This window comes from Sphingopyxis sp. LARHCG72 (genome assembly GCF_052871675.1).
In genome coordinates, this window is sequence record NZ_JBIXJU010000002.1 from 107,645 (window position 1) to 533,296 (window position 425,652).

The 425,652-nt window shown below is 64.8% G+C and carries 384 protein-coding genes, 5 tRNA genes and 4 pseudogenes (1 of these 393 running past the window's edge); 194 read left to right on the forward strand and 199 right to left on the reverse strand.

Translation table 11 applies throughout. The features are described 5' to 3' along the window. From ACIPPQ_RS05615 to rplT, 6 genes are all read left to right on the forward strand, one after another. Nucleotides 1-921, forward strand: partial view of a phospholipase D family protein gene (locus tag ACIPPQ_RS05615; RefSeq protein ID WP_446543207.1) — the 3' portion only. Its footprint begins 624 nt before the window's first position; only the last 921 of its 1,545 coding nucleotides appear in the window; its start codon lies off the left edge, out of view; its stop codon occupies nt 919-921. A gap of 56 nt (nt 922-977) precedes the next feature. Beyond that, nucleotides 978-1,757, forward strand: coding sequence for a histidinol-phosphatase (gene hisN, locus ACIPPQ_RS05620; protein ID WP_446543208.1), 780 nt, complete (start codon nt 978-980; stop codon nt 1,755-1,757). 16 nt (nt 1,758-1,773) lie between these two features. Beyond that, a complete protein-coding gene (locus tag ACIPPQ_RS05625) occupies nt 1,774-2,124 on the forward strand; it encodes a GFA family protein (RefSeq protein ID WP_446543209.1) in 351 nt (116 codons plus the stop codon). A gap of 93 nt (nt 2,125-2,217) precedes the next feature. Beyond that, nucleotides 2,218-2,805, forward strand: a complete 588-nt coding sequence (locus ACIPPQ_RS05630; RefSeq protein ID WP_446543210.1) for an outer membrane beta-barrel protein — start codon at nt 2,218-2,220, stop codon at nt 2,803-2,805. Between the two features lie 180 nt (nt 2,806-2,985). After that, nucleotides 2,986-3,189, forward strand: coding sequence for a 50S ribosomal protein L35 (gene rpmI / locus ACIPPQ_RS05635; protein WP_106000796.1), 204 nt, complete (start codon nt 2,986-2,988; stop codon nt 3,187-3,189). Between the two features lie 13 nt (nt 3,190-3,202). Continuing rightward, nucleotides 3,203-3,568, forward strand: a complete 366-nt coding sequence (gene rplT, locus ACIPPQ_RS05640; protein ID WP_093509889.1) for a 50S ribosomal protein L20 — start codon at nt 3,203-3,205, stop codon at nt 3,566-3,568. A gap of 76 nt (nt 3,569-3,644) precedes the next feature. On the opposite strand, the gene ACIPPQ_RS05645 is transcribed toward rplT, so the two are convergent. After that, entirely contained in the window at nt 3,645-3,884 is a 240-nt protein-coding gene (locus tag ACIPPQ_RS05645) for a hypothetical protein (protein WP_327456573.1), read from the reverse strand. Nucleotides 3,885-4,322: 438 nt separating this feature from the next. Here ACIPPQ_RS05645 and ACIPPQ_RS05650 point away from each other — a divergent pair, with 438 nt between their 5' ends. From ACIPPQ_RS05650 to ACIPPQ_RS05670, 5 genes are all read left to right on the forward strand, one after another. Further along, entirely contained in the window at nt 4,323-5,225 is a 903-nt protein-coding gene (locus tag ACIPPQ_RS05650; protein ID WP_446543211.1) for a helix-turn-helix domain-containing protein, read from the forward strand. Nucleotides 5,226-5,393: 168 nt separating this feature from the next. Beyond that, nucleotides 5,394-6,494 carry a phenylalanine--tRNA ligase subunit alpha gene (gene pheS / locus ACIPPQ_RS05655; protein ID WP_446543212.1) on the forward strand — a complete coding sequence of 367 codons (1,101 nt, stop codon included), beginning with the start codon at nt 5,394-5,396 and terminating at the stop codon, nt 6,492-6,494. Continuing rightward, on the forward strand, nt 6,491-8,878 hold the full coding sequence (gene pheT / locus ACIPPQ_RS05660; protein WP_446543213.1) for a phenylalanine--tRNA ligase subunit beta: 2,388 nt from the start codon (nt 6,491-6,493) through the stop codon (nt 8,876-8,878). The genes pheS and pheT overlap by 4 nt, the downstream gene beginning before the upstream one ends. A gap of 34 nt (nt 8,879-8,912) precedes the next feature. Next, nucleotides 8,913-9,872 carry an alpha/beta hydrolase gene (locus ACIPPQ_RS05665; protein ID WP_446543214.1) on the forward strand — a complete coding sequence of 320 codons (960 nt, stop codon included), beginning with the start codon at nt 8,913-8,915 and terminating at the stop codon, nt 9,870-9,872. 71 nt (nt 9,873-9,943) lie between these two features. After that, entirely contained in the window at nt 9,944-10,501 is a 558-nt protein-coding gene (locus tag ACIPPQ_RS05670) for a methylated-DNA--[protein]-cysteine S-methyltransferase (protein WP_446543215.1), read from the forward strand. Here the strand turns inward: ACIPPQ_RS05670 and ACIPPQ_RS05675 are convergent. Together ACIPPQ_RS05675 and mutS are read right to left on the reverse strand one after the other, a co-directional pair. Next, nucleotides 10,498-13,257: a [protein-PII] uridylyltransferase gene (locus ACIPPQ_RS05675; protein WP_446543216.1), complete on the reverse strand. Its 2,760-nt coding sequence runs from the start codon at nt 13,255-13,257 to the stop codon at nt 10,498-10,500. The genes ACIPPQ_RS05670 and ACIPPQ_RS05675 overlap by 4 nt on opposite strands. 15 nt (nt 13,258-13,272) lie before the next feature. After that, nucleotides 13,273-15,933, reverse strand: a complete 2,661-nt coding sequence (mutS, locus tag ACIPPQ_RS05680; RefSeq protein WP_446543217.1) for a DNA mismatch repair protein MutS — start codon at nt 15,931-15,933, stop codon at nt 13,273-13,275. Between the two features lie 133 nt (nt 15,934-16,066). Here mutS and ACIPPQ_RS05685 point away from each other — a divergent pair, with 133 nt between their 5' ends. Then, on the forward strand, nt 16,067-18,331 hold the full coding sequence (locus ACIPPQ_RS05685) for an NADP-dependent malic enzyme (protein ID WP_446543218.1): 2,265 nt from the start codon (nt 16,067-16,069) through the stop codon (nt 18,329-18,331). A gap of 60 nt (nt 18,332-18,391) precedes the next feature. Here ACIPPQ_RS05685 and ACIPPQ_RS05690 read toward each other — a convergent pair whose 3' ends face one another. Then, nucleotides 18,392-18,877 carry an outer membrane protein assembly factor BamE gene (locus ACIPPQ_RS05690; protein ID WP_327456592.1) on the reverse strand — a complete coding sequence of 162 codons (486 nt, stop codon included), beginning with the start codon at nt 18,875-18,877 and terminating at the stop codon, nt 18,392-18,394. Nucleotides 18,878-19,072: 195 nt separating this feature from the next. On the opposite strand from ACIPPQ_RS05690, the gene ACIPPQ_RS05695 reads away from it, so the two are divergent. After that, complete coding sequence (locus tag ACIPPQ_RS05695; protein ID WP_446543219.1) at nt 19,073-19,603, forward strand: ubiquinol-cytochrome C chaperone family protein; 531 nt, start codon at nt 19,073-19,075, stop codon at nt 19,601-19,603. Continuing rightward, nucleotides 19,600-20,127, forward strand: a complete 528-nt coding sequence (locus tag ACIPPQ_RS05700) for a YceD family protein (protein ID WP_446543220.1) — start codon at nt 19,600-19,602, stop codon at nt 20,125-20,127. Before ACIPPQ_RS05695 ends, ACIPPQ_RS05700 begins: the two co-directional genes overlap by 4 nt. Here the strand turns inward: ACIPPQ_RS05700 and ACIPPQ_RS05705 are convergent. The 28 genes from ACIPPQ_RS05705 to rpsL form a co-directional block, all read right to left on the reverse strand. Next, on the reverse strand, nt 20,124-20,801 hold the full coding sequence (locus tag ACIPPQ_RS05705) for a hypothetical protein (protein WP_446543221.1): 678 nt from the start codon (nt 20,799-20,801) through the stop codon (nt 20,124-20,126). The two genes, ACIPPQ_RS05700 and ACIPPQ_RS05705, sit on opposite strands and share 4 nt — an antisense overlap. A 59-nt stretch (nt 20,802-20,860) precedes the next feature. Beyond that, nucleotides 20,861-21,508: an adenylate kinase gene (locus tag ACIPPQ_RS05710; RefSeq protein WP_446543520.1), complete on the reverse strand. Its 648-nt coding sequence runs from the start codon at nt 21,506-21,508 to the stop codon at nt 20,861-20,863. 55 nt (nt 21,509-21,563) lie between these two features. Continuing rightward, nucleotides 21,564-22,937 (reverse strand): preprotein translocase subunit SecY, encoded by a 1,374-nt coding sequence (gene secY / locus ACIPPQ_RS05715; RefSeq protein ID WP_446543222.1) that lies wholly within the window; start codon nt 22,935-22,937, stop codon nt 21,564-21,566. Nucleotides 22,938-23,143: 206 nt separating this feature from the next. Continuing rightward, nucleotides 23,144-23,665: a 50S ribosomal protein L15 gene (gene rplO / locus ACIPPQ_RS05720; protein ID WP_446543223.1), complete on the reverse strand. Its 522-nt coding sequence runs from the start codon at nt 23,663-23,665 to the stop codon at nt 23,144-23,146. 56 nt (nt 23,666-23,721) lie between these two features. After that, nucleotides 23,722-23,907 (reverse strand): 50S ribosomal protein L30, encoded by a 186-nt coding sequence (gene rpmD, locus ACIPPQ_RS05725; RefSeq protein ID WP_037515666.1) that lies wholly within the window; start codon nt 23,905-23,907, stop codon nt 23,722-23,724. A gap of 4 nt (nt 23,908-23,911) precedes the next feature. After that, entirely contained in the window at nt 23,912-24,610 is a 699-nt protein-coding gene (gene rpsE, locus ACIPPQ_RS05730) for a 30S ribosomal protein S5 (RefSeq protein ID WP_327456605.1), read from the reverse strand. A gap of 2 nt (nt 24,611-24,612) precedes the next feature. Then, nucleotides 24,613-24,966, reverse strand: coding sequence for a 50S ribosomal protein L18 (gene rplR, locus ACIPPQ_RS05735; RefSeq protein ID WP_293645749.1), 354 nt, complete (start codon nt 24,964-24,966; stop codon nt 24,613-24,615). A gap of 3 nt (nt 24,967-24,969) precedes the next feature. After that, nucleotides 24,970-25,503 (reverse strand): 50S ribosomal protein L6, encoded by a 534-nt coding sequence (rplF, locus tag ACIPPQ_RS05740; protein ID WP_446543224.1) that lies wholly within the window; start codon nt 25,501-25,503, stop codon nt 24,970-24,972. Continuing rightward, nucleotides 25,503-25,907: a 30S ribosomal protein S8 gene (rpsH, locus tag ACIPPQ_RS05745; RefSeq protein WP_054589697.1), complete on the reverse strand. Its 405-nt coding sequence runs from the start codon at nt 25,905-25,907 to the stop codon at nt 25,503-25,505. Before rpsH ends, rplF begins: the two co-directional genes overlap by 1 nt. A 12-nt stretch (nt 25,908-25,919) precedes the next feature. Continuing rightward, the gene (gene rpsN, locus ACIPPQ_RS05750) at nt 25,920-26,225 is read right to left on the reverse strand and encodes a 30S ribosomal protein S14 (protein WP_293645745.1); all 306 of its coding nucleotides are present in this window, start codon (nt 26,223-26,225) and stop codon (nt 25,920-25,922) included. A 50-nt stretch (nt 26,226-26,275) separates the two neighbouring features. Continuing rightward, nucleotides 26,276-26,854: a 50S ribosomal protein L5 gene (rplE, locus tag ACIPPQ_RS05755; RefSeq protein ID WP_293645743.1), complete on the reverse strand. Its 579-nt coding sequence runs from the start codon at nt 26,852-26,854 to the stop codon at nt 26,276-26,278. Next, nucleotides 26,847-27,164: a 50S ribosomal protein L24 gene (gene rplX, locus ACIPPQ_RS05760; protein ID WP_037556376.1), complete on the reverse strand. Its 318-nt coding sequence runs from the start codon at nt 27,162-27,164 to the stop codon at nt 26,847-26,849. Before rplX ends, rplE begins: the two co-directional genes overlap by 8 nt. Before the next feature lie 2 nt (nt 27,165-27,166). Continuing rightward, the gene (rplN, locus tag ACIPPQ_RS05765) at nt 27,167-27,535 is read right to left on the reverse strand and encodes a 50S ribosomal protein L14 (protein ID WP_011543078.1); all 369 of its coding nucleotides are present in this window, start codon (nt 27,533-27,535) and stop codon (nt 27,167-27,169) included. Between the two features lie 61 nt (nt 27,536-27,596). Continuing rightward, the gene (rpsQ, locus tag ACIPPQ_RS05770) at nt 27,597-27,866 is read right to left on the reverse strand and encodes a 30S ribosomal protein S17 (protein WP_039578283.1); all 270 of its coding nucleotides are present in this window, start codon (nt 27,864-27,866) and stop codon (nt 27,597-27,599) included. Between the two features lie 11 nt (nt 27,867-27,877). After that, on the reverse strand, nt 27,878-28,081 hold the full coding sequence (rpmC, locus tag ACIPPQ_RS05775) for a 50S ribosomal protein L29 (RefSeq protein WP_054589693.1): 204 nt from the start codon (nt 28,079-28,081) through the stop codon (nt 27,878-27,880). Between the two features lie 4 nt (nt 28,082-28,085). Continuing rightward, nucleotides 28,086-28,517 (reverse strand): 50S ribosomal protein L16, encoded by a 432-nt coding sequence (gene rplP / locus ACIPPQ_RS05780; RefSeq protein ID WP_037515653.1) that lies wholly within the window; start codon nt 28,515-28,517, stop codon nt 28,086-28,088. An 11-nt stretch (nt 28,518-28,528) separates the two neighbouring features. Next, the gene (rpsC, locus tag ACIPPQ_RS05785; protein ID WP_054589691.1) at nt 28,529-29,236 is read right to left on the reverse strand and encodes a 30S ribosomal protein S3; all 708 of its coding nucleotides are present in this window, start codon (nt 29,234-29,236) and stop codon (nt 28,529-28,531) included. A 1-nt stretch (nt 29,237) separates the two neighbouring features. Continuing rightward, complete coding sequence (rplV, locus tag ACIPPQ_RS05790) at nt 29,238-29,618, reverse strand: 50S ribosomal protein L22 (RefSeq protein ID WP_037515650.1); 381 nt, start codon at nt 29,616-29,618, stop codon at nt 29,238-29,240. Further along, nucleotides 29,618-29,893 (reverse strand): 30S ribosomal protein S19, encoded by a 276-nt coding sequence (rpsS, locus tag ACIPPQ_RS05795; RefSeq protein WP_037556370.1) that lies wholly within the window; start codon nt 29,891-29,893, stop codon nt 29,618-29,620. Before rpsS ends, rplV begins: the two co-directional genes overlap by 1 nt. 3 nt (nt 29,894-29,896) lie before the next feature. Beyond that, nucleotides 29,897-30,733 (reverse strand): 50S ribosomal protein L2, encoded by an 837-nt coding sequence (rplB, locus tag ACIPPQ_RS05800; protein WP_325027849.1) that lies wholly within the window; start codon nt 30,731-30,733, stop codon nt 29,897-29,899. 21 nt (nt 30,734-30,754) lie between these two features. Then, the gene (locus tag ACIPPQ_RS05805) at nt 30,755-31,063 is read right to left on the reverse strand and encodes a 50S ribosomal protein L23 (RefSeq protein ID WP_242772916.1); all 309 of its coding nucleotides are present in this window, start codon (nt 31,061-31,063) and stop codon (nt 30,755-30,757) included. Continuing rightward, complete coding sequence (rplD, locus tag ACIPPQ_RS05810) at nt 31,056-31,682, reverse strand: 50S ribosomal protein L4 (protein ID WP_062186277.1); 627 nt, start codon at nt 31,680-31,682, stop codon at nt 31,056-31,058. Before rplD ends, ACIPPQ_RS05805 begins: the two co-directional genes overlap by 8 nt. A 2-nt stretch (nt 31,683-31,684) precedes the next feature. Further along, entirely contained in the window at nt 31,685-32,458 is a 774-nt protein-coding gene (gene rplC, locus ACIPPQ_RS05815; protein ID WP_327456632.1) for a 50S ribosomal protein L3, read from the reverse strand. Between the two features lie 300 nt (nt 32,459-32,758). After that, nucleotides 32,759-33,070, reverse strand: coding sequence for a 30S ribosomal protein S10 (rpsJ, locus tag ACIPPQ_RS05820; RefSeq protein WP_003042199.1), 312 nt, complete (start codon nt 33,068-33,070; stop codon nt 32,759-32,761). Between the two features lie 147 nt (nt 33,071-33,217). Then, nucleotides 33,218-34,411, reverse strand: a complete 1,194-nt coding sequence (tuf, locus tag ACIPPQ_RS05825; protein ID WP_037556362.1) for an elongation factor Tu — start codon at nt 34,409-34,411, stop codon at nt 33,218-33,220. A 118-nt stretch (nt 34,412-34,529) separates the two neighbouring features. Continuing rightward, complete coding sequence (fusA, locus tag ACIPPQ_RS05830) at nt 34,530-36,623, reverse strand: elongation factor G (protein ID WP_446543225.1); 2,094 nt, start codon at nt 36,621-36,623, stop codon at nt 34,530-34,532. A 108-nt stretch (nt 36,624-36,731) separates the two neighbouring features. Next, nucleotides 36,732-37,202, reverse strand: coding sequence for a 30S ribosomal protein S7 (rpsG, locus tag ACIPPQ_RS05835; RefSeq protein ID WP_058818022.1), 471 nt, complete (start codon nt 37,200-37,202; stop codon nt 36,732-36,734). Between the two features lie 73 nt (nt 37,203-37,275). Beyond that, a complete protein-coding gene (gene rpsL / locus ACIPPQ_RS05840; protein ID WP_037515637.1) occupies nt 37,276-37,647 on the reverse strand; it encodes a 30S ribosomal protein S12 in 372 nt (123 codons plus the stop codon). Between the two features lie 319 nt (nt 37,648-37,966). On the opposite strand from rpsL, the gene ACIPPQ_RS05845 reads away from it, so the two are divergent. Continuing rightward, on the forward strand, nt 37,967-38,461 hold the full coding sequence (locus ACIPPQ_RS05845) for a DNA-deoxyinosine glycosylase (protein WP_446543226.1): 495 nt from the start codon (nt 37,967-37,969) through the stop codon (nt 38,459-38,461). Here the strand turns inward: ACIPPQ_RS05845 and ACIPPQ_RS05850 are convergent, their stop codons facing one another. Both ACIPPQ_RS05850 and ACIPPQ_RS05855 read right to left on the reverse strand, forming a co-directional pair. Next, entirely contained in the window at nt 38,462-39,763 is a 1,302-nt protein-coding gene (locus ACIPPQ_RS05850; protein ID WP_446543227.1) for an amidohydrolase family protein, read from the reverse strand. Nucleotides 39,764-39,805: 42 nt separating this feature from the next. Continuing rightward, nucleotides 39,806-42,136, reverse strand: a complete 2,331-nt coding sequence (locus tag ACIPPQ_RS05855; RefSeq protein WP_446543228.1) for a S8 family peptidase — start codon at nt 42,134-42,136, stop codon at nt 39,806-39,808. Nucleotides 42,137-42,329: 193 nt separating this feature from the next. Here ACIPPQ_RS05855 and ACIPPQ_RS05860 point away from each other — a divergent pair, with 193 nt between their 5' ends. Together ACIPPQ_RS05860 and dapD are read left to right on the forward strand one after the other, a co-directional pair. After that, nucleotides 42,330-43,007, forward strand: coding sequence for a pyrimidine 5'-nucleotidase (locus ACIPPQ_RS05860; RefSeq protein ID WP_446543521.1), 678 nt, complete (start codon nt 42,330-42,332; stop codon nt 43,005-43,007). After that, nucleotides 43,004-43,846 (forward strand): 2,3,4,5-tetrahydropyridine-2,6-dicarboxylate N-succinyltransferase, encoded by an 843-nt coding sequence (dapD, locus tag ACIPPQ_RS05865; protein WP_446543229.1) that lies wholly within the window; start codon nt 43,004-43,006, stop codon nt 43,844-43,846. The genes ACIPPQ_RS05860 and dapD overlap by 4 nt, the downstream gene beginning before the upstream one ends. An 18-nt stretch (nt 43,847-43,864) precedes the next feature. Here the strand turns inward: dapD and ACIPPQ_RS05870 are convergent, their stop codons facing one another. Then, on the reverse strand, nt 43,865-45,874 hold the full coding sequence (locus tag ACIPPQ_RS05870; RefSeq protein WP_446543230.1) for a DUF3857 domain-containing protein: 2,010 nt from the start codon (nt 45,872-45,874) through the stop codon (nt 43,865-43,867). A gap of 238 nt (nt 45,875-46,112) precedes the next feature. Between ACIPPQ_RS05870 and ACIPPQ_RS05875 the strand changes: the two genes are divergently transcribed. Beyond that, nucleotides 46,113-48,203: a TonB-dependent receptor plug domain-containing protein gene (locus tag ACIPPQ_RS05875; protein ID WP_446543231.1), complete on the forward strand. Its 2,091-nt coding sequence runs from the start codon at nt 46,113-46,115 to the stop codon at nt 48,201-48,203. Nucleotides 48,204-48,227: 24 nt separating this feature from the next. Here the strand turns inward: ACIPPQ_RS05875 and gpmA are convergent, their stop codons facing one another. Next, complete coding sequence (gene gpmA, locus ACIPPQ_RS05880; protein ID WP_446543232.1) at nt 48,228-48,914, reverse strand: 2,3-diphosphoglycerate-dependent phosphoglycerate mutase; 687 nt, start codon at nt 48,912-48,914, stop codon at nt 48,228-48,230. A gap of 188 nt (nt 48,915-49,102) precedes the next feature. Between gpmA and ACIPPQ_RS05885 the strand changes: the two genes are divergently transcribed. Continuing rightward, a complete protein-coding gene (locus ACIPPQ_RS05885; RefSeq protein WP_446543233.1) occupies nt 49,103-49,558 on the forward strand; it encodes an Hsp20 family protein in 456 nt (151 codons plus the stop codon). Between the two features lie 64 nt (nt 49,559-49,622). Here the strand turns inward: ACIPPQ_RS05885 and ACIPPQ_RS05890 are convergent, their stop codons facing one another. The 12 genes from ACIPPQ_RS05890 to ACIPPQ_RS05945 all read right to left on the reverse strand — a co-directional run bounded on the left by ACIPPQ_RS05890 (nt 49,623) and on the right by ACIPPQ_RS05945 (nt 58,046). After that, on the reverse strand, nt 49,623-50,096 hold the full coding sequence (locus tag ACIPPQ_RS05890) for a GNAT family N-acetyltransferase (protein WP_446543234.1): 474 nt from the start codon (nt 50,094-50,096) through the stop codon (nt 49,623-49,625). After that, nucleotides 50,096-51,205, reverse strand: coding sequence for a M14 family metallopeptidase (locus ACIPPQ_RS05895; RefSeq protein WP_446543235.1), 1,110 nt, complete (start codon nt 51,203-51,205; stop codon nt 50,096-50,098). Before ACIPPQ_RS05895 ends, ACIPPQ_RS05890 begins: the two co-directional genes overlap by 1 nt. Then, nucleotides 51,202-51,831: a DUF4136 domain-containing protein gene (locus tag ACIPPQ_RS05900; RefSeq protein WP_446543236.1), complete on the reverse strand. Its 630-nt coding sequence runs from the start codon at nt 51,829-51,831 to the stop codon at nt 51,202-51,204. The genes ACIPPQ_RS05895 and ACIPPQ_RS05900 overlap by 4 nt, the downstream gene beginning before the upstream one ends. Nucleotides 51,832-51,903: 72 nt before the next feature. Continuing rightward, nucleotides 51,904-52,569 (reverse strand): cell wall hydrolase, encoded by a 666-nt coding sequence (locus tag ACIPPQ_RS05905; RefSeq protein WP_446543237.1) that lies wholly within the window; start codon nt 52,567-52,569, stop codon nt 51,904-51,906. 197 nt (nt 52,570-52,766) lie between these two features. After that, nucleotides 52,767-53,105: a DUF1491 family protein gene (locus tag ACIPPQ_RS05910; RefSeq protein ID WP_446543238.1), complete on the reverse strand. Its 339-nt coding sequence runs from the start codon at nt 53,103-53,105 to the stop codon at nt 52,767-52,769. Between the two features lie 139 nt (nt 53,106-53,244). Further along, on the reverse strand, nt 53,245-53,709 hold the full coding sequence (locus tag ACIPPQ_RS05915) for a PTS sugar transporter subunit IIA (RefSeq protein ID WP_327456666.1): 465 nt from the start codon (nt 53,707-53,709) through the stop codon (nt 53,245-53,247). A gap of 149 nt (nt 53,710-53,858) precedes the next feature. Beyond that, nucleotides 53,859-54,431 (reverse strand): ribosome hibernation-promoting factor, HPF/YfiA family, encoded by a 573-nt coding sequence (hpf, locus tag ACIPPQ_RS05920; protein ID WP_327456668.1) that lies wholly within the window; start codon nt 54,429-54,431, stop codon nt 53,859-53,861. A 45-nt stretch (nt 54,432-54,476) separates the two neighbouring features. Further along, entirely contained in the window at nt 54,477-55,178 is a 702-nt protein-coding gene (gene dnaQ / locus ACIPPQ_RS05925) for a DNA polymerase III subunit epsilon (RefSeq protein WP_446543239.1), read from the reverse strand. Nucleotides 55,179-55,197: 19 nt separating this feature from the next. Further along, nucleotides 55,198-55,821, reverse strand: coding sequence for a dephospho-CoA kinase (coaE, locus tag ACIPPQ_RS05930; RefSeq protein ID WP_327456671.1), 624 nt, complete (start codon nt 55,819-55,821; stop codon nt 55,198-55,200). 7 nt (nt 55,822-55,828) lie between these two features. Next, nucleotides 55,829-56,644, reverse strand: a complete 816-nt coding sequence (gene aroE / locus ACIPPQ_RS05935) for a shikimate dehydrogenase (protein WP_446543240.1) — start codon at nt 56,642-56,644, stop codon at nt 55,829-55,831. Continuing rightward, complete coding sequence (locus ACIPPQ_RS05940) at nt 56,641-57,237, reverse strand: Maf family protein (protein ID WP_446543241.1); 597 nt, start codon at nt 57,235-57,237, stop codon at nt 56,641-56,643. Before ACIPPQ_RS05940 ends, aroE begins: the two co-directional genes overlap by 4 nt. Beyond that, on the reverse strand, nt 57,234-58,046 hold the full coding sequence (locus tag ACIPPQ_RS05945) for a pyruvate, water dikinase regulatory protein (RefSeq protein ID WP_327456676.1): 813 nt from the start codon (nt 58,044-58,046) through the stop codon (nt 57,234-57,236). The genes ACIPPQ_RS05940 and ACIPPQ_RS05945 overlap by 4 nt, the downstream gene beginning before the upstream one ends. A 350-nt stretch (nt 58,047-58,396) precedes the next feature. On the opposite strand from ACIPPQ_RS05945, the gene hemE reads away from it, so the two are divergent. From hemE to ACIPPQ_RS05970, 5 genes are all read left to right on the forward strand, one after another. Beyond that, nucleotides 58,397-59,425, forward strand: a complete 1,029-nt coding sequence (gene hemE / locus ACIPPQ_RS05950) for a uroporphyrinogen decarboxylase (protein WP_446543242.1) — start codon at nt 58,397-58,399, stop codon at nt 59,423-59,425. A 33-nt stretch (nt 59,426-59,458) separates the two neighbouring features. Further along, a complete protein-coding gene (locus ACIPPQ_RS05955) occupies nt 59,459-59,875 on the forward strand; it encodes a CopD family protein (RefSeq protein ID WP_446543243.1) in 417 nt (138 codons plus the stop codon). 195 nt (nt 59,876-60,070) lie between these two features. Beyond that, nucleotides 60,071-61,327, forward strand: a complete 1,257-nt coding sequence (rho, locus tag ACIPPQ_RS05960) for a transcription termination factor Rho (RefSeq protein WP_037557490.1) — start codon at nt 60,071-60,073, stop codon at nt 61,325-61,327. A gap of 12 nt (nt 61,328-61,339) precedes the next feature. After that, complete coding sequence (locus ACIPPQ_RS05965) at nt 61,340-61,633, forward strand: antibiotic biosynthesis monooxygenase family protein (protein WP_446543244.1); 294 nt, start codon at nt 61,340-61,342, stop codon at nt 61,631-61,633. Nucleotides 61,634-61,732: 99 nt separating this feature from the next. After that, nucleotides 61,733-62,119, forward strand: a complete 387-nt coding sequence (locus ACIPPQ_RS05970; protein WP_446543245.1) for a DUF1489 family protein — start codon at nt 61,733-61,735, stop codon at nt 62,117-62,119. On the opposite strand, the gene ACIPPQ_RS05975 is transcribed toward ACIPPQ_RS05970, so the two are convergent. Beyond that, the gene (locus ACIPPQ_RS05975) at nt 62,116-62,517 is read right to left on the reverse strand and encodes a nuclear transport factor 2 family protein (protein WP_446543246.1); all 402 of its coding nucleotides are present in this window, start codon (nt 62,515-62,517) and stop codon (nt 62,116-62,118) included. The genes ACIPPQ_RS05970 and ACIPPQ_RS05975 overlap by 4 nt on opposite strands. Then, nucleotides 62,514-63,212 carry a dienelactone hydrolase family protein gene (locus ACIPPQ_RS05980; protein WP_446543247.1) on the reverse strand — a complete coding sequence of 233 codons (699 nt, stop codon included), beginning with the start codon at nt 63,210-63,212 and terminating at the stop codon, nt 62,514-62,516. The genes ACIPPQ_RS05975 and ACIPPQ_RS05980 overlap by 4 nt, the downstream gene beginning before the upstream one ends. Before the next feature lie 109 nt (nt 63,213-63,321). Here ACIPPQ_RS05980 and ACIPPQ_RS05985 point away from each other — a divergent pair, with 109 nt between their 5' ends. The 10 genes from ACIPPQ_RS05985 to ACIPPQ_RS06030 all read left to right on the forward strand — a co-directional run bounded on the left by ACIPPQ_RS05985 (nt 63,322) and on the right by ACIPPQ_RS06030 (nt 74,398). Then, a complete protein-coding gene (locus ACIPPQ_RS05985; protein ID WP_446543248.1) occupies nt 63,322-63,621 on the forward strand; it encodes a DUF6489 family protein in 300 nt (99 codons plus the stop codon). Nucleotides 63,622-63,644: 23 nt separating this feature from the next. Beyond that, nucleotides 63,645-64,949: a tRNA uridine-5-carboxymethylaminomethyl(34) synthesis GTPase MnmE gene (gene mnmE, locus ACIPPQ_RS05990; RefSeq protein ID WP_446543522.1), complete on the forward strand. Its 1,305-nt coding sequence runs from the start codon at nt 63,645-63,647 to the stop codon at nt 64,947-64,949. 76 nt (nt 64,950-65,025) lie between these two features. Next, the gene (mnmG, locus tag ACIPPQ_RS05995) at nt 65,026-66,894 is read left to right on the forward strand and encodes a tRNA uridine-5-carboxymethylaminomethyl(34) synthesis enzyme MnmG (protein WP_446543249.1); all 1,869 of its coding nucleotides are present in this window, start codon (nt 65,026-65,028) and stop codon (nt 66,892-66,894) included. A gap of 114 nt (nt 66,895-67,008) precedes the next feature. Beyond that, nucleotides 67,009-67,668: a 16S rRNA (guanine(527)-N(7))-methyltransferase RsmG gene (gene rsmG, locus ACIPPQ_RS06000; RefSeq protein WP_446543250.1), complete on the forward strand. Its 660-nt coding sequence runs from the start codon at nt 67,009-67,011 to the stop codon at nt 67,666-67,668. Then, nucleotides 67,665-68,447 carry a ParA family protein gene (locus ACIPPQ_RS06005; RefSeq protein WP_327456697.1) on the forward strand — a complete coding sequence of 261 codons (783 nt, stop codon included), beginning with the start codon at nt 67,665-67,667 and terminating at the stop codon, nt 68,445-68,447. The genes rsmG and ACIPPQ_RS06005 overlap by 4 nt, the downstream gene beginning before the upstream one ends. Beyond that, complete coding sequence (locus tag ACIPPQ_RS06010) at nt 68,448-69,419, forward strand: ParB/RepB/Spo0J family partition protein (RefSeq protein WP_446543251.1); 972 nt, start codon at nt 68,448-68,450, stop codon at nt 69,417-69,419. It begins immediately after the preceding gene. 273 nt (nt 69,420-69,692) lie between these two features. Then, nucleotides 69,693-70,190, forward strand: a complete 498-nt coding sequence (locus tag ACIPPQ_RS06015) for a DUF4402 domain-containing protein (protein ID WP_446543252.1) — start codon at nt 69,693-69,695, stop codon at nt 70,188-70,190. Nucleotides 70,191-70,379: 189 nt separating this feature from the next. Continuing rightward, entirely contained in the window at nt 70,380-71,204 is an 825-nt protein-coding gene (locus ACIPPQ_RS06020; protein ID WP_446543253.1) for a fimbrial biogenesis chaperone, read from the forward strand. A 32-nt stretch (nt 71,205-71,236) separates the two neighbouring features. Then, on the forward strand, nt 71,237-74,008 hold the full coding sequence (locus tag ACIPPQ_RS06025) for an MSCRAMM family protein (protein WP_446543254.1): 2,772 nt from the start codon (nt 71,237-71,239) through the stop codon (nt 74,006-74,008). Nucleotides 74,009-74,098: 90 nt separating this feature from the next. Beyond that, nucleotides 74,099-74,398, forward strand: a complete 300-nt coding sequence (locus ACIPPQ_RS06030) for a hypothetical protein (RefSeq protein ID WP_446543255.1) — start codon at nt 74,099-74,101, stop codon at nt 74,396-74,398. Nucleotides 74,399-74,416: 18 nt separating this feature from the next. On the opposite strand, the gene ACIPPQ_RS06035 is transcribed toward ACIPPQ_RS06030, so the two are convergent. Beyond that, a complete protein-coding gene (locus ACIPPQ_RS06035) occupies nt 74,417-75,379 on the reverse strand; it encodes a patatin-like phospholipase family protein (protein ID WP_446543256.1) in 963 nt (320 codons plus the stop codon). A 164-nt stretch (nt 75,380-75,543) separates the two neighbouring features. Between ACIPPQ_RS06035 and ACIPPQ_RS06040 the strand changes: the two genes are divergently transcribed. Genes ACIPPQ_RS06040 through ACIPPQ_RS06050 form a run of 3 tightly spaced genes read left to right on the forward strand, consistent with a single transcriptional unit; the run spans nt 75,544 to nt 79,353 of the window. Next, entirely contained in the window at nt 75,544-77,079 is a 1,536-nt protein-coding gene (locus tag ACIPPQ_RS06040) for an NAD(P)/FAD-dependent oxidoreductase (RefSeq protein ID WP_446543257.1), read from the forward strand. A gap of 25 nt (nt 77,080-77,104) precedes the next feature. After that, a complete protein-coding gene (locus ACIPPQ_RS06045; protein WP_446543258.1) occupies nt 77,105-77,536 on the forward strand; it encodes a GtrA family protein in 432 nt (143 codons plus the stop codon). Next, complete coding sequence (locus ACIPPQ_RS06050; RefSeq protein WP_446543259.1) at nt 77,533-79,353, forward strand: hypothetical protein; 1,821 nt, start codon at nt 77,533-77,535, stop codon at nt 79,351-79,353. Before ACIPPQ_RS06045 ends, ACIPPQ_RS06050 begins: the two co-directional genes overlap by 4 nt. 6 nt (nt 79,354-79,359) lie before the next feature. On the opposite strand, the gene msrB is transcribed toward ACIPPQ_RS06050, so the two are convergent. From msrB to ACIPPQ_RS06070, 4 genes are all read right to left on the reverse strand, one after another. After that, nucleotides 79,360-79,845: a peptide-methionine (R)-S-oxide reductase MsrB gene (gene msrB, locus ACIPPQ_RS06055; protein ID WP_446543260.1), complete on the reverse strand. Its 486-nt coding sequence runs from the start codon at nt 79,843-79,845 to the stop codon at nt 79,360-79,362. A 44-nt stretch (nt 79,846-79,889) separates the two neighbouring features. Further along, complete coding sequence (locus ACIPPQ_RS06060) at nt 79,890-81,140, reverse strand: cytochrome P450 (RefSeq protein WP_446543261.1); 1,251 nt, start codon at nt 81,138-81,140, stop codon at nt 79,890-79,892. 87 nt (nt 81,141-81,227) lie between these two features. Further along, complete coding sequence (locus ACIPPQ_RS06065; protein WP_446543262.1) at nt 81,228-82,502, reverse strand: ABC transporter permease; 1,275 nt, start codon at nt 82,500-82,502, stop codon at nt 81,228-81,230. Next, nucleotides 82,499-83,473: an ABC transporter ATP-binding protein gene (locus tag ACIPPQ_RS06070; RefSeq protein WP_446543263.1), complete on the reverse strand. Its 975-nt coding sequence runs from the start codon at nt 83,471-83,473 to the stop codon at nt 82,499-82,501. The genes ACIPPQ_RS06065 and ACIPPQ_RS06070 overlap by 4 nt, the downstream gene beginning before the upstream one ends. A 49-nt stretch (nt 83,474-83,522) precedes the next feature. Between ACIPPQ_RS06070 and queG the strand changes: the two genes are divergently transcribed. Beyond that, nucleotides 83,523-84,575, forward strand: coding sequence for a tRNA epoxyqueuosine(34) reductase QueG (gene queG / locus ACIPPQ_RS06075; RefSeq protein ID WP_446543264.1), 1,053 nt, complete (start codon nt 83,523-83,525; stop codon nt 84,573-84,575). A gap of 34 nt (nt 84,576-84,609) precedes the next feature. Here the strand turns inward: queG and ACIPPQ_RS06080 are convergent, their stop codons facing one another. Continuing rightward, nucleotides 84,610-84,984 (reverse strand): hypothetical protein, encoded by a 375-nt coding sequence (locus ACIPPQ_RS06080; RefSeq protein WP_446543265.1) that lies wholly within the window; start codon nt 84,982-84,984, stop codon nt 84,610-84,612. Next, nucleotides 84,981-85,664: an EI24 domain-containing protein gene (locus ACIPPQ_RS06085; protein ID WP_446543266.1), complete on the reverse strand. Its 684-nt coding sequence runs from the start codon at nt 85,662-85,664 to the stop codon at nt 84,981-84,983. Before ACIPPQ_RS06085 ends, ACIPPQ_RS06080 begins: the two co-directional genes overlap by 4 nt. Nucleotides 85,665-85,897: 233 nt before the next feature. Between ACIPPQ_RS06085 and ACIPPQ_RS06090 the strand changes: the two genes are divergently transcribed. Both ACIPPQ_RS06090 and ACIPPQ_RS06095 read left to right on the forward strand, forming a co-directional pair. Next, complete coding sequence (locus tag ACIPPQ_RS06090; protein WP_446543267.1) at nt 85,898-86,896, forward strand: adenosine kinase; 999 nt, start codon at nt 85,898-85,900, stop codon at nt 86,894-86,896. 52 nt (nt 86,897-86,948) lie between these two features. Next, nucleotides 86,949-87,206: a hypothetical protein gene (locus ACIPPQ_RS06095; RefSeq protein ID WP_327456734.1), complete on the forward strand. Its 258-nt coding sequence runs from the start codon at nt 86,949-86,951 to the stop codon at nt 87,204-87,206. Here the strand turns inward: ACIPPQ_RS06095 and ACIPPQ_RS06100 are convergent. The 3 genes from ACIPPQ_RS06100 to tsaD all read right to left on the reverse strand — a co-directional run bounded on the left by ACIPPQ_RS06100 (nt 87,203) and on the right by tsaD (nt 90,832). Then, a complete protein-coding gene (locus tag ACIPPQ_RS06100; protein ID WP_446543268.1) occupies nt 87,203-88,732 on the reverse strand; it encodes a lipopolysaccharide biosynthesis protein in 1,530 nt (509 codons plus the stop codon). The two genes, ACIPPQ_RS06095 and ACIPPQ_RS06100, sit on opposite strands and share 4 nt — an antisense overlap. A gap of 76 nt (nt 88,733-88,808) precedes the next feature. Further along, complete coding sequence (locus ACIPPQ_RS06105; RefSeq protein WP_446543269.1) at nt 88,809-89,801, reverse strand: NAD(P)H-dependent glycerol-3-phosphate dehydrogenase; 993 nt, start codon at nt 89,799-89,801, stop codon at nt 88,809-88,811. After that, entirely contained in the window at nt 89,798-90,832 is a 1,035-nt protein-coding gene (gene tsaD / locus ACIPPQ_RS06110) for a tRNA (adenosine(37)-N6)-threonylcarbamoyltransferase complex transferase subunit TsaD (RefSeq protein WP_446543270.1), read from the reverse strand. Before tsaD ends, ACIPPQ_RS06105 begins: the two co-directional genes overlap by 4 nt. 63 nt (nt 90,833-90,895) lie before the next feature. Between tsaD and hemC the strand changes: the two genes are divergently transcribed. Genes hemC through ACIPPQ_RS06135 form a run of 5 tightly spaced genes read left to right on the forward strand, consistent with a single transcriptional unit; the run spans nt 90,896 to nt 95,838 of the window. After that, nucleotides 90,896-91,843: a hydroxymethylbilane synthase gene (gene hemC, locus ACIPPQ_RS06115; RefSeq protein WP_446543271.1), complete on the forward strand. Its 948-nt coding sequence runs from the start codon at nt 90,896-90,898 to the stop codon at nt 91,841-91,843. Continuing rightward, entirely contained in the window at nt 91,840-92,529 is a 690-nt protein-coding gene (locus ACIPPQ_RS06120) for a uroporphyrinogen-III synthase (protein ID WP_446543272.1), read from the forward strand. Before hemC ends, ACIPPQ_RS06120 begins: the two co-directional genes overlap by 4 nt. A 19-nt stretch (nt 92,530-92,548) precedes the next feature. After that, nucleotides 92,549-93,460, forward strand: a complete 912-nt coding sequence (locus ACIPPQ_RS06125) for a mitofilin family membrane protein (RefSeq protein ID WP_446543273.1) — start codon at nt 92,549-92,551, stop codon at nt 93,458-93,460. Nucleotides 93,461-93,506: 46 nt separating this feature from the next. Next, nucleotides 93,507-94,709, forward strand: coding sequence for an acyl-CoA dehydrogenase (locus ACIPPQ_RS06130; protein WP_446543274.1), 1,203 nt, complete (start codon nt 93,507-93,509; stop codon nt 94,707-94,709). 19 nt (nt 94,710-94,728) lie between these two features. Continuing rightward, nucleotides 94,729-95,838, forward strand: a complete 1,110-nt coding sequence (locus tag ACIPPQ_RS06135) for a CaiB/BaiF CoA transferase family protein (RefSeq protein WP_446543275.1) — start codon at nt 94,729-94,731, stop codon at nt 95,836-95,838. 54 nt (nt 95,839-95,892) lie between these two features. On the opposite strand, the gene ACIPPQ_RS06140 is transcribed toward ACIPPQ_RS06135, so the two are convergent. Next, nucleotides 95,893-98,193, reverse strand: a complete 2,301-nt coding sequence (locus ACIPPQ_RS06140; protein ID WP_446543523.1) for a TonB-dependent receptor — start codon at nt 98,191-98,193, stop codon at nt 95,893-95,895. Between the two features lie 251 nt (nt 98,194-98,444). Here ACIPPQ_RS06140 and ACIPPQ_RS06145 point away from each other — a divergent pair, with 251 nt between their 5' ends. Then, complete coding sequence (locus ACIPPQ_RS06145; protein ID WP_327456754.1) at nt 98,445-99,080, forward strand: TetR/AcrR family transcriptional regulator; 636 nt, start codon at nt 98,445-98,447, stop codon at nt 99,078-99,080. Nucleotides 99,081-99,118: 38 nt separating this feature from the next. Here the strand turns inward: ACIPPQ_RS06145 and metW are convergent, their stop codons facing one another. Genes metW through metX form a run of 3 tightly spaced genes read right to left on the reverse strand, consistent with a single transcriptional unit; the run spans nt 99,119 to nt 101,261 of the window. Beyond that, entirely contained in the window at nt 99,119-99,706 is a 588-nt protein-coding gene (gene metW / locus ACIPPQ_RS06150) for a methionine biosynthesis protein MetW (RefSeq protein WP_446543276.1), read from the reverse strand. 2 nt (nt 99,707-99,708) lie between these two features. Further along, complete coding sequence (locus tag ACIPPQ_RS06155) at nt 99,709-100,140, reverse strand: GNAT family N-acetyltransferase (RefSeq protein ID WP_446543277.1); 432 nt, start codon at nt 100,138-100,140, stop codon at nt 99,709-99,711. Beyond that, nucleotides 100,137-101,261, reverse strand: a complete 1,125-nt coding sequence (gene metX / locus ACIPPQ_RS06160; protein WP_446543278.1) for a homoserine O-acetyltransferase MetX — start codon at nt 101,259-101,261, stop codon at nt 100,137-100,139. The genes ACIPPQ_RS06155 and metX overlap by 4 nt, the downstream gene beginning before the upstream one ends. A 78-nt stretch (nt 101,262-101,339) precedes the next feature. Between metX and hisC the strand changes: the two genes are divergently transcribed. Beyond that, the gene (hisC, locus tag ACIPPQ_RS06165; RefSeq protein ID WP_446543279.1) at nt 101,340-102,455 is read left to right on the forward strand and encodes a histidinol-phosphate transaminase; all 1,116 of its coding nucleotides are present in this window, start codon (nt 101,340-101,342) and stop codon (nt 102,453-102,455) included. Continuing rightward, nucleotides 102,455-103,357 carry a prephenate/arogenate dehydrogenase family protein gene (locus ACIPPQ_RS06170; protein ID WP_446543280.1) on the forward strand — a complete coding sequence of 301 codons (903 nt, stop codon included), beginning with the start codon at nt 102,455-102,457 and terminating at the stop codon, nt 103,355-103,357. Before hisC ends, ACIPPQ_RS06170 begins: the two co-directional genes overlap by 1 nt. 37 nt (nt 103,358-103,394) lie before the next feature. Here the strand turns inward: ACIPPQ_RS06170 and ACIPPQ_RS06175 are convergent, their stop codons facing one another. Genes ACIPPQ_RS06175 through ftsE form a run of 4 tightly spaced genes read right to left on the reverse strand, consistent with a single transcriptional unit; the run spans nt 103,395 to nt 106,298 of the window. Then, entirely contained in the window at nt 103,395-104,126 is a 732-nt protein-coding gene (locus ACIPPQ_RS06175; RefSeq protein ID WP_446543281.1) for a lysophospholipid acyltransferase family protein, read from the reverse strand. 11 nt (nt 104,127-104,137) lie between these two features. Then, nucleotides 104,138-104,668: a YdcF family protein gene (locus ACIPPQ_RS06180; RefSeq protein WP_446543282.1), complete on the reverse strand. Its 531-nt coding sequence runs from the start codon at nt 104,666-104,668 to the stop codon at nt 104,138-104,140. Beyond that, nucleotides 104,665-105,570 carry a cell division protein FtsX gene (locus ACIPPQ_RS06185; RefSeq protein ID WP_446543283.1) on the reverse strand — a complete coding sequence of 302 codons (906 nt, stop codon included), beginning with the start codon at nt 105,568-105,570 and terminating at the stop codon, nt 104,665-104,667. Before ACIPPQ_RS06185 ends, ACIPPQ_RS06180 begins: the two co-directional genes overlap by 4 nt. Next, complete coding sequence (gene ftsE, locus ACIPPQ_RS06190) at nt 105,567-106,298, reverse strand: cell division ATP-binding protein FtsE (RefSeq protein WP_446543284.1); 732 nt, start codon at nt 106,296-106,298, stop codon at nt 105,567-105,569. Before ftsE ends, ACIPPQ_RS06185 begins: the two co-directional genes overlap by 4 nt. Nucleotides 106,299-106,469: 171 nt before the next feature. On the opposite strand from ftsE, the gene ACIPPQ_RS06195 reads away from it, so the two are divergent. Next, nucleotides 106,470-107,249: a zinc-ribbon domain-containing protein gene (locus tag ACIPPQ_RS06195; protein ID WP_446543285.1), complete on the forward strand. Its 780-nt coding sequence runs from the start codon at nt 106,470-106,472 to the stop codon at nt 107,247-107,249. 31 nt (nt 107,250-107,280) lie between these two features. Here ACIPPQ_RS06195 and ACIPPQ_RS06200 read toward each other — a convergent pair whose 3' ends face one another. Next, the gene (locus ACIPPQ_RS06200) at nt 107,281-108,342 is read right to left on the reverse strand and encodes a YeiH family protein (RefSeq protein ID WP_446543286.1); all 1,062 of its coding nucleotides are present in this window, start codon (nt 108,340-108,342) and stop codon (nt 107,281-107,283) included. Nucleotides 108,343-108,736: 394 nt separating this feature from the next. Between ACIPPQ_RS06200 and ACIPPQ_RS06205 the strand changes: the two genes are divergently transcribed. Further along, nucleotides 108,737-108,813: transfer RNA gene (locus tag ACIPPQ_RS06205), tRNA-Arg, on the forward strand. Here ACIPPQ_RS06205 and ACIPPQ_RS06210 read toward each other — a convergent pair. Continuing rightward, the gene (locus ACIPPQ_RS06210) at nt 108,784-109,824 is read right to left on the reverse strand and encodes a recombinase family protein (RefSeq protein ID WP_446543287.1); all 1,041 of its coding nucleotides are present in this window, start codon (nt 109,822-109,824) and stop codon (nt 108,784-108,786) included. The genes ACIPPQ_RS06205 and ACIPPQ_RS06210 overlap by 30 nt on opposite strands. Between ACIPPQ_RS06210 and ACIPPQ_RS06215 the strand changes: the two genes are divergently transcribed. Beyond that, entirely contained in the window at nt 109,811-110,200 is a 390-nt protein-coding gene (locus tag ACIPPQ_RS06215; protein ID WP_446543288.1) for a tyrosine-type recombinase/integrase, read from the forward strand. The two genes, ACIPPQ_RS06210 and ACIPPQ_RS06215, sit on opposite strands and share 14 nt — an antisense overlap. Beyond that, on the forward strand, nt 110,197-111,255 hold the full coding sequence (locus ACIPPQ_RS06220) for a tyrosine-type recombinase/integrase (RefSeq protein ID WP_446543289.1): 1,059 nt from the start codon (nt 110,197-110,199) through the stop codon (nt 111,253-111,255). Before ACIPPQ_RS06215 ends, ACIPPQ_RS06220 begins: the two co-directional genes overlap by 4 nt. A 327-nt stretch (nt 111,256-111,582) precedes the next feature. Here the strand turns inward: ACIPPQ_RS06220 and ACIPPQ_RS06225 are convergent, their stop codons facing one another. From ACIPPQ_RS06225 to ACIPPQ_RS06235, 3 genes are read right to left on the reverse strand one after another with little or no spacing between them, the layout of a single operon-like run. After that, entirely contained in the window at nt 111,583-112,881 is a 1,299-nt protein-coding gene (locus ACIPPQ_RS06225) for a sensor histidine kinase (protein WP_446543290.1), read from the reverse strand. After that, on the reverse strand, nt 112,878-113,570 hold the full coding sequence (locus ACIPPQ_RS06230) for a response regulator transcription factor (RefSeq protein WP_446543524.1): 693 nt from the start codon (nt 113,568-113,570) through the stop codon (nt 112,878-112,880). Before ACIPPQ_RS06230 ends, ACIPPQ_RS06225 begins: the two co-directional genes overlap by 4 nt. Nucleotides 113,571-113,572: 2 nt before the next feature. Further along, entirely contained in the window at nt 113,573-114,691 is a 1,119-nt protein-coding gene (locus ACIPPQ_RS06235; protein WP_446543291.1) for a type 1 glutamine amidotransferase domain-containing protein, read from the reverse strand. 145 nt (nt 114,692-114,836) lie between these two features. On the opposite strand from ACIPPQ_RS06235, the gene ACIPPQ_RS06240 reads away from it, so the two are divergent. The 7 genes from ACIPPQ_RS06240 (at nt 114,837) to ACIPPQ_RS06270 (ending at nt 120,870) form a co-directional block, all read left to right on the forward strand. Then, entirely contained in the window at nt 114,837-116,642 is a 1,806-nt protein-coding gene (locus ACIPPQ_RS06240; RefSeq protein ID WP_446543292.1) for a serine hydrolase domain-containing protein, read from the forward strand. 144 nt (nt 116,643-116,786) lie between these two features. Next, the gene (locus ACIPPQ_RS06245) at nt 116,787-117,149 is read left to right on the forward strand and encodes a hypothetical protein (protein WP_446543293.1); all 363 of its coding nucleotides are present in this window, start codon (nt 116,787-116,789) and stop codon (nt 117,147-117,149) included. After that, nucleotides 117,146-117,763, forward strand: a complete 618-nt coding sequence (locus tag ACIPPQ_RS06250) for a DUF4189 domain-containing protein (protein ID WP_446543294.1) — start codon at nt 117,146-117,148, stop codon at nt 117,761-117,763. Before ACIPPQ_RS06245 ends, ACIPPQ_RS06250 begins: the two co-directional genes overlap by 4 nt. A 38-nt stretch (nt 117,764-117,801) precedes the next feature. Continuing rightward, entirely contained in the window at nt 117,802-118,830 is a 1,029-nt protein-coding gene (locus ACIPPQ_RS06255; RefSeq protein ID WP_446543295.1) for a hypothetical protein, read from the forward strand. A gap of 183 nt (nt 118,831-119,013) precedes the next feature. Further along, nucleotides 119,014-119,487, forward strand: coding sequence for a hypothetical protein (locus ACIPPQ_RS06260; RefSeq protein ID WP_446543296.1), 474 nt, complete (start codon nt 119,014-119,016; stop codon nt 119,485-119,487). A 68-nt stretch (nt 119,488-119,555) separates the two neighbouring features. Beyond that, nucleotides 119,556-120,503, forward strand: a complete 948-nt coding sequence (locus ACIPPQ_RS06265) for a hypothetical protein (RefSeq protein ID WP_446543297.1) — start codon at nt 119,556-119,558, stop codon at nt 120,501-120,503. 55 nt (nt 120,504-120,558) lie between these two features. After that, nucleotides 120,559-120,870: a BA14K family protein gene (locus tag ACIPPQ_RS06270; protein ID WP_446543298.1), complete on the forward strand. Its 312-nt coding sequence runs from the start codon at nt 120,559-120,561 to the stop codon at nt 120,868-120,870. Between the two features lie 191 nt (nt 120,871-121,061). Here ACIPPQ_RS06270 and ACIPPQ_RS06275 read toward each other — a convergent pair whose 3' ends face one another. The 7 genes from ACIPPQ_RS06275 to ACIPPQ_RS06305 form a co-directional block, all read right to left on the reverse strand. Further along, nucleotides 121,062-122,525 carry a tetratricopeptide repeat protein gene (locus ACIPPQ_RS06275; protein WP_446543299.1) on the reverse strand — a complete coding sequence of 488 codons (1,464 nt, stop codon included), beginning with the start codon at nt 122,523-122,525 and terminating at the stop codon, nt 121,062-121,064. Next, a complete protein-coding gene (locus ACIPPQ_RS06280) occupies nt 122,522-123,004 on the reverse strand; it encodes a hypothetical protein (protein WP_446543300.1) in 483 nt (160 codons plus the stop codon). The genes ACIPPQ_RS06275 and ACIPPQ_RS06280 overlap by 4 nt, the downstream gene beginning before the upstream one ends. Nucleotides 123,005-123,041: 37 nt before the next feature. Next, the gene (locus ACIPPQ_RS06285) at nt 123,042-123,692 is read right to left on the reverse strand and encodes a hypothetical protein (protein ID WP_446543301.1); all 651 of its coding nucleotides are present in this window, start codon (nt 123,690-123,692) and stop codon (nt 123,042-123,044) included. A 130-nt stretch (nt 123,693-123,822) separates the two neighbouring features. Then, nucleotides 123,823-124,332, reverse strand: coding sequence for a hypothetical protein (locus ACIPPQ_RS06290; RefSeq protein ID WP_446543302.1), 510 nt, complete (start codon nt 124,330-124,332; stop codon nt 123,823-123,825). Nucleotides 124,333-124,344: 12 nt separating this feature from the next. Next, the gene (locus ACIPPQ_RS06295; protein WP_446543303.1) at nt 124,345-125,460 is read right to left on the reverse strand and encodes a hypothetical protein; all 1,116 of its coding nucleotides are present in this window, start codon (nt 125,458-125,460) and stop codon (nt 124,345-124,347) included. A 36-nt stretch (nt 125,461-125,496) separates the two neighbouring features. Further along, nucleotides 125,497-126,093, reverse strand: coding sequence for a hypothetical protein (locus ACIPPQ_RS06300; protein ID WP_015456769.1), 597 nt, complete (start codon nt 126,091-126,093; stop codon nt 125,497-125,499). 51 nt (nt 126,094-126,144) lie between these two features. Further along, nucleotides 126,145-127,179, reverse strand: coding sequence for a hypothetical protein (locus tag ACIPPQ_RS06305; protein WP_446543304.1), 1,035 nt, complete (start codon nt 127,177-127,179; stop codon nt 126,145-126,147). 767 nt (nt 127,180-127,946) lie between these two features. Here ACIPPQ_RS06305 and ACIPPQ_RS06310 point away from each other — a divergent pair. The 6 genes from ACIPPQ_RS06310 (at nt 127,947) to ACIPPQ_RS06335 (ending at nt 133,573) form a co-directional block, all read left to right on the forward strand. Then, nucleotides 127,947-130,481 (forward strand): heavy metal translocating P-type ATPase, encoded by a 2,535-nt coding sequence (locus ACIPPQ_RS06310; protein ID WP_015456767.1) that lies wholly within the window; start codon nt 127,947-127,949, stop codon nt 130,479-130,481. Further along, entirely contained in the window at nt 130,478-130,945 is a 468-nt protein-coding gene (cueR, locus tag ACIPPQ_RS06315) for a Cu(I)-responsive transcriptional regulator (RefSeq protein ID WP_015456766.1), read from the forward strand. Before ACIPPQ_RS06310 ends, cueR begins: the two co-directional genes overlap by 4 nt. A 244-nt stretch (nt 130,946-131,189) precedes the next feature. Next, nucleotides 131,190-131,453: a glutaredoxin family protein gene (locus tag ACIPPQ_RS06320; RefSeq protein ID WP_446543305.1), complete on the forward strand. Its 264-nt coding sequence runs from the start codon at nt 131,190-131,192 to the stop codon at nt 131,451-131,453. 13 nt (nt 131,454-131,466) lie between these two features. Next, on the forward strand, nt 131,467-131,877 hold the full coding sequence (locus ACIPPQ_RS06325; RefSeq protein ID WP_039578015.1) for a 2Fe-2S iron-sulfur cluster-binding protein: 411 nt from the start codon (nt 131,467-131,469) through the stop codon (nt 131,875-131,877). 17 nt (nt 131,878-131,894) lie between these two features. Continuing rightward, nucleotides 131,895-132,362: a MerR family DNA-binding protein gene (locus ACIPPQ_RS06330; RefSeq protein WP_051128685.1), complete on the forward strand. Its 468-nt coding sequence runs from the start codon at nt 131,895-131,897 to the stop codon at nt 132,360-132,362. A gap of 17 nt (nt 132,363-132,379) precedes the next feature. Further along, on the forward strand, nt 132,380-133,573 hold the full coding sequence (locus ACIPPQ_RS06335) for an MFS transporter (protein WP_039581767.1): 1,194 nt from the start codon (nt 132,380-132,382) through the stop codon (nt 133,571-133,573). A 563-nt stretch (nt 133,574-134,136) separates the two neighbouring features. Here ACIPPQ_RS06335 and copM read toward each other — a convergent pair. Continuing rightward, nucleotides 134,137-134,430 (reverse strand): CopM family metallochaperone, encoded by a 294-nt coding sequence (gene copM / locus ACIPPQ_RS06340; protein ID WP_015456761.1) that lies wholly within the window; start codon nt 134,428-134,430, stop codon nt 134,137-134,139. Between the two features lie 19 nt (nt 134,431-134,449). Further along, nucleotides 134,450-134,644 carry a heavy-metal-associated domain-containing protein gene (locus ACIPPQ_RS06345; RefSeq protein WP_015456760.1) on the reverse strand — a complete coding sequence of 65 codons (195 nt, stop codon included), beginning with the start codon at nt 134,642-134,644 and terminating at the stop codon, nt 134,450-134,452. A gap of 162 nt (nt 134,645-134,806) precedes the next feature. Between ACIPPQ_RS06345 and ACIPPQ_RS06350 the strand changes: the two genes are divergently transcribed. Together ACIPPQ_RS06350 and ACIPPQ_RS06355 are read left to right on the forward strand one after the other, a co-directional pair. Beyond that, on the forward strand, nt 134,807-135,034 hold the full coding sequence (locus ACIPPQ_RS06350) for a heavy-metal-associated domain-containing protein (RefSeq protein ID WP_015456759.1): 228 nt from the start codon (nt 134,807-134,809) through the stop codon (nt 135,032-135,034). A 3-nt stretch (nt 135,035-135,037) separates the two neighbouring features. Next, the gene (locus tag ACIPPQ_RS06355; protein WP_015456758.1) at nt 135,038-135,916 is read left to right on the forward strand and encodes a hypothetical protein; all 879 of its coding nucleotides are present in this window, start codon (nt 135,038-135,040) and stop codon (nt 135,914-135,916) included. 259 nt (nt 135,917-136,175) lie between these two features. Here the strand turns inward: ACIPPQ_RS06355 and ACIPPQ_RS06360 are convergent, their stop codons facing one another. After that, entirely contained in the window at nt 136,176-136,373 is a 198-nt protein-coding gene (locus ACIPPQ_RS06360; RefSeq protein ID WP_446543535.1) for a hypothetical protein, read from the reverse strand. Between ACIPPQ_RS06360 and ACIPPQ_RS06365 the strand changes: the two genes are divergently transcribed. After that, entirely contained in the window at nt 136,308-137,159 is an 852-nt protein-coding gene (locus ACIPPQ_RS06365; RefSeq protein WP_446543525.1) for a cation diffusion facilitator family transporter, read from the forward strand. The two genes, ACIPPQ_RS06360 and ACIPPQ_RS06365, sit on opposite strands and share 66 nt — an antisense overlap. 387 nt (nt 137,160-137,546) lie before the next feature. Here ACIPPQ_RS06365 and ACIPPQ_RS06370 read toward each other — a convergent pair whose 3' ends face one another. Continuing rightward, complete coding sequence (locus tag ACIPPQ_RS06370; protein WP_015456756.1) at nt 137,547-138,965, reverse strand: MFS transporter; 1,419 nt, start codon at nt 138,963-138,965, stop codon at nt 137,547-137,549. A 310-nt stretch (nt 138,966-139,275) separates the two neighbouring features. Between ACIPPQ_RS06370 and ACIPPQ_RS06375 the strand changes: the two genes are divergently transcribed. Genes ACIPPQ_RS06375 through ACIPPQ_RS06385 form a run of 3 tightly spaced genes read left to right on the forward strand, consistent with a single transcriptional unit; the run spans nt 139,276 to nt 145,045 of the window. Next, complete coding sequence (locus ACIPPQ_RS06375; protein WP_015456755.1) at nt 139,276-140,442, forward strand: efflux RND transporter periplasmic adaptor subunit; 1,167 nt, start codon at nt 139,276-139,278, stop codon at nt 140,440-140,442. Beyond that, nucleotides 140,439-143,618, forward strand: a complete 3,180-nt coding sequence (locus ACIPPQ_RS06380; RefSeq protein ID WP_015456754.1) for an efflux RND transporter permease subunit — start codon at nt 140,439-140,441, stop codon at nt 143,616-143,618. Before ACIPPQ_RS06375 ends, ACIPPQ_RS06380 begins: the two co-directional genes overlap by 4 nt. Then, nucleotides 143,615-145,045: an efflux transporter outer membrane subunit gene (locus ACIPPQ_RS06385; RefSeq protein ID WP_015456753.1), complete on the forward strand. Its 1,431-nt coding sequence runs from the start codon at nt 143,615-143,617 to the stop codon at nt 145,043-145,045. Before ACIPPQ_RS06380 ends, ACIPPQ_RS06385 begins: the two co-directional genes overlap by 4 nt. 66 nt (nt 145,046-145,111) lie before the next feature. Here the strand turns inward: ACIPPQ_RS06385 and ACIPPQ_RS06390 are convergent, their stop codons facing one another. From ACIPPQ_RS06390 to ACIPPQ_RS06410, 5 genes are read right to left on the reverse strand one after another with little or no spacing between them, the layout of a single operon-like run. Then, on the reverse strand, nt 145,112-145,672 hold the full coding sequence (locus tag ACIPPQ_RS06390; RefSeq protein ID WP_228383711.1) for a YbaK/EbsC family protein: 561 nt from the start codon (nt 145,670-145,672) through the stop codon (nt 145,112-145,114). Next, the gene (locus ACIPPQ_RS06395) at nt 145,669-146,034 is read right to left on the reverse strand and encodes a DoxX family protein (protein ID WP_039578005.1); all 366 of its coding nucleotides are present in this window, start codon (nt 146,032-146,034) and stop codon (nt 145,669-145,671) included. The genes ACIPPQ_RS06390 and ACIPPQ_RS06395 overlap by 4 nt, the downstream gene beginning before the upstream one ends. Next, nucleotides 146,031-147,473: an efflux transporter outer membrane subunit gene (locus ACIPPQ_RS06400; RefSeq protein WP_446543306.1), complete on the reverse strand. Its 1,443-nt coding sequence runs from the start codon at nt 147,471-147,473 to the stop codon at nt 146,031-146,033. The genes ACIPPQ_RS06395 and ACIPPQ_RS06400 overlap by 4 nt, the downstream gene beginning before the upstream one ends. Then, nucleotides 147,466-150,546 (reverse strand): efflux RND transporter permease subunit, encoded by a 3,081-nt coding sequence (locus ACIPPQ_RS06405; protein WP_446543307.1) that lies wholly within the window; start codon nt 150,544-150,546, stop codon nt 147,466-147,468. Before ACIPPQ_RS06405 ends, ACIPPQ_RS06400 begins: the two co-directional genes overlap by 8 nt. Before the next feature lies 1 nt (nt 150,547). After that, a complete protein-coding gene (locus ACIPPQ_RS06410; RefSeq protein WP_446543308.1) occupies nt 150,548-151,666 on the reverse strand; it encodes an efflux RND transporter periplasmic adaptor subunit in 1,119 nt (372 codons plus the stop codon). A 104-nt stretch (nt 151,667-151,770) separates the two neighbouring features. Here ACIPPQ_RS06410 and soxR point away from each other — a divergent pair, with 104 nt between their 5' ends. Then, nucleotides 151,771-152,271 (forward strand): redox-sensitive transcriptional activator SoxR, encoded by a 501-nt coding sequence (soxR, locus tag ACIPPQ_RS06415; RefSeq protein ID WP_015460484.1) that lies wholly within the window; start codon nt 151,771-151,773, stop codon nt 152,269-152,271. Between the two features lie 468 nt (nt 152,272-152,739). Then, the gene (locus tag ACIPPQ_RS06420; RefSeq protein ID WP_446543309.1) at nt 152,740-153,447 is read left to right on the forward strand and encodes a DNA-processing protein DprA; all 708 of its coding nucleotides are present in this window, start codon (nt 152,740-152,742) and stop codon (nt 153,445-153,447) included. Here the strand turns inward: ACIPPQ_RS06420 and ACIPPQ_RS06425 are convergent. Continuing rightward, complete coding sequence (locus ACIPPQ_RS06425) at nt 153,437-153,979, reverse strand: ComF family protein (RefSeq protein ID WP_446543310.1); 543 nt, start codon at nt 153,977-153,979, stop codon at nt 153,437-153,439. The genes ACIPPQ_RS06420 and ACIPPQ_RS06425 overlap by 11 nt on opposite strands. 359 nt (nt 153,980-154,338) lie before the next feature. Between ACIPPQ_RS06425 and ACIPPQ_RS06430 the strand changes: the two genes are divergently transcribed. Genes ACIPPQ_RS06430 through ACIPPQ_RS06440 form a run of 3 tightly spaced genes read left to right on the forward strand, consistent with a single transcriptional unit; the run spans nt 154,339 to nt 156,904 of the window. Then, nucleotides 154,339-154,482 carry a hypothetical protein gene (locus tag ACIPPQ_RS06430; protein ID WP_446543311.1) on the forward strand — a complete coding sequence of 48 codons (144 nt, stop codon included), beginning with the start codon at nt 154,339-154,341 and terminating at the stop codon, nt 154,480-154,482. Nucleotides 154,483-154,535: 53 nt separating this feature from the next. Further along, a complete protein-coding gene (locus tag ACIPPQ_RS06435) occupies nt 154,536-155,177 on the forward strand; it encodes a lasso peptide biosynthesis B2 protein (protein ID WP_446543312.1) in 642 nt (213 codons plus the stop codon). After that, nucleotides 155,177-156,904 (forward strand): asparagine synthase-related protein, encoded by a 1,728-nt coding sequence (locus tag ACIPPQ_RS06440; RefSeq protein ID WP_446543313.1) that lies wholly within the window; start codon nt 155,177-155,179, stop codon nt 156,902-156,904. The genes ACIPPQ_RS06435 and ACIPPQ_RS06440 overlap by 1 nt, the downstream gene beginning before the upstream one ends. On the opposite strand, the gene ACIPPQ_RS06445 is transcribed toward ACIPPQ_RS06440, so the two are convergent. The 13 genes and pseudogenes from ACIPPQ_RS06445 to ACIPPQ_RS06505 form a co-directional block, all read right to left on the reverse strand. Then, a complete protein-coding gene (locus tag ACIPPQ_RS06445) occupies nt 156,894-158,816 on the reverse strand; it encodes a prolyl oligopeptidase family serine peptidase (RefSeq protein WP_446543314.1) in 1,923 nt (640 codons plus the stop codon). The genes ACIPPQ_RS06440 and ACIPPQ_RS06445 overlap by 11 nt on opposite strands. A gap of 272 nt (nt 158,817-159,088) precedes the next feature. Beyond that, nucleotides 159,089-161,620 carry a TonB-dependent receptor domain-containing protein gene (locus ACIPPQ_RS06450; protein ID WP_446543315.1) on the reverse strand — a complete coding sequence of 844 codons (2,532 nt, stop codon included), beginning with the start codon at nt 161,618-161,620 and terminating at the stop codon, nt 159,089-159,091. Nucleotides 161,621-161,718: 98 nt separating this feature from the next. Further along, the gene (locus ACIPPQ_RS06455; RefSeq protein ID WP_446543316.1) at nt 161,719-162,708 is read right to left on the reverse strand and encodes a FecR family protein; all 990 of its coding nucleotides are present in this window, start codon (nt 162,706-162,708) and stop codon (nt 161,719-161,721) included. Continuing rightward, nucleotides 162,705-163,202: an RNA polymerase sigma factor gene (locus ACIPPQ_RS06460; protein WP_446543317.1), complete on the reverse strand. Its 498-nt coding sequence runs from the start codon at nt 163,200-163,202 to the stop codon at nt 162,705-162,707. Before ACIPPQ_RS06460 ends, ACIPPQ_RS06455 begins: the two co-directional genes overlap by 4 nt. A 365-nt stretch (nt 163,203-163,567) precedes the next feature. Further along, a complete protein-coding gene (locus ACIPPQ_RS06465; RefSeq protein ID WP_446543318.1) occupies nt 163,568-164,179 on the reverse strand; it encodes a GntR family transcriptional regulator in 612 nt (203 codons plus the stop codon). Beyond that, nucleotides 164,176-165,054, reverse strand: a pseudogene (locus tag ACIPPQ_RS06470) (phytanoyl-CoA dioxygenase family protein). The gene ACIPPQ_RS06465 and the pseudogene ACIPPQ_RS06470 overlap by 4 nt, the downstream one beginning before the upstream one ends. Continuing rightward, a complete protein-coding gene (locus tag ACIPPQ_RS06475) occupies nt 165,051-165,674 on the reverse strand; it encodes an acyl-homoserine-lactone synthase (RefSeq protein WP_446543319.1) in 624 nt (207 codons plus the stop codon). Before ACIPPQ_RS06475 ends, ACIPPQ_RS06470 begins: the two are co-directional and overlap by 4 nt. Before the next feature lie 98 nt (nt 165,675-165,772). Next, complete coding sequence (locus tag ACIPPQ_RS06480; protein ID WP_446543320.1) at nt 165,773-166,531, reverse strand: LuxR family transcriptional regulator; 759 nt, start codon at nt 166,529-166,531, stop codon at nt 165,773-165,775. 290 nt (nt 166,532-166,821) lie between these two features. Further along, nucleotides 166,822-166,947: a hypothetical protein gene (locus tag ACIPPQ_RS06485; protein WP_446543321.1), complete on the reverse strand. Its 126-nt coding sequence runs from the start codon at nt 166,945-166,947 to the stop codon at nt 166,822-166,824. Nucleotides 166,948-167,073: 126 nt separating this feature from the next. Further along, a complete protein-coding gene (locus ACIPPQ_RS06490; RefSeq protein ID WP_446543322.1) occupies nt 167,074-167,721 on the reverse strand; it encodes an SOS response-associated peptidase in 648 nt (215 codons plus the stop codon). A 14-nt stretch (nt 167,722-167,735) separates the two neighbouring features. Further along, a complete protein-coding gene (locus ACIPPQ_RS06495; RefSeq protein WP_446543323.1) occupies nt 167,736-168,248 on the reverse strand; it encodes a hypothetical protein in 513 nt (170 codons plus the stop codon). A gap of 12 nt (nt 168,249-168,260) precedes the next feature. Further along, nucleotides 168,261-168,590: a hypothetical protein gene (locus ACIPPQ_RS06500; RefSeq protein WP_446543324.1), complete on the reverse strand. Its 330-nt coding sequence runs from the start codon at nt 168,588-168,590 to the stop codon at nt 168,261-168,263. Between the two features lies 1 nt (nt 168,591). Then, nucleotides 168,592-168,783 carry a DUF6771 family protein gene (locus ACIPPQ_RS06505; RefSeq protein ID WP_446543325.1) on the reverse strand — a complete coding sequence of 64 codons (192 nt, stop codon included), beginning with the start codon at nt 168,781-168,783 and terminating at the stop codon, nt 168,592-168,594. A 186-nt stretch (nt 168,784-168,969) separates the two neighbouring features. On the opposite strand from ACIPPQ_RS06505, the gene ACIPPQ_RS06510 reads away from it, so the two are divergent. The 8 genes and pseudogenes from ACIPPQ_RS06510 (at nt 168,970) to ACIPPQ_RS06545 (ending at nt 177,192) form a co-directional block, all read left to right on the forward strand. Further along, nucleotides 168,970-169,980: an ArdC family protein gene (locus tag ACIPPQ_RS06510; RefSeq protein ID WP_446543326.1), complete on the forward strand. Its 1,011-nt coding sequence runs from the start codon at nt 168,970-168,972 to the stop codon at nt 169,978-169,980. Next, the gene (locus ACIPPQ_RS06515; protein ID WP_446543327.1) at nt 169,977-170,378 is read left to right on the forward strand and encodes a DUF2958 domain-containing protein; all 402 of its coding nucleotides are present in this window, start codon (nt 169,977-169,979) and stop codon (nt 170,376-170,378) included. The genes ACIPPQ_RS06510 and ACIPPQ_RS06515 overlap by 4 nt, the downstream gene beginning before the upstream one ends. Before the next feature lie 117 nt (nt 170,379-170,495). Continuing rightward, the gene (locus ACIPPQ_RS06520; RefSeq protein ID WP_446543328.1) at nt 170,496-172,703 is read left to right on the forward strand and encodes a ParB/RepB/Spo0J family partition protein; all 2,208 of its coding nucleotides are present in this window, start codon (nt 170,496-170,498) and stop codon (nt 172,701-172,703) included. Between the two features lie 201 nt (nt 172,704-172,904). Continuing rightward, nucleotides 172,905-173,939 carry a DUF7146 domain-containing protein gene (locus ACIPPQ_RS06525; protein WP_446543329.1) on the forward strand — a complete coding sequence of 345 codons (1,035 nt, stop codon included), beginning with the start codon at nt 172,905-172,907 and terminating at the stop codon, nt 173,937-173,939. A 333-nt stretch (nt 173,940-174,272) separates the two neighbouring features. Continuing rightward, on the forward strand, nt 174,273-175,214 hold the full coding sequence (locus ACIPPQ_RS06530; RefSeq protein ID WP_446543330.1) for a DUF2493 domain-containing protein: 942 nt from the start codon (nt 174,273-174,275) through the stop codon (nt 175,212-175,214). A gap of 65 nt (nt 175,215-175,279) precedes the next feature. Further along, nucleotides 175,280-176,203, forward strand: coding sequence for a HEPN domain-containing protein (locus ACIPPQ_RS06535; RefSeq protein ID WP_446543331.1), 924 nt, complete (start codon nt 175,280-175,282; stop codon nt 176,201-176,203). 111 nt (nt 176,204-176,314) lie between these two features. Beyond that, nucleotides 176,315-176,419: pseudogene (locus ACIPPQ_RS06540) on the forward strand (DNA cytosine methyltransferase); the annotation flags it as partial. A 341-nt stretch (nt 176,420-176,760) separates the two neighbouring features. After that, the gene (locus tag ACIPPQ_RS06545) at nt 176,761-177,192 is read left to right on the forward strand and encodes a hypothetical protein (RefSeq protein WP_446543536.1); all 432 of its coding nucleotides are present in this window, start codon (nt 176,761-176,763) and stop codon (nt 177,190-177,192) included. Between the two features lie 215 nt (nt 177,193-177,407). Here ACIPPQ_RS06545 and ACIPPQ_RS06550 read toward each other — a convergent pair whose 3' ends face one another. Beyond that, complete coding sequence (locus ACIPPQ_RS06550; RefSeq protein WP_446543332.1) at nt 177,408-178,172, reverse strand: IS110 family transposase; 765 nt, start codon at nt 178,170-178,172, stop codon at nt 177,408-177,410. Between the two features lie 19 nt (nt 178,173-178,191). Between ACIPPQ_RS06550 and ACIPPQ_RS06555 the strand changes: the two genes are divergently transcribed. The 3 genes from ACIPPQ_RS06555 to ACIPPQ_RS06565 all read left to right on the forward strand — a co-directional run bounded on the left by ACIPPQ_RS06555 (nt 178,192) and on the right by ACIPPQ_RS06565 (nt 179,948). Continuing rightward, the gene (locus tag ACIPPQ_RS06555; protein WP_446543333.1) at nt 178,192-178,701 is read left to right on the forward strand and encodes a transposase; all 510 of its coding nucleotides are present in this window, start codon (nt 178,192-178,194) and stop codon (nt 178,699-178,701) included. 486 nt (nt 178,702-179,187) lie between these two features. Then, nucleotides 179,188-179,577: a response regulator gene (locus tag ACIPPQ_RS06560; protein ID WP_248459784.1), complete on the forward strand. Its 390-nt coding sequence runs from the start codon at nt 179,188-179,190 to the stop codon at nt 179,575-179,577. Continuing rightward, nucleotides 179,544-179,948, forward strand: a complete 405-nt coding sequence (locus ACIPPQ_RS06565; protein WP_446543334.1) for a response regulator — start codon at nt 179,544-179,546, stop codon at nt 179,946-179,948. Before ACIPPQ_RS06560 ends, ACIPPQ_RS06565 begins: the two co-directional genes overlap by 34 nt. Before the next feature lie 170 nt (nt 179,949-180,118). Here ACIPPQ_RS06565 and ACIPPQ_RS06570 read toward each other — a convergent pair whose 3' ends face one another. The 3 genes from ACIPPQ_RS06570 to ACIPPQ_RS06580 all read right to left on the reverse strand — a co-directional run bounded on the left by ACIPPQ_RS06570 (nt 180,119) and on the right by ACIPPQ_RS06580 (nt 185,302). Next, nucleotides 180,119-182,038, reverse strand: coding sequence for a sulfatase-like hydrolase/transferase (locus ACIPPQ_RS06570; protein WP_446543335.1), 1,920 nt, complete (start codon nt 182,036-182,038; stop codon nt 180,119-180,121). Between the two features lie 25 nt (nt 182,039-182,063). Next, nucleotides 182,064-183,419, reverse strand: coding sequence for a sulfatase-like hydrolase/transferase (locus ACIPPQ_RS06575; protein WP_446543336.1), 1,356 nt, complete (start codon nt 183,417-183,419; stop codon nt 182,064-182,066). Nucleotides 183,420-183,619: 200 nt separating this feature from the next. Continuing rightward, a complete protein-coding gene (locus ACIPPQ_RS06580; RefSeq protein WP_446543337.1) occupies nt 183,620-185,302 on the reverse strand; it encodes a sulfatase family protein in 1,683 nt (560 codons plus the stop codon). 194 nt (nt 185,303-185,496) lie between these two features. On the opposite strand from ACIPPQ_RS06580, the gene ACIPPQ_RS06585 reads away from it, so the two are divergent. From ACIPPQ_RS06585 to ACIPPQ_RS06595, 3 genes are read left to right on the forward strand one after another with little or no spacing between them, the layout of a single operon-like run. Further along, a complete protein-coding gene (locus ACIPPQ_RS06585; RefSeq protein ID WP_446543338.1) occupies nt 185,497-187,902 on the forward strand; it encodes a TonB-dependent receptor in 2,406 nt (801 codons plus the stop codon). After that, nucleotides 187,902-188,879: an alpha/beta fold hydrolase gene (locus ACIPPQ_RS06590; RefSeq protein WP_446543339.1), complete on the forward strand. Its 978-nt coding sequence runs from the start codon at nt 187,902-187,904 to the stop codon at nt 188,877-188,879. Before ACIPPQ_RS06585 ends, ACIPPQ_RS06590 begins: the two co-directional genes overlap by 1 nt. 2 nt (nt 188,880-188,881) lie before the next feature. Further along, complete coding sequence (locus tag ACIPPQ_RS06595; RefSeq protein ID WP_446543340.1) at nt 188,882-189,904, forward strand: LacI family DNA-binding transcriptional regulator; 1,023 nt, start codon at nt 188,882-188,884, stop codon at nt 189,902-189,904. Between the two features lie 27 nt (nt 189,905-189,931). On the opposite strand, the gene ACIPPQ_RS06600 is transcribed toward ACIPPQ_RS06595, so the two are convergent. Next, nucleotides 189,932-191,299, reverse strand: coding sequence for a sulfatase-like hydrolase/transferase (locus ACIPPQ_RS06600; protein ID WP_446543341.1), 1,368 nt, complete (start codon nt 191,297-191,299; stop codon nt 189,932-189,934). A gap of 122 nt (nt 191,300-191,421) precedes the next feature. Between ACIPPQ_RS06600 and ACIPPQ_RS06605 the strand changes: the two genes are divergently transcribed. The 3 genes from ACIPPQ_RS06605 (at nt 191,422) to ACIPPQ_RS06615 (ending at nt 195,074) form a co-directional block, all read left to right on the forward strand. After that, a complete protein-coding gene (locus tag ACIPPQ_RS06605) occupies nt 191,422-191,727 on the forward strand; it encodes a hypothetical protein (protein WP_446543342.1) in 306 nt (101 codons plus the stop codon). 77 nt (nt 191,728-191,804) lie between these two features. Then, a complete protein-coding gene (locus ACIPPQ_RS06610; protein ID WP_446543343.1) occupies nt 191,805-193,970 on the forward strand; it encodes a beta-glucosidase in 2,166 nt (721 codons plus the stop codon). Nucleotides 193,971-194,153: 183 nt separating this feature from the next. Next, nucleotides 194,154-195,074 (forward strand): formylglycine-generating enzyme family protein, encoded by a 921-nt coding sequence (locus ACIPPQ_RS06615; protein WP_446543526.1) that lies wholly within the window; start codon nt 194,154-194,156, stop codon nt 195,072-195,074. Nucleotides 195,075-195,166: 92 nt separating this feature from the next. Here the strand turns inward: ACIPPQ_RS06615 and ACIPPQ_RS06620 are convergent, their stop codons facing one another. Further along, complete coding sequence (locus ACIPPQ_RS06620) at nt 195,167-196,039, reverse strand: hypothetical protein (protein ID WP_446543344.1); 873 nt, start codon at nt 196,037-196,039, stop codon at nt 195,167-195,169. After that, nucleotides 196,036-196,467 (reverse strand): hypothetical protein, encoded by a 432-nt coding sequence (locus ACIPPQ_RS06625; RefSeq protein ID WP_446543345.1) that lies wholly within the window; start codon nt 196,465-196,467, stop codon nt 196,036-196,038. The genes ACIPPQ_RS06620 and ACIPPQ_RS06625 overlap by 4 nt, the downstream gene beginning before the upstream one ends. A 183-nt stretch (nt 196,468-196,650) precedes the next feature. On the opposite strand from ACIPPQ_RS06625, the gene ACIPPQ_RS06630 reads away from it, so the two are divergent. From ACIPPQ_RS06630 to ACIPPQ_RS06655, 6 genes and pseudogenes are all read left to right on the forward strand, one after another. Next, on the forward strand, nt 196,651-197,238 hold the full coding sequence (locus tag ACIPPQ_RS06630; RefSeq protein ID WP_446543346.1) for a hypothetical protein: 588 nt from the start codon (nt 196,651-196,653) through the stop codon (nt 197,236-197,238). Between the two features lie 231 nt (nt 197,239-197,469). Then, nucleotides 197,470-197,694 carry a hypothetical protein gene (locus tag ACIPPQ_RS06635; protein ID WP_446543347.1) on the forward strand — a complete coding sequence of 75 codons (225 nt, stop codon included), beginning with the start codon at nt 197,470-197,472 and terminating at the stop codon, nt 197,692-197,694. Between the two features lie 276 nt (nt 197,695-197,970). After that, nucleotides 197,971-198,399, forward strand: coding sequence for a hypothetical protein (locus ACIPPQ_RS06640; protein WP_446543348.1), 429 nt, complete (start codon nt 197,971-197,973; stop codon nt 198,397-198,399). A gap of 376 nt (nt 198,400-198,775) precedes the next feature. Then, a pseudogene (locus tag ACIPPQ_RS06645) lies at nt 198,776-199,240 on the forward strand (TrbG/VirB9 family P-type conjugative transfer protein); the annotation flags it as partial. Beyond that, entirely contained in the window at nt 199,237-200,448 is a 1,212-nt protein-coding gene (locus ACIPPQ_RS06650) for a TrbI/VirB10 family protein (protein WP_446543349.1), read from the forward strand. The pseudogene ACIPPQ_RS06645 and the gene ACIPPQ_RS06650, both read left to right, overlap by 4 nt. Then, nucleotides 200,445-200,666 (forward strand): DUF2274 domain-containing protein, encoded by a 222-nt coding sequence (locus tag ACIPPQ_RS06655; protein WP_446543350.1) that lies wholly within the window; start codon nt 200,445-200,447, stop codon nt 200,664-200,666. Before ACIPPQ_RS06650 ends, ACIPPQ_RS06655 begins: the two co-directional genes overlap by 4 nt. A 249-nt stretch (nt 200,667-200,915) precedes the next feature. On the opposite strand, the gene ACIPPQ_RS06660 is transcribed toward ACIPPQ_RS06655, so the two are convergent. Together ACIPPQ_RS06660 and ACIPPQ_RS06665 are read right to left on the reverse strand one after the other, a co-directional pair. Continuing rightward, entirely contained in the window at nt 200,916-203,591 is a 2,676-nt protein-coding gene (locus ACIPPQ_RS06660) for a M1 family metallopeptidase (RefSeq protein WP_446543351.1), read from the reverse strand. Between the two features lie 63 nt (nt 203,592-203,654). Beyond that, nucleotides 203,655-207,230: a hydantoinase B/oxoprolinase family protein gene (locus ACIPPQ_RS06665; protein ID WP_446543352.1), complete on the reverse strand. Its 3,576-nt coding sequence runs from the start codon at nt 207,228-207,230 to the stop codon at nt 203,655-203,657. A gap of 287 nt (nt 207,231-207,517) precedes the next feature. Between ACIPPQ_RS06665 and ACIPPQ_RS06670 the strand changes: the two genes are divergently transcribed. Together ACIPPQ_RS06670 and ACIPPQ_RS06675 are read left to right on the forward strand one after the other, a co-directional pair. Then, entirely contained in the window at nt 207,518-208,789 is a 1,272-nt protein-coding gene (locus ACIPPQ_RS06670; protein ID WP_446543353.1) for an MFS transporter, read from the forward strand. 57 nt (nt 208,790-208,846) lie between these two features. Then, nucleotides 208,847-210,232 carry a M20/M25/M40 family metallo-hydrolase gene (locus ACIPPQ_RS06675; protein WP_446543354.1) on the forward strand — a complete coding sequence of 462 codons (1,386 nt, stop codon included), beginning with the start codon at nt 208,847-208,849 and terminating at the stop codon, nt 210,230-210,232. Between the two features lie 170 nt (nt 210,233-210,402). Here ACIPPQ_RS06675 and ACIPPQ_RS06680 read toward each other — a convergent pair whose 3' ends face one another. From ACIPPQ_RS06680 to ACIPPQ_RS06715, 8 genes are all read right to left on the reverse strand, one after another. Continuing rightward, nucleotides 210,403-211,674: an LVIVD repeat-containing protein gene (locus ACIPPQ_RS06680; RefSeq protein WP_446543355.1), complete on the reverse strand. Its 1,272-nt coding sequence runs from the start codon at nt 211,672-211,674 to the stop codon at nt 210,403-210,405. 250 nt (nt 211,675-211,924) lie between these two features. After that, nucleotides 211,925-213,535 carry a flavin monoamine oxidase family protein gene (locus ACIPPQ_RS06685; RefSeq protein ID WP_446543356.1) on the reverse strand — a complete coding sequence of 537 codons (1,611 nt, stop codon included), beginning with the start codon at nt 213,533-213,535 and terminating at the stop codon, nt 211,925-211,927. Continuing rightward, the gene (locus ACIPPQ_RS06690; protein ID WP_446543357.1) at nt 213,535-214,059 is read right to left on the reverse strand and encodes a Rid family hydrolase; all 525 of its coding nucleotides are present in this window, start codon (nt 214,057-214,059) and stop codon (nt 213,535-213,537) included. The genes ACIPPQ_RS06685 and ACIPPQ_RS06690 overlap by 1 nt, the downstream gene beginning before the upstream one ends. After that, nucleotides 214,056-214,529, reverse strand: a complete 474-nt coding sequence (locus ACIPPQ_RS06695) for a c-type cytochrome (protein ID WP_446543358.1) — start codon at nt 214,527-214,529, stop codon at nt 214,056-214,058. The genes ACIPPQ_RS06690 and ACIPPQ_RS06695 overlap by 4 nt, the downstream gene beginning before the upstream one ends. Nucleotides 214,530-214,649: 120 nt before the next feature. Beyond that, a complete protein-coding gene (locus tag ACIPPQ_RS06700; protein WP_446543359.1) occupies nt 214,650-215,432 on the reverse strand; it encodes an amino acid ABC transporter ATP-binding protein in 783 nt (260 codons plus the stop codon). Further along, on the reverse strand, nt 215,432-216,235 hold the full coding sequence (locus ACIPPQ_RS06705; RefSeq protein WP_446543360.1) for an amino acid ABC transporter permease: 804 nt from the start codon (nt 216,233-216,235) through the stop codon (nt 215,432-215,434). The genes ACIPPQ_RS06700 and ACIPPQ_RS06705 overlap by 1 nt, the downstream gene beginning before the upstream one ends. Further along, nucleotides 216,232-216,939, reverse strand: a complete 708-nt coding sequence (locus ACIPPQ_RS06710) for a transporter substrate-binding domain-containing protein (RefSeq protein ID WP_446543361.1) — start codon at nt 216,937-216,939, stop codon at nt 216,232-216,234. The genes ACIPPQ_RS06705 and ACIPPQ_RS06710 overlap by 4 nt, the downstream gene beginning before the upstream one ends. Nucleotides 216,940-217,088: 149 nt before the next feature. After that, nucleotides 217,089-218,273, reverse strand: a complete 1,185-nt coding sequence (locus ACIPPQ_RS06715) for an aminotransferase class V-fold PLP-dependent enzyme (protein ID WP_446543362.1) — start codon at nt 218,271-218,273, stop codon at nt 217,089-217,091. Nucleotides 218,274-218,829: 556 nt separating this feature from the next. On the opposite strand from ACIPPQ_RS06715, the gene ACIPPQ_RS06720 reads away from it, so the two are divergent. Continuing rightward, nucleotides 218,830-219,996 carry an LLM class flavin-dependent oxidoreductase gene (locus ACIPPQ_RS06720; protein ID WP_446543363.1) on the forward strand — a complete coding sequence of 389 codons (1,167 nt, stop codon included), beginning with the start codon at nt 218,830-218,832 and terminating at the stop codon, nt 219,994-219,996. 50 nt (nt 219,997-220,046) lie between these two features. Then, the gene (locus ACIPPQ_RS06725) at nt 220,047-220,751 is read left to right on the forward strand and encodes an SDR family NAD(P)-dependent oxidoreductase (protein ID WP_446543364.1); all 705 of its coding nucleotides are present in this window, start codon (nt 220,047-220,049) and stop codon (nt 220,749-220,751) included. A gap of 11 nt (nt 220,752-220,762) precedes the next feature. Here the strand turns inward: ACIPPQ_RS06725 and ACIPPQ_RS06730 are convergent, their stop codons facing one another. The 9 genes from ACIPPQ_RS06730 to ACIPPQ_RS06770 all read right to left on the reverse strand — a co-directional run bounded on the left by ACIPPQ_RS06730 (nt 220,763) and on the right by ACIPPQ_RS06770 (nt 229,713). After that, nucleotides 220,763-221,884: an amidohydrolase family protein gene (locus tag ACIPPQ_RS06730; RefSeq protein ID WP_446543365.1), complete on the reverse strand. Its 1,122-nt coding sequence runs from the start codon at nt 221,882-221,884 to the stop codon at nt 220,763-220,765. Next, a complete protein-coding gene (gene dmpG, locus ACIPPQ_RS06735) occupies nt 221,835-222,878 on the reverse strand; it encodes a 4-hydroxy-2-oxovalerate aldolase (protein WP_446543527.1) in 1,044 nt (347 codons plus the stop codon). The genes ACIPPQ_RS06730 and dmpG overlap by 50 nt, the downstream gene beginning before the upstream one ends. After that, entirely contained in the window at nt 222,878-223,822 is a 945-nt protein-coding gene (locus tag ACIPPQ_RS06740; protein WP_446543366.1) for an acetaldehyde dehydrogenase (acetylating), read from the reverse strand. The genes dmpG and ACIPPQ_RS06740 overlap by 1 nt, the downstream gene beginning before the upstream one ends. Beyond that, complete coding sequence (locus ACIPPQ_RS06745; RefSeq protein ID WP_446543367.1) at nt 223,819-224,595, reverse strand: 2-keto-4-pentenoate hydratase; 777 nt, start codon at nt 224,593-224,595, stop codon at nt 223,819-223,821. The genes ACIPPQ_RS06740 and ACIPPQ_RS06745 overlap by 4 nt, the downstream gene beginning before the upstream one ends. Continuing rightward, complete coding sequence (locus ACIPPQ_RS06750) at nt 224,582-224,950, reverse strand: non-heme iron oxygenase ferredoxin subunit (protein ID WP_446543368.1); 369 nt, start codon at nt 224,948-224,950, stop codon at nt 224,582-224,584. The genes ACIPPQ_RS06745 and ACIPPQ_RS06750 overlap by 14 nt, the downstream gene beginning before the upstream one ends. A gap of 60 nt (nt 224,951-225,010) precedes the next feature. Further along, the gene (locus tag ACIPPQ_RS06755; protein ID WP_446543369.1) at nt 225,011-225,919 is read right to left on the reverse strand and encodes a VOC family protein; all 909 of its coding nucleotides are present in this window, start codon (nt 225,917-225,919) and stop codon (nt 225,011-225,013) included. A 10-nt stretch (nt 225,920-225,929) separates the two neighbouring features. Next, nucleotides 225,930-226,412, reverse strand: a complete 483-nt coding sequence (locus ACIPPQ_RS06760; protein WP_446543370.1) for an aromatic-ring-hydroxylating dioxygenase subunit beta — start codon at nt 226,410-226,412, stop codon at nt 225,930-225,932. A gap of 50 nt (nt 226,413-226,462) precedes the next feature. Continuing rightward, nucleotides 226,463-227,785, reverse strand: coding sequence for an aromatic ring-hydroxylating oxygenase subunit alpha (locus ACIPPQ_RS06765; RefSeq protein ID WP_446543371.1), 1,323 nt, complete (start codon nt 227,783-227,785; stop codon nt 226,463-226,465). A gap of 1,247 nt (nt 227,786-229,032) precedes the next feature. Further along, complete coding sequence (locus ACIPPQ_RS06770; protein ID WP_446543372.1) at nt 229,033-229,713, reverse strand: dienelactone hydrolase family protein; 681 nt, start codon at nt 229,711-229,713, stop codon at nt 229,033-229,035. Nucleotides 229,714-229,966: 253 nt separating this feature from the next. Between ACIPPQ_RS06770 and ACIPPQ_RS06775 the strand changes: the two genes are divergently transcribed. The 7 genes from ACIPPQ_RS06775 to ACIPPQ_RS06805 all read left to right on the forward strand — a co-directional run bounded on the left by ACIPPQ_RS06775 (nt 229,967) and on the right by ACIPPQ_RS06805 (nt 236,142). Beyond that, a complete protein-coding gene (locus ACIPPQ_RS06775) occupies nt 229,967-230,698 on the forward strand; it encodes a FadR/GntR family transcriptional regulator (RefSeq protein ID WP_446543373.1) in 732 nt (243 codons plus the stop codon). A 140-nt stretch (nt 230,699-230,838) separates the two neighbouring features. Then, on the forward strand, nt 230,839-231,681 hold the full coding sequence (locus ACIPPQ_RS06780) for a fumarylacetoacetate hydrolase family protein (RefSeq protein ID WP_446543374.1): 843 nt from the start codon (nt 230,839-230,841) through the stop codon (nt 231,679-231,681). A gap of 64 nt (nt 231,682-231,745) precedes the next feature. Then, nucleotides 231,746-232,525 (forward strand): 2-keto-4-pentenoate hydratase, encoded by a 780-nt coding sequence (locus tag ACIPPQ_RS06785; RefSeq protein ID WP_446543375.1) that lies wholly within the window; start codon nt 231,746-231,748, stop codon nt 232,523-232,525. Beyond that, nucleotides 232,522-233,748, forward strand: coding sequence for an NAD(P)/FAD-dependent oxidoreductase (locus ACIPPQ_RS06790; RefSeq protein ID WP_446543376.1), 1,227 nt, complete (start codon nt 232,522-232,524; stop codon nt 233,746-233,748). Before ACIPPQ_RS06785 ends, ACIPPQ_RS06790 begins: the two co-directional genes overlap by 4 nt. Nucleotides 233,749-233,772: 24 nt before the next feature. Continuing rightward, entirely contained in the window at nt 233,773-234,258 is a 486-nt protein-coding gene (locus ACIPPQ_RS06795) for a redoxin family protein (protein ID WP_446543377.1), read from the forward strand. An 85-nt stretch (nt 234,259-234,343) separates the two neighbouring features. Further along, nucleotides 234,344-235,195, forward strand: coding sequence for a cupin domain-containing protein (locus tag ACIPPQ_RS06800; protein WP_446543378.1), 852 nt, complete (start codon nt 234,344-234,346; stop codon nt 235,193-235,195). 11 nt (nt 235,196-235,206) lie between these two features. Then, nucleotides 235,207-236,142, forward strand: a complete 936-nt coding sequence (locus ACIPPQ_RS06805) for a VOC family protein (RefSeq protein ID WP_446543379.1) — start codon at nt 235,207-235,209, stop codon at nt 236,140-236,142. 21 nt (nt 236,143-236,163) lie between these two features. Here the strand turns inward: ACIPPQ_RS06805 and ACIPPQ_RS06810 are convergent, their stop codons facing one another. Next, nucleotides 236,164-236,655, reverse strand: a complete 492-nt coding sequence (locus tag ACIPPQ_RS06810) for a flavin reductase family protein (protein ID WP_446543380.1) — start codon at nt 236,653-236,655, stop codon at nt 236,164-236,166. A 193-nt stretch (nt 236,656-236,848) separates the two neighbouring features. Between ACIPPQ_RS06810 and ACIPPQ_RS06815 the strand changes: the two genes are divergently transcribed. Next, the gene (locus tag ACIPPQ_RS06815; protein ID WP_446543381.1) at nt 236,849-237,559 is read left to right on the forward strand and encodes a FadR/GntR family transcriptional regulator; all 711 of its coding nucleotides are present in this window, start codon (nt 236,849-236,851) and stop codon (nt 237,557-237,559) included. Between the two features lie 25 nt (nt 237,560-237,584). Here the strand turns inward: ACIPPQ_RS06815 and ACIPPQ_RS06820 are convergent, their stop codons facing one another. After that, on the reverse strand, nt 237,585-238,163 hold the full coding sequence (locus tag ACIPPQ_RS06820; RefSeq protein WP_446543382.1) for a winged helix DNA-binding protein: 579 nt from the start codon (nt 238,161-238,163) through the stop codon (nt 237,585-237,587). Nucleotides 238,164-238,547: 384 nt separating this feature from the next. Here ACIPPQ_RS06820 and ACIPPQ_RS06825 point away from each other — a divergent pair. Both ACIPPQ_RS06825 and ACIPPQ_RS06830 read left to right on the forward strand, forming a co-directional pair. Beyond that, a pseudogene (locus ACIPPQ_RS06825) lies at nt 238,548-238,988 on the forward strand (aminopeptidase); the annotation flags it as partial. 33 nt (nt 238,989-239,021) lie between these two features. Beyond that, nucleotides 239,022-240,260: a leukotriene A4 hydrolase C-terminal domain-containing protein gene (locus tag ACIPPQ_RS06830; RefSeq protein WP_446543528.1), complete on the forward strand. Its 1,239-nt coding sequence runs from the start codon at nt 239,022-239,024 to the stop codon at nt 240,258-240,260. 109 nt (nt 240,261-240,369) lie between these two features. Here the strand turns inward: ACIPPQ_RS06830 and ACIPPQ_RS06835 are convergent, their stop codons facing one another. The 4 genes from ACIPPQ_RS06835 to ACIPPQ_RS06850 all read right to left on the reverse strand — a co-directional run bounded on the left by ACIPPQ_RS06835 (nt 240,370) and on the right by ACIPPQ_RS06850 (nt 246,842). Then, a complete protein-coding gene (locus ACIPPQ_RS06835) occupies nt 240,370-242,433 on the reverse strand; it encodes a M28 family peptidase (RefSeq protein WP_446543383.1) in 2,064 nt (687 codons plus the stop codon). A gap of 62 nt (nt 242,434-242,495) precedes the next feature. Further along, nucleotides 242,496-244,226, reverse strand: coding sequence for a M20/M25/M40 family metallo-hydrolase (locus ACIPPQ_RS06840; RefSeq protein WP_446543384.1), 1,731 nt, complete (start codon nt 244,224-244,226; stop codon nt 242,496-242,498). Nucleotides 244,227-244,236: 10 nt separating this feature from the next. Continuing rightward, the gene (locus ACIPPQ_RS06845) at nt 244,237-244,464 is read right to left on the reverse strand and encodes a hypothetical protein (protein WP_446543385.1); all 228 of its coding nucleotides are present in this window, start codon (nt 244,462-244,464) and stop codon (nt 244,237-244,239) included. A gap of 83 nt (nt 244,465-244,547) precedes the next feature. Then, a complete protein-coding gene (locus ACIPPQ_RS06850; RefSeq protein ID WP_446543386.1) occupies nt 244,548-246,842 on the reverse strand; it encodes a TonB-dependent receptor in 2,295 nt (764 codons plus the stop codon). 577 nt (nt 246,843-247,419) lie between these two features. Here ACIPPQ_RS06850 and ACIPPQ_RS06855 point away from each other — a divergent pair. Together ACIPPQ_RS06855 and ACIPPQ_RS06860 are read left to right on the forward strand one after the other, a co-directional pair. Next, nucleotides 247,420-249,036, forward strand: a complete 1,617-nt coding sequence (locus ACIPPQ_RS06855; protein ID WP_446543387.1) for a M28 family metallopeptidase — start codon at nt 247,420-247,422, stop codon at nt 249,034-249,036. Between the two features lie 48 nt (nt 249,037-249,084). After that, entirely contained in the window at nt 249,085-250,623 is a 1,539-nt protein-coding gene (locus ACIPPQ_RS06860) for an amino acid permease (protein ID WP_446543388.1), read from the forward strand. Nucleotides 250,624-250,747: 124 nt separating this feature from the next. Here the strand turns inward: ACIPPQ_RS06860 and ACIPPQ_RS06865 are convergent, their stop codons facing one another. Continuing rightward, the gene (locus tag ACIPPQ_RS06865) at nt 250,748-252,451 is read right to left on the reverse strand and encodes a M20/M25/M40 family metallo-hydrolase (RefSeq protein ID WP_446543389.1); all 1,704 of its coding nucleotides are present in this window, start codon (nt 252,449-252,451) and stop codon (nt 250,748-250,750) included. Between the two features lie 688 nt (nt 252,452-253,139). Between ACIPPQ_RS06865 and ACIPPQ_RS06870 the strand changes: the two genes are divergently transcribed. The 12 genes from ACIPPQ_RS06870 (at nt 253,140) to ACIPPQ_RS06925 (ending at nt 270,115) form a co-directional block, all read left to right on the forward strand. Then, nucleotides 253,140-255,362, forward strand: a complete 2,223-nt coding sequence (locus ACIPPQ_RS06870; RefSeq protein WP_446543529.1) for a TonB-dependent receptor — start codon at nt 253,140-253,142, stop codon at nt 255,360-255,362. A 64-nt stretch (nt 255,363-255,426) separates the two neighbouring features. Continuing rightward, nucleotides 255,427-256,260 carry a cupin domain-containing protein gene (locus ACIPPQ_RS06875; RefSeq protein WP_446543390.1) on the forward strand — a complete coding sequence of 278 codons (834 nt, stop codon included), beginning with the start codon at nt 255,427-255,429 and terminating at the stop codon, nt 256,258-256,260. 560 nt (nt 256,261-256,820) lie between these two features. Beyond that, nucleotides 256,821-257,414: an RNA polymerase sigma factor gene (locus ACIPPQ_RS06880; protein ID WP_446543391.1), complete on the forward strand. Its 594-nt coding sequence runs from the start codon at nt 256,821-256,823 to the stop codon at nt 257,412-257,414. Next, nucleotides 257,398-258,372, forward strand: coding sequence for a FecR family protein (locus ACIPPQ_RS06885; protein ID WP_446543392.1), 975 nt, complete (start codon nt 257,398-257,400; stop codon nt 258,370-258,372). The genes ACIPPQ_RS06880 and ACIPPQ_RS06885 overlap by 17 nt, the downstream gene beginning before the upstream one ends. A 62-nt stretch (nt 258,373-258,434) precedes the next feature. Next, nucleotides 258,435-260,894 carry a TonB-dependent receptor domain-containing protein gene (locus ACIPPQ_RS06890; protein WP_446543393.1) on the forward strand — a complete coding sequence of 820 codons (2,460 nt, stop codon included), beginning with the start codon at nt 258,435-258,437 and terminating at the stop codon, nt 260,892-260,894. 187 nt (nt 260,895-261,081) lie between these two features. Then, nucleotides 261,082-263,292, forward strand: coding sequence for a TonB-dependent receptor (locus tag ACIPPQ_RS06895; RefSeq protein ID WP_446543394.1), 2,211 nt, complete (start codon nt 261,082-261,084; stop codon nt 263,290-263,292). A 2-nt stretch (nt 263,293-263,294) separates the two neighbouring features. Beyond that, nucleotides 263,295-263,882 carry an FKBP-type peptidyl-prolyl cis-trans isomerase gene (locus ACIPPQ_RS06900; RefSeq protein ID WP_446543530.1) on the forward strand — a complete coding sequence of 196 codons (588 nt, stop codon included), beginning with the start codon at nt 263,295-263,297 and terminating at the stop codon, nt 263,880-263,882. Between the two features lie 69 nt (nt 263,883-263,951). After that, nucleotides 263,952-265,943 (forward strand): S9 family peptidase, encoded by a 1,992-nt coding sequence (locus tag ACIPPQ_RS06905; RefSeq protein WP_446543395.1) that lies wholly within the window; start codon nt 263,952-263,954, stop codon nt 265,941-265,943. 53 nt (nt 265,944-265,996) lie between these two features. Next, the gene (locus ACIPPQ_RS06910) at nt 265,997-266,650 is read left to right on the forward strand and encodes a 5-oxoproline transporter, DUF969 family subunit (protein ID WP_446543396.1); all 654 of its coding nucleotides are present in this window, start codon (nt 265,997-265,999) and stop codon (nt 266,648-266,650) included. Next, complete coding sequence (locus ACIPPQ_RS06915) at nt 266,647-267,591, forward strand: DUF979 domain-containing protein (RefSeq protein WP_446543397.1); 945 nt, start codon at nt 266,647-266,649, stop codon at nt 267,589-267,591. The genes ACIPPQ_RS06910 and ACIPPQ_RS06915 overlap by 4 nt, the downstream gene beginning before the upstream one ends. After that, the gene (locus tag ACIPPQ_RS06920) at nt 267,591-268,640 is read left to right on the forward strand and encodes a DUF2891 domain-containing protein (RefSeq protein WP_446543398.1); all 1,050 of its coding nucleotides are present in this window, start codon (nt 267,591-267,593) and stop codon (nt 268,638-268,640) included. Before ACIPPQ_RS06915 ends, ACIPPQ_RS06920 begins: the two co-directional genes overlap by 1 nt. Continuing rightward, complete coding sequence (locus ACIPPQ_RS06925) at nt 268,637-270,115, forward strand: amidohydrolase family protein (protein ID WP_446543399.1); 1,479 nt, start codon at nt 268,637-268,639, stop codon at nt 270,113-270,115. The genes ACIPPQ_RS06920 and ACIPPQ_RS06925 overlap by 4 nt, the downstream gene beginning before the upstream one ends. Before the next feature lie 481 nt (nt 270,116-270,596). Here the strand turns inward: ACIPPQ_RS06925 and ACIPPQ_RS06930 are convergent, their stop codons facing one another. The 6 genes from ACIPPQ_RS06930 to ACIPPQ_RS06955 form a co-directional block, all read right to left on the reverse strand. Beyond that, a complete protein-coding gene (locus ACIPPQ_RS06930) occupies nt 270,597-271,100 on the reverse strand; it encodes a helix-turn-helix transcriptional regulator (RefSeq protein WP_446543400.1) in 504 nt (167 codons plus the stop codon). A 45-nt stretch (nt 271,101-271,145) separates the two neighbouring features. Then, nucleotides 271,146-272,483, reverse strand: a complete 1,338-nt coding sequence (locus ACIPPQ_RS06935; RefSeq protein WP_446543401.1) for a tyrosine-type recombinase/integrase — start codon at nt 272,481-272,483, stop codon at nt 271,146-271,148. A gap of 426 nt (nt 272,484-272,909) precedes the next feature. Continuing rightward, nucleotides 272,910-273,839, reverse strand: a complete 930-nt coding sequence (locus ACIPPQ_RS06940) for a tetratricopeptide repeat protein (RefSeq protein ID WP_446543402.1) — start codon at nt 273,837-273,839, stop codon at nt 272,910-272,912. After that, nucleotides 273,836-274,900, reverse strand: a complete 1,065-nt coding sequence (locus ACIPPQ_RS06945) for a dipeptidase (protein WP_446543403.1) — start codon at nt 274,898-274,900, stop codon at nt 273,836-273,838. The genes ACIPPQ_RS06940 and ACIPPQ_RS06945 overlap by 4 nt, the downstream gene beginning before the upstream one ends. 91 nt (nt 274,901-274,991) lie before the next feature. Further along, nucleotides 274,992-275,615 carry a helix-turn-helix domain-containing protein gene (locus tag ACIPPQ_RS06950; RefSeq protein ID WP_446543404.1) on the reverse strand — a complete coding sequence of 208 codons (624 nt, stop codon included), beginning with the start codon at nt 275,613-275,615 and terminating at the stop codon, nt 274,992-274,994. 194 nt (nt 275,616-275,809) lie between these two features. Next, complete coding sequence (locus ACIPPQ_RS06955; RefSeq protein WP_446543405.1) at nt 275,810-278,251, reverse strand: TonB-dependent receptor plug domain-containing protein; 2,442 nt, start codon at nt 278,249-278,251, stop codon at nt 275,810-275,812. A gap of 196 nt (nt 278,252-278,447) precedes the next feature. Between ACIPPQ_RS06955 and ACIPPQ_RS06960 the strand changes: the two genes are divergently transcribed. From ACIPPQ_RS06960 to ACIPPQ_RS07040, 17 genes are all read left to right on the forward strand, one after another. Next, entirely contained in the window at nt 278,448-279,782 is a 1,335-nt protein-coding gene (locus tag ACIPPQ_RS06960; RefSeq protein WP_446543406.1) for an amidohydrolase family protein, read from the forward strand. A 47-nt stretch (nt 279,783-279,829) separates the two neighbouring features. Next, nucleotides 279,830-281,392 carry an L-piperidine-6-carboxylate dehydrogenase gene (amaB, locus tag ACIPPQ_RS06965; protein ID WP_446543407.1) on the forward strand — a complete coding sequence of 521 codons (1,563 nt, stop codon included), beginning with the start codon at nt 279,830-279,832 and terminating at the stop codon, nt 281,390-281,392. Between the two features lie 25 nt (nt 281,393-281,417). After that, nucleotides 281,418-282,410 carry a tetratricopeptide repeat protein gene (locus ACIPPQ_RS06970; protein ID WP_446543408.1) on the forward strand — a complete coding sequence of 331 codons (993 nt, stop codon included), beginning with the start codon at nt 281,418-281,420 and terminating at the stop codon, nt 282,408-282,410. Between the two features lie 179 nt (nt 282,411-282,589). Further along, nucleotides 282,590-283,507: an SDR family NAD(P)-dependent oxidoreductase gene (locus ACIPPQ_RS06975; RefSeq protein ID WP_446543409.1), complete on the forward strand. Its 918-nt coding sequence runs from the start codon at nt 282,590-282,592 to the stop codon at nt 283,505-283,507. 11 nt (nt 283,508-283,518) lie between these two features. Then, entirely contained in the window at nt 283,519-284,688 is a 1,170-nt protein-coding gene (locus ACIPPQ_RS06980) for an acyl-CoA dehydrogenase family protein (RefSeq protein WP_446543410.1), read from the forward strand. Nucleotides 284,689-284,885: 197 nt separating this feature from the next. Then, the gene (locus tag ACIPPQ_RS06985) at nt 284,886-285,557 is read left to right on the forward strand and encodes a helix-turn-helix domain-containing protein (RefSeq protein ID WP_327456794.1); all 672 of its coding nucleotides are present in this window, start codon (nt 284,886-284,888) and stop codon (nt 285,555-285,557) included. A gap of 230 nt (nt 285,558-285,787) precedes the next feature. Next, nucleotides 285,788-287,767, forward strand: a complete 1,980-nt coding sequence (locus ACIPPQ_RS06990; RefSeq protein ID WP_446543411.1) for a serine hydrolase domain-containing protein — start codon at nt 285,788-285,790, stop codon at nt 287,765-287,767. Between the two features lie 189 nt (nt 287,768-287,956). Beyond that, nucleotides 287,957-289,003, forward strand: a complete 1,047-nt coding sequence (locus ACIPPQ_RS06995; protein WP_446543412.1) for a DUF1611 domain-containing protein — start codon at nt 287,957-287,959, stop codon at nt 289,001-289,003. Beyond that, complete coding sequence (locus ACIPPQ_RS07000; RefSeq protein WP_446543413.1) at nt 289,000-290,157, forward strand: YkvI family membrane protein; 1,158 nt, start codon at nt 289,000-289,002, stop codon at nt 290,155-290,157. The genes ACIPPQ_RS06995 and ACIPPQ_RS07000 overlap by 4 nt, the downstream gene beginning before the upstream one ends. Then, entirely contained in the window at nt 290,154-291,212 is a 1,059-nt protein-coding gene (locus ACIPPQ_RS07005; protein WP_446543414.1) for an alpha/beta hydrolase, read from the forward strand. The genes ACIPPQ_RS07000 and ACIPPQ_RS07005 overlap by 4 nt, the downstream gene beginning before the upstream one ends. A 38-nt stretch (nt 291,213-291,250) precedes the next feature. After that, entirely contained in the window at nt 291,251-292,876 is a 1,626-nt protein-coding gene (locus tag ACIPPQ_RS07010) for an N-acyl-D-amino-acid deacylase family protein (RefSeq protein WP_446543415.1), read from the forward strand. A 4-nt stretch (nt 292,877-292,880) separates the two neighbouring features. Beyond that, nucleotides 292,881-294,308, forward strand: coding sequence for a serine hydrolase domain-containing protein (locus ACIPPQ_RS07015; protein ID WP_446543416.1), 1,428 nt, complete (start codon nt 292,881-292,883; stop codon nt 294,306-294,308). A 21-nt stretch (nt 294,309-294,329) separates the two neighbouring features. Beyond that, a complete protein-coding gene (locus ACIPPQ_RS07020) occupies nt 294,330-295,340 on the forward strand; it encodes a dipeptide epimerase (protein WP_446543417.1) in 1,011 nt (336 codons plus the stop codon). A 28-nt stretch (nt 295,341-295,368) separates the two neighbouring features. Continuing rightward, on the forward strand, nt 295,369-296,655 hold the full coding sequence (locus ACIPPQ_RS07025) for an amidohydrolase family protein (protein ID WP_446543418.1): 1,287 nt from the start codon (nt 295,369-295,371) through the stop codon (nt 296,653-296,655). Between the two features lie 11 nt (nt 296,656-296,666). Then, nucleotides 296,667-298,643, forward strand: coding sequence for a serine hydrolase domain-containing protein (locus tag ACIPPQ_RS07030; protein WP_446543419.1), 1,977 nt, complete (start codon nt 296,667-296,669; stop codon nt 298,641-298,643). Next, entirely contained in the window at nt 298,643-299,653 is a 1,011-nt protein-coding gene (locus ACIPPQ_RS07035) for a dipeptide epimerase (RefSeq protein WP_446543420.1), read from the forward strand. The genes ACIPPQ_RS07030 and ACIPPQ_RS07035 overlap by 1 nt, the downstream gene beginning before the upstream one ends. Further along, nucleotides 299,650-300,933: a peptide MFS transporter gene (locus ACIPPQ_RS07040; RefSeq protein ID WP_446543421.1), complete on the forward strand. Its 1,284-nt coding sequence runs from the start codon at nt 299,650-299,652 to the stop codon at nt 300,931-300,933. Before ACIPPQ_RS07035 ends, ACIPPQ_RS07040 begins: the two co-directional genes overlap by 4 nt. Nucleotides 300,934-301,026: 93 nt before the next feature. Here ACIPPQ_RS07040 and ACIPPQ_RS07045 read toward each other — a convergent pair whose 3' ends face one another. The 8 genes from ACIPPQ_RS07045 to ACIPPQ_RS07080 all read right to left on the reverse strand — a co-directional run bounded on the left by ACIPPQ_RS07045 (nt 301,027) and on the right by ACIPPQ_RS07080 (nt 313,280). Beyond that, entirely contained in the window at nt 301,027-303,816 is a 2,790-nt protein-coding gene (locus tag ACIPPQ_RS07045) for a TonB-dependent receptor (RefSeq protein WP_446543422.1), read from the reverse strand. 231 nt (nt 303,817-304,047) lie between these two features. Beyond that, nucleotides 304,048-306,882, reverse strand: a complete 2,835-nt coding sequence (locus ACIPPQ_RS07050; protein ID WP_446543423.1) for a TonB-dependent receptor — start codon at nt 306,880-306,882, stop codon at nt 304,048-304,050. Nucleotides 306,883-307,034: 152 nt separating this feature from the next. After that, entirely contained in the window at nt 307,035-307,757 is a 723-nt protein-coding gene (gene pdeM / locus ACIPPQ_RS07055) for a ligase-associated DNA damage response endonuclease PdeM (protein ID WP_446543424.1), read from the reverse strand. Nucleotides 307,758-308,063: 306 nt separating this feature from the next. After that, nucleotides 308,064-309,101 (reverse strand): retroviral-like aspartic protease family protein, encoded by a 1,038-nt coding sequence (locus ACIPPQ_RS07060; RefSeq protein ID WP_446543425.1) that lies wholly within the window; start codon nt 309,099-309,101, stop codon nt 308,064-308,066. 69 nt (nt 309,102-309,170) lie between these two features. Then, a complete protein-coding gene (locus ACIPPQ_RS07065) occupies nt 309,171-311,582 on the reverse strand; it encodes a ligase-associated DNA damage response DEXH box helicase (RefSeq protein WP_446543426.1) in 2,412 nt (803 codons plus the stop codon). A 437-nt stretch (nt 311,583-312,019) separates the two neighbouring features. Continuing rightward, nucleotides 312,020-312,487 (reverse strand): SRPBCC domain-containing protein, encoded by a 468-nt coding sequence (locus ACIPPQ_RS07070; protein WP_446543427.1) that lies wholly within the window; start codon nt 312,485-312,487, stop codon nt 312,020-312,022. Continuing rightward, nucleotides 312,484-312,810: an ArsR/SmtB family transcription factor gene (locus tag ACIPPQ_RS07075; RefSeq protein ID WP_446543428.1), complete on the reverse strand. Its 327-nt coding sequence runs from the start codon at nt 312,808-312,810 to the stop codon at nt 312,484-312,486. Before ACIPPQ_RS07075 ends, ACIPPQ_RS07070 begins: the two co-directional genes overlap by 4 nt. Beyond that, complete coding sequence (locus ACIPPQ_RS07080) at nt 312,807-313,280, reverse strand: VOC family protein (protein ID WP_446543429.1); 474 nt, start codon at nt 313,278-313,280, stop codon at nt 312,807-312,809. Before ACIPPQ_RS07080 ends, ACIPPQ_RS07075 begins: the two co-directional genes overlap by 4 nt. Nucleotides 313,281-313,380: 100 nt before the next feature. Between ACIPPQ_RS07080 and ACIPPQ_RS07085 the strand changes: the two genes are divergently transcribed. After that, on the forward strand, nt 313,381-314,310 hold the full coding sequence (locus ACIPPQ_RS07085) for a glutaminase (protein ID WP_446543430.1): 930 nt from the start codon (nt 313,381-313,383) through the stop codon (nt 314,308-314,310). Between the two features lie 2 nt (nt 314,311-314,312). On the opposite strand, the gene ACIPPQ_RS07090 is transcribed toward ACIPPQ_RS07085, so the two are convergent. Together ACIPPQ_RS07090 and gyrB are read right to left on the reverse strand one after the other, a co-directional pair. Continuing rightward, nucleotides 314,313-314,708: a septal ring lytic transglycosylase RlpA family protein gene (locus ACIPPQ_RS07090; RefSeq protein ID WP_446543431.1), complete on the reverse strand. Its 396-nt coding sequence runs from the start codon at nt 314,706-314,708 to the stop codon at nt 314,313-314,315. A 151-nt stretch (nt 314,709-314,859) separates the two neighbouring features. Continuing rightward, entirely contained in the window at nt 314,860-317,406 is a 2,547-nt protein-coding gene (gyrB, locus tag ACIPPQ_RS07095) for a DNA topoisomerase (ATP-hydrolyzing) subunit B (RefSeq protein ID WP_446543432.1), read from the reverse strand. Nucleotides 317,407-317,513: 107 nt separating this feature from the next. Between gyrB and ACIPPQ_RS07100 the strand changes: the two genes are divergently transcribed. After that, a complete protein-coding gene (locus ACIPPQ_RS07100) occupies nt 317,514-317,948 on the forward strand; it encodes a hypothetical protein (protein WP_446543433.1) in 435 nt (144 codons plus the stop codon). Between the two features lie 12 nt (nt 317,949-317,960). Here the strand turns inward: ACIPPQ_RS07100 and ACIPPQ_RS07105 are convergent, their stop codons facing one another. Genes ACIPPQ_RS07105 through ACIPPQ_RS07140 form a run of 8 tightly spaced genes read right to left on the reverse strand, consistent with a single transcriptional unit; the run spans nt 317,961 to nt 325,245 of the window. Then, nucleotides 317,961-318,461 carry a hypothetical protein gene (locus ACIPPQ_RS07105; protein ID WP_446543434.1) on the reverse strand — a complete coding sequence of 167 codons (501 nt, stop codon included), beginning with the start codon at nt 318,459-318,461 and terminating at the stop codon, nt 317,961-317,963. 3 nt (nt 318,462-318,464) lie between these two features. Beyond that, nucleotides 318,465-319,151, reverse strand: a complete 687-nt coding sequence (locus ACIPPQ_RS07110) for a nitroreductase (protein ID WP_446543435.1) — start codon at nt 319,149-319,151, stop codon at nt 318,465-318,467. Then, nucleotides 319,138-320,007, reverse strand: a complete 870-nt coding sequence (locus ACIPPQ_RS07115; protein WP_446543436.1) for an RDD family protein — start codon at nt 320,005-320,007, stop codon at nt 319,138-319,140. Before ACIPPQ_RS07115 ends, ACIPPQ_RS07110 begins: the two co-directional genes overlap by 14 nt. Next, nucleotides 320,004-321,041 carry a stage II sporulation protein M gene (locus ACIPPQ_RS07120; RefSeq protein ID WP_446543531.1) on the reverse strand — a complete coding sequence of 346 codons (1,038 nt, stop codon included), beginning with the start codon at nt 321,039-321,041 and terminating at the stop codon, nt 320,004-320,006. Before ACIPPQ_RS07120 ends, ACIPPQ_RS07115 begins: the two co-directional genes overlap by 4 nt. Further along, nucleotides 321,041-322,357 carry a DUF58 domain-containing protein gene (locus tag ACIPPQ_RS07125; protein WP_446543437.1) on the reverse strand — a complete coding sequence of 439 codons (1,317 nt, stop codon included), beginning with the start codon at nt 322,355-322,357 and terminating at the stop codon, nt 321,041-321,043. Before ACIPPQ_RS07125 ends, ACIPPQ_RS07120 begins: the two co-directional genes overlap by 1 nt. Further along, entirely contained in the window at nt 322,354-323,316 is a 963-nt protein-coding gene (locus ACIPPQ_RS07130) for an AAA family ATPase (protein ID WP_446543438.1), read from the reverse strand. Before ACIPPQ_RS07130 ends, ACIPPQ_RS07125 begins: the two co-directional genes overlap by 4 nt. After that, nucleotides 323,306-324,538, reverse strand: a complete 1,233-nt coding sequence (locus ACIPPQ_RS07135; protein WP_446543439.1) for a DUF4350 domain-containing protein — start codon at nt 324,536-324,538, stop codon at nt 323,306-323,308. Before ACIPPQ_RS07135 ends, ACIPPQ_RS07130 begins: the two co-directional genes overlap by 11 nt. Further along, nucleotides 324,535-325,245, reverse strand: a complete 711-nt coding sequence (locus ACIPPQ_RS07140) for a DUF4129 domain-containing protein (RefSeq protein WP_446543440.1) — start codon at nt 325,243-325,245, stop codon at nt 324,535-324,537. The genes ACIPPQ_RS07135 and ACIPPQ_RS07140 overlap by 4 nt, the downstream gene beginning before the upstream one ends. Before the next feature lie 166 nt (nt 325,246-325,411). On the opposite strand from ACIPPQ_RS07140, the gene ACIPPQ_RS07145 reads away from it, so the two are divergent. Then, the gene (locus ACIPPQ_RS07145) at nt 325,412-327,613 is read left to right on the forward strand and encodes a thiamine pyrophosphate-dependent enzyme (protein WP_446543441.1); all 2,202 of its coding nucleotides are present in this window, start codon (nt 325,412-325,414) and stop codon (nt 327,611-327,613) included. Next, complete coding sequence (locus ACIPPQ_RS07150) at nt 327,610-328,659, forward strand: ACP S-malonyltransferase (RefSeq protein WP_446543442.1); 1,050 nt, start codon at nt 327,610-327,612, stop codon at nt 328,657-328,659. The genes ACIPPQ_RS07145 and ACIPPQ_RS07150 overlap by 4 nt, the downstream gene beginning before the upstream one ends. A 202-nt stretch (nt 328,660-328,861) precedes the next feature. Here the strand turns inward: ACIPPQ_RS07150 and ACIPPQ_RS07155 are convergent, their stop codons facing one another. The 7 genes from ACIPPQ_RS07155 to ACIPPQ_RS07185 form a co-directional block, all read right to left on the reverse strand. Continuing rightward, nucleotides 328,862-329,515, reverse strand: coding sequence for a response regulator transcription factor (locus ACIPPQ_RS07155; protein WP_446543443.1), 654 nt, complete (start codon nt 329,513-329,515; stop codon nt 328,862-328,864). Nucleotides 329,516-329,632: 117 nt separating this feature from the next. Next, nucleotides 329,633-329,707: transfer RNA gene (locus ACIPPQ_RS07160), tRNA-Glu, on the reverse strand. A gap of 51 nt (nt 329,708-329,758) precedes the next feature. Next, nucleotides 329,759-329,834: transfer RNA gene (locus ACIPPQ_RS07165), tRNA-Glu, on the reverse strand. 92 nt (nt 329,835-329,926) lie between these two features. Beyond that, entirely contained in the window at nt 329,927-331,705 is a 1,779-nt protein-coding gene (recJ, locus tag ACIPPQ_RS07170) for a single-stranded-DNA-specific exonuclease RecJ (protein WP_446543444.1), read from the reverse strand. Continuing rightward, nucleotides 331,702-333,228, reverse strand: coding sequence for a PH domain-containing protein (locus tag ACIPPQ_RS07175; protein ID WP_446543445.1), 1,527 nt, complete (start codon nt 333,226-333,228; stop codon nt 331,702-331,704). The genes recJ and ACIPPQ_RS07175 overlap by 4 nt, the downstream gene beginning before the upstream one ends. Next, complete coding sequence (locus tag ACIPPQ_RS07180) at nt 333,225-333,755, reverse strand: PH domain-containing protein (protein ID WP_446543446.1); 531 nt, start codon at nt 333,753-333,755, stop codon at nt 333,225-333,227. Before ACIPPQ_RS07180 ends, ACIPPQ_RS07175 begins: the two co-directional genes overlap by 4 nt. A gap of 25 nt (nt 333,756-333,780) precedes the next feature. Further along, on the reverse strand, nt 333,781-335,742 hold the full coding sequence (locus ACIPPQ_RS07185) for an alkyl/aryl-sulfatase (protein WP_446543447.1): 1,962 nt from the start codon (nt 335,740-335,742) through the stop codon (nt 333,781-333,783). A gap of 65 nt (nt 335,743-335,807) precedes the next feature. Between ACIPPQ_RS07185 and ACIPPQ_RS07190 the strand changes: the two genes are divergently transcribed. After that, the gene (locus tag ACIPPQ_RS07190) at nt 335,808-336,302 is read left to right on the forward strand and encodes an NAD(P)H-dependent oxidoreductase (protein ID WP_446543448.1); all 495 of its coding nucleotides are present in this window, start codon (nt 335,808-335,810) and stop codon (nt 336,300-336,302) included. An 81-nt stretch (nt 336,303-336,383) separates the two neighbouring features. On the opposite strand, the gene ACIPPQ_RS07195 is transcribed toward ACIPPQ_RS07190, so the two are convergent. Beyond that, a complete protein-coding gene (locus ACIPPQ_RS07195; protein ID WP_446543449.1) occupies nt 336,384-337,961 on the reverse strand; it encodes a hypothetical protein in 1,578 nt (525 codons plus the stop codon). A gap of 85 nt (nt 337,962-338,046) precedes the next feature. Next, entirely contained in the window at nt 338,047-339,015 is a 969-nt protein-coding gene (glpX, locus tag ACIPPQ_RS07200) for a class II fructose-bisphosphatase (protein ID WP_446543450.1), read from the reverse strand. Nucleotides 339,016-339,150: 135 nt separating this feature from the next. On the opposite strand from glpX, the gene ACIPPQ_RS07205 reads away from it, so the two are divergent. Further along, nucleotides 339,151-339,555, forward strand: coding sequence for a hypothetical protein (locus ACIPPQ_RS07205; RefSeq protein ID WP_446543451.1), 405 nt, complete (start codon nt 339,151-339,153; stop codon nt 339,553-339,555). On the opposite strand, the gene ACIPPQ_RS07210 is transcribed toward ACIPPQ_RS07205, so the two are convergent. The 3 genes from ACIPPQ_RS07210 to ACIPPQ_RS07220 all read right to left on the reverse strand — a co-directional run bounded on the left by ACIPPQ_RS07210 (nt 339,552) and on the right by ACIPPQ_RS07220 (nt 342,800). Further along, entirely contained in the window at nt 339,552-340,376 is an 825-nt protein-coding gene (locus ACIPPQ_RS07210) for a hypothetical protein (protein WP_446543452.1), read from the reverse strand. The two genes, ACIPPQ_RS07205 and ACIPPQ_RS07210, sit on opposite strands and share 4 nt — an antisense overlap. 60 nt (nt 340,377-340,436) lie before the next feature. Continuing rightward, a complete protein-coding gene (locus ACIPPQ_RS07215) occupies nt 340,437-341,756 on the reverse strand; it encodes a homoserine dehydrogenase (protein WP_446543453.1) in 1,320 nt (439 codons plus the stop codon). Between the two features lie 234 nt (nt 341,757-341,990). Beyond that, entirely contained in the window at nt 341,991-342,800 is an 810-nt protein-coding gene (locus ACIPPQ_RS07220) for a hypothetical protein (RefSeq protein WP_446543454.1), read from the reverse strand. A 342-nt stretch (nt 342,801-343,142) separates the two neighbouring features. Between ACIPPQ_RS07220 and ACIPPQ_RS07225 the strand changes: the two genes are divergently transcribed. The 5 genes from ACIPPQ_RS07225 to ACIPPQ_RS07245 all read left to right on the forward strand — a co-directional run bounded on the left by ACIPPQ_RS07225 (nt 343,143) and on the right by ACIPPQ_RS07245 (nt 346,560). Next, a complete protein-coding gene (locus tag ACIPPQ_RS07225) occupies nt 343,143-343,799 on the forward strand; it encodes an energy transducer TonB (RefSeq protein ID WP_327456887.1) in 657 nt (218 codons plus the stop codon). A gap of 59 nt (nt 343,800-343,858) precedes the next feature. Beyond that, complete coding sequence (locus ACIPPQ_RS07230; protein ID WP_327456889.1) at nt 343,859-344,677, forward strand: MotA/TolQ/ExbB proton channel family protein; 819 nt, start codon at nt 343,859-343,861, stop codon at nt 344,675-344,677. A gap of 127 nt (nt 344,678-344,804) precedes the next feature. Continuing rightward, nucleotides 344,805-345,326 carry an ExbD/TolR family protein gene (locus ACIPPQ_RS07235; protein ID WP_327456891.1) on the forward strand — a complete coding sequence of 174 codons (522 nt, stop codon included), beginning with the start codon at nt 344,805-344,807 and terminating at the stop codon, nt 345,324-345,326. 35 nt (nt 345,327-345,361) lie between these two features. After that, on the forward strand, nt 345,362-345,787 hold the full coding sequence (locus tag ACIPPQ_RS07240) for an ExbD/TolR family protein (protein WP_327456893.1): 426 nt from the start codon (nt 345,362-345,364) through the stop codon (nt 345,785-345,787). Between the two features lie 200 nt (nt 345,788-345,987). Beyond that, the gene (locus ACIPPQ_RS07245) at nt 345,988-346,560 is read left to right on the forward strand and encodes a superoxide dismutase family protein (protein ID WP_446543455.1); all 573 of its coding nucleotides are present in this window, start codon (nt 345,988-345,990) and stop codon (nt 346,558-346,560) included. Nucleotides 346,561-346,654: 94 nt separating this feature from the next. Here the strand turns inward: ACIPPQ_RS07245 and ACIPPQ_RS07250 are convergent, their stop codons facing one another. Continuing rightward, the gene (locus ACIPPQ_RS07250) at nt 346,655-348,253 is read right to left on the reverse strand and encodes an MFS transporter (protein ID WP_446543456.1); all 1,599 of its coding nucleotides are present in this window, start codon (nt 348,251-348,253) and stop codon (nt 346,655-346,657) included. A 105-nt stretch (nt 348,254-348,358) separates the two neighbouring features. Here ACIPPQ_RS07250 and ACIPPQ_RS07255 point away from each other — a divergent pair, with 105 nt between their 5' ends. After that, nucleotides 348,359-348,847, forward strand: a complete 489-nt coding sequence (locus ACIPPQ_RS07255) for a low molecular weight protein-tyrosine-phosphatase (RefSeq protein ID WP_446543457.1) — start codon at nt 348,359-348,361, stop codon at nt 348,845-348,847. On the opposite strand, the gene thpR is transcribed toward ACIPPQ_RS07255, so the two are convergent. Beyond that, nucleotides 348,754-349,371 carry an RNA 2',3'-cyclic phosphodiesterase gene (gene thpR / locus ACIPPQ_RS07260; protein ID WP_446543458.1) on the reverse strand — a complete coding sequence of 206 codons (618 nt, stop codon included), beginning with the start codon at nt 349,369-349,371 and terminating at the stop codon, nt 348,754-348,756. The two genes, ACIPPQ_RS07255 and thpR, sit on opposite strands and share 94 nt — an antisense overlap. A gap of 166 nt (nt 349,372-349,537) precedes the next feature. On the opposite strand from thpR, the gene ACIPPQ_RS07265 reads away from it, so the two are divergent. Together ACIPPQ_RS07265 and ACIPPQ_RS07270 are read left to right on the forward strand one after the other, a co-directional pair. Beyond that, nucleotides 349,538-350,266 carry a Bax inhibitor-1/YccA family protein gene (locus tag ACIPPQ_RS07265; RefSeq protein WP_446543459.1) on the forward strand — a complete coding sequence of 243 codons (729 nt, stop codon included), beginning with the start codon at nt 349,538-349,540 and terminating at the stop codon, nt 350,264-350,266. 78 nt (nt 350,267-350,344) lie between these two features. Then, nucleotides 350,345-351,238: a DUF2785 domain-containing protein gene (locus tag ACIPPQ_RS07270; RefSeq protein ID WP_446543460.1), complete on the forward strand. Its 894-nt coding sequence runs from the start codon at nt 350,345-350,347 to the stop codon at nt 351,236-351,238. Here the strand turns inward: ACIPPQ_RS07270 and ACIPPQ_RS07275 are convergent. Continuing rightward, nucleotides 351,235-351,876 carry a glutathione S-transferase family protein gene (locus tag ACIPPQ_RS07275; protein WP_446543461.1) on the reverse strand — a complete coding sequence of 214 codons (642 nt, stop codon included), beginning with the start codon at nt 351,874-351,876 and terminating at the stop codon, nt 351,235-351,237. The genes ACIPPQ_RS07270 and ACIPPQ_RS07275 overlap by 4 nt on opposite strands. Before the next feature lie 102 nt (nt 351,877-351,978). Between ACIPPQ_RS07275 and ACIPPQ_RS07280 the strand changes: the two genes are divergently transcribed. Continuing rightward, nucleotides 351,979-352,740, forward strand: a complete 762-nt coding sequence (locus ACIPPQ_RS07280; RefSeq protein ID WP_446543462.1) for a competence/damage-inducible protein A — start codon at nt 351,979-351,981, stop codon at nt 352,738-352,740. Here ACIPPQ_RS07280 and ACIPPQ_RS07285 read toward each other — a convergent pair. Beyond that, on the reverse strand, nt 352,713-353,948 hold the full coding sequence (locus ACIPPQ_RS07285) for an MFS transporter (protein WP_446543463.1): 1,236 nt from the start codon (nt 353,946-353,948) through the stop codon (nt 352,713-352,715). The two genes, ACIPPQ_RS07280 and ACIPPQ_RS07285, sit on opposite strands and share 28 nt — an antisense overlap. Nucleotides 353,949-354,008: 60 nt before the next feature. Here ACIPPQ_RS07285 and ACIPPQ_RS07290 point away from each other — a divergent pair, with 60 nt between their 5' ends. Beyond that, a complete protein-coding gene (locus ACIPPQ_RS07290) occupies nt 354,009-354,791 on the forward strand; it encodes a transglutaminase-like domain-containing protein (RefSeq protein WP_446543464.1) in 783 nt (260 codons plus the stop codon). Between the two features lie 86 nt (nt 354,792-354,877). Here ACIPPQ_RS07290 and ACIPPQ_RS07295 read toward each other — a convergent pair. Together ACIPPQ_RS07295 and ACIPPQ_RS07300 are read right to left on the reverse strand one after the other, a co-directional pair. Further along, nucleotides 354,878-354,951 (reverse strand) — tRNA-Gly (locus tag ACIPPQ_RS07295). A gap of 48 nt (nt 354,952-354,999) precedes the next feature. Further along, a complete protein-coding gene (locus ACIPPQ_RS07300) occupies nt 355,000-355,470 on the reverse strand; it encodes an Lrp/AsnC family transcriptional regulator (protein ID WP_446543465.1) in 471 nt (156 codons plus the stop codon). Nucleotides 355,471-355,567: 97 nt separating this feature from the next. Here ACIPPQ_RS07300 and putA point away from each other — a divergent pair, with 97 nt between their 5' ends. Beyond that, a complete protein-coding gene (gene putA / locus ACIPPQ_RS07305; protein ID WP_446543466.1) occupies nt 355,568-358,663 on the forward strand; it encodes a bifunctional proline dehydrogenase/L-glutamate gamma-semialdehyde dehydrogenase PutA in 3,096 nt (1,031 codons plus the stop codon). A gap of 163 nt (nt 358,664-358,826) precedes the next feature. On the opposite strand, the gene ACIPPQ_RS07310 is transcribed toward putA, so the two are convergent. Then, the gene (locus ACIPPQ_RS07310) at nt 358,827-359,777 is read right to left on the reverse strand and encodes a TPR domain-containing protein (protein WP_446543467.1); all 951 of its coding nucleotides are present in this window, start codon (nt 359,775-359,777) and stop codon (nt 358,827-358,829) included. 158 nt (nt 359,778-359,935) lie between these two features. Between ACIPPQ_RS07310 and gdhA the strand changes: the two genes are divergently transcribed. From gdhA to ACIPPQ_RS07335, 5 genes are read left to right on the forward strand one after another with little or no spacing between them, the layout of a single operon-like run. Beyond that, a complete protein-coding gene (gene gdhA / locus ACIPPQ_RS07315) occupies nt 359,936-361,291 on the forward strand; it encodes an NADP-specific glutamate dehydrogenase (protein WP_446543468.1) in 1,356 nt (451 codons plus the stop codon). 49 nt (nt 361,292-361,340) lie between these two features. Continuing rightward, nucleotides 361,341-362,798 (forward strand): multiheme c-type cytochrome, encoded by a 1,458-nt coding sequence (locus ACIPPQ_RS07320; protein WP_446543469.1) that lies wholly within the window; start codon nt 361,341-361,343, stop codon nt 362,796-362,798. Nucleotides 362,799-362,802: 4 nt separating this feature from the next. After that, nucleotides 362,803-364,776: a heme-binding protein gene (locus tag ACIPPQ_RS07325; protein WP_446543470.1), complete on the forward strand. Its 1,974-nt coding sequence runs from the start codon at nt 362,803-362,805 to the stop codon at nt 364,774-364,776. Between the two features lie 3 nt (nt 364,777-364,779). Further along, entirely contained in the window at nt 364,780-366,711 is a 1,932-nt protein-coding gene (locus tag ACIPPQ_RS07330) for a hypothetical protein (protein WP_446543471.1), read from the forward strand. A 41-nt stretch (nt 366,712-366,752) separates the two neighbouring features. After that, complete coding sequence (locus tag ACIPPQ_RS07335) at nt 366,753-371,003, forward strand: hypothetical protein (RefSeq protein ID WP_446543532.1); 4,251 nt, start codon at nt 366,753-366,755, stop codon at nt 371,001-371,003. A gap of 81 nt (nt 371,004-371,084) precedes the next feature. Here the strand turns inward: ACIPPQ_RS07335 and ACIPPQ_RS07340 are convergent, their stop codons facing one another. After that, a complete protein-coding gene (locus ACIPPQ_RS07340) occupies nt 371,085-373,178 on the reverse strand; it encodes a RelA/SpoT family protein (RefSeq protein ID WP_446543472.1) in 2,094 nt (697 codons plus the stop codon). A 127-nt stretch (nt 373,179-373,305) separates the two neighbouring features. Here ACIPPQ_RS07340 and ACIPPQ_RS07345 point away from each other — a divergent pair, with 127 nt between their 5' ends. Next, complete coding sequence (locus ACIPPQ_RS07345) at nt 373,306-374,190, forward strand: glycosyltransferase family 2 protein (protein ID WP_446543473.1); 885 nt, start codon at nt 373,306-373,308, stop codon at nt 374,188-374,190. Nucleotides 374,191-374,262: 72 nt separating this feature from the next. On the opposite strand, the gene ACIPPQ_RS07350 is transcribed toward ACIPPQ_RS07345, so the two are convergent. After that, nucleotides 374,263-374,598 carry a CC_3452 family protein gene (locus ACIPPQ_RS07350; RefSeq protein WP_446543474.1) on the reverse strand — a complete coding sequence of 112 codons (336 nt, stop codon included), beginning with the start codon at nt 374,596-374,598 and terminating at the stop codon, nt 374,263-374,265. A 125-nt stretch (nt 374,599-374,723) separates the two neighbouring features. On the opposite strand from ACIPPQ_RS07350, the gene ACIPPQ_RS07355 reads away from it, so the two are divergent. From ACIPPQ_RS07355 to ACIPPQ_RS07365, 3 genes are all read left to right on the forward strand, one after another. Next, nucleotides 374,724-375,245 (forward strand): winged helix-turn-helix transcriptional regulator, encoded by a 522-nt coding sequence (locus tag ACIPPQ_RS07355; protein WP_446543475.1) that lies wholly within the window; start codon nt 374,724-374,726, stop codon nt 375,243-375,245. 63 nt (nt 375,246-375,308) lie between these two features. After that, nucleotides 375,309-376,433: a sensor histidine kinase gene (locus ACIPPQ_RS07360; protein WP_446543476.1), complete on the forward strand. Its 1,125-nt coding sequence runs from the start codon at nt 375,309-375,311 to the stop codon at nt 376,431-376,433. Beyond that, nucleotides 376,430-377,236, forward strand: coding sequence for a LytR/AlgR family response regulator transcription factor (locus ACIPPQ_RS07365; RefSeq protein WP_446543477.1), 807 nt, complete (start codon nt 376,430-376,432; stop codon nt 377,234-377,236). Before ACIPPQ_RS07360 ends, ACIPPQ_RS07365 begins: the two co-directional genes overlap by 4 nt. 132 nt (nt 377,237-377,368) lie before the next feature. Here ACIPPQ_RS07365 and ribA read toward each other — a convergent pair whose 3' ends face one another. The 4 genes from ribA to ACIPPQ_RS07385 form a co-directional block, all read right to left on the reverse strand. Continuing rightward, complete coding sequence (ribA, locus tag ACIPPQ_RS07370) at nt 377,369-378,424, reverse strand: GTP cyclohydrolase II (protein ID WP_446543478.1); 1,056 nt, start codon at nt 378,422-378,424, stop codon at nt 377,369-377,371. After that, the gene (locus ACIPPQ_RS07375; protein ID WP_446543479.1) at nt 378,421-379,215 is read right to left on the reverse strand and encodes an exodeoxyribonuclease III; all 795 of its coding nucleotides are present in this window, start codon (nt 379,213-379,215) and stop codon (nt 378,421-378,423) included. Before ACIPPQ_RS07375 ends, ribA begins: the two co-directional genes overlap by 4 nt. A 376-nt stretch (nt 379,216-379,591) precedes the next feature. Then, the gene (locus ACIPPQ_RS07380; protein WP_446543480.1) at nt 379,592-380,242 is read right to left on the reverse strand and encodes a LolA family protein; all 651 of its coding nucleotides are present in this window, start codon (nt 380,240-380,242) and stop codon (nt 379,592-379,594) included. Between the two features lie 107 nt (nt 380,243-380,349). Continuing rightward, nucleotides 380,350-382,665 carry a DNA translocase FtsK 4TM domain-containing protein gene (locus ACIPPQ_RS07385; protein WP_446543481.1) on the reverse strand — a complete coding sequence of 772 codons (2,316 nt, stop codon included), beginning with the start codon at nt 382,663-382,665 and terminating at the stop codon, nt 380,350-380,352. A gap of 123 nt (nt 382,666-382,788) precedes the next feature. Here ACIPPQ_RS07385 and ACIPPQ_RS07390 point away from each other — a divergent pair, with 123 nt between their 5' ends. Next, nucleotides 382,789-384,030: an FAD-dependent monooxygenase gene (locus tag ACIPPQ_RS07390; RefSeq protein ID WP_446543482.1), complete on the forward strand. Its 1,242-nt coding sequence runs from the start codon at nt 382,789-382,791 to the stop codon at nt 384,028-384,030. Nucleotides 384,031-384,126: 96 nt separating this feature from the next. After that, on the forward strand, nt 384,127-384,828 hold the full coding sequence (locus tag ACIPPQ_RS07395; protein WP_446543483.1) for a sigma factor: 702 nt from the start codon (nt 384,127-384,129) through the stop codon (nt 384,826-384,828). 34 nt (nt 384,829-384,862) lie between these two features. Here the strand turns inward: ACIPPQ_RS07395 and ACIPPQ_RS07400 are convergent, their stop codons facing one another. Both ACIPPQ_RS07400 and ACIPPQ_RS07405 read right to left on the reverse strand, forming a co-directional pair. Further along, nucleotides 384,863-385,513 carry an LON peptidase substrate-binding domain-containing protein gene (locus ACIPPQ_RS07400; RefSeq protein ID WP_446543533.1) on the reverse strand — a complete coding sequence of 217 codons (651 nt, stop codon included), beginning with the start codon at nt 385,511-385,513 and terminating at the stop codon, nt 384,863-384,865. Next, nucleotides 385,513-386,424: a tetratricopeptide repeat protein gene (locus ACIPPQ_RS07405; RefSeq protein ID WP_446543484.1), complete on the reverse strand. Its 912-nt coding sequence runs from the start codon at nt 386,422-386,424 to the stop codon at nt 385,513-385,515. Before ACIPPQ_RS07405 ends, ACIPPQ_RS07400 begins: the two co-directional genes overlap by 1 nt. 192 nt (nt 386,425-386,616) lie before the next feature. Here ACIPPQ_RS07405 and ACIPPQ_RS07410 point away from each other — a divergent pair. The 12 genes from ACIPPQ_RS07410 (at nt 386,617) to ACIPPQ_RS07465 (ending at nt 398,678) form a co-directional block, all read left to right on the forward strand. Beyond that, nucleotides 386,617-386,691: transfer RNA gene (locus tag ACIPPQ_RS07410), tRNA-Gly, on the forward strand. Nucleotides 386,692-386,981: 290 nt separating this feature from the next. Continuing rightward, nucleotides 386,982-388,175: a DUF932 domain-containing protein gene (locus tag ACIPPQ_RS07415; RefSeq protein ID WP_446543534.1), complete on the forward strand. Its 1,194-nt coding sequence runs from the start codon at nt 386,982-386,984 to the stop codon at nt 388,173-388,175. A gap of 120 nt (nt 388,176-388,295) precedes the next feature. After that, nucleotides 388,296-390,389, forward strand: coding sequence for a ParB/RepB/Spo0J family partition protein (locus tag ACIPPQ_RS07420; RefSeq protein WP_446543485.1), 2,094 nt, complete (start codon nt 388,296-388,298; stop codon nt 390,387-390,389). Between the two features lie 191 nt (nt 390,390-390,580). Then, nucleotides 390,581-391,612, forward strand: coding sequence for a DUF7146 domain-containing protein (locus tag ACIPPQ_RS07425; RefSeq protein ID WP_446543486.1), 1,032 nt, complete (start codon nt 390,581-390,583; stop codon nt 391,610-391,612). A 310-nt stretch (nt 391,613-391,922) separates the two neighbouring features. Beyond that, complete coding sequence (locus ACIPPQ_RS07430) at nt 391,923-392,855, forward strand: DUF2493 domain-containing protein (protein ID WP_446543487.1); 933 nt, start codon at nt 391,923-391,925, stop codon at nt 392,853-392,855. A gap of 231 nt (nt 392,856-393,086) precedes the next feature. After that, nucleotides 393,087-393,830: an autoinducer binding domain-containing protein gene (locus tag ACIPPQ_RS07435; protein WP_446543488.1), complete on the forward strand. Its 744-nt coding sequence runs from the start codon at nt 393,087-393,089 to the stop codon at nt 393,828-393,830. An 85-nt stretch (nt 393,831-393,915) separates the two neighbouring features. Beyond that, on the forward strand, nt 393,916-394,530 hold the full coding sequence (locus ACIPPQ_RS07440; protein WP_446543489.1) for an acyl-homoserine-lactone synthase: 615 nt from the start codon (nt 393,916-393,918) through the stop codon (nt 394,528-394,530). Nucleotides 394,531-394,540: 10 nt separating this feature from the next. Next, on the forward strand, nt 394,541-395,446 hold the full coding sequence (locus ACIPPQ_RS07445) for a phytanoyl-CoA dioxygenase family protein (protein ID WP_446543490.1): 906 nt from the start codon (nt 394,541-394,543) through the stop codon (nt 395,444-395,446). Next, nucleotides 395,443-396,066 (forward strand): GntR family transcriptional regulator, encoded by a 624-nt coding sequence (locus tag ACIPPQ_RS07450; protein ID WP_446543491.1) that lies wholly within the window; start codon nt 395,443-395,445, stop codon nt 396,064-396,066. The genes ACIPPQ_RS07445 and ACIPPQ_RS07450 overlap by 4 nt, the downstream gene beginning before the upstream one ends. A gap of 94 nt (nt 396,067-396,160) precedes the next feature. Further along, nucleotides 396,161-396,283 carry a benenodin family lasso peptide gene (locus ACIPPQ_RS07455; protein ID WP_146130861.1) on the forward strand — a complete coding sequence of 41 codons (123 nt, stop codon included), beginning with the start codon at nt 396,161-396,163 and terminating at the stop codon, nt 396,281-396,283. Between the two features lie 56 nt (nt 396,284-396,339). After that, nucleotides 396,340-396,990: a lasso peptide biosynthesis B2 protein gene (locus ACIPPQ_RS07460; protein ID WP_446543492.1), complete on the forward strand. Its 651-nt coding sequence runs from the start codon at nt 396,340-396,342 to the stop codon at nt 396,988-396,990. 50 nt (nt 396,991-397,040) lie between these two features. Continuing rightward, nucleotides 397,041-398,678: an asparagine synthase-related protein gene (locus tag ACIPPQ_RS07465; protein WP_446543493.1), complete on the forward strand. Its 1,638-nt coding sequence runs from the start codon at nt 397,041-397,043 to the stop codon at nt 398,676-398,678. On the opposite strand, the gene ACIPPQ_RS07470 is transcribed toward ACIPPQ_RS07465, so the two are convergent. From ACIPPQ_RS07470 to ACIPPQ_RS07490, 5 genes are all read right to left on the reverse strand, one after another. Then, entirely contained in the window at nt 398,579-400,549 is a 1,971-nt protein-coding gene (locus tag ACIPPQ_RS07470) for an Atxe2 family lasso peptide isopeptidase (protein ID WP_446543494.1), read from the reverse strand. The genes ACIPPQ_RS07465 and ACIPPQ_RS07470 overlap by 100 nt on opposite strands. Further along, nucleotides 400,543-403,479 (reverse strand): TonB-dependent receptor domain-containing protein, encoded by a 2,937-nt coding sequence (locus tag ACIPPQ_RS07475; RefSeq protein ID WP_446543495.1) that lies wholly within the window; start codon nt 403,477-403,479, stop codon nt 400,543-400,545. The genes ACIPPQ_RS07470 and ACIPPQ_RS07475 overlap by 7 nt, the downstream gene beginning before the upstream one ends. A 63-nt stretch (nt 403,480-403,542) precedes the next feature. Beyond that, nucleotides 403,543-404,502 carry a FecR family protein gene (locus ACIPPQ_RS07480; protein ID WP_446543496.1) on the reverse strand — a complete coding sequence of 320 codons (960 nt, stop codon included), beginning with the start codon at nt 404,500-404,502 and terminating at the stop codon, nt 403,543-403,545. Beyond that, nucleotides 404,499-405,080: an RNA polymerase sigma factor gene (locus tag ACIPPQ_RS07485; protein ID WP_446543497.1), complete on the reverse strand. Its 582-nt coding sequence runs from the start codon at nt 405,078-405,080 to the stop codon at nt 404,499-404,501. The genes ACIPPQ_RS07480 and ACIPPQ_RS07485 overlap by 4 nt, the downstream gene beginning before the upstream one ends. A gap of 492 nt (nt 405,081-405,572) precedes the next feature. Next, nucleotides 405,573-406,241 (reverse strand): thermonuclease family protein, encoded by a 669-nt coding sequence (locus ACIPPQ_RS07490; protein WP_446543498.1) that lies wholly within the window; start codon nt 406,239-406,241, stop codon nt 405,573-405,575. 299 nt (nt 406,242-406,540) lie between these two features. Here ACIPPQ_RS07490 and ACIPPQ_RS07495 point away from each other — a divergent pair, with 299 nt between their 5' ends. Next, nucleotides 406,541-406,864 carry a DUF736 domain-containing protein gene (locus ACIPPQ_RS07495; RefSeq protein WP_105999312.1) on the forward strand — a complete coding sequence of 108 codons (324 nt, stop codon included), beginning with the start codon at nt 406,541-406,543 and terminating at the stop codon, nt 406,862-406,864. Between the two features lie 76 nt (nt 406,865-406,940). Continuing rightward, the gene (locus ACIPPQ_RS07500) at nt 406,941-407,870 is read left to right on the forward strand and encodes a HEPN domain-containing protein (RefSeq protein ID WP_446543499.1); all 930 of its coding nucleotides are present in this window, start codon (nt 406,941-406,943) and stop codon (nt 407,868-407,870) included. Between the two features lie 51 nt (nt 407,871-407,921). Here the strand turns inward: ACIPPQ_RS07500 and ACIPPQ_RS07505 are convergent, their stop codons facing one another. The 3 genes from ACIPPQ_RS07505 to ACIPPQ_RS07515 form a co-directional block, all read right to left on the reverse strand. Next, nucleotides 407,922-409,286, reverse strand: coding sequence for a hypothetical protein (locus ACIPPQ_RS07505; protein WP_446543500.1), 1,365 nt, complete (start codon nt 409,284-409,286; stop codon nt 407,922-407,924). A 74-nt stretch (nt 409,287-409,360) separates the two neighbouring features. Continuing rightward, nucleotides 409,361-412,873: a DEAD/DEAH box helicase gene (locus ACIPPQ_RS07510; RefSeq protein ID WP_446543501.1), complete on the reverse strand. Its 3,513-nt coding sequence runs from the start codon at nt 412,871-412,873 to the stop codon at nt 409,361-409,363. Further along, nucleotides 412,860-413,642, reverse strand: a complete 783-nt coding sequence (locus tag ACIPPQ_RS07515) for a HamA C-terminal domain-containing protein (protein WP_446543502.1) — start codon at nt 413,640-413,642, stop codon at nt 412,860-412,862. Before ACIPPQ_RS07515 ends, ACIPPQ_RS07510 begins: the two co-directional genes overlap by 14 nt. A 222-nt stretch (nt 413,643-413,864) precedes the next feature. On the opposite strand from ACIPPQ_RS07515, the gene ACIPPQ_RS07520 reads away from it, so the two are divergent. Together ACIPPQ_RS07520 and ACIPPQ_RS07525 are read left to right on the forward strand one after the other, a co-directional pair. Then, entirely contained in the window at nt 413,865-414,677 is an 813-nt protein-coding gene (locus tag ACIPPQ_RS07520; RefSeq protein WP_446543503.1) for a trypsin-like peptidase domain-containing protein, read from the forward strand. Beyond that, nucleotides 414,664-415,107: a hypothetical protein gene (locus ACIPPQ_RS07525; RefSeq protein ID WP_446543504.1), complete on the forward strand. Its 444-nt coding sequence runs from the start codon at nt 414,664-414,666 to the stop codon at nt 415,105-415,107. Before ACIPPQ_RS07520 ends, ACIPPQ_RS07525 begins: the two co-directional genes overlap by 14 nt. 41 nt (nt 415,108-415,148) lie before the next feature. Here ACIPPQ_RS07525 and ACIPPQ_RS07530 read toward each other — a convergent pair whose 3' ends face one another. The 3 genes from ACIPPQ_RS07530 to ACIPPQ_RS07540 all read right to left on the reverse strand — a co-directional run bounded on the left by ACIPPQ_RS07530 (nt 415,149) and on the right by ACIPPQ_RS07540 (nt 417,224). After that, nucleotides 415,149-415,874 carry a Shedu anti-phage system protein SduA domain-containing protein gene (locus ACIPPQ_RS07530; protein WP_446543505.1) on the reverse strand — a complete coding sequence of 242 codons (726 nt, stop codon included), beginning with the start codon at nt 415,872-415,874 and terminating at the stop codon, nt 415,149-415,151. Nucleotides 415,875-416,169: 295 nt separating this feature from the next. Further along, a complete protein-coding gene (locus tag ACIPPQ_RS07535) occupies nt 416,170-416,727 on the reverse strand; it encodes an alpha-ketoglutarate-dependent dioxygenase AlkB (protein ID WP_446543506.1) in 558 nt (185 codons plus the stop codon). 32 nt (nt 416,728-416,759) lie between these two features. Further along, nucleotides 416,760-417,224, reverse strand: a complete 465-nt coding sequence (locus ACIPPQ_RS07540) for an SOS response-associated peptidase family protein (protein WP_446543507.1) — start codon at nt 417,222-417,224, stop codon at nt 416,760-416,762. Nucleotides 417,225-417,327: 103 nt separating this feature from the next. On the opposite strand from ACIPPQ_RS07540, the gene ACIPPQ_RS07545 reads away from it, so the two are divergent. The 6 genes from ACIPPQ_RS07545 to ACIPPQ_RS07570 all read left to right on the forward strand — a co-directional run bounded on the left by ACIPPQ_RS07545 (nt 417,328) and on the right by ACIPPQ_RS07570 (nt 424,746). Then, nucleotides 417,328-417,945: an SOS response-associated peptidase gene (locus ACIPPQ_RS07545; protein ID WP_446543508.1), complete on the forward strand. Its 618-nt coding sequence runs from the start codon at nt 417,328-417,330 to the stop codon at nt 417,943-417,945. Beyond that, nucleotides 417,942-418,364, forward strand: a complete 423-nt coding sequence (locus ACIPPQ_RS07550; protein ID WP_446543509.1) for a DUF1810 domain-containing protein — start codon at nt 417,942-417,944, stop codon at nt 418,362-418,364. Before ACIPPQ_RS07545 ends, ACIPPQ_RS07550 begins: the two co-directional genes overlap by 4 nt. A gap of 53 nt (nt 418,365-418,417) precedes the next feature. After that, nucleotides 418,418-418,915 carry a hypothetical protein gene (locus ACIPPQ_RS07555; protein ID WP_446543510.1) on the forward strand — a complete coding sequence of 166 codons (498 nt, stop codon included), beginning with the start codon at nt 418,418-418,420 and terminating at the stop codon, nt 418,913-418,915. A gap of 110 nt (nt 418,916-419,025) precedes the next feature. After that, nucleotides 419,026-419,811, forward strand: a complete 786-nt coding sequence (locus ACIPPQ_RS07560) for an ImuA family protein (RefSeq protein ID WP_446543511.1) — start codon at nt 419,026-419,028, stop codon at nt 419,809-419,811. Then, a complete protein-coding gene (locus ACIPPQ_RS07565) occupies nt 419,720-421,540 on the forward strand; it encodes a DUF6504 family protein (RefSeq protein ID WP_446543512.1) in 1,821 nt (606 codons plus the stop codon). The genes ACIPPQ_RS07560 and ACIPPQ_RS07565 overlap by 92 nt, the downstream gene beginning before the upstream one ends. Then, nucleotides 421,537-424,746 carry an error-prone DNA polymerase gene (locus ACIPPQ_RS07570; protein ID WP_446543513.1) on the forward strand — a complete coding sequence of 1,070 codons (3,210 nt, stop codon included), beginning with the start codon at nt 421,537-421,539 and terminating at the stop codon, nt 424,744-424,746. The genes ACIPPQ_RS07565 and ACIPPQ_RS07570 overlap by 4 nt, the downstream gene beginning before the upstream one ends. A gap of 8 nt (nt 424,747-424,754) precedes the next feature. On the opposite strand, the gene ACIPPQ_RS07575 is transcribed toward ACIPPQ_RS07570, so the two are convergent. After that, nucleotides 424,755-425,652 (reverse strand): VRR-NUC domain-containing protein (locus tag ACIPPQ_RS07575; RefSeq protein WP_446543514.1); only part of this gene is annotated, 898 nt, incomplete at its 5' end.

The following is a 425,652-nucleotide window of genomic DNA, read 5'->3' on the forward strand; positions in this document are numbered from 1 at the left end:
ATCGGCGCGGTGCTGCCCGCCGTATCGGCGCAGTTCGACCGATATTGGAACAGCCGCTCGGCCTATCCCGCCGAATTGCTGATCGCCGCCGATCGCGCGAAGCCGATGGCGATGCTGCGCGATCCGCCCGAATCGAACAGCGCGCGCGGGCAGCAATATCGCGAAGCGATCGCGGCGACCGCCTTCATCCGCGATGCGATGGCGCAAACGCTCAACTGGCAATGGACCGACGTCCAGCTGTTCAGCGACGATCCGGCGAAGGCGCTGGGCGCCGAGCCGCCCGAATCGCTGCTCATCAACCGGCTGAAACCGGTGATCGCCGATGCCCGGAACAGCTTCGACCTCGTGTCGGGATATTTCGTTCCGGCGAAATCGGGCACCAGCCTGCTGACCGGCCTCGCGCGGCGCGGGGTCGACACGCTTGTCGTGACCAACAGTTTCGCGGTGACCGACGTGCCGCTGGTGCACGCGGGCTATGTCAAGAAGCGCCAACCCCTGCTCGCAGCGGGAGTCCATCTGTTCGAAGTGCGCCCGGGGCCGAAAGGGCACCCGGAGGAGACCGCGCATAACGCGACCCGCTTCAGCGGCGGCGGCGAAAGCCTGCACGCCAAGACCTTTGTCATCGACCGGCGAAAGCTGTTTGTCGGCTCGTTCAACTTCGACCCGCGCTCCGCCGAACTCAATTGCGAGATGGGCTTCCTGATCGACAGCCCCTATCTCTCGGGCCTCGTCGCCGACGGACTACGCGAACGCCTCCCCGATCACAGCTATGCCGTCACCCTGTCGCCAAAGGGCAAGCTGCAATGGGACGATACAGCCGACGGAAGGCAGGGCGTCCTCACCGTCGAACCCGGAACCACCGCGTGGAACCGCACCACCGTGTGGCTCCTCTCGCACCTGCCGATCGACTGGCTCCTCTAGCCTCGCGTCGGCAGGCGTGGCATTGGCCCATCCACTATCCCTGCATTGGAGCCCCCATGCGCGCCGAAGACATCGCCCTCGCCAACCGCCTTGCCGACGCCGCCGGCGCCGCCATTCGCCCGCTGTTCCGTTCCGCCTATCAGCACGAAGCCAAGGACGATGCCTCCCCCGTGACCGAGGCCGATCGCGCCGCCGAAGCCGCGATGCGCCGCCTGCTCGATGCCGAAGCGCCGCGCGACGGCATTATCGGCGAGGAATATGGCGCCGAACGCCCCGAGGCTTCGCGCCAATGGGTGCTCGACCCGATCGACGGCACCGTCAGCTTCATGGCCGGCCGGCCGATCTTCGGCACCCTGATCGCGCTGCTCCAGGACGGCTGGCCCGTGCTCGGCATCATCGACCAGCCGATCGCCGGCGAACGCTGGGTCGGCGCGCTTGGGCAACCGACGCTGTTCAACGGCAAGCCCGCGCGCACGCGCCCCTGCCGCAGCCTCGCCGACGCGGTGCTCGCGACGACCGGGCCGCAATATTTCAGCGACCATGACGGCGAGCATTTCATGGCGCTGGCGGCGAAAACCTCGCACAAGCGGATGGTCTTCGGCGGCGATTGCTACAATTACGGCCTGCTCGCCAGCGGGCACATCGACCTCGTCGTCGAAGCGGGGCTGAAGCTGCACGACTTCGCCGCGCTCGCACCGATCGTCGAGGGCGCGGGCGGGACGATGTGCGACTGGAACGGCGACCCGCTGAGCGCCGAGAGCGAAGGCCATGTCATCGCGCTCGGCGACCCCGCACGGCTCGAAGATGTGATCGAAGGGCTCGCCTGCCACCATTGAACGGAGAGGAACGGACATGGCTTTTGAAGGAAGCTGCCACTGCGGCGCGGTGACCTACATCGTCGAGGGCGAGATTCCCGATACGGCGATGAGCTGCAACTGCTCGCACTGCCGGCGCAAGGGCTTTCTGCTCGCTTTTGTCCCGATTGACCAGTTCCGCCTGACGAGCGGCGCCGACAAGCTCAAGTCATACCAGTTCAACAAGCATAATATCGACCATCAATTTTGCACCGACTGCGGTTGTCAGGGCTTTTCTGTTGGGACAGGCCCGTCAGGCGAGAAGATGGCGGCGGTGAATTTGCGCTGCGTCCCCGACGCCGACCTTGATGCGCTAACAATCCATCAGGTCGACGGCGCCAGCTTTTAGGAAATTTTACAGTATCTTCGCTTTACACCAGCGTTAATACTGCTACCGGCACCCCCGACGCGAAGATAGCGTCCACTATATTGGGGGGAATAAATGAAAAAATTGATTTTGGCTGCGACTTGCGCGGTCGGCTTTGCTTCGCCCGCGCTCGCGCAGGAAGACGGCGAGAGCAATGCCAAGGCGGGCCTTCGCGTCGAAGCGCGCGCCATCTATGAAACGCCGACCGTCAGCGACATCGATGACGAAGATGATGACGTCTACAAGCTCGGCAGCGCGGTGGCGTTCGGCGGCGAAGTCGGTTTCGATATCGCGGTCAGCTCGTCGGTCGTCGTCGGCCCCTATCTCACCTTCGAAAAATCATCGGTCAAAGCCAGCGATGGCGCCGACTATCTGAAGGTGAAGGACAATCTCGCCGCCGGCCTGCACATCGGTTATGCCGTCGGCAGCAAGGGCCAGATTTACGGCAAGCTCGGCTATGCCAAGCTGCGCCTCGAAGCACAGGTCGGCGCGCTGCGCGCGACCGAAAGCGGTTCGGGCGTCCAGGGCGCGATCGGTTATGAGCATGGTTTTGGCGACAAATTCTATGTCCGCGCCGAAGCCGGCTATGGCGACAATGGCCGCATCGGCGGAATCAAATTCCAGCGCCGCCACATCGGGGTCGGAATGGGCGTTCGTTTCTGAACCCGGCACCCCTCGTTATGCGCAAGAACGGGGGCCCGGCGACGGGTCCCCGTTTCTTGTGATACCCCGCCGCGCTTGCATTCCTGAGCGAATCCGTCTAGGCGCGCGCCTTCCGATTGTGTCGGCTGGCTGAAAGGGCTGCCAGGCCGATACGCAAACGGACTTCCAAAGGAGACCAAAATGCCCAAGTTGAAGACCAAGAGCGGTGTGAAGAAACGCTTCAAATTCACCGCCTCGGGCAAGGTGAAGCACGGCGTCGCCGGCAAGCGCCACCGCCTGATTTCGCACAATTCGAAATATATCCGCACCAACCGCGGCACCAGCGTGCTCAGCGATTCGGATGTGGCCCATGTGCGCCTCTGGGCGCCCTACGGCCTGAAGTAAGGAGCGCTAAGGCATGTCACGCATCAAACGCGGCGTCACCACGCGCGCCAAGCACAAACGCGTATTGGAACAGGCGAAGGGCTATTATGGCCGTCGCAAGAACACCATTCGTGTCGCCAAGCAGGCGGTCGAAAAGGCCGGCCAATACGCCTATCGCGACCGTAAGGTTAAGAAGCGGTCGTTCCGCGGTCTGTGGATCCAGCGCATCAACGCTGCGGTTCGCGCCGAAGGCCTGACCTATTCGCAGTTCATGCACGGCGTGAAGCTGGCCGGGATCGAGCTCGACCGGAAGGTCATGGCCGACCTCGCGATGAACGAAGGTGGCGTGTTCACCGCGATCATCGCACAGGCGAAGGCAGCGCTGCCCAAGGCAGCCTGACGCTTTTTCAGCCAAGCGAACGAAACAAGGGCGGTCCCGTCGGGGCCGCCCTTTTTCTTTGGGACTTCGCGCTTCTTTACTGCGTGCTGTTGCACGCCTGTCCGCTGACGACCGTATATCGCTCGGCCCGTGCCATGCAGGCATTGCTGAACGTCTTGCGCTTGCCACGCTTCACCGCGCAGACCGGCGCATATTCCTGCGTGCAGGCCATCGGCCTTTCGGGGCGCGGACGTTCCGGACGCGGCATGTCTTCCACACATCCGGTTGTGAGGAAGACCGTGACAAAACCAATAGCCGATAGTGCAGAAAGTTTCATGGCAACTCCCCTTCGACCCGGCCCCTGCCGGGTTTCGCGATGGTGATCCCCGATCCGGCTGGTTGCAAGCCCCCCGTCGATCGCCCAGACACGGGCCAATGCCGCGAAAGCGCTGAAAAGGAAGAGGCGGCGCCGGGCTCTCGCCCTGCACCGCCCCGACAATGGTTCCAGTGGAAACCATCGCCCCCCGTCCGATCCGAATAGCCGTGGGTCGCAGAAAGCTGACGGCCGGAACGAAGCTCGGAAAATCAGTCGTTTATTTCAGGTCCCCGCCAAGCCCCATCCCCTGGCGTCACGCCGCGATTCTCTTCGCACGCCCCTTTCGAAGCGGACCACGCAACTATGCCGCAGCCGATGCGAGTAAAATTGTAAGAACCCGACAAATATCGGCACCGGGACATTGTTTTTCATGCACTTCGGTGGCTAAAATGGGACAGCATGCCGCACAGCGACGCATCTCCCCACCTTCCGGCCAGCGCGCGCGTCGCGACGCGCTTCTTCCCCCTGTCGCCGGCACTGCGCCCCTATCTCAGCACGATCTACCTCACCGAGGTCGCAGTTCCCGGCGGTGCGCGCGTCGAGGACCATCTGCACCCCGAATGGGCGAATATGCGGTTTATCGAGGGCGAGGCCCCGCTCGCGGCGGTCGGCGGCCGCCCGGCCGATCCCGCCCCGCGCTTCGTCGTGACCGGCCCGACCAGCCACGCGACCTACTTCGCGGCGGGCAACATGCGCCTCTGGGGCATCGGCGTCCTCCCGATGGGCTGGGCCAAATTCCTCTCCCTGCCCGCCGACGAGCTGGCCGACAGGTCGTGCGACGGCGACGCGCACCCGGCCTTCGCGTCTTTCGCGCCGCTCGCCGCCGCGCTGCGGCAGGTCAATGACGTCGACGCTGCCGTCGCGCTGATCGATGCCCATTTCTGCGCGCTTCTCCCCCATGCGCCGCCCGACGATCCGGCTATCCTCGCCGCGCACCGGGCGCTGGTCGACGACGAGCTGTCGAGCGTTGCCGACCTCTCGGCCAAGCTCGCGCTGTCCGAACGCTCGATCGAACGGCTCAGCCACCGCGCCTTCGGCTTCTCGCCCAAGCTGCTCCTGCGCCGCCAGCGCTTCCTGCGTTCGCTCGGCCGGTTCATGCTCGACCCGTCGATGGCGTGGATCGACACGATGGATCATCATTATTACGATCAGGCGCAGTTCACCCGCGATTTCCAGCGTTTCATGGGGATGAGCCCGCGCGACTATGCCGCGCGCCCCAAGCCGATCCTGGGCGCCGCCGCAGTGGCGCGCGCCGCCGCCGCAGGGGCCGCGGTCCAGGGGCTGCACCAGCCCGGAGGATAACCGCCGCATAGCCCGGTTTTCCGCCGCCCGTCGCACCGCAAGACTTGACCCGCGCCGCGCCTTCGGTGCAAGCGGCTGGCAACGGACGCGCGGACAGCCGCCTGACCCACATGACGCACGAAACACAAGGCCGGCAGCGACGGCGCCGCCGGAACAGGACGAACGACGATGAGCGATATCGAGGCCATCCAGGCCCAGCTGGTGAGCGAGATTGAAGCAGCGGCCGACGCGGGCGCGGTCGAGGCGCTGCGCGTCGCCGCGCTCGGCAAGGCGGGCAGCATCACCGCGCTGCTCAAGACGCTGGGCGGCATGACCCCCGAGGAACGGCAGGCGCAGGGTCCGCGGATCCACGCGCTGCGCGAAACGGTCACCGCCGCGCTCGGCGCGCGCAAGGCCGCGCTCGACGCCGCCGAACTCGACGTCAAACTCGCCGCCGAAACGATCGACATGTCGCTGCCCGCCGAGGCGGCGCCGCGCGGCAGCGTCCACCCGGTCAGCCAGGTGATGGACGAGCTCGCCGAAATCTTCGCCGACATGGGCTTTGCCGTCGCGACGGGTCCCGAGATCGAGGACGACTGGCGCAACTTCACCGCGCTCAACATTCCCGAAACGCACCCCGCGCGCGCGATGCACGACACCTTCTACTTCCCGCCGCAGATGAACGACGCCGAAGGGCGCGCGATGCTGCTGCGCACGCACACCTCGCCGGTGCAGATCCGCACGATGATGTCGCAGGAACCCCCGATCCGCATCATCGCGCCCGGCCGCGTCTATCGCAGCGACAGCGACGCGACGCACACGCCGATGTTCCACCAGGTCGAGGGGCTGGTGATCGATCGCGGCATCCATATGGGCCACCTCAAATGGACGCTCGAAACCTTCCTCAAGGCCTATTTCGAACGCGACGACATCGTGCTGCGCCTGCGTCCCTCCTATTTCCCCTTCACCGAACCCTCGGCCGAGGTCGACGTCGGCTACAAACAGGAAAAGGGCCGCCGGATCGTCGGCGGCAATGGCGACGACGAAGGCCATGCCTGGATGGAACTCCTGGGCAGCGGCATGGTCAACCGCCGCGTCATCGCCAATTGCGGGCTCGACCCCGACGAGTGGCAGGGCTTTGCATTCGGGGTCGGCGTCGACCGGCTCGCGATGCTGAAATATGGCATGGATGACCTCCGCGCCTTCTTCGACGGCGATCTACGCTGGCTGTCGCATTATGGATTCAACGCGCTGTCGGTACCGACGCTGAGCGGAGGAGTCTCGGCATGAAGATCACCCTCGACTGGCTCCGCGAACATCTGGATGGCGACTATTCGGTCGCCGATGTCGTCGCGACGCTCAACCGCATCGGTCACGAGGTCGAAGGCGTCGAGAATCCGGCGGAGAAACTTGCCGGCTTCCGCGTCGCCAAGGTGCTGACCGCCGAGAAACATCCGCAAGCCGACAAGCTGCAAGTGCTGACCGTCGACACCGGCGACGGCGGTACGCCGCTGACCGTCGTGTGCGGCGCGCCCAATGCGCGCGCGGGCCTCGTCGGCGTGCTCGGCCTGCCCGGCGCGGTCGTGCCGGCGAACGGCATGGAACTGAAGGTCGCCGCAGTACGCGGGGTCGAATCGAACGGCATGATGTGCTCGACGCGCGAGCTCGAACTCGGCGACGATCATGACGGGATCATCGAATTGCCCGCCAACGCCCCGGTCGGCACGCCCTTCGCCGACTACAGCGGCGCGGGCGATCCGGTAATCGACATTTCGATCACCCCGAACCGGCAGGACTGCATGGGGGTGCGCGGGATTGCGCGCGACCTCGCCGCCGCGGGGCTCGGCACGCTGAAGCCGCTCGACGTCCCGACGATCGCGGGCGAAGGCGCGCCCACGACCGAAATCCGGACCGACGATCCCGAGGGCTGCCCCGCCTTTTTCGGCCGCACGATCGGCGGCGTCACCAACGGTACCGCCCCTGAATGGATGCGCCGGCGCCTCGAAGCGGTCGGGCAGCGCTCGATCTCGGCGCTTGTCGACATCAGCAATTATGTGATGTTCGATCTGGGTCGCCCGAGCCACATCTATGACCGCGCCACGCTGACCGGTGCGCTCGTCGCGCGGCGCGCCAGGAATGGCGAAACCGCGGTCGCGCTCAACGGCAAGGAATACAGCCTCACCGATACAATGACCGTGCTCGCCGACGACAGCGGCGTCCATGATATCGCCGGCATCATGGGCGGCGAGCATAGCGGGTGCAGCGAGACAACGACCGACGTGCTGCTCGAAATCGCCTATTTCACCCCCGAACGTATCGCGCTCACCGGACAGGCGCTTGCGCTGACCAGCGACGCGCGTAGCCGCTTCGAACGTGGGGTCGACCCGGCCTTCCTCGATGATGCGACCGCGATCGTCACCGCGCATGTCCTCGCGATCTGCGGCGGCACGCCGTCGGCTGTTACGCGCGCGGGCGCGCCGCCGGCCGAGGTTAAGACGGTCGATTACGACCCGTCGCTTTCCGCGACGCTCGGCGGCATCGCGATCGCGCCCGAACGGCAGAAGGAGATTCTGACTGCGCTCGGTTTTTCGGTAATCGAGCAAGGCGACCGCTGGCACGTCGCCGTGCCGAGCTGGCGCCGCGATATCGACGCCGCTCCCGACATCGTCGAGGAAGTCACGCGTATCACCGGCTTCGACGCCGTCGCATCGGTCCCGCTGCCGCGCACCGACGGCGTCGCGAAACCGACAGCAACCGGCGAGCAGCTCACCGAACGCCGCCTGCGCCGCGCCGCGGCCGCCGCCGGGTTCGACGAAGCGGTGACATGGTCGTTTATCAGCGAAAGCGATGCCGCGCCCTTCGGCGGCGGCACCTGGAGCCTCGCCAACCCAATCAGCGAAGACCTCAAGGTCATGCGCCCGTCGCTGCTCCCCGGCCTGCTCGCAGCGGCGCAGCGTAACCAGAACCGCGGCGCCGACAGCATCCGCCTGTTCGAGATCGGACGGCGTTACTTGTCGGATGCCGAGCATCCGACGCTCGCCATCCTGATGGCGGGCGACAAGCGCGCGCGCGGCTGGCAGGCGGGCAAGGCCGCGCCGTTCGACGCGTTCGACGCCAAGGCGGCGGCGCTTGCCCTGCTCGAAGCCGCTGGCGCGCCCGCCGAGCGCTTGCAGGTGATGGAAGCGGTCACGACCGGCAGCATCTGGCACCCCGGCCAGTCGGCAACCCTGCGCCTCGGCCCCAAGGCGGTGCTCGCCGAGTTCGGCGCGCTCCACCCGCTGCTCACGCGCGCCTTCGACGTCGACGGCCCGGTGATGGCGGTGCAGATTTTCCTCGATGCAATCCCGGCAAAGCGCGCAAGCGGACCCGCCCGCGCAGCTTTCACCCCGCCCGCGCTGCAATCCGTGCGCCGCGACTTCGCCTTCCTCGCGCCGACAAACCTGACCGCCGCCGAACTGGTGCGCGCGATCCGCGGCGCCGACAAGGCGAGCATCACGGGCGCGCGGCTGTTCGACCGCTTCGCAGGCACGGGCGTCCCCGAGGGCCAGGTCAGCCTCGCGGTCGAGGTCGAGTTGCAGCCGCTGGAGAAAAGTTTCACCGATGCCGATCTGAAAGCGATCGCCGACAAGGTGGTCGCCGCCGCGGCGAAGGTCGGAGCGATGCTGCGCGGCTGATGCCTCGGCGAGGAATGAAAGGGAGAGCTTCGCCATGGACACCCGCCACCTCGTCGACCGCGAGATCGCGCCGATCATCGATCTGTTTCCCCGCGTCGATCTAGACGCGGCGCCCATCGCCCAAATTCGTGCCAGGGCAGCAGAGACCTATTCAATCCTGCCGCCGCCGGTGATCGCGCCCGAAAAACTGGTCGTGCCGTCGATTCATGGCGGGCCCGACATCATGGTCTTCCTCTATCGCCCGGCCACAACGCATCCGGATGGTGGCGCGATCCTCCACATCCACGGGGGCGGCATGGTGATGGGATCGGTCGAGCAGATGCAGGCCGGCCCCGCCGCGCTGGCTGCGACGGCCGGGGTCCCGGTCGCGTCGGTCGAATATCGCCTCGCGCCCGAAAACCCTTTCCCCGCGCCGCAAGAGGATTGCCATTCGGCGCTGAGCTGGCTCGCGGAACGGGCCGGTGTGTTCGGCTTCGACGCGAACCGGATCGTGGTTGCGGGCGAGAGCGCTGGCGGCGGGCTCGCCGCCGCGCTTACGATCATGGCGCGCGACCTCGGCGGACCGGCGATTGCGGGACAGCTTCTCACCTATCCGATGCTCGACCACCGCACCGGGAGCGATGTCTGCCCGTACAACAATCCGACGACCGGCGAATTTATCTGGACGCGCGCGAGCAACCGTTTCGGCTGGGCGGCGCTGCAAGGCGACTACAAGGCCGCCGACGCGCGGCGCGGCTGGTTCTCGCCGAGCCTTGCCGAGGATCTGACCGGTCTGCCTCCCGCCTATATCGCTACCGGCAGCCTCGACCTCTTCTTCGACGAGAATCTCGATTATGCGCGCCGCCTCGTCGCAGCGGGGGTACCGGTCGACCTGCACAGCTATGCCGGCGCGATTCATGCATTCAACGCAATCCCCGACGCCGCGCTGTCGCAACGTTTCAATAGCGGGCTGCTCGCCGCAGCTGCGGTGATGGCGGGCCCGGCGAGCCGCTGAAGACAAGCGTCCCCGGCGATATGGTTTTGGCGGAATATTGCCCTATATCGGACCGAAGATAAGGGACGGACATGCCCGGTCATAGCCACTATCAGCTTTTCGAAACCGCGGCCGGCGTCGCCGCTATCGGCTGGACGAGCGCCGGCGTTGCCAGCTTTCGCCTGCCTGCGCCGAGCGCGGGCGAAACCGAGCGCGCCGTTTTGCGCCGCCTTCCCGATGCGGTGCGCGCCGAAACCCCGGCCGAAATGCGGGCGGTGATCAAGGATGCGATCCGATATTTCGAGGGGGAACGGATCGAGTTTTTCGACGTACCGATCGATCCGGGCCACCAGCCACCCTTCTTCGTTCAGGTCTATACTTTGGTGCGTAAGCTCGGCTGGGGCGAGACGACCACCTATGGCGCCGTCGCACGGGCGCTGGACGCGGGTCCCGAACATGCCCGCGCCGTCGGGCAGGCGATGGCGACCAACCCCATTCCGCTGATCATCCCCTGCCACCGCGTCTTGGCGGCGGGCGGCAAGATCGGGGGCTTCTCTGCGCCGGGCGGTTCGACGTCCAAGGCCCGGATGCTCGAACTCGAAGGCGTCGCGGTGGCCGTCGCCCCGGTTCAGCACGGTTTCGATTTCTAGGCCGCGACCGCATCTTCGCTGTGGCTCGCCGCGGCTTCGAGCAAGCGTTTCTCGAGGCTTTTCACCCGCGTCGCGCTGTCGATCTTGTCGCCGATCAGGTCGGTCACATAAAATGTATCGACCGCGCGCTCGCCATAGGTCGCAACATGCGCCGAGTGTACCGTCACCTTCGACTGGAACAGCGCATAGGCGAGCTGGTTGAGCAAGGCGGGGCGGTCCTGCGCGTTGATCTCGATCACCGTGAACCGATTCGACGCCTTGTTATCGACGAAGACATTCGGCGCGACGCGAAACGCCTCAGCGCGGGTGCGCGGCAAAGCGCGTGCTTCGAGTTTCGGCAGCAATTTGTGCCGGTTGGCGAGCGCATCCTCGATCGCTCGCGTCAGCCGGCCGATCTGCCCAGCCTCGGCAAATGGCCGGCCGAGTGGATCCTGGACGAGGAAATTGTCGAGCGCGAGCCCGTCGCGTGTCGTGTGGATGCGCGCATCGATGATGTTGCCGCCGGCCAGGTGGATGCCCCCCGCCATGCGGTAGAAGAGACCCGGATGGTCAGCGGCAAGCACCATGACGAGCGTCGCGCCGCGATCCTCGTCGGGCACCGCGGCGATATGGAGCGGGGCGGTGCCCGCTTCCTGGATGTGACGCAGGTTCGCGGCGATCACTTCGACCGGCTCGGCGATCCAGTAGCTTTCGGGGAGGGGCCTGATCAGCTTGGCAAAAGCTTTCGCATCGAGGCCCAGCAGGGCCTGCGCCGCCTCCTTCTTCGCCGCAATCCGCGTCTCGCGCCCCTTCTGCTTGTGGCCGAGGCGCAGCACCTCTTCGGCGGCGTCGAACAGTTCGGTGAGCAATTGCCGTTTCCAGCTGTTCCAGACACCCGGCCCAACCGCGCGAATGTCGACGACGGTCAGCACGAGAAGCAGGCGGAGGCGTTCGGGGCTTTGCACGATCTGCGCGAAATCGAGGATCGTCTTGAAATCGGCGAGATCGCGCTTGAACGCGGTCGCCGACATCAGGAGGTGATAGCGTACGAGCCACGACACCGTCTCGGTCTCGGCCGCGCTGAGGCCCAATCGCGGGCAGACGCGTAGCGCAAGTTCGGCGCCGAGCACGCTATGGTCGCCGCCGCGCCCCTTGGCGATGTCGTGGAGGAGCACCGCGACATAGATGACGCGCCGCGAATGGATCTGGTCCATGATTGCGGTCGACAGCGGGTGATCGTCCTTGAGCCGGTCCTGTTCGATATCCGCCAGCAATCCGATCGCGCGGATCGTATGCTCGTCGACCGTATAATGATGATACATGTCGAACTGCATCTGCGCGACGACGCGGCCGAAATCGGGAACGAAGCGGCCGAACACCCCCGCTTCGTTCATCCAGCGGAGCACCGTTTCGGGGTCGCGTGGGCTTGTCAGCACGTCGAGGAACAGCTCGTTCGCGCGCGCGATCCGGCGCACGCCCTGCGTCTCGATCAGCTTTGCATCGTGGCGTGCCTGCCGCATCGCCTGCGGATGAATTTCGAGGCCATGCTTGTCGGCAAGCGCGAAAATCTCGACCAGCCGCACCGGGTCCTGCTGGAAAAAGTCATCCGACGGCAGTGCGAGACGCCCGCGGTCGAGCACGAAACCGTGGAGCTTTCCCGGCCGCCGCCTGATCGTCGGCAGAAAACGCCGCCCCCGCGCCGCCATCTGGTCGTCGAGGTGCGCAAGGAAGGTGCCGGTGACGTCGCCGACGCTTTTCGCGTGGAGAAAGTAGAGCTGCATGAAGCGCTCGACCGCACTCTTCCCCGGCCGGTCGGCGAAGTGCATCCGCCGCGCGATTTCGGGCTGGAAGTCGAAGGTCAGCCGGTCCTCGGCGCGGCCCGCGAGAATATGGAGGTGGCAGCGCACCGCGAGCAGGAAATTTTCGGCGCGTTCGAACTGGCGAAGCTCGCGCGCCGACATCAGCCCCGCATCGACGAGTTCGGGGACGGTACGCACACGGTGGATGAACTTGCCGATCCAGAAGAGCGTGTGGAGGTCGCGCAGCCCCCCCTTCCCTTCCTTCACATTGGGTTCGACGACATAGCGCGAATCACCCATTCGCTTGTGCCGCTCGTCGCGTTCGGCAAGCTTGTCCGCAACGAAGGCGCGGGCATTGCCGGCGACAACCTCGGCATCGAAACGCGCCGACGCCTGATCGTAAAGGTCGCGGTTGCCCCAGATGAAGCGCCCTTCGAGCAGCGCGGTGCGGATCGTCAAATCCTCTTTGGCGGCACGGATCATCTCGTCGAGCGACCGGCTCGAATGCCCGACCTTCAGCCCGAGGTCCCAGAGCGTATAAAGCTGTGCCTCGATCACCTGCTCGGTCCAGCTTGTCTGCTTGAACGGGGTCAGGAAGCCGATGTCGATGTCGCTGTGCGGCGCCATTTCGCCGCGTCCATAACCGCCGACCGCGATCAGCGTGATGCGCTCGCCCGCCGAACGGTTAGGCGACGGATAGAGATGGCCGACGGTGAAATCATGGCTGAGCCGGATGAGCTGGTCGACCAGGAACGCCGTCGCATTCGCCGCGACCCGCCCCGACGACGGCCGTTCGAGGAGCCGTCGCTCGATCTCGGCACGCCCATCATCGAGCGCCGCCTTGAGCAGCGCCACCATTGCGCGCCTCCGCACCGCCGAATCACTGCTTTCGGCGGCGATTGCGTCGAGCCGGGCCGCGAGGTCACGCCGGTCGATGATCGCCCGGCGATGATCGAGATTGTCGAACAGGTCGCTCATCGCCCGATCCTCATCCTATTCGTCCGCCATCAACCGCTTCAGCGCATAAAGCGCGTCGAGCGCCTCGCGCGGCGCGAGCGCATCGGGGTCGATGTCGGCGAGCGCTTCGCGCAGCGCGTCCTTCACCGCCGCGGGCGCTTCGGCAAGCGTCGCCGCGAACAGCGGCAGGTCGTCGAGCCCCGCGGCGAGCCCGCCGGTCGCCTCGCGGCCCGCTTCGAGCTTGGCAAGCACCGCCTCGGCGCGTTTGACGACGCCCGCGGGAACCCCCGCGAGGCGCGCAACCGCGAGGCCGTAGCTGCGGTCAGCGGGACCTTCGGCGACTTCGTGGAGCAGCACGAGATCGCCCTGCCATTCGCGCGCACGCACATGGTGGAGCGAGAGCGCGTTCAGCGTTTCGGCGAGCCGCGTCAGCTCGTGATAGTGCGTCGCGAAGAGGCAGCGGCACTTGTTGACCTCATGCACCACCTCGACCACCGACCAGGCGAGCGCGAGCCCGTCGTAGGTCGAGGTACCGCGCCCGACCTCGTCGAGGATGACGAAGCTTTGCGGCGTCGCCTGCGCAAGGATCGCCGCGGTCTCGACCATCTCGACCATGAAGGTCGAGCGCCCGCGCGCAAGGTTGTCGCTCGCACCGACGCGGCTGAACAGCCGGTCGACGAGCCCGAGTTTCGCCGCCGCAGCGGGAACAAACCCACCCGCCTGCGCGAGCACCACGATCAGCGCATTCTGGCGCAGGAAGGTCGATTTACCACCCATGTTCGGGCCAGTGACGAGCCAGAGCCGGTCGCGTTCCGACAGGGACACGTCGTTGGGAACGAACCGCTCGCCCGTTTTCGCGAGCGCCGCCTCGACCACCGGATGGCGTCCGCCGGTCACGTCGAGGCAGGGCGTGTCGACAAGGTCGGGACGGCACCAGTTATGGCTCATGGCATGGTCGGCGAGCGCGGCGGCAACGTCGATCCGCGCAAGGACATCGCACGATGCCGCGATCGCTTCGCGCCGCGCGATCGCGGCGTCGGTCAATGATTCGAGATGCGCGGCTTCGGCTGCGACCGCGTGGACACCGGCCTGGGTCACGCGACTCGCGGCCTCGTGAAGGTCCGACGAGTTGAAGCGCACGACACCCGCGAGCGTCTGGCGGTGGGTGAAGCCCGATTCGGGCGCCATCAATGCGTCGGCGTGCTTCGCGGGCACCTCGACATGATAGCCGAGCACGCCGTTGTGGCGGATCTTGAGCGAGGCGATGCCGGTACGGTCGCGATAGTCGGCCTCGAGCGCGGCGATCGCCTTGCGCCCGTCGCGCGCGGTTTCGCGCAGCGCGTCGAGCGCATGATCATAACCCTCGGCGACATAACCGCCCTGTGCGGCGTCGACGGGCGGGGTTTCGATGAGCGCGCGCGTCAGTTCGTCGACGAGCGCGCCATGCCCGTCGAGACCCGGGAGCAGCCGCGTGAGAAGCGGCGGCAGGTCGGCACGGCGTGCGAGATGCTCGCGCAGCAGCCGCGCGCCGCCGAGCGCGTCGCGAAGCTGCGCGAGGTCGCGCGGGCCGCCGCGTCCCGCGACGAGGCGACCGAGCGCGCGCCCGGCATCGGGCAGCGCCCGCAGCGCCGCGCGCAGCTCGCCGCGCCACAAGGCGTCGCGCGCGAGCCCATCGACAAGGTCGAGCCGGTCGAGGATCGCCGCCTTGTCGGTAAGCGGGCTTGCAAGATCGTCGGCGAGCAGCCGCGCGCCCGCCGCGGTGACGGTGCGGTCGATCGTGCCAAGCAGGCTGCCGTCGCGCGCGCCCGCCATCGTGCGAACAAGCTCGAGGCTCTCGCGCGTCGCGGCGTCGATCGCCATCCGTCCCGACGCGAGGTGGCGTAACGGGGGCTGGAGGAAGGTCGGCCCGCCCGTCCCGACATGGTCGAGATAGGCGACAAGCGCGCCCATCGCCGCAACCTCGCCGCGGGAGAATTGGCCGAAACCGTCGAGTGTCTGGACGCCGAAAAAGCTTTCGAGCCGCTTTTGCGCGCTTGTACTCGAAAAATCCGACGCCGGGCGGCGGACGATCTGGCGCGCCGACGAAATCGGTAACTCATCGGCCGCCTCGCTCAGCAGCAGTTCGGACGGCGCGAGCCGGGCGAGTTCGGCATCGACCGCCAGCGCCGGCACCGCGACGACCTCGAAGCGCCCCGTCGAAATATCGGCGGCGGCAATCGCGACCTCGCCGTCGCTGCCGATCTGCGCCAACGCCGCGAGCCGGTTCGCGCTCCGCCCTTCGAGCAAGCTCTCCTCGGTCAGCGTGCCTGCGGTGACGAAGCGCACGATGTCGCGCGCGACGAGCGCCTTCGACCCGCCGCGCGCTTTCGCCTCGGCCGGGGTCTCGACCTGTTCGGCGATCGCGACGCGGTGGCCGGCGCGGATCAGCCGCGCAAGATAGGATTCGGCAGCGTGCACCGGCACGCCGCACATCGCCACCGGCTGCCCATCATGTTCGCCGCGCGAGGTCAGCGCGATGTCGAGTGTCGACGCCGCGGCCTTGGCATCATCGAAGAACAGCTCGAAAAAGTCGCCCATGCGATAAAAGAGCAGGCAGTCGCCCGCTTTGGCCTTGAGCGACCAATATTGCGCCATCATCGGCGTTGCGGCGGGCGCAGGACTGTTTGAATTGGCGGCGGAGCGGGCGGTAGCAGGCATAGGACATGCTTAGGGACGGATATGGGCTCGTGGCAAGCGACGCCGCGCGATTCGCGGGTTCCATTTCCGCTTGGCGACGCTAGGGAATGGGCTCGGGCGCGCGTCTGAGTAGAGTTTTGTTAGGGGATAAATGATGGACAGCGGCAGCAAGGTGCAGTTTTCGGATCGCGAGGCCCTGCTTTACCACGAATATGGCCGTCCCGGGAAAATCGAGATCGTCGCGTCGAAACCGATGGCGACGCAGCGCGACCTCAGCCTTGCCTATTCGCCCGGCGTCGCGGTCCCCGTGAAGGCGATCGCCGAAAATCCGGCAGCCGCCTATGACTATACGGTCAAGGGCAACCTCGTCGCGGTGATCTCGAACGGCACCGCGATCCTCGGGCTCGGCAACCTTGGCGCGCTTGCATCGAAGCCGGTGATGGAAGGCAAGGCGGTGCTGTTCAAGCGCTTCGCCGACGTCGATTCGATCGACCTCGAGGTCGACACCGAAGATCCGCAACGCTTCATCGAGGCGGTCGAACTGCTCGCGCCGAGTTTCGGCGGCATCAACCTCGAAGATATCGCCGCGCCGAACTGCTTCATCATCGAAGCCGCGCTCAAGGAACGCATGAACATCCCCGTGTTCCATGACGACCAGCACGGCACCGCGATCATCACCGCCGCCGGGCTGATCAACGCCTGTTACCTCACGGGACGCGACCTTTCGACGGTGAAGGTCGTCGTCAACGGCGCCGGCGCGGCGGCGATCGCATGCACCGCGCTGATCAAGGCGATGGGCGTCAAACATGAAAATGTCATCATGTGCGACCGCAAGGGTACCATCTATCAGGGCCGCACCGACGGCATGGACCAGTGGAAATCGGCGCATGCGGTGCCGACCGAAGCCCGCGACCTGACCGAAGCACTCGTCGGCGCCGACGTGTTCCTCGGCCTGTCGGCCGCGGGCGCGCTGAAGCCCGAGATGGTGAAGGATATGGCGCCGGCGCCGATCATCTTCGCGATGGCGAACCCCGATCCCGAAATCTCGCCGCCCGACGCCCGCGCGGCGCGGCCCGACGCGATCATCGCGACCGGACGCTCGGACTATCCGAACCAGGTCAACAACGTGCTCTGCTTCCCCTTCATCTTCCGCGGTGCGCTCGACGTCCATGCGACCGCGATCAACGAAGAGATGAAGATCGCCGCGGCCTATGCGATCGCCGACCTGGCGCGCCAGCAGGTGCCCGAGGAAGTCGCCGCGGCCTATGGCGGGCGGGCGTCGAGCTTCGGCCCCGAATATATCATCCCCTCGCCCTTCGACCCGCGCCTGATGGAAATCGTACCCGCGGCGGTCGCCGAAGCCGCGATGAAGACCGGCGTCGCACAGCGGCCGATCGAGAATCTCGACGATTATCGCACCCAGCTCCGCGCCCGGCTTAACCCGACGACCTCGGTGCTCACACTCGCCTATGAAGCCGCGCGCAACAATCCGAAGCGCGTCGTCTTTGCCGAGGGCGAGGAAGAAACCGTGCTGCGCGCCGCGATCCAGTTCCGCGACGGCGGCTACGGCATACCGGTGCTCGTCGGGCGCGAGGGGCTGCACGACAAGCTCCGTGCGATGGGCGTCGCCGACGCCGAAAGCTTCGAGGTCCACAACAGCGTCAATTCGCCGCATGTGCCGCAGATGGTCGACTTGCTCTACGAGCGGCTGCAGCGCCGCGGATATCTTCGCCGCGACGTCGAGCGCATGGTCAACCGCGACCGCAACATCTTTGGCTCGCTGCTGCTCAAGATGGGCCTCGGCGATGCGATGATCACCGGCACGACGCGCACCTATTCGCAGACGATGCGCGAAATCCGGCGCGTGATCGACCATGCAGAGGGCAAGACGCCGTTCGGCATCCATGTCCTCGTCGACCAGCATCACACCATCTTCATGGCCGATACCACGGTCAACGAGCGGCCGACCGCCGAGATGCTTGCCGATATCGCCGAACGCACCGCGCAGGTCGCGCGGCGCATGGGCCACGAACCGCGCGTCGCCTTCCTTTCCTATTCGACCTTCGGCAACCCCGAAGGAAGCTGGCTCGAAAGCATCCGCGAGGCGGTGTCGATCCTCGACCAGCGCAAACCCGCGTTCGAATATGAGGGCGAAATGGCGCCCGACGTCGCGCTCAACGAAAAGGTGATGAAGAATTATCCCTTCTGCCGCCTGTCGGGACCCGCGAATGTGCTCGTCATGCCGGGGCTGCAATCGGCCAATCTGTCGGCCAAGCTGCTTCGCGAACTCGGCGGCGGTGCGGTGATCGGCCCGATGCTCGTCGGTATGGAGAAGCCGGTGCAGGTCGCGACGATGGCGTCGACCGCGTCGGATCTCGTCACGCTCGCGGTGCTCGCCGCAGGCGGAATCGCGCAATAAGAAAAAGCGGCGGCGCCTTCGGGCACCGCCGCTTTTTGTCCGCTCTTGTGCCTTCGGGCTTTACCGGCCTGCCGGTGCGCCCGCGCCCGGCGCGCCAACCGCGCCGATATTGCCGAAGATATCTTCGAAGAAGCTGCGGTGACGGCCGAGCGTCGGCGTCTTGTCGCCTTCGGGGCTGATCTTGCTCACCAGTTCGAGGCCGGTGCGATCGACCGCTGCGACGTTGCCAGCGGCATCGAAACGGACGCGCAACACCTGCTGTTCGACCGGGCGCGGCTTGGCAAAAGCGAGCTGGCGCGTTTCGCGCGACACATAATAATATTCATTGTTGCTGAACTGGCCGACGAAGGTCGGGCGCCCCAGCGTCTTTTCGACCGATTCGCGGTTGTCGACACCGGGCGTGATCGCTTCGGTCAGCAGCGGGTCGACGACATAGCCCTGCCGTCCCTTGAGCTGCGCGCAGCCGCTAACGGTCAGGGCGACGGCGAGGCCGAGCACGACGAGGCGCGTGCGCCGGGCAGGAAACGAAAGGATCGAATTCGGCATCAAATATCTCCGTTGCGCCTGTCCGCCGCATCTCCCGGCGGTCGGCGCTGGCTCTCGCGCCTCTTAACCGCAAGCGGATAGCGCGCACAAGCCGCTTGTGCCGCGGCAAAGCTTGCCACAAGCTGACCGGAGCATCGAGCCAGCCGGTGCGTTTGCGCCTCTTTTCCGGCGGCACGAATGCGCCTAAGCGGAACCATGTTCTCGCTCCGCAACATCTTTCGTCCGCAGCCCGATCCCCGCGAGGCACGCCGTCCGCTGTGGAACGCGGTCGTCGCCGCCGCACGCACGCCGCACTGGTATGCCGAAGGCACCGTCCCCGACACGCTCGACGGCCGGTTCGACATGATCAGCCTCGTGCTGGCGCTCGTCCTCCACCGGATCGACGAAGATCCGGCGCAAGGGATCGCCGGCGTCCAGCTCACCGAATTGTTCGTGAACGACATGGACGGCCAGATGCGCCAGATCGGTTTCGGCGACATGGTGGTCGGCAAGCAGGTCGGCCGGATGATGAGCGCGCTCGGTGGCCGGCTCGGCGCCTATCGCGCCGCAGACGGGTCGAACGAATTGCGCGCGGCGCTGGTCCGCAACCTGTGGCGCGGTGCGGAACCTACCGAAGCGGGGATCGCGCATGTGATGGCCGGGGTCGCGGCGCTGCGCGGCCGGCTTGCGGCAACGCCGGTGTCCGAACTCATCGTCGCGGATCGGCTGGATGGAGCGCGGCCATGACCGCATCCGAATTCCCGCTGATCGTGACGCTCGCCGATGCCGCGCACGGCCGCACGATCGCGGTCGAGGCCGACGCCGATGCGCGCAAGGCTATCGCGCGCCGGCTCGGCCTCGTCGCGCTCGACCGCTTCTCGCTGTCGGCCGAGGTCCGCGCGATTGCCGGCGGCATCGCGGCCAAGGGCGAAGTCGGCGCCGAAGTCGTACAGGCCTGCGCGGCGACCGACCTGCCCGTCCCCGCGACGCTCGCCGAAGCCTTCGACCTCCGCTTCCTGCGCGATGTCGATGCACCCGCGAGCGAGGATGACGAGATCGAGATCGGGAGCGAAGACCTCGACCTGCTGCCGCTCGAGGGCGACCGGGTCGACCTCGGCGAAGCCGCGGTGCAGACGCTCTCGCTGGCGCTCGATCCCTTTCCGCGCCACCCCGACGCAACACGCATCCTTGCCGAGAAGGGCGTGCTCAGCGAGGAGGCGGCCGGTCCCTTTGCGGCGCTCGCAAAACTGCGTGGAAAGCCCGGCGCCTAACGTCCCTCGGGCGCCGGCTTCGGCTCTTTCTCGACCAGATCGGCGACCGCCGCGTCGAGTCCCTGTTCATCCTTCGCCGGCGCATCGGCCTTCGGCTTTTCAGCGGCCTTTTCGTCGCGCGTCGGGGGAAGCGCGCCGCCGAGTGCATTGGCGAGACCGAGAAGCTGCTCGCCGATCACCTTGTCGACCGCAGGCGCAATATCGGCGACCTTGAAGCGCATATAGCCGCCGACGACATAGTCGAAGCGCAGCGCGCTGCCCGTCGGCGTTTCCTTGATCTGGATCGTCAGCGTGCCGTTCAGCGCCTCGCCCTGCAGCGGGCCGAAGGCGCCGGAGAGACGGAGAAGCTGGTTGGGCTTCGCAAAGAGGATGCGCGCGTGCTGGACGCTGCCCACACCTGCCCCCGTATCGGGCAATTTCTCGCAGAAACAGCCGCCGGCCTGCTGGTCGAGCCAGAAGTTCGCGGCGTCGCCCGACCAGCTATGATCCTTCGACCACCAGCTTTGCGGCATACGGAGCATTTTCCACACGTCAGCGGGCGTCGCGGCCACCTGCGCCGTGTGTGCGACGGCAAAGCCCGCCTCGCTCTGGTCGACGACTTTCGCGGCCGCCATCGGCGCGAACGCGAGCGCCCCCATGACGGCGGCGACCGCAAGATATCTCGAAATTGCCATCAGCCTTTTCCCCCTGACGCCTCAATAACCGGCGCCGGGGGCACTGACTAGCCTCAGCCTCAGCCCGCGAGGATCGTTTCGATCGCGTCGTTGACCTCGTCGATCGGCGCCATCCCGTCGACGTGCGTCACAATGCCGCGCGCGTCGTAGATCGGCAGGATCGGCGCGGTCTTGGCACGATATTCGGCCATGCGGGTGCGCACCGTTTCCTCGTTATCATCGGGACGGCGCTTGAATTCGTCGCTGCCGCAAACGTCGCAAACATTGTCCACCTTGGGCAGCTTGTAGCGATCATGATAACCCGCACCGCACTTGGCGCAGCTGAAGCGGCCGGTGATGCGGTCGACCAGTGCGTCTTCCTCGACCCGCAGTTCGATCACATGGTCGAGCTTGCGGCCGCGCACCGACAGGATCGTGTCGAGCGCCTCGGCCTGTGCCGCCGTGCGCGGATAGCCGTCGAAGATCACCGAGACATCGGCGCCGAGCTGGTCGAGCCGTTCGCCGATCAAGCCCGAGACGATTTCGTCCGAGACGAGTTCGCCCGCGTCCATCACCGCTTTCGCCTGCAGCCCGATCGGCGTGCCCGCCTTGACCGCAGCGCGCAGCATATCGCCGGTCGAGAGCTGGACCATGCCATGCTCGTCCTCGAGGCGCACCGCCTGCGTTCCCTTGCCCGCTCCCGGCGGCCCAAGCAAAATGATATTCAGCGTCATGAAGACCCCTGTTTCCCCTGCCCTGTGAGAGAATCGCCTAGCGGCGGTATCAGCGCCGCGCAACGCCGCCCTTCAATTTGGCCTTCTTGATCAGGTCGCCATATTGATGCGCGAGCATGTGGCTCTGGATCTGGCTGATCGTGTCGATCGTGACGTTCACGATAATCAGCAGGCTGGTGCCGCCGAGCTGGAACGGCAGCCCCGATCCGGCGATGAAATATTCGGGGATCAGACAGATTGCCGCCAGATAGGCCGCGCCGAGCACGGTGATTCGCGTCAGCACGAAGTCGAGATAGGCGGCGGTGTTCTTGCCCGGGCGGATGCCGGGGATGAAGCCGTTCTGGCGCTTCAGATTGTCGGCGGTTTCCTCGGGGTTGAAGACGACCGCAACGTAGAAGAAGCAGAAGAAGATGATGCCCGCGGCATAGAGTGCCATGTAGAGCGGCTGTCCGTGCGCGAGATACTGGTTAAGCGTGATAAGGAAATCGCCCGTCGCGGTGTCGCCCTGGACATTCTGCCCCATCATCTGCGTGATCGTCAGCGGCATCAGCAGCAGCGACGAGGCGAAGATCGGCGGGATCACGCCCGCGGTGTTGACCTTCAGCGGCAGGTGGCTGCGGTCGGCCTGCATCACGCCGCGCTGCGTCGCGCGCTTCGGATACTGGACAAGGACGCGGCGCTGCGCGCGTTCCATGAAGCTGATGAAGGCGATTATGACGATCGCGCCGCCAAGCACCGCGAGAATCGTGCCGCCGCCCATCGATCCTTCGCGGACTTGGGTGAACATCTGCGCAAAGCTGCGCGGAAGCTGGGCGAGGATACCCGCCATGATGATCAGCGACACGCCGTTGCCGATGCCGCGGCTGGTGATCTGTTCGCCGAGCCACATCAGGAAGAGCGTACCGCCGACGATGCTGATCACCGCACCGATGCGGAACATCATGCCGGGGTCGACGACCGCGGCGATGCCTTGGCTCGCGCCGAGCGATTCAAGCCCGACAGCGATGAAATAGCCCTGGATCGCGGTCAGGAAGACCGTGCCGTAACGCGTGTATTGGTTGAGCTTCTTGCGCCCGCTTTCGCCCTCTTTCTTGAGCGCGGCGAGGCTGGGCGACAGTGCCGCCGCCAGCTGCACGACGATCGACGCCGTGATATAGGGCATGACGCCGAGCGCGATGATGCTCATGCGCTCCAGGCTGCCGCCCGAGAAGGTGTTGAAGATATCGAGGACGCCGCCCGATGCGGCCTGGCTGTAGAGCGACGCCAGCGCAACGGGGTCCACCCCCGGCAGCGGCACGAACGACAGGAAACGGAAGACGATCAGCGCGCCGATCGTGAACCAGATGCGGTTCTTGAGTTCGGTCGCCTGACCGAACTTCGAAAAGTTGAGGTTGGAAGCAAGCTGGTCGGCGCGAGAGGCCATGGGTGTTTTCCTCGGATATTCCGGACCGCGCCCCCCGCGACCCGGCGCCTATGTGCGTTCGGCGGTGACGAAGCGCAAGGGGAAAGGCCTATTTTGCAACGCAGCTCGTCGATACCGGCTGCTTCATCCGTTCGCATCGAACGGGAAATAAGGGATCGTCAAACGACGAAGGGGCGGACCGTATTCCGGGCCGCCCCTTTGCCTGATTATTCCGCCTTGGCTTTGGCGCGGCGCTGGGCCTTCTTGCCGTCGCCTTCGGGCTTGGGTTCGGGCAGTTCGACCTTGCCGCCAGCCTTTTCGACCGCTTCGATCGCGCCCTTCGACGCGCCGGCAACGGCGAAGTTCAGCTTCGCGGTGAGTTCACCCTTGGCGAGGAGGCGGACGCCGTCCTTACCGCCGCGGGCGACACCGGCAGCCTTGAGCGCGGCGTGATCGACAACGGCCTTGGCGTCGAGCTTCTTCTCGTCGATCAGCTTCTGCACCTGACCGAGGTTCACGATCGCGAAGTCCTTCGCGAAGATGTTGTTGAAGCCGCGCTTCGGGATGCGCATGTGGAGCGGCATCTGGCCACCCTCGAAGCCGTTGATCGCGACGCCGCTGCGGGCCTTCTGACCCTTCTGGCCGCGGCCGGCGGTCTTGCCCTTGCCCGAACCGATGCCGCGTCCGACGCGCATACGGCCCTTGCGGGCGCCATTGTTGTCACGAAGTTCGTTAAGCTTGATAGTCATTGCACTCGCTTTCGCTTTTATCGCGCTGATAGATGTAGGGTCGGGTCGCGAGGGGCTCAGCCCTCGACGACTTCAACCATGTGCGGAAGCTTGCGGATCATGCCGCGCACTTCGGGGGTGTCGACCAGTTCGACCTCGCGGTGCATCTTGCCCAGGCCGAGGCCGGTCAGGATCGCACGCTGGCTCTTGGGACGACGGATCGGCGAACCGATCTGGCGGATCTTGATCTTCTTGTCGGCCATCGTCTTACTCCGTCACCGCCGCGGCTTCCGCCTCGGCTGCGCGGTCGGACGAACCGCCACGCTTGATCAGGTCCGAAACCTTCTTGCCGCGACGCTGCGCAACCGACTTCGGGCTGGTCTGTTCGCCGAGCGCTTCGAAGGTCGCACGGATCATGTTGTAGGGGTTCGAGGTGCCGACCGACTTGGTCACCACGTCGGCCACGCCCAGCGATTCGAACACGGCGCGCATCGGGCCGCCGGCGATGATGCCGGTACCGGCGGGTGCCGAACGCAGCGTCACATTGCCGGCACCGAAATGGCCGCGGCCATCATGGTGCAGCGTGCGGCCGTCACGCAGCGGAACGCGAATCATCGCCTTCTTTGCGGCAGCGGTCGCCTTCGAGATGGCCTCGGGCACTTCGCGTGCCTTGCCATGACCGAAACCGGCGCGGCCCTTGCCGTCGCCGACGACGACGAGCGCGGCGAAACCGAAGCGCTTGCCGCCCTTCACGGTCTTCGAGACGCGGTTGATGTGGACGAGCTTTTCGATCAGCTCTTCGCCACCTTCTTCGTCGCGCGGGCGACGATCATCGCGGCGGCCACGGCCACCGTCACGACCGCCACGGCCACCATCGCGGCCGCCGCCACGGCCGCGGCGCGGAGCCTGGCCATCGGTGGGGGCTGCTTCGGGAGCGCCTTCGACGTTCTGTACTTCGTCTGCCATAATCAGAACTCCAATCCGCCTTCGCGAGCCGCGTCGGCCAGCGCCTTGATGCGCCCGTGGAACAGGAAACCGCCGCGGTCGAACACGACCTGCGTCACGCCCGCCTTCTTGGCGGCAGCGGCGAGGCGCTTGCCGACGTCGGCAGCAGCCGCGGTCGTCGCGCCGGTCTTGCCGCGGACATCCTTGTCGAGCGTCGAGGCCGAAGCCAGCGTCGCGCCGGCAGCGTCATCGATGAGCTGCGCATAGATGTGACGGCCCGAACGGTGTACCGAAAGGCGCGGACGCCCGGCAGCGCGCTGACGGAGAGCGGTACGAACGCGCTGGCGGCGTTTTTGGAAAGGGGTAAGATGTGCCATGGCTTACTTCTTCTTGCCTTCTTTGCGGAAGATGTACTCGCCGCGATATTTGATGCCCTTGCCCTTATAGGGTTCGGGCTTACGCCAACGGCGGATTTCCGCCGCGACCTGGCCGACCTTCTGCTTGTCGATACCGCTGATCTCGATCGTCGTGTTGTCCGGCGTCTTGATCTCGATGCCTTCCGGCACCGCGTAATCGACATCGTGGCTGTAGCCGAGCTGCAGCTTCAGATTCTTGCCCTGTGCGTTGGCGCGATAGCCGACACCGGTGATTTCGAGGACCTTGGTGAAGCCTTCGGTCACGCCCGTGATCAGGTTCTGGACCAGCGTCCGCTGCATACCCCAGAAAGCGCGTGCTTCGCGGGTTGCGTTCGCGGGCTGGACCGAGATGCTGCCTTCGGCGACTTCATATTTGATGTTGTCCGAAAGCGGAATCGCGAGCGTGCCCTTCGGGCCCTTGACCGACAGCTGGCCGCCGTCGATCGCGGCGGTGACGCCGCTGGGGATCGAAACTGCCTTTTTACCAATGCGCGACATCAGAACACCTCCGCCAGCACTTCGCCGCCGACATTATGTTCGCGAGCTTCGGCATCCGACAGGACGCCGCGCGGAGTCGACACGATGGTGATACCAAGGCCGTTGCGCACGATCGGGAGTTCTTTCGAACCCGAATAGACGCGGCGGCCGGGCTTCGAAACGCGAGCCACGTGGCGGATCGCCGGCTGGCCTTCGAAATATTTCAGCTCGATGCGAATGCCCTTGTGCTGGCCCTTCGCGCCCAGCGCTTCTTCGCTGTAGCCGCGGATATAGCCTTCGCGCTGGAGAACATCGAGAACGCGGACACGCAGCGTCGAAGCCGGCGTCAGGACGCTGTCCTTCTTCGCCTGCTGGCCGTTGCGGATGCGGGTGAGCATATCACCCAGGGGATCGGTCATTGCCATCTTGTCAGTCCCTTACCAGCTCGACTTCACAACACCGGGGATCAGGCCCTTGTTGGCCAGATCGCGGAGCTGGATACGGCAAAGCCGGAATTTGCGATAATAGGCGCGCGGGCGGCCCGTAAGTTCGCACCGGTTGCGGATGCGGGTCGGGTTACCATTGCGCGGGATTTCCGCCATCTTGAGGCGCGCGATCAGACGCTCGCTCTCGTCGAGCGACGTGTCCGCCGCAATCGCCTTCAGCTTCGCGTAACGGCCGGCGTATTTCTTCACCAGCTGCTTGCGACGCTCGTTCTTGTTCATCGAACTCAGTTTCGCCATGACTTAAGTTCTCTTTCCTTCTTGAAAGAGCCTGCCAGATCCCGAGGGGATCAGGCGGCTTCCTTTTCCTGCGCTTCGATCGGGAAGGGGAAGCCGAACAGCTTGAGCAGTTCGCGGGCTTCTTCGTCCGTACGGGCGGTGGTGGTGACGATCACGTCCATGCCGCGCACCTGGTCGATGCGGTCATAGTTGATCTCGGGGAAGATGATCTGCTCTTTCAGGCCCATGGCATAGTTGCCACGGCCGTCGAAGCTGGTCGCCGACACGCCGCGAAAGTCGCGGATGCGCGGCATTGCGATCGTGATCAGGCGATCGAGGAATTCGTACATGCGTTCGCGGCGCAGGGTCACCTTGCAGCCGATCGGCATGCCTTCGCGTAGCTTGAACTGTGCGATCGACTTCTTCGCCTTGGTCACGACGGGCTTCTGGCCGGCGATGAGTTCCATCTCGGCAGCGGCCGATTCGACCTTCTTCTTGTCCTGCGTGGCTTCGCCGACGCCCATGTTGAGCACGATCTTTTCGATCTTCGGCACTTCCATCGCATTCTTGTAACCGAACTTCTCGGTCATCGCCTTGACGATCACATCGTCGTAGCGCTTGCGCATGCGCGGGGTGTAGTTATCAGCCATTGATCGTCTCCCCGGACTTCACGGCCACGCGGACCTTCTTGCCGTCCTTGGTTTCAAAACGAACGCGCGTCGGCTTGCCGGTCTTGGGATCGGCGAGCGCAACCTTGCTTGCGAACAGCGGCGCTTCCTTGCGTTCCAGGCCACCCTGCGGGTTGGTCTGGCTCGGCTTGCGGTGGCGCGTGATGACATTGACGCCCGCGACGACCACCTTGCCGTCCTTCGGCAGGCTCTGCGTCACTTCGCCGGTCTTGCCCTTGTCCTTGCCGGACAGGATGACAACCGTGTCGCCCTTCTTGATCTTGTTCGCCATGGTCAGAGCACCTCCGGCGCCAGGCTGATGATCTTCATATAGCCACGGCCGCGCAGTTCGCGGACGACGGGGCCGAAGATACGGGTGCCGATCGGCTCCTCGTTCTTGTTGACGAGCACGGCGGCGTTGCTGTCGAAACGGATGACCGAGCCATCGGCGCGGCGCACGTCCTTGGCGGTGCGGACGATGACGGCGCGATGCACGTCACCCTTCTTCACCTTGCCGCGGGGCTGAGCTTCCTTGATCGACACGACGATCACGTCGCCGACGCCGGCAGTACGACGCTTCGACCCGCCCAGCACCTTGATGCACTGGACGCGCTTGGCACCGCTGTTGTCAGCGACTTCCAATTGTGACTGCATCTGGATCATCGATGCATTTCCTTCTTTTTTGGCCTACCGGGATGCCCCGGCGGTTCCGTGAAACTCAGCTTCAGGCGTCAGCAGCCGTCTTGGGCTTGCTGTGGGTGTCGACCTTGTCGAGCACCTTCCACGTCTTCAGCTTCGAAATCGGCTTCGTTTCCTCGATGCGGACGGTTTCGCCAGCCTTGATGGCGTTGTCCTCATCGTGGGCGTGATACTTTTTCGAACGGCGGATGATCTTGCCGTACAGAGGGTGCTTCACCTTCCGTTCGACCTTCACCACGACGGTCTTGTCGCCCTTGTCGGACACCACCGTACCGGTCAGAATGCGCTTCGGCATCGATAGTCTCCTTACTTCGCGGCCGAGCGCGAACGCTCGGTCTGCTGCGTCTTGATGCGCGCGATCGAACGACGCACTTCCTTGACGCGTGAGGCCTTTTCAAGCTGGCCGGTGGCCGCCTGGAAGCGGAGGTTGAACGCCTCGCGCTTCAGTTCGCCAAGCTGTTCGGCGAGCTGGTCGTCGGTCTTGGCCTTGAAATCTTCGGTCTTGGCCATGTCCTTAGCCCTCCAGGTGCGAGGTGTCGCCGAGTCGGGCAATCACCTTCGTCTTGATCGGCAGCTTCATCGCGGCGCGTTCGAACGCCAGCGCGGCCACGGGGCCGGGAACGCCGTCGAGTTCGAACAGGATGCGACCCGGCTTCACGCGCGCGGCCCAGAATTCCGGCGAACCCTTGCCCTTACCCATACGGACTTCGGCAGGCTTCGACGACACGGGGACGTCGGGGAAGATGCGGATCCACAAACGGCCCTGACGCTTGATCGCGCGGCTGATCGCACGGCGGGCCGCTTCGATCTGGCGTGCGGTGATCCGCTCGGGTTCCATCGCCTTCAGCCCGTAGGAGCCGAAGTTCAGGCTGGTACCGCCCTTGGCATTGCCATGGATGCGGCCCTTGAAGGCCTTGCGGAACTTGGTTTTTTTCGGTTGCAGCATGTCAGCAGTCCTTAGCGGCGATCTTCACGGGCCGGACGGACACCGGTCGTCTGCGCATCGAGCATCAGACGGTCGGTTGCCATCGGGTCGTGACCAAGGATCTCGCCCTTGAAGATCCAGACCTTGATCCCGCACACGCCATAGGCGGTGTGGGCTTCGGCCTCGGCATAATCGACATTGGCGCGCAGCGTGTGCAGCGGCACGCGGCCTTCGCGGTACCATTCGGTACGCGCGATTTCCGCGCCGCCGAGACGGCCCGCGCAGTTGATGCGGATGCCCTCGGCGCCAAGACGCATCGCCGACTGAACGGCGCGCTTCATGGCACGGCGGAACGCGACGCGGCGCTCGAGCTGGTCGGCAATGCCCTGGCCGACGAGCTTGGCGTCGACTTCGGGCTTGCGGATTTCGACGATGTTCAGCGACACGTCGCTGCCCGTCATCGCGCCGAGCTGCTTGCGCAGCTTTTCGATGTCCGCGCCCTTCTTGCCGATGATGACGCCCGGACGGGCGGCATAGATCGACACGCGGCACAGCTTCGCCGGACGCTCGATCACGACCTTCGAGATCGCGGCCTGCGGCAGGTGCTTGAACACAAACTTGCGGATCTTCAGATCCTCGACAAGCATGCGGCCATAGTCCTGGCCTTCGGCGAACCAGCGGCTGTCCCAGGTGCGGTTGACCTGCAGGCGCAGGCCGATCGGATTGCTCTTCTGGCCCATCTTACGCCTCTTCTTCCTGTTCGCGCACGACAATGCGGATGCGGCTGAACGGCTTGACGATCCGGGTCGACTTGCCGCGGCCACGTGCGTGCCAGCGCTTCATCGAGATCGACTTGCCCACGCTCGCTTCCTTGATGACGAGCGCATCAACGTCGAGGTTGTGGTTGTTTTCCGCGTTGGCGACCGCGCTGGCGAGAACCTTGCGCACGTCGACAGCCATCGCCTTCTTCGAGAAGGTGAGGATGTTCATCGCGTCTTCGACCTTGCGGCCGCGGATCAGCGCGGCAACGAGGTTGAGCTTCTGCGCCGAACCGCGAATCTGCGTGCCGACCGAGAGCGCCTCGTTATCCGCAACGCGGCGGGGGGACTTTTCCTTGCCCATTAGCGTTTGCCCTTCTTGTCAGCCGCGTGGCCGGGGAAGAAGCGCGTCGGCGCAAATTCACCCAGCTTCATGCCGACCATGTCTTCATTGACCGACACCGGCACGAACTTGCGGCCGTTGTAGACGTTGAAGGTCAGCCCCACGAACTGCGGCAGGATGGTGGACCGGCGCGACCAGGTCTTGATCGGGGCAGAGCTGCCGCCGTCCTGGGCCGTTTCGGCTTTCTTGAGCAGATGGAGGTCCACGAACGGACCCTTCCAGACCGAGCGAGCCATGGCTTACCTCTTCTTCTTCGCGTGACGCGACCGGATGATCATCTTGTCGGTCGACTTGTTGTGGCGCGTACGCGCACCCTTCGTCGGCTTGCCCCACGGGGTAACCGGGTGACGGCCGCCCGAGGTGCGGCCTTCGCCGCCGCCATGCGGGTGATCGACCGGGTTCTTTGCGACACCGCGCGTCAGCGGACGCTTGCCGAGCCAGCGGTTGCGGCCGGCCTTGCCGAGGTTGGTGTTCTGGTTGTCGGGGTTCGACACCGCGCCCACCGTGCCCATGCACTCGCCGCGGATGTAACGCTGTTCGCCCGAACCGAGACGCACGATCACGAGACCGCGGTCACGACCGACGACCTGTGCATAGGTGCCAGCCGAACGGGCGATCTGGCCACCCTTGCCCGGCTTCATCTCGATGTTGTGGACGATCGTGCCGACCGGCATCTGCGACAATTCCATCGCATTGCCCGGCTTCACGTCGGTCTTCTTGCCCGCGACGACGGTGTCGCCAACAGCCAGGCGCTGCGGCGCCAGGATGTAAGCTACTTCACCGTCTTCATACTTGACGAGCGCGATGAACGCCGTGCGGTTGGGGTCATATTCCAGACGCTCGACAACGGCCGGCATGTCCCACTTGCGACGCTTGAAGTCGATGAAGCGGTACTTCTGCTTGTGGCCGCCGGCGATGCCGCGCGAGGTCACATGACCCTTGTTGTTGCGGCCACCGGTCTTGCGCTTGCCTTCGGTCAGCGCCTTGACGGGCTTGCCCTTCCACAGCGACGATTTGTCGACGAGGATCAGGCCGCGCTGCGCGGGGCTGGTCGGATTATAGGATTTAAGTGCCATTTTCTCTGCCTTTCCCTACAATCAGACGCCGGTGGTGACGTCGATCGACTGGCCTTCGGCCAGGCGAACGATCGCCTTCTTCACGTCGCTGCGGGTGTAGGGCTTGCCCTTCCAGCGCTTGGTCTTGCCCTTGGTGACGAGCGTGTTCACGCCGATCACCTTGACATCGAACAGCGCCTCGACGGCCGCCTTGATGGCGGGCTTGGTCGCGTCGTTCGCGACCTTGAACACCACCGCGTTATTTTCGCTGAGCAGCGTCGACTTCTCGGTGATCACCGGAGCGAGGATCACGTCATAGTGACGCGCGTCGATGGTCTTTGCCTTAGCCATTGCAGCGGGCCTCCAGCTTTTCGACCGCCGCGCGGGTCAGGACCAGCGTGTCGGCACGGATGATGTCATAGACGTTGGCGCCGATGGCGGGCAGCGCGTCGACACCGATGAGATTGGCCGAAGCCATTGCGAAGCTTTCGTGCACCGCATCACCATCGATGAAGAGGGCGCGATTGCCGAGTTCGAGCTTGCCGAGCTTGCCGGCGAGCGCCTTGGTCTTCGCGTCCTTGAGCTCGAGCGTGTCGAGAACGACGAGCTTGCCGCCCTTCGCCTTGTCGCTCAAGGCCATCTTCAGGCCGAGGGTGCGGATCTTCTTGTTCAGCGAGTGGCCGAAGGTGCGGGCACGGGGGCCATGCGCCTTGCCACCACCGATGAAGATCGGCGCCTTGCGATCGCCGTGACGTGCGGTACCGCCGCCCTTCTGGCGACCGAACTTCTTGCCGGTGCGCGACACATCGCTGCGTTCGCGGGCGGCACGAGCCGGGCCACGGCGCTTTTCGAGCTGCCATGCAACGACGCGATGCAGGATGTCGGCGCGCGCGTCGACACCGAAGACGTCGTCGTTAAGATCGATGTCGGTGCCGGCCTTGCCGTCGAGGGTCTGAACCTTGACCTTCATGATCAGGACTCCTGTGCGCCGTCGGTGGCCGCGGTGTCGACGACGGTTTCTTCAACCGGCGTTTCGACCGGCGCGTCAACCGGGGCATCGTTGGTATTGGCCGCGCTCTTGACGCCCGCCGGATAGGGGGCCTCCGGGTGACGCGGCAGCTTCACCGCATCGCGGACGAGCAGCCAGCCGCCCTTCGAGCCAGGGACCGAGCCCTTGACGAAGAGAAGGCCGCGCTCGACGTCGGTGCGGACGATTTCGAGATTCTGCTGGGTGCGGTTGCGCGCGCCCATGTGGCCGGCCATCTTCTTGTTCTTGAAGACGCGGCCCGGATCCTGGCGGTTACCGGTCGAACCATGCGCACGGTGGCTGATCGAAACACCGTGGCTCGCGCGCATACCGCCGAAACCCCAGCGCTTCATCGCACCGGCAAAGCCCTTACCCTGGGTCACGCCCTGGATGTCGACGATCTGGCCGGCGACGAAGTGATCGGCTGACAGTTCGGCGCCGACGTCGAGCGTCGCGTCGTCGGCGACGCGGAATTCGACGAGCTTCGCCTTGGGCTCGACTTCGGCCTTGCCATAGGCGCCGCGCTGCGGCTTGGCGACGTTCTTCGCCTTGGCCGAACCGGCACCGAGTTGAACGGCCACATAGCCGTCACGTTCTTTATCGCGCACGGAGACGACCTGGCAGCCTTCGAGGCTCAGGACGGTGACGGGCACGTGGCGGCCGTCGTCCTGAAACAGGCGGGTCATCCCCATTTTCTTCGCGATCACGCCAGTACGCATGATCATACTCCTCAACAGAGGCCGGGCGGACCATTCCGCACGGCGTGTGGGACCTCATCAGGGCAAACCCCGACGAGAACCCTCCCAGCCCGAAATTTCGATACATCGCCCCGTCCGGGCTGAGGTGCCGCACCCCCGTGGGAGAAGCGGCGAGACGGGGGACGCAGCCCGGACCATGTTTCTTCCGAAGAAGAGGTCCGGCGGTATCCACCCTATCGTCGGTCCGGATCGCGCCGGACAATGCAGTCACCGAAGTGTCCTGCCGATAGAGACCCCGGCTTTCGCCGGGGCTGCGTTGACTTAGGCCAACTTGATTTCGACGTTCACGCCCGCGGCGAGGTCGAGCTTCATCAGCGCGTCGACCGTCTGCGGGGTGGGCTGCACGATGTCGAGCAGCCGCTTGTGGGTACGCACCTCGAACTGCTCGCGCGACTTCTTGTCGACATGCGGACCGCGGTTCACGGTGAATTTTTCAATACGCGTCGGAAGCGGGATCGGACCGCGAATGAGTGCGCCCGTACGACGTGCCGTGTCGGCGATGTCGGTGGTGGCCTGATCGAGCACGCGGTGATCAAAGGCCTTCAGGCGAATGCGAATATTCTGCGTTTCCATGACTGTTCCAGTCGAATCCCGTCTAACGATGCGAAAGAGCCGAAATGGCCTGCTCCGACTTCCGCAGGGAAGCCGGATCGGCCATCAAAAACCTTTAAGCTACGAGCCGCGCGAATCAGTCCGAATCGCGCGGCTCGCGGCCCTATATTACTTTGTGATCGTCGCCACAACCCCTGCGCCGACCGTACGGCCACCTTCGCGAATTGCGAAGCGGAGACCCGGGTCCATCGCGATCGGGGCGATCAGCTTGACCGACAGCTGGACGTTGTCGCCCGGCATGACCATTTCGGTGCCCTCGGGGAGGATGACCTCGCCGGTGACGTCCGTGGTGCGGAAGTAGAACTGCGGACGATAGTTCGCGAAGAACGGCGTGTGACGGCCGCCTTCGTCCTTCGACAGGACGTACACTTCCGAGGTGAACTCGGTGTGCGGCGTGATCGAGCCGGGCTTCGCCAGAACCTGGCCACGCTCGACTTCTTCACGGCCAACGCCACGGATCAGCGCACCGATGTTGTCGCCAGCCTGGCCCTGGTCGAGCAGCTTGCGGAACATTTCGACGCCGGTGACGACGGTCTTCTTGGTGTCCTTGATGCCGACGATTTCGACTTCTTCACCAACCTTGACGATGCCGGTTTCGACGCGGCCGGTGACAACCGTACCACGGCCCGAGATCGAGAACACGTCTTCGATCGGCATCAGGAAGGGCTTGTCGAGCGGACGTTCCGGCTGCGGGATCCACTCGTCGACAGCAGCCATCAGCTTCAGGATCGCGTCCTTGCCGATGTTGTCGTCGCGGCTTTCCAGCGCGGCGAGAGCCGAACCGGCGATGATCGGAATATTGTCGCCGTCGAAGTCACGCTTCGAAAGTTCTTCGCGGATTTCGAGTTCGACGAGTTCGAGCAGCTCGGGATCGTCGAGCTGGTCGACCTTGTTGAGGAACACGACCATCGTGGGAACGCCGACCTGCTTCGCGAGCAGGATGTGCTCCTTGGTCTGCGGCATCGGGCCGTCAGCGGCCGACACGACGAGGATCGCGCCGTCCATCTGGGCGGCACCGGTGATCATGTTCTTCACATAGTCGGCGTGGCCCGGGCAGTCGACGTGCGCATAGTGGCGGCCGTCGGTTTCATATTCGACGTGGGCGGTCGAAATGGTGATGCCGCGCTCGCGCTCTTCGGGAGCCTTGTCGATGTTCGCGAAGTCGACGGCGGCGTTGCCGGCGACGTTTTCGGCGAGCACCTTGGTGATCGCTGCGGTCAGCGAGGTCTTGCCATGGTCGACGTGACCGATGGTGCCGATGTTGCAGTGCGGCTTCGTCCGCTCAAATTTAGCCTTGGCCATGATGGTATAACCTTCTTGTTCAATGTTTGCGTTGATCAGTCCTGGACGAGCCTGCTGAATCAGGCGCCGCCCTTAGAGGGTCTTGCCGCGCGGTGCAAGCCCGCGCGGCTTTGACCCATCAGGCCATCTTGGCCTTCACTTCTTCGGCGACGTTGGTCGGCACTTCTTCATAATGCGAGAATTGCATCGAGTAGCTCGCGCGACCCTGGCTGAAGCTGCGCAGCTGGTTCACATAGCCGAACATGTTCGCCAGCGGAACGATCGCCTCGACGACCTGGGCGATGCCCCGGCTGTCGGTGCCCTGGATCTGGCCGCGGCGGCTGTTAAGGTCGCCGATCACGTCGCCCATGAACTCCTCAGGGGTAACGACTTCGACCTTCATCACCGGCTCGAGCAGCTTGATGCCGGCCTTCGCCGCCACTTCGCGCATCGCCGCACGGCCCGCGATTTCGAACGCCAGCGCCGACGAGTCGACGTCGTGGTACGCGCCGTCCGTGAGCTTGATTTCGAAGTCGATGATCGGGAAGCCGATCATGTGACCGTTTTCGGCCGACTCGCGCATGCCCTTTTCGACCGACGGGATATATTCGCGCGGAATGTTACCGCCCTTGATCTCGTCGATGAAGGTGATGCCCGCGCCGCGTTCGCCGGGAGCGACGGTGACCTTGACGCGGCCGAACTGGCCCGAGCCGCCCGACTGCTTCTTGTGCGTGTAGTCGACGTCGACGGCCTTCGCGAGCGATTCGCGGTACGCCACCTGCGGCGCGCCGACGTTCGCTTCGACCTTGAACTCGCGCTTCATGCGATCGACGAGGATGTCGAGGTGAAGCTCGCCCATGCCCTTGATGATCGTCTGACCCGATTCATGGTCGGTCGACACGCGGAACGAGGGATCCTCGGCAGCCAGGCGGTTGAGCGCGATGCCCATGCGTTCCTGGTCGGCCTTGGTCTTCGGTTCCACCGACAGCTCGATGACCGGCTCGGGGAATTCCATCCGCTCGAGGATGATCGGCGCGTTGGTCGCGCAGAGCGTATCCCCGGTGGTGGTTTCCTTGAGGCCGGCGAGCGCGACGATGTCGCCCGCATAGGCTTCTTCGATGTCTTCGCGGCTGTTCGCATGCATCAGCAGCATGCGGCCAACCTTTTCCTTCTTGTCCTTCACCGAGTTCAGGTACGTGCCCTTGTTCAGGGTACCCGAATAGATGCGGGCGAAGGTGAGCGAGCCGACGAACGGATCGTTCATGATCTTGAACGCGAGCAGCGACAGCGGCGCCGAGTCCGAGGTCTCGCGCGAGTCGGGCTGGTCGTTCGACGGGTTGATGCCCTGGACGTCAGGAATGTCGAGCGGCGAAGGCAGATAGTCGACGACCGCGTCGAGCAGCGCCTGCACGCCCTTGTTCTTGAACGACGAGCCGCACAGCACGGGCACGAACGCCTGCGCCAGCGTACCCTTGCGGATCAGCGCCTTCAGTTCGGGAACGGCAGGCACCGTGCCTTCGAGATAGGCTTCCATCGCATCGTCGTCCTGTTCGACGGCGAGTTCGACGAGCTTTTCGCGATATTCGGCGGCCTTGTCCTTCATGTCCGCCGGAATCTCTTCATAGAAGAATTCGGCGCCGAGGCTTTCGTCCTTCCAGATGATCGCGCGTTCGTTGACGAGGTCGACGAGGCCGATGAAGTCGCTTTCGGCGCCGATGGGCAGATAAAGCACCGCCGGCGTCGCACCGAGGCGATCGATGATCGTCTGGACGCAATAATAGAAGTTCGCACCGGTGCGATCGAGCTTGTTGATGTAGCACATGCGCGGAACTTTATACTTGTCCGCCTGGCGCCACACGGTTTCCGACTGCGGCTCGACGCCGGCCACGCCGTCGAACGCGGTGATCGCGCCGTCGAGCACGCGCAGCGAACGCTCGACCTCAATCGTGAAGTCGACGTGTCCGGGGGTGTCGATGATGTTCAGACGATGCTCGGGACCCTTGCCTTCGTCGGCCTTCCACAGGCAGGTCGTCGCGGCGGACGTGATCGTGATGCCGCGTTCCTGTTCCTGCTCCATCCAGTCCATCGTCGCGGCGCCGTCATGGACTTCGCCGATCTTGTAGGACTTGCCGGTGTAGTAAAGGATGCGCTCGGTCGTCGTGGTCTTGCCGGCGTCGATGTGCGCCATGATCCCAAAGTTGCGATATTTATCGAGCGGATGGCTGCGTGCCATGGTCTTTTCCTTGGATTTGGGGGGCGGCCCTTGCGGCCACCCCCGATATAGGAACGATTGTTACGATTGCGAGACGCACCCCACGAGGTGCAGGGGCGTCCGCGCGGGTTACCAGCGGTAGTGCGAGAAGGCGCGGTTCGCTTCCGCCATGCGGTGCGTGTCTTCGCGCTTCTTCACGGCGTTGCCACGGTTGTTCGACGCATCGAGCAGTTCGCCCGACAGGCGTGCGGCCATCGTGGTTTCGCTGCGGTTGCGGGCAGCCGTGATCAGCCAGCGGATCGCGAGCGCCTGCGCACGGTCCGGACGGACTTCGACCGGAACCTGATAGGTCGCACCGCCGACGCGGCGGCTGCGGACTTCGATGTTCGGGCGGATGTTCGCAAGCGCTTCGTGGAACACGCCGAGCGGTTCCTTCTTGGCGCGGGCTTCGACCGACTCGAGCGCACCGTAAACGATGCTTTCGGCGACGGACTTCTTCCCGTCCAGCATGACGCTGTTCATGAATTTCGACAGCACCGTATCACCGAAACGGGGATCGGGCAGGATTTCGCGGCGTTCAGGACGACGACGACGAGCCATAGGTAATTCCTTTTACAACAGCATCCCGGCGCATACGCAGCCAGGGATGATCAGATAGCCGAAAAAGCGGTCCTTACTTCGGACGCTTCGCGCCGTACTTCGAACGGCTCTGCTTGCGGTCCTTCACGCCCTGCGTATCGAGCACGCCGCGCAGGACGTGGTAACGCACACCGGGAAGATCGCGGACACGACCGCCGCGGATCAGCACGACGCTGTGTTCCTGGAGGTTGTGGCCTTCGCCGGGGATGTAGGTGATGACTTCGCGCTGGTTGGTCAGGCGGACCTTCGCAACCTTGCGGAGCGCCGAGTTCGGCTTTTTCGGGGTCGTCGTGTAGACACGGGTGCAAACGCCGCGCTTTTGCGGGTTTGCGTCCATCGCCGGGACCTTGGACTTCACCTTCTGGGGAGTCCGGCCCTTGCGGACCAGCTGGTTGATCGTGGGCATGAATGCTTCACCTTTAAATGTCCGCCCATCAAAGCGAACGGTTACTGTACTGCGGTGGATGAAGCTCCGGCCGCTAACCCGCCAGAAATGGCGAAAAACGGCCGACCTGATAACAGCAAAAGACCCCGGCGGATCGTGATGATCTTCCGGAGGCTCCATCCGCGCCAGCAATGTTCAAGCGCTGTTGTAACTGAAAAAGGCGGCAAACCGTCCTTTTCGGTCGAGCGGGCCCCTAGACCCGATTCCCCCCAGGGTCAAGGGCGCGGGTCAAGGGGCGGGCAATATTGTTGCGCCGGCCGGCGCGAGCTATCGGTCGGCGATGCCCGCCGTCCGTCACGCCAGCTTTGCCCCGCACGTCGCCCCCGATACGCGGCTGCTGATATTGGGAAGCCTGCCCGGCGTCCGGTCGCTCGCGGCACAGCAATATTATGCGCATCCCACGAACCAGTTCTGGCGCCTGCTCGGCGCGGTCGTCGACCGGCCGCTCGCGGATATGCCCTATGACGACCGGCTGGCGGCGCTGCGCGCGGCAAAGGTCGGGCTTTGGGACGTGATCCGCAGCGCCGAGCGGCGCACGAGCAGCGACGCGCTGATCCGCGAGGCCGAAGCGCACGACCTCGCAGCGCTGATCGCCGGGCTGCCCGACCTCTGCATGATCGCCTTCAACGGCGGCAAGGCCGCGGCGATCGGGCGAAAGCAGCTGCCGCCGCCCGGCGCAATCGCACTCGTCGACCTGCCGTCGAGCAGCGCCGCGCATACGATCGGCTTCGACAAGAAGCGCGGCCGCTGGCTGGCGCTGCGCGACGCGCTCTGATCAATCGACCACGGTCCCGCGCGCCATCACGAAATCGACCTTCTTGAGCACGCGCACGTCGGCGACCGGATCGCTCGCGACCGCGATGATGTCGGCGCTCTTGCCCGGCGCGATCGTGCCGATGTCGTTCGACAGGCCAAGCAGGTCGGCGGCGTTGACCGTCGCGGCCTTGAGGGCTTCGACCGGGGTCATGCCGTTCTGGACCATCAGTTCGAACTCGTCGCCGTTGCGGCCGTGCTTCGACACGCCGGCGTCGGTGCCGAAAGCGATGCGCACGCCTCTGGGCACGAGCTGCTGGAGGCTTTTGCCGGTGATTTCGATCCGCCATTTGATCTTGGCCAGCACGTCGGGTTCGTAAGCGTTCGCATTCGCCGCGAGCCGTTCCTTGTAGCCGTTCACCGTCGACAGCGTCGGGACATAATAGGTCTTCGACTTCGCCCATTGGCTGATCGTCGTCTCGTCGAGAATCGTGCCATGTTCGATCGAATCGGCGCCCGCGGTCAGCGCGAGGCGGATGCCGTCGGCGCCGTGCGCGTGGACCGCGACCTTCTTGCCGAACAGATGCGCGGTGTCGACGATCGCCTGCGCCTCGTCGTCGAACATCTGCTTGCCGAGACCGGCGCCGATGCGGCTGTTCACCCCGCCGGTCGAGGCGAATTTGATCACGTCGGCGCCGCGGCCGATCTGCAGCCGCACCGCGCGGCGGCAATCGTCGGCCCCGTTGCACGTGTTGCCCGCCCCCGCAAAGAAAGGCCGCAGTTCGTCGCGATAGCCGAGCGAGCCGTCCATATGCCCCGCGCTGCCCGAGATGCTGTTCCCCGCATCGACGATGCGCGGGCCCTGTACCTTGCCGTCGAGGATCGCGTCGCGGAGCGCCAAGGTCGCGCCATCGCCGTCGCCGAGGTTGCGCACCGTGGTGAAACCCGCACGCAGCGTCTTCATCCCGTTCGCCTCGGCATTGAACGCCTGCGCCGCGGGGCTGAGCGTGACCTCTTCGAGCTGGCCCGCGATGCCGCCGGCGTCGCTCGTCAGATGGACATGGCTGTCGATGAGGCCGGGGAGGACATATTTGTCCTTGAGGTCGATCAGCGTCGCGCCGGGGTCGGCGGGCTGGAAACCGTCGGCGATCGCGACGATCCGGCCGCCCTCGACGATGATCGTCGAGGCGCCGCGCGCGGGCTTGCCGGGTTCGGCGAGCAATTGGCCGGCGTGGATGACGGTGCGCGCCGGCGCCTGCGCGGCGAGCGGCGTCGCGAGCGCCGCACCGATAAGCGCGAACGGAAGAAGTTGAATCGGCTTCATTCTGGCATCCCCTGTTTTGGATTTGGGGAGCGTTAAAGCCGATCAGAAGCCCATCGTAAAGCGCACCGCCGCACCCTGGTCGTCGGGCATCGCGGCGATGTGGCCGGGATCGCGCCTCCACCAGCTGTTCGCGATCAACTCGCCGCCGAACAGCGCCATCGCATAGCTCGCCTCGACCACCAGTTCGCGCCCCGTCGGCGCCAGATGATAGGTCCGGCGGCTGAAGTCGGTCCGGCCGCTCACATAGTCGTGCGCGACGGGGAGCGTCAGGTCGATGCCGCCGCGCGCGACGCGCAGCGGCTGCGCGAAGCGGAGCGCCGCGCGGTCACCCGGTCGCATCAGATTCGCCTTCGCGATGTCGAACGAGAAGGCCGACGACCAGAGCAGGCCGCCCGCGACGAGACCGCGGCTGTCGGGGCGCGTCCGCATCTGGCGCCAGGCGGCCGCAATTTGCCAATCATCGCGCATATCGAGGATGAGGCTGGCGTCGCCGACGAGGCTGGTCGCGCCGCCGGCGCCGAACACGGGGCCGAGGCGCGCGCCGAGGAGGCTGTCCGATTCGCGCAGCCAGCTGCCGCCGAGCGCCGCGCGGATAGGACCGAAGCGCGCATCCCACGCGGCGCCGAAGCGCTGGTAGCGGCTGTCACGGCCCGAGCGATAGCGGAGCAGGGGGTCGTCCTGCCAGCGCGAACCCGATACCCAGCCGCTTTCAGCATATATGTTAACATACTGATTATAAGTTATATTGTGGCGTAACAAGGTCCCGATACCGGGGCTCGATGCAAAGCCCAGCCCTTCGTGCGCGCCGTCGCCGAGGAGCATCGCGTGGCCGCTGTCGCCGCGTTCGCCCGCGAGCAGGCCGCCGGTGCCGCGCCCGGCGGCGAAGCCGATGCGCGTCCGCGCATCGAGCCGCGTCACGACCGAGGCAGCGAGGGTGCGCGCGCGCTGCGCATCGTGGAAAGAGAGGCCGGCGAGCGCGTCGCTGCCGCCCGTGCCCGGCACGGTGACGAGCGACAGCGCGGTCGCCCGGCTCGCTGCGCTCTGCTGGCGGACAAGCCCCCCGATCGCACCCGACAGCTTGAAGTCGGGGCGTCGCCGCGCGAGCGACTGGCCGAAATCGACGTTGAAGGCGCGGCCGAAACTGTCGGTGACCAGCCCCATCGTGCCGACCCCGCCGGCATCGCCCATCGGGCCGCCGAGGATTCCGAGCGGCGCATCGAGCGCCACCGCGGTCGACGTGCCGGCAAGCGCGGTCGCACCCATCGGCTGGAAGGCGCGCGCGATATCGAGAACGCCCTGCCCATAGACCGCATCGTCGCCGGCCGCACCCGCGTCGCGCGCCGATTGATAGAGCAATTGCACGATTTGCTGGCTCGACAGGTTGGGAAAAGCCTGCGCGATCAGCGCGACCGCGCCCGCGACCTGCGGGGCGGCAAAGCTGGTCCCGTTGAGCACGAAGACAAAATTGCCCTCGGTCTTGAGCACGCCATTTTGATAGGCGCAGCACACGCCTTCGCCGAGCGCCGACAGATAGGAAGCGGCATAAGCGCCGGCGCGGTTGCTGAACGCCGAACTGACGCCATTTTCATTGACCGATCCGGCGATGACGATGAGCCCGCCGCCCGCATCGCGCAAACCCTGCGCGAAACGGTCGGGATTGTTCGGATCATTGCCGTTCGCGGTCGTGTCGCCGTCATTGCCCGCCGAGACGATGACGATGATCCCGGCGGCGGTCGCACGCGCAACCGCGGCGCGCAAGGTCGCGCCGGGCGGATCCTCTCCGCCGAGCGAGATATTAACGACGCGCGCGCCCGCGCCGACCGCGCGGTCGAGCCCCGCCGCGATCGCGGTTTCGGGGAAACGGCAGCCGCTTTCGTCGTTCGAGGGATCCTCGGTCGCGCAGCTGCCCGGCCGGTCGGCGCGCAGCACGAGCAGGCTGGCGTTGAACGCGATGCCGAACGTCCCGGCGTCATTCTTTCCGCCGAGCAACACCTGCGCGACGTTGGTGCCGTGCGTCCCTTCGCCGTTGATCCCGCGCGTCCCCGCAAGATCGGCCGACTGGGGCGAGATGCGGCCAGCGAATTCGGGGCTGTCCTCGTCGATCCCGTCGTCGATGACCCCCGCCAATATGCCCTGTCCGGTCGCGCCCGCCTGATAGGCTGTGATCGCCCCGTGGAAATTGACCCCGTCGGACATCCGCGTTTCGGCGGTGTTGAAATTGCCCGTCGGCGGCGGGGTTGGCGTTGGCGTCGGCGTGGGAGTCGGTGTCGGCGCGGGAGCCGGCGGCGGGGCAGGGGTGGGTGCGGGGCGCGCGCCGCCGCCTCCGCCACAGGCCGCGAGCGAGAGCGCCGCAAGGCCCAGCAGAAGCGGCAAAGGCCGTCCCGCCACCCACCGGATGCTACTGCGTCGGTTCGCGTCGGCCATCGCCGTTCCCCTTTGCCCTGATACCGTCTTTTAGCGCGGTGGAAGGGGCAGGGGTAGCATCATGCGGTTAATTGAGGGTTCCGTATCGCCACCGCTCGCGCGTCTTGCCCCCACGCACCCCAGCCTTTATGCGCCCGGCATCATGCCCGCCCCGCTCGACCATATCGACAGCTGGATCTTCGATCTCGACAACACGCTCTATGCGCCGTCGGCGAAGCTGTTCGACCTGATCGACGAGCGCATGGGCGCCTTCATCATGCGGCTGCTCAATGTCGACGCCATCGAGGCGCGGCGCGTGCAGAAGCAATATTTCCACGACCATGGCACGACGATGGCGGGACTGATGCGCCACCATGGCGTGCACCCCGAGGATTTCCTGGTCGATGTCCATGACATCGCGCTCGACCGGCTGAGCGTCGACGCGCGGCTGCGCGCCGGGCTGGAGCGGCTGCCCGGGCGCAAGCTGATCTTTACCAACGCCGACGCCGATTATGCGGCGCGCGTGCTCGCCGCGCGCGGGATCGCCGACCTGTTCGACGGCATCTGCGACATCCGGATCACGCGCTATACGCCGAAGCCCGATCCCGCCGCCTATACGATGATGATCACGCATCTGGGGGTCGATCCGGCGAAGAGCGTCTTCGTCGAGGATATGGCACGCAACCTGACGCCCGCGAAGGCGCTCGGCATGACGACCGTCTGGCTGGACAATGGCAGCGAAAGCGGCCATCGCGACCACCTGCCGGAGCATGTCGATTTCCACGCGGCCGACATCGCCGACTGGCTCGACAACCTACCTTTACCTTGGGGAATTTCATGACCACCGACCTGCAATCGACGATCGAAGCCGCATGGGATGACCGCGACGCGCTGGGGCTGACGACGACCGGCGCAGTGCGCGAGGCGGTCGAGACCGCGCTCGCGGGGCTCGACGACGGCAGCTACCGCGTCGCGACACGCGACGCGGGCGGGACCTGGCAGGTCAACCAGTGGCTGAAGAAGGCGGTGCTGCTGTCGTTCCGCCTCAACGACATGGAACTCATCGAAGGCGGCCCCGGCGGCGCGCGCTGGTGGGACAAGGTGCCGTCGAAATTCGCCGGCTGGGGCGAGAATCGTTTCCGCGACGCGGGCTTCCGCGCCGTCCCCGGTGCGATTGTCCGACGCGGCGCCCATATCGCCAAGGGCGCGGTGCTGCTGCCGAGCTTCGTCAATATCGGCGCACGCGTCGGCGAGGGGTCGATGGTCGACGCCTGGGCCACCGTCGGCAGCTGCGCGCAGATCGGCGCGAACGTCCACCTGTCGGGCGGCGCCGGGATCGGCGGCGTGCTCGAGCCGCTGCAGGCCGGGCCGGTTGTGATCGAGGACGGCGCCTTCATCGGCGCGCGCGCCGAGGTTGCCGAGGGCGTGATCGTGCGCGAGGGCGCGGTGCTGTCGATGGGCGTCTATCTGGGCGCATCGACCAAGATCGTCGACCGCGCGACCGGCGAGGTCTTCATGGGTGAAGTTCCCGCTTACTCGGTCGTCGTGCCGGGCGCGATGCCGGGCAAGCCCTTGCCCGACGGGACACCCGGGCCGTCGCTCTATTGCGCGGTGATCGTCAAGCGCGTCGATGCCAAGACGCGCGCGAAGACCGGGATCAACGAGCTGCTGCGCGACTGATCGCCGCCCACGCCGCGATCAGCGCATCGTGGCGGGCGACAGGCACGGGACGGTGTCGGCGGTCCAGTCGATCTCGTCGGTCGCGGGCACGACCCGGCTGCCGGGCACCAGCGGCTTGGCGACGGCGGGCTTGTAAAAAACCCATGCCATGCTGTTGTCGAAGCCCGCGATCCGGCCATTGTCGCGCCGTGCGCTGACTGCATCGATTTCGGGCTGTTCGACGCGGAAGCCGCGGACCATCCGGATCGAGCCATCGCGGACATCGACGGCGCGATAATAATTCTTGCCAAAAATACGCGTGTCATAACCCGATTTGAAAGACCAGTTCGCCGCGTTTGTCGTCGCCGGCAACCGCAGCGTCGTGACGCGGCAGTCGAATTCCGGGGCGCTGTAATAGGGCAGGTCCTGATTCTGGTCCGCCGCGCGCGCACGCCGTTCGGGCGGGCTGAATCCGCCGCCGGGAAGCGCGACCGACTTGTCGCCGTCACCGTCATCCTTCCAGTCGACCGTCCATGTGCCGGTGATCGTGAGAATGCTCGCTTCGGCCTTTTGGTCGTAGCGCCATTTGACGTCGTCGACCGTCTCCCACGTTCCGCCCACCAGCTGCTGACGCATGCCGTCGCGCAACTGATCGGCGGTCAACCCGGACAGCTCGACCTGCTGTTGCAGCCCCGGGATGCCGCGAACGATGCTGGTGTTCGTCACCCGCGCCGGCCGGTCGAAGCCCGCACGCGCATCGATGTCATAGAGGGTGATTTCGTTCGGCTTGCTGGCCATCCGCCATTCGAGTTTCTGAAGTGCGCTGCCCTTTGCGGTCACCGGCAGGACCCAGCGATAGGGAATCGCCGGCGTGGCGGCGGCCGGAACGACCGGCGGAAGCGTGCCGTCGAGCCAATAGGCGGCGCCGTCGATCTTTGCCCGCACCAGCACATGATCGAACATCCCCGGATTGGGCAGGCGTTCATCGAGGCCGTCGTCGGCGCCGCTGTTGTTGGCGAGGACAGCTTCGGCATCGATCCCGAGCTTGCCGAGCAATCCGAGCAGCAGCGCGGTCTTGCCCTTGCAGTCGCCGTAACGCCGCTGCCAGCTTTCCTCGGCGGTGGCGGGGGTCAGGTTTCCGCTGTCCAGCCCGACATAGATGTAGCGCACGTCCTGTTGCACCAGTTTCAGGGCGGCGTTGGCACGGTCGAGCGGCTTTGCGTGCGCGGCGGCGATGCGCTGCGCCTCCTTGTCGAGCGGCGAGCCGTCGGCGATCGCCGCGGCCTTTGCGTACAGCGGGGCGAAGTGCCGCGAAATCGTCGCCCAGTCGGCGAAGTCGGTGAATTCGACGATCCGCTGCCATTGAAAGCGCGCCGGCGCGTCCTTCGGCGGCGTCAGCAGCGCCGGATTGTCGAACCGGAAGTCGATGCCGCCGTCGCGCGATACGCCGATCGCCGTCATGTCGGGGGTCATCCGGACCGCGGGCTTCAGCCCCTTGTCCCAACTCAGCCCCAGCCGGTAGCGGCCGGGCGCCGGGCTGGGGGCAAGAAAGAGAAGGCCCGAATCATTCTTTCCGAGCGTGGGGTCGCTCGATCGCGTCGTCAGCCCGACCTCGAGCTCGTCGCCGACGCGCAGGTCGGGCACGCGAAGCACCGCCGTGAGGACCCCGTCGAGTTTCGCGGCTTCCAGCTGATCCTCGCGGCGGAGGATTTCGAACGATGTCTTTTCGAGAACGTCGATCGTCTCGTCGCCGCGATGAACCTTGACCAGATGCACCATGGGGGCGCCCGACGCGGGATTCCAGGCGGTCGAGACATTGCCGATCTGCAACGCGTTCGGATGGAGGATCCGGATGCGATAGCCCAAATATTGCGCCTGTCCCTGTTCGTCGAGATGAATGATCACATCCTGACGCCGCGTGAAGAACATCCCGCCGGCGTCGTCGGGAACCGGCATCAGGTCGGATGGCACCGCCCAGTCGGGCGCCGGGCCCCGCTGTATCCGATTGTCTTCGGCACGAACCGGCGCCTGCACGAGCACGGCCGCCATGAATATCGAAACTGGAATGCGCACTATAACCCCCCGCAACTGCGCGGCATAATGTCGTGAATTCACCGCGATGCAAGAAGAGACCCGGGACCCTCACCAAAAGCGGGGCCGAAGCGCGTCGCCATGCCCTCGTCGAACGACGCCAACCGTTGGTAGACAATATGGCGCCGGATAATTATTGCGAACTATTCGCGATTGTGCGCTGCCCTTGTTTCGATAGCGGCCGCGAGGGGGAAATATGCCGGCCGTTTTTCATGCGTCATCGCTTGCCATTGCGGCGCTGCTGTCGGTCGCGCCGGCGGCAGCGCAGGAGCCGACGGGCGATGCGCCGCCGGCCGTGCCGACGCCCGCGAACGGCGCGCAGCGTTATGCGCCCGCCGACTTTACCCGCTTTGCGCCGCGCACCGCGCTCGACATGGTCGAAAAGGTGCCCGGATTCCTGATCGTCACCGGGACCAACGGCGGCGAGCGCGGGCTGGGCGCGGCGACCGAGAATGTGCTGATCAACGGCGAGCGGATCGCGAACAAGTCGACCGACGCGCGCACCGCACTCGCGCGCATCACCGCAGCCGAGGTCGCCTATATCGATATCGTCGATGGCGCCGGGCTGAATGTGCCGGGGCTGACGGGGCAGGTCGCCAATGTCGTGCTCGTCGCGGGCGCGGGGAGCGGCGGGTTCCAGACGACGCTTCGCTGGCAGCCCGAATGGCGGCCGCGGCTCGACAAGAATTGGCTGAACGGCGAGATTTCGACGACGGGCAAGCTTGGCGGCACCAATCTGACGCTGAGCCTCAAGAACGAAGCCAGCCGCCAGGGCCATTGGGGTCCCGAACGCGTGTATGACGGGGGTGGCGTGCTGCTGTTCACGCGCGACGAGTTCGGCGCCTATAGCGGCGACCGGCCGCGGCTGTCGGCGGCGCTCGCGCGCACGGCGGCGAACGGCAACAAATGGAATCTGAACCTCGGCGGCCAGTTGCAGCTGCTCGACGAGCGCGTCGACAGCGTGTCGGTGCGGCCCGTCGCCGGCACGGTGCGCGAGACGTTCAAGTTCACCGAAGACGAGTATAATTTCGACATCGGCGGCGATTATGAGCTGGGGCTGGGCAAGGGGCGGCTGAAGCTGATCACCCTCTACCGCTTCGAGCATAGCCCCTTCGTCGACAGCTTCATCGTCGATCGCGAGATCGGCGGACGGACAGGCGAGCGGTTCAAGCAGACCGCCGACGAGGGCGAATCGATCCTGCGCGGCGAATATAGCTGGCGCACCGGCGGCGGGACCGACTGGCAAATCGCGCTCGAGGGCGCGTACAACACGCTCGACGTCGATTCCGAATTTGCGGTGCTGCAACCCGACGGCAGTTTCCGCCCCGTCGTCTTCGGCGGCGAGCGCACGAAGGTCGAGGAGAAGCGCGGCGAGGCGTCGCTGACGTGGGGACGCTCGCTGGCTTCGAACCTGACCGCGCAGCTCAACCTTGGCGCCGAATATAGCGAGCTCACCTCGTCGGGCCCGGACGGGCTGACGCGCCGCTTCGTCCGGCCGAAGGGCAAATTGGCGCTGGCGTGGAAGGTCGGCGAAAAGACGACGATCAACTGGTTCGTCCAGCGCCGCGTCGACCAGCTCGACTTCTTCGATTTCGCAAGCTCGGTCGACGTCGCGAACGGGCAGGGCAATGGCGGCAACGGGCTGCTCGTGCCACCGGTTCTCAACCGCACCGAACTGGAAGTCGTGCAGGACATGGGCGGATGGGGCAACGCGTCGATCGCCGTCGCTTATGCCTATGCGCAGGACCTGGTCGACCAGGTGCCGCTCTCACCGACCACCGAAGGGCGCGGCAATCTGCCGCCCGCGCACCTGTATCGCATCAGTTCGAAGGCGACCTTGCTGCTCGACCGGCTGGGGTGGAAGGGCGCGCGGATCAACAGCGACATCACCTGGCGTCGCAACCGTGTGCGCGATCCGCTCACCGACCTGTGGCGCGACCAGAGCGAGGGGCAGGACTATGTCGTCGACCTGAGCCTGCGCCACGATATCCCGCACACCAACCTCGCGTGGGGTGCGGGCTATTTCGACGAGCGATTCAGCCCGAATTTGCGGCTCGGCGCGATCGAACATGAATCGACCGACGGGCCGTTCGTCACCGCCTTTATCGAGCATAAGGATGTCGCGGGCTTCACGGTGAAGCTGTCGTACCGCAACCTCGCGGGGATGAAGGACGGGTTCAACCGGACGGTGTTCGTCGACCGGCGCGATGGGCCGGTCGCGTTCAGCGAGCAACGGCTGCGCAAGTTCGGGCGATTTTTCCAGCTGACGGTGACGGGGACGCTTTAGGCGCCCACCGCCGCCGTGTGAACCTCAACGCTCGCTGAGGTAATAGCGTTCGCGCGCCGTCAAATCGTCGTTCAGCTCATAGACGATCGGCTGGCCGGTCGGGATTTCGAGGCCGGTGATGTCGGCGTCCGAGATGCCCGAGAGATGCTTGACGAGCGCGCGCAGGCTGTTGCCGTGCGCCGAGATCAGCACCGTCTTGCCCGCGGCGAGTTCGGGGACGATCGCGGCTTCATAATAGGGCAGGACGCGTTCGATCGTGTCCTTGAGGCTTTCGGCCGACGGGATGGCGATGCCGGCGTAGCGCGGGTCGCTCGACAGGTCCCACGGCGAGCCGGCCTCGAGCGGCGGCGGCGGGATGTCGAAGCTGCGGCGCCAGATCTTGACCTGTTCGTCGCCATGCTTCGCCGCGGTCTCGGCCTTGTCGAGCCCGGTGAGCCCGCCATAGTGGCGTTCGTTGAGGCGCCAGTCCTTGGTGACGGGGAGCCAGAGGCGGCCCATCGCCTCGAGCGCGAGGTTCAGCGTCTTGATCGCGCGCGACTGGACCGAGGTGAAGCAGGTGTCGGGGGCGATGCCCTTTGCCTTCATCAACTCGCCCGCGGCGATGGCTTCGGCGGCGCCCTTTTCGGTGACATCGACATCCCACCAGCCGGTGAAGCGGTTTTCGAGGTTCCACTGCGACTGGCCGTGACGGATGAGGATGAGCTGGGGCATTTCGGATCCTTGCGCTGGAGGAGAGTCGCCGCCCTTTAGCGCGGGTTTTCGGTAAAGGCCAACGCCCCTCTTGAAATGGTTTCGAGGGCTACCAGATTGACCCTGTCCGGCCGCCGACACGGGGCCGGGCGGCGATCGCGGCACGTCCCCGCGGTCCCTTGCTTCGCTTTTGAAAAGGAAGAAAGACCATGCGCAACAGCTTCGACTGGACCCCCTATCGCCGTTCGACCGTCGGGTTCGACCGGCTGTTCGATTTCCTCGAAACCGGCGGTTCGGGTGCCGAAAATTATCCGCCCTTCGACATCGAAAAACTCGCCGACGATCATTTCCGCATCACCGTTGCGGTCGCGGGCTTCAAGAGCGACGAGATCGACATCACCGCGCAGCAGAATATGCTGACCGTCAGCGGCCGCAAGGCACCGGTCGCCGAAGGCGAGGGGCGCCAGCTCCTGTATAGCGGCATCGCGACGCGCGCGTTCGAGCGCCGCTTCCAGCTCGCCGATTTCGTGCGGGTCGAGCAGGCCGACCTGTCCGACGGGCTGCTGGCCATCGACCTGGTGCGCGAAGTGCCCGAGGCGATGAAGCCGCACAAGATCGCGATCGGCGGCGCACAGCCGGTGATCGAGGACAAGAAGGCCGCGTAAGCGACGCCTGATTGACCGATTTGAACACGGGGTCCGGAGTCCCTTCCGGGCCCCGTTTTCGTACCTAAAGGACCCGCGTCATGAAACGGCTGAACGGGTCGGGCTGGTAATCGGCGAAGGGTTCGCACTCGGTGAAGCCATAACGCTGGTAAAGCGCGACCGCGGGTTCGAAAGCGCCGCTCGATCCGGTTTCGAGGCTGAGGCGTTCGAGACCGCGGGTCCGCGCGACCTCAAGAATATGGTCGAGCATATGCGCGGCGACGCCCTGCCGCAGGAACGATTCGGCGGTGCGCATCGACTTGATTTCGCCATGCGCGCCATCCAGCATCTTGAGCGCGCCGCAGCCCGCAAGCTCGTCGCCGCGGTGGATCGACCAGAAGGTCACACCGTCGGCGCGCAGCCCGTCGAAATCGAGGAAGTGGCAGCTACCCGCCGGCGAGTTCGCGAGCATGCCCGCGAAATGCACCTCGAGCAGCGCACGGATCGCGGCGCCCGACAGATCATCCTCGACGATCCGCCAGGCGCCCGCATCGATCATCAGAGAAGCTGGTCCAGCGTCTGGAGGCACGCGTGCGCGAGCAGCTTCGAGCGTTCGGGCGACCAGCCGGCGACCGGATCGGGCAGGTCGCGATTGTCCTTGAACGGCATTTCGAGCGTCATCGACACCGCGCCGAAACGTTCGGCGAGCTGCGTCGTCGACATCGATAGATTCGCCTGTCCCGGCGCAGTCTGCTCATAGCCGAGGTCGAGCTGGAAATCGGGGGTGTTCGCGGCGAGCGCCGCCTCGAACGCCTTATATTTTTCGGTCTGCTCCGCCTTGAGCGACGGAATGCCCTCGAATCCCGCGAGGAAGACCGCGGGGATCGCCTCGTCACCATGGACGTCCATCGCCCAATCGACGCCGGTTTCGTCCATCGCGTTCCGCACGCACAGCACTTCGGGGCTGCGCTCGGCGGTCGGTTCGTGCCATTCGCGGTTGAGGTTCACCCCGGCAAAATTGGTGCGCAGGTGGCCGCGGCACGAGCCGTCGGGATTCATGTTCGGCACGATGTGGAAGCGGCATTTGGCGCGCAGCGAGCGCGCGTGAGGGTCGGCGGGATCGACGAGCTTTTCGAGCGCGCCTTCCATCCACCATTCGGCCATGCTCTCACCCGGATGCTGGCGCGCATAGAGCCACACCTGCGTCTCGCCCGTACCCATTTCGAGGCAATCGATCGGCTGGCCTTCGAGGCTGGTGCCGAGGCAGCGGTAGGTCACGCCTTCGCATTCGGCGATCTGTGCGACCAGGTCGTGATGCCGTTCCATCGAATAGGGCGCGAAATAGGCGATATAGAGGATCGGGCTTTCGGCGGTGTGCTGGATCGTCAGCGTGCCGGCGTCATAGCTGGTGTCGAGGCGGAACCAGGTTTCGCGATCGGTGCTCGCGCAGGCGGCATAGCCCGGCCAGCCATCGGGATAGGCCGAGCCGGCGAGTCCGGTGATCGCGAGGTCGAGCGCATCGCCCACCGCGCACGACACGCGGAAGTGGAACCACTGGAAAAAGTCCGAGTCGCGATCCTTGCGGATCGACAGGCGGGCGGAGGTGCCGTCGATGGCCTCCACGACGATATTGCCGCTGTCGAAAGCGGCGTTGATGGTGATGGTCATGGGACGCTGATAGTGCGTCCGGATTCGCCGGGGAAGTCCTTGAATAGCGCCTCGGCCAATTTCGCCGCGGCGAGGCTCGGCTGGTTGGCGGGCGCCTTCACCGGCACCGCGGTCAGCGCGCGGCCTTCCCAGAGCGCCTTGCCGCTGGCGGCATCGTCGATGCGCACCGAAAGCTGGAGATCGGCCATCCGCTTGGGACCGCCGCCAAGGTTGATCCCGATCCCGAGTCCGACCCCCGACCCATAGCTGCCCGTCGAGCCGCCGACCCCGACCGAGACGGGCGAGCGGCGGGCTTCGGCGAGTTGTTCGCTGCGGTCGAAGGAAATGCGGACGAGGAGCGGCGCGCGTTCATTGCTGCCCGCCGCGACGAGTCCCTGCCGCTGGAGCTGCTGGTCGACCGCGGTGCGATAGCTGTTCCATTCGAGCGACGGCATCGCCGCGCCCGGAACGCCTGCCCCCGGCGCATCGAGCGGCGCGGTCGCGATGGCATAGCGCGTCCCCGGCGCCCAGCTCGGCGCCGCATTGGTGTGGAAGCGCGTGACTTCGACCGGGGGAACCGCGGTGGCACAGCCGCCGAGAGCGAGCGCCGCTGCCAAGGGCAGGGCGACGGAAAGATGACGCGTCATCCGCGCATCATGCGCCAGCAATTCTGGCTTGGCAATGAACGGGATGCGCGCGCATCCCGCCTCATCGGCCGATCAGCGATAGAAGATGTGGTTGTCGATCTGCGCGATGCGCGTCTTGCGCCAGCCCGGCGAAACATAGCGCGCGTGGAAGAAGAGCGCGCCCGGAGCGTGGTTCTTCCAGCTGCCGTCGCGTGCGATCTGGGCGATCGCGACCGCATTGTTCCACTGTGCCCCATTGCGGATGGCAGGCATCCGACCGCCGCGCACGAAGCTGAACTGGCTTTTCTGGTGGACGACGCCGCACAGGCTCTTGGGGAAACGGCCCGACTGGGCGCGATTGAGCACGACATGTGCGACCGCGAGCTGGCCAGGGAGCGATTCGCCGCGCGATTCGAAATAGACCGCACCGGCAAGGCAGCGCAACTCGGCATCGAGCTTCGCCGGTTTCGGCGTTTCTGCGACGAGTTCGGCGAGCGATTCCGCGGTCACCGGCGCCTGCTTGGGCGCGGGAGCGGTTTCGTCGGGGGTCTGGGTATTGGCTTCGACCGGCGCCTCGGCTTCGGTCGGCAGCTCCGCCGTTTCACCCGTCACCGGCGCATCGGCGCCCGGCAGGATGATGGCGGGAAGATTGGCGTCGGCAGCAAGATCGCTTGCAAAGCCGGGTTCCGCCAAAAGCAGCATGGTGGCGGCAGTCATGCCGACGGCAGCCACGCTGGCTACGTTCAGAATGCGACTCATATTGTCCGTCAAAAGTGCGGCCGATGAACCGAACCTCTCAAAACAGGCGGGGGACTATCGTCCAGTATCGCCGCCTGCGGTCATCGTCCGACTGCGTGTCCAATCCGTTTGCCGGGTCCCTGCAAAAAAGGCAGGCAACCCGCGGAACGACCTACGCGTTATCGAATGGGCGCCACCTATGTTGCGCCGCAACAGAGTCAAGTTAACGCGCCCCACTCCGCGACGAGTCGTGGCGCATCTGCGATATCCAGTTCGATGAGCCACAGATCGGGATCCGCCTTTCGCCGCCGATCCTGATAGTTTGCGCGTGATTCACCATCTTTTGCGTCGGTCGGACCAACCGCCTCCCAGATATAGTGGCCGTCCGCCGAAAAGCGCCGTTCGAGCAGCGGTCCCGGCTCGCCGCGTTCGCTGCACTGGACGAGGATGATTCCCGCGGTGTCGTCACCCTTGGCGAGCACAGTCGCGAAACCGCCCGCCGCCTCCGCACGGCGGATCAGCAGGTCGACGAGGAAACGGCTTTTGAGGCGGGTCACGGGAGTCTGTTTTCTGTTTCAGCTTCGCTGAAACGATACGGCACCGGCCCGCTCCCCCTCCCGGCTTCCCTACTGTAGTATCCTAGGGGAGGCCGGGAGGGGGAGCGGGCCGGTGCCGTATCCACGTCAGTGGATCAATCTACGCCGCGTCACGCGTTTCGGTGTCGGCGAGGAGCGCATAGAGCGCTTCGTCGCTCTTCGCGCCGCGCAGCCGTTCGGCGATCGCTTCGTTGCGGAGCATCCGTGACACGCCCGCGAGCGCCTTCAGGTGATCGGCGCCGGCGTCGAGCGGCGACAGCAGGACGAACAGGAGGTCGACCGGCAGGCCGTCGACCGCGTTGAAGTCGATCGGCTTGGCGAGTTGCAGGAACAGCCCGCGCACGCCGCCGAGGTCGGCCATCTTGGCGTGCGGCAGCGCGATTCCGCGACCGAATCCGGTCGAGCCGAGGCGTTCGCGTTCGAGCAGCGCTTCGCTGACTTCGCCCGCGTCGAGCCCGAGCGAACGCGCCGCGAGGTCGCCGACGAAGGGGAACAGCGCCTTTTTCGAATCGAGCTGAACATGCGCGCGCACGGTCGCCGGATAGAGAAGGGAAGAAAGATTCATTGCTCTGGTCAAATCTTGTTAAAACCCGGCCACCGCCAGAAACCATGCTGGCAAGCGATCGCGGATCTGTCGTGGCAGGCCCCCCGCCAACCCGGCTTCGGGCATCGTTGGGCGCGGCCCTTAAGCCGGATGGCGGAGAAAATCCAGTCCTATCGTGGTTCGACCCAGCCGATCGTCCCGTCGTCGCGGCGATAGACCATATTGTGCGCCCCGGTCTTGCTGTTGACGAACAGCAGGGCATTGGTGTTGCGCAGGTCGAGCATCATCACCGCGTCGGACACGCTGCTGCTCGGGATATCGACGCGCGTTTCGGCGATGATCGCGGGCGCGTCGCCCGCATCCTCGTCGTCGCCGCCGTCGAACACGGTGTAGCTGGCGTTGTCTTCGATCTCGTCGACCGTCGGCGACGGCTGCGCGACGCCGTTGTTGTGATCCTTCAGCCGCCGCATATAGCGCCTGAGTTGTTTTTCGATGCGCTCGGCGGCGCCTTCGAACGCGACATGCGCGTCTTGCGCCTGGCCATGCCCCTTCAGCACCAGCCCCTGCATCACATGCGCGACGATGTCGCACTGGAAACTGTCGTGCGGCCCCTTCCCGAAGGTCGCATGCGCCCCGATCGCGCGCGAGAAATATTTGTCGGCAATCGCGTTCATCCGGTCCGACACATGCGCCTGGAGCGCTTCGCCGGTTTCGATCTGGTGGCCAGAGACGCGGATTTCCATTTTTCTTCTCCTTCTTGGCCGGCGCGATGACTTAAGGGAGGGTCATCACACCGTATCGAGCCACAGCGGCTGGTTCAGCCCTGCGACAAATTCGGCGTGGCGCGCGAGTTCGGCGGCCGACGCCATATGGGGACGGGGTTCGCGAAAAGGACGATCGGAGCCGGCCGATGCGGCAGGCACGGGGGCGGTCGAAGCGGCGGCGCCCGCAGCAGCGGCGGCGAGTCCGAGGCCGATCTGCCGCCCGCCGGTCATTTCGATATAGAGATGCGCGAGCAGTTCGGCGTCGAGCAGCGCGCCATGCTTGACGCGATGGCTGCGATCGATGCCGTAGCGCGTGCAGAGCGCGTCGAGGCTGTGCTTCGCGCCGGGGTGGAGCTTTCGCGCCATCTGCACCGTGCAGCACATGCGCGCCATGTCGAGCGCCGCGCGGCCCGCGCGCGCCAGTTCGGCGTTGACGAAACCGAAGTCGAAGACGGCGTTGTGCGCGATCAGCGGCGCATCGCCAAGGAATTCGATCAGCTCGTCGACGCGCGTCGCGAACAGCGGCTTGTCCGACAGGAACTGGATCGACAGCCCGTGGACCGCTTCGGCCGCGGCGGGCATATCGCGTTCGGGATTGAAATAGGCGTGGAAGGTGACGCCGGTTTCGCGGCGGTCGACCAGCTCGACACACCCGATTTCGACCAGCCTGTCCCCGGTCCTGGGATCGAAACCCGTGGTTTCGGTATCGAAGATAATCTCACGCATCGAAGCTATAATCTGGACCCTATCGGGCGCGGAAACAAGAGGCGATGAAGCGAATTTGCCGGTGCGTCTCGCTTTTGGGACGGCCCGTTTCGATGATGAAATCGGCGCGCGCGCGCTTGACGCGGTCGGGAACCTGCAGGCGGCGGATCGCCTTGAGCTTGGCCGCGGTCATGCCGGGACGGCGCATCACGCGCTTTCGCTGCATCCACGCGGGCGCCGAAACGACGGCGATCGCACCGACCCGGCGCCAGCCGCCCTTTTCGAAGAGCAGGGGAATGTCGAGCACGACAACATCGCGTGCGCGATTCTCGGCAAGAAACCGTTTTTGCGCCTTGCCGACCGCGGGGTGGACGATCGCTTCCAATGCGGCGAGTTCGTGGGTGTTGCCGAGCACGAGGCGTCCGAGTTTCTGGCGGTCGACGCCCTGCGGGCCGGTGGTGCCCGGAAAGCGCGCCTCGATCGCGGCAACAAGCGCGCCGCCGGGGCCTTGCAGCCGGTGCACCTCGGCGTCGGCGTCGAAGACAGGGACGCCTTCGCGCTCGAACATCGCCGCCGCGGTCGATTTTCCCATGCCGATCGATCCGGTGAGGCCGATGACGAAGGGACGGCGGAGCCGCGATCCGGGGCGCGGGCGGTGGGTCATGTCCAGATTATCCGGCCGTCAGCAGCGCACGAAGTTCCTCGTCGCGGCCCTCGGGCGGGGTGGCGCCGAAGAAAAGCTCGAAAGCGAGCGCGGCCTGGCCGATCAGCATGTCGAGCCCGTCGACGGTGTCGAGCCCGCGCGCCTCGGCCGCTTTGAGAATCCCGGTCTGGAGCGGCGAATAGACGAGGTCGTAGACGATCGCGCCCTCGGGAAGCGGCGACAGGTCGAGCTCGAGCGGGGGCTGGCCCTTCATGCCGAGGCTGCTCGAATTGACGAGCAGCGACACCGGAGGAAGCTGGGCATCAAGCGCGACGACGTCGCCCTTGAGGCCGAAGGTCGCGAGCAGGCCCATGGCTTTGAGCGGCGAGCGGTTGAGGATCGTCACCGGGCCGACGTTGGCGCGGGCGAGGGCAAAGAGGACCGCGCGCGCGGCTCCGCCCGCGCCGACGACCGCCACCGGCGCGCCTTCGAGATCGAGTTCGGCGAGCGGGGCATAGAAGCCCGCGGCGTCGGTGTTGGTGCCGATCAACGCGCCGTCGGGCTGGCGGACGATCGTGTTCATCGCGCCGATCGTACCGCGGATATTGCCGGGATCGTCGACAAGATCCATCACCGCGGCCTTGTGCGGCATCGTGACGTTGCAACCGCGCCAGTCGGGATCGGCCCGGCGTTCCTCGATATAAGCGGCGAGGCCTTCGGGTTTCACATGCGCGCGGGCGTAATCGCCTTCGAGCCCGAGCGCGTCGAGCCAGAAGCCGTGGATCAGCGGCGATTTCGACTGGGCGATCGGGTCGCCGATCACTTCGGCATAAGGCGTGCTCATTCCGGCGCCAGCCCGGTCGCGCGCAGCCACGCCAGCAAGGGGAGCATCGGCATGCCGATGATGGTCCAGGGATCGCCTTCGACCCGTTCGAACAATTGCACGCCCGCTCCTTCGATTTCGTAACAGCCGACGGTCCAGCGGATGCTGTCCCAGTTTTGCGCGACATAGTCGGCGATGAACGCATCCGACAAGGGGCGCATCCAGAGCTTCGCTTCGCCGATCGCGCGCCACACGGGCGCCCCGTCGCGCGCCGCGACCGCGGCGCTGAACAGCCGGTGGCGTGTCCCCGCCATGCGGCGGAGGTGATCGGCGGCCTCTTCCGGGCTCTCGGGCTTCGACAGCATCGCGCCGTCGTCGAGCGAGAGCGTCGAATCGGCGCCGAGCACGGTGACCCCCGGCAGCCGCGACGAGATTTTGACGGCCTTTGCCTCGGCGAGTGCGTCGGCGATGTTGCGCGGGGTCTGCCCGGCGGCGAGCAGCGAGGCGGTGAGCGCTTCCTCGTCGACATGCGCCGCGCTCGTTTCAAAGGTCAGTCCGGCGGCGCGGAGCATCGCGGCGCGGCCGCTGCTTTGCGAGGCAAGGAGGAGGGTCATGCGGTGCCGCGGTCTTCGACGAGCTTGATCACCGCGGCGGCGGTTTCCTCGATCGAGCGACGCGTCACGTCGATCACCGGCCAGCCATTGTCGGCGAACATGCGCCGTGCATAGGCGAGCTCGGCCTTCACGCGCTCGTCGTCGACATAAGCCGTTTCGGGCGCCTGGTTGAGCGAGAGCAACCGGTTGCGGCGCACCTGCACCAGCCGGTCGAGCCCTGTGGTAAGCCCGACGACCATTGGGCGCTTGAGGTTGTAGAGCGCGTCGGGCGGCGGCGATTCGGGGACGATCGGGATATTCGCGGTCTTGAAGCCGCGGTTGGCGAGATAGATGCTCGTCGGGGTCTTCGAGGTGCGCGACACGCCCGCGAGCACGATGTCGGCCTGTTCCCAATTTTCCCAGCCGATGCCGTCGTCGTGCGCGACGGTGAACTGAATCGCCTCGACGCGCGCGAAATAGGCGGCGTCGAGCGCGTGCTGGCGGCCGGGGCGCGCCTTCGCTTCCTGCCCGAGCATCCGCGACAAGGCGTCGGTGACCGCGTCGAGCGCGGCGACGGTCGGCAGGTTGAGCGCCCCCGCGCGGCGCTCGAGGCTGACGCGCAGCTCGCCGTTGACGAGGGTGAAGAGGATCATGCCGGGGCTCGCCTGTACCTCGGCCATGATGCGGTCGAGATGCGATTCCGATCGCACCATAGGCCAGAAATGGCGCACCACCTCGACATCGTCGAACTGCGCGATCGCCGCCTTGGCGATATTTTCGAGTGTCTCGCCCGTGGAGTCGGATATGAGATGAAGGTGGAGCCGGCCCATCGCGCCACCATGGCGGGAAAGTGCCGAAAAAGGCAATCCCGGATCAAGCCCGGGAGGACGAACAAGCCCCTGTGGATAAGTTTTGGCATAAGCGCAGGGATGATTTCGGCAGGCAGGATTCATCCCCGGGCGTGCCGATTCCGCTCCACCGCTTATCCACAAGGGATGAATCTTATCCACAGGCTGTGAATTAGGGGGAAAGCGCCGAACGACTCTGCGGACGGCGGCGCCGCACGGAGAGTCAAGCTGTTGGCAAAAGGGACGCCCCGGCCTAAAGCCGCGCTTGTCCGCCGACCAACAAACCACCACAATCCTATTTAAATATTTATGAAGAGAGAAAGAGGGGCCGCGTGAAGGCGTCATCGAAGAGTCTGCTCGCAACGCTGCGCGGGGTGCGGCAAGAGCGCCCACCGCTCTGGCTGATGCGCCAGGCCGGACGCTATCTGCCCGAATATCGCGCCCTTCGCGAAACCAAGGGCGGGTTCCTCGAGCTTTGTTACGATCCCGAGGCCGCCGCCGAGGTGACGTTGCAGCCGATCCGCCGCTTTGGTTTCGACGGCTCGATCCTCTTCTCCGATATCCTCGTCATCCCGCACGCGCTCGGCCAGCATCTGTGGTTCGAAGCGGGCGAAGGACCGCGGCTTGCCCCGCCGCTGGTCGACAGCGCGCTGGCGTCGCTCGAAGCGGCACCACAGCGGCTCGACCCCGTTTACGCGACCGTCGCGCGCGTGGCCGCCGCGCTGCCGCCCGAAACGACCTTCCTCGGCTTTGCAGGGAGCCCCTGGACGGTTGCGACCTATATGGTGGCAGGGCAGGGGTCGAAGGATCAGGCCGCCGCGCGGCGCCTTGCATTCGGCGATCCTGCGGCCTTCCAGGCGATCATCGATGCGATCGTCGAGCTTTCGGTCACCTATTTGTCGGGGCAGATCGAAAATGGCGTCGACGCGGTGCAATTGTTCGACAGCTGGGCGGGGAGCCTGAGCCCCGCGCAATATGAGCAATGGGTGATCGCCCCCAACGCCGAAATCGTCCGCCGGCTGAAGGCGCTGCATCCCGATACGCCGGTGATCGGCTTTCCCAAAGGGGCGGGCGGCAAGCTGCGTGCCTATGCCGACGAGACCGGGGTCGATGCGATCGGGCTCGACGAGACGGTCGATCCGGTGTGGGCCGACAAGGCGCTGCCGCCGCATCTGCCGGTGCAGGGCAATCTCGACCCGCTCGCGCTCGTCGCCGGCGGGGCTGCGCTCGATACGGCGATCGACCGCATCCTTGCAGCTTTCCCGTCGCGTCCCCATATCTTCAATCTCGGCCATGGCATAGTGCCCGACACGCCGATCGCGCATGTCGAGCATCTGATCAGGCGCGTTCGCGGCGGATAATCTATGGAACTTGCGGGATTCTTGGGGGCGACGATGCTTTGGGTCAAAGCGGCGCATATCATTTTCGTGATTTTCCTGATGGCCGGCCTGTTCATGATGCCGCGCTTCTTCGTCTATCACCATCAGGCGCCCGTCGGGTCCGACGAGGATAAAAAGTGGATCGAGCGCGAGGACCGGCTGCGGCGGATCATCCTCAATCCATCGCTCAACATCGTCTGGATCCTTGGCCTGATGCTCGCTTTCAACGGCGACTATTGGCGCGAGGGCTGGTTCATCGCCAAACTTGTCCTCGTGATCGCGCTGTCGGGCTATCACGGCTGGCTGATCGGCTATTTCAAGAAGCTGAAGAAGGGCGAGCGCCCGCTGACCGAAAAGCAGCTCCGTCTGCTCAACGAGGTCCCCGGGATCGCCGCGGCGATCATCGTCATCCTCGTCGTCGTCCGCCCCTAGAATCCGCGTATTCGGGCGCAGCGTGATTGACTTGGACCCGGCCCGGTTATAGGGGCCGGTCAACCCCGCTCCGTGCGGGCGGCGCGTCCTTGCGCCGACGCTATCTTTAACGGTCGTCCCACGGCCGGATAGGCACCCCAGCGGTGCAACGAATTCGTTTCATTTCTCCCTGATTTTCTACCCGGAATCCATCCCATGCACCTTAAAGAACTCAAGACCAAAGCGCCCGCCCAGCTCGTCGAAATGGCGGAAGAACTGGGCGTCGAGGGCGCATCGACGCTGCGCAAGCAGGACCTGATGTTCTCGATCCTGAAAGAACTCGCCGAAGAGGGCGAGGAAATCATCGGATCGGGCACGATCGAGGTTCTCCCGGACTCGTTCGGTTTCCTGCGCTCGTCGGACGCCAATTATCTCGCCGGTCCCGACGACATCTATGTCTCGCCGAACCAGGTCCGCAAATATGGCCTGCGCACCGGCGACACCGTCGAGGGCGAGATCCGCGCCCCGCGCGACGGCGAACGCTATTTTGCGCTGACCAAGCTGATCAAGGTCAATTTCGACGATCCCGAAGCGGTGCGTCACCGCGTCAATTTCGACAACCTCACCCCGCTTTATCCGAACCAGAAGCTGTCGCTCGACACCGTCGACCCGACGGTGAAGGACAAGTCGGCGCGCGTGATCGACCTCGTCAGCCCGCAGGGCAAGGGTCAGCGCGCGCTGATCGTCGCGCCGCCGCGCACGGGTAAGACGGTGCTGCTGCAGAATATCGCCAAGGCGATCACCGACAACCACCCCGAGGTCTATCTGATCGTCCTCCTCGTCGACGAACGTCCCGAGGAAGTCACCGACATGCAGCGCAGCGTGAACGGCGAAGTCGTCTCCTCGACCTTCGACGAACCCGCGACGCGCCACGTCCAGGTCGCCGAAATGGTGATCGAAAAGGCGAAGCGCCTCGTCGAGCACAAGAAGGATGTCGTCATCCTCCTCGACTCGATCACCCGCCTCGGCCGCGCCTACAACACCGTCGTCCCGTCGTCGGGCAAGGTGCTGACCGGCGGTGTCGATGCGAACGCGCTCCAGCGCCCGAAGCGCTTCTTCGGCGCCGCGCGCAACATCGAGGAAGGCGGTTCGCTGTCGATCATCGCGACCGCGCTGATCGATACCGGCAGCCGCATGGACGAAGTGATCTTCGAAGAATTCAAGGGCACGGGTAACTCGGAAATCGTGCTCGACCGCAAGGTTGCCGACAAGCGCATCTTCCCGTCGCTCGACGTCGGCAAGTCGGGTACGCGCAAGGAAGAATTGCTTGTCGAGAAGGACAAGCTGTCGAAAATGTGGGTGCTGCGCCGCATCCTCATGCAGATGGGTACCGTCGACGCGATGGAATTCCTGCTCGACAAGATCAAGGATTCGAAGACCAACGAGGATTTCTTCGACAGCATGAACCAGTAGGTTCGGGTCGCGATGGCCGTGGTCGAACATGCGTTGCTTCCCGTACGCGCGGGAAGCGAAGCAGCGTTCGAAGCGGCCGTCGTCGAGGCAAAGCCGCTGATCGAAGCGTCGCCGGGCTTTATTTCGCTGGAAATCCGCCGCCCGGTCGATCCGGGACAGCCTTACCTGCTCCTAGTGCAGTGGCGCTCGGTTGCCGATCATCGCGACGGCTTTCGGACCTCGGAGCGGTATCAGCGGTGGCGGGCTCTGCTGCACCCGTTTTACGACCCGGTGCCCGCGGTCGGCTATTTCGGCGACCCGCTGTGATGGCGCCGATCTTTTGACGACAAAAGCGTGAAAGCCGGCCCGGTGGGGCTGGCTTTTTTTCCGTTCGCTTCCCATCTCGCGAACATGTCCAGATTGCACATGACCCGCGTCGCGGTCGGCTGTTCCGACTATCCGGCGCTGCAAGCGCGGATCGCCAACTATGCGACAAACGGCGAGATCCGATTCACGACGCGGTTCCGGCCCAAGCGCGCCGACGAACTGGTCGGCGGCAAGCTGCATTTCATCGTGAAACACACGCTCGTCGCGCGCGTCGAGATCCTGCGGTTCGACGATCGCAGCGATGGGCGGGTCGATATCGTCTGTGTCGCCGAACTCGAACGCATCCACCCGCAACCGAAACGCGCGCATCAGGGCTGGCGTTACCTCGCCGATGCCGATGCGCCGAAGGGCGTAGACGATGAAAGCGGGGTGGGCGACTTGCCGCCCGAACTGTATCGTGAGCTCGCCGAACTGATGCTGATCTAGCGCGCCTGCGCCGCGAGCATCTCGGCCATTTTTTCCCAGACCTTGTTGATCGCCTTGAGCGGTCGGACCATCACCTTGAAATCGCTTATCTTTCCGTCGTCATTCCAGCGAATGATGTCGACGCCGTTGATCAGGATTCCGTCGAGGCTGCTCTGGAACTCGAGCACCGCCTGGTCGCCGTCGACGATCTCGCGCAGATAGCGGAAATCGTCGCCGCCGAGGACATGGCTCGCCGCGTGGAGATAGGCGAACACCTTGTCGCGCCCCTCCTGCGGCGTGTGGACGACCGGGGAGTGGAACACCGCATCCGCGGCGAGCAGGTCGCGCAGCGCCTGCGGATCGCCGCCGCCCGCCATATAGGCGTGCCAGGCAGCGAGGCCGGGATGCGGCGCGCTCATGCGAGCTTCTCGGCGAAGAAGGCGCGGGTGCGGCCGTCGGCGATCTGGGCGCCCTCTTCGTTGCGGCGATTGCCCATCGTCGCCGCGAAACCATGGTCGAGGCCGGGATAGTCGTGGAGCGTCACCTTCGGATGCGGGTCGAGTGCTTCGTGAACCTTCGCCTGCGCCGCATGGTCGACGAAATGATCCTCGGTCGGGATGTGGAGCATCAGCGGGTTCGCGATCGCGTGGCTTTCGTTCAGCATCTGGTCGATCATGACGCCATAATAGCCAACCGACGCGTCGATATCGGTGCGCGTCGCCGCCATATAGGCAAGGCGGCCGCCGAGGCAGAAGCCGACGCAGCCGATCTTTTCGGCGCCCTGGCTGCGCAGCCAGTGGATCGCGGCCTCGATGTCCTTGACCCCGTCGTCGGCGTCATATTGGCCGAAATAGTCGAGCGCCTGCTGGAATTCGGCTTCGATATCAGGGCTGAGTTCGACCCCGGGGGCGAAGCGCCAGAAAATGTCGGGTGCGATCGCCAGATAGCCTTCGGCCACCCAGTCGTCGCATTTCTTGCGGATGCCTTCGTTGACGCCGAAGATTTCGGGAATGACGATGATCGCGCGCGTGCTGTCGGCGTCGGGGCGCGCGACATAAGCGGGGATCGTGCCGGCGCCGTCGAGCGTCGGGATCTGGGTGTTGGTTGCGGCCATGTGGGGAGCTCTCCTGTCTCTTGCTTCTTTGCTGTGAAAGCGCGAAGCTAGCGGGGCGAAGAGCGCGGCTCAAGCGGCTAACCGGCATTTTTCGGGGCGGAGACAGGCGATGAAGTTCAATATCGAGATCGATTGCACCCCCGAAGAGGCGCGGCGCCTGTTCGGCCTTCCCGACCTCGAGCCGCTGCACGACATCTACCTCGACCGCGTCAAGGAATTGATGGCGAAGGGGATCACCCCCGACATGGTCCAGTCGATGGTCAAGACCTGGGTCCCGATGGGCGAAAGCGGGCTGGGGCTCGTCCAGTCGCTGCTCGGCCAGTTCGGGGGCGGCCTGATGGGCGGGGCGTCGAAGGCGGCGGACAAGGCTGACGATGACGACAAGTCCGCCAAGGGACGCAAGACCTGATCCAAACATCTGTAAATGATACGATTTTTGCGCTGTCGAGCGGGATGCCGCCGGCGGCGATCGCGGTCGTGCGCGTCAGCGGGCCGGCGGCGGGAGCGGCGCTGAAGGCGCTGGCGGGGCGCGTGCCCGAACCGCGCCATGCGTCGCTGGCGCTGTTGGCGGACGCCGAGGGTGTCCCGCTCGACAAGGCGTTGGTCCTGTGGTTCCCGGGCCCCGCGACGGCGACGGGCGAGGATCTTGCCGAACTCCACCTCCACGGCGGGCGCGCGGTGGTCGCGGCGGTCGAGGCGGCACTGGCCGCGACGCCGGGGCTACGGCCCGCTGCGCCGGGCGAGTTCACGCGGCGTGCGTTCGACAACGGCCGGATCGACCTTGCCGAGGCCGAGGGGCTCGCCGACCTGCTCGCGGCGGAAACCGAGAGCCAGCGCGTGCAGGCGCTGGGGCATGCGGGCGGGCATGTATCGCGCGCGGTCGCGGCGTGGCAGGACCGGTTGCTCGGGTTGATGGCGGGGGCCGAGGCCGAGCTCAATTTCGCCGATGAGGATGATGTCGAGGTCGGCGACGCGGTTGCGAGACGTTTGATCGGCGGGATGGCGGCGCTTGCGGACGAGCTGGGCGAATGGCTGGCGCGGCCTGCAGCAGAGGTGATCGCCGAGGGGCTTTCGGTGGTGATCGCGGGTCCCCCGAACGCCGGAAAATCGACCTTGATCAACGCTTTGGCGCAGCGCGAGTTGGCGATTGTGTCGCCGGTCGCGGGGACGACGCGCGACGTGATCGAGACGCCGCTCGCGCTCGACGGGATCGCGATGCGCTTTTCGGATACCGCGGGGATACGTGGGCAGGGCGCCGACGATATCGAGGCGATCGGGATCGACCGCGCAAGGGCAGCGGTCGAGGCGGCGGATATCCTCTTGTGGCTGGGGTCGCCCAGAGCCGTTCCCGATCATCCGCGTGCGATCCTCGTCGCGGCGCAATCGGATCGCTGGTCGGGCGATGCGGCGGCCGAGGCCGAGGCGGCGCATTGCGACCTGATCCTGTCGGCGGCGACAGGCGAGGGGATGGACAAGCTCCACCGCTATATTGTTGATATGGCGCGGACCTTGCTACCGCGCGAAGGCGAAGCCGCGCTGCGCCAACGCCAGCGCGCCGCGCTGGCCGAGGCAAGGCGATGGCTTGAGATCGAAGCCGGATCGCGCGAGGCGGGCGATTTAATCCTGCTCGCCGAGCGACTTAGACTCGCCGCCACGGCGCTCGACCGGATAACCGGGCGCGCCGGGGTCGAGGAGATGCTCGACGCGCTGTTCGGACGTTTCTGTATCGGGAAATGATGTTCCACGTGAAACATCGCATTGCGCGCGGCGCGGTGGATTTGTCGCTAGTTTTGCGCTAAAGGCCGCCGCAATCATGCAGAATCCAGCCATTTTCGATGTCATCGTTGTCGGCGGTGGGCACGCCGGAACCGAGGCCGCTGCCGCTGCGTCGCGGCTCGGCGCGCGCGTCGCGCTCGTCAGTTTCGACCCCGCGCTGATCGGGACGATGTCGTGCAACCCCGCGATCGGGGGGCTCGGCAAGGGCCATTTGATGCGCGAGGTCGACGCGCTCGACGGCTGGATGGCGCGCGCGGCGGACAGCGCGGCGATCCACTACCGGATGCTCAACGCGTCGAAGGGTGCGGCGGTGCAGGGGCCGCGTATCCAGGCCGACCGCAGACTTTATCGCGAGGCGATCCAGACTTTACTCGCGGCGGAGGAGGGCATCACGGTCGTCGCCGGCGAGGCGGCGGCGCTGCGACTGTCCGACGCGGGTCGGGTCGAAGGCCTCGAGCTGGCCGATGGTTCGGTCCTGATCGCACCTGCGGTCGTGCTCGCGACCGGGACCTTCCTGGGCGGCAAGCTGTTCCGCGGCGAGGAGCGGATGGAGGGCGGGCGCATCGGCGAGGCCGGCGCACACCGGCTTGCCGAGCAGTTGCGCGCGGCGAACCTGCCGATGGCGCGGCTCAAGACGGGAACGCCGCCGCGACTCGACGGGCGCACGATCGATTGGGCGCGGCTCGACGAGCAGGCGTCGGACAGCGCCGAGGGCGCGCATTGGACCTGTTCCACGTGGAACAGTGCGCGGACAGTGCCGCAGATTTTCTGTGCGATCACGCGCACGAACAGCGAAAGCCATGCGATCATCGCGGCGAACCTCGATCGCTCGCCCTTGTTCACAGGGGCGATCGGCGCCGCGGGGCCGCGCTACTGTCCGTCGATCGAGGACAAGATCCACCGTTTCGCCGACCGCGACGGACATCAGGTCTTCCTCGAACCCGAGGGGCTCGACACGCACCTCGTCTATCCGAACGGGATTTCGACCTCGCTTCCCGCCGACGTACAACTCGCGATGCTGCGCACGATGCCGGGACTCGAAACGGTCGAGATGGTCGTTCCGGGCTATGCGGTCGAATATGATCATATCGATCCGCGCGCGCTCGACCGGACGCTGCAGGTGCGCGCGATGCCGGGCGTGTGGTGCGCGGGGCAGATCAACGGCACCACCGGATATGAGGAAGCCGCGGCACAAGGGCTGATCGCCGGCGCCAATGCGGCGCTCAGCGTTCAGGGGCGCGCGGAGCTGATCCTCGACCGGACCGAATCCTATATCGGGGTGATGGTCGACGATCTCGTGCTGCAAGGCGTGACCGAGCCGTACCGGATGCTCACCGCGCGCGCCGAATACCGGTTGCGGCTGCGCGCCGACAATGCCGCGACGCGATTGACCCCGAAGGGGATCGCGCTGGGATTGGTGCGGCCCGCGACGGCTGCGTTGTTCGCGGCGCGGCAGGTCGAACGCGCGCACGCCGAAGCCTTGCTCGACGCGGCTGTGGTTACCGCCGACTATGTCGCAATCGGCCTGGCGCTTCCGGGCGACGGGGTCGCGCGGCGGCGGGTCGACCTGCTCCGCTATCCCGAGGTAACGATCGCGCGGCTTGTAGCGCTTGCGCCGGAGCTCGAATCGATCGATCGGGCGATCCTGTCGGAGATCGTCGAGGACGCGCATTACGCGCCCTATATTGCGCGGCAGGATGCCGAGCTGCGCTCGTTGGCCGCGAACGAGGCGATCGCGCTCGATCCGGCGCTCGACTATGCGGCGATCGGCGGGCTGTCGCGCGAGATGGTCGAGCGGCTGACGAAAGCGCAGCCCGAGACGCTGGGACAGGCGGCGCGGATCGACGGGGTGACCCCCGCGGCGCTGACGGCAATCATGGTGCATAGCCGGCGGCGCGCGGCATGATCAAATTGGCATTGGGCATCAGCCTTCGTCTTTCCCGCGAAAGCGGGAACCCAGTTGCAACGATTGCTCGCTGGCTTCCCGCTTTCGGGGGAATGACGAAAGGAAGGATGTGTCGTGTCGGCTGAGATACTCGATAAGGAAGATGTTGCGCGTGCCTGGATCGGGGAGGCCTTTGCACCGACGACGGATCAATGGGCGAAACTCGACCGCTTCGTCGACATGCTCGTCGCGGAGAATGCGCAGCAGAATCTGATCGCCGCGTCGACGGTCCCGACGGTCTGGGTACGGCATATCGCCGACAGCGCGCAGATCCTGTCGCTCGACACGCGCGAGGGCGATGGACTCTGGATCGACCTCGGGAGCGGGCCTGGATTGCCAGGGCTCGTCGTTGCAATCCTGAGCGCGCGCCCAATGCTGCTCGTCGAATCGCGCAAACGGCGGTGCGATTTTCTCCGCGCGGTAGCCAGCGATCTGGGGTTGGCGCATGTCGAGGTTGCCGAGGCGCCGCTCGAGCGCGTCGAGACACGGCCCGCGACGACGATCAGCGCGCGCGCCTTCGCGCCGCTCGACAAGCTCCTCGACTTATCCGCCCGTTTTTCCACCGAATCGACGCGCTGGCTGCTGCCAAAAGGCCGAAACGCGGTTAAGGAACTGGCTTTGCTGCCCCAGCCATGGCAGAGAATGTTCCACGTGGAACAGAGCCGCACCGACGCCGACAGCCAGATTTTGGTGGGAACCGGGAAAATTGTGGCAAAACAGCGAGGAAAGCGATGATCCGCATTGCCGTGGCGAACCAGAAGGGTGGGGTCGGTAAGACGACGACCGCGATCAATCTGGCGACCGCGCTGGCGGCAACCGGCTGGCGCACGCTGATCATCGATCTCGATCCGCAGGGCAATGCATCGACGGGACTGGGAATCAAGCAGTCGCAGCGCGAATCGTCGAGCTATGAGCTGCTGCGCGGCGATGCCACGCTCGCCGAATGCGCGATCCCGACCGCGGTGCCGCGGCTCGACATCGTCACCGCGACGGTCGACCTGTCGGGCGCCGAGATCGAGCTGATCGAGTTCCAGGACCGGCTCCACCGGCTGCAACAGGCGCTGTCGAGCGCCGAGGCGGGGCAGTGGGATATCTGCCTGATCGACTGTCCGCCGTCGCTCGGCATGTTGACGCTCAACGCGCTGATTGCGGCCGAATCGCTGATCGTGCCGCTGCAATGCGAATTTTTCGCGCTCGAAGGGCTGAGCCAGCTGCTCACCACGGTCGAACGCGTGCGCGAGCGCTTCAACCAGAAATTGTCGATCCTCGGGGTCGCGCTCACCATGTTCGACCGGCGCAACCGGTTGACCGACCAGGTGTCGGACGATGTCCGCGAAGTGCTCGGCCCGGTCGTGTTCCAGACGGTGATCCCGCGCAATGTCCGCCTGTCGGAAGCGCCGAGCCACGGGCTTCCGGCGCTGATCTACGATCATCGCTGCGCCGGGTCGGCCGCCTATATCGCGCTGGCGCGGGAGTTGATCGATCGTTTGCCCAACGTCCGCAAGGCTGCATAAATGGCTGATAATAAAGACGAAACTGGATCGGACGCGACCCCGGCCCGCAAGCGTCCATCGGGATTGGGGCGCGGCCTCAACGCGCTGTTCGGCGACGTCGCGGTCGAAGCGCCGGTGCTCGCGACCCCCGGCGGCGCCGCAAAGGTTTCCGCGCCAGTGTCGGGGGATGCGGTCCAGCACATAGGGGTCGGGTCGATTCGCCCGCTGCCCGGCCAGCCGCGCCGCCATTTCGACGAGACGGCGATCGCCGAGCTCGCCGATTCGATTGCCCTGCGCGGTTTGCTCCAGCCGATCATCGTCCGCCGCTCGCCCGATGGCGACGGTTACCAACTCGTGGCGGGCGAACGCCGTTGGCGCGCGGCGCAGCGTGCGGGGCTCCACCAGATCCCCGCACTGGTGCGCGAACTCGACGATGCCGCGACCTATGAGATCGCGCTGGTCGAAAATATCCAGCGGCAGGACCTCAACGCGATCGAAGAGGCGAGCGCCTATCGCCGCCTGATCGAGGATTTCGGGCATAATCAGGAAGCGCTGGCGAAGCTCGTCGGCAAGTCGCGCAGCCATGTCGCGAACCTGATGCGCTTGCTCGACCTGCCTGCGAGCGTGCAGGCGCTCGTCGGCGACGGATCGCTCGCGATGGGCCACGCGCGCGCGCTGGTCGGCGCCCCCGATGCCGAAGCGATCGCCCGCCGCGTCGCGAAGGAAGGCCTGTCGGTGCGCGCGGTCGAGGCGCTGGTGCGCGCGGGCAAGGATGACGCTTCGCCGCGCAAGGCCCCGCTCGATACCTATTCGAGCGCCGACGGCGGACGCGACCCCGATATTGTCGCGGTCGAGCGTCATTTGTCCGAACTGCTCGGGATCGGCGTCGCGATTCAATATGCGGGCGGCGGCAAGGGGGCGTTGACGCTCAAATTCGCGTCGCTCGACCAGCTCGACATGATCTGCCAGCGATTGTCGGGCGAATCGATCTGAATCGAACCGTCGATTCCCGACGACTGCGTGGCGTGATTTGTACCAGACCGGGTCGTTGAACAGCGATAAGCGGTCTCCAAGACCTGCGATATATCGCGCTAAACCACTGACTTTGCTTTGTTACACGTCTTGGCGCGCGCCAATCCTTATTGCGCTGTTAACCAAGCTTGCTGGCAAAGCCTGAACAGGTCGCCCCTAAACAGGTCGGCGAATGGGGTGGGATATCCATTCGAAATTCGACTTCCAGTTTTTGGATTCAAGGGACCAAATCATATGCGCAACTTTGGAATGAAGCGCGCCCTCGTGGGCGCCGCGATTGCTGCTCTCGCCATGAACGCCTCGGCGGCCCATGCGGCGTCGGCCACGGGCACGGCGACGGCGAAGATCCTGCGCCAGATCACGCTCACCAAGACCAGCGACCTGCAATATGCGACGATCATCAGCGGCGCGACCGCGTCGACCGTCGCGGTTTCGACGGCTGGCGGCGTGACCTGCGGCGCGGGCCTGACCTGCACGGGGACGACGACGGCGGGTAGCTTCAACGTTCAGGGCACCAATGGCGCCGTCGTGCTCGTCGGCGGCGATTCGAGCGTCACGCTCAACGGTTCGCTGGGCGGCACGATGTCGTCGACGCTGACCTATTCGGCGCCGAACATCACGCTGGGCACCACCGGCGGCAGCTTCCAGGTCGGCGGCACGCTGAGCGTCGGTGCCAACCAGGCGTCGGGCGACTATTCGGGGACGTTCAACGTCACCGCCAACTACCAGTAAGATTGGGGGGCGTGGCGAGCCAAGATCCGCCAGCCGTGAAAATGGGGTCGCCGGGCACGGGTCCGGCGACCCCTTTTTTGTGCAAGCCGCCAACATGGTTAGCGAAATATCAACCATGTTGGCGCAGGCAGGATGCGACCATCGGGACGGTGTGGGGCCGTTTCCCGGACGATTGTGGGGATCGTATCCATGTTTCGCTTTCTGAAGGCCCTTGGCCTGTTCACCGCGGCTGCGCTCGGCGCCGCGGCATCGCCCGTTCTGGCGGCGGGCGACCTGCTCGTCGCGCCGACGCGCGTCATCCTCGACGGATCGCGCGGAACCGAAGTCGTGCTCAACAATATCGGCAGCGAGCCTGCGACTTATCGCATCAGCCTCGAAATCAAGCGGATGACCGCCGAGGGCGGGCTCGACGAGATCGCCGAGGAGAATGTCACGCCCGCCGAACGCGCCGCGCTCGACATGATCGCGTTCAGCCCGCGGCGCGTCACGCTGCCGCCGAACCAGCCGCAAGTCGTGCGCGTCGGGGTGCGCCTGCCCGAAGGGACGCCGCCGGGCGAATATCGGGCGCATATGCTGTTCCGCTCGGTTCCCGACGCGGCGCCGGCGTCCGCCGAGCCGAAACCGGCGGGCGACGGGGTCTCGATCGCGCTGACGCCGATTTATGGCATCACGATCCCCGTGATCGTGCGCGTCGGCGACCTTGGCGCCGCGGCGGTGATCGGCGACGCGTGGGTGAGCGAGACGCAGGACGGGCCGGCGTTCAATTTCGATCTGGCGCGCACGGGCAACCGCTCGGTCTATGGCGATATCGAGGTGACGCGGCCGGGGGTAGCCGAACCCTTGCTCGTCGCGCGCGGCATCGCTGTCTATCCCGAGGTGGCGGCGCGCAAGGTGTCGCTGCGCGTTCCGGGGGAGCTCGCCGCGAAGCTCAAGGGGCCGGTACGCATCCGTTATAGCGAGGACCGCGAAATCGGCGGCGGCACGATCGACGAGGCCGCGCGGGTGGTGAAGTGACGCGGTAGCAGCGGAGCGAAGCGGGCGGGGCGATGATCCGCGCGGCGCTTGCACGGTGGAAACCGGCGATATTCGCCGGACTGGCGCTGGCGGGATTCGTTCCCGCCGGCGCCCAGGCCGCTGAGAAGAAGCCCGTTTCGCTCGCCGCCGACAATTGGGCGCCGAACGAGGACGATAGCTGGCTATTCGACGTGCGTTCGGGGTCATATCGCCTCGGCGATGGGGTGCGCGGCTATCAGACCCCGCAGGGGATTTGCGTCGACCTCGGCGACGTCGTGCTCGCGCTCGACCTCGCGGTGCGCGTCGACAAGAAGTTGCGCCGCGCAACCGGCTGGGTGTTCGACGAGCGGCGCAGCCTGACGATCGACCGCGACGCGGGCGAGGTGCGCGCGGGAAGCCAGGGTTTTCGCCTGGATGCGACGACGATCCGCGATACGCCTGCGGGCTGGTGCGTCGACCTCGACAGCCTGAACAGCTGGCTCGGCGTGCCGCTCGCGGCCGACCTGTCGAACGCGGTGCTGCGGATCGATTCGAAGGACAAGCTGCCGTTCCAGCTCGCCGCAGAGCGCCGCGCGCGCGCCGCGGCGATCCGCCCGCAAGCGCAGTTCGATCTCGCGAGCCTGCCGCAAGCGGCGCGGCCGTATCAGGCGTGGGCGACGCCCTCGGTCGACGTGGTCGCCTCGGCGGGTGTCGTGTCGGACAAGCGCGGCGGATCCTATGTGCAGGGCCGCTACGAGATTTTTGCTGCGGGCGAGGTGCTGGCGCAGAGCTTCGACGCGCGGCTGTCTTCGGACAATGAAGGCGTGCCCGACAGTTTGCGGATGCGGCTCTATCGCACCGATCAGCAAGGGCGACTGCTCGGGCCGCTGAAGGCGACGCATTATGGCGTGGGCGACGTCAGCCTGCTGTCGACGGGGATCGTCGCGGCGTCGGCGCCGGGGCGCGGCGCGGTGCTCACCAATCGCCCGATCGAGCGCCCCGACGCGTTCGACAAAACGACCTTTCGCGGCGATTTGCCCGCCGGCTGGGACGCCGAGCTGTATCGCAACGGGCAATTGCTCGCCTTCACCAGCCCGAATGGCGACGGGCGCTATGAATTCATCGACGTGCCGCTGCAATATGGTGCGAACCGGTTCGAGATCGTGCTGTACGGGCCGCAGGGACAGGTCCGGCGCGAAATCAGGCAGGTTCAGGTCGGCACGGATTCGATCCCGCCGCAGCAGACCTGGTATTGGGCGGGCTTCGCGCAGGAAAATGCCGACCTGATCGAATTCGGCAGCCGCCGGCGCGGGGCGTTCCGGCGTGGCTGGCGTGGGACGCTGGGAATCGAGCGCGGGCTCGACACGCGCACGTCGGCCGCGGCCTATGTCCACAGCCTGTTGATCGAGAATGTCCGCTATAATTATGGCGAGGTCGCGCTGCGCCGCTCGATCGGGCCGACCTTGCTCGAGGTTGGCGGATCCTATGCCGACAATGGCGGCGTGGCGGCGCGCGCGAGCTGGCTGGCGGCGTTCGGCGAAACCTATGTGCGCGCCGATGCGATGCGCGGCTGGGGCGGGTTCGTGTCGGACCGTTTCCTCGGCAATATCAACGGCCAATATTCGATTTCGGTCGATCAGTCGGTGACGCTCGGGCGGACGGTACTGCCGCTCCATTTCGACGTGCGGCAGGTCGAGCGGCGTTCGGGGATCGAAAGCCTCGAGGCCAGCGCGCGCGCGTCGGCGAGCTTTCGCGCGCTGACCTTCACCGGCCAGCTCGACTGGAGCCGGACGAAGGTGCCCGTCGGCCCCGATCCGCCCGACAACCTCTCGGCCACCCTGCTCGCCAATGCCCGCATCGGGCGCGTTCGCGTCCGGGGCGAGGCGCGGTTCGCGCTGGCCGGGGACAATAGCGATACGCGCATGACGCTGATCGGCGAATGGGCGGGGAAGGGCGAGGCCGAATGGCGGACCGAGCTCGGCTATGACCGAGGGCTCGATCGCGCACGCGCAGGGCTAGGATATACACGCCGTTTCAACAAGTTGCAGCTGACCGGGTTCGGCGAGGTCGCAAGCGACGGGTCGATCGCGGCGTCGATCGCGCTCGCTTTCAGCTTCGGCCCCAAATCGAACGGTGGCTGGCGCGTATCCGCCGAGAAGCTCGCAAGCCGCGGGCAGGTCATCGCCGACGTGTGGATGGACGACAATGGCGACGGCATCCGCCAGCCTGGTGAGGCGGCGCTGCCCGATGTCCCGCTGACCGCAGGCAATGCCGCTGTCGAGGCGGCGACCGACCGCGACGGGCGGGGGACGATCGATGGGCTCGAACCCTTCCGCCCCGTGATGATCGGGATCGACGCGGGCAGCCTGCCCGATCCTTATGTCCAGCCGGCGCTGCCGGGGGTGGTCGTGTCGCCGCGGCCGGGGGTCGCGACGCGCGTCGCGCTGCCGATGACCGCCGCGGGCGAGGTGGAGGGGACCGTTCGCCGCGATGGCGGCAACCCGATCGAGGGTCTCGGCGTCGAACTCGTCGATGCCGAAGGGCGCGTGCGCGCGACGACGACCACCGAGTTCGACGGATATTTTCTGTTCGAGGGCGTCGCTTACGGGCGTTACACGGTCCGGCTGGGCAAGGCGTCGGCGGCGGCGCTGCGGCTCGACGGCGATTTCGCTGTGGGCGCGGCGCCGGGTAAGGCGACGCCGCGCGTCCGGCTCGGCGCGCTGGTACTGAAGCCGCTGCGTCGCGACGTCGCGCTGCGGGATGAGACCCCACCGGGCGGAAACAGCGCACGCGGGCCGCCGGAGGAAGAGGAGCGCCGACCGTAGCGGCCTCGGAAGAATCGACAATTTTCTTGCCGCGCCGCGCGGGGAAAGGGATGAAGCACCGCAACGAGGTCGGCCCCGGAAGGCGAAGACGTGCGAAAAACTGTGTGGATCGCAGTGACGCTGGGCCTGCTGCTTGCGGCAGCGGGATTCCTTGCGGTGCTGGTTTCCGCGGTACCCTCGCCGCGGAATGACGGCGCCCTGCGATCTTCGATCGATCGAGGCCCGATGGGGGAAGCGCAGCAGAGGCAGGTCTATTCGCCCGTCATTGCGAAGGATCCCTATGTTGCCGCGCAATGGGAAAAATCGATCCGGGCGCTGGAAGCGGCGTGTGCCGAACGCGGGGAATATTGCGAAGAGGCCCGAAAAGCGCGCCTGTCGGTGAACCGATAGCGGCGCTTCCGCGTCGAGTCAGCTCAGCAGCGGTTCGAGCGCGTCCCATTCGCGGTCGACCGCGCGGCGGCCGGCGTCGATCGCGGCGCGGATTTTCGCCGGGTTGAATTCGAGCGTTTCGGCGACTTCCTCTTCGGGTTCGATGATGCGGATCGGTGCGAAGCGATAGCGGGCGATCTGGACGTCGAGCGGGCGGAGGATACGCGCCGCCTGCGCGCCGCCGATGCCTTCGTTCTGGAGCGCGCGAAGCTGTCCCTCGCGCGCGGCGATCAGGTCGTTGATCAGCGCGGCGCCGGCGAGGTCGTTCGCCGACACTTCCGACTGGAGGATGTCGACCGCGCGCAGCCCGATCTTGATCAAATTGGGAAAGACGCGAACCGGGCCGGGCCGCGGTGCGGGCGACGCGCGCACCGCGATCACCCCGCGCGGGTTCATTTCGAGCGCCGCGCTCAAAGGCGTCACGTCGCGCACCCCGCCATCGACCCATTGCTCCTCGGTCCCGTCGCTCGCGCGCGTCTTCAGGGGATCGAAGAAAAGCGGCATCGCGCAGCTCGCATAAACCCAATTGTGGATGCCGGGCACGCTTTCGTCGATGCTGCGATAGGTGCCGGTGCCGAGATTGACGACGCCGAGCAGCAACTTGCGCCCGCTGGCGTGGAGCTTCGCGTCGTTTGCGAAGCCCTTGAGTAGTTTTTTGAGTGGTGCGGTGTCGTAAAGCGCATCCTCGCCGAGCAGCCCGCCGACGACGCCGAGCGGGCGCGATTTGTAGATCGAGCTGTTGCCCTTGATGCCGAGCCAGGCGTCGAGCAGCCCCGGGACATCGTCCTGCGCGACCCCGAGCGCCTGGATCGCGCCGGTCGACACGCCGGCGACGATGTCGAGGCGGACGCCGCGGTTGACGACGAGTTCGTGGACGACGCCGACCTGGAAGGCGCCTTTCGCGCCGCCCCCGCTCAATACGATTGCCAGACCGCCTGCCATACCGTGCGCCTCCTTGGCCGGCGCCAGTTTACAGCAATTTGGGAGGCTTCCCAAGCGGCGAAGCCGCGCTTTTGCGAGAAACTCCGCGGGCCATTAACCAATTTTTATCCATGATTGGCCACAGGGGTAGCGAGCATGAATTTGCCTGTGGGGAAGTCAAAAAAATGTCCGATGCCTTGGGTTCGAAAAACCGTCCGACGAGCGCCGATGTCGCCATCATTGGCGCCGGGCCGGCGGGGCTGACCGCCGCCTATCAACTGACCCAGCAGGGTTACAGCGTGACGGTGATCGAAAAGGACCCGGTCTATGTGGGCGGGATCAGCCGCACCGTCGAGCATGAGGGATTTCGCTTCGACATCGGCGGGCACCGCTTCTTTTCGAAGAGCCGCGAAGTCGTCGACCTGTGGAACGAGATCTTGCCCGACGATTTCATCGAGCGCCCGCGGATGAGCCGCATCTATTATGAGGGCAAATTCTATTCCTATCCGCTGCGCGCGTTCGAGGCGCTGTGGAATCTCGGGATCATACGCTCGACATTGTGCATGGTGAGCTATGCGCAGGCGAAGCTGTTTCCGAACCGGAATGTGCGCAGTTTCGAGGACTGGACGATCAACCAGTTCGGGCGGAAGCTCTATTCGATCTTTTTCAAGACCTATACCGAGAAGGTGTGGGGCATGCCGTGCGACGAAATGTCGGCCGACTGGGCGGCGCAGCGCATCAAGGGACTGAGCCTCGGCGCCGCGGTGCTCGACGGGCTGAAGCGCAGCCTCGGGCTCAACAAGAAGCCCAATGACGGCATGGCGACCAAGACCTTGCTCGAAACCTTCCGTTACCCGCGGCTCGGCCCCGGCATGATGTGGGATGCGGCGCGCGACAAGGTTGCCGCGGGCGGCAACCATGTGCTGATGGGCCACAGCTTCAAGCAATTGACGCAGGACCAGAAGACGGGGCGCTGGCGGATGACCGCGACCGGCCCCGACGGCGATATCGTGATCGATGCGGGCCATGTCATCAGCTCGGCGCCGATGCGCGAACTGGCGGCGCGTATCCATCCGCTGCCGGCGTGCGCGCTGAGCGCGGCGCCGAACCTCAAATATCGCGACTTCCTGACCGTCGCGCTCAAGATTCGGTCCGAAGACCTGTTCCCCGATAACTGGATCTATATCCACGACAGCAAGGTCCGCGTCGGCCGGGTGCAGAATTTTCGCAGCTGGTCGCCCGAGATGGTGCCTGACCCCGAACTCGCGTGCGTCGGCCTCGAATATTTCTGCTTCGAGGGCGACAACCTCTGGGCGGCAAGCGACGAGCAGCTGGTTGCGCTGGCGACGAAGGAAATGGAAATCCTCGGCCTTTGCGATCCGGAAGATGTCGTCGGCGGCGCGGTCGTGCGGCAGGAAAAAGCCTATCCCGTCTATGACGATGACTATGCCGCGCATGTCGAGACGATGCGCAGCGAGCTCGAGGCGCGTTATCCGACGCTGCACATGGTCGGGCGCAACGGCATGCACCGCTACAATAACCAGGATCATGCGATGATGACCGCGATGCTGACGGTGCGCAATATCGTCGCGGGCGAAAAACTCTATGATATCTGGGGCGTCAACGAGGATGCCGAATATCATGAAAGCGGCACCGAGGGTGAACAGGCCGCGCTGGCGTCGGTTCGCGATGTTCCGACGCGCGTGGCGAAGGCCGCCTGAGGCTTTGGCCGGGGGGATCGGCGCCATGCAACCTGTGACCCGATTGATCGCGTCGGTCCGGCGCGGCGAGATTCGCTGGCTCAACTACCTACTCGCGAGCGTGCTCGCGCTCGGCAGCGATGCGGGGCTGTTCCTTCTGCTGCTCGATGCCGGGCTGTCGCCGGTGCCGGCGTCGGCGACCGGCTATTGCGCCGGGATCCTTGTGCACTGGATGGTATCGAGCCGGCTCGTCTTCGCCGACGGTGCCGCCGCGCGTGGAAGCGGTGAGCGCCATCGCCAGAAATTGCTCTTTGTCGGATCGGCATTGGTCGGTCTTGCCGTCACGACGGCGATCGTCGGAGGCGGCAGCGCGCTCGGCCTGGATCCGCGGCTTGCCAAGCTCGCGGCGATCGTCGTCAGTTTCCAGACTACCTATCTGCTCCGCCGCCATATCGTGTTCCGGGCCGCGGCGGCATGAACGGCACGCCCGCGCAGGGCGGCCTCTCGCTCGGGCCGTGGTTCACGCCGGTGCGGATCGCGCTGATCGTCTGGGCGGCGATGAGCCTGATCGCAATCATCTTCAACTGGCACGCGATCGTCGCGCTGGACCTGTCCGATACCGACGATGCGATGCGCATGGTGCAGGTCCGCGACCTGCTCGCCGGACAAGGCTGGTGGGACCTCGCGCAATATCGCGTCAATCCGGCGGGCGGCGGGGTACTGATGCACTGGTCGCGGATCGTCGATGCGCCGTTGGCGGCCGGGATTTTCGTGCTCGAACCGCTGTTCGGGCAGGCGATGGCCGAACGGATCGTGATGACGCTGTGGCCGCCGCTGCTCGGCGCGGTGCTCAGCGTCGCGTGCGTGCTGGGTTACCGCGATCTGTCCGATCGCCGGATCGCCTATGTCGTACCGCTGTTCCTGATCATGGCGGGTTACATCATCGTCCAGTTCCGGCCGCTGCGCGTCGATCATCACGGCTGGCAGATCTTGCTCGCGATGATCGTCATCGGACAGGCGCTGCGGCCCGCGACCGTCCGCGCCGGGGTGTACGCGGGGCTTGCCGCCGCCGCGCTGATCGCGGTGTCGATCGAGGGGTTGCCGATCGCGGCGCTGTTCGCGGGTCTCGCCGCGCTGCGATGGGCGCTCCATGGACGCGGCGAGGATCGTGCGCGCCTCTGCGGCTATATGGCTGCGCTTGCGGGCGGTGCGCTGCTGTTCCAGTTCCTGACGCGCGGTCCTGCGGGTCTCGCCGGCCACTGGTGCGACGCGCTTTCGGCGCCCTATCTGGCGGCGTTCATCGCTGCGGCGGTGCTGACGCTTGCGGCGGCGCGCGCCAACCCGGCGCAATCCTGGGTCCGGTTTGTCTCGCTCGGGGTCGCCGGCGGGGCCGCGGCGATTGTGCTCGTCTGGACCGAACCGCAATGCGCGAAAGGCCCGTTCGCCTCGCTCGATCCGATCGTCGTGCAATATTGGTATCGGCATGTCCTCGAAGGGCAGCCGGTCTGGGCGTCGAGCCTGGCCGACGCGATTCATGTGTTGCTGCCTTCGCTTGTCGGCCTCGCCGGGTCGCTGCTCGCCTGGCGCGGTGCGGCGACTGCGGTCGATCGCCGCAACTGGGCGACCCTGATCGTCGCGCTGGCGGGGGCGGCGGCGCTGTCGCTGTTCGTCCTGCGCAGCGCCGGGACCACGCATCTGTTCGCCTTGCCCGGTTGTGCCTGGCTCGGGCTGCGCGCGTGGGCGTGGGCGCGCTCGATCGGTTCGACCTTGCCGCGCATCCTCGCGTCGGTCGCTGCGGCGCTGACCCTGCCGCTTCTGGGGAGCATGGCGGTGGTCGCCGCGTTCGAGACGGTCTTTCCGGCGTCGAAAGCCGCCGAAACGGAAACCGGCGCGGCGGCGTCACATAAATCGACCTGTCTCGACCGCGACACGATCGCGGCGCTCGACCGCCTGCCGACCACGACAATCCTGACCCCGATCGATCTCGGCCCGTCGATCCTGTTCTGGACGCGCCACAGCCTTGTCGCGACCCCGCATCACCGCAACCGCGAGGCGATGGCGGATACAATCAGCGTGTTCATCGGCGATCCGGCGGCCGCCGAAGCGCTGGTGCGCAAGCAAAAGGCGACGCTGATCGTCTATTGTCCGACCGCCAATGACTTTCGCGGCTATCGCCGCGCGCGCAAGGACGCGCTCGCGGCGCAGCTTTATGCGGGGAAGCCGCCCGCCTGGCTCGAAGCGGTGCCCTTGACCGCGCGCACAGGCCTGAGGGTGTGGCGCGTCAAGCCCGAGTGAAGCGCTTCAGGCGGGCTGGAAACTGAGCGCCGCGCCGTTCATGCAATAGCGCTTGCCGGTCGGTTTCGGCCCGTCGTTGAAGACGTGGCCGAGGTGGCTGCCGCAGCGTTTGCAATGCACCTCGGTGCGGGCATAGCCGAGTTCATGGTCGGTCGAGGTGGCGATGCCGCCCTTCAATGGTGCCCAGAAGCTTGGCCAGCCGGTGCCGCTGTCGAACTTGGTCCGGCTCGAATAAAGCGGCAAGGCGCAGCCGGCACACAGGAAGGTGCCGGCGCGTTTTTCCTTGTCGAGTGGGCTGGTGAAGGGGCGTTCGGTCGCCGCCTCGCGCAATACGCGATATTGCAGCGGCGACAGGCGCTTTTTCCACTCGGCGTCGGAGAGCTGCCAGCCCGCCTGCGCTTTGGGGCGCGCCGATCGGGCGAAGAGCATCGGAGCGCCGATCACGGCGCCGCCGAGCGCAAGTCCGCCGAGAAGATAACGACGTTCGATCATGCCTTGCGATACGTACGCCTTCGCCGAAGGGTTACAAGCCCGCGTCAATATTTCTCGATTTGCACCGGCAGCGACCGGAAACCGTGGACGAAGCAGGCGTGGACTCGTTCGGGGGCGCCCGTGACGTTCACGCGCATCCGCCGCGCCGCCATCTCTTCGAGCAGGATGCGGAGCTGCAGCTCGGCGAGCCGCGCGCCGACGCAGCGGTGGACACCGTAACCGAACGACAGGTGGCGCCGCGCATTCTCGCGGTCGAGCCGGAGCGCGTCGCCATCGTCGAACACGCTCTCGTCGCGGTTCGCCGACAGATACCAGAGGATGAGCTTGTCGCCCTTCTTGATCTGGTGTCCGAAGAGGTCGGCATCCTCGAGCGCGGTGCGCCGCATATGCGCCAGCGGAGTCTGCCAGCGAATGATCTCGCTCACCGCATTGGGGATCAGCGACGGATCGGCTTCGAGCTTTGCGCGCTGGTCGGCGAATTTGTCGAGACCATAAGCGAGCCCCGACATGGTGTTGCGTGTCGTGTCGTTGCCGCCGACGATCAGCAGCACGAGGTTCCCGATGAACTCATATTTGTCCATGTTGCGCATCGCTTCGCTGTGCAGCATCATCGACAGGAGGTCGGGCGTCGGTGGCTGGTCGAGCTTTTCCATCCACAGCTTCTGGAAATAGACGAAGGCTTCCTCGAGCACCGCGCGGCGCTGTTCCTTCAGCTCGACCTTCTGCGCGAGTTCGACATCGCCCATCCAGTCGGACCATTCGGTGAGCTTGCGCCGGTCCTCCCACGGAAAATCGAACAGCAGCGCGAGCATCTGCGTTGTCAGTTCCATCGACACGCGGTCGACCCAGTCGAACGTCTCGCCCCACGGCAGCCCGTCAAGCACCTCGCCGGTACGATTCCGTATGTCTTCGGACAGGCGCGTCATTTCGGCGGGAGTGAAGGCGGGGGCGACGGTGCGACGCTGGTCGGTGTGCTGCGGCCGGTCCATCGCGATGAACATCGGCAGGCGAAAATCCTCATCCTCGTCGCGGTCGAGGATCGTGATCCCGCCATATTCCCACGAGGAGCTGTAGATGTCGGGCAGCGCCTCGACATGCTGGATCGCCTGATGGCTCGCAATATTCCAATAGGGCCCGTGGACGCTGTCTTCGCATTTCACGATGCCGCCCAATTTGCGGAGTTCGGCAAAGGGTAGCTGCCAGCGATCTTCCGAATAGATCGCGGCGGGGCTCATATCATAGGCGTGGGTGACAGGCTGGGGGGTGACAGTCTGGGGCTTGGCTGCAGTCGCCATCGGGCATCCTCTCTTCGCAAGGGACTCGCCGCGACGCTTGCCGCCGTCGGCGAAATCAGTTGCAGAATGCCACTGCTAACAGCTTTGTCAATGACGGTCGGCGGTGGTCGCCGTGGCTATCGCAGCAGCCGCCGCGCCGCGGCGCCAGAATTTCCAGCCGCTCCCGCTGCTCAGCACCCCCGACCGGAACAGGCGGACCGAAACCCAGATGACGAGCGCGACCCAGATCGCCTGCCAGCCGAGCGCGAGCAGGTGGACCGCCTTGGCATCGTCGGTCGCGGCGCGCGCCGCCATCGCGAGCGGCGACGAGAACGGAAAAATCTCGGCGAAGCGGGCGAGGCTGCTGCCCGGCGCGCTGGCGGCGCCCGCCGACAGGCTGAACATGCCCACCTGGAAGATGGTGATGGGCAGGCTGAGCATCTGGATTTCGCGCACCGTCGCCGCCTGCGCGCCGACGCCGAGGAAGGCGGCGCCGAGGAGGAGGAAGGACAGGATGAAATAGGCGAAGCCGATGCCGAGAAAGAAGGGCCAGCCGGTCGCGGGCATCGCGGCGAGCGCGGCCGCGGGCTTGCCCGCCGCGGCGAGCGCGGCCGGATCGACCTGCGTCGCGGCGACCAGCCCGCCCCCCATCGCGATGACCATCCAGAAGGCGATGAAGAGCATCGCGACGCCGAGCATCCCGAGCAGCTTGCCGAGGAAAACGCTTTCGAGCGGCACCGCGGCGGCGAGGATCTCGATGACCTTGTTGCCCTTTTCCTCGGCAAGCGAGCTCACGGTCTGGCCGGCGAGAAGCAGCGTCAAAAGGAAGATGACGAACACCGCCCCGAAACCGATGGACTGCTGCACCGCGATGCTGGTGCCGCCGTTCGAGAGCGATTCGAAGCGCGGCGCGACGGGTGGCAAGGCCCCCGCGGCGCGGGCGCGCTGCACGTCGCTCGCGAGCAGCGCGAGATAGCGTCCCGAGCTGCTGTCCTTCTCGCGCTCGACGATGCGCGGCGCGGCGAGCGGGCCGCTCATCACCGCATAAGTGTCGCTGCCCTTTTCGCGTGCGATCTTCACCGGATCGGCATCGACGGGGCTGGCGACCCGGATATCGAGCAGCGCGGGTTCGCGGCTCATCGCCGCGCGAAGCCGCGTATCGGCGCTGCGCAGCGCTTCGACATCGGCCGCGTCGGCGACGACAACGATGCGGCCCGCGCCGCGCGCGCTGTCGGCGAGCTGCGACGCCCCCATCCCGCCGGCGAGCCCCATGCCGACCATGAACAGCGGTGCGAGCAGGAACAGGAGGAAGGTCGGGGTCGCGACGATCGCGAGGAAGTCGCGCCGCGCAACAACGAACATGCTGCGGATGAAGGGGGTCATGCGCTGGCCTCCTCGATGGCGTCCCCGGTCGCGTCGGCATCGAAGCCGGCATCGACCTGGCGGACGATATGGACAAAGGCGTCGTGGAGCGCCGGTCGGCTGATCGACAGGCCGGTGACGCCATGACCGCTCGCGGTGATGCGCGCGAGCAGGGGTTCGACGTCGCCGTCCTGAATCGCGAAATGCCAGGCGTCGCCGCGGAGTTCAGCGCCGGCGGGAAGGTTCGCGGCAACGGCGGCGGGATCGCCGGCGGTCCGCGGCGTGTAGCGCACCTGCATCGGGAGCAATGCGCGCGCTTCGTCGACCGTGCCCTCGAAGCGGCGCGCCGAGCGCGCGATGATCGCGATCCGGTCGCACAGCCGCTCGGCGTGCGCCATGACATGCGTCGAAAAGAGAATTGTCGCACCGCGGTCGCGCTCGCGCCGGACGAGCATCTCGAGCCGCTCCTGGTTGACGGGGTCGAGCCCCGAGAAGGGTTCGTCGAGGACGATCAGGTCGGGTGCGTGAACGATCGAGCCGATCAGCTGGATCATCTGCGCCATGCCCTTGGACATCTTGCGGATCTTTTCGTCGATCACGCGCTCGAGCCCGAGTTCGGTCATGAACCCCGCGGCGCGGCGGCGGCCTTCGGACCAGTCGAGCCCGCGCAGCGCGCCCATGAAGGCGATCGCCTCGCGCGCTTTCATCCCCGGATAGAGTCCGCGCTCTTCGGGAAGATAGCCGATGCGGTTGCGCACGGCTTGCGGCCGGTGGCCGCCGAGCAGCCGGCTCGTTCCCTCGTCGGGATCGATGATGCCGAGCGTCATCCGCAGGCTGGTCGTCTTGCCGGCGCCGTTGGGGCCGAGCACACCATAGATGCTGCCCGCCGGCACCGCGAGGCTGACATGATCGACCGCCTTGTAATCGCCGAAGTATTTGGTGAGGCCGTTCGCCTCGACGCTGAAATCGCTCAAACCCGGGTCCCCGATCATTCGCTCACCGGGCTATGGCACGGCGAGACGGCTCGCGTATAGAGCGCCAATGGTTGCCGAAGCCTTGCCTTCTTTGGAAGACCGCTTCGAAGCGGTCGCGCGCGAGCATGGATTCGCCGCGTTCGGGATCGCGCACGCCGATGCTGCGCCGTTGACCGCGGCGCGGCTCGACCAATGGCTGGCCGAGGGGCGCCACGGCGACATGATCTGGATGGAAAGCCGCGCCGAACAGCGCGGTTCGCCCAAGGGGCTCTGGCCCGAGGTCCAATCGGTGATCGCGCTCGGCATGAGTTATGCGCCAGCACTCGATCCGCTGGCGCTTGCCGATCATCCCGACCGCGGACGGATTTCGGTCTATGCGCAGGGCGGCGATTATCATGACGTCGTCAAAAGGGCGCTGAAGGCGGTCGCGCGCTGGCTGGTTGCCGAAGTGACGGACGCCGAGGTCAAGGTGTTCGTCGACACTGCGCCGGTGATGGAAAAGCCGTTGTCGGCCGCGGCGGGCCTCGGCTGGCAGGGCAAGCACACCAATCTCGTCAGCCGCGATCATGGCAGCTGGCTGTTTCTGGGCGCGATTTACACGACGCTGGAACTGGCGCCGTCGAAACCGGGGCGCGACACGTGCGGCAGCTGTTCGGCGTGCCAGGATGCCTGCCCGACGCAGGCCTTTCCTGCGCCGTACCGGCTCGATGCGCGTCGCTGCATCTCGTACCTCACGATCGAACATAATGGTCCGATTCCCGTCGCGCTGCGGCGCGGGATCGGCAACCGTATCTATGGCTGCGACGATTGCCTTGCGGCGTGCCCGTGGAACAAATTCGCCGACATCGCGCATACGCACCGCGCCTTCCTGCCGCGAGCCGAACTCGCCGCGCCGTCGCTCGGCGACCTGCTCGCGCTTGACGATGCCGATTTCCGGCAGGTCTTCGCGGGGTCGCCGATCAAGCGGATCGGGCGCGGACGAATGGTACGCAATGCCGCGATTGCGGCGGGAAACAGCGGCGATGTGCGCTTCGTTCCGGTGCTCGAACGACTGACGACGGATGAATCGCCGATGGTCGCCGATGCGGCGCTATGGGCGCTCGCCGAGCTGGCGTCGTGACGTCATTCGCAAGTGAACCGGCGCCGGCCCGTTCCTAACGCTGCAACGACTGCGCGCAGCTGTTGACCTCGGCATTGCGGCCGTCGGGGGTGCGCGCGTCGACATGCGTCGCGACCGGATTGGCGCCTGCGCGCGGGGCATAGAAATAGACATCGAGGATGCAGTTCGTGCCGGCGAACTGGAGCTTGCGGCCCGCGCCTTCGGTGACGTCGAGCCGCGGTTTGCCGAACATGCGCCCGATCGCATCGGCGCTGTTGCCGATCAGCGCATTGTTCTGCACCGGCTTTACCACCGTCGGCTGCTGTGTGACCGGGGGCGGCGTCGAGGGGCGCGGGATCGCGGGGCCGGCGCAGGCGCCGAGCGTCAGGGCGAGGCCGGCGATAGCAGCCAACTGTCCATTTTTGGTCATCTTTTTTCGTCCCCGTCGCGCAGGTGCAGCATGTGCACGGCCATAGCGGCGCTCAGGATAGGCGCCAACAGATTGGCGACGGGCACCATGAAGCTTGCGGCGGACAGCAGCCCGAGCGACCAGCGCCCCGGGCGATCGAGCGGTGGCCGGTCGGGATGGCGTGCGAGCACCATCGCCTCGAGATCGCGGCCGAGCAGCAGCGCGTTGACGAACAGTGCGAAGATCGGCGTGCCGATTCCCGTCACGAGCAGCAGGATATAGACGGGCAGTGCGAGCAGGTTGCCGCCGACGAGCCGGACGAGCGACGCGAGCGCGAGGCTGATATTCTGGCGCCAGCCGACATCGACGGCGCGCGCCGCCGCGGCCGGATAATGGCGCCCCTCGACATCGGCGACGATGCCGTCGGCGAACAGCCCGACGACGACGATCGCGACCGCGCGAAAGAGCAGCCAGCTGCCGGCGAGGATGGCGACGACGACCAGCAGGCCCGCCACATCCTGCTGCGCTTCGTCCAGCCATTGCCAATGCGCCAGCGCCCAGCGTGCGGACCAGAAGATCGCGACGCCCATGACCGCGAGCAGGAGCAAAGTGAGGGCAAGGCTCTGCGCGAGGACGCGGAGCACGCGCGGCTGGGGCAAGTCCCTGAGTGCGAGCAGGAAAGCATGAACGGCGCGGGCCATGGTCAGGGGATGGCGCGAGCGAACCCCTCCCGTCAAGCGCAGGTCGACAATCTATTCCTCTGGTCACCCCCGACTTGATCCGGGGTCTATAGCTTCGACGCTGGATGGATGTCGGATCAAGCCCGGCGTGACGAAGAAGGGAGGGATGGCGACTCGCGAGCGTTCTGCTTGCCTTGGCGCGCCGCCGCCCGTAAAGGCCCGCGCAGCTTTTTCCACGCATCACAGGATATTTCATGGCCTCCACCGCCCGTTTCGACGTTGTTGCCATCGGCAATGCGATCGTCGACGTCATCGCCCGCGCCGACGATGCGCTGATCACCGCCGAAGGCCTGACCAAGGGGTCGATGCGGCTGATCGACGCTGAAGAGGCCGAACGGCTTTACGCGGCGATGGGGCCGGCGATCGAAATGTCGGGCGGTTCGGCCGCGAATACGCTCGCGGGCATGGCCGCGCTCGGCCAGCGGTGCAGCTTTATCGGGCAGGTCGCCGACGACCAGCTCGGGCATGTCTTCACGCACGACCTGCGCGCGCTTGGCGTCGCCTATGAAACCCCGCCGCTCAGCGAAGGCGCGCCGACCGCGCGCTGCCTGATCCTCGTCACCCCCGACGGCCAGCGGACGATGAACACCTTCCTCGGCGCGAGCCACCTGCTCGAACAGTCGATGATCGATGAGGCGTGGATCGCCGATTCCGACATCCTCTATCTCGAAGGCTATCTGTGGGATCCCGAACTGTCGCGCGCGGCGATGCGGCGCGCGATCGACGTGTCGCGGGCGGCCGGGCGCAAGGTCGCCTTCACCCTCTCGGATGCCTTCATCATCGATCGTCACGGCGCCGATTTCCGTAACCTGATCGCCGAAGGCCTCTTCGACATCCTGTTCGCGAACGAGGTCGAGATTTGCGCGCTCGCCGAAACCGATGATTTCGAAGCGGCGGTTGCAAAGGTCGCACCGCAGGTGCCGCTGCTCGTCGTGACGCGCGGTTCGCACGGTGCGCTCGCGATCACCGGCGGCGAACGCACCGAAGTCGGCGCCGAGCCGATCGACACCGTCGTCGACACGACGGGTGCGGGCGACCTGTTTGCGGCGGGTTTCCTGTCGGGGCAGGCGCAGGGGCGTTCGATCGCCGACTGCCTGACGATGGGCGCCGTGTGCGCTCGCGAAATCATCGCGCAGGTTGGGCCGCGCGCCCAGACCGACCTCAAGGCGACGGTCGCCGCGCGCCTCGCCTAGGAACTTTCACCGGGATGAAGCGTCCTATGCGCCATCAGCATAGGAGGTCGACATGGCCGATGAAATTCACGAGACGCGCACCCCCGACGGGTCGACGCACACCACGACGATCATCGATCGCGAACCGCGGCGAGGCGGCGGATTGGGCATGGGCCTGATCCTGCTCGTTGTCCTCGCGGTCGCGGCCTTTGTCGCATTCCAGTTCCTCGCCAACGACAGCGCGCAGACGGGCGCGGTTACCGAAGCCGCGCAAAAGGTTGGCGACGCCGCGCAGGACGTCGGCGATGCGGCACAGAAAGCGGTCGATTAGGCCGCGGCGGCCGGCGCTTCTTCCGGGTGCTTCTTGAACAGCGCCCGGTCGGCGGGGCCGAAACCGCGGGTCCAGATCAGCCAGGCATAAATGCCGAGGATGAAGGGCACGCCGATCAGCAGCTCGGCCCATTCGGGAAGCTGCGTCGCGCCCCAGCCGAGCACCGCCGCGCCCGCGGTCGCCCAGACGAGCGCCCAGCGCAGGCTGTTCACCGGCGCGCCGAGGATGCGCGCAAGCAGCCGCGCCTTGACCAGCGACGCGAAGCCGAGCGCGAGCATCAGCGCGAGCGCGACCGCCCCGGCATAGGTGATCGGGGGCAATCCCATCGATTTGGCGACGAGGATCAGCGCGACGCTGAGACCCGCCTGCAGCGCGAGCGTCGCAATGCTGATGAGCAGGTTGCGGTGGCGCGCGACATAGACGAGCGCCGCCTCGCTGACGACCGCGGTCGCGGCGACGACTTCGGCGGCGAGCAGGAAAGCGAGCGCGGCGGTGCCGCTGACGAATTCGGGGCCGACGAGGCCCATCACCGCCTCGCCCGGAATGCCGAGCGCGAGTGCCACACCGGCTTGCGCCGCGATGATCCAGAAGCCGACCTGGCTGACCTGTGCCGCCACGGCGGCAAGCCGGTTCTCGGCAAGGTTGCGCGTGATGACCGGGCCGAGGATCGGCTCGAAGCTGGTCTTCAATTTCTGCGGCAGCGAGGCGACCTGCTGCGCCATGTAATAGATGCCGTAGATCGTCGGCGAGGTGAACTGGCCGAGAATGAAAAGGTCGAGGCGCCGTGTCCCCCATTCGATCGCGTCGGCGGCGGCGAGCGGCGCATTGCGCCGCGCGAGGCCGATCAGATGCGCGGGATGCGGCCGCCAGACCCCCGGACCGCCATAGTGCCGGATCATCGGGATCAAAGCGGTGAGGAAGGCGCCGAGCATCGCCGCGGCATAAGACAGCATCAGTCCGTCGCGCGCCGAGACGAACCAGAATCCCGCGGCGGCGATGCTGATCACCCACGGTTCGACGATCGCACGCGCACGCACGGTGGCGCCGATGTCGAATTTATACGCGCAGGCGGCGAGCGCGATGTCGGTCCCCGCGATCGCGAAGACGAGCAGCGCCATCCAGCGATCGGCACCGTCGATCCCGCCCGCCGGATACATGAGCTGCGGCAGGAGGAAGAGGATCGCCGACCCCGCCGCGGAGGCGAGGAAGGCGACGAACATGCCGTCCCACACGACGATGCGATGATCGGCGCCGGGCGCGCTCAATTGTTCGGCGAGGCCGCGCTTCAGCCCAAGCGTCGCAAGCTGCGCGACGAGTTCGATGACGAGCACGGCAAAGGCGAAACGCCCGACCGCTTCGGGCCCGTACCAGCGGCCCGCCACATAGAGGAAGGGCAGGCGCGCGACGAGGCGAAGGATGAAGCCGAAGAAATTGGTGCGTCCGCCCTTGGCGAGCGCGGCCGTGTCCGCATCCCCCGAAGGCGCGGCTGGCGAAGGGGGCGCGGCTGCGCTGTTCGTCTGGCTCAAGCCTGGCGCCCCTTCTGCTGCTCCCCGAAGCGCAGTCTAGCGCGGCGGGGAGGTGCAGGCAATCGATCGAAGTGCTTCATTGTCCTTCGGATCGCAGCGGACGGCTGAGCAGCGCCTGAATGGCTTCGGCGACGCGGGTTTCGCCCGCGACAAGGCGAGCGACCGTATCGGTGATCGGCATGTCGATGCCGTCGGCGCGCGCCGCGGCAGCGACGACGGGGGCGCTGAAGGCGCCTTCGGCGACGGTGCGGCGATCGGCCATCAGCGCCTCGGCGGCTTCGCCGCGCCCGAGTCCCTGGCCGAGCGCGAAGTTGCGCGAGTTCGACGAGGTGCAGGTGAGGACGAGGTCGCCAAGCCCGGCGAGCCCGGCGAGCGTTTCGGCCTGCGCGCCGCGCGACAGGCCGAAACGCGTCATTTCGGCAAAACCGCGGCTGATCAGCGCCGCGCGCGCGTTGAGCCCCAGCCCGGCACCGTCGACGATCCCGCATGCGATCGCGAGGATATTCTTGACCGCACCACCGATCTCCGCGCCGATGACGTCGGTGGAGGCATAGGGCCGGAAATGCGGGCGCGCGAGCGCTTGCGCGATATCGCTCGCGAGCCGGGCGTCGGCGGCGGCGAGGGTGATCGCGGTTGGAAGCCCCGCGGCAACTTCGTGCGCGAAGGTCGGCCCCGAAAGCACCGCATGGTGGCGCTCGGGAGCGAGATCGCGCGCCATGTCGATCGGGAAGGCAAAGCTGCCCGCTTCCATCCCCTTGCTGCAGAAGATCAACGGCGCATCGCCGGGCGGAAGCGCGGCGAGCACAGCCCGAAGGAAGGGCACGGGGACGACGACGAGCAGCGCGTCGAGGTCGGCCATGTCCGCAAGCGCGCCGGTCGCGGTCAGTGAGGGCGAGAGCGCGGCGCCGGGAAGAAAGACCGGGTTGCGATGTTCGGAATTGATCGCGGTGACGACCTCTTCCTCGCGCGCCCACAGCCGGACGGGGGCGCCTTCGGCGGCGAGTAGCTGGGCGAGCGCCGTGCCCCACGCACCGCCGCCGATCACGCCGAAATTCGAATATGACGTCATGCCTTCACCCCCGCTCCGCGCACCGCTTCGGCTTCAGGATCGAGCGGCCAGCGGGGGCGCGCCGCGACGCCGAGGTCGTCGGTCAGGCCGACGGCGAAGCGTTCGGCGCCGGCCCACGCGATCATCGCGCCATTGTCGGTGCAGAGCCACAGCGGCGGCGCGACAAAGGCCTTGTCGAACCGGGCTGCGAGATCGGTGAGAGCGCCGCGAATCGCGCCATTTGCCGCGACTCCGCCCGCGACGACAAAGGCGGTCGCGTCCGGGCAGGCGGCGAGCGCGATGCGGCTGCGGTCGACGAGGCAGTCGACGACCGCCTGCTGGAACGATGCGGCCAGATCCGCGACGCTATGCTCGCCCGACGTCGCCGCGCGCGCCACGGCGCTCTTGAGCCCGGCAAAGGAAAAATGCGGTTCGGCGCTGCCGACGAGCGGGCGCGGCAGCGGCACCGCGTGCGGGTCGCCGTCCTTTGCGATGCGCTCGACCGCGGGGCCGCCGGGATAGCCGAGGCCGAGCAGCTTTGCGGTCTTGTCGAACGCTTCGCCCGCGGCGTCGTCGATCGTGGTCGCGAGGCGGCGGTAGTCGCCGACGCCTTTGACGAGCAGCAGCTGGCAATGTCCGCCTGAAACGAGCAGCAGCAAATAGGGAAATTCGAGCGCCGGATCGGCGAGGCGCGGGCTCAGCGCATGGCCTTCGAGATGGTTGACCGCGATCAGCGGCTTGTTCGCCGCATGCGCCAGCGCCTTGCCGGTGACGAGCCCGACCATCACCCCGCCGATCAGCCCGGGACCGGCGGTCGCGGCGATCGCATCGACCTCGGCGAGCGACACGCCCGCATCGGCGAGCACGCCTTCGACGATCGGCGCGAGCCGGTCGACATGCGCGCGCGCCGCAATCTCGGGCACCACGCCGCCATAGGGGCTGTGCTCGGCTTCCTGTCCGGCGACGCGATGCGCCAAAATGCGCCGTTCGCTGTCGACGAGCGCTGCCGCGGTTTCGTCGCAGCTCGATTCAAGGCCGAGGATCAGGGTCATATTGTTGCGCGCTCCTTTACCCGCCCCTTTATCGACAGGGCAAGCCGCGCTAGCAGCTTGCGCATGAATGGCCTTCCCACTCCCCAAAACCCACTTCGCATCGGCACGCGCGCATCGCCGCTGGCGATGGCACAGGCGCATATGGCGGCTGCGGCGCTGATTGCCAGCCATGGCATCGATATGACGGCGCTCGAAATCGTGCCGATGACCGCGACCGGCGACAAGATTCAGGACCGGGCGCTCGCCGAGGTCGGCGGCAAGGCGCTGTGGACGCGCGAACTCGACGCCGCGCTCGACGCCGGGACGATCGATATCGCGGTCCATTCGCTGAAGGACGTCGAAACGCTGCGCGAGGCGCGCTTTTTCCTCGGCGCGATGCTCGAACGCGCCGATCCGCGCGACCGGCTGGTCGTGCGCGAGGGAATAGACGCGGTTTCGATCGCCGATTTGCCGCAAGGCGCACGGCTCGGGACGAGCAGCCCGCGCCGCGCGGCGCAGGTGAAGCGCATTCGCCCCGACCTCGAAACGGTGCTGCTGCGCGGCAATGTCGCGACACGGCTTGCCAAGATCGCCGGCGGTGACGCCGACGCGACCTTGCTCGCGGCGGCGGGGCTCGACCGGCTGGGGATGCACGATGTCGGGGCGGTGCAGGACGTGCGCCTGCTGCTTCCTGCGGCGTCGCAGGGCGCGATCGGGATCGAATGTCGTGCGGGCGATGCCGCGACGCGCGCGCTGCTCGCCGCGGTCGACCATGCGCCGACGCATCGGGCGGTGATGGCCGAGCGCGCGTTCCTCGCGGCGCTCGGCGGCGATTGCCGCTCGCCGGTTGCGGCGCACGCGCATTGGCTGGGTGACGGCACGCTCCGCCTCGACGCCGAGGTTTTTTCGGAGGATGGCGCGGACCATGTTGCCGGACATGCCGTTGTCGCGAATCCAGGCGCGCCCGAAATATTGGCGCGCCGCCTGCTCGGCGAGGCGCCCGACAGCGTCCGGCGCCTGTTCGCGCGATGACCGACGGCCCGCCCCTGATCGTCACGCGGCCCGAACCGGGCAACGCGGCGACGGTCGAGCGGGCACAGAAAATGGGGTTCGACGCGCGGGCCATGCCGCTTTTTGCGGCGCGCGCGCTCGATTGGGACGCGCCGCTCGCCGAAGATTTCGACGCGCTGCTGCTGACGAGCGCCGCGGCGCCGCGGCTCGCGGGGCCGGGGCTTGCCCGCCTTGCATCGCTACCCGCCTATGCCGTCGGCGCGGCCACCGCGCGCGCGGCAGAGGCGGCGGGACTGATGGTGGCGACGGCCGGATCGACGGACGCCCAGCAGCTTCTTGACGCCATGACGTCGGACAATATCCGAAATATATTATGGCTTTGCGGGCGAGACCGGTCCGCATTCGACGTACGCGGCGCCGCGATCACGGCCTTGCCCTGCTATGCTGTCGATCCCGTCTCGCCGCCTGCCGAATGGATGGGGCTGATCGCCGAACCCGCGGTCCTGCTCGCCCATTCGGCGCGTGCCGCACGGCGGATTTCGGACCTCGTGGGCGCTGCACGCGACCATCTGTCGCTCGTTGCCATCAGCCCCGCGGTCGCGGCGGCCGCCGGGAGTGGGTGGCACGACATCGCCATCGCGGGACAGCCGGACGATGTCGCAATATTGGCACAGGCGCGTGCTTTGTGGCACAAGGGTGCAAAATAGGGTCGTTCGAAAGAGAAACATGGCAATCGACAGTATCGACACCACCTCGCCCGTGCAGGACGAGGCGGTCCCGACGAGAGGGCTATCGTTCCGCGCAGTCGGCCTTGGCGCCCTCGTCCTGCTCCTGATCGGAATCGCCGGAGGCGGATGGGCGGTAAATCGTTGGCTGACGGGCGATAATTTGCCGTCGGCTCCGAAAGCGATCGAGCCATCGGCAGGGACCGCGAATCCGCTCCTCGTTGCGGGCGCGGCGAAGGGCGCGCCCGACGGCCAGCCGATGGTGGTTGCGCCCGTCGACGGCGCGAATGCACTCGCGGCGCGCGTCGCCGAACTCGAACAACGGCTATCGCGAATCACGCTCGAAGCCGAATCGGCATCGGGCAACGCGTCGCGCGCCGAAGGACTGCTCGTCGCCTTTGCCGTCCGGCGCGCGCTCGATCGCGGATTGTCGCTCGGCTATCTCGACGCCCAGCTCCGGCTGCGTTTCGGTGACGACCAGCCCAATGCGGTGAAAACGATCATCGACACCTCGCGCGAACCGGTGACGCTCGAACAGCTTCGCGCCGAACTCGACACATTGGCGCCGCAGCTCGTCGGGCGGAACGGCGACGGAGGCGGCAGCCTGTGGACCGGGCTGCGCCGCGAACTGGGCGAGCTGTTCGTCGTACGCGCGGCGGGAACGCAATCGCCGCGCGCATCCGAACGGCTCGATCGCGCGCGGCGCTATCTGGCGGCAGGGCAGGCCGACCTTGCGATTGCCGAGGTCGAGGCGATGCCCGGCGCGCCGGCGGCGCACGACTGGCTGATCGATGCGCGGCGCTATCATGAGGCGCGGCGCGCGCTTGACCTGATCGAGACCGCGGCGATATTGGAGCCGCGCGACAGCCCCGCTGCCGCGATGGCCCCGAAAGCGGCCGAACCGACCCCATAGCGCGCAATCCGGTAGGGCTGCCCGCCCTTTAGAGAAAGCCCGTTCCATGGCCCTCGCCGACCCGCAGCGCATCGAAGCGCTCGATCCGCTCGATCCCCTCCAGCTCGACGCCGAGCTCAGCGAAGAGGAGCGGATGGTCCGCGACACTGCGCGGTCCTATGCGACCGATGCGCTGTTGCCGCGCGTCACCTCGGCCTTTCTCGACGAGCGCTTCGACCGCGAGATCATGTCCGAAATGGGCGCGCTCGGCCTGCTCGGTGCGACGATCGATCCCGAATATGGCGGCGCCGGGCTGAACTATGTCAGCTACGGGCTGATCGCGCGCGAAGTCGAGCGCATCGATTCGGGTTATCGCTCGGCCTGTTCGGTGCAGAGCAGCCTCGTGATCCACCCGATCAACGCCTATGGCAGCGAGGAGCAGAAGCGCAAATATCTGCCCGGGCTGACCTCGGGCGAACTCGTCGGCTGCTTTGGCCTGACCGAACCCGATGCCGGCAGCGACCCCGGCGGGATGCGTACGCGTGCCGAAAAGATCGAAGGCGGCTATCGCCTCAAGGGCGCGAAGATGTGGATCACCAACTCGCCGATCGCCGACGTCTTCGTCGTGTGGGCGAAGTCGGAGGCGCACGACGGCGCGATCCGCGGTTTCGTACTCGAAAAGGGGATGAAGGGCCTTTCGGCGCCGAAGATCGAGGGCAAGGTGTCCTTGCGCGCGTCGGTCACCGGCGAAATCGTCATGGATTCGGTCGAGGTGGGCGAGGATGCGCTGCTGCCGCATGTTTCGGGGCTCAAAGGGCCGTTCGGCTGTCTCAACCGCGCGCGCTACGGCATCGGCTGGGGCGCGATGGGCGCCGCCGAATTCTGCTATGAAGCGGCGCGCAATTATACCGGCGAACGCAAGCAGTTCGGGCGCCCGCTCGCGGCGAACCAGATCATCCAGCTGAAGCTCGCCAACATGCTCACCGAAATCACGCTGGGCTTGCACACCGCGCTGCGCGTCGGCCGGTTGATCGACGAGGGGCGGCTCATCCCCGACGCGATCAGCCTGCTCAAGCGCAACAATTGCGGCAAGGCGCTCGATATCGCGCGCGTCGCGCGCGATATGCACGGCGGTAACGGCATCTCGGCCGATTATCACGTGATCCGCCACGCGGTGAACCTCGAGACGGTGAACACCTATGAGGGCACGCACGACGTCCATGCGCTGATCCTCGGCCGCGCGATCACGGGCATTTCGGCCTTTGCCTGAGCCGCAGGGCTTAAAACCTTTGCAGGGCATCCGCGTCGTCGAACTGGCGCGGGTGCTCGCTGGGCCTTGGTGCGGGCAATTGCTCGCCGACCTTGGCGCCGAGGTGATCAAGGTCGAGCGGCCGGGCGCGGGCGACGATACGCGCGAATGGGGGCCGCCCTTCGTCACCGGCGCGGCAGGCGAGAATCTGGGCGCCGCCTATTATCACAGCTGCAACCGCGGCAAGCAAAGCGTCGCGATCGACATCGCGTCGGCCGAGGGGCAGGCGGAGGTGCGGGCGCTGCTCGCCGATGCCGACGTCGTGATCGAGAATTACAAGGTCGGCGGGCTCGTCAAATATGGGCTCGACCCCGCGCGGCTCTGCGCCGATTTCCCGCAGCTGGTCGTCTGCTCGATCACCGGCTTCGGCCAGACCGGGCCCTATGCGCACCGCGCGGGCTACGACTATATCGTGCAGGCGATGAGCGGCTTCATGTCGCTGACCGGCGAGCCCGACGGCGCGCCGCAAAAGGCCGGGATCGCCTATGCCGACATCTTCACCGGCATGTATTCTGCGGTCGCGATCCTTGCGGCGCTGCGACGCCGTGACGTCACAGGGGGTGGGGCGCATATCGACATGGCGCTGCTCGACAGCCAGGTCGCGGTGCTCGCCAACCAGGCGGCCAATTATCTTGCGAGCGGTGTGGCGCCGAAGCGGATGGGCAATGCGCACGTCAATGTCGTGCCCTATCAGGTCTTTGCGACCGCCGATGGCCAGCTCGTGATCGCGGTGGGTAACGATGGCCAGTATCGCAAATTGTGCGCGATATTGGGCGTGCCCGAATGGGCCGACGATCCGCGTTTCGTCAACAATGCCGCGCGGCTCGCGAACCGTGCCGAGCTGATTCCGCTGCTCGCGGCAAGGATCGCCGCGTGGGACGCGCAGCCGCTGTCGCTTGCGCTCGAGGCCGAAGGGGTACCCGCGGGACCGATCAACGACCTCGCGCAGGTCTTTGCCGATCCGCAGGTCCAGGCGCGCGGGATGCGCTTCCGGCCCGAGGGCGCGTCGATCGATGGCGTCGCGAGCCCGATCGTCATCGACGGCGAACGCATGGTCGCGCGCGCCGGCGCGCCGCCGCTCACGCCATAGAAAAAGGGGCGCCGCGACGGACGCCCCTTTCCCCCCTTTTTTCTATATGCCGGCTCAGAATTTGACCGTGCCGGTGACGAAGACCTGGCGCGGATTGCCGTAGAAGGCGGTCAGCGTGCCTTCGCGGCCGAGCGCCGAGGTCGGCAAGCCACCCGGCCCCGGAATGATCGCGCCGGTGGTCGGATTGACGTTCACGAACGTATAGCCCGAAGTCTTATATTCCTTGTTCGTGAGGTTCTTGCCGAACACGCCGATGCTCCAACGATCGTCGGGCGCGGTGTAGACGAGGCTGGCATCCCACAGCGCGAAGCCCTTCTGATCGATATAGGGGTTCGGGATTTCGAACTGATAGGTCTTGCTGCGATACGACAGGGTCGTGCCGAAGCTGAGGTCGCCGTCGCCGATCGGGGTCGAATAGGCGATGGTGCCGCTGGCGGTCCATTTCGGCGTATTCTGTACCTCGCGGAAATCCGACACGTCGGTCGGCGTGTTGACCCCGCCGACGAGGATGTTCGAGATATATTCCTTATAGTCGGCCTGGATGTAACCGAGCGCGGTCGACAGCGTCAGCCGGTCGCCCGCGGTGGCCAGATCCTCGCCAAGCCGCGCGCGGCCTTCGAATTCGACGCCCTTGAAGGTGGCCTTGCCCGCGTTCGAGACGACGCCGCAGAAGCTGGGGAGGCCGCTGACGGTGCAGGCGACCGATCCCGGGATCTGGACGTCGGTATAATCGGCATAGAAGGCGGCGAGCGCGACATTGACCGCGCCGTCCATCAGGCTGCCCTTATAGCCGACCTCATAGCTTTCGACCTTTTCGGGGCGGAAGCTCAGGAAGGAGGCGACTTCGGCATCGGTCGGCGCGCCCGGAATGGCGGCGGGTGCGTTGACGCCGACGCCGCGCGGATCGAAACCGCCGCCCTTGAAGCCCTGCGAATAGCTGGCGTAGAAATTATGGTCGGGGGTCGGCTTGAACGACAGTGAGGCGCGCGGGGTGAATTTCTTGAAGCTGCGCTTGCCGTCGAAATTGGTACCCGGCGCCCCAAAGGCGACGCCCGCACCACCGAATACCGGCGAGCCGCCGCCGAGATAATTCTGGCGCAGGATCGACGCTTCGCGCTCGTCCCATGTGTAGCGGCCGCCGACCGAAAGGCTCAGCTTCTCGTTGAAATCATAGGTGAAGTCGCCGAACACCGCGAAGGTCTGGGTGTCGACATCGGCCTCGGTAAAGGCGGTCAGGCCCGCGAGGTTGTTGAAGATGCGGACGTCGAACAAGGTGTCGGCGGTGGCGTCGAGATAATAGAAGCCGAGCAGGCCCTTGAGCTTGTCGCCTTCGTACAGAAGCTGGAATTCCTGGCTGATCTGCTCGTTGAAATAGAAGCCGGGGACGTCGATGTCGACGCCGGGCAGCGCGTCGAAGTCGATCGGGGTCGCCGACTTGTCCTTGCGCCAGGCGCTGATCGAGCGGAGCGTGACCGTGTCGGACAGCTCGGCGGTAACATTCATCGCGAGGCCGTAGGCTTCGATTTCCTGCTTCGGATCGTTGAGGCCGCCGCGGCTGTCGAATACGTCGTCGAGGACGGGTGCGTTCGTGAGCAGCGACGGAATCAAGCGGTGGCCGCCGCGCGGGTCGCTCTTGTCCTTGCTATAGTCGCCCGAGATGCGGATCAGCACCGGCGCGCCATAACCGCCGAGTTCGACCGTGCCGCGCCCGGCCCACACGTCCTTGTTGTAATTTTCGCGACCGGTGGTGAGATTGTCGCCGAAGCCGCCGCGCGACAGGCGCGCGCCCGACACGCCGACGCGGAGGAGGTCGCCGATCGGCGCGCTCGCGGTGACGATCAGGTCGGCCTGGTCATAGGTGCCGAGCGTGCCCTTGATCTTGAGCGAGAATTCCTCGGGCAACTGCTTGGTCACATATTTGACCGCGCCGCCGATCGTGTTGCGGCCGTAGAGCGTCCCTTGCGGGCCGCGCAGCACTTCGATGCGTTCGACGTCATAGATGTCGAGCACCGCGGCCTGCGGGCGGTTGAGATAGACGTCATCGAGATAGATGCCGACGCCCTGTTCGAATCCCGACACCGGATCCTGCTGGCCGACGCCGCGGATGAAGGCGCTGAGCGTCGAGTTCGAACCGCGCGACACTTCGAGCGTCGTATTCGGGGTGGTCTGGCCGATGTCGGTAATGTCGATCGCGCCGGCCTTGGCGAGCGCGTCGCCCGAATAGGCGGTGATCGCGACCGGAACGTCGATCAGCCGTTCGTCGCGGCGGCGTGCCGTCACGATGATCTCATTGTCGCTGGCGTCGGTGCTCGCGCCTTCGTCCTGCGCAAAGACCGGGGGCGCGAAGGCGATCATGGAAAGCGCGCTGGTGGCGAGGACGGCACGGCGCAGCGAGCGGGCGAAAGGACGCATGAAGACTCTCCCATGTGGCGGGCGGCCCCTCGCCACCCTTGTCGGTTTTCTTGGGCTGGTGCTTGCCAAGCCGCGCCGCTTCCAATAATGAAACATGAACCAAGTTTCAACTTGGAATGTGCAATCGTCGTTTTTTGCTTGCCAGTGGTGCGAAAAAGCCACGATGCAGCGACGAGGGGAGGCAAGGGCAGTTTATGGATCAGCCGCCAGTCGCGACAGAACATGCCGAGAGCGAACCGCGCGACAAGACGCCGCGCACCGAGCGCGGGCGCCGGACCTTGCGCAAGCTGCTCGACGCCGCGGCGATCGAATTCGGCGAGCGCGGTTTTCATGAGGCGTCGATCAGCGCGATCACGCGCCGCGCCGGGACCGCGCTCGGCAGCTTCTACACCTATTTCGATTCGAAAGAGGAAATCTTCCAGGCGCTCGTCCGCTATATGAGCGAACAGCTACGCGATCATGTCACCCCGCTGGTCCAGGCCGCGCCCGACGAGATCAGCGCCGAGCGCATCGGGCTCGAATCCTATCTGGGCTTCGTGCGCGAGCATAAGGAGATTTACCGGATCATCGATGAGGCCGAGTTCGTCGATTATGCGAGCTATCGCCGCCATTATGAAACGACGGTCGCGCGCGTCCGCCAGCGGCTCGAGGGCGGCGCGGCGCGCGGCGAGATCCGCGATGACGTCAGCGAAATCCACGCGTGGGCGATCGGCGGGATGAACGTGTTCCTCGGCATGCGCTATGGTCTGTGGGACGAAGAGAGCGACATATCGGAGATTGCGCGCATCGCGAACGACCTGCTCGCGAACGGGCTCAAGAAGCGCGATTAACCGAAATATCCTCCCCATGGCTTCACCACAGGGAGGATCTAATTGCGCGAAATCAGGAAGATCGCATGTTCTGCGCGCCAGCTCGCGGCGGCGTCGCTCGTCGGCCGGTCGCCCGACAGGTGCCAGACGCGTTCGACCGCGATGCCCTTGTCGCGCACGAGGTCGCGGAAATCGCTGACGGTGACATGGTGGATGTTCGGCGTTTCGTACCAGGCGACGGGCAGCAGCCGCGTCACCGGCATCCGTCCGCCCCACAGGAGCGCGAGGCGGATCCGCCAATGCGCGAAATTGGGGAAGCTGACGAAGGCGCGCGGCGCGATGCGCAGCAATTCGTCGACGACGCGGTCGGGGCGTTCGGTCGTCTGCAGCGTCTGCGACAGGATCGCATAGTCGAAGGCGTCGTCGGGATAGTCGGCAAGGTCGCGGTTGGCGTCACCCTGCACCACCGACTGGCCGCGCGCGATCGCCGCGGTGACATTGTCGGGATCGATCTCGAGCCCGCGGGCATCGACGCCCTTGTCGCGGAGTGCCGCCATCAGGTCGCCGTCGCCGCAGCCGACGTCGAGCACGCGCGCCGTCGACGGGACGGCATCGGCGATGATCGCAAGATCGGGGCGCAGCTTCATCGTCAGGCCTGCCTGTAGACGTCGGGGAAGTGTCGCTGCATGAACGGCGCGCTGTCCTCGACCGGGGTCCAGCCGAGCGCGGCATAAAGGCCGTGGGCGTCGCTGGTCGCGAGCATCCAGCGCCGGAGCCCCTGCAGATCGGGGTGGTCGTGGAGCGCGGTCACCATGCGCGCGGCGAGGCCGTGCCCGCGATGCGCGTCGAGCACATAGACGTCGGCCAGATAGGCGAAGGTCGCGCGATCGGTGACGACGCGGGCAAAGCCGACCTGCGCGCCGCCCGGTGCAAAGACGCCGATGCAGAGCGACCCCGCGATGGCACGTTCGACAACGGCGCGCGCGATGTTCGCGGCCCAATAGCTCTGCGCCAGAAAAGCATGAATCGCATCGACCTGCATGTCGGCCGCGTCGAATGACAGACGATAGTTTCCGGTCATGCCAGCCCTGCTTTCAGCGATCCGGCGACAAGCCGGTCGAGCGCGGGGACATCGAGGAGGAAGCTGTCGTGGCCGAACGGCGCCGACAGTTCGACGAAGCTCGCCGCGGCGCCGACGCTTTGCAGCGCCTGCACGACGCGGCGCGATTCCGACGTCGGATAAAGCCAGTCGGTGTCGAAGCTGACGAGCGTGAAGCGCACATCCTTTGCGTTCGCAAACGCGCCGGCGAGGCGTCCGTCATGCGGGTCGGCGAGGTCGAAATAGTCCATCGCGCGCGTGATATAGAGATAGGCGTTGGCGTCGAAGCGGTCGGTGAAGGCGAGCCCCTGATGCCTGAGATAGGATTCGATCTGGAAGTCGGCGTCGAAACCGAAGCTCTTGATGTCGCGTGCCTGAAGGCGCCGGCCGAACTTTTCGGTCAGCCCTTCCTCGGAGAGGTAGGTGATATGCGCCGCCATGCGCGCGACCGCGAGACCCTTGGTGGGCGCGCGCGCGCTGCCGTAATATTGGCCGTCCTGCCAGTCGGGGTCGGCCATGATCGCCTGCCGTCCAACCTCGTGGAACGCGATATTCTGCGCCGAATGCCGGGCCGCGCTCGCGATGACGAGCGCCGAGGCGAGGCGCTCGGGATAGGTCGCGGCCCACGCGAGCGTCTGCATGCCCCCCATCGACCCACCGACGACGGCATGAAGCCGCGCGATGCCGAGATGGTCGAGCAGCATCGCCTGCGCGCGCACCATGTCGGTAATCGTGATGACGGGGAAGTGCATGCCGAGCGGCGCGCCGGTCGCGGCGTCGGGCGAGGCCGGGCCGCTCGTCCCCATGCAGCTGCCGAGGACATTGGCGCAGATGACGTGGAAGCGGTCGGTGTCGATCGGCTTGCCCGGTCCGACCATGCGCGCCCACCAGCCGGGTTTGCCCGTCGCGGGATGGTCGCTCGCGACATATTGGTCGCCGGTCAGCGCGTGACAGATGAGCACCGCGTTCGACTTGTCGGCGTTCAATGCACCATAGCTTTGATAGGCGATCGTCACCGATCCCAGAACCTGCCCGCTGTCGAGCGGCAGCGGTGTCGGAATCGTCACGCTGTGATGCTGGATATCGTGTAGCAGGCTCGCCATGGTGCGGCGGGGCTAAGCGGGTGCGCGAAGACTGTCAACGTGCTGGACTCGCGTCGCACAGCCGCTAAACGCCACCGCATGACCGACACGACCCAGACCCTTACGCCCAAGCCGTGGATCAGCGGCATCGCCCCCTATGTTCCCGGCAAGTCCGCAGGCGCCGACGGACGCCCGCTCATCAAGCTGTCGGCGAACGAGAATCCGCTGGGCACCGGCGAAAAGGCGCGCACGGCGTTCGCCGCGGCGCAGGCGGCATCCGATGCGCTGTCGCGCTATCCCGATCCGGGTTCGGTCGAATTGCGCGAGACGATCGCGGCGAAATTCGGGCTCGATCCGGCGCGGATCATCTGCGGCAACGGGTCGGACGAACTGCTCCACCTCGCAGCGGGCACCTACGCCGGCGTCGGCGACGAGATTTTGTACGTTCGCTATGGCTTCGCCGTCTATGAAATCGCCGCGCGGCGCGTCGGCGCGGTGCCGGTCGAGGCCGACGACAAGGATTATGCGACCGACGTCGACGCGCTGCTCGCGGCGGTGACCGACAAGACGCGTGTCGTCTATCTCGCCAACCCGAACAACCCGACGGGCACGCTCGCGACACGCGAAGAGGTGCAGCGGCTCTACGCCGGGCTGCCGAAGACTATCCTGTTCGTGATCGACCAGGCCTATTCCGAATATCTGTCCGACGCCGAGGACGACGGCGGGCTCGAACTGGCGAAGACGCAGCCGAACGTGTTCATCACGCGCACCTTCTCGAAAATTCACGGCCTCGCCGCCGAACGCATCGGCTGGGGCTATGCCGCCGCCGAGGTGATTTCGGCGCTGCACCGCATCCGCCTGCCGTTCAATGTCACGCGCGCCGGGCAGGCCGCGGCGGTCGCGGCGCTCGGTGATGACGCATTCGTCAACAACAGCCGCGAGCATAATGCGAAATGGCGTGCCTGGCTGGCGGGTGAGCTCGAAAGCCTCGGCAATCATGGCGTGCGCGTCGTGCCGTCGGCGTGCAACTTCCTGCTCGTTCTGTTCGAGGGCGATGTCAGCGCCGAGACCGTCTACAACCGGTTGATGGACGCGGGCTATATCGTCCGCTGGCTGCCGGGGCAGGGGCTGCCGGGCGCGCTGCGCATGACGATCGGCACCGAAGACGAGACGCGCGGCCTCGCGGCGGCGATTCGCGCCGCGCTGAACGGCTGATGCGCATCGACCGCGTCGCGATCGTCGGGCTGGGCCTGATCGGCTCGTCGATCGCGCGCGCGATCGGGGAGCGGTTGCCGCAGGTGACGGTCACCGGCCATGACGCCAGCGCCGAGGTCCGCGAACTCGCCCGTGAGCTCGGGCTTTGCGACACGATCGCCGACGATGCGGTGGCGGCGGTGGCCGAAGCCGACCTCGTCATCCTCGCGGTGCCGGTCGGGCGCATGGCCGATGCCGCGGCGGCGATCGCGCCGGGGTTGAAGGCGGACGCGATCATTTCCGACGTTGGCTCGTCGAAGGCCGGGGTCGCCGACGCGCTCGCGAAGGCGCTCCCCGATCATGCCGTCATTCCGGCGCACCCGGTCGCGGGGACCGAGAACAGCGGGCCGGCGGCCGGCTTTGCGACCTTGTTCGAGGGCCGCTGGTGCATCGTCACCCCGGGCGCCGACGCATCGGGCGACGCCGTGACGGCGCTGACGTCTTTCTGGCAGGCGCTCGGCGCCAAGGTCGAAACGATGGATGCCGCGCATCACGACATGGTGCTCGCGGTGACGAGCCATTTGCCGCACCTCATCGCCTATACGATCGTCGGCACCGCGAGCGAGCTCGAAGAGGTCACCGAGAGTGAGGTGATCAAATATTCGGCGGGGGGCTTCCGCGACTTCACGCGCATCGCGGCGAGCGACCCGGTGATGTGGCGCGACGTCTTCCTCGCCAACAAGGATGCGGTGCTCGCGACCCTGCAGCGTTTCAACGAGGACCTGACCGTGCTCCAGCAGGCGATCCGCCGCGGCGACGCCGACAAGCTCGAGGACTGGTTCACGCGCACGCGCGCGATCCGCCGTTCGATCATCGAACAGGGGCAGGATGACGCCGCGCCCGATTTCGGGCGGAAACATTAGGCTTCCAACCCCAACCTTCGCTCGACACGAACGGGAATTAGGAGGCTTTGTAGCCTTCCAGCAACGCTTCGGGCGGGTTCAGCGCGTTGATCGCCCGCCAGACGCGCTCTTCGGCTTCCTCGCGCGGCAAGCCGGCGGGGATGGTTTCGCCGACCTTGTAGGTGATCGTCCCCGGCCATTTGACCCAGCGGCGCGGCGGATAGGCGATGCCGCTGTTCACCGCGACGGGGATCACCGGCACGCCGAGCAGGCGGTAGATGCCGGCAAAGCCCGAACGCAGGGGGGGCGCCGACCCGTGCGGGATACGCGTTCCCTCGGCAAACAGCACCAGCGGCCGGTCCTTGGCGAGCGCGGCCTTGGCGGCGTTCAGCATCGCGCGCATCGCCTTGCCGCCGCCGTCGCGGTCGACGGGGATCAGGCCATAGAAATGCGCCGCCTGCCCCCAGACGGGAATGTTGAACAGCTGCTCTTTCGCGAACACCGCGGGATGCCTGAACAGTCCCGGCTGCTCGATCGTCTCGAACGCCCCCTCATGCTTGAAGACATAGAGGACCGGAATGTCGGGCATGTCGCCCTCGACGACGATCGTCTGGCCCAGGACAAAGCGGCAGATCAACCGGTGGAATTGCGCCCAGATGCGCACGAACCAGATCGTCGCCTTGTGCGAGACCGGGAGCGAGATCACGGCACCGATCGAGCTGAAGCTGCTCATCAGGACGAACAGCAGCCAGAACAGGATCGAGCGGACAAGGGCGATGGTGTAGCGCATCGGCGCGCTTCTTAAAGCCCGAGGACGCCGCCCGCCAGCCCCGCGAGATATTTATGATATTCGCGAAACAGCGTTGCGAAATTGGGCCGGCTGCGCACCGCGTCGGGCAGGATCGTCACTTTGTCGCCGACCGCGCGGCCGATTTCATATTCGGCGCGGCGCATGTGCCAGTCGGTGGTGATCAGCCGGATGCTCTTATAGTTGCGCCGCGCAACCCAGGTCGCGACCTCGGTCGCGTTCGAGCGCGTATCCTCGGCCTCGAACCCCAGCGCGATGCAGCAGTCGAAGAGGTCGAGCGGGCGCTTATATTCGGCGGCGAGTTCGCGCGGCTTCACCTCGCGCGCGACGCCGCTGATCAGCAGGCGCTTGGCATCGCCCGCCTCGAGCCGTTCGAGCGCGCGGTCGATACGTCCCGGGCCGCCGGTCAGCACGACGATCGCGTCGGTCTTTTGCGCAGCGGCGGGCAAGGGCAGCAACAGCGCGAACCAGGCGAAGCCGAGCACCCAAGCCAGGAATAAAAGCGAAATCAGGCGCTTGATCATAAAATCTTCTTGAGCGCGGCGAGCAGCGTCTGGCGCGCCGTCAGGGCTGCGAGCGCGATAGCCAATAGCGGCAGCGCCAGCAAGAGCGCCCAGCCCGCGGGGCCGAGCGACGCGGTCGCGGCGAGTCCCGAAGTGACCCCCGACCACTGCCAACCGATGAGCAGCAGAATCGCGGTAGCGACGAGGCTGCCGAGCGCGATTCCGTAAGCGGTGTCGATCGCGATGCGGCGCTGGAACAGCCGGGTGATCTGGCGGTCGGTCGCGCCGATCAGGTGGAGCATCTCGATCGTCGCATAATGGGTGCCGAGCGCGGCGCGCGCGGTCATGATCACCACCGCGGCGCTGGCCAGCGCCATCAGCAGCACCATGGCGCCGGCGATCCACGCGAGCGAACGGATCAGCCGCGCGACCGGGCCGAGCCATTCGGCGTGCGGGATGATGCGCGCTCCGGGCGCCTCGCGCGCGACGAGCGTCCGGAGCGCGCGCATGGGACCGGCGCGGTCCTCGCCGACGAAGTCGATGTCGACCAGCGCGGGCAGGGGCAGCGATTTGAGCAGCGGATCGTCGCCCTCGCTGCTCCCGAACCATTGCCCCAGCGTCGCCTGCAACTCTTCCTGTTCGACCGAGCGCGCCGAGAGCACGAAGGGCTGCGCGGCGGCGGCGCGGCGGAGCGCGGCGGCCTGTTCGGCGCGCGTGACCGGGTTTGCGGTGACGATCTGGACGGTGACGCGCCCCGCGATCGCGTCGCCGATCGCATTCGCCGACCGCGCGAGGCCGACCCCGGCGGCGGCGGCGAGCAGGGTCAGCATCATCAATATCGCGATAACCCACGGCGTCGGTCCCGACAGGCGGTGGTCGGGCAGCAGGCGGCGATGCTGGACGGGAACGCGCGGGATGATCATGCCCGGTTCGCCGGGGGATAGCGCAGCGCGCCGGTGGGATCGGACAGGCGCCCGCGTTCGAGCCGCATCATCTGCGCATTTTCGATGCGGCTGATCAGGTGGATGTCGTGGGTCGCGACGACGACCGTGGTGCCAAGGCGGTTGAGCGCCTCGAACAAGCCCAGCAGGCGCATCGCCATTTCGGGGTCGACGTTACCCGTCGGTTCGTCGGCGACGAGCAATTGCGGCCGCGCGATGACGGCGCGCGCGATCGCAACGCGCTGCTGCTCGCCGCCCGACAGCGTCGCGGGACGCGCATCGGCGCGATCGCCGAGGCCGATCCAGCTCAGCATCTCGCCGACCGGACCCGACAGATCCTCCTCGCTCACCCCCGCGATGCGCAGCGGCAGCGCGATATTGTCGCGCGCCGAGAGGTGCGGGATCAGCCGGAAATCCTGGAAGACGACGCCGATGCGGCGGCGAAAGCCGGGCAGGCGGTGGCGCGGCATCGCGACGAGATCCTCGCCGAACAGACGGACGATGCCGCGGCTCGGGCGCTGCGCGAGATAGAGCATCTTGAGCAGCGACGTCTTGCCCGCACCCGACGCGCCGGTCAGGAAATAGAAGCTGCCGGGTTGCAGGTTGAAGCTGATGTCGCTCAAAACCTCGGCATCGGGGCCGTAACGCAGCCCGACGCCGTCGAATTCGACCATCGCACCGCCGGGACGCGCGGCTGAGTTGTCCGTCATGGCGTCACCCGCGCGCTGCGTCGCGCCATGGCCGGTCTGCGGAACAGGGGAGCATCGGCGCTCATGCCGAAGCCTGTTACACGGCTGTTCACCGACGTAAAGCGGCGAGTAACGGCGCGGCCGCCACGCGAGGCTTGCAACGCTGCGAATCAGCGTGTTTAGAGGAACCCCATGATCCTTGCCTGCCCGTCCTGCCATACGCGCTATGTCGTGCCCGATACGGCGATCGGACCGACGGGCCGCACGGTTCGCTGCGCCAATTGCCGCCATAGCTGGTTCCAGGAACCCGCGGCAGCACCCGCCGAAGCCGCGCCTGCGCCAACGCCTGTCGCACCGGCTGCACCGGAGAGCGTTCCGGCGCCCGAACCGGCCGCCGCGCCCGTACCCGCTGCGACCTATTCCGATTTTCCCGAACCGGCGCCGGATCCGGTAACTGCGCCGCCGGCCTTCGCCGCCACGGCCGAACCGGCGCCGCGTCCGGCGCTTGCCGACGACGCGCCGCTGCCGTTCCGCCGTCCGCGGCGCAATCCGGCGAAGCGGTGGACGATCATCGCGGCGAGCGCGGCCGCCCTGATGCTCGCCGCGACGGCGGGGCTCGCCTGGTTCGGCTTGCCAAGCTGGGCGCAGGGGCTGGGGCTGCCGGGAATGGTCGCCGAACCCGATCTCGTGATCGAGCTGCCGCCGAACCAGGATCATCGCGAACTCGCCGACGGCACGATCTATTTCGCCGCGTCGGGGGTGATCATCAACCCGACCGACCGCGAACAGCGCGTGCCGCCGATCCTTGCCGAATTGCGCGATGCGCAGGGGACGATCGTCTACAGCTGGACGATCAAACCGCCGGTGCGGATGCTGCCGCCCAATGAAAAGGTCAATTTCAGCGAAGCAAAGCTCGATATCCCGCGCCGCGCGACGCAGTTGACCGTCAGCTGGGCGCTTCCAAAAAGCTGAAACCAGAAAATGTTACGGTGACGTCACGCCGTCACAGGCAGAGCGCGGCGGCGAGCGACAGCAGGAAGCTGGTTAGCGTCGCGACGATGATCGGTGCGAAGCTGCGCCACCCTTGATCGAGCAGCAGGTGCAGACGCGCCTTCATCGCGGTGGCGACGATCGCAAGCAGCAGCAGCGCCTGCGCGCCCGTCGCGGCGGCATCCTGCGCCGGCTTCGGGATCGCGACGACCGAATTGACCGCCGCGACGGCGAGGAAACCGAGGATGAACCAGGGCAGGCGCAGCGGGATGCGCGTCCTGCCGTCGCCTTCGCCGCTGCGCCCTAGCCACAGCGCGACAAGCATCAGCATCGGCGCGAGGAGCGCGACGCGCGTCAGCTTGACGATCGTCGCCACCTCGCCTGCCTGCGGCGAGAAGGAAAAGCCGCCGCCGATCGCCTGCGCGACGTCATGGATCGACGCGCCGATCAGGAATCCCGCCTGCGCATCGGTCAGTCCCAGCTCGGCGGCGAGCACGGGATAGAGCGTCATCGCGAGCGCGCTCGCGACGGTGATGCCGACCAGCGTCAGCGTGAAGCGGGCCTGGTCGACGCGCCGGTCGCCGATCAGCGAATAAAGCGCGAGTGCGGCCGACGCACCGCAGATCGCGGTCGCGCCGCCCGCGAGCAGCGCAGCGTGGCGGTCCTGCGCGAACAGCCGCGCGCTGGCGACGGTGACGATGATGACCGCGAGCATGATCAGGACGAGCAGCGCGAAGGGCCATGGTCCGAGTTCGGCGAGCTGTTCGGCGGTGATGCGCGCGCCGACGAGCACGATGCCGACGCGCAGCGCGGTCTGCGACATCAGGTCGAGCCCGGCGTGGGTGCGCGTATCCTGCGACAGGAAGGAGAGGGCGAGGCCGATCAGCAGCCCCATCAGCACGATCGGCGCTGCATAATGGTCGGCGAGCCACGCCGCGGCGAGCGCGGCAATCGCGGTGACGAGGACGCCCGGCAGGTAATCGCGCCAGCGCCGGCGCGCCGGCGGATGCGCCTCGAGCTGCATCTCGCCATAAAGATCGGCGGCCATTGGCCAATTCTGTTCGGACGACTTCACGAACGCTCCCTTGTCCGTCGCGCGCGCCCGCTTCGCATATCCGCGCGCGGCGGTCGATAGGCCATTGCTGGCGGCGCGCGGGCTTGCTAGAGGCCCCGCTCTACCGGCACCCGTAGCTCAGCTGGATAGAGCGCTGCCCTCCGAAGGCAGAGGTCAAGCCCGAACTTTCCGGCAAATTCCGAAATATCTCGTTGTTTTGTAAAGAAAATTCTATCGCGTTTCGCGAACCAGATCGGTTAGGTTATTTCGCGTAAGCATGACGTAAGCATACTGCGTAGTATCATAGAGCACGAAGGGTTTTGCTGGCGTAGGCGTTTGCATTCGGAGCAGTCGCATCGTTCCGCATCGAATCCGTTGACCGATGCCCGTCGAACCGGCTAGGCACCGCCCCGAAGCACCCGTAGCTCAGCTGGATAGAGTGTCGCCCTCCGAAGGCGAAGGTCACAGGTTCGAATCCTGTCGGGTGCACCATTCTCGAACAAAAGAGAGAACTGCGGGCGTGGTTTTGGCCACGCCCGCTGCCGCACTCCGGGCCAGCACGGCTTTCGAGCCGCTGATGCGGATTTCCCGGTCGTTCACGCACACCTCGCTGAGCAGCAGCCGGGCATAAGCCTGGCGCAGATCAGGCTGGCCGTGATGCAGCTTGTCGCGCAGGAGCAGCGCCAGCTTCTCGATCTTGGCGGGCGTGATCACCGGCTCGGCCATGGCGAGGCGACGGGTGAGGTCGGATATTTGCTCGGCAAGTTCATCGCGCCGGAACCGCAGATTGACCAGCCGCTCACGCATCGAAGCGTCCTCGGCATCCATCAGCCCTTTCTCGACCAGTTCCAGCAGCCGGGCGATGCCTGCTTCGGCTTCCTTGTGATCCAGGCGCATCTGCCGCAGCCGATCGCGGTTGCGATCCTCGCGTTCGATCGCCGTGTGCAGATAGTTTTCCAGCAGCTCTTTCAGATGATCCGGATGCAGTATCCGCTTCGTCACCTCGCCGATCACGATCCCGTCGAGCTTGTCCATCGGCATGCGCAGCCCCTTGCAGCCGAAGGGGCCTTCCTTGAGACGGCGCGAGCAGCAGTAATAGCGATACTGTCCGCCCTTGCCGGTGTTCTGGATCAACGCAGCGCCGCAATTGCCGCATCGGGCCACCCCGGCGAGCAGCGTCGGCGTGTTGACCAGGCGCGGCGCCACCCGCTTGGGCGCGCGGCTCTGCAGGAGCGCCTGCGCCGCGTTGAAGGTCTTCTCCTCGATTATCGCCGGAACGGCGAGCGGTATCCATTCGGAAGGAGGACGGGGACGGTCGTTCCTGCTGTCGGTGCGATTGAAGTAGTGCTGTCCATGATAGGTGCTCGCCGTCAGGATCGCGTGGACACCTCCGGTCGAGAACCTGCGCCCTCGCCGAAGGATACCGCGCTCGTTGAGCCATGTTGCGATGGCCTTTACCCCCATGGGCCGGCCTTCCACACCTGCGGCCATGTCGAAGATCATGCGAACGACGCGCGCCTCGACGACTGCTCTGTTCGTTGGGCAGCGCGGTCACCGCAAGATGCCTTCGGCATTGTCAAAGCAGTTGGCCCGCTTCGTGAGACGAGAAGTGGGGGTGACAATCCATGCTCACCTCATGCGCCATCTCGCCGCTCATCTCTATCTCATCGCCAATCCCGGTGATTATGAGACCGTGCGTCGTCTTCTCGGTCACAAGAACATCGAGACGACGATCCAGTTCTACGACGGGCTCCAGACAGATAATGCGTACGCGGTATATGACACGCTGATCGGCAAAATGCGCGCGGATGCAACAGCTCCGCGACCTCCCAAGCCCCGGAGTAGCACGGACGGTTTCGACGAGGGAGACCTGCTGTGACCAAACAGGCATTCCCTCCACTTCCGGTCCATCAGTGGCCTGCTCGCGATCGGTCTCTCTGGCAGGGTGCCCGGCAGCCCGTCGGGCCGTTCGACGACGATGCAGGATTTGCAGCCGGATGGCGCCCGCCCACCATAAAGATGTCTGAGCGCGGCTATGGCATGTGGCTCGGCTGGCTCGCGACGACTGGCCAGCTCGATCCACTGACGCCTCCCTGTAATCGCGTGACGTGGGAACTTATCAGGGCATTTATCACGGAATACAGCGTCGGCCGCGCGGAAACGACGATTGCGGGCGCCGTTCGGGGCATCGCCTACGTGTTGCGGGCCTGCGCACCGCCCGATGGCGTGGACTGGCTTACCACGCTCGCACACCGGATGACGAACACCGCGAAGCCGTCACGTCCCAAACTGCCGCGCATGGTTCGGATAGGCAGCATCATTCTGCTCTCCGACAGGCTGATGGACATCGGCCTCGAAAAACTGCGGGTCGGCCGCCGCAGCGGCGCTCCGATCTATCGCGACGGTTTGCTCATCGGCTTGCTCATCCACCGCCCGATGCGTCGCCGCAATCTCACGGACCTGCGGATCGGCCATAACCTGTTCGTCGATGACTTCGGCATCAGGATCACGATCCCGCGCAAAGAGACCAAGAAGGGGGTTCCCTTCGACGGTTATGTTCCCAAGCGGCTCGAAGAGGCGACATTCACCTATCTCGATCGGGTTCGACCTGTCCTGCTCAAGAACGATATTCCTGACGAGGGCTGGCTCTGGGTGGGGCGCCGAGGCAGGCAGGTGACGGCTGATCAGATCAGCACGCGCGTTACTCGCATCATGCGGGAGCACTTCGGAAGAGACCTCTCGCCGCACCTGTTCCGCGATTGCGCGGCCACCGAAGTTGCCCTTGAGCGCCCGGAGCTTATCGGCATTACGAAGCATGTGCTCGGCCATATGACGCTGGCTTCGAGCCAGAAATTCTACAATCAGGCGACCAGTTTCACCGCCTTCTCCCGCCACGCCGACGTAATTCGCAAGCTGCGGGGAGAAGGATCATGACCCGCGCGGCCATTTACGTCAGAGTATCGACGGCCCGCCAGGCCGAGCGCGACCTGTCGATTCCCGACCAGATTGCCCAGTGCCGCACATGGTGTCAGCGGCAGGGTGTCCGACTAAGTCGCTCCTGACGAAGACGCTTCGAGAAAGTGGCGCTGCCTATGACAGCGGCGCGGGCAATGAAATCGATTATCTGCCACAGGTTATTGTCTGTCGGGGCTGCAATTCCAGTTTCTCACACGACGAGAACTACCTTCTCTGCGTGCTTCATTGTCATCGCTCCGGGTGAAGGAAAGTGCATGACAAGTCTCATTTCTGGTAAGACATATTTCACGAGGTCCCGAGCGCGGGAGGCGGCGGGAAAACGAGATGGACCGTCGTCCCGTCTTCCGAGGTTTGGAAATCGGGCACGATGCCGTCCCGCTCGCAAAGCCTCCGGACAATTCCGAGTCCGAGACCATGGCCGGCGCTGGCATCGCCCTTGACGAAGGCAACTTCCTCGGTCGCGATCACTTCGTCGGCGATTCCCGGGCCATCGTCGACGATCGAGAGGCGACCGTTGGCGAAGGAAATGGCGAGACGCCCGCCGCGCGCGTGCTGAAAGGCATTGCCGATCAGGTTGGCGAGGATCAGCGCGAGCCCGGTTGAGCCGGCTAGTACCGTCGTGCCCGCCGGAACAGCGATCTCGACATCATAGGCGCTGCCATCGAAGCGGTCGCTGGCATCGAGGAGCGCGCTTTCGATGAGCGGAAGCAATTCGACAGGCTTCCGCTCGGTGACCGCCCGTTCTTCCCGTGCGAGCGCGAACAGCAAGTCGATCGTGCGTTCCATGTCCTGCGCAGCGGCGGCGATACGCCGTATCGTACGCGCGGCGGGTGGTGCGAGTTCGCTTCGGGTCTCGAGGAGTTCGGCGGAACTGCGGACCACCGCCAGCGGCGTGCGCAGTTCGTGGCTGACGTCGCGTGTGAATGCGCTCTCGCGTTCGACGAAAGCACGAATAGTTTCGAAGGCCTGCTCAAGCGAACGGGCGAGCGTGCCGATCTCGTTATCAGGAAAATCCGATGCCGCGATACGTGGCACTTCGTTGGGCCCTCTTTCCGAGACCTTCGCGGCAAGTCGGGTGAGGGGTGCGGTTGCGCGCACGGCGAGCCAGTAGCCGATCCCTCCGGCGATGAGGAGGATTGCAAGCGACCAGGCACCGAGGAACCGCAATATCTCGCCGCGGATCGGGCGGACGACGAGGTGGCGGCTGACTTCGGCAACAGCGAAGGCTCGTCCGCCGCCGCGCGGAAGCGTGAAGCGCTCGACATGATAGTAGCGGCCCTCGGTCCCGAAATATTCGCGTTGTCGCGGTGCGCGCGCGAAGGCGGCCCGAAGATCGGACGGAAATTGTCGCGGCGTCCGGTACAGCGCGAGATAGTCGCGCGCGGGCCGGCTGAAGGTCTGGTTGCGCTGCCAATGCGCCTGCTGAAAGGCGATCTCGTCGCGGAGCGTGTCCTCGAACAGGCTGTCCTCGACTGCATAGGCAATGAGAAAGCCGAAAAAGCCAAACAGGAGGCAGATGATGGCAACCGTGGCCAGAAAGGAGGTGACGATCCGGCGGCGCAGGCTGGTCGCACGCTTGGTCATGCGTCGATGGCCAGCCGGAAGCCGACCCCATGGACCGTCCTCAGGATCGCATCGGCGAACGGCTTGTCGAGGATTTGGCGCAGCAAGTGGATATGGCTGCGCAACGCGTCGGAATCGGGCGGATCGTCGCCCCAGACGCCGCGGCTGAGCTCGAATCGCGGGAGCGTCCGCGGATGCGCCTCGGCGATCATCAGCAATATCCGGTAGCTCACGGGCGTGAGGCGGAGCGCCGTGCCCTCGCGCCGCACGGCGGCCTGGCGGCGATCGATTTCGAGCGGGCCGAGCCGGAGGACATGATCGGTGCCGAGCCGGTGGCGCTGCGCGAGCGCCGCGCACCGCGCCGCGAGCTCGGCAAGGGCGAAGGGCTTGGTCAGATAGTCGTCGGCGCCCGCTTCGAAGCCGCGCAACTTGTCATCGAGCGTATCGCGCGCGGTCAGCATCAGCACCGGCGTGTGGCGGCTGGCGCGCTCGCGCAGCGCGCGGCACAGCGCGATGCCGTCGATGTGCGGCAATGCGACGTCGAGGATGACGAGATCGAACGGATGGTCGAGCGCGAGCCGCAAGCCCGCGCGGCCATCGACCGCGAAATCGAGCCGATGGCCGAGCGGTTCGAGATAGTCGGCGATATTCCGCGCGAGGGCGTCATTGTCCTCGACCAGCAATATGTCGAGGCCCGGCCGCACCGGCATGGTCACTCCGCGAGATCCGTCAGCATCGCCCGGGCTTCCTTCATATCGGGCTGGCGCGCCAGAAGTTTTTTGAGGCGCTGGCGTGCGGAGTTCGTTTGCCCCGTGCGTTGCTCGGCGTCGGCCATCGCGAGTTGCAGCTTCGGATGCGCGAAATGCGGCTCGGCGAGGGCCATGATCGCCAGCGCATTGGCAAGGGTGTCAGGCTCCGCCGCGGGGACCTGCGTCAGCGAATAGCCGTACATGGCGATGAGCGGCATGTCATATTGGCCGGGGTTCGCGGTCAGTTCGCGTTCGACTGCCTCGGTTTCCCCGGCGAGGAAGCGGGCGACCAGCAGCAGGCTGCGCTCGTCGGTCCAGGTGGCGCGCGATGCAGGCTGTTTTTTCATCGCGCGGATGACCGCATCCGCGGCGAGCGAGGTGGAAAAGGGGTTCTGGCCCGTCACGATGCGATCGCCGGACTGGACGAAGGGCAGCATGATCGCGGCTTCGGCATAGCGGCTGCCTTCGGCGCGCAGCGCGTCTTCGAGCAGGAAAGGGAAGTCCTTCGACCATCGCTTGCCGAACAGCGCTTCCTCCTCGTTGGTGAAACCCGTAGCAGCGACGCCGGCGAGCAGCGGCGTGCCGTCGCGGCGCTTGACGCCGACCAGCGCGGCCGGGCCGTGGCACACCGCGCCGATCACCCGGCCGGCGGCATGGCTGTCCGCGAGAAGCTTCCTGAGTGCGGTGTCGCGCGGCAGATCGAACATCGCCCCCTTGCCGCCGACGATGAAGATCGCCGCATGGTCGCCGGCCCGGATCGTCCCGGTGGGGCGCGTGGCGGACAGCGCCGCCATCGCCTTGGCGTCGGCGAGCACCCGGGCGTTATAGGGTTTGGCCGGATCATATTCGTCGGCCTCGACCCGCCCGCCCCGCGGACTCGCGACCTCGACCTCCAGCCCGTTATCGCGGAACACAGCATAGGCTTGTGCGAACTCGTCGAACTCGAAGCCGGGCCGCGTCTTGCCGCCATCGGCGCCATGACCGCTCACGACAATAAGGACCTTCTCGGCCGGGGCGGCGAGGGCGGGCGGACTGGTGGCGAGCCCGATCGCGAGCAGGATGGCGGGAAGGAAACGGCGCATGCTCTTTCTCCATATGGGCGAGGTTGGCGGGCACCTAGCCCGCCGTGCGTCAAGCCGATGTCAAAGCTGCCGCCCATCGGATTTGACACTCGTTTGACATGCGGTGGTCTAAGGCGAGGTGTCCCCCTCCTGCCGAACGTTTCCGATGTCCCGCCTTTCACTCGTCTGCCTGTCGCTTTTCCTGATGTTCGCCGTGCCCGCGACGGCCGGCGGCATGGCCCCCGTCTCCGCGGCCGAGCTGCAGAAACTGCTAGCATCGCAGCATCTGGCAGGCGCGACATGGAGCCTGGTCGACGGCGATGATGTCCAGACCGGCGCCGCGGGCGTCCGCGACATGGCGCGCGGCGCCGCGATGCGCGCCGGCGACCGCGTCCATATCGGCTCGATCACCAAGACGCTCGTCGCGCTCGGCCTGTTGCGCCTCGCGAGCGAGGGGCGCGTCGATCTCGATGCGCCCGTATCGGCGGTGATCCCCGAGCTTCGTTTCCGCAACCCGTGGCAAAAGACCGACCCCGTGCGCATCCGACACCTGCTCGACCATAGCAGCGGGCTCGAGGACGCGCGGCTCTGGCAGATGTTCAGCACGCGGGTGTCGCCCGACGACCCGCTGATTGCCGCCTTCACGCGCGACCCGTCGGTGCTCGAAATCCGCACCCGCCCAGGCGAGCGCACATCCTATTCGAACATGGGATATGCTCTTGCCGGTCTTGTGATCGACCGCGTGACCGGCGTCCGCTACGAACGCTGGCTCGACGCGCATCTGCTCGGTCCGCTTGGCATGGCGGACAGCAGCTTCGGCTTCGTCAGTCAGCTTGGCTCCGGGCGCGATGCGCGCCTTGCGTGGGGGCATCACGACGACCTGACCCCGGCGGCGGCGATGCCGATCGCACTGCGTCCGGCGGGCCAGTTTACGACGACCGCGCGCGACATGGCGATCCTCGCGCGCTTCCTGATGAGCGACGGGCGCGTCGGCGGCGCGCCATTCGTCCGTGCCGACCTGCTCCGCGCGATGGGGCGCCCCACCGGGACAGCGGCCGCGCGGGCGGGGCTCGGTACCGGCTATGCGCTGGGGCTCGCGCGGCGCGACCGGCACGGCGCGGCGGGATTGTGCCACGGTGGCAATATCGTCGGTTATCGCGCCATGCTCTGCCTCTATCCCGCGCAGCGCAAGGCATTCTTCGTGTCGGTCAACACCGACAGCGAGAGAGCCGATTATGCGCGGATCGACGCGACGCTGGCGGAGGCGCTGCGCCTGCGCCCGGCGATGCCCTTCGCCCCTGCGGAAGCTTCGATGGATCCTTCGCCCTGGCTCGGCAGATATGTGCCCGCCCCGAGCCGCTTCGCAATCCAGAGCTATCCCGATCTCCTGACCGGCGGCTTCTCGCTGACTTCGCACAGCGACGGCCTTGCGCTCACGCCTTTCATGGGCAGCGCGGTCGGTCTCGCTCCCGCCGGCGGCCATCTGCTCCGCGCCGACGGACGCGTGGCACCATCGCACGTCCTGTTGCGCGATGCGGACGGGACGCCGATGCTGAGCGACGGAATGCGAAGCTTCCGGCTGATCGGCACGGCCGAACTGACCTTGCTGTGGCTGGTGCTCGGACTCGGCGTGGCCGGGCTCCTCTATTTTCTGCTCGTGGCGCCGATCCTGGCATGGCGACATGGCCGCGCGGTGATCGGGCCGGGAACCGGAGGCGTGCTGGGACTCGCGGGCGCGGCGCTTGTCTTCCAGCGCCAGTCTTTCGCCAGTCTCGGCGATGCGAGCTTCGCGAATTTGGCGCTCGCCGTCGCGACAATTCTGCTTCCGCTCGCCATGGCGTGGCAGGCGATCGCTGCGATCGCTGCGCGGCACGTGCATTGGCGCCCGACCTTGACCGCCAGCCTCGCAGTGCTGGCACTTTGTGCGACGCTCGCCGTGCATGGGCTGATGCCGCTCATGCTGTGGCGCTAGCCGGGAGGGATCGATCTTGACCTTGTCACGATGGCAAGCCGCACCACGGCCTTCGGCAAAACTTTCCGGCTGTGACGCGGTGCACAGAATGTCCCGGCGATTTTCGTATCCGTTTGAAACAGCTAAATATTTGGAGCAGATATCATGAAAAGCACCCTTCTTTCCCTGACTGCTTTGCTGATCGTTTCGACGCCGGCAGCCGCGAAGACACAGCCTGCCGAGCCGCCGGCGCCCGCGGCGCAAACCGCGGCCAAGCCGGGTCCCAAGGTCCATGTCTCGGAAGCGGTCGACACGAGCGAATGCATGTCGGTCGCGTCGAAGAAGAGCGGGCTCGGTGGGCTCGTTGGCGGCATCGTCGGTCTTGTCGCGGGCGACGCCACCGTCGCGATGGCGGGCGCCGCGGCGGGCAGTATCGCGGCCGACAAGATCGATCGCAAATCGGGCTGCGCGCCGAAGGCGACGATCGCCGGCGAGGAAGGCGCGAATAAGGAAGGAGGAAAGAAATGATCCGGCCTTTTCCCTATACCGCTCCACGCGGCAGATCACGGCTTTTTCTGGCCGGCATCGCGACGGTGGCGGGCGCGGCGCTTTTCCTCCTGGCGCGGCCCGAGCCTGTGCTTGCCGAGAATGGCTGTCCCTTCGGTCATATGCCGGTCCAGGAAAGCTACCAGCAGAACGGAAACACCTATCAGCGCGTGATCTGCGTGCCCGGCGGCAGCGAACAGGCCGCGGCGGCGGGGCCGGCAGCCCCGCCGCCGCCCAAATTTACCGTCGACAAGGCATTTGGTGCGCTCGCCTACGACAGCGCCAATGCGAGCTGGTCGACCGGCAATTATTATCGCTCGGAGAAAAAGGCCGCGGCAGGCGCGCTTGCGCATTGCCGCGAAGTCGCGGGAAGCAATTGTTCGCTGATGCTCAGCTATTCGAACCAGTGCGCCGCGGTAGCGCGCGCAGTGAGCAAGGGGGCCGCGGTTCCGGGAAGCGACAGCGCGAACACCGGCACTTCGAAGGAAGAGGCCGAAGCCAATGCGGTCAAGGCCTGCCGCAGCGACGGGAGCACGAATAGCTGCACCGTCATCCTGTCCGATTGCAGCCATCACAGCGTCCGTCAGGTCCAGTGATGACGAGTGCGGAACGGATAGGGCCGATGGAGAATCACATGAAGAAAATCGGGCTGGCCTGGGCGGTCTTGATAACGGGCCTGTCGTCGCCCGCCGCGGCGGGCGACTGGTGGCTGGTCCATAGCGGCGGTACGAAACCGGCTCGCGTGTCGGTCGCGGTCGAGGAGAGCAGCATCCGGCCGGTCCCTTTCGCCGATAATATGTACACGCTCGAGAGCATCGTCGTTCTCGAGGGCACGAAGCAGCCGGCATGGGTCACCTCGAATGTGACGGTCGATTGCAACGCCCAAAAGATCAAGGAAGAGCTGATCCAGGTCACGCCGCGCGGCGGCGCCCTCCAGCGCGCGCCCAACCGTCCGTTCCGCGCGTTCGAGGACGAAGCCGACGCCAGGGTCGCAGCCTTCGCCTGTTCGATGGGGTCGGCGAGCGAAGCGGCGCGCGTCGCGATGCGCAAGGAAATGGCGGGCGGCATCCGCTATCTCGGCGATCTCACGATCATCGGGGTCGAGGAGCGGGTCTGGGCTTCGCTCTGGGCCGACGGCAAGCGTCCGGCCGATACCAATGTCCGCTCGATCGAGGAGCAGGAACGCGTTCTGGCAGATATCGCCGAACGGCGGAAGCGTGCGCTGGGCGAGGCCGGAGCCGTGGCCGATCGCGTCATGGCGACCGAGGCGGCCGAACGCGAGGAGAGAGACCGGTTCGCGGCGCGCGAGAAGCGCGAGCCGGTGCCTGTCCGCCGCAGCCTCGAACCGTGGATCGGACATCGCGATACCGAACTGGTGAGCCGTTGGGGCACGCCGACGCGCTACGAGGACGAGGGGCCCCGGCGTCTCGTCCATTATTATAGGACGAGCGCTGTCGCGGGTCCCGATCCCTCCGGAGGCTGCGGCGCGGGCAATATGCATGTGCCCGATCCGAACTCGAAAAACGGCGGCATGATGTGTGTCGGGGGCGGACCGGCCCGATCGGACACCGCGATCGATTGTACCGCGAGCTTCGAGGTCCGCGGCGGCACGATCGTCGACTATTTCACAAGAGGCAGCTGCGCCGCGGTACTGGGCCGGTGAGGCTGATGGACAGGCCAGCCAATCCTTTGCAACGCCGTCCCCATCTCCGTCCCGAATGCCTGCAGGATGCCGAATTTGCGCTCTGACTGTCGCATTGCCTTTCGCTTCACGAGTCTCATCCTTTCGGTCGTGGCCGCCGCTGCGGCGCCCGCTTTTGGGGAAATATCTCAGGAATCGTCGGTAATGCAGGTGCCGCCGGTCGAGGAAGAACGATCGCCGTCGGAAAAGCTGGAACTGGCAACCCGCAACCTCTTCGAACTGCTCGCGCATCCTGACCCAAGATATCAGCCTTTCGTCCATTTTACGGAGCGCACTCGCCTGTTCTTTGTCGTCACGCAACCCGGCGGTCTTGCCGAGGCGAAAATGTTCGAAGGGGAACCGGCGCGCCGCTCGCTTACCGAGATGTTCGGCCCGAAGCCGGATATTTCCTTCTCATTCGGCCAGCCGGAGGTCGACGTCGACGGCGCGTTCGGCCGCGCCCGACTGAGAATCATGGTAAAAGGAGGGGCTAGGGCCCCCGATTGCGGATTTGCCTATGTCGATGCGGTGCTCGCACCGCCCGGAAAATGGGCGCGAGTGGCTACGCAAGGGCAATGGCAGTTCACGCAGGTCGCCGTCTCGTTCGAAAAAATCAGTCCCAAGTCATGCCCGTCCTGACCGCTGGTCCGAGCCGGGGACGCGCCATGGGCACGCGCCGCGATAGCAATCGAAATGGAGATCGACACATGTTTAGCACAGTAACAACACGCAAGATCGGGCAGCTTCTTGCCATCGCACTGGCCTGGTGCCTCTGGCCGATATCGGCCGAGGCGCAGGTCTATCCCTGCAGCGGGCAGGGACCAGGCCCCGGAGAAAGGGCGGTCGGGTCGGCCCCGCCTCCGCCCAATTCGCCGCAGGGAACCCCGCCCTTGCTGCTGTGCACGCGCGACGGCGGCGGCACGCCGGCACCGTACCCCTCGGGCCCGACAAACAGCCATGCTGCGATCGGCTGGCATCCCGACGTCGCCGACATCTGGGTGGACGGCAATTACGTCAACGGTGACTGGGCCCCCAAGAAGGAGGTGGTCTGGATGTGCAACAACATGATGGGCGCGCTGGGTGCCGGCTGCGAGGTCGCCACCTCATGGTCGAATTCATCGATGACCGTCTTTCGCGACAGGGAAGGCTATTTCTACACCGGGTGGAACGGCGAGGGCGGGGCGGACCGAAAGCGGGTTCTTGCCGAATGCTCGGCCAAGCAATTGTTGCCCTGCGAGGTCTTTGCGACCGTTCGCTCCAGCTCAGGCAAAAAGGAGCCCAAGTCCGGCGCGCGAAAGCTGTATGCGGCGGCAGCGGCCGTAAAGGGCCCCGATGGCTATGACGGCAGGCTCTATATCGTAAGCGGATTTCAAACGGCGAGCGGCGTATCCGCCGCTGCCCAAAAAGCCTGCTCCGATATGGCAAAGCGTCCGTGCGAGACCCGGGCGCTGTCCGGTAACGGATTTATTCAGGCGTATCGACTGAACGATAATGACGACCGGGCGACCGCCGAGACCTCGGCCAAGCGCGCGAAGCAAGCGGCGGAGCTCGACTGCAAGCAACAGCGTGCGACGTGCAAGCTGCAGGCTTCGTTCGACAGTCGCAAGCCCGGGCTGTTCGTTCACGACTTCGCGACCGGATATACGCACAAATAACCGGGTCATCTTTCACTTCCACATTTTGACATTCATCTTGAAAAGGAGATGTTCGATGCGTTTTTTACAATGTGTCGCGATTGCCGGACTCGTAACCAGCCTTGGCATCACCGGCATCGCACCCGCCTCTGCCCAGTTGATCGACGCCGGCCAGCAGGCAATGATCATGCATCAGGGCAATTTGCTGGAACAGCAGACCGCGCCGAATCGAGGCAAGTCGGCCAAAGGCAAGTCCACAAGACGCGGGGCGACTGTCAAATCGACACGGTCCCATCAACGCGCATGCGCCGCACGCTATCGTAGCTATGACTCTCGAACCGACACATTTTTGGCGCGCCCGGGCGTTCGATTGCGCTGCAAGCTCTAGACAGCAAGGCGATCCTCGCGATGCAGCATAGTGCTTCCCCGGAGTTGGCTGCATCGAGTTCGTGCGCATTGCCGGCAGTTTGACTACGCCGCCGGATTCCGGCGGCGTGGTCATCGATTGTCATGCCCACCGCCGACCAGGCAGGGAAGTCCGCGGGCTCCATTCCGGCTGTCCCGGCGGACTGAATTGGATCATTCGGGATTCGCCGCGATCCAGTCCTGTGCGGCGGGATATCCCTGTTCCGCCGCGATGCCGATAAGACGCCGCCCTTCGACCGGATCCCGGGCTCCGCACTGCGTGCCGGCGATGAGGCAGGTGCCGATCCGGAAGTGCGCTTCGGGGTTTCCGCCGGCTGCGGCCTGGCGATAGAGCGTGATTGCCAGCGCCGGATTGCGCGTGACGCCTAGGCCTTTTTCATGGAGGATGCCAAGCCTGACCTGCGCATTCGCATAACCCTGATCGGCGGCGCGCCGATACCAACGGGCCGCTTCGGCGTGATTCTGTGCGATACCGAGGCCCTTTTCATAAATCAGTCCAAGGCCAGTCTGACCATCGAGGCTCCCTTGGTCGGCGGCGAGCCGGAACAGACGCGCCGCCTGCTTATAATCCTTAACGACGCCGTTGCCTTCCAGATACATGATTCCCAGATTTGCCTGTCCATTCGGATCGCCGTGGCTCGCTGCGCGTCGAAAAAGCTCCGCTGCCGCGGGATAATCAAGGGGCACGCCGGAACCGGCGACATGAAGAAAGCCAAGGCCAACCTCTCCCACGGGGTTCTCCTGATCAGCCGCAAGCCGGAACCAGCGAGCCGCCTCGGCGTGATCCCGATCGACGCCAATGCCAACCAGGTAAAGTCCGCCCAGATTTGCCTGTCCCGTCGGGTCCTTCTGGTCGGCCGCGAGTCTGATCAGGCGTAGCGCTTCGCCGAAATCCTGCGGCACGCCACGGCCTTGTGCGTAGAGATTGCCGAGGTTTGCTTGTGCCCGGCCATAGCCTCGTTCGGCGGCAAGCCGGTACAGACGCGCCGCCTCGGCATAGTCTTGATCCACACCCCGGCCGTCGGCGTAAAGATTGCCGAGATCCACTTGAGCGGATACGCTTCCCTGTGCGGCGGCGAGCCGGTAGAGCCGCACAGCCTCGTCATAGTTCTGGATAACGCCTCGGCCTTTCTCATAGGCATAGCCAAGTTTCGATTGCCCGATTCCGCTCCCCTGGTCGGCCGCGAGCCGATATAGCCGAACGGCTTCGGTGTCGCTCCGCGCAACCCCCGTGCCATTCGCATAGAGGCTACCCAAAAAGACCTGGGCGAAGGCATTCCGCCGATCGGCAGCCAGCCGCAGCCAGCGCACGGCTTCGGCGTCGTCGCGCGCTCCGCCGACACCTGCACTGTGGAAATACCCCAATATCGCCTGCGCGCGGATGTCGCCCGCTTCGGCGGCGGCGCGGTAGCTGGCGACAGGCGCACGATTTCCAAGGTCGGCAAGAAATACGCTGTCGGGGAGCGACCACTCTCTGGTTGTGATGCCATCCAGCACACGTAATGCAGGCAGTGGGTCAGTCGCTTCCGTCTGGACAGGGATCGTCTGGGCAGCGGCAACATTCCAATTGCAGGCAATGGCAACCGCAAGGAGCGCCGCGCCTGACCGCCGTATCATTGGGTTCTTTCCTTGGTCTCTTCGGCCTCAAACTGTCGTCCGGTCCTGAAAACACCCGATCCTTTGTCACGATGTGCCGCAATGAAGACATCGATGTCGTTCAGCGACTGCGTTCGTCCGGTCAGGAAGCGGCCGTCGATGTCCCAGAACCCGAAGTCGAGATCACTGCATGAGAGCGACCACCGTCCGACCAGCAGCGGAATATAGCGCCCCGGCCGTTCGCCCTTGAGCCAGACCACGCCCGCGAACACGAGGTCGTCCGTTCCGTTCAGGAATTTGGCTTCGCGCTTCCGCCAATAGTCGTAATGCGCTCCCGAGCGCGCGATGCGCGCCGGCTGCATGTCGCGGTTCCGGGGAAAGTCGCGCGCCGCGGGATCGAACATAAATTGTCGGCTGCGGTGGGCGCAGGCTTCGGCCTGCCCTGCTCCGAGAGCCGCCGCGGCGCCCAGAACCAGCGTGAGACGGTTGATCCCGAACATTGCTTGCGATCCTTTCGCGATGTCGCTCGGCGGCTCCTCAATCGGCGGGTTTGCCCGCCCTGAACGGAGAGTCGGCCGGATTGCGCACATCTTTCGCGAGCGCCCAGCATCCGTCGGACCGGCGCTTGAAGGTGAGGCTGCCGGGCTGGCCGAGCCGCTCGATCACCTCTCCCAGGCCATCGCCTTCGTCGTCACCCGTGAAGGTCGCCCGGATCCAGTCGACGACCGCCGCGCCGTCCGCCAGGCGGCGCGTATCGATATCGAGATATTGCGGCACCGGAGGCGGGCCGTCGTCGCCCGGATCGCCGAAGCTGCCGGGCACGATATAGTTCCAGTCGAGCGCTTCGATGGGAAAATCATCATAATCATCGCGCGCGACAAGACTCGACCGGCCGTCTCTGATCACCTCGATCTGATCGGCCATGAAATGGCTGCGGATTTGCGGCGCGCGCACGAAGAGATGCACGAACTCGCCGAACTCGTCCGCCTTGCAGGCGCGTTGCACCTCGGCGAGCATTTCGCGATCGACAGGCTCCGCGGCCACGGCCGGTGCTGGCCGCGATGCCGCGGGCGCCGCCGCGGCTGCCACGTCATGGATCGTCCCGGTTCCGGCATCCGCTTCGGAGGCATTCCCGGTCGCGCCGCAAGCGGAAACAAGCAGGACGGCGGCCAATGCGGTCAGAGGCATCGTCCGCCCCCTGCAGAATTTCGGCTTCGGTCGGTTGTCATTGCTGGTCATTTTTCCTCCACGGAACATTCGGTTCGGTCTCCGTAAAAATCGAATCTATTCAGAGATATAAGTGAGTCTCATTCATACTTCAGCCCGGTATCGGGCCGATGGGCCAGGTGCCGAAGGAATCGGTCATCTCTTCCGCTTCGGACGGACACATCTCCGACAGGGTAAAGGCCTTTTCGCCACGTACGTACCATTCGGCGGTGCGGCTGTTCCGATCGACGGGCTGGGAGTAGCAAACCGCCGCGACGCTCCCGTCCGCCGCGATGAGGAGTCCCCAGTTGACGTCGCCGCCGCTCGCGGCTTCGAAGCCCCGCGCATAAAGCCGGTCGTCGCCCACCCTGATCAGCGGCGTGACGACAGCGTCCGTTTCCCGCAGCAGTTCCTTTGCGTCGGCCGGCGCGCCCGAGGCTTCGATTGCGGCCCGAACCTTCGGATGATCGAGAAACGCAACCCCGCCGACCTTGTCATGAACATATTTGCCGACATAGGCAGCAAGGGGAGGCACATCATCTCCGGGCTCTGCCTGCGATGCGCACGCCATGGGCAGGAGAAGGGCAAGGACGCCGCATGTGCGGATGATCGAATGTCGCATCGGATAACTCCCTTAAAGACTCAACGGATTGCCGGGGACCAGCCGGCCTTGCAACGTGACGAGATCGTCGAGCCCCTCGCCATGATCTTCGGCCGAGAGCCGGAGAGTCACGATGTCGCCCGCGAGCGAGACTTGCGCACAGTCGGACCCAGACGGGGTCCTGTTTTCTGTGGCGCCGATGATGCACAGAGTCCCCCGATCACCGAGCGACCATTTGACCGTCTCGGTCTTGCGAGGCGGTCCCGCGTCATAAGAGACGGCGGTGCCGTCGCCGCGCAAGTGGAGTGCGGTCTCGCCCGGCATCCCTTCGGCCCGGATGATCACCGTATTGTCCACGAGCGCATCGATCGCCGATTGTCCTCCGATCATGTCGGGGATGGGGGTGGCCGGTTGCGCGGCCAGCTCGGCTACGATTTCCCCGAACCTGGCATCGGACAGGATCAACGTGACATAGTCGAGCTCGCCTTCGGCGCTCGTGCCGATCAGCTGGACAAGGGATTCGGGTACATGCAGCGCCGGCAAAACCCCGAGAGCCTGAAAAGCGCGATCGAGCCGCGCGAGGCGCACCGCCGGCGTAGGTCCGGCGACGTCTGCAAACGCGACGATGTCGGAGTGTTTTTGCGGGCCCACCACCGGTCCCATGATGCCGATAAAAATCTCCTCATGGCCGACGCCTGCCGGCCAAGATGCCAGCAGCCTGGAGCCTGCCAGGACCGGGATCGTGCCGCGCTGCGCCGCAACCATCGCCCCGGAGCCCAACGTCGCGCCATCGCTGAGAGGTCTGAGCCTGATTGACGGACCTTTCCGGTTGGGGGCAGAAGCGCCGACCGAACCGATCCGCCATATGCCTTGGCCGCAGCGATGCACCTCGCCGCGGGCATGATCGACGATGATATCGGCAAAGCGCGGATCGCTCGAACGGACGGAAATCCCGTTACCACGATATTCGAAGCGGCCGGTCATGACGGCTCCGTCCTTCGTGTCAGTCTCCGCCGACGCTTCGGAGAACAGAGCCCGAGGCATGATAGCCACTGTTTCGATCGCCAGCGGCTCTCCGACGCTCCGCTCGATCGCGGCGCAATCGGGCTCGCCCGCGGTCAGCGCCGCCGCCATCAGCAAGATGCTCAACACCTCGTTTCCCTTGTTCTGAACCGCGAACGCATCCTATTCACCCCACGGCGAATAGGGGCGGGTGCAATGCTTCACGAAATCCGCGACCGCCTTCGCGCCTTTGGGGCTCGCGGCCATATCGGTCGTCATGTCTTTCGCTGTCATCCGAAGCCATCCGTTCGCGGCGAAGGCGGTGACGAGGGGGGCGTCGCCCGCGATCTCCTCGGAAACAAAATGGGGCATCTCGGGGATTTCGGTCGGGCGCGTCTCGCCTTTCAGTTGCAGCGTCTGGTCTCCCGAGGTCAGCGTCAGCTTCGCAAGATCGGCCGGACCGCCGCTGATTTCCGCGAACAGCCTCGAGCTTCCCTCTTCGCAGGTGATCGTGAGCGGCTGCCTGTCCGTATCGCTAACCTCATAGGCGAGGGTGGCCGGGCGGGTCCGGATGCTCTCGTCGATCCTGAGATGCCAGTCATAGCCAGGCGTGGGAGATGGCTTGTCGGTCACGTCGCGGGGCATCGGCTGCGACGCGGCGGGCTGCTGTCTCGTTACCCGCGCGTCGTTATCGGCTTGCGCTGCCTCGACGTCCTCGGCGCTGCATCCGGCAATGCCGAGCGCCGAAAAAGCCAGTGCGGCGGCCAGGGTCTTCATCATATCTGTCTCCATATCGGTTGATGGCCGTTTCTCGTGCGCCCTCGCCGGGCGTCAGTTTCCATATTCGCGCCCGATCTCGAAATAGCCGATCAGGTCGTTGTCGGGGCCGCCAACGCTTTCCAGCGCCGCCACGGCGAAGCAGCGATGCGACTTGTCGTCGAGGCACCAGAGCGTGGCCGAAACACGGCTGCCCGATTGAGAATCGGCGATCGCCGCCTCGAACGCCGCGCCATGGTGCCGCTTCAGGAAGGCGCCCGGACGTCCCGCCACGCCAAATCCCGAACGCGCGTCGCGCTCTTTGAAATAGCGCTCCGCGCCGATCCGGTAACGACCCTCCAGGCGGGCGTTCAGGACTTCGACCATCCGCGTGCGATCGGCGGCGCGCGGCGTGATGCGCCTGCCATCGGGGGGAGGCAAATCCGCAAGGACGGGCGGAGCCTTGCCCTCGGAATGGGCAGGCTGTCCGGCGCTGCAGGGTTGCCCTGCTGCCACGACGTCGGGCACCTTCCGGAGCTCGAAATAGCTCAGGAGATGCTTGCGCCCCGGCAGTGCATTTTCTAGCGCAGCGAGTGCGATGAGCCTCCCCGGAGCATCCCGCACCGCCCATGTCGCAATGAGGTCGTAGCCGGGGCTGTATCCGTCGGGCAGGACGCGATAGCCTTGCAGAAGCGGCTCGATGTCGCCGCCGGCCGCCTTGCCGATTGCTGCCCATTGGAGGTCACGCGCCGGAAGCGCGATCGATCGCTGGCCGGCGATACAATAGCTGCCCGACAGATAGTCGCTCACGGTGCTCGCAAGCGCCCGTTGTTCGTCCCCGAAGGACTGTGCGGAAAGATCGGGGCCGAAACGCTCCGGCAGCGCGTCCAGCATGGTCTGATCAGTAACATCGGCCAGCACCGGCTGACCGACCGCCATCGTCATTGCGGTCATCAGCGATGTCACTGCGAACCGCCACCGCGCCCCGACGCCGTCCGCCATCACCCCGGCTCGCTCAAATCCGCGGCCTGGCTGTCCCGACTTCCTGCCTGCCGCGCCTATTTGAGTACCTGACGGAACCGAAACGATCGGTGACGGCATCAGGTGCAAGAGGATGTGCTTCATATCACCGGCTTCAATATAGTGGATGTTTCAAGGAGATAAGGCCGCGGTGACCATGCTCTGTGTCCCTGATCACACAATATTCGATTTTCTTCGGATGCTGGGGGCGCGGTGCGGCATGAAAGGTCATATGATCGGGATCGCGATCCCCGCTCTGGACCGCGATATGTGAAACAGATGTCAAATCCGGGCAACGAGCCGATCCGTAGTGATGTATGCTTTCCAGCCCTGTATGGCTAAATGTGGACGGTCCCAAATCACCCAATTCTCGCGGTTTTGCTCCTATGCGCTGCCGGCCAGCCATCGGCCGATTCTCCGCTCGCGGAGTCAGTGATTTCCAAAATGGTGAAACGGCGGCTTTGGGGCGGGAAGCGGACTGCCTGCATTCAGGCTTTGGAGAGCGAGCAATGGAACCGGCTATCAGGCCTTGGAAGTTTGCCCGGCAATCATGTGATTTCCTGTAGCTGCCCAGTCCGCTCAGCCAATATACTGATTATATGGGGCGCGGCCGTGTCGGCCGCCGCAGTCGTCCCTCGGAAAGGTCAGGCGAGATGGCTGGGACGAGAGTGTGAACCGCGCGGGGCCGCGCCGTCGCTTCGGCGGCTTCGCCGCATCCCAGAACTGTTCGGCGTCGCCTAGGAATTGCGGGTCGAAATACGTGCGGGAAGTCTTCGGTTCGGAAAGTTTTCCCCTTGACCTTCCCATCGTTGGAAACCCCACAACCCGGTCAATCGAAGAAAACCGGAGATTTTGTGATGGCCGATGTGGTGCAATTGAAGCGCGAAAGCGATAACCCGGCCACCAGATTGGCGCAGTTAAGCGTCGCCGTCGCCGATATGACCTGCGCCTCGTGCGTCGGCCATGTCGAAAAGGCGATCGCCAAGCTGCCGGGCGTGAACGGGGTCAGCGTCAATCTGGCGACCGAACGCGCCGATGTGACATTCGCGGGCGCCGCTGACCCGATTGCCGTCGTGCAGGCGATCGAGCGCGCGGGCTATCAGGTGCCCGAGGTCGAGGTCGAAATTGGCGTTGCGGGCATGACGTGCGCGTCGTGCGTCGGTCATGTTGAAAAAGCGCTGTCCAAGGTTCCAGGTGTCATTACCGCCACCGTCAATCTGGCGACCGAGAAAGCCAGCATCCGCTATCATCTTGGCATTGCGTCGCTTGGCGATCTGGAGGGCGCGATCCGCGGCGCCGGTTACGAACCGCGCCGGATTGAGGATGATGGCGCATCGTCCGACCAGCAAGCCTCGGCGCGCGAAGAGGAGCTCATCGGCTTGCGCCGGTCGCTGCTTCTCGCCGCGGTGCTGGCCTTGCCGGTCTTCATACTCGAGATGGGCTCGCACCTCATCCCCGCGGTCCATGATTTCGTCATGGCCACGATCGGAATGCAGACGAGCTGGCTGATCCAGTTCGTCCTAACCACGCTGGTGCTCTTCGGGCCTGGGCTACGTTTTTTCCAGAAGGGCATTCCCGCGATCCTGCGCGGCACGCCCGATATGAACTCGCTCGTCACGCTGGGGACGAGCGCCGCCTGGGGCTATTCGCTGGTCGCGACCTTCGCCCCCGGCGTGCTGCCGGCGGGCACCGCCAATGTCTATTATGAAGCCGCGGCGGTGATCGTCGCGCTGATCCTGCTTGGCCGCTATCTTGAGGCCAAGGCCAAGGGGCGAACGTCGGAGGCGATCAAGCGGCTCGTCGGACTGCAGGCGAAAACCGCCCGCGTCGTGCGCGATGGCACGGCGCTGGAAGTCGCGCTCGCGGATGTCCGTACGGGCGATATCGTCCAGGTGCGTCCGGGCGAACGCGTGCCGGTCGATGGCGAAGTTGTTGACGGAAACTCCTATGTTGACGAGTCGATGATCACCGGCGAGCCGGTCCCGGTTGCCAAGTCCGCGGGCGCAGCGGTCGTCGGCGGCACGATCAACAAGACCGGCGCCTTCACCTTCCGCGCGACCAAGGTCGGCGCGGACACGGTGTTGGCGCAGATCATTCGCATGGTCGAGCAGGCGCAGGGATCGAAGCTGCCGATCCAGGCGATGGTCGACAAGGTGACCGCCTGGTTCGTCCCCGCAGTAATGGGGATCGCGGGGCTGACCTTCCTGATCTGGCTCATCTTCGGCCCCGATCCGGCGCTGACCTTCGCGCTGGTGAATGCGGTCGCGGTGCTGATCATCGCCTGCCCGTGCGCGATGGGTCTTGCGACCCCGACGTCGATCATGGTGGGAACCGGGCGCGCTGCCGAACTGGGGGTGCTGTTCCGCAAGGGCGAGGCGCTTCAGACGCTGCGCGACGTGAGCGTCGTGGCGCTCGACAAGACCGGCACGTTGACCAAGGGGCGCCCCGAACTGACCGACATCGAGCCGGCGGCCGGGTTCGGGCGCGACGAGGTGCTCGCGCTGGTCGCCAGCGTCGAAAGCCAGTCCGAGCACCCGATCGCCGAGGCGATCGTGGCTGCCGCGGACGCGCGGGGTCTTGACGTCCAGTCGCCCACAGCATTCGAAGCCATTCCCGGGTACGGCGTTTCGGCGCGGGTCGGCGATCGCGACGTTCGGGTCGGCGCCGACCGGTTCATGAACAAGCTGGGGCATGATGTCTCGGCCTTTGCCGCCAAGGCCCGCGAACTCGGCGCGCAAGGCAAATCCCCGCTCTATGCCGCGATCGACGGCAAGCTTGCGGCGGTGATCGCGGTCGCCGATCCGATCAAGGACACGACGCCCGAGGCGATCAGCGCGCTGCACGCGCTCGGACTCAAGGTCGCGATGATCACCGGCGACAATCAGGCGACGGCCGATGCCGTCGCGCGGACGCTGGGGATCGACGAGGTGGTCGGCGAAGTGCTTCCCGACGGAAAGGTCGATGCGCTCAACCGGCTTCGGGCGGGGGGCCGCAAGGTTGCTTTCGTCGGCGACGGCATCAACGACGCCCCCGCGCTCGCCGAGGCCGATGTCGGCCTGGCGATCGGCACCGGCACTGATGTTGCGATCGAGTCCGCCGACGTCGTTCTGATGTCGGGCGACCTTCGCGGCGTGGTCAATGCGATCGCGCTGTCGAAGGCGACGATCCGGAACATCCAGCAGAATCTGTTCTGGGCGTTCGGCTATAATGCGGCGCTGATCCCCGTCGCAGCCGGCGCGCTCTATCCGCTCAACGGCACTTTGCTGTCGCCGGTCTTCGCGGCTGGTGCGATGGCGCTGTCGAGCGTCTTCGTGCTAAGCAACGCGCTCAGGCTGAAGGCGTTCCGGCCGGTGATCGCGTCCGACAAAAACGCAGAAGGAGAGGCAGCATGAACATCGGCCGCGCTTCCAAATTGTCGGGGGTCTCGACGAAAATGATCCGCTATTATGAGCAGACGGGGCTCATCCCCAAGGCCGCGCGCCACGACTCGGGCTATCGCGACTATGACGAGGCCGACGTGCATCGGCTTCGCTTCATCCGGCGCGCGCGCGATCTCGGCTTTACGGTGGAGCAGATCGGCGAGCTGCTCGGCCTCTGGTCGGACCGGAGCCGCGCCAGCGCCGATGTTAAATCATTCGCGCTGGGACATATCGAACGGCTCCGCGGAAAAATGGCCGAAATCGAAGCGATGGTGCGGACGCTCGAAACGCTCGCCGATCATTGCCACGGCGATGACCGCCCCGACTGCCCGATCATCGAAGGGCTGGCCGACGACGACGGCGAGCCCTCGCGGCTCGAACCCCGCGAGCCGCAGCGTTTCGGCGGACCCGGCGGGCCGCCCGCACGGCGGCACTGAGCCCGCCCGGCCCTGTGGGCCCTGGCCGTTGTCTGGCTGAACCCGGGCGAATCCGGCACATCCACGCCAGCGACGTCGGCGCCGACTGACCACACATCATCGGCATTCGCTTCGACCGAATTAGGGTTGACCCTGCCATCGTTGGAAGCCGCATCTCCTGGCGGGCGGCCAGCACGAGGAGGCATTCCGACGGCCCCAAGCCGTCGCTCCTCTCCGCCGCTCGTGACCGACAAGGAACAAGATCATGCCTGCGACCACTCCCGAGATACTCATCTATTCCACAGCGACCTGTCCCGATTGCCGAGCACTTAAGGCGTGGCTGACCAGCCGCGGACTCGCCTGGACCGAAAAGGATATGTCGGACCCGGCGATCATGGCGGAAGCCAAGATGCGCACCGGCGTGGGCGTCGCACCGATCACGCTTGTTGGCGACCAAATCTTCCACGGAACCTTCGCATCGCAGAAGCCGAGGCTCGTCGAGGCGCTTGGCCTCGCCGACGCCGTTTGAGCGGGGGGCGGCCGTGACGCGAACCGTTGATATCCACCAAGCCGGCCGCGCCATCGCGGTCGGCGACGGCCAGACAATCCTCGAGGCGGCGCTCGATGCCGGCATCGCCTATCCGCATGGCTGCCGTTCGGGCCGCTGCGGCACGTGCAAGTCGCGGCTCGTGGCTGGCGAGGTCGACATGCTGCCCCACACGTGCTTCGCACTCACCCCCGAGGAAAAGGCGCAAGGGCTCATTCTGGCGTGCCGCGCACAGCCGCTCACCAACATTGAGGTCGCATGGCTCGGCAAGGAGGATGAAGCCGTTGCCCACCCGGCCCGCCGCGTCAAAACCGATGTCGCCGCACCCGATGATGCCACGCGCGCCAACACCGAGCCACCGTTTCAGTACGCGGCGCGCCAAGCAGGCGGGAAGACGGCATCATGAATGTCGGGCGGGCCGCCATGTTGATCGGCGCTTCGGCGAGGCTGATCCGGGATCTGGAGCAAATAGGCTTCATCGCCAGGGTGGGCGGCACGGCAGGCAGCCGCCGCGCCTTTTCGCAAATGCTGCGCCTTGCCCGCCGCGGCCGCGATCTCGGCTTGACAATCGAACGGGCGCTGATCCTGCTTCAGCTCTGGCGCGCCCGTTCGGACGCCGATGCCGGGACGATCGCGCACCGCCACGCCGATGCGCTGAAGCGCCATATCACCGACATTCAGGCGATGGTGAGCGCGCTTGAGCATCTCGCCTCCTTCGCCAAAAGCGACGCGCGCGGCGACGGGCCGAACCGCAATGACATGGCAAACGACAAGGCCGCGATAGCCCCGGCTGGACGCGCGCGCCTCCGCCTCCGCCGCAACCCGGCGCGGTTCGCCGCGGAGAAAGCGGCATTGGCCCCGTGGTGCGCGTCGACGGAGCGGCGGACGTGACGCAAGAGATGATAGAAATGTCCGGTGGCGCGCGCAGGCCGGTTCTGATCCTCAGCGTCGCCCAGGCACTTTATCTTTCGACGCTCTCGGTGATCTTCACTTTTTCGGGGCTCGTTGGGGCGGCGCTTGCGCCGATCCCGAGCCTCGCGACGCTCCCCCTCGCACTAAGCACCGTCGTCACCGCCGTCACGACCATTCCGGTTTCGATGCTGATGGCGCGGATCGGGCGCCGCGCCGGCTTCCAGCTCGGCGCTTTCGTCGGCGCCGCGGGCGCCAGCCTCGCGGCTTGGGGAATCGCCAGAGGGGACTTCGCGCTGTTCTGCTTCGGCAACGCACTGATCGGCGTCTTCCAGGCGTCCGCCATGTATTACCGCTTCGCCGCCGCCGACCTCGCCGCGCCGGCGTTCCGCCCGAAGGCCGTATCATGGGTCCTGGCGGGCGGAGTGGCCGCCGCGGTCATCGGCCCCGAGGTAGCAGCGCGAACGCGCGCGCTTGTTCCGGCGGCCGAATATATGGGGGCCTTTCTCGCTGCCGCGCTGCTCGCTCTCTTCTCTATCGCCGTGCTTGCAGCTTTGCGCGCGACGCCGCCCGCGATCGCGGCGGAGGCAGACGCGCGCGGACGCCCGCTGCTGGCGATCATGCGCCAGCCGGTGTTCGTCGTCGCGGCGCTCAATGCCGCCGCCGCCTATATCGTGATGAGCTTCGTGATGACCGCCTCGCCGCTCGCGGTGGTCGCCGCTGGCCACGAGGTCGATGCCGCGGCCAGCGTCACGCGCTGGCATCTCGTCGGTATGTTCGCGCCGTCCTTCTTCACCGGCGGGCTCATCGCCCGCTTCGGGGTGCTGCGTATCCTCGTCGCAGGCGCACTCCTCTTGTCGGTAAGCCTTGCTATCGCGCTCAGCGGGTCGGCGCTATTGGCCTTCCAGGCCTCGCTGCTTCTCCTCGGTGTCGGCTGGAACTTCCTGTTTATCGGCGGCACGACCCTTCTCACCGAAGCCTATGAACCGGCGGAGCGCGCCAGAACCCAGGCCGCCAACGAGTTTCTCGTGTTCGGCACCACGGCGCTCGCGACGCTCGCGGCCGGCACGATACAGACCGGTCAAGGCTGGGCGACGGTCAACATCGCCGCATTCCCGGCGCTGCTGGTCGCGGGACTTGCGACAGCCTGGTTCGCGGTGCGGCGCTCGCGACCGGAGATCGCGGCCAGGTGACGGTATCGGGACCGGCACCGCTGAGGCCGGGATCGGAGCCATATCCGAAGATTTCATGCCGGCGCCGGGGATCCGCCAACAATCGCAAATGGTCCGCATTGCGGCGGGTCTGCGGCGAACAGGTCCAAATATTCGAGAGGCTCCGCGTCCCAAGGCCAAAAAGTCCCACATATGCCGCGATGCCGAGGCAGGGAAATATACCATCAGATGAAGCGGGCGAAGCCGATCGCAAGTGGCCGGCAACTTTCGGACCGGCGCCCATATTTGAACCTTGTCGACAGCCCGGCAGCATCGCAGGCTGATCGCGCCCCGACCGGCCGGCGTCGCAGATCATGTGCTTTTATCCGATGGCGTCGAATGCGCGATGCGGTCACGGGTTTCGGGACGGGCAAGACCAAAGCATTTCGGCCGGGAAGCCGGATGAAGCGCGCCCCGGCTCCATGATTGGATACCGGAGCGCACCCATGGCCGGGCGTCGGTGTTCACCGACGTTCGGGCACTTGACCGACCCGCTCAGGGGGGCTGAGGGAGGGGTAACGGGTCGGCGAGATGTGGCAGGCGGCCTAGCGGTTCAGCCACCGCTGCATTTGTTCGATTTCATTCTCCTGGGCGGCGATGATCGCTTCGGCCAGCTGGCGCACCTCGGGGTCGGCTCCATGTTTCAAGACGACCTGCGCCATCTCGATGGCGCCCTGGTGATGCGGAATCATCCCGCGAAGAAAATCGAAATCGGCATCGCCGCTGAACTTGATCGTCATGGCGGCGTGCATCCGGTCATTCGCTTCCTGATAGGCGCGAATGACCGGGTTTCCGGAAGGGGGCGATCGCATGTGGCCGCGATGCTGGTCATGTTCCATGCGCTTCACTTCTCCTGTTTCAGATCGCGGTGGCGGGATAGCCGTCGTCGGTGAGTGCCTCCTCGATTTCCTGCTGGCTGGCGGAGGTAGTGACGGTGATTGTGCGGGCGACGGTATCGGCCTCGACCACGGCGCCGGGATCGACCTTGGCGATAGCGTCGGTGACGTGCGGCACACAGGAACCGCACGTCATATCGGGTACAAGGAATTGCATGGGATTCTCCTTTGTTCTCGGGTTCCTGCCGATGGAGATGGGGTTTGCCATCGTGGGCAGGTCAAGCGTCGTTCGTGAAAAAATAATTTCGCCCTGCGGTCCTTGACCTTGTCACGATGGCAAACCCCACATCGCCTGAAGATCGCATCACCAGGAGATTTTATGCGCCGTTTCTATATCCCCGATATGACCTGCGGCGGCTGCGCCAGGTCGGTCACCAGGGCGCTGCAAAGCGTCGACCCGCAGGCCCGCATCGAAACCGACCCGCCCGCGCGCGAGGTTCGGGTCGAGAGCGTGGCGGACGAAGCCGCATTCCTCGCGGCGCTCAGCGAAGCAGGCTATCCGGCCGGGACACGTCCCGCAGCCGCAGCCATCCGATCGGGAGATTAGATCATGGATGTCAGACATTTTTTCATGGCCGGCGCGGCGGCGCTGGCGGTGACGGGCATGGCGGCACGACCGTCCTTCGCGGCGGAGGCTCCCCTGAGCGGCGCCTTTGCTCTTCCCGGCATCACGGAGAAAGTGACCGCCGAACTCACTGTCCGGGAGACCGGGCCGCTTGCGCGCGAGCTGGTGATCGCTTTTACCGACAAGATGACGGGGCAGCCCGTCACCCAGTTCGACGAGGAACTGGCGCGGGAACTCCACTTGCTGGCGACCGACAGCGCCTTCTCGACCTTCGTGCACGAGCATCCGGAGAAACCCGGGCCGGACGGGCGCTTCCGGATCGAGGTGCGTTTCCCCAAGGCCGGGCTCTATCATGTGTACGCCGATGTCATGCCGAAGGGGCTCGGCCAGCAGGTCGTCCGCTTCGACGTGCCGGTCGATGTTGAAAAGACCCCGGTCGCGCAGCAATCGCCGCCGGTCGCCGCCGCAGAGGGATCCGACGGCCCCTATTCGATCGAGCTCGACGCCGCGGCGCTCCGGGCCGGCGCCGAAAACATGATCGCCTTGACGATTTTGAAGGATGGCAGGCCCGCGACCGATCTCGGGCTCTATCTCGGCGTGCCCGCGCATGCGGTCTTCGTGAGCACCGACGATCTCGGCTATGTTCACGCGCACGCCATGGCGGATGCTCCGAAAGGCGGCCATCATGCACATGGGCAGCACGCGCATGGATCCCATGCCGATCCAGGGGCGGCCATCCCGGCCAAGCTGATGCTTCACGCAGCGCCGCCACGCGCGGGCCGTTATGCACTGTGGATCCAGTTCATGGGTGGCGGCGAGGTGCGGACGGTGCCCTTCGTCGTCACCGTTCCGCCGGCGCCGTGACCGCGCCGGGGCACGCCGTTGCAACCGCGCCCCTTTCTCGAACTTCTAATGCAAGCCACACGAATTCGATATCGCCCGGTCTCTTCGCGGACAGGGTCGGGCATATCGCGCGTACAGTTGATCGCGGCCGGCCATAGTAGATCGGAAGTGCGGACATCCGTGCCAAAGCGCCAGCTGCGTAACAGGCGCCGCCGACCTTGGGATCAAACCCGGCTCCGCCGAACCGAAACCGATGGAACGAACCATGCCAAATCCACGCTCATCCCACGATCGACATGGCTATGATCACCACCACGTGGGCGGACATGACCATGATCACTCGCATCTTCCGGTGGTTACGGAGGATAACGAACGCAAGATTCTCCTTTCCTTCCTGATCATCTTCGCCTTCATGTTCGTCGAAGCTGTCGGCGGATATCTCTCGGGCTCGCTCGCGCTTCTGGCCGATGCCGGACATATGCTGACCGACGCCATCGCGCTCGGCCTCGCTTACGCCGCCTTCCGTCTCGGAAGGCGGGCTGCCGACGGGCAGCGCAGCTTTGGCTACGCCCGGTTCGAGGTGATCGCCGGGTTCGTCAATGCCCTCACTTTGTTCGGCATTGTCGCGTGGGTTCTCTACGAAGCGGTCGAGCGTTTCCAGAATCCGGGACCGGTTCTGGCCGGCTCGATGTTCGTGGTCGCCCTCACGGGCATGCTCGTGAACCTTTTCGTCCTCTGGTTTCTCACCCGCGGCGATTCAGACCATGTCAATGTCAAGGGTGCGGTGCTGCACGTGATGGGCGACCTGCTCGGCTCCGTCGGCGCCATCGTGGCCGCAGGCGCGATCTGGTTCACGGGCTGGACCCCGATCGACCCTATTCTCTCGGTGCTCGTGTCGCTGCTGATCCTGCGCAGCGCGTGGAGCCTGCTCAAGAACACATTGCATATCCTGCTCGAAGGCGCGCCCGCCAACGCCAGCAGTTCCGAAATATCCGAACATCTTCGTGCGGCCGTCCCGGGCCTGCAGAATGCCAGCCATATCCATATCTGGTCGTTGACGTCGGGGCGCGTGCTGGCGACGCTCCAGGTGCAGCCGGCGGACGGAGCCGATATCCGCCATGTGATTGGCCAGGTCGAGCACGAACTGAAGACGAAATTCCAGATCGAGCACCCGACAATCGGGATCGACTGGGACGGAAATGCCGGTTGCAGCCTCGACGCGCCCGGCCAGGCAATGGCGGCTCATACAGGCCACGCGCACTAGCCGGCTGCGCGTCATGGCTCGACCCTCGTCGATGAATGGTGGAGGTCGAACGAAAAGCCCCCGTTCGCTCCGAAAAGGATCTCCTGCCGGAGACCTTCGCTTGCGGGATACCTACAGGATCAGAGCCGCGCGCGGGAGTCGCGTTCCTGTCTTTTCCATCCGTTCGATCCTGTTGAACGGGCTGTCGTCCCAAAACGCAGAAACCCGCAGTCTGGGCGCTTGAAGCCATCCGCCCCCGAATCGCTGGGCGGGGGCATCCATCATTGGCCGAGTATGACGGGAGCACCTGATTGCCGAAAACAGCGCCGATTCCCAGCCGTCCCCGCGAAACCCGCGTCCTCCATATGCCGCGCCAGCGGAGGCATGGCCCCCGCTGACGTGAGGCTTTCAGCCGACCGGTACATCCTTTTGCGGCCCGGAGGTTCCAACGAACAGCAGCGCCGCGAGCGCGGCAACACCGGCGGCGACCCCCGCTCCCAGGAAGGCGGTCTGGAAACCGGCCAGCATGGTTTCGGCGGTCTGGCCGGTGCCTTCGCCGGAACCGGAGGTCGAGAGCGCAACCATGATGGCGAGGCCGATGGCGGAGCCGATCTGGTAGGTCGTGTTGATCAGCCCTGATGCCAGGCCTGTCTCCTCGGGCCTCGCGCCGGCCATGCCCGTCATCGTCGTCGGAATATAGGCCAGGGCCATGCCGAAGGCGGCGAGGAGAGAAGCCGGCAGAACGTCCATCAAGAAAGTTCCGTCCGGCGGCAGGTTCGCGAACATCCAGAGCGCGCCGCCCATGAGCAGCAGCCCGAGCACAAGATTGGGCTTGGCGCCAAACCGTCCGATCAACCTGCCCGAAAGGCCGACCATCACGACCATGATCGTCACGGTCATCGGTAAAAGCGCGAGGCCGCTGGCGAGCGCCGAGAGGCCGAGGATCTGCTGGAGATAGAGGTTCAGGAAGAACCAAAGCGGGATCCAGGCGGCCCCGAGCAAAGCCATCACGAGATTGCCCGCCGCGAGGTTCGGCGCCTTGAAAATGCCGAGGGGAAGAAGCGGCTCGCGCCGCGCGAACTGGGCAATCAGGAAGATTGCGAAAAGAATTCCCGAAACCACCAGTATCGACAATGTCTGCGAAGGGTCGGAGCCGGCTGATTCGATCGAGACGATGGCATAGACGAGACTGACAAGCGCACCTGTGACGCTGATCGCCCCGAACCAGTCGATGCCGCCGCTGCTGCGCGGTGACTTGCCGAGCACGGCCGGAACGAGCGCCAGCACGAGAAGGCCGAGCGGCACGTTGATCAGGAAGGTCCAGTTCCAGCTCATCCATTCGGTAATGACGCCGCCCAGAAACACGCCGGCCGAGCCGCCCGCCGCGGCAGCGGCGCCCCAGAAACCGAACGCCTTGCCGAGTTCGGCACCATCATGCCCGAAAAGGCGCATGAGGATGGTGAGGGCGGATGGCGCGATCAGCGCGGCGCCCACGCCCTGCAAAGCCCGTCCGGCAAGCAGCATCTCCTGGCTTGGCGCCAGCCCTGCCAGCAGCGACGCCAAGGTGAGTATGGCAAATCCGCCCGCAAAGATGCGGCGGGCGCCGAGCAGATCGCCCAGCCGTCCGCCGAGGAGCAGCAAGCCGCCAAAGGCGATGACATAGGCATTGAAGATCCAGCTCAGCCCGCCCGCGCTGAAGCCGAGGTCGGCCTGCATGGCGGGCAAGGCCACGCCGATGATCGATGTATCGAGGATCACGATGAACTGGGCGGCGCAAAGCAGCGCGAGAGCGGCCCATCTCTTCGGATCGGGTATGAAGTCCTGCATTGGAATTCCCCAAGATCAGTTTCCCGCTTATTGCGATTGATGCCGGGGGTCGGGCTTCCAACGCTGGCATGGTCAATAGCCAAAAGCCTAATTTCGTCTCGATCGATCGAGGTATGCGCCTGAGGGGCCGTAGCGAGGTCGAGCGCGGAAATTCGCGGCGGCGGACGCCGTGTGGAAATTCGCCGCGCGCGCCTCCCTGTTCAAACTACCGGCGAAAAAGCCCTTGACCCTCCAACGATGGAAAACCGCAACCCCCGAGTTTGAACGCCCCCATCCATTCGGATCAGCGGGCGCTGATTCGGAGGTTGAGATGCGAAAATCACGGGTTGCCGCGGCACTGGGTATGATATTGGCGACGGGGCTGGTGGTGTTTTGGGTGGGCGGGCCGGGAGGCGATGAACAGGCCGCCGCTCCGGCGCCGCCGATGGTGCTTGCAGCATCGGTGGTCGTGCAGGATCACGTGCCGCGTTCGACCTATACCGGGCGCTTGACGGCGGTCGAGACGGTCGACCTCAAGCCGCGCGTCTCGGGCTATATCGCCCATGTCAGCGTCCCCGAGGGGCAGATAGTCCGCCGCGGTCAGATCCTCTTTCGCCTCGATAGTGCGCCTTTCGCGGCGCGGCACGCCGCAGCACGCGCGGCGACGCGCGAAGCCGAAGCGCGGCTGGGACTCGCGGCGGCCGAGGATGTGCGGGCCCGCCGGCTCGTCGCCGAGGGTGTTGCCGGGCGTGAGCGGTCGGACGTAACCACCGCGACCCTGCGCGAGCGCGAAGCCCAGGTCGCATCGGCGCGCGCGGCGGAGCGACTGGCGGCGCTCGACCTTCGCTATGCCGGCGTCGAAGCACCCATCGCCGGCCGGGTCGGTCAGATACTCGTCACCCGGGGCAATCTGGTCGCCGGCGGTGAGGCTGCGACACCGCTCACGACCATCGTCTCGGTTGATCCGCTTTTTGTCGAATTCGATGTCGACGAAGCGACCTATCTTCGCTCGCTGGCCGATCGCCGCGGGCAAGGCGCCGGGGCCAAGGTCGACGTCCGCCTCGAAGACGGCAGCAAGCGGTCGGCGCGGCTGGATTTCATCGGCAACCGCCTCGACCGTGCGACGGGCACGATCCGCGCGCGTGCGATTTTGCCCAATCCGGGCGGCCGTCTGGCGCCGGGCCTGTTCGCCGAAGTCGATATCGCGACCGGCGATACACGGCCAGCCATTCTGGTCAGCGACCTCGCGATCGGCGTCGAACAGGGCAGACGCTTCGTCCTTGTTCTGGGTGCGAAGAACGTGACCGAATATCGTCCCGTGACACTGGGCCCGATCGTGGACGGCCTGCGCGTTGTGGAGAAAGGCTTGCGGCCCGGCGACCGCGTCATCGTCAAGGGGCTCGCCGGCCCCGGCATGGCGGTCAAGCCCAAGATCGTGCCGATGCCGCGCGGCAATGGCGTTCAGAAAGCTGGCGTGCAGCGGGAGGCGGCGCGATGAACTTCCCCCGCTTCTTCATCGACCGGCCGATCTTCGCGATCGTGCTGTCGGTGCTGCTGCTGATCGCGGGCCTGCTTGCGCTCCTCCGCCTGCCGCTCAGCGAATATCCGGCGGTGGCGCCCCCGACGGTGACCGTTGTCGCCGCCTATCCCGGCGCTTCGCCCGAGGTCATCGCCGAAACCGTCGCAAGCCCGATCGAGCAGGCGGTCAACGGCGTCGAGGGCATGCTCTATATGGCGAGCCAGGCCTCCACCGACGGCCGGATGACCCTCACGGTCACCTTCGCACAAGGGACCGATCCCGACATCGCGCAGGTTCAGGTTCAGAACCGGGTGTCGCGCGCGCTGCCGCGCTTGCCCGAGACGGTACAGCGGCTGGGCGTGACCACGCAAAAGGTTGCGCCCGATGCGCTGATGGTCGTGCATCTTCTCTCGCCATCGAAGCGTTATGACCCGCTCTACATCTCCAACTATGCGCTGCTCCAGGTTCGCGACGAAATCGCGCGCATTCCCGGTATCGCCGATGTGGTCGTCTGGGGCGCCGGCGAATATTCGATGCGCGTCTGGCTCGACCCGGCGCGGATCGCTTCGCGCGGCCTGACCGCGAGCGACATCGTCGCTGCGATCCGCGCACAGAATGTAGAGGTCGCCGCGGGCAGCGTCGGGCGCCAGCCCAGCCCCGCCGCCGCGCAGCAGGTCGCGCTCGACGTCAAAGGCCGCCTCGCGACCGAGGAGGAGTTCGCCGCGATCGTCGTCAAGACCGGCGCCGACGGCCAGCTCACCCGGCTGGGCGAGGTCGCCCGGATCGAAATGGGTGCCAACGACTACGCGCTGCGCTCGCTGCTCGACGGCGAGCCCGCGATCGCGCTCCAGATATTGCAAAGCCCGGGCGCCAACGCGCTCGACACGGCGGCACAGGTTCGGGCGACGATGGACCGGCTCTCGAACGGGTTCCCGGACGGGCTGGAGCATCGCATCGCCTATGATCCGACGATCTTCGTCGAGGCTTCGATCGCAAGCGTGATCGTCACGCTGCTCGAGGCGACGCTCCTCGTCGTTCTTGTCGTGATCCTCTTCCTTCAGACCTGGCGCGCGTCGATCATTCCGCTCGTCGCGGTGCCCGTCTCGTTGGTCGGGACATTGGCGGTGATGTATTTGTTCGGCTTTTCGCTGAACACGCTGTCGCTGTTCGGACTGGTGCTATCGATCGGCATCGTCGTCGATGACGCGATTGTCGTCGTCGAGAATGTCGAGCGCCACATCGGGCTTGGCGAAACGCCGCGCGAAGCCGCGCGCAAGGCGATGGCAGAGGTTACGGGGCCGATCATCGCGATCACCTCGGTCCTCGCCGCGGTCTTCATCCCCACTGCCTTTCTTGGCGGTTTGCAGGGCGAATTCTATCGCCAGTTCGCGCTTACCGTCGCCATCTCGACCATCCTGTCGGCGGTCAATTCGCTGACGCTGTCGCCCGCGCTCGCCGGGGTGCTGCTCAAAGGCCATGACGCGCCGCGCGACCGCATCCAGCGCGCGATCGACAAGGGCTTTGGCTGGCTGTTCCGGCCCTTCAATCGCGCCTTCGATCGCGGCTCGGTCGCCTATGTCGGCGGCGTGCGACGTGTCGTCCGGCGCGGCGCGGTCGCGGGATTCGTCTATGCCGGATTGCTCGGCCTGACCTGGTTCGCCTTTGACAAGCTGCCCGCCGGTTTCGTGCCTGCGCAGGACAAATATTATCTCGTCGGCATCGTCCAGCTCCCGAACGGCGCGTCGCTCGACCGCACCCAGGCGGTGGCCGAGCAGGTCTCGAAGATCGCGCTGGCGGAGCCCGGGGTCGAAAGTGTCGTCGCCTTTCCGGGCCTGTCGATCAACGGATTCGTCAACGTGCCGAACGCCGCCGTCATGTTCGTGATGCTCGATCCTTTTTCCGAGCGCACTTCGCCGGACATGGCGGCGGGAGCGATCGCCGGACGACTGCAGGGCAAATATGCCGCTGTCCCCGACGGTTTCGTCGGCGTTTTTCCGCCTCCTCCGGTTCCCGGTCTCGGCGCGACCGGCGGGTTCAAGATGCAGATCGAGGACCGCTCGGGCGCGGGTTATGAGGCGCTCGCTGCTGCCAGCGCCAAGGTGATGGCGGCTGCTGCCAAGGAGCCGGCGCTTGCCGGACTGATGACCAGCTATAATGTCGCCTCGCCCGAACTTTCGGTCGATGTCGACCGGGCCAAGGCGGCGGCTCAAGGCGTGGCGATGACCGATGTGTTCGACACAATGCAGGTCTATCTCGGCTCGCTCTATGTCAACGACTTCAACCGCTTCGGCCGCACCTATCAGGTTTATGCGCAGGCCGAAGCCGACGCGCGGGCGCAGCCTGATGCCGTCGGGCGGCTTCAGGTCCGCAACGCCCAGGGCGAGATGGTCCCGCTCGCGACGCTGGTCACGACCGCGCCCGGCGCGGGCCCGGATCGCATCATCCACTATAACGGCTTTCCATCGGCTGATATCAGCGGCGGTCCCGCGCCGGGCTTCAGCTCGGGGCAGGCGGTCGCGGCGATGGAACGGATCGCGCGCGCCGAACTGCCCGACGGCATGACCTTCGAGTGGACCGATCTGACCTATCAGGAAAAGACCGCGGGCAATGCCGCCCTCTACATCTTCCCGCTCGCCGTGCTCCTCGCCTTCCTGATCCTTGCGGCGCAGTATAACAGCTGGTCGCTGCCGCTGGCGGTCCTGCTCATCGTGCCGATGTGTCTCTTGAGCGCGCTCGTCGGGGTCTGGCTGACCGGCGGCGACATCAACATCTTCACTCAAATCGCCTTTGTCGTGCTGGTGGGACTGGCCGCGAAAAATGCGATCCTGATCGTCGAGTTCGCGCGCGCGCAGGAGGACGAAGGTCTCGATCCGCTTGCCGCAGCGCTCGAGGCCTGCCGGTTAAGACTTCGCCCGATCTTGATGACGTCGATCGCCTTCATCGCCGGCGCGGTCCCCCTGGCGATCGCCACAGGGGCGGGCGCCGAAATGCGGCAGGCCATGGGCATCGCGGTGTTCGCCGGCATGCTCGGGGTGACGCTCTTCGGCCTCTTCCTCACCCCGCTCTTCTACGTCGTGATCCGCAAGGCCGTTCTGCGGCGCGAGGCGCGGCGCCTTTCAAGCCCGGACACCAAGCCGCAGGAATTGACCCTATGACATCGATCGCCAAACTTTCACCCGCCGTCCTGCTCCTTGGCCTGGCCGGGTGCGCTACCGTCGGCTCCAACTATGTTCCCCCGCAGATCGAGGCACCCGGCGCCTATGCTGCGCAGCCGGTGGGCGTCGAAGATGCCGCTGTCGAAACCGCGTGGTGGAAACTGTTCGGCGACCCGGCGCTCGATGGTTTGATCGCCGAGGCGCTCGCGGCCAATCTCGACGCGCGGCTCGCCGTCGCACGGCTTGAGGAGGCGCGCGCACTCGCCGGCGTGTCGCGCGCGGCGCGGCTTCCTGGCGGCGGTGTTGATGCCTCCTATCAGCGCCGCCGTCCGGCCGATGCCGAGCGTCCGGTCGGTCAGCCACGCGAGGGCGATGTTTTGCGCCTCGGGGCAGAAGCCAGCTGGGAGATCGATCTGTTCGGCCGTATCCGCCGCGGGGTCGAAGCCGCCGAGGCCGACGTCGGTGGCGCCGAGGCACTGCTGCGCTCGGCCCGCGCGGCGGTTACGGCGGACGTCGCCAGCCATTATTTTGAATTGCGCGGAAGCGAGGCCGCGCTTGCGATCGCGCATCGCCAGATCGAAACCCAGCGGCGTTCGCTCGAAGTCACATATAAGCTGGAGCGCGCCGGCGCGGGCGCGCGTTTCGATGTCGTTCGCGCAGAGGCTGCGCTGTCCGCCGTCGAGGCGACGCTACCCGGGATCGAACAGCGCATCGGCACCGCGCGTCATGCGCTCGCCGTCCTGCTTGGCCAGACACCGCAAAGCTTCGCCGGTCCCGCCGCGACGACAACCGACCTGCCGCAGGTCACACAGATCGGCGTCGGCGCGCCCGCCGACCTGTTGCGGCGGCGGCCTGATATCGCCGCCGCCGAACGCGCGCTCGCCGCCGCCACCGCACGGCGCGGCGTCGCCGAGGCCGATCTATTCCCGACGGTGCGCCTGTCCGGGTTCATCGGGCTTCTCGCGGGCGGGTTCGAATCCTTGTTCAGCGGCGGTGCGCTTGCTTTCTCGGGCGGCCCCAGCCTCGATTGGGGGGTGTTCGATATGCCGCGGCTGCGCGCGCAGGTCCGTGTCGCCGATGCCCGCGTCGATGCGGCACTCATCGATTACCACCGGACCGTCCTGATCGCGCTTCGCGATGTCGAGGACGCGTTGACGACCTATGGTGCGGTCCGGACCAGCCTCGCGATGCGCGACCAGCAGGTCGGCGCCAGTCGCGAAGCGGCGCGAATGGCGTCGGTTCGCTTTCGCGAGGGCGAGGGTCAATATCTGGACGTTCTCGATGCCGAACGCAGCCTGTACGAAGCCGAAGCCACCCTCGTCGCGGCGCGCTCTGACCATCTCCTGTCGGTGGTCGAAATTCACCGCGCGCTCGGCGGCGGCTGGGAGGTGTGCGAAATGGAAAATGGTTCAGATTGCACCGGGTAACGCCGGATAATTGCCCGTTGGACCGTGCGAGAGATGTGGCAATGGCTTGCGAGCGGCGAGCGACAATCACCCCTGCCTGACATCGGCGACGATACCGCCCGTCATACGGATCAGATCCTTCGCGTTTGTGCGAAATGCATGAGTCGGCGAGCCGGCGGCCGCCCAAATGGAGTCGAGCGAGAGCAACGCGGCATCGATGATCGTGACCGGGTCGCAGTCATGGCCCAAGGGAGGAACGCCTCCAACGACGAAACCGGTTTGTTCCTGCACCCATGCGGCGTCCGCGGATTTGACCGCCCTTTCCGTCACCGCCGCGACCTTGCTGCGGTCGATCCGATGAGCGCCCGATGCGATCACCAGAACTACATCCTCGCCGGCGCGAAAGACGATCGACTTCGCTATCTGCGCGACAGAGCAGCCGACAGAAGCCGCCGCATCCTCGGCAGTCTGCGTTCCTGCCGGAAATTCAGCAATGCTGTCCGCATGCCCGGCAGCGCGCAGCGCTTGCCGCACCTTCTCGACCTTGTTCATGACTTTCCCTTCATTCTTCTCATCGAACCCGATCCTTGTCCTCGACTTTCCCTCGTCGGCAACGCCATGCGCGCTGCCTCGCAGCCACGCCATCATGCCCTTCTGTTCCGCCCCAAAGCGACGGAAAGCCCGAGAACGGAGAGTGAGACTGCAAGCACCACGGCAGGCGCGACAGCATGGTCGTAGTCCGCATTCACCAACGTAGTGAGCGTCGCGGCCGCCATGACCGAAGCTCCGAGCGCGGCGCCGAACGGCCGGGTGGCGGATCGCATCAACAAAATGCCGGCCGTCAGTTCCAGGACGGCCGTGACATAATGGAACCAGTCCGGATAGCCCCAAGCCGCATAGGCGGCAGCATATTCTTCGGAAATGAGGGCGTTGCCATAGGCTCCGAACAGGAAAAATGCCGCCAGCAGCCACGCCAATATCGTCGATAACAGGGGAAGAGCCTTATTCACTTTACTGACCTTTCGGAAAGGAGGGCGCTGTCGGTCGACCGCGCTTGCTGCCAGCCGCCGCCGAGCGCCTTGAACAGGTCGACCCGCGCCAGCGACAGTCGCCGCAGCGAAGCCGCATGGGAGGCTCGCGCGGCCAGCAAGTCGGACTGGGCGACCAGCACATCGAGCAATCCGATCGAACCGGCGCGATAGCGCCTGTCGGCAAGCTCGTAGGCTCGCTCCGATCGGTCCTGCGCCTCGCGCAGCGCGGCCAGCCGGCGCTGTTCGGTCGCTACGATGGCGAGGGCCTGTTCGACCTCCTTGAGCGCCGTGATGACCTTCCCGTCGAACGCGGCCAGCGATGCCGCGCCCTGCGCCTCCGCCTGGCGCAGCCGCGCGCGGGCGACCGACATGTTGGGGAACCGCCACGACAGCAGGGGACCAAGCGAGAAACTGAAGGAATCGCTTCCCCGCACCACGTCGTTGCGGAAGAAGGTGCCGGAACCGGCAAGGCTGATGACCGGATAGAGGTCGGCGGTCGCCACGCCGATCCTCGCTGTGTCTGCCGCAAGCTGCCGCTCGGCCTGCCTGAGATCGGGCCTTCGCCGCAGCAATGCCGCGCCGTCTCCGATGGGAATGGCGGCGGCAGTGGGTTCAGGCGGCACCGCGCAGCGCCGCGCGGTTTCGGGCACATTGCCCGGCGTCGTGCCCAACAGGGCCGCCAGTTCGAACAGGGCGACCTGCCGCTGTCCCTCGAACGCCGGCAGCGCTGCCCTCGCGGTCGCCTCCGCTGCTGCCGCCCGTTCCACGTCGAGCCGGCTTGCCGATCCGGCGCGCGCCTGCTCCGTCACCACGCGCCGGCTTTCCGTGCTGGTCTGCAACGACTGCCGCGCCACCGATAAAGCGTAAGCCGCCGCGCAGGCGTCCAGATAGGCGCGGGTCGTTTCCGCAGCGACGGTCACGCGCACGGCATCGCGGGCGGCTTCGACCGCTTCGGCATCGGCGCGGGCCGCCTCGACGGCGCGCCCGATCCGGCCGAACAGATCGGCTTCCCAGGAAAGCGCGACTCCGGCGTTCTGCGACCATTGCGCGTCATTGCCGACCGGCGCGTCGACCTGTGCGGAATCGCCATAGCTGACGCCGCCCGATACCTCGGTGGATGGCAGCCGTCCGGCGCGCGCCTCCCGAATGATCGCGCGCGCTCTGGCGAGATTGGCCGATGCGACGCGCAGGTCCGTGTTGGCCGCGAGGGCCTGCTCGATCAGGCTGTCGAGCGCCGGATCGCGGTAGAGCCGCCACCAATCGTCGGGCAGGTCGCCAGCCCGGTCGATGCCGTCGACCGTCGTGATGAACGGCCCTGCCGACGCAGCGGGGGGTCTGCGGGGGGCATAGGCAGGGCCGGCCGCGCAAGCCGAAGCGAGCAGCGGCAAGAGGATAAGAGAGAGCCGGGACTTACGCATTGGCCAGACCCCCTTCAGCCGGGTATTCGCCGGTTTCGGTCGGCTCCTTCGGGCGGTGATCGCCCGCCAGCAGGGAATAGACGGTGGGCAGCACGAACAGCGTGAACAGCGTTCCCACCAGCAGGCCCATGACGACGACGATGCCGATGGCAAAGCGGCTGTTCGCCCCGGCGCCCCCGGCGAACAGCAGCGGCACGAGGCCGGCGGCCATCGCTGCGGTAGTCATCAGGATCGGCCGCATCCGCACCGCCGCGGCATGGCGGATCGCGTCCACCCGGTCCCAGCTTTCATGCCGCTGCATCTCGTTGGCGAAGGACACCATCAGGATTCCGTGCTTGGAAATCAGCCCGATCAGCGTGACGAGCCCGATCTGGGTGTAGATGTTGAGCGTGGCATAGCCGAGATAGAGCGGCGCCAGCGCCCCGCATATCGCGAGCGGCACAGTGACGAGGATCACCAGCGGATCGCGGAAGCTCTCGAACTGCGCCGCCAGCACGAGGAAGATTACCACCAGCGCGAAGCCGAAGGAGACGGTCAGCCGGCTGCCTTCCTGCACATATTGCCGGCTGTTCGACAGCCAGTCGACGCTCGTGCCCGCAGGCAGCGGCTGGCTTTGCAGGAAGTCCACCGCCTGCCCCATGGTCACGCCCGGCAGCAGCACGGCGGACAGCGTAGCGCTGTTCATCTGGTTGAACTGCGGCAGCCGGTTGGGCTGCGGGCGTATTTCGACGCTGGCGATGGTGGCGAGCGGAACGAGGCTGCCCGACGCCGTCCTCACCTGGAACCGGCCGAGATCGTCGGGCGCGAGCCGGCGGCTCTGCGGAACCTGCGCGATCACGTCATAGGAACGGTCGTGCCAGTTGAACCGGTTCACATAATTCTCGCCGACGAGGATCGCCAGCGTGTCGGCGACTTCGGACATGCTGACGCCCATTTCGCCCGCTTTCGCGCGGTCGATGGTGATGTGCGCTTCGGGGCTGTCGAAGGCGAGGTCGCTGTCCACGAAGGCGAACAGTCCGCTGCCCCAGGCGGCGCCCTTGATGGTTTCGAGCGTCTGGTAGATTTGCGGAAAATCGTCCGCCGAGCGGATCACCATCTGAACCGGCAGGCCGCCGCTGCCCGCAGGCAAGGGACTGTCCTGAAAGGCGGTTGCATAGACGCCGGTCACCGCCGCCGTCCGCGCAGTAAGTTCGGCCTGAATGTCGTCCGCCGAACGATCCCGTTCCGCCCAGTCCTTGAGCACGACGCCGCCAAACCCGCCATTGGCGTTGTTGTCGCCGCCCGAACCGAACCAGCTGCTCCTGAACTCTGGCAGGGTCTGGAAGATGCGTTCGACTTCGTCGCTATAGCGCCGCGTGTAATCAAGGTTGGCATATTGCGGCGCCTTGGTCTGCACGAAGACATATCCCATGTCCTCCGGCGGGGCGAGTTCGCGCTGGGCGCCGGTGAACAGCAACACGATTGCGCCGAGCATGGCGACGCCCACGATCAGGACCGCCGCCCGCGCCGAGAGCGTTCGGTCCAGCAGGCGGAAATAGCCGGCGGTGAGGCGATGCATGCTGCGTTCGATGGCCCGGCTCAGCCGGCCTTCGCCCAGCTTAGAATGGAGCAGCTTTCCGCTCATCATCGGGGACAGGGTCAGCGCGACCACACCGGAGACGATGACTGAGCCTGCCAGCGTGAAGGCGAATTCGCGAAACAGCGCCCCCGTCAACCCGCCCATCAGCCCGATTGGGGCATAGACCGCCGCCAGCGTGATCGTCATCGCGATCACCGGCCCGACGATTTCGCGCGCGCCGACCAGGGCGGCGTCGAACGGCTTCAGCCCCTCCTCGATATGCCGGTGGATGTTTTCGACCACGACGATGGCGTCGTCGACCACCAGCCCGATGGCGAGGACCATCGCCAGCAATGTCAGCAGGTTGAAGGAGAAACCGAACGCCACCATCAGCGCCGCCGTGCCCAGCAGCGACAGCGGAATGGTGACGATGGGGATGATGACGGCGCGTAGCGAGCCGAGGAACAGGAAGATCACCACAACCACGATCAGCACTGCTTCGACCAGCGTGTGCTCGACCTCGTCGATCGAGGCGTTGACGAAGTGGGCGACGTCGAAATCATTGGCAACCTCCACCCCCGGCGGGGCGACGCGCTGGATTTCTGGCAGCAGGGCCTTCACTGCCGCGACGATTTCCAGCGGATTCCCGTCCGGTGTCGGCGAAATGGCGATGGACACGCCGGGGCGGCCCGAGGCTTGCGCGGCGGCGTCGTAATTCTGGCCGCCTAGCTCTACGGTCGCGATATCGCCCAGCCGCACGACGCCGCTGTTGCCGGTCTTCACGACCATGCGGCGAAAGGATTCCACATCCCGCAAGTCGGTGCCGGCGGTGATGTTGATGGCGGTATTCTCGCCCTTCAGCTTGCCGGGGGACGCCTGCACATTGTTGGCGCGCAAGGCGGCCGCGATATCGCCTGCGGTCAGGCCGCGCGCGGCGAGCTTCACCGGATCGACCCACACGCGCATCGCCAGCGGGGCGCCGCCGCTGATCTGGGCGGATGCCACGCCGGGGACCGAGGTCAGCAACGGCTGGGCAACCCGCGTCGCGAAGTCGACCAGCTGCGGCGGCGGCAGATCGTCGCTGATGAAGGAAATATACTGGATCGCCGATGCGCCATCGGTCATCTTGGTGATGACGGGATCGGTAACGCCCTCTGGCAGACGGAACTTCACCTCCTGAACATTGGCAAGGATTTCCGTCATCGCCCGGTCCGCGTCGGCATTGAGCACCAGCTTCGCGCTGATCCGGCTGCTGCCTTGCATCGATGTCGAGGTGATATACTCGATGCCGCTGGCGGTCGCGATGGCCTGCGCGATGGGCGTGGTGACGAAACCCTGCATCACATCCTGCGTCGCGCCGGGAAACGCCGTGTCGATCGTGATCGTCGCGCTTTCCATCCGGGGATATTGCCGGACCGGAAGGCTGAACGTCGCACTGACGCCCACCAGCAGGATCAGCAGGCTGACCACGATCGCGAGGATGGGGCGGCGGATAAAGATGTCTGTGAACGCCATATCAGCGGCCTCCAGCCCGTGCGGGGGCGGTCACGGTCACGTCCGCGCCGGGCTGGATGCGAAGCTGCCCTTCCGTCACCACGACATCGCCGGGCTTCAGGCCCCGTTCGATCACTATGTCATTGCCGATTCGTCGCCCGGTGCGGACCGGAACGAACTCCGCCTTTCCGCCTTTCCGGGCATCCTTGCCGCGAATGACGATCACGCTGTCGCCCTGCGCCGATGTCTGGATAGCCGTCGCCGGAACGACGAGCGCACTTGTTTGGGGCGGCAGCACCAGCGAGGCGGTGACATACATGCCGGGGCGAAGCACCCGGTCGGGGTTGGGCAGGATCGCCTGTACGGCAATGTTGCGCGTGTCCTCGCCGATCCGGGGTTCGACCGCGTTCACGCGCGCGGTGAATGTCCGCTGCGGATAGGCATCGCTGGCAACCGTGACCGTGGCGCCCGGCTTGATCATCCCGAGGTTCTGCTGCGGCAGCGCGAATTCGACATAAAGTCGCGACAGGTCGGTCAGCGTGGCGATCGGATCGCCGGGATTGAGATACTGGCCGGGATTGATGCGGCGGATGCCGATCTGCCCGGCGAACGGCGCCCGCACCTGTTTCTGGATCAGCCGCGCATCAAGCTGACGCACCGCCGCAAGCGCCTGATCCCGTTCTGCGCGGCGCTCTTCAAGCTGTTCGCGCGGTTCCGCGCCGCTCGGTGCAAGCTCTTCCGAGCGCACAACTTGCATGCGCGCGAAGGCAGCCCTTGCCCGCGCCGCGTCCCGGTCCGCCCGTTCCGGCCCGTCGAAAAGCTGAACAAGCAAGGCCCCGGCCCCGACCTCTGCGCCCGAATCAAACCGGATTGCCGAAACGCGACCGGCAACTTCGGCTGACAATTCGACTTCGCGCACGGCCCTGAGAGTGCCGATCGCTTCCAGGGACAGGGGAACGTTCCTTGGCTCCAGTTGCATGGCGGCCACGGGCAGCGGCGCTTGATGCCACTCCTGCGCCTGTCCCGCCTTGAGCATGCGCCAGACGAACAAGCCTCCCAGCACAAGGGCAAGGGCGAAGACCGTTGCAAGGATGGTGCGAAGGTGTGGGAGGCGCGCTTTCGTGCGCTCGATCAAGCTCATGTCGGCTCCGGTTTATGTCCGCGAGTTCGGACGGAATGGATGCTTGCGGAACAAGCCGACCTGCCTCATACAACCTCAACAATTATTGAGGTCAAGGGTTATTTATGTCTTCCGCAGTGTCGCAGGTTTTGGCCGTGGGCGACGTGGCGCGCCGCAGCGGCGTGGCTGTCTCTACGGTCCATTTTTATGAGAAGCAGGGCCTGATTGCGGGCTGGCGCACCAGCGGCAATCAGCGGCGCTATCACCGCTCCGTCCTGCGTCGGATCGCCATCATCCGCATTGCTCAGCGGGCTGGCATTCCGCTGGCGATCATCAGGGATGCGCTGGCCGACATGCCGCACGACCATGTCCCTACCGCGGCGGACTGGCGCAATTTCACCGATGCCTGGACCGATATGCTCAACGAGCGGATCAGGTCACTGACCCAGCTTCGGGACCAGATTGTAAGCTGCATCGGTTGCGGTTGCCTCTCGCTCGAGGAATGCCCGCTCCGTAACCCTATGGATGAACTGGGGCGATCGGGGACTGGGCCAAGACGTTTGGTCGATAGTCAAGCCGATGCCTCTAGCCGGCATCGATCAAAGCGCGGTCCTCGCAGAATATGAGTGGCTCAAGCCTGCCCTTCTAACCGTCCGCAAGTTCGCTTCGAATTGCATATGATCGTCGAAGGTGACGATGCCGCAATCGGAAGCGGGTTCGGCTTGTTGCAAGGCACGTGTCGTGCGCCTTGTGTCGTCCTCGCTAAAATCGTCGGTTTTCGCTCTCCTTAAATGATGACCACCCAGTTCTCATCTTCATCATCTTCGGTGCGCCATCAATCATCATTCTGGTCCTGTTCGGCGATGAGGTTCGGTCGCTGCCGATCGTCTCGCGGCGCCTCCGCCGGTTTGCTCGACAGTGGCGCCGCTCAGGCGGAAACTTGGCTAAACTGCTGATTTCGAGTCATTTTGTTCTCCGCCTAAGCGCTTGAATCTAATGGCTGAATCTTGTAGTTTTGTCGAGTTATGAACGTGCCGCTCTTGCATCAGCGTTCGGATCGGGATTCGACGAGGCACACCCAAGGCGAGTTGTCGGTGTCCTATAAGCCGCCCGAAGACGTCAAACGCGCAAATCTCGCAGATATTCTTGCGAGCCGCGGTGGCGCGCCGTTTGAAACCAAGCAGCTCGATCTCATGTTTGGCAGCGCCGAACCTGACCGATCGAAAGACATTTTCTACTCCGGCAATCTCGACTTCCTGACCGCGCCTGCCGTCGCGATCGTCGGGACGCGGAAGGTGTCGCCCGAAGGCGCTGCTCGTGCGAGGAAGCTCGCGCGAGGGCTCGCGGCCGCGGGCGTTGCGGTCGTTTCGGGTCTTGCGGAAGGCGTCGATACGGAAGCGCTTACTGCCGCGATCGGATCCGGCGGCCGTGTGGCCGCGGTAATCGGGACGCCGATCAACAAGGCCTATCCCGCGAAAAATGCGGCACTCCAGGAACAGATATACCGGGACCATTTGCTGATATCGCAGTTTCCCGCGGGGGCCCGGACGTTCAAATCCAATTTCCCGGAACGGAACCGTCTGATGGCGGCGGTTTCGGATGCGACGGTCGTCATTGAAGCATCCGACAGTTCGGGGACACTGCACCAAAGCGCGGAATGTCAGCGCCTCGGTCGTTGGCTGTTTATTGCAAAATCAGTCGTGGAGAATCCGCGCCTGACGTGGCCGGAGCGCTTTTTGCCGTACGAGAAATGCGTCGTACTCGAGCGGATCGAGGACGTGCTCGATCGTCTCAATAAGTAGTACGGCCGAGCGCCGCGCATTTGACGAAATCGGCCCCGGCGGCGAGCAACAGCTTCCGACAGGCAAGCAGCGAATAGCCGGTCGTCAGGACATCATCGATCAGCAATATCCGCTGACCTTTGATCGGTTGGCCGTCGTCAATCCTGATGGATTTGAGGTGCACGTCGATGCTTCGATTGCCGCCCGCGGCGAGCTTTTGAATTTTCGTGTGCCTGACAAGCAGCCCGCTCACATTCTTGCATTCCCCGGCCGCCTCCAATTTAGCGGCGAGTACACGAATCCCCGACGACGTCTTTTCCGGATCATGGGACGGCACTGCCGCCACCAAAGGATAGCGCTTCATTCGGGGGGCGATATAATCGCAGAAATAATCGATGCCCCGGGCGTTGCCATCCTTGAGATCGAGTATGCGACTACTGTGCAGCGGGTAGTTTGATCCGTCGCCGCCTTGCTCCTTGTGATACCACCAGGGCCGATAGTTCCCGAACAGGGCGATGTCTTCGCCCTCCAGATGCTCATGACGGATCTCCATCGGGGAAAACTAATCGATTTGCCGCCGTTCGGAAAGCAATGACGGCGCGAAGCGACAGCGTCGGACGAGGAAATACATCCACATTCGGTTCCAGTTGGCGTTGCCAAATCGAGTGCTCACGCCAAGACTGTTCCGTCGCCCGCATTAACTCGGGCGGGTGACCGGGATCCGTCACGTATGTCCAGGCTTATGCTAAAGGTGGCGGTGCGCGCTCTCGACGCACGTTTCCTTCGCTCGGTCACATTTTTTGAGTAACGGCCCCACGAATAATAATCGGATTATTAAATAGCAGCCCCTTCTCGTCAGGCATAACTTTCTGATCGCGACTCATCCGGTCGCTGTTTGGAAAGGAAGTAGCCATGAAGGAACTGCATAGCAGTGAAGAACTGATCGAACTCGGCGCGATCAGCGCCGAAACCCGCGGAATCGAGCCGGTTGGCCCGCGCGACGAAGCCACGGGCGATCATTTCCTGTTCTCCGGCGGCATCACGGCCGACGACTGACTGCGAGCGGCGTGCCGCCATTCGGCGGTACGCCGACCGCTTCGGCTCCTCCCATGTCCTTCATGCTGCGCCCTGGTCTCCATTTCCGGCAATTCGAGAACATAATATTGTTCTTCGATCTGCCGCGCGACCGCTACTTCATGCTGAGCGGCGGACGGGCGCAGTGTTTCGCGCGCTTTGCAGCTGGAGAAGCTGCGGCACAAGATATTGAGGCGCTGCAAAGCGAAGGCTTGATATCGCTGGCGGACCGCCAGCCGAGCTGCCAATACCGCCAAGTCCCTCCGCCCACTCGGAGCCTCGCCGACGGACCGCTTCCGCAAGCTACCGTTCGCGCGACGATTGCCATTTTGGCAGCGCAGATTTCAGCGAAACGCGACCTGCGTCGGCACGACCTCGCGTATGTCCTTGCCGGATTACAGCCAGAATGCCCGGACGCAGCCTCGGCTGAGGCTGATAATTGCACGGACCTTGCCGCAGCCTCTATGTGCGCTGCTCGCTATCTGCCCGCCACCGATGAATGCCTCGCCCGCGGCATTGCGATGAAGCGCCTTCTCTTGGCACGCGGTTGCCCGTCGATCCTTGTCTTTGGCGTCACCATGCCTTTCGCAGCCCATTGCTGGGTCCAGGTCGGCGATACGGTGCTGACCGACCCTCTCGACATTATACTCCATTATCGGCCGATCTTCGCGATCTGATGGCCGGCGGCTTCCATATCCAAATCGCGCGGCGACGAGGTTCTACAGCCGCCTGTCGCGGGCCTGAGTGGCCACTGCTCATTGCCGACGGGAATTTGGAAGTCCGGGCGGGCGAACCGTTCGTGCCCATCGACGCGCATACGGTCCTTATCGGTCATCTCTTCACGCGCCGATCTCCCAGTCGGCGCGTTACGAACCTGCAGGAGATCGGGAGCGAGAGGCTTTTGGCCGATCGCGGCCGCATGCTGCTGGCCGACTATTGGGGCGGTTATGTCCTGGTTCACAAAATAGCCGACGGGCGGGTCGCGATCTTGCGCGACCCTTCCGGCATTCTGCCTTGCTACGTCCGGTACGGTGAAACGGGTGTGACCATTGCCGGCGACATCACCGATCTGGAAAAGCCCGGCCCGGGCCGGGTGGACTTTCGGGAAGTTGCTCGGCTGCTGGCGAGCGGCGATGCTCGGGGACGCCGCACATGCCTGAAGGACGTCGACGAACTGATCGCTGGTGAATGCCTGGTCGTCGAGGGCAGCGTCATCGGGACCGAAAGCTGGTGGACCCCTTGGCAGCATGTTGCGCCCGCTGGAAGCATGACAGCCTCCGAGGCCGCGGCGAGGCTCCGTGAAACAATCGCCGACTGTGTCGGTGCCTGGGCCGATTGTTTTCCTTCGATCCTGCTCGGTGTCTCGGGCGGCCTCGACTCATCGATCGTCGCTGCGGCTGCGGCGCCGCGAGCGGACCGGCTTAATTGTCTCACCCTTTTTGGCCCCGACCCCGATGGCGACGAACGCCGATATGCCCGCGCGCTCACGGAAGCGCTGGGCCTCGATTTGCATGAGATGCCACGGCAGCTCGACGATATTGACGTGACGCGGGCGCCGTCGCCGCATCATCCGTGGCCCGTCGCGTCGATCGGAAAGCTGACCAACGAAGCGATCCATGGGCACATCGCGCAGGGACTGGCGATCGATGCCCATTTTTCGGGAAATGGCGGTGACGGGATATTCTGCAGCATCCGCAGCGCCGTGCCGTTTCTGGATCGCTACCTGGCCGAAGGACCCCATCTTGGCCTTGCCGACACCCTGCGCGACATATGCTTGGTGACGGGTGCCGATCGGATGACTGTCCTCCGCCACGCGTGGGACCGTTACCGGCGGAACGGCGGGGCCCACCGTGCGCGCTACAATGGCTCGGGAATAGCGACCAATATTCTGGAGGAGCTCGAGGCCGAGGGGCCGACGCATCCATGGCTCGTGGCGCCGAAGGATGCGCTGCCCGGTAAAACCGTTCATGTCGCCTTTTTGATGCGCAGCCAGAAGGGAATCGAACTCTATCCCCGCGCAGTGTCGCCCCCGCACATCGCGCCGTTGCAGTCCCAACCGATCGTGGAACTCTGCCTCTCGATCCCGACCTGGATTTGGGTCGCCGATGGCCAGAATCGTGCGGCGGCTCGAATGGCCTTCGAGGGCATCCTCCCCCCGCTCATCCTGCGGCGGACGCAGAAGGGCGGTCCCGGCGGGTTCGATCTTGCCATCTACCAGCACCACCGCGCGGCGCTTGTCGACCGTCTTCGCCGCGGCCGTCTCGCCGAGGCCGGCATCCTCGACCTCGCCCTGCTCGACGAAACCGAAGATCCGACCTGGCGCGGGACCGAGAGAATCCAGCGCCTCCTCGACCTCGCCGCGGCGGAAAACTGGGTGGACTGGTGGAGTGGGCCTAGGGCCTGACCGGCGATGGACAGGGCTGCGTGCCCGTGGCCATTTGCTCCCACTCCGCCAAACGCTCGGGAAAAGGGGCATCGCCATCGCGTATCCCGCGCAGCCAGAAGTCAAACCAGGCGATGTTCTCGCGCATGGCGAGAAGCCGGTTGGACGGTATGTGGAAGATATGCGTTTCGTCCGACGCCGCGCTTGCTCCTGGATAATAGCTTATCTGTGTCGGCACCTTCGCGGCGCGCAGTGCATCGTAAAATTCGATCTGTGGCGGCGAAGCGGACGCGACCTGCTGGAGCACCGGCGTACAGACTTTCGCTGCGTTGAGCGATGGGGCGAACTTCCGATACGCTTCGATATGCTCGCTGAGCGGCCCTCCGCCATAAACAGGGTCGTAGCTCGCGGCCGAATAGAGGTAACCGGTGGGCTCGAGGAAACCTCCGTCGCCGCTTGATGCCGCCCGGAAGATTTTCGACTGCGTCACCGCGACATTTACCAGCTGGGAACCGCGGCTGTAGCCGGCAATCCCGACTCGGTCCGGATCGATAAGCCCTTCACGCGCCAGATCGAGCACCGCATCTTCAAAACCGCGGACCCCGTTGATCCATAAAAGGCGTTGCAGCGTCGCCGGCCCGGGCGGCCCGCTGCCGCGGATCCAGGCGTTGTAGGCAGCCATGAGTTCGTCGGACTGCTGTGGCCACGGGTCGTTCAGGAGAAGAACCACATAGCCCCGCTCGGCTAATAGCTGAACCGGATAGTTCCACTGGTTGCCGATCTCGGAGAAGCGATCATCGGCGTCCCCGCCATGCGTTACGACAATCGCAGGATAGCGCGTTCCTGCGCGATAGCCGCGCGGCAAGACGACATAGCCGGCCATCCGGTACCCGTCCCGATTGCGCCAGATGCGTGGCCGCGCAACCAGAGGTGCGATCTCGTCGTGGCGTGGCGAAACCGAGACAAGTGGGGTAACCCGCCCCTTCGCGACATCGACTTGTACAAGCGAAGGCGGGCGAGACATGCCTTCTTCGACGCAAACCCCGACCGTCAGCGCCGCATCGAAACCGCAACGCGTGAGGCTCGCGTCATGGCGGATTTCGTGCACACCCCGCTTGTCGACGATTGCCAGTCCATAGCGTGGATTGCCGAGACTGCGCGTCCCGAGCACCGCGCGATGAAGCTCGGCGTTGACCGAAATGCCCGCCGAACGAAGATCGCCGATCGTGAACCCGAAGCGACCATAACTATATCGCCTGCCGTCCGCGAAGCTTTCCGCAAGTTCGAGCCTGTCGCCGGTGCCGGTGGTTCCAAGGGTGCCGCCGCGCGGGCCTCGGAGAATCCAGAGCGTCTGAAGATCCTGTTCGCCGGCGAGCGTGCGCATGGCTCCTGTAAGCCGGTTCCAGCCGCGGACCTCATAGGTGCCGCCGGCACTCGAGCCCGGCGTCTCGATGCGAAACTGAATTTCGTCTCCGCGCCACAGGATATTGCCTGCGGCGTGGAGCGCCATGCGGTCGCTCGAGGGGCGTGTCATCACCTTGACGCTTCGGCCATCGGGGCGGCGCAGATGATATTCGATCTCTGCTTCGATCGAGGATCGACGTCGCGTCTGTAGCGGACGAACCTCTTCGTCGAAGCGGATCCGGCGCGCGTTCGGTACCGGCTTCAAAAGCGCGTACCAGAGCCATCGGCCGTCCGGCGCCCAGTCATAGGCGAGTACGCCAATCCGGTGCGGTACCGTTCCTCCGCCGACCGCCAAGGACATGTCGGCGCGGCCCACCGGCACGGTGTCGGCGTTGACGAGCAGGGGCTCGATGGCCCCCGATGCCGCGATGCGATAGAGTTGCAGCCCCTCGCCCAAATCCATCAAGCCGCTCCAGTCGTCGGTTCCGGGGATCGGCCGCAGAGATTTCACCATGTCCGCGGTCAGCAATGTTCGCTGCTCTCGCGCAGCGAGGTCGAGGAGGCGCAGCGCGACACGCGGTTTTCCCGCTGATGGGTCGGCCGCCTCGACCGAATAGATGGCGAACCGCTTGTCGCGCGATAGCGCGATATCGATGACTTCGGGAACGAGGAGAATGTCTTCAAGGGTCCAGGATCTGCCCTTGCTCTCCCCTGCCAAGGAGGCAGGGGAGAGCGCCGCGGCGGCAAGGAGCGCCGCGACCGGGAGGCCGGTTCGGAGGTGACTCGGCATCGAGATCCTCCTCACCAGTCGCGGCTGATCGTGACGCCGAGGAAACGTCCGACTGCCGAATAATTTGTCGAATCGAAGGGCGTGTCGCTTGGCGACGCCACCGCAATCCTCTCGGGTTTTGCGTTGAAGATATTCAGCGCGTTGACGCTGATCTCGCCCAATGAGCCGATCCTCGCCCGGGCCGACAGGTCGAGCGTCGTGATCGAGGCGATTTTCACCGGTATCGCGCGGCGCCGGTCGGTGACGCCGCCCGTAAAGCTCACAAAAGATGCGAGCGTGAAACTCTCATCGCCGAACGTCGCACCGCCCCGCGCGCGAAAATGCGGAGAATTGAACAGGGTGCCGGAAAGATCGATGACGGGAAGGCCCGGCAGCAATTGCTGCCGGCTGTCCAGCCAGGTCCCGCTTGCGGTCAATGTGAGCGTCTGCGTGCCGAGCGTCGCGCGATATCGCAGCGACAAATCCGCCCCTTCATAACGCTGTGACGCGATGTTCCGGTCACGCCCGTCGATCAGCGCAATGACGTTGGCGGGGTCATAGGGTCCAGAAGTGGCATTGCCGAGCGGATCCGAGGCGCCCGCGATCGCAGCGGCGAGCAAGGCGGGCGAGGGGTTGAAGGTGACAAGATCGGCGAACAGCGGGTTGGTTAGAATGCCCAGCGGCGAGCCGAAGGGTGGTGCCACCCGGTCACGATAATCGATGCGAAAGAGGCTCGTCACGATCTGCAGCCGGCTCGAAGGCCGGAAGGTCGCGCTCAGCGTGATATTTTCGGACCGCTCGGGGCCGACGTCAGGGTTCGGGCCGCCGAGATAGGCATAGGTCGACCCCGCCGGAAACATCGATCCATAACCGGTGACGGGGAGGAGGACCGGCGTATATCCGCTATACTGCTGGTTCAGCGTCGGCATCTTGAACGACTTGCCCCACGAAATGCCGAGGCTGAACTCGGGTACGGGGGCATAGACAAAACCGAGCTTGGGGACGACGATGCTGCCCGAATCCGAATAATCTTCGAAGCGCATCGCCGCCGTGATCGAGGCGCGGTGCGCGAAGGACAGTTGTTGCTCGGGGCTGGCTAGCGGCACGAAGAGTTCGCCATAGGCATAATGATTTTCCCGCGTCGGCGCGAAGGCGCGGCCGGTAATCAGGGCGTCCAGGCGATTGCTGCGCCAGCCGCCTCCGGCTGCGAGGCGGACGTCTCCCGCCGGAAGGGCGAAGAGGGGGCCTTCGACGCCTGCCTCGACGCTCAGGCTCCGGTTGTTAAAGATCCGGACCGAAGTCCGGGCAATGTCGTTGGTGAAATTCCGTGAAATGCCATTGGTCTTATCCGTGCCGTAGAAGCCGGAGATACGCGCGCTCCAGTCGGAGCCGAGGTCAGCCTCGAGCGTCGGCGCGAACCCCAGGGTTTCGAATTCATTGTGGACCACGATCCCGCGCGTCATGATCGGCCGGTCGACGAACAGGCCGAGCACCGATGTCATGTCGCCGCGCTTGTAGATCAGGTCGGCCTTTGCGCGGAGACCGGGCGCGAGTTGCTGATGGCCGCTGAGCAGGACGCTGTGGCGCTTGAGGTCGGGATAGAAGGTCGAAAGCGGATTGCTCGACGCGGCATATCCGCGGTCGCGCGCCAGTATCGAGCTGTTCTCGAAATAGTCATAGGTGGCGAGGAAGCCTCCCCCTGACCATTTGGCTCCGCCGACGACATTATATTGTTGCTGGAAGTTTCCGCCGTCGGTCGAGCCGCCGATCCGAGCGCTCGTGGTCAGACCCTCATAATCCTTCCGCAGCAGGATGTTGACCACGCCCGCAACCGCATCGGCGCCATAGATTGCGGATGCGCCATCGGTGACGACCTCGATCCGTTCGACCGCGGCCGTCGGAATCGCGCTGATGTCGATCACGCTTTGCGTGCCGCTGTAAGCAAAGCGGTTTCCGTTCAGCAAAGTCAGCGTCGCATTGGGACCGATGCCCCGAAGGTTGAAGGTCGACGCCCCGTTGACATTGACATTCTGGTTCTGGACTCCTTGCGCCGATCCGATTCCGGGGTTCTGCCCGCCCCCGAAATTCTGGGGCAGGCTGCGCGCCACCTCGCCAAGGTCGGCGTGCCCGGCGTTGCGAATATCCACGGCTGTCACTTCGATGACTGGCGCCGCCGCCGGGGCGCCGGCGATGCGCGAGCCGGTGACAATGATAGCTTCCGGCTCGCCCTGAGATGTGGCTTCGGCCGAAGCGTCGGCCAGAATGATAACCGACCGGCTGTCAAACCTAGCTCTGAGCCCGCTTCCTTCGAGAAGAGCCTCGATGGCTTCGCGCGGCGTCAACTCGCCCTTGAGGGCCGGCGCAGATTTCCCCTCCAGGTCGCGTGAGGCGGCATAAAGCTCGATACCGGCGCGTTCGGCGGCGCGGCGCAACGCCTCTCCCAGATCCTGCGCCGGCATGTCGTAGGACTGGCGCTCGCGCTGCGTGGCCAATGCGAGGGCCGGTGACAGGCAGGCGGCGCTGCCGGCGAGCAGCGCGACCAGCAGGCGGGACTTTTTCAACATATTCACTCCCCCAATATCTCGGCCGTGCTTCATGCAGGCGGCCAGTGGGGGTACGTTGACGGGGCGAAGGGAAGGTCCTTAGCCGATCGAAGAAAAAATTATCGTCGGCGCAGATGAATGCCGTCGGCCGTGCGTTCGACTCGTAGGTTGAACAAGCTCGCGATGCGTTCGGCGAACCGATCGCTCTGGCTGATGTGGAAGCGGCCAGAGACACTGAGGGCCGCGATTGAACTGTCGTCAATGGTGATCGGCCGCGTGGCATAGCGGTTGGCCTCGGCCACGAGTTGATCGAGCCGTATCGAACGATATTCGGCCCAGCCATCAGGCCAGCTAGCCGGAATGTCAGATGCCGGCTCACCGGCATGCCGCAGCTTTCCGTCCCGTTGATAGGTCAGCGGCTGTCTTAAGGACAACGCCGTAGCAGGGCCGAGATTTGCGTCGGTGCGTAAGTCAGCTTCACCGCGCCGGAGAGCAGCGGTCACGGTGCCAGCCTCGTCGACACTCAGATCGATCTCTGCATCGTTCGCCGTTGTCGCTCCCCGACCTGCGGCAATATGCAGCGGGGCATCCTGACGCGCGACTGAAAGTCGGACTCGGCCCTTGATCAGGCGAACGCTTCGCGCGCCGTTCGCGAACGCAACCTCCAGCCGGCTATCGGTGTCGAGCGTCGCGCTCGAACCATCGGCGAGCCGGAATGTGCGAATTTCGCCGCGCTGCGTAACCAGGGGTTCGGCGGCGCGCGCTACCGAGGCAATGCCGGACTGGCCGGGAAGAGTGGCGCCTCCGGCGCCGATTGCGATAATCAAAAGCGCGATGGCGGTTGCGGCAGCTCCCCACGGCAGCCATCCGCGAACCCGGCCCCGTCGCGCGTCGCTATGAGCTGTCCCGTGGCGCTGCGATGTCTTGAGAACTGAAAGGGCCGACATCCGCCGTTCCGCGCGGACATAGGCCTCGCCATGTTCGGCCGAGGCGAGCAGCCACGCCTCAAACTCTCCGCGCAGCGCGCCGGCATCCTCGCCGCGCATCTTGATCATCCACGCTTGGGCGACTTCGTCGACGGGATAGTCGCCGCCGCTTTCTTTCGTCATCGGCCGCCGTCCACCGCCTTCGAAATCTGATTGAGAGCCTTCATCATATGATATTCCACCGTCGCGATGCTGATTCCAAGCAATTCATGTATCTCGCGATAGGTAAGTTCGTCCACCCGGTGCATCAGGAAAACGCGCCTTGTTTTCGGCGGCATGGCGTCAACGGCAGCTTCATAAAGCCGTAGTAAATCAGCGGCTTCGAGGTTCCACTCTTGCGCTGCGGGGGAGACGGCATCTCTCTCCTCACGCAGGGGATAGAATATCGCTGGCGAAGACTTTTGGCGCCGTGCACGGTCGATTAAAAGATTCTGGGCAATGCGGCGAAGAAATCCGCCCGGATTGATGAGCTGGTGGCGTTGTTCACTGCCCGCCGCTCGCGCGAAGACTTCCTGCATGAGGTCTGGCGCCTCTTCCGGTCCCGCTTTACGGCGCAGGAAATGAAACAGCGATGTGCGATGCGCGCGATAGGCCGCTTCAAGGTCCTGCTCGGCCACTGGGCGCTGCTCGATGAACGGGGGCCGATCGGCCGGATGCACATGACAGGCAGACGATGGGGAAAAAGGATGACGCGGCGGTGCACGGTCGCGGCAGGTACAGGAAGACAAGGCGGCAGTCCCGGACGGCGCGAGCGGATGCGGCCGGCTTTAGCCGGACATCGCTCTCCCAGTGCTGTGCCGCCGTCTGGCCGCTCGCGCGGGTCCATGGTCCGGTTAGGCCGCCGGTCCGATCAAGGACTGGCGTGTTTGATGACTGGCGAAACATTCCGCGCGGGAGCTGCCAGAAATGCACCCGCGCGGCTGAATCATGTCAATTCAGGGCGGCGATGACAAGCAAAAGCGTCAGCTTGCGCCGACGCGCGTCAAGGCTGACCCCCGGGATGACTGCCCAACATGCGGGCGTAGCTCGCCGCCTCATGCGCGCGCCTTTCATGATAGCCGAGCAGCAGGCCCCGGACCTCGGCTTGCGGCTCGGCATCAGCGACGGCGTCTTCGATCCGCCGATACTCCGCTTCGATCTCCCCAAGGATCGTGGCGTCGAAATGCCGTGATAGCTGCAGGCGATCACCGATCGCCGCGATGCTTGCGACGATCTCGCTGTTCGCCGATCGCTCGGCGATCGCGAGGAACAGGTCCGCGATCCGGTCGGGATAGGGCTGGTCCGCGGGCACCGACGCCGCGGCGCCCCTCGGGGCGGTCGCGAGCGCAGCGAGCAGCAGGATCAGGTGCAACTCCAGCAGGTCGCGAAACTCGGTCTCGGCCAAGCGGTGCGCATGAAATCCATGGCCGGGCGTGAAGTCGACCATGCGCTCGCCGTTCAGCCGGTAGAGGCTATCGCGCACCGGCGTCATGCTCACACCAAGATCGTCGGCAAGGCGCGCGGCCTCGATACGGGCGCCCGCGGCCCATGCGCCCGTCATCAAACGCCGCTTGATCGCTTCATAGGTCGGCTCGAACACATGCGCCGGGCTCATTGGCCGTTCCTTTCGGCGGCAGCGAACGCGGCAACGGCGTCGGCCTGGTCGGGGCGCAGCGCATCGACCGCGCCGACGGGGCCGGGCGGATCGCCCCGCAGGAGAATCGACGGGCACTGGCCTTCATAATTTCCGAGATTGGGCCGGTGCTGCGCATAGCCCGCGAGCGCCGCGAGCTCGGGCGGGAAATGTCTCGCGACGTCGGGCGGATAGGCCAGCCACAGATTCTCATAAGGCTTCAGCCAGCCGAGACTGTAGCTGATGAGCACGCCGCGCCGGACCTCCTTGCTGAGGTTGGTGCCGGCGCCATGCGCGGTCGAGCCGAGGAAGCAGATCGCCGATCCGGGCTTGCATTCGGCATAGATCGGCGTGCCGAGATCGGTCTTCGCCATGCCCGTGACGCCATGGCTCTTCGGGAAGATGCGCGTCGCGCCATTGTCTCTCGTGAACGGGGTCAGCGGCCACAGCACATTGACCAGTTATTCCTGGGTGCCGTCCGCGCCGCGCCACATGTCCTGGTCGCGGTGGGGATATTGCCGCACTTCGCCGGGATAGATCTCGATTGCCTGCGTGAGGTTCAGCTGGATCCGGTCACAACCGGTCCCGAGGATCGTCTCCACCGCTGGCAGGATGATCGGGTTGAGCACCAGCTCGGACATATGCCGCGATCGCCGCAGGAGGCTGCCAAACCTCTTCGTTCGGCGGCCGTAGAAATTGCCCTCGCAAAACGGCGTCTCTGCGAAAACCGGATCGAGATCCCGCGCAAGGGCGTGGACGCGTGCGATCGCCTCGTTACGGAGGATGCAATAGCCCTTGCGGCGCAGCTCTTCGACCAGCAGACCCGGAAGGTCGGCTTCGGTAAGATCCCTTTTCATGGCGTCAGCTCCCCGCCTTCGAGCTTGAGGCCTAGCGGCGCCCAGGTCCCGGTCCGCTGCAGTCCGGCAAGCGTGTCTTCGTCGATCCGGATGCTGAGGGCGAGGATCGGACAGGCGCCGTCGGCAAGGGCGGGACCGAGCGCGCGGCACGACCAGCCGAAGCCGCTGATCTTCGCGTACCAGCCGGCGTCAGCGATCCCGACATATTCGGTTATGCCGTTTTGCAGGGCGTGGTCGGCGAGCGCGCTGACGAGCTGGTTGCGTGCTTCGCGCCGCTCGGCGGCCGTCTGCGCGGGGTCGAGGCAGAAGCGGCTGATTTCCCAAATGCTGTGGCCGGAGGGCGCGCCGTCCGGGCAGAGATGCGGATAAAGATCGCCCAGCAGGTGCGGCGCCGTCGTCGGCAGCAGCCGTGCCGACGCCCGGTGACGCAGGTCGTGTGGGTCGAGCAGGATGAGATATCGCGCGTCGGGATTGTCGAAATAGTCGATCTCGAAGCGGCCGTCGAGGACGGGAAGATCCCATTTCAGAAGGTCGATGAAGACCTGCTTGCGGGCGGCGAACATGGCGCGCAGCGCCGCATCGCCGGGCGCATCGGGCGCCCGCGTGGATTGAGTGATCATGAAACTTCCTTCGTTGCTGGAAGCCTGATTCAGACCATCAATCCCGCGGGTCGACTATACCCAGAAATGGGCAAGCATTTGTCGTTTTGCACGGCGGCTCAGTTGGAGCGCCACCAGTCGTAAATGTCCGAAAAGCCGATCAGGCCATCGAATAGCGCGCAAAGGATCAGCATCGAGCGGCAGTGGACCGAATAGCGATCGCGCGCCATCTTGAGGTGCCGCACCACTGTTTCTTCGCTGATTCCGAGAATGTCGGCGATCTCGCCCGCGGTCTTTCCGCGCGCGGACCAGAGAACGCATTCGCGCTGCCGTTCGGTGAGAACCGATTGCGGCCGCAGCGGGCTCGTTCCCAGGAGTTCGCGGGCCCTTGCGATCGCGAACGCGCCGATAATTTCGGCAACGTTCAGCATGTCGGACGGCATGCCAGTGCGCGGACTGACCGCGAAGGAGCAGGATCCGGTCGCCTCGCCGGGCAAGTGACGCGGAACCGTGAAACCGTCGCCGACGCCGCTCTCTCGCGCGACGCTGAGCAACTGCCGGTCGCCGCGCGACAGGGGAATGAAACGGCCCACGTTGCGCCATTCGAAACCGGTGATCGATCGCTCGCCGGCACGGCGGATCGGATCGGTCGCGCTGAGATCGAGGCCCACATAGAGCTTGGCCCAGGCGTCCGGATAATTATGGACGAGCATCGACGCGGCGTCTCCGCCGCGCCGGTCGAAGGCGAGGGCGAAATGGTCGAACCCCATGCGGCCGGCTGCTCGCGCGAGCGCCGCAAAAAGCTGGTCTTCGTGTCCGGCGCCTGAAATGTCCTGGGCGAGTTCCTCCGTCAGATGAAAATGCTTCACGTCGATCATCGGCCGCTGGCGCGTTCCCGACCCGGCTGCCCGCGGTCCGCTCCTTGGGGTCGCGCTCCGACGGTTCCTTTCCGGCGCGCGCGAAGGTTGGACAAGTCTCCGACGGGTCCTGATATCGCGCGGCGGGCTGCTGTGGTCGCTGCCTCGGCGCGGCAATCTATCGGTGCTCACCGTCTAACAGTCGGATAAGAAACGTAAAGCTTGCTGCTGAAGAGATGCACCCAGTTTGACAGTTGATGCCCCGGGTGCTCGCTCCGCCGGACGTCGCCGCAGCTGCGGCAGGGACGTGGTCAACTGCCGGTAAGCGACCGGATCGCGGCGATGAGTCCCGCGACAAATGATCCAGCGACCAGCGCTGACACGAGCCAATATTCGATCGCCACGGCGCGGCGCTTCCATTTGGGTTCCGCTGTCATCGGAGCGGCATGGCAGGAACAGGCGATGTAGGACAGACGAAAAAGGCTCCTTCGTTGACGACCCCCCCCCCCGGCTTTCGATGCCACAGGAGCCGCATCGTCCCCCCACCGGTCTCCCCGGGCCGCCTACAGAAGCCGCGGTGCGTCCGCTGCCGGCGATTTGCGGCTGAACCAGGGAATGTCGGTACGTTCGACGGCGAGCCGTTCGGCGGGATATTTGGCGACCAGTTTCATGGCGTCTTCGGGCGCAGCGCGCAGCCATTGATCGTGATCCGCGGCGTGCAGGATGACGGGCATGCGATCGTGGATATGGAAAAGCTCCTCGGTCGCATCGACCATCACCATCGTATAGCAGTCGCCCCACTCGTCGCTCTGCCGCCAGAGGCCCGCGCAGGCTGCGAGCGGCTGATCGGCGACGCTCAGCCATGTCCGGGTCATCCGGCCCTTCTCGCCTTCGGCCTCGGCAAAGGCGGTGAAGGGAATGAGACAGCGCTGCGCCGGGTTGGTGAACCAGCTTCGCCAGAAGGTCATCAGCTTGTCGTCGCGGGCATTGTTGACGGGCTTGGGCTTGCTCGTTGGCTTCATCTGTTTGAGCCGCACCGGAAATCCCCAGGTCATGGCCGCGAGCGCGCGAACGCCTGAATCCTCACGTACCACGAACCCCTGCCCGCCGGGATAGACCTCGCCGGGCTGGGCATTGGTCAGCGGGCGGCGCGCACCGAAGGCCGATGCGACTTCGGCGACCGACGCCTTGAGCGTGACGAGATTGCACATGACGGCGGTCCCTTTCAGGCCGCGCCCAGCAACTCGTCGAAATTCTGCTGGATCGGCGGCATGATGCTGAAGCTATTCTTGGGGAAGGGCCGCAATATGTCCAGCGGCGGCCGCGTCCCCATCAACCAGTCGAACCAGTCTTCGGGACGCACGACGCCGACATGGCGATCCTTGTGCGGTGCCAGATCGTCATAGGCCGGCACGGTCAGCGCCGCGAAACTCTCGGGCCACAGGCGATGCGCCGGGCGCCAGACCGCGGCGATGCAGAAGAAGGGCTCTTCCGTAATGAGGCTTGCGGCGTAAACCGTCTTGCCGCGCTTCACGAGGCCGAACTCGTTGGCGAGCAGCAGGCAGGGCCGGTCGATGCTCGCGGTCTCGGACTTGAGCAGCGGAATCTGGAAGATATCGGGGTCGCGCGACGGCAGCCCCCAGAGCATTTCCTTCTCGCGCTCGCGCTGCCCGTCCCACACCATCACCCGGTGGAGCTTGCCGATGCCGACGAGCGCGTCGTCCGTTTCGATATCCATGGTCGTCAATCCTCATGCGCGGAAGCGGCTGAGCGCGCGCTTCCATTCGCGTTCGTCGGGCATGGGGAGCGCGATATCGTCCGGGCCGGGGTCGACCAGCTCGATCCGTACCGGGCGAACGCGCTTGCCCGTCCGCGCGCCGCAGCGGACGCACCAGAATTTCTGCCGCGCCTTGAAAAGATCATCGTCCCACATCCGGCACTGGAAGCGCCACCAGATGCCATAGGGATTGAAGGTCGCGCTATGCCCGCAGCGGCACACGGGCTTGATCGCCCGGAACCAAGCGGCCGCTTCGAAAATATGGGTCGCGCGGGGCTGCCCATCCTTTGTCCAGCCGCCCACGTCACAGCGAAAGCCCGAGCTGGTCGGGGCTCGTCGGCTCCGCGCCGGCGCGCATGCTCTCGACGATCGCGCGCGCGAGTTCGAACGCGGCCTCGACCCGGATGTGGCTCGTCGGTGCGGTAATGCCGACGCGCGCCCAGCCGGGGGCGGAAAGGATGGTCTCGGCGACTCGGGCGGTATCGATTCTGTCCATGGCCTAAAGAGAACATAGGAAGAACATTTTGGCAAGGCTCCGAGCATTGCAGGTTCGGGCGACGTGCGCGCGTGTCGGCCGCGCGGCGGCAGGGCCGCCGCCCGGGAGGGCGAGACATGCAGGAGGCGGGGGACGGACCGGGCGCGGCGAGAGAGGCTCGCTGCCGGTCCGCCGCGGAGAACCGACATGTCCCAACTTTCCAGATCGTCGCGCCAGGGCGGCGCGCGAGCGACGCTCTATGAAGAGATCACCAGCCGGATCATCGCCGACCTCGAAGCCGGGCGCCTGCCTTGGGTGCAGCCGTGGGACGCGGGCCGCGCTGTGGTGGGTCTTCCGTACAATGCCCTCAGCGAACGGCGCTACAGCGGCATCAACATTCTCACCCTCTGGCACGCGGTCCTGACCCGCGGGTTTCAGGGCCATGGCTTCCTGACCTTCCGCCAAGCCGTGGCGCTCGGCGGTACGGTCCGTCGCGGCGAACGCGGCACCCCGGTCGTTTACACGCGCCGCGCCGCTGGGAATGAGCCCGAGCCCGCCGGCGACGGCGCGGGCACGCGCAAGGGTGGCTTTTCCTTCCTGAAGCAGTTCACCCTCTTTTCGGTCGACCAGTGCGACGGCCTGCCCGACAAATATCATGTCGCGGCGCCGTCCATCCCCGAGGGGCTGATCTTGCCGCAGGCCGGCGCGCTGATCGCGGCGACCGGCGCCGACCTCCGCATCGGCGGGGCGTCCGCCTATTACAGCCCGCGCCACGATTTCGTCGCGGTGCCGCGTCCCGACGATTTCTACGAACCGGTCGACTGGCACCGGACCGCTTTTCACGAGCTCGGTCACTGGACGGGCCATAAAAGCCGCCTCGACCGCGACCAGACGGGGAGCCTCGGATCGAAGCCTTATGGCCATGAGGAACTGATCGCCGAAATGGCCGGGGCCTTCGTGTGCGCAGCACTCGGTATCACCCCGTCTGTGCGCCATGCCGATTATATCGGCTCCTGGCTCGAGATCATCCGCGAGGATCATCGCGCGATCCTCCGCGCGGCGAGCGCGGCCTCGAAGGCGGCCGATTATCTGCTCGCCTTTCGCCCCGATCCGTCCGGGCAGGCGGCGGCCGCGTCGGTTGCATCGGCCGCGGCGGCTCCGCCTGTCCCGAGCGCCAGCGATGACGATCGGGCGCCTGCCGAAAGGATCGCGGCATGAAGCTCCTCACACCCGAAATCGCCGTTCGGCTTACCGCCAACGCCCGCGACCGGATCGACGCGATCGAGCGCGGGCTGCGCGAACCAGACCCCCGGCCCGTGGCGCGCTTTTTCAGTCCGGTCGGCGCCGCGACCTGGCTCGCCACCGAAATGGATGTCGACGGCATCCTGTTCGGCCTCGCCGATCTCGGCTTCGGCTGCCCCGAGCTCGGCAGCTTTTCGCTGGCCGAACTCGAGGCGGTCCGCCTGCCGTTCGGGCTCGGCATCGAGCGCGACCTCCTGTTCGAGGCAGCCCATCCGCTGTCGGTCTATGCCGAGGCCGCCCGCGCTGCGGGCTCGATCGTCCTCGGCGAGCGGCGCCTGCTTACCGCGGCGCGCCGCCTCTCGGGGCGCGCTTGAGGCAGCGGCCTTCGGGTCCGCCGGTGGCGGACCCGCGAGGGCGAGGAAGGCCGGGGCTTCATGGCGGGCTTTTGAGCCGGGAGAGCGTCTCGCGGCGGCCCGTCATGGAGAATGGCCATGGCCAGTGCAAAACGAAAGATCACCCTCAGCCCGTCGCGCGATATCCCGTTCGACCGGCTGGTTCTCAGCCAAGCGAATGTCCGGCGCGTGAAGGCGGGCGTGTCGATCGGCGAACTCGCCGACGACATCGCGCGCCGCACCCTGCTGCAGAGCCTCAATGTACGCCCGCAGCTTGGGGATGACGGCGAGGAGACCGGTCTCTTCGAAATCCCGGCGGGCGGTCGGCGCTATCGCGCCCTCGAACTGCTCGTGAAGCAGAAGCGGCTCGCGAAGGATGCGCCGGTCCCTTGCATCGTCCAGTCGGCCTCGGGCATCCTCGCCGAAGAGGACAGCTATGCCGAAAACGCCGTCCGCGAGAATCTGCATCCGCTCGACCAGTTCCGCGCGATGCAGGCGATGGTCGACAAGGGCGCCGAAGTCGAGGCGATCGCGGCGCATTTCATGACGACGCCCGCCGTCGTGCGCCAGCGCCTCAAGCTCGCATCGGTATCGCCGGCGCTGCACGACCTCTATGCCGAGGATGAGATGACCCTCGACCAGCTGATGGCCTTCACGGTGTCGGACGATCATGAGCGGCAGGCGCAGGTCTGGGAGCTGCTCGCGCACAGCTTCAACAAGTCGCCGGCCTTCATCCGCAGCAAGCTCACCGAGAACAGCGTCCGCGCCGCCGACAAGCGCGTGCGCTTCGTCGGCGTCGATGCCTATCTCGCGGCGGGTGGCGGCATCGTGCGTGACCTGTTCGAGGCCGACGACGGCGGCTGGCTCACCGATCCGCCGCTGCTCGACCGGCTCGTCGACGAGAAGCTGAGCGCGATCGGCGAGCGGATCGGAGCGGAAGGCTGGAAGTGGGTCCAGACTGCCATCGACCTGCCCTATCAGGCGACGCGCGGTCTGCGCTGGCTCGAAAGAACCGAGGTCGCGATGACCGAAGAGGAGGAAGCGAAGCTCGCGGCGCTTGAAGCCGAGGCTGACGAACTTTCGGACAAATGGTCCGAAGAGTCCGACGTTCCCGAGGAGGTGCATGCGCGGCTCGAGGCGATCGAGGCCGAGATCGGGGCGCTCACCGACCGGCCGCAGATCTTTGACGTGACGGAGATCGGTATCGCCGGCGTCTTCGTATCGATCGATTATGATGGTACGATCCGCGTCGACCGCGGCTTCGTGCGGCCCGAGGATGAGCCGGTCGTGGATGCGGTGGAAAGCGGCGACGGCGGCGAAGGGGACGGAATGTCCGCCGGCGAGACCACGGGCGGCGCTGCGGCCGATCCGGGCGCGGCTCCGGACGCCGATACTGGTGCCGACGAACCCGAAGAGGAAGGTCTGAAACCGCTCCCCGAGCGGCTCGTTTCCGACCTCACCGCCTGGCGGACACTGGCGTTGCAGAATGCCTTTGCACAAAGTCCCGAGGCGGCCTTCGGCGCGGTGCTGCACGCGCTTGTCCTGTCGGTCTTCTACCGAACCAGCCATGAAACCTGTCTGCAGCTGTCGGTGTCGCCCGTCTATTTCACCAACGAGCCGGACGGGCTTCGGGAATGCGCGCCGGCGCGGTCGATCGAGGCGCGGCATGAAGCATGGCGCGACCGGCTGCCCAAAGATGACGTCGATCTCTGGGATGCTTTGCTTGCTCTCGATGCCGCCGAGCAGGCGAGCCTTTTCGCGCACTGCGCCTCGCTCGGTGTCAACGCGCAGGCCGAGATCGTCCCCAAATATGGCAGCGGGCGCGTCTCGCACAGCAGCGTCGCGCGGCGGATCGCGCACAGCCATATCCTCGCGCGCGCGGTCGATCTCGACGTCGTGGCGTCGGGGTGGCGGCCGACCGCCGATGGCTATTTCCGCGGCGTGACCAAGGCGCGGCTGCTTGCCGATGTCGCGGAGGCCCGCGGCGCGGAGTTCGCCGGCATGATCGACCATCTGAAGAAGCCCGACATGGCGCGCGAAGCCGAAAAGCTGCTCGAGGAGTCGGGCTGGCTGCCCGAGCCGATGCGCACGCCGGTCGTGGACGCGGATGCGGAGGAAACGGCCGCAGGCGAGGATGATGTCGCCGCAGCGACGGCCGGCGAAGACGGGGCTGGCGGAGAGGAAGCTGGCGACACCGACTACGCGGCAATCGAAGGCGACGATGCCGGTGGCGATCTGACCGAGGTCAATGACGACCGCAACGGTGACGATGGCGACTGGGACGAAATGCCCATCGCCGCCGAATGACGAAGGGCGGGGCGGCTTCGGTCGCCCCGTCTTTCTCGCCACCAGGTCCGGCGCGCGCCGGACCCTGCGGCATTTTCTTGAAATTTGCGGACGCCCTGTGCCATCCTCCGGTCTTTGCCGGCAGGGGCTGTCGGCGCCGTTCGCACGGGGCAGTCGTTCGCTTGACGATCGTCTGTCCCGCGCCCGTCGCCGGAGTGCCCCATGGACAGCATAGCCGATATTGTCACCCGCCTCGCCGACAATGCCGAGGCCGTCTGTCGCCGCTACCTTCCCGCTGGCCGCCGCGAAGGCCGTTACTGGCTCGTCGGCGATATCCACGGCACCCCGGGTCGCAGCCTCTATGTGCTCCTGTCCGGTGAGGGCGGCGCGCGCGGCCGGGCCGGCAAATGGACCGATGCCGCGAGCGGCGAACATGGCGATCTTCTCGACATCATTGCCGCGAGCTGCGGTCACGCCCCGATGCGCGACACGCTCGCCGAGGCGCGGCGCTTCCTGAGCCTGCCCATGCCGCTGCCGGGTACGGCTTCGCCGCGCGCTCGCAAGGCGTCGCAGGGAACGCCCGCGGCGGCGCGGCGGCTCTGGGCGGCATCGAAACCGATCGAGGGCACGCTGGTCTCGGTCTATCTGGCTTCGCGCGGGCTTGGCGTCGCGGGCGCGGAGGGATCGCTGCGCTATCATCCGCGCTGCTATTATCGCGCTTCGCTGGGCGATGCCCCCGATGAGCCGTCGGCATGGCCCGCGATGATCGCTGCCGTGACCGACGATCGGGGCGCCGTCGTCGGCGTCCATCGCACCTGGCTGGCGCCGCCCGGCGGCAAGGCGCCCGTCGCCGATCCGCGGCGCGCCATGGGCCATCTTCTCGGGCACGGCGTTCGCTTCGGCGCTGCAGGGGAGGTCATGGCCGCCGGGGAGGGCATCGAAACCATTCTGTCGCTGCGCGAAGCCTTGCCCGAACTGCCGATGGTTGCCGGGCTGTCGGCGGCGCATCTTGCCGCCATCGTCTTTCCCCGCGCGCTGCGCCGTCTCTATGTCGCCTTCGACAACGATCCCGCCGGGACGGGCGCGTTGGAGACCCTTGCCGAGCGGACGGTCGATGCCGGGATCGAACTCGTTCCGCTGCCGCCCGAGCGTGGCGACTTCAACGACGATCTCCGCGCGCTGGGGCGGGCGCGATTGGCCGGGCGTCTGAGGCGGCTGCTTCGGGGCAATGATGCCGATCGCTTTCTCGTCCGCTGAGCGGCCGGAAGGGAAGGGCGCGGGCCGGGGGCGTTCGGGCAGGGCATCGGTCATCTGGCCTTTCCCTTGTCCGGGGCCGCGCCTTCGGCCTTCGCTGGAGGGCGACTGCGGCACGCGGGGGCGGGCGCCGCAATGGCTTGCCGGGCGGCTATTTTCCGCCGGGGCTCGCGCCCCTTTGCATCGCGAAACAAAATAGCCTTGGCATCGCCATCCTCCGCTGGCGCTTCGGCCGCGCGGGGGCTCGCCCCCTCGCGGTGCGGGCCCGCCCCGCGTGCCGCGAGGCGTCGCCGCGAAGGCCGCGAAAGGCGCGGCCGCAACCGGAGACCAAGCGCCATGACCGACGATGCCGACCATCCCGACCCCGACGCGTCCTTCGAATCCGGCGCGAGCGCGCATCTTCTCGAAGAAATGCAGCTCTACGGCTATCGCCCCTTCGAGGACGAACCCGACGGCCGCCCGCTTCCCGACGACCGGCTCGCCAGCGGCGCCGTCGCCGATATCTTCGATGCGCTCGCGGGATGCCTGGAGGGCACGAGGATCGAACCCGATCTCGAGGACCTGCTCTGGGGCGTCGTCAACCTCTTCCACGGCGCGGGCACGCGGATCGAGCGCGAACTCGATCGCAATGAGGTGGCGCAGCGCGAGCTTCAGCGCAGTCAGGATGGCAGCGAAATCCGTTCGGTCGAACTCGAGCGCTCGATCGCCGAAGGCATCTCGATGATTGAGCGGCGCGACGCGATGGAATTTTTCCGCGAATGCGCTGCCGAACAATATCGTATCCATGCCCGCAAGGCCTGGGTTCCGCGCACCGGCTCGCGGGTGCGGCATCAGACGATGACAGCCGCGATGATCGACAGCCGCGACTTCATGGATCGGCGGCTCCGGGAAAAGGCGAAGGCGCTGATCCCCGAGGGCACGCGCATCGCTTTCTCGGGCGGCCCGTCGTGCAACGATCACCAGCATATCTGGTCGGCGCTCGACCGAGTCCATGCCCGCCATGCAGACATGGTTCTCCTCCACGGCGCGACCCCGACCGGCGCCGAGCGCGCCGCCGCCTGCTGGGCCGATGCCCGCAAGGTGCCGCAGGTGGTGTTTCGTCCCGACTGGAACCGCGACAAGAAGGCCGCACCCTTCAAGCGCAACGAGCGCATGATCGACGCGATGCCGGCCGGGCTCATCGTCTTCTCGGGCACCGGCATCCAGGACAATCTCGTCGACAAGGCGCGGGCGTTCGGCATCCCGGTCTGGGATTTCCGCATTCAGGAGGCGCGATGAGGTGTCGGTCTGGATCCGACCGCGCTTGCCATCGGGCGAGCATGTGACCACAGAAGGAAGGAACGATGCGTAACGATCTCGATCATCTCCCGGCAAACAAGCAGCGCGAACTCGAGCGCGTGAAGGCGATCATCTTCGAAGAATTCGAGGACGCTTTGGCGCTCGGCACGATGAGCTGGAAAAAGAAGGGCCGGATCGACAAGGTCATCCTCTACGGCAGCTATGCGCGCGGCGGCTGGGTCGACGAGCCGCACACCGCCAAGGGCTATCGCTCGGATTTCGATCTGCTGATCATCGTTAATGACAAGCGCCTCACCGACAAGGTCGACTTCTGGGCCAAGCTCGACGACCGGTTGATGCGCGAGCTCGCGATCGACCGGACGCTGCACACGCCGGTGAACTTCATCGTCCACACGTTGCAGGAAGTGAACGACGGGCTCGCGCACGGGCGCTATTTCTTCATGGACGTCGCGCGCGACGGGATTGCGCTCTACGAATATGACGACAAGGAATTGCACCAGCCGAAGCCGAAGACGCCCGATCAGGCGCTGGCGATGGCGCGGGAGTATTTTGACGAGTGGTATCCGGCAGCGGCTGGACGATTAGACACCGCGAACTACACCCGTGGCCAAGGCCGATATCGGGAGTCAGCCTTCGATACTCACCAAGCTGCGGAATTTCTCTATCACTGTGCATTGCTCGTCTGCACTTTCTACACGCCCCATGTTCACAATCTCGGCTTCCTACGGACCCAGGCTGAACGGATCGATATGCGTTTGGTCGACGCATGGCCGAGGGAATTGAAGGTGGATCGCGCGCGATTCGAAAAGCTGAAGGAGGCCTACGTGAAGGCGCGCTATTCCAAGCATTACCGGATCAGTGAGGAGGATTTGCTCTGGCTCGCCGGGCGTGTCGAGGAACTCGGCCGGGCAGTACACGCCATTTGCTCCGAGCGCGTTGCGGAACTGGAAGCTCGCGCTGGCGTGTAGGGGCTTCCGGGATCTATTTCTTTCCTCGGAATCGCTCGAACCGCTCCCGACCTTCGACCGTCTGGATGGCTACATCCGCATTCGAGCATTCCGTCCCCGTTGTCGTATCTGATGCACGCGGCCGAAGAGCTGGGCTATGCTTGGGCATATCGTACTCTAGACAGCCGAGCCTTCGGGCTGCCGCAGCGGCGTCGGCGGTTCTATTTCTTGGCTCAAAAGAACGCAGACCCTGGCGAGACGCTTTTATCCGATGCAGGAACTCATTTACTACCCAACAAGCCAGTCCTGACGAGACCTGTTGGCTTCTATTGGACCGAAGGCCGGGCTGGCCATGGCCTCACGGACGACGCCATTCCGCCGCTCAAGGCGGGCTCAACGATTGGGATCCCGTCTCCACCGGCAGTTCTATTTCCCGATGGAGGCGTAAAAGTGCCGACCATAGAAACGGCCGAGCGGCTACAAGGTTTTCCGGCTGGCTGGACTGAAGCCGCCCCGCACCGCCTGCGTTGGCGTCTGATCGGAAATGCGGTACCGTCGCCAAGGTCGGCGGCCCGTTCATGCTTGCGGAATATGCCGATTTTACCAACTGGGTCGTCGCGCAGGCGCCGCGCGCGCCTGATTTCATCACCACGCTCGCATCAGCCGGTCCGCTTTTCGCGCAGCTTCTTAACCAATATCTCGAAAGGGCGGCCCACTCGACATGGGACGTTTCGAACCCGTTGGCGACCGCGCTTCCCTCGATGGACGTCGCGCTCTCGCTCACCGTCGACAATGAATGGGCCTTCAAGCTAGTCGCAGCGGTCGCGCGCGGTGCCGCATGGAATGGATTCGGTCCGCTTCAGATCACGAACAACCAGTTCAACGATGTTCCGAACCTCAAAGCCAAGGCCGTGGCTTATGCGCAGACCGATTCTGCAAACGCCGCGCTACTGCTTGCAGCAGCGGGGGTGCAACAGGATTTGGCTACCTTTCAGACAACCTATTTCTGACGCCGGTCCGCCGAACGGACAAGGCTTTCCCGAACGCGCTTCGCGCCACACTGCAGGCTTGCCGCGAGGCGTTCCATAATGAAGCAAAGGCGCGCCGTCCCGCAAGGGATCGCGCGCCGGGACTTAGCCAGACTATGAGCTATGGCCTGTTACGGAGTCGGCGCTGCGCGGCTAGTTGATGGCGCCGAGGATACATCTAAAGCAAATGTCCGCAATCAGTCGGCGACCGACATAGGCACATCGCCGATCTCGACAACAAAGGTAACAGCCGTAATGAGCGCGACGCCGCGCATCGCCTGATAGGCCTCAACGACCGGGCCCATTGACCACGACGACATTGCCTCGGAGACCTGTTTTGTGAGCCTGTCCAAGCGAACCGCGGCGTCCTCAATTGCCTGTATATATTCGGCCAGCACAATGTTTTGCGCGGGGTGTTCAAAACTCTGAACCGCAAGCCACCGACTATGCACCCGCGTCCAGGGCGCGCGACCGGCATAAATGCGACCATGCCTCAGAAGAAAAGACTGAAGATGCTGTCGCGCTTTTCTCAACCCATCATTTGCGACCTCACGCGCACGCACCAGATCGCGAACAGCTTCATGCGTTTCATCTGGCACCCATACCGACGTCAGCTCTCCAGCTCGATGGAGCCGGGCCAAGCTTACAGCGTCGCGACGGTTGGTCTTGACCCGGTCGCCCGGACGCCTGGGAATGAGCGATGGTGCCACCACCGAGCAACAATGACCAAGCCCAATGATCTGCCGGTAAAGCTCGTAACCGGTCGGACCCGCCTCGTAGCAGAAGTGGAGCTTGCAGCCGCGTTTCGCGAGCTTCGCTACCATCGACGCTACCGATGCCGGCTCTGCCGAGATGTCGCCAAAAAATCGGACTTCACCATTCCGTTCGCCATCGGCAACCGCGACCGAAATCTTCAATTTTGATGTATCGAGTCCGACGAAAAGTTCGCTATCCTTATCCATGGTCCGCCCTCGCTTAAGCATGGGGCTAGGTGCCGGCCCGTCCGGCGCAATCCCCGTTTCTTGCTTACTACGAGGGCGGGCTACGTTGGCAGACCGAACATACGGTCTTCTGGTGAGAACTGGAGAGAAGCGGACATTCATATTGCACCGAGTCAGGCGCTTCGACAGTGCTCCCCAGCTGATGGCGTATCTTGGCCTTGTGCCGTCTGAAAGCTCAACCGGAGATCGGGTGCGGCGTGGCGGCATCACCAAGGCTGGTAACGTGCGAGCACGTCGCGTGCTGATCGAGGGCGCGTGGACCTATCGCTTTCCTGCCCGGGTGAGCCGCGACATCGAGGCGCGTCTGGACGGGCTACCAAGATCGGTTCGCGAGATCGCATGGAAAGCCCAGATCCGGCTATGTGCGCGTTATCGTAAGCTCGTCATGGCAGGCAAGACCAAGGCCGTCGCCGTCACTGCAATCGCGCGGGAGATGGCCGCCTTTTTGTGGGCGATCGGACAGGAGGTCGCTCCCGCAAAGGCGGCGTGAAACGTCATCGTCGATCAACCGCAACAGGAGAATCCCGAATCCATACCTTCTGCTGATGTGCAATATTGGGGGCAGGGCCCCGGTGGAGAACCCTCGTGGCAGCTTTGTGGCAGGCTAAAAGCCCACGCCCGACCGAAAGACCGAGGCAGCTCCAGACGAACCTACGGAAATGCGGTAGCCAACCCGCGCATAAGAGTATGTCAACCGTCGTCGAAAGCCCTGCCTCCAACTTTGCACATCAGCTTGAACCGACTTGCTTCATCAATGCTGATGAGAGGATATTGCCATGCCAAAAGCTCTTGTAAACGAACATAAGAGCTGCCTGACCGCAAACGGCCAATTCCGGAGATAAATTGGACTGTTTTAGGAATAGGCAGAAAGTGCCGGAACTTGCGTTTGCTGACCAACGTTTAGTTTCTGTCCAAAGCGCAGTGGAGTGCGGGCCCCTTCGGGCTCGCTGAGTAGGCGTTTGGCGGGGACCAAAAGGTGGGTGCACAGACGATACTCGTCGTCGAGGACGAATTCCTGATCAGGTTTATGCTGGCCGATAGCTTGCGGGACATTGGTTATGAGGTGTTGGAAGCGGCGGACGGAGAAGAGGGGTTCGACATTCTGAGTTCTGGTCAGCTTGTCGATCTCTTGGTCACCGACGTCCGGATGCCCGGCGGCATCGACGGCATGGAACTGACGCGGCGCTCGAAATCGCTGGCGCCCGGTCGTCCGGTTATCGTCTGCTCAGCTCATCTGTTCAGATCGGAGTCCCATCCGGCCGACGAATTTCTCGCAAAACCTTACACGGTCGCCGAACTCGCCAATGCGATTGCGCGGCTGATTGGAGATCCATGGCAGAAAAGCTCCCAGACCCACAGTGCCTGATCGTTGCAGACGCCGACGTCCTGATCCGTAACGCGCTCGCTGATTATCTCCGGCACTGTGGCTACAAGGTCTTCGAGGCGGCAACGTCGGACGAGGTCATCATCGCGCTCGAAGAAGGTGCGGTAAAGATCGACGCACTGCTGGCCGACGCACAACTGACCGGTCGATATAATGCATTCGAATTGCGCTTATGGGTCAAGGATCACTTTCCCGATGTCGAAATTGTGCTGGCTGGCAGCATCGATTCGGCCGCAAAAGCGGCGGGCCATTTGTGCGACGAGGGACCCCATCTCCAAAGGCCCTATGATCCTGAGAGTGTGGCAGCGCACATCAAGCGGCTTCTGGCTGCGACCCGGCGTCAGGACTGCTAGAGCGTTCAGTGCTTCAAAAGAGCCGTCGGCTTTGCCGCAATGTCGTTTAGAGACCGGACAGCCGTTTAGCGGCCAGGTCCAGTGGTTACCACGGTCCGCGCTGTATCGAACCCGAGAGTAAGCGAACGCCGCAGGCTATCCATCAACGCAATGCGCGTCTCGATTGGCGATCAGCCTTTCGCGGATGCGCTGGACATCAAGCGTTTGAGATCGAAAATCGGAAGCGATGGCTCGTAGCTGCCTTCGAGTACGGCCAAGAGATATCGGGCCGCGTTGCGCACATATTCCTGCTCGCTCTCGGCCGCACGGCGGATCGATCCGAGCGCGGGGGTTGCGGCAGAACCGACGAAGCCGAGCGAATTGATGGCATGGAGCTGAACCTGCCAGCTTGGCGCTTCGTCGATGAGACTGGTCAGCACCGCGACCGGTTCGCGAGGATCACCAAGCGCCGCCAGTGTTTCCGCCGCGACGATACGGACCAGCGGCGAGGGGTCGCCGCGCATCAAGGTCAGGAGGGCGCCCGTGGCAGGCGCGGCTTCCGCACCCAGGATCAGCATTCCAGTGGCCGCCCAGTAGCGCAGCACCGCGTGCGGGCTCTTGATGGCCCGCCGCAGCGCGGGAAGCCCCGTGGCCTCGCCCTTGGCCGCGATCGCGGCGAGGGCCATGATTTTCGCGAGCGGATAGACGCCGGCGGCCCGGCTTTCCATAAAGCCTTCCCCCTCCATGGTTTCCGGGAGAAAGCCATTGTCGTTGATCGCGATCATATGGGTATCAAGCGCGCCGCGCAGCTCGGTGAGCTTGGTCCGTGCAGCGGCATCGGCCGCACGATTGTCGATCTCGTGCGGATCGGCGTCGAGGTCGTAAAGTTCTTCGAACGGCTTTTTTTCGAAGAAGCGATTCTGCACAGGGTTGAGAGTGCCGGCCCGATGCGCGGCCTCCCAATCCTGATAGCCCTTGGCAAGCCATTGGAAGGCCTGGTGCTGACCCCACGGACGGTGCGGCATATAGTTGCGAATATAGCGCCAGCGCCCGTCGGTGACCGTCCGGACGAAGTCGATGCGCTCGTCCATGCGATTGCGCATGGCGAAGGCGTAGCGATCGGGTCTGGGCGGACGATTTCCGAGCAGCGCGCGTCCGCGCATCTGCGGCGGTTGGGTTACACCGGCGAGCGCCAGCACGGTCGGGGCCAGATCGACGAAGGACACCGGCGCTGCCACCTCGCGTCCGGGCGCGACGGGCAGCAGGTGACGCCATTTGGGCGGCGCATAGACGACCATTTCGCAGCGCAGCCCCTCTTCGTAACAATAACGCTTCGATCTGCCGAGTACCCCGCCATTGTCCGAATAGTGAAACACGATCGTGTCCTCGGCGAGCCCGTCCGCGTCGAGTTCGGCAAGCCGGTCAGCGAGCTGGCCGTCCATCCGCTCCATAAGATTATAATAGCTGGCGAAATCCTGCCGCATGCCCGGAGTGTCAGGCAGGAAAGGCGGGATCGTCACCATCTCGGGCTTCACGCGTCCGGCGGTCGGACGGAAGATCCGCGATTCATGCGTGGTTTCATAGTTGAAAACGGCCATGAAGGGCTGGCCGGCGGGCCGACTGCGCCAATGGGCCCTTGCTCCCTGAATATCCCAGATCGCCTCGGGCGAGATGTCGCAATTATAGTCGGTCTTGCTGTTGTTGGCGCAGAAATAGCCCGCTTCACGCATCAGCTCGGGATAGGTGCGGAACCCCTTGGGCAGCTTCCCCACGGCGCGCATCTGGTTCGCGGGCGCGCAGCTCTCGGGATAAAGGCCGGTGAGGATCGCAAAGCGCGAGGGCGCGCATACCGGCGCGTTCGAATAGACCTTGCGGAAGAGGACACCCTGGCGTGCAAGACTGTCGATCGTCGGCGTATGGGCGAGCTTGTCGCCATAGGCCCCGGCATAGGGATTATTGTCTTCGCTCACGAGCCAGAGGATGTTGGGGCGTTCGCGTGGTGCGCCCTTCGCTGCACCGGCGCTGAGCGCCGCAAGACCCGCCATGCCGCTCACGATCGTCCGCCGCGAAATGGGGGCGCCGGCCGGCAGATCCTTCCCGCGCATCGTCATGATGATCGTCTCCCTGGAATAGGCATTAATAGACCCACTCGGTTTTTCTTCCGGCGATTGTGACCGGTCGCGTGAGATGGAGGTTCCAGAGCGGAGCGGGCAGGCTGGCCCGCCATTTTTCGACGTCGACCTCGAGCATATGGTTTAATGGCGCATTGTCCGCGGCGATGCTTTCGCGCTCCCACGGGTCTGTGTCCAGATTATAGAGATGTGCCTCGTTCCAGTCATGTGAACGCCAATATTTGAACGGGCCGTATCGCGCCGCGAACACGGGCTCCTGTCCCCAAATCAGCAGGCGCGGCGTCGCGCGTGGCACCCGCGCGGCCATCACCAGGTCTTCGCCATCCAGCCCGGGGGGGAGAGCGGCGTCCGGCGCCGCCGCGCGCAGGACCGTCGGGACGATATCGACCGAAGAAACCGGAGCGTTGATAATGCCCTGCGGTTTCAGCCCGGCGGGCCATGAAAGCAGGAAGGGCACGCGGATGCCGCCCTCGAGATAGGTGAATTTGCCGGCTCCCCAGGCCTGATCTTCGCTGCAGAAGCCGAACTGGACCGGGCAGCCATTGTCAGACAGAAAGATCACGATCGTATTCTCACGGCTCCCTTGCGTTTCCAGCTTGTCGAGTATCCGCCCGATACCGGCGTCCATCGCTGCGATCATCGCGACATAGGTGCGGCGGGCGGAGTCCTTGATGTGGGGAAATTTGTCGTACCAGCTTTGGGGCACCTGCAGCGGCCAGTGCGGTGCGCTATAGGCGACATAGGCAAAGAAGGGTATGTCCGCCGCCTTGCCGATGAAATCGACCGCACGGTCGGTGATCTCGTCGGTCAGATATTTTCCGAAATTATCGACCGGCAGGCGGTTGGCGCCTTCGATGACGACGCCATTGCCCGACCGGGTGGTGAACGGTGGCTTGTTGGCATCGGCTTTGGTGGGCGTAGTGACAATATCGGGCGCCTTCGGATCGACATGAACCGTCTCGCCCGCGAGAAATCCGAAGAATTCGTCGAAACCGCGATTGGTCGGATAGAAGCGGTCTTCGGCGCCAACATGCCATTTGCCGATCGCCGCGGTGCGATAGCCGAGCGGCTTCAATCGCTCCGCGAGGGTGGGTTCGGACGGCGGCAGACCCGCGCCCGGATCGCCCTTGTCGCTGATATTATAGGTGAAGCCGAACCGTTGCGGCATTCGGCCCGTGAGCAGACCGGCGCGAGACACCGCGCAGACCGAGGCGGCGACATAACCGCTCGAGAAAGCCGCGCCGGACCTGGCGATCCGATCGATATGGGGGGTCGGCACCTCGCTGCGCCCATAAGCGGATACGTCGGGCCAGCCGAGGTCATCGGCCACGATGACGACGACATTCGGCTTTGCCGCCACTTGGGTGGCCGGCGTTTTCGCCGGTGCGGTCGGGGAGGACGCGGCGGGCCGTGCATGCGCGGAAGTGGCCCATCCCCATGGGGCGAGGATTGCGGATCCCGCCAGGAGCGATAGAAATAATCGCGCCTTCGTCGGCTTGCGGCCTGTTCCTCGTTCGCGGTCCTCACGCGAGCAAGCGATAAAACGCCACCGCTTCGCCCTCATTTGTCGGGTTTGCCCTTGCCGCCGTCCTCACCTCGCGTGCCGCCCATGACCGGGTAAGGAAGAAAAGCTCGCCCTTCTTTATGCGCCTTCTCCTTCATCGGATTGTCGGGAATAATATCGTCGAGCCGGTCGAGCCGGTTCGGCTCGACCTGCCAGGCGTCGGGGAAAGGGGCCGACCCGGTGCCGTCGCGGTTGCGGCGCACGCTTCCGCGCGCATAGCGCGCGGTAAAGGGAATGGCGTGATCGCCCGCGCGGTTTGCCAAGCCCTTGTACAACGCAGCGCGCAGCGCGACCTTGCGATCGAGATAGGCCGGATCGTCGATCAGATTATGCATTTCCCCGGGATCTTTCGAGAGATCATAGAGCTCCTCGGTGTCGTAGACCCCGTAATATTGGATATATTTGATCCGGTTGCGCTCGATCGCAAAGGTGCCTGGGGTCATCGGGAACTGCCAGTCCCAATAATATTCATAGATGAAATCGGGCGGCGACCATTTCTCTGCGGACATGCCGCCGGTCATCAGCGGCAGCGCGCTCAATCCCTCGAACTGCGGCGGAGCGGCGGCACCCGCGAGATCGAGGAAGGTCGGCGCGAAATCGAGGTTGCGGATGCGGCCTGCGTTGGTTTTCCCCGCCGGGACGAGGCCGGGCGCCCAGACCACCATCGGCACCCGCACCGAGCCTTCATAGGCGTTGCGCTTGTCGATCAGCCCATGGTCGCCGATCAGAAAGCCATTGTCGGAGGTGAACACGATCATCGTGTCCTTTTCGAGCTTGTTCGCGCGCAGATAGGCGAGAATCTCGCCCACCCCGTCATCGACAGCGGACAGCGTCGCATAATAGCTGCGCAGATATTCGGTCATCTTCATGTCGCTGTTGTAGAAAAAGTCGATGCCATGCCATGTGTTGCGCTGATTATAGACCCACATCGGCTTGCCCTTGTAGTTTTCGGGCGTGTTGGCGGCGCTCGCGGGAAGGGCGAAATTCACCTTGTCATATTGATGCGCGTAGCGCGGCGGCGGCATCGGGTCCGAATGCACCGCCTTATGGCTGAGGTAGAGAAAGAAGGGTTTCTTCGGGTCGCGTTCCTTCTTCAGCCAGTCGAGCGCGTAGCCGCCCAGTTCGTCGGTGATATAGCCCTTTTGGGGCACATGCTTGCCGTCGACGTTCAGCTTGTTCACGGCCCCCGCGCGGACCGCCGCGGGCGGCAAATCTCCTGCCGGCCAGTAACTGCCCTGTCCCTGGAAACTCACCCATTTGTCGAAGCCCGCGCGCGGGGCGTCGGTGTCGTTGCCCATATGCCACTTGCCGACGAACGCGGTCTGATAGCCCGCTTGCTGCAGATAGGATGGGAAGAAGGTGAGGCCCTCTTCCGACGAATTGGTGTTGTCGACGACCTGATGGTTGCGCGCGGTCTGTCCGGTCAGGATCGTGGCACGGCTGGGGCTGCAGAGTGAAGAGGTGACGAGCGTGTTCGGGAAATAGCTGCCCTCGCGCGCGAGCCGGTCGATATTCGGCGTCCGGACCTGCGACTGGAGAAAGCCGAGGCCATCATATCTGAGATCGTCGACGAGGATGAAGATGATGTTGCGCGGTTTGCCGGGGGCGGCGGGTGTCGCAGCCGCTGGTTTGGCGGACGCGCAGGCAGGGGCCAGCACCAAGGCGGCAGTTGCGGCCAATATGAATTTCCTGAAGCGCATCGGATACTCCCCTAGATTTCCAGCTCACGGCGGCCGCGGCATTCTCACACTTGTTGTTATCCGATATGACAAGCTTGTCAATTCTATTGGAGCGAGATAGGGAGGGTTTGAAAATGAAGAGATCGGCAGCGACGCATCGCGCGGCGAGGCCGGCGATCAAAGGGAGGGACCTCATGCGAAATATCTCTAAAATGGCGCTTCTTGTTGGTGCGGCGACGGTCATCGTCGTGACGCCCGCCGCAGCGCAGACCGGCGAATCGGGAACGGGCGAAACGGCAACCGATGCTGTCGATGCGGGCGAAATTGTCGTGACGGCGCAAAAGCGTAGCGAACGGCTTCAGGACGTTCCGCTTGCGGTCACCGCCGTCACGGGTGAGGCTCTCACCGCGCGCCAGATCAACGACACGAGCGGGCTCGTCCAGGCGGTGCCGTCGCTGACCTTCCAGCAGGGTGCCAACCCGGTTGCCAGCAGCTTCCGCATTCGCGGCGTCGGCACATCCCTGTTCGGGCTCGGCACCGAATCCTCGGTCGCGCTGGTCGTCGATGGCGTCGTCAGCGCGCGCCAAACGCAGAATTTCACCGACTTTGCCGACATCGAGCGCGTCGAGGTTCTGCGCGGGCCGCAGGGCACCCTGTTCGGCAAAAATGCCACCGCCGGCGTCATCAGTGTCGTCACCGCACGCCCGTCGCGCGAGCTTGAGGGCCGCGCGAGCGTGACGGTCGCCGAAATGGACGAATATCGCGCCAGCGGTACGATATCGGGGCCGATCGGCGACACGATCGGCGTTCGCCTGACCGGCTATTATAATGATATCGGCGGCAATATTCGCAATCTCCTGACCGGGAGGGACGCCAACCGGACGAAAAGCTGGGGTGTGCGCGGCAAGCTTGAATGGCAACCGACTGACCGGCTGACCCTGCTGTTCGCCGGCGATTATCGTGAGAGCGATTCCGATTGCTGCCAGAGCGTGCTGGTCAAGGTGGGGAACCCGCTGCGCGCGCTCGTCTCGGGTCCGATCACCGCGCGCGCTGACAATGACGAGGTCTGGAGCAATGGCACGACCGGGGTGAAGAGCGATCAGCAAACCTATTCGCTGCAGGCCGATCTCGATCTGGGCGCAGCGACGCTGACCTCGATCACGGCATTGCAAAAATATCATCTGACCCAGAATGTCGAGGTCGATTCCTTCGGGCACGCGCGGCCGATCTATATCAGTCCGGCGTCGTCGGCCGAGTTCAACCTCAATTATGGCCTCACCGATATCAAGAATTTCACGCAGGAGCTGCGCCTTGCGTCGAACGGCTCGGGCCCGTTCACCTATGTGATCGGCGGCTTTTATTCGAAAGTTTCGATCGACCGCTATTTCTCGCGCCGGCGCGCCCTGTGCCTGATCGGCGTTGTCGGCCAGCCCTGCGCTGCCCCCGTCTATCAGTCGCTCGCCAGCGATTCCGACCTGTCGAACGAAAGCATCGCCGGTTTCGGCCAGGTCGAGCTTAAGCTCGTTGGCGGTCTCAAGGCGATCGGCGGCCTCCGCGTCCAGTATGAGAAGATCGCCGTCGATGGCGAGCGCTTTGGCGTGCTGGTACCCGGCGATGCGCTATATGGCGGTACGCCGAGCGTCCGCGCCGGCACATCGGCCAGCGACACCGCCGTCACCGGCAAGGCGGGGCTGCAATATGAGTTCAGCCGCTTCGCGCAGGCCTATGGCACCTATACGCGCGGTTACAAGGGATTGGGTTTCAACACCGAAATCTCCGCCGATTTTGGCGGTCAGGCCCCGGTCCTGCCCGAGCATGTCGATGCCTATGAAATCGGCTTCAAGGGACGAACGACCGACGGCACCTTCGGGATCGCTGTCGCCGCCTTTCTCGCCGATTATACCAATCTCCAGGTCCAGGCGAACCGCTCCGACACGTTGAACGGCGTGCCCGCCTTTATCCAGACCAATGCCGGCTCGTCGCGCACCAAGGGATTCGAGATCGAAGCGACCTTTCGGCCGTCGCGGGCCTTCTCGCTCACCGCGGCGGTCACCTATGCTCACAATAGTTTCGATATCGACGGGCTTAACTGCCCGCAGCAGTTCCAGCCCGGCGCGCCGGTCATTGCGATTGGCGGAACGCGCCCGGTCAACAGCTGCTATCGCTATCAGTTCCGCAACAATGCGGGAACCTTGATGACCAGCGGGCCGGTCCAGGACGTCAAGGGCGGCAAGCTGCCCGCTTCGCCGCAATGGCGCATCAACCTGTCCCCGCGCTACGAGCAGGAGCTGTCGTCGAACCTCGCTGGTTTCGTCCAGGCTGACCTCTCCTTCCAGAGCGACCAGGGTTTCGCGCTCGAGCAGGACCCGCTGCTCCAGCAGGACGGTTTTGCCATCGTCGACCTGTCGCTCGGTGTGCGTCAACCCGAGCGCGGCTTCGGGCTGACCCTGTATGTCAAGAATTTGTTCGACCAGAATTATTATTCGGGCATGACCGCCGGCGTCCTGGTGCCTGCGAACCCCACCCTCGTCGACAGCTTTGCCAACCGGCCGCGCAACGCCGATCGCTATGTCGGGGCGACGCTCGACTACCGCTTCTGATGCGCAAGGCATGGCTCATCGCGCTGCTGGCGCTCGGCCTTCCGGTGGCAGCGCTCTGCCAGCGCGGGGCCGTGCGGCCCGCATTGGCGACAAGCTATGCGGGCGGGGTACGAACCATCGCCGACCTGCCCTACCGGACGATCGATGGCGAAGCACTGACCCTGGACCTGTATCTTCCACCCAAAGGGGGAGGAAAGAGGCCGGCGGTCCTGTTCGTCCACGGCGGCGGCTTCATTCAGGGGCACAGCCGGATGATGGGCGCCGAGACCGATTTCCCGGCCCGTCTCGCCGCCCTCGCGGCAAAGGGCTATGTCGTCGCGTCGATCGAATATCGGCTGGCACCGAAGGCGCGCTTCCCGGCGCAGGTGCGCGATGCCAAGGCCGCGGTGGCATGGCTGCGAGAGCACCGGGACGACTATGGGATCGACCCCGAGCGTATCGCGATCTGGGGCTCGTCGGCGGGCGGGATGATTGCCGCCTCGGTCGGCACCAGCTGCGGCGTTCGCGATCTCGATCCCGAGGGTGCTGATGCCGGCAGCCGCGACAATTGCGTCCAGGCCGTGGCCGACTGGTTCGGTCCGACGGCCGCCGATTCCGATCGTCTCTCGGCCATTTATCTGGGTTGTCTCGCCAGCCTCAATTGCGATGCCGACCGGATCAAGGCCGCCAGTCCGATCAGCCATATATCGGCGGGCGATCCGCCTACGCAGATCGTCCACGGCGACAGCGACGATCTTGTCCCGCTGGTCCAGTCGAAAGTGTTCGAAGAGGCCTTGCGCACCGCCGGCGTCGCGGTGGAGCTTCGTGTGATCGCGGGGGCCGGGCACGGCCTGCGTGCCAATGATCCGGCGCACCAGAAGGCAGTTCTCGACGATGCCTTCGCGTCGTTGACAGGCTTTCTGGACCGGACGATAGGTTCATCTTCCTCACATGGGCGCGCTCCTGCGGCCGCGGCGGAAGGCAAGGCCGGAGACTAGGTTTGGGCGTCACCATTCACGATGTTGCGGCGCGCGCCGGGGTTTCGATCAAGACCGTTTCGCGCGTGATGAATGCCGAGCCCAATGTTCGCGATGCCGTGCGCGAACGGGTGCGGGCGGCGATGGCCGATCTCGATTATATTCCCAACGCCGGGGCGCGGCGTATGGCCAGCGCCCGTTCGCTGCTGATCGGCCTGTTCTTTCATCCCAGGCTGGCGAGCTATATCACGGGGATTCAGCTCGGTGCCGCGCGGCAGTGCCGCGACCGCGACTATATGCTCGCCGCCGAGCCGATTGAATGGCCGGCGGTCGATGTGGTGGCGCTGATCGAGCGGACGGTCCGTCGCGCCCATCTCGATGGCGTCATATTGGTGCCGCCGCAATCGAATGACATCGAGATTGTGGCGCTTCTCGAACGTCTCCAGGTGCCCTTCGTACGCGTGTCGCCCACCGCCGAACCCGACCGCGGCGCGAGCGTGTTCGTCGACGACCGCCGCGGCGCGGTCGAAGCGACGCGGCATCTGATCGCGCTGGGTCACCGCGACATCGCCTTTCTGGGTGGGCCGTTGGCGTCGAAGGGGAGCGCTCCGCGCCCGCGGCGCGACGGCTTTCTCGATGCCATGGCCGAAGCGGGGCTACCGGTTCCCGAAGCGCGGATGATCTATGGCGAGTTCACCTTTTCGTCGGGGCAAAGATGCGCCGACACGCTGTTGAGTGCGCGCGCGCGGCCAACCGCGATCGTCGCCGCCAATGATGCGATGGCAGCGGGCGTCCTGTCGGCGGCCGCGCGGCGTGGCCTCAAGGTCCCGGACGATCTGTCGGTAACGGGTTTCGACGATGCCGAGATCGCGAGCGTCGTCTCGCCGGCGCTCACGACGATCCGCCAGCCGCTCGAGCAAATCGGGGCCGCCGCCGCCGATATGCTGCTGGCCGCGCAGCCGAGCGGCAAGCTCGATCCCGTGCGACGCCGGCTCGACATCGAACTCGTGGTTCGCGAAAGCACCGCGCCTCCGCGGGCCGGTTGACCCGCCGAAGGCGCCGGAACGCCGCGATCAGTTTGCGGCAGGCGGGAGCGCGGCGGGCGGTCGCATTCCGACGATTGCCGAAGGCTGGGTCCGGTGCGGCGCGAAACTGGATCGAGCGGCTTCGATCCGCGCGGTCAGGTCGGCGACGACGTCGGGATGGCGCTGTGCGACGCTATAGCTTTCCGCCGGATCCTTTTGCATGTCGTAAAGCTGCGGATAGCCGCGCGCGGGCAGATCAAGCAGATAGTTGCGGTAATAGTCTGCGGTGACGAGCTTCCATCGCTGGGTTCTGAGTGCGACGACATCCTCGTCGTCGAAGAGCAGCAGGCCGTCGTGCGGCGTCGGCGCGCCGCGCAGGAGCGTCGCGGACAGGTCGCGGCCATCGATTGTCACGCCGGCGGGCGGCGCAACCCCTGCCATGGCGCAAAAGGTCGGAAGGAAATCGATACTCATCCCGATGGCGTCGCTCCGACGCCCCGCCGGAATCGTCCCGGGACGCCAGACGACCGCGGGGACGCGGTAGCCGCCGTCATAGCCGCCGCCGCCCTTGCGTTGGCGTAGCCCGCCGGTCGCGCCTTCGAACCAGGGGCCATTGTCCGAAGTAAAGAACACCAGCGTGTCGCCTGCGATGCCGAGTGTCTTGAGGCGCGCGAGGATGCGCCCGACGATCGAATCGATCTCCTCGATCACGTCGCCATAGGGGCCCGCTGCCGATTTGCCGTGAAAGTCGGGGTGGGGGACCGCCGGCAAGTGCGGCGCGCTGAGCGCCAGATCGAGAAAGAAGGGGCGGCCCCGGTTGGAGTCGATGAACTCCAGCGCCTTGTCGCAGAATTTTTGCTGCAGCGTCGCGATGTCGGCGGGCGATGTCTCGGTTTCTGCGCCGCGCCGCGCTTCATAAAGCGCGAGCGGCTTCATGTCGTGACTATAAGGAATGCCGTAATAATAGTCGAAACCGTGCCGCGTCGGCAACCAGTCGGAGCCGGTGTGTCCCAGATGCCATTTGCCGACGAGCGCGCTGCTGTGGGTCGGCGCGAGTGCTGTAGCTATCGTCTTTTCGCTCATAGGCAGGACGCGCTTGTCGTTGGGCATGATGACGCGATGGCCAAGGCCGGTGCGAACCGCATAGCGGCCGGTCAGCATCGCCGCGCGCGAGGGGGTGCAAACATTCGCGCCGGCGTAGAAGTCGGTCATCGTCGTGCCCTGGCGCGCCATGCGGTCGAGATTGGGGGTTCGGATCGCGCCTTTCGCGGCGGCGCCCCAGTCGCCATAGCCCATGTCGTCGCACTGGATGACGATGAAGTTCGGTGGCCGCCGCGTCGCCGCCCATGCCGATGGCGCAAGCAGGGCGGCGGCTGCGCCGCCCAGGGCGCTCGTGAGCAGGTCTCTGCGGTCCATCGTCATCTCCCTCGTGGTTTTGCAGCCACCATAGCGGGAAATCGAATATTGACAAGCTTGTCATTCTTGTGGATGAGGCGGCATTGCATGCCTTGCCGGCATGATCCTATCGGAGAGATTTCATGCGCCTTTTCCTTTCGCTCGCCCTGCTCTTGGCCAGCCCCGCGCTGGCACAAACCACACCGGCCCCGGCGCCTGCCGCCGAAAAATTGTCGATCGATTGGCCCATCGAGGCGCTCATGGCGGATCCTGTGGGGAAGGCTGTTATGGACAAGGAGATGCCAACCCTGATGTCGCATCCGGCCTATGAACAGTTCAAGAGCATGAGCCTTCGCCAGCTTCAGCCTTATTCGGGTGGCGCGATTACCGACGAAAAGATCGCGGCTGTTGAGGCTGCCCTCGAAGCCGCGAGCAAAGCTAAATCCTAAGTCGCGGACAAAGGAGCGGTCGGGTCGATAGAAACGGGGGAGTTTGGGTGATGCGAGGAAAATATGCGGCAACGGCAATGGCGATCATGTTGGCGGGAACGTCGATGACGGCGCAGGGATATGCGCCTGCCGCCACCGATGCGGCCGCCGACGAATGGGCCGCGAAGACCGAAGCGCAGATGACCGACGATGAGCGCTTTTCGATCCTCCACGGCATCATGCCCATTCTCATCGGTCCCTATGCGAATCCCGAACTGAAGACCAAATGGCCCGACGATCTCGTGCCGGGCGCCGGCTATATCATGGGGGTGCCGCGACTGGGCGTCCCTTCGCTGCGCGAAACCGATGCGAGCCTCGGGGTGACCAACCCCTTCGGCATCCGCAAGGGCGATACGGCGACGGCTCTTCCGGCGGGGCTAGCGATTGGCGCAAGTTTTAATCCGGAACTGGCCTTTGCTGGAGCGCGGGCGGTGGCCAGCGAAGCGCGCGCGAAAGGCTTCAACGTCTTGTTGGGGGGTGGCATCAACCTCGTCCGCGATCCCCGCAATGGTCGCAACTTCGAATATATCTCGGAGGATCCGCTCCTCTCGGGCATCATGGGCGCCGAGGCGGTGAAGGGTGCCCAGTCGGTCGGCGTGGTATCGACGGTCAAGCATTTCTCGCTCAATTCGAACGAAACCAACCGCCACACATGGAACGCCGAGATCGATGAAGCCGCGCACCGCGAAAGCGACTTGCTCGCCTTCCAGATCGCGATCGAGCGGGGCCAGCCGGGATCGGTCATGTGCGCCTATAATATTGTCAATGGCGCGCCCGCGTGCGGAAACGATCATCTGCTCAATAATGTGCTCAAGAAGGACTGGCGCTACAAGGGCTGGGTGATGTCCGACTGGGGCGCGGTGTCGAGCGCGGACTTTGCAGTCAAGGGACTCGACCAGCAGTCGGGCCAGCAACTCGACAAGCAGGTCTGGTTCGACGCGCCGCTCAAGGCCAAGCTCGCCGACGGCAGCCTGCCACGCGAACGCTTGTCGGATATGGTCAAGCGTATCCTGCGCTCGATGAAGGCGAACGGCCTCGTCGATGCCGGCGCCGCTCCGGCGGTGGATATGAAGAAACATGCCGAAATCGCGCGCGAGATTGCCCGTCAGGGGATCGTTCTGCTCAAGAACAATGCAGGTGCATTGCCGCTTGCTGCGAACGTCGGATCGGTGGCGGTAATTGGACGCAATGCCCATGTCGGCGTCCTGTCGGGCGGCGGCTCCTCCCAGGGCTTGCCGCCGAGCGGCTGGGCCGCATCGATACCCATCGGTGGTGGCGAAGGATCGATGGCGTCGTGGCGGGTCGAGCGCTGGTTCGCGGGGGCACCGCAAGCGGCGCTCAAGGCCGCGCTTCCCAAGGCGGAGGTTCGCTTCGATCCGGGCCTTTACCCCCAGGATGCGGCGGCGCTCGCCGCGCGTTCGGATGTCGCGATCGTCTTTGTCAGCAAATATGAAGCCGAGGGCTTCGATTCGCCCGATCTGTCGCTTCCGGGCAACCAGGACGCGATTGTCGAGGCGGCGGTCGCCGCCAATCCCAACACGATCGTCGTCCTCCAGACCGGCAATCCCGTTGCGATGCCTTGGCGTGACAAGGTTAAAGCCATCGTCGCGGCATGGTATCCGGGACAGGAAGGCGCTGCGGCGATCGCCGATGTGCTGACCGGCAAGGTCAATCCATCGGGGCGTTTGCCAATCAGCTTTCCGGCGACGATGGAAACCCAGCCGCGGCCCACGATCCCCAGCTATGGAACGCCCGACCGGACAGAAGTCACCGTGCGGATGAACGAAGGTTCGGACGTCGGTTATCGCTGGAATGCGAGCAATGGGATCAAGGCGCTCTATCCCTTCGGCCATGGCCTTTCCTACACGCGCTTCGCCGCCAGCGGGCTGAAAGTTGATGGCTCCACGGCCAGTTTGACGGTGCGCAACACCGGGGACCGTGCGGGCGCGACCGTGGTGCAGCTTTATCTGATGGGCCGCGGCGCCGAAACCAAGCAGCGCCTCGTTGCATTCCAGCGTATCGAATTGGCTTCAGGGACGGAGCGTAAGGTCGATTTGAATATTGATCCAAGACTGCTCGCCGACTGGAGCGGAAAAGGTTGGACCATTCCCGCTGGCGAATATCGTTTTGCGCTCGGGGAGAATGCCGAAACCGTCGGGCCACCAATTCGCGTGAAGATGAAGCAGCGCACGTGGCGTGACTGACAAACGGCTTTGGGTGGGGCGTCGTCTGGCAAGTCGTCATTGAGGCATTCTGCGTTTATGATGGGCGGACTTCCACCTGGAGTCTAATAGTTGCGTAAGGCCATGAAATCATCGACGGTGAAAAATGTGCCGACGGCTTCCACCTGTGGCTCGTCGATTGATTTCGAGCGTCGGTTGGCCGGCATGATCCGTGTTGAGGGTGGGACCTTTTCGATGGGTTCCGATGCATTCTACCCGGAAGAGGCGCCAGTGCGGCGCGTCCGGGTGGGAGACTTTTATATCGACGCCAGTCCCGTTACCAATCGAGAATTCGGCGCCTTCGTCGAGAGTACAGGTTATTTGACAGACGCCGAGACTGCGCCCGATCCGCGCGACTACCCGGGTATGGACGCCGCTTTGGCGGTTCCGGGCTCACTCGTCTTCGAACGCACGCGAGGGCCTGTGGATCTCGAGGATTTTACCAACTGGTGGCATTTCCGGGCTGGCGCCGATTGGCGTCACCCGACGGGCAGCAATAGCGCGATCGACGGTCTTGAAGATCATCCGGTGGTGCATGTGACGTATCGGGATGCGCTCGCTTATGCCGAATGGGCGGGGAAATCGCTGCCGACAGAGGCCGAATGGGAATATGCCGCGCGCGGCGGTCATGACGACGGACGCCCTTATGCATGGGGCAGGGAACTGGCACCCGGCGGCGTGATGATGGCCAACTATTGGCAAGGCTTGTTTCCGTTCTCGAATCTCTTGACCGATGGATGGGAACGCACATCGCCCGTGAAAAGCTATCCTCCCAACGATCTCGGCATTTACGACATGATCGGCAACGTCTGGGAGTGGACCGCGGACTGGTACGCGATGCCGCAGTTTGGTGCCAAGCGGAAGCCGGGCGCTTGCTGCATCGTCGATAATCCCAGAGGTGGCCGTAAGCGCGAGAGCCGCGATCCGAACATGCCGGATATCACGATCGGGAGAAGAACGCTTAAGGGCGGGTCGCATCTCTGCGCTGAAAATTATTGCAGGCGCTATCGCCCCGCTGCCCGCCACCCACAGACCATTGATACATCGACCGGCCATATTGGCTTCCGCTGTATCGTCCGCTTTTGACATTTCTGCCTTTGAAGCGGCCGGTCCGGAGTCGGCCAGCATCGGTAAGCACTGCGGCTTAGGCGATCATGATCGGCTTCGATGTGAGATTCTTACTTCAGCTGCATCTCGATAGTGAATTCGCCGGCGGACGGCCCTGGGGCAGATAGGTCGCGCTGACCTTTTGGTCCGTCGGCATAGGCTTGAACGATTATGAAATATGTTCCGTCGGCCGGCAGGTATCGATCGAGCACGCTGTCATAACCCACGTCGCCTTTATACTGGGCGTCACTCGAACGGAGCATTTTCGGATCGCTCGGGCCGCGCGCTATCCAGACTAGGCTGTGGGCATCGGAAGAACGCACCGCTACCTTCACGCGCTGCGCCAATCGCCCTTCGAAGCGGTAGAGAACGGCCGCCCGCGCTGGGTCGAACCGGGAGACAGCCGCCTGTGCAAAATTGCCCGAGATTAATTGCCCGGGAGCGATTGGGAATGCCGGTCCGTAATCGGTCGCGATCGTCGGGAGCTTCGTGATTCTGCGCATCCAGTCCGGTTCTGGCGGCGGCGGGGGAAGTGCCAAATCCAGCGACAACTCGAGTTGTGAACCCGGCGGAGCAATGGGCGCGAGATAATAGACTCCGTCTTTGGGCAGTTTTTGCCGAATGCGCGCGACGGTCGTCGCCTCCCGCACGGCAAGGGCAGTGCCGTCGGCGTCATAAAGGACTGCAGCGATGAGGCCTGTGCCACGCAGTGTGATTGTGATCTCGCTTCCGGCCAGCGCCACAAACTGCCGCAGATTGGCGTCGCCCCCCGACATCTTCACCAGCGTGCCGGGAATGATGCGGGGGGGCGATCCGCGCGGTGGCGATGGTTCCGGTGGCGTCGTCTCGCGCAGATCGGGGAACGTCTGCGCGCTACCCGTAGGCACCTGCGCACCGGCTATCGGGATCGCAAAAAGGCTGGCCGCAGCCAGAAAGGCCTTCATTGGGCGCGTCCTCGGCGGCGCAGTTCCTCGAAAAACTTGCTGAGCTTTGCTTGATATTCAGCATCTGCTTGCGCGGCACGGGCTGCCGCACCGACGCGAGCATCCGCTTCGCGGCGCTGCGCGATTATTGCGGCCCGCGCTGCCGCTTCTGCATCAGGCTGTGCGACAGGGGCCGCTTCTACCGTCAGAACGGCTCCGGCGGGTTTAGGCGCCGGCTTGCCGGTGATCGCATAGGGACCGGTCCATCCTGTTAGTGTGAACTGGCGCTTCTCCTCGGTCGTGATCACGTACTGCCGCCGGTTGAAATAGTCTTCGCCTTCGCTGGGGCTGGAATAATAGAACCAGCAGGTGACGCTCTCTTCGGTTCCAAGAGAAGCGCGAAAAGCGTTCTCGATGTCGACCGTGGACGTGCTCGGCGTTTTCTGCATGAGCCCTGACATGCGATATATGTCCGTCGGTTCGCGCCGTTCGCACCATCCATAGGTCGTTTTTTCTGCCGCCTGTGCTGGCATGCTGATCAGACATATTGAAACTAAGATTGGCCAGGCTCGCATAGGCATTTCTCCCGGCTCCGGGCTAACCGACACGTCGTAGCGAAGCAATTTGGAAATATGGCGGGTAGCCGCTACGCAAAACGCCGGACCGTAAGTCGCGGAATTCCATTGACGAACGCTGGCGACGCCAAAGCCGCCGGAATTTTATCGGGAGAAGTCATGCCCATCGTCAGCCGCTCATTGCTCGCGCTCTTCTTCCCTTCGATGCTAATGGTCACACCGGCCTTCGCGGCACCGCCGCCGCCGCGGATCGATGTGATTGCCTACTCCGCTGACCTTGGCGAAGAAGGCCTTGCTGAAGCCTATGTTACGCTGGCGGCCTACTCCGGCGCGTTCGAGCGGGCTGCCCCGGGGACTGATCGCAGTAAGGTGCGGGCATGCGCAGCCTCGAATAGCGAGGCCTGCATTCGGGCCATCCTCACCGCACGTGGAGGGGCAGCTGTGATCATCGTTGTGCAAGGGGCGGGAGTTGGCATCCAGAAATGGACTTGCTTCGGCTCGGGTGGCACCCCGGTCGACGCCGCAAAACAGACAGCCACGATCAATTTGCAAGTTGCTTTCTTTGGCGAACGGCAGGCTAAATTTCAGCAATCTCTGTTTGCAACTGCCTGTATCATGTCGGCTGCCGCCGAGAGTGGGTGGTAAAGATCACCGTGAAATTGTCGACGAACGCCAGTTTCTAAGCCCGAGTCCTCGAAGTTGCAAAATGGCGATCTCCCAGATGCTGCGGCCGCCGCACTCTTTGACGTTCGTCACATTGGCAAGGTTCGCTATACCCGGTTCGGTGCCAAGAAGCGGTCAGTCTCCTACCGGCCAAGGCCAGCGGTTGCGCGCTCGTGACTTTCGCGAATCCCGATACGTCTCTACGGCACACGCATGGCTACGAGATCACCTACCGCAGAGCGCGTTGAAGCACTTATCCGGCGTCTGGACGGAACACCGCTCTGCAATGAATGCATCGCGGACCGGCTCGATCTCTCGTCCGCTGCGCAGGCGGGCGCGGCGACGCAGGGCGCTGGCGGCGTTGGCGGCTTCGAACTGTTGAAGGCATCGTGCGGACTGTGCGGCGAGCCGCGGCACGTCATTCGCTACAAGGGCTGAACGCCGGGCGGTTGCCGCTGCCGGGTCGAGCGCGGCTCGATTGGGCGTGCTCTGGCGCCGGCAGGCGGCGCCAGGGGCCGCGCGTCGTTCGGGCCGCGCAGCGCACTTGGCTCGCTGTGCTTGCCGGGCGGCGGCTGGCCCCCAGGCCCGCGCGCACGCCGCCCGGCTGCGGGCTCCCCAAGAGCGCGTTTCCTGTGGGCGCCTCGCGCAGCGCTTTCGGATGGGGCGACGGCTTGCGCGTTTGAATCGATCGGCCGTCCGGATTAGGGCCGAGCGATGATCAGCCTGTTCCTTCTCGCCTCGGTCGTTCCGGCCGGCCAATCCTTCCTTTGTACGCCGGTCGCGGTCTGGGATGGCGACGGGCCGATCTGGTGCGCCGAAGGTCCGCACGTTCGTCTTTCCGGCGTCGCGGCGCGCGAAATGAATGGCAGTTGCAGCCCGGGCCACCCCTGTCCGGATGCCGATGCGGCCGCCGCGCGCGATCATCTGGCTGGTCTGCTCGGTGAGCCGCAGGGGCGGAACCGGACCGGCCACATCCTTGTCCGCGGGCCGGCCATGCGCTGTGTCTCGCGCGGGGGCGCCGGGGGCACTCGCACTGCGGCCTTCTGCACCTCGCCCCGCTCAGGCGATATCTCCTGCGCCATGATCCGCAGCGGCCTTGCGGCGCGATGGGACAAATATTGGGGTTCGCATCGCTGCGACTGACGGGACAGCGCAAGCGCGGCGGTTGCGGGGGGCCTTCTCCCGGTCCGTCTGATCGCTGGATCGAGATGGTCACTCTTACCCCGGTCGCTCACGGCCTTTCCCTTCCTGTCGCCCTTCTGCGGGTCCGGCTCGCCTCTGGCCGTCAACCCCATGCGGGGTTCGCCCTCGCGTGCCGCTCGGTGACGGCAGCTCGCGGCCCCTTCTTCCGGCGCCATCGGGAAAGTCCCCGAGCAACCGAAGGAGAAAGATCATGCCCACCATCGCCAATCTCAACGTCAAGGCCGACGGCAGCTTCGAAGGCACGCTGGCCACCCTCAACGTCACCGCGCCCATCGCGATCGTGCCGAACGGTCGCAAAACCAAGGAAAACGAGCCCGTCGTGAACACAAATCGCAGGACCTATCACATCGAACTGCGCGCAACGGCCGCAACCTATATGGCGTCGGTGTCCTGGTCCTACCCCGAAGCGGAACTGATTGCGCTGCGTGCCGCCGAGGCGGACCGCGAACGGGAGGCGCCGGTCGCCGCGGGTCTCGATCTCGCCGCGCTCAATTTCGGTTACCGCCTGTCGGGCGACAAGCCCGACTGGCGTCCGGTCCGGGTCTTCGACGATGGGCGGCAGCTCTTCATCGAGTTCGGTCAAGATATCGGCACCGGCGACATGCCGCCGCTCTTTGCGTTGGGGGCCAAGGGTTCGGCAGAGCTGCTCAATTACCGTGTCCAAGGACGCTACATGGTCGTTGACCGGCTGTTCGAGCGCGGCGAGCTTCGGATGGGCGTCGGCCGCGCCGCCCGCAAGATCGTTATCGAACGCGCTGGACGCGCGCGGGGGCGCTCGTGAACGGGCCCGAACGCGAGGAACCGGCCGCGGCGGAGCCTGCGCCGTCACCTTCTGCTGGCGCAGACGCCTTCCGGCTCGGTGCCGAGCCGCCGAAGGTGATGCGGCTTTCGCGCAAGGCCCTCGCAAGCCTTGGCGCCGCGGCGGGTATCGCGATTGGCGGAGCGCTTCTCTACGCGCTGCAGCCGGCGAAACCGAAAGTCGTGGAGAATCTCTACGACACCGACGGGGCGAACAAGTCTGAACTCGTGACCGGCGCGCCGGGAGACTATGACAAGATACCCAAGCTCGGCGAGCCGCTGCCCGGCGATCTCGGGCGACCGATCCTCGCAGCGCGCGAGAAGGACGGAACCGTCCCGGTTCCGCCGATCGGCACGCCGCCGCCCGATCCGCGGGACGTAGCGGCCGAGCAGGCGCGCGCACGCGCTGCGCAGGAACGTGAGAGCGCCCGCGCGAGCCAGCTTTTTCTTGGTGGCTCTTCCGCCGCCGCGCCGGCTCTCTCGCTTGCGGAAGATGCCGCGCCGCAGGCAGCCCCCGTCGCGGCCCTGGCCGATCGGGCCGCCGCCGACAAACGAGGGGGTCCCCTTGGCGGTGACCTCCTTGATCTGCCGGAGAGTTCGGCTCGCATCGTCAAGCCGTCCTCCACCCATGTCATCCAGGCGGGAAGCGTCATTCCGGCTGCACTGATCACGGGCATCCGGTCCGACCTGCCCGGGAAGGTCAGCGCGCAGGTCACGCAGCATGTATATGACAGCCCAACGGGTCGGATCCTGCTCATTCCGCAGGGCGCGAGACTGCTCGGCGAATATGACAGTGAGGTCGTTGCCGGCCAGCAGCGCCTACTTCTGGCCTGGGATCGTCTGATTTTGCCGGGCGGCCGGTCCATCAGTCTGGAGCGGCAGCCCGGCGCCGATGCGCAGGGGATGGCGGGTGTCTCGGATCGCACCGATAATCACTGGGGCCGGATGCTTCGCGCGGGTCTTCTTTCGGCCTTGCTTGGCATCGGCACCGAGCTTGCCGCGGGTCGCGAAGACGAGCTCGTCCGCGCGCTTCGCGATGGCACGCAAGACAGCGTCAATGAAACGGGTCGACGATTGGTCGAGCGCGAGATGAAGGTGCCGCCTACGCTGACCATTCGGCCCGGTTATATCTTTCGTGTCTTCGTAACGCGCGACCTGATCCTCGACGATGAAACGGGAGCCGCGCCGTGAGCCGGCTCCGGCTGGGGCCGATCGCCGATGACAAGCCCGTGAAACTCACTATCGAACTGTCCGGGGCTGTCCATCGTGATCTTCTCGCCTATGCCGATGCCCATGCGAAAGCCACGGGACTTTCGCAGCCGCTGTCGCCCGAGAAGATTGCGGTGCCGATGATCGAACGGTTCATGGCGACTGATCGCGGCTTTGCCCGCGCGCGTCAGCAGCGCTGATCAACGCGAACGATGCTCATTTCGGCGGGATGGTATTCCCGGGGCCTCCTGTCGTGCGCTCCCCTCGCGCGGCGGACCGCGCGCGCGGAGTTGCTTCACGCTGTTGATGCCCCGCCAGGCACCTTCCGGAAGCGCCGGGCCACCGATCGGCGCACAGGCTTGCAACACAGTGCGCGACCGAAAAGGTCGTGCGCCGGTCGAAGACCTTGTCACCTGTTTGTGAATTCAGCGCAAATAGCGGAAACGCAGCTAGGTCATAGTTCTGATGCGAACGGTGCGCGCGACATCATCCCGGGCTTCGAGGAGCTTGCGGCGGATATCGATGGCAAGATCGGGACGCCCGGCAAGATAGGTGTCGATCACCTTCAGATCCGACGCCGAGGTCCGGTTCTTGATGAATCCGTTGATCCACGTCGGCAGAAATACGATGCTGCGGTTGGCCTTGATCCACTCGAGCCTTTCCAGCGCGAGCGGGAGGAACCTCGAAGTCATCTCATTCTGCTTGGGGTCATTGAAAGCCGCGAAGCTTGCAATCGCCCAACCTTCGTTGAGCGACTTGTCCTCGATATAGGCCCGGAAATAGCGCTCCTTTATTTCCGCATCGGTCGACGAGGCGAGCGCAACATAGGCGGAGCGAGCGGCGTCGGGTTCCTTGTCGCGTCTTGCCTCGGCTTCGTAGCGCGCCTTCGCGTCCACTGTCCCGCACGCGAGCAACTGGGTAACCGCCGCCCAGCGGCTCGCCTGCCGAATTGCGGCGCCGTCGAATTGACGAGTGCCGTCGAGATACGCCCGCAGCATGTCGAGACCTGCGGGCGAACGTGCGGTTGCGAGGAGGCCGTCGAGTGCCTGCTTGCGAACGCCATAGGCGAGCTTGGGGTCGGCGCTCCGGCCCGAGAGGAAGTTTTCCCATTCGGGGACGAACGCCGCCCCGGATAGTGGGTCGGCGTAATGCGTGACCGCAGTCGCTGCCCGGCCCTGGATGAACGCGGCGACCTGTTCGTCGCTTTCGCCGGGAAGATGCCGTATCGCAATGCGCGCAAAATCGAGCGGAGCAAGCCGCCCGTCGCGAACATCGTCCCAAAGACCGCCCCAGAGCATGGCTCGCAGCAGCGGGTCCTCGACCGTGTTTACCGACGCCTGAACCCAAGTGGCGCTACGCCGGTCCAGTTCGAAAATGGCATATCCGAAGTCGCCGTCGTTCGCCCAGACATAGTCGGGCGCCGGGAGGCCCGCCGCCTTCGCAACGACGAGTTCGCCGTGATCGAGCGTTGCGGGTATGACGACATCCTCGCCGTTTTTGTAGCCAAGCCGGATTTGCAGGCGCATGGGCCAGACCGTGCCCGCCCCGACATTTTCGGCGCTCTGGCTGAGCGTCAGGCGCTGGATGCGATCGCCCTGGAGTTCCAGCTTCGTGCGAACGCGCGGTACGCCAGGCTGCAGCACATATCGCTCGCCGAAGGTCTTGAGCGACTGGCCCGATGCAAGCTCGATCGCGCTCAGAAGGTCGCGCCAGGTCGCATTGCCATAGGCGTGGCGACGCACGAAAATCTGGAGTCCCTTGCGAAAGGCCTTATCGCCCACGAGAAAGGCGAGCTGCTTCAGGACCGCCGGCGCCTTGTTGTAGACGATCGGGCCGTAATTGCTTCCCGCTTGGCTGAGATTGTCGAGTTGCTGCCAGAGCGGGGTGGTGCCGCTGCTCGCATCGGTATTGTAGGCGGACGATTTCAGGCGGACGAAGAAGGTCTTCCAGGGCTGGGTTTCAGGCTGCAGCGCTTCCTGTACATAGCAGGAGATGAACGTGCTGAAGCCCTCCTTGAGCCACAGATCGTCAAACCACTTCATCGTGACATAATCGCCGAACCATTGATGACTGAGCTCGTGATAGATCGTCTGGTCGCGATTGAGGCTCTGCGACAGGGTTGGGGGTTCGCGGAAAATCGTGCCCGTCTCATTGTAGAAGACGGCGCCGACATGCTCCATGCCGCCAAAGGGAAAGGCTGGGGCCAGCACGAGATCGAGCTTCTCGAACGGGAAGGGCGATGCGAGCCAATCCTCGAGCCACTCGATTGTCGCCCGGTTGGTCGCGATGAAAGGCTCAACGTCCATTTCGGGGGCGCGCGAAGGGCGCGCATAGAGCGTAATCGGCCTTTTCCCGGGCGGCGTGGACGGAAAGGCGCGCCATGGGCCCGCAGCGAAGGACGTTACATAAAGGGGGATCGGCGGCGTTCGTCCGAATGTCCAGCGGCGGGCCGCACCCACCTCGTCCTTTGCCACAACCTTCGAATTGCCGATGACGGTCCATTCCTTGGGAGCCGTAATCGTCCAAGCGATCCGACCCTTGAGATCCGGCTGGTCAAAGCAGGGCATCAACTGATGCGCATCGGAAGGGACAAGAAGCGTATAAAGATAGGTCGTGCCGTCACTCTTGTCGTCGACCTGGATGATGGCACTTCCGCTCGGTGCCACCGGCGTGACAAATGTCGCAGAGAGGCGGTTGGCCCCCTTCTTCAACAGAGCGGCAGGCAGGATGACATGGCCGTTCTCGCGAACCAAGTCAGCAACCGCCCGGCCATTGATCGAAAGGTTATCGAGGCTCGTGCCGCGAAAGTCGAGAATGAGATCCTCGCGGTTGTCCTTGAGCGTGAACGCAATCGTCGTGCTGCCCGCCGCCTGTCCGGTGCCGGTGAGATCGAGCGCGACATCATATGCAAGATCGGTGACGCGCCCGGCGCGGCCCCGCGCCAACGCCTCGGAAATACCCGGGGCAAGAAAGGCTTCCCGGGTCATGACGATGGCCCGCTCGGAGGGCTCTGGCCTGTCGCGGCCCGCAGCCCATGCCGCGGGCAGGGCGAGCTTCACGGCGCCGGCTGCTGCCGTGCCGCAAAGCAGCGCGCGGCGCGTCGCCATCCATTGCCGTTCCATCATGTCTTTTCTCCCTCACGGCCCGAGCCCCCGCGGGCCGGGCATTTTTGTAGCGTTGCCGCTCGTTTAGCCCGCTCCCGCGCCGAAGCCCCCGCCGCCGGGAGTTTCGATGACGATGACATCGCCCGCTGCCAGATCTGTGTGGTCCGTGCCGCCGAGAATATCGACCGCCCCGCCAGCACGCTCGACCCATTGTCTGCCGAGCGCGCCGCCTTGCCCGCCTTCTAGGCCGAATGGCGCCACCTTCCGCCGCGAGCCTACGACCGTTGCAGTCATGGCTTCGAGCGCGCGAACCTTTCGGATCGCACCATCGCCGCCCCGGTGGCGGCCATTGCCGCCCGAGCCCTGGCGTACGCCGAAATGCTCGAGACGAACCGGGTAACGAAGTTCGAGGATCTCGGGATCTGTGATCCGTGTATTGGTCATATGGGTGTGGACCGGTCCTGCCCCGTCGAAACATGGGCCGGCGCCGGCGCCGCCACAGATTGTCTCATAATATTGATACGCATCGGTCCCGAACAGGAAGTTGTTCATCGTCGCTTGTGCGCTCGCGGCCGCGCCGAGAGCGCCAAGAAGCGCGTTTGTAATCGCCTGGCTTACCTCGGTATTGCCCGCCACGACGGCGCTTCCTCTTTCGGGGGAGAGAAAGCTGCCTTGCGGGATGACGATCTGCAGCGGACGGAGGCACCCCTCGTTGAGCGGGATGTCGTCGCCGATGAGGCAGCGAAACACATAAAGGACCGCCGCGTAGGATATGGCTCTCGGCGCGTTGAAATTGCCTTCGCGCTGCGGACTCGTACCCGTAAAGTCCACGATGGCGCTTCGGGCTGCGTGGTCGACCTTCACCGCGACTTCTAGCCGTGCGCCGTCATCCATTTCGTAGCTGAACTGTCCGTCGCTGATGCGGTCGATCGCCCGGCGGACGCTTTCTTCCGCATTCGCCATGACATGCGCCATATAGGCTTCGACCACATCCCAGCCATATCGGCGGACAAGCGCGCCGAGTTCGCGCGCGCCCGTCTCGTTGGCGGCGAGCTGCGCCCTGAGGTCCGCTATGTTTACATCGGGGCTGCGGGCCGGATAGGGTCCTGACGCGAGAAGCGTGCGCACGGCTTCCTCGCGAAACTGGCCGCGTTCAACGAGGAGAAAATCGTCGATGACGATGCCTTCCTGATCGAGCGACGTCGAATCCGGCGGCATCGAACCAGGCGTGATGCCGCCAATGTCGGCATGATGTCCGCGGTTCGCGACATAGAAGCGAATGGTTTCGCCATCCTCGGCAAACACCGGCGTGACAACGGTGACGTCGGGGAGGTGCGTGCCACCGTTGAACGGGTTGTTGAGAACGATGGCATCGCCGGGGGCCAGTGTCGCAGCGCGGCTCCTGATCACTGTCCGCACGCTTTCGCCCATGGCGCCGAGGTGAACCGGCACATGGGGAGCATTTGCGATGAGGCTGCCCGCCGCGTCGAAGAGCGCGCAGGAGAAATCAAGGCGTTCCTTGATATTGACGCTCGTCGAGGTGTTCTGGAGGACGGCGCCCATTTGTTCGGCGACGCCCATGAAGAGGCTGTTGAAAAGTTCGAGAAGGACCGGGTCCGCCGGGCCTGACGCGTCGACGTTGTGGTCGACCCGTTCCTGGTTGGTCAGCAGCAGCGCTCCGGTCGAAAGCAATGAAGCTTCCCAACCCGGTTCGACCACAACGGTCGAAATTGCCTCGCGGATGAGCGCGGGGCCGCTGATGCGGCTGTTCGCACCGAGCCGCTCTCGCTCATAGACCGGTGTCGGCCAGGCGCGTCCGGCAGTCCACATCTCAACCTGATCGATCGGTTCGGGAAGATCATCGTCGGCCGGCGCCGGCCGCACAACAGCTTCGCCCGTGCGCACAACCTCCGCAACAAGCGATTCGATCATGATCGCGCGTCCGGGGCTCGCAAAACCGAACCGTGCCCGGTGAGCGGTTTCGAACTCCGCGAGCATCTCGTCCGATGATCCGAAGCGCACCGGAAGAGCCGTATCGGTGCCATTATAGCGAAGATAGGCAGTGACGAGCGCGCGATCGGAACCGCCGCCCTCGCTTGAGGCAAGCTGGGCGGCAGCTTCGCTCTTCAGCATGTCCGCAACAGCGCCAAGCTGCGTCGCCGCCTCCGGGCCAAGCGGAAGTTCGGTTGCTTGTTGCCGCGTCGCGGCCTGATCGGCGAGGCCCATTCCGAACGCGGACAGCACGCCGGCAAAGGGATCGATCAGGACGCGCGACATGCCCAGTTCCTCGGCGACCCTGCAGGCGTGCTGGCCGCCGGCACCGCCGAAACACTGCAGCGTAAATTCGGTCGCATTCTGGCCGCGGCTGAGGGAGACGCGCTTGATTGCGGCAGCCATGTTCGCGACCGCCACGCGAAGGAAGCCTTCGGCGACATCGCGCGGCTCGTCGCTGCCCGCGCTCGCCGCGAGTGCGGCAAACTTGTCCGAGACTGCCGCGAAGTCCAGCGGCTCATTGCCATCAGGGCCGAAGATCGAGGGGAAATGTCCCGGAATGATTTTTCCGCACATGATGTTGGCGTCAGTGATCGTGAGGGGACCGCCGCGGCGGTATCCAGCTGGCCCCGGATTGGCGCCGGCACTATCGGGCCCCACCCGGAATCGGGCTCCGTCGAAGTGGAGGATCGAACCGCCGCCCGCCGCAACGGTTTCGATCGCCATCATCGGAACGCGCATTTCGACGCCCGCCACCTCGGTGTCGAAGGCCCGTTCGAACGCGCCGTCATAAAGGGCCACGTCGGTCGATGTTCCGCCCATGTCGAAACCGATAATGCGTTTCTCGCCTGCCGCCTCGGCCGTCCTGGCCGCGCCGACGACGCCGCCCGCCGGACCCGAAAGAATGGCATCCTTGCCCTGGAAATCGGAGGCGGGCGTAAGGCCGCCGCTCGACTGCATGAAGTAGAGCGGCGTATCGCCGAGCTCGCCGGTAACCCGGTCGACATAATGCCGCAGCACGGGCGAAAGATAGGCGTCGACCACGGTCGTGCTTGCGCGTGCGACCAGACCGACAAGTGGGCTCACCTTGTGGCTCGCGGACACTTGCAGGAAGCCCGCATCGGCCGCCAATCGGGCCAGCCGCTTTTCGTCGTCGCCATATTTCCAGGCATGGATCAGGACGATCGCGCAGGCTTCAAATCCCTGTGCGCGGTAGCTCTTGAGCATGGCAAGGGCCGCAACCTCGTCGAGCTCGCTCACGCGCGATCCGTCGGCGGCGACGCGGCAGCCTACTTCCTCTACTGCCGAAAAAAGAGGGTCGGGCAGCCTGATGTCGAGATCGAAGAGCCTCGGACGCGTTTGGTGACCGATCCGGAGCAAATCGCGAAAGCCGGCGTTCACCAATAGCAGCGTTCGTGCGCCCTTGCGCTCGAGGAGCGCATTGGTCGCCACGGTCGTGCCCATCTTCACGCGCTCGACCATGCCCGCCGGGATGGCGGCATCGAGGGGAAGTCCGAGTGCGGTGCGAATGCCCGCAGTCGCGGCGTCCCGATAACGCTCGGGGTTTTCGCTCAACATCTTGGTTGTCGAAAGTCGGCCGTTCGGCTCGCGCGCGACGATGTCCGTGAATGTGCCGCCCCGGTCGATCCAGAATTGCCAGCCCGTCACCTGTACCTCCCTCGATTGAAGGTGGCAGAAAAGCTGGACAATGATAAATTGTCAATAAAATATATAAAAAATGTCGATGAGCAGCGCGGGCTCGCTTTGGTGCAGGATGGCCTGCCACCTCCGCGTAAGGAATAATTTGCATATAATTTATTGACAATTTGTATCTGACATGTCTCCTTGGCGACAGTGGAGATGGAGGAGGGGGCGGAAATGCTGCTCGAACGGAACAAAATGGCAGCGCGTGACGCGCGATTCGGCGATTGGGCGTTTGTAGCCGGAGACCGGTCTTGACCGCGCCCGCTCATCGAGGGCGACATCGCGCCTTTGCCGCGAGCCTCTCCGGCACGGCGCTCGAATATTATGATTTCGCGATTTACAGTTCTGCGGCGGCGCTCGTTTTCGGACAGATTTTCTTTGCCGAGAGCGATCCGCTGGACGGAGTCATCAAGGCGTTCGCGACATATGCCGTCGGATTCATTGCGCGGCCTGTGGGGGGGATTGTCTTCGGTCGCCTCGGAGACATCATCGGCCGGAAGCGGGTGTTGGTCTACACGCTTCTTCTCGTCGGAATCGCAACCTTCCTGATCGGCCTCCTGCCAGGTTATGCCACCATCGGGGTGGCTGCGCCCGTCATGCTCGTTCTGCTCAGATTTGCCCAAGGCGTGGGAGTGGGCGGCGAATGGGGCGGCGCGGTTTTGTTGTCGGCCGAGTTCGGCGACGAACGGCGTCAGGGCTTCTGGGCGTCCGCAGCGCAGGTTGGTCCTCCGCTTGGAACCCTTCTCGCCAATGCTGTTATCGCCATTCTTGCCCTCACCATGTCCGACGCCGATTTCGTCGCATGGGGCTGGCGTATCGCCTTCCTCCTGTCGGGCGTCCTGGTCGCATTCGGGCTCTGGATACGAGCCGCCCTCGAAGAGACGCCGGCGTTTCAGGCAATCGCCGAAAAAGGCGAACGTTCGGAGGCGCCGCTTACCGAGGTGTTCACCACGCAGCGGCGCCCGCTCGCGGCCGCCATCCTGGCCCGTATCGGCCCCGACGTTCTGTATGCGATGTTCGCCGTGTTCGTGCTGACTTACGCAACCCAATCGCTCGGTTTGACGCGCGCCGAGGCGGTTATGGCAGTCCTCATCGGTTCGGCGGTGCAGGTTCCCCTCATTCCTTACGCGGGACATCTTTCGGATCGCTTCGGGCGGCGTGCGGTCTATGCGGCGGGGGCTGTCGGTGGCGGGCTGTGGAGTCTCTATTTTTTTACGTTCGCGGTGGACCAGCCGACCCTCGTAGTCGGCACCGTTGTGGCCCTGATCTTTCACGCACTCATGTATGGCCCACAGGCCGCCTTCATCACCGAGCAGTTCGACGTGCGCCTTCGCTATACCGCGAGCTCGCTTGCCTACACGCTGGCGGGGCTTGTCGGCGGCGCGATCGCACCCCTCATTTTCAGTGCGATGCTGCGCCCGGGCGCCTCGAACCTCTTGATCGGGGGCTATATCGCCGCAGCCTGCGGAATCACGCTTGTGGGCCTGGCTCTCGCCAAGGGAGGGTCGGGCAGCCGGAAATGAATCAGGACCAAATGCAGTGCTGAGCCTGCCGGACAGAGACGCCGACGCTACGACCCAATGGAGATGAACTTGAGAAATATTCTTGGCACCACCGTCGCCGCGGTCCTGCTCGCGTCTCCCGCTGCGGCCAATCCGACGGCAAGCGACCTCAGCGCTGTCCGGGATGCCGCGCTCAAGGACCGGACAGCCTGGGACGTTACGGAGTCGCTGTCCACGGAGGTCGGGCCCCGTCCGGTAGGTTCCCCGGCGATGGACCGCGCCCGCGATTGGGGGGTGGCGATGTTGAAGAAACACGGCTTCCAGAATATCCGTGTCGAGACATTCACGACGCCGGCGTGGCGGCGCATCGGCGACGATCATGCAGAGATCGTGGGTCCATATCCCCACCGCATGAAAATTCTCGCGCTCGGCAAGTCTGCTTCGACGCCGGAAAGCGGACTCGAAGCGCCCGTGGCCGTCTTCCGCACCTATCAGGAACTGCTCGATCAGCCGGTGGGAGCCCTTCAGGGAAAAATTGCGGTCGTCACGCAGAAGATGACAAAGACGCAGGACCTCTCGGGCTATGTGGGGATCTTCGCGCAGCGCATTCGTGGCGCCTACGAAGCCAAGGCACGGGGAGCCGTCGGCTATCTGACCCGGTCGATCTCGACGGCCGACGACAGCGCCCCCCATACGGGCGGCGCGCAGGCCAGCGGCATACCGGCCGGAGCGCTGTCGCCTGCGGACAGCGATCTTCTCGAGAATATGGCCGCGAGAGGCACGCCCGTGACTATCCGCCTGCGCATGGCTTCCGAGATGGTCGAGGCTGCGCCAGCCTACAATATTTCGGGCGATCTTCCGGGGTCCGGTAGCGAGGTGGTCGTGGTGGGCGGCCATCTCGACAGCTGGGATGTCGGCACCGGTGCCGTCGACGACGCCGCCGGGATCGGGATCATGCTTGCCGCCGCGAAGCTCGCGGCGCAGGGCAAGGGCAAGCCCCGGCGGACGCTGCGTGTCGTGATGTGGGGCTCGGAAGAGCAAGGCGGGTCGAGCGCCGCCTATGCGCGCGAACATCAGGCCGATCTCGCACGCATCGTGGTCGCCGGTGAAAGCGACACCGGCGCCGATCGCATTTTCGCAATCTCGCTTCCCAAGGCCAGCGCCGGCCATCCCGCCATGCAGGCATTCGTCAGTACCATCGCTCCGCTGAAGGTCTTCCTCAGGCGGGAGGCGGCGGAAGACGGCGGGGCCGATATTTCGGACATCGTCAAGGCCGGTGTTCCGACGGTCAGCTTCGATCAGGATATGTCGCGCTACATGGACATCCATCATTCCGAAAACGACACGATAGCGATGGTCGACCGCGAGCAGCTGGCGCAGAATGTCGCGGTCTGGGCGACCTTCATGCGTGCCGTCGCTTTCAGCGATATCGACTTCCGTAGCCTCGCGGCGGAGGCGGATTGACAAGTCCGCATCGCTGCCGAGGCGCGCTCGGCGGCCGTGCCGACACATCTTGTTCGAACGCGCTCGACGGGAGCTGACCGGCGAATTGCTCTTGGGCCCTTGCCGGCGACCGCCCGTTCCGCAGTGGCGCGAACCGCCTGAGCCGGTTTCGGGCGCCATGCCTATATGGCTCAGGGTGCGCGCGACGGATGGCGTGGCTGCGCGAGCTTCGCGCGTACTTCGGGAGACAGTTCGAGAACCCAGAAGCCGCTCATCTGGCAGGTGAGCCACATCTGGTCGCTCGCCTCGACGAAACGAACATGTCCTGTGCAGGTGTCGCCGGGCCGGAAATAGGCAATCTCCTGCGGATCGCGCGGGTCACGAAGATCGGCGATGCGGAGGCCCGCTTCCTGGAAGTTGAACAGACCGAGCCTGCTGTTTTCGGCATTGTCGACGTCGGCGAAGTGCGTACTCGGGACAGGATCATGTTTCCTGTTGATGTCGCAGTTGCTGAGCTGATTCACCGACAGGCGAAACTCTCCGACGAGTTTCGGTTTCGTTTCATCGGCGATATTGGTGATGCGGGGAAAGGCCCCGGGGCAGCGGCCGTTTTCCGAGGCGCCGACGAGGTGCGGAACGCCATCGAAGCTCGCGGGCATAACCGAGTGCCAGCCGCCGCGGTAGGCAGTGCCGACGATCCGCATCTTGGGATCGGGTTTTCCATCCACGATATCGCTATTGTCGAGGATGTAGATGCCGCCGGCTTCATTGCCTCCGGCCTCGGCCGGCTCGATCTTACGGCCGTCGTTGAGGTCCCCGCCAAGCGTCTGGACGACGCCAGCATAGATGCGGCGCTGGTCGGGGCTGACCGACATCTGGTGTGAGAGAAGATCCCATGAGCGCCCGTCGGCGCCCGTCACCTGAAACGCGCCGACGTGGCGCGGCTTTTTCGGATTGCTGATGTCGAGAACGTGAATGCGCCCCGTGCCGAGCGGACCGCTCTTTGCGATGCTCGGGGCATAAATGCGCTTCGCGTCCGCCGACAGGGTCAGCGTGTGGACATTTTCCGGCCAGATATATTCGGCAAGCAGTTTCGGTTTTGCGCAGTCTGCGACGTCATAAAGATTCAATACCGGCGGGTCGTCGGGCGAGAAATCCTTGTTGCCCGCCGCATAGTCGCCGACCGCTAGAATCTTTCGGTCACCGGCATCCATTGCGTCCATCGTCTCGACGGTGCGAAGAGCGCCGCGTTCGCGCAGTAGGCCGACCTGGCGCGGCTTGGCCGGGTTCTTCACGTCGATGACGGCCACGCCGTCCGTCGGCTCCCACGGCGTATCGGGGCCCGGCTTGACCCCGCCGCCGTTCAGCATCGGAGCCCCCGATACATAGGCGCAGTGATCGATCCACACCAGTTGCTGATTGCTTTTGCGATCGCCGATCGGCTCATGGCCGACGATTCTCACACCCTTTTGAAGAGGTTTGGGCAGCGGGGGGGTACCCCAACCGCGCTCCTTGCCCGTAACCGGCCCCCCCGAGGGGCCAGGCTCTGGGTTGTCCTGTGCTGCGGCTGCTGAGGCGGCCAAGGCGATCGCTAGAAGAGGAAATCCGAGCACCGCGAGACGACGCTTCGCCGTTGCAGCGCCGGTGCGATGGACCAATTTATTCATTTCCCGTCTCCCAACCTCACCGGCCCGGCCGGTATCTGTCATCGTATCAAGCCGCGCCGTTCACATGGCTGTGGAGGCGCTGCGCGGCGTCGAGCGCGGAGGCGATGGCGCCTTCCTGCCAACCCGAGTGATAGGAGCAATGTTCGCCAGCCAGCATGATCCGGCCATCGAGCGAGCAAAGCGTTTCATATTTTTTCTCGTCTTCGTCCTTGTGCCAGCTCGCGAAACAGCCAAGCGCCGACGGGACGCGGTGCCATGCGACCGACACGCCGTTGTCGAATTCCTCGGCATATTGCGGGTGAATCCTGGCGCCTTCGCGCACCGCCCAGGCGATGCGCTCTTCCGGGGACACCGATGACATCGCGTAGGAGGCGAGCGGCTGAAACGAGGGAAGAGACACCACAAAGGCGCCGGTCAGCACACCTTTTCCCCGGCTGCCATAATGGTGGCTGGGGTAGACGATCTGGTTGATCGGCAGATCGGTGAAACTGATACCGCCGTAGATGCGCTCATCCTGCTCCCAGAAGCGCCTTTTGAACTGCAGGGCGACTTTGAGCGACGACGCGTACCACACGCTGTTGATCGCGTCCTGGAGCGCCCCGCTGATTTTCATCGGAATCTGGCTGAGGATCGATGCGGGAATTGTGCATACGCACCAATCCGCTTCAACGGTCCGCGTAGCGCCACCGGCGGCGAGGTCGGCATAAGTGACGCGGACGCCGCTGTCGTTCTGGTCGATGTTGACGACCTTTGCACGGTAACGGATCTGCGAGGCGAGCGGCCGCGCCAGCGCGCGCGGGAGCATGTCCATGCCTCCTACCGGCTGCAGCATGGTCGGCTGCCAATCCGCCGAATGCTGCGTCGCGAGATTTCGCCACAGGCCGCTGCCGAGGAGTTCCTTCAGCGCGATGGGCTTGGAAACGCCCGGCCGGGGAGTGAGCCCTCCGCCGGGAGGCCCGAACGGCGCCCCCCGGCGACCGGTCGATCGAGGCCCTTCACGATAGCGATAATCCTTGTCGAGGGCGCCCCAACTGCGGAGAGCCTCGAGCAGCATCTCGAGGTCTTCCTTCGAGAGCTCAGCGTCGAGATTGCTGTCGGGTGCGGCCTTGGCGAGCAATTCGGAGATCGACCCCTCGAAATCGGCGCGGACGTCCCGCGCTCGCTGCGGCTTGCCGCCGAACGCCTTTGTCGAGTGGAAATAGGCTGCGCCATTATCCTGTGCGAAAGCCTCGAGTGCGACGTTGAACTTCGAACAATAGCCGAGAAACAGGTGATGGTCGTAAGGGATGCGCATCGCGCCGGGGTTGAAATATTGCTCATCGTCGAAGCGGCAGATCTGGCGGGCGCCGCCCATCTCCTCGATCACGTCGCCGCCCCGGATCGTCCACGCCCGTCCGCCCGGGCGATCATTATATTCCAGTATTTCGACGCTGTGGCCCGCCGCGCGCAATTCGGTGGCGGCGACGAGGCCGGCCATTCCCGCACCGAGCACAAGGACCCGGGCCTTCTTGCCGCCGGGTGAAAGCATGCCGGGCTTCAGCGTCGGTGATGGCGGCGTGGCGGCGTATGCCGACATTCCGCGATAGGCCATCGCTGCGCCGCCGGCGAGACCGGCCAGCATCAAAAGGTCACGGCGCGTCGGGCTGCCGCCGGACATTATTTGCCTCCGCAGCGTGTCGCCGCGATGACTTCAATCTCGACAAGCATGTCGTCGAACGCGAGGCGGGCGACCTCGACGGTCGCACGTGCCGGCTTCGCGGGAACGGGACGCTCAAGGAAATAGCGACGATATGCGCGGCTGTAGCCGGCGAAGTCCATCTTGCCGAGCTTGGGATCCGCGACGAGGTAGGTTCGCATCATGACGACATCGTTGAGGTCGAGGCCATGTTTGCCGAGTTCGGCGCGAATTGCCTCGATCGTGCGCGCCGTCTGTTCCTCGGTATCGAGATCTTTGGGCGGCTCTTCGCCCGGGTTCCAGGCCACGAGGCCGCTCAGGTAAACCGTATCGCATGAGGCCGGCACGACCACGCTCGAGGCAATGGAGCTGTTTTCGGAGCCATGGAATATGGGCTTTGCCTCAGCGGCCGCGGCCTGATTGCCCATAGTCATGGAATGCGCCAGTGCTGCAAGAAAGAGGGACGTTTTGGCGGGATGGCCGACAATGCGGCGAAAACTGCTCATTGGCTGGACTCCGTTCTGGCTGCGGCGACATCCTTTGCGGAATAGGGCGCCGTGTAATCGTTTCCGAAACTGGTGCGGATGAAGTTGACGAGGGCTGCAACCTGCTCGTCCGTCATATTGTCGCCGAAGCCCGGCATCGCCTTCTGGCCATTGACGATCATGAAGGCGGGATAATTGCCATCCTCGAGCCTGGCATTACCTGCGAGGGCCGGATAAACTCCGGCGCCGACCGCTCCGCGGCCGTCGGACATATGGCAACCCTGACACACCGCGCGATAAAGTCCTTCGCCATCCTGCTGCGGGAAGCGAAATGCAGAAGCATTCGGCGCCGCTGCAACAATCGGCGGCGGTTCAGCGCGAGGACCGCCCGCGCCCTCGCCGCGCCAGGCCAGAAAGCATAGCCCGACAACTCCAAGGCCAAGAACCGACAAAGTGGTCCGGTCCCGATTGTAGAGATAGCGCTTCTTCATCGAGACTTTGCCTTCTCCCGGACCAACCCGCATTTCATCTTCGTGCTGCGCTTCCCCGTTCTTGTCAATGGTATGTCCATTTAAAAACGACCAATCAGAGGCGCTCTTGCTCGCTGCCAGTCAGTCTTGGCCGAGAGTTCTTCCCAGCACGCTCCGCAGAAACTTCCTGGTCTCTTCTTGCTGAGGCTCGCGGAATATCTGCGAAGGTGGCCCTGCTTCGACGACGACCCCATGGTTGATGAACACCACGCGATCGGCGGCCGAGGAAGCAAAGTGCATCTCGTGCGTAACGCACACCATCGTCATGCCTTCTTTCGCGAGACCACGCATAACGTTGAGGACCTCCTCGACCAGCGCCGGATCGAGCGCCGAGGTTGCCTCATCGAACAGCATGACATCGGGCGCCATCGCGAGAGCCCTGGCAATCGCAACGCGTTGCTGCTGGCCGCCGGACAGCTGCGATGGGCGCTGGTCGGCCTTTTCGGCGAGACCGACTTTGGCCAGCATCGCTTCGGCCTGCTCGCGAGCGGTCGCCGGCGCGATGCGTTTGACCAGCATCGGAGCTTCCATGACATTTTGTACGACCGAATGACATGGCCAGAGATTGAATTGCTGGAAAACCATGCCCATTCGAGCGCGCAGGGCATTTTTTTCGGCTTCCGCTGCGCGTCCCTGCTCGTGGCCAAGATGATCCACACGCTCGCCTGCAAACCAGATCTCGCCCTCGTCGGCTGTCTCGAGCAGGTTGAGGCACCTGAGGAAGGTGCTCTTTCCCGAGCCCGACGGGCCGATGACGCAAATTACCTCGCCCTTCCGGATATCAAGGTCGATGCCTTTGAGCACCTCGGTATCGCCAAAGGCCTTCCGAAGGCCGCGGACCGACAGGATTGGACTCTCGCTCATCAATCGATCCGCATTCTTATCTCGAGTTTGCGCACGAGCCACGTCAACGTCAGGACAATCACGATATATTCGAGCGCCAGAAAGGTATAAGTTTCGAGCGGCCGATACGTCTGGACCTGCAGTTCGGATGCGCGCCGGGTCAGCTCCTGGAGCCCGATCGCAGAAGCAAGCGCGCTGTCCTTGATCGTCTGGATGAACTGACTGCAGATCGGAGGGATCATCCGGCGCAGCGCCTGGGGGAGGACAATGCGCCGCATCGTCCGGGCCTGTGACATTCCCAGCGATCTCGCTGCCTCGATCTGACCGCGCGGGACGGATTCAATGCCCGTGCGCAGGATTTCGGAAAGAAAGGCGCCGCTGCTGAGCGCCAGCGTGATAGCGGCTGCGGTCATCGGCGAGAGGTGCGTCACATATGTGATGCCCGGGATGGACTTCGCCCATGGCGGCAGGGATTCGGCGAGAATCGGGATCGTGTAATAGACCCAGAGCAAAAGGACGAAGGTCGGAACGGCGCGGAGCAAACCGACATAACCTCGCACGAACGCCTGCAGGACCTCATCCTCCGACCGGGCAAGCAGCGCCATGATGACGCCAATGATGAGTCCGAAAAAGAGGGCCATGCCTGCGAGCTGAAATGTCGTGACGAAGCCGGCGGTCAGATAGAAGAAATGGCGGGTTCCCTCGTCGGTGAGAGGGAGAACGACGTCCCAAGCCCAATTATAGCCGCTCTCGCCCGAACATCCCGCCAGGGCAAGGGCCGAGGCGAGCGCCAGCGCCGCGGTACGAAGTCGCTTTGCGGTCATTTTGCAGCTTCGCTGGCCTGGTCCGGAACGGGAACCTGCCATTTCTCATTGAGTTTGTCGAAGAAGCCCGTTTCCTGACGCGTTCGCACCCAGGCGTTGAGCCAATTCAAAAGGACCTGGTCCCCCTGCGGCACCATTATGCCATTGTGAAGCGCGCCTACCGGACGTTCCGGCGCGAGCACGACGAGCGAAGGGTAATTTTGCGCGGCCCGGCGATAAGTGAGAATGTCATTGATCCCGGCGTCGGCGCGCCTGGTCAGCACCTCCTGATAGGAGCGCGCCGTCGGGGGCTCTACCGCGAGGATCTTCGCCTTGGTGAAGGTCGCGCGCGCGATCAGCTCCGATGATGTTCCGAGTTCGACGGCGATGGTCACCCCCTCGCGGTCAAGATCCTCCCAGCGGCGGAACTTCCCTTCATCCTCCTTGCGAATGAGAGGAACGAGGCCGAGCGAGACAAAAGTGTCCGAGAAGGCAACCGACTTCATACGGTCGAGCGTCATTGTGATCCCGCCGAGAGCGATATCATATTTGTCCGAAACCATCCCGGCAACGAGCCCCGGCCAGCTGGTCTGGACAAATTCGAGTTTCACCCCGAGATCCTTGGCCAACTGCTGCGCCACTTCGATATCATAGCCCCGGTAGCCGTTCGTTTTAGTGTCGCGCAGCGAGAACGGATAGAAATCTCCGGTCGTGCCGACCCGCAAGACGCCGCGTTCGACGATTTTGCGAAATGCGCTTTCCTTCGCGCTGCTGCTGCCGCCGCCGCCCGCGCAGGTCGCGAGAAGGGCAATGAAAGCCAGGATGAGCGCAAGGATCGCAATGCTTCGGCCGCTTTTCTGGAGCTTGGGCTGGCTCATCTGGCTCCTCCCACAAGCTGCGGAGAAACCTCTGCGGCGATCCGCGGCAAAATGTGGGCCATGTGATCGAGCGCGGCCTCGGTTGTGAGCGGCCCTGGCGACCAGCGCACGCGCACCGCCCGGCGATCGCAGTAAATGCCCTCGCTCGCCAGCCTCTCGCGAAGGGCCTCGGCCGAGCTTTCGTCGGGCAGTGCGACCATGACGCTGCCCCCTCGCTGCGCAGCGTTGCGCGGCGATACGATATCGAGGCCGCTCGCATCGGCGATACCGATCAGGCGTTCGCAAAGCCGCTCGTTTCGCTCGACCAGTTCTCCCGCCGGGCGGTTATGCACCCATTCAATGCCCGGGAGGCTGCCGATGTAGGGCAGAAGCGAAGGGGTGCCGTTACCGAATTTGCGCGCGTCGCCTGCATAGGCGAATTTGTCGAGGTCCCAGTTGAGCGGCGGAAGCTGGCTGAACCAACCGCGCAGCGACGGTTCGAGGCGCTCCATCAGTTTCGGCGACACATATCCGAAGCCGGCACCGGTCATCCCGCAAAGCCATTTCAGTGACGTCGTCGCGGCGAAGTCGACCTTGCTCGCATCGAACGGGAGCAAGCCCGCACCCTGCGTGATGTCGGCCGCGACCAGCGACCCCATCTTGCGGCCGTGCGACACCAGTCGTTCGACGTCGGCCCGCTTCGACGACGTCGAGGTGATCCATGTAATGATCGAAAGCGCGACCCGATCGTCCCACGCGTCGATGAAGGCATCGTCGGATACGAAATGCGCGCCGGGCTGCAACGGGACCGTTACAAGTTCGAAGCCAAGCTGCGGTGCCAGACCGGCAAGCAGGAAGTGGATGGAGGGGAAGCAGTCTCCAGCGATGAGAACGCGCTTTCCGCTGAGCTGGCGGGGAGGCAGCGCGGTGACGAAGCTCGCGAATGCGAGCGTCACATTTTCCACCGTAAAGACCGAGCCCGGCGGAGCACCGATCAACGCGGAAAACAGTTCGACCGCGCGCGCACGCTGCCCCAGTCCCGGAAACCAGTGCCGGTCGCCGTTCGCGTACCAATCCTGAGCTGCCTGCGCGAGAATGGCGCCTGCATCTTCTGCCTGCCCGGGATAGCGACCGACACTGTGATAAAGGAGCCAGCCGTCGTGACCGCGAACCACAGCGGGGTCTTGTGAAGTCGAGGTCACTTTCAGGCTCCTGCTTGCGCAAAGACGAGGTCCGTTCGTCTGCGAGAACATCCTCCCGCGAACGATCCGGATGTCTTAATCGAGAGGAAGTGCCGCGTCGCGGGAAGAAAGCAGCCAAGCCGGTGGGACGCATCGTCCACGCGGGCACGGGCAGCGATGCTGCCGATCTTGCGGAGTTCGGCGAGGATGATAGCCGGACGGCATCTCGTCATATGGTCCCTCCCAGGAGAATATCGCCCCGGGCGATTCGAGTCACCGGGTTTAATGGTCTGTCCTTAACAGAGGCACCGAGGTTCGCAACCCGGGAGATCGATCTTTTGATCGCTCGGTGGCAATTCTATGTGCGAGAAACTCGTCACGACCGCGGACGACCGAGTCGGTACTTGCGAGCGGATTTTGTGTAATTTCAGACGATCTAGTCGGGTTATGAAGCTCCCGTGATCTGGAATTCGATCGTAATGCATATTCGCAAAGGCGGCTGCGAGGTGAAGAGCTTTCTTGACTCGCCACAGCGTTTTGTTAGTGGTCGGACCAAAGGGCCATAATAGGAGGATCGATGCCAATGGTAACCCGCAAGGCAAAGCCCGTTCCGAACGCGATGCACAACAGCAACGCGTTCAAGCTCGGTCTTTTTTCGATGAACTGCAACGGCGGCGGCGCCTGCACGACGGTCGAGAACCGCTGGCGCTGCGACTGGGACGATATGGTGGCTGCGGCGCAGCTCGCAGACGACATCGGACTCGAGTTCATTCTGCCGATCGCGCGATGGAAGGGATATGGCGGCACGACCGATGTCCGCGGCGAGTCGATGGAGACACTGACATTTGCCGCAGGCCTTGCTGCCCTCACCAAGCGCATCTCGGTGTTCTCGACGGTTCACCTCCCGCTCGTTCATCCCGTCTTTGCCGCAAAGGCGCTGGCGACCGTCGATCATATCAGCAACGGCCGCGCCGGGCTCAACATGGTCTGTGGCTGGAACCAGGGCGAGTTCGACATGTTCGGGCAGAAGCAGCTCGAACATGACACGCGGTACGATCAGGGAGAGGAATGGTACGACATCCTCTACAAGATTTTCAACGAGACCGCTCCGTTCGATTATGACGGGCAATATTATCAGCTGAAGGGCGTCGCCGGTGCGCCGGGGCCCATCCAGAAGCCGCGTCCCTTCACAATGTCCGCGGCGATGTCGCCGGCGGGGCGGCGCTTCGCCGCGCGAACGAGCGATATGCTTTTTACCGGTATAAAGGACAAGCAGCGTGCACCCGAGCAGATCGCTGAACTGCGCGGCGCCGCTGCGGAATTCGGCCGTGATGTCGGCGTGTTCACTGCGTGTCACGTCGTCTGCCGCGAGACCGATGCCGAAGCGCAGGAATATTATCGCTACTACGCCGAGGAGATGGCGGATCAGGTCGCGGTCGACATCCAGATGAAGGGCAAGCTCGCTCACTATAAGGATATCGACCCCGACGCGCTCAAGGTCGACCGCCGCCGCTACGCTGGCGGATCGGGAACTTCGCCTCTTGTCGGCTCGCCCGAGACAATCGCTCGCGAGATGGCCGAAATTCGAAATCTCGGATTCGACGGCACCACCCTGTCTTTCGTGAACTATGTCGAGGAACTGCCTTTCTTCGCCGGGCGAGTGCTTCCGCTCCTTGAAGAAGCTGGGCTCCGATCCAGTGCAGCCGATACCGGTCCGGAAGCGAGCGCCGCCGCAGCCGCCTGATCGCTCGACCCGACCGCACATCCAAGATTGCCAAAGCCCGGTGGGGCGGATTGGCCGGGTTCCCTTCGGTTGACCCGGCCAATCTTCATTGTCCTTGTCGAAAGCGCACGAAAATGCCCGGTTTCCACGAAAATCGTACTGTCCTCATCACCGGCGGATATGGCGGAATCGGTCAGGCCCTGGTCGAGGCCTATCTCGCCGCGGGCGTGCGGCACGTTCTGGTCGCCGGGCGAGAGGGCAGGCCGCAGCCCGTCGGCTGCAGCCATGTTCCGCTCGACGTGACCGATCCGACGTCGGCGCAAGCAGCCGCTGATGCCTTCGGCGACGATGTCGACATTCTGGTGAACAACGCCGGCGTCAATCGCTCGGCCGGGCTGTTCGATCCGAACGCCGTCGAGGCGTTGACCGAAGAGTTCCGCGTGAATGCGCTGGGAACAATGAACATGTTCCGGGCATTCGCGGAGCCGATGGCAAAGCGCGAAGGAGCCTTGTTCGTCAATATTTTGTCCGTCTTGAGCCTGCGCAGCGTCCCGGCAATGGCCTCTTACTGCGCGAGCAAGGCGGCCGCCTTCTCGATAGCCCAAAGTGCACGGGTTGCGCTCGAGCCGCGCGGCATCAAGCTCCTCAGCGTTTTTCCAAAAATGGTCGACACGCCCATGAGCGCGCAGGCGCAAGGGACGAAGATGGCACCCGCCGATCTTGCGCAGGCGATCTTGGCGGCGAGCGAAAAGGGGGAACGCGAAATCTATCCCTGACGGTTGCCGGTTCAGGCGCTCGCGTTCAGAAATGCCAGCGCTGCTCCGTGCTCGATCGAGTTACGGCTTTCGTCAGAGAAGCACGCTCGATCGATGAGACCCCGAATATTCTCTTCCATGATCTTGTAGGGATAGTCGCTACCGGCAAAGACCCGGCCGGGTGCGACTTCGCAGGCAAGATGGCGCAGAAGCACCGGGTCATAAACATTGCCGTCGATGAACATCGAACGGGCCGTCACACTGGGTTGAATCTCGATTCTTCCTCCAAAGCCATCGGCCCGCTTCCATCCCTGGTCGAGGCGTCCCAGCATCGCCGGAAGGGCACCGGCACCATGGCTGAAACCGATGCGCAGGCGAGGATAGCGCTCGAGCGTGCCGGCCATCAGCAGCGAGGCCGCTGCCATTGCGATCTCGACGGGAAACAGAACCACCGAGACATATTGCGCCGACATGTCGGCGACCTTGGCTACCGGATGGATCGCGTGGACAAAGATCGCGATGCCTTCGCTTTCGGCGGCGGCAAAAAAGGGTTCAAACTCAGGATCGCCAAGCTGCTTGCCGTTTATGTTGCTTCCGATCTCGACTCCGTCGAGACCGTAACGGGAACGAAGCCCTTTGACAGCTCGCACGGCCTCGGCGACATCCTGCAGCGGTATCGCTCCGACGCCACGGAAGTAAGCCGGATGCCCGGCGACCATCTCGGCGATATGATCATTCACCGTATCGCAGACGATCGACGCCGCTCCCGAAGGCAGCCAATAGGAAAGCAGTTCGGGCATTGGCGAGAGCAGCTGCATCGAGACGCCGGATCGGGCCATGTCGGCGATGCGCCGCTCGGCATCCCAGGAGCGTGCATCGAGTACGCGAAAAGCTTTGTCACCGGAGAACAGTGTCGTCTGCTCACCGCTGCACTGCATGCATGGCCAGCGTTTCGCCGCGGCCGCATCGGGGCAGGCGGGAAATTCAGGGGGCGTGACATGCGTGTGGACGTCGATCAGCACCGTGCCGCTCACCAGAAGTCGACCCCGGCAATTGCCAGACGGTGTCGGTTTGGGTTCGTCGCGCGAGCAGGCAGTAAGGTCTTCACCGTGCAGCCTCGTTCCCGAAACGATCCAGCAGATCGAGCGCAACATCGACAATCATGTCTTCCTGCCCTCCGACCATCTGGCGGCGGCCCAGTTCGACAAGAATCGCCCGCGTATCGATCCCATGGTCGATGCTCGCCTTCTCCGCGTGCCGAAGGAAAGAGGAGTAAACGCCTGCATAGCCGAGGCTGAGCGTCTCCCGGTCGACGCGCACCGGCCGGTCCTGAAGCGGGCGGACGAGATCCTCGGCGGCATCCATGAGCGCGAACAGGTCGCATCCATGGTTCCATCCCTTGCGGTCGATCGCGGCAATGAAGACTTCGAGTGGCGCATTCCCGGCGCCCGCACCCATGCCGGCGAGACTGGCATCGACCCGGACGGCGCCCGCCTGGACGCCGACGATCGAATTGGCGACGCCAAGGGAAAGATTATGGTGCGCGTGGATGCCGCGCTCTGTCTCCGGGCGCAGAACCCGATCATAGGCAAGCAATCGTTCGCGATAGCCATCCATGTCGAGAGCGCCGCCGCTGTCGGTGACATAGACGCAGTGCGCTCCATATTCTTCCATGAGCTTTGCCTGACCGGCCAGGGTCTCTGGATCCGTCATGTGGCTCATCATGAGAAAGCCCGATACATCCATGCCGAGCGACCGCGCCGCCTCGATGTGCTGGCGAGAAACGTCGGCTTCGGTGCAATGGGTAGCGATGCGTACCGATCGGACGCCAAGAGCATGAGCCTGTTTGAGATCGGCAACCGTGCCGATCCCCGGCAGCAGCAATGTCGTGAGCACACTATGTTCAAGCACCTCGGCGACCGCCTCGATCCACTCCCAGTCGGTGTGCGCGCCGAAACCATAGTTGAAGGAGGATCCGTTCAGGCCGTCTCCGTGTGCCACTTCGATGGCATCCACCTTTGCCTGATCGAGCGCACGAGCGATCGCGCGGACATCATCGAGACCGTAACGATGCCGTATCGCGTGCATGCCGTCGCGCAGAGTGACGTCCTGAATATAAATGCGGGTCGCCGCTGGATCGAAAACCATCATGCTGCTCCTGACATTGTCCGGGCGGCGGCGATCTTTTCCGCAGTCGCAAGCGCAGCCGACGTCATGATGTCGAGATTTCCTGCATAGGCGGGGAGGTAATGCGCGGCGCCTTCGACCTCGAGAAACACGCTGGTCTTGATCCCCTCGAACTTGCCGAGGCCGGGAATGGTCAACGGATTATTGGAGCCGAAGCGTTCGAACTGGACCTTCTGCTTCAACCGGTAACCCGGAACATAGTCGGCCACACGCGCAACCATTTCCACTATCGCGGCTTCGATCCGCGATTCTTCGGCACCCGACGAAAGAATGAGAACCGTGTCGCGCATGATCATCGGCGGTTCGGCGGGGTTCAGGATGATGATCGCCTTGCCCTGAGCGGCGCCGCCCACCGCCTCGATGGCCCGCGCCGTGGTTTCGGTGAACTCGTCGATATTCGCCCGCGTGCCGGGCCCTGCGGATTTGGAGGCGATCGAAGCCACGATTTCCGCATAATGAACCTGCGCGATCCCCGAGACCGCCGCGACAATCGGGATGGTTGCCTGGCCTCCGCATGTCACCATGTTGAGGTTGGCCGCACACAGATGCGCGTCGCCGTTCACGACCGGCACGACATAGGGGCCGATCGCCGCGGGTGTGAGGTCGATCATGGCCTTTCCGGCGCGCGCCGCGATGTCGGCGTGCCGGGCATGGGCACCGGCCGAAGTCGCGTCGAAAATAATCCCGATCTCCGGCCAGACCGGGTGATCGACCAGTGCGTCCATACCTCCGTCGATCGCCTGGATCCCGAGACGCGAAGCGCGCTGCAGCCCGTCCGATGCGGGGTCAATGCCGACGAGCGCGGCAACCTCGAGACGATCCGAAAGGCGCTGGACCTTGATCATGAGGTCGGTGCCGATATTGCCCGAGCCGATGATCGCGACCTTGGTCTTGTTGCCGCTCATGCCTCATACTCGAAATGGACTGTTCCGACACCGCCGATCCGCGCGTGCACCCGCTCCCCGCCAGACAATGCCACCATGGGTCCGAGCGCTCCGGTCAACACTATGTCTCCCGCTGTGAGGGGAGCACCCTTGGCTGCCATTGTACGCGCGAGCCAGGCGGCGGCGGACAGCGGGTGCCCGAGACAGGCCGCACCTGCACCGAGCGATGCGACGGCCCCGTTTATCTCCAGAACCATTCCGCAGCTGTAGAGGTCGAGGCCATCGAGACCGCACCGTTCTGTCCCCAGCACGAAGAATGCCGATGACCCATTGTCGGCAACGGTGTCGGCGAAGCTGATCCGCCAGTCCGCGATGCGGCTGTCGACGATCTCGATGGCCGCGACGGCATGGTCGACGGCTGCCGCAACAACTTCGGCGGTCGCATCCGGATCGTCGATGTCGCGCGACAGGATAAGGGCGATTTCGGCCTCGGCCTTGGGCTGGATCACCGAACGCCGCTGCAAGACGCCGCCGTCCTCGATCTGCATGTCCGCGAAAAGAACGCCATAGTCGGGCTGGTCGACGCCGAGTTGGGCTTGCACTGCCTTTGCCGTCAGACCGATCTTGCGCCCCACGATCCGCCGGCCGTCCTCGAGCCAATGCCGGGTGTTGATTTCCTGGATGGCATAGGCCGCATCCGCATCCGTCGGTCCAAGCGCATCGCGCAGAGGTTCCACCGCGCCGGCGGCATAGGCATTCCGGAGGCGGGCGGCGACTTCTTCAATCCTGGTCATGTTCATCTTCCGCGATAAAGAGTCCGGTCACGCCGTCCTGGGATACGACGGCGTAGGATTTGACTGGCACGGTGCAGGGATATCCCGCAGGGCTGCCGTCCCGAATATCGAAAGCGCCTTCATGAAACGGGCAGATGATCCGAAAGCCTTCGAGGTCGCCGTCGGCCAGGCTGGCATTGCCGTGCGAGCAACGATCGTCCGTCGCGTAAAGTGTGCCCTCCACATTATAGACTGCGATGCACCGGCCGCCGGGCAGATCGATCGGCATCATGTCACCCGGCGCGAGTTGGTCAGCGCCAGGCAGCGCGAAAAAAGTCTTGCGGTCCAATTCACTCTCCTCGCGGAACCCGGTCATCACGCGCGCCGCAATCCTTGCTTCAAGCCGTTACGTCGGGCGGACGCCAAGCATCGGGTATCAAACGGAACCGGAGGCCATCTGCTCGATGTCGCCAAGTGCTCCGTGCCGCGGATCGCGGCCTCCTCCCCAAGTGTCTGCGGATTCGGGAACTGGAGGAAAAACACGATGTTCGCGCGGCGCTTCCTCGGGAAACTCCTCCATGCCGAAGCTATATTCGACCGTGAGGCCGTCGGGATCGAGGAAGTAGAGAAAGATACTGTCCGAGGTGGGATGACGCCCGGGCCCGCCGACCACATCGACGCCGTCGCGCTGAAAGCGATGAAGCGCGCGACCGATGTCGTCGATTTCGGTGACCATGAAGTTCACATGGTGAAGGCCGGCCTCGCCAGCCCCGATCCCGAGTGAATGATGAAGGGGGTTGGGCGTGCAGCGCATGAAACACACCCGGTCTTCAATGACGTCGGAAACCGAGAAACCGAGCGTGTCGCGAAAAAATGCCACGGTTTTCGGCCAGTCGGGAGATTTGAGGACGAGGTGGCCGAGACGCTGGATCTTTGCGTGGGTCGGCGAAAAGGGCCAGCCTTTCCTCCTTGCCGACGACGGCTCGCCGAATTCGATAACCGCCCCGGTGACGGGTTCGCTGATGCGAAACGCCCGCTCTACATCGAGGTCGCGGCACTCTGCCGGCGCGACGGCGGTCATCGTTATGCCCGCTGCCTGCAGCCGCTCGACAAGCGTGTCGAACGCGCCGGCGCCCTCCATTTCAAAGGCCATGCGCTTCAGGCCGGGCCGGGCCGAACGGTAGAGGGCAATATTGAAGCCACCGTCACCGCCCCGCAGGCGAAGACTGCCGTCGGCGCCGCCCGCGACGAATTCGAGGCCGACCTCGTCCCTGTAGAAACGCGCAGTACGCTCCGGGTCGCTGGCGTTCAGTGCGACATAGGACAGGCGGGCATAACGCGACATGACCGTCCCCTCAGAGGATCAGGCTGATCTTGCCCTGCGGCCGAAGCGAGTCGAGCGCGAGCGTGACGATTTTCGAGGCGATGCGCAGACCGCTAGCTTCGCGGCGCAGGACATATTCGACATGGGCAGGGTAGATGTCGATCCGCTCGTAGCGATAGCGATAGGTGACGACATTGGCGCTGGCGCGAACTTCGTTGCCCGACGCGGCGCTCACGCTAACGTTCGCGACCATGCGGCACGTACGCGAAGCCGGATACTCGGCATGCGCATCCTTTTTGGTGAGGCGCTTCGCCCGCTCGGTGAGCCGGAAATGGTCATCGTTGATCAGGAACAGCGCACGGCCGGTCTCTGCGGCCGGCCGATCCGTCGGGGGCACGCGATAATTGCAATCCTCGGTAAAGAGCGCGGCCCATTCGAGATAGGCATTGGTGTCGAGGAGGCGCGCTTCCTCGAATAGAAACTGCGCCACTTCATGCGTGAGTTCAACGGACATGGCGGCCCTACCTCTTGGGGATTGGGTGTCTTTCTCGGCGAGGTCCAGGCTCATGGTCCAACCACCTCGCCTTCATCCGCTCCCAGCATCAGATTGCGCCACTGCCGCCAGAAGGTGCGCTGCTGCGCCTCGTCGAGCTTGGTAAGCTGCTCGCGCGGCTTCAGCATTCCGCGCGAGACGTCATTCCAGAGATAGTCGACATTGCGCTGCAGCCCTTGCTGGCACATCTCGAGCATTTCCGTGTCGTCCGGGGTCGCAAAGCCCGCAGGCCCAAGAAATTCGACATAGTTGCGCATTCGGCGGTCGCGTGAGCTGTCCGACTCGTTGATCGGCGCCAGAGCCCACGCATTGATGTCGTGATCACCCGCAGCCTTTGGCAGAAGATTGCGGATTGTGATTCCCATGATGTCGTGGACCGCGAGGTTCGGGAAGATCGTCATGTTGCGGTCACTGTGACAGATCATTCGCGCTCGCTCCGCGCCGACGCGATCGATGATGCGCTTCTCGATCGCCTCGATCTCTTCGCGCGCCTGCTCACCCCACGCCGGCGTCCAGCGCGCATAGGGGCGGCCCCATGGCGTACTGCCGACCGACCATGATACGGCATGGCCATTGCCAAGTTGCGTCACCGTGCCGTAGTCGACTGTCGGGTTGAAGTGAGGCTTCGGGCCGTCGCGAGCGATCGTATATTCGATGTAGGTCGAGTGCGTCGCCATCGCATGATAGCCGTCGACGCTGTTTTCCTGCATGAACTTCCAGTTCGAGGGGATGCAATATTCTTCTGCTCCCTCGACGACCTCCATTCCATCTTCGCCCTGATCGGCAATGTAGGAGAGATAGGTCTTCGCGTCGGCGAGATAATCCTCGAGCGACTCGACGTCCCGGTTGAAACTGATGAAGATGAAGCCGCGATATTCTTCGCAGCGCGGCACTTCGCGCATGTTCAGCAACGGATCGGAGTCATAGCCCGGATACATGGCGCCGGGGACCGGCACGTCGGCCAGCGTGCCCGACGTGTCGAATACCCATCCATGGTAGGTGCAGCGGAACATCTTCGTCGTTCCCTGCCGCTCCTTGCAGACAACCGCTCCCCGGTGGGGACAGCTATTATAGAGAGTGCGAACGACGCCCTTGCGATCGCGAACAAGGATCAGGGCGCGGCCGTTGACGTTGCGTCGGACAAAGGAACCCGGTTGCCGGATCTCGGAGGCATGGCCGATATACAGCCACACCTTGTCGTAGATCAGTTCACGCTCCATCGCGAAGATGTCCGGATCGACGAACACACGCCGATTGACGCGAAAAAAGCCGCGCTCGCGGTCTTCCACGATGAGGCCTTCGACCAGCCTCTTGTCCGCTCCCGTAAGTGTCATAGGCCCCGTTCTTTGTGACGATGTGCTAATGGACAGACCATTAGCATTTTTGTCTCGGGGGTCAAAGGGAATCTTCGCGATAAGCCTAGATCGGCTTCCCTTCGCTACGAGCCCAAGCCGGCATCATGAGGTTCGAGGGCAGGCTGGGGTCGAGGACCTTTTCGGCCTGTTCGGCGCCGGCAATGGGAAGACCGGTCGGATCGAGGGCTCCGATCTGGGCCAGCAACGAAGCCTGGTCCCAATAGATATGCTCATGGCAGAGCTTGTCGCCCTGAAACTTGGCCACAACGACCGAGGGTATTTTCAGGGTTCGTCCGGTCGGCTTCACGCCGGGAAGCATATATTCATGCTCCTCGTCATGGATGAAACTGATGACCATTTCGAGGACCACCGAATCGGCGCCGATGATTTCGGAGACGAGCGTTGTCTGCCTGTCGCGGCTTCGGGCTGCCGAAGGAATGAAATGATATTTGTAGAAGCGCTTCAGCATGTCGTGGCCATAGCCCCCGGTCAAAGTCGGGATATGGTTGACATAAGGCTCGCCGATCATGGTCCCCATGGTGGCATCGGCATCCTGATGCACGAATTCCTGCGCCAGATGCTCGCGGAAGAGGCGGCCGAGGTCGACCCGCGGACCCAGCGCCGGGCGCAGAACGGACAGAGTTCTTGAAAGAGCAACCGACGCGGCGTGCCTGTCGAAGGCGGGGGACAGAGGCGAGGCAAATCCGACGGGCGCGGCGGCGTCGAAGAGCTGGATCCCCAGCCGGTCGGCGACGCCGACCAGACTCGCCGCATTGTGTCCGTCGACAGGCGTGACATGGAGCGCGGCCGGGCAGGGAAGGGGAGCCATCCCCGGGAAATCAACATCGGCGGCGCTCGCGAACCCGACCAGCGCGCCGACATTGCCAGAGCGGGCAACGGCCAGCGCGACCGGCCAGGCGTCTTCCGTGGCAAACAACCCCGGCCGTTCTCCCGAGGCGCCGTCGGAGCCCTGACATGCCAAGGCGATGACCGCTTCAGGATCGTCGGCGTGGCCGAGATCGGGGGCGATGCAGTCATAACCTTCGGCGCCGAACCGCTCGCACCAATAACGGCGGCTTGTCTCATCGCTTCGATCGAGAATAATGAGCCTCGGCGGCCTCACCGGACCGCCGCCGATCGCATCGGCGTTGGCTGAAGCCTGCGGCTTTCCGACCATATTCGACATTGGTGCTGGTGTCCCTCCGAGGTTGACCGGGTGCCGATCCTTACCCGAGATCGGCGTGCGCGTAGAAAAAGGAAAGCGTCCGGCGACGCGCGAGTTCGGCGGCGGCCGGATCGAAGCTCGGGCGGGCGTCGCAGTTGAAGCCATGGCCTGTATCATAGACAAAAATTTCCGCTTCGGGGCGCGCTTCCTGGATGAGGGCCACACGCTCCGGCGGCAATGTGTGATCGTGACGCCCGAAATGCAGCATCAGCGGCACGCGAGGCGCGTCGTCGCAATAGTCGGGGATCATGCTGCCATAATAGCCGACTGCGCCGGCCAATCCCGAAAGACGCGCCGCCGCGAGGAAAGCCAGCGTCCCGCCCCAGCAATAACCCAGGACAAACACCGGCGCATCCCCCGCAACGCTGTCGATGGCGGCCTGCACGTCACCCAGCACCCGTTCAAGCGGCAAGGCATCGCGCGCGGCGAGGCCTGTCTGAACATCTTCTGCAGAATAGCCGAGTTCCATTCCCGCTGCCACGCGATCGAAGAGAGCGGGCGCAACGGCGACATAGCCATCCTTCGCAAAATCATCGCACACGCGGCGGATATGTTCGTTCACCCCGAATAATTCCTGGAGCACAACCACGCTGCCGCGGGAGAGGCCAACCGGCTGCGCCCTGTAGGCGGACAATGGCCTGCCGTCGTCGGCGATGATCGAAAGGGGTGCAGTGTCGGCCATGGTCAGTTCCAGCTCCAGATAATTTTTGGCCTCCATAACTGTTTGGTCCGACCAATGAAATCAATTTTTCTTTGCGCGATGCTCGACTTTGACGCGGCGGTTGATGATGAAGTTAAACCTTGGTGATTCGTCCAGTTGCAAAAGGCGTTCGGCTCGCATCCGAGTATGTCGCTATGGCCAGCATTGGCGATTGCGCCAAAAGGTAGGACCATGTATCCCTCCGGGATGCGATCGATATTCAACAGCAGGCCCTGTGGCTGAAGCCTCGGTTCCTCTTTATCGTCCGATCAAGAAGAAACGCGTCTTCGAAGAGGTCTGCGGCCAGATTCGCGCACGAATTTATTCGGACTCCCTTCGCCCGGGCGACAAGCTGCCCGCAGAGCGCGAACTCGCCCAGCAACTCGGAGTCGGGCGCGCCGCGGTCAGGGAGGCACTGCGGGCACTGGAGAATGCTGGCGTGATCGAACTCCGCAAAGGCGCGCGCGGAGGTGCGTTTATCCAGCAGCTGAACTCGGACGTTGTATCCGCCTCGATGCGCGACATGGTTTATCTCGGCAATGTATCGCTCGACGAGCTCATCGAGATGCGCATTCTGATGAACGAGCAGGTTATTCCGCTTGTCTGCGCGCGCGCGACCGAAGAGGATCTCGCCGCGCTGGAGGACAATGTCGCGACATCGGAGGCCGTCACGCGCCTTGCAGACCGTCTTGATGCAACCCGCCAGTTTTATTTCCTGCTCGGGCAGGCGAGCCATAACCAGCTGGTCATGACGCTGCTCGGGGCGCTGACCGAAGTCGTACTCGACTTTGTGGAGAAATCAGCACCCGACCCCAATGAGCGCTCGATGCAGCAGCTGGCGGCGGAACGCCGGGTTCTTGTCGAATGCCTCCGCCGCCGAGACGTGGGTGCGGCGCTCGATGAGTCGCGCAAGGTCGCCGATTTCATGCGACGCTATCTTGAGGAATTCTCCACCAATACCCGCTGATCGCGAAGCTCAGCACGGCGAAAGCGACACGGTGGCTATCGTCTGCACAAAAGCTTGCGAATCCCATTGCGCTAATGGTAGGACCATAAAACGCACATGCAAATATCGCATGAATGCGAGCGACGGCTGCGGGAGTTTGAATGAAACTTGTGAGCTATGAGATTGACGGTGCCGAGGACTTCGGCGCGGTGGTCGATGATGGTATTGTCGCCTTGCGCGAAAGGAGCGGCGCCGCAACCCTGGCGGAATTTCTCGGTCGCGGTCTGGGCCGGATCGGAGGTGTCTGGGAAAGGACCGAGCCCGACCTGCCCCTCGGCGCGGCGCGGCTCCTGCCGCCGATACCGCGCCCCAACAAGATCATCGGCGTCGGCCTCAACTACCGCGAGCATGTCGACGAGACAGACTTCAAGGCCATGCCCTATCCAACATTGTTCATCCGGTTTCCGGACTCCGTCGTTGCATCGGGTCAGCCGATCGTGCGGCCGCGCAATTCGCTCGCGCTCGATTTCGAAGGCGAACTCGCCGTCATAATCGGCAAGGGAGGTCGTCATATCGCGCCTGCCGAGGCGGCCGAACATATCGGCGGCTATTCATGCTTCAATGACGCATCGATCCGCGACTGGCAGTTTCACACAACGCAAGTCACTCCAGGCAAGAATTTTCACGCCGTGGGCAGCTTCGGCCCGTGGGTTGTCACACCGAATGCGCTTCCCCCGCTTTCCGCGCTCAGGATTTCGACGCGATTGAATGGCCAAACGATGCAGGATGCATCGCTGGCCGACATGATCTTCAGTGTTGCCGAACTGATCGCCTATTGTTCGGCATTTACGCCGCTAAGTCCGGGCGACGTCATCGCGACCGGCTCGCCGGCCGGAATAGGCAATCGGAGGAACCCCAAGCTTTTCATGAAGCCCGGCGACACCGTCGAGGTCGAGATCAGCGGCATTGGGACGCTGCAGAACCCCATCGCGGCCGAACGCTGATTCAGACCATGCCAAGGATGCAGAGACCGCCGGCCAAGGCGCGCACGGCAAGGAGATAAACAGGATGACAATCATGGAAGCGTTCGTCGAAGACGAGGCTGGCCGGCTCTTTTCGGCTATGCGGGGGGCGAGGCCGGTTGAACAAGTTTCGCTGACCAGCAGCCCGACGATCGAGCAGGCATATGCCGTCCAGGCTAGAGCGATCCAGTTGCGGCTCGAAGAGGGCGAAACGCTCGTCGGGATGAAGATGGGCTTCACCAGCCGCGCCAAGATGGAGCAAATGGGCGTATCCGAAATGATCTTCGGGCGGTTGACCGATGCGATGCAGGCCGAAAATGGCGGCGCAGTTCCTCGCGCTCGCTTTATTCATCCCCGGGTCGAGCCCGAAATCGCTTTTCATATTTGCCAACCATTATCCGGGGAAATCTCGCGTGAGGAGGCACAGCGAGCGGTGTCGGGCGTCTGCGCGGCGATCGAACTCATCGACAGCCGGTACCGCGATTTCCGCTTCTCGCTGACGGATGTCGTCGCCGACAACAGCTCATCGGCCACTTTTGCCCTGGGTGCGTCATTGCCGGCGAGCGATCTCGCCATCGAATCCCTCGGGGTGGCGATGTCGATCGACGGCCAGCCGGTCCAGATCGGCTCCACCGCGGCCATCCTTGGCGATCCCTGGCTGTCGCTCATCGAAGCGGCGCGTTTCGCCGGCAAATACGGCTTCACTCTCGCACCGGGGCAGGTTGTTCTCGCCGGAGCGGCGACCGAGGCGGTGCCGATCGCGCAGGGAAGCACCGTCGTCGCTGAAATCGACGAGTTGCCACCCGTATCGCTGCGCTTGGCATGAGTGAAAATATTGTCATGGGGCCGATCATTGTCATCGGCGGCGGTGAAGCTGGCGGAAGGGCCGCTGTCCATCTTCGCGACTGCGGCTATACGGGCGAGCTTCTGCTCGTTTGCGGCGAGAAGCTGCCGCCATATGAGCGACCGTCGCTTTCCAAGGAGTTGCTCCTCACGCCATCCCCGGCTCCGCCCTTTCACATGTCGGTGGACGAGTATGAAAGCCGACGGATCGAGCTTGTCCACAGTCCGGCGGAAGCAATCGACCGCGCGGCGCGGGAGGTCGGGCTCGCGAGCGGGCGAGTGCTCGGTTATGACAAGCTTCTGCTGTGCCCGGGCGCCGAGCCGCGCCGGCTCGGGATCGTTGGAGAAGAGCGGCCCGGCATCTTTCATCTTCGCGAGGCCGATCAGGCTCTAAGGCTGCGAAACGCGTTAGCCGAAGCGTCGCGCGTGCTAGTGGTGGGCGGAGGCTTTATCGGCCTTGAGGTCGCCGCAAGCGCCCGACAGCTTGGCCGCGAGGTCACAATCATCGAACGGGACGCGCGGCTGATGGCGCGGTCTGTCCCTGCCTTCGTGTCGGAAAGCTTCGCGCGTATCCATGGCGAGCAGGGAATCGATATACGGTTCGGAATATATCCGGTTGCGTTCGAGGGTGCGGACGCCGTGGAATCGGTCCGTCTCAGCAATGGATTGATCGAGCATGCTGATCTTGTCGTTGTCGGGATCGGCGCGGTTCCGAGGACCGAGCTTGCCCGTTCCGCCGGACTCGACGTCACCGACGGGATCGTCGTTGATCGTGCAGGGAGGACCAGCGATCCCCATATTTACGCCGCTGGCGATGCCGTATGTCAGCACAATGATTGGGCGGGCAGGCCGGTGCGTCTCGAATGCTGGCAAAGTGCGCGAGACCAGGCCGAGCAGGCTGCACAGGCGCTGCTTGGCAGCGCCGGTCCCATGAGGCGCGCGCCGTGGATCTGGTCGGATCAGTTCGATCATAATCTGCAAATTGCCGGCTTCCCGCGCCGCCACGACGCATTTGTCGCGCGCGGCAATATGAAGAGCGAGTCCTATTCGCTGTTCCAGCTGGACGAAGGCCGACTGACCGCAGCGATATCGGTGAACAGGCCGGCGGACATGTCGGCGGCGCGCAAACTCATGGCCGCGGGAACGTTGGTCGATGCTGAAATGCTCAAGGACGAGACGCGACGGTTGAAGTCGCTTTTAGGCTGAGGCCAGCAAGGAGAGAGAATCGTCATGACGGTTGCGATCGGGGATGCCCTGCCCGAAGCCCTATTTTTCAAAATGGGGTCCGACGGACCCGTTGCTTTTGAAAGCCGGGGCTATTTTGCCCGGCGAAAAATAGTCCTCTTTTCAAGCCCCGGCGCTTTTACCCCCACCGATACGCAAGTCCAGCTCCCCGGATACATCGCGCTTCACGAGCAGTTTCGCGCGCGGGGCGTTGACGCAATCGCTTGCACGGCTGTGAATGACGTTTTCGTCATGGATGCTTGGCGCCATGCGGTGGCGGGCGAAGATCGGATCGACATGCTCGCCGATAGCAGTGGCGCATTCACGCGCGATATCGGCCTGGATCAATCGATCTCCAACTATGAGCTGGGCCGGCGCGCGATGCGTTACGCAATGATCGTCGACAACGGCATAATCCTCGGTCTTGGCGTCGAGGCAGGGCTCAAGGACACCGGCAGATCGAGCGCGGAGGCCATGCTCGCATTGCTATAGTGCCATCTTGTCAGCTTGTGTTGACGCGTTATGGACTGACCATTAAAAATTGCCGGGAATGCCCGTGCTTGTGAGGGAGGAAAAGATGAAGCGTCAGTCCTGGGGTTTGGGGCTCGGTCTGGCCGCGATGGCCATGGCAGCGTTATCTCAGCTGCCCGCCGGGGCCGCCGGCGCGGCTCAAACTGCTCAGGATCCGGGCGTGCGGACCAATGTCCTGCTACCTTTCGAAAAATCGGGTGGAAAACACACTCAGGTCGACGAAATTGTCATCGCGCCTGGTGGGAGGCTCAGCCTTCAGGGCTTTCCGGAAGAGCGTCTCTACTATCTGCTCGACGGCCGGGGCGCGCTCAGCGTCTACGATCAAGTCGGCAAGGGCGACACCTATGTCATCCGGCCGGATATCTCCCTTTATCTCACGCCCGGCTTGAAGCATGAAATGATCAATACCGGCGACGCGCCGCTGAGGCTCGTCGCCTTCCGTATTACCGGCGGCGTTGTGCCGAGCGACGCACCAGAAGGCGTGGCCTCCTGGCCGGTCGTCGCAAAGCCGGGCGTGACCGTCGACAAGCCCGCCGTGGGCACAGGCTTCTGGATCACCTATGTATTCGACGAGCGCTCCAATGCTTCGGTCACCGAAGGCCAGTTGCTGCAGGTCCGCGCGCTCAGGCTGCGCCGCGCGCAGAAACTCGCGGTTGCGGAGATCCTGATTCTGGGGCCGGGCGGCGAAACGCGACGCCACACCCACAATGATACCGACGAGACGCTCTATGTGCTGATGGGTGAGGGCAATTTTGTCTTCGACGGGAAGAAAATCCCGTTCAAGGCCGGGTCCACGATCAGCTATCCCGCCAGCGGCGTTCGCAATGTCGAAAATACCAGCAATGTGCCGATCATGTACATCAGCATCAACACGCTGACCGATGCCGCGGCAAAATGAGGAGCAGTTCGATGACATCTCCGGTCCGGTGGGCTCCGCATCGCATGTGCGACCACAGGTTGCCCACCATCGGTTTGCTAATAGCGTTCATGTCGATAACCACTCCGCTCGCCGCATCGCCGCGGCTTGATCATGTCTCGGTTTGCGCAACCGATCTCGACATCCTGCAGAAGGGCTTTGCGGACGCCGGTCTGATTGCGGACGCGGACGGGCTGCACGCAAACGCTTCGAGCCGGATGGCGCATATCGGCTTCGACGATAAGACCTATATCGAGCTCATTGGACCAGCCGTGCCCGGGACGTTCGAGGGATCGCCGTGGAGTGCGCTCATGGCGGGCAATGCCGGACCCTGCTTCTGGTTTGCGCTCGTCGACGACGTCGCGGGCGAGGTCAAGCGTCTGAAAGAGGTCGGGGTCGAAGCAACCGCGCCGCGTCCTGGGGGCCGGACAACGAAGGACGGCAAAGCGGTCGAATGGATATCGTCCATGGCAGGTGCCGGGTCGCCGGGGGCCGTGCTGCCGCTGATGATCGAAGATAAAACGGCCCGCCACCTCAGGGTGCGCACTTCGGCCAGCGTCAAAGGGGCGCCTGTGTCGGGCGTGGACAGCGTCGTGATCGGCGTAAAGGACCTCGACTCGTCGATTGCGCTGTTCCGCAAGGCATATGGTTGGCCGGCCCCTTCGGTTCAGCACGACAAGGCCTTCGGGACGATCGCCCGTTTTGCAGGCGAACCCGTCATTCTCGCGTCCGCATCGTCGGGATGGATGGCCGATCGGGTCGCGAAATTTGGCGACGGGCCGGTTGCACTCTTGCTTGGCGCGTCCGATTTCAAGGCAGCGCGCGCGAAATATCGCCTCTCGGTCAAAGGTAGATGGTTCGGCAAGCGTGTCGGCTGGTTCGACGTAGAGCGCACGGGCGGCGTCAGGCTGGGCGTGATCGCCCGCTGAGGCTCGACGAGTTTCGCGGCTTCAGCCGGCGAGGCCGACCGCTCGGGCGAAATTGCCTTCGATCCACGCGAGAGGCTCGGGCCGCCCGCAGCGGACGACCGATACGACATGTCCGATAAAAATGTCGTGCGTGCCGCATTCGGTATTGCTGAAAACATCGCAGGAAATGCTGGCCGCAGCGTCGCGCAGGATGGGCGCGCTACCCGAGAGGTCCCAGTTGTCGCCTTCGAAACGCTTGCTGCGGCTTCCTGGCGTTGAAAACAGCGTGACCAGATCGCAATGTGAGATCTGGAGAAGGTTCACGCAGAAACGCCGCGATAATGCGATCGCCGTATGGGCGCTTGCCTCGCGATTTATGGCGACAAGCATCGTCGGCGGAGCCATCGATGCCGGAATGACCGCCGATGCGGCGAGCCCCATCGGCTCATTCGTCGATGGATGGAAGGCCGTGACCAGCGACACGGCTCCGGGCATCCTCCGCATGGCCGCCTTGAGCTCGGTTGAATGATCCATCTGGCACCTTCTCTCAACTTGCTCTCCCATGAGCACATGCCCGTTCCTTAATGGTCCGTCCATTGAAAATTTGCGATTTCCGGACTGTGTGTATGGCGAAGATGCTATGCGACCGTCGCGTGAGCGAACGTCATTGCTCGTCTGTGGCAAAATGATGTAATCGGCTTCTCACACAGGAAACGGGTGGGCTAACGTGGCAAGCGGCGAGACGGCGGTTTATCAGCCAATCAAGAAGCGCAGAGTGTTCGAAGAAGTCTGTTCGCAGATTCGCGGCAGGATCTACGAGGAGTCGCTTCGGCCTGGAGACAAGCTGCCGGCGGAACGGGACTTGGCCCAGCAATTGGGCGTCGGGCGCGCCGCTGTTCGTGAGGCACTGCGGGCGCTCGAGAGTGCGGGGATCCTGACTCTTCAGAAAGGGAAAAAGGGAGGCGCCTTCATCCAGCACCTCGACTCCGAGATAATCTCGACGTCGATGCGCGACATGATTTCGCTCGGCAAGGTTCCGCTCAACGACCTTATCGAGACGCGTGTTCTGATGAACGACATGGTCATCCCGCTGGTCTGCAAGCGGGCGACCGACGAGGATTTCGATGCACTGGACGAGAATATATCCGCGGCGCGCAAAGCAGCGGGACTTCGAGAACGTCTCGAGAATACGCGTCAATTCTACAAGCTTTTAGGACAGGCGAGCCACAATCAGCTCGTCATGACCCTGCTCGGCTCGCTCACCGAGGTGGTGCTGGATTTTGTGGAGCGTGTCGGCCCCGCACCCATGGATGGCGTTGCAGACGCTCGTCACGACCTTGTCGCCAAGCTTCGAGCGCGAGACGTCGAGGGAGCTCTGACGATTTCGCGCGCGATCGCAGATGCGATGCATCATCATCTGGAACGCCACGCGCGGTAGAGGGCGAAAGACCCGCTGGTTCTTGTCAGAGGGTGGCGGCAGCGCGAGCAGCCTGATTATAGTCGCCCGACAACATGCGCAGCTGCGTCGCCATGTGCGAAAGCGCTTCCTCCGAGATCCCGCCGGCCTTGACACTCTCGACGAGCAATTTTTCGCGCGCGTCCCTGTAACGGTCGCAAAAGCCGATGCCCTCTTCGGTGATCTCGACGAGCTTTTCCTTGCCTTGCCGCCGGCTGTTGACGAGGCCCGCCGCAGCCAGTTTGCGTACCGCATAATTGGCCAAGTGTGTGTCTTCGATATGGAGGACGAGCATGACATCCATAAATCGTTTCGGACGATCACGATGGCGTACGGTGTGCAGGATAAGAATCTCGAGCGGCGTAAGCTGCGCGCCGGCCGCCGCTGCGCAGCGCACGATCCAGCGCTGATATGCGTTCGCTGCCAACGTAAGGCTGAACTCCAGTTCGGAAAGTGCCGGCGATGCGCCGGTCGCCAGATGCGCGGAGGAAACGATCGGCGCCGATTTCTCGATTTCTGTCATCATGTTCTTCCCCTTGGTCCTGAATACAGACCAAAGTTCAAACAAACAGTCAATCGGTAACATATCATATATTTTATTGACAAAATACCGTCGACACGATTGCATTATATCGAGGAGCTCGGGCATTTTTTTACCCGCGCGTGGGTTGTTTGTTTCGATGTTGGCTGACGAAATTGGTGTCTCCAAACTGCCGACCATTCGACAGCCCCGCGCCGCGGACGCGCTTCGATCCATGAGGGAGCAATATCTGTGAAACCCGCCAGAACCATTTTGCTGACCGCGAGCCTGGCCGTCCTTGGAGTGCCGATTTCAACCCCGACGCTTGCGCACGCAGCGGATCGCGTCACGGCCCGCGTGCTTGAAGGCGCTGACGCTGTCGACGATCAAAGCTATGCCCGCCCGCTGGAAGCGCGCGTCACCCACGTGGCGCTCGACCTCGAGGCCGATATGGCCGAGAAACGCTTCACCGGTACGGCAACGCTGGATATCATGATGGCGAAGGGCGCGACATCGATCGTGCTCGACGCGCTCGAACTGGACATCATCTCGGTTACGGATCGCGATGGAAGGGCCCTTCGCTGGTCGATCGGCGCCAGTGATCCGGAAAAAGGTGCGCCACTGACGATCGTTCCCGGGTCGGCGAAGACGATCGTGATACGCTATCGTTCGAGCCCCGGGGCGCGCGCGCTGCAATGGCTTCCGGCGGCGTCGACCGGCGGAAAACGTCTTCCGCTTCTGTTCAGTCAGGGGCAGCCGATCAACAATCGCAGCTGGATCCCGACGCAGGACAGTCCCGGAATTCGGCAGACATGGAGCGCGCGTATTGTCGTGCCCGAAGGCCTTGTCGCTTTGATGAGTGCCGATCGCCTTTCGCCGCAAGGCGAGCCTGCGGGACCGGGCAAGCGAGCCTTCCGGTTCGGCATGGACCATCCCGTCCCGCCTTATCTGATTGCTATCGCCATCGGAGATTTCGCATTTCATCCTCTGGGGCCGCGCACCGGAGTCTGGGCAGAACCGGGAAATCTCGGCGCCGCGGCGAAGGAACTCGTCGATACCGAAGCGATGGTGGGCGCAGCCGAAGAGCTTTATGGTCCCTATTTGTGGGGCCGCTATGACGTCCTCGTTCTGCCGGCCTCCTTTCCCGCAGGCGGCATGGAGAACGCCACACTCACGTTTCTGACGCCGACCTTCATCACCGGCGACCGCGCCAATGTCGACCTCATCGCACATGAACTGGCCCATAGCTGGTCCGGAAATCTCGTTACCAACGCGACCTGGAACGACCTCTGGCTCAACGAGGGTTTCACCAATTATGTCGAGAACCGGATCATGGAGCGCATGTACGGGAAGGAGCGCGCGGACCTTGAAGCGGACCTCGACTGGCGCGCGCTCGAAGCGATGACGGCCCGGCTCCTGGCATCTGACCCCGCCGGCACAAAGCTTCATGCAGGGACCGACGGAAGCTTGCCCTATAGCAAGGGGGCGGCCTTCCTGCGGACCATCGAGGCAACGGTAGGGCGCGATCGGTTCGACCCTTATCTTCGTGGCTATTTCGAGCGAAACGCATTCGCGCCGCAAACGACTGCCGGCTTCCTGGCGGATCTGCGGCAGCATCTGATAAAGGGGGAAAGCGCGGTTGAAGCCAGGCTTCGGCTTGACGAATGGGCCTATGGCACCGGCTTGCCCGCGAACGCCGTCCATCCCGTCTCTCCCCGCCTTGCCCAGGTCGAGGAGCAGCAGCAGCATTTCGCCAGCGGAAGCGGCGCGGCGGCGCTCCGGACGGACGGCTGGGGAACGAAGGAGTGGAAATATTTCCTCGACGGGCTGGAGCGCCGGCAAGACGCGGCGCGTCTCGCCGATCTCGACGACAAGCTCGGACTCTCGCGTTCGAGCAATGCCTATGTCCGAACCGCCTGGCTGCAACTCGCAATTGCCAATCGCTATGAACCGGCGCGCGCGTCGATCATCGAATTCCTCAATGCCGTAGGAAGACCCCTATTCATAGGGCCCATCTATCGTGATCTCCTCGCCGAGGGTGACTGGGGCCGGGCGATTGCGACCGATGCTTTTCGGACCGCTGGACCGGGATATCACCCGACGGTGTCCGCCGGGCTCGCCAAATTGCTGGGGCCGAAGACAGAACAATCGCCGCAGCCATAAAAGGATGTCGGCGTGGTGCCGCGCGGCGAGTGCTTGACGGACGATGGAGGGTGCCTTTGCGTCGCAGCCGATCCTGAGTGACACTGGTTTTCCGCTGCTTTTACGCTCGCTATTTTTTGGTCAGGCTCACGAGGCCGGCTTCCTCGCGCCCTTTCAGGGCGGCCATGACATCCGCCAGCGGTACGGGCGTGAATTCGCCCGAAAGAAAGTCCCGGATTTCGAGGGCCGTCATATTTCCGCGCGCGATCAGGAGGCTGAATTCGGCCATGAATTCATCGGGGAGGTGCGGGCCTGGGCCGCGCGGCGGGAAATAGGCGTCTCGAGGATATTTGGGGCCTGGCTTGACCATTATCCGCGCAGCCTCCTCCTCGAGCCGGGTTTTGGCGGCGCGCGCGGGTGCGGCGCCCGACGCGCGCGCCTTGAGGGCATAGACCGTATCGACTTCGCGGATAAGCGCCTGCGACCGCTGGTCGATCAAGCGCGCGATCATGTCGGTGCTCGACTGGCCCTTGCCTGCATCGGTCCACATCACGCGCGCCGACTTCAACACCGCGGCTTCGACTTGGCCCTGATGTTGCACGGCGGTGCGCGCTTCTTTGTAGGCGTCCGCCAGATTGCCGGGGGCTGCGTCGGACAAATAGCCAAGCGCCTTGGTGTGGGCCTCGCCCATCCGCGCGAGACCTCGACCGAGATTTTCGTTCAGTACCGCTTCGGCCATCGCGTCCGTCCCCGTCGCGAGGACGGCTAGCGACCCGAGCGCCACTGTCGCGGCACGCTTATACTGCGTGGGATCCTGCTTGTCGGGCGTATCGTCCGACGAGTGATACCACATGTCGGGCCAAGTTATGAACATGACCGCCGGCACGCCGTTCTGCATGTAAATCACATGATCACTCGCTCCATAATGCTTGTCGATCTTGACGTAGAACGGATCCTTGCTGCCACGCGGCGATTCCACGGGCTGGGTAGGAGCATAGCCGTTCAGCCCGCGGCGAAAGCGCAATCGCTCGCGTGTGATATCAGCGACATATTCCATCATGCTTTGCGGGATGTCGTTGAGATAGGAGGGAAAGCTGTCGGGCGTTCGCTGGAGTATCCAGTAACTGCGACTGTCCGAGAGGCGAAGCGCCTCCATGTCGAAATTGAGCGTGCCGATCATGTTGCGCGCCTTTTCCGGATATTTTTTGAGAAATTCCGCCGTGCCCCTGATTTCGGGTACGAACTGGAAATTGATCGTGCGCTTCGGTCTCGGCAGTTTGCCCTCGTTGATCAGCTTGATGTAGGCGCGGCCTGTTTCGAGAATGAGCGCGCAGCCGGAATTGTCGTCATTCGCGCCCTGCTTGATCAGGCCTTCATAGAGATGGCAGCTGATTCCGACTTCCTGGCTGGTCGAACCGTCGCCCGGAATCTGGGCGTGAACGATCTCCTCCTTCCCCGAAACTTCGACGCTGCGAACTTTCGAGCTGATGGTGACCGGGTGACCGCGCTCGAGAAAGCTGAGGAGATTTTGCCGGACCTCGGGCGTTACGGCCCACGCGACCGTGCCCGGCTTCGCCTCGACCTCGTCGTGAACTATCTGGCGCGGATAATCGATCGCGCGCTGCGGGCTGACCGCACTTACCGCGAGAACGCCGAGGGCGCCGCGCTCGACCGCTCGATCATAAACATTGGAAGGGCTGCTTGACGCCAGAACGAACTTACCCTTGACGTCCTTTCCCTCGAAGTCGATTTCGCGCCCGGCGCCGACATCGACCAGCGCCCCGGACAAATTGCCGCTGGCACTAAGTGAAACGAGGCTGAGCGCGATGTCCTGGATGTCGAAGAGTTTGACGCTTTTCGGGGTCTCCATCCAAAGCTCGCCGACCTCAGGTTGCCACGCCTTCTTATCTGCGCCGATCGTATCGACCGTTACATTCTTGAACCCGAACTCTTCGGCCAACTGCTTGACGACGCGAGTTTCCCGGAATGAGCCCTGATATTCCGACGCCGGCCGAACGCGTTGATAGGGTACCAGCTCCAGAACGCTCGCCATCGCACGCTCGCCCGACACTTCGTTGATGATCGCCGTCATCTGCTCCTGCGGAAGCAGCGTCCGATCTTCACTCTCCTGCGCGGTGAGAGGCGCGTTCGTAATCAGGATTGCCGTCAGCGTGATGGCCGCAATTCTACGCATGATGTGCAACTTCCTCTCTCGATCACAGATTTGACGCGTACGTCTTCGGTTCCGGCTTCTTTTCACCGCGCCGGCGCGCGGGCCGGCTTTAGCCGCTCGATCTCTTCCTCGGCAGCGCTCGGCGGCGGCATGGTTGCCGGGCTAAAGCGAGGCAGCATCTTCTCATCGTTCGCAAGCGCATAAACGAGTGCCGCAACCTCGACGGCTGCGACGCGGAGATCGGGCTCGTAAGCCTCCTCATATGTGTCGTAATTGGAATGCCGCGACGTGCTATAGTCGAGCCAATCCTGGTAAAGGCCGATCCCGGGAAGGCCAGCTGCGTAGAAGGCGCCCGTATCGGCCCCGCCGACCTTCCTCACGCTTGACGACATCGCGCCGGTGAATCCCCATTTCCGATAGGGCTCCATGGCCGTCGCAACGAACGCGGCAGCCCCTGGCGGACCGAACACCGTCGCTCCGCGCGGTCGCCCCGTGCCCGTGTCGATGTTCACGTAAGCGGCAAGCTTTGCATAATCCGGCTTCGGATTCTCGAAGCTGCCAAAATGCTGTGCGACATAGGCCTGCGAACCGAAAACGCCTTGCTCTTCACCTGTCCACAGCGCGACCCTGATTGTGCGGCGAGGCTTCACCTTGAGCGATTTCAGAAGGCGTACCGCCTCCATCATGATCGCCGATCCCGTTCCATTGTCGATCGCGCCGGTGCCACCTTCCCAGCTATCGAAATGGGCGCCGAGCATCACGACCTCGTCCCTCTTGTCGGTGCCCTCGATCTCCGCGAGCGCATTGTGCGCGACATGCCCGTCAGGATGAAAGCTGCTCTGGACGTTCGCCCGAACAGTGACCGGCGTTCCGCTATCGATTAGCCGCGCCATGCGGCCGTAATCGGCGTTCGAGATCATCACTGCCGGCAATTGAGCTGCCAGATTATAGCCGCTCGCGGTCTCGACCTTGAGAACGCCGCGAGCATCGGCGGAGTCGACGATTCTGAGCAAGGCCCCGTTTTCGGTGAGAAAGGCTGAGATTTGCTCGTGAACTTCATGAAGTGTCAGCCGGGGTTTTTCCCCCGACGAGGAAGGCGAGGTCGCAGAGGTGGCCGGCTTCTGGTTTGCGTCTCTCGGTGCGAACGTGGCGGCCCATTCGGAATCCGGAGTGCGCAGGAGAATAGGTTTGAAGTTTCGGAGCGGCACTGCCGGCGGGCCGACAAGGACAATCGCGCCGCGCACTTTCGATTTCCGCGGCGCGAGATAAGCCTGCAGCTCGGCGGCGGTCGGAAGGACATATTCGGCGTCTTCCGCGCCGCCAAGCGGCGCGGGCAGCGGATCTGCTTGCCCGGCCTTGGCCCGCGCCGCGGGGTTCTGCGCTCGCGCGCGGCTCGCCGGCGGCATGCCAGGCGGAGCCAAAAGAATGACGGGCGCGTTGACGAGACCCTTGGTCGACGGTGTCCAAGGCAGAGCGCGCGCAAGAATTGGCGCCTGATAGGGGGCGGTCACGCTCAGCTCGACGAGTTGGTTGCTCCAACCCGGAAAGCCGAACTCCCAAGGCTCAAGACGGGGTCTCTCGAGACCCCAGGATCGAAAGGTCTCGACGGCCCATTGAAGGCCGCGGCGCGATTGCGGCGAACCCGTGAGGCGGGACCCGTGCACATCGGAGATATTGTGCATAAGCCACATGATTTTCGAATTCGCCGAGCCTTCGGTCTCGAGCGCGTCCCTGACGACCTGCGGAATCTCCTGAGCGGCTGTCGACACGGAAAACGCTGCGGCTCCCAGCAATGCCAGCGACAATCTCTTCATGCGGTGCCCTTCACACTGTTACGTACCGTGCCGCTTCGCCCGGCCCCGCGGCCGGTTCCACGCGTTCGAGGCCTACCTCGCGAACGAGGTAGGCCTCTCCGAGTTTGGCAGCGACAATTGCCGCCTGGCTGTCTGGCATGTCCTCAATGAGGAGCTCGATCTTCATCGTGCCTGCCTCGACGTGCATCGTCATCGCCATGGGCAATGCAAGCAGGGCGCGCGGCGAATTTTTCGGCATGAGCAATCATTTCAGAGGCGCGGGATATCAGGCGCGCGGGCTGCAACAAAAAGGCGGGACCGTCGCCGGTCCCGCCTTCAAGGTCAGAACGAGTAGGAGGCTGTTACGCCTGCCGTTCTCGGCTGGATGAATGTTGCTGAAAGGGTGCTGCTTGTCCCCTGGTTGTCACCCGCATCGAGCACACCGCGCTCGTTGGTCAGATTGCGAATGAAGAGCGTCACGTCCCAGCGTTGGCCGCTCAGCGTAGCGCGCAGGTCGAATACATCCTGCGCCGGCAGGCGTAGGTTGCCTCGGCGCGCCAACGGTGCTGCCGACGAGCGGTAGAGTGTGTTGCGAGCGCCGAGGTGTGTGTAATTGCCGCCGAGAGCGAAGCTGTAATCGCCGCCAAGTTCCCAGCGCTTCTCGAACCCGAGATTGCCGGTGAACTTCGCAACATAAGGAAGCGGGTCGCCCTTGAAGCCGAGCAGACTCGGAGCCGGAGCCGGCTGAACGGGGAGCGGATCGCGCAACTCGGCATCGGTCAACGTCAGGTTGCCGTTAAAGGTCCAGCCGCTGCCGGGGCGCAGTTCGACGGCGGCTTCCCAACCGCGGCTGCGAGCCTTCCCGCCATTTGTGAAGAAGGGCAGCGAAGTTGCCGTCTGCGCCTGAAGCTGAATATCTTTCCAGTCGATGTTGAAAATGGCGGTGTCGATCGTCAGCATCCGGTCGAAGAGCTGGCCTTTGAAACCAAGTTCATAATTGGTCACACGATCGGGATCGAAATCCGGCGACGGTGCGGCAGCCGTGTTGGGACCGCCCGGGCGATAGCCGGTGGCGACGCGGGCGTAGACCATCATGTCGGGGGTGATCTTGTAACTGGGCGAGATGAGCCAAGTGACCGAATCATCCTTCGAGCGCGTCAGATCTCCGTCGCGCGTCACACCGAAAAGCAGCGGCGATGCGTTGGGCGAGACGATCTGGGCGTCGACATAGGTCTGCTTGTTCTTGCTCCAGCGCGCGCCTACCTGCACCTGGAACTGCTCGGTAAAGCTATAGGTCGCATCGCCGAAAACAGCATATTCCTTGTATGTGCTCGGCAGCGGGAAGACGACGACCGATCCGATCCGTTCGCCCGCGGCATCCGAAACATAGATTTCCTGATCGAGGATCGAACGTTCGTTCGTGTAGAAGCCGCCGAGGATCCACTTGAGGCTGCTATCATTATTCGACGACAGGCGAACTTCCTGAGAGAATTTGCGCGTGCGGCGATCATCGGTGAGGCGGACCTGGGCATCGGCCGGTGCTGCCGGATAGACCGGAGCGATCGCCGGCGAGCCGGGAAACAGCGCACCTGCCGGGAAACCCGTGAGGGCAAAGCTGAATGCACGCGTGTTGTCGGCATTAAGTTCGCCGAGCATCGCCGACCAGCCGCTCACCGAAGTGAGCGTCACACCCCCCAGTTCGAGTTCGCCTTTGATCTGCGTGAGCCGAGTCTTGCTCTCACCGAAGGACGATAGCGAGTCATTGCCGAAATAGCCGTAGAGCGGCGTGAACAACGGCTGCGCACGGTCGATCAGGGTAGAGGCGCTGTTGGTGAACTCATTCGTCTGCTCGAGGTGCGACACATTAAAGGTCAACGCCTCGATCGGGCGAAAAAAGGCGGCTGCGCGGAAGCCCCAATATTCGGACTTGTTGATGTCTTCGGCGACCAGCGCGCGCGTCGTGCGGTTGTAGCGGTCACCAAGCTTCGGATCGGAGCGCTTGTAGGCGCTGAGGCGAACGCCGAGCTTGTCGTCGATCAGCGGAACGTTGACCGCGCCGCGCACGGCCCAGCCGTCCGAACCGCCTCGCGCATTGCTATAGTTGCCTTCGACACGGCCGGACCATTCATTGGGATCGGCCTCGCGCGTCACATATTTGATGAGGCCGCCAAGGCTCGATGCACCATAAAGCGTTCCCTGCGGTCCGCGCAGAACTTCGATTTGTTGAAGGTCGGAAGGGTCGAGGTTCGGAGTCTGGCTGTTCCCAAGCGCGCTTGAAGAGCCGAACGGAACGTCGTCGATCGTGATTGCAACGGTCGGGTTGGTCGCGCCGCCGGCGTTGATGCCGCGGATCGCGATACCGAAGTTGCGGCTGCTCGAAATCGAGACGCCGGGGATGCGCGTCGCATAATCTTCGATCTTGACGAGATTCTGCTGAAGCAGGGTGTCGGAGGTCACAGCGGAGACGGAGACGGGAACGTCGAGCAGTCGTTCGCTTCGCTTCTGCGCCGTGACGACGATTTCGCCTTCGCTGACCGAATCATCGGCGGTCTGGGCGTGCGTCGGTGCGGCCGCGAAGGCGCCAATGGCGACACTTGCATACAGTCCACGAATGACAGCTTTGGTCAGAAAATTCATTGCAGTAACTCCCCCTTCAGGCAGGCCGGTACACGGGGCCAGTTCCTGGCGAACGTTCCGATCTTGCGTCGTTTGTTCAATGGCCCTACCATTACAGTGAACACCTTTCGCAACACGACGTCAACAATAAAATGATAAATTGTCATTGTTGTGACCTGAAGCGGTAATAGAGGGATTAACATATTGATTAATTAAGATATTATGTCGACCTTCTGATTGGAGGGGTGGGCGTCGAGCAACCCGCAAAGCGACTTCGACTGCTCATAGCTCCAATTTTGTCGACTATAATGAAGTGAGTGCATCGCCGGTTTTTTTCGAGTCTGGTCGCTGTTTTTTCGGCTTACGTTGAGCGCAGGTCGCCGGGGTCACTTCCCGGATGGCGATGGGCGAGCCGTATCACCGAAAAAGCTCGGGCTTCGGAAGAGATATTTCGTTGGTCGAGCAATTTCGGGCTCGATCGCGGTACGTCTGGTCCGATTCATTGTGCGACAAACTCCGTTCTTCGCCGCGCGGGAACGGGCCGGAAAACAAGCGCGGTGAAGCACATAGGTGGCAATCACCACATGGGAGGAAGTGAATGACAAACAAACTCGTGCTGGCAGGCGCTCTCATCGCTTGCCTTTCGCCGATCCAGGTTAGTGCAGAGGATAACGGCGCGGCGAGCGCGGCTCGTATCAAGGCCGACATGACCTTTCTTGCCGATGATGAGCTGGAAGGGCGGGAGGCCGACACGCGGGGATACCGCATCGCGGCAAAATATGTGGCGGCGCAGTTTGAGCAACTTGGGCTGAAGCCGATGGCCGCCGACGGAAGCTTTTTCCAGTCTGTACCGATGATCGCTTACCGCCCTGCGAGCCAGGCGCCGATCAAGCTCGTGCGTAAGGACGGAAGCAGTGTCGATCTCGTTTTCGGTACGGAATTTCTTCCCGAGGCGGTGGCTACATCCGGAAGCCGTAAGTTCGACGCACCGCTTGTATTCGCAGGCTATGGAATCGTTGCGCCGGAATGGAAGCGCGACGATTTTGCCGGCCTCGATCTAGAGGGCAAGATCGTCGTTTTGCTGAGCGGCGCCCCCGAGCAAGGGGCGGGCGATGAGCAGGCGTTTTTCGGCAGCACGTCGAACAAGCGAATTGAAGCGGCTAAACGCGGCGCGGTGGGCGTGATGATATTGTCCACCCCGGAAAGCGAGGCGAGGCGTCCCCTCGAGAAGAGCGCTCCGCGCTGGCAGGCATGGCGAATGGGGTGGAGACAGCCTGACGGCAAAGCATTTGACGTCGCACCCTCTGCACCATTGCTCGCCAATCTGGCCGCGCCGGTAGGCGACAAGCTGTTCGCCGGTTCGGGAATGAGCTTCGAGTCAATCGTTGCACGATCGAAAACAAAGCCGATCGCTCGCGCGCAGGCCAATTTGCAAATGCGCGCACAAGGAAGCCAGGTATCCGAAACGCGCGACACGCTAAGCTGGAATGTCGTCGGCAAACTTGAAGGGGCCGACCCGGATCGTGCCGTCGCGTTGACCGCTCATCTCGATCATCTCGGCGTATCTGAAAGCGAAGGCGCGAAGAAAATATATAGCGGCGCGCTCGACAATGCGTCGGGGGTTGCAACGATGATCGAGGTCGCTCGGCAGTTCCGCGAGCAAGGCGTGAAGCCTCGTCGCTCGTTGATGTTCGTCGCCATCACCGCAGAGGAAAAGGGCCTCATCGGCTCCGATTATCTCGCGAACAACCCGCTGATTCCTCCTCGTAATATCGACGCGCTTGTCAATCTCGACATGCCGATACTTACATATGATTTCGAGGACGTCATTGCTTTTGGGGCCCAGCATTCCTCGATCGGCCCCATTGTCGAGCGCGTAGCGGGACGGATGGGCGTGAAATTGACACCCGATCCCATGCCCGAGGAGAGCATCTTTACACGCTCCGATCATTATCGATTCGTGCAGCAGGGCGTTCCGTCGATCTTCCTGATGACCGGTTTCGGCAATGGTGGCGGTGAAAAGTTCAAGGGCTTCTTGTCAGGCTGCTATCACCAGCCGTGCGACAACCTCGCCCAACCAATCGACTATCGTGCTGCAGCCAAGTTTGCGAAGCTCAATTTTGAGCTGACCCGCGCGCTCGCTGACGCGGCCGAAGCACCGCGCTGGAATCCGGGCAATCTATTCGGCACCCGTTACGGACCTCTCCACCGCTAATTGCGGCAGGAGCAATTCTCACATCAACCAACATCCCAGGGTATTTTCATGATTTTCGGCCGCGTAAAGCCGCTCGACGCTATTTTGGCGACGGCGGAAAAGAAGTCATTGCACCGTTCGCTCGGCGCTTTTCAGCTGACGATGCTGGGGGTGGGCGCGATCATTGGATCCGGAATATTTGTCCTCACCGCCGAGGCGGCGCAAAAGGCCGGACCGGGGATGATGCTCTCCTTCGTGATGGCAGGCTTCGTATGCGCCGTGGCCGCGCTTTGCTATGCCGAAATGGCGGCCATGGTACCCGTCTCGGGCTCGGCCTACACCTATAGCTATGCCGTCATGGGCGAGCTCGTGGCTTGGCTTGTGGGATGGGCCCTCATTCTCGAATATGCCGTGGCCGCCGGCGCGGTCTCGGTGAGCTGGTCAGGATATGTGGTCGGCTTGATCGAGCATGCGGCGGGTATCGACATTCCCGTGACATTCGTTCTCGGACCGTTCGATGGAGGCCTGATCAATCTTCCCGCCATGTTCATCGCGGGGCTCGTCACCTGGTTGCTCGTTGTCGGGACGAAGGAGAGCGCGACGATCAATGCAATCCTGGTCGCGATCAAAATCTCGGCGCTGGCGCTCTTCGTCGCATTGTCGGTGCCTGTGATGAACATGGAGGGCTTCACACCCTTCGCTCCGCTGGGCTTTGCCGGCATATCTGCGGCCGCGGCTTCGATTTTCTTCGCTTATGTCGGGTTTGATGCGGTTTCGACCGCAGCGGAGGAAACTCAAAATCCGCAGCGCAACATGCCGATCGGCCTTATCGGCTCGCTCGCGATTTGCACGATTTTCTACATCCTCGTTGCTGCCGGTGTTATCGGCACTGTCGGGGCGCAGCCGGTCGTGGGTGCCGGCGGGGAGGCGTTGGCGCCTGGCTCCAAAGCTCTTTCTGACCAATGCGCTTTGCTCGCGGCCGAGGGACGGGAGGCCATATCCTGCTCGAAAGAGGCTCTTGCCTGGTCGCTCCGCGAGATCGGCTGGCCGCAGATCGGAAATCTCATCGGGCTGGCTGCGGGCCTCGCGCTGCCCTCGGTCATCCTCATGATGATGTTCGGCCAGACCCGCATTTTCTTCGTGATGGCCCGTGACGGCCTCCTCCCGAAGGCGTTTTCAAAAGTCCATCCGGTCTACAAGACGCCACACTTCATCACTATCGTTACGGGCTGCTTCGTCGCGATATTTGCGGCCTTTTTTCCGGTCGGCATTCTCGCGGAAATATCCAACTCCGGAACATTGTTTGCCTTTGCCGCTGTATCGATCGCAGTCCTTGCATTGCGGCGCACGGATCCACATCGCGCGCGGCCGTTCCGCACACCGGCGGTGAAGCTCACTGCGCCGATCGCCATCCTTGGTTGCCTGTATCTATTCTGGAGCCTCGGGGATGAGACGAAGCTCATGTTCCTTGGCTGGTCCACGATCGGTCTGATTGTCTATTTCGCATATGGCCGGAAGCGCAGCCACGTTGGTCGCGGTGCGATTGAAGTCTATGAGGTCGATGATGACGCTCCGCCGCTCCCTGTTCAGCCGGCGACCGAGCAATGACCGCTTGCCGTGACCCGCGAGTATTGTTGCCACTGGCTTCCTGTGAGCGACTGCTTGGCGGTGATCGGCTGAACGGGATCGACTGAGGCCGCTCGGGACGGAATATTATCGGTAGCTGATCGCCTTACGGCTCTCCGTGATTCTCCGGCGGTCGGATGCGTGCGCGCGGTCCGGCTGCGGGATCGCGCGACGGAATGTCATTCGCGTCGAAGCGGGGGAGCATCTTGTCATCGTTCGCCAGCGCGAACGCAAGCGCGGCTACCTCGACCGCTGCAATCCGTACGTCAGGCTCATATACTTCCTCATAGGTGTCGAAATTGGTATGATGGAGCCGGCTCAGATAATCGAATGGATCTTGATACAGTCCTATTGAGGGGAGCCCCGCGAGGTAAAATGCGGCCGAATCGCTCACTGGCCTGAACGAGGCTGTGTTGGCTCCCATGAAGCCCCAGTCCCTGAACGATGCCATTTTTTGGGCGACGATCGCTGCGCCTGACTGCGGCCCAAAGTAGGTGGCCGCTCTTGGGCGCCCGGTGCCGTGATCAAGATTGATGTAGCCGCTCAGTTTCGCGAATCCGGGCTTCGGGTGTTCGAAGCTGCCGAAATGCCTCGCGACATAGGCCTGCGACCCGTAGACACCTTGCTCCTCGCCCCCCCAGAGTGCAATGCGTATGGTACGCCGTGGCTTCAGTCCGGATGTCTTGAGGAGCCGCATTGCCTCCATCATGACTGCGGCCCCTACTGCATCGTCCGCCGCGCCGCTCGCCGTCGCCCACCCATCTATATGAGCCCCGATCATGACAATTTCGTCGCTTTTGTCGGTGCCAGGGAGATCCGCGACGACATTATATGCCGTGCTGCCGTCCGGGTGCAGCTCGTTCTGCACATTCATCCGAACCTCGACCCGCGTTCCGCCCTGAAGCACGCGCGCGATCCTTCCATAGTCGGAATTTGCGATTGTAACTCCCGGGACTTGGGGCGTCGCGCCATATCCGTTCGTGCTTTCGACCCGGATAAGGCCGCGCCGCTCGCCGCCATCCTTCACTCGAGCCAATGCGCCATTTTTCACAAGAAATTCCGCAATGGTCGCGTTGATCTCGTCTCTCGTCAGTCGGCCGTCCTCGACGGTTGGACGCGTTGACGAGCCTGGAGCAATTCCGGGAGGCGCATTTATAAGCGCCATCCACTCAGCGTCGGTTCGGCGCATCGGTTGGGGGATGAAATCGGGTTCCGGCGCCGCCGGCGGACCGACGAGGACAATCGCCCCTCTCACCTTTTCCTTTTGGCTCTCCAGGTAAGCCAGAAGTTCGGCCCGCGTAGGCAGCGGCGGTGAGGCGTTCATTTTCGGCATTGGGGGCTCTGCGACACCTCCCTTTGCTGCTTGAATGGAATCTGCTGTCCGGCGTGGCGCACGGCCCGCGGCTGGCATGCCGGGCGGCATGAGAATGACGGCGTCCGCAACGATAAGGCCGTTGGTTGATGGCGTCCAAGGCAGGGCGCGGGCAAGGACGGGTGCTTGGAAAGGAGCCGTCACGCTGATTTCGGTAAGCCTGTTGTGCCATCCCGGACGGCCGAACTCCCAGGGCTGCAGTTCGACATTTTTAAGGCCCCAGCTTCGCATCTGCTGCGCGGCCCATTCCTGAGCTTGCCGCAGCTGAGGAGATCCTGTCAGGCGCGGACCATAAATGTCGGTCAGATGGTGAAGAATGGGCATTAGCTGCGACGCGCGGGTTTCTTCGACGCGAAGCTGGGCGGGCACGTCGGTCTGAGCAAGCGCGACGCCATTTGCCAAAGCGGCAGTCACCAAGAATAAAAGTCGAGTACCCATTTTTACCTCCTTCTTCCTGCACTCCGAGCTCGTCGAAGCGGCTGAACCGGCTGCCGATCGCAGTGCGAAGACGGCCCCCGTTTGATGCCCCGGCGCCTGTTACCGCCATTTAGAACTGACAAGGGGCAGTGCGATCCTAATTTGGTTGTACCATAAACCAAAAGATCCATTTGCCCAAAATTGGTTTCGCGTTCCCATTTTTCGATCACGTCGCGGAGATTGGACGCTCGGCAGAAATACCCAAGGATAACCGTGCAATAATATGTGTCAATTGCACAATGCGCGAGATGCTGCAGGGTCACCATCTGCCCGAAAATGAAATTTTGATTCAATGGTCTGACATTTAGTATTGCTCGCTGTGCAAGGGAGTGATACGCCCGGCCCAACGATTCAGAGCTGGGCCGTCCAGCCGCCGGCGTAAGCCGAAAAGGGGAGTGAATGCGAATGGCATTGCCGCAACCTTCACTGCGATTCTGCCCGCTTACCGGCCTGCCAATGACGGTCGCCGGCCTGGGCTTGGATAGCGGCGTCTCGGTGCCAGCTAATGCTGCCTCTATCCCCTCTCATCCATCATTTACGCCCTACGCCGCCAGGCTCTCACGCGAGCTGGCCCGCGCCGTCCGGACGTTTTCCAGCGCATGCAGCGCCAAGGAGTGAACAAAAACACAAAGTGGAAGGGGACAAATTGATGCACTTCGGACGAAAACTTGCTTCGGCTTCGCTGTTGCTTTGCGGTGCGGCCATTGTGGCGCCTGCTTCGGGACAGGCTCTGATTCCAGACACCGATGACGCGGAGATCGTCGTAACCGCCGAAAAGCGCAGTGCGAATCTTCTCGATGTTCCAGTACCGGTGTCGGCGATCAGCTCCGACACACTTGTTCGCGAAAATCTCGTCACCCTTCGCGAGTTCGCATCCCGCACGCCGGGTCTGTCGGTCACCGGCTACAATGCCACCGAAATCTCGATCCGTGGAATCAGCAGTCCCGCAAACAGCACCCCGACCGTCGCGATAACTGTCGACGATGCGCCCTTCGGTACATCCAGCTGGGCGGGAAACAAGATCACGCCCGACTTCGACCCTTCCGATCTTCAGCAAATCGAGGTTCTGCGTGGGCCCCAAGGCACGCTGTACGGCGCCTCGAGCCTGGGCGGCTTGATCAAATATGTCACGCGTACGCCCGACACGCGGAACTTCACCGCGCGCGTCGAAGGGAATGTCGGCGTCGTCGAGGGATTCCTTCAAGAACCAGGGTGGGTCGGTGCGCTGCGGGGAGCCCTAAACGTCCCGATCCTTGACGATATGCTGGCGGTGCGAGCGAGCGGCTTCAAGCGATGGGACGCAACCTATTCCGTGCCTTACTATTCGGTCGCCACCGGCGACCTTCGCGGAAATCGCTATCGCAGTCCCGAAGTGCATGGCGGCCGGGCGGCGGTCTATTTCAAGCCTTTCGAAGCATTGACCATCAATCTCGCGCATTCGCGCCAAATCTCCGATAGCGTGACTTCGAGCGCGCTGACGACGGGAACGGATCCGACCTTGCGGATGGCGGCGCAGCGCGGGCGGTGGAAAGAGGAGAGCCGGGTCACTCAGCTTCGCGGCGATCTCGATCTCGGGCCGGCGACTTTGACGTCGGTCAGTGGCTGGACCCGCATGATCAATAATCAGGACGTCGACGTCGGCAATTCATTCGGCTTCCTACTGGGCTTCTATCCTGGAACGCCTGCGGGGACGCAGATCCGGCTCGTCGACGATTCCAACACGACAAAATTCTCGCAGGAGGTCCGCCTTGCCTCCAATGGTGAAGGTAAGATCGACTGGCTTCTGGGCGGCTTCTATACGACCGAGCGTTCGCAGGCAGACGTCGAACTGTTTCTGCAGGAGCCGGGGGGCGACAAGGACCAGGTCCTCTTCCTGGGGTCGCCGTCGACCTACAAGGAATATGCCGTCTTCGGTAGCCTGACCTATCATTTCTCCGAGAAGTTCGACGTTCAGATCGGCGGACGCTATAGCAAGAACAAGCAGGAGTATTTGCGCTCCCAGGATGTCGGGGCGCCGGTGACGCCAATCTTCGGCGCGTCTTTCATTGACCCGCTCGCTAGATCGGACGATGATGCGGTGACCTGGCTCGTGGCGCCGCGCTACCGGCTCAACGATGATGTCATGATCTATGCGCGTGTCGCATCCGGCTATCGCCCCGGTGGCCCCAACACGCCCGCGGCTCCTTTGGCGACATTCGCTCCGGATACGGTAGTCAACTATGAAGCCGGGTTGAAGGGTCGTTTTCTTGACCGGCGGTTGACGCTCGACCTGTCGCTCTTCAACATCGACTGGGACGACATTCAGCTCGGCGCCCAATCGGCATCTCTCTTCGATTTCTTCATCAATGGCGGGAAAGCGAGGAGCCGCGGCATCGAGGCGACCGCGCAGCTCGACATGGGTTCGGGATGGGATCTCAACGGCAATTTTACATACACTGACTCCGAGTTGCGTTCGGACATACCGGCTCCTGAACCCGGCGGCGCCAGCATCATCGGCTCGAAAGGCGACCAGTTGCCGAGCGCGACCCGGTTCACCTTCAATGTCGGGTTCGACAAGAGCTTCGACGTCGGGAACGGACTCGAAGCGACGATTGGGGCGAATTACTCATATGTCGGAAAGCGCGCCGGCGATTTCCGTTCCACCGATGCTTCCGTGGCGCGTCAGGCGCGCCTCAATACGCCATCCTTTGGCGAACTCGACGTTCGGGCAGAGGTGGGCAACGATCGTTTTCGTGCCAACCTCTTCGTGCGCAATCTGACCAATGAAAAGGGCGTGAGGAGGCTGGACGACGGTCAGGGTCTCGAAGCCAACGTCAGCCACTATCTGATCCGGCCGCGCACGGTCGGCGTGAATGTTTCCTTCAACTACTGAGGCGTGCGCCGGCGCCCTCCAGCGCGCCGGCCCGCAACCAGCCGACGGGAAAGAGAGAATATCGATGAACCGCATTCATCATAAATTTGCCGCAGCCACACTGGCACTCGCTTTTGGTGCTGCGCCGATTCAGGCGCAGGTTGCTAACCAGGCGCCGCGACCGGTCCACAAGACGCTTCTGCCGTTCGAGGAATCCATGGGAAAGGATACGAGCGTCGAGGAAATCACAATCGGCGTAGGTCAGCGGATGGACTTGGGAGGCTTCCCCGAGGAACGTCTCTACTACGTTCTCGACGGACGCGGGATATTGAGCGTTTACGACAAGTTTCCCGATGGCGACACTTACAACATCCGGCCCGACATCTCGCTCTATTTCACGCCCGGGCTTAAGCATGAGCTCTTCAACACGGGAACGTCGCCTTTGCGTCTGGTCGTCTTTCGTGTGAAAGGCGGTATCGTGCCGCCCAACGTTCCCGACGGCGCAGTTTATTGGCCTACGGTTTCAAAGCCCGGCGTCACCGTCGACAAGCCCGCCGTGGGAACCGGCTTTTGGATAACCTACGCCTTCGACGAGCATTCGAACACGTCGGTCACCGAAGGCCAACGTTTGCAGGTCAGGCGCCTTGGGCTGCGCCGGGCCCAGAAGTTTGCTGGCGCCGAGTTATTGGTTCTCGGTGAAAATGGAAAGACACGGCCAAGTGTCGGGGGCGACACCAATTCGACAGGCTACATCATATCGGGCGAAGGAAATTGGGTTCGGGACGGAAAGCGCTATCCCTTCAAGGCGGGCGCGGTCCGGGTCGGTCAGCCGGGTGCACTCCAGTTCACGGAGAATACCGCGGGCTATCCAATCACCTATATTGCGATCTCCACATTTCCCGACAAGACACCCAGATAGCGGGAAGGGGGCGGGCGTCCGCCCGCTTTCACCGCCTGACTGTCGAAGATTTAAGAAAGTCCGGGCGCAAGGAATAGCTGGCAAGAACCGACGGATTTTAAACGCACCATTTTCTCGCGTGCAGCGGAAGCCAGTCCCGACCGGAACAGCGGTGCGCCTGTCCATGCGCCACATAAGCAAGCAACGCGGTAAAGCGCCGGCGCGCTTCGGCGCGAAGGTCGGGCATGGACAGCCGCTCGCGTATCAGGCGATAAGCGGTTTCCTGAAGGTACGCATGATGGGCGACGTGCCTTGCCGCCGCGAAATATACCTGGGCGGTGCTCGATCTCTGTCGCTCGCATGTCCGGTTGTCAGATCAGGTTCGGGAGAACTCGTGACACTGCGCGCCGTGTGGCAGCATCTTACCGGCGCAGATCAGCCAATCGCCATGTCTCGTCTCGCGCTGGGTCCCGCAGGTTCTTGGCATAACCTTGTCAATGGTCGGGCGTGTCGCTGCACGCTTGCGCCGGGAAGCGATGCACCGCTATGATCTCCTTTCGCGCTCGTTATGGAGAGATGCATTGGACAAGGGGCGTGCCGAGCTTGTCGCCTGGGTTGGTAGTCAGATGCTGCCGCACGAAAGTGATGTCCGCAAATGGCTGCGGAAACGACTGCCCTCCGACGCCGCGATCGACGACATCGTGCAGGAAGCCTATTGCCGGGTCGCCGCGCTCTCGAGCGTGGCCCACATAGACAACGGCCGTGCCTATTTTTTCCGGACGGCTTCGAGCATCTTCATCGACCAGTTGCGGCGCGCGCGCGTTGTACGGATCGACAGTGTGACGGAAATCGGATCGCTGAACGTCGTAGATGAGGAGCCATCGCCCGAGCGCGTGGTTTCGGCCCGACGTGATCTGGCGCGGGTCCGGAAGCTAATCGAGGATCTCCCGGCCAAATGTCGAAGGATAATGGAATTGCGCAGGATCGACGGCCTTCCTCAAAGGGAGGTCGCAGAGCGCTTGGGCGTGACCGAAAATGTGGTCGAAGCGCAATCGATCCGCGGATTGCGCCTGGTGATGAAAGCGCTTGAGGATGAAGGCGCCGCCGACGTCGTGCCCCGGCGCACGTTCGGCCTTGGGCGCAGGGACAAGGCTCGGCATGAACGGCATGACTGACAATGACGCCGCGGCCTGGGCGGTGCGACGGGAAACGATGGGCGACAACCCGCGCTTCCAGGCCGAACTCGATGCCTGGCTTGCCGGGGATCCCCGCCGGTCCGGTGATCTCCTGAAAGCCGAAGCTACCTTGAGTTTTCTCAATCGCGGCCGCGCGCTCCCCGGCTCGGCGGAAGACGCGGATGACGACGCGGCCGCCTCTGTCCCGGCGATGTTTTCGCGGCGAAGGCTTCTCCTCGGCGGCGGGGCGGGAGCGCTGGCGGCGGGTGTCGCGGGCCTCGCCTTGTTCCGCTCCGCGGGCGAGGATTATCGGACCGGCTTCGGCGAAGTGCGGGAGATGGCGCTCGCGGACGGATCGACCGCCAGCATCAATACCGATACCGACCTCTACGTCGCCATCACCGGTAGCGCGCGCCGACTGCGTCTAGTGCACGGCGAGGCATGGTTCGCGGTCCGCAAGGATTCCGCGCGGCCCTTCGAGGTCGAAGCCGGCGATGTGCGCGTACGTGCTTTGGGGACGGCCTTTTCGGTGAGGCGCAAGGGAAGCGAAGTCGAGATACTGGTGACCCACGGGACCGTCGAAACCTCGGTCGCAGGATTTGAGCGCGAGCGGGTCAGGGCATCCGCGGGCACGCGGGTTGTGGCCGCCGCAGGTCGTCCGCCGCAGGCCATCGTAGCGCCGCGGGATGTCGAAAATGCGCTGGCCTGGCGGCGCGGCGAAATCATCCTCGATGGCATGCCGCTCGGCGATGCCGCGGCCGAATTCAACCGATATAATGCACGCAAGATCGTCATCGCCGATCCCGCGTTCGCGCAAGAACGGATGGTCGGGCAATTTAGGATGCGCGAGCCCGAGGCATTCGTGAGAGCGGTGCGAGACGCACTCGGCGCGCGCGTCGCCGATTCGGGAGCTACCTTGCGCATCTACGGGCCGGGAGCGCACGCCGCGGCGCGGTGAGGAGCGATCGGGAAACGTCGCCTGACGGGTCGGTCCGGCGACCGGAAAGGACAGGAGAGTCGGTGGGGGGACGCTGGTCAGTCGCGATCGCGGTTTTCTGCGTTGCGCCCGGCGCTCCGGCCGCCGCGCTGCAGCCGGATGTCCGCAGTTTCGATATCGAAGCGCAGTCCGCGGCAGCGGGCATCCGCCTCTTCGCGCGCCAATCCGGGATCCAGATACTGGTTGCCGAAGCCGCGACGCGAGGAAAGCGCAGCGCGCCCGTCCACGGGGCGTTGCCGGTCCGCGTTGCGCTCGAACGGCTGCTGCGCGGCACGGGTCTCGAAATCGCCTCTTATGACGGGCGCACGGCCGCCTTGCGTCTGCGCGCCATGCGAAAGCCGCCGCGGCGCCGCCCGGCCGTTCCTGCGCTGTCTCCTTCGCGCCCGCCGACTGCGGCCGATGATCCGCCCGCAGAAATCATCGTTACCGCGCTACGGCGCGAGGACCGACTGAGCGAGGTTGCTGCCGCGATAACCGTCTTGCAGGGCGATGTTCTGCAGTCGGGGATTCGCAGCGGCACGCGCGACTATCTGACGGCGATCCCCGGTCTCGGCTATACGGAAAATACGCTGCGGGCGAACCGCATATTCCTGCGCGGCGTGTCCGACGGGATCAGCACCGGAGATCCCGTTACGGGTGTCTATCTCGACGAAATTCCGGTGACCGAAACATTCCAGGCATCGTTCGACCCTGGCGCTCTCGATCTTGAACGCATCGAGGTGGTGCGCGGGCCGCAGGGCACCCTTTATGGTGCCGGCGCGATGGGCGGGACGGTCCGGTTGGTGACGCGAAAGCCCGATCTCTACGAGGCCGAAGGCTATGTCGAGGCAGCGGTCGATATGACACGCGGCGGCGGGACGGGCCGCCGCGCGCATGGCGTCGTCAACCTCCCGATCATCCCCGGGCGGCTCGCCTTGCGCGCGCTGGTCGGCGGCGACCATGACGCGGGATGGATCGACGAGACTGCGCGCGGCGAGCCAAATGCCAACAGCGTCGACATTCGCCAAGCGCGCGTTCAGCTTCTATGGGCTCCTGGCGACGATATGCATGCAACGCTCGCGATGCATCGCCAGGAACGCGAAGCCGGAATCCCTTCCTTCGAGGACCGCGATCTGCCCGAAGGGCAGACGTTTCGCAATTTCCGTCAAGGCGAGACGTCGCGAGCCGATGTCTACAGTTTCGTTCTTTCGCGTGACTGGGACGGCGTTTCGTTCGTCTCGGCGAGCAGTCTCCTGCGCAAGCGAACCGCAAGTCGGACGGCGAATACCCTGACGCCGTTGCTGGCAGCCGCGATCGACGTCAAGCTGACGCCCGGGGAGGATGCTGGGGTAGATTTTTCCGGGCGATCGCGGCGCCTCACGCACGAGATGCGCATTGTCTCGCGCAGCGAGACACGGCTGCACTGGCTCGCGGGCGTGTTCTACGCCGACGACCGCCTTCGCTTCGATCAATATTTCGATCTGTCACAAGCCCCCTCCCTTGCCGCCGCCGCGGGGGAGGCGGGCTTGTTCTCGCTCGCCCAGACCTACCGAGCTAGGCAGCAAGCCTTGTTCGGCGAGTTCAGCTTCGACCTGTCGCCCCGCCTGTCGGCCGTAGCCGGGCTCCGGCTTGCGCACATCAGTCAGACTGGCGCGGGTATCGCCGGCGGTCTCCTCAACGGAGGTCCCGTTTCCTTCCGGCAAAAGGTTTCGACGTCGTCGCTCATACAAAAATATCAGCTGCGCCTCGAGACGGGAGAGGGCCGCAGCCTCTATGCCCAGGCTTCGCAGGGCTATCGTAACGGGGGGCCGGCAGGAAACGTCCCCTTCGACCTTTGTGCAACCGGTCTCGCGGAGATAGGGCGGAACGCGGCGCCGGTCTCCTATCGGCCCGACCGGCTCTGGAGCTATGAAATCGGGACCCGCAACCGGCTGCTCGGTGGCCAGCTGATTGTCAATGGCGCGCTCTATCTCGTCGACTGGCGCGATATGCAGACGGCGCAGGCGCTTCCCTGCGGCTTCTCCTTCACCGTCAACGGCGGGCGAGCAAGAAGCAAGGGCGCGGAACTCGAAGTCACGTTCGAACCCTTGCGGGGGTTACGGCTCGATGCCTCGGCTTCGTTTATCGACGCGCGCCGCACGCGGTCGCTTCCCTTTACCGCAGTCCGTGCCGGCGATCCGCTTCCCTTCGTCGCGCGTTCGTCCTGGAACCTCTCGGCAACCTACCGATGGCGCGCGGCGACGGCGCGGTCGCCGTTCGTCCGGGTGGAGCTCAATCACGTCGGCAAGCGCTGGAGCCCGCCCGCGCCGGCGAGTGCCGGGTTTTTCGAAATGCCTGCGTACACGACGATCAATCTGAGCGCGGGCGTCGATATCTCGGCCTGGTCCGCGGCGCTCGTCGCCAACAATATCACCGACGCGCGCCCAATTTATCGCCGCACACCGGTCTACGACTATGTCGCCGCGCCGCGGACGCTGGCGGTCAGAATTTCGCGTAGTTTCTGAGCTATGGCGACATTTCTCCCGGAGCGAAGGTGCAACGCCTTCGACATTGAAGCGCTGTTGCCCGACAATAATCCGGAATTTTTTCCCCCCACCTGACGGAAATTCGGACGCCGTTCGTCATGAGCTCTGAACGACCGCTTGGCGCGCTCGAGGCGCGCGTTGACGCTCGGGATAGGGGAGAAAATGAATGACGGACCGTAAGATGTGGAAACTGGCGTGGCTTGCGACGGTCGCCATGCCTCTGGCTCTCTCGCCGGCGCATGCCGTCGCCCAGGAAGCGCAGGAGGCAGCTGCGGCGGACGGCGAGAATGACATCGTCGTGACCGCGCTGCGCCGCGAGCAGAGGCTGCAGGACGTGCCGGCCGCGATCTCCGCGCTCGATGGCGACGCCCTGGCTGCCAAGGGGGCACAGGATTATCGCGACTATCTCAACACCGTGCCGGGAGTCAATTTCAGCGACAACGGCTACCGCTCCAGCCGCATCACCATTCGCGGCATTTCGGACGGCTTCGGCGCGACCGATCCGCTGACGGGCATCTACATCGACGAGGCGCCGATCACCGAGGGCGGCCAGCCGACCCTCGACCCCGCGCTGTACGATGTCGATCGCGTCGAAGTGCTCAAGGGGCCGCAGGGCACGCTCTACGGCTCGGGCTCGATGGGCGGCACGGTGCGCGTCATCACGAAGAAGCCGCGCCTCGACATCTTCGAGGGATCGGCGCAGGCGACGATTTCCGACACCCGTGACGGCGGCTGGAATCGCCGCGTCGAGGGCATGCTCAACGTCCCGATAGCGCAGGATCTGTTGGGGCTGCGTGTATCGGGTGGATATCGCAAGGACGACGGGTGGATCGATGATGTCATCCGGAACGAGAAAGACGCAAACACCGTCGAGAAGATCAACGCGCGCGTGCAGCTTCTTCTCAAGCCCGGACCCGACACGTCGATAACCTTTGGGGTCCTCTACCAGAAGGAGAATCTTGGTATCCCGGCCTTCGCCGATACCCAGCTTGGCAGATTCCAGACCGGACGCGTGTTCCGCCAGAACGGAGAGTCCGAATCGCAGCTCTACAGCCTGGCGATCCAGCAGGACTTCGACACGATGACGCTGGTGTCTGCCACCAACTATCTGAAGAAGGACAGCGTCAACAGCATCGATGCGACGACCGCGATAAGGCCGTTGGTGAACCGTTTTGGCGGTATTACGCTCGGCGCGGACGAAGGTGTCGCGGCGAGGACGCCGGGGAATTTCCGGCTGTTCACGCAGGAGATCCGGCTGTCCTCCACCGGCAAGCGCCCGCTCGAGTGGCTCGTCGGCGGATTTTATTCGGATGCCCGCACGGACATTCCGCAAACTTTCGACTTCTCGCAGGCGCCGTCGACGGTTGGGCATATAACGGCCGACGAATTCTATGTTTCAAGAACCGAGCCCCGGACACGTCAGATTGCGGGCTTTGGCGAGCTCACCTACAATATCACCGACCGCCTCGCGGCAACGGCGGGGGTCCGGGTGTTCGACGTCGACCAGAACACGTTGAGCACCGCGAGCGGCCTCCTCAATGGCGGCACCACGACCACCCAGGTGCTGCGCGCGCACAAATCATCGTTCACACAGAAATATCTGCTCAGCTTCCAGGCGACGCGCGACAATCTGATCTATGCGCAGGCTGTCGAGGGTTACCGGAACGGCGGTCCCAACTATTCGCTGTCGCAGGCTGCCTGCGGCGCCGATCTCGCCGCGCTCGGCTATAGCTCGGCACCGACCTCCTACGGCCCCGACAGGCTATGGAACTACGAAATCGGCACCAAGAACAGCCTTGCCGACGGGCGGGTAACGCTGAATGCCGCGGCCTATTATATCGACTGGACCGACATCCAGAGTTCGGTGTCGCTGTCATGCGGCTTCGGGTTCATCGCCAACGCCGGCAAGGCCACGAGCAAGGGCTTCGAACTGGAGGCCGCGGTGCGCCCGACGACGGGGCTCACGCTCAACGCTTCGGTCTCCTACACCGATGCGCGGATCAAGGACGCCGCTCCGGCGACGCAGGCACGCGATGACGATCGCCTGCCGCTGAGCCCGAACTGGTCGTGGAACGTCAGCGGTCAGTATGAGCGGCCGCTCGGCGGAGATCTCAGCGGTTTTGTGCGCGGGGAGGTCAATTATGTAGGCGAGCGCTGGAACGGTTTTTCTGGGGTCGGGCCGCGGGCCCTGGTGCTGGATGGCTATACGACCGCCAGCGCGCGGATCGGTGTGCAGGGAGACAATTGGTCTGCCGCGCTCTTCGCCACCAACCTCTTTGACACGGACATCATATATTTCCAGTCGCTCGGGGGAACGCCCTACGATGTCACCGGCCAGCCGCGTACGATCGGGCTGACGACGCGCATCGGCTTTTGATCGTGCGGCAGGCGCGAGAGGGAAGCAGCGCGAAACGGACAGTGCATCATCTCCTTGCGGGGTTGATGTCCATATCGCTCGTCTTTCCTGTTTCCCTCCTCGCGCAGGCGGCGGGCGAGCCGAGGGAGTTCATGCATGAGATCCCGAAACCCGAGGCCGAATGGCTGAAGGAGGGCGAACAGCGCGGTGCCGGCTGGTTCGATGAACAACGTGGCTTCCTCGAACGTATCGATGCCACACCCGGCTGGCAACGGAGCGCCAGCGGGCTGCGCTTTCGCCGTGAAAGCTCCGCCACGAAGGGCGCAAGGCCCGCGCCGGAATCGTGGGTCAAGGTGCACTATGTTGGGCGTCTTGCGGACGGAACCCTGTTCCATCAGTCGCCCGGCGACGCGCCGGTCGAGGTGCCTCTTGCGGGCGTCGTCACGGGCTGGCGGGAAGGCGTATCGATGATGCGAACGGGCGAGACCTGGCGCTTCGTGATGCCCTCCGCGCTGGGATATGGCGACAGGGGACGGGGTCCCGTCCCCGGCGGCGCGGTGATGGTCTTCGACATCATGTTGGTCGCCGCCGAGACTCCCGCATCAGGCTGAGGCGGCCTGTGACAGCCATTGCCGGCGCGTCCGGCCTTCCTACAGATAATGATCAAAGGGACTGAGGACATGATCGACAATTATAATACGGCGCGCGCAAGCGGTAGATGGCCGAACAGGCTATTGTGGACCGGCATTGCGCTCGTCTTTGCCGGGGTCGCCACGGCCGCGATCGCCGAGCCGGTCCATGGTCCACAGCGTGGCCTTACATCCCCGCGAAGCATCCAGTCGCCTCATAGCGGCGACGCCAGGCCTGTTTCGATCGAAGATCTGTTCACCACGGCGCGATCGGAATCGGCGGTGTGGTCGACCGACGGCAAATCGATCATCTACAATAGCGATCGCGAAGGCCGCATGAATATATGGTCTCGGCCGCTCGGCGGCGGTCCCCCGAGCAAGTTGTCGGATAGCGGCATGCGCGAGGGCGGCGTCGAAATGGCGCCCGATGGCCGCTCCATCCTGTTCGCGGGTGACGAGGACGGCCGCCAGATCTTCGACCTTTATAGCCTGCCTGCCGAAGGGGGCGACGCCGTCAACCTCACGGCGACCGGCAACGTCAGCGAAACCGCCGGCATAGCTTCCGCCGACGGCCGCTTCGTCGCCTTTGCACGGCGACCCGCGAAATCGCCGTCCTACGACATCGCGGTGATGGACCTCGCCAGCCGCGAGGTGCGATCGCTGACAAAGGAATTGACAGAAGGTATCCAGTGGATGCCGGTCGCGCTCTCGAGGGACAGTCGCTACATCCTCGCCAATCGCTTCGACTGGAGCCTGTCCGTTGGCGAGGTGTATCTTGTCAATGTGACAAACGGCGAGGCGACGCGTCTGACGCCGCCAGGCCGCTATGCCCGCGCCGGAGATATCTCCCCCGACGGCCGCCTGGTCAGTGCTTCGCTCGAAAACGAGGCGGGCGTAAGACAGGCGATCCTCATCGACGTGGCGAAGCGCACGACGATTTCGCTGCCCCAAAGCGAATGGGAGCAGACCGCGGGCCGCTTTTCGCCCGACGGCCGATCGCTGATCGTGACGACCAATGTCGACGGACGCGACATCGTCTCGCTCCATGATGTCGTCGGCCGTAAGTCACGGACGCTGCGCCTGCCTGCCGGCGTGAGCAGTTCTCAAGGCTATACGACGGGTCTGCCACGCTTCTCGCCCGACGGGCGCCGCCTGCTTTTTCTCCATACTTCGGGAGCCGACCCAATGGACTATTGGGTCTATGATCTGGCGACGAACCACGCAGGACGGGTGACAGATCTAGGCGGCGCGCTAAGGGGGCTGCCTCGGACGCAGATCATACACTATCCGAGCAGCGATAGCAGTGTCATCAGCGCCGTGCTCTGGATGCCGAGCAATTTGAAGCGTGACGGAACCAACCGCGCGGTCGTCCTTGCGCATGGCGGGCCGACCGGTCAGGCCACCGATGCGTTCGATCGCACGGCCGCGGCGCTGGCGTCGCGCGGCTATATCGTGATAGCGCCGAACTTCCGCGGTTCGACTGGCTATGGCCGGGCCTTCCGCGATGCCAATCGCATGGACCTTGGCGGCGGCGATCTCGCCGACATTGTCGCTGGTGCGGACTTCCTGATCGGTACCGGCTATGTCGATCCCGGACGGATCGGCATCACGGGCGGTTCTTATGGCGGTGCCATGACGATGATGGCGATTGCGAAGACGCCCGAACGCTGGGCGGCCGCGGTGGAAATGTTCGGCATCGTCAACTGGCGGACCATGTGGGAGCAAGGCGCGCCGCAGAACCGCCGGTATCAGGAGGGGCTGATCGGCGATCCGGTGAAGAACCCGGAGGTCTATGATCGCGCAAGCCCGCTGACCTATCTTCACGCGGTCCGCGCTCCGTTGCTGGTGCTGCACGGCGAAAACGATCCGCTGGTCCCTGCGATCGAGGCGCGCCAGGTCGTCGATGCGCTTCGGCGTCAGGGCAGCGTCGTCGATGCGCATTTTTATCCCGGGGAAGGCCACGGCTTCGCGAAACGCGAAAACCAGATCGACGTGCTCGAACGGACCGTCGCCTGGTTCGATCGCCATATGGGCCGGAAATAGCATGGGCGGCGCAGCGATCCTCCCGCAGATATACAGCCGGGCGAGCTGACACGATGCTCATACTCCTTGCCATCGCCGTACTCGTCGTCGGGCTCGTGATGCGGTTCAATCCGCTGCTCGTCGTGCTCGCTTCCGCCGCCGCCGCCGGGGCTGCCTCGGGTCTGCCGCCCGCCGAATTGCTCGCAACCTTCGGCAAGGCCTTCAACACCAACCGCTTCGTCATGATCGTGTTTCTGGTGGTGCCGGTCATCGGCATGCTCGAAAGCCACGGCATCCAGGAGCATGCGCGCCAGTTGGTCGCGCAGCTGCGCGGGCTGACCGTAGGCCGGCTCCTGTTCTTCTACCTGATCGCGCGGCAGCTCTCGTCCGCTGTCGGCCTGACCCAGCTTGGCGGGCAAGTCACCATGGTGCGCCCGATCCTGGGACCCATGGTCGAGGAGGCCGCACTGGCGCAGGATGGAGCGGAAGCGGACACGGACCGCGCCAAGGCGATGGCGGCGGGAACCGACAATATCGGCCTGTTCTTCGGCGAAGATATCTTTCTGGCGATCGGTTCGATCCTTCTCATGGTCAGCGTATTGCAGGGCTATGGCCTGAAGGTGGAACCGCTCGCCCTCTCGCTGTGGGCCATCCCTACGGCGATTGCCGCCCTCGTCATTCATGGCGGCCGGTTGCTCCTGCTCCATCGCGAGGGCGGACGCAGATGATTGGCTTGCCTCATGTCTATGTCATGACGGGAACGATGTTCGCCGGCTATGCGGTGCTCACGCTCGTCGACCGGCACGACGCAAAGCGGTTCGGCACCGCATTGCTCTGGGCGCTGCTCGGCGCCAGCTTTCTGTTCGGCGACTATCTCGCTGATACCTCCAACGGGGTGCTCGCGGTCGCCATCGCTGCGGTTGGCGGGCTTGGTCTGACGGCGCCCGCCGCCGGGGCCAAAGCCGATCGCGCCGCGCGCGAGGACGAGGCGGCGCAGCACGGAAACCGGCTGTTCGGGCCGGCGCTGCTGATCCCCGTCGTCGCGATCGTGGGAACACTCCTGTTCTGGAATGTTCCGGACCTCGTCCGGCCAGGAGAGGAAACGATCGTCGCGCTCGCGCTGGGTGCTATCCTTGCACTGCTCCTTTGCATGGGGTGGTTTCGCGCCGGACCGATAACGCCGCTGCGCGAGGGGTTGCGGCTGATGGACGGCATCGGCTGGGCCGCGCTTCTGCCGCAGATGCTCGCGAGTCTGGGCACCATATTCGCGCTGGCCGGCATGGGCGAGGTACTGGGGAAGCTGATCGGCTATGTCCCGACCGGCGGCAGCCTCCTCGCACTTGTAGCGATTTATTCGATCGGCATGGCGCTGCTCACCATCCTCATGGGCAATGCGCTTGCCGCGTTTCCGGTGATGTTTGCGGCCATGGGCGCACCGCTGCTCGTGCATGCCGATGGCGGCAATCCGGCCGCGGTTGCCGCCATCGGCATGCTCGCGGGCTTCTGCGGCACATTGCTCACTCCGATGGCGGCGAATTTCAACCTCGTTCCGGCAGCACTGCTCGAACTGCGCGACCAATATGGCGTCATCCGCGCCCAGGCCCCGACCGCGCTTGCGATGCTCGCCGCGAATATCCTCATCCTCTATGCTCTCGGGTTCCCCCATTGATGCACAATCTTACGATCGACCGCGCCGCACAGTTTGCTGGACTCACGCTTGGCCATCTCGGACGCGAATATCCAAGCAAGCTCGATCAGGTGCTGACCGGTCCCGAGGACCTGCTGGCGCCATCGCGCTTGCACCCCATCTTTTACGGCAGCTTCGACTGGCACAGCTGCGTTCATGGCTGGTGGCAGGTGATGCGCCTTCTGCGGCTCTTTCCGGCGATGCAGCAGGCGTCCGCGATCCGCGAGCGGGCCGATGCGATGCTCGTGTCCGGAAAGATAGCCGGGGAACTGGCCTACCTCGACCGGCCGGGCGCGCAGGGGTTCGAGCGGCCCTACGGCTGGGCCTGGCTGCTCGCGCTGCATCAGGAACTCGCTTTGCATGATGGCCAGCCTTGGGCGGCGGCGCTCGAGCCGCTGGCGCGAGCGTTCGCCCGGCGCTTCCATGATTTCCTGCCGCGGCTGACCTATCCGCTGCGCGTGGGCACGCATTATAATATCGCGTTTGCGCTCGTCCTCGCGCGGCGCTGGGCGGTCGGGCATGATCCCGCGCTTAAGGCCCTGATCCACGAGCGCGCCCTCGGCTGGTTCGCGAGCGACCGGGCTTGTCAGGCGTGGGAACCCGGCGGCGACGAATTCCTGTCGCCGGCGCTGATCGAGGCGCTCCTGATGAGCGAAGTCCTGCCCGCCGACGCGTTTGCCCGCTGGTTCGACGGCTTCCTGCCGGCGATCGGCGAAGGCGAGCCGGCGACGTTGCTCGCGCCGGTCATCGTGTCGGACCGAAGCGACGGGAAGATCGCCCATCTCGACGGGCTGAACCTCAGCCGCGCCTGGTGCTGGCGCACGCTTGCTCGCCGCCTGCCGGAAGATCACGCGCTCATCAGGCGCGCGCGCGCCGCGGCGGACGATCATCTGACGGCGGCATTACCGCATCTGGCAGGCGACTATATGGGCGAACATTGGCTCGCGACTTTCGCGCTCCTTGCGCTTGAAGCCGTCGAAACCTCCGATGCGAGCGGCTTCGACCGGTTGGCGCAGGGCTTTCAGCTATGATGACGAAAAAGGGGAACAAGGTGCTTCGTTGCACGACATTATTCGTACTGTTGGCTGTCCTGGGGTCAGTGACCCCGGTGCAGGCCGAGCGACCGGCCGTGACCGAAGCGATGCGCCCCTATGTCAGCGAAGACGCCCCTGTCATCGCGCTGGTCCATGCGCGCGTCATCGACGGCACCGGCGCGCCGGCGCGGGAGGGCCGCACGCTGATCTTGCGCAATGGCAATATCGAAGCGGTCGGTAACGACGGCGAGGTCGACATCCCGGCCGGCGCGAAGATTATCGATTTGACGGGCAAGACGGTACTTCCCGGACTCGTCCATTTGCACGAACATCTCTGGATGTTCGGGGGCGATGCCGTCCTCGGCGTCAGCGATTCCTATCCCAGGCTGTATCTCGCCGCCGGTGTAACCTCGATCCGCACCGCAGGGTCTTATAATCCCTATATCGACCTCAGAGCGCGCGACCGGATCGAGGCGGGCGAAGCGGTCGGGCCATGGATGGATCTTTCGATCTATCTCGATCTCTTCGGCGCGCCGCGCCTCGCCGACGCCGAAGCCACGCGGAAATATCTGAATTTCTGGCTGGATAGCGGGTTCACCTCGGTCAAGGCCTATGGCTACACCAATCGTATCGCGCTCGAGGCCGCAATCGCGTTGGCCCACGCCCGGGACGTGAAAGTCACGGGACATCTGTGCATGGTGTCATATCGTGAGGCCGCCGAACTCGGCATCGACGATATCGAGCATGGCTTTGCCATGGTGCCCGATTTCGTGTTCGCAGAACCGGCGCGAAAAAGGCGTGCTGCGACAAAGGTAGACGTCCAGGCCGAACGCGAGTGCGGCGAGCGCGCCCTAGCGGGTCTTGCGGACGTTGACCCGCGTGGCCGCGAGGCGAAGGCGTTGATCGATACGCTTGTCGCGCGCCGGGTTGCCGTCACTTCGACGCTGCCCGCACTGGAGGACCTCGTCTCCGAAATCCCGCCCCAGACGGGCATCGACATGCTGGCACCGCCGATCCGGGATTATCACCGCGCATATCGAGCCCGGACAGACAGCCCCGCGGGGCAGCGGCTGGTTCTGACCGCCGAAAGTCTCCGCAAGACCGCCGTCATCGAACGCGAATTCATGAAGGCGGGCGGCCTGCTCGTCGCTGGAACCGACCCGGCGGTGCCCTCGGCGGGTGTTGTCGCCGGTTACAGCAACGCGCGACAGCTCGAACTGATGGTCGAATTCGGCTTCACCCCACTGGAGGCGATCCGCGTTTCGACGCTCAACGGGGCGATCTACCTGGGTCGCGACAAACGCGTCGGATCGATTGCGCCGAACAAGCAGGCAGACCTGCTGATTGTCAGCGGCGACCCATCAAGAACCATTTCAGACATCCGCAACGTCTTTGTCGTATTCAAGCAGGGCATTGGATATGATCCTGCGAAACTGCGGGAGTCCGTGCGCGGCAAAGTCGGTCTGATGTGAGGGTTAGCGTAGCCCCGGCCTGAGAAGGAGTGTCGGTCGTCCAATCCCGCTGCGCATGGTCAGTTCCACGGAACGCGCGGAAGGGGGAGGACTCGTCGGTCCGACCTTGCCGAGCTGGGTTCGGCGGTCATCCACGATATCAAAGGCTGGAAACGACTGCTGACCGCAGCGCCGCGCTCGCGCTGTTCGAAGCATCCGGTATCGACAATATCGCACCTGCCGTTCAGCAACGTTGCATGCCGGTTGAACAGGCGCTCGTTGCTCACGGGCGGGGCATAGTGCCCGCACAAGTCCGCGATAAGCTCAGCGGCTTCCGGCCGCAACAAGCTGCAAGAGCTTGGACCGCAATCGTCCGGGGTCCATTTGGGGCTCTGTCACCCCGAATAGGGTTAATATTACGGGCCGATCCACCCTTTTGGGAATAACCGGGGAGCCGCCAAGGACCGGCCCAATGGGGCTAGCCTTCCGCCGCCCGCCGGTGTCACAACTGTCGTGCCGCAGCGGCCCCGGGCTCTTGCCAATATCCTGTGGTTATCGGTTCGGCCTCTCCGCGGCCGAACCCCCTGCAGCTGACGCTTGAATTCTGAATCAACCGCACCAGATCGGATTGCCGGTTAGCCCGTATCTTCTGAAACGCGGATCGGAGTTGCGATCGCGCCGTATTCCTCGTGATACCGAACTCTTGCGACGACGCTGTGGGGTCGAGACCCTGAGTAAGCCGTATGGCTAACTCCGCCTCTGCGCCGGTCAGGTCGAAAAGCCTGCACAGATCAGACGGCACGCTGCTCATTTCGCGTGCCGGATCGGACGCCATGATGACCGCCGTGCGGGTCAACGGCGCGTTCAATCCGACAGGCTTTGGCCCCGACGCGATTACCGCGGTCATTGGCAGGTCGATCTTTTCCCATTGGATGGTAAACAGGCAGCTTTCAGGTTCGCTCGCATTCGACTGCGCCTCCGCGCTATCGCGGATGGCGCGGGTCAAGCTGACCTGCCCCTTGGTGAAGGCGTGCGGAACACAATCTTGTGATCAGGCGGCCTTCTTCGCTGGAGCTATTTGGCGTTCGATAAAGTCCGAGAGCGCTGCCCTGCGTGCGTCCCTGTCAAGCGAATAGGCGCGTTGCTTGAACACCGTCCCGTCAAGCAACGCCGCAATGTAGCCGGCCAACGTATCCGCAGCCATGATCAATGCGGCATCGAGCAAATGGATGTATTTGCTGGTTACCGACCCCTTCGCATGCCCCATCAGCGCAGCGATCGTCACTTCGGTAAAACCCAGGTCGTTTCCGATACTCGCGAAGCTGTGACGCAATACATGGGGTGTGACCCCCTCCAGCGGTGATCCGATGAAAATCTCGTTCCACTGATTGGGCAGGCCGCCGAAGTATGTATCCTCGCCTCTTGGACCTGGGAAAACATAAGTGCCATTCTCCTCGCTTTCGCGCTGTTCGAGGAATTCTACGACGGGCAGGCCGATGGGCCGGACCGATTTTCCCTCCTTGCTATCTGAAAGTCGGAGGCAGCTTCCGTCGATATCCACGTCACACCATTTGAGCATGATGATCTCGCTGCGCCGACATCCTGTAAGAGCGATTTGCCGAATAATTTCGATCGTTGGTCTGTACCGCTCGACCTCTGCGGCCGCCTTCAGCATTCGGCCAAGGATCCGATACTCGGCGTCGTTCAGGCGCCGGGACCGTACATTATCCTTGGGCCGCTTGATGCCATGAGCTGGATTGCTGTCGATAATGCCGAGATCGACGGCGTAGGTCAGTATCCCGCCGATAAGGCCAAGCGTTCTGGCCGCAGTGCCAGGTCCGCCCCGAACGTTGGCACGGCCACGAAGCTTTTCAGTCTTGATGAACGCTCTTGTCTTGCCCGCCATGATGTCGCGCATGACCTTCGTCAGGATCGCTTTCGTGAGATCCTTCACGCGGCGGGTGCCGAGGAGCGGAATGACGTGGCGTTCGATCCGACCTAGATCGATGTCGACTGTTGACTTCTTCTTCGGTCGGCCGCCTTTCCCGAGGATCAGACCGTCTCTCAGATCCTGCACATAGGCGTCGCACAACTCTTTCATCGACATGGCCTTGTTCAGCTCCGCCCGATCCTCCGCCGGATCTTCACCTTGGGCGACGCGGCCAAGTTGGGACCTTGCCTCGCGCCGAGCTGTTTCAGGTGTCCAAACACCATGAAGTCCGATCGTGTAGCGGCGCGATCGTCCATCACACCGGTACTGGATGAGGTAGCTACGCTTGCCGGTAGGAAACACGCGGAGCCCGAAGCCGGGCAGTTCATTATCCCAGAGGACATAATCTTTGACCTCTGCTACAGCAGTTTCGACGACGCGTTTCGTGAGTCTGACCATCGTGTCTTCTCCCGATATGCCCGTTTTCGCGTAAGCACCACGTAAGCACGCGGATGGAAATTGGGGCGAATGCAAGGTTACGACAGCGAAACTCACCAGCTCAAGAATTTCGTTTACTTAGAGTATTTTAGCGTAGTAAAACTTGCGCTGGCGTTTGCCTTCGGAGGTATGCTAGTACCCCCTCCGAAGGCAGAGGCCAGGGGTTCGAATCCCTTCGGGTGCGCCATTTTTCCGATGTTCGGTATTTTGGTGCCCCGGTGCGAGCCGTCATGGCGCGACTTTCAGGGCATATGCGTATCGGCGGGCAAAAAAGCCCGTGCGCCTTCAGCCAGCGATATAGGTCCAGCCGCCAATCAGCCGGCCAGCCGTAGCATCGCAACATTGTTTGGATGGCCCGACGACAAGCGCGCCCGCGGCTCGCAGGGCCTAGTAGCCCCTGCGATCGGGTGCGGCGAGTTCAGCCTCCGACGGCCAATGCCCTTGCGGATTTTCGCGGACGATTTCGGTAAGCAGCGCCTTTGCGCCCGTCTCGTCGCCGGCGAAGCGGCGCTCCATCGCGATCGCGAACTTGATCGTGCTGTCGCGGCTGTCCTTGAACGCCGCCGGGTCGAGCCGGCCCTGCATGATCTGCACCGCCTGATAATAAGTGAAATTCTCGATCAGCTTCAGCCCGGGCTCGATCGCGTCGATCGCCGCGCGCGCCTTGTCGTGCTGCCCCATTTTCCGGTAGGCGAGATAGGTCCAGTAAGCGGTCGGCACGCGCATGTCGTCGCGTGCGAAATCGGCGGCGAGCTCGAGCGATTTCGCCATGCCCGTCACCATCGTCGGATAGTCGCCCGTCGCGAAGCTCGTCTGCGCATGATAATAGACGATGTTGCCGCGATAGGTGCTGATCGTCAGGCCGATCGGGTTCGGCATCCCGTCGGGTTCGAAACTGTCGGGGGTGTCGCCCATCAGTTCGAGCGCCTTTGCATAATCGGCGAGCGCTTCCTCGAACCGGCGCGCGCGCGTCAGGTCGCGGGCGCGGAAGCGGTAGAGCTTGTAGCTCTCCGGGAATTGCTTGATCCCGGCGCTGAAGGCATCGACCGCGTCGCAGATGCGGCCCGCATAATCGAGGCGGCGGCCGTACCAGATATGGCTGTCCTCGCGCTCGGGTGCGATGCGCAGCGCCGCCGCGGCGATCGCGATATCCTCGTCGAGCAGTTTTTGCGTCGCGGGCGAGAATTTTGGTATCGCCAGCGGCGTGCCGATCAGGCTGGTCGCGCAATTCCCCGCGTCGGCGCCAGGGACGTTCGCCGACGCAGGGGCTGCCGTCAGCAGCAAGGCAAGGGTGAGGGTGGAAATACGCCGGGTCATCCGATCACGTCCTGGTAGATGCGGCGGAGGTTGGTCCCCATGATCTTTTCGGCGGTGCCGGACGGATAGCCGAGCTTGCGCACGCCATCCCACACGACTTCCATGCGGCGCGGGCCGTTGAGTTCGTTGATGAACAGCGGCCAGTCGTCCGCGTTGAAGTTCGCGCCCTCTTCGGCCTTCAGCTCGGCGACATAGGCGTCGGTCATTTCGACGACGCGATGGTCGCGGTCGCTGCCGATCGCGACATGGTCGGCGCCCATCACCTTCACCGCATGGTCGATGTGGCGGAAATATTCGGGCAGCGCGTCGTCGCGCTTCGTCGTCAGGAACGGCCGCATCTGGCAGATGCCCGCGACGCCGCCCTTGTCGGCGAGCAGGCGCAGGTTCGCGTCGGTCGTGTTGCGGACATTGCTGTGCACCGCCATACACGCGGTGTGCGAGACGATGACGGGGACTTTCGATGCGGTGATCGTGTCGGCCATCGTCTGCATGTTCGAATGCGACAGGTCGATCAGCATCCGCTGTTCGTTCATGCGGCCGACGAGATCGCGGCCGAAGTGCGTCAGTCCATTCGCGCCGAGTTCCTTGCACCCCGCGCCCGCCCAATTCTGGTCGTTGTAGGTAATCTGTGCCGACGTCACGCCGAGCTTGCGGAACAGGTCGACATTGTCGAGGTCGCGCCCGAACTGGGTGCTGTTCTGGAACAAATAGAAGAGCGCGAGCTGGCCGTTCTTGCGCGCGAGGTCGATGTCGCTGGTCTTGGTCGCCTTCAGGAACAGCTCGGGATGTTTGGCGATATGTGCGTCATGATCGAGCACCGCCTGCACGGCCTCGTCATAAGCCTGGCCTTCATAGGTCTTGGGATCGCAGAGCGTGACGGTGATTGCGTCGAGCCCGCTCGCGCGCATCTGTCCGATCAGTGCCGCGTCATATTCGAAGCGGACCTCGCCCATTGCGTCGAAGGTGAGCGGGCGCGCCGTCGCCCGCGCCGCCGTACCGGGTGCGACCGCCATCGCGGCGGACAGCGCCGCTCCCGACAGGATGAATTGCCGTCTGTCCATCGCCTTGCCCTCTCCAATTTTCTATTGGAAAGAAATTAGCGTATAGGAAAATTATTGCAAGCCCATAGATGGAGTGGGCCGATCGGCGCGATCAGCCGGTGTTGACCCACAACACGACGGCGTCTTCCTCGCTCGTCGAATAGGCGGCGTGCTGCATGCTGCTGTTGATGTAGATGCTGTCGCCGACGCCGAGGATCGCTGGTTCGTAATGCTCGGTCTGGAAACAGATCTCGCCTTCGAGCACATAGAGGAATTCCTCGCCGCTGTGCTGCGACCAGCTCTTGAAATCCTCGAGGCTGCGCGCCTTGATCGTCGTGACGAACGGCAGGATCCGCTTGTTCTTGAGCTCGGCGGCGATCAGCCGGTGGCGATAGACCGCGGTTTCCATCAGGCGGCCGGCGCCGTCCATCGTGACGCTGCGCCGTCCCGCGGCGTCCTGCCCCGAATTGCTCGCGAAGAGTTCGGTGATGTCGATGTCGAAGCCCGTCGCAAGCTTTTGCACGACGTCGAACGTCGGCGACATCTGGTCATTTTCGATCTTCGACAGGGTGGAGGCGGCGAGGCCCGTCAGGCGCCCGGCGTCCTCCAGCGTCATGCCGCGTTCCTTGCGCAACTGGCGCAATCGCTCGCCCAGGTGAAACCCTTCGGAACGGGGCCGTTTCCTGGTACGTACGGCGTCCAGAACTTCCGGCTCGTCTCCATTTCTGGGCGGCATAAGTCTCCAATCCTCAACTTGCTCGAGATCATACGGTATCGGCTATTGGAGGACGGCTGGGGGAAGAAGTCCGGCCAATCAGCCACCGCAATCTATAAAGCACAAATTTCCGATAGGCTACGATATTGGCATATACGCTATGCCGCTATCGCATATGCCCACCGGAAATATTGGCCGATCCCGAACAGACGAGATCAGAATTTATACTTAGCATTCAAATAATAGAAGCCGCCGGCGACCCCGAATACGCTGTGATTATCGTAGATCAGGCCCGACCGCGCGCGCGCCGGACCGCGGCCCGGGGGGAAGATGTTGAAGATATTGCGTGCGCCGATGCTGAGGTCGACGCCTTCGATACCCGAATAGGTTACTTCGGCGTCGAACAAGGTCACCGCCTTGCGCGGCAGGAAGGTCGCGCCATCGAGGCGGCGCCATGCGCCATAATGGATCGCGCGGCCCATGAAGGCGAAATCGCCGACTTTGGTCGTTGCCGAGAAGTTGCCGCGCCAGCGCGGGGTGCCGCGTTCGAACTCGGTGACGATCGCCGAGGTAAAGCCGACCGGCGGTGCGCCGCGCAGCTGCTGCTCATTATAGTTCACGGCGAGGCTGAAGTCGGTCGAGGCATTGTCCGACCAGGTCTGGCGATAGGTGCTCACCAGGTCGAAGCCGCGCACGCGGGTGTTCATTTCATTCTGGAAATAGCGCACGTCTTCGATGTCGGCGCCGTTCGGGAAGCCGAGCGCCGCCAGCGCGGCGCGTTCCGCCGCCGTGGTCTTGCGCGACGGCGTCAGCAGCAGGCGATCGTCGACCTTGATCTGGTAAAAGTCGAGCGTGGTGAGGAAGCCGTCGAGACCGGTGAAGACGACGCCCGCCGACATGTTGAACGAGGTTTCGGGCTTCAGCGACTTCGACCCGAAGACCTGCGCCGCGGGCGAGCCCGGGACCAGAACGGCGTCGAGAATGAAGCCGCCCAGCCCGTCGAGTTGCGAGGTCAGGCTGGTTCCGAACACCTGCCCGGCGGCCGGGGCGCGAAAGCCGGTGCTGACCGAGCCGCGCAGCGCGAACGCGTCGCTCAGCTCGAAACGGGTCGCCGCCTTGTAGCTGAAGTTCGTGCCGAACTGGTCATAATCTTCGTAGCGGCCGGCGACCGACAGGTTCCACCAGGGCGTGATATCGGCATCGACCTCGGCGAAAACCGCGTAGCTCGCCGAATCGAAGCTGCCGGCGAATTCGGGCGAGAAACCCTGAAAGCCGTTCGACCCGGCGGGCAGGTCCTGCAGCGGACCCGTCGTATAGCTGGCGACGTCGCCGCGCCCGATGACATAGGTTTCCTTGCGATAGCTGGCGCCGGCGAAAGCGAGGATGTTGTCGGTCAGTTCATAGGATGTTTCGGCGTCGAACTGGATTTCGCGCTGGGTCAGCGATCCCGGCTTGAACGAGGTCGGCGAATTGACCCCCATCGACGCGTTGATCGTGCCGGTGATCGTATAGTCGACGGTGTTGGTGCCATAGCGTGCCGACAGGTCCCAGTTCCACGGGCCGACCTGATCGCGCAAGCCGACGAGGGCGCTGAAATCCTCGAGATTGCCCGAGAATTCGGGCGTGAACCCGCCCGGATAGATCGCAGCAAGATTGAACAGCTGCGGATGCGCGGGGGTGAGGTCGAAGCGCGAATTGGCATAGGTGCCATGGCCGTTCACGCCGCCCGCGGTAAAGGGCTGGCGCAAGCCGAAGGTGACCGCGCTTTTGCCCGTCATATAGTTGCCGAACGTATAGGCTTCGAGTTCGTCGCCCAGTTCGACGCCCGCGTTCCACACCGCCTTGAACGCCATGTAGCGCGGATCGAGATTGCCTTCGGGATGTTCGGGCACGCCGGGGACGCCTGCGGCTTTCAGCGCTTCGGCGCCGGCGTGGCGCGCCTTTTTCGCATAGGCTTTGGCCTGATCGGTATATTGGGCGGCGAGGTTGAAATAGGCGTTGTCGCCGACGGGGACGGCAATATGGCCCTGAATGTCGTAATTGCGGCCGCCGCTTTCGAAATATTCGCCGACCTGCGCCATGATCGAGCCGCCGCTCTTCGCCTTTTTCAGCTCCATGTTGATCACGCCGGCGATCGCGTCCGAACCATATTGGGCCGACGCGCCGTCGCGCAGCACTTCGACGCTCGACAGCGCGATCGGCGGGATGACGTTGAAATCCTGGCCCTGCGAGCCCGAGGTCGAGGCATGGCCGGTGCCGATCTGCACGATCGAGGCGCGGTGGCGGCGCTTGCCGTTCATCAGCAGCAGGACATGGTCGGCGGGCGAGCCACGCAGCGTGATCGGGCGCACGAAGGAGGAGCCGTCATTGCCCTGCAGGCGCTGGGCGTTGAACGCGGGCACCAGCGTGCGCAGCGCGTCGTTCACGTCGGCATAACCCGTCGCGGTGATGCTTTCGGGCGAAATGACGTCGATCGCGACCGAGCTGTCGGTGATCGAGCGATCCTTGCGGCGCGTCCCGATCACGACGATATCGTTGCCGCCGTCATCGGTCGTGGCACCTTCGGCTTCCGGCGGCGCCGTCTGGGCCTGCGCGGCAGGCGCGATTGCGAAAGCGACCGCCGACGACAGCAGCAGGCGTGAAACGAACTTCGACATTTTTCCCTCCTTGGTAACCCATTTCGCCACCCGGAAATGTCCAAATTTCCGGAGTCCATCTCATTGTTGATAATTTTCCTATCATAAAATTTATTGCCCAACCAGCAAAATATTCCTATGCGATGGGAAAGGCCCCGGAGCCGATCTTCGGCGCCCGGCCGGCGGGAGTTTTTGTGAGGTGATGGGCTTTCAGGTGATGGACAGGACGAGGCGCGCGGCGCCAGTGCGCTCGCGGCTGCGGGGCGGCGTGCTGCCGGCGTCGATCATCGGCGCGTTGCTTGCGGGCACGGCGGCCGCGGCCCCGGGCTCGCATGAAGAGCTGGTGATTCACGCCGGCGCGGTGATCGCGATTCCCGGCGAACGCACACTCGGCCCAACCACGATCGTCGTCCGTGACCGGCGGATCGCCGAAATCCGCGCGGGTTACGTCGATTTCCCCGCGGTGCCGACGATGGACCTCAAGGATCGCACCGTGCTGCCCGGGCTGATCGACACGCATGTCCATTTCAGCTTCGCCCCCGAAACCAAACTCTGGTCGGCGGCGATCGACACGCCCGAAGATGTCGCGCTGTTCGCCTTTTCCAATGCGAAAAAGACCCTCGAAGCCGGGTTCACGACGGTGCGCGATGTCGGGTCGGACGGCTATTCGATCCACGCGCTGCGCGATGCGGTGAACGACGGCACCGTCGTCGGCCCGCGCATCTTCCTGTCGGGCACGTCGCTGTCGATCGTCGGCGGGCATGGCGATATGTCGGGGCTCAATCGCAAGACGACCGAGGCGCTGTTCCCCTATGATTATACCGGCGCCTGCACCGGCGCGGTCGAATGCGCGCTGCGCGTTCGCGAGGCGGCGAAATATGGCGCCGACCTGATCAAGATCACCTCGACCGGCGGCATCATGTCGCAGCAGGCGCGCGGGCTGGGCCAGCATCTGAGCGACGAGGAGCTGGTTTCGATCGTCACCACCGCGCACGGCCTCGGGCTCAAGGTCGCGGCGCATGCGCATGGCGGCGCGGGTGTCGCCGCGTCGGTGCGCGCGGGTGTCGATTCGATCGAACATGGCACATGGCTCGACGCCGAAACCGCGCAGGCGATGGCGAAGCGCGGCACCTGGCTGGTGCCGACGCTCGGGCTGCTCGATGCGCGCAAGGAAGCCGACGCCAGCCCCGCAGTGCAGGCGAAAATGGCCGAAGCGCGCCGCGTCGCGGGGCAAAACATCCGCCTCGCGGTCCAGCACAAGGTCAATATCGCCTTCGGCACCGACGCGGGCGTGTCGCCGCATGGGCAGAATGCGCGCCAGTTCCGGCTGATGGTCGAGCATGGGCCGATGACGCCGATGGCGGCGCTGCGCTCGGCGACCGTCGATGCCGCGACGCTTCTCGATCAGTCGGAGAGCCTCGGGACGATCGAGGTCGGCAAATTCGCCGACATCGTCGCCGTCGCGGGTGACCCCGCGCGCGACATTACGGTGATGGAAAAGGTCGCCACCGTGATCAAGGACGGCCGCATCATCATTCACGACCGGCGCTGAGCCGCCGGTTGACCCCTATTCTCGCAACGCTTTTTACGGACACAAAAATGAACGCCATCGACACGTCTCTCTCCTCGCAGCCGGCATCGGGCGCCCTCGCCGACGCCGTGACCGACATTTTCGACGAACTCGGCCTGTCGCTCGCGGGCGACCTGGGGTCCGGCCTTGACGTCTTTTCACCGATCGACGGGTCGACGCTGGCGTCGCTGAAAATGCACCGGAGTGCCGACATGGACGCGATGGTCGCGCAGGCCGAGGCTGCCTTCGCCGCATGGAAACAGGTTCCGGCGCCGCATCGCGGCGAACTCGTGCGGCGCTATGGTCAGCTGGTGCGCGAGCATAAGGAAGTGCTGTCGCGCCTGCTGACGATCGAGAATGGCAAGATCCTGACCGAGGCGCGCGGCGAGGTGCAGGAGGTGATCGACATCTGCGAATATGCCGTCGGCCTGTCGCGCCAGCTCTTCGGGCTGACGATCGCGTCGGAGCGCGCCGAGCACCGGCTGACCGAATATTGGCACCCGCTCGGCCCGCTCGGGCTGATCTCGGCGTTCAACTTTCCCGCGGCGGTGTGGGCATGGGGCACGACGGTCGCGCTCGTCTGCGGCGACAGCGCAATCTGGAAGCCGTCGGAAAAGACGCCGCTGACCGCGCTCGCCTTCGGCAAGCTGCTCCAGAAAGCCGCCGTCGACTATGAATTTGCGCCCGCGCATCTGGTGCAGGTCGCGATCGGCGCCGCCGAATGCGGCGGTACCCTCGCCGACCATCCGGGAATCGCGATTGTCAGCGCGACGGGCAGCGTGCGCATGGGGCAGGACGTCGGCGTCCGCGTCCAGCGGCGCTTCGGCCGCGCGGTGCTCGAACTCGGCGGCAACAACGCCGCGATCGTCGCGCCGAGCGCCGACATCGGCCTCGCCCTGCGCGGCACGGTCTTTGCTGCGACGGGCACCTGCGGCCAGCGCTGCACGACGCTGCGCCGCCTGATCGTCCACGACAGCATCCGCGCCGATTTCGTGAAGCGGCTGATCGCGACCGCGGACAGCCTCAACATCGGCAGCCCGCTGGTCGACGATACGCATGTCGGCCCGCTGATCGACAAGGCGGCGTTCGATGCGATGCAGCGCGCGCTTGACGCCGCGCGCGCCGAAGGTGGCACCGTCCATGGCGGTCAGCGGATCGAGATCGCGGGATCGCCCGACGCTTATTATGTCCGCCCCGCCATCGTCGAAATGCCGGGCCAGAGTGCGATCGTCCGCGAAGAGACGTTCGCGCCGATCCTCTATGTCCTGTCCTATTCGACCCTCGACGAAGCGATCGCGCTCCAGAACGGTGTGCCGCAGGGGCTGTCGTCGTGCATCTTCACCAACGATGTGCGCGAAGCCGAGCGCTTCCAGTCGGCGACAGGCAGCGATTGCGGCATCGTCAACGTCAATATCGGGACGAGCGGTGCCGAGATCGGCGGCGCGTTCGGCGGCGAGAAGGTGACGGGCGGCGGCCGCGTGTCGGGGTCCGACAGCTGGAAGAATTATATGCGCCGCGTTACCGCGACGGTGAATTATTCGACATCGCTCCCGCTCGCACAGGGTGTGAAGTTCGATCTCGACATCGACTGAACATATTTGTTGGAGGAGGTTTGAAATGGTCCCCGGGAAACTGAAATGGCTGGCGTCGGCCGGCCTGCTGATGCTGGCGATGCCGCTGGCGGCGGCGGCGCAGGAAGGCAGCGTGCAGGGCACCTCCCTGCTCGGCAAGCCGATGGTCACGACGCAGACGCGCAACGCCAATGTCGCCGCGACCGAGACGCTCGACCGCGCGGCGCGCGATGCCAAGGCGGCCTATGAGGCCAATATGACGGTCGACAGCGCGACCTGGTACGGGCGCATCCTCTTCTATCAGGGCTATTCGAAGGAATCGGCCGCGGTTTACGACCAGGCGCTCAAGCGCTTCCCCAATTCGGGCAAGCTGCTGCGCCACCGCGCGCACCGCGCCTTTTCGCTGCGCGACTTCGACAAGTCGATCGAACTCGGGCTGAAGGCGGCGAAGCTGTACGAGAACCAGCCGCTCGAACGCGAAAAGCCGGGCCCGGACTATTTCCCGGGCGACCCCGACGTCGTGCAATATTATCTCTATTATCACCTCGGGCAGGCCTATTTCGCCAAGCATGATTTCGACAATGCCGCGAAATGGTTCGCCAAGTCTGCCGAATCGGCCGCCTTCACCCACGATGTCGAGGCGCGCACCGCCAACGGCTATTGGGAATATCTGTCGCTCGCACGCGCCGGGAAGCTTCGCGAAGCGCAGAAGCTGCTCGACGATTATGACCTGACCTTGTTCGAGGTCCATCCGAAGGGCGGGTCGGACACCTATTTCGACGGGCTGCAACTGTTCAAGGGCCACCGCGCCGCCGACAGCTTCTTCAGCGACAAGGACAGCGGCCGCGCCTTCGCGACCGCCGACGGCGTCGCGGCATCGACCGCGTACAGCCTTGCCAACTACTATATCCTCAGCGGCGAGCCCGAGAAGGCGAAGCCCTGGCTCCAGCGTTCGATCAATGTCGACAGCTGGGGTTTCTTCGCGCGTATCCAGGCCGAGGCCGACTGGCTGCTGCTCTTCCCCGGCGAGCAGCCCTGATCGGGCAAGCGGTTCGCGATGGAAGGTCCGCACCCCGGGGCCGTGCATTTTTGCCGGCCCCGGGGATGTCGGGATCATATGTGCCGCATGGAGAGCGCAATTTTCGTGCGTGAATCGGCGTAAGCGCCGTTGAAATGATGCGGCTTCGCCCTTACGCGCTTTCCGGGAGAGGAGAGCCGATGGCGAGGATATTGGAAGGCAAGGTCGTCGCGATCACCGGCGCGGGGCGCGGCATCGGGCGCGAACTGGCGCTCTATTGCGCGGCCGAGGGCGCAGCAGTGGTCGTCAACGACCCCGGCGTCGCGCAGGCCGGCGACGGCGGCGACGCCGCGCCCGCCGAGACCACCGCGAACGACATCGTCGCGGCGGGCGGCAAGGCGGCCGCGAACTTCGGCAATGTCGCCGATCCCAAAGAAGCCGCGGGCATCATCGAGGATGCGGTGGCGAAATTCGGCCGCATCGACGCGGTCGTGAACAACGCCGGCATCCTGCGCGACACGATCTGGCACAAGATGAGCTACGAGGACTGGAAGAGCGTCATCGAGGTCAACCTCACCGGCGTCTTCAACGTGTCGAAGGCCGCGACGCCCTGGTTTCGCGAACAGCAGTCGGGCAGCTTCATCCACTTCACATCGACCAGCGGGCTGATCGGCAACCTCGGGCAGGCGAATTATTCGGCCGCGAAGCTCGGCGTGGTGGCATTGTCGCAGTCGATCGCGCTCGACATGGCGCGCGTCGGGGTGCGCTCGAACTGCATCGCGCCTTTCGCATGGAGCCGCATGACCTCGTCGATCCCCGCCGAAACGCCCGAGCAGCAGGAGCGCGTCAAGCGCCTCCAGTCCATGTCGGCGGACAAGATCGCGCCGCTCGTCGCCTATCTCGCCTCCGACCGCGCGAAGGACGTCACCAACCAGATTTTCAGCGTGCGCAAGAACGAGATATTGCTCTTCTCGAAGCCGCGTCCGATCCGGTCGATGGCCAAGCTCGAAGGCTGGACCGCCGAGGCGATCGCCGACGAACTGATCCCCGCGTTCCGTCCCGACTTTGCGCGCGTCGACGAGGTGTCGGCGCATGTTTTCCCTTACGACCCGATTTGAGGATCACCGCCATGAGCAATCCCGGCATGGACGCCGACATCTTCGACCAGTTCATCGAGCAGCTCGAGCGTTATGTGCGCGACCGGCTGATTCCTGCCGAACAGGGGATCATCGAGACCGACCAGATCCCCGCCGACATCCTCGCCGAAATGCGCGACATGGGGCTGTTCGGGCTGACGATCCCGGAGGAGTTCGGCGGCGCGGGAATGAACGTCAGCCAATATGTCCGCACCATCCATACCCTGTCCTATGCGATGCCGGCGTTCCGTTCGATCATCTCGATCAACATCGGCATGGTCGCCTCGGCGCTCAAGAACGGCGGGACCGACGCGCAGAAAGCCGAATGGCTGCCGCGCATCGCGGCGGGCGAGATTGCCTGTTTCGGCCTGACCGAACCCGGCTCGGGGTCCGATTCGGCGGGGCTTCAGGCGAGTGCGGTGCAGACCGACAATGGCTGGGTGCTCAACGGGACGAAGCGCTACATCACCAATTCGCCCTTCGCGAAACTCGGCCTGATCATGGCGCGCACGACGAAGGAGAATCTTCCCAAGAACGCCCATGTCTCGGCCTTCCTCGTCCCGCTCGACGCGCCGGGCGTGACGATCGGCAAGTCGGACAAGAAGATGGGCCAGTCGGGCAGCCATATTGCCGACGTCATCATGGAGGATGTCCGCGTCGGCGGCGAGGCGCTGCTCGGCGGCGAATTGGGCAAGGGCTTCGCCTATGCGATGATGAGCCTCGACAACGGCCGCATGTCGGTCGGCGCCGCGGCGACCGCCTACGCCCGCCGCGCGCTCGACAGCGCGATCCGCTACGCGACCGAGCGCAAGGCGTTCGGCGAGCCGATCGCGAATTTCCAGCTGATCCAGCAGATGCTCGCGCAGAGCGAGATCGATATCTATGCCGCCGAATGCATGATGGAGGATGTCACGCGCCGCGCCGATGCGGGCGAGAATGTCCTGCGCAAGGCGGCGGCGTTCAAGGTGTTCGCCTCCGAAATGTGCGGGCGCGTCGTCGATGCCTGCGTCCAGGTCTATGGCGGCGCCGGCTATCTCGCCGAATATGACGCCGAACGTTTCTTCCGCGATGCGCGCATCTATCGCATCTATGAAGGCACGACGCAGATCCTGCAGCTCCAGATTGCGAAACATATGCTGCGCGAGTTCGCTGCGGCGAACTGATGAGCGGCGGATGACGCGCCGTCTTTCGGTACGGCGCGCCGGTCGAAACCGGCGGGCGCGCCCCGCGCGCCCCCGGAGCGACGGGCTTTATGCCCGGCTGGCCGGCCGTTCCCGGGCTATCGCTGCTTGATCGGCGAGAAAAATGCGCAAATATGTGCAAGATGAGAAAATCGATTGAAAGGACCGAGATGCCGGCCATGCGCCAACCGAGCTCGCCCGCCAGCGATCGCCGGACCGCCGTCGACGGCAATCCGGGGACATTTCTGCGCGAACTGCGGACCGAAAAGGGCTGGACGCTCGCCGAAGTCAGCGAGCGGACGCGCATTCCCGTTTCAACTTTGTCAAAGATCGAAACCGGCAAGATGTCGCTCAGCTATGAAAAGCTGCTGCGCCTCAGCCAGGGGCTCGGAATCGACATTACCCGGCTTTTCGCGGCCGCGGCGGCATTGCCCGCCGCGACGCACACCGCGAACGGACGCCGCAGCATCACGCCCGCGGGCGAGGGGCCTTCGATCCAGACGGCGACCTATAATTATACCTATCCCTCGGCGGACCTGCTCAACAAGCTGCTCAATCCGATGATCATCGACATCAAGGTGCGTTCGATCGAGGAATTCGGCGACCTGATGCGCCACTCGGGCGAGGAATATGTGCTCGTCCTCGAAGGCGAGTGCGAGTTCCACAGCGACATTTACGCGCCCTCGCTCCTCCAGACGGGCGATTCGGTCTATTTCGACGCGTCGATGGGGCATGGCTATGTCGCGGTGGGCGACAAGCCGTGCCGGATCCTGTCGGTCTGTTCGGCGACCGACGCCGACCTCAAGTCCGCGCTCCATCCGATCGAGGGCGAAAAGATCCTTTCGGACTAAGCGGCGGAGTTGCCGCGCGCCGCTACGGCCGCGGCAAGGCCATTTTCATCCATGGAAAATTCTACCGGTCCGGCGGCTGGACCGCGTTCCGCGCCGCCGCGGGGGGGCGCCGTCGCGAGCGCCGTTGACAAATTTCCGTACAGGATGTTTATGCTCCAAATTGAAAATATTTCAAAATGAGAAATTTCCTGTGCGGCGGCCATCGTCGCCATGGTGAAAGGGGAGGCTGAATGCGGGTCCTGAGTTCGTGCGGATGGCTGGGGGCGGCCTTGCTCGCCCTGTTCGCGGGTCCGCTAGCGACCGATGCGATGGCGCGCCCGGCGGCCGCTCCGGTTGTGAAAGCGCGCGACGCAGCCACCTCCCGGGCCGCACCCGCGCTGGTGAAAAGCGACGTCGATGCGTGGCTCGACGGCTATATGCCCTTTGCGCTGCGGCGCGGCGATGCGGCGGGCGCGGTCGTCGTCGTGGTCAAGGACGGCGCGGTGGTGACGCAGCGCGGCTTCGGCTACGCCGACGTCGCGACGCGCCGGCCGGTCGACCCCGAAACGACGCTGTTCCGGCAGGCTTCGGTGTCCAAACTGATCACGTGGACCGCGGTGATGCAGCTTGTCGAGCAGGGCAAGATCGACCTCGACCGCGACGTCAACGCCTATCTCGATTTCCGGATCGCTCCTTTCGACGGCAAACCGGTGACGATGCGCAACCTGATGACGCACACCGGGGGCTTCGAGGAGGTGCAGCGCGGACTCAACAGCTATGATCCGGCGAAAATCCCGTCGCTTGGCGCTGCGCTGAAGCGGCAGGTGCCGCATCGCATCTTCGCGCCGGGAACGACCCCGGCCTATTCGAACTTCGGCACCTCGCTGGCGGGCTATATCGTCGAGCGCGTGTCGGGGCTTTCGTACGACGATTATGTCGAGCGGCACGTCTTTGCGCCCGCGGGCATGACACGGTCGAGTTTCCGACAGCCGCTTCCCGCCGCGCTGCGTCCGCTGATGGCGAGCGGATATATGCTCGGATCGGGCGAGCCGGGGAAGTTCGAACTCAGCAGCTTCACGCCGTCGGGCGCGATGACCGCGTCGGGCGCCGACATGGGACGCTTCATGATCGCGCATCTCACCGATGGCGGCGCGCTGCTGAAGCCCGCGACCGCGGCACAGATGCACAATACGATCCTGCGGCTGATCCCGCCGCTCAACGGCATGGCGCTCGGTTTCTACGAACAGAATATCAACGGCCGCAGGGCGCTCTCGCACGCGGGCGACAGCCTCAACTTCCACAGCCAGCTTTGGATTTTCCCCGAAGAGAAGGTCGGCATCTACATGTCGATGAACGCTGCGGGGATGCAGAATGTGTCGGGGCCCATCCGCAGCCATTTGTTCGAAGCCTTCGCCGATCGCTATTTCCCCTTCGCGCAGCAGGACGGCCGCGTCGATGCGGCAACCGCGCGCGATCATGCGCGCATGATGGTCGGCACCTACAACAAGACGCGCCGGCTCGAATCGAGCTTCCTCAAGGCGATGGAACTTGCCGGGCAGGTGACGGTCTCGCTCGACCGCGATGGCGGGATCGTGCTGAGCGTGGCGCCGGGGCTTGATGGGAAGCCGCGCAAATGGGTTGAAATCGCCCCGTTCGTCTGGCGCGAGCAGGACGGCAAGATGCGCCTCGCGGCAAAGGTCGAAAAGGGCCGCGTCGTCCGGTTCAGCGTCGATTCGGGATCGCCCTATATCGCGTTCGACCGGGTGCCCTGGTATCTGTCGACGGCGTGGATCACGCCGGCTTTCCTGGCCGGTCTCGGCGCGCTGCTGCTGACCGCGATCGCCTGGCCCGCCGCCGCGCTGATCCGCCGCCGCTATGGCGCGAAGACCGGCCTCTCGCCTGCCGCGCTCAAAAGCTACCGGCTGACGCGCGGCTTCGCGGCGCTCGTCGTCGCGGTGGTCGTGGGGTGGATCCTGTTCGTCAGCAAGCTGGTCAGGGACTTTTCGTCGCTCAGCGGCGAACTCGACGGCACGCTGATCGCGCTCCAGATCCTGACCCCGGTCGTCTTCTTCGGCCTGTTTGCCAGCGCGATCTGGAACATCCGGCACGTCTGGACGGGAAAGCGCGGCCGGTTCGCGAAATTCTGGAGCATCCTATTGCTGCTGTCGGCGGTCATCCTGCTGTGGGTCGCTATCGGCTTTCACCTGATCGGCTTCGACACGCGTTTCTGACCGCCGCGCGCCAGCGGAAGGGCTCCCTTCGGCCTCCGCTGGCGTGACCGGCCAAAGAAAATTCTCCATTTCTATTGCAATTATCAGAATCTGAAAATAATGTCCTAAACAGGTCAACAGGGAAAGGAGGCCGAACCGGGTGCCATCAGGGCGCTGTGTCGAGGCCTTCTCCCGATTTTGGTGAGAGACGTGAACATTCAAACCTCCCTCGACATCGCCGGTGGCGCCTTGCAATTGCCCCAGCCCTATCTGCTGTTCCTCGGCGACACGACCGAGCCGGGCTTTGCCAAGACGGCCTATGGCCTGCGCGACTGGGCGCCCGAAAAATGCGTCGGCGAATATGGCTTGCCCGCGGCGACGGTCAGCACCGGGTTGCCCGTTCTGACGCCCGCAGAAGCCGCCGCCAGCGGCGCGCGTGCATTGCTTATCGGGGTTGCCAACAGCGGCGGCGTCATTCCCGCAAGCTGGGTCCCCGCGCTGTCGGAGGCGCTCGAAGCCGGACTGGATATCGTCAGCGGGATGCACATTCGCCTCGCCGACGTCCCCGGGCTGGCTGCGCAGGCGGAGCGGCTCGGCCGCCAGCTGATCGACATCCGCCATCCCCCGCGCGGCCTGCCGGTCGGTACCGGTCGCAAGCGTCCGGGCAAGCGGCTGCTGACGGTCGGAACCGATTGCGCGCTGGGCAAGAAATATACCGCGCTCGCGATCGCGCGGGCCTTTGCCGAGCGCAGTGTCGATGTCGATTTCCGCGCGAGCGGCCAGACCGGGATCATGATTGCCGGCGGCGGCATCCCGATGGACGCGGTGGTGTCCGATTTCGAAGCGGGCGCCGCCGAAACGCTCAGCCCCGACGCCGATCCCGCGCACTGGGACGTGATCGAGGGGCAGGGCTCGCTGATGCACCCCGCCTATGCCGCGGTGTCGCTGGGGCTGCTGCACGGCAGCCAGCCCGACGTGATCGTCGTATGTCACCAGCCCGGCCGCGAACTGATGCTGGGGACGCCGGGCTATACGGTGCCGAGCGTCGAGGACACGATCGGTCTCAACCTGCGGCTCGGCTCGCGGACCAATCCCGCGATCCGCTGTGCGGGGCTTTCGTTCAACACCTCGCACCTCGGGGAAGATGAGGCGCACGCGCTGATGGCGGCGGAAAGCCGCAGGCTGGGACTGCCGGTCGCCGACCCGATCCGCGGCGGCGACGCCTTCGCCCGCCTGGTGGACAGCTGCCTCGCATGAGCGCGGCGAACGCCCCGGCAGCCGCGGCTGGTTCCTCCTGGTTCCAGCGCTTCCTGTTGCCGGGCTTCGCTTTCAAGGCCGTCGTGATCGGCGGCGGTTATGCCACCGGACGCGAGCTCGCGGAGTTTTTCCTGCCGAGCGGGCCGTGGGGCGGGCTGGCGGCGATGCTGCTCGCGATGCTGCTCTGGAGCATCATCTGCGCGACGACCTTCGCCTTCGCGCGGGCGATGCAGGCGTTCGACTATCGCAGCTTCTTCGAAAAGCTGCTCGGCCGCGGCTGGATCCTCTTCGAGGTCGGCTATGTCCTCCTCGTGACGCTGATCCTCGCGGTGTTCGGCGCCGCGGCGGGCGAGATCGGCGCCGCGATCTTCGGCTGGCCGCCGCTCGCGGGGACCGCTTTCCTCGCCGCCTCGATCGCGCTGTTCGTTACCTTCGGCAACGCCTCGGTCGAGGGCTTGTTCAAATATGTCTCCTTCCTGCTCTACGGCGTCTACGCGCTGTTCATGGTCCTCGCCCTCGGCAGCTTCGGCGACGAGATAGCGGCGCGCTTTGCCATTCCGGCGCCTTCGGACGGCTGGGTGATGGGCGGGCTGACCTATACGGGTTATAATGTCATCGGCGCGGTGGTGATCCTGCCGGTGATCCGCCACCTGACCAGCCAGCGCGACGCGATCGTCTCGGGCCTCATCGCGGGGCCGCTCGCGATGGCACCGGCGATCCTCTTCTTCGCCGCGATGATCGCCTTCTATCCCGGCATCATGCACGAAACGCTGCCGTCGGATTTCATGCTGCGCCAGCTCGACATGCCGCTGTTCCACCTGCTGTTCCAGTTCATGATCTTTGCCGCCTTGCTCGAAAGCGGGGCGGGATCGGTGCACGCGATCAACGAGCGCGTCGATGCGGCGCGCCGCGCGCGCGGACATGCGGCGCTCGGCAAGCGCGCGCGCGCGGGCATCGCCGCGGCGCTGCTTGTCGGCTGCATGTTCCTCGCCGACCGCTTCGGCCTCGTGACGCTGATCGCCAGCGGTTACCGCTTTCTCTCGTGGGTCTTCCTCGCGGTCTATGTCGTGCCGCTGCTGACCGTCGGGCTGTACCGCTTGCTCCGCAGCCGGAAACAGGATCTTCAACCCGCCGTTCAGGGGAGTGTGACATGACGAAACTGACGGGCTGGCGCCGGTTCCGGCGCTGGGTGAAGCGTATCTTGCTGGGCCTGCTCGCGCTGCTGGTGCTGCTCGTCGCGGTGGGCGCGATCTACGAGGCGCTGGGCCGCAAGAACGCCGCCGCGAATTATCCGCCGCCCGGAAAGCTCGTCGATGTCGGCGGGCGCAAGATGCATATCGATTGCCGCGGCACCGGATCGCCGACCGTCGTCTTCGAATCGGGCCTCGGAACGGGCGGCACGATCGACTGGACGCTGGTGCACGACAAGATTGCGGGCTTTACCCGTGCCTGTGCCTATGACCGTGCCGGCATCATGTGGAGCGATGCGAAGGACACGCCGCAACGGGCATCCGCCGTCGCCGATGACCTCCATGCGCTGCTGAAGGGCGCCGGGATCACCGATCCGCTCGTGCTCGTCGGCCATTCGATCGGCGGACCTTACACGCGGACCTATGTCGGAAAATATGGCGAACAGGTTGCGGGCCTGGTGATGGTCGACGCGTCGCATCCCGACCAGGTCGCGCGGCTCGGAAAGGCGGTGAAGGTCGATGCGCATCCGGGACAGGCGGGATGGATCATGCACACCGCGACCGCGCTGTCGTGGACGGGCATCGTGCGCTTCGCGATGGCGAACGCGGGGCAGGGCAAATTGCCCAAGGACGCTGCGGCGGCGATGGCGGCCTATGCCAGCACGTCGGTGCACGGCGCGACGTCCGAACTCGACGGCTTCGATGCCACGATGGACGATGCGCGCGCGGTCAAAAGCTTCGGAAGCCGGCCGGTGATCGTGCTGACCGCGATGGCGCCGTTCAAGCCCGCAGAACTGAAGGGTTTGTCGCTGAAGGCGTCGGACGGCGCCCGCTTTAAACAGGAATGGAAGGCGCTCAACGCCGAACAGGCCGCGCTTTCGACCCGCGGCCGCCAGCAGATCGTGGGCGATGCGGGCCATTATATCCAGATCGACCGGCCCGACGTCGTGATCGCCGCGGTCCATGCGGTGGTCGACAAGGTGCGTGCCGACGCGGTGACCGGCGCCGGAAAAAAGTGAGAACCAACGGCGCCCCCGCGCCGACAGGGAGATGAATGATGAAGCGTAAGATCCTCTTGGGTGCCATGTCGATGCTGCCGCTGCTGCTCGCTGCGAATACGCCGGCGCCCGAATATGACATCGTGATCCGCGGCGGCCGCGTGCTCGACGGTGCGGGCAGCCCGTGGGTCAGCGCCGATGTCGCGGTCAAGGACGGCCGGGTCGTGCGTATCGGCCGGGTCGCGGGTCGCGGCGCCAAGGAAATCGACGCGAAGGGCCGTTATGTCTCGCCGGGCTTCATCGACATGATGGACCAGTCGGGGCGCGTGCTGGTCAAGAATGGCGCGGCCGAGAACAAGCTCTTGATGGGCGTGACCACCGTCATCGCCGGCGAAGGCGGCCCGCCCGCCGCGGCGGCAGAGATTCCGGCGCATTTCAGCCAGCTCGAAAAGCAGGGCATTTCGGTCAATTACGGAACCTATTATTCGGCGACGCAGGCGCGCGTGAAGGTGATGGGCGACGGCGCCGGGCAACCGACTGCGGCGCAGCTCGAGGCGATGGGCCGCGAGGTGAAGATCGCCATGGAGAATGGCGCGTTCGGCATCACCAGCGCGCTCATCTATCCGCCGAGCAGCTTCCAGACCACGTCCGATCTCGTCACCTTGGCGAAGGTCGCGGCGCAGTGCGACGGTTTCTATGCCACGCACATGCGCGACGAGAGCGAAGGCCTCGTCAAGGCGATCGAGGAAGCGATCGAGATCGGCGAAAAGGGCGGGGTGAAGGTCGAGATCTTCCACCTCAAGGCCGCTTACGCGCCCGGCTGGGGCAAGCTGATGCCGCAGGCGGTGGCGACGATCAACGCGGCGCGCGCGCGCGGCGTCGATGTCGCGGCGGACCTTTATCCCTACACCGCGGGCGGCACGGGCCTCGAGATCATCGCGCCGAGCTGGGTGTGGGCCGACGGCATCCAGAAGGGGATCGAACGGCTCCGCGATCCCAAGGTGCGCGAGCGGATGAAGAAGGAAGTCGCCGCGGGCTCGATGCCCGGCTGGTCGAACCTCGTCCATGCGTCGGGCGGCTTCGGCAATGTGCGGCTCGCGAACGGTTTCAGCGACAAATACCGGCCGTACCACGGCAAGAGCCTCGCCGAGATCGGCAAGGCGCTGGGTCGCGATCCGGCCGATGTGGCGTGGGACATATTGCTCGAAGGCCTGCCGAACCGCTCGGTCGCGCTCTATTTCATGATGAGCGAGCAGGACATCGAAACCGCGATCAAGCAGCCGTGGGTCAGCATCGGCAGCGATGCCGCAGCGTCGGAAAAGGCGGGCGAGATGGACGCGCTCGGCCTACCGCACCCGCGCGCCTATGGCACCTTCCCGCGCATTATCGCCGAATATGTGAAGCGCCGCCCGATCCTGTCGCTCGAGGATGCGGTGCGCAAGATGACGGGCTGGCCGGCGCAGCGCATGGGCCTCACCGACCGCGGGCTGATCCGCGACGGGATGCGCGCCGATATCGTCGTGTTCGATCTCGACAAGCTCGACGATGTCGCGAGCTGGGAAAAGCCCACCGCGTCGCCGACGGGGATCGAGACGGTGATCGTCAACGGTGTCGTCACGATCGCGAACGGTAAGCATACGGGTGCCAAGGCGGGCGCGGTGCTGCGGCACAGCTGCGGCGTCTGACGATATGGCACGGCCCGTCTCTGCCCTCATTCTTGCGCTTGCTGTCTCGGGACCGGCCCTTGCCGCCCCGGCGATTGCGACGCCCGAAGACCTCGGCACCGCCGTGTCGGCGCAGATTGCGTGCGCCGGCATCTTCGTCGCCGAGCGCGCCGAGGCAGATGTGCTGCGCGAGGATATCCATCCCTTCGCGCCGTTCATGAAGGCCGTGACGCTCGCGGTCGATCGCAAGGCGCGGACGGTCACCGCATCGGCGCCGGGCGCCGCGACGCGCACCGCATTGTACCGCCCGGTCGCGGGGTGCACGCTGCTTACCGGCGATGTGTCGACGGCCGCGCTCGATGCGCAGGCCGCGAAGCTCAAGCCGACGCGCGGGAGTGCCGCCAAGCCTTGGCCCATCGGCGACGCCCCGGTGCCCAAGCTTGCTGCAGCCGCCGAAGCGAAGCTCGACCGCGCCGCGCTCGACAAGGCGGTGCGGGCCGCCTTCGACGAACAGAATATGGACGGCTATCCCGACACGCGCGCTATCGTCGTCGTGCAGGGCGGGGCGATCGTCGCCGAACATTATGCGCCGGGATTCGGTCGGAACACCGAGATGCTCGGCTGGTCGGCGTCGAAGAGCATTATGGGAACATTGGTCGGCCTGCTGGTCGACGACGGCATCCTGAAACTCGACGAACCCGCGCCGGTGCCCGAGTGGAAGGGCGAAGGCGATCCGCGCGCGAAGATCACGCTGCGCCAGTTGCTGACGATGTCGAGCGGCCTGACCTTCAGCGAAAGCTATGTCCCCGGCAATGACTCGATCAAGATGCTGTTCGAGGCGGGCGACATGGGCGCGATGGCGGCGGCGAAGCCGCTGAAGGACGCACCCGGCACGAGCTGGAGCTATTCGTCGGGGACGACGAATATCCTCTCGCGCATCGTGTTCGATGCGACCGGCGGCACGCTGGAGGGCATGACGCGCTTTGCGCAAAAGCGATTGTTCGAGCCGACGGGCATGACTAGCGCGCTGATCGAACCCGACGAAGCGGGGGTGCAGGTCGGCAGCTCCTACGCCTATGCCACCGCGCGCGACTGGGCGCGCTACGGGTTGCTGCATCTCAACAAGGGCAAGGTCGGGGGCAAGCAATTGCTCTCGAAGCAATGGCTCGATTTTGCGGTCACGCCGACCACGGCCGCGCCGCGGCCCGTCTATGGCGCACAGCTCTGGCTGAACCATGCCGAAGCCGACGGCGAACGCCGGAAACTCTATCCCGACCTGCCGGAGGATACCGTCATGGCGCGCGGTCATAGTTTCCAGATCGTCGCGGCGATCCCGTCGCAGGATGCGGTGATCGTCCGCCTCGGTTGGACGCCCGAGGGACACACATTCGACTGGAACAAATATCTCTCGCAGATCGCGGCGGCACTTGCGCCCGCCGTCGCTGCGCCCTGAACCGACCGAAGGACAATATCGATGACCACGCCCGCCCCCCTCACGCTCGACGTCGCGATCGAATCGCTTCCGCTCGCGAAGCCGTTCCGCATTTCGGGACATGTGTTCACCGACACGCCGGTGGTCCTCGTCACGCTTTCGGACGGGACGCACAGCGGGCGCGGCGAGGCGTCGGGGGTCTATTATCTGGACGACGATGTGCCCGCGATGGCGGCGGCGATCGAAAGCGTGCGCGGCGCAGTCGAGGCCGGGGTGACGCGCGAGGCGTTGCAGGCGCTTCTGCCCGCGGGCGGCGCTCGCAACGCGCTCGATTGTGCGCTGTGGGAACTCGACGCGCGGCGCAGCGGCGTGCCGGTCTGGGAACTCGCGGGCCTCACCCAACCGCGCCCGCTCCGCACGACCTTCACGCTCGGCGCCGACGATCCCGAGGTGATGGCCGCGGGTGCGCGCCACTATGCGCAGGCGCGCGCACTCAAGCTCAAGCTCACCGGCGACCTCGACCTCGATATCGCGCGGGTGCAGGCGGTGCGCGCGGCGCGGCCCGAATGCTGGATCGGCGTCGATGCCAATCAGGGTTTCGCGATCGGCGATCTCGACGCGCTGGTCGCGGCGCTGGTCGCCGCCGACGTCAAGCTGCTCGAACAGCCGCTGGCGCGTGGGCGCGAGGCCGACCTCGACGGCTACCAGTGCCCGATCCCGATTGCGGCGGACGAAAGCGCGCTGACGCTCGGCGATGTCGAGGGGCTGGTCGGCCGCTTCAACGTCGTGAACATCAAGCTCGATAAATGCGGCGGGCTGACCGAGGGGCTGGCGATCGCGAAGCGCGCCCGCGAACTCGGTCTGGGCGTGATGGTCGGCAATATGGTCGGCTCCAGCCTCGCGATGGCGCCGGCGTTCATCGTCGGACAGCTCTGCGACATCGTCGACCTCGACGGTCCGATCTTCCTCGCCGCCGATCGCAAGCCCTCGATCGAATATACCGACGGCGATGCCTGGTGCGGCGAAGCGATCTGGGGCCGCGACGTCGGCTGATAGAGATAACGGGACAGGGAGAGGCACGATGAAAAAGACGATATTCGCAGGGCTCGCGCTGGTCGCGCTGATCCAGCCGGTCGCCGCACAAGAGCCGACGACGACATATATCCACGCGGGCCGGTTGCTCGCCGATCCGGCGAGCGGCCGTGTCGAAACGAACAAGACGATTGTCGTCACCGCCGGAAAGGTCGCCGAAATCCGCGACGGCTTCGTCGGCGAAGGCAAGGTGGTCGACCTGCGCGACCAGTTCGTGATGCCGGGCTTCATCGACAGCCATGTCCACCTGACCTTTGAATCGAGCCCGACGAGCCGCCTCGACGCGGTGACGAAATCGACGGTCGATCAGGCGTTCGACGGCGTCGTCTTTGCCAAACGCACCGTGCGCGCCGGGTTCACGACCGTGGTCGACCTCGGCTCCGATCCGCAGGCGATCAACGCGCTGCGCGACGCGACCGCGACGGGCAAGGTCGTCGGGCCGCGGATCATCGCCGCGGGCGGCGTCGCCGCGCACGGCGGGCACGGCGACGTCCATGGCTATCGTCAGGAAATCATCGACCTGTTCCGCTCGCCGACGCTCTGCTCGGGCGCCGACGATTGCGCGCGCGCCGTTCGGCTCGCGGTCCAGCAGGGCGCCGACGTCATCAAGACCGCGTCGACCGGCGGGGTGATGTCGAACACCGCGGCGGGGCTCGGCCAGCAGATGAGCGACGCCGAACTTGTCGCGATCGTCGACACCGCGCACCGCCTCGGGCGCAAGGTCGCGGCGCACGCGCACGGCACCGACGGCGTCAATGCCGCACTGCGCGCCGGCGTCGATTCGGTCGAGCATGGCACCTATCTCGACGCCGAATCGATCCGCCTGTTCAAGGCGAAGGGCAGCTATCTCGTTCCCACCCTGCTCGCGGGCGATACCGTCGCGCGGCAGGCCGAAACCGCCGACTGGATGCCCGCTCCGGTTCGCGCCAAGGCGCGCACCGTTGGCCCGCTGATGGTCGACGCGCTGCGCCGCGCGCATCAGGGGGGCGTTCGGATCGCGTTCGGCACCGACAGCGCGGTGTCGAAGCATGGCGAGAATGCTCGCGAATTCGCGCTGATGGTAAAGGCGGGGCTGACCCCGCTCGAGACGATCAAGTCGGCAACCGTGTGGGCGGCAACGCATGCCGGGCTCGAAGCCGAGATCGGCACGCTTGCCGCGGGCAAGTCGGCCGACATTGTCGCGGTGAAGGGCGATCCGCTGACCGACGTCAGCAGCCTTGAAACGATGGGCTTCGTGATGGCGCGCGGCGTCGTCGTGCGGGCGGCAGGGGAATGACGATGCGTTCGATGAAATTATTCGCGCTGCTGCCGCTGGTCATGATGCTCGGCACCGCGGCGTCGAAACCGGCGACGCCGCTGACGCCCGCGCTGGCCGCCAAGCCGGCGGCCGAAGCGCAAAAGGCGGCGGCGCCCGCCCCGGCGCTTCCGGCATCGGCGGCTCCGTTGACGAAGCAGGACGTCGATAGCTGGCTCGACGGCCTTGTCCCCTACGCGCTGAAACGCGGCGACCTCGCGGGCGCGGTGGTCGTTGTCGTCAAGGACGGACAGGTGCTGACGCAGCGCGGCTTCGGTTATGCCGATGCGGCGAAGCGCACGCCGGTCGACCCCGCGCGCACCTTGTTCCGCCCCGGTTCGGTGTCGAAACTGTTCACCTGGACCGCGGTGATGCAGCAGGTCGAAGCGGGCAAGATCGACCTCGACAAGGACGTCAACACCTACCTCGATTTCAAGATCCCGCTGAAGGACGGTAAACCCGTCACGATGCGCCAGTTGATGACGCATACCGCGGGGTTCGAGGAGCATGGCAAGCTGACCATGTTCGAGGACAAGAAGTTCCAGATCCCGCTCGGCGCCCTGGTGAAGGGCGGTATCCCGAACCGCATCTATGCGCCCGGCACGACGCCCTCCTATTCGAACTATGGCACCGCGCTCGCGGGCTATATCGTCGAGCGCGTGACGAAAATGCCGTTCGACGATTATGTCGAACAGCGGATTTTCCAGCCGCTCGGCATGACGCAATCGACCTTCCGCCAGCCGCTGCCCAAGGCGTTCGCGCCGTGGATGGCGACGGGTTATCGCCAGCTTTCGGCGGGGCCGTCGAAGTTCGAAATCGTCGGGCCGTCGCCCGCAGGTGGCCTCTCGTCGACCGGCGCCGACATGGCGAAGTTCATGGTCGCGCACCTGGATCAGGGGGCGGGGCTGATGAAGCCCGAAACCGCGCGGATGATGCACGATACGCCGCTGACGATCCTGCCGCCGCTCAACCGGATGGAACTCGGCTTTTTCGAAACGAACATCAACGGCCGTCAGGTGATCGCGCACCTGGGTGACACGCAGCTTTTCCACACCGCGCTGCACCTGTTCATGAACGAGAATGTCGGCATCTACATGTCGTTCAACGCGACGGGCGAACAGGCCTCGGTCGGCCCGCTGCGCCGCGTGCTGTTCGAGGATTTCGCCGACCGCTACCTGCCGGGCAACGAAATGCCCGCGACCCGCGTCGACGCGAAGACTTCGGCCGAACATGCGAAGATGCTGGCCGGCAACTGGCTCAACAGCCGCCGTGCCGAGACGAATTTCTATGCGATCGCGTCGCTGCTCGGGCAGGTCAAGATCAGCGTCGATGCCAAGGGCGAGCTCGTCGTCCCCGCAGGACGCGACCTCAACGGCAAGCCCGCGAAATGGATCGAGACCTCGCCCTTCGTCTGGCACAACGCCAACGGCCACGGCCGGCTCGCCGCGCAGGTGGTGGACGGCAAGGTCGTGCGCTGGAGCATCGACGGCATTTCGCCCTTCATGGTGTTCGACCGCGCGCCCGCGTCGAAGTCCGCGGGGTGGATCATGCCCGCGATGTACGTCAGCCTCGGCGTGTTGCTGCTCACCTTGCTCCAATGGCCGGTCTCGGCGCTGATCCGCCGCCATTACAAGGCGCCGCTGACGCTCCCGCGCCGTTCGCTCCTCGCCTATCGCGGCGTCCGCGCCGCGGCGGGCCTGGTGCTTGCGCTCGTCGCTGCATGGGTGATCAGCATGTCGACGCTGAAGGCCTTGCCCTCCTACGATCCCTGGCTGTGGTTCCTCCAGATCGCGGGCCTGATCGTCCTCGTCGGGGCCGTCCTGCTCGCGGCATGGAATTTGCGGGTCGTTACCCATGAAAAGCGCGGCTGGTTCCGCACGCTCTGGGCGTTGCTCCTGCTGCTCGCGACGATCATCCCGCTCTATGTCGCATGGACCTTTGGCCTGCTCGCGATGACGGTGAACTACTGATGTCACGCCTGAAAATGGGGGTTTCGGTCGAGAAGCTCCGCCTTGCCAACCCGTTCCGCATATCGGGCCATGTCTTCGACGGCCGGAACGCGGTCATCGTCACGCTCGACGACGGCGAACATGTCGGGCGCGGCGAGGCGACGGGCGTCTATTATATCGGCGACGATCTCGAACAGATGCTCGCGGCGCTCGCCAACGCGCGCAGCGCGATCGAGGCGGGGCCGTCGCGCGCGGATCTCCGCGCGATCCTGCCCGCGGGCGGCGCGCGCAACGCGGTCGACGCGGCGCTGTGGGAGCTCGAATCGAAACGCACGGGCCGGCCGGTCTGGGCGCTCGCCGGGCTCGATGCGCCGCGCCCGCTCCGCACGACCTTCACCGTCGGCGCGGACGAGCCGGCAAGGATGGCCGCCGAAGCCGTCGCCTATCGCGGCGCGAACTCGATCAAGGTCAAACTCACCGGCGAGCTCGACCTCGACATTGCGCGGGTCGATGCGATTCGCGCGGCGCGTCCCGACGTGTGGCTGGGTGTCGATGCCAATCAGGGCTTTTCGGTCGGCGATCTCGACCGGCTCGTCGCCGCGATGGTCGCGGCCAATGTCGCGCTGATCGAGCAACCGCTGGCGCGCGGGCGCGAGGCCGATCTCGACGGCTATGATGCACCGATCCCGCTTGCCGCCGACGAAAGCGCCCTGACGCTCGCCGATGTCGCGGGGCTCAAGGGGCGCTTCGACGTCTTCAACATCAAGCTCGACAAATGCGGCGGGCTGACCGAGGCGCTGATGATCGCCGCCGCGGCGCGCGAGGCGGAACTGGGCGTGATGGTCGGGTGCATGGTGTGCAGCAGCCTCGGCGCCGCGCCGGGGTTTGTTGTCGGCCAGCTTTGCGACCTCGTCGACCTCGACGGGCCGATCTTCCTGAAACAGGACCGGACGCCGGGCGTCGTCTATCGCGACGGGACGGTCTGGTGCGACGAAGCGGTGTGGGGTGTGAAGGCGGCCGTCGCCGCATGACGCAGTCCGCCGCCCCGACATGGTTCGGCCAGCCGCGCGGGCTGACCGTCCTCTTCCTCACCAATATGTGGGAGCAATTCTCCTACTATGGGATGCGCGCGCTGCTGGTCTATTACATGACCAAGGAGCTGCTGCTGAGCCAAGGGCACAGCAGCTTCGTTTACGGCGCCTATACCGCCTGCGCCTATTTCACCCCGATCGTCGGCGGGGTGATCGCCGACCGGCTGCTTGGCAAGCGGCGCGCGGTCATCCTCGGCGCGACGATCATGGCGATCGGCCATTTCATGATGGCGTTCGAACCGCTTTTCTATTTCGCGCTCGCGACGATCGCGCTCGGCAACGGGCTGTTCCTCCCCAGCCTGCCGAGCCAGATCAACGACCTCTACAAGGCGGGCGATCCGCGGCGCGGCTGGGCGTATAATGTCTATTATGTCGGTATCAACATCGGCGGTTTCCTTGCGCCGCTGATCTGCGGCACCCTCGGCGAGCTTTACGGCTGGCACTATGGTTTCGGGGCCGCGGGCATCGGCATGTTCGTCGGCCTGATCATCTATCTGTGGGGCCAGCGCTACCTGCCGCCCGAACCGCCGCGCGTGCCGACCGCCGACACACCGCCGATGCGCTGGGCCGACCACAAGGGCACCTTCATGGTGCTGCTCGCGGTCGCGCTGTCGGTGACCGTGTTCCGCGGCGCCTATGAACAGGTCGGCAATACCGTCGCGCTGTGGGCCGATACCGGGCTCGACCGCGCCGCCGGCGCCTTCACCATCCCGATGACCTGGTTCCAGTCGCTCAACCCGCTGCTCGTGATGCTGATGACCCCGCCGCTGCTCGCATACTGGCACCGCCGCGCCGATGCGGGGAAGGATATGTCGCCCGCGCGGCGCATGGCGCTCGGCGCCGCCGTCGTCGCCTGTGCCTATCTGCTGCTCGCGGCGGTCGAATGGGGCAGCGGCGATGCAAAGGCGCCCTGGCTCTGGTTCGCGGTCTTCTTTGCGATCTTCACCTTCGGCGAGCTGTTGATCCTGCCGACGGGGCTCGGGCTTTTTGCCCGCCTCGCACCGCCGCGCCTCGGCGCGACGACGGTCGCGGCCTGGTATCTCGCGATCTTTACCGGCAGCCTGTCGGCGGGACTCGTCGGGATGCTGTGGAGCCACATGGATCAGGCGCCCTTCTTTGCGATGCTCGCCGTGATCGCGTTCGCCGCCGCGCTGCTGCTGCGCGCGCTCGACGGCGCGGTGCGGCGCGTCGACCCGACCTGGGCGCCAAAGGGCGATTGACCGCACCCAAAGGAAAGGGCCTGACGCGACAGTGCCCGGCCGCGGCAGGCCCTCCCTACGCCCTCCCCGGATTTGGGGAGGGGGAGAGTCCGGTCAGAACTGGCCGCGCAAGGTCACGCCATAGGTGCGCGGTTCGCCGGGGAAGCCGACGAACAGCTGGTTCGCGGTCCCCGCCAGCCCCGAGGAAGCGGGTGCCGCGACGGCGCGGAAGGTACCCCCGCCCTGAAGCGGCATGTCGGCGCCGATCTGATAATATTTCTTGTTGAGCAGGTTCTGGCCCCACAGCTCGATGCCCCAGCGCCGCTCGGGCCCGTAAAGCCCGACGCGGCCGTTGAAGATGGCGAAGCCGTCCTGGATCTTTTCGACGTCGAGGTCGGATCCGGTGTTGGTGTCGCTTTGCAGGCGCGCGTCGAGATAGACGAGCGCGCTCATCCCCGAACTGCCGATCGGCGGGGTCCAGCTGACCCCCGCGGTCGCGACATAGCGCGGTGCGTTCGACACCCCGCGACCGGGAAGCTGGAACAGCACCGGCGACAGCGGCCGCCCGCCCGTGCCGACGAGGTTACGGCGATAAAGGGTGTCGACATAGGTCAGCCCCATGTTGACCGACACATAACGCACGGGGCGCATGAACGCCTCGATCTCGATCCCCTTCGACCGCACGCCGGGCTTCAGCCGGTCGGACGCGCAGGCACCCGTGGTGGCCGAACCGTCCGAATCGGCGCCGTTCAGGTCGTCCTTGCACGCCTGGATATTGGTGACCTCGAAATTGACGCCGTTGAAGGTGTTGAGCTGGTAGTTACTATACTCCTGATAAAAGGCCGCGATATTGACGTCGATCCCGGGGCCGTCCCATTTGATCCCGAGTTCATAGGCGTCGACCTTTTCGCTCGCGAATTGCAGGTCGCTCGCCTCGGGCCGGCCGTTGCCGGGGGTGTTCGCGGGCAACGCCAGCCGCGCCGCGCAGGCGGTGTCGAAGGTCACGCTGCACGTCCGGTCGAGCGCCGAGAAATCGAGGTTGAAGCCGCCGGCCTTGTAGCCCTTCGACGCCGATCCATAGACCAGCCATTCGGGCGCGGGTTTCCAGCTGAGCACCGCGGTCCCGGTCCATTCATTGTCCTTGAACTTCGTCCCTGCGCTGCCGCGCGGCAGGTCGGGCGCGGTGCTGTTGATCACGCACGGCAAGGTCGCGAGCGACTGGAAAGGCGAATTGACGATCAGCGGGCAGATCGCATTGTTGAAATTCGCATCGGCATCCAGCGTCTTGCGTTCGCTCGTGTAACGCGCGCCGATCGTGAAGGTCAGCACGTCGGGAACGATGTCGAAACTGTTGTGCGTAAAGACCGCGAAATTGCGGCTGCGCTGCGCAAAGGTCGATCCCTGGTTGCCGGTGCCGTTGATCGCGAGCGCGGGCTGGCCGAGCGCCGCGGCGAGCGAGCCGAAGCCCGGGCGCGCGGGATTGGCGATCAGCGACTGGAGCAGCGTCCGCGTCGCCCCCGGGGGCAGTACGGCGATCGTTCCCTGCACCACCGGTACGTTCACGCATGACGCATTCGAGGGTAGCACCGCGCTCGGCAGCGCGCTCGCGAAGAGCAGGCAATTGGCGAATTGCTCGTAATTATTGCCGTAGACGATGTCGTCGTCGACATCGAGTTTCTCGTTCGCATAATAGCCGCCGACCAGCCAGTCGAGCCGCCCGTCGAACGCTTCGCCCTGCAGCCGCACCTCCTGCGTGAACAGGCGGAAGCGCCGATCGAGGTCGGTGCGGCGCAGGATGTCGAGCGCGCTGAAATCGGCGTCCTGCCCCTGCGCATTCTTGTAATCGCGATAGGCGGTGATCGAGGTCAGCGTCGCCGCGCCAAGCTCCCAGTTCAGCTCGCCCGAAACGCCCCAGTCCTTGGTATCCGAACGATAGGTGACCCCCGGCGTCGTCGCCTGACGCCGGACGAACGGCGTTCCCGCCGGCGCGACCTGATGGTTCGCGCCCAAGGCCTGCAGGATCGGCAGCAGCGTGTTCGCCGATGCCACGGGGAAGCCGTCGGGACCGCGCGCGAGGTTGCGCACCGGGTTCAGCAGGATACCGCCGCAGCAATTTTCGTTGCGCTTGCTGTAATCGGCGATCAGGCGGAACTTCAGCGTCTCGCTCGGCTCGAACAACGCCTGCCCGCGCACCAGCCAGCGGTCGCGGTCGTTGATGTCGGGTTCGCCGGCGGTCGCATTGTCGATGAAGCCGTCGCGCTTCTGCCAGACGCCGTCGACGCGCACCGCCGCCTTGTCGCCCAGCGGTGCGTTGACCATGCCGTCGACGCGCCAATAATCGTAATTGCCATAGGATATCGAACCCTTGGCGCCGAAACGGCCGAGATCGGGACCCTTGGTCACGATGTTGATCAGCCCCGCGGTCGAGTTGCGCCCGAACAGCGTCCCCTGCGGTCCGCGCAGCACTTCGACGCGCTCGATATCGCCGAGTTCGGACAGGCCGACCCCGGTACGGCTGCGATAGACGCCGTCGATGAACAGGCCGACCGACGATTCGAGGCCGGGATTCTCCCCGACGGTGCCGATGCCGCGGATGCGCGCCGAGAAATTGACCTCGCTCGTCGCGCCCGACACGAGCAGCGACGGCGCGACCTGTCCCAGCGCGCGAACATCAGTGGCCCCGGTCTTTTCCAGCGTGTCGCCGGTCACCGCGGACACCGCGATCGGGACGTCGGACAGCGCCTCGCTGCGCCGCGTTGCGGTGACGATGATCGTTTCGTCGTTCGTCGTGGTGCCGGCTTGCTGCGCCGCGGCAGGCGCTGCCCACAGGGCGAGGACAAGCGGCAGGCCGGCAACGCTGGTGCGCAGCAGGCGGGTACGGCGGGAACAGTCTGTCATGGTCATGGCCCTCCTCCACAGGTTTTTTCGTGCGGGAGAGCGTCGCGATATTCTATTTGCGGCGAGCCTATCACGACCGGGACGCGGCAAGCCAGCGCAAGCCGTTCCGTAACGTCATTGTCCGGCGCGGCGCGGCATTTATGTCACAGCTGTCAGAAGTGACGGGTTGACGTCATCTGCCAAAAGAAAAGGGGCGAGGCCAACGGCCCCGCCCCTCTGTTACAAAGGTTGCTGCGATCAGAACTTGCCGCGCAACGTCACGCCATAGGTCCGCGGTTCGGCGAGGAACTGCGAATAGATCTGGCGGCCACCCGGATATTGCGGGTCGGCAAAGGCGCCCGTCGTCGCACCTTCCTGGAACGGCGAGTTGAAGGCGACCTGCGCATATTGCTTGTTGAAGATATTCTGGCCCCAGAATTCGATGCCCCACTTTTCGTCGGGACCGCGAACGCCGATACGCGCGTTGAAGATCGCATAGCCATTCTGTTCCTTCTGCGGGAACAGGTCCGACCCGGTGTTGTAGTCGCTGGTCATGCGGCCATCGACATAGACGAGGCCGGTCAGGCCGCTGCTGCCGATATCCGGCGTCCACGCGACGCTGCCGGTTGCGACCAGTTCGGGCGCATTCGACATATTGTCACCGGGCAACAGGCGGAGCGCCTGATCGAGCGGCGCGCCCGATTTGGTGCCGACCAGATTGCTGCGATATTTCGTCTTTGCATAGGTCAGGCCCGCGGTCATGCGGAAGCTGGGCGCCGGAACCAGCGAGGCTTCGAGTTCGAACCCTTCCGAACGCACGCCCCAGCCCACCTTGTCCGTTGCGCACGCGCCGGTCGTTGCCGCCGCCGCGCTATAGTTTGGTGCGGTCGTGAACTTGCTCTGGTCGCGGTCGCCGCCATTCAGGCTGTCCTCGCACCCGTTGATATTCTGGACGAGGAAGACCGTGCCATTGAACGTGTTGAGCTGGAAATTCTCGAAATCGGAACGGAACAGGGTCAGGCCGACGCTGAACGGGCCGGTCGCATATTTCGCGCCGATTTCATAGCTATTGACCAGTTCAGGATCGAACTGGAGATTGCCGACCAGCGCCTGTGCGCCGCCGACCGCTGCGAAGGTGGAGCTGGGCGTCGCCCCGGTGATGACCGGTGGCTTCAGCGCCGAACGGTCGAGGTTAAAGCCACCCGCCTTGTAGCCGCGCGAATAGCTTGCATAGACCATCAGATCATCGACTGGCTTGTACGACAGGATCGCGGTGCCGGTGAACTCGTCTTCGCTGCGCTGGTCGTTGATCGAGACGCCGTTGAGTTCGGCGGTCGAATTGCCTTGGCAGCTCAGGCCCAGGATGCCGGCAACAAGCGGTTGCAGCGCCGCGTTGGCGAGCAGCCCGCCGATGGCAGCCTGATTCTGGGTGCAGATGGTGTTGTCGTTGGTGAACGACGCGCTGAACTTCTTCTTGTCGTGCGTGTAACGGACGCCAAACGTGAAATCGAGCTTGTCGGTGATGTGGAAGATATTGTGCGTGAACAGCGCCCAGTTGGTGCCGTTCTGGTGGTAGCGATCGTTGATGCTGCCCTTGTCACTGAGCGTTCCGAGACGGTCGATTGCACCCAGCAGCAGCGGCGTTGCCGCGCCGAACTGACCGGCACCGCCGTTTGCGCCAAGCAGGCCCGCGCGGCCGGCGGGGCTGAGACAGCCGGGCGAGGTCGGGCCGTAGGCGAAGGCAAAGCTGCCCGAAACGAGGCGGCACGCCGCGAACTGGCCATATTGCGTGCCGAAACGCAGATTGTCGCGAACGGTCAGCTTCTCGTTCGAATAGAAACCGCCAACGAGCCAGTCGAGCTTGCCGTCGAAAGCCTCGCCTTGCAGGCGCAGTTCCTGGGTGAAGGTGTGAAACTGACGATAGGCGTCGTCGCTCGGTGCGCGATAGAGGATATCGACCGAACCATAGTCGAGGTCGCCCGCCTGTCCCGACCGATATTCGCGATACCCGGTGATCGAGGTCAGAGTCGCGCTGCCGAGGTCGTAATCGATCTGGCCCGAGAAGCCGTAATCCTTGGTCTCGCCGGCAAAGCTGCGCCCCGGGGTGACCGACAGGTTGCGGCTATATCCCTGGTTGAACGCCCCGATCGGCTGGCCGAGGTCGCGAAGCACGGTGACGATATTGTTGGTGCCGGCCGGAATGGCCGCGCCGGGCGGCAACGGCAGCGGCGAGGGGGTGTTGAGACCGCCGACATAGGGATTGACGCTGTTGTCGACATAGATTGCGCCGCAACAGCGTTCGTCGCGATAGGTATAGTCGGCGATCAGCCGGATCGAGAGCGCATCGGTCGGCTCGAACAGCAACTGACCGCGCACGAAATAGCGGTCGCGATTGTTGACGTCGGTGTTGTTTGCCGTGTCCTTGAGGAAGCCGTCGCGCTTGACCCACACGCCGTCGAGACGGAAGGCGACGGTGTCGCCGATCGGGCCGGTCACGCCGCCGGCGAGGCGCCAATAGTCGTAGTTGCCGTAGGTGATCTCACCCGAGCCGCCGAATTCGAAGCTCGGCTTTTTGGAGTAAATGCTGATCAGGCCTGCCGACGAGTTGCGGCCGCCCAGCGTGCCCTGCGGACCGCGCTGCACTTCGACACGGTCGATTTCGCCGAGTTCGTTGAGGCCGATGCCCGATCGCGAGCGATAGACGCCGTCGATGAAGACGGGGACCGAGCTTTCGAGGCCCGGGTTGTCGCCGACGGTGCCGATCCCGCGGATACGTGCCGAACCGTTCGCTTCCGAACCTGTCGACGAAACGAACAGCGACGGGGCGACCTGGTTCAGCTGGCGGATGTCGTTCGCACCGCTGTTCTGCAAGGTTTCGGCGCTGACCGCCGAGATCGCGACCGGCACGTCCGAAAGCAGCTGGGCGCGGCCCTGTGCGGTCACGATGATCGGCGTGTTGTCGCTGTCGTCGGTCGCGGTGTCGGCGGGCGCGTCCTGCGCGAAGGCCGGAGCCGAGACTGCCGCGAGGGCAATCGAGACGCCGAGCGCGCTGGTGCGCAGAAAGCGGGCAGCACGAAGGGAAGATGATTTCATATCGGGCACTCCTCTCAACATTTCATTATTTTTGTTGCGAGGGGAGCATAACTCAATTGCGCGATCGATCCAGACGAAGGCACGCTTTTGCGTCGTTTTTGATCGGGTGATGCTTTTAGGCCACAGGCGGAAAAGCGCCTGTTCGGCGGGGCTTAGGCGTTCGTTTGCCGCGTCGGCGGGCTTGCCGTAGCGTCATTGGCCCCGCGGCTGCTGCACGGGAAGCGCAGCTGGCGGCCGCGCGCGACGAGCATCGCCGCATAAGGTCCGGCAAAATTTGCCGCGATCACCGGATCGTCGGCGGCAAGGCCGCCCGTCAGGCTGCCGAAGGCGGGCAGGATCAATCGCTGGGCGTCGCCCGCGAAACAGGGCCGCGAAATCGGGCGGCCGCGCACATTGATGCGCAGCTTGGGGTGGAAATGCCCCGAAATCTCCGGCCGCGTCTCGCTGCCTTGGCTCTGGTGACGAAAGACGATGCCGTCGACGACCAGTTCGTCGGCGACATCGCCGCCCCACGCGCCGCCGCTGAGCCCGTCGTGGTTGCCCGCGATCCACAGGAGTTTGGCCGCTGCTGCCTGCCCCGACAGGCGCTCGGCCACCGCGGGCACGATCCGTTCTGCCGCGTCCCGGTCGTGGAAGCTGTCGCCGAGGCACCAGATCGCGCGCGCGCCGGTTTCGGCGGCGAGCGCCGCGAGCCGGTCGAGCGTGTCGTGGCTGTCATAGGGTGGCAGCGGCTGGCCGAGCGCGGCGTACCAGCTCGCCTTTTCGAGGTGCAGGTCGGCGACGATCAGCGCGCCGTGGCGCGGCCAGAACAGCGCGCGATCGGCCAGCATCCGGAACGGCTGGCCCGCGAAGTCGAAGGTCGGCGCGGCGGACATGACGCCGCTATGCAGGCGCGGCGGGGGCGCCGCAAGCGCCCTAGGGTCAGGACCCATTAATTCCCCGTTCGAGGCGTCGAAATGGCGAAGATATCGGACCTGTGCGGGTGCAGCGGGTAGCATCGCTACCCGCAAGGCCACGCAGGTTTGAGATCGAAGCCATTTCGGCGTCCCTGCGGGATTTGACCGATTTTGCCCATGGCGTCGTCGGAAAGTCTTGAAATATATTTATATTCCTTCGCCTTTCCTCCTCGCCCTGAGCAAAATCGCTTCAAACCTCGAACGGGGAATTAATGGGTCCTGACCCTAACTGCCCTGCACCACCATGTTTGCGGCGAAGCGTTGGCCGGCGTTGCGGCTCGCTTCGTCGGGCAGGTCGAACACGACGCGCTTGTTGGGGAAATCGATCTCGACGCGGTCGAACAGCGACAGGCTGTCCATGCCGAGCAGCAGCGCGGGCCGTTCGTGCAGGCCGAGCGCGCGAAACGCCTGGCCGTCGGCAAAGGCGACCGGCAGGTCGTTGACGTCCATGCCGTTGATCACGATCCGCTTGATCGCCGTCTGCACGGCGGGGACCGACTCCCCCGTCACTGCGTCGAGGATCGTCGCGGTAAAGGGAAAGCGGTTCGCGCGCTTGCTCGCGACCAGCCGCTGCAGCGCCATATTGCCGACGCTCGTCTGTGCGCCGGTGTCGACGATGACGTCGATGCGTTTGCCGTTCAGCCGCGCGTCGGACAGGATCAGGCGTCCCGCCGAATTGCGCGCGGTGACGACGATCGCGTCATCGTCGCGAATGATCGGCTGCGCGCGCCGCCGCGTTTCCAGTATCTGCATGCTCTCCTTGCGGAAATCGATCAGCACGCGGCGTTCCTCGAGCATGTCGACCCCGATCAGCCCCGCGGCACCGATATGCCGCCCGAAAAAGGCCGGCGCCTCGACCGAGGCAAGGTGGAGCTTCGCCATCTGGAGCGCCGCGATGCGGTAGCTCGGGACCGTCGCCGACCCGCCGATCGTCGCAAGCCGCAGCTTCGCGCCCTCGGCCAGCCCCAGCCGTTCGGCGAGCTCGCGTGCGATCACCGTGCGTTCGGCGCCGGTATCGACGAGGAAGGAGAAAGGACCCTTGCCGCCCACCATCACCTTCACCGACATCCGCCGCGACGCGTCGAGGTCGAAAGGTTCGATGAAGGGGACAACGACGACCGGCGGCGCGATCACCTCGCCCGTCGCGGCGGGGGTCGCGGCCGGTACGGGTGCCGGGTCGGAGGGAGCCGGCGTCGCGCCGACGAGCGCCGGGGCGGCGAGCAGCAGCGCAAACAGGACGGACCGCTGGGTAGCTTGGGTCATCGCTGGCATCCTCTGTATATTTTGTCCCAATCTACGCCTCATCGGGCCGTGCAGCAAGCGAAACGCCGGTCACTGGTCGAGGCGCATCGCCCGTTCGGCGAGTGAGTCGGCGAGCTCGCCGAGCAGCGCGTCGTCGATATCCGCCGCGGCGACATTCTCGCGCCCGATCAGCACGAGAACGGGGATCGCGAGCGGGCTGATCCGGTCCAGCCTTTGATGCAGCATCGTCCCCGCCGCGCGGTCGAGCAAGTCGCCGAGCCGCGCGACATCGGTCAGCCGTTCGCGCGCGTCGGCCCATGCCGCCTCGAGCAGCAGATGGTCGGGCTCGTATTTTTGTAGCACGTCGAAGATGAGGTCGGTCGAGAAGGTGACCTGCTTGCCCGTCTTGCGCTTGCCCGGATGCTGGCGCTCGATCAGCCCGCCGATCACCGCGACCTCGCGAAACGCGCGTTTCAACAGATGCGACCGCTCGACCCATTCGACGAACTCCTCCGACAGGATTTCAGCATCGAACAGATTTTGCGGATGCGGCACCGGGCGTAGCGACCAGATGGCGATGGCATAGTCCGACGCGACGAAGCCCAATGGCTGCAACCCGGCGCGCTCCATGCGCTTGGTGATCAGCATGCCGAGCGACTGGTGCGCATTCCATCCTTCGAACGGGTAGCAGACGAGATAATGATGGCCCTCGTGCGGGAAGGTCTCGACGAGCAGCTCGCCGGGACGCGGCAAGGCCGAGCGCAGCGCCTGCATTTCCAGCCAGAAGCGCACGTCCTCGGGAAAGCGGTGCCAGCTCGCCCGGTCGGCAAGGAACGCGCGGACGCGGTCGGCGAGCCGCGTCGAGATGGCGAGGCGCGCGCCCATATAGCTCGGGATTCGCGCGGGGCGCGTCGTCGCGCGCACGATCAGGTCGGTGTCGCGGATCGATTCGACCTCGAGGCTGAGGCCGGCGAAGGCGAAGGTGTCGCCGGGCGACAGCGTGCTCGCGAAATATTCCTCGACCTTGCCGAGCCGCCGGCCGTTCTTGAACCGCACATCGGCCATCGGCGCCTCGACGATGATCCCGGCGTTGAGCCGGTGCTGCGCCGCGAGCCGCGGGTGTGCGATGCGCCAGCCGCCCTCTCCGTCGGGTGCGAGGCGGCGGAAGCGGTCATAGCTTTTGAGCGCATAGCCGCCGTCGCGCACGAAACCGAGGAGGCGCGCAAAGGTGTCGGAGTCGATCCATTTGTAGGGCGTCGCCGACCGGATCTCGGCGAGCAGGTCATCCTCGCGGAACGATGCCGCGCAGGCGAGCGCCATCACATGCTGCGCCAGCACGTCGAGCGCGCCGGGGCGGAAGCGATCGGCGTCGCGCTCGCCGGCGTCGACGGCATCGAGCGCCGCGCGTGCCTCGAGATATTCGAAGCGATTGCCGGGGACGATCAACGCCTTGCTCGGCTCGTCGAGCCGGTGGTTGGCGCGCCCGATGCGCTGGAGCAGCCGCGACGAGCCTTTCGGCGCGCCCATCTGGATCACGCAATCGACATCGCCCCAGTCGAGCCCGAGGTCGAGGCTCGACGTTGCGACGAGCGCGCGCAGCCGTCCTTCGGCCATCGCCGCCTCGGCGCGCAGGCGCGCCTCGCGGTCGAGGCTGCCGTGGTGGATCGCGATGGGGAGCGACAGGTCGTTGACCTTCCAGAGCTCCTGGAAGATCAGCTCGGCGAGCCCGCGCGTGTTGCAGAAGATGATGGTCGTGCGGTTCTTCGCAATCTCCTCCATCACCTGGTGGACCGCATAGCGCCCCGAATGCCCCGCCCAGGGCACCGCGCCCTCGGGCAGCAGGATCGCGATGTCGGGATCGGCGCCCGCCTCGCCCTCGACCAATGTCACCGCGTCCGCGTCGCCATCGGGCGCGAGCCAGCTGCGATAGGCGGCGGTGTCGGCGATCGTCGCCGACAGGCCGACGCGGCGGAGGCCGGGGGCGATCGCCTGCAGCCGCGCCATCGCGAGGCTGAGCAGGTCGCCGCGCTTGCCGGGGGCGAAGGCGTGGATCTCGTCGATCACGACCGTCTTGAGGTCGGCGAACATCGTGAAACTGTCGGGGTAGGACAGCAGCAGCGACAGCGATTCAGGGGTGGTCAGCAATATGTTCGGCGGCCGGCTGCGCTGGCGTGCCTTCTTGTCCGACGATGTGTCGCCGCTCCGGCTCTCGACGCTGATGTCGAGCTCCATCTCGGCGATCGGGCCGAGGAGATTGCGCTCGACGTCGGCCGCGAGCGCTTTCAGCGGGGAGACGTAGAGCGTGTGCAGCCGGTCGGTCGGATGCTGCGCGAGGTCGACGAGCGTCGGCAGGAACCCCGACAAGGTCTTGCCCGCGCCCGTCGCGGCGACGAGCAACGCATGCTCGCCGCGCATCCCGGCCGCGAGCATATCCGCCTGATGCCGCCGAAGCCGCCACCCGCGCGCGCCAAACCATTGAGCAAAGGGGGCGGGCAAATCCATAAGCCGAACGTGGGGCCGGATACGCGCGCGCGCAATGCTTCTCTCATGGTCTACTCACGACCGGTTGCGGACGTTAGGCCGAGCAATGCGGGTGGAATTCGATGAGTTGATAAGAGAACTCACCCATAGTTCGGCTACAACTTGGGCAGCGCTCCAAGCCGTCGTCGCCGATAGTGAGTTTTTCACCGCACCCCGCACAATGCCATTTGTCCATCGTGTCGAATGGGGACGGTTTCGGCTCACGTTCCTCCGCCAAAAAAACCTCGGTCAATCGGCGCTCTAACTCTCGGCTCAAGCCCATGCCGCTATTTTGGCAGATTAAATCACCTTCCGGCGAACGACTCAAAGCGTCTCCGCAGTATGGGCAGTGCAACATTTTCATCGGCTTGCCTTTTAGGAATGGGAGCGTCCACTTTCCACCCCTAAGCGGCTTTCGCTCAAAGCCCCGCTTCCATCCCTTTCAGCAACCCCCGCCAATATTCGCCCAGCCGCCGCTGGAACAGCATCAGCTCGAACCCGTGCCGCGCGACATGTTTCTGCGGGATGCTGTCCCAGCCACGATGCTCGACCGTCACGCGGGTTTCGGCGCCGACGGCCTCGAAGCGCACATCGACCTCGGTCGCCTGATCGGCCTTGAAACTCGGGAGCCTCCATCCGAACGCCAGCCGCTCGCCGGGCAGCCAATGATGCACCGCGCCGATCTCCCACTCCTTGCCGTCGTCGAAGCGGGTAACGAGCCGTCCGCCCGGTCCCTCCGGATCAAATCGCAACGTGCCGTCGCCCTTTCGCGACAGTTGGAACAGCGAATGGCTCTTCCACCACATCCCGATATCGCGCGTGAAGGCAGTAAAGGCGACGTCGGGTGCCACGCCGATACGCAAGGCGACGATCACCGCAGCGGTCATGCGCCGTCCTCGACATGGCGCTTGAAAGACGCGAGCTGGTGCGACCATAGCGCCTCGGTCTCGGCCAGCCATTGCTTGAGCTCGGCGGTCGCGCCGTCCTTCAGCGAATAGATGCGCACCCGCGCGTCGAAGTCGGGATGGCCGTCCTCGACGAGCCCGCCTTCCTTCAGCGCGCGCAAATGGCGGCTCATCGCCGGGGGTGCGAGGCCGAGTTCGCCGGCGAGTTCGCCCGCGCTGCGCGGGCGCTCGCCCAGCAGTTCGATCGCGCGCCGCCGTTTCGGGTCGGCGAGCGCGCCCAGCATCCGGTCGAGCGCGGCGCTCAATCGTCGAGCCGCGTCTTGGTCGTGAAGCCGCCCTCGGCGTCCCATTGTTCGGCGGTCTTTTCCTCGACCGTCACGCCGAAGGTCCAGATATGGCCTTCGGGGTCCTTCGCGCGGTAGCTGCGGTCGCCGTAAAATTGGGTTTCGGGTTCGGCGATGATCTCGGCGCCCGCCGCGCGCGCCCTTTCGCAATGCGCGTCGATATCGTCGCCGACGGCGAGCTGGACGTGCACCGACTGGGTGTTCTTGCCGCCGATCGACTTCGGGCTTTTGTGATCGTCCGACCATTCATTGCCGACCATGATCGCCGAATTGCCGAACTCCATTTCCGAATGGGCGAGGTTGCCGTCGGCATCGAGCAGCACGAACAGCGGCTCGAACCCGAACGCCTCCTCCAGCCAGCGGAACGCCGCCTTGCTGTCCTGGTAGCTGACGGCGCTCGAAAGCCCCTTGCCGCGCGGATGATCCACCATCTTCCTTCTCCCGAGTCGCCTGATTGATTTCCACTTCATAGAATATTTTCACAAAAATGAAAATACTCGTCGATGTGCGTGAAGATGCTAAAGTTGCGCGATGACCGATGACCTCCGCATCCATATCGACGAAGCGATGACGCTGGCCGCCGCGCACCTCGGGAAAGGCCGCGTCGCCGACTATATCCCCGCGCTGGCCAAGGTCGATCCGAACAAGCTCGGCTTTGCGCTCGCGCTCCCCGACGGCACCGTCCATGCATCGGGCGACGCCGACGAGTCTTTCTCGATCCAGTCGGTGTCGAAGGTGTTCACGCTGGCGATGGCGCTCAGGCGGGTTGGCAGTTCGCTGTGGGACAGCGTCGGGCGCGAACCGTCGGGATCGGCGTTTAATTCGATCGTCCAGCTCGAAAGCGAGCAGGGCATCCCGCGCAACCCGCTGATCAACGCGGGCGCGATCGCGACGACCGACCGGCTGATCGACGGGCGCAGCGGCGATGCGGTCGCGGACGAGATCGTCGATTTCATGCGCGCGCGGGCGGGTGACGACAGCGTCGGGATCGACTTCGACGTTGCCTTTTCGGAATCCGAAACCGGCGCGCGCAACCGCAGCCTGTCGCATTTCATGGACGCCTTCGGAAACCTGAAACATCCGGTCGAGACGGTGGTCGGCGTCTATTTCCGCCAATGCGCGATCGCGATGTCGTGCCGCCAGCTCGCGCGCGCCGGGCTGTTCCTCGCGATGGAGGGGCGCGACCCGCTCACCGGCGAGCAGCTGATCGAACCGCATCGCGCGCGGCGCATCAATGCGATCATGATGCTCTGCGGCCATTACGACAATTCGGGCGAGTTCGCCTTTCGCGTCGGCCTGCCGGGCAAGAGTGGGGTCGGCGGCGGGATTCTCTGCATCGCGCCGGGGCAGGGATCGATCGCGGTCTGGTCACCCGCGCTTAACGAAGCGGGGACGTCGCTCGCGGGCGCGGTCGCGCTCGAACATTTTGCCTATGCGGCGGGCTGGTCGGTCTTCGACTGACCTCAGTCGTCGCTGAGCAATGCCAGCTTTACGCGCGCGGTGCCGCTGCGGTGCATGCCGATTTCGCGCGCGGCGGCCTGGCTGACATCGATGACGCGGCCGTGCGCAAAGGGGCCGCGGTCGTTGATGCGGACGATCACGCTGTCGCCGTTCGACGTGTTGGTGACGCGTACCATGCTGCCAAAGGGGAGCGACCGGTGCGCTGCGGTGAGCTGGCCGGGATCGAAGCGTTCGCCGCTCGCGGTGCGATTGCCGGCGAGCTCGTTGCCGTAATAGCTCGCCATGCCGCCGCCGATTTCGGTTTCTTCATCGATGTCGGCGACGCTCTGGTCGGCTTGATCGACGGCTTCGACTTCCTGCGCCGCGGCCGAAACCGTCAGCAGAAGCGGTATCATCATGGCAGAAAAGGCCCGCATGACATCATCCCCTTGTCAGAGGAGGGGCCAAAAGCAGCGGCGGCCTGCCAAGGCAAGCCGCCGCGCGTTGGACTGAAGTGATTTTACGTCCGGATGTGCGATTTGTCCGGTTTTAACCGAACAATAACTGAAACTATACGTCCAGATTCGCCACCGACAGCGCGTTCGTCTGAATGAAATCGCGCCGCGGTTCGACTTCGTCGCCCATCAGCCGTTCGAAGATTTCGTGCGCGACATCGGCCTGTTCGGCCTCGACGCGCAGCAGCGAACGGTTGGCGGGATCGAGCGTCGTTTCCCACAGTTGCTCGGCATTCATCTCGCCCAGCCCCTTGTAGCGGCTGATCGCGAGCCCCTTGCGGCTGTGCGCAAAGATCGCCTCGAGCAGTTCGGACGGCCGCGTGACCGGATTGGCCTTCGCGCTCGTCGCCGCGGGCAGGTCGGCCTCTTCGCCATCGGCCACATCGGTTTCGACTTCGGCGGCCGCGCTGGTCGCCTTCACCAGCCGCGCCGGGCGGGCATAGCTGTCGGCCTGTTCGGCGGCGAGCTTGTGCATCCGGCGGGCTTCCTGGCTGCCGAGGAACGCGGCGTCGATCGCATGATGGTCGCTGACCCCGCGCCAGCGGCGTTCGAGCGTGTAGCCGCCGCCTTCGACCGCCTCGACGGTCCATATGGCTTCGGCGCCGCCGGTCAGCGCACGCTCGGCGGTGTTGAGCCAGGTTGCGGCGGTCGCGGCCGCGCTGTGGCGTCCCGCGGTGTCGAGATCGGGGTCGAGCGCGCCGGTCAGCGCCAGCGCCTCAATCAGTCCATGGTTCAGGTTGCGCGGCACATAGCGCATCAGCGCGCGCAGGCGCCGGCCATGGTCGATGAGTCCGCGCAGGTCCTGTCCCGAACGTGCGCCGCCCGGCGTTTCGAGCAGCAGCGCGTCGATGCCGGCGTCGACAAGGTAATTTTCGAGCGCCGTGTCATCCTTCAGATACACCTCGCTCCGTCCCTTCGCGACCTTGTAGAGCGGCGGCTGGGCGATGTAGAGATGGCCGCCTTCGATGATCTCGGGCATCTGGCGGTAGAAGAAGGTGAGCAGCAGCGTGCGGATATGCGCGCCGTCGACGTCGGCGTCGGTCATGATCACGATCTTGTGGTAGCGCAGCTTTTCGAGGTTGAACTCGTCGCGGATCCCGGTGCCGAGCGCCTGGATCAGCGTGCCGACTTCCTTCGACGAGATGATGCGGTCGAACCGCGCGCGCTCGACGTTCAGGATCTTGCCCTTCAGCGGCAGGATCGCCTGCACATGCCGGTCGCGGCCCTGCTTCGCGCTGCCGCCTGCCGAGTCACCCTCGACGAGGAAGAGTTCGCACTTGGTGGGGTCGCGTTCCTGACAGTCGGCGAGTTTGCCGGGCAGCGAGGCGATGTCCATCGCGCCCTTGCGCCGCGTCAGTTCGCGGGCCTTTTTCGCGGCTTCGCGCGCCGCGGCGGCGTCGATGACCTTCTGGATCACCGCTTTCGCATAGGCCGGATTTTCCTCGAGCCATTCGGTCATCCGGTCGGCCATCAGGCTTTCGAGCGGCTGGCGGACTTCGGAGGACACGAGCTTGTCCTTGGTCTGCGAGCTGAACTTCGGATCGGGCAGCTTGACCGACACGATCGCGGTCAGCCCTTCCCGCATATCCTCACCGGTCAGCGACACCTTTTCCTTCTTCAGGATGCCCGATTTGTCGCCATAGCCGTTCAGCGTACGCGTCAGCGCGGCGCGGAACGCCGCGAGGTGCGTGCCGCCGTCGCGCTGCGGGATGTTGTTCGTGAAGCAGAGGACATTTTCGTAATAGCTGTCGTTCCACTCGAGTGCGACGTCGATGCCGATGCCGTCGCGCTCGCTGCTGATCGCGATCGGATCGGGCAGCAGCGCATTCTTGTTGCGGTCGAGATATTTGACGAACGCGGCGATTCCGCCCTCGTAGAACAGGTCGTGGCTGACATGCTCGGCATGGCGCGCGTCGACGAGCTTGATGCGGACGCCCGAGTTCAGGAAGGCGAGCTCGCGGTAGCGATGCTCGAGCTTCTCGAAATCGAATTCTGTGACATTCTTGAACGTGTCGGTCGACGCGAAGAAGGTGACGCGCGTGCCCTTCTTGCCCGCGGGCGCAGGGCCGTTGACCTTGAGCGGCGCGACCGAATCGCCATGTTCGAAGCGCATCCAATGCTCTTCGCCGTCGCGCCAGATCGTGAGCTCGAGCCATTCCGAAAGCGCATTGACGACCGAGACGCCGACGCCATGGAGACCGCCCGACACCTTGTAGGCGTTGTCGTCGCTGGTGTTCTCGAACTTCCCGCCGGCGTGGAGCTGGGTCATGATGACCTCGGCCGCCGAAATGCCTTCCTCGGCGTGGATGCCGGTCGGGATGCCGCGGCCATTATCCTCGACACTCACCGATCCGTCGCTGTTCAGCGTGATCAGGACGAGGTCGCAATGCCCGGCGAGCGCTTCGTCGATCGCATTGTCCGAAACCTCGAACACCATGTGATGCAGGCCCGACCCGTCGTCGGTGTCGCCGATATACATCCCCGGGCGCTTGCGCACCGCGTCGAGGCCCTTGAGAACCTTGATCGAATCGGCGCCATAGGCGTTGGTGTTGGGCTGGTTGGAAGGCGCGCTCGGCGCGTTATTTTCAGGCGTGTCCGTCATATCGATTATATAGGGTCGAAGGCGCAAAAACCCAAGCGAAAATGCGGCTCTCGCGGCTGTAGCAACGAGCGTTGCGTGCGCGCGCCGCGGCGGCTAGTTTCGCAGGCATGAAACATCGTCTCGTCTTTCCCGCCGCCGCCCTTCTCATCGCCTCGCTCTCCGCGTGCAGCCAGCCCGCTCCGCCTGCCGAAAACGCGCCCGCGGTTGCCGGCGAACCCCTTGCGACCCGCGCGGTGATGATCGGCACCGAAGGGCCGAGCCTGCCCGCCTGTTCGAGCATCAGCCGCGTCAAAGTGGGCGGCACCGACGTCTATTGGGCGCCCGGCGAAACGCGCGCGATCAAGGCGAAGCTCGCGGGCGGCGCGAATGTGTCGCTGTGCGAAGCGGCCGAGAACGACACCTGGTTCGGCGTCGTCTTCGCCGCGCCCGGTACCGATCCCGATATGTGCGGCGTCGGCAAGTCGGTGCAGAACGCGCGCGAATATCAGGGGCCGTGCCGCTGGGGCTGGATCAAGGGCGGGACGGTCCAGCTCGGCGGCTGAACGGCCGGCTGCCTACCGGCAATCCTCGATCACACGGCCGATTTCGGATTGCACCGGCAGCGTCATTGCGCCGCCGCCCGGCGTTTCGAGCGCGAAGCGCCCGCGACTGAAGGCGATGCGGTCGAGCCGCGGGTCGCGGTTGGCCATGCTCGCGCTACCGCCGTCGAAGCGGATCTGGTCGGTTCCCGCGCTCGTGCGCAGGCTGACATTGCCCGATAGCGCAGAGGTCATCCGGATGCCGCCGCCGCTGCACGTCATGCTGAGCAACGGGTTCGAGCTTCCCGTCGGGACGAACGCCGCGGTGCGGCTACCCGCGTCATAACGCCACGCGCCAGCATCGACCGCGCGATCCTCCCAGCCTGACGACGGCGTCGGCAGCGGCGCGGGTGTCGGCGCCGGGGCAACCGGGCGCGGCGCGGGCGGCGGAGCCTCGGGCTGCGGGATGGCGGCGCACCCTGCGACGACGAGCATCAGCGCGCCCGCGGCGCCATAGCGAAAACCCTTGCTCATCATCGTCTAAAATCCCTGCCAATCAATCACTTCGTCGAGCGATACGCGCGGCACCGCCCACTGGTTCACCGCCGCATCGGTATCGGCATGACCGATCGCCAGCCCGGTGAACAAGATCTGCCCGTCGTCCAGCGCCAGCGTGCGGCGCACCGTCGCTCCGTACATTGCCCAGCATTCCTGCGGGCAGCTTGCGAGCCCGGCTTCGACGAGCAGCAGCATCACCGATTGCAGCCACATGCCCATGTCCGACCATTGCGGCGGCCCCATGATGCGCGAGCAGTGGAGGAAAAGCATCACCGGTGCGTCGAAACCCCGGTAATTGTCCATGAACCGAGCGAGCCGCCCCGCCTTGTCCTCGCGCGGGATGCCGAGCGAGGCGTAGAGCGCCTCGCCGACGCCGAAACGCCGATCGGTCCAGGGTTCGATCAGCCCCTTGGGATAGATGTCATATTCGGGTTCATAACCCTCGCGGCCCATCGCGATGCGCGCGGCGACCGCATCCTTCACTGCTTGCCAGGGTTCGCCGGTCAGCACCGTCGCCTGCCAGGGCTGGAGATTGCCCCCCGACGGCGCGCGCTGTGCCGCGGCGAAAATCTGCTTGAGCAGCGCCGGGTCGACGGGTTTGTCGGTAAAGGCGCGCACCGAACGGCGCGCGTGCAGGGCGTCGGTAACGCTGGTGTCAGTCGCTGGCATATTTATCCTCTCGCCGTTTCCCGAACAGCAATTTGCGTTCGAGCCGGGCTTTCAATTGGCGGTAATAGGAAAGCAGGAAGACGTCATCCTCTTCGGTGACGGACCGCCCGATCTTGGCGCGGATCGCGTCGGCGACGTCGCGCATCGCGCGCGGATCGCGGCCGCGCAAGACACGCTCGAGTTCCTGCAGCTCGAAAATGCCGTAGACCGCAAGTTCTTCCTCGCTGAACGTCATCGCGTCGCCTGCCGCATCGACCGCGATGTCGGTGTCGAGTTTGACGCGCTGCGCCATCACCACCCACGTCCCCGCGATCAGGTCGCCCATCCGCATCCGGTCGCGATTGAACAGCAGGAACAGGCTGAGCGTCAGCGACCAGAGCACGCCCGCGAGCATGATCCACCCCGACACGCTGTCCTGCGCCACGCCGGCCCCCAGCATCATCAACGGCAGGAACAGCTCGAGTTCGCGGATCAGGTTGCGCGCGACCACGGCGTCGGCGGTCAGGCGGCCGCCGTCGCGCGCGACGACACGGATGCCCATCAGTCTCTTGCCCGGCGTTGCGGCGCGCGACCCCAGCTCGAACCCGATGAACCAGAAGGTGCGGAGCAGGAAAGCGCCGAGCATCCAGATCACCTCGGTGACATCCGACTGCGCGGCGACCCCGATCCACAGCATCAGCAACCAGAACAGGAGCAGCGCGAGCTGGATCAGGATCATGTCGATCAGCAGCGCGCCGAAACGCAATCCCGCGCTCGCGATCTTCAGCTCGAGGTCGACGCCCTCGGGGGTGACGAACTGGCGAATCTTCTTCGCGCGCGCGGCGCGCGATTTCGCGTTGGCGGCTGCGGCGGTCATGTCACATCCTCGCGCCGGGGGATGTAATAATAGGCGAGCCAAAACAGCAGCATCAGCGATCCGATGGCATAGCGCAGCATCGTGTCGGTGATCAGCTGGCGCCCGAAACCTTCGAGCAGCCCGGCGGCGAACAGCATCAGGATGACACCGACCATCACCTTGCCCGCCGTGCGTCCCGCGTCGGCGGCCGCCTGCAACCGCCCGCGCGCGCCGGGGAAGACGACGGCGCTGCCGATACGCAGCCCTGCGGCGCCCGACAGCGCGGCGGCGAATAATTCGGTGGTGCCGTGAATGAACAGCCAGCCGCCGAAATCGAAACCGAGCCCCTTGGCGGAAAAGACCGCCATCATCGCGCCGAGCCCGATCCCCTGATAATATTCGAGCATCATCGTCGGGATACCGAAGGCGAAGCCGAGCGCGAAGGACAGGATCGACACCTGGCTGTTGTGGGTGAACAAATAGGTGGCGAAGACGTGCAGCCCGCTTTCGCCCTTGTCCGCCGCCGCCTTGCCGTGCCCCAGTGTCGACTGGAGAAATTCGGCGGTTGCGCGCGGGTCGCGTCCGCCTGACATCTCTTCGTCGACGAAATTAAAATACCATTCGGGGTTGCTCGTGACGAGCGAGTAGCTGGTCAGCGCGCCGAGCAGGATGATCAGCGAAATGATCACCGTCTCCTTCCATACCGAGCGCACCGCGGCAGGCCAGTCGTAGAGGAAGAAGCGGCGCAGCCGGTTCCAGCGGCTCTCGCGGACGCCATAGACGAGGAAATAGCCGCGGATCGACAGCGCTTCGAGATGGTCGAGCAGCGCCTTGTCGAGGCTCGTCGCGCGCGCGATCGACAGCGACGACAGGGTGGCGCGATAGAGCAGGGGCAATTGCAGCAGCTCGTCGCTGGTCAGCGCCGCCGCGCCCTTCTTTTCGAGCCGGGTGAGCAGCAGGTCGAACGCGATCCAGTCGGCCTCGCGCTCGGCGCGAAAGCGGCTCGTCGAAAAGCTCGGCGCGTCGATCGCACGCGTGGAGGCGGCGGGCGGGATCACAGGCTGCCCTGCCGTTTGATGCCCAGATAGGCCTCGACCGCGCTCGCTCCCATCGCGTCGGCGGGCACCTCGATCACATCGGCGCCGAGCCGCTGAAGGCGCGCGATGACGAGCTGGCGGTCGCGCAGCATCGCCGCGGCCACGTTCGAGCGGGTGACGTCGGCGGCGCTTTCGGGGCGGCGCCGCTCCTCGCTCTCGACCTCTTCGTCGCGGATCACGACGAACAGCAGGCGATGCTTTTTCACCAGCCGTCCAGCGGCACGGATCATCAGGTCGGCGCTCGTCGCGTCGGTGAATTCGGTGAAGAGAATGATCAGCGATCGGCGGTTGAGCTGCGCGCTGAGCGTCATGAGCGCGAGGGTAAAATTGCTTTCGACATGCGCATAGTCGATCAGGCTCGCCGCGCGCTGCAGCGCCGGGAAATCCTGCGTGTGCATATAGGCGGGGGTCAGCGCGTGCGGCTTCGCGGCAAAGGAGAACAAGCTGATCCGGTCGTTGATTTTCAGCCCGACATAGGCGAGCAGCAGCGCCGCCGACACTGCGCGGTCCACGCGCGGCATGCCGCCGACGGGCTCGGCCATCGTACGCCCGCTGTCGATCGCGAGGACGACGCGGTTGTCGCGTTCGACGCGATATTCCTTGGCGAGCAGTTTGACGTGGCGCGCCGACGCGTTCCAGTCGATCGCGCGGCGATCCATCCCCGGCTGATATTCGGCGAGCGATTCATATTCGGTGCCTTCGCCGCGAAAGCGTTGCTGGCGCAGGCCGAACCAGCTGTTGCGCTGGAACACCCGGCTGCCCTCGTCGGTCACCGCGCGCAGGCTGGGGACGACGTGGATCGCGCCGTCGATGGCAAATGTCCGCTGCTTCCAGACGAGCCCAAGCGGCCCGGCCCAGCGAATCCACAGCGCCTCGATCCGCGCCTGCCCGCGTCGCGAGGCGGTGAGTGACAGCGTGCGGGTCAGAATGTCGCCGTCGGCGACCTTGCGCATGTCGCCCGCCAGCCGCCCGCCCTCGGCGAGCCGTTCGTCGAGCGCGAGCGCGATCTCGGCGCGCGGCGGCACCGCGGCGCCGGTCGCGGCCAGCGACAGGTCGAACGGGTCGCCGACCCCGACCTGATGCGGAAAACGCGCGTCGAGGCTGAGGTGGCGCGGATTCGCCCCCGCGATCGTGTCGACGATCAGGCAGGCGAGGATGACCCCGATCCAGCCGGGCGCAACGAGCCACAGCTCGGGCCGGATCAGCCCGAGCGCGAGCGCCATCGGGGCGCCCGCGAGCAGCAGGTAGATCGCGCGGCGCGTCGGGTAGATCAACGCGGCACCTCCTCGCGTTCGAGCAGCGCCGCGACGACCTGTTCGACATTGCGGCCCTCGATCTCGGCGGCGGCCGACAGGATCACGCGGTGGCGCAGGACGCCCGCGGCGAGGCGCTGGATGTCGTCGGGAATGACATAGTCGCGTCCGTCGAGCGCCGCCGCTGCGCACGCCGCACGCGCCAGCAGGGTCGCGGCGCGCGGGCTTGCGCCGCATTCAAGGTCGGCGCTCTCGCGTGTCGCGCGGACGAGGCGGACGATATAATCGACGATCTCTTCGGCGAGCCGCACCGTCGCGATAGTATCGATCGCGGCCTCGATCGTTTTCGCATTGGCGACCTCGGTCACCCCGAAATCGGCGACTGCGGGGCTTTTGAAGCGCCCGCCATGATCGGCGACGATGCGGCGTTCCTCGGCGGCGTCGGGATAATCGACGACCAGCTTGAACAGGAAGCGGTCGAGCTGCGCCTCGGGCAGCGGATAGACGCCTTGCTGTTCGATCGGGTTCTGCGTCGCGAGCACGGTGAAGCGCGGGCTCATCGCATGCGGCTCGCCGTTGATCGTCACGCGCCGTTCCTGCATCGCTTCGAGCAACGCGGCCTGCGTCTTGGGCGGGGTGCGGTTGATTTCGTCGGCGAGCAGCAGCTCGGTGAAGATCGGCCCCTTAGTGAGGGTGAAGCTCGACGTCTGGAAGTTGAACAGGTTCGACCCCAATATGTCGCCGGGCATCAGGTCGGGGGTGAACTGGATGCGCCCGAAGCCGAGCCCCGTCGCGCGCGCAAAGGCCTGCGCGAGCAGCGTCTTCGCCGTACCCGGCGGGCCTTCGAGCAGGACATGGCCGCCCGCGAGCAGCGCGATCGTCACCATGCGGGTGAGCGGTCCTTGCCCGAACACGACCTTGGCGACCTCGCCCTCGATCGCGGCGCCCAGCGCCTGGACGCTCTCGATATTAGCTGTCACGAAGTAGATCCTTCCTGATGTCGTGCAACGCCTGTGCGTCGCCGAGAAATTCATGCGTATTGCGCGCGAGCGGCAGGCGCCGCGCGAGCGAGGAGAAGAGGTCGCTGCCGGCGCGCAGATGCTTGTCGATCCAGCGATCGGTTGCTTCGTCGTCGAGTCCGGCGGGCGCGTGCAGCCGCCGCGCGATCGCAGTGCGCTGGCTCTTTACATAGGCGTCGGCACCGTCGAGCTCGCGCCTTGCCTGTTTGATCAGGTCGGCGCTGTTCGCGATCAGCGCCGCCTTCGATACCGGGATCGCGCGTCCGGGCCGGGTCGCCGGGCCGAAGCGCATCCACGCCTGCCACAGCGCGAACAGCCCCGCCGCGATCAGGCAGAGCGTGATACCGATAAAGGGCGGGACGAACGCGAAGCGGAGCAGCGAGCGCTGGCCGCCGAAACCGTTGAGCGTCACATCGAAGGCCAGCCCGTCGGCGTCCGCATATTCGGCGAGCGCATCGACCAGCGTGACGCCCGCGCGGGCCTTGTCGCTCGAAGCAAAGGCGAAATTGTTGATCAGGTCGGGGTCGGCGAGGATATATAGGTCGCGGTCGCCGACCTGCGCCAGCACCGCGCCGCCGCCCGGCCCCGCGATCAGCGTTTCGAGATTTTCACCCGTCACGGTCTGCACATTGTCGGGCAGCAGAACGGTGAAGACATGGCCGGTGATGTTGGCGGGCACCGGCTGCGCCTTGCTCGGCGCCGTCTTGATTTCGAGCGTCCCGAAATGGGCAGGGGGCAACATTTTTGCGGGCGGCTTGACGGCGATGCCCGCGCTGACCCAGCCGGGCTTCGGCGTCTGGCCGGGAACCGCCATCGTCTGCCATTTCGGCAGCACAACCAGGACCGGCGTGCGGCCATCGGCATCGATCAGTTCGGCGATCTCGGGCGCGCGGGTGCGGTGCGTGGGGGTCAGCACGAGCAAGGGGCCATGGTCGTCGTAACGCGCCGCCTCGACACGGCGGCGCAGCTCGACTCCGGCGCCCGCGCGCTCGGCAAGGTCGACGATCCCGGCATAGCCCGGCGCCGCCTTCGACAGCGCATGGCCGCCGCCGTCGTTGCCGCTGCTGATCTGCGGCCCCAAGGCGATTAGCGCCCAGAGCGCGATGAAGGCGATCACGCCGATCGTCACCACCGCGGCGATCAGCCGCGGGTTGAAGCCATGATCGTCGGCCGCGCTGCTCATACGCGCGCCCAGTTCTTCGCGACGGTCAGCTCGGCATAGGCGGCGCGGCACTGTTGCCACGCCCCGGCATCGATCGAACGCCCGCCGAACAGGCTGATCTCGACCGCGCGCGCGATGCGGCTGAAGGCGCCCCGCGCGACCGACGGCAGGCCCTCCGCCTCGGCGAGGTCGCGCGAGGTCATCGCGGGTTTGACGAGGCCGGGACGGCGCCCGTCGATATCCTCGACGCTGCGGTAGAGCAGCAGATGCACCGCCTCGGCAAAGCGCCCTTCGGCGGCGAGCGCGTCGGCTTCGCCGAGCAGCGCGCGCGCGGCGCCCGCTTCGGCCTGCCCGACATGGTCCGCCGCATCGGCATCGCCCGCCTTGCGGCCGGAACGCAGCTTGTCGACCCACTGCGCAAAGGCGGGGACGAAGTGATAGAGGAGAAACAGCACGAGCGCCGCGACCGCGATCCACATCAGCGGCTTGGCGGCGGGCGCGCTCCACTCGAAAAACCGGCCGATCGCGTCGAACAGCGATCGCATCCATTCGGGGGTCGGCGGAGGGGGCGGCGGGGGCGGCGGAAAGGCGGTCTGGATCTCGCCGCTGGCGATGGTCTGGCCATAGCCCGGATCGCCGAGTTCGGGATCGAGCAGCCAGCCCTGACTACCGTCGGCGCCGGACGTGTCGGTCGCGGCCGACGCCTGGGCGATCCACAAGGATATCATGTTGAAAAGATGGCCCAGCCCCGGTCGTTCATCGGGAATGGTGGTAGCGCGAGGCGGCGCGCCAAGGCAAGAGATGCTTGCGCGCCGAACGGCCCCGTTCTAGCGCGCGGCAAAACCGGCCGGGTCGTTACATGTGTAACCGCAGGCCGCGCGACAGGAGAGACAGGTGGACGCGGCGCAGGCGGTACATGAGAAATTCTTGGCAGCGCTGGCCGAGGGCAGATTGCCCGACCGCGCCGACGCGCCCGACCCCGCGGTCGCCGGCCTGTCGCGCGGCCAAGCGACCGACATCTTCCTGTCGCAGCTCACGAGCCGCCAGATGGACCGGCTGTCGCGTCACCTGCAGGCGCGCGGCGAAGGATTCTACACGATCGGTTCGTCGGGGCACGAGGGCAATGCCGCAGTCGCCGGGGCGCTCCGCGTCACCGACATGGCGTTCCTCCACTATCGTTCGAACGCGTTCCAGCTCCACCGCGCGCGCCAGCTTCCGGGCGGGACGCCGACATGGGACATGCTGCTGAGCTTCGCGGCTTCGTCCGAAGACCCGATCTCGGGCGGGCGGCACAAGGTGATCGGCTCGAAGCCGCTCAATATCCCGCCGCAAACTTCGACGATCGCCTCGCACCTGCCCAAAGCGGTCGGCGCCGCCTTCTCGATCGGCATCGCGCGCCGGCTCGGCATGACCGGGCTGCCGCTTCCCGACGACGCGGTCGTGCTGACGAGTTTCGGCGATGCCTCGGCGAACCACTCGACCGCGCAGGGCGCGTTCAACACCGCGGGCTGGGCGGCGTTCCAGGGCTCGCCGATGCCGCTGATCTTCCTGTGCGAAGACAATGGCATCGGCATTTCGACGCGCACGCCGACAGGCTGGATCGAGGCGCAGTTCCGCCACCGTGCGGGGCTGCACTATATCAAGTGCGACGGCACCGACCTCGTCTCGGCCTATGCCGGCGCCGCCGAGGCGGCCGACTATGCGCGCCGATACCGCAAGCCGGTGTTCCTCCATATGGCGACGGTGCGGCTTTATGGCCATGCCGGCTCGGACGTGCAGGGCGCCTACCTGCCCAAGGCGCTGATCGAGGCCGACGAGGCACGCGACCCGCTGCTCGCGGGCGCGGCGCTGATGGCCGAGCATGGCTGGATGTCGCCCGCCGAAATCGCCGACGCCTATGAAGATATCGGTGCGACGCTCGCGCGGCAGGCCGAGGCCGCGATCCTGCGCCCGAAAATCACGACTCCGGCGCATGTGATGGCAAGCCTCGTCCCGCCGAAGCGCGAGGTGTCGCGCGCCAACACGCCGTCGGACGAGGATCGCAAGGCGATGTTCGGCAGCGACGCGGGCCAGATGGACAAGCCGATGCACATGGCGCGGCTCCTCTCGTGGGCGCTCGCCGACCTGATGCTCGCGCATGAGGAAATCGTCGTCGCGGGCGAGGATGTCGGGCCGAAGGGGGGCGTTTACAATGTCACGGCCAAGCTCCACCAGCGCTTCGGATCGGCGCGCGTCGTCAACACTTTGCTCGACGAACAGGCGATCCTCGGACTCGCGATCGGTATGGCGCATAATGGTTTCGTGCCGATGCCCGAAATCCAGTTCCTCGCCTATGTCCACAATGCCGAGGACCAGATCCGCGGCGAGGCGGCGACGCTGAGCTTCTTCTCCGATGGCCAATATACCAACCCGATGGTGATCCGCATCGCGGGGCTCGGTTACCAGAAGGGCTTCGGCGGCCATTTCCACAATGACAACAGCCTCGCGGTCTTCCGCGACATTCCGGGCGTGATCCTCGCGGTGCCGTCGAACGGCCGCGATGCGGTCGCGATGCTCCGCGAATGCGTGCGGCTCGCGCGTGAGGAACAACGCGTCGTCGTCTTCGTCGAACCGATCGCGCTTTATATGACGCGCGACCTGCACGAAGAGGGCGATGGTCTGTGGACCAGTGCCTACGAAGCGCCGGGCGCGGGGACGCCGATCCGCCTCGGCGACGTCGGCGTGTATGGCAACGGTACCGACCTTGCCATCGTCACCTATGGCAACGGATATTATCTTTCGCGGCAGGCCGAAAAATTGCTCGCCGCCGACGGCGTGAAAGCGCGCGTGATCGACCTGCGCTGGCTGGGGCCGGTCGATGAGGGCAAGCTCGTCGCGGCGGTCGGCGACGCGAAACGCATCCTGATCGTCGACGAATGCCGCATCACCGGATCGCAGAGCGAAGCGCTGATGGCGACCTTCGTCGAACGCACGCCCGGAAAGAAGCTCGCGCGGATCGCCGCCGACGACAGTTTCATCCCGCTGGGGAGGGCGGCGACGCTGACCCTGCCGAGCCGCGATTCGATCTATGCGGCCGCCAAGGAGCTCCTGGCATGAGCGCGCGCAAGACCGCGCTCGTCGTCGCGCCCGGCCGCGGCACCTATGGCAAGGGCGAGCTGGGCAGCATCGCGCGGCTGCACGGCGCGCGCTTCGGCACGCTGATCGCCGATTTCGACGCGCAGCGCCGCGAGCGCGGCCAGCCGACGGTCAGCGAGCTCGACGGTGCCGAGCGCTTCAGCGTAGCGACGCATATGCGCGGCGATGTCGCCGCGCCGCTGATCTACACGGCGACGGTGCTCGACTGGCTGAGCATCGATCGTGACAAATATGACGTCGTTGCGGTCGCGGGCAATTCGATGGGCTGGTACAGCGCGCTGGCGCTGGGCGGTGCGGTGTCGGCCGAGGACGGGTTTCGCATCAGCAATGCCATGGGGCTCAACAGCCAGACGCACGGCCCCGGCGGGCAGATATTGCTGCAGGTCGTCGACGACGACTGGCGTCCGGTGCCGGGCCTGCGTGACAAGCTGCTCGGCCTTGTCGCCGATATCGCATCGCGCCCCGGCCACGCGCTCGCGCTGTCGATCGACCTTGCCGGGATGCTCGTGCTCGCGGGCAATGAAGAGGGCCTTGCCGCGCTTCTTGCCGACGCGCCGCCGACCCCGGGGCGTGATCCGCTCCGCCTCGCGGGTCACGGCCCCTTCCACACCCCGCTGATGTTCGGCAGTTCGGACAAGGCGAAGGCGGAACTGCCGCATTCGCTGTTCGGCCGCCCCGCGCTGCCACTGGTCGACGGCCGCGGGAATATCTGGCGCCGCCATGCGAGCGATCCGGCCACGATGTGGGACTACACCTTCGGCCATCAGATTCTTGCGCCTTATGATTTTGCACTGTCGGTACAGGTCGCGGTCCGGGAATTCGCCCCTGAAGTCATCATCCTGCCCGGCCCCGGCGACACGCTCGGCGGCGCGATCGCGCAGTCGCTGATCGGCATCGGGTGGCAGGGGATTGCGGGCAAGGCCGACTTTGCCGCGCGGCAGGCGGCCGACCCGATCCTGCTGTCGATGGGCCGTGCCGAACAGCGCGCGCTGGTTGTCGCAAAATAGGCGCGGGAAGGTGTAACGGCGGACAACAAGAGGGCCGGCAAGGAAGGAACATTCCTTGCCGGCCCTGTCGTTTGCACAAGGTCAGGTGGGGTTGACCCCGTACGGATGAACGGCAGCGCCCATGGGGACCAACTCAGGAGCGGTACGCCGTTCATATCCCTTATAGGCGCATGGACCGGACCCCGGCCGCGCTTCGCTGCGATCATGCACCGAAACGGACCTGTCTTGCCGGCACGTCGCGCGCGAATTCGGCGATGAACTGCAGCCGCAGCAGCTCGGCGACATTGCCCGCGCCGGCGCGGCGCATGATGTTCGCGCGGTGCACTTCGACCGTGCGCGGGCTGAGTTCGAGCCGGCGCGCGATCGCCTTGTTGCCGAGTCCCGCCGCAATCGCGTCGAGGACGGCGCGTTCGCGCGGGGTCAGCGCCGCCAGCCGCGCCTCGGCCTCGCGATGCCGGTCGAGCATGGCCTGACGCAGGTGCCATTCCGCGAGCGCCGCATCGACCGTCCGGCGGACGAGCCGCGGGTCGAGGGGGGCGGGCAGCAGGTCGCGCGCGCCGCCACACAGGATCGCGCGCGATTCGGCGATGCTGAGCTGTTCGGCGGCGACGAAGACCACGACGCCGGGCCGCGCTACAGCGCGATCCAGCAGCGCAGCGCCATCGGTCGCGCCCGGCTGGCGCCAGTGAAAGAGGAGGATGGAACACGAATCTCCACCTTCGGCCTCGATCCACGCGTCGGCGCTGGCGAAGCTGCGCACGACGCGCCCGGTCCCCGCCGCCAGCGTACGGAAACAGGCCGCGCGCTCGGTCGCGTCGGGCAGGACAAGATGGATATGGCCCCCGGTGTCGGTCACCCGGCTGTGCTGCCCGCATGGGCCGCACGGGAACAGCGCGAAAGGCTCGGCAACGGCGTCATTTCGGAGCACTTCGCGGTCGGGACCGTCTGCACGACGGCGGCGATGCGCGAATATTGGTGACCCCTACGGGAATCGAACCCGTGTTTCAGCCGTGAGAGGGCCGCGTCCTGACCGCTAGACGAAGGGGCCTTGTGGGTCGGAAATGTCGTGAAGGGGCGCGCCGACCGCGCGCCGTGCCGATGGTGACCCCTACGGGACTCGAACCCGTGTTTTCGCCGTGAAAGGGCGACGTCCTAGACCGCTAGACGAAGGGGCCGTCTGATCGGTGAGCGGGCGCCTTAGACGGGCGTTTCGGCGCGGTCAAGCGTGGCGGCGGGGTCGCACGCAAAAATGTTGCGCAGCGGCAAATCAATCGGCCCAGGCGGCATCCTCGAGATGGAGCTCGGCCGCCGGGCGGCTGCCCCAATCGTCGCGTTTCGCGCGGCCCGCGAGCCATAGCTTGCGCCCGCCGCGTGCGTGGAGCAGCGCTTGCCCCAGTTCGGTTTCGGCGCTGCGGAAGGCAACCGCCTTGAACCGCGCGCCATCGTCGCCCGACACGATCAGTCGGACATGGTCGGTGCCGACGATTCCCGATTCGACGATTCGCACCGGCCCCGTCGCGACGCGCGGCGCGGGCCAGCCGGCGCCATAGGGGCCCGCGCTCTCGATCGCGTCGCACCACAGGGGATTGATGCCGCGCGGCGCGAGCACCGCGTCGATCAGCAGCGACTTGTCGCCGCTCGCGCGCTCGACGTCGGCGGCGAGCCGGTCGTTGAGGAAGATGCCGAGCGCGTCGACCTTGTCCGCGGCGACGGTCAGCCCAGCCGCCATCGCATGACCGCCGCCCGCGACGAGCAGGCCGGTCTCCTTCGCGGCGAGGATCGCGGCGCCGAGGTCGACGCCTGAAATCGAGCGGCCCGATCCCTTGCCGACGCCGTCCTCGTCAACCGCGATGACGATCGCGGGGCGGTGGAGGCGTTCCTTGAGGCGCCCGGCGACGATGCCGATCACCCCGGGGTGCCAGCCTTGCCCCGCGACGATCGCGACCGGCGCATTGCCGCATGCGGCGCTCGCATCGATCGCCTGTTCGAGAACCGCCGCCTCGATCGCGCGGCGTTCCTCGTTCAGCCGGTTGAGTTCGACCGCGATGTCCGCGGCTTCCTGCGGGTCCGAGGTGGTCAGCAATCGCACGCCAAGGTCGGACTTGCCGACGCGCCCGCCGGCGTTGATCCGCGGCCCGAGCGCAAAGCCCATGTCGCTTGCCGTTGGCGGCTTGGTCAGCCGCGCGGCGTCCATCAGCGCAGCGAGCCCCGTGTTGCCGCGCCGCGCCATCACCTTCAGCCCCTGTGTCACCAGCGCGCGGTTGAAGCCTGTCAGGCGCGCGACGTCGGCGACGGTGCCGAGCGCGACGAGGTCGAGCAGGTCGATCAGCGCGGGTTCGTCGCGGCCCGCGAAAAAACCGCGCGCGCGCAAGGTGCGGAGCAGCGCGGCGCCGAGCAGGAAGGCGACCCCGACCGCGGCGAGATTGCCGTGGATCGCCGCGTCGGGCTCCTCGTCGAGCCGGTTCGGGTTGACGAGCGCGAGCGCCTCGGGGAGAGTTGTCGCGCATTGGTGGTGGTCGACGACGATCACCTCGACCCCGGCGGCCTTCGCTTCTGAAATCGCGTCGAACGCCTGCGCGCCGCAATCGACGGTGACGACGAGCTTCGACCCCGCCTCGCCGATCTTGACCAGCGCCGCGCCCGACGGGCCATAGCCCTCCATCAGCCGGTCGGGGATATAGGCGCCCGCGGGCAGCCCGAGCCCGCGCAGCAGCCGCACGAGCAACGCCGCCGAAGTCGCGCCGTCGACGTCATAATCGCCGAAGATCGTCACCGCTTCCTTGCGCTCAACCGCATCGGCGAGCCGCGCTGCGGCGGCGTCCATGTCGCGGAACAGCGACGGGTCGGGCATGAAGCCCCGCAAGGTCGGCGTCCGCTGTCGGTCGAGGTCGTCGCGCGTTACCCCGCGCGCGAGCAGCAATTGGGTGACAAGGTCGTCGGGGGCGAGATTTTCGGACGCCATGTCGGCGCTCGCGCGCCGCCAGTGCCACGGCTGGCCCTTGATCGAATGCACAATGCCCAAGGCGAGGCTGCTTGCGTCGCTCATCGCCGCGCCCTCGCGGCAAGGATGCGGGTGCGCAGGTCGCGCGCCGTGGCGGCGGGGATCGCGGGAATCTCGTGCGTCGCAAGCGAACTGCCGCCCGGCACGCCGAAGACCAGCGTCGCGAGGCCCAGCGGGCGCAGGATGAAGTCGGTCCTGAGGTCGACGCTCTGCACCGATGCGTGCGGGAGCAAGGTCAGCTTGGGTTTCCACGCGCCGCGCCGGATCGCGACCTGCTCGCCGAGATCGGCCCAGCGATGGAAGCGCGCGGCCCACAGCGCGATCAGCGCGATAAGCGGCGCCGCGACAAGAGCGAGCCAGCCGACCTCGTTGCCGAGATACAGCGCCACGCCGCCGCCGATCGTTGCGCAGGCTGCGCCGACGATGGGCCCCAGCGCGACGATGCGGTGGCTATGCTGCCACGCCTGACCGGCATCGGGGCGCAGAATCGCGACTTCGGCGAGCACCGGGTCGATCGCGTCGAGCTGCGCAAAGGGAACGACCTGGTGATCATTTTCCTTCCCACCGTCGCTCGCAAGGCTCTGAAGGCGCAGTTCGTGCCAGCCGAAGCGCTGGCGGAACCAGCCGGTAACGAGGATCGCCGCCTGCACGCGCTTCACCGGCACCGCGACGTCGGTGCGCGTGGTGAGGCCGCGGGTGCGGCGCAGTGTGCGCGGTTCGCGCGTCAGGCGGAAATCCCAGTTCGCAAAGAACATCGTCGCGATCCCGCTCGCAAAACCGATGAAGAGGAGCGAGATGCCCGCGCCGACGCCGGCGATCCAGCGGTGCGCGATCACCCATTGGTCGAGCCCATATTGTTCGGCAAGGTCGATCCAGTCGCCGGGGTTGAAGACGTTGAAGTCGAAAGGCAGCAGGTCGTCGAAAAACTGCATGCCCGCGCCGACGACGGCGAGCGCCGCGAGTGAGAAATTGAACAGCCCCGCGACCAGCAGCTGGCGCGGCGTCATCGCGAAGAGCAGCCGGTCTTCGGCGACCGGTACCGCACCGGTCGCACCGGAAGGATCGGACGCCGCGACCGGTGCTGCTTCGCCGCTGCGATGCGCGCGGATCGTCGTGCGCAGCGCCTGTGCGGCACCCAGCGCGATCGCATCGAGGCTCGCGTCATTCTCCTTGCCGCCCGCACCGGTTTCGAACCCGACCTTGGCGATGCCGAGCGCGCGTGAGACGAGTCCCTGTTCGATGCTCACGTCCTGGATGCGATCGAACGGGATCGTGCGATGCTGGCGCGCAAAGACGCCGCTTTCGATCACCACCTCGTCGTCGCCGACAAGGAAGCGGAAACGCAGCCACTGGAACCACGCTGCGAGTAGCGAGATGAGGAGGAAAGCGCCGACCGCGGGAACGATCCAGATCCAGTTGCCGGTAAAGCCGAGCGCGGCGACCGCGGGCAGGAACTGCAGCGAGCGCGGCCCGAGCTTGACGATGGCGAGCGCGAGCGTCGCGGGGTGCAGCCGCTGCCAGTCCGGCTCGCCTTCGCTGGCGGGGATCGCTGCCGCGATGTCGCTCATGCGAAATCGGTCTGGATATGGCGGCGGATCGTCTCGCGCATCGCGGCGGCAAGGTCGCTGGGCAGCCCCGGCAGCGTCACCGTGCTGTTGTGCGTTCCCGAGGTATGGACGATCAGGTGCGACAGCCCGAACCAGCGTTCGATCGGTCCTTGCCCCACGTCGATATGCTGGACGCGCACGAAGGGCACGATCGTGTCGGTGCGGAACAGCCAGCCGCGTGCGACGCGCAGCTGCCCTTCGCCGATCCGGTATCCCCAACGCGACACGCGCCTTGAAGGGAAGGTGGCGATGACGATGATGGCGATCAGCCACGCCGCTGCGGTGATCAGCCCATATGGCCCCTCGATATGCCGGATCAGCAGCGCATCGAAGATGCTCGCGCCGATCGCCAGCGGGATCAGGTTGAGCGCCGTCGCGATGCGCAGCACCTGTGCATAGGCCGGATCGACCGGGTCGAGCCCCTCGGCGCCGCCCAGTGCATCGGCGTCGAAGGGGTCTGTCGGGTGCGCAGTGGGGGTTTCGGTCATGATCCTCCGTTAGTCGGTTAAGCGCTCAGGGGACAACAACATTGAAGCGCGGGTCGGCGGGAGGATGCAGCGCGAACCACGACAGGAATGCCATGCGGTCGCCGTCGATCCGGATCGCGCCCGACTGGAGCAGCGCCGGGAACTGCGCCTGTCCCAGCATCACATCGTCGAGCGTCTTGCGGTCGAGCGTCACCGTCGCGGTCGGCGCGGCGTCGGTCACCCCGTATCGCGGCACTTCGACCCCGCCGCCGACGACGATCGCGATGGTTTCCTTGCTGTCGGGCAGCACGAACTGGAACGTGCCTTTGAGCGCGGCGCCCTTCGCGGCGTCGAAACGCGTCGCGAGCGCGTCGAAAAAGACCGCGGTCGGGATCGCGCTGACGAACGACCGGCTTTGCCCGTTCCCCGACAGGCTTTCGATCGCGGTGCCGCGCAAGCTGGCGGCGGCGGCGAGATAGTAATTCCGCCATGCGCCCGACTCGGCCTGATAGCCGAGCTGATCATAGGCCGACGCGAGCGCCGCGCGGGCGTTTTTGTTATCCGGCTGTGCGAACACGAGCTTGTTGAGCAGTTCAGCCGCCCAGCGATACTCGCCTGCCGCGATCGCTGCCGTGCCCGCCGCGAGCAATTTGTCGGCACCGCCCGCCAGCGCGACATATTTGGGTGCGCTCGCTTCGGGGGGCAGCGGGTTGAAATTCGCGGGGTTGCCGTCCCACCAGCCGAAATAGCGCTGATAGGTCGCCTTCATGTCGTGATTGACCGTGCCATAATAGCCGCGCGAGGCGAAGTCTTGTCCCTGTCCCGGCGCTTCGGGGGTGACGTCGGCGAGCTCGTGCAGCGTCGCGCCGCGGTTGGCGAGGAACAAGGTGCGGTCGTGGACATAACGATAGATGTCGCGCTGGCTGGTCAGCAGCGCCGAAACCTCGCCCGCGCCCCATGTCGGCCAGTGGTGCGACGCCAGCGCGACCTCGGCCTTGCCGCCCCAGCGGAGGAGCGCGGCGTCGATCACCTTCGACCAGTGCAGCGCATCGCGCACCTGCGCACCGCGAAGGGTGAGCACATTGTGCAGCGTGTGCGTGACGACCTCGGTCGTGTGCAGCGCCTTGTAGGCGGGGATGTAGAAGACGAACTCCGACGGCGCCTCGGTCCCGCCCGCGTCGAGGAAATCGAATGCCAGCCCGTCGATCGTCAGCGTGCCGCCCTTCGCGCCGACCGTCTCGGTCGGCTCCATATAGCCGATCGTGCCCGACGACAATTTCGGCCCCAGCCCGGTGTCGACCTGTCCCGCGGGTCCGGGCGGCAGGATCGATCCGAACATATAGAGCGCGCGCCGCCCCATCGCGGTGCCGGCGAGCACATTTTCCGACGTCGCTTCCTCCGAAAAGCCGTGCGGCGCGATGACGCGGATATTCTGCGCCTTGACTTGCTCGGGGGTCACGATGCCGCCGACGCCGCCGAAATGGTCGCTGTGGCTGTGCGAAAAGATCACCGCCCGGATCGGCAGCTTGCCCGATTTCGCTTCGACCGTATCTGCAAACAGCTTCCAGCTCGCCGCGGCCGCCTCTTCGGAGAGCAGCGGATCGACGACGATCCACCCGCTCTTGCCGCGGATGATCGTCATCACCGAGATGTCATAACCGCGCACCTGCCAGATCTTGCCCGGCACGACCTCGAACAATCCGTGCACCGCGTTGAGCCGCGCCTGCCGCCACAGCGACGGGTTCACCGTATCGGGCGACTCCTTGGCATCGAGGAAGGCGTAGGGCCGACGGTCCCACACCGTCTTGCCGTCCTTACCCATGATCACGCCCCCCGGGATCTCCGCCAGTTTTCCGCGCATCACATTGGCTTCGTCGCGCGGATCGCCCAGCGGCAGGCGTTTGGCGATTTCGGCCTGGGCCGCGCGCGTCGCCTCGCTCGCGACATCCTGCGCGGCGGCGGCAAAGGGCAGGGTGCCGGCAAGCAGCAGGGCGGTCAGTCGGCGCATATCATGTCTCCCCCATGTTTCGGGGCAGCTTGCGCCGCGGGCCGGTGCTTGGCAAGCATCGGGGCATGACCGCCGCGCCGCACCTCCTGATCGCCTGGCACAGCCGCACCGGCGGCAGCGAGGCACTTGCGCGCGCTGCTGCCGAAGGTGCCGAAGGTGCCGCGATGGCGAGGCTCTTCGCTGCGAACGACGTCACGCCGGAGGCGCTGCAAGCCGCGGGCGGCTATCTTTTCGTCGGCCCCGAAAATCTCGCCGCGCTGTCGGGTGCGATGAAGGAGATGTTCGACCGCTGCTATTATCCTTGCCTCGGGAAACTCGAAGGCCGGCCCTATGCGACGATCATCTGCGCGGGCTCGGACGGCGAAAACGCCCAGCGCCAGCTCGACCGCATCGCGACCGGCTGGCGGCTGAAGCGTGTCGCCGATCCGGTCATCGTGAACACCGCCGCGCAGACGCCTGAGGCGATCGTCGCGCCCAAGACGATCCCCGCGGATCGGCTCGCGGCGGCGCGTGACCTGGGCGCGGCCCTCGCCGAAGGTCTTGCGGCGGGAATCTTCTGAGCTGCGGGTCATCGCGATCCTTACTGTATTGCACATATAATACAGCAAGGATCGCGCGGTCAAGCCGGGGACAGCGCTGTGCTATTTGCCGCCGGCCTTTCGCGCAGCCTTGCGGGCTTCTAACTCGGCGGGCGCGGGGATCGCGCGGCGCAGTTCGGCGATCACGTCGTCGGCGGCGAAATATTGCGTCGGCGCCATCATCGGCTCGCCCGGATTGCCGAAGCGGACGAAGCCGTAAAAGGGCTGGTCGCGGTCGCGCCAGAAGGTGAAGCCCGCCTTGCCCTTTTGCTTCGCGAGCAGCGCGGCGTGGAGCAGCATGCTGTCGTTGCACGGTTGCCAGGCGGCCGGACGGCAATCGATGTAGAACATGCCCTTGGCCTTGGGCGATTCCTTGCCCAGCATCTTGCTTTTCTCGACCTTCCACACGCGACCCGACATCGTCTCGAACGAGCCGACATCGGCATAGGGCAGGATTTTTCCGAACAGCGTCTTGTTGTCCTTGTCCTGCGCCAGCAGTTCGGCGAGCCGCGTCTCGCGGCGCTTCTTCCGGATTTCGGCGGGATCGGTCGCGAGCGCGCCGACCAGATCGGCGGGACCCGCATTCGCTCGCAGCAGGCCGTTGAGGTGGAGCGACTGCGCCAGGGTGATCCCCACCCATTCGGAACGCCCGGCATAGCGCCGGCGCGCTTCGGCCAGTTCGCCCCGGTCGACCAACTCGAGAATCTCGAACAGGTCGAAATGTTCGATGATCCGCGATGTATCGGTTTCGGGCTTCCCGCGCGTCTTGCGGTCCTCGAAATTGCGGCGCGCGTCGGCGATCAGCGTGCGGGCGCGGTCGCGGTTGCCCGCGATATGCTGCGCAATCGCCGTCGCCGTCAGATATTCGGTGTTGCGTTCGTCGAAGCCCAGCCCGCCATGATAATCGAGATAGCCCTCGTCGGCTTCGGCCGCTTCCCGCCAGCGGCCGGCAAGCTGAAGCCGTGCCGACAGCACCCATATCTGGTTGTGGTCCACCCGCGCGAGGCTGCGGAGCCACGCGATCTCGGCTTCGGTGACGTCGGTAGAGAGGCCGATGAAATCCTCGGTCGCACCGACAACGAACAGGCTGTTGGGATAGGCGACCGCCTTTTCGAGCAGCTTGGCCTTGGCTTCTGTGACCAGCCCCTGCCGCGCCATGATCGCGGCCTCGATCCGGTCGAGCGACTGGCCGAAAGAGCGGTCGAAATAGATGTCGCCGTTCAGCCCGGCGGCGGCGGCTTCGCCGCGCGCCTTGTCGACATCGGCGCGTGCGCCGGCATAGTCGAGCGCCTCGACGCGGTGCACCGCGCGCGCGAGGATCAGCGGCAGGCGCCGCGCGACATTGCCCTCGGCCTTGGCGCCGTCGATCAACGCCGAACAGGCGTCGACGCCTTCGCTTCCGAATTTTCGCGCTTCCGCATCGGGGGCTTCGACGGGCGGCGCGAACAGCGCGAGCAGCGTCACCGCGCCGATGAAGCGCGCGATGCCTTCGCCCGCCGACATATTGTTCGGATTGCCGTCGCATTGCAGATAGAGCGACGGCGCCTTGCCGCCCTTCGCCTCGTCCGCAAGCGCTGCCGGCGCCATGCCGTTCGTCGCCGCCGCGGCCAACGCCGCGGCGATTGCCAGTCCAGTCCTCATCCTTGCCCCTCCCCCGATGTTGTCAAGACGCTTCGGTGAAGCCGGAATTTTCCGTCATGGCAAGGGGGGTCTCTCCCCGACCCGGTCAGTGCGACCGATGTTCGCCCTTCACCCAGCGCACGGTGCCCGACGAGGCGCGCATCACGACCGTTTCGGTCGTCATCACGCCGTCGCGGCGGCGCTTGACGCCGCGCAGCAGCGATCCGTCGGTGACGCCCGTCGCGGCGAAGATCACGTCGCCCTTGGCAAGGTCCTCGAGGTCATAGACGCGGTCGAGATCGTCGATGCCCCATTGCTTCGCGCGGCGACGCTCGTCGTCGTTGCGGAAGAGCAGGCGGCCCTTGAACTGGCCGCCGACGCAGCGCAGCGCCGCCGCGGCGAGGACGCCCTCGGGTGCGCCGCCCGACCCCATATAGATGTCGATATTGGTGTCGGGGTTCGTCGTCGCGATCACGCCGGCGACGTCGCCGTCGGGGATCAGCGCGACGCCGCAGCCGATCGCGCGCAGTTCGGCGATGATCGCCTCGTGGCGCGGACGGTCGAGCACGCAGACGATGATCTGTTCGGGCTTGCAGCCCTTTTCGCGCGCGACGGCTTCGACGTTTTCCCGCACGCTGTTGTCGAAATTGACGATACCCGGCGAATAGCCGGCGCCGACCGCAAGCTTGTCCATATAGACGTCGGGGGCGTTAAGCAGGCAGCCTTCCTCCGCGATCGCGAGCACCGCGAGCGCGTTGGGGCCGGCCTTGGCGGTGATCGTGGTGCCTTCGAGCGGGTCGACCGCAATGTCGATCTTCGGACCCTTGCCGGGGGCGTTGCCGACCTTTTCGCCGATATAGAGCATCGGTGCCTCGTCGCGCTCGCCTTCGCCGATGACGATGGTGCCGTCCATATAGAGCGTGTTGAACGCCGTGCGCATCGCCTCGACGGCGGCGGCATCGGCGGCCTTTTCGTCGCCGCGGCCGATCAGCTTCGCGGCGGCGATCGCCGCGGCTTCGGTGACGCGCACCATTTCGAGCACGAGCACCCGGTCGAGGTTGCTGCTATTCGTCATGTCGGTCACTCTCCGTCTTTACTTGTTCGGCCCCGTCGGCATGGTGGCGCCCATATGGTTGCCGAAGCCACTTGTCGAGGATGCTTCGCCCGATTCGGGGCGGCTTTCGCGATGGCCTGTGTCATCGGAATGACAATGGCGGGGATTGCAGCACCGGCGCGCGCGCAGACCCAAGGGCCGCCCGCACCCCCGCCGCCGCGCAATGCCGAGGCGGCCGCGGCCAATGCGAAGGAGATGGTCGACCCGATCAAGCGCTGCAAACCCGCCGAGGACGGATCGATCAACGTGTGCGGTACCGACACCGAACGCCACCGGCTGTCGCCCGAATTGCGCGCGATCGCGAAAGAGGGCCGCGAGGCGCCGCCGAAGCTGCCGCGCGCAGAGGCGAAGGCGATGTCGCTCGACAAGCTGCCCTATAACTGGATTTCGATCGGCGGCCGCGCGAAACCCGGTCCCGAATATAACGCGCAGTTTGAAGCCGTGAAGCGCGCGACCGACCCCGAAACGGGCACCCCGGCGCCGCCCGAGGAAGAGCCCTAGGCGAACGCCTCGGCCGCGCCGCCGGATTGCGCGGCGCGATACAGGCCTGCCGGCGCCAGCGTCACGGCGGCGAACCAGACGCACCAGAAAAGCAGCCATCCCGAACTCATCGCCATAGCGGCAGGCCGCGTCTCCTCGCCGCCGAGGATCAGATAGCTGTGGAGCAGGATGAGCAGCATGACGGCGGCCGCCACGACGATATTGAACGCCATATAGAGCGCGAACAGCCACCATTGCGGCCGCGCAGTGCGGCGCCACGATTCGATGAAAGCGGTCACCGGCTCCAGCTTGCCGCCTGCGGCCATGATCGGCCCGATCAGGCAGAGGCGCGCACTGATCCACGCGCTGACGATCGCGAGCAGGATCTGGCGTGCGATCGCGATCGGCGTACCGTCGGCGCGCGCCACCTCCATCCCCACCGTCAGGCGGAAGGGGAGGGCGAGAAGGAAGCCGAAGAGATAATAGAAGAGGAGCCCGGCGATCAGGTACGCCGCACCCGCGACCATGCCGTACATGATTTCGGAGACATAGCCCTCGCGGATCTCGGCAAGCAGCGCGCTCCACAGCGCGAGCATCGCGCCGCACATCAGCGCGGCGCAGATGCCGAGCAGATAGAGCGGGCCGACGATCGACCCCGTAAGCCGGAAATCATCGGGTGCGATCGCCAGCGCGAGGATAGCGTCCATGCTCAGCACCGGTTCGCTCGCGAGGAGAAGGAAGGGCAGGACGACGCCGAGCAGCATATAGGCGAGCAGTGCCCGCCAATGCTCGCCCGCCAGTACGCACGCCTCGGCCAGACCTAGCCTGATGTCGATATCCATGCTTGCCCCCCTGTTCCCCTCGTCGGGGGTAACAGCGGTGCGCGCGATTTCAAGCGTGGTTCAAAGCGCGAGGATCGGCATGTGCATCGGCGTCCCGACCACATGATCCGACGCGGCGAGAATGCCGAGCGCGGCATGGATGGCGCTCGCCGGTCCGTCATGAGTAACGAGCGCGATGACGACACCATCCTCTTCGTCGGTACCGCGCTGGATGAAGCTTTCGATCGACACGCCGGCATCGCGCATCGCTGTCGCGATCTCGGCGAGCACGCCAATCCGGTCCTCGACGATCAGGCGGACATAATGTTTGCCGACGCGCGCGCCCGCGTCGGCGACCGGCGCGGCGTCGAGCGAATCGACGGGCATCGCGAAGGCGGGGCCATATTCGTCGCGCGCGATATCGATGATGTCGGCGACGATCGCCGATGCGGTCGGGCCTGCGCCCGCGCCCGCACCCTCGAAGAACAGGCGGCCGACGAAATTGCCCTCGGCGACGACGGCGTTCAATGCGCCCGGCACATAGGCGAGCGGATGGTCGGCGGGGACGAGGCACGGCTGGACATGCTGGTAAAGGCCATTCGCATCGCGCTCGGCCATGCCGATCAGGCGGACGCGGTGCCCGAGGGCTTCGGCTTCGCGGATGTCGGCGGCGATCAGCCCGCGGATGCCGTCGGCGGTCACCGTGCCGATGTCGAGCTTCGTGCCGAAGCACAGCGCCGCAAGGATCGACAATTTATGCGCGGCGTCGATGCCGTCGACGTCGAAGGTCGGGTCGGCCTCGGCATAACCCTCCGCCTGCGCGGCGGCGAGCGCATCGGCGAAGCTCGCGCCGTTCCGCTCCATCTGCGTCAGGATATAATTGCACGTGCCGTTGAGGATGCCATAGACGCGCGCGATCTCGTTTGCCGACGCGCCTTCGCGGATCGCCTTGATGACGGGAATGCCGCCCGCGACCGCGGCTTCATATTTCAGCGGCGTGTCCTTTTGCTCGGCGAGCCGCGCGAGGTCGAGCCCGTGATGCGCGATCATCGCCTTGTTCGCGGTGACGAGCGCCTTGCCCGCGCCGAGCGCGTGGCGCGCTAGCGTCAGCGCAGATCCGTCGGCGCCGCCGATCATCTCGACGACGACGTCGACGTCGTCGGCCGCGACGATCGCGTCCATATCGTCTTCCCAGCGATAGGGCGAAAGGTCGATGCCGCGGTCCTTGTGGCGGTCGCGCGCCGAAACGGCGACGATCTCGATCGGACGTCCCGCGCGCCGTGCGATCAGGTCGCGGTTCGCCTCGAGCAGGCGGACGACCCCGCCGCCGACGACGCCAATCCCCGCAAGCGCGACACGCAGCGGCGGACGGGGAGCGGTCGGGGCGGAATAGGGCGACATGCAGAAACTCCGAATGGGCGCGGAGCTTCGCCCCGCCGTTGCGAGCGCCCTATCGGCTTTTGTCGCGGAAACAAGCCCGGCGCGCCTTAGGAACGCCGAAGCAAATCTTTATCCGTTACGGAAAACGGCACCGGCCCGCTCCCCCTCCCGGCCTCCCTGACGATAGTATCCTATGGGAGGCCGGGAGGGGGAGCGGGCCGGTGCCGACTCCGACGTTAGTCGGAGAAATGGAAATCAACCAACCGGCGGCTTGCGCGTGCGCGTGCATTCGCCCAGCGCGCCGAGGACGACCGCGTAGTCGGATGCCGCCTTGCGGCGATCCTCCGGCGCGGTTCCCGCGAGCTTGTTCAGCGGCAGGGTGCGCGGCAGGCCGCAGGCGAGCCGATACCAGGCGAGCGTACCCCGTGCGGGCACCGCGGCCGATCCGTCGACGATTTCGCCAAATGCAGCGGCCCAGCGCCGCGACCCGTCGGCGGCGGTCAGGATCGTCAGCGAGACGGGTTCGCCGGTCTGCGTGTTGAGGAAGAGCTGGGTTTCGCCTTCGCCGGGCAACGTACCGGGCACATGGAAGCCGTTGGCAATACCAGTGATCGCGGGCGGCGCGCCGGGCTTTACGAGTTCGGTCAGGATCGCCCGTAGCTGCGCCTCGGTCGCCGGATCCCATGGCAATTGGGCGTCGGGCGCGATCAGCCGGACGCTGCCGGTGTTGCTGCTTCCCGCTGTTGCGCCCGCGACGGGGCGGGCGAAGAGCAGGACCGGCTGCTTCTTTTTGAGCTTCGGCGCCTTGCCTTTGGCATCGAGCGGCAGGTCGACGAGGTAGGAGATTCGCGCCGCGAGCGGTCCCGATCCGCGAATCAGGCTGACCACGTCGGCCTCGATATAGAATCGGGCGTAGCCAGCCGCGACTCCGGGCGCTTGTGCGGGTTTGAGCGCCGCGGAACTATATATACGCGCGTGAAGCGCGATCGGTGCGGCGCTCGCCAGATCGGCGATGTCGGCATAGCTATAGGGGCTGGTCGCAGCCGCCGGGACCGGGGCCTGCATGGCGGAAACGCTCGGGATTCCAAGGGTAAGGGTAAGGATTCCGGCGATAGCTGCCGGGTGGGGGAGGCGCATGGTCGATCCACTTTCCGTCGTTTATGACACCGGTATCGGCGCCTGAATCCCCATGATGGGACAAGGCACATTAACCGCTGATAAAGGGTTTGCGAACTTGCCGCCACCGCGATAGGACGGGCCGCGAAGCGTCCGGCAAAAACATAATAAGCCGAACGTAGCGCCGTCGGGTCTCGCGGAACGCATCGGAAATCATCCGGGCATTTGGCAACCGAACCCGCCGGCAGGGAATTGGTGTCAGGATGATCTAGCAAGGAGCGTCGTCCCTGAATGGCTTATGGTGATAATGTCGACCCTAAAAACAGGGTAGTGGCGATTGTCTTGGTTGGTCTGTTTACTGCTGTGCTGGGCTATGGCCTGGTGAACGGCTTGAATATCAGTATCGTCAAGAAGCTCGCCGAAAAATTGGATGTGGTGGACGTTGAAGAGCCGCCGCCGCCGGAGGAACCCCCGCCGCCGCCGCCGCCGGACAACAAGTTGCCGCCGCCGCCGCCGGTCGTGACGCCGCCGTCGCCCATTCCGCCGCCGGTGACGACCAATACGGTCCAGTCGGTGCCGAAGGCGCCGCCGACGCCGCCCCCGCCCGTCTATACGCCGCCGGCTCCGCCCGCGCCGCCGCCGACGCCGGATCTCAGCGCCGCCGGTACGCCGAAGGGCAATCCGGGTCGCTGGGCGACGAACGACGACTATCCGGCCCGTGCCATGCGCGAAGAGCGTGAAGGCACCACCGGGTTCCGCGTTACCTATGGCGCCGATGGCCGCATCACCTCGTGTGACGTGACCTCGTCGAGCGGCCACGCCGATCTCGATGCCGAAACCTGCAAGCTTATCCAGCGCCGCGGCCGGTTCAATCCGGGCAAGGACCGCGCGGGTAACCCCGTGGGCGGAAGCTACAGCAATCGTATCCGTTGGCAGATTCCGCGCTGATCCGGCGCAAGGACATCTGTTTTCGATTTTACCGAATATTTTGAGAGGGATTTTCCAGTATGTTTAATCTGATCGCAAATGCCGCCGCTGCGGCGCCGGCTGCCGCTCACGACGCAGGCCTCAGCCTGATGCCCGCATCGATGTGCGTGAAGGAAGAAGGCCAGAACCCCTATGGTCTGGTCCCCGCGCTTTGCGAAGGCGGTATCGTCTCGCAGGTCACCTTCCTCGTCCTGCTGATCATGTTCATCGGCACGCTCTACATCCTGTTCACCAAGCTGTTCGAACAGAACAAGGTGATCAACCAGGGCAAGGCAGTCGATGCCAACTTCTGGCGCGCGCCGACGCTGGCCGATGGTGCCTCGAAGCTCGAAAAGAACAGCGCGTATCGCCAGGTTGTCGAAGACGGCCTGCGCGCCAACGAAGAGCACAACAAGCTGACCGATCCCGTCGAAGCACATGACTGGATGCACGGCACGCTCGAGCGTTCGCAGAACCACATCAACTCGAAGCTCAACGGCGGCCTCGCCTTCCTCGCGACCGTGGGTTCGACCGCACCGTTCGTCGGTCTGTTCGGTACCGTTATCGGTATTCTTCGCGCCCTCGTGAAGATCGGTGCATCGGGCCAGGCCTCGATCGACACCGTCGCCGGCCCGGTCGGTGAAGCGCTCATCATGACCGCCATCGGTCTGATCGTGGCGGTTCCCGCGGTGCTCGCGTTCAACTGGCTCCAGAGCCGCAACAAGGCGATTGCCCGCCGCCTGTCGACCTTCTCGAACGACGTTCTCGGTTCGATCATGTCGAACGGCCAGGTGAAGCCGGCTTCGACGCAGGCTGCCGCCAAGGCTGCTGCTCCGGCCGCGGCACCGAAGAAGGCCTGATTGGTCTCCTGGACCCCCGCCTTTCGCCGCGTGGCGACGGGCGGGGTCCGTTGGACAGGGTTGCCAGGCCGCCTGGCGTGTCGACCCGATGTCCGTGACAGAAATTTTGTGACAGGATGCTAATCCTATGGCGATGAGTGTAGGCGACAAGGGCGGCGAAGAAGCCCCAATGTCCGAAATCAACACGACTCCGCTCGTGGACATCATGCTTGTGTTGCTCATCATCTTCCTCATCACGGTTCCCGTGGTGTTGGAGACGGTGAACCTCAAGCTGCCCGACGTGCCCTTTGAACCGACGACGACGAAGCCCGAAAACGTGCTGCTGTCGATCCGTTCGGCGGACACCGACGGCGATGGCGAGCCGAATCCCGAGAGCACGGCGTGCGAAGTCTATTGGGGTCAGACCCCGGTCGATTCGAAACAATTGCTCGAACGCGGCCAGCAGAAGCTGGAAAAGCTGCTCGAAGACATCGGCGGCCCGCAGAACATCACCGAGGAAAATTTCCCCGAAGTGCATATTCGCGGCGACGTCAACACGCCGTACCAGTGCATCGGCGGTGTGATCTATACGATGCAATATGCCGGCTTCCAGAAGATCGGGTTCATTTCGGAACCGGCTCCTGGTTCGGGTACGGTGGGCCGCCTGTAAGGGCGCGCTCCGTTTAGGAACGAAGGAATAATCGCATGTCCATGGCAGTTGGAGATCGGGACGAAAATGAACCGATGATGGACATGAACACGACGCCGTTGATCGACGTCATGCTCGTGCTCCTCATCATGTTCATCATCACCATCCCGGTCCAGACCCACGCGGTGAAGATCGATCTGCCGATCCCGACCGACAGCCAGAGCAATGTCGACCCCGAAAAGAACAAGGTGATGATCGACCCCGCGGGGACGATCACCTGGAATGGTTCGCCGGTCGATCTCGCTCAGCTGGCGCAGTATCTGGAACAGACCAAGGCATTGCCGGTCGAACCCGAACTGCAGGTCCAGCCCGACCCCTATGCACGCTATATCGTCGTCGACAATGTCATGGCGGTGATCAAGCGCAGCGGCGTCGGCAAGCTGGGCTTCGTCGGCAACGAGCAATATGCCCGCGTCTTCTGATCTCTGATCGGAGCCGTCAGGCGAAGAATTAGGGGCCGCGAAGAAATTCGCGGCCCTTTTTCTGTGCCGCAACGCTTTGTCACAGCTCCGCCGTCATAAAGGCTTGGAACGCGGGGCAAATGGCGGCATCGTCGGCGCACGGGATCGAAACGCGCGGTCGCGACGTATAGATTCAGGTTTTATGTGCAGGGAGCAGCAAGATGGTGATTGGTTCGCGCCGCAAACGGGCAATGGCACAGGGGCTGATTGTCATCTCGGCCCTCGCACTCGGCGGCTGCGCCGGGATGGGCAAGAAGTCGACGACGACGCTGCCGCCCGCCGACGCCTATGCCCAGCTTTATGACAACAAGGGCGCCGATCGCGGGCGCGCCGACATCTACCGCGACACGACCGGCCTCCGCATCGAACTCGTCGCACGCGGCTTTGCGCCGGGCACCTACGGCATGCATGTCCACGCCGTCGGCCAGTGCAACGCGCCCGATTTCGCGAGCGCGGGGCCGCACTGGAACCCGACGGGGGCGCAGCACGGCCGCGACAATCCGATGGGCGCACATCACGGCGATCTTCCGAACCTTGTCATCGAACCCGACCAGATCGGCCGCGCGACGCTGCGCCTTGTCGGCTCGCGCTTCGAGGGCGACGGCGGCTTGCTCGACGCCGACGGCGCCGCTTTCGTGATCCATGCCGGGCCCGACGATTACAAGACCGATCCCAGCGGCAACAGCGGCGGTCGCGTCGCGTGCGGCGTGATCGTCAAAGAGGGCGCGAAGTAAAGCGGCTTCCGCTTCGTCGCTTCCCGCCACGGCGGGACGACGGCGCGGTCCCGGAGCTTCAATGAAAGCTTGGGCGGGCGTCTCGACCGAAGGGTCAGGCGCCCGCCGCGCGTTCGGCGATCGTCGCTTCGGCACGCGGGACGGCGCGATAGGCATAGATCAGCAGGCCGAGCGCGATCGGCGCGACGCCGATCAGCGACAATATGCCGGTGCGCAGGTCGCCGACCGGTTTCCCGTCGACAATCGTGCCGGCCAAGTCCGAAATCTGCCCGACCATATAAGGGCCGAAGGACAGACCGACGAGCGTTGTGCCGAGGAAGAAGGCGGCAGTCGCCGTCCCGCGCATCCGCGGCAACACCAGATCCTGCGTCGTCGCCGCCGCGGCGCCGAGCGCGGCCGCTCCGAACAGGCCGGCAAGGAAATTCATGACGTAGAACAGCGCCGCATTGTCGGTCGTATAGCCGATCCAGATCGGGACGACCGGTGCAATGACGCCGAAGATGATCATCAGAATCCGTCCCGCGGGGTTCCGCGCGCGCAGTGCATCGGCGATCCGGCCGCCGATGATCACGCCGACGAAACCGCTGATCGCGCCGTTGGCACCGAGGTAGAAAGCCAGTTCCTGCTTGGGCAGGCCCAGCACGGTTTCGGCATAGGGCGCCGACCAGAAAGCGAGCGCATAGGCGGCGAGCGCGACGAGGCCATAGCCGAGCGTCGTGCAAATGAAGGCGGGCGTGCCCCAGATCAACCGGAAGGTTGCGGGATCGTGCGCGCGGAGCCCGCTCGCCCAGGAAAAGACGGCATAATAGCCCAGTGCAACCGCCGACCATTGCGGAAGGTTGCCCGTCAGCCCGATCATCCACCAGGCGAAGGCTGCGATCGCGAGGGCGAAGCCGATGTTGATTGCGAGTGCCGCCGGACCGCGCTTCCACGCGCCCAATAGCGTCAGCGGCGGCACGATCATCGACAGATCCTTGCCGAATTCGCGGAAGGGTGTCGGCGATCCCTGAGTCGGCGCGCCGTCCATCGCACCGCGCACCGGTTCGCGCAGGCTGGCAACCCACAGCGCGAGCAACAGGCCGGGAATGCCGACCGCGAGGAAGGCCGCCTGCCAGCCGACCAGTCCAACCGGGCCACCCGCTGGATACGCCCTGTTCCATGTTTCGACGATCGATGCACCGATGAACAGCGAGACACCGCCGCCGAGGTAGAGCCCCGACGAGTAGATGGCGAGCGCGGTCGCTTTCTGCCGCTTCGGGAAATAGTCGGAGATCAGCGAATAAGCGGTCGGGCTTGCGGTTGCCTCGCCGACGCCGACGCCCATGCGCGCGAGCGTCAGCGTCACCTGATTATACGCGAAGCCCGAAAGCGCCGTCATCGCCGACCACAGGGTCAGGCCGATCGACAGCAGTTTGACGCGGCTCCAATTGTCCGCAAGGCGGCCGAGCGGGATGCCGAACAGCGCATAAAAGACCGCGAAGGCAGCGCCGCCGAGAAAGCCCATGTCGCCGTCGGTGAGTCCGAGGTCGGCCTTGATATCGACGGCGAGGATGCTGATGATCTGCCTGTCGATGAAATTGAGGATATAGACGACGACGAGCACCGACAGGACGTACCAGCTGTAGCCCGTGGCTTGCGGCTCGGCCGGAACCGGCGCACCGGACGTGACATTTTCGCTGGCGGTCTCGGCCATCTGGCAACCCTCTCCCTGACCCATTATCTCTTGGCGATCATGGCTAGCAGAGCCGGACGAAGGCGCAAGTTGAAAGTCGGTTCAACTTTGTGCGAAGGGAGAAACATGCACGACGATAGGAAAAAAAGACCCGCGATCCTCTTCCTCTGCCTCGGCAACATCTGTCGCTCCCCACTTGCCGAGGGCGCGGCGCGTGCGGCCTTTGCAAGGGCGGGGATCGACGCGCTGCTCGATTCGGCGGGGACCGGTGACTGGCACGTCGGCCGACCGCCCGATGCGCGCGCGCAGACCGAGGCGCGGCGCCGCGGGATCGACATTTCGGGTCTGCGCGCGCGCCAGCTGTCGCCCGGCGATTTTACCCGCTTCGACCTGATCCTCGCCGCCGACGAAAGCAACTTGCGCGACGCGCGGGCGATCAGGCCCGCCGGCGCAACCGCCGAGCTCCGGCTGATGCTCGACCTGCTGCCCGGACGCGGCGGCGAGGGCGTCACCGACCCCTATTATGGCGAGGACGACGGCTTCGCGACGACGTGGGACGATGTCGACGCGGTCGCGGCGGCGCTCGTCGCCGAATTTTCGCCGCCCAGCGGATAACGCACGACGGGATGATAGCGCGAGCCGCCGTGGCCGAGCTCGCTTTCGTAGAGCGTGACATGCCCGAATTCGAACGCCGGGCTGGCGAGGCCGCTGTTCAGCGCCAGGAAGGGCGCGACCGGCCCGGCGCCGCGGTTCAGCCGCGCAAGCGTGATATGCGGGACAAAGGCGCGCGTTTCGGGCGCGATCCCGACGCGTGCGAGCAGCTGGTCGACCTTGCGGTGCAGCGCCGCGAGCGGCTCGTGCGGTTCGATCCCCGCCCAGACCATGTGCGGGCGCCCCTGACGTTCAAACATTTCGACGCCGGCGATCCGCGCGGTGATCGCCGGCGCATAAAGCGGCCCGAGCGCCGCCGCGACATCTTCCGCCCGATGCCGATCGACCTCGCCGATAAAGCGCAGCGTCAGGTGAAGCTGGTCGTCGCTTTGCCAGCGCGCGCCGGCAATGCCGTGCATCGCGGCGATCAGGATTTCGCGGATCGCGCGCGGGGGGCGCAGCGCGACGAACAGGCGGTGCGTCGACATGATGCAGAGCATAAGCGGTGCGGCGCGCGATCGCGACCCCTTACCGCCGGGCGCCAATATTGTTGCTTAATATTGCTCTTGTCCGGTTTCGCTTGAAACAGGCGGTCAAACTCACGATATTGCTGCATACGGCCGGTATGGGCTGGCCGGTGATGGAGTAATGACAATGGCGAATTGGAACGACCCCAATATGGCGGCTTCCGGTTTTGGCGCCGGCGCGAACGCAATGGACCAGGCCGTCGATGCCGGGCTGCGGTCGTACATGCTGTCGGTTTACAACTATATGGGTTCGGGCGTGCTGCTGACCGGCATCGTCGCGATGCTCGCATATAACAGCGGTTTCACCGCTTCGCTGATCGGCAGCCCGCTGATGTGGGTGGTGATGCTCGCGCCGCTGGCTTTCGTGCTGGTGCTGAGCTTCGGCATCAACAAGCTCTCGACCGGTGCCGCACAGGCGCTGTTCTGGGTCTATGCGGCGGTGATGGGTCTGTCGATGTCGACGATCTTCCTCGCTTTCACGGCCTCGTCGATCGCAACGACCTTTTTCGCGACGGCCGCCGCCTTCCTCGGTCTCAGCCTTTATGGCTACACGACCAAGAAGGATCTGTCGGGCTTCGGCACGTTCCTGATCATGGGTGTCGTCGGCATTCTGGTCGCGATGCTGATCAACTTCTTTCTGCAGTCGAGCGCCCTTGCGATGGCGATCAGCGTCATCGGTGTGCTGCTCTTCGCGGGCCTCACCGCCTATGACACGCAGAAGATCAAGAGCATGTATTTCTATGTCCGCGGGACCGATTTTGTCGGCAAGTCGGTGATCATGGGCGCGCTGACGCTCTATCTCGACTTCGTCAACATGTTCACCTTCCTGCTCAACCTTCTGGGCAGCCGCGACTAATCGCGGGGACAGGAACGAAACAAGGGAGCCCGGCGAAGCGATTCGCCGGGCTCTTTCTTTTGGGAGAGGGGCATTGGCATGATTCGCATCGGAATGGCTGCAGTCGCGGCGATGCTGGTCCTTCCGGCTCAGGCGACTCAATCGGCGCCGGGCTGTGTTGTCGGCCGGCCGGCAGGCGGCGACGTCAAAGCCTATGCGGCGACCTTCTTTCCCAAGGCCAGCCTTGCCGATCTCGATGCGCTCGTCGCGTGCCTTGGCGATCCGGATCCCGCGGTGCGCGACGATTTCGCCTTCACGCTCTGGTCCGAAGGGCTGCGCGGGCGGCATCTGGCCGCCGACCGAATGCGCCATGTGCTGGCGCGGCTGAGTGCCATCGTCGCCGGCCCCGACGATGCGGCGGGCTTCCAGAAACCGTTCGCCGTTCTCGCCTTGTCCGAGATTGCGCGCGCCGACCGGGTCGCGCCCTATTTGAGCGAAGCCGAATTGCACGCGCTCGTGGGATCGGGCGCCGCCTATCTGCGCGGCGTCACCGATTATCGCGGCTTCGTGGCGGGCGAGGGGTGGCGTCATGGCGTCGCGCATGGCGCCGATCTCCTGATGCAGCTCGCGCTCAATCCGCGGCTCGCGCGCGCCGATGCCGACCTGTTGCTGGCCGCCATCGCGGCGCAGGTCGCCCCCGCCGCATCGCCGTCCTATGTCCACGGCGAGGCGCGGCGCCTCGCGCGACCGGTGCTCTTCCTCGCCAAACGTTCCGACATCGACGATGCCGCATGGGCGGCGTGGTTCCAGTCGCTGCATCCCGACGACGCGCCGCGCTGGAAAACGCCCCATACCAGCGCGGCGGGGCTCGCGGCGGTTCACAACAGCAGCGCGTTCGGCGACGCCCTATATGTCGCGGCCAGCGAATCGCAGGATCCGCAGGTCCGGCGGCTCGCGCCGCTTGCCGCCGGATTGCTGAAAGCGCTGCCCTAGGCCGGGGCCGCGCCCGCCGACTGCATCTTTGCGATCAGGCCGTTGTCGATTTCCTTCGCGCGCTTGTATGCCGGGCGCTCGCGCAAGGGAGCGACATAGGCCTCGAACGCCGGGCGCGACGCGATGGTGCCGAACTGCAGCCCCCAGTCGATCTGGCTGCCGACATAGACGTCGGCGGCGCTGAAGCGGTCGCCCGCGACGAAGGCCTTGCCCGCGACCGCGCTTTTGAGCGCGTCGAGCGCGGCGGGCAGCGAGCCGAAACCCGCCATGCGCTGCTGGTCGGCGTCGGGCTCGACCCCGAAATGCTTGGCGGTGATCGCCTGCTCGACGGGCCCCGCGGTGAAGAACAGCCAGCGATAATAATCGGCGCGGTCGGCTGGGGCTGGGGCAAGGCCGGCTTCGGGAAAGGCGTCGGCGAGATAGGCGCAGATCGCCGCGCATTCGGTCACCGCCTTGCCGTCGTGGACGATCGCGGGAACCTTGCCCATCGGATTGACCGCCAGATAGGCTGCGTCCTTCATCGTCGTGCCGTAATCGAGGATGCGCGGCTCATAGGGAGCGCCGACCTCCTCGAGCATCCAGCGGACAATCTGCCCGCGCGACATAGGGTTGGTATAGAAAATCAGGTCGTCGGCCATCGCGCTTCTCCCATGTGGTTCGATTCGGATGTGAACATATCAAGAACACCATCCCGCCGCCAGCGGGCTTGTTTTGTCACCGTTCGCGGCTAAGGCAAAGGCATGAGCGACGAACGCATATGGACCGCCGCTGTACTGGTGATCGGCGACGAGATTCTCTCGGGCCGCACGCAGGACAAGAATGTCGCGCAGATCGCGACCTGGCTCGAAGTGCAGGGGATTCGCCTCCGCGAGGTGCGTATCGTCCCCGATGTCGAGGCGGAGATCGTCGACGCGCTGAACGCGATCCGCGCGCGCTATGACTATGTCTTCACCACCGGCGGCATCGGGCCGACGCACGACGACATCACCGTCGATGCGGTGGCGAAGGCGCTGGGCGTCGGGGTTATCATCCACCCCGCGGCGCGGGCGATCCTCGAGCGCTATTACACCGCGCGCGGCAGCGAACTCACCGAGGCGCGGCTGCGCATGGCGCGTACCCCCGACGGGGCCGAGCTGATCCCCAACCGCATGTCGGGCGCGCCGGGCATCCGCATCGGCAATTTGTTCGTGATGGCTGGGGTGCCGCACATCACCGCGGGCATGCTCGACGCGCTGACCGGCGAGCTTGAGGGCGGCGCGCCGCTCATTGCGCACACGATCGGCGCGTGGGCGCCCGAAAGCGAGATCGCCGACCTGCTGCGCCTCGGCGAAAAGGATCATCCGGGCGTCGCGATCGGCAGCTATCCCTTCTTTCGCGAGGGCAAGACCGGTGCGAACTTCGTCATTCGCTCGACCGACGGCGAACAGGTTGCGGCGTGCGTCGCGATGCTGACCGCGGGCTTCGAAGCGCTCGGCTATGCGGTGACCGACGGCGGGATCTGATCGGCCGGCTGCGCATGCGGAAGGCGGCGCAGCATCAGGATTGCGAACAGGCCGAAGATTGCCGCGACGACGAACGCCGCGCCTGGAAAATGTACCGGCGCGCCGTCGGCGGTAAAATACGCCATCGTGCCGGTGAGCAGCAGCGGCGCGAAAAGCTGCCCCAATCCCATCGCCATCGCCGAAATGCCCTGCACCTCGCCCTGCGTCTCGGGCGTTGCGCGGCGCGACATCATCGCCATCAGCGATGGCTGCACCGGCGCCTGCAACGCAACGGGGATCAGCAGCAGGAAGGCGCCAATCGTCGAGGTGGTGAAGGCGTAACCGATATAGACCGCCACGGCGACGAGGATGCCGAGCGTCGCCGCATCGCGCTCGCCGAAACGTGCGACCGCAGGGCCGACGACGAAAACCTGGCCAAGCGCGATCATCACACCCACCGCAAAGAGGCTCGCGCCGATCATCCCCGGCGTCCAGCCGAGCTGCGCGATGCAATAGAAACTCCAAGTCATCGGATAAACGAGACTCGCGATCTGCCAAAGCACGAGCACCCCCGCGACGCCGTCCATTCCGGGCAGCGTGCGCATCGTCTTCCACGCGCCGAGCGGATTGGCGCGGCGCCAGTCGAAGGCGCGGCGGCGCTCGGGCGGCAGCGTTTCGGGGAAGATGAAGAGGCCGTAGAGCATATTTGCCGCAGCGAGAATAGCCGCGGCCACGAACGGCGCCCGCGGACTGAGTTCGCCGAGCAGGCCGCCGATGAGGGGACCAGCAATGAACCCGATGCCGAACGCCGCGCCGACGAAACCGAAATTGCGCGCACGCTCCTCGGGCTTGGTGATGTCGGCGATAGCCGCCTGCGCCGCGGCATAGCTGCCCCCGAAAATACCCGACAGCGCGCGCGCGACGAACAGCCAGGGCAGGGTCTCGACGGTCGTCAGCAGCACATAATCGATCGCGAGCCCGCCGAGCGCGAGCAGCAGCACGCGCCGCCGCCCGAAATGATCCGACAGATTGCCGAGCACGGGCGACGCAAGGAACGTCGCGACCGCCATGACGAGGCCGATCCACGCGCCGACCTCGATCGCGTGCGGAAGGTCGATCTCGCCGACCTCCATCACCAGTTGCGGCAGCACCGGCATGATGATGCCGAAACCGACCGCATCCATGAAAATCGTCGCAACGATGAACGGGATGGTACGCTTCGCCGTCACTTGCTCTTTGCCCCTGCCATGCCTAGCGCCACCGAACCCTTCCTCATGCGTTGCCGATAGATGAAACTCGAAATTTCCGCCTCCCTAAATTACCGCCTGTCCGAACCCGTCGACCTGATGCTCCAGATCGAGGCCGCGGACGGGCATGGCCAGCGCGTCCTCGAAACCTCGCTCGACGTCGGCACCCCCGAATTTGTCGCGCGCGTTCCGGCCGCCGACGGCATTTGCGAGCCGATCTGGCTGCGCGCCGAGGGAAGCCTGCGCGCCGAATATCGCGCACTGGTCGAAATCGACCGGCCCGACACCGACTTCCGCTCGCTTGCCGCAGTGCCGCTCCACCGGCTCCCGGCCGAGGCGATTCCCTATCTCAACGAATCGCGCTATTGCCCGTCGAACAAGTTCCACGCGTTCGTCGAGCGCCGTTTCGGCGATCATGAGGGCGGGGCGAAGATCGGCCGGATGCGCGACTGGATCGAAAGCCGCTTCACCTATGTTTCGGGTTCGAGCGATGCCGAGACGGGTGCGCTCGACAGCTTTGTCGAACGCCGCGGCGTATGCCGCGACTATGCGCATGTCATGATCGCGCTCGCCCGCGCTGCGCATATCCCGGCGCGCATGGCGAGCGCCTATGCGCTGCGCGCCCGGCCGCAGGATTTCCACGCTGTCGCCGAAGTCTATCTCGACGGCGACTGGCACCTCGTCGATGCGACGGGGATGGCACGCGCCTCCGAAATGGCGCGTATCTGCGTCGGCCGCGATGCCGCCGACATATCCTTCCTCACCGCGTATCGCGATATCGCGTTCGTCAGTCAGAAGGTGAAGGTGGAGAAGGTCGAGAATTGAAGGCCCGACGCCGTCAGTCCCCGCTTCGCGTGGCTGGCCGGACTTTTGCTGATCGCGACTTAGCTCCGCTAAATCTCTGCAAAAGTTGGAGCGGGTGAAGGGAATCGAACCCTCGTCGTAAGCTTGGGAAGCTTCTGCTCTACCATTGAGCTACACCCGCGTGGCCTGCGCGATTGGCACAGCCGCGCGCGGCGGTCAATCGCCTGTGTCAGCGCGCCGATTCGCAGATCGTTTCCATCGCGACGAAGGTCGAGGTGCTCGCGACATGCGGCAGGCTCGAGATTTTTTCGCCGAGTACGATGCGGTATCGGCGGATATCGGGGGTGCGGACCTTGAGCAGATAGTCGAAGCTGCTCGCGATCATATGGCATTCCTCGACCTCGGGAATTTGCCGCACCGCCATGTTGAACTGCTTGAGCGCTTCCTCGCGCGTATCCGACAGCTTCACCTCGGTGAAGGCGACATGGTCGAGCCCGACCTTGGCGGGATCGACGATCGCGCGGAAACCGACGATCAATCTGCTGTCGACCAGACGCTTCACGCGCTGCTGGCACGGGGTTTTCGACAGCCCGACCTGCAACGCGAGTTCGGTGAAAGTGATGCGCCCGTCGCGCCCCAGAATCGCGAGGATTTTGCGATCGAACTCGTCCATCTCGACTGTGGAAGAGGAGTTTTTCATGCATCCTGACTAAGGCTGATGCAAAACTTGGTCAATTCATATATAAAATGGGCACAAACAAGTCAGATCGACTTCAGGCAATATGGTATCGGGGGCCATGACCCAAAGCCCCGACCGCGCCGCCATCCGCGCCCTCGCCCGCCGCAGCGAATCCGACATCGTCGCCGAGCTGCGTAGCGCCCTTGCCACCTCTTCGGCCAGCGTCGAAGCCGTGACGCAGCGCGGTCTCGAATTGATCCGCAAGGCGAAGGCCGAAGGCGAGCGCGAGACGCTCGTCGCGCAGCTGATGAACCGCTATCGCCTGTCGACCGAGGAAGGCGTCGTGCTGATGTGCCTCGCCGAAGCGCTGCTGCGCGTGCCTGACAATGCGACCGCCAACGCGCTGATCCGCGACAAGATCGCCGGACGCCACTGGAAGGACGGCGAGGATGAGGACAGCCCGCTGATCGTCGCGCTGTCATCGCGCGGCCTCTCGCTCGGCTCGGCGACGCTGATGCTCGACGCGATGGGCAGCCGGGCGAACCCGCTGACCTTGCTCAAATCGATGGTCCGCCGCTCGGGCGAGCCGGTGATTCGCCAGGCGGCGCTCGCGGCGATGAAGATGCTGGGGCAGCAGTTCGTGATGGGCGAGACGATCGACGCGGCGGTCAAGCGCGCCGACAAGCAAAAGGCCGAACTCGCGAGCTTCGACATGCTCGGCGAGGCGGCGCGCACCGCCGAAGACGCGCAGCGCTATTACGACAGCTATGCGAATGCGATCGCGCGTATCGGCAAAGGCGCGAAGCCGGGCGACCCGCACGTCAACCACGGCATTTCGATCAAGCTCTCGGCGCTTCACCCGCGCTACGAATATCTGCAGGCCGCGCGCGTGCGCGACGAGCTGATCCCGAACGTCATCGAACTCGCGCGCGCGGCGCGCGCGGTGAACATCCCGCTGATGATCGACGCCGAGGAAAGCGACCGGTTAGAGCCGCATATGGACGTGTTCGCGGCGTTGATCGACGCGGGCATCGCCGACGGCTGGACGGGCCTTGGCATCGTGATCCAGGCGTATCAGAAGCGCGCGCCGGCGGTGATCGACTGGCTCGCCAATCGCGCGCGGACGCGCGGGGTCAAGCTGTCGATGCGCCTCGTCAAGGGCGCCTATTGGGACACCGAGATCAAGCGCGCGCAGACGCTGGGGCTCGGCGACTTTCCGGTGTTCACGGCAAAGCTCCACACCGACCTCAATTACATGCGCTGCGCGCAGCTGCTGCGCGATTGCCAGGATTGCATCTTTCCGGCGTTCGCGAGCCACAATGCGATGACGCTGGCCTATGTCTCCGAACTGTTCGCGGGCGCCGATTACGAGTTGCAGCGGCTGCACGGCATGGGTGAGGGTGCGCACGACGCGCTCGTTGCGCTGTTCCCCCCGCCGCGCCCGGTGCGCGTCTATGCGCCGGTCGGTACGCACCGCGACCTGCTCGCCTATCTCGTCCGCCGCCTGCTCGAAAATGGCGCGAACTCCAGCTTCGTGCATCAATTCTCCGACCCCGGCGTCACCGCCGAGCAGCTCGCGGTCGACCCGCGCAGCGTCGCGAGCGCGGCATCGTCGAACATTGCAACCGGCCTCGGTCTCTTCGACCCGGCGCGGCGCAATTCGCGCGGTTATGATCTCGGCGATCCGGGTGTGCCCGAGGCGCTCGTTTCGGCGATCGGCGCGGCGCGGCGGAGCGATCTCGTCGCGGCGCCGATCGTCGGCGGCGTGGCGCGCGACGGCAAAGCCGAACCGGTGCGCAATCCCGCGACGGGTACGGTCGTCGGTCAGATGATCGAAGCCGATGCGGCCACCGTCGCCGACGCCGTCGCGGCGGCACAAAAGGCACAGGGCGACTGGAGCCTCGCCGGCGGCACCTTCCGCGCCGAACGGCTCGAACGCGCTGCCGACCTGCTCGAAGAGCGCGATGCACTTTTCCTCGGCCTCGCGATCGACGAAGCGGGCAAGACGCTCGTCGATGCGGTCGCCGAAGTGCGCGAGGCGGTCGATTTCCTCCGCTATTACGCCGCACAGGCGCGCGCCGACTTCACTTACCCCGTCGCGCTCCCCGGCCCGACGGGCGAACGCAACGAACTGATGCTCGAGGGCAAGGGCGTGTTCGTGTGCATCAGCCCGTGGAACTTTCCGCTCGCGATCTTCCTCGGGCAGGTGTCGGCGGCGCTTGCGGCGGGCAATACGGTGCTCGCGAAACCCGCCGAGCAGACCCCGCTGATCGCGCACGCCGCGGTCGAGCTGCTGCTCGAAGCCGGCATCCCGGGCGATGTCCTCCATTACCTCCCCGGTCGCGGTGAGACCGTCGGCGCGGCGCTGACGGGCAACGACGACATCATCGGCGTCGCCTTCACCGGATCGACCGAGGTCGCGCGGATGATCAACCGCAGCCTCGCCGGGCGCGACGGTCCGATCGCGACGCTGATCGCCGAAACCGGCGGCGCGAATGCGATGATCGCCGATTCGACCGCGCTCCCCGAACAGGTCGCGCGCGACGCGGTCGCGTCGGCGTTCCAGTCGGCGGGACAGCGCTGTTCGGCGCTGCGCCTGCTCTGCGTGCAGGACGATGTCGCCGACACGATGATCGAAATGGTCGCGGGCGCGATGGCCGAACTCAATGTCGGCGATCCGTCGATCCTTGCCACCGACGTGGGCCCGATCATCGACGACGAGGCGCGGGCGAACATCGCGGCCTATGTCGCCGAAGCGCGCGCTGCGGGGCGGGTGATCGCCGAAGCGGGACGGACGAACCTGCCCGCCGGCGGCCATTTCGTGCCGCCGGTGGCGATCCGGCTCGACCATGTTACCGACCTCAAGCGCGAGATTTTCGGACCGGTGCTCCATATCGCGACGTGGAAGGGCGGCGAGCTCGATGCGCTGATCGATGCGATCAACGCTTCGGGCTATGGTCTCACGCTCGGCGTCCACACGCGCATCGACGGCGTCGCGGCGCACATCGCGGCGCGCGCGGCGGTCGGCAATGTCTATGTCAACCGCAACCAGATCGGGGCGATCGTCGGCTCGCAGCCGTTCGGCGGGCGCGGCCTGTCGGGCACCGGGCCCAAGGCGGGCGGCCCGCACTATCTGCATCGCTTTGCCGAAGAAAAGTCGATCAGCACCGATATCACCGCGGCGGGCGGCAATGCGGCGCTGATGGCGGGCTAGCAGTCGGCTAGGACCACGAGGCCCGATACAGAGTGGACGGCTGTCCCGGGCAAATACGTCCGAAATCGTCTCGCGGCTTCATGCCGCGGCGACCCTATGTTCTGGTTGCCCCCCGCAGCGATGACGGCCTACCGTTTTGGCGCGGGCGCGCCAATGGGTAATTTTACGCACCCGGTACGCCGAGCAGCTGCGCCTGCGCGTTCAGCCGGCCCGCCGCCCCCGGGTTCGCGGCGATCCCGTCCTTCAACGCTTGCGCGGCCTTGGCGGTCTCGCCCAGCGTCATCCGGCTGCGCATCAGCATGATCCAGCGGTCGACGTCGGCGGGGTTGGCCTTGAGCTTGGCTTCGAGCCCGCTCACCATGCCTTCGATCATCTGGTCCTGCTGGCCCTTGGGAAGCTGCGACGCCGCTTCCATGTCGGCGCGGCTCGGCCCCGGGATCGCGCGCGCGGCGACAGGCATTTCGTCGGCGGTCAGCGGCCGCGGCTGCGTGCTCGCGAGGCGCGCGGCGACGTCGATCTTGTGGATCTTGCCGACCTGCTCGATCGTGCGGCGCAGGTCAGCCTCCCACGGCGCGCCTTGCGGCGTGTCGGCGAGCAAGGCGAACCAGTCTTCGATCGCGCCTTTATGGTCGCCGCCGATATCCTTCTTTACCGCGAGGAAATAGCGCGCGCGCGGATCCTTGGCGTCGAGCGCGACCGCTTTGTTGAACGCGTCGAGCGCGGCTTGCGGCATGGGATCGCTGTCGCTTTTCATCACCCGCGCCTCGCCGAGCGCCGACCACAGCCCGGCCGATTCGGGCGAAAGCGCGACGGCTTTTTCGTAAGCCGCGGTGGCGCCGGCGAAATCGCTCATGTCGAAACGCGCCGCGCCGAGCGCGGTCCAGGCATCGGCGCTGTTCGGTTCGCGCTTCGTCCGCGCCTCCAGTTCGGCGAGCTGGTCGGACGGCGCGGTGGCGCCCTGCGTCGCCTTGTCGTTCGCCGGAGATGCGGAATCGCGCCAGATTGCATAGCCGATCGCTGCCGCCAGCAGGATGAAGGCGGCAACCAATATCGCCCGGTTCGCGCCCGTCATGCCCTGCTTTCGGCTCTCCGCCATGCCGTTGCTCTCGCTCATTTTTACCCCTCTTGTACGCGCCGCGAAAAAATGCCGCCTGTGCGCGCTGTCATATTGCCTTTGCTTGGCGATGGTGTAGCCTTTGGCATACAAGGTCGGTCAACGATAAAATCGTCAGGGGTCGCACCGGCTTTCCCAGTCATACAGGGGAGGGGTGCATGGCAGTATCGGATCACGTCGACTTTTCGACGTTCATGGAAGGCGTAAAAAAGCGCAACCCGGGTCAACCCGAGTTCGTCCAGGCGGTGCAGGAGGTGTCCGAGGACATCTTCGATTTCATCGCCGACAAGGAAGAATATCACGCGCAGCAGATATTACGGCGCATCGCCGAGCCCGACCGGGTCGTGTCTTTCCGCGTCTGCTGGGAGGATGATAACGGCAATATCCGTGTCCAGCGCGGCTGGCGCGTCCAGAACAACAATGCCATCGGCCCGTACAAGGGCGGTATTCGTTTCCACCCGAGCGTCACCGAAAGCGTGCTCAAATTCCTCGCGTTCGAACAGACGTTCAAGAATGCGCTGACCGGATTGCCGATGGGCGGCGGCAAGGGCGGGTCGAATTTCAATCCCAAGGGCAAGAGCGTGCGCGAGATCATGCGCTTCTGCCAGAGCTTCATGACCGAGCTGTATCGCCACATCGGCGCCGACATCGACGTGCCCGCGGGCGACATCGGCGTCGGCGGGCGCGAAATCGGCTTCATGTTCGGCCAGTATAAGCGGATCACCAACGAATTCACCGGCGTGCTCACCGGCAAGGGGCTCGAATGGGGCGGCTCGCTCATCCGCACCGAGGCGACCGGCTATGGCGCGGTCTATTTCCTCGCCAACATGCTCGCCGCGAAAGGGCAGGACCTCGTCGGCAAGACCGCGGTCATCTCGGGGTCGGGCAATGTCGCGACGCATGCGGCCGAAAAGATCGTCCAATTGGGCGGCAAGGTGCTGACGCTGTCGGATTCGGGCGGTTTCATCCACGATCCCGACGGCATCACGCAGGAAAAGATCGACTGGGTGAAGACGCACAAGACGCACCGCCGCGGCCGGATCGAGGAATATTGCGATGAGTTCAAGGGCGCGAGCTTCACGGCGGGCAAGACGCCGTGGGGCGTGAAGTGCGACGTCGCGCTGCCGTGTGCGACGCAGAATGAACTGCTTGGCGAGGATGCCAAGACGCTGGTCAAGAACGGCTGCATCGCGGTCAGCGAAGGCGCCAACATGCCGACCAATCTCGAGGGCGTGCATGTCTTCAAGGATGCGAAGATCATGTTCGCGCCGGGCAAGGCCGCCAATGCCGGCGGCGTCGCGGTGTCGGGGCTCGAAATGAGCCAGAACAGCGGGCGGCGCGCGTGGAGCGAAGGCGAGTTGCAACAGATGCTGAAAGACATCATGGACGGCATCCACACGAGCTGCCTGACCTATGGTGATCGCGGCGGCGGCTATGTCGATTATGTAAAGGGCGCGAACATCGCCGGCTTCAAGAAGGTCGCCGACGCGATGCTGGCATTCGGGGTGGTATAATTCGGCCCAAGGCGTAAAGGCGCCGGGTTGGGGAAAAGGGGTTCTGCGGATGACGACGCACGCTGGAAAGGAGCGCGCCGATCGGCCTTGGGCGGCGTTTGCCGTCCTTGTTCCGAAGCTTGCGGCGTTTGCCGCCTTGCTGCTGCTTGCGCTTGCCGTTGCAGCGTTCGTCTTCGCAGCCCCCGCCCGTTCGCAGGGCGAAAGCGGTGCGCGCTACACCGGCGTTGCCTCGTGTGCGGGGTCGACGTGCCACGGCCGGATGGAGGGCGACGGCACCGTCGTCCGCCAGGACGAGCTGATGAAGTGGCAGGAACCCTCGACCCCCGGCGGCGCGCACAGCCGCGCGTGGGCCGTGCTCAGCAACAACCGTAGCCAGTTCATCGCGCGCAACCTCGGTATCGGCGATCCCGCGAAGGCGCAGATGTGCCTTGGTTGCCACAGCACCGCGGGCACCGCGCGCGCGGTTCCGGCGGAAGACGGTGTCGGCTGCGAATCGTGCCACGGCCCCGCGGGGGGCTGGCTCGCCAGCCATTATGCCGGGGTCGGCACGAACGCCGATCCCGACCGCGAAATGCGCGCCAAGCATCTCGCGAACCTGTCGGCGGGGCTGAAGAAGCTTGAGGATCCGGTGGTTCGGGCAGGGGTCTGCGTCGACTGCCACTTCGGCTCGGCCGCCGACGGCCAGTTCGTCACCCACCGCATCATGGCCGCCGGACATCCGCGCATTTCGTTCGAGCTCGACCTCTTCTCGTCGCTGCAGGCGCATCATCAGGAGGACGCCGACTATGGCTGGCGCAAGTTCGGCGCGGCGGGGCGGCGCACCGACCATGTCCAGATGTGGGCGGTGGGGCAGGCGACCGCGATCGAGCGCAGCCTCGCGCTGTTCCAGACGCGGCGGGGGACCGAGGGCATGTTCCCCGAATTCTATTTCCTCGACTGCCACAGCTGCCACCGCCGTATCTTCGATCAGGCGAAGCCGGTGCGCACGGGGCTCGACAATCCCGGCCGCAATCTTCCCGAAGGCATGCCCGCCTATAATGATGAAAATCTGATCATGCTCGCCGCTGCCGCGCGGCTCGCAGCACCGGCACTCGCCGACCAGCTCGCGGTGCGCACCGCCGCCTTCCACAAGGCGATGGCGACCGACCGGCAAAGCGCGGTCGCGGCCGCGGCGCAGCTGTCGCAGACGGTCGCGGCGCTCAAAAGTGCGTTCGCGTCGCGGAGTTTCTCGGGCGCAGACGCCTTTGCGATGGTCGACGCGATTTCGGCGAAGGCGATCAGCGAACGCTACACCGACTATTCGGGGTCGCAGCAGGCGGTGATGGGCGTCGACACATTGCTCAACGCGATGGTGTCGTCGGGCCGCGTCACAGTCGGCGCCGCGGCGGGCATCCGCGGCGATATCGACCGGGCCTATGCTTCGGTGAAGGACCCTAACGCCTACAAGCCGTCCGAATTCCAGGCTTCGTTCGGCAGCGCGGTGCGCGCGATCGGGGCGCTGCGGTAAGATCATGCACAGCAAAACCCATCTTTTCCGTTCGGCCGCCTTTGCTGCGATGGGCGCGTTGGTGCTGACATCGTGCGGGGGTGGCGGTGGAGGCGGCGGGGGTACGCCGACGCCGACGCCCACGCCGACTCCCACCCCCACGCCGACCACGGTCTACACGCCGCCCGCCGCCGAGGCGCTGACCACGGCGGACGTCGAGCGCGTGCTCGCGCAGGCGATTTCGGAAGCGCAGGCGCGCAGCCTGCCGTCGGTGATCGCGGTGACCGACCGCGTCGGCAATGTGCTGGGCGTGTTCCGCATGACCGGCGCGCGCGCGACCGCGGCGACGTCGCCGGCACCCAATGGCGTGAATATCGACGCGCAGAATGTCACTTTCCCGGCCGAGGGCGGCGCGATCGCGAAAGCGATCACCGGCGCCTATCTGTCGAGCGGCGGCAATGCCTTTTCGACGCGCACCGCGAGCCAAATCGTCCAGGAACATTTCCCGCCTGCGCCGACCACGGTCGGGCTGGAGAGTGGCCCCCTGTTCGGCGTGCAGTTCAGCCAGCTGCCGTGCAGCGACCTGTCAGCGCGTTTCGGCGCCCCCGGGGCGGCGGCGCTGATTGGCCCCAAGCGCTCGCCGCTCGGCCTCGCGGCCGATCCGGGCGGGCTGCCGCTCTACAAGAATGGCGTGCTCGTCGGCGGCATCGGCGTGATGGGCGACGGCGTTTACGGCAGCGACGCCAACATCCTCGACATCGATAACGACCCCGAGGAGTTTATCGCGCTCGCGGGCACGCGCGGGTTCGAGGCGCCGAGCACGATTACCGCCGACAAGATCACCGTCGACGGAACCAGCTTGCGCTTTTCCGATGCGACCTTCGCCGGGGTGGTGTCGAGCGGTAGCGCGAGCTTCGCCAGCCTCAACGGCACCGAGGGCAGTCTTGTCGCGGTGATCGGCTATGCCAATGCTGCGGTGACTGCGGGGATCGCCTACGGCAGTGAAGCGTCGGGCATCCGCGCTTCGACTGCCGCCGAATTCTCGAACCGCGATGCGTTCGTGCTGACCAATGGTAGCGGCGCCAACCGCTATCCACTGCGCGCCGGCACCGACGGCGCGACGAACAGCGCGCCTTTGACGCAGGCCGAGGCGCGCGCGGTGCTCGAAGAAGCCTTCACGGTGATGAGCCGCGCGCGCGCGCAGATCCGTCGCCCGCTCGACAGCCGTGCGCAGGTCACGATCAGCATCGTCGACACCCACGGCGCGGTGCTCGGTATCGTGCGCTCGCCCGACGCGCCGATCTTCGGCACCGACGTCAGCCTGCAAAAGGCGCGCACTGCCGCCTTCTTCTCGGGCGCGCAGGCGGGGGCCGAGCTCGGCGCCAATGCGAGCGCCGATGTCCGCCAGTTCGTCCCCGCGACGCGCACTTTCCTGAACAACCCGGCCGCGCTCACCGGCACGATCGCCTTCTCCGACCGCGCGAACGGCAATCTGTCGCGGCCCTATTTTCCCGACGGTGAGGTCGGCCGTCCGCAGGGCCCGCTGTCGCGCCCGATCGCGCAGTTCAACCCCTTCTCGACCGGGCTGCAATCGGCTCTGATCATCGGCAATCTCGGCGCGCACCTCGGCTTCGTTTCGGGCGCGAGCCCCACCGATACGCCGGCGCGCTGCACGACCTTGCCCGACGTCGCAGCCGGACAGAACCGGCTCCAGAACGGCATCCAGATCTTCCCGGGATCGGTGCCTATCTATCGCGGCAACCAGCTCGTTGGCGCGATCGGCGTGTCGGGCGACGGCATCGACCAAGACGACATGATCAGCTTCCTCGGTGCGCATAACGGCGGCGCGCGCGTCGGCGGCATCGGCAATGCGCCCAAGGCGATCCGGTCGGACAATGTCGTCGTCAACGTCGGCGCGGGCGTACGCCTGCGCTATATCAGCTGCCCCTTCGCCCCGTTCCTCGACACGGCGAACCAGAATGTTTGCGACGGGCTATAGGCGATGATGACGGGGGGCAGCCTTTGGCCGATCATCGCAACACTCGCGGCGCAGGGCGCGCCCGGGGCCGAGGCGTTGCCGCCGCCGCCCGCGCCCGAGGGGCCGCCGGTTGCCGGCGATGCCGCGCCTGCCGAACAGCCTGCCGACGAACTGATCCCGCCCCCGCCGCCGGTCGACTGGCAGCAGATGGTGAAGGACGACCTCGTCACCGACATCATCGAGGGGCGCCGTCGTCCCGGCTATCGTCCCGACCTTCCCGACGCGCTGACGCAGGACAATGTCGGTGCGTTGCGGCCGCCGCCGCCGCAGGCGTTTCCGGGGATGGAGGACCAACTGCCGGTCCCCGACCGCTGGCGCCTGATCGAGACATTGGGGGTGGTCAAGGAACACTGGTTCGATCCCTATCACCAGAACACCTACAAGGGTGACCGCGCGATCGACCGCAGCAAGGTCAAGTGGCTGCCGATCAAGGGCGACGACTGGTTCATCGTCGCCAATGCGGTCTCGGACACGGTGTTCGAACCGCGCACCTTCCCGATCCCCGTCGGCGTCCAGACGACCGAGCGGCCGGGCAGCCTCGACGTGTTCGGCAAGGATCGCAGCTTCGTCTTTGCGCAAACCTTCATTGCGGGCGCGGCGCTGATCAAAGGCTCGACCGCGTTCAAGCCGCCCGACATCGAATATCGCGTCACGCTCGCCTATCAGGCCAATTATGTCGACGTGCCCGAACGGCGCGTGCTCGACGTGCGCCCGTCGAAGGCGAGCCATCGGTACGACTCGTTTCTCGGCGTGCAGGAACTGTTCGTCGACAAGCATCTCGGCAACACGTCCGACCGCTATGATTTCTACTCGATCCGTCTCGGCATCCAGCCGTTCCAGAGCGATTTCCGCGGTTTCCTGTTCAACGACAACCAGCTTGGCATCCGCCTGTTCGGCAACCGCGACAACAACCGCTTCCAATATAATCTCGCGGCCTTCTGGCGGCTCGAAAAGGACACCAACAGCGGCCTCAACGACATCACCCAGACCCCGCGCAGCGATTTCATCTTCACCGGCAACCTCTATCGGCAGGATTTCCCGGTCGTCGGGCTGACCAGCCAGGTCAGCGTGACCTACAATATGAATCGCGAAAAGAATGACGTGCAGATCGACCACAACGGCTTCCCGGTGCGCCCGGCGCTGCTCGGCGACCTGCGCGGCCGCGAATATGACGTCGTCTATCTAGGCTACAGCGCCGACGGGCGGATCGGGCGGATCAACGTCACCGCGAGCTTCTATGCCGCGCTCGGCGAGGACCGGAACAGCTTTTTCACGAGCAAACCGGCCGAAATCCGTGCGGGCTTCGGCGCGGTCGAGCTCAGCTACGATCATGACTGGATGCGTTTCCGCCTGTCGGGGCTTTATGCGACGGGCGACGGCGATCCGTATAACAACACCGAAGGCGGCTACGACGCGATCTTCGAAAATCCGATCTTCGGCGGCGCCGACACCAGCTACTGGATCCGCCAGACGATCCCCTTCGCGGGCGGCGGGCGCGTCATCGCGATCAGCGGGCGCAACGGCATCTTGAACTCGCTCCGCTCGTCGAAGGAAGAGGGGCAGTCGAATTTCAACAATCCGGGCACCGTCTTCATCGGCGCGGGCGCCGATTTCGACCTGACCCCCGAATTTCGCGTCAGCACCAATTTCAACCATCTGTGGTTCGAAAATACGTCGAGCCTGCAGGCGCTGCGCACCGAAGGGTCGATCCCCAAGGATATCGGTTTCGACCTGTCGCTCGCGACGATCTGGCGGCCGAAGGCGACGCAGAACATCGTCGGGCGCCTCAGCGGCGCGGTGCTGCTGCCCGGCAAGGGGTTCAAGGACCTGTTCGACAACAAGCAGAAGAACGACGCCTATGTGTCGATCCTCGCCAATGTGATCGTGAGTTTCTGATCGTGACGCGCAAACTCTTCGCCCTCTTCGCCTTCCTGCTGATGAGCGTCAGCCTGGGCGTGAGCGTCACGCGCGCGGCCGAAGAGGAGAAGCCGCTCAAGATCGAATATCGCTTCACGCCGCCCGCGCCGCGCGAGCAGAGCGACGCCGAGGTCGTCCAGAAATCGGAGGGCTGCTACAGCTGCCACACGCGCACCGACCAGCCGTCGATGCACGCGACTCCCGCGGTGAAGCTCGGCTGCACCGACTGCCATGGCGGCGACGCGAGCCAGCGCGGCACGCCGAGCCTCGGTTACAAGCATCCGACGAACAAGGCGGTGATGAAGCTTGCGCACCCGCAACCGACGCTGCCGGGCGCATGGCACGATAGTTCGGCGAACCCGCAGCGCAGCTACACCCTGCTCAACAAGGAATCGCCCGAATTCATCCGTTTCGTGAACCCCAGCGATTACCGCGTCGCGCGCGAGGCGTGCGGCGCGTGCCACCTTGAGGTGATCGAGGCGACCGAGCGTTCGATGATGTCGACCGGCGCGATGCTGTGGGGCGGCGCGGCGTATAACAACGGCATCGTTCCCTACAAGAATTACATCTTCGGCGAAGCCTATACGCGCACCGGCGAACCCGCCTGCATCCTGTCGCCCTCGTCGCGGCTGACCGCCGAGGAATATAAGGAGGCGTGCAAGCCGAGCTTCGGTTTCGACAAGATATTGACCGACGAAGAGAAAAAGCGCGGCGCGCTCGCGAAAATGTATCCGCTGCCGCGCTGGAGCGTGCTGCCGCCGGGCGACGTGTTCCGCGTGTTCGAGCGCGGCGGGCGCAACATCAACACGCAATTCCCCGAAATCGGCCTGCCGAACCCGACCGGCAGCATCCAGCGGCTCGAGGAGCCGGGGCGCCCCGACCTCAAGCAGTCGAACCGCGGTCCCGGCACCGGCCTGCGCGTGTCGATTCCCGTGCTCAACATCCACAAGACGCGCCTCAACGATCCGCTGTCGTGGTTCATGGGGACGAACGACCAGCCCGGCGACTATCGCCATTCGGGCTGTTCGGGCTGTCATGTCGTCTATGCCAACGACCGCGAGCCGCGGCACAGCCTGACCTATGCCAAATATGGCCGCGACGGCGAGACCGCGACGGTCGATCCCACGATTGCCGAGAAGAAGTGGAAGCCCGAGGGCGGGCATGGTGGCGATGCGCATGGCGCCGATGACGGCCACCAGGCCGGCGGCGGTCATGGCGCGCTGATCGACCCCGCCGATCCCGACGTTCCGGCCCGCCCGGGATCGCCGGCGCGCGGCGAATCGGGCCACCCGATCAGCCACGCCTTCACCCGCGCGATCCCGACCTCGCAGTGCATGTCGTGCCACATGCACCAGCCGAACATCTTCCTGAACTCCTACCTCGGCTACACGATGTGGGACTATGAATCGGACGCGCCGCAGATGTGGCCGGGACCGGAAAACACCGCGCCGCGCCCGCCGGGGATGAGCGACGAGGACTATCAGAAGAAATACAAGCAGCAGCGCTACCCCACCGCCGCCGAAGTGCATCAGGTGCTCGAACGCAACCCCGAGGGTGCGGCGACGCGCGGGCTGTGGGCTGATGTCGAGTTCCTGCGCGACGTCTATGACGTCAACGACAGCAACAAGGATACGCAGTTCGCCGACTATCACGGCCACGGCTGGAACTTCCGCGGCATCTTCAAGCGCGACCGCAACGGCAATCTGCTGACCGCCGCCGGCAATATGGCGACCTACGGCACCGACACCGCGAACATCATCGATCCGAAGGACCCGGAAAAATGGCGCAAGAGCTGCAGCCATTACACCGATCCGAAAGAGCGCGACCTGTGCCTGTCGAGCGCCGACCCGGGCAAGCCGGGGGTCGAGGGCAAGTTCGTCCCACCGGGGATCAATCCCGGAAAGGCAGTCCATATGATGGACATCCATGCCGAAAAGGGCATGCAATGCGCCGACTGCCACTTCGCGCAGGACAGCCACGGCAACGGTTATATCCAGGGCGAGGTCGCGAACGCGGTCGAGATCAGCTGCAAGGACTGCCACGGTACCGCCGACGCCTTCCCGAACCTCTTGACCTCGAACGTCGCAGCGCGGCCGCAGGGCAATAATCTCGCGTTGCTCCGCAATCCCGACGGGCGCCGCCGTTTCGAATTCCAGTACAATGACGATGCCGAGGTGATCGGCCTGATCCAGCGTTCGATCGTCGATCCCAAGCTCGAATGGCAGGTCAGCCTCGTCAAGCAGGCGGTGACGCCGGGACCGCATTTCAATGCGAAAGCGGCGCGCGCGAAGCTGATGGCGCGAGCGGGCAGCGAGGACGGCAAGTTCGAATGGGGGCCGGGGGTCGCGAAGGAGGATCGCGCGCACGGCGACGACAAGATGACCTGCTTCACCTGTCACCTGTCGTGGACGACGAGCTGCGGTGGGTGCCATTTGCCGATCGAGGCGAACTGGAAGACCAAGATGCACCATTTCGAGGGGGAGGAGACGCGCAACTTCGCGACCTATAACCCGCAGGTGGCGCGCGACGAGATGTTCCAGCTTGGTCGCCACCAGCTCACCAAGCCCGGCGAACCCGGCCCGAATGGCGAGGCGCGCGGTATCATCACGCCCGTCCGCTCGACCTCGGCGCTGGTGCTCTCTTCGACGAACATCAACCGCGAGCGCATTTATGTGCAGCAGCCGCCGATCTCGTCGGCGGGCTATTCGAGCCAGGCCTTCGCGCCGCACTTCCCGCACACGGTGCGCCGCTCCGAAACCAAGCAGTGCAGCGACTGCCACCTGTCGGCGGCCGACGATAACAATGCGATCATGGCGCAGCTCAATCTGCTCGGCACCAATTTCGTCAATTTCGTCGGCCTGAACGTCTGGTCGGGGCAGGAAAACAGCTTCCAGGCGACGCGCGTTACTGAATGGGACGAGCCGCAGGCGGTGATCGGCAGCTACCTCCAGAAATATGCCTATCCCGATTATTGGAAGCTGCACGTCGAACAGAATGGCCGTGAGCTCAAGAACTGGGTGCGCGGCAAGACCTTCGACAAGAAGGGATCGGGCGAAACGCATGCGCTCGAGGAGTTTGCGAACATCGTCCAGGGGACGAGCGGGCGCGTGAACTGCCTGCAGCAGCGCGGCGAATATATGTTCGTCGCCGAGGGCAAGGGCGGCTTCCGCGTCTATGATGTCGCGTCGATCGGCAACAAGGGCTTCTCCGAACGCATCATCCGCGCGCCCTTCTCGGCGCTCGGGCACGACACGCATGTGAAGACGAAAAATGCGACGTGCATGGCGATCGCGACGACGCAGCCGATCAGCGTGTCGCGCAACGAGAATATCGTGAAGAATTTCCCCGAGAACCACGAACAGGTGATGCACGACATCTACCGCTACGCCGTCGTCACCGACAGCGTCGAAGGGCTGGTGCTCGTCGACATCGATACGCTGGCCGATGGCGAGTTCCGGAATAACAAGTTCAAGCGCGCGCTGACGTGGAACGAGGGCAATGTGTTGGCGGGCGCGCGGCATGTGACGCTCGCGGGCAGCATCGCCTACATCACCACCGATGCCGGACTCGTCGTGCTCGACCTCTCGGCCCCGCTCCAGCCCAAGGTCGCCGCGCAGCTGCCGTTGACCGACGCGCGCGCGAGCGCGGTACAGTTCCGTTTCCTTTGGGTCACCGATGCCGAAGGGGTGAAGCTGTTCGACGTCACCAACCTCGCGCAGCCGGTCGCGGTCCCGTCGGGCACGGTGCGGCTGGCGAACGCGCGGAAGATCTACGTCGCGCGAACCTATATGTATGTCGCGGCGAAGGCCGACGGGCTTGTCATCGTCGATGTGACGCGTCCCGCGGCGCCGGTCGTCTGGCCGGGGCTGACCTTTGGCGGCGCGCTGAGCGATGCCGAGGATGTCATCGTCGCGTCGACCAACGCCTCGCTGTTCGGTTATGTCGCCGACGGCCGGAACGGGATCAAGGTGCTCCAGCTCACCAGCCCCGACAATCCCGGCCTCTATGGTTTCTCGCCCAAACCGACCCCCGAGCTGATCGCGTGGGCGAAGACGCCGTCACCCGCGGTCGCGCTGTCAAAGGGCCTCGACCGCGACCGCGCCGTCGACGAGACGGGCGGCCAGATGGCGGTGTTTGGGCGTGTCGGCTCGCGCCCGTTCACGCGGCCCGAAATGGAGAAATTGTTCCTGAACAGCAGGGGCGTGGTCTACAAGGTCAGCGACGAGGTCGACCAGAATGCGTGGCGGCCGCCGCTGCTTTACGCGAACTGATAAATCGTCATCCCAGCGAAAGCCGGGACCGCTATCGTTCCGGAATACTGCCAGCGATCCCAGCTTTCGCTGGGATGACGGTTATTGCCGCTCGGCCTGAACCACCGTGTCCGACGCGCGCAGCGCCGACAATATGCGCATCACATGCTGGACGTCGCGCACTTCGACGACGACGTCATAGGTGTGGAAACCGCCCTCGCGGTTCGACAGGCGCAAATTGGTGATGTTCGCCATATTGGCGGCGAGGATGCCCGACATTTCGGCGAGCGTGCCCGGTTCGTTGAGGATGACGATGCACAGGCGCGCATTGCCGCCCTCGCTGTCTTCCTGCCACCGAAGGTCGATCCAGTCGGCATCGATCCCGTCGGCGAGCCGCGGGCAGTCGATGACATGCACCTCGATCCCCTCGCCGGGACGCGACAGGCCGACGATCCGGTCGCCGGGAACGGGATGGCAGCAATCGGCAAGCTGATAAGCGACGCCGGGGGTCAGCCCGGCGATCGACACCGCCGCGCCCTGCACCAGCTTGCCGGGCTTGGTCTTCATCTCGGCGGTGATGCCGGGGACCAGCGCCTCGAGCACCGCATTGTCGCTGAGCCGCTGCTTCGCGATCGCGACATAGAGCGCGCTGTCGTCGTCGAGCTTCAGCCGCTCGCGTGCCGCCGCTCGCGCCTTGTCGCCGACCTTGTTCGGCAGGCGCGCGACGATCTCGTCGTACATCTTGCGGCCTAGCGCCGCGAGTTCGACCTTTTCCTTCGACCGGACATGGCGGCGGATCGCCGCGCGCGCCTTTCCGGTCACCGCAAAGCCCAGCCACGCGGGCTGCGGCGTCTGTTTGTCGGACGAGAGAATCTCGACCGTGTCGCCATTGTTGAGCTGGGTGCGCAGCGGCACGAGCCGTCCATTGACCTTGGCGCCTACAGTGCGGTCGCCGAGCCCGGTGTGGACGGCATAGGCGAAATCGACCGGGGTCGCGCCCTTGGGCAACTGGTGCAGGCTGCCCTTCGGCGTGAAGGCGAAGATGCGGTCCTGATACATCGCGATGCGCGTATTTTCGAGGAATTCCTCGGGATCGTGCGTCTGCTCAAGGATTTCGATGAGGTCGCGAATCCAGCCCGCCTGGCCGTCGGGCGCGGCGCCGCCCTGCTTATATGCCCAATGCGCAGCAAGCCCGAATTCGGACTGCTGGTGCATGCCAAGGCTGCGAATCTGGATTTCGATCCGCATATTCTGCTGGTGCATGATCGTCGTGTGCAGCGACTTGTAGCCGTTGCGTTTCGGCGTCGAGATATAATCCTTGAAGCGCCCCGGTACCATTTTCCATTTGCGATGGATCAGCCCCAGTGCGGCGTAGCAATCGGCGTCGGTCGGGGTGAGGGTCCGGAACGCGATGATGTCGGTCACCTGCTCGAAGCTGACATGCCGTTCCTGCATCTTGCGCCAGATCGAATAGGGGTGCTTTTCGCGCCCCGACACTTCGGCCTCGATACCGTTCTTCGCGAGAAGCTCCTTGAACTCGCGGCTGATCGCGGCGACCTTGTCCTTGCCGCCGGCGGTCAGCTTGGCGAGGCGGCCGGTGATCGTCGCATAGGCTTCCGGTTCGAGTTCGCTGAACGCGAGGAGCTGCATCTCGCGCATATATTCATACATGCCGATCCGCTCGGCGAGCGGGGCATAGATATCCATCGTCTCCTTGGCGATGCGGCGGCGCTTCTCGGGATTCTTGATGAAATGCAGCGTCCGCATATTGTGCAGCCGGTCGGCAAGCTTGACGAGCAGCACACGGATGTCGTCGGACATCGCAAGCAGGAATTTGCGGAGGTTTTCGGCGGCGCGCTCATTTTCGGTCTGCGCCTCGATCTTGCTGAGCTTCGTCACCCCGTCCACCAGCCGGCCGACGTCGGCGCCGAACAGCCGTTCGATTTCCTCGGGCGTCGTCAGCGTGTCTTCCAGCGTGTCGTGGAGCAGCGCGGTGACGATCGTTTCGCTGTCGAGGTGGAGGTCGGTCAAAATCCCGGCGACCTCGACCGGATGGCTGAAATAGGGGTCGCCAGACGCGCGTTTCTGGCTGCCGTGCTTCTGGACGGTGAAGACATAGGCGCGGTTGAGCAGCGCCTCGTCGACGTCGGGATCATAAGCGCGCACGCGCTCGACAAGTTCATATTGCCTCAGCATCGCCCTCAATGTCGTTCATGCGGTACCAATTGCAATGCGAAATTTGCTTGCGCAGGACCGCCGGAGGTTAGCAACTTTGGTAAAGCCCGTTGGAAGCATCGTTCGTCGCGGGTAGGACAATCATGAGATGGGGACCGAAGCTCTTGATTCGACGCCGACACCGCGGGTGTCGATGGTCATGCCCGTGCACAATGGTGCGCGCTGGCTGGCCGATGCGATCGCGTCGGTGCTTGCCCAGGATTTTCGCGATTTCGAGCTGATCCTTGTCGATGACGCGTCGCGCGACGCGTCGCCCGCGATCATGGCCGAAGCCGCGGCAAGCGATCCGCGCGTGACGTTGCTGCGCCTCGACACGAATGTCGGTTTGCCGGCGGCGCTCAATCACGGATTTGCCGCGGCGCGCGGCGAAATGCACAGCTGGACATCGGACGATAATTTGCTCCGGCCCAATATGCTGGCGCGGCTTGTCGCAACGCTCGATGCGCAGCCCGGGACCGACATCGTCCACGCCGACTTCGCCTTGATCGACGACGCGGGCGGCGAACTCGGCATTTCGCGTGTCGGGCCGGTCGAACGGCTGCTCTACGGCAATAACATCGGCGCCTGCTTTCTCTACCGGGCATGCGTGACCGAAGCGCTTGGCGGCTATGACACCGGGCTGTTCGGCGTCGAGGATTATGATTTCTGGCTACGCGCGGCGCAGCGTTTCACCTTTGTCGCGTTGCACGAGGATCTGTATCTCTATCGCAAGCATGGCGGCAGCCTGACCAGCCAGCGGTCCGAAGAGATCCAGGCGTTGACCGCCCAGATCGTCGAACGCGCGCTGCCCGCGACGCTGCCCGCGCGCAGCCGCAGCGAAATCCTCCTCGGGCTCGCGCTGCGCAGCAGCCGCAGCTGGCGCCTCGACCTGGTGCGCCGCGCCTTTCGCGCCGACCCGCAGCCGGTTCTCGCGCGACTGCCCGCGCTGGCGCGCTGGTCGCTCGTCGTCGCGCGCAACCGCCTCGCGGCCTGATCGGCCCCGATTTCGTGACAATTCGTGGCACGGCGCCGCACCCCGGGTGCGATGCGGCGCTGTGCCAAAAACCTATTTCCCGGCGTTGCAGCGCGCGAGTTCGTCGGCATCGAGCGCCTTGCCGCCCGCGGTAAAGCTCGCCACCGGCCCCGCGGCCTTGGCGAGGGCCGAGCACATGATGAGGGGGCGGCTCGTCCCCTGGCCGGCGATGCAGCTCGCGCCCTTGCAGGCCCAGACGACATCGCGCGCGACAAAGCGAGCATCGGAAGCCGGGCTGGCGAGTTCGGCGCGGTAATAGGCGCCGCCTGCGGCGCTGGCCGCGACCGACCAGAAGGCCAGGCCGCCGATCAGCGCGGCGCCGGCCAGCGAACGCGAATTTGAAAGGGGAGAAAGCTTGAATATGGGCATCTGGACCTCCTGTTTTTGCGCGACCGGGAGGTCGCGAAACGCTGCCTAGCGTTTGAGTTGCGAAATGCAACGGAGGCACTATATTTTTTTGGCGCATGGGCGGATTTTACGTTAGGGCTTTGGCTATGGGAAAACTACGCGAACTGTTGAACGACCTCGATGGGGGCAATTGTGCCCTGCCGCTTGCGCTTGAGGCGATGGGCGAGCGATGGTCGTTCATGATCCTGCGTGCGGCGTTCAACGGCGTCCATCATTTCGAGGAGTTCCAGCAGGAGTTGAACATCGCGCGCAACATCCTGTCGAACCGTCTGTCGAAGCTGGTCGACCATGGCATCATGGCGCGCGAGGTGATGGCCGAGGATCGGCGCAAGGTTCGCTATCAGCTCACCGAAAAGGGCATCGAGCTGCTTCCCGCGATGATCGCGCTGCGTCAGTGGGGCGAGAAATGGGGGGCGGGCGTTCCCTCGACCCCGGTGCTCGTCGACGCGCGCGACGAACAGCCGATCGGCCCGGTGACGCTGACCGCGCACGACGGTCGCGTGATCGGTTACAAGGAATTGTTGTGGAAGCATCGTTCCGAATTGCAGCCGCTGGGACAGGCGCGTGTGCGCAGCGAAAATGCCGCGGCGCCGGTCGCGGCGGAATGACCGGCGACGCCTGCTGCAACCCGCGCGCGCGCGGCCGCTGACCTTCCTATCGCCCGGATCCCCATGCCGCTGTTTCGACTGACTTCGCCCGGCCCCTTTTTCGACAATAAGGTGCGGGCTTTCTGGAACCTGCAGCTGTTGGGCTGGGCCGCCTGGCTCGGCCTGCGCGGCGTGTCGGGGCTTGCCAATGGCCAGGCCTTCACCTTCCTGATTCCGCAGATGATCTCCGCGATCACCGGTTTCTCGCTCACCCTCCTGCTGTCGGTCTGTTATCGCACGCTGATCAACCGCCGCCCGCTTTTGATGTGGGGCGTCAGCTTCGGCCTTGCGGGCCTCGCGACCGCGCTCTGGGCCTTTATCGACGCGTGGGTTGCGCAGATCCAGAATCCGGCAAGCGAGGCGGGCTTTACCAGCCTGTTGCTCGGCGCGATGTATATCGACGCGACGTCGCTCGCGGCCTGGTCGGCACTCTATTTCGCGATCAACTATTTCCTCCAGCTCGAAGAGCAGAATGACCGCGTCCTGCGGCTCGAGGCGCAGGCGGCGTCGGCACAGCTCGCGATGCTGCGCTACCAGCTCAACCCGCATTTCCTGTTCAACACGCTCAACAGCATTTCGACGCTGGTCCTGCTCAAGCAGTCGGAGCCCGCCAATGCGATGCTGTCGCGCCTGTCGGCGTTCCTCCGCTACACGCTCGCGAACGAGCCGACCGCGCAGGTGACGCTGGCGCAGGAAATCGAGACGCTGAAACTCTATCTCGATATCGAGAAGATGCGTTTCGAGGAACGGCTGCGGCCCCATTTCGCGATCGACCCCGCGGTTTCGCGAGCGCGTTTGCCGTCGCTTTTGCTCCAGCCGCTGATCGAAAATGCGATCAAATATGCGGTCACGCCGCAGGAGGATGGCGCGGATATCACGATTTCCGCACAGTTGGCCGGTCAAAATGTCCGGATCACCGTGTCCGACACCGGCGCGGGATTGTCAGGCGAGACCACGGACCCCACCACTGGCTTTGCAACGGAATCGACCGGTGTGGGTTTAGCCAATATCAGGGACCGGCTGGCGCAGGCTTTTGGCGACCAGCACCGGTTCGACGTCCATATGGGCGCTGAGGGTGGATTCACGGTGGTAATCGAGTTTCCGTTCCAGCCCGATGGGCAAATGACGATTGGAACCGAGAGAACATGACGATCAGAACCATCCTGGTGGATGATGAAAAATTGGCCACCCAAGGCCTGCAACTGCGGCTCGAACCGCATTCGGATGTCGAAATCGTCGACACCGCGCAAAATGGCCGCGAAGCCATCCGCAAGATCAAGACGCACAAACCCGACCTCGTGTTCCTCGACATCCAGATGCCGGGGTTCGACGGCTTTTCGGTGATCCAGGGGCTGATGGAGGTCGAGCCGCCGCTCGTCGTCTTCGTCACCGCTTATTCGGACCATGCGATCCGTGCGTTCGAGGCGCAGGCGGTCGATTATCTGGTGAAGCCGGTCGAACCCGAACGGCTCGCCGATGCGCTGGACCGCGTGCGCCAGCGCCTCGCTGAAAAGCGCGGCGCCGCCGAAGTCGAGCGCTTGAAGACGGTGCTCGCCGAAGTCGCGCCCGAGGCGGTCGAGGATTATGACGCCGAAGCCGCCCCCGACGCGCACGCCGCCGACCGCTATGAAAAGATGATCAACATCAAGGATCGCGGCCAGATTTTCCGCGTCGACGTCGACAGCATCGAGCGCATCGACGCCGCGGGCGATTATATGTGCATCTACACCGCCGATAATTCGCTCATCCTGCGCGAGACGATGAAGGACCTCGAAAAGCGGCTCGACCCGCGCAACTTCCAGCGCGTCCATCGCTCGACGATCGTGAACCTGAGCCAGGTCAAGCAGGTCAAACCGCACACCAACGGTGAATGCTTCCTCGTGCTCGGATCGGGCGCGCAGGTGAAAGTGAGCCGCAGCTATCGCGACGTGGTCGCGCGCTTCGTGCACTAATATTTCTGCCTGACGGCAGAAGCGGCACCGGCCCGCTCCCCCGCCCGGCCTCCCCTTTCAGGATACGCTGTTGGGAGGCCGGGCGGGGGAGCGGGCCGGTGCCGCACGTTTCCGCGAAGCGGAAACAGACAACTACAGCTGGTGCCCTGTCCGGTCGCGCTTGGTCGCGAGATATTGTTCGTTATATTTATTCGTGGGCAGCGCGAGGGGTAAGCGCTCGATCACCTCGACGCCTTCCTTCTCTAACCGCGCGACCTTTTCGGGATTGTTGGTCATCAGCCGGATGCGCGGGATATTGAGCAGCTCGAGCATCCGCCCCGCGATCGCGAAATCGCGGGCTTCGACCGGGAAGCCGAGGCGCAAATTGGCGTCGACCGTGTCATAACCCTGATCCTGCAGCGCATAGGCGCGCAGCTTGTTGACGAGCCCGATCCCACGCCCTTCCTGTCGGAGGTAGAGCAGCACGCCCCACGGCGCATCGGCCATCGCGTGGAGCGCGGCGTGAAGCTGCGGTCCGCAATCGCATTTGAGGCTGCCGAGCACGTCGCCGGTCAGGCATTCGCTGTGCAATCGCACGACCGGCGGATTGCCGTCGCGTTTGCCGATGATCAGCGCGACATGGTCCGACGCTTCTTCGGGCGAGCGGAAGGCAATGATTTCGGCGCTTTCGCTGGCTTCGACGGGCAGGCGCGCGCGCGCCGCGACTTCGAGCCGCGTCGGGTCGAGCAGCGCAGCGACATCGCCGGCGGTACAGAAGGTTTCGGCTTCCCCCGCCGCTTCGCGCACGAAGAAAGCGGGGAGCAGGCCGGCGTGGCGCGCCATCGTCATCGCGGCGGCGGCCGCGGCATCGCCACCGGTCGCCACCGTGTGGAACGGGCCTTTGAGCGGATTGGCGAGATCGAGCGCCGGGTCGGCGATCGGGAGCGCGGCGGCTACCGTGTCGGCGGCCTTTGCCAGCCGCACCGGTCCCGGCGTTGCGGCGACGCGCTGGTTGGTGAGCATGAGCGTGACTGCGCGCTCGCCCGACAGCAGTATGTCGTGGCTGGCGAATTCGCCGAGCGCGCCGTCGCGCGCGCTCTCGACCGCAAGCAGGTCGAGCGCACCGTCCGCGCCCTCGACGCGGAACGGCCAGCCGCGCCGCAGCGCGTCGACCGCGCGCGCGGCCCGACGGGCGCCGCTGTCGCTCAAAAATCGAACTCGGTGATGAGCGGAATATGGTCCGACGGCCGTTCCCAGCTCCGCGCGGGCTGGACGATACGATGCGATATCGCTTTGGGCATCAGGTCGGGGGTCACCCACATATGGTCGAGCCGGCGGCCGCGGTTCGACGCTTCCCAATCCTTCGCGCGATAGCTCCACCAGGTATAGAGTCGCTCGGGCGCCGGGATGAAATGGCGGCCGAGGTCGATCCAGTCCGACGCCGCCTGCAACCGCGCCAGCGTTTCGACCTCTACGGGCGTATGGCTGACGACATCGAGCAGCGCCTTGTGATTCCAGACATCGCTTTCGAGCGGCGCGACGTTGAAATCGCCGGTCAGCACCGTCGGCGTGCCATTCAGCGCGCCCGACCATTCGGTCATGCGGCCGAAGAAATCGAGCTTCTGCCCGAATTTGGGATTCAATTCGCGATCGGGAATGTCGCCGCCCGCGGGGATATAGACATTGTCGAGCCGCACGCCCGACGGCAGCGTCACGCCCACATGGCGCGCCTCGCCATTCGCCTGCCAGTCATATTTGCGCACGTCGGTCAGCGGCACCTTGCTGACGATCGCGACGCCGTGGTGCATGCGCTGGCCGTGGGTGACGATATGCTCATACCCCAGCCGCTTGAACATCTCGGGCGGGAACAGCGTGCATTCGACCTTGGTCTCTTGCAGGCAGAGGATGTCGGGGGCTTCTTCGCGCAGGAATTTTTCGACGATACCGATGCGGGCGCGGACGCTGTTGATGTTCCACGATGCGATGCTGGTGCGAGTCATGCGGTGGCTCTATCGGCGCGGGGGAAGGCGCGCAACGTTGCGGCCGAATCTTTTGTCGGGTGGCCCGGACAAATTAAACCCCCGTCCCAGGGGCGGTGGAACGGGGGTTCAAGGTCAGCGTTCGTCACGCTCTTGAATGAAGGTGCCTGGCAGTCCGGGTGGGGCAACAGGGGGAAACCCAAATCCGGGAGCCGTGTTGGCGCCTTCGAGAGTTGGAATAGCGGGTCTTCCCTGTCGCCAAGCTGAACGAAAAGGTACGCCTTCGCGCCGCTTTTGCAGTTCGTCGATGCAGGACGACGGTTGGTCCGGAAAAACGGCGCCGAATCCTTCGGGGGATTCGGCGCCGCCTGAATGGGTCGTCAAAAGAGCGGGTAGGTCAGCCCGCGCGGCCCCGCTGCTTGGGGCGCGGGTCGGTCCATTTGAACGCCGAATCGGCGACCGCGACGTTGAATTTCTGGTTGCTGAGGTCGATGCGCGTGCGGTTGTTCTGCGAATCGAGTGCGACCCAGCCGCGCAGGCGCAGGCCCGCGGGCGCCGATCCGTCGCGCACGAATACCATCGTGATCGTGCCATATTCGGGGCGCTTCGGATCCTTGACCTCGACGCTCAGCACGTCGCCGCTGCCCGTCGGCAGGACCTTGGCATATTTGGTCAGGTCGCGGTCGGGGTCGAGCAGCGCGCCGAGTGGCGAGTTCTTCACCGGCCAGCGCTGCACCTGCTTCACTTCATAGTCGATCATCGTCAGCGAACTGCCGTCGCCGACGATCAGCAGCGGCACGCCCTTTTGATATTGGAAGCGGATCTTGCCCGGACGCTTCAAGGTCAACTGGCCGCTCAGGCGCTGGCCGTTGCGGTCGGTCTGCACGAAATCGGCGGTCATCGAGCTGGTCGATTTGAGATGCGACTGCACCGCCGACAACGTGCTCGCCGATTGCGCGATCGCGGGAACGCCGATGGCAAGGCTGGCCGCCGCGACGGGGGCAAGCGTCCAGGCGGCGAGGCGGGTCATGGGGGTCTTGAAAATCATCTGGCTCTCATTCTGCGATATGTCTGCGGTCCATCGCAGGCGGGCATTGAACGCGCGCTGAACCTGTCGTTAGATGCTGTTCAAGTCGTGAAGCCGGCAAAGGTTGCTCATCTTTGCTGGCCGTACTGGTCGGTGAGCACGTCGCGGCGGCCGACATGGTTGGGCGGGCTGACCAGCCCTTCCTCCTCCATCCGCTCGATCAGGCGCGCTGCACTGTTATATCCGATGCGCAGCTGGCGCTGCAGCCAGCTCGTCGAGGCCTTCTGGCTCTCGACGACGATCTGGCAGGCCTTGGCGTACATGCGGTCCTCGGCGCTGTCGCCACCCGCGGGCGCGCCCTCCATCGCGAAACCGCCGTCCTCGGGATCCTCGGTCACGCTCTCGATATAGTCGGGCCGGCCCTGTGCCTTCCAGTGATCGGCGACCGCGCGCACCTCGTCGTCGGAGACGAAGGGGCCGTGGATACGCGTGATCTGCTTGCCGCCGGGGACGTAGAGCATGTCGCCCTTGCCGAGCAGCTGCTCGGCGCCCGCTTCGCCCAGAATCGTGCGGCTGTCGATCTTCGACGTGACGTTGAAGCTGATGCGCGTCGGCAGGTTCGCCTTGATGACGCCGGTGATGACGTCGACCGACGGACGCTGGGTCGCGAGGATCAGGTGGATGCCCGCCGCGCGGGCTTTCTGCGCCAGCCGCTGGATCAGGAATTCGACTTCCTTGCCCGCGGTCATCATCAAATCGGCAAGTTCGTCGACGACGACGACGATCTGCGGCAACGGCGCATAGTCGAGCGTCTCTTCTTCATAGACCGGCTGGCCGGTGTCGGGGTCGTAACCCGTCTGGACGCGGCGCCCGAGCGACTTGCCCTTGGCGAGCGCGCCGCGCACCTTGTCGTTGTAGCTAGCGAGGTTGCGGACCGACAGCGACGACATCATCCGGTAGCGGTCCTCCATCTGCTCGACCGCCCATTTGAGCGCGCGGATCGCCTTCTTGGGCTCGGTCACCACGGGGGCGAGCAGGTGCGGGATATCGTCATAGACGCTGAGTTCCAGCATCTTGGGATCGATCATGATCATCTTCACCTGATCGGGACCAAGCCGATAGAGAAGCGAGAGGATCATCGCGTTGAGTCCGACCGACTTACCCGAACCCGTCGTACCCGCGATGAGCAGATGCGGCATCGGCGCGAGGTCGGCGATCATCGGGTCGCCGCTGATATTCTTGCCGAGGATGATCGGCAGTGCGCCGGTCTGATCCTGGAACAGGGCGCTGCCGATGATTTCGTGCAGCACCACCGATTCGCGGTTCGCGTTGGGCAGTTCGATGCCGATCACGGTGCGCCCGGGGATCGGTGCGATGCGCGCCGACAGCGCCGACATGTTGCGCGCGATATCGTCGGCGAGGTTCGATACGCGGCTCGCCTTCGTCCCCGGTGCGGGTTCGAGTTCGTACATGGTGACGACGGGGCCGGGGCGGACCGCGGTGACGACGCCCTTGACCTGGAAATCCTCGAGTACCGATTCGAGCAGGCGGGCATTGCGTTCGAGCCCCGCCTTGTCGATCTGCCCCGTCGGTCCCGGCGGCGGCGGCGCGAGCAGGTCGATCGACGGCAGCTGGTAGTTGGTGAACAGCTCGGTCTGCGGCTTGGGCTTGGGTTTCGAGGGCGCGCTGCGTTCTGCAGGATCGGCGATTTCGGGCGGGGCGCGGTCGCTCGGTTCGGCAACGGCGCGCGGGCGGACGACGCGGTCCACGGGCTCGGGCGCGCGGATGTCGTCGCTCGCCACGCGTGCGGGTTCGACGACACGGCGGCTGCCCTCGGCCGCGGGCAGTCGGAAACGCGACGCCCAGCCCTTTTCAAGCCGCAGTGCGCGCCACGCGAGCCACAGGCCGACCCCGACGAGCAGCAGGATGGTGGCAAAGCGGATCAGCGCCGCGGCGGGTTCGCCCGCCTGCGCGAACAAGGGCGCGATCGCACCGCCGAGCAGCAGCGCGATGATCCCGCCCCAGCCTGCGGGCATCGGTGCGTTGGTCGCGGGCGACCAGAGTTCGGCGCCGAGACCGACGAGCAATATGCCGATGAAACTGTAAGCAAGCTGGCGCGGCCAATAGGGCTGCGCCTCGCCGGACCAGAGCCGCCACGCCATGATCCCGAGCAAGGGCAGCAGCAGCGCCACGCCGACGCCGCCGATCGACAGGCCCAGATCGGCGAACCACGCGCCCGCGCTGCCCATCCAGTTCGCCGCGGTCCCGTGCGCGGCGGTGTTGAGCGCCGCGTCGGTGCTGTCGTAGGTGAGGAGCGCGAGAGCCAGGAACAGCGTGAACAGCCCGAGCAGCGCCGCCGCCGCGATCACGATCGATCGCGCGATGCTTTGGCGGAAAACCGTGCGCCAATCGGCCTTTACGGGTGCGGCCTTGCGGCTTGCCATGCTCTTTACGGGTCCCTGTCAGTTAACCACGGCGATATGCGCATGGGGCGGACTCGCCGTCAAGCGGGCCGCCGCCGCCACCGCGGCCTTTCCAACCGTCCTGCCGCACGCTAGGGCATCGGCATGAGTGAAACGCTGCGCAGCGATGTCCTGATTTCGGGTGGCGGCCTCGTCGGCCAGGCGCTGGCCCTCGCCCTTGCCCACCACGGCCTGTCGGTCCAGGTCGTCGACCCCGCCGACCCGACGCGCACGATCGCGCCGGGGTTCGACGGCCGCGCCTCGGCGATCGCCAGCGCAACATGGCAGATGTTCGAAGTGCTGGGCATAGCAGAGCGGCTTGCCGGCCATGGCTGCCCGATCCGCGCGATCAAGGTCGGCGACGGTGCCCCCGACAGCGGCCGCGGCGGCGAACTCGACTTCGTCACCGCCGATGGCGCGCCGCCGCTCGGGACGATGATCGAAAATCGCCAGCTCCGCCTGGCGCTCGCCGCAGGGCTGGCCGATACGCCGCTCGTTCGCCTGTTTATGCCTGCCGAGGTCGTGGCGCGCGACACCGATGCGCATGGCGTCACGCTGACGCTCGCCGACGGCACGCGGCTCGCCGCGCCGTTGCTGGTTGTCGCCGAAGGCCGCCGCTCGCCGACCCGCGACGCGGCGGGGTTCAGTATCGCGAACTGGTCGTACCATCATCACGCGATGATCGGCGCGGTGGCGCACGAAAAGCCGCACGGCCATGTCGCGCACGAAATCTTCTATCCGTCGGGACCGTTCGCGTTGCTGCCGCTCGTCGACGACGAACAGGGCCGGCACCGCTCGGCGTTCGTCTGGACCGTGTCCGAAACCGACGGCCCCGGCTTTGCCAAGCTTGGTGACCGCGGCTTCATCGCCGAGTTGCAGAAGCGCGCCGGCGGGGTGCTCGGCGCGATGGAACTGGTGGCGCCGCGCATGACCTATCCGCTCGGCTTCCATCACAGCGCATCGATCGTCGCCGACCGCCTCGCGCTCGTCGGCGACGCCGCGCATGGTATCCATCCGATCGCCGGGCAGGGGCTCAACCTCGGGCTGCGCGACGTCGCCGCGCTCGCCGAAGTGCTCGTCGAGGGTGCACGGCTTGGCCTCGACCTCGGCGATGCGGCGCTGCTCGCGCGCTATCAGCGCTGGCGCGGGCTCGACAATATGATGGTCAGCCTCGCGACCGACGGGCTGACGCGGCTGTTCGGCATTCCGGGGCGCACCGCTGCGGCGGTGCGGCGCACCGGGCTCGGCGCGGTGCAGCGTATGCCGATGCTCAAGCGCTTCTTCATGGACGAAGCGCGCGGGGAGGCGGGCGACCTGCCGCGCCTGCTCGCGGGCGCCGAAATCTAGGTATTATTACCTGGGCGCGCGGCAGCCCGGCGCTAAGCATGACCGCCTATCCCTGTCGAAGCGGCAACCATGCCGCGGCAGGATGGGGATCGCAGCATGTCGGCAAAAAGCGATGCGCTCGAAGGGGCGGTGACCGATTATATCCAGGCGCGAACCGCGCTCGATGCGACGCCGGGAGCGCGCACCCGGGCGCTGGCCGATCGGGCCTTTGCGCGGCTCGCGACGCTCGCGGCACCGCGAATCCGTTATTTCACCCGCGCCTATGGCCTCGCCGACGTCGCCGATGACGCCGCGCAAGTGTGCGCGATCGCGCTCCACCGCGCCGCCGAACGCTATGATCCGGCGCGGGCGCGCTTCACAACCTATGTGAACTGGCAACTGCGCGCCGAATTGCAGGCGCTGCGTCACCGCCTTCACGGCGACCAACGCTGCGCCGGGCGGCGGCACGTCACCGCGACGCTGTCGCTCGACGCGCTCTGCGACGATGGTGTCGATGACTGGCTGGTCGATCCCGTCGCCGAAACCGCGGTTGAACAGGGCGCGGCGGACAGTCTCGCGGCGCGTGTCGCCGATCGCCTCGTCGGCGACTGGGCGGCACGGCGGCGCGCGGCGTTGTCACGCGGAACGGGCGGTGATGGCAAGCGGATCGCGGTTCGCGTCGCGGCCGAACAGGAGCTTGTCCGCCATCATCTGATGGTGACCGAGGCGGCCGACCGGCTGCGCGAGAGCGATCGCCACATCGTGCGGCGCGCGCTGGCCGACATGATCCGGCACACCGCGGGGCGGAAGGTGCACTGAATCTATGGAACCAGCGGTGCCAGCCCGCCAGATATTATTGCAGCGTAGCGCGGCCGTCGTCGCCGTCGAAGCGGCCGAAGAATTGCATCAGCTGGACGACCAACTCGGCGCGGGCGTCGATCGGCGTCGCTTCGAGCAGCGCCTGCTTCGCCGCGGCGTCGAATGGCGCGACCTGCGCGATGCCGTTGACCAGCGTCGCGTCGTCGAGCTGCCCGACCGAATCCCAGTCGACGACATAACCCTGCCGCGCCGCGAAGCGCTTGGCCTCGCGTTCGAGGCTCGCGCGCTCGATGCTCGCGAGCACGGCATCGTCCTCGGCTTCGAGCTCGATCTCGGCCTCGACCTGCCGGAACGGCGTCGTGACGTCTAGCTCGCGACGGACGCGAAAGCGCGCAACGCCTTCGAGCACGAGGTTGAACCGGCCCTCGTCGAGCGCCTCGACATCGACGATGCGCCCGACGCAGCCGATGTCGTAGAGCGCGGGCGGCTCGCGATCCTCTTCGCCGGGAAGCTGGCGCGGTTGGATCATCCCGATCTGCCGGTCGCGCGCCAGCACCTCCTGCACCATCGCCGAATAACGCGGCTCGAAAATATGCAGCGGCAGGTGCAGCCCGGGGAACAACACCGCGCCGGTCAGCGGAAAGATCGCGATCCGCTGGATCGTCAAAGGCGCGGTCTCGCCCATCACCCGAACAGGATCAGCGACAGGCGGCGGCGCTGCGCGGCAACCCACGCATCCTCGAGCCCGACGGCCTCGAACAGCGACAGCAATTTGGCGCGCGCGGCGCCGTCCTGCCACTCGCGATCGGCGGCGACGATGTGGAGGAGGTTGTCGGCGGCGGCATCGCGCTGTCCCGCGCCGATCTGCGCGGCGGCGAGGTCGTAACGCGCTTGGTGATCGTCGGGGTTCGCCGCGACCGCGGCTTCGAACGCGGCGAGTTCGCCCGCGTCGGGGGCGTCGGCGGCGAGCGCGAGCGCGCTTTTCGCCTGCGCGATCGGGGGATCGTCGGCGATGTCGGCGGGCACGGCGTCGAGCGCGGCCTGCGCGCCTTCGATGTCACCGGCGAGAAGCAATGCGCGAATCAGCCCGCCGTGCGCGGCGGCATTGTCGGGTGCCATGTCGAGGATCTGTGCAAAGATGCTCGCGGCGCGCGCGCCGTCGCCTTCGGCCAGCACGCTTTCGCTCATCTCGACCAGCGGCGCGATCTCGACCGCGCGTGCGCTTGCTTCGCTTTCGATCGGCAGCTGCGCGAGCAGCTGGTCGAGAATCGCCTTCAATTGGCTTTCGGTGCGCGCGTTGGTCAGGTTCGCGACCGGCTGGCCCTGGAAGATCGCATAGACGGTCGGGATCGACTGGACCTGGAACTGGCCGGCGATGAAGCGATTCGTATCGACGTCGACCTTGACCAGCACGACGCCCTTGTCGGCATAATCGCCGGCAACCTTTTCGAGCACGGGGCCGAGCTGTTTGCACGGACCGCACCATTCGGCCCAGAAATCGAGGATGACGAGGCTGGTCATCGACGGTTCGACGACGTCGCGGCGGAAGGCTTCGACGGCTTCCTTTTCGGAGGGGTTCAGACCGAGGGTGGCCACGAAAATATGCTCCTGTTCCTGATTTCCGGTCGTGCCCGCCGAAGCGGACGAGACTCTTGCCCCGCTTATGTGGGATTTGCGGGCGATATGCCAACCCTTCGCAGAAAAACGCAATCAGGGGTTGCCGAGTCAAAAAGCCGGTGCTAATCGCCCGCCTCACCCGCTGGAACCGACCGGTTTCCAGCCGCCAGAGCGGGCGTAGCTCAGGGGTAGAGCACAACCTTGCCAAGGTTGGGGTCGAGGGTTCGAATCCCTTCGCCCGCTCCATTTTTCCTCAGAAAATCAGTCACTTATTGTCGCGCGGTCAGCGCGTTTTGTGGTGACACGGGCAATGATACACCGCTTTGTCTCCACAATGTCTCCAAAAAATATCGCAGATACGGATAGGCGCGGCAGCTTTCGCGTGGCCAGTCTGTCTCGCGCGCGGCATGCGCCGCGCCAGTCCGCGGGTCCGGCGCGCTACGCCCGCTGGCCCATAGAGTGAGAGGGGAACGGGGAAACCCGTGACGGGCAAGGGCTTGGAGAGAGGCTCCGGGCGCTCGTCGCGGAGATTTGCCATGACCCACCCTATCCAAGCGGCGCCCGCCGATCACGCGCCGGGCTACAAGGTCGATATCTCGCGCGGTCAGCGCATTGGCCGCGTTTCATCTGAATGGTTCTCGCGCCCCGAGGACGAGCGCTACCTTTCCTTGAACGAGCTTTTTGACGTCGTCCGCGCGCGTGCCGAGGCCGCAACGGCCCGGACAGTCGAGACACGCGCGATCCGCGTCGAGGCCGCCACCGACAATCCGGAGCGGCTCACCCTCCTGCTTCCTGACCGCGACGCGCCTGTGGCGCCGACCCATTGGTCCTTCGGCCAGCTCTGCAGCCTTGTGGGCGCACCTTCGGGCTATTTGCGCCAGCTGCCTGCGGCCCTGGCGGGAATCAACATGCAGCACGGATTGCTCGCGCATCGCGGCGAGTTGGTGAAAACCCTGGAGACTGGCGACGGCCGCACCGAACTGCGTGCCGTCACCGGCCCGGATTATGGGCGGATCTGGGACCATGAGCTGGTGTCGGCGGTTATGAAGATCGCGGGCAATGGAACGGGCGACACGCGCTGGAAAGTGCCGGGCATGCTCGACTGGTCGACAATGCGGCACAATCCATTGGTCGAGGTCACAAAGGACACGACGACGCTCTATGCGAGCGACCGCGACGTGTTTCTCTTTCTCGTCGATGATATGAACCCGATCGAGGCGGGGCGACTGCCCAACGGGGATCCCGATCTCTTCTTTCGCGGCTTCTATTGCTGGAACAGCGAAGTCGGATCGAAAACGCTCGGCATGGCGACCTTCTACCTCCGAGCTGTTTGCATGAACCGGAATATCTGGGGCGCGGAAGGCTTTGAGGAAATCAGCATCCGCCACAGCAAGTTCGCCGCTGGACGATTCGCGCAGGAGGCTGCGCCCGCTCTTGAGCGCTTCGCCTCGTCATCGCCGGGTTCATTCCTGGATGGAATCAAGGCGTCTCGGGCTGCCATCGTCGCACGCGACGCCGACGAGCGACAGAATTTCCTCCGCAAGCGGGGTTTCTCGAAAGGCGAGACCGAAAAGATCATCGCCACCGTCCTTCAAGAAGAAGGACATCCGCCATCGTCGATCTTCGATTTCGTGCAGGGCATCAATGCTGTGGCCCGGGATCGCCCGCATCAGGACGCGCGGCTGGAGCTTGAAGGAAAGGGAGCAAAATTGCTCGCGTCGGTGCGCTGATCCGGCGTCGACTCTCGGTCCGGCGCGGTCCGCTTCCCCAGAGGAAGAGGGCTGCGCCGGAGCCGTGGCGGGTTGAAAGCCGGGAGAGTGTCTCGCGGCGGCCCGTCATGGAGACGAGTCATGACGAAACATGCGAAGATCACGCTAAGTGGCGCGCGGGACATCCCGTTCAGCGCCCTCATGCTGAGCCAGGCTAATGTGCGGCGCGTTAAGGCGGGTGTGTCGATCGACGGCCTTGCGGCCGACATCGAACGGCGCGGCCTGCTCCAGAGCCTGACGGTTCGGGCGCAGCGCGACGAAGAAGGCAACGAGACGGGGCGCTTCGAAGTCCCTGCCGGCGGGCGCCGCTTTCGGGCGCTGCAACAGCTCGTGAAGCAGCGTCGCATGGCCAAGACGGAGCCGGTGCCCTGCATCGTGCGCGACGATGACGTCGTGTCGGCCGAGGAAGATTCGCTGGCCGAGAATGTCCATCGCGAGCCGTTGCACCCACTCGACCAGTTCCGTGCGATGCAGAAGCTCGTCGAGCAGGGCAGCGACATCGAGACGGTGGCGGCGACCTTCATGGTCACCCCGGCGGTCGTGAAGCAGCGCCTCAAGCTCGCCGACGTGTCGCCGAAGCTGCACGACATCTACGCTGAGGACGGCATGACCCTCGATCAGCTGATGGCTTTCTCGGTCGCGAGCGATCATGCGCGCCAGGAACAGGTCTGGGACATGCTCCAGACGAGCCACAACGTGCAGCCCTGGTTCATTCGCGCCCGGCTCACCGAGGACAAGGTGCGCGCATCGGATAAGCGGGTGCGCTTCGTGACGCTCGAAGCCTATCTCGCGGCTGGCGGCCATGTCCTGCGCGATCTCTTCGAATCCGATGACGGCGGCTGGCTCGAGGATGTCGCACTGCTCGATCGCTTGCAGACCGAAAAGTTCGCAACCGAGGTTGCAGCGATTGCGGCCGAGGGCTGGAAGTGGGTCGAGGCCGCGACCGATTTTCCTTACGGGCACACTTATGGCCACCGCCCACTCGAAGGCGAGGAAGGCCCTTCGAGTGAAGAAGATGAGGCGCGGCTCGAGGCGCTCCGCGAGGAAGCCGACCGGCTCGAAGATCAATGGGCCGGCGAAGATGAAATCCCCGATGAAGTCGCCGCCCGCATCCAGGCGATCGACGAGGAGATCGCGCCGCTCGTGTCGAAGCCGCTCATCTACGATGCCGCCGAGGTTGCCATTGCAGGCGCCTTCGTCAGCATCGATGTGGACGGGTCGCTTCACATCGAACGCGGTTTCATTCGGCCCGAGGACGAGCCCGCCGAGGTGACCGACGATGCCGAGCCGGCCGCCGACGAAGGCGAGCCCGATCAGGATCGCGCCGGCGACGGAGCGGAGGATGACGAAAATGGCTCGGCAGACGAAAGCGCCGACGAAGAAGATCCCGACGACCTCCTTCGTCCGCTGCCGGATAGGCTCGTCACCGATTTGACGGCGCACCGGACGCTTGCGCTCCGCGATGCCGTGGCGTCGAGTCCGCTGGTCGCTTTCGCTGCCATGCTGCACGCGCTGGTTCTCGAGACCTTCTACACTTACGCGACGTCGGGGAGCTGTCTTGGCATTGCAATGCGCAGCAATCGGCTGATCGGCTATGGGACAGGCCTCAACGATACGGCGTCTGCAAAGGCAATCCATGAGCGGCACGAGAGCTGGTCGGCGCGGCTGCCCGACGACACGACCGAACTCTGGACGGCGCTGACGGCCTTCAATGCCGACGAGCAGGCCGCGATTTTCGCGCACTGTGTGTCGTTCGGCATTGATGCGGTGTGGGAGCCGGCGACCCAATATAATCAGGGTCGCGTCTCGGCGCGCGCGGTCGCGAACCGCATCGAGCACTCGCATATCCTCGCGCGGGCCGCGAACCTCGACATGGTGGCGGCAGGCTGGACGGCGACTGTCACCAACTATCTCGGCCGCGTGACCAAGCCGCAAATTCTCGCGGCGGTTGAAGAAGCTTGCGGAGCCGACGTCGCGGGTCGTCTCGGCGGCATGAAGAAGCCCGAAATGGCAAGCGCTGCCGAAGAGCTGCTGCAGGGCAAGGGCTGGCTCGCCAATCCGCTCCGCACGCCGGAACCGGCAATTGCGGCGGATCAGGATCCGGCAAATGACGACGAGGCGGCGGATACCGACGGTCACGATGGCGAAGCCATCGACGCCGTGGCAGCCGAATAGGCCCCGTCCCCTGAGAACCTTTCGGGAAGTTCGGCCGCGTGCTGGACTTCCCTTTTTTCTGCCCCGGCCTTGAATCTGCAAGTCTCGCGACGAACATTTGGTGCTCGTCACGGCAGGGGCTGCTGGGACGGCCCGCTATACGTCGCTCCAAGGAGAGCCGGCGCGCGGGCCGCGATGCAGAGGAGCCCCGCATGTCCAGTTCCACTGCCGATATCGTTCGCCGTCTCGGCGAAAATGCCGAAGCCGTCTGTCGTCGCTACCTCGGCAACGGCCGGCGCGAAGGCCATTATTGGATGGTCGGCAATATCCATAATGAGCGCGGCCGCAGCCTCTATGTGCGGCTTCCCTCCCATCACGACGGAGCGCTATCGGCCGGCAAATGGACCGATGCCGAAAGCGGGGACCATGGCGACCTCCTCGACATCATCGCGGCGAACTGCGGACACGCCAGCTTTCGCGAAACGCTCCAAGAGGCACGGCGCTTCCTGAGCCTGCCCATGGAACCGCCTGCCGCGAGAAACCCCGCGCCGCGCAAGCATCCGGCTGGAACGCCCCAAGCCGCCCGGCGCCTCTGGGCCGGCTCGAAACCTGTCGCTGGCAGTCTCGGTCAAGCCTACTTCCTTGGCCGACGAATCCTGAACGCTGCCAGCGCCGACGCGCTTCGGTTTCACCCAAACTGCTATTACCGCGCCTCCGAGGACGATGCCGCGGATTGCCGGCCTGCCTGGCCTGCGATTATCGCAGCCGTCACCGATGACGCCGGCATGATTACCGGAGTTCATCGTACCTGGCTCGATCCAACAGGCGGAAAGGCCCCTGTCGCCTTTCCGCGGCGCGCCATGGGGAATCTGCTTGGTCATGGCGTCCGATTCGGGCGGGCCGGTCCCATGATGGTCTTTGGCGAGGGGCTGGAAACATTGCTCTCTGTTCGCGAGTTCCTGCCGGCAATGCCGATGATCGCGGGCCTGTCGGCAGCGCATCTCGCAGCGATCGCATTTCCGGATGGACTGAGGCGCCTCTACGTTGCGCGTGATAACGATGACGCTGGCCGGCTTGCCTTCGAGACGATCGCAGATCGCGCGAGCAGCGCAGATATCGAGCTGCTTCCCCTTGATTCCGAGCTTGGCGACTTCAATGCCGATCTGACCACATTTGGTCACGATCGGGTCAGGAGCGCTATCAAAGCGCAGCTGTGTCGAGCCGACCGTCTCGAGCAATTTTGACGACATTCGTGCCGCCGGAACAGGCAGGCATTGGCTGTGCCGCACCGACGCTTCATCTGCCCAGCGGCCGCGTCCCGGCCTTCGAGAGGGCGACTGCGGCAGGCGCCCCAGGCGCCGCATTGGCAATCGCGCGGCTATTTTCCGCCGGGACCCTTGGTCCCTTTGCATCGCGAAACAAAATAGCCTTCGGTTGCCATCCTCCGCTGACGCTCCGGCCCCGGCGCTCGCGCGCCGCGGTGCAGACCCGGTCCGCCTGCCGCTCTTGCCGCCGTGAAGGCCGCGAGAGCGCGGCGCCACGCGGAGACTTCAGATGACCGATGCGAACGACAGCTTTGATGAATGCCCCGTCGAGACGGGGCCGACTCATCTGCTTCTTCAGGAGGTGCAGCTCTTTGGATATCGTCCTTTCGACGACGAGCCCGATCCTCGCCCATTGCCCGATGCGAGACTTACCGCCGGTGCGATCGCTGACATGTTCGATGCGCTTGCTGGATGCCTGCAGGATACCCGCATCGAGCCCGATCTCGACGATCTGCTCTGGAATCTCGTCAATATTTTCCATCGCGCTGGCAGCCATGCCGATCGGAAGCTCGATGACAATGAGCAGCTGCAACGCCGCTTGCAGCGCGAACAGGATGGCAGCGAAATCCGCTCGGTCGAGCTGGAAAGGGCGATCCGCGAAGGCATTTCGCTGATCGAGCGGCGCGACGCGATGGAATTTTTTCGCGAAGCCGCATCCGACCATTATCGCGCCCTACTGCGCAAAGCCTGGATGCCTCGCACCGGCTCGCGGGCCAATCAAAAGGCGCTGACGGCCACCTTGATCGATAGCCGCGACTTTCTCGACGCCCGCCTTCGGCAGAAAGTGGCGTCACTCATACCCGAGGGCACGCGCATCGCCTTCACTGGCGGTGCGGATGCGGATCACCGTGCGGTCTGGGACAGTCTCGACCGGGCGCGAAATCGACATCCCGACATGATCCTGCTGCATGGCGCGACGCCGACGGGCGCCGAGCGTGCAGCGGCATGCTGGGCCGAAAGCCGGGGCGTGGTTCAGGTCGCCTTTCGGCCCGACTGGAACCACCACGGAAAGGCGGCGCCGTTCAAGCGCAACGACCGGATGCTCGAGGCGCTGCCGGTCGGGGTCATCATCTTTCCTGGAACCGGCATTCAGGACAATTTCGCTGACAAGGCGCGCAAGATGGGAATTCCGATATGGGATTTTCGGACCAAGGCAGGCTGAAGCGGCCTATTGGGCCGATCAGGGAATTAGCCTCAATCTGGTTCTATCTCTCGAATATAGTAGGAATATATGAGCTTAGCCTGCATTTTCAGATTCTCCCAAGATCGCCTGGACCAGCGGCGGTCACGCCGTCGGCGGCCGGCCTTGTAAGAGGGCGGGGCTTGCCGGCCCTTACGAGGGGCACGCGGATCGGCTGGTTCGGAAACGGCGGTCGGCGCGCCATGATTCGTAATGCCGACGATCGACGCCGCCCACGCCTTCGAGCTTGAATTCGCGCGTGCAAAGACCCGAGCCGAACTTGCCGATCTGCTTCGCGAGGCCTGCGCCTTGATGGGCTGCGCCTGGTTCGCGCTCAGTCACCATCTGGATTTTCTCGCCGCGCCCGACAAGGGCGTGCGTGTTCACAATTATCCGGAGGAATGGGCCTATTGGTTCGATCAGAACCGACTAGGGCTATCGGATCCGGTGCACCGGGCGAGCCAGCGCAGTAGGGCCGGCTTTCTCTGGCACCATATGCGTCGCTACGACGCGCCGCGCCCAGGCGACGAGACCATCCTCGCTGAGGCCGAGCGCCATGGTATTGGCGACGGGCTGACGGTGCCCGCCCATATTCCGGGTGACGCTCATGGCTCGGTCTCCTTTGCATGGCGGCCGGGGTGTGCTGCCGAACCGGATGCGCTACAATTTGTCCGCATGATCGGCGGCGCCGCCTTCGAAGCGGCGGACAGCATCGCCAATCCGGACCGCATGCATATCGGTCCGCGCCTGACCAACCGGCAGCGCGAATGTCTCATCCGGGCTGCCCAAGGCAATCCGATCTGGCGGGTCGGACGCCATCTCGAACTCTCGCCCGACACGGTGCGCGAGCATTTGCGCAACGCCCGGCAGCGCTATGGCGCCAATGGTGGCACCATGCTTGCAGTGCGGGCGCTTTACGATGGCGACATCAGTTTCGTCGATATCGCACAGCGCTAAAAAAAACGCCGACACCCCCCGATCATGCTATGGTGCGGCCGGAAAAAGCGGTTCAATTGGATCGCCTCTTTGAAAGGAGGCATCCATGTTGCTTATCATCGATCACCAGAACCGTGCGAGCGAACATCGAGCCCTTCGCTCGATGTTCGAGGCGCGGAAGCGCGTCTTCATCGATCTTCTAAAATGGGATATTCCGGCGCTCGCGGGCCGGTTCGAACTCGATCATTTCGACGATGTCGATGCCACCTATCTCATCGTGACCGATGCCGATGGCGAACATCTTGCCTCGGCGCGACTGCTTCTCACCACGCGGCCGGCGCTTCTCGACAGCCTGTTCCCCGAGCTCGTCGAAGGACCGGTGCCGCAGGGCGCGGACATTCTGGAAATCACCCGCTTCTGTCTTTCGCCGGGGATTGGCGCGCGGCAGCGGAGGGTCGCGCGTGATGCACTTCTGGTCGGTCTCGCCGAATTCGCCCTTGCCAATGGCATCCGGACTTATACCGGCGTCGCCGAACTTGGGTGGTTCCGCCAAGTCGAGGGCTTCGGTTGGGACTGCCGCCCGCTCGGCCCGCCGCAGTTGCACAGCGGCGGAGCGCTCGTGGCGCTTCGCATCGACATCGACGGCTCGACCATCTCGCGGCTCGCGGCTGCGGGCATTATCAGCAAGGCGGTCGCGGTCTCCGCGGCGCGCGCAGCGTGAGGAGGCCGGGATGTTGGTTCATCCGGACTTGACGGGACGACCCGCCCCCAAATCAACCGCGGGACGTGAGCTGCTCCAGCAGGGCTATACCATCCTGCGCGGCGCGGCCCCCGCTTCGCTGATCGGCGGTGTAGCGCACGATCTCGAACCGCGGTTCGCCGCGACGCCCTTTTGCGAGGGCGGCTTTTACGGCGAGCGCACCAAGCGCTTCGGGCGCTTGCTCATCCGCTCGCCGCTTATGGCAGAGCTCGTGATGCACAGGGAGATCCTCGATCTCGCCGAACTCGCGCTCGGAAACTGGTGCGAGCGGATCCAGCTCAACCTCGCCCAGGCGATCGAGCTCCATCCAGGCGCGCTGGCGCAATTTCCTCACCGCGATCAGGACATGTGGCAAGGCTCGCTCGGCGAGGCCGAATATCTCGTCAATGTCATGTGGCCGCTCACAAAATTCACCGGATCGAACGGGGCGACGCTGATCTGGCCGCGGAGCCACGGGCTCGAGGCGCTCGTTGAAGAGCCGGCCGAGCCTCCGATCGTCGCGGAGGCGGAACCGGGCGATGCGATCATCTTTCTCGGCTCGACCCTTCACGGCGCGGGTGAAAACCGGAGCAGCGCGGTTCGGCGCGGCATTATCGTCAGCTACTGTCTTGGCTGGCTGAAGCCCTACGAGAACCAATGGCTCGCTTATCCCCCCGAGTTGGCGAAGCATTTCCCGGCCGATCTCGCGGCGCTCGCGGGCTACGTCCAGCACCGGCCCAATCTCGGTAATTTCGAGGGCCAATGCCCCTCGGTCCTGTTCGGCGGCTATCCGACCGAACCTCTGGCCGCAGTCGATGCTCTTCGTCCCGATCAGGACGCGTTGCTTGCAGATTATGTGGCGGGTCAACGAGACGGTGGCGAGGACCTTGCGGCATGAACGCGGGCTCGACAATGGAGCGGGTCTATCTCGACCTCAAGGCGAGAATTGTCGGCGGCGCCTATCCGCCGGGCACGCGCCTCGATCCGTTCCACCTTGCCAAGCGGCTCGCGGCGAGTCCGACCCCAGTGCGCGAGGCGCTCCACCGCCTGTCGGGTGAGCGCATTGTCGATAGCTGGCACCAGGAAGGTTTTCGCCAGCCGATCTTCGCCGAGTCCGATCTTTGCGATCTTTATCGTTGGTCCGGAGCACTTCTCGCGCTCGCGCTTCGCGATCCGGCACTTCAAAAGTCCGAGACCGCGGCAACGCTTCCGACAATGGAAATTGAGGACTATCCGGCGCGAGTCGCTCGGCTGTACCGAGCCGTCGCTCTCCTGGGCGGCAATCGCGAGATTCGCTTCGCAATCGCCAACATGATCGACCGAAGCGAGTTTTTCCGCGCAGCCGAGGCGCGCACCGACCCCGTTGCCAGTGAGGAACTCGCCTCGATGGAGACGGCCTTTCTGCGGGAACGCTGGGCCGATCTTCGGAGGAAAAGCGCGGCTTTTCACCGCCGGCGCCTAGCTCGGGCCGGACGGGTCGCCGCCGAACTCCGGCCTCGGTCGCAAACAATTGAATGATATTCTTCGGATCGTGAAAGCACATAAATTCTATTTTTTACAAGGGCGTAAGATCGTTCCGCCGCAATCCCGCGGCATTTTTGGAGGTAGCGACATGAACCGCGAAACCAATGACATCGTCGAACTGGGCTCGGTGAGCACCGAAACCGCCGGCGACTTCGGTCCGCCCGTCGAAATCGGCGGCAAGGACCTGCAGAACGGCATCAGCCTCGACTGAACCGTTCGTTCGGGTGTCGGCGCTCGCGCCGGCACCCGGATCGGGAAGGGATATCTATGGGATGGAAATTGGCACCGGGCGTTGGCTTCTGTCACGCCGGCAACGACCTCATCTTTCTCGACGTTCGGAGCGACCGCTATCTTCAGCTTTGCGGCGAACGACGCGCGGCGTTCGAGCGGCTTTGCGCACGCGAGCCAAATGACAGCGGCGCAATGGAAGGTCTCATAGGCACCGGGCTCTTTGCACGCAGCGAAACTCCCACGGCGATTGCGCCGATCGAAGTCGACGTGCCCGAAACGGATCTCGCCGCGGCGCCCGTCCCACGGACGGGCCTTCCGTTCATCGCAGCGGCGGCGCGTTCGCTCTATTGGGCGCGCAAGGCACTTCTTCCCGAACGTCTTGCGGCCACCCTCGACGGATTTACGACGGCGAAGCGGGCAGCGGCAGGGGACGCCGACGACATGGCGCTCGCCGCGCTGGCATCGGCTTATGCCGACGCGCGCCGGTGGGTTCCGATCCCGCCGCGCTGTCTCGTCGATGCGCTCGCGCTCTATCGGCTCTCACTTCGCAAAGGCTTTGCGCCGACCCTCGTCTTCGGCGTGCGCTCCCATCCCTTTGCCGCCCATTGCTGGCTCCAGTCGCCTTCGGCCGTTTTGACGGGAACCGCCGAGGAGGCGAACAATTATCGCCCGTTGCTCGCCATATGATGGACCGCGGCATCTTGGGGATAGCGGGCGCGCCGGGGCTTGAGTCCGCGGTGTTACAGGCCGCGACCGAACATGGCCTCGACCAAATCGACAAATTCGACGGACTCACCCTTTATGCCGGCGCGGGACTTGAGAGATCACGCGCGCGGGCGTCCAAGGTCATTCTCGGCGATTATTTCTCGGATGGTTCGTTCAGCGTGGACTGGGGCAGTTACCTCGAATTCTCTGCGGAACCCGGAAAGCCGGTCGAAATCAGTCGCGCCCCGCTCACCGGCCTGCCGCTCTATTTTTTTCGCACCCACGGCGGACTCCTGTTCTTTTCGCATCTCGATCTGGTGCGCGGACTCGAAATCAACGTCGGCTTGGATGTTGATTTCCTCCGCCATCTGCTCGCCTACAGCAATCATCGCACCGCGCGGACGGGGCTCGCGGGGGTAGAAGAATTGCTGCCCGGTACGCGCCTCGCCTTCGACGGCCATGTGACTCAGGTCAGGCCGACCTGGTCGCCATGGCCGCATGTGCGCAAAGGAATTTACGACCGCGATGCCGTGCCGCTGCTCAATAGCACCATCCGGAAATGCGTCTCGGCCTGGGCGAAGGAGCGCCAGCAGATCATGCTCGAGCTCTCGGGCGGTCTCGACAGTTCGATCGTCGCCGCAGCGCTCGCGGCGGAGGACCATGATTTCGCCGCGGCGACGATTGCCACTGCCAGCCCGGACGGCGACGAACGACGCTATGCTCGCGCGGTGGCCGAGCGCTGCGGCGCCGCGCTTGCCGAATATCTTCACGACGATAGCCAACTCGATCTCGCTGCGGGACCGCGGTTCTTGTCGCCACGCCCGGCGACATATGGCGTGCTTGCCGGGATCGATGCGGCGCTCGGCACCGCGACGGCGCAGCTGCCCGGCGCGAGCATCTTCACCGGGATTGGCGGCGACAATGTCTTCGCCATCACCCGCTCGATCCTTCCGGTGATTGATGCGCTCAAGATTCACGAGCCAATCCGGCGGCCCGCTGCCGCGCTGCGCGATTGCGCGCGACTGTGCGACGTCACCATCTGGCACGCGGCGCGCTCGGTGTATCGCCAATGGCGCCGGCCACCAGCCATCGGCTGGCCGCGCGAGGATGATTATGCCTGTCGTTCGGCGTTGCCCGACGTCCCCTTGCCGCACGTCTGGGACCATGGGGGCGAGCGCATTCCTCCCGGCAAGATACGGCACGTCCAGTCGATCCAGCGCATTCTTGATTTTCTCGACCGGCCGGGGCGCTGGTATGGCCGCGATGTCGTAGCGCCGCTGCTGTCGCAGCCGGTGGTCGAGCTTTGCCTGTCGATACCGGGCTGGCAGTGGGTGGCCGGCGGTCGCGACCGCGCCGTCGCACGCCAAGCCTTCGCGCCGCGCCTCCCTGAATTCGTCGTCTGGCGCCGCAACAAGGGACGGCTCGAGACGCTCTGCGCCAAGGCCTTCATAGAGCAGCGCGCCAGGCTGCGCCCTATCCTGCTCGAAGGTCTACTCGCCCGTGAGGGGCTGATCGACCGCGAACGGATCGAAGCCTATCTCGCGCGCGAGCGCATTGCTGGCGATTATGACTATTTCCGGTTGCTCGAGCTCGCCGATATCGAACTCTGGATCGCGTCGATCGAAGGCTTCGGGCGCGTGCCGACGAGCCTCGCCCAGCGGGCATATTGATCGGCCTTGTTCGGATCGGGGTCGATATGGCCCTGCAACCAGTAGCGAAACCAGTCGAGGTTGCGCTGATAGACGGCCCGCTTCTGTCGCGGCTCGACCTTGATGTGCGGTGCGAAGGGGAAGACATGCAGTTCGCCCTTGCGCGCCGCGGTGAGCCTTGCCTGCAATTCGGGCGATTGCCGCGCCTCCTGCTCGGGGAGCTGCATCAGCACCGGAGCGTCGATCCGGTCGACCTGAAGCGACGGCGAGCGGCGGCGCCAGTCCGCAAGATCGGTGTCTGGCGGACCGAGCCCCCAAACCTTCTTTAGATTCCGGCGGAAGAAATCGCGACCGATCCCCGCGTTGAACCAATAATAGGCCGGCTCGGCCTGGACGGAAGCGATCGACACCGCTTTGAGAAGCTTGCTGTGCGTCGCGGTCCACATCGCGACCTCGCTCCCGAAACTGAGACCGCCCATTCCCACCCGCTGCGGGTCGGCGATCCCGCGGCGATCGAGTTCGTCGACCGCGGCGCGCACTGCGGCGAGCCCGAGCACGTAACGCGCCTCTCCGGTCGCATTGGATGTCGGCAGTTGGTTGACGCAGAGCGCCGCGATGCCGCTGCGTGCGAGCGCGCGCAGCGGCCACTCATTGCCGAGGCCGCCGCGCAAATAGCCCGCGCAGCGATAGTAAGTGATGAAGAGCGGCAGCCGTCCGGGGAACTTCGGGCGGACGAGCCAGCCCGACGCACGGCTGCCGCCCACCCGCCACTCGATCGCCTCGGTCAGGAGATCATCGCGGTCGGGAAGCAGGTTCGGCTTGTCGAGGATTTGCGTGGCGCCGTCGGCAAGCGCGATCCGCAGGAGATGCGGCGGCGTCGCCGCGCTTTCCGCCACGCAGAAAAGCGCTTCGCGGGTGCCGGCGCAGGGCGCATTTTCACCGCCGCCGCCGAGCAGACCCTCGGTCGTCAGCAAGGGTCGCAATCCCTTGGCGGGATCCCAGAGCAAGGCATTCTGGCGGATGCGCCGGTCGCGCGTCGTCAGCCCGAACCGGCCGCCGCCGAGTTCGACATTCGCCCACAATCGGATGCCACTTTCGCTTTCGCAGCGCGCGGCCTTGGCACAGATGCCTTGAGCCACGGCCGCGCGCTCAGCTGGCTCGGGCAACGCGGCTTGCGCCGGCGTGAGCAATTTGGTCTCTTCGGTGGTGGCGGGACGATCCTGGCCGGTTGCGAGAAGGCGCGCCCGGAACTGGCGCGGCTCCCCCGCGAGCAGCGCTTCGCGATCGAACCAGTCGCCGTTGAGCCGCTGGCTCGCCGGGCGGCCCGCGATCATCGCGCCGCGGAACATAGTCTGGGCGAGGTCGACGCGCCCGTCGACGAGAATGCCATTGTCGCGTTCGGCCTCCTCGGCGCGCTCGATCGCCGCACGCGACGGGCCGGTTTCATAGATGAGGGCGCCGGCCGCGCTGACGGCAAAGCGCTCGATATCCGCGTCGCCGACCAGATAGGGGGCGAAGGCGCCATCGGGGCGGCCTTCCCACAATCCCGCTGCGCCGCCGACCCGCGCCCGGATATAGAAGCGCTCGCTATCGGGCGCCCACTGCGCCGCGCCCGGTTCGACAAGGCCGGTGCCATTCCAGCTCGCGGACCCACCCTCACCAAGATAGCGCGGCGGCGATGCGCCGTCGCCCGCGACGATATACCAGCCGGTCTCGACGCGACCGCTTACGGTCGACGGGCGCTCGCGGCGGTAAAGCAGCCAGCGCCCGTCGGGAGAGTCCGCGAGCCCCGAGAAATCGGTCATCTCGACAAGCTCGCGGGGACTGGTCTGAGCCAGCGCTGGCGACGCTGCCGCAAGGAACGACGCTGCCCAGACAAGCTTCTTCACCATCGGATCGTCGCCTGCACCGCGATCGAGCGCCCGACCGGACTCGCCTTTTCGGGATCATAAGCGAGCGCCGAATTGTTGGTGCGGCTCTCGACATAGGGTGGGTCACGATCGAAGATATTGAGCGCGCTGATCGCAAGCTGCAGGCCGCGCTCGACTTCATCTTTGCCGAAGCGCTGCGACAGGCTGAGATCGACGGTCGTCCAGGACGGAACGCGCGCGGCGATGGTCGGAATCTGGTTGAGATAGCCGCCGATATAATTGACGAAGGCGGTCGCCGCGAAGCCGTTCTTCGCCCAGCCGGCTCGTCCGCGAAGGCGCCATTTGGAAGGGTTGGCGAAGGTGCCCACGACATCAATGGCGGGCGTTCCAGGGGTGAGCCGCCGGTCGATCCGGAAGATATGGCTTCCCGCCAGCCCGAGATCGATCGTGCCGCCCGCGAGCTGCGGTGCATAGCCGATATCTAAGTCGATCCCGGTCTGACGCACCGACGACAGGTTCCGCACCTGGCCGTCGACGATCGCATCGACGTCGCCGGGAGCGAGCCCGAGCGGGTTGGTGAAGGTCGGGAAGGCGAAATAATAAGCGAGGAGCTCGGGCGAGGGATTGTCGTTCACAATTCCGCCGAAGAGATCGCGCCGCGTCAGGAAGCGCAGATAATCCTCGGTCACCGATCCGATGCGATCGCGATAGTCGACGTCATAATAGGTGATGGCCGCCTTGAAGTCGGGCAGCGCGGCCGGTGCGATGTCGACACCCGCGGTCCAGGTCGTCGCGCGCTCGGGCTTGATGCCGGGACCATAGCCGAACAAACCGATGACATTGGCGGTCCCGGTCGGCGACATGGGATCGGGCAGCTGGAACGTCGTGTAGTTCGAGACCGTCGGCCCGATCAGCTCGTCGAAAGCCGGCGCACGGAACGAGGTGCCGTAGCTGCCGCGCAGTGCGAAGCCGGGCAGCGGCTCCCAGCGGATTCCGACCTTCGGATTGGTGGTGCGCCCGACATCGCTATAATCTTCGACGCGCCCGGCAACCAAAAGGTCGAGGCGGTGGAAGCCGGGGACCGCATTCTCTTCGCCGAACAGCGGCACGAACAATTCCGCATAGGCCGAGCGGACATGACGAGGCCCCGGCAAGCCGGTCAGCGGCGTCGTGCTCGGCGTTGCACGGCTCAGATCATTGATCGTCAGATTGAAATAGCGTTCGCGGCGATACTCGGCGCCAAGCGCGAGCCTGACATCGCCGCCCGGCAATCGCAGAAGCGGTCCGTCGGCGCGAAGCGCCGCCGACCAGCTTTCAAAATCGTCGCGCGAGCCGATGCTGCCGCGGATTGCTGCGATCGTGGCGGGATTGTTCGCGGTGCCATTGCCGAAGATGTTGAACGCGGTCGCCGGGTTGGTGTCAGCCAGCGCAGCTGTCAGTCGCGCTCGGTTTGGAATATTGATGCTGTCCGACCGGCCTTTTTGCCGGCCATAGGCTCCGCCGAGTTGCACCCGCCATCGCCCAAACGCCTGCTCAAGGCCTGCTGCGGCGCTGATACCCCGCACGCGCCCGGTGTCGATCGGCGCTCCGAGATCGTTCGTGAAATTATAATTGACCGTGACCGGCTGATTGGTTCCGATCGGGTCGACGTAAAAAGGGTTGGTGACGGGGACCCGCGCGGCGCTGAGATATTGGTTGAGCGCGACCTTGCGATAGCTGCGCTGCGCCGCGAGGATGCTGGTGCGAAGCGTCAGACTGCTAGTCAGATCGACTTCCCCAGCGAGATAGAGGCTGTGAACACGCTGGCGCGGCAGCAGATCGCTCGCCGCACGCCGGTCGCCCGGATTGCGCGTGCCTACCGTCAGGTCGGCGGGGGTCAGCGCGGTGCCGTCCTGTCCTGACGGAATGGCGAACGTCTGGCCATTAGCGGCGGTGATCGTGCCGGGAGCCGCGAAGAGCGAGCGATAGTCGGGCCCGCCGAACGGCCGAAGATCTTCGGTCGCGAACCGCCGGTCCGCGGCGGCAAGCGCATCGCGCTCGCTGAACTGATAGGCCAGGGTGACATGACCGCCATCCCAGCGCGTGCCGAAAATCTGTCCGAACTGCCGTTCGCCCATGTCCCCGTCGGCGGTGCCGATCCGGACGCTTGTCTCGGCCCCTTCGAAGTCGTTGCGAAGTCGGATGTTCACGACACCCGCGACGGCATCAGCCCCGTAGATGGCGGAGGCACCGTCGGTGAGGACTTCAATCCGTTCGATCGCGCTCAAGGGGATCAGCGAGATATCGGCGAACACGCCGCCGAGACCACCAAGCGCCGGCCGTGCGCCGTCGATCAGTACCAACGTCGATGAAGGCCCGAGGCCGCGAAGGTTGATGCTCGACGCGTAGGTGCCGTCGGTTCCCGAGCCGTTGCGCGTGGTCGCACCAAGCGTCGTTTCGTTCGGGCCGCCACCGAACGACTGCGGCAGCGCCTGCAGCAGCTGCTGCACCGAACCCGTTCCGCTCTTCTCGATCTCGCTGCGATTGAGCGTGAGGACAGGCGAGCCCGTCGGGCCGGCGCCCCGGATTCGTGTGCCCGTGACAATAATGGCACTGTCCTCGGACGCCTCAGTCGAGCCGTCGTTCACTGGTACAGCGGCGTTTCCCACCCGAAGCACGAGCGCGCCATCGACGAGTTCCGGCTGAAGACCCGATCCTGTCAGTAGCCGCGAGAGGGCGCGATCCGACGACATCCGCCCGCGCACCGAGGTCGAGCGCCGCCCCTTGACCAGGTCGGTCGCGAAAAGGATCTGGCGTCCCGAAATTTCCGAATATTCTCGAAGCGCGTCCCCGAGCGGCTGCGCCGCAATGTCATATTCGCGCTGCTCGGTCTGCGCATGCGCAGCGATCGGACAAAGCGCACCGACCGCGCACCCCGTAGCCAGAAAAGCGGCCAGCAAACTCTTGTTCATCCCATCCTCCCAGCGGCCTGCATGGCCGTCTGAGGGGGCAAGACGGATGGGGTCGAAAAACTCCTAGTTGGCTATTTTCGGCATAAGCACATAGCTGCCCGCCTGCTCTTTCAGATCGAGGTCGAGCGCGGCCGCAAGCTGGCGTGCGAGCGATCGCGCGTTCGAAACATCGAAGCGTCCGCTGACCAGCCGCCCGGCGATGGCCGTGTCGGCGAGCCCGATTTTCTTGCCGCTCACGCGATTGGCGCGCTCGATCACGGCACCGAGCGGCAGGCCGTCGGCGACGAGAAGCTGCGGCCCGCCGGCTTTACTGACGGGATTGGTCATGATGACGGCCTCGCCGGCCGGCTTGGTCTCGATGAGCATGGGCGCGTCCTTCTCGATCGCCGCGCGCTGGCCGGGGCGGAGGCGGAGCGGGGCTTCGGGCTTCGCGGTGGCGCGCACCTCGACCGAGCCCTCGACAAGATGGACGACTGGCCGCCGCCCCGTCAGATCGATCTCGAAGATCGTCCCGAGGGCGGTGGTTTCGCTTCCCGCGGCTTCAACACGGAACGGCCGCGTGCTGTCATGGGCGACGGTGAACCGCGCACGGCCGCCGACAAGGTGAACGCGCCGTTCGCCCGACGTGAACTCTGCCTCGATGCGGGCGCCGTCCGTCAGCGCGACGCGGGTGCCGTCCTCGAGCACGAGCTCGCCGGTCGCATTGTCAGCGACGATCGGCTCGGCGCCGCGATTGCCGAGCAGCACCCAGGCAAAAGCGAGTGAGATCGCGAGGACCAGCGCAGCGGCAAGCGCCCAGTGCGCGCGCGACGGGGGTGTCGCCTTTGACGGCACGTGGCGGTGCGCGGCGAGATGCTCTTCCGCCACGCCGCCAGTGATAAGCCAATCCTCTTTGGCGTTCGCATAAGCCTCGGCATTTTCGGGATCGGCATGCCAGGCATCGAACTCTGCCCGATCCGCCTCGGCGCCGGGCGTGCGCATGCGCGCAAACCAATGCGCGGCCTCCGTGTCGCGGTCGCTCACTTAGTGTCGGCCCGCGCCTTGCGGATTGCGATCATCGCCTGTGCGATATGCCATTCGACGCCCTTCACGCTGATTCCTTTCGCTGTCGCGATTTCCTCATAGCTTAGGCCATCGAACCGATGCATCACGAATATAGAACCAGTTTGGGGCTTTAATTTCTCGATCGCCTCGCCGACGCGCCGCATCGTGTCGCGCGCCTCGAGCGCTGCATGGGGGTCGGGGCCGGCGATATCCTCATCCTCGAAGCTATGGTGCTGCGATGTCAGGCGCGCAGTATCGGCGCGCGCGCGATCGGTGAGCAGGTTGCGTGCGGTGCTGACGAGATAGGCTCCGGGCTTTTCGATCAGGGCCAGCTTCCCGCCCTTCGCCATGGCAAGGCGGCGGAAGCATTCCTGGACGAGATCGCCGAGATCCTGCTTCGGCGCGCGGCGGCGCAGAAAGCGCGTCAGCGCAGGCTGATGCGCAGTATAGATCGCTTCCATGCTCGCCGTTGAACCAAAGCCCGTCCAGTCGGACGGCGGCACCGGGTCGCTGCCGCTCAAGGCCTGCGCGCGCTTCTGTTCGTCTTCGAAATCCATGTCCATCGCCTACCGGTCGGACCGGAAAACGGGATGCCGGGAGGTAAGAACATACTCGGAAAAATATGCGCCGCCGCCTTTAGCCCGAAGGCCTGGACATACGCGTCGGCCACCCGGCAACGGATGGGAATATCATAAAGGCCCGAGCAGAATTCTTACGTTCCGGCACCGCGCGCCTTCTGGCCCGGTGCATGGTAAGCATAGCCGGACGTAACGTCAGGGCAAGCCCGCGCCACGCAATTCGGTCCAGATTGAGTCTTTTTGGCTTGGGCCCTCGATCTGACGCCTCGGATCTCCATTTGCCGCGATGATCCTCGCCTTTGCCGGATCCCTCGGCCGATCCCTTCCGTGTTGCGCGCGTCGCTGGATATGGATTTAATCCTGTCCCTGCCCTATGGAATTCCTATCGCACCCGCCCGGCCTCTGTCCGCAAGGACATGCACACTGGGCGGGTCTTTTTTTAGACTTGGCTTGGCGACTGAGTTTGACGCGCTAACGGCGGCGATAGGGCTCGCAAGCGATGCCGTCGCCGTCACCGTCCATTTCAGGCCGGTAGCCGGGATGACCTCGGCGGAGCGGGGCTGCACCCGCCGCCCAGGCTTCCTTGCAATTGCGGAAATAGGCGCCCGAGGGCCCCGGTGATGGAGCGCGCACCGGCGCTGCGTCACGCGAGGGCGCCAGGGCTCGGCGGCCCGGGCGCGGATGTGCCGCGCGATAGTCCGCCGGCATCTGGAACGTCCCGGCCCACACACCGATACCGGTCGCGCGGGCGCGCGCCTCGGATGCGACGTAGCGGTCGCTGAAATGCGGCAAGGCGACCGCAAGGCCCGCGTCGACCATCGCACCGCCCAAATCGACCGGACCCGCGCGGCATGTGGCGACGATCCGGCCATAATCGTCGATATCCTTCTGCTCGCACATGACCGATTTTCCGGCGACGAGGCTCGCGAGCTTCGACGCCGCCTGTTTCCCGCAAGCCCAAGACGCGCCGCCGCGTTCGCAGCTCTGCGCCAGCTCGGGCGCATCGACGCCGAAGAGCCGCACCGATATTCCGCTGAGGTCGAGCGAATCTCCGTCGGCAGCGCGGGCCGGGCCGCTGACCTGCTGCGCCGAGGCAGGGAGGGCCAAGAGAAGGAAGGCGGCGGTGATCGTCAGTCTCATGCCCGACCTATAGCGTGATCCGGTGAGCAAATCCTTGCTGTTCATCTCCATTCCGGCTCGCACGGAGCCAGCCGGTGCAGATCCGGCGAGGTGGATGGCGCGCCCGCGCGCGCAACGGCGCCGCGTCGCCTTTTTCCCCGGCCGCAGGCGGCCTCCTCGCAGGCGCTTCGCGCGCAAAAAGCCGGTGCGGCGCCGTCCTCCGCTGTCGCTCCGGCCCTTCGGGTGCGTGCGCGGGCCTGACGCCATTCCCTGGCCGCCGGTGCCCCGGGGATGGCCCCGGGCTTCGCAGGAGCAATATCATGGCCGCAATCGGTCTTGTCAGCGGAACGAACGAAAAGGGCTTTGTGGGTCAGCTCGCGACGATCTCGATCCGCGTCCCCATCGAAATCCGCCCCAACCCGAGCAAGAACGGCGAGGTGCAGCCCGATTATCGCGTCTGGTCGGGCGGCGTCGAATGCGGCGCGGGGTGGCTCCGTCGCAGCGAGGCGTCGGGCAAACTCTATGTCTCGCTGACCCTCGAAGCGCCTGAGTTCGGGCCGCGGCGCATCTATGCCAATCTTGGCCGGGCGGCCGGGCAGGACAATCCCGACGTCTATGCGCTGCTGTGGAATCCGGCAGATTGACCGCGGTCGGCGGCATCCTCGCGGCTGGTTCAATCTCGGCGTGCAAGGGTGTCGCCACCTTGTTAGGGTGTCCGCAATGCGCAGCAGTCTCGATCATCTCCCCCCGCACAAACAGCGCGAACTCGAACGGATCGTCCAGATCGTCTTCGAAGAATTCGAGGACGTCTTGGCGCTGGCGACGCAGGACTGGAAGCGCAAGGGGCGGATTTCCAAGATCATCCTCTACGGCAGCTATGCGCGTGGCGGCTGGGTTGACGAGCCGCATACCGCCAAGGGCTATCAGTCGGACTACGACTTGCTGATCATTGTCAACGACGACCGGCTGACCGACCGCGTCGAATATTGGTCGAAGCTCGACGATCGGCTGATCCGCGAGCTGTCAGTGACGAAGACGCTGCGGACGCCGGTGAACTTCATTGTGCACAGCACCGGCGAGGTGAATGCCGGGCTGTCGCAGGGACGATACTTCTTCATGGACGTCGCGCGCGATGGGATCGCAATTTATCAGGCGATCGATGATGAATTGCCCGAGCCGCAGCCGAAGACGCCCCATGCGGCGCTGGAGATGGCGCGGGAATATTTTGACGAGTGGTATCCGAGCGGCGGCGAGTTTTTTGACAACTTCCGTTTCAATTTGGAAAGGGATCGGCGCAACAACGCCGCGTTTCAGCTGCATCAAGCGACCGAGCGCTTTTACAACTGCGCCTTGTTGGTATGCTCGTTCTACTCACCGCACGTCCATAATCTCGCGTTTCTGAGGACGCAGGCCGAGCGCTTAGATACGCGCTTGGTCGATGCTTGGCCGCGGGAGACCAAGGCTGATCGCTCGCGCTTCGAGAAGCTCAAAGAAGCCTACATTAAAGCCCGATACTCGAAGCACTTTCGTATATCGGACGAGGAATTGGCATGGCTCGGCGCCCGCGTCGAAATGCTGGCCGCGATTGTTGAAAAAATCTGCGTAGAACGAATAGGCCAGCTTGAAGAAACCGCCAGAGACGCTGGTTAGCTTAACGCCGCTTTGGGGGCGATGATTGTTTGTGGAGATCGCGTCAAATTGTCAGTTCGAGAACGGGCGATGGCGACGAGGCAATCGAGGACCTAGAGTCCCGTCTTCTACAGCACCAAGCGCCGCGTGATCGACTTCGATTCGCATGAATACACCAGCGACCCAGATCTCCGCATCACCTAGCAAATCGATCAGGCCGGCATGTTCTGCAATATATTCGTCGAGCGGTGCAGCAGGTAACATCAGGGTTATGGACCTATCGCCATCTACTTCTCCTTCGGCGACGAACCGATCAAACAGCGAGCCGAACACGGATCTACCGAGGATAAGGTGGCGTATGAGAGCCATCGCTTGCTTGCGAATATCGTCGTCCGAAGTCGGCTTCACCGCGATTGGTACTGTAATAAAACAAGTTTTTTGCTTCTCGTTGAAGGCGACCCGCGTGCAGGGAATGTCACGTTCGGCGCATTGTAAGAAAAGGATCTTTGATAAGAGATCCATTCGCTCCGCAAACGATGCGCCCTTCAACGTTTGAATTTTTTTCAGGTTTTCACCGAGACTGGAGCTAAGGGCACGGCGCTGATCGCGATCCAGCGCGTGATATAGAAATTGGTCAGTCACGGCGCGCTCGGAAAGCACGTCCAGACTGTCTATGCCGAATATCTCAACGGCCGCATCGATAGACATGATCAGCTCCAGCAGAGCGATCACATGTCCATGTAGCTCGTCGTGGCTCCAGCGGCGTGACTCAATTATCGGCGGGGTGCCACGCTTGACGCTGCGAAAGAGAATCGAATTGTCCTCGTAGAGGACGCCATCACTTCCGGCGTGCGCCAAAGCATTTCGAACGATGGGATCGTACCCATTTAAGAGGTCGGCAGGGCCACCGAATTGCCGGATGCGCGATTCTACCAGTTCGGCTTTACTTCGTTCTAGCGCGCCAAGATTGCTTGTCTCGATATCAACGAACTTGCCTTCCTTGAAAGCGTATGTTGCGACCAGCAGCGTCATATACGGGTCGAATACGTCCGACACGAGTGGGCGGTAAATCTTTGTCGCGATATGTGCCGCGTCTTCGTCGGAATAAGCCTCAATCTCGTTGGTTCGGCCTATATCGTCAATTATTCGCATCACTTGGGCGTGCACGCGCCGCTTTATTCCCGCCCAAGGAAGAAAAACCTTTGTCATGTATGCGGCACGATCCTGTTCGCTGGCTTCGTGCATTGTCAGCAGCAGGTACTCGACGGCCGCAAGCCGACGAGCCGGATCATAAGAATAGGCGACCTTCCTCCATAGGCGCTGCTCAGTGTCTTCATCGAGGCCGGCACTATCCCGAACGAGCAGCAAGCTGTCCGGACGGAGCCGCTCGATGATCGACAGGTATTCTACAGGGTCTATCGATACTGGGAACTGCATAGGTCTAGCTTTCGGCGCAGTGTAAATAAGGCTGAAGCGGGCCGTGAGAGCGCGGATCGGCGTGAGCGAGCCGCTTACCCATCGGCCGGCGGCCAGCGCAGTTTCCCACGCCCGATGCGCAAAGCCGCCACAACCTTCGAGCCACCGGGCAGCCGACCCGAGAACAGGCTGGGCTTCGGATCGACCGCGGGCTTCTTAAAGGCTGCGACCCGCTGATAGTCTGGGGTCGTCAGCCAGGTCTTTCCGCCGTTGTCACCAGTAACGATTCGATAAAGTCCGGCGTTGGGGGCGACGGGGGTGTCGAGCAGGCGCTCGTAATGTTCCACGGACCACTTTTGGATGCCGCCACTGAGAGCCTCGGTACGGAAGCGCGCCCACAATGCCGCCGTATCGGGCGTCGGCCAATTGCCGGCATCTGTATAGGCAGTGATCTCATCGGACTCGAGCCAGGCTCGCATCTCTGCGGGCGTCACGAAGGCAGGCTTACCCTCGTCGATCGCCGCCATGGCGGCACGTCGTGACGGAAGGCCTGCCCGTATCAGCATGGCCATCATGAGTTGCGGGACCCCGGTTTCGAGCGCTGCAGCGCCGCCGCCAGCTATCGTTTCGGGTGACCCGCCGAGAGACATTCGACGCGTGCGGATGGCTTCGAGCGCCCAGACTAGGCGATAGGTGAAGGCCTCCTCAACCACGCGCATGTTCTGCGGTCCGATTTTGGAAACATCGTCCCCGGATACCCAGCTGCGTAGGATGGCTTTCCAGTTCGCCGGCAGCGCATTGTTCCTGTTGGGGATGAACGGCCGCATGAACAGAAGTCGTTCTCCGAGGCCTCCGAGGGCGTCGACCATTCCATCAATATCGCCGCTCAATGCCGCTTCGTCAGCCCGGTCTAGGAGATCGGCCAGCACGTCAGCCATGGCATCGATCGCAAGACCCGCTTCAAGGCCGACACCCATCGCGAAATGTCCACGCCGCGCCTGAGCGGTGGTGGTCTTCCAGATGAGATCGGCACGCGCCTCGATCACTTGCTTGTGGAGCGGGGCGACGTCCTCATCTTCTCTCGCGATTTGGCGGGCCCAGAGTGATCCTTTAAGGGCCTCATCCAAGAGCTTCGGCAAGTCAGCACGATCAGAATCGAGCGCTTCGATCAGACCAAACACCGTTGCATCCAGGCGCTCTACGATCTGCGAAAGGGGCTCTTCTTCGATAGCCTCTTCTGCATCATTATCGTCACCGTCCTCCTCGTCGTCGAGGATAACATCGGCATCATTTTGCCTCGCGGCCGATAAGCGTTCCGCCACGGAGGCCTCCTCCTTGGGAGAGCGCCAAGCCTCGCGGGCGTTCGCGAGATATTCCCAGGCGTCGTCGCGGTCGAGGACGCCTTCGCGAGAAAGGCGATCGAGGATCTCGGCGACAATCTGGATGAGGCCGCTCTTCAGGGTACGCGCTTTGGCGGAGGCGACCAGCTTCCCCCATTCCTTCTTTCGCCAGTCGATCTTGTCGAACATCACGTGGACGATAAGTCCCTCGACGTCCACGAACGCGCGACCGGCCCGACCCGCAACATTCGCGAATTCCTCGCCCGTGATCTTCTCCGAGGCGCGATACAACGCCGGGACCAAAAGTACGGCGGCGTTCAGATTGAGGCCCTGCGAGAGCGTCGGCGAGGCGACAATGACTTTCAATACCCCCTCGGACAGAAGAGATTCCAGCTCGCGCAAAAAGGGGCTCGGCAGTCGGCCGTGATGAATCGCAACGCCTTGCTTCAAGCAGGCAACGGCGGGATGGTCCTCGCCTAGCCACTCCTTGCCCACCTCCAGCGCGCGGGAGATCAACGCTTCGTCTTCCAGCAGTGAATCGAGGTAACCGCGCTCGCAGAGGTCCACGACCTGCTTGCCATAGCTCTCGACCCAGTTTGCCTGCGTTGAAAAAATCAGAGTGCGCTTGCCTTGGCTTGCAAACTCCCAGGCCGCGAACAGGGCGAGATGTGCGTTCTTGCGCGGATAGGACTTCTTCTCTTTCCCGCGTGGCGGCTTCTCCACGACGAATTTGTCGAGGAACGGGCCGCCGTCGTCGAGATCGAGACGGAGCAATGCGTCTTTGCCCCGCCAGGTGAGCGCGCCGAAGCGCTGTCGTGTCGGACGCCAGTCGGACCGCACGGGCTCACCCGGTTCGTCGGAGCGAATCCAGGCGGTAAGATCGTCCAGCTCATCGCCGCTGGGCAAAATGGCCGACAGGCATATGATCCGCCGGTCCCCGGCGTCCGTGCGCCGAAGCAAACGCTGCACCAGAGTCTCGTAGCGAATTTCGCGCTCGCTCGGACCAATCATGTGACCCTCGTCGAGAACGATCAGGCCGACATCATCGATCAGCGTCGGGTCGCTCCTCAGCGCGAAATCGAGCTTCTCTGGCGTCGCGATGATAATTTCGCGGGTACGCAAGGCGTCTTCATCACCGGAAGAAAGGCCGCTGGCACCGTAAAGTGACGAGACGCTGAACCCGAGGGGCGCGAAGGTCTTTCTGAAAGATCGCTCGGTTTGCGCCGACAGGGCGCGCAATGGCGTGACGATCAGAACTCTGCGCGCCGACGATAGTGTCATCAAGGCGGCGATCTCGGCAACCCGCGTCTTGCCGGCGCTGGTTGGCAGAGAGACGACTAAATCGTCAGTGACGTCGGTGGAACGCTGGGCCGCTTCCCGTTGCGATGGCCATAGCTCCACCTCGGAAGTCTTTCGGGCGTAGAGTGATGAAATGAAAAGTCGGCGCAGGTCCGGGTATTTTTCCTCTGTCCCCGCCGGCGGCTCGGTGGGCAGGGCCTCGTGCAACGAGTGCTGCCACAGGTCGTCGATCAGATGGCGACATAGGTTGGATATCCACCAAAGAGGTACGTTCCCTGCATTGTCAGCTAGGCTGACCGCAGTGCCGAGCAGGTCCCGTGCGGTCTCGATCGGCTCCGGTTCACCCGTTTCGAGCGCGAAATCGAAGAACGCCAAGGCCCGGCAGATCGTCGTGTTGAGGATTGTCGACAGCACCTCATCCATATCGGGCGCGTCGCCCTTTAGCGCTGCGGCGATCTGCTTATCGCCATGATCCGCGTCGTCCAACCATTCCCGGACAAAGCCACGTAACTGACCGAGATCGCGCAATATCAGATGTCGAACTGCCGTTTCGCCGGGCGAGGCGTTGAGATCGTCGTCCGTCTCGTTGAAGAGCGAATAGGCGACAGCCGAGAAGCCGGCCAGGTGATAGGCCGCGGCGGCGATCGTGCGCCGGAATCCCCGATCGCGCGCCTCTGGATCGCCATTGCGAACCAGCGCTTCGAAGGCATTGGCAGCGCGCTCGAAGGCCTTGCCGGTTAGATCCGAACTGCCCGCCTGTGAACGCAAGGCCAGAGCTCCGCGAAGCAAAGCGAAGCCATGTTCCGCAAGATCAGTTTCGATCGTCGCGCCGAGGGGCGGAGCATTTGGCGGTAGTTCGCCGTCCTCGCGCATCAATGACCATGCGGCACCGCGGTAGAGCAGCCGTCCAAGGATACCGTCGACGGTTGCGATCGACAGAAACGCGGTTAGTTCGTCAATCGTCTCCAAGGTCTTCCGCCCCTTGGTACATGTCTGCGATGAAGTCTTGGTGGTCTGCGACGTGGATGTTCACCACATAGTGGTCCCGATCGCTGCCCGTAGCCTCCAGATCGTTTTTTAGCGATGCGTGCGGGCCGTTGCCCGACACGGTGAAGAGCATGTGGTCGATACGGTTGGCACGAAGGGTTTTTAGCCCCACTTCATCACGAAGGCTGCGACCCAACGCGTTGTCGTCCGGATCGACGCTCTCGAGCAGGCGGTTGGCGACGAACAACAAGGAGTCTGGCGTGCAGCGTCCGTTGTCGCGATTGAGCACATTCCGAGCGCTCGTGACCGTAGATTTTCCGAGTACTTTATTGCTCTTGGCTTCGCCCTTCAGAAGCCAAAGCTTCTCATTTTTTCCACCATATCCAGCGCCAATGAAGTCGTCGCCGCGCATGGCCATGTTGCGGCCGTCCTTGTAGCGAAGTCGGCGCACAGGCACGCCCAGGCCGATTCCCTCCTCCACTAGCTCTGTTGCGAGAATCTCGCCAAGGTCGCCCGATCGTCCCTTGGCTGTTTGGGGCATCGCCTCACGCAGGATCTCCGCGGCTACCTTGTATCCAAGCCGATCTACGTCCTCGGCGATGCGTTCTAGTCTATCGTAATGCGAACGGATGGTTTCGGCTAAGTCGTTTCGGATATCGGCGCGGCCGCCATCCTTTTCGACAAAGGTCCAGTAGTGCTTGCGCTCGTTCTTTTCTTTGGTGGAATCGCACCATCGGTCGTACAGCGCCATCTTCCCCCCTTTGACTTGCTTGATTTAATTTGGCTTTGATTTTGCTCTTCGCAGAATTAGCGCGGTGCGTCGATAGAGTGTTGTCTTCGGAAACCAACGCCCCTCGATTACGAGTTCCGGCGTCAAGTTGCCTTGATCCCATCGAATACTAATTGTCAGTAGGGGCCACCAGGAGGGCGCACATGCGAGCAGTCAATATCATCAGAGCGAGGCGAAGCTGCAATGACCCCTGGTGTTGATAGCTGTTCGCTCATTCCCTTGTTCGTCGAAGCATATTTCGGCGATCAGCGGCTCGGCGTCGGAACGGCTTTCCCGTGGCTCCTGCCTGATACGAGCCTTGCACTTATAACCAACTGGCATGTCGCTGCGGGGCGAAATCATGAAACCGATGCATGTTTGCATCCGATGGCGGGCATTCCTGATCATTTGCGCGTTCATGTGCCTAAGAACGAGCGTAGCGATCCAGCACATATTGTGTCCGTCACGACTTTGGACGCTGAGGGCCGCCCGCTGTGGACCGAGCATCCGACGCTAGGAAGAGCGGTCGATGTTGTGGCGTTGCCGTTTGTTCCGCCTCTCGATCTCTGTCTCATGCCGCTGAACGCGATGCCGATGGTCCCTCTTAAGCAACGCGTCGGTATGCCGGTGTTCATACTTGGATTTCCATTTGGTCGGGCGGGAATGGGAATGCCCGTTTGGAAACAGGCAACATTTGCGAGCGAGCCGTGCCTCGCTCCGCATCTGGACCAGCCCTATCTGATCGTCGATTCAGCGTCGCGACCGGGGATGTCCGGTTCGCCCGTGATCCAGCGCGCGCATGGAAACATCGAACTTGAAGACGGTCGCACCGGCACGGTTGGCAATGGTGACGGAGCATTCAATTTCGTTGGCATTTATTCTGGTCGATTCCATACCGAAGAGGCCAACGACGCGCAGTTGGGCCGTGTGTGGCCTCGCGCTCTACTCGACGAAATACTGACGTTTCACGTCGCCGCTAAAATCGGAAACTTAGGTCGAACTCATGAAGCCGGATGATGCGGCGATAGTCCAAGCGGCCGCCGAATTTCGGTCTGCGCTGGATGCTATTGACGATCGGCACTGGCGAGCAGTCTACATTAATCGGTTCCCCCGCGGCGCGTGCGGCCATTGTTCCGAACTCTTGGCGCTTTTCCTTCTTGATCGCTTCGGGATCACTGCGGACTATGTCTCTCGCGAACTCTATTCCGACGCGGGTGAACGCGAGACTAGCCATGCATGGCTCGAATGGAACGGTCTCATCATCGATATCTCGGGCGACCAATTTGGATGGCCGACGGTGATCGTAACCCGCGATCGCAGCCGATATGATCGCGGTATTGATGAGCAGCGCCACCCGTTCAAGATGGATCCTTCATGGTGGTCGCAGCAGTGTTCGGGAATCTGGGCCGCGGTTCAGCCCTTTTTGTCGGGCGGGAACCTGAAATAGGCGTTTGGCGAAGTCGCGCCTCGATAGCCCGCGGCTTTTTGTCAGGCGGGTCCGCCGCTCAGAAAATCGGGAGTTTGCGCTCCGTCATAAGCCGGCGTCTCGAGCGCCGAAGGCAACACATCGTTCAATAGGCCTCGTCGCAGACGGTCGTAGGTGGCGATCGATATCTTTGGACTTAGGTCCTGGAATCCTGCCCTTACCCTTCGCTGTGCTTCACTCTCGAAGCGGGAATCCCCGATTACGATCGTGACGCCGTCGGGCTGCTTTATGCGCTCATTCCCGACATTCACGCGGACATTCTCGATGTAGTTCGCGAAATGGCTCATGTACTCGCCGCACTGAGCCAGCGCTTTATGAGCTTCCGTGCTGAGGCCGTCGCCGCGCTTGTTCGAAAACTGAACGTCTGGTCGTTTTAGCTCGATAATCTGCCAGCTATATCCAAGCGAGTTTTGCATGGCTGCGATAAAGTCGGGAATGAGGCCGGGCAGACCGTTCACCTGATTGGTCCGGATCCATCGCTTCGAATATGCCCATGTCCCGTGATGACCAGTCGTTTTGAATGCATATTGCAACAGATAGGGATGCGCTTCGATCAGCTTTTGCATTGTCTCTTCCGACCCTAGCGCCAACGCCGCGTCGAATTCTCCGGCGAGCTTCGCGCTGAAATCCCGTCTCGAACCGTACAGTGCTTCCGGAAAATGCGCCGCAAGTTCCTCATGAAACCGCGCCTGATTTTCCGGTTTGGATATCTCGAATAAAGTGGGCATGTCTTCGCTCCCGTTGAGCACAAAGTCTAACAGCGACTAGGGCGCTTGGAAGCCCCTACTGAGCGCGGCATCTAGTGGGCGCACTCTGACCTCGACAGGCTCGGCCAGGGGTCGCGCTGATGGCGGGCCGCGCGGCGCACTCGGCTCGCTTTCCTTGCGAGGCGGCGGCTAGGCCCAGGCCCGCATCGCACGCCGCCCCGCCGCGGGCTCGCCGAGAGCGCGTCACTCTCTTGCCGTCATCGGTTGATGACGGGGAAGGCCGTGCGGAAACTCGGTGTACCTTTGGCGGCGCCGATTAGCGCAAGCTGCGGAATGTGACCGACCAGCGAGGCATTTCCATAGCTGCGATGCTATGCTCCCAGTCGTTCCGCACCTCGCCGGCCATATGATAGATCGACCGTGGCAGCAGGTCTGCGGTCGCGCGGTCGAATGCTGTGCCGTTGCGCCGACGGAAGCGCATCGTCGCCGACGCGCCGAGCGACAAGCCGATGACATGCTCGAATACCGGGCGATCTTTGTGCCAGCCGATGCCTGCCCCGACGCCATACTGAATGAGCAGCGCCTGTTCTAGCTGATCGGGTTCGATGCCGGCGAAGCGCGCCGCAAGAGCGCGGATCGGCGCGAGCCAGGCGGGCATGGCCTCGCCGGGGGCGAAGCGGCCGGTCTGGAAATCATAGGTCCAGCCGAACGAGCGCGTCAGCCTTTTCCCTTCCCATTGCTGGAACTGGAAAGGCGTGAGCTCGGCCGTCTCGATACGCGTAATCAGATCGCTCTCCACGGCGGGCGTGATGACATCGTCGCGATAGGAGAGGCCGGGAAGTAGGGATGGGCCGAAGAGGTCTGGCTGGGGCACGGGCCGCGGCGCCCGCGCGGCGGAGCTGCGCGTCACAGCGCGAGCGAGGCTTGCGCCAGCAGCGGTTCGACGAACAAGGTGTGCCGCAGCGGCTCTGCGAACAATTCTTCATTCGGTAGCGTGCCGTCGAGCCAGTGCATCACGTTGCGCCGCTCGATGATGACACCGTGGCGCGACTGATAGGGAATGACGTCGGCACCCGCCGGAATCGTGAGGATGCGGTAGGACAGCGGCCAGTCGGCGAGCGGCGGGTCCCAGACCGCCGCGAGATAGAAGAAATTGCCGCTGTCGAGCGTGACCCGGTAACGATGATCGCCCGTGCCCATGCGAAACTCCGATGCCGGGATCAGGCAGCGGCGATTCGGGAAGGCTCGGCCTTCGGTGCGGACGAAACGATAATTGATGCCGTCCGAGAACCGCGGATCGGAACCCCAAACGGCTTTGACCATTTCGACTTCGCCCATATTGTCCGGATTGCGGCGGACAAGCGCTGTCACGCCGCCGCCGGGAGCATCAGAATCAAAAGGGGTTGGCGCGATGGTCATGGTTGGAACATAATAGGAACGAAGATGAGTCGCAAGAGCCAGGGGGCGAGAGCGAATGTGCAATGATTATCGGCTGGAAGTCGACATCGCCTCGATCGCCGAGGATTTCGACGACCTGAAGATCAAGATCGATATGCCCGAAGGCGCGCCGAACGTTCCCGCGCGCGAGGATGTCCGCATAACCGACATGGCCCCGATCGTGCGGAGCACCGATGGCGGCGGGATGGGCGAATTGGTCAATCGACGCTGGAGTTGGCCTGGCCCGAAGGGCAAGCCGGTCTATAATTTCCGGTCCGAGGGCCGCGATTTCTCATCGCATCGTTGCCTGGTCCTGTGCGACGGCTTCTATGAATTCACCGACCCCGCCGACAAGGCGCAAAAGCGGCTCGATAAATGGCTCTTCACGATGAAGGATCATCGCTTGTTCTGCATGGCGGGCATCTGGCGCGAATATGACGGCGGCGAAGCCTTTACGCTTCTCACGATGGACGCTGGTCCCGATATCGCGCCCTATCATCATCGTCAGATCATTCCGCTCGCGTGCGATCAATGGGCGGGCTGGCTCGACCCGCGCGTCCCCGCCGCCGATGTCCTCAAATGGCTGCCCGCTGGCAGCCTCGAGCCGACACAGGTGTTCGGCAGGCCGCCCGCGCAGGGCGCGCTGGCGCTATGACGGATTCCGATAGGCTCGACCATTTCGTCGCAGCGCAGGAGCAGATTTACCCCCGCGCTCTCGACGAAATCCGCCGCAGCCGGAAACGCTCGCATTGGATGTGGTTCATCTTTCCGCAGCTGACGGGGCTGGGACGCAGCGCGATGGCGCAGCGTTACGCGATCGCCGATGCCTCGGATGCACGAGCCTATCTGGCGCATCCCATTCTCGGCGCGCGCTATCTCGAATGCGTCGAGGCCTTGCAGGACCTGATTGGTAGCGATCCAGTAGCTGTGTTCGGCGAGATCGATGCCATGAAGCTGCGTTCGTCGCTGACCTTATTCGAGGCCGTTGGCGAACTGTCGCTCTTCTCGGCCGCTATCGAACGGTGGTTTGGCGGCAAGCGCGACCAGCGAACCGTCGATCTGCTACAGGGATAGGGCATAGCACCGGCACCGGTATGGGCCGGTCTCGCTTGCCGATTGGAGGGATGATGGCGCTGGAACTCGACGTTGCATGGATCGGCCTTGGCGGAGTGGTCGTTGGCGGCCTGATTTCGGGGCTTATAACTTGGCTTGTTCAACTCGGCGAGCGGCGGAAATATCGGCGCGAGCGATCATGGGATTTGCGTCGCGAGGCCTATACCGGGATTATCGGCAGCCTCGACAGGGCGCGAGCTATCCTCGCCTATATCGACAAGGGTTATGACGAGAACCCGCAAGGTTTCGACGGAAGCGAGCATGAGCAGCGCGCCACGACGCAGATGATCGAGCAGATGCAGGCGGCCCGTTTCGCTTACCACGCCCAGCGGCTCATTCTCTCGCAGGCTTTCGTTGCGCGGTACGAAACCTATCTCGCCGATATGGATGCGGTGCAGGAAGCGAATCTCGATCCGCCCGAAAAGGCGCATCAGGCTGCGACGGCAATTGCCGATGCCGTCGTCGCTCTCGAGAATCTGGCGGCAGCCGAACTGGGTTTCGACTTCGAATAAGCCTTCATAATTCGTGGCTTCGTGCGCGAGGGGCAGGACTTCACATCTGCCTGCTTGACGATCATGCCGACTCAATAGAACATAAGGAGAACAATTGAGTCGATATCAGCATGACCGCACCGCCTTTTTCACAGCCCCGGCCGAGTGTCGAAGAGCTTCAAGCGCTTCGCGAGACCGTGGCGCGCGTCGCCGCGGCACGCGGACCGGTGCTGCCGTTCGGCGTGGGACCGATCGATCATCTGCTCGCTGCCGGCGGGCTCGACGGCGCGGGCCTGCACGAAGTCGCGGCTGCCTCGGCAAGCTGGAGCGACGATGCAGCGACAACGCTTTTCGCGGCGGGGATCGCCGCGCGCTTCGCGGCGGCGCCGGGGGTGTCGGCGCTGTGGGCGCTGACGCGGTTCGATCTTTACGCCCCGGGACTCGAGCAGGCCGGGCTCGGGCCCGGGCGCGTGCTCTATGCGCAAGGCAAGAGCGACCGCGAGCTGCTTGCCCTGTGCGAGGACGCGCTGCGCGACGGGTCGCTCGCATGCGTTGTCGCCGAGGTGAAGGCGGCTGATCAGACCGCGACACGGCGGCTCCAGCTCGCTGCCTCCGAAGGCGGCACCCCGATGCTGCTCTACCGCCGCTACCGTCGTTACGGCCAATGTCCGCTCACCGACTTGTCGCTGGCCTGCACGCGCTGGCGGATCGGCAGCCTTGCTTCGACCCCGCTGTCGATGCCCGGGGTGGGGCGCGGGCGATGGTCGGTCGAACTTGTGCGCCAGCGCGGCGGGCCGCCTTTCTCCCTCGAACTGGAGGCGTGCGATGACCAGGGTCGCCTCGCTCTTCCTGCCGCAACTCGCGATCGAGCGGTTGCGACGGGCAGCGCCGATCTCGCGCTCGGGCACGCCGCCTGAACCCGCGCGGCTCGGCCCGCGCCTTCCCGAACCCGTCGACGACAATCCGGGCACCTGCTCGGTGCCGCGCGGTGGCGGCTGGCGCCCGGGTGCGAGTTGGGCGCGGGACACGGGTTCGGCCGCGCCGAACCGGGACTCTGTCGACGCGCGTCCGGCGCACCAGCGACCGACCATGCGTGAGCTGGGGCGGCGCAGTGAGGCGGCCGCGCCCGTCTTTCGGTTATCGCGGGCGGATGATGGATGCCCGGCGCTCGGCGCGTCCATCGCGCCGCCACCGCTGCCGCTGTGGGGCGCTCGCCCGACCATCCTTATGGCTCGCACGGGCCAGCGCGATGTCGTGACCGCGGCCTGTCCGCTCGCAATCGATCTTGGACTCGCGCCCGGCATGGCCGCGGCGCATGCCCGCGCGCTGGTCACCGATCTCGATGTGTACGAGGCTGCGCCCGAGGCGGATCGGGCGTGGCTGGATCGGCTCGCCTTGCATGCGGTGCGCCACTGGACACCGGCTGCCGCCGTGTCGGGCAGCGACGGGCTATGGCTCGATCTCACCGGCACGACGCACCTCTTCGGCGGCGAGGCGCGCTTCGCCGCGCGGCTTGTGTCCTTCGTTCGGCGTCTCGGTTTCACCGCGTGCGTCGCGATCGCCGGCACGCCCGGCGCCGCGCACGCGCTCGCGCGCTTTGGCGGGGCGGCGGCTTTGGTCTTGCCGGAAGGGCGGGAGGGGGAGGCGCTGGCCGGGCTGCCGCTTCGCGCGCTCCGGCTCGCGCCCGAGGCGCTGGCGTCGGCGGCGCGTTTCGGAATCGAGCGGATCGCTGACCTTTACCCGATGCCGCGCGGCCCGCTCGCGCGGCGCCTCGGGCGCGGCGCGGTCGAGCGGCTCGACCAGGCGCGCGGCTTTCTGCCTGAGCCGATCGTGCCCGTCGTCCCTTTCGAAATGCCGTGCGCCGAGCGCCGGCTTCTCGAACCGATCGCCACCGCCGAGGCGATTGAACAGGTCATTTCGGATCTCGTCGCCGATCTTGTCGCCGACCTTCGGGAGCGCGGGCTCGGCCTTCGCGCGGCGGTGCTCCGCTGCGAGCGTGTCGATGCGCGCGAGCAGCTCGTCACGGTCGGCACCGCGCGCGCGACCCGCGACGCGAAGCATCTCGTGCGCCTCTTCAGGCTGCGTATCGACCGGATCGAGCCTGGGCTCGGGATCGAGGCGATGGCGCTTGCCGCGCCGCAGGTCGAACCCCTCGGCGCCGAGGTGATCGGCACGGGGTTCGATAGCGGACCGCGCGCCCCCGATCTTGCGCCGCTCGTCGATCAGCTCGCGGGGCGCGCTGGAGAGGGCGCGCTGTTCCGCCTCGAGGGCCGCGAAAGCGATGTGCCCGAACGCGCGATCGGCCGTACCGGCCCGCTCGCCCAGCCTTCCGGCTGGCCGGCTTGGCCGCGGCCGATCCGCATGCTCGCGCGGCCCGAAGTCCTGTCGAGTGTGGTCGCGCTGCTTCCCGACCATCCGCCGCGCCGCTTCGCGTGGCGCGGACGGTCCTACCGCGTCGTCGCGGGCGACGGACCCGAGCGCATCCACGGCGAATGGTGGCGAACGACCCGCGAAATGTGGGCGGTGCGCGATTATTTTCGCGTCGAGGCGGAGACTGGCGAGCGTTTCTGGCTGTTCCGCCGCGGCGATGGACAAGAAGACCGCACCGGCGATTTGAGCTGGTATATGCACGGCGTCTTCGGATGACGGTCCCCGCCACGACCTATGTCGAACTACAGGTGACCAGCCATTTCTCCTTTCTGCGCGGCGCCTCGGCGCCCGAGGAACTGTTCGCGTCCGCCGCGCTGCTGGGTCACTCGGCCCTCGGCCTCTGCGATCGCGGCAGCGTCGCGGGCATGGTGCGGGGGCTGTCGGGGCAGGAGGCGGCTGGCGTGCGCCTGATCCCCGGCTCGCGCATTGACCTCCGCGATGGCCGATCGCTCCTGCTTTACCCCAAGGACCGTGCGGCATGGTCGCGGCTCACCCGCCTGCTGTCGCTCGGCAAGGCGCGGGGGGGCAAGGGGAATTGCTGGCTCGACTGGCCCGATGTCGTGGCATGGGCGGAGGGGCTGGTCGCGGTCCTCCTGCCCGACGCCGCCGACGACCGCACCCGCCTCGACCTTGGCGAGCTGCGCGAGACCTTTGGCCGCGACGCCTATCTCGCACTCTCGCTCCGCCGCCGTCCCGGCGACTTCGCGCGGCTGCGCGCGCTCGACACGCTCGCCCGCGGCATCGGCGTGCGCTGCGTCGCGATGGGCGACATCCTCTATCACGCGCCCGAGCGGCGGCCGTTGCAGGATGTGCTGACCGCGATCCGCGAGAAAACGACCGTCGATGCGCTCGGCTTCAAGCGCGAGCGGTTCATGGACCGCGCGCTGAAGTCGCCCGCCGAGATGGAGCGACGCTTCGCTCTCTTTCCCGACGCGATCCAGGCCACCGCCGACATCGCCTCGGCGTGCCGCTTCGACCTCGACGAGATCCGCTACCAATATCCCTATGAAGAAGTGATGGCGGGGCGGACAGCGCAGGAGGCGCTCGCGGCGCTGACCGAGGAAGGCGCTGCGCGCATGTTTCCGGACGGCGTGCCGCCCGCCTATCGGAAACAGATCGACCATGAGCTGCGATTGATCGGAGAACTCGATTACGCACCCTATTTCCTGACGGTGAACTCGATCGTCGCCGAGAGCCGGCGGCGCGGGATATTATGCCAAGGGAGGGGGAGCGCGGCGAACAGCTGCGTCTGCTTCCTGCTCGGCGTGACCTCAATCGACCCGATCAAGCATGAGCTGCTCTTCGAACGGTTCGTGTCGGGCGAGCGCAAGGAGCCGCCCGATATCGACGTCGATTTCGAGCATGAACGGCGCGAAGAAATCATCCAGTGGATTTACGAGACCTATGGGCGGCACCGCTCCGCGCTGACCGCCGTCGTCACCCGCTATCGCACCCGCGGCGCGGTCGCCGAGGTGGGGAAGGCGCTTGGCCTGCCGCGCGACCTCACCAAGATGCTCACCGGCCTCGTCTGGGGCTGGTCGGTCGACGGCATCCCCGACGAGCAGATCGCGAGCCTCAACCTCAACGCCGACGATCATCGGCTGCGGTTGACGCTCGATCTCGCGCAGCAGCTCATCGGGACGCCGCGGCATTTGTCGCAGCATCCCGGCGGTTTCGTGCTGACGCAGGAGCGGCTCGACGATCTTGTGCCGATCGAGCCCGCGCGCATGGAAGACCGGCAGATCATCGAATGGGACAAGGACGATATCGACGTCCTGAAGTTCATGAAGGTCGATGTGCTCGGGCTCGGGATGCTCGGCTGCATGAACCGGGCTTTCAATCTGCTCGACGAGCATAAGGGAATTTCGGTCGGCATGGCCGACCTGCAGGACGATGACCCGGCGGTCTATGACATGATCCAGAAGGCCGATACCTTGGGCGTCTTCCAGATCGAAAGCCGCGCGCAGATGTCGATGCTGCCGCGGATCAAGCCCAAATGCTTCTACGATCTGGTGATCGAGGTCGCGATCGTGCGGCCCGGGCCGATCCAGGGCGACATGGTCCATCCCTATCTTCGCCGCCGCGAAGGCAAGGAGAAGCCCGAATATCCCAAGCCCGAGCTTCGCGCCGTACTCGAGAAAACGCTCGGCGTGCCGCTCTTCCAGGAGCAGGCAATGAAGGTCGCGATTGTCGGCGCGGGTTTCACCCCCGCCGAAGCCGACCAGCTTCGCCGCGCAATGGCGACGTTCAAGCTCACCGGCGGTGTCAGCCACTTCTACGACAAGCTCGTCGGCGGAATGATCGAGCGCGGCTATCCGAAGGATTTTGCCGAGCGGACCTTCAAGCAGATCGAGGGCTTCGGGAGCTACGGCTTTCCCGAGAGCCATGCCGCGAGCTTTGCGAAGATCGCTTACGCCTCATGCTGGATGAAGCATCATCATCCCGACGTCTTCTGCGCTGCGTTGCTCAACGCGCAGCCGATGGGCTTTTATGCGCCCGCGCAGATCGTCAGCGATGCGCGCAAGCATGGCGTCGAAGTGCGCCCGGTCTCGATCAACGACAGCCATTGGGATTGCACGCTGGAGGAAGGGAAGGGTCCCTATCTCGCGGTTCGTCTCGGCTTCCGCCAGGTGCGCAGCCTCGCCAATGTCCATGGCGCCGCAATCGTCGGCGCGCGCGGCGATATGCCTTTCGATTGCGTCGAAGATGTGTGGCGGCGCGCCGGGGTCCCGCGCGCCGCAATCGAACGGATCGCCGAAGCCGACGGCTTCGCCTGCCTCGCTGAAGACCGGCGGCAGGGCCTCTGGAAGGTGCGGGGTCTCGGCGAGCATCCGCTGCCGCTGTTCGCGGCGGCGGATGCTCGCGAGGCCAGTTTCTCGCCCGAGGGGCTCGAACCCGCGACCTCGCTTCGGCCAATGACCGAGGGGCGCGAGGTGGTGGAAGATTACCGCACGTTGCAGCTATCGTTGCGCGCGCATCCGCTGAGTTTCTTGCGGGATGAGCTTGATACGATGGGTATCGTGCGCTGCGCCGATCTCGGACAGATCCGCGACGGGCGCAACATCGAGGTCGCCGGCGTCATCCTTGTGCGGCAGCGCCCCGGCTCGGCGAAAGGCGTTCTGTTTGTGACGATCGAGGACGAGACCGGCATCGCCAACGGTATCCTCTGGCCCGACCGGTTCGAGATATACCGGCGCCAAGTCATGTCGGCCTCGATGATCGCGATGCGCGGACGGCTTCAGAAGGAAGGCGAGGTCATTCACATCATCTGCGACCGGATTATCGATCATGACGCGATGTTGCGGTCGATCGCGCAGGGCGACGTCTCCATTGCGCCTGGACGCGGGGATGGGGCGCGGAACGGAGGCGGACCGGACTCCCGCGACGCGCCGCTGCGCATCCGAAGTCACGATTTTCACTGAAGGCGCGGTCAGCTTTGACCCGGCGAGGGATACGATCCTGTGGAACGACGATTCTGACGAGAAGGACGATGCAGTTTGGCAACACGGAACGGCAGTTTCAGTTGCTCGAAATTGTCGACGATCCAGCGCATTTGGTCGCCGCTCAGCCGATCGGAAGAGGATTTTACTTCGATCAGCAATATTTCATCGTCGCGCCAGAGCAACAAATCGGGCCATCCGAGATAGCGACCCCAATAGTCGTCGACCAAGTAACGAAGAATTACGAGGATCGTGCCGGGAGGAAAAATCTCGATCAACTGACGCGCCCGATCGACGTCGCGGTCTTGGTGTGCCCACAGATATTCCCGCAATCTCGCGCTGTGGAAGCGCCAATAATCGAATAACCAAAGCAAATCGCCAGTGTCGACATGGCCGTCAGGCTCAAAGAAGAAAGAGAAATGTTCGTCAACCGCGGCCTCGCGACGCCGCCCATAGCCCGGAGTGCCGAAATCGTCCGGGAGGTGCGTCCATATCATCTCCCTGGGAACACGGGCATCGAAAGCGGTACGCGATCCAAACGTCACTATTCGGTTTTGGGGATCGGCTCCATCTTCGATGAGCAGCCACATCATTACCGCGAACAAGGTGTGAAGAGGGCGACTTTCCAGCTCGAGCACGGACCAGCCCAGCCTCTGATAATGACGCGAGACAAATGTCTCTGGCGAAACAGTTTCGCCCTCGATGAGCACGACGGCGCCCTTCTCGGGTGACTCTGCGTAGTCAGGATAAAATGATTCGACTGTCAAACGGCGTTCAAAAGGGACCCCCGATCGGCGTCGAAGAGGGACCCCCTTTGAGGATATGCTGAGGGTTTGTTGAGGATGGCCTTGCGCTGCGTGCGGCGGAGGGCGGGCGTAGCCCGACCGG

Coding starts and splice junctions, on each gene's coding strand:
- hisN (WP_446543208.1), top strand. CDS start 978: ATGCGCGCCGAAGACATCGCCCTCGCCAACCGCCTTGCCGACGCCGCC.
- ACIPPQ_RS05625 (WP_446543209.1), top strand. CDS start 1,774: ATGGCTTTTGAAGGAAGCTGCCACTGCGGCGCGGTGACCTACATCGTC.
- ACIPPQ_RS05630 (WP_446543210.1), top strand. CDS start 2,218: ATGAAAAAATTGATTTTGGCTGCGACTTGCGCGGTCGGCTTTGCTTCG.
- rpmI (WP_106000796.1), top strand. CDS start 2,986: ATGCCCAAGTTGAAGACCAAGAGCGGTGTGAAGAAACGCTTCAAATTC.
- rplT (WP_093509889.1), top strand. CDS start 3,203: ATGTCACGCATCAAACGCGGCGTCACCACGCGCGCCAAGCACAAACGC.
- ACIPPQ_RS05645 (WP_327456573.1), bottom strand. CDS start 3,884: ATGAAACTTTCTGCACTATCGGCTATTGGTTTTGTCACGGTCTTCCTC.
- ACIPPQ_RS05650 (WP_446543211.1), top strand. CDS start 4,323: ATGCCGCACAGCGACGCATCTCCCCACCTTCCGGCCAGCGCGCGCGTC.
- pheS (WP_446543212.1), top strand. CDS start 5,394: ATGAGCGATATCGAGGCCATCCAGGCCCAGCTGGTGAGCGAGATTGAA.
- pheT (WP_446543213.1), top strand. CDS start 6,491: ATGAAGATCACCCTCGACTGGCTCCGCGAACATCTGGATGGCGACTAT.
- ACIPPQ_RS05665 (WP_446543214.1), top strand. CDS start 8,913: ATGGACACCCGCCACCTCGTCGACCGCGAGATCGCGCCGATCATCGAT.
- ACIPPQ_RS05670 (WP_446543215.1), top strand. CDS start 9,944: ATGCCCGGTCATAGCCACTATCAGCTTTTCGAAACCGCGGCCGGCGTC.
- ACIPPQ_RS05675 (WP_446543216.1), bottom strand. CDS start 13,257: ATGAGCGACCTGTTCGACAATCTCGATCATCGCCGGGCGATCATCGAC.
- mutS (WP_446543217.1), bottom strand. CDS start 15,933: ATGCCTGCTACCGCCCGCTCCGCCGCCAATTCAAACAGTCCTGCGCCC.
- ACIPPQ_RS05685 (WP_446543218.1), top strand. CDS start 16,067: ATGGACAGCGGCAGCAAGGTGCAGTTTTCGGATCGCGAGGCCCTGCTT.
- ACIPPQ_RS05690 (WP_327456592.1), bottom strand. CDS start 18,877: ATGCCGAATTCGATCCTTTCGTTTCCTGCCCGGCGCACGCGCCTCGTC.
- ACIPPQ_RS05695 (WP_446543219.1), top strand. CDS start 19,073: ATGTTCTCGCTCCGCAACATCTTTCGTCCGCAGCCCGATCCCCGCGAG.
- ACIPPQ_RS05700 (WP_446543220.1), top strand. CDS start 19,600: ATGACCGCATCCGAATTCCCGCTGATCGTGACGCTCGCCGATGCCGCG.
- ACIPPQ_RS05705 (WP_446543221.1), bottom strand. CDS start 20,801: ATGGCAATTTCGAGATATCTTGCGGTCGCCGCCGTCATGGGGGCGCTC.
- secY (WP_446543222.1), bottom strand. CDS start 22,937: ATGGCCTCTCGCGCCGACCAGCTTGCTTCCAACCTCAACTTTTCGAAG.
- rplO (WP_446543223.1), bottom strand. CDS start 23,665: ATGACTATCAAGCTTAACGAACTTCGTGACAACAATGGCGCCCGCAAG.
- rpmD (WP_037515666.1), bottom strand. CDS start 23,907: ATGGCCGACAAGAAGATCAAGATCCGCCAGATCGGTTCGCCGATCCGT.
- rpsE (WP_327456605.1), bottom strand. CDS start 24,610: ATGGCAGACGAAGTACAGAACGTCGAAGGCGCTCCCGAAGCAGCCCCC.
- rplR (WP_293645749.1), bottom strand. CDS start 24,966: ATGGCACATCTTACCCCTTTCCAAAAACGCCGCCAGCGCGTTCGTACC.
- rplF (WP_446543224.1), bottom strand. CDS start 25,503: ATGTCGCGCATTGGTAAAAAGGCAGTTTCGATCCCCAGCGGCGTCACC.
- rpsH (WP_054589697.1), bottom strand. CDS start 25,907: ATGGCAATGACCGATCCCCTGGGTGATATGCTCACCCGCATCCGCAAC.
- rpsN (WP_293645745.1), bottom strand. CDS start 26,225: ATGGCGAAACTGAGTTCGATGAACAAGAACGAGCGTCGCAAGCAGCTG.
- rplE (WP_293645743.1), bottom strand. CDS start 26,854: ATGGCTGATAACTACACCCCGCGCATGCGCAAGCGCTACGACGATGTG.
- rplX (WP_037556376.1), bottom strand. CDS start 27,164: ATGGCGAACAAGATCAAGAAGGGCGACACGGTTGTCATCCTGTCCGGC.
- rplN (WP_011543078.1), bottom strand. CDS start 27,535: ATGATCCAGATGCAGTCACAATTGGAAGTCGCTGACAACAGCGGTGCC.
- rpsQ (WP_039578283.1), bottom strand. CDS start 27,866: ATGCCGAAGCGCATTCTGACCGGTACGGTGGTGTCCGACAAGGGCGAC.
- rpmC (WP_054589693.1), bottom strand. CDS start 28,081: ATGGCCAAGACCGAAGATTTCAAGGCCAAGACCGACGACCAGCTCGCC.
- rplP (WP_037515653.1), bottom strand. CDS start 28,517: ATGCTGCAACCGAAAAAAACCAAGTTCCGCAAGGCCTTCAAGGGCCGC.
- rpsC (WP_054589691.1), bottom strand. CDS start 29,236: ATGGGCCAGAAGAGCAATCCGATCGGCCTGCGCCTGCAGGTCAACCGC.
- rplV (WP_037515650.1), bottom strand. CDS start 29,618: ATGGGCAAGGAAAAGTCCCCCCGCCGCGTTGCGGATAACGAGGCGCTC.
- rpsS (WP_037556370.1), bottom strand. CDS start 29,893: ATGGCTCGCTCGGTCTGGAAGGGTCCGTTCGTGGACCTCCATCTGCTC.
- rplB (WP_325027849.1), bottom strand. CDS start 30,733: ATGGCACTTAAATCCTATAATCCGACCAGCCCCGCGCAGCGCGGCCTG.
- ACIPPQ_RS05805 (WP_242772916.1), bottom strand. CDS start 31,063: ATGGCTAAGGCAAAGACCATCGACGCGCGTCACTATGACGTGATCCTC.
- rplD (WP_062186277.1), bottom strand. CDS start 31,682: ATGAAGGTCAAGGTTCAGACCCTCGACGGCAAGGCCGGCACCGACATC.
- rplC (WP_327456632.1), bottom strand. CDS start 32,458: ATGCGTACTGGCGTGATCGCGAAGAAAATGGGGATGACCCGCCTGTTT.
- rpsJ (WP_003042199.1), bottom strand. CDS start 33,070: ATGGAAACGCAGAATATTCGCATTCGCCTGAAGGCCTTTGATCACCGC.
- tuf (WP_037556362.1), bottom strand. CDS start 34,411: ATGGCCAAGGCTAAATTTGAGCGGACGAAGCCGCACTGCAACATCGGC.
- fusA (WP_446543225.1), bottom strand. CDS start 36,623: ATGGCACGCAGCCATCCGCTCGATAAATATCGCAACTTTGGGATCATG.
- rpsG (WP_058818022.1), bottom strand. CDS start 37,202: ATGGCTCGTCGTCGTCGTCCTGAACGCCGCGAAATCCTGCCCGATCCC.
- rpsL (WP_037515637.1), bottom strand. CDS start 37,647: ATGCCCACGATCAACCAGCTGGTCCGCAAGGGCCGGACTCCCCAGAAG.
- ACIPPQ_RS05845 (WP_446543226.1), top strand. CDS start 37,967: ATGCCCGCCGTCCGTCACGCCAGCTTTGCCCCGCACGTCGCCCCCGAT.
- ACIPPQ_RS05850 (WP_446543227.1), bottom strand. CDS start 39,763: ATGAAGCCGATTCAACTTCTTCCGTTCGCGCTTATCGGTGCGGCGCTC.
- ACIPPQ_RS05860 (WP_446543521.1), top strand. CDS start 42,330: ATGCCCGCCCCGCTCGACCATATCGACAGCTGGATCTTCGATCTCGAC.
- dapD (WP_446543229.1), top strand. CDS start 43,004: ATGACCACCGACCTGCAATCGACGATCGAAGCCGCATGGGATGACCGC.
- ACIPPQ_RS05870 (WP_446543230.1), bottom strand. CDS start 45,874: ATGGCGGCCGTGCTCGTGCAGGCGCCGGTTCGTGCCGAAGACAATCGG.
- ACIPPQ_RS05875 (WP_446543231.1), top strand. CDS start 46,113: ATGCCGGCCGTTTTTCATGCGTCATCGCTTGCCATTGCGGCGCTGCTG.
- gpmA (WP_446543232.1), bottom strand. CDS start 48,914: ATGCCCCAGCTCATCCTCATCCGTCACGGCCAGTCGCAGTGGAACCTC.
- ACIPPQ_RS05885 (WP_446543233.1), top strand. CDS start 49,103: ATGCGCAACAGCTTCGACTGGACCCCCTATCGCCGTTCGACCGTCGGG.
- ACIPPQ_RS05890 (WP_446543234.1), bottom strand. CDS start 50,096: ATGATCGATGCGGGCGCCTGGCGGATCGTCGAGGATGATCTGTCGGGC.
- ACIPPQ_RS05895 (WP_446543235.1), bottom strand. CDS start 51,205: ATGACCATCACCATCAACGCCGCTTTCGACAGCGGCAATATCGTCGTG.
- ACIPPQ_RS05900 (WP_446543236.1), bottom strand. CDS start 51,831: ATGACGCGTCATCTTTCCGTCGCCCTGCCCTTGGCAGCGGCGCTCGCT.
- ACIPPQ_RS05905 (WP_446543237.1), bottom strand. CDS start 52,569: ATGAGTCGCATTCTGAACGTAGCCAGCGTGGCTGCCGTCGGCATGACT.
- ACIPPQ_RS05915 (WP_327456666.1), bottom strand. CDS start 53,709: ATGAATCTTTCTTCCCTTCTCTATCCGGCGACCGTGCGCGCGCATGTT.
- hpf (WP_327456668.1), bottom strand. CDS start 54,431: ATGGAAATCCGCGTCTCTGGCCACCAGATCGAAACCGGCGAAGCGCTC.
- dnaQ (WP_446543239.1), bottom strand. CDS start 55,178: ATGCGTGAGATTATCTTCGATACCGAAACCACGGGTTTCGATCCCAGG.
- coaE (WP_327456671.1), bottom strand. CDS start 55,821: ATGACCCACCGCCCGCGCCCCGGATCGCGGCTCCGCCGTCCCTTCGTC.
- aroE (WP_446543240.1), bottom strand. CDS start 56,644: ATGAGCACGCCTTATGCCGAAGTGATCGGCGACCCGATCGCCCAGTCG.
- ACIPPQ_RS05940 (WP_446543241.1), bottom strand. CDS start 57,237: ATGACCCTCCTCCTTGCCTCGCAAAGCAGCGGCCGCGCCGCGATGCTC.
- ACIPPQ_RS05945 (WP_327456676.1), bottom strand. CDS start 58,046: ATGGGCCGGCTCCACCTTCATCTCATATCCGACTCCACGGGCGAGACA.
- ACIPPQ_RS05955 (WP_446543243.1), top strand. CDS start 59,459: ATGCTTTGGGTCAAAGCGGCGCATATCATTTTCGTGATTTTCCTGATG.
- rho (WP_037557490.1), top strand. CDS start 60,071: ATGCACCTTAAAGAACTCAAGACCAAAGCGCCCGCCCAGCTCGTCGAA.
- ACIPPQ_RS05965 (WP_446543244.1), top strand. CDS start 61,340: ATGGCCGTGGTCGAACATGCGTTGCTTCCCGTACGCGCGGGAAGCGAA.
- ACIPPQ_RS05970 (WP_446543245.1), top strand. CDS start 61,733: ATGACCCGCGTCGCGGTCGGCTGTTCCGACTATCCGGCGCTGCAAGCG.
- ACIPPQ_RS05975 (WP_446543246.1), bottom strand. CDS start 62,517: ATGAGCGCGCCGCATCCCGGCCTCGCTGCCTGGCACGCCTATATGGCG.
- ACIPPQ_RS05980 (WP_446543247.1), bottom strand. CDS start 63,212: ATGGCCGCAACCAACACCCAGATCCCGACGCTCGACGGCGCCGGCACG.
- ACIPPQ_RS05985 (WP_446543248.1), top strand. CDS start 63,322: ATGAAGTTCAATATCGAGATCGATTGCACCCCCGAAGAGGCGCGGCGC.
- mnmG (WP_446543249.1), top strand. CDS start 65,026: ATGCAGAATCCAGCCATTTTCGATGTCATCGTTGTCGGCGGTGGGCAC.
- ACIPPQ_RS06005 (WP_327456697.1), top strand. CDS start 67,665: ATGATCCGCATTGCCGTGGCGAACCAGAAGGGTGGGGTCGGTAAGACG.
- ACIPPQ_RS06010 (WP_446543251.1), top strand. CDS start 68,448: ATGGCTGATAATAAAGACGAAACTGGATCGGACGCGACCCCGGCCCGC.
- ACIPPQ_RS06015 (WP_446543252.1), top strand. CDS start 69,693: ATGCGCAACTTTGGAATGAAGCGCGCCCTCGTGGGCGCCGCGATTGCT.
- ACIPPQ_RS06020 (WP_446543253.1), top strand. CDS start 70,380: ATGTTTCGCTTTCTGAAGGCCCTTGGCCTGTTCACCGCGGCTGCGCTC.
- ACIPPQ_RS06025 (WP_446543254.1), top strand. CDS start 71,237: ATGATCCGCGCGGCGCTTGCACGGTGGAAACCGGCGATATTCGCCGGA.
- ACIPPQ_RS06035 (WP_446543256.1), bottom strand. CDS start 75,379: ATGGCAGGCGGTCTGGCAATCGTATTGAGCGGGGGCGGCGCGAAAGGC.
- ACIPPQ_RS06040 (WP_446543257.1), top strand. CDS start 75,544: ATGTCCGATGCCTTGGGTTCGAAAAACCGTCCGACGAGCGCCGATGTC.
- ACIPPQ_RS06045 (WP_446543258.1), top strand. CDS start 77,105: ATGCAACCTGTGACCCGATTGATCGCGTCGGTCCGGCGCGGCGAGATT.
- ACIPPQ_RS06050 (WP_446543259.1), top strand. CDS start 77,533: ATGAACGGCACGCCCGCGCAGGGCGGCCTCTCGCTCGGGCCGTGGTTC.
- msrB (WP_446543260.1), bottom strand. CDS start 79,845: ATGATCGAACGTCGTTATCTTCTCGGCGGACTTGCGCTCGGCGGCGCC.
- ACIPPQ_RS06060 (WP_446543261.1), bottom strand. CDS start 81,140: ATGGCGACTGCAGCCAAGCCCCAGACTGTCACCCCCCAGCCTGTCACC.
- ACIPPQ_RS06065 (WP_446543262.1), bottom strand. CDS start 82,502: ATGACCCCCTTCATCCGCAGCATGTTCGTTGTTGCGCGGCGCGACTTC.
- ACIPPQ_RS06070 (WP_446543263.1), bottom strand. CDS start 83,473: ATGATCGGGGACCCGGGTTTGAGCGATTTCAGCGTCGAGGCGAACGGC.
- queG (WP_446543264.1), top strand. CDS start 83,523: ATGGTTGCCGAAGCCTTGCCTTCTTTGGAAGACCGCTTCGAAGCGGTC.
- ACIPPQ_RS06080 (WP_446543265.1), bottom strand. CDS start 84,984: ATGACCAAAAATGGACAGTTGGCTGCTATCGCCGGCCTCGCCCTGACG.
- ACIPPQ_RS06085 (WP_446543266.1), bottom strand. CDS start 85,664: ATGGCCCGCGCCGTTCATGCTTTCCTGCTCGCACTCAGGGACTTGCCC.
- ACIPPQ_RS06090 (WP_446543267.1), top strand. CDS start 85,898: ATGGCCTCCACCGCCCGTTTCGACGTTGTTGCCATCGGCAATGCGATC.
- ACIPPQ_RS06095 (WP_327456734.1), top strand. CDS start 86,949: ATGGCCGATGAAATTCACGAGACGCGCACCCCCGACGGGTCGACGCAC.
- ACIPPQ_RS06105 (WP_446543269.1), bottom strand. CDS start 89,801: ATGACGTCATATTCGAATTTCGGCGTGATCGGCGGCGGTGCGTGGGGC.
- tsaD (WP_446543270.1), bottom strand. CDS start 90,832: ATGACCCTGATCCTCGGCCTTGAATCGAGCTGCGACGAAACCGCGGCA.
- hemC (WP_446543271.1), top strand. CDS start 90,896: ATGAATGGCCTTCCCACTCCCCAAAACCCACTTCGCATCGGCACGCGC.
- ACIPPQ_RS06120 (WP_446543272.1), top strand. CDS start 91,840: ATGACCGACGGCCCGCCCCTGATCGTCACGCGGCCCGAACCGGGCAAC.
- ACIPPQ_RS06125 (WP_446543273.1), top strand. CDS start 92,549: ATGGCAATCGACAGTATCGACACCACCTCGCCCGTGCAGGACGAGGCG.
- ACIPPQ_RS06130 (WP_446543274.1), top strand. CDS start 93,507: ATGGCCCTCGCCGACCCGCAGCGCATCGAAGCGCTCGATCCGCTCGAT.
- ACIPPQ_RS06140 (WP_446543523.1), bottom strand. CDS start 98,193: ATGATCGCCTTCGCGCCCCCGGTCTTTGCGCAGGACGAAGGCGCGAGC.
- ACIPPQ_RS06145 (WP_327456754.1), top strand. CDS start 98,445: ATGGATCAGCCGCCAGTCGCGACAGAACATGCCGAGAGCGAACCGCGC.
- metW (WP_446543276.1), bottom strand. CDS start 99,706: ATGAAGCTGCGCCCCGATCTTGCGATCATCGCCGATGCCGTCCCGTCG.
- ACIPPQ_RS06155 (WP_446543277.1), bottom strand. CDS start 100,140: ATGACCGGAAACTATCGTCTGTCATTCGACGCGGCCGACATGCAGGTC.
- metX (WP_446543278.1), bottom strand. CDS start 101,261: ATGGCGAGCCTGCTACACGATATCCAGCATCACAGCGTGACGATTCCG.
- hisC (WP_446543279.1), top strand. CDS start 101,340: ATGACCGACACGACCCAGACCCTTACGCCCAAGCCGTGGATCAGCGGC.
- ACIPPQ_RS06170 (WP_446543280.1), top strand. CDS start 102,455: ATGCGCATCGACCGCGTCGCGATCGTCGGGCTGGGCCTGATCGGCTCG.
- ACIPPQ_RS06175 (WP_446543281.1), bottom strand. CDS start 104,126: ATGCGCTACACCATCGCCCTTGTCCGCTCGATCCTGTTCTGGCTGCTG.
- ACIPPQ_RS06180 (WP_446543282.1), bottom strand. CDS start 104,668: ATGATCAAGCGCCTGATTTCGCTTTTATTCCTGGCTTGGGTGCTCGGC.
- ACIPPQ_RS06185 (WP_446543283.1), bottom strand. CDS start 105,570: ATGATCATCCCGCGCGTTCCCGTCCAGCATCGCCGCCTGCTGCCCGAC.
- ftsE (WP_446543284.1), bottom strand. CDS start 106,298: ATGACGGACAACTCAGCCGCGCGTCCCGGCGGTGCGATGGTCGAATTC.
- ACIPPQ_RS06195 (WP_446543285.1), top strand. CDS start 106,470: ATGATCCTTGCCTGCCCGTCCTGCCATACGCGCTATGTCGTGCCCGAT.
- ACIPPQ_RS06215 (WP_446543288.1), top strand. CDS start 109,811: ATGTCGAAGATCATGCGAACGACGCGCGCCTCGACGACTGCTCTGTTC.
- ACIPPQ_RS06210 (WP_446543287.1), bottom strand. CDS start 109,824: ATGATCTTCGACATGGCCGCAGGTGTGGAAGGCCGGCCCATGGGGGTA.
- ACIPPQ_RS06225 (WP_446543290.1), bottom strand. CDS start 112,881: ATGACCAAGCGTGCGACCAGCCTGCGCCGCCGGATCGTCACCTCCTTT.
- ACIPPQ_RS06230 (WP_446543524.1), bottom strand. CDS start 113,570: ATGCCGGTGCGGCCGGGCCTCGACATATTGCTGGTCGAGGACAATGAC.
- ACIPPQ_RS06235 (WP_446543291.1), bottom strand. CDS start 114,691: ATGCGCCGTTTCCTTCCCGCCATCCTGCTCGCGATCGGGCTCGCCACC.
- ACIPPQ_RS06240 (WP_446543292.1), top strand. CDS start 114,837: ATGTCCCGCCTTTCACTCGTCTGCCTGTCGCTTTTCCTGATGTTCGCC.
- ACIPPQ_RS06245 (WP_446543293.1), top strand. CDS start 116,787: ATGAAAAGCACCCTTCTTTCCCTGACTGCTTTGCTGATCGTTTCGACG.
- ACIPPQ_RS06250 (WP_446543294.1), top strand. CDS start 117,146: ATGATCCGGCCTTTTCCCTATACCGCTCCACGCGGCAGATCACGGCTT.
- ACIPPQ_RS06255 (WP_446543295.1), top strand. CDS start 117,802: ATGAAGAAAATCGGGCTGGCCTGGGCGGTCTTGATAACGGGCCTGTCG.
- ACIPPQ_RS06260 (WP_446543296.1), top strand. CDS start 119,014: ATGCAGGTGCCGCCGGTCGAGGAAGAACGATCGCCGTCGGAAAAGCTG.
- ACIPPQ_RS06265 (WP_446543297.1), top strand. CDS start 119,556: ATGTTTAGCACAGTAACAACACGCAAGATCGGGCAGCTTCTTGCCATC.
- ACIPPQ_RS06270 (WP_446543298.1), top strand. CDS start 120,559: ATGCGTTTTTTACAATGTGTCGCGATTGCCGGACTCGTAACCAGCCTT.
- ACIPPQ_RS06275 (WP_446543299.1), bottom strand. CDS start 122,525: ATGATACGGCGGTCAGGCGCGGCGCTCCTTGCGGTTGCCATTGCCTGC.
- ACIPPQ_RS06280 (WP_446543300.1), bottom strand. CDS start 123,004: ATGTTCGGGATCAACCGTCTCACGCTGGTTCTGGGCGCCGCGGCGGCT.
- ACIPPQ_RS06285 (WP_446543301.1), bottom strand. CDS start 123,692: ATGCCTCTGACCGCATTGGCCGCCGTCCTGCTTGTTTCCGCTTGCGGC.
- ACIPPQ_RS06290 (WP_446543302.1), bottom strand. CDS start 124,332: ATGCGACATTCGATCATCCGCACATGCGGCGTCCTTGCCCTTCTCCTG.
- ACIPPQ_RS06300 (WP_015456769.1), bottom strand. CDS start 126,093: ATGATGAAGACCCTGGCCGCCGCACTGGCTTTTTCGGCGCTCGGCATT.
- ACIPPQ_RS06310 (WP_015456767.1), top strand. CDS start 127,947: ATGGCCGATGTGGTGCAATTGAAGCGCGAAAGCGATAACCCGGCCACC.
- cueR (WP_015456766.1), top strand. CDS start 130,478: ATGAACATCGGCCGCGCTTCCAAATTGTCGGGGGTCTCGACGAAAATG.
- ACIPPQ_RS06320 (WP_446543305.1), top strand. CDS start 131,190: ATGCCTGCGACCACTCCCGAGATACTCATCTATTCCACAGCGACCTGT.
- ACIPPQ_RS06330 (WP_051128685.1), top strand. CDS start 131,895: ATGTTGATCGGCGCTTCGGCGAGGCTGATCCGGGATCTGGAGCAAATA.
- ACIPPQ_RS06335 (WP_039581767.1), top strand. CDS start 132,380: ATGTCCGGTGGCGCGCGCAGGCCGGTTCTGATCCTCAGCGTCGCCCAG.
- copM (WP_015456761.1), bottom strand. CDS start 134,430: ATGGAACATGACCAGCATCGCGGCCACATGCGATCGCCCCCTTCCGGA.
- ACIPPQ_RS06345 (WP_015456760.1), bottom strand. CDS start 134,644: ATGCAATTCCTTGTACCCGATATGACGTGCGGTTCCTGTGTGCCGCAC.
- ACIPPQ_RS06350 (WP_015456759.1), top strand. CDS start 134,807: ATGCGCCGTTTCTATATCCCCGATATGACCTGCGGCGGCTGCGCCAGG.
- ACIPPQ_RS06355 (WP_015456758.1), top strand. CDS start 135,038: ATGGATGTCAGACATTTTTTCATGGCCGGCGCGGCGGCGCTGGCGGTG.
- ACIPPQ_RS06365 (WP_446543525.1), top strand. CDS start 136,308: ATGTTCGTCGAAGCTGTCGGCGGATATCTCTCGGGCTCGCTCGCGCTT.
- ACIPPQ_RS06360 (WP_446543535.1), bottom strand. CDS start 136,373: ATGTCCGGCATCGGCCAGAAGCGCGAGCGAGCCCGAGAGATATCCGCC.
- ACIPPQ_RS06370 (WP_015456756.1), bottom strand. CDS start 138,965: ATGCAGGACTTCATACCCGATCCGAAGAGATGGGCCGCTCTCGCGCTG.
- ACIPPQ_RS06375 (WP_015456755.1), top strand. CDS start 139,276: ATGCGAAAATCACGGGTTGCCGCGGCACTGGGTATGATATTGGCGACG.
- ACIPPQ_RS06380 (WP_015456754.1), top strand. CDS start 140,439: ATGAACTTCCCCCGCTTCTTCATCGACCGGCCGATCTTCGCGATCGTG.
- ACIPPQ_RS06385 (WP_015456753.1), top strand. CDS start 143,615: ATGACATCGATCGCCAAACTTTCACCCGCCGTCCTGCTCCTTGGCCTG.
- ACIPPQ_RS06390 (WP_228383711.1), bottom strand. CDS start 145,672: ATGATGGCGTGGCTGCGAGGCAGCGCGCATGGCGTTGCCGACGAGGGA.
- ACIPPQ_RS06400 (WP_446543306.1), bottom strand. CDS start 147,473: ATGCGTAAGTCCCGGCTCTCTCTTATCCTCTTGCCGCTGCTCGCTTCG.
- ACIPPQ_RS06405 (WP_446543307.1), bottom strand. CDS start 150,546: ATGGCGTTCACAGACATCTTTATCCGCCGCCCCATCCTCGCGATCGTG.
- ACIPPQ_RS06410 (WP_446543308.1), bottom strand. CDS start 151,666: ATGAGCTTGATCGAGCGCACGAAAGCGCGCCTCCCACACCTTCGCACC.
- soxR (WP_015460484.1), top strand. CDS start 151,771: ATGTCTTCCGCAGTGTCGCAGGTTTTGGCCGTGGGCGACGTGGCGCGC.
- ACIPPQ_RS06425 (WP_446543310.1), bottom strand. CDS start 153,979: ATGGAGATCCGTCATGAGCATCTGGAGGGCGAAGACATCGCCCTGTTC.
- ACIPPQ_RS06430 (WP_446543311.1), top strand. CDS start 154,339: ATGAAGGAACTGCATAGCAGTGAAGAACTGATCGAACTCGGCGCGATC.
- ACIPPQ_RS06435 (WP_446543312.1), top strand. CDS start 154,536: ATGTCCTTCATGCTGCGCCCTGGTCTCCATTTCCGGCAATTCGAGAAC.
- ACIPPQ_RS06440 (WP_446543313.1), top strand. CDS start 155,177: ATGGCCGGCGGCTTCCATATCCAAATCGCGCGGCGACGAGGTTCTACA.
- ACIPPQ_RS06450 (WP_446543315.1), bottom strand. CDS start 161,620: ATGTTGAAAAAGTCCCGCCTGCTGGTCGCGCTGCTCGCCGGCAGCGCC.
- ACIPPQ_RS06455 (WP_446543316.1), bottom strand. CDS start 162,708: ATGACGAAAGAAAGCGGCGGCGACTATCCCGTCGACGAAGTCGCCCAA.
- ACIPPQ_RS06465 (WP_446543318.1), bottom strand. CDS start 164,179: ATGAGCCCGGCGCATGTGTTCGAGCCGACCTATGAAGCGATCAAGCGG.
- ACIPPQ_RS06475 (WP_446543319.1), bottom strand. CDS start 165,674: ATGATCACTCAATCCACGCGGGCGCCCGATGCGCCCGGCGATGCGGCG.
- ACIPPQ_RS06480 (WP_446543320.1), bottom strand. CDS start 166,531: ATGATCGACGTGAAGCATTTTCATCTGACGGAGGAACTCGCCCAGGAC.
- ACIPPQ_RS06485 (WP_446543321.1), bottom strand. CDS start 166,947: ATGACAGCGGAACCCAAATGGAAGCGCCGCGCCGTGGCGATCGAATAT.
- ACIPPQ_RS06490 (WP_446543322.1), bottom strand. CDS start 167,721: ATGTGCAATCTCGTCACGCTCAAGGCGTCGGTCGCCGAAGTCGCATCG.
- ACIPPQ_RS06495 (WP_446543323.1), bottom strand. CDS start 168,248: ATGGATATCGAAACGGACGACGCGCTCGTCGGCATCGGCAAGCTCCAC.
- ACIPPQ_RS06505 (WP_446543325.1), bottom strand. CDS start 168,783: ATGGACAGAATCGATACCGCCCGAGTCGCCGAGACCATCCTTTCCGCC.
- ACIPPQ_RS06510 (WP_446543326.1), top strand. CDS start 168,970: ATGTCCCAACTTTCCAGATCGTCGCGCCAGGGCGGCGCGCGAGCGACG.
- ACIPPQ_RS06515 (WP_446543327.1), top strand. CDS start 169,977: ATGAAGCTCCTCACACCCGAAATCGCCGTTCGGCTTACCGCCAACGCC.
- ACIPPQ_RS06520 (WP_446543328.1), top strand. CDS start 170,496: ATGGCCAGTGCAAAACGAAAGATCACCCTCAGCCCGTCGCGCGATATC.
- ACIPPQ_RS06525 (WP_446543329.1), top strand. CDS start 172,905: ATGGACAGCATAGCCGATATTGTCACCCGCCTCGCCGACAATGCCGAG.
- ACIPPQ_RS06530 (WP_446543330.1), top strand. CDS start 174,273: ATGACCGACGATGCCGACCATCCCGACCCCGACGCGTCCTTCGAATCC.
- ACIPPQ_RS06535 (WP_446543331.1), top strand. CDS start 175,280: ATGCGTAACGATCTCGATCATCTCCCGGCAAACAAGCAGCGCGAACTC.
- ACIPPQ_RS06545 (WP_446543536.1), top strand. CDS start 176,761: ATGCTTGCGGAATATGCCGATTTTACCAACTGGGTCGTCGCGCAGGCG.
- ACIPPQ_RS06550 (WP_446543332.1), bottom strand. CDS start 178,172: ATGGATAAGGATAGCGAACTTTTCGTCGGACTCGATACATCAAAATTG.
- ACIPPQ_RS06555 (WP_446543333.1), top strand. CDS start 178,192: ATGGGGCTAGGTGCCGGCCCGTCCGGCGCAATCCCCGTTTCTTGCTTA.
- ACIPPQ_RS06565 (WP_446543334.1), top strand. CDS start 179,544: ATGGCAGAAAAGCTCCCAGACCCACAGTGCCTGATCGTTGCAGACGCC.
- ACIPPQ_RS06570 (WP_446543335.1), bottom strand. CDS start 182,038: ATGACGATGCGCGGGAAGGATCTGCCGGCCGGCGCCCCCATTTCGCGG.
- ACIPPQ_RS06585 (WP_446543338.1), top strand. CDS start 185,497: ATGCGAAATATCTCTAAAATGGCGCTTCTTGTTGGTGCGGCGACGGTC.
- ACIPPQ_RS06590 (WP_446543339.1), top strand. CDS start 187,902: ATGCGCAAGGCATGGCTCATCGCGCTGCTGGCGCTCGGCCTTCCGGTG.
- ACIPPQ_RS06600 (WP_446543341.1), bottom strand. CDS start 191,299: ATGGACCGCAGAGACCTGCTCACGAGCGCCCTGGGCGGCGCAGCCGCC.
- ACIPPQ_RS06605 (WP_446543342.1), top strand. CDS start 191,422: ATGCGCCTTTTCCTTTCGCTCGCCCTGCTCTTGGCCAGCCCCGCGCTG.
- ACIPPQ_RS06610 (WP_446543343.1), top strand. CDS start 191,805: ATGGCGATCATGTTGGCGGGAACGTCGATGACGGCGCAGGGATATGCG.
- ACIPPQ_RS06615 (WP_446543526.1), top strand. CDS start 194,154: ATGATCCGTGTTGAGGGTGGGACCTTTTCGATGGGTTCCGATGCATTC.
- ACIPPQ_RS06620 (WP_446543344.1), bottom strand. CDS start 196,039: ATGAAGGCCTTTCTGGCTGCGGCCAGCCTTTTTGCGATCCCGATAGCC.
- ACIPPQ_RS06625 (WP_446543345.1), bottom strand. CDS start 196,467: ATGCAGAAAACGCCGAGCACGTCCACGGTCGACATCGAGAACGCTTTT.
- ACIPPQ_RS06630 (WP_446543346.1), top strand. CDS start 196,651: ATGGCGGGTAGCCGCTACGCAAAACGCCGGACCGTAAGTCGCGGAATT.
- ACIPPQ_RS06635 (WP_446543347.1), top strand. CDS start 197,470: ATGGCTACGAGATCACCTACCGCAGAGCGCGTTGAAGCACTTATCCGG.
- ACIPPQ_RS06640 (WP_446543348.1), top strand. CDS start 197,971: ATGATCAGCCTGTTCCTTCTCGCCTCGGTCGTTCCGGCCGGCCAATCC.
- ACIPPQ_RS06660 (WP_446543351.1), bottom strand. CDS start 203,591: ATGATGGAACGGCAATGGATGGCGACGCGCCGCGCGCTGCTTTGCGGC.
- ACIPPQ_RS06675 (WP_446543354.1), top strand. CDS start 208,847: ATGGAGATGAACTTGAGAAATATTCTTGGCACCACCGTCGCCGCGGTC.
- ACIPPQ_RS06685 (WP_446543356.1), bottom strand. CDS start 213,535: ATGTCCGGCGGCAGCCCGACGCGCCGTGACCTTTTGATGCTGGCCGGT.
- ACIPPQ_RS06690 (WP_446543357.1), bottom strand. CDS start 214,059: ATGAGCAGTTTTCGCCGCATTGTCGGCCATCCCGCCAAAACGTCCCTC.
- ACIPPQ_RS06695 (WP_446543358.1), bottom strand. CDS start 214,529: ATGAAGAAGCGCTATCTCTACAATCGGGACCGGACCACTTTGTCGGTT.
- ACIPPQ_RS06700 (WP_446543359.1), bottom strand. CDS start 215,432: ATGAGCGAGAGTCCAATCCTGTCGGTCCGCGGCCTTCGGAAGGCCTTT.
- ACIPPQ_RS06705 (WP_446543360.1), bottom strand. CDS start 216,235: ATGACCGCAAAGCGACTTCGTACCGCGGCGCTGGCGCTCGCCTCGGCC.
- ACIPPQ_RS06720 (WP_446543363.1), top strand. CDS start 218,830: ATGCCAATGGTAACCCGCAAGGCAAAGCCCGTTCCGAACGCGATGCAC.
- ACIPPQ_RS06730 (WP_446543365.1), bottom strand. CDS start 221,884: ATGTTGCGCTCGATCTGCTGGATCGTTTCGGGAACGAGGCTGCACGGT.
- dmpG (WP_446543527.1), bottom strand. CDS start 222,878: ATGGTTTTCGATCCAGCGGCGACCCGCATTTATATTCAGGACGTCACT.
- ACIPPQ_RS06740 (WP_446543366.1), bottom strand. CDS start 223,822: ATGAGCGGCAACAAGACCAAGGTCGCGATCATCGGCTCGGGCAATATC.
- ACIPPQ_RS06745 (WP_446543367.1), bottom strand. CDS start 224,595: ATGACCAGGATTGAAGAAGTCGCCGCCCGCCTCCGGAATGCCTATGCC.
- ACIPPQ_RS06750 (WP_446543368.1), bottom strand. CDS start 224,950: ATGACCGGGTTCCGCGAGGAGAGTGAATTGGACCGCAAGACTTTTTTC.
- ACIPPQ_RS06755 (WP_446543369.1), bottom strand. CDS start 225,919: ATGTCGCGTTATGCCCGCCTGTCCTATGTCGCACTGAACGCCAGCGAC.
- ACIPPQ_RS06760 (WP_446543370.1), bottom strand. CDS start 226,412: ATGTCCGTTGAACTCACGCATGAAGTGGCGCAGTTTCTATTCGAGGAA.
- ACIPPQ_RS06765 (WP_446543371.1), bottom strand. CDS start 227,785: ATGACACTTACGGGAGCGGACAAGAGGCTGGTCGAAGGCCTCATCGTG.
- ACIPPQ_RS06770 (WP_446543372.1), bottom strand. CDS start 229,713: ATGGCCGACACTGCACCCCTTTCGATCATCGCCGACGACGGCAGGCCA.
- ACIPPQ_RS06780 (WP_446543374.1), top strand. CDS start 230,839: ATGAAACTTGTGAGCTATGAGATTGACGGTGCCGAGGACTTCGGCGCG.
- ACIPPQ_RS06785 (WP_446543375.1), top strand. CDS start 231,746: ATGACAATCATGGAAGCGTTCGTCGAAGACGAGGCTGGCCGGCTCTTT.
- ACIPPQ_RS06790 (WP_446543376.1), top strand. CDS start 232,522: ATGAGTGAAAATATTGTCATGGGGCCGATCATTGTCATCGGCGGCGGT.
- ACIPPQ_RS06795 (WP_446543377.1), top strand. CDS start 233,773: ATGACGGTTGCGATCGGGGATGCCCTGCCCGAAGCCCTATTTTTCAAA.
- ACIPPQ_RS06800 (WP_446543378.1), top strand. CDS start 234,344: ATGAAGCGTCAGTCCTGGGGTTTGGGGCTCGGTCTGGCCGCGATGGCC.
- ACIPPQ_RS06805 (WP_446543379.1), top strand. CDS start 235,207: ATGACATCTCCGGTCCGGTGGGCTCCGCATCGCATGTGCGACCACAGG.
- ACIPPQ_RS06810 (WP_446543380.1), bottom strand. CDS start 236,655: ATGGATCATTCAACCGAGCTCAAGGCGGCCATGCGGAGGATGCCCGGA.
- ACIPPQ_RS06820 (WP_446543382.1), bottom strand. CDS start 238,163: ATGTTACCGATTGACTGTTTGTTTGAACTTTGGTCTGTATTCAGGACC.
- ACIPPQ_RS06830 (WP_446543528.1), top strand. CDS start 239,022: ATGGACCATCCCGTCCCGCCTTATCTGATTGCTATCGCCATCGGAGAT.
- ACIPPQ_RS06835 (WP_446543383.1), bottom strand. CDS start 242,433: ATGCGTAGAATTGCGGCCATCACGCTGACGGCAATCCTGATTACGAAC.
- ACIPPQ_RS06840 (WP_446543384.1), bottom strand. CDS start 244,226: ATGAAGAGATTGTCGCTGGCATTGCTGGGAGCCGCAGCGTTTTCCGTG.
- ACIPPQ_RS06845 (WP_446543385.1), bottom strand. CDS start 244,464: ATGCCGAAAAATTCGCCGCGCGCCCTGCTTGCATTGCCCATGGCGATG.
- ACIPPQ_RS06850 (WP_446543386.1), bottom strand. CDS start 246,842: ATGAATTTTCTGACCAAAGCTGTCATTCGTGGACTGTATGCAAGTGTC.
- ACIPPQ_RS06855 (WP_446543387.1), top strand. CDS start 247,420: ATGACAAACAAACTCGTGCTGGCAGGCGCTCTCATCGCTTGCCTTTCG.
- ACIPPQ_RS06860 (WP_446543388.1), top strand. CDS start 249,085: ATGATTTTCGGCCGCGTAAAGCCGCTCGACGCTATTTTGGCGACGGCG.
- ACIPPQ_RS06865 (WP_446543389.1), bottom strand. CDS start 252,451: ATGGGTACTCGACTTTTATTCTTGGTGACTGCCGCTTTGGCAAATGGC.
- ACIPPQ_RS06870 (WP_446543529.1), top strand. CDS start 253,140: ATGCACTTCGGACGAAAACTTGCTTCGGCTTCGCTGTTGCTTTGCGGT.
- ACIPPQ_RS06875 (WP_446543390.1), top strand. CDS start 255,427: ATGAACCGCATTCATCATAAATTTGCCGCAGCCACACTGGCACTCGCT.
- ACIPPQ_RS06885 (WP_446543392.1), top strand. CDS start 257,398: ATGAACGGCATGACTGACAATGACGCCGCGGCCTGGGCGGTGCGACGG.
- ACIPPQ_RS06895 (WP_446543394.1), top strand. CDS start 261,082: ATGACGGACCGTAAGATGTGGAAACTGGCGTGGCTTGCGACGGTCGCC.
- ACIPPQ_RS06905 (WP_446543395.1), top strand. CDS start 263,952: ATGATCGACAATTATAATACGGCGCGCGCAAGCGGTAGATGGCCGAAC.
- ACIPPQ_RS06910 (WP_446543396.1), top strand. CDS start 265,997: ATGCTCATACTCCTTGCCATCGCCGTACTCGTCGTCGGGCTCGTGATG.
- ACIPPQ_RS06915 (WP_446543397.1), top strand. CDS start 266,647: ATGATTGGCTTGCCTCATGTCTATGTCATGACGGGAACGATGTTCGCC.
- ACIPPQ_RS06920 (WP_446543398.1), top strand. CDS start 267,591: ATGCACAATCTTACGATCGACCGCGCCGCACAGTTTGCTGGACTCACG.
- ACIPPQ_RS06925 (WP_446543399.1), top strand. CDS start 268,637: ATGATGACGAAAAAGGGGAACAAGGTGCTTCGTTGCACGACATTATTC.
- ACIPPQ_RS06935 (WP_446543401.1), bottom strand. CDS start 272,483: ATGGTCAGACTCACGAAACGCGTCGTCGAAACTGCTGTAGCAGAGGTC.
- ACIPPQ_RS06940 (WP_446543402.1), bottom strand. CDS start 273,839: ATGACCCGGCGTATTTCCACCCTCACCCTTGCCTTGCTGCTGACGGCA.
- ACIPPQ_RS06945 (WP_446543403.1), bottom strand. CDS start 274,900: ATGGACAGACGGCAATTCATCCTGTCGGGAGCGGCGCTGTCCGCCGCG.
- ACIPPQ_RS06950 (WP_446543404.1), bottom strand. CDS start 275,615: ATGCCGCCCAGAAATGGAGACGAGCCGGAAGTTCTGGACGCCGTACGT.
- ACIPPQ_RS06955 (WP_446543405.1), bottom strand. CDS start 278,251: ATGTCGAAGTTCGTTTCACGCCTGCTGCTGTCGTCGGCGGTCGCTTTC.
- ACIPPQ_RS06960 (WP_446543406.1), top strand. CDS start 278,448: ATGGACAGGACGAGGCGCGCGGCGCCAGTGCGCTCGCGGCTGCGGGGC.
- amaB (WP_446543407.1), top strand. CDS start 279,830: ATGAACGCCATCGACACGTCTCTCTCCTCGCAGCCGGCATCGGGCGCC.
- ACIPPQ_RS06970 (WP_446543408.1), top strand. CDS start 281,418: ATGGTCCCCGGGAAACTGAAATGGCTGGCGTCGGCCGGCCTGCTGATG.
- ACIPPQ_RS06975 (WP_446543409.1), top strand. CDS start 282,590: ATGGCGAGGATATTGGAAGGCAAGGTCGTCGCGATCACCGGCGCGGGG.
- ACIPPQ_RS06980 (WP_446543410.1), top strand. CDS start 283,519: ATGAGCAATCCCGGCATGGACGCCGACATCTTCGACCAGTTCATCGAG.
- ACIPPQ_RS06985 (WP_327456794.1), top strand. CDS start 284,886: ATGCGCCAACCGAGCTCGCCCGCCAGCGATCGCCGGACCGCCGTCGAC.
- ACIPPQ_RS06990 (WP_446543411.1), top strand. CDS start 285,788: ATGCGGGTCCTGAGTTCGTGCGGATGGCTGGGGGCGGCCTTGCTCGCC.
- ACIPPQ_RS07000 (WP_446543413.1), top strand. CDS start 289,000: ATGAGCGCGGCGAACGCCCCGGCAGCCGCGGCTGGTTCCTCCTGGTTC.
- ACIPPQ_RS07005 (WP_446543414.1), top strand. CDS start 290,154: ATGACGAAACTGACGGGCTGGCGCCGGTTCCGGCGCTGGGTGAAGCGT.
- ACIPPQ_RS07010 (WP_446543415.1), top strand. CDS start 291,251: ATGAAGCGTAAGATCCTCTTGGGTGCCATGTCGATGCTGCCGCTGCTG.
- ACIPPQ_RS07015 (WP_446543416.1), top strand. CDS start 292,881: ATGGCACGGCCCGTCTCTGCCCTCATTCTTGCGCTTGCTGTCTCGGGA.
- ACIPPQ_RS07020 (WP_446543417.1), top strand. CDS start 294,330: ATGACCACGCCCGCCCCCCTCACGCTCGACGTCGCGATCGAATCGCTT.
- ACIPPQ_RS07025 (WP_446543418.1), top strand. CDS start 295,369: ATGAAAAAGACGATATTCGCAGGGCTCGCGCTGGTCGCGCTGATCCAG.
- ACIPPQ_RS07030 (WP_446543419.1), top strand. CDS start 296,667: ATGAAATTATTCGCGCTGCTGCCGCTGGTCATGATGCTCGGCACCGCG.
- ACIPPQ_RS07035 (WP_446543420.1), top strand. CDS start 298,643: ATGTCACGCCTGAAAATGGGGGTTTCGGTCGAGAAGCTCCGCCTTGCC.
- ACIPPQ_RS07040 (WP_446543421.1), top strand. CDS start 299,650: ATGACGCAGTCCGCCGCCCCGACATGGTTCGGCCAGCCGCGCGGGCTG.
- ACIPPQ_RS07045 (WP_446543422.1), bottom strand. CDS start 303,816: ATGACCATGACAGACTGTTCCCGCCGTACCCGCCTGCTGCGCACCAGC.
- ACIPPQ_RS07050 (WP_446543423.1), bottom strand. CDS start 306,882: ATGAAATCATCTTCCCTTCGTGCTGCCCGCTTTCTGCGCACCAGCGCG.
- pdeM (WP_446543424.1), bottom strand. CDS start 307,757: ATGTCCGCCGCGCCGACCTTCGACTTCGCGGGCCAGCCGTTCCGGATG.
- ACIPPQ_RS07060 (WP_446543425.1), bottom strand. CDS start 309,101: ATGACCCAAGCTACCCAGCGGTCCGTCCTGTTTGCGCTGCTGCTCGCC.
- ACIPPQ_RS07065 (WP_446543426.1), bottom strand. CDS start 311,582: ATGGATTTGCCCGCCCCCTTTGCTCAATGGTTTGGCGCGCGCGGGTGG.
- ACIPPQ_RS07070 (WP_446543427.1), bottom strand. CDS start 312,487: ATGACCGCTGCGGTGATCGTCGCCTTGCGTATCGGCGTGGCACCCGAC.
- ACIPPQ_RS07080 (WP_446543429.1), bottom strand. CDS start 313,280: ATGGTGGATCATCCGCGCGGCAAGGGGCTTTCGAGCGCCGTCAGCTAC.
- ACIPPQ_RS07085 (WP_446543430.1), top strand. CDS start 313,381: ATGACCGATGACCTCCGCATCCATATCGACGAAGCGATGACGCTGGCC.
- ACIPPQ_RS07090 (WP_446543431.1), bottom strand. CDS start 314,708: ATGATGATACCGCTTCTGCTGACGGTTTCGGCCGCGGCGCAGGAAGTC.
- gyrB (WP_446543432.1), bottom strand. CDS start 317,406: ATGACGGACACGCCTGAAAATAACGCGCCGAGCGCGCCTTCCAACCAG.
- ACIPPQ_RS07100 (WP_446543433.1), top strand. CDS start 317,514: ATGAAACATCGTCTCGTCTTTCCCGCCGCCGCCCTTCTCATCGCCTCG.
- ACIPPQ_RS07105 (WP_446543434.1), bottom strand. CDS start 318,461: ATGATGAGCAAGGGTTTTCGCTATGGCGCCGCGGGCGCGCTGATGCTC.
- ACIPPQ_RS07110 (WP_446543435.1), bottom strand. CDS start 319,151: ATGCCAGCGACTGACACCAGCGTTACCGACGCCCTGCACGCGCGCCGT.
- ACIPPQ_RS07115 (WP_446543436.1), bottom strand. CDS start 320,007: ATGACCGCCGCAGCCGCCAACGCGAAATCGCGCGCCGCGCGCGCGAAG.
- ACIPPQ_RS07135 (WP_446543439.1), bottom strand. CDS start 324,538: ATGAGCAGCGCGGCCGACGATCATGGCTTCAACCCGCGGCTGATCGCC.
- ACIPPQ_RS07140 (WP_446543440.1), bottom strand. CDS start 325,245: ATGATATCCTTGTGGATCGCCCAGGCGTCGGCCGCGACCGACACGTCC.
- ACIPPQ_RS07150 (WP_446543442.1), top strand. CDS start 327,610: ATGAGCGCGCGCAAGACCGCGCTCGTCGTCGCGCCCGGCCGCGGCACC.
- recJ (WP_446543444.1), bottom strand. CDS start 331,705: ATGAGCGACGCAAGCAGCCTCGCCTTGGGCATTGTGCATTCGATCAAG.
- ACIPPQ_RS07175 (WP_446543445.1), bottom strand. CDS start 333,228: ATGAGCGACATCGCGGCAGCGATCCCCGCCAGCGAAGGCGAGCCGGAC.
- ACIPPQ_RS07180 (WP_446543446.1), bottom strand. CDS start 333,755: ATGACCGAAACCCCCACTGCGCACCCGACAGACCCCTTCGACGCCGAT.
- ACIPPQ_RS07185 (WP_446543447.1), bottom strand. CDS start 335,742: ATGCGCCGACTGACCGCCCTGCTGCTTGCCGGCACCCTGCCCTTTGCC.
- ACIPPQ_RS07190 (WP_446543448.1), top strand. CDS start 335,808: ATGACCGCCGCGCCGCACCTCCTGATCGCCTGGCACAGCCGCACCGGC.
- ACIPPQ_RS07195 (WP_446543449.1), bottom strand. CDS start 337,961: ATGAGGACTGGACTGGCAATCGCCGCGGCGTTGGCCGCGGCGGCGACG.
- glpX (WP_446543450.1), bottom strand. CDS start 339,015: ATGACGAATAGCAGCAACCTCGACCGGGTGCTCGTGCTCGAAATGGTG.
- ACIPPQ_RS07205 (WP_446543451.1), top strand. CDS start 339,151: ATGGCGGGGATTGCAGCACCGGCGCGCGCGCAGACCCAAGGGCCGCCC.
- ACIPPQ_RS07210 (WP_446543452.1), bottom strand. CDS start 340,376: ATGGATATCGACATCAGGCTAGGTCTGGCCGAGGCGTGCGTACTGGCG.
- ACIPPQ_RS07215 (WP_446543453.1), bottom strand. CDS start 341,756: ATGTCGCCCTATTCCGCCCCGACCGCTCCCCGTCCGCCGCTGCGTGTC.
- ACIPPQ_RS07220 (WP_446543454.1), bottom strand. CDS start 342,800: ATGCAGGCCCCGGTCCCGGCGGCTGCGACCAGCCCCTATAGCTATGCC.
- ACIPPQ_RS07225 (WP_327456887.1), top strand. CDS start 343,143: ATGGCTTATGGTGATAATGTCGACCCTAAAAACAGGGTAGTGGCGATT.
- ACIPPQ_RS07230 (WP_327456889.1), top strand. CDS start 343,859: ATGTTTAATCTGATCGCAAATGCCGCCGCTGCGGCGCCGGCTGCCGCT.
- ACIPPQ_RS07235 (WP_327456891.1), top strand. CDS start 344,805: ATGGCGATGAGTGTAGGCGACAAGGGCGGCGAAGAAGCCCCAATGTCC.
- ACIPPQ_RS07240 (WP_327456893.1), top strand. CDS start 345,362: ATGTCCATGGCAGTTGGAGATCGGGACGAAAATGAACCGATGATGGAC.
- ACIPPQ_RS07245 (WP_446543455.1), top strand. CDS start 345,988: ATGGTGATTGGTTCGCGCCGCAAACGGGCAATGGCACAGGGGCTGATT.
- ACIPPQ_RS07250 (WP_446543456.1), bottom strand. CDS start 348,253: ATGGCCGAGACCGCCAGCGAAAATGTCACGTCCGGTGCGCCGGTTCCG.
- ACIPPQ_RS07255 (WP_446543457.1), top strand. CDS start 348,359: ATGCACGACGATAGGAAAAAAAGACCCGCGATCCTCTTCCTCTGCCTC.
- thpR (WP_446543458.1), bottom strand. CDS start 349,371: ATGTCGACGCACCGCCTGTTCGTCGCGCTGCGCCCCCCGCGCGCGATC.
- ACIPPQ_RS07265 (WP_446543459.1), top strand. CDS start 349,538: ATGGCGAATTGGAACGACCCCAATATGGCGGCTTCCGGTTTTGGCGCC.
- ACIPPQ_RS07270 (WP_446543460.1), top strand. CDS start 350,345: ATGATTCGCATCGGAATGGCTGCAGTCGCGGCGATGCTGGTCCTTCCG.
- ACIPPQ_RS07275 (WP_446543461.1), bottom strand. CDS start 351,876: ATGGCCGACGACCTGATTTTCTATACCAACCCTATGTCGCGCGGGCAG.
- ACIPPQ_RS07280 (WP_446543462.1), top strand. CDS start 351,979: ATGAGCGACGAACGCATATGGACCGCCGCTGTACTGGTGATCGGCGAC.
- ACIPPQ_RS07290 (WP_446543464.1), top strand. CDS start 354,009: ATGAAACTCGAAATTTCCGCCTCCCTAAATTACCGCCTGTCCGAACCC.
- ACIPPQ_RS07300 (WP_446543465.1), bottom strand. CDS start 355,470: ATGAAAAACTCCTCTTCCACAGTCGAGATGGACGAGTTCGATCGCAAA.
- putA (WP_446543466.1), top strand. CDS start 355,568: ATGACCCAAAGCCCCGACCGCGCCGCCATCCGCGCCCTCGCCCGCCGC.
- ACIPPQ_RS07310 (WP_446543467.1), bottom strand. CDS start 359,777: ATGAGCGAGAGCAACGGCATGGCGGAGAGCCGAAAGCAGGGCATGACG.
- gdhA (WP_446543468.1), top strand. CDS start 359,936: ATGGCAGTATCGGATCACGTCGACTTTTCGACGTTCATGGAAGGCGTA.
- ACIPPQ_RS07320 (WP_446543469.1), top strand. CDS start 361,341: ATGACGACGCACGCTGGAAAGGAGCGCGCCGATCGGCCTTGGGCGGCG.
- ACIPPQ_RS07325 (WP_446543470.1), top strand. CDS start 362,803: ATGCACAGCAAAACCCATCTTTTCCGTTCGGCCGCCTTTGCTGCGATG.
- ACIPPQ_RS07330 (WP_446543471.1), top strand. CDS start 364,780: ATGATGACGGGGGGCAGCCTTTGGCCGATCATCGCAACACTCGCGGCG.
- ACIPPQ_RS07335 (WP_446543532.1), top strand. CDS start 366,753: ATGAGCGTCAGCCTGGGCGTGAGCGTCACGCGCGCGGCCGAAGAGGAG.
- ACIPPQ_RS07340 (WP_446543472.1), bottom strand. CDS start 373,178: ATGCTGAGGCAATATGAACTTGTCGAGCGCGTGCGCGCTTATGATCCC.
- ACIPPQ_RS07345 (WP_446543473.1), top strand. CDS start 373,306: ATGGGGACCGAAGCTCTTGATTCGACGCCGACACCGCGGGTGTCGATG.
- ACIPPQ_RS07350 (WP_446543474.1), bottom strand. CDS start 374,598: ATGCCCATATTCAAGCTTTCTCCCCTTTCAAATTCGCGTTCGCTGGCC.
- ACIPPQ_RS07355 (WP_446543475.1), top strand. CDS start 374,724: ATGGGAAAACTACGCGAACTGTTGAACGACCTCGATGGGGGCAATTGT.
- ACIPPQ_RS07360 (WP_446543476.1), top strand. CDS start 375,309: ATGCCGCTGTTTCGACTGACTTCGCCCGGCCCCTTTTTCGACAATAAG.
- ACIPPQ_RS07365 (WP_446543477.1), top strand. CDS start 376,430: ATGACGATCAGAACCATCCTGGTGGATGATGAAAAATTGGCCACCCAA.
- ACIPPQ_RS07375 (WP_446543479.1), bottom strand. CDS start 379,215: ATGACTCGCACCAGCATCGCATCGTGGAACATCAACAGCGTCCGCGCC.
- ACIPPQ_RS07380 (WP_446543480.1), bottom strand. CDS start 380,242: ATGATTTTCAAGACCCCCATGACCCGCCTCGCCGCCTGGACGCTTGCC.
- ACIPPQ_RS07385 (WP_446543481.1), bottom strand. CDS start 382,665: ATGGCAAGCCGCAAGGCCGCACCCGTAAAGGCCGATTGGCGCACGGTT.
- ACIPPQ_RS07390 (WP_446543482.1), top strand. CDS start 382,789: ATGAGTGAAACGCTGCGCAGCGATGTCCTGATTTCGGGTGGCGGCCTC.
- ACIPPQ_RS07395 (WP_446543483.1), top strand. CDS start 384,127: ATGTCGGCAAAAAGCGATGCGCTCGAAGGGGCGGTGACCGATTATATC.
- ACIPPQ_RS07400 (WP_446543533.1), bottom strand. CDS start 385,513: ATGGGCGAGACCGCGCCTTTGACGATCCAGCGGATCGCGATCTTTCCG.
- ACIPPQ_RS07415 (WP_446543534.1), top strand. CDS start 386,982: ATGACCCACCCTATCCAAGCGGCGCCCGCCGATCACGCGCCGGGCTAC.
- ACIPPQ_RS07420 (WP_446543485.1), top strand. CDS start 388,296: ATGACGAAACATGCGAAGATCACGCTAAGTGGCGCGCGGGACATCCCG.
- ACIPPQ_RS07425 (WP_446543486.1), top strand. CDS start 390,581: ATGTCCAGTTCCACTGCCGATATCGTTCGCCGTCTCGGCGAAAATGCC.
- ACIPPQ_RS07430 (WP_446543487.1), top strand. CDS start 391,923: ATGACCGATGCGAACGACAGCTTTGATGAATGCCCCGTCGAGACGGGG.
- ACIPPQ_RS07435 (WP_446543488.1), top strand. CDS start 393,087: ATGCCGACGATCGACGCCGCCCACGCCTTCGAGCTTGAATTCGCGCGT.
- ACIPPQ_RS07440 (WP_446543489.1), top strand. CDS start 393,916: ATGTTGCTTATCATCGATCACCAGAACCGTGCGAGCGAACATCGAGCC.
- ACIPPQ_RS07445 (WP_446543490.1), top strand. CDS start 394,541: ATGTTGGTTCATCCGGACTTGACGGGACGACCCGCCCCCAAATCAACC.
- ACIPPQ_RS07450 (WP_446543491.1), top strand. CDS start 395,443: ATGAACGCGGGCTCGACAATGGAGCGGGTCTATCTCGACCTCAAGGCG.
- ACIPPQ_RS07455 (WP_146130861.1), top strand. CDS start 396,161: ATGAACCGCGAAACCAATGACATCGTCGAACTGGGCTCGGTGAGCACC.
- ACIPPQ_RS07460 (WP_446543492.1), top strand. CDS start 396,340: ATGGGATGGAAATTGGCACCGGGCGTTGGCTTCTGTCACGCCGGCAAC.
- ACIPPQ_RS07470 (WP_446543494.1), bottom strand. CDS start 400,549: ATGGTGAAGAAGCTTGTCTGGGCAGCGTCGTTCCTTGCGGCAGCGTCG.
- ACIPPQ_RS07475 (WP_446543495.1), bottom strand. CDS start 403,479: ATGAACAAGAGTTTGCTGGCCGCTTTTCTGGCTACGGGGTGCGCGGTC.
- ACIPPQ_RS07485 (WP_446543497.1), bottom strand. CDS start 405,080: ATGGATTTCGAAGACGAACAGAAGCGCGCGCAGGCCTTGAGCGGCAGC.
- ACIPPQ_RS07490 (WP_446543498.1), bottom strand. CDS start 406,241: ATGAGACTGACGATCACCGCCGCCTTCCTTCTCTTGGCCCTCCCTGCC.
- ACIPPQ_RS07495 (WP_105999312.1), top strand. CDS start 406,541: ATGGCCGCAATCGGTCTTGTCAGCGGAACGAACGAAAAGGGCTTTGTG.
- ACIPPQ_RS07500 (WP_446543499.1), top strand. CDS start 406,941: ATGCGCAGCAGTCTCGATCATCTCCCCCCGCACAAACAGCGCGAACTC.
- ACIPPQ_RS07505 (WP_446543500.1), bottom strand. CDS start 409,286: ATGCAGTTCCCAGTATCGATAGACCCTGTAGAATACCTGTCGATCATC.
- ACIPPQ_RS07515 (WP_446543502.1), bottom strand. CDS start 413,642: ATGGCGCTGTACGACCGATGGTGCGATTCCACCAAAGAAAAGAACGAG.
- ACIPPQ_RS07520 (WP_446543503.1), top strand. CDS start 413,865: ATGACCCCTGGTGTTGATAGCTGTTCGCTCATTCCCTTGTTCGTCGAA.
- ACIPPQ_RS07525 (WP_446543504.1), top strand. CDS start 414,664: ATGAAGCCGGATGATGCGGCGATAGTCCAAGCGGCCGCCGAATTTCGG.
- ACIPPQ_RS07530 (WP_446543505.1), bottom strand. CDS start 415,874: ATGCCCACTTTATTCGAGATATCCAAACCGGAAAATCAGGCGCGGTTT.
- ACIPPQ_RS07545 (WP_446543508.1), top strand. CDS start 417,328: ATGTGCAATGATTATCGGCTGGAAGTCGACATCGCCTCGATCGCCGAG.
- ACIPPQ_RS07550 (WP_446543509.1), top strand. CDS start 417,942: ATGACGGATTCCGATAGGCTCGACCATTTCGTCGCAGCGCAGGAGCAG.
- ACIPPQ_RS07555 (WP_446543510.1), top strand. CDS start 418,418: ATGGCGCTGGAACTCGACGTTGCATGGATCGGCCTTGGCGGAGTGGTC.
- ACIPPQ_RS07560 (WP_446543511.1), top strand. CDS start 419,026: ATGACCGCACCGCCTTTTTCACAGCCCCGGCCGAGTGTCGAAGAGCTT.
- ACIPPQ_RS07565 (WP_446543512.1), top strand. CDS start 419,720: ATGACCAGGGTCGCCTCGCTCTTCCTGCCGCAACTCGCGATCGAGCGG.
- ACIPPQ_RS07570 (WP_446543513.1), top strand. CDS start 421,537: ATGACGGTCCCCGCCACGACCTATGTCGAACTACAGGTGACCAGCCAT.